Annotated in this window: 378 protein-coding genes, 4 tRNA genes and 2 pseudogenes; 146 read left to right on the top strand and 238 right to left on the bottom strand. The window is 63.9% G+C overall.

What is annotated here, in order from left to right; translation table 11 throughout:
- Positions 1-103: 103 nt before the first annotated feature.
- The 21 genes from SH412_RS24360 to SH412_RS24260 all read right to left on the bottom strand — a co-directional run bounded on the left by SH412_RS24360 (position 104) and on the right by SH412_RS24260 (position 17,701).
- On the bottom strand, positions 104-370 hold the full coding sequence (locus SH412_RS24360; protein WP_336520636.1) for a hypothetical protein: 267 nt from the start codon (positions 368-370) through the stop codon (positions 104-106).
- Positions 371-515: 145 nt separating this feature from the next.
- Entirely contained in the window at positions 516-1,289 is a 774-nt protein-coding gene (locus SH412_RS24355; protein WP_336520635.1) for a hypothetical protein, read from the bottom strand.
- Entirely contained in the window at positions 1,274-2,128 is an 855-nt protein-coding gene (locus SH412_RS24350) for a RecB family exonuclease (protein ID WP_336520634.1), read from the bottom strand. The genes SH412_RS24355 and SH412_RS24350 overlap by 16 nt, the downstream gene beginning before the upstream one ends.
- On the bottom strand, positions 2,121-2,366 hold the full coding sequence (locus tag SH412_RS24345; protein WP_336520633.1) for a hypothetical protein: 246 nt from the start codon (positions 2,364-2,366) through the stop codon (positions 2,121-2,123). Before SH412_RS24345 ends, SH412_RS24350 begins: the two co-directional genes overlap by 8 nt.
- 11 nt (positions 2,367-2,377) lie before the next feature.
- On the bottom strand, positions 2,378-2,944 hold the full coding sequence (locus tag SH412_RS24340; protein ID WP_336520632.1) for a hypothetical protein: 567 nt from the start codon (positions 2,942-2,944) through the stop codon (positions 2,378-2,380).
- An 83-nt stretch (positions 2,945-3,027) separates the two neighbouring features.
- The gene (locus tag SH412_RS24335) at positions 3,028-3,504 is read right to left on the bottom strand and encodes a hypothetical protein (RefSeq protein WP_336520631.1); all 477 of its coding nucleotides are present in this window, start codon (positions 3,502-3,504) and stop codon (positions 3,028-3,030) included.
- Positions 3,505-3,554: 50 nt separating this feature from the next.
- Positions 3,555-4,532 carry a DUF932 domain-containing protein gene (locus SH412_RS24330; RefSeq protein WP_336520630.1) on the bottom strand — a complete coding sequence of 326 codons (978 nt, stop codon included), beginning with the start codon at positions 4,530-4,532 and terminating at the stop codon, positions 3,555-3,557.
- 61 nt (positions 4,533-4,593) lie between these two features.
- Positions 4,594-5,418 carry a DUF3037 domain-containing protein gene (locus SH412_RS24325; RefSeq protein ID WP_336520629.1) on the bottom strand — a complete coding sequence of 275 codons (825 nt, stop codon included), beginning with the start codon at positions 5,416-5,418 and terminating at the stop codon, positions 4,594-4,596.
- A complete protein-coding gene (locus tag SH412_RS24320; protein WP_336520628.1) occupies positions 5,415-6,206 on the bottom strand; it encodes a HipA family kinase in 792 nt (263 codons plus the stop codon). Before SH412_RS24320 ends, SH412_RS24325 begins: the two co-directional genes overlap by 4 nt.
- A gap of 101 nt (positions 6,207-6,307) precedes the next feature.
- A complete protein-coding gene (locus SH412_RS24315; protein WP_336520627.1) occupies positions 6,308-6,784 on the bottom strand; it encodes a hypothetical protein in 477 nt (158 codons plus the stop codon).
- Between the two features lie 119 nt (positions 6,785-6,903).
- A complete protein-coding gene (locus SH412_RS24310) occupies positions 6,904-7,266 on the bottom strand; it encodes a DUF2513 domain-containing protein (RefSeq protein WP_336520626.1) in 363 nt (120 codons plus the stop codon).
- A 33-nt stretch (positions 7,267-7,299) separates the two neighbouring features.
- Entirely contained in the window at positions 7,300-8,406 is a 1,107-nt protein-coding gene (locus SH412_RS24305) for a Shedu anti-phage system protein SduA domain-containing protein (protein WP_336520625.1), read from the bottom strand.
- The gene (locus SH412_RS24300) at positions 8,399-9,751 is read right to left on the bottom strand and encodes a restriction endonuclease (RefSeq protein ID WP_336520624.1); all 1,353 of its coding nucleotides are present in this window, start codon (positions 9,749-9,751) and stop codon (positions 8,399-8,401) included. The genes SH412_RS24305 and SH412_RS24300 overlap by 8 nt, the downstream gene beginning before the upstream one ends.
- A 990-nt stretch (positions 9,752-10,741) precedes the next feature.
- Positions 10,742-11,656: a type I restriction-modification enzyme R subunit C-terminal domain-containing protein gene (locus tag SH412_RS24295; RefSeq protein WP_336520623.1), complete on the bottom strand. Its 915-nt coding sequence runs from the start codon at positions 11,654-11,656 to the stop codon at positions 10,742-10,744.
- A 329-nt stretch (positions 11,657-11,985) separates the two neighbouring features.
- Entirely contained in the window at positions 11,986-12,444 is a 459-nt protein-coding gene (locus tag SH412_RS24290) for a hypothetical protein (protein WP_336520622.1), read from the bottom strand.
- A 355-nt stretch (positions 12,445-12,799) separates the two neighbouring features.
- Positions 12,800-13,477: a hypothetical protein gene (locus tag SH412_RS24285; RefSeq protein WP_336520621.1), complete on the bottom strand. Its 678-nt coding sequence runs from the start codon at positions 13,475-13,477 to the stop codon at positions 12,800-12,802.
- Positions 13,478-13,705: 228 nt separating this feature from the next.
- On the bottom strand, positions 13,706-14,173 hold the full coding sequence (locus tag SH412_RS24280) for a hypothetical protein (RefSeq protein ID WP_336520620.1): 468 nt from the start codon (positions 14,171-14,173) through the stop codon (positions 13,706-13,708).
- 61 nt (positions 14,174-14,234) lie between these two features.
- On the bottom strand, positions 14,235-14,420 hold the full coding sequence (locus SH412_RS24275; protein ID WP_336520619.1) for a hypothetical protein: 186 nt from the start codon (positions 14,418-14,420) through the stop codon (positions 14,235-14,237).
- 614 nt (positions 14,421-15,034) lie between these two features.
- The gene (locus SH412_RS24270; RefSeq protein WP_336520618.1) at positions 15,035-15,826 is read right to left on the bottom strand and encodes an AAA family ATPase; all 792 of its coding nucleotides are present in this window, start codon (positions 15,824-15,826) and stop codon (positions 15,035-15,037) included.
- A gap of 107 nt (positions 15,827-15,933) precedes the next feature.
- Positions 15,934-16,494 carry a hypothetical protein gene (locus tag SH412_RS24265; protein ID WP_336520617.1) on the bottom strand — a complete coding sequence of 187 codons (561 nt, stop codon included), beginning with the start codon at positions 16,492-16,494 and terminating at the stop codon, positions 15,934-15,936.
- A gap of 862 nt (positions 16,495-17,356) precedes the next feature.
- Entirely contained in the window at positions 17,357-17,701 is a 345-nt protein-coding gene (locus SH412_RS24260) for a DUF1580 domain-containing protein (protein WP_336520616.1), read from the bottom strand.
- 200 nt (positions 17,702-17,901) lie between these two features.
- Between SH412_RS24260 and SH412_RS24255 the strand changes: the two genes are divergently transcribed.
- Positions 17,902-18,621, top strand: coding sequence for a recombinase family protein (locus SH412_RS24255; RefSeq protein ID WP_336520615.1), 720 nt, complete (start codon positions 17,902-17,904; stop codon positions 18,619-18,621).
- A gap of 617 nt (positions 18,622-19,238) precedes the next feature.
- Here the strand turns inward: SH412_RS24255 and SH412_RS24250 are convergent.
- Positions 19,239-20,093: a tetratricopeptide repeat protein gene (locus SH412_RS24250; protein WP_336520614.1), complete on the bottom strand. Its 855-nt coding sequence runs from the start codon at positions 20,091-20,093 to the stop codon at positions 19,239-19,241.
- A 236-nt stretch (positions 20,094-20,329) separates the two neighbouring features.
- On the opposite strand from SH412_RS24250, the gene SH412_RS24245 reads away from it, so the two are divergent.
- A complete protein-coding gene (locus SH412_RS24245; RefSeq protein ID WP_336520613.1) occupies positions 20,330-20,470 on the top strand; it encodes a plasmid mobilization protein in 141 nt (46 codons plus the stop codon).
- Here SH412_RS24245 and SH412_RS24240 read toward each other — a convergent pair.
- The 3 genes from SH412_RS24240 to SH412_RS24230 all read right to left on the bottom strand — a co-directional run bounded on the left by SH412_RS24240 (position 20,461) and on the right by SH412_RS24230 (position 22,990).
- Positions 20,461-20,832, bottom strand: coding sequence for a hypothetical protein (locus SH412_RS24240; protein WP_336520612.1), 372 nt, complete (start codon positions 20,830-20,832; stop codon positions 20,461-20,463). The genes SH412_RS24245 and SH412_RS24240 overlap by 10 nt on opposite strands.
- A 111-nt stretch (positions 20,833-20,943) precedes the next feature.
- Positions 20,944-22,326, bottom strand: coding sequence for a transposase (locus SH412_RS24235; RefSeq protein WP_336520611.1), 1,383 nt, complete (start codon positions 22,324-22,326; stop codon positions 20,944-20,946).
- A gap of 97 nt (positions 22,327-22,423) precedes the next feature.
- The gene (locus SH412_RS24230) at positions 22,424-22,990 is read right to left on the bottom strand and encodes a hypothetical protein (protein WP_336520610.1); all 567 of its coding nucleotides are present in this window, start codon (positions 22,988-22,990) and stop codon (positions 22,424-22,426) included.
- Between the two features lie 441 nt (positions 22,991-23,431).
- Between SH412_RS24230 and SH412_RS24225 the strand changes: the two genes are divergently transcribed.
- Positions 23,432-24,100 carry a hypothetical protein gene (locus SH412_RS24225; protein WP_336520609.1) on the top strand — a complete coding sequence of 223 codons (669 nt, stop codon included), beginning with the start codon at positions 23,432-23,434 and terminating at the stop codon, positions 24,098-24,100.
- 170 nt (positions 24,101-24,270) lie between these two features.
- On the opposite strand, the gene SH412_RS24220 is transcribed toward SH412_RS24225, so the two are convergent.
- Positions 24,271-24,600: a hypothetical protein gene (locus tag SH412_RS24220; protein ID WP_336520608.1), complete on the bottom strand. Its 330-nt coding sequence runs from the start codon at positions 24,598-24,600 to the stop codon at positions 24,271-24,273.
- A 310-nt stretch (positions 24,601-24,910) separates the two neighbouring features.
- Between SH412_RS24220 and SH412_RS24215 the strand changes: the two genes are divergently transcribed.
- On the top strand, positions 24,911-27,112 hold the full coding sequence (locus tag SH412_RS24215; protein WP_336520607.1) for a protein kinase domain-containing protein: 2,202 nt from the start codon (positions 24,911-24,913) through the stop codon (positions 27,110-27,112).
- 116 nt (positions 27,113-27,228) lie between these two features.
- On the opposite strand, the gene SH412_RS24210 is transcribed toward SH412_RS24215, so the two are convergent.
- A complete protein-coding gene (locus SH412_RS24210) occupies positions 27,229-27,474 on the bottom strand; it encodes a hypothetical protein (protein WP_336520606.1) in 246 nt (81 codons plus the stop codon).
- Positions 27,475-27,809: 335 nt separating this feature from the next.
- Here SH412_RS24210 and SH412_RS24205 point away from each other — a divergent pair, with 335 nt between their 5' ends.
- Positions 27,810-28,418, top strand: coding sequence for a hypothetical protein (locus SH412_RS24205; RefSeq protein WP_336520605.1), 609 nt, complete (start codon positions 27,810-27,812; stop codon positions 28,416-28,418).
- A 402-nt stretch (positions 28,419-28,820) separates the two neighbouring features.
- On the opposite strand, the gene SH412_RS24200 is transcribed toward SH412_RS24205, so the two are convergent.
- Both SH412_RS24200 and SH412_RS24195 read right to left on the bottom strand, forming a co-directional pair.
- A tRNA-Leu gene (locus tag SH412_RS24200) sits at positions 28,821-28,904 on the bottom strand.
- Positions 28,905-29,042: 138 nt separating this feature from the next.
- Positions 29,043-30,245, bottom strand: coding sequence for an FG-GAP repeat domain-containing protein (locus tag SH412_RS24195; protein ID WP_336520604.1), 1,203 nt, complete (start codon positions 30,243-30,245; stop codon positions 29,043-29,045).
- Between the two features lie 190 nt (positions 30,246-30,435).
- Between SH412_RS24195 and SH412_RS24190 the strand changes: the two genes are divergently transcribed.
- Together SH412_RS24190 and msrB are read left to right on the top strand one after the other, a co-directional pair.
- Entirely contained in the window at positions 30,436-31,092 is a 657-nt protein-coding gene (locus tag SH412_RS24190) for a hypothetical protein (RefSeq protein ID WP_336520603.1), read from the top strand.
- A 32-nt stretch (positions 31,093-31,124) separates the two neighbouring features.
- Positions 31,125-31,715 carry a peptide-methionine (R)-S-oxide reductase MsrB gene (gene msrB / locus SH412_RS24185; protein ID WP_336520602.1) on the top strand — a complete coding sequence of 197 codons (591 nt, stop codon included), beginning with the start codon at positions 31,125-31,127 and terminating at the stop codon, positions 31,713-31,715.
- Between the two features lie 31 nt (positions 31,716-31,746).
- Here the strand turns inward: msrB and SH412_RS24180 are convergent, their stop codons facing one another.
- From SH412_RS24180 to SH412_RS24160, 5 genes are all read right to left on the bottom strand, one after another.
- Positions 31,747-32,877: a hypothetical protein gene (locus SH412_RS24180; RefSeq protein ID WP_336520601.1), complete on the bottom strand. Its 1,131-nt coding sequence runs from the start codon at positions 32,875-32,877 to the stop codon at positions 31,747-31,749.
- A 25-nt stretch (positions 32,878-32,902) separates the two neighbouring features.
- On the bottom strand, positions 32,903-34,156 hold the full coding sequence (locus SH412_RS24175) for an FHA domain-containing protein (protein ID WP_336520600.1): 1,254 nt from the start codon (positions 34,154-34,156) through the stop codon (positions 32,903-32,905).
- Positions 34,157-34,315: 159 nt separating this feature from the next.
- On the bottom strand, positions 34,316-36,337 hold the full coding sequence (locus SH412_RS24170; RefSeq protein ID WP_336520599.1) for a serine/threonine protein kinase: 2,022 nt from the start codon (positions 36,335-36,337) through the stop codon (positions 34,316-34,318).
- Positions 36,338-36,576: 239 nt separating this feature from the next.
- On the bottom strand, positions 36,577-39,552 hold the full coding sequence (locus SH412_RS24165) for a family 16 glycoside hydrolase (protein WP_336520598.1): 2,976 nt from the start codon (positions 39,550-39,552) through the stop codon (positions 36,577-36,579).
- 223 nt (positions 39,553-39,775) lie between these two features.
- Positions 39,776-41,518: a serine/threonine-protein kinase gene (locus SH412_RS24160; RefSeq protein ID WP_336520597.1), complete on the bottom strand. Its 1,743-nt coding sequence runs from the start codon at positions 41,516-41,518 to the stop codon at positions 39,776-39,778.
- Positions 41,519-41,897: 379 nt separating this feature from the next.
- Here SH412_RS24160 and SH412_RS24155 point away from each other — a divergent pair, with 379 nt between their 5' ends.
- Both SH412_RS24155 and SH412_RS24150 read left to right on the top strand, forming a co-directional pair.
- The gene (locus tag SH412_RS24155) at positions 41,898-42,491 is read left to right on the top strand and encodes an ECF-type sigma factor (RefSeq protein ID WP_336520596.1); all 594 of its coding nucleotides are present in this window, start codon (positions 41,898-41,900) and stop codon (positions 42,489-42,491) included.
- Between the two features lie 149 nt (positions 42,492-42,640).
- On the top strand, positions 42,641-44,236 hold the full coding sequence (locus tag SH412_RS24150; RefSeq protein ID WP_336520595.1) for a protein kinase domain-containing protein: 1,596 nt from the start codon (positions 42,641-42,643) through the stop codon (positions 44,234-44,236).
- Between the two features lie 95 nt (positions 44,237-44,331).
- Here SH412_RS24150 and SH412_RS24145 read toward each other — a convergent pair whose 3' ends face one another.
- From SH412_RS24145 to SH412_RS24110, 8 genes are all read right to left on the bottom strand, one after another.
- Positions 44,332-44,472 (bottom strand): hypothetical protein, encoded by a 141-nt coding sequence (locus tag SH412_RS24145; protein ID WP_336520594.1) that lies wholly within the window; start codon positions 44,470-44,472, stop codon positions 44,332-44,334.
- A 48-nt stretch (positions 44,473-44,520) separates the two neighbouring features.
- On the bottom strand, positions 44,521-45,219 hold the full coding sequence (locus SH412_RS24140; RefSeq protein WP_336520593.1) for a response regulator: 699 nt from the start codon (positions 45,217-45,219) through the stop codon (positions 44,521-44,523).
- A 27-nt stretch (positions 45,220-45,246) separates the two neighbouring features.
- The gene (locus SH412_RS24135; protein ID WP_336520592.1) at positions 45,247-47,925 is read right to left on the bottom strand and encodes a sensor histidine kinase; all 2,679 of its coding nucleotides are present in this window, start codon (positions 47,923-47,925) and stop codon (positions 45,247-45,249) included.
- A 5-nt stretch (positions 47,926-47,930) separates the two neighbouring features.
- Positions 47,931-48,521: a potassium-transporting ATPase subunit KdpC gene (gene kdpC, locus SH412_RS24130; RefSeq protein ID WP_336520591.1), complete on the bottom strand. Its 591-nt coding sequence runs from the start codon at positions 48,519-48,521 to the stop codon at positions 47,931-47,933.
- A 211-nt stretch (positions 48,522-48,732) separates the two neighbouring features.
- Positions 48,733-50,793, bottom strand: coding sequence for a potassium-transporting ATPase subunit KdpB (gene kdpB, locus SH412_RS24125; protein WP_336520590.1), 2,061 nt, complete (start codon positions 50,791-50,793; stop codon positions 48,733-48,735).
- A 25-nt stretch (positions 50,794-50,818) separates the two neighbouring features.
- A complete protein-coding gene (gene kdpA / locus SH412_RS24120; protein ID WP_336520589.1) occupies positions 50,819-52,549 on the bottom strand; it encodes a potassium-transporting ATPase subunit KdpA in 1,731 nt (576 codons plus the stop codon).
- On the bottom strand, positions 52,546-52,638 hold the full coding sequence (kdpF, locus tag SH412_RS24115; RefSeq protein ID WP_336520588.1) for a K(+)-transporting ATPase subunit F: 93 nt from the start codon (positions 52,636-52,638) through the stop codon (positions 52,546-52,548). Before kdpF ends, kdpA begins: the two co-directional genes overlap by 4 nt.
- Positions 52,639-52,648: 10 nt before the next feature.
- Positions 52,649-52,777 (bottom strand): hypothetical protein, encoded by a 129-nt coding sequence (locus tag SH412_RS24110; protein WP_336520587.1) that lies wholly within the window; start codon positions 52,775-52,777, stop codon positions 52,649-52,651.
- A gap of 437 nt (positions 52,778-53,214) precedes the next feature.
- On the opposite strand from SH412_RS24110, the gene SH412_RS24105 reads away from it, so the two are divergent.
- Together SH412_RS24105 and asnB are read left to right on the top strand one after the other, a co-directional pair.
- On the top strand, positions 53,215-54,999 hold the full coding sequence (locus SH412_RS24105; protein WP_336520586.1) for an ArnT family glycosyltransferase: 1,785 nt from the start codon (positions 53,215-53,217) through the stop codon (positions 54,997-54,999).
- A gap of 44 nt (positions 55,000-55,043) precedes the next feature.
- Positions 55,044-57,002 carry an asparagine synthase (glutamine-hydrolyzing) gene (gene asnB / locus SH412_RS24100; protein WP_336520585.1) on the top strand — a complete coding sequence of 653 codons (1,959 nt, stop codon included), beginning with the start codon at positions 55,044-55,046 and terminating at the stop codon, positions 57,000-57,002.
- Positions 57,003-58,134: 1,132 nt separating this feature from the next.
- Here the strand turns inward: asnB and SH412_RS24095 are convergent.
- A complete protein-coding gene (locus SH412_RS24095; protein ID WP_336520584.1) occupies positions 58,135-61,461 on the bottom strand; it encodes a WD40 repeat domain-containing protein in 3,327 nt (1,108 codons plus the stop codon).
- Positions 61,462-61,968: 507 nt separating this feature from the next.
- Here SH412_RS24095 and SH412_RS24090 point away from each other — a divergent pair.
- A complete protein-coding gene (locus tag SH412_RS24090) occupies positions 61,969-62,742 on the top strand; it encodes an HNH endonuclease (RefSeq protein WP_336520583.1) in 774 nt (257 codons plus the stop codon).
- Positions 62,743-63,073: 331 nt separating this feature from the next.
- Here the strand turns inward: SH412_RS24090 and SH412_RS24085 are convergent, their stop codons facing one another.
- The 5 genes from SH412_RS24085 to SH412_RS24065 all read right to left on the bottom strand — a co-directional run bounded on the left by SH412_RS24085 (position 63,074) and on the right by SH412_RS24065 (position 68,883).
- Entirely contained in the window at positions 63,074-63,952 is an 879-nt protein-coding gene (locus SH412_RS24085; RefSeq protein ID WP_336520582.1) for a hypothetical protein, read from the bottom strand.
- Between the two features lie 234 nt (positions 63,953-64,186).
- A complete protein-coding gene (locus SH412_RS24080) occupies positions 64,187-64,942 on the bottom strand; it encodes a hypothetical protein (RefSeq protein WP_336520581.1) in 756 nt (251 codons plus the stop codon).
- 210 nt (positions 64,943-65,152) lie between these two features.
- Complete coding sequence (locus tag SH412_RS24075) at positions 65,153-66,613, bottom strand: right-handed parallel beta-helix repeat-containing protein (RefSeq protein WP_336520580.1); 1,461 nt, start codon at positions 66,611-66,613, stop codon at positions 65,153-65,155.
- A gap of 163 nt (positions 66,614-66,776) precedes the next feature.
- Positions 66,777-68,114, bottom strand: coding sequence for a COG3014 family protein (locus SH412_RS24070; RefSeq protein ID WP_336520579.1), 1,338 nt, complete (start codon positions 68,112-68,114; stop codon positions 66,777-66,779).
- A 97-nt stretch (positions 68,115-68,211) separates the two neighbouring features.
- Positions 68,212-68,883: a penicillin-binding protein activator LpoB gene (locus SH412_RS24065; RefSeq protein ID WP_336520578.1), complete on the bottom strand. Its 672-nt coding sequence runs from the start codon at positions 68,881-68,883 to the stop codon at positions 68,212-68,214.
- 402 nt (positions 68,884-69,285) lie between these two features.
- Here SH412_RS24065 and SH412_RS24060 point away from each other — a divergent pair, with 402 nt between their 5' ends.
- From SH412_RS24060 to SH412_RS24045, 4 genes are all read left to right on the top strand, one after another.
- Positions 69,286-69,954: a CerR family C-terminal domain-containing protein gene (locus tag SH412_RS24060; RefSeq protein WP_336520577.1), complete on the top strand. Its 669-nt coding sequence runs from the start codon at positions 69,286-69,288 to the stop codon at positions 69,952-69,954.
- Positions 69,951-71,090, top strand: a complete 1,140-nt coding sequence (locus tag SH412_RS24055; RefSeq protein ID WP_336520576.1) for an ABC transporter permease — start codon at positions 69,951-69,953, stop codon at positions 71,088-71,090. The genes SH412_RS24060 and SH412_RS24055 overlap by 4 nt, the downstream gene beginning before the upstream one ends.
- Before the next feature lie 18 nt (positions 71,091-71,108).
- Positions 71,109-71,870, top strand: a complete 762-nt coding sequence (locus SH412_RS24050) for an ABC transporter ATP-binding protein (protein ID WP_336520575.1) — start codon at positions 71,109-71,111, stop codon at positions 71,868-71,870.
- Between the two features lie 161 nt (positions 71,871-72,031).
- Positions 72,032-73,111: an HlyD family secretion protein gene (locus SH412_RS24045; protein WP_336520574.1), complete on the top strand. Its 1,080-nt coding sequence runs from the start codon at positions 72,032-72,034 to the stop codon at positions 73,109-73,111.
- On the opposite strand, the gene SH412_RS24040 is transcribed toward SH412_RS24045, so the two are convergent.
- Both SH412_RS24040 and SH412_RS24035 read right to left on the bottom strand, forming a co-directional pair.
- Positions 73,060-73,479: an anti-sigma factor gene (locus tag SH412_RS24040; RefSeq protein WP_336520573.1), complete on the bottom strand. Its 420-nt coding sequence runs from the start codon at positions 73,477-73,479 to the stop codon at positions 73,060-73,062. The two genes, SH412_RS24045 and SH412_RS24040, sit on opposite strands and share 52 nt — an antisense overlap.
- Before the next feature lie 116 nt (positions 73,480-73,595).
- Complete coding sequence (locus SH412_RS24035) at positions 73,596-74,357, bottom strand: Crp/Fnr family transcriptional regulator (protein ID WP_336520572.1); 762 nt, start codon at positions 74,355-74,357, stop codon at positions 73,596-73,598.
- 208 nt (positions 74,358-74,565) lie between these two features.
- On the opposite strand from SH412_RS24035, the gene SH412_RS24030 reads away from it, so the two are divergent.
- Positions 74,566-76,077, top strand: a complete 1,512-nt coding sequence (locus tag SH412_RS24030; RefSeq protein WP_336520571.1) for a transglutaminase-like domain-containing protein — start codon at positions 74,566-74,568, stop codon at positions 76,075-76,077.
- Positions 76,078-76,093: 16 nt separating this feature from the next.
- On the opposite strand, the gene SH412_RS24025 is transcribed toward SH412_RS24030, so the two are convergent.
- From SH412_RS24025 to SH412_RS23960, 14 genes are all read right to left on the bottom strand, one after another.
- Positions 76,094-76,522, bottom strand: coding sequence for a flagellar hook assembly protein FlgD (locus SH412_RS24025; RefSeq protein ID WP_336520570.1), 429 nt, complete (start codon positions 76,520-76,522; stop codon positions 76,094-76,096).
- Between the two features lie 57 nt (positions 76,523-76,579).
- Positions 76,580-78,511: a flagellar hook-length control protein FliK gene (locus tag SH412_RS24020; RefSeq protein WP_336520569.1), complete on the bottom strand. Its 1,932-nt coding sequence runs from the start codon at positions 78,509-78,511 to the stop codon at positions 76,580-76,582.
- Positions 78,512-78,524: 13 nt separating this feature from the next.
- Positions 78,525-79,181 (bottom strand): hypothetical protein, encoded by a 657-nt coding sequence (locus SH412_RS24015; protein ID WP_336520568.1) that lies wholly within the window; start codon positions 79,179-79,181, stop codon positions 78,525-78,527.
- Positions 79,178-79,630 (bottom strand): hypothetical protein, encoded by a 453-nt coding sequence (locus SH412_RS24010; RefSeq protein ID WP_336520567.1) that lies wholly within the window; start codon positions 79,628-79,630, stop codon positions 79,178-79,180. Before SH412_RS24010 ends, SH412_RS24015 begins: the two co-directional genes overlap by 4 nt.
- 241 nt (positions 79,631-79,871) lie before the next feature.
- The gene (locus SH412_RS24005; RefSeq protein ID WP_336520566.1) at positions 79,872-81,215 is read right to left on the bottom strand and encodes a FliI/YscN family ATPase; all 1,344 of its coding nucleotides are present in this window, start codon (positions 81,213-81,215) and stop codon (positions 79,872-79,874) included.
- 30 nt (positions 81,216-81,245) lie between these two features.
- Complete coding sequence (locus SH412_RS24000; RefSeq protein WP_336524178.1) at positions 81,246-81,941, bottom strand: FliH/SctL family protein; 696 nt, start codon at positions 81,939-81,941, stop codon at positions 81,246-81,248.
- A gap of 75 nt (positions 81,942-82,016) precedes the next feature.
- Positions 82,017-83,009 (bottom strand): flagellar motor switch protein FliG, encoded by a 993-nt coding sequence (fliG, locus tag SH412_RS23995; protein ID WP_336520565.1) that lies wholly within the window; start codon positions 83,007-83,009, stop codon positions 82,017-82,019.
- Between the two features lie 18 nt (positions 83,010-83,027).
- Positions 83,028-84,653 carry a hypothetical protein gene (locus SH412_RS23990; RefSeq protein ID WP_336520564.1) on the bottom strand — a complete coding sequence of 542 codons (1,626 nt, stop codon included), beginning with the start codon at positions 84,651-84,653 and terminating at the stop codon, positions 83,028-83,030.
- A gap of 59 nt (positions 84,654-84,712) precedes the next feature.
- A complete protein-coding gene (locus tag SH412_RS23985) occupies positions 84,713-85,015 on the bottom strand; it encodes a flagellar hook-basal body complex protein FliE (RefSeq protein ID WP_336520563.1) in 303 nt (100 codons plus the stop codon).
- Positions 85,016-85,227: 212 nt separating this feature from the next.
- On the bottom strand, positions 85,228-85,638 hold the full coding sequence (gene flgC / locus SH412_RS23980) for a flagellar basal body rod protein FlgC (protein ID WP_336520562.1): 411 nt from the start codon (positions 85,636-85,638) through the stop codon (positions 85,228-85,230).
- Between the two features lie 17 nt (positions 85,639-85,655).
- Entirely contained in the window at positions 85,656-86,120 is a 465-nt protein-coding gene (locus SH412_RS23975) for a flagellar basal body rod protein FlgB (RefSeq protein WP_336520561.1), read from the bottom strand.
- Between the two features lie 69 nt (positions 86,121-86,189).
- Complete coding sequence (locus SH412_RS23970; protein WP_336520560.1) at positions 86,190-87,695, bottom strand: sigma-54-dependent transcriptional regulator; 1,506 nt, start codon at positions 87,693-87,695, stop codon at positions 86,190-86,192.
- A 58-nt stretch (positions 87,696-87,753) separates the two neighbouring features.
- A complete protein-coding gene (gene flgN, locus SH412_RS23965) occupies positions 87,754-88,209 on the bottom strand; it encodes a flagellar export chaperone FlgN (protein ID WP_336520559.1) in 456 nt (151 codons plus the stop codon).
- A 101-nt stretch (positions 88,210-88,310) separates the two neighbouring features.
- Positions 88,311-90,830, bottom strand: coding sequence for a tetratricopeptide repeat protein (locus SH412_RS23960; RefSeq protein WP_336520558.1), 2,520 nt, complete (start codon positions 90,828-90,830; stop codon positions 88,311-88,313).
- Between the two features lie 522 nt (positions 90,831-91,352).
- On the opposite strand from SH412_RS23960, the gene SH412_RS23955 reads away from it, so the two are divergent.
- The 9 genes from SH412_RS23955 (at position 91,353) to SH412_RS23915 (ending at position 100,796) form a co-directional block, all read left to right on the top strand.
- Entirely contained in the window at positions 91,353-92,120 is a 768-nt protein-coding gene (locus SH412_RS23955; RefSeq protein ID WP_336520557.1) for a flagellar hook-basal body protein, read from the top strand.
- 23 nt (positions 92,121-92,143) lie between these two features.
- Complete coding sequence (gene flgG, locus SH412_RS23950) at positions 92,144-92,941, top strand: flagellar basal-body rod protein FlgG (RefSeq protein ID WP_336520556.1); 798 nt, start codon at positions 92,144-92,146, stop codon at positions 92,939-92,941.
- Between the two features lie 33 nt (positions 92,942-92,974).
- Positions 92,975-94,108 carry a flagellar basal body P-ring formation chaperone FlgA gene (flgA, locus tag SH412_RS23945; RefSeq protein ID WP_336520555.1) on the top strand — a complete coding sequence of 378 codons (1,134 nt, stop codon included), beginning with the start codon at positions 92,975-92,977 and terminating at the stop codon, positions 94,106-94,108.
- Positions 94,105-94,767 (top strand): flagellar basal body L-ring protein FlgH, encoded by a 663-nt coding sequence (locus tag SH412_RS23940; protein ID WP_336520554.1) that lies wholly within the window; start codon positions 94,105-94,107, stop codon positions 94,765-94,767. Before flgA ends, SH412_RS23940 begins: the two co-directional genes overlap by 4 nt.
- Before the next feature lie 30 nt (positions 94,768-94,797).
- Positions 94,798-95,874, top strand: coding sequence for a flagellar basal body P-ring protein FlgI (locus SH412_RS23935; RefSeq protein WP_336520553.1), 1,077 nt, complete (start codon positions 94,798-94,800; stop codon positions 95,872-95,874).
- A gap of 56 nt (positions 95,875-95,930) precedes the next feature.
- Positions 95,931-96,407 (top strand): rod-binding protein, encoded by a 477-nt coding sequence (locus tag SH412_RS23930; RefSeq protein ID WP_336520552.1) that lies wholly within the window; start codon positions 95,931-95,933, stop codon positions 96,405-96,407.
- 148 nt (positions 96,408-96,555) lie between these two features.
- Complete coding sequence (flgN, locus tag SH412_RS23925) at positions 96,556-97,038, top strand: flagellar export chaperone FlgN (protein ID WP_336520551.1); 483 nt, start codon at positions 96,556-96,558, stop codon at positions 97,036-97,038.
- Positions 97,039-97,065: 27 nt separating this feature from the next.
- Positions 97,066-98,763 carry a flagellar hook-associated protein FlgK gene (gene flgK / locus SH412_RS23920; protein ID WP_336520550.1) on the top strand — a complete coding sequence of 566 codons (1,698 nt, stop codon included), beginning with the start codon at positions 97,066-97,068 and terminating at the stop codon, positions 98,761-98,763.
- A 119-nt stretch (positions 98,764-98,882) separates the two neighbouring features.
- Positions 98,883-100,796 (top strand): flagellin N-terminal helical domain-containing protein, encoded by a 1,914-nt coding sequence (locus SH412_RS23915; RefSeq protein WP_336520549.1) that lies wholly within the window; start codon positions 98,883-98,885, stop codon positions 100,794-100,796.
- On the opposite strand, the gene SH412_RS23910 is transcribed toward SH412_RS23915, so the two are convergent.
- The gene (locus tag SH412_RS23910) at positions 100,787-101,599 is read right to left on the bottom strand and encodes an aldo/keto reductase (RefSeq protein ID WP_336520548.1); all 813 of its coding nucleotides are present in this window, start codon (positions 101,597-101,599) and stop codon (positions 100,787-100,789) included. The two genes, SH412_RS23915 and SH412_RS23910, sit on opposite strands and share 10 nt — an antisense overlap.
- Positions 101,600-102,342: 743 nt before the next feature.
- Positions 102,343-103,569 (bottom strand): FAD-dependent oxidoreductase, encoded by a 1,227-nt coding sequence (locus SH412_RS23905; RefSeq protein ID WP_336520547.1) that lies wholly within the window; start codon positions 103,567-103,569, stop codon positions 102,343-102,345.
- Between the two features lie 180 nt (positions 103,570-103,749).
- On the opposite strand from SH412_RS23905, the gene SH412_RS23900 reads away from it, so the two are divergent.
- Entirely contained in the window at positions 103,750-104,472 is a 723-nt protein-coding gene (locus tag SH412_RS23900) for a class I SAM-dependent methyltransferase (RefSeq protein WP_336520546.1), read from the top strand.
- Positions 104,473-104,846: 374 nt separating this feature from the next.
- On the opposite strand, the gene SH412_RS23895 is transcribed toward SH412_RS23900, so the two are convergent.
- The 4 genes and pseudogenes from SH412_RS23895 to SH412_RS23880 form a co-directional block, all read right to left on the bottom strand.
- On the bottom strand, positions 104,847-105,872 hold the full coding sequence (locus SH412_RS23895; RefSeq protein ID WP_336524177.1) for an ATP-binding protein: 1,026 nt from the start codon (positions 105,870-105,872) through the stop codon (positions 104,847-104,849).
- Positions 105,873-105,881: 9 nt separating this feature from the next.
- Positions 105,882-106,223: pseudogene (locus SH412_RS23890) on the bottom strand (AlbA family DNA-binding domain-containing protein); the annotation flags it as partial.
- Between the two features lie 145 nt (positions 106,224-106,368).
- A complete protein-coding gene (locus SH412_RS23885; RefSeq protein ID WP_336520545.1) occupies positions 106,369-107,883 on the bottom strand; it encodes an arylsulfatase in 1,515 nt (504 codons plus the stop codon).
- Between the two features lie 230 nt (positions 107,884-108,113).
- Positions 108,114-108,281: an SEC-C metal-binding domain-containing protein gene (locus SH412_RS23880; RefSeq protein WP_336520544.1), complete on the bottom strand. Its 168-nt coding sequence runs from the start codon at positions 108,279-108,281 to the stop codon at positions 108,114-108,116.
- 253 nt (positions 108,282-108,534) lie between these two features.
- On the opposite strand from SH412_RS23880, the gene deoC reads away from it, so the two are divergent.
- Positions 108,535-109,260 (top strand): deoxyribose-phosphate aldolase, encoded by a 726-nt coding sequence (gene deoC / locus SH412_RS23875; protein WP_336520543.1) that lies wholly within the window; start codon positions 108,535-108,537, stop codon positions 109,258-109,260.
- Between the two features lie 70 nt (positions 109,261-109,330).
- Here the strand turns inward: deoC and SH412_RS23870 are convergent, their stop codons facing one another.
- Together SH412_RS23870 and SH412_RS23865 are read right to left on the bottom strand one after the other, a co-directional pair.
- A complete protein-coding gene (locus SH412_RS23870) occupies positions 109,331-110,671 on the bottom strand; it encodes an outer membrane protein assembly factor BamB family protein (protein WP_336520542.1) in 1,341 nt (446 codons plus the stop codon).
- 34 nt (positions 110,672-110,705) lie between these two features.
- Positions 110,706-110,954, bottom strand: coding sequence for a hypothetical protein (locus SH412_RS23865; protein ID WP_336520541.1), 249 nt, complete (start codon positions 110,952-110,954; stop codon positions 110,706-110,708).
- A gap of 389 nt (positions 110,955-111,343) precedes the next feature.
- Here SH412_RS23865 and SH412_RS23860 point away from each other — a divergent pair, with 389 nt between their 5' ends.
- The 4 genes from SH412_RS23860 (at position 111,344) to SH412_RS23845 (ending at position 115,993) form a co-directional block, all read left to right on the top strand.
- Positions 111,344-111,898: a DUF2760 domain-containing protein gene (locus tag SH412_RS23860; RefSeq protein ID WP_336520540.1), complete on the top strand. Its 555-nt coding sequence runs from the start codon at positions 111,344-111,346 to the stop codon at positions 111,896-111,898.
- Positions 111,899-112,006: 108 nt separating this feature from the next.
- A complete protein-coding gene (locus tag SH412_RS23855) occupies positions 112,007-113,800 on the top strand; it encodes an Hsp70 family protein (protein WP_336520539.1) in 1,794 nt (597 codons plus the stop codon).
- Positions 113,801-113,870: 70 nt separating this feature from the next.
- Positions 113,871-114,413, top strand: a complete 543-nt coding sequence (locus SH412_RS23850; protein ID WP_336520538.1) for a hypothetical protein — start codon at positions 113,871-113,873, stop codon at positions 114,411-114,413.
- 269 nt (positions 114,414-114,682) lie between these two features.
- A complete protein-coding gene (locus tag SH412_RS23845; RefSeq protein ID WP_336520537.1) occupies positions 114,683-115,993 on the top strand; it encodes a Vgb family protein in 1,311 nt (436 codons plus the stop codon).
- Here the strand turns inward: SH412_RS23845 and SH412_RS23840 are convergent.
- Both SH412_RS23840 and recJ read right to left on the bottom strand, forming a co-directional pair.
- Positions 115,984-116,466, bottom strand: coding sequence for a hypothetical protein (locus SH412_RS23840; RefSeq protein WP_336520536.1), 483 nt, complete (start codon positions 116,464-116,466; stop codon positions 115,984-115,986). The genes SH412_RS23845 and SH412_RS23840 overlap by 10 nt on opposite strands.
- A gap of 22 nt (positions 116,467-116,488) precedes the next feature.
- The gene (gene recJ, locus SH412_RS23835) at positions 116,489-118,273 is read right to left on the bottom strand and encodes a single-stranded-DNA-specific exonuclease RecJ (protein ID WP_336520535.1); all 1,785 of its coding nucleotides are present in this window, start codon (positions 118,271-118,273) and stop codon (positions 116,489-116,491) included.
- A gap of 330 nt (positions 118,274-118,603) precedes the next feature.
- Here recJ and SH412_RS23830 point away from each other — a divergent pair, with 330 nt between their 5' ends.
- The 7 genes from SH412_RS23830 to SH412_RS23800 all read left to right on the top strand — a co-directional run bounded on the left by SH412_RS23830 (position 118,604) and on the right by SH412_RS23800 (position 129,356).
- Complete coding sequence (locus SH412_RS23830; RefSeq protein WP_336520534.1) at positions 118,604-118,951, top strand: PadR family transcriptional regulator; 348 nt, start codon at positions 118,604-118,606, stop codon at positions 118,949-118,951.
- 63 nt (positions 118,952-119,014) lie between these two features.
- Complete coding sequence (locus SH412_RS23825) at positions 119,015-121,114, top strand: permease prefix domain 1-containing protein (RefSeq protein ID WP_336520533.1); 2,100 nt, start codon at positions 119,015-119,017, stop codon at positions 121,112-121,114.
- A gap of 469 nt (positions 121,115-121,583) precedes the next feature.
- The gene (locus SH412_RS23820) at positions 121,584-124,556 is read left to right on the top strand and encodes a PSD1 and planctomycete cytochrome C domain-containing protein (protein WP_336520532.1); all 2,973 of its coding nucleotides are present in this window, start codon (positions 121,584-121,586) and stop codon (positions 124,554-124,556) included.
- 162 nt (positions 124,557-124,718) lie between these two features.
- Positions 124,719-126,134, top strand: coding sequence for a DUF1501 domain-containing protein (locus SH412_RS23815; RefSeq protein ID WP_336520531.1), 1,416 nt, complete (start codon positions 124,719-124,721; stop codon positions 126,132-126,134).
- Positions 126,135-126,242: 108 nt separating this feature from the next.
- Positions 126,243-127,277, top strand: coding sequence for an NAD-dependent epimerase/dehydratase family protein (locus SH412_RS23810; protein WP_336520530.1), 1,035 nt, complete (start codon positions 126,243-126,245; stop codon positions 127,275-127,277).
- Positions 127,278-128,348, top strand: a complete 1,071-nt coding sequence (locus tag SH412_RS23805) for a dihydrodipicolinate synthase family protein (protein WP_336520529.1) — start codon at positions 127,278-127,280, stop codon at positions 128,346-128,348.
- A 141-nt stretch (positions 128,349-128,489) separates the two neighbouring features.
- Positions 128,490-129,356, top strand: coding sequence for a hypothetical protein (locus SH412_RS23800; protein WP_336520528.1), 867 nt, complete (start codon positions 128,490-128,492; stop codon positions 129,354-129,356).
- Positions 129,357-129,444: 88 nt separating this feature from the next.
- Here SH412_RS23800 and SH412_RS23795 read toward each other — a convergent pair whose 3' ends face one another.
- From SH412_RS23795 to SH412_RS23765, 7 genes are all read right to left on the bottom strand, one after another.
- Complete coding sequence (locus SH412_RS23795; RefSeq protein ID WP_336520527.1) at positions 129,445-130,929, bottom strand: DUF1501 domain-containing protein; 1,485 nt, start codon at positions 130,927-130,929, stop codon at positions 129,445-129,447.
- Between the two features lie 180 nt (positions 130,930-131,109).
- Positions 131,110-131,346, bottom strand: a complete 237-nt coding sequence (locus tag SH412_RS23790; RefSeq protein ID WP_336520526.1) for a cytochrome c oxidase subunit II — start codon at positions 131,344-131,346, stop codon at positions 131,110-131,112.
- Positions 131,347-131,390: 44 nt separating this feature from the next.
- Positions 131,391-131,774, bottom strand: coding sequence for a zinc-ribbon domain containing protein (locus SH412_RS23785; RefSeq protein WP_336520525.1), 384 nt, complete (start codon positions 131,772-131,774; stop codon positions 131,391-131,393).
- 144 nt (positions 131,775-131,918) lie between these two features.
- A complete protein-coding gene (locus SH412_RS23780) occupies positions 131,919-132,899 on the bottom strand; it encodes a leucine-rich repeat domain-containing protein (RefSeq protein ID WP_336520524.1) in 981 nt (326 codons plus the stop codon).
- 130 nt (positions 132,900-133,029) lie between these two features.
- Positions 133,030-135,813 (bottom strand): tetratricopeptide repeat protein, encoded by a 2,784-nt coding sequence (locus tag SH412_RS23775; protein WP_336520523.1) that lies wholly within the window; start codon positions 135,811-135,813, stop codon positions 133,030-133,032.
- Between the two features lie 142 nt (positions 135,814-135,955).
- Positions 135,956-136,660: a DUF5329 family protein gene (locus tag SH412_RS23770; protein ID WP_336520522.1), complete on the bottom strand. Its 705-nt coding sequence runs from the start codon at positions 136,658-136,660 to the stop codon at positions 135,956-135,958.
- 45 nt (positions 136,661-136,705) lie between these two features.
- Positions 136,706-137,791 (bottom strand): NHL domain-containing protein, encoded by a 1,086-nt coding sequence (locus SH412_RS23765; RefSeq protein ID WP_336520521.1) that lies wholly within the window; start codon positions 137,789-137,791, stop codon positions 136,706-136,708.
- Between the two features lie 385 nt (positions 137,792-138,176).
- On the opposite strand from SH412_RS23765, the gene SH412_RS23760 reads away from it, so the two are divergent.
- Positions 138,177-138,644, top strand: a complete 468-nt coding sequence (locus SH412_RS23760) for a hypothetical protein (RefSeq protein WP_336520520.1) — start codon at positions 138,177-138,179, stop codon at positions 138,642-138,644.
- Between the two features lie 12 nt (positions 138,645-138,656).
- On the opposite strand, the gene SH412_RS23755 is transcribed toward SH412_RS23760, so the two are convergent.
- The 14 genes from SH412_RS23755 to SH412_RS23690 form a co-directional block, all read right to left on the bottom strand.
- Positions 138,657-139,997 carry a pentapeptide repeat-containing protein gene (locus SH412_RS23755; RefSeq protein ID WP_336520519.1) on the bottom strand — a complete coding sequence of 447 codons (1,341 nt, stop codon included), beginning with the start codon at positions 139,995-139,997 and terminating at the stop codon, positions 138,657-138,659.
- A gap of 60 nt (positions 139,998-140,057) precedes the next feature.
- On the bottom strand, positions 140,058-141,059 hold the full coding sequence (locus SH412_RS23750) for an MBL fold metallo-hydrolase (RefSeq protein WP_336520518.1): 1,002 nt from the start codon (positions 141,057-141,059) through the stop codon (positions 140,058-140,060).
- Positions 141,060-141,217: 158 nt separating this feature from the next.
- The gene (locus tag SH412_RS23745) at positions 141,218-142,744 is read right to left on the bottom strand and encodes a Gfo/Idh/MocA family protein (RefSeq protein WP_336520517.1); all 1,527 of its coding nucleotides are present in this window, start codon (positions 142,742-142,744) and stop codon (positions 141,218-141,220) included.
- Positions 142,745-142,801: 57 nt separating this feature from the next.
- Entirely contained in the window at positions 142,802-143,059 is a 258-nt protein-coding gene (locus SH412_RS23740) for a hypothetical protein (protein WP_336520516.1), read from the bottom strand.
- A 61-nt stretch (positions 143,060-143,120) separates the two neighbouring features.
- Positions 143,121-144,392 carry a hypothetical protein gene (locus tag SH412_RS23735; protein ID WP_336520515.1) on the bottom strand — a complete coding sequence of 424 codons (1,272 nt, stop codon included), beginning with the start codon at positions 144,390-144,392 and terminating at the stop codon, positions 143,121-143,123.
- A 92-nt stretch (positions 144,393-144,484) separates the two neighbouring features.
- Entirely contained in the window at positions 144,485-145,555 is a 1,071-nt protein-coding gene (locus SH412_RS23730) for an FAD:protein FMN transferase (RefSeq protein ID WP_336520514.1), read from the bottom strand.
- A 203-nt stretch (positions 145,556-145,758) separates the two neighbouring features.
- Positions 145,759-146,355, bottom strand: a complete 597-nt coding sequence (gene leuD / locus SH412_RS23725; RefSeq protein WP_336520513.1) for a 3-isopropylmalate dehydratase small subunit — start codon at positions 146,353-146,355, stop codon at positions 145,759-145,761.
- A gap of 46 nt (positions 146,356-146,401) precedes the next feature.
- Positions 146,402-147,400, bottom strand: a complete 999-nt coding sequence (locus SH412_RS23720) for a ParA family protein (protein ID WP_336520512.1) — start codon at positions 147,398-147,400, stop codon at positions 146,402-146,404.
- Positions 147,397-148,587, bottom strand: coding sequence for an RNA-binding domain-containing protein (locus SH412_RS23715; RefSeq protein WP_336520511.1), 1,191 nt, complete (start codon positions 148,585-148,587; stop codon positions 147,397-147,399). Before SH412_RS23715 ends, SH412_RS23720 begins: the two co-directional genes overlap by 4 nt.
- On the bottom strand, positions 148,577-149,143 hold the full coding sequence (locus SH412_RS23710; RefSeq protein WP_336520510.1) for a Uma2 family endonuclease: 567 nt from the start codon (positions 149,141-149,143) through the stop codon (positions 148,577-148,579). Before SH412_RS23710 ends, SH412_RS23715 begins: the two co-directional genes overlap by 11 nt.
- 97 nt (positions 149,144-149,240) lie before the next feature.
- Positions 149,241-149,801: a Uma2 family endonuclease gene (locus SH412_RS23705; RefSeq protein WP_336520509.1), complete on the bottom strand. Its 561-nt coding sequence runs from the start codon at positions 149,799-149,801 to the stop codon at positions 149,241-149,243.
- 122 nt (positions 149,802-149,923) lie between these two features.
- Positions 149,924-151,330, bottom strand: a complete 1,407-nt coding sequence (gene leuC / locus SH412_RS23700; RefSeq protein ID WP_336520508.1) for a 3-isopropylmalate dehydratase large subunit — start codon at positions 151,328-151,330, stop codon at positions 149,924-149,926.
- A 293-nt stretch (positions 151,331-151,623) separates the two neighbouring features.
- Positions 151,624-152,115 (bottom strand): tRNA adenosine(34) deaminase TadA, encoded by a 492-nt coding sequence (tadA, locus tag SH412_RS23695; protein ID WP_336520507.1) that lies wholly within the window; start codon positions 152,113-152,115, stop codon positions 151,624-151,626.
- A gap of 2 nt (positions 152,116-152,117) precedes the next feature.
- The gene (locus SH412_RS23690) at positions 152,118-152,492 is read right to left on the bottom strand and encodes a ribosomal protein L7/L12 (protein ID WP_336520506.1); all 375 of its coding nucleotides are present in this window, start codon (positions 152,490-152,492) and stop codon (positions 152,118-152,120) included.
- A gap of 329 nt (positions 152,493-152,821) precedes the next feature.
- On the opposite strand from SH412_RS23690, the gene SH412_RS23685 reads away from it, so the two are divergent.
- The 6 genes from SH412_RS23685 (at position 152,822) to SH412_RS23660 (ending at position 157,021) form a co-directional block, all read left to right on the top strand.
- Positions 152,822-153,046 carry a DUF4926 domain-containing protein gene (locus SH412_RS23685; RefSeq protein WP_336520505.1) on the top strand — a complete coding sequence of 75 codons (225 nt, stop codon included), beginning with the start codon at positions 152,822-152,824 and terminating at the stop codon, positions 153,044-153,046.
- Positions 153,027-153,404: a DUF433 domain-containing protein gene (locus tag SH412_RS23680; protein ID WP_336520504.1), complete on the top strand. Its 378-nt coding sequence runs from the start codon at positions 153,027-153,029 to the stop codon at positions 153,402-153,404. Before SH412_RS23685 ends, SH412_RS23680 begins: the two co-directional genes overlap by 20 nt.
- Complete coding sequence (locus tag SH412_RS23675) at positions 153,385-153,744, top strand: DUF5615 family PIN-like protein (protein ID WP_336520503.1); 360 nt, start codon at positions 153,385-153,387, stop codon at positions 153,742-153,744. The genes SH412_RS23680 and SH412_RS23675 overlap by 20 nt, the downstream gene beginning before the upstream one ends.
- A 218-nt stretch (positions 153,745-153,962) precedes the next feature.
- Positions 153,963-155,057 carry a 3-deoxy-7-phosphoheptulonate synthase gene (locus SH412_RS23670; protein ID WP_336520502.1) on the top strand — a complete coding sequence of 365 codons (1,095 nt, stop codon included), beginning with the start codon at positions 153,963-153,965 and terminating at the stop codon, positions 155,055-155,057.
- 188 nt (positions 155,058-155,245) lie between these two features.
- Complete coding sequence (locus SH412_RS23665; RefSeq protein WP_336520501.1) at positions 155,246-156,226, top strand: hypothetical protein; 981 nt, start codon at positions 155,246-155,248, stop codon at positions 156,224-156,226.
- Between the two features lie 30 nt (positions 156,227-156,256).
- Positions 156,257-157,021 carry a 4'-phosphopantetheinyl transferase family protein gene (locus SH412_RS23660; protein ID WP_336520500.1) on the top strand — a complete coding sequence of 255 codons (765 nt, stop codon included), beginning with the start codon at positions 156,257-156,259 and terminating at the stop codon, positions 157,019-157,021.
- Here the strand turns inward: SH412_RS23660 and SH412_RS23655 are convergent.
- From SH412_RS23655 to SH412_RS23625, 7 genes are all read right to left on the bottom strand, one after another.
- Complete coding sequence (locus SH412_RS23655; RefSeq protein WP_336520499.1) at positions 156,996-157,985, bottom strand: DHH family phosphoesterase; 990 nt, start codon at positions 157,983-157,985, stop codon at positions 156,996-156,998. The genes SH412_RS23660 and SH412_RS23655 overlap by 26 nt on opposite strands.
- A gap of 139 nt (positions 157,986-158,124) precedes the next feature.
- Positions 158,125-159,465: a PQQ-binding-like beta-propeller repeat protein gene (locus SH412_RS23650; RefSeq protein WP_336520498.1), complete on the bottom strand. Its 1,341-nt coding sequence runs from the start codon at positions 159,463-159,465 to the stop codon at positions 158,125-158,127.
- Positions 159,466-159,792: 327 nt separating this feature from the next.
- Positions 159,793-160,662, bottom strand: a complete 870-nt coding sequence (locus SH412_RS23645; protein WP_336520497.1) for an isocitrate lyase/PEP mutase family protein — start codon at positions 160,660-160,662, stop codon at positions 159,793-159,795.
- A gap of 68 nt (positions 160,663-160,730) precedes the next feature.
- Positions 160,731-162,194: a DUF1501 domain-containing protein gene (locus SH412_RS23640; protein ID WP_336520496.1), complete on the bottom strand. Its 1,464-nt coding sequence runs from the start codon at positions 162,192-162,194 to the stop codon at positions 160,731-160,733.
- A gap of 146 nt (positions 162,195-162,340) precedes the next feature.
- Positions 162,341-163,648, bottom strand: coding sequence for a GTPase HflX (gene hflX, locus SH412_RS23635; RefSeq protein WP_336520495.1), 1,308 nt, complete (start codon positions 163,646-163,648; stop codon positions 162,341-162,343).
- Positions 163,649-163,952: 304 nt separating this feature from the next.
- Positions 163,953-164,324 carry an Hsp20/alpha crystallin family protein gene (locus SH412_RS23630; protein WP_336520494.1) on the bottom strand — a complete coding sequence of 124 codons (372 nt, stop codon included), beginning with the start codon at positions 164,322-164,324 and terminating at the stop codon, positions 163,953-163,955.
- Positions 164,325-164,655: 331 nt separating this feature from the next.
- Positions 164,656-165,063 carry an Hsp20/alpha crystallin family protein gene (locus tag SH412_RS23625; RefSeq protein ID WP_336520493.1) on the bottom strand — a complete coding sequence of 136 codons (408 nt, stop codon included), beginning with the start codon at positions 165,061-165,063 and terminating at the stop codon, positions 164,656-164,658.
- Between the two features lie 612 nt (positions 165,064-165,675).
- On the opposite strand from SH412_RS23625, the gene SH412_RS23620 reads away from it, so the two are divergent.
- Positions 165,676-167,076: a hypothetical protein gene (locus SH412_RS23620; RefSeq protein WP_336520492.1), complete on the top strand. Its 1,401-nt coding sequence runs from the start codon at positions 165,676-165,678 to the stop codon at positions 167,074-167,076.
- 428 nt (positions 167,077-167,504) lie between these two features.
- On the opposite strand, the gene cls is transcribed toward SH412_RS23620, so the two are convergent.
- On the bottom strand, positions 167,505-168,950 hold the full coding sequence (gene cls / locus SH412_RS23615; protein WP_336520491.1) for a cardiolipin synthase: 1,446 nt from the start codon (positions 168,948-168,950) through the stop codon (positions 167,505-167,507).
- Positions 168,951-169,339: 389 nt separating this feature from the next.
- Between cls and SH412_RS23610 the strand changes: the two genes are divergently transcribed.
- Positions 169,340-169,927 (top strand): carboxypeptidase-like regulatory domain-containing protein, encoded by a 588-nt coding sequence (locus SH412_RS23610; RefSeq protein WP_336520490.1) that lies wholly within the window; start codon positions 169,340-169,342, stop codon positions 169,925-169,927.
- Positions 169,928-170,311: 384 nt separating this feature from the next.
- Positions 170,312-170,914 (top strand): carboxypeptidase-like regulatory domain-containing protein, encoded by a 603-nt coding sequence (locus SH412_RS23605; protein ID WP_336520489.1) that lies wholly within the window; start codon positions 170,312-170,314, stop codon positions 170,912-170,914.
- Positions 170,915-170,992: 78 nt separating this feature from the next.
- Here the strand turns inward: SH412_RS23605 and lpxK are convergent, their stop codons facing one another.
- The 4 genes from lpxK to SH412_RS23585 all read right to left on the bottom strand — a co-directional run bounded on the left by lpxK (position 170,993) and on the right by SH412_RS23585 (position 175,706).
- A complete protein-coding gene (gene lpxK / locus SH412_RS23600; RefSeq protein ID WP_336520488.1) occupies positions 170,993-172,051 on the bottom strand; it encodes a tetraacyldisaccharide 4'-kinase in 1,059 nt (352 codons plus the stop codon).
- 26 nt (positions 172,052-172,077) lie between these two features.
- Positions 172,078-173,247, bottom strand: a complete 1,170-nt coding sequence (locus tag SH412_RS23595; RefSeq protein ID WP_336520487.1) for an isocitrate/isopropylmalate dehydrogenase family protein — start codon at positions 173,245-173,247, stop codon at positions 172,078-172,080.
- Positions 173,248-173,588: 341 nt separating this feature from the next.
- The gene (locus SH412_RS23590; protein ID WP_336520486.1) at positions 173,589-174,728 is read right to left on the bottom strand and encodes a trans-sulfuration enzyme family protein; all 1,140 of its coding nucleotides are present in this window, start codon (positions 174,726-174,728) and stop codon (positions 173,589-173,591) included.
- Between the two features lie 168 nt (positions 174,729-174,896).
- Positions 174,897-175,706, bottom strand: a complete 810-nt coding sequence (locus tag SH412_RS23585; RefSeq protein WP_336520485.1) for a response regulator — start codon at positions 175,704-175,706, stop codon at positions 174,897-174,899.
- Between the two features lie 726 nt (positions 175,707-176,432).
- On the opposite strand from SH412_RS23585, the gene SH412_RS23580 reads away from it, so the two are divergent.
- Positions 176,433-177,179, top strand: coding sequence for an HNH endonuclease (locus tag SH412_RS23580; protein WP_336520484.1), 747 nt, complete (start codon positions 176,433-176,435; stop codon positions 177,177-177,179).
- A gap of 704 nt (positions 177,180-177,883) precedes the next feature.
- Here the strand turns inward: SH412_RS23580 and SH412_RS23575 are convergent.
- The 3 genes from SH412_RS23575 to SH412_RS23565 all read right to left on the bottom strand — a co-directional run bounded on the left by SH412_RS23575 (position 177,884) and on the right by SH412_RS23565 (position 182,190).
- Entirely contained in the window at positions 177,884-179,521 is a 1,638-nt protein-coding gene (locus SH412_RS23575; RefSeq protein WP_336520483.1) for a peptide chain release factor 3, read from the bottom strand.
- A gap of 258 nt (positions 179,522-179,779) precedes the next feature.
- Positions 179,780-180,496, bottom strand: coding sequence for a hypothetical protein (locus tag SH412_RS23570; RefSeq protein WP_336520482.1), 717 nt, complete (start codon positions 180,494-180,496; stop codon positions 179,780-179,782).
- A gap of 236 nt (positions 180,497-180,732) precedes the next feature.
- Positions 180,733-182,190 carry an MFS transporter gene (locus SH412_RS23565; protein ID WP_336520481.1) on the bottom strand — a complete coding sequence of 486 codons (1,458 nt, stop codon included), beginning with the start codon at positions 182,188-182,190 and terminating at the stop codon, positions 180,733-180,735.
- Positions 182,191-182,561: 371 nt separating this feature from the next.
- On the opposite strand from SH412_RS23565, the gene SH412_RS23560 reads away from it, so the two are divergent.
- Together SH412_RS23560 and SH412_RS23555 are read left to right on the top strand one after the other, a co-directional pair.
- Complete coding sequence (locus tag SH412_RS23560) at positions 182,562-182,975, top strand: cupin domain-containing protein (protein WP_336520480.1); 414 nt, start codon at positions 182,562-182,564, stop codon at positions 182,973-182,975.
- Positions 182,976-182,987: 12 nt separating this feature from the next.
- Positions 182,988-183,371 (top strand): hypothetical protein, encoded by a 384-nt coding sequence (locus SH412_RS23555; protein ID WP_336520479.1) that lies wholly within the window; start codon positions 182,988-182,990, stop codon positions 183,369-183,371.
- A 37-nt stretch (positions 183,372-183,408) separates the two neighbouring features.
- Here SH412_RS23555 and SH412_RS23550 read toward each other — a convergent pair whose 3' ends face one another.
- Both SH412_RS23550 and SH412_RS23545 read right to left on the bottom strand, forming a co-directional pair.
- Complete coding sequence (locus tag SH412_RS23550) at positions 183,409-184,137, bottom strand: metallophosphoesterase (RefSeq protein ID WP_336520478.1); 729 nt, start codon at positions 184,135-184,137, stop codon at positions 183,409-183,411.
- On the bottom strand, positions 184,134-184,829 hold the full coding sequence (locus tag SH412_RS23545; protein WP_336520477.1) for a hypothetical protein: 696 nt from the start codon (positions 184,827-184,829) through the stop codon (positions 184,134-184,136). The genes SH412_RS23550 and SH412_RS23545 overlap by 4 nt, the downstream gene beginning before the upstream one ends.
- 404 nt (positions 184,830-185,233) lie before the next feature.
- Here SH412_RS23545 and SH412_RS23540 point away from each other — a divergent pair, with 404 nt between their 5' ends.
- Together SH412_RS23540 and SH412_RS23535 are read left to right on the top strand one after the other, a co-directional pair.
- A complete protein-coding gene (locus SH412_RS23540) occupies positions 185,234-187,144 on the top strand; it encodes a tetratricopeptide repeat protein (RefSeq protein ID WP_336520476.1) in 1,911 nt (636 codons plus the stop codon).
- Between the two features lie 160 nt (positions 187,145-187,304).
- Positions 187,305-188,048 carry a lysophospholipid acyltransferase family protein gene (locus tag SH412_RS23535; RefSeq protein WP_336520475.1) on the top strand — a complete coding sequence of 248 codons (744 nt, stop codon included), beginning with the start codon at positions 187,305-187,307 and terminating at the stop codon, positions 188,046-188,048.
- Here SH412_RS23535 and SH412_RS23530 read toward each other — a convergent pair.
- The 24 genes from SH412_RS23530 to SH412_RS23415 all read right to left on the bottom strand — a co-directional run bounded on the left by SH412_RS23530 (position 187,958) and on the right by SH412_RS23415 (position 209,535).
- The gene (locus SH412_RS23530) at positions 187,958-189,004 is read right to left on the bottom strand and encodes a glycosyltransferase family 4 protein (protein ID WP_336520474.1); all 1,047 of its coding nucleotides are present in this window, start codon (positions 189,002-189,004) and stop codon (positions 187,958-187,960) included. The genes SH412_RS23535 and SH412_RS23530 overlap by 91 nt on opposite strands.
- Positions 189,005-189,190: 186 nt before the next feature.
- A complete protein-coding gene (locus tag SH412_RS23525; RefSeq protein ID WP_336520473.1) occupies positions 189,191-189,862 on the bottom strand; it encodes a glycosyltransferase family 2 protein in 672 nt (223 codons plus the stop codon).
- Positions 189,862-190,941, bottom strand: coding sequence for a hypothetical protein (locus SH412_RS23520; protein WP_336520472.1), 1,080 nt, complete (start codon positions 190,939-190,941; stop codon positions 189,862-189,864). Before SH412_RS23520 ends, SH412_RS23525 begins: the two co-directional genes overlap by 1 nt.
- 206 nt (positions 190,942-191,147) lie before the next feature.
- Complete coding sequence (locus SH412_RS23515) at positions 191,148-192,890, bottom strand: hypothetical protein (protein ID WP_336520471.1); 1,743 nt, start codon at positions 192,888-192,890, stop codon at positions 191,148-191,150.
- A gap of 136 nt (positions 192,891-193,026) precedes the next feature.
- Positions 193,027-193,476 carry a hypothetical protein gene (locus SH412_RS23510; protein ID WP_336520470.1) on the bottom strand — a complete coding sequence of 150 codons (450 nt, stop codon included), beginning with the start codon at positions 193,474-193,476 and terminating at the stop codon, positions 193,027-193,029.
- Between the two features lie 164 nt (positions 193,477-193,640).
- Positions 193,641-194,351, bottom strand: a complete 711-nt coding sequence (locus tag SH412_RS23505) for a hypothetical protein (protein ID WP_336520469.1) — start codon at positions 194,349-194,351, stop codon at positions 193,641-193,643.
- Positions 194,352-194,468: 117 nt separating this feature from the next.
- Entirely contained in the window at positions 194,469-194,978 is a 510-nt protein-coding gene (locus SH412_RS23500) for a hypothetical protein (protein ID WP_336520468.1), read from the bottom strand.
- A gap of 84 nt (positions 194,979-195,062) precedes the next feature.
- A complete protein-coding gene (locus SH412_RS23495; RefSeq protein ID WP_336518647.1) occupies positions 195,063-196,094 on the bottom strand; it encodes an IS630 family transposase in 1,032 nt (343 codons plus the stop codon).
- Between the two features lie 204 nt (positions 196,095-196,298).
- Complete coding sequence (locus tag SH412_RS23490; protein ID WP_336520467.1) at positions 196,299-196,754, bottom strand: hypothetical protein; 456 nt, start codon at positions 196,752-196,754, stop codon at positions 196,299-196,301.
- Positions 196,755-196,931: 177 nt separating this feature from the next.
- Positions 196,932-197,396: a hypothetical protein gene (locus SH412_RS23485; protein ID WP_336520466.1), complete on the bottom strand. Its 465-nt coding sequence runs from the start codon at positions 197,394-197,396 to the stop codon at positions 196,932-196,934.
- 84 nt (positions 197,397-197,480) lie between these two features.
- A complete protein-coding gene (locus SH412_RS23480) occupies positions 197,481-197,834 on the bottom strand; it encodes a hypothetical protein (RefSeq protein ID WP_336520465.1) in 354 nt (117 codons plus the stop codon).
- Positions 197,835-197,981: 147 nt separating this feature from the next.
- Positions 197,982-198,215 carry a hypothetical protein gene (locus SH412_RS23475; RefSeq protein ID WP_336520464.1) on the bottom strand — a complete coding sequence of 78 codons (234 nt, stop codon included), beginning with the start codon at positions 198,213-198,215 and terminating at the stop codon, positions 197,982-197,984.
- Positions 198,216-198,315: 100 nt separating this feature from the next.
- Complete coding sequence (locus SH412_RS23470) at positions 198,316-198,603, bottom strand: hypothetical protein (RefSeq protein ID WP_336520463.1); 288 nt, start codon at positions 198,601-198,603, stop codon at positions 198,316-198,318.
- 318 nt (positions 198,604-198,921) lie between these two features.
- Positions 198,922-199,452: a hypothetical protein gene (locus SH412_RS23465; protein WP_336520462.1), complete on the bottom strand. Its 531-nt coding sequence runs from the start codon at positions 199,450-199,452 to the stop codon at positions 198,922-198,924.
- A gap of 251 nt (positions 199,453-199,703) precedes the next feature.
- The gene (locus SH412_RS23460; RefSeq protein ID WP_336520461.1) at positions 199,704-200,900 is read right to left on the bottom strand and encodes a phage major capsid protein; all 1,197 of its coding nucleotides are present in this window, start codon (positions 200,898-200,900) and stop codon (positions 199,704-199,706) included.
- Positions 200,901-201,110: 210 nt separating this feature from the next.
- Positions 201,111-201,593, bottom strand: coding sequence for a hypothetical protein (locus SH412_RS23455; RefSeq protein ID WP_336520460.1), 483 nt, complete (start codon positions 201,591-201,593; stop codon positions 201,111-201,113).
- A gap of 145 nt (positions 201,594-201,738) precedes the next feature.
- Positions 201,739-202,590: a hypothetical protein gene (locus tag SH412_RS23450; RefSeq protein ID WP_336520459.1), complete on the bottom strand. Its 852-nt coding sequence runs from the start codon at positions 202,588-202,590 to the stop codon at positions 201,739-201,741.
- 197 nt (positions 202,591-202,787) lie between these two features.
- Complete coding sequence (locus tag SH412_RS23445) at positions 202,788-203,162, bottom strand: hypothetical protein (RefSeq protein WP_336520458.1); 375 nt, start codon at positions 203,160-203,162, stop codon at positions 202,788-202,790.
- Positions 203,163-203,462: 300 nt separating this feature from the next.
- On the bottom strand, positions 203,463-204,836 hold the full coding sequence (locus tag SH412_RS23440) for a phage portal protein (RefSeq protein ID WP_336520457.1): 1,374 nt from the start codon (positions 204,834-204,836) through the stop codon (positions 203,463-203,465).
- A gap of 283 nt (positions 204,837-205,119) precedes the next feature.
- Entirely contained in the window at positions 205,120-206,604 is a 1,485-nt protein-coding gene (locus SH412_RS23435; protein ID WP_336520456.1) for a terminase large subunit domain-containing protein, read from the bottom strand.
- Positions 206,489-206,902, bottom strand: coding sequence for a hypothetical protein (locus SH412_RS23430; protein WP_336520455.1), 414 nt, complete (start codon positions 206,900-206,902; stop codon positions 206,489-206,491). Before SH412_RS23430 ends, SH412_RS23435 begins: the two co-directional genes overlap by 116 nt.
- A gap of 34 nt (positions 206,903-206,936) precedes the next feature.
- The gene (locus SH412_RS23425) at positions 206,937-208,184 is read right to left on the bottom strand and encodes an ATP-binding cassette domain-containing protein (RefSeq protein WP_336520454.1); all 1,248 of its coding nucleotides are present in this window, start codon (positions 208,182-208,184) and stop codon (positions 206,937-206,939) included.
- 153 nt (positions 208,185-208,337) lie between these two features.
- A complete protein-coding gene (locus SH412_RS23420) occupies positions 208,338-208,892 on the bottom strand; it encodes a ParB N-terminal domain-containing protein (RefSeq protein ID WP_336520453.1) in 555 nt (184 codons plus the stop codon).
- 337 nt (positions 208,893-209,229) lie between these two features.
- On the bottom strand, positions 209,230-209,535 hold the full coding sequence (locus SH412_RS23415; protein WP_336520452.1) for a hypothetical protein: 306 nt from the start codon (positions 209,533-209,535) through the stop codon (positions 209,230-209,232).
- Positions 209,536-209,980: 445 nt separating this feature from the next.
- Here SH412_RS23415 and SH412_RS23410 point away from each other — a divergent pair, with 445 nt between their 5' ends.
- Positions 209,981-211,039, top strand: a complete 1,059-nt coding sequence (locus SH412_RS23410; RefSeq protein ID WP_336520451.1) for a ThiF family adenylyltransferase — start codon at positions 209,981-209,983, stop codon at positions 211,037-211,039.
- Between the two features lie 67 nt (positions 211,040-211,106).
- Here the strand turns inward: SH412_RS23410 and sugE are convergent, their stop codons facing one another.
- Both sugE and SH412_RS23400 read right to left on the bottom strand, forming a co-directional pair.
- Positions 211,107-211,421 (bottom strand): quaternary ammonium compound efflux SMR transporter SugE, encoded by a 315-nt coding sequence (gene sugE / locus SH412_RS23405; protein ID WP_336520450.1) that lies wholly within the window; start codon positions 211,419-211,421, stop codon positions 211,107-211,109.
- Positions 211,422-211,623: 202 nt separating this feature from the next.
- A complete protein-coding gene (locus SH412_RS23400; protein ID WP_336520449.1) occupies positions 211,624-213,081 on the bottom strand; it encodes a DUF1501 domain-containing protein in 1,458 nt (485 codons plus the stop codon).
- Positions 213,082-213,333: 252 nt separating this feature from the next.
- On the opposite strand from SH412_RS23400, the gene mutY reads away from it, so the two are divergent.
- From mutY to SH412_RS23370, 6 genes are all read left to right on the top strand, one after another.
- Positions 213,334-214,371, top strand: a complete 1,038-nt coding sequence (gene mutY / locus SH412_RS23395; protein WP_336520448.1) for an A/G-specific adenine glycosylase — start codon at positions 213,334-213,336, stop codon at positions 214,369-214,371.
- A gap of 72 nt (positions 214,372-214,443) precedes the next feature.
- Positions 214,444-214,836 carry a DNA polymerase ligase N-terminal domain-containing protein gene (locus SH412_RS23390; RefSeq protein WP_336524176.1) on the top strand — a complete coding sequence of 131 codons (393 nt, stop codon included), beginning with the start codon at positions 214,444-214,446 and terminating at the stop codon, positions 214,834-214,836.
- A gap of 248 nt (positions 214,837-215,084) precedes the next feature.
- Positions 215,085-216,572: a circularly permuted type 2 ATP-grasp protein gene (locus SH412_RS23385; RefSeq protein ID WP_336520447.1), complete on the top strand. Its 1,488-nt coding sequence runs from the start codon at positions 215,085-215,087 to the stop codon at positions 216,570-216,572.
- A 253-nt stretch (positions 216,573-216,825) separates the two neighbouring features.
- Positions 216,826-217,776, top strand: a complete 951-nt coding sequence (locus SH412_RS23380) for an alpha-E domain-containing protein (RefSeq protein ID WP_336520446.1) — start codon at positions 216,826-216,828, stop codon at positions 217,774-217,776.
- Positions 217,777-217,839: 63 nt separating this feature from the next.
- Complete coding sequence (locus SH412_RS23375) at positions 217,840-218,814, top strand: transglutaminase family protein (protein WP_336520445.1); 975 nt, start codon at positions 217,840-217,842, stop codon at positions 218,812-218,814.
- A 171-nt stretch (positions 218,815-218,985) separates the two neighbouring features.
- Positions 218,986-219,423 carry a hypothetical protein gene (locus SH412_RS23370; protein WP_336520444.1) on the top strand — a complete coding sequence of 146 codons (438 nt, stop codon included), beginning with the start codon at positions 218,986-218,988 and terminating at the stop codon, positions 219,421-219,423.
- Between the two features lie 883 nt (positions 219,424-220,306).
- Here SH412_RS23370 and SH412_RS23365 read toward each other — a convergent pair.
- Positions 220,307-221,089 carry a hypothetical protein gene (locus SH412_RS23365; RefSeq protein ID WP_336520443.1) on the bottom strand — a complete coding sequence of 261 codons (783 nt, stop codon included), beginning with the start codon at positions 221,087-221,089 and terminating at the stop codon, positions 220,307-220,309.
- Between the two features lie 432 nt (positions 221,090-221,521).
- Here SH412_RS23365 and groES point away from each other — a divergent pair, with 432 nt between their 5' ends.
- Both groES and groL read left to right on the top strand, forming a co-directional pair.
- A complete protein-coding gene (groES, locus tag SH412_RS23360; protein ID WP_336520442.1) occupies positions 221,522-221,842 on the top strand; it encodes a co-chaperone GroES in 321 nt (106 codons plus the stop codon).
- A gap of 105 nt (positions 221,843-221,947) precedes the next feature.
- Complete coding sequence (groL, locus tag SH412_RS23355; RefSeq protein WP_336520441.1) at positions 221,948-223,564, top strand: chaperonin GroEL; 1,617 nt, start codon at positions 221,948-221,950, stop codon at positions 223,562-223,564.
- Between the two features lie 112 nt (positions 223,565-223,676).
- On the opposite strand, the gene SH412_RS23350 is transcribed toward groL, so the two are convergent.
- A complete protein-coding gene (locus SH412_RS23350; RefSeq protein ID WP_336520440.1) occupies positions 223,677-225,008 on the bottom strand; it encodes a phosphohexomutase domain-containing protein in 1,332 nt (443 codons plus the stop codon).
- 341 nt (positions 225,009-225,349) lie between these two features.
- Here SH412_RS23350 and SH412_RS23345 point away from each other — a divergent pair, with 341 nt between their 5' ends.
- Entirely contained in the window at positions 225,350-226,639 is a 1,290-nt protein-coding gene (locus SH412_RS23345) for an MFS transporter (RefSeq protein ID WP_336520439.1), read from the top strand.
- A gap of 108 nt (positions 226,640-226,747) precedes the next feature.
- On the opposite strand, the gene SH412_RS23340 is transcribed toward SH412_RS23345, so the two are convergent.
- Positions 226,748-227,437 carry a polysaccharide deacetylase family protein gene (locus SH412_RS23340; protein WP_336520438.1) on the bottom strand — a complete coding sequence of 230 codons (690 nt, stop codon included), beginning with the start codon at positions 227,435-227,437 and terminating at the stop codon, positions 226,748-226,750.
- 303 nt (positions 227,438-227,740) lie between these two features.
- Here SH412_RS23340 and SH412_RS23335 point away from each other — a divergent pair, with 303 nt between their 5' ends.
- From SH412_RS23335 to SH412_RS23320, 4 genes are all read left to right on the top strand, one after another.
- On the top strand, positions 227,741-230,461 hold the full coding sequence (locus SH412_RS23335; protein ID WP_336520437.1) for a c-type cytochrome: 2,721 nt from the start codon (positions 227,741-227,743) through the stop codon (positions 230,459-230,461).
- Between the two features lie 62 nt (positions 230,462-230,523).
- A complete protein-coding gene (locus SH412_RS23330) occupies positions 230,524-231,492 on the top strand; it encodes a glycoside hydrolase family 17 protein (protein WP_336520436.1) in 969 nt (322 codons plus the stop codon).
- A gap of 72 nt (positions 231,493-231,564) precedes the next feature.
- Positions 231,565-233,037 carry a PQQ-dependent sugar dehydrogenase gene (locus SH412_RS23325; protein ID WP_336520435.1) on the top strand — a complete coding sequence of 491 codons (1,473 nt, stop codon included), beginning with the start codon at positions 231,565-231,567 and terminating at the stop codon, positions 233,035-233,037.
- 27 nt (positions 233,038-233,064) lie between these two features.
- Positions 233,065-234,078 (top strand): lysylphosphatidylglycerol synthase transmembrane domain-containing protein, encoded by a 1,014-nt coding sequence (locus SH412_RS23320; RefSeq protein WP_336520434.1) that lies wholly within the window; start codon positions 233,065-233,067, stop codon positions 234,076-234,078.
- Positions 234,079-234,098: 20 nt separating this feature from the next.
- Here the strand turns inward: SH412_RS23320 and SH412_RS23315 are convergent, their stop codons facing one another.
- Positions 234,099-234,995 carry a carbohydrate kinase family protein gene (locus SH412_RS23315; RefSeq protein WP_336520433.1) on the bottom strand — a complete coding sequence of 299 codons (897 nt, stop codon included), beginning with the start codon at positions 234,993-234,995 and terminating at the stop codon, positions 234,099-234,101.
- 172 nt (positions 234,996-235,167) lie between these two features.
- Here SH412_RS23315 and SH412_RS23310 point away from each other — a divergent pair, with 172 nt between their 5' ends.
- Positions 235,168-236,118, top strand: coding sequence for a hypothetical protein (locus SH412_RS23310; RefSeq protein WP_336520432.1), 951 nt, complete (start codon positions 235,168-235,170; stop codon positions 236,116-236,118).
- On the opposite strand, the gene SH412_RS23305 is transcribed toward SH412_RS23310, so the two are convergent.
- From SH412_RS23305 to SH412_RS23205, 22 genes are all read right to left on the bottom strand, one after another.
- Entirely contained in the window at positions 236,115-237,644 is a 1,530-nt protein-coding gene (locus SH412_RS23305) for a hypothetical protein (protein ID WP_336520431.1), read from the bottom strand. The genes SH412_RS23310 and SH412_RS23305 overlap by 4 nt on opposite strands.
- 17 nt (positions 237,645-237,661) lie before the next feature.
- Entirely contained in the window at positions 237,662-239,206 is a 1,545-nt protein-coding gene (locus SH412_RS23300; protein ID WP_336520430.1) for an outer membrane protein assembly factor BamB family protein, read from the bottom strand.
- 99 nt (positions 239,207-239,305) lie between these two features.
- Positions 239,306-240,148 carry a small multi-drug export protein gene (locus SH412_RS23295; RefSeq protein ID WP_336520429.1) on the bottom strand — a complete coding sequence of 281 codons (843 nt, stop codon included), beginning with the start codon at positions 240,146-240,148 and terminating at the stop codon, positions 239,306-239,308.
- Positions 240,149-240,246: 98 nt separating this feature from the next.
- The gene (locus SH412_RS23290) at positions 240,247-241,746 is read right to left on the bottom strand and encodes an NADH-quinone oxidoreductase subunit N (RefSeq protein WP_336520428.1); all 1,500 of its coding nucleotides are present in this window, start codon (positions 241,744-241,746) and stop codon (positions 240,247-240,249) included.
- Positions 241,743-243,458 (bottom strand): complex I subunit 4 family protein, encoded by a 1,716-nt coding sequence (locus tag SH412_RS23285; RefSeq protein WP_336520427.1) that lies wholly within the window; start codon positions 243,456-243,458, stop codon positions 241,743-241,745. The genes SH412_RS23290 and SH412_RS23285 overlap by 4 nt, the downstream gene beginning before the upstream one ends.
- Positions 243,459-243,532: 74 nt before the next feature.
- Positions 243,533-245,629, bottom strand: coding sequence for an NADH-quinone oxidoreductase subunit L (nuoL, locus tag SH412_RS23280; RefSeq protein WP_336520426.1), 2,097 nt, complete (start codon positions 245,627-245,629; stop codon positions 243,533-243,535).
- Between the two features lie 78 nt (positions 245,630-245,707).
- Positions 245,708-246,151, bottom strand: coding sequence for an NADH-quinone oxidoreductase subunit NuoK (gene nuoK / locus SH412_RS23275; RefSeq protein WP_336520425.1), 444 nt, complete (start codon positions 246,149-246,151; stop codon positions 245,708-245,710).
- A complete protein-coding gene (locus SH412_RS23270; RefSeq protein ID WP_336520424.1) occupies positions 246,148-246,900 on the bottom strand; it encodes an NADH-quinone oxidoreductase subunit J family protein in 753 nt (250 codons plus the stop codon). The genes nuoK and SH412_RS23270 overlap by 4 nt, the downstream gene beginning before the upstream one ends.
- A 65-nt stretch (positions 246,901-246,965) precedes the next feature.
- Positions 246,966-247,652: a NuoI/complex I 23 kDa subunit family protein gene (locus SH412_RS23265; protein ID WP_336520423.1), complete on the bottom strand. Its 687-nt coding sequence runs from the start codon at positions 247,650-247,652 to the stop codon at positions 246,966-246,968.
- 99 nt (positions 247,653-247,751) lie between these two features.
- Positions 247,752-248,945 (bottom strand): NADH-quinone oxidoreductase subunit NuoH, encoded by a 1,194-nt coding sequence (gene nuoH / locus SH412_RS23260; protein WP_336520422.1) that lies wholly within the window; start codon positions 248,943-248,945, stop codon positions 247,752-247,754.
- Positions 248,942-250,639, bottom strand: coding sequence for an NADH-quinone oxidoreductase subunit G (locus SH412_RS23255; RefSeq protein ID WP_336520421.1), 1,698 nt, complete (start codon positions 250,637-250,639; stop codon positions 248,942-248,944). The genes nuoH and SH412_RS23255 overlap by 4 nt, the downstream gene beginning before the upstream one ends.
- Before the next feature lie 54 nt (positions 250,640-250,693).
- Positions 250,694-250,900: a type II toxin-antitoxin system HicB family antitoxin gene (locus tag SH412_RS23250; protein ID WP_336520420.1), complete on the bottom strand. Its 207-nt coding sequence runs from the start codon at positions 250,898-250,900 to the stop codon at positions 250,694-250,696.
- 13 nt (positions 250,901-250,913) lie between these two features.
- The gene (nuoF, locus tag SH412_RS23245; RefSeq protein WP_336520419.1) at positions 250,914-252,251 is read right to left on the bottom strand and encodes an NADH-quinone oxidoreductase subunit NuoF; all 1,338 of its coding nucleotides are present in this window, start codon (positions 252,249-252,251) and stop codon (positions 250,914-250,916) included.
- On the bottom strand, positions 252,238-252,525 hold the full coding sequence (locus tag SH412_RS23240; protein ID WP_336520418.1) for a hypothetical protein: 288 nt from the start codon (positions 252,523-252,525) through the stop codon (positions 252,238-252,240). Before SH412_RS23240 ends, nuoF begins: the two co-directional genes overlap by 14 nt.
- Positions 252,506-253,108 carry an AAA family ATPase gene (locus tag SH412_RS28695; protein ID WP_419555751.1) on the bottom strand — a complete coding sequence of 201 codons (603 nt, stop codon included), beginning with the start codon at positions 253,106-253,108 and terminating at the stop codon, positions 252,506-252,508. The genes SH412_RS23240 and SH412_RS28695 overlap by 20 nt, the downstream gene beginning before the upstream one ends.
- Before the next feature lie 16 nt (positions 253,109-253,124).
- Positions 253,125-253,598, bottom strand: a complete 474-nt coding sequence (locus tag SH412_RS23235) for an NADH-quinone oxidoreductase subunit NuoE family protein (RefSeq protein WP_336520417.1) — start codon at positions 253,596-253,598, stop codon at positions 253,125-253,127.
- A 164-nt stretch (positions 253,599-253,762) separates the two neighbouring features.
- Positions 253,763-254,986: an NADH-quinone oxidoreductase subunit D gene (locus SH412_RS23230; protein WP_336520416.1), complete on the bottom strand. Its 1,224-nt coding sequence runs from the start codon at positions 254,984-254,986 to the stop codon at positions 253,763-253,765.
- 59 nt (positions 254,987-255,045) lie between these two features.
- A complete protein-coding gene (locus tag SH412_RS23225; RefSeq protein ID WP_336520415.1) occupies positions 255,046-255,615 on the bottom strand; it encodes a Uma2 family endonuclease in 570 nt (189 codons plus the stop codon).
- Positions 255,616-255,620: 5 nt separating this feature from the next.
- A complete protein-coding gene (locus SH412_RS23220; protein WP_336520414.1) occupies positions 255,621-256,115 on the bottom strand; it encodes an NADH-quinone oxidoreductase subunit C in 495 nt (164 codons plus the stop codon).
- 33 nt (positions 256,116-256,148) lie between these two features.
- Positions 256,149-256,739, bottom strand: coding sequence for an NADH-quinone oxidoreductase subunit B (locus tag SH412_RS23215; RefSeq protein ID WP_336520413.1), 591 nt, complete (start codon positions 256,737-256,739; stop codon positions 256,149-256,151).
- Positions 256,730-257,107: an NADH-quinone oxidoreductase subunit A gene (locus SH412_RS23210; protein WP_336520412.1), complete on the bottom strand. Its 378-nt coding sequence runs from the start codon at positions 257,105-257,107 to the stop codon at positions 256,730-256,732. The genes SH412_RS23215 and SH412_RS23210 overlap by 10 nt, the downstream gene beginning before the upstream one ends.
- Positions 257,108-257,404: 297 nt before the next feature.
- Positions 257,405-258,037: a YqgE/AlgH family protein gene (locus tag SH412_RS23205; protein ID WP_336520411.1), complete on the bottom strand. Its 633-nt coding sequence runs from the start codon at positions 258,035-258,037 to the stop codon at positions 257,405-257,407.
- 235 nt (positions 258,038-258,272) lie between these two features.
- Between SH412_RS23205 and SH412_RS23200 the strand changes: the two genes are divergently transcribed.
- The 3 genes from SH412_RS23200 to SH412_RS23190 all read left to right on the top strand — a co-directional run bounded on the left by SH412_RS23200 (position 258,273) and on the right by SH412_RS23190 (position 261,595).
- Positions 258,273-259,724: a sulfatase gene (locus SH412_RS23200; protein WP_336520410.1), complete on the top strand. Its 1,452-nt coding sequence runs from the start codon at positions 258,273-258,275 to the stop codon at positions 259,722-259,724.
- On the top strand, positions 259,721-259,999 hold the full coding sequence (locus tag SH412_RS23195) for a hypothetical protein (RefSeq protein WP_336520409.1): 279 nt from the start codon (positions 259,721-259,723) through the stop codon (positions 259,997-259,999). The genes SH412_RS23200 and SH412_RS23195 overlap by 4 nt, the downstream gene beginning before the upstream one ends.
- Positions 260,000-260,113: 114 nt before the next feature.
- Positions 260,114-261,595, top strand: a complete 1,482-nt coding sequence (locus SH412_RS23190) for an aldehyde dehydrogenase family protein (protein WP_336520408.1) — start codon at positions 260,114-260,116, stop codon at positions 261,593-261,595.
- Positions 261,596-261,718: 123 nt separating this feature from the next.
- On the opposite strand, the gene SH412_RS23185 is transcribed toward SH412_RS23190, so the two are convergent.
- Entirely contained in the window at positions 261,719-264,553 is a 2,835-nt protein-coding gene (locus tag SH412_RS23185) for a hsp70 family protein (RefSeq protein WP_336520407.1), read from the bottom strand.
- A gap of 154 nt (positions 264,554-264,707) precedes the next feature.
- On the opposite strand from SH412_RS23185, the gene SH412_RS23180 reads away from it, so the two are divergent.
- On the top strand, positions 264,708-266,009 hold the full coding sequence (locus SH412_RS23180; RefSeq protein WP_419555790.1) for an IS4 family transposase: 1,302 nt from the start codon (positions 264,708-264,710) through the stop codon (positions 266,007-266,009).
- Between the two features lie 212 nt (positions 266,010-266,221).
- On the opposite strand, the gene SH412_RS23175 is transcribed toward SH412_RS23180, so the two are convergent.
- The 6 genes from SH412_RS23175 to SH412_RS23150 all read right to left on the bottom strand — a co-directional run bounded on the left by SH412_RS23175 (position 266,222) and on the right by SH412_RS23150 (position 272,339).
- Positions 266,222-266,659 carry a hypothetical protein gene (locus tag SH412_RS23175; protein WP_336520406.1) on the bottom strand — a complete coding sequence of 146 codons (438 nt, stop codon included), beginning with the start codon at positions 266,657-266,659 and terminating at the stop codon, positions 266,222-266,224.
- 70 nt (positions 266,660-266,729) lie between these two features.
- Positions 266,730-267,200, bottom strand: coding sequence for a DUF4279 domain-containing protein (locus SH412_RS23170; protein ID WP_336520405.1), 471 nt, complete (start codon positions 267,198-267,200; stop codon positions 266,730-266,732).
- Positions 267,201-267,359: 159 nt separating this feature from the next.
- Positions 267,360-267,788, bottom strand: coding sequence for a hypothetical protein (locus tag SH412_RS23165; RefSeq protein WP_336520404.1), 429 nt, complete (start codon positions 267,786-267,788; stop codon positions 267,360-267,362).
- 596 nt (positions 267,789-268,384) lie between these two features.
- The gene (locus SH412_RS23160; protein ID WP_336520403.1) at positions 268,385-270,097 is read right to left on the bottom strand and encodes a hypothetical protein; all 1,713 of its coding nucleotides are present in this window, start codon (positions 270,095-270,097) and stop codon (positions 268,385-268,387) included.
- A gap of 358 nt (positions 270,098-270,455) precedes the next feature.
- On the bottom strand, positions 270,456-271,133 hold the full coding sequence (gene purN / locus SH412_RS23155) for a phosphoribosylglycinamide formyltransferase (protein ID WP_336520402.1): 678 nt from the start codon (positions 271,131-271,133) through the stop codon (positions 270,456-270,458).
- Between the two features lie 93 nt (positions 271,134-271,226).
- Positions 271,227-272,339: a hypothetical protein gene (locus tag SH412_RS23150; protein WP_336520401.1), complete on the bottom strand. Its 1,113-nt coding sequence runs from the start codon at positions 272,337-272,339 to the stop codon at positions 271,227-271,229.
- A gap of 232 nt (positions 272,340-272,571) precedes the next feature.
- Here SH412_RS23150 and SH412_RS23145 point away from each other — a divergent pair, with 232 nt between their 5' ends.
- Positions 272,572-273,198 carry a trimeric intracellular cation channel family protein gene (locus SH412_RS23145; RefSeq protein WP_336520400.1) on the top strand — a complete coding sequence of 209 codons (627 nt, stop codon included), beginning with the start codon at positions 272,572-272,574 and terminating at the stop codon, positions 273,196-273,198.
- 52 nt (positions 273,199-273,250) lie between these two features.
- Here the strand turns inward: SH412_RS23145 and SH412_RS23140 are convergent, their stop codons facing one another.
- The 3 genes from SH412_RS23140 to SH412_RS23130 form a co-directional block, all read right to left on the bottom strand.
- Positions 273,251-274,036, bottom strand: a complete 786-nt coding sequence (locus SH412_RS23140; RefSeq protein ID WP_336520399.1) for a sulfite exporter TauE/SafE family protein — start codon at positions 274,034-274,036, stop codon at positions 273,251-273,253.
- 153 nt (positions 274,037-274,189) lie between these two features.
- Positions 274,190-275,092: an arsenite methyltransferase gene (gene arsM / locus SH412_RS23135; protein WP_336520398.1), complete on the bottom strand. Its 903-nt coding sequence runs from the start codon at positions 275,090-275,092 to the stop codon at positions 274,190-274,192.
- An 89-nt stretch (positions 275,093-275,181) separates the two neighbouring features.
- Complete coding sequence (locus SH412_RS23130) at positions 275,182-276,102, bottom strand: sugar phosphate isomerase/epimerase family protein (protein WP_336520397.1); 921 nt, start codon at positions 276,100-276,102, stop codon at positions 275,182-275,184.
- Between the two features lie 186 nt (positions 276,103-276,288).
- On the opposite strand from SH412_RS23130, the gene SH412_RS23125 reads away from it, so the two are divergent.
- From SH412_RS23125 to SH412_RS23110, 4 genes are all read left to right on the top strand, one after another.
- On the top strand, positions 276,289-276,678 hold the full coding sequence (locus SH412_RS23125) for a VOC family protein (RefSeq protein WP_336520396.1): 390 nt from the start codon (positions 276,289-276,291) through the stop codon (positions 276,676-276,678).
- Positions 276,679-276,905: 227 nt separating this feature from the next.
- Complete coding sequence (locus SH412_RS23120) at positions 276,906-277,556, top strand: hypothetical protein (RefSeq protein WP_336520395.1); 651 nt, start codon at positions 276,906-276,908, stop codon at positions 277,554-277,556.
- 199 nt (positions 277,557-277,755) lie between these two features.
- On the top strand, positions 277,756-279,597 hold the full coding sequence (locus SH412_RS23115) for a UbiD family decarboxylase (protein ID WP_336520394.1): 1,842 nt from the start codon (positions 277,756-277,758) through the stop codon (positions 279,595-279,597).
- A 149-nt stretch (positions 279,598-279,746) separates the two neighbouring features.
- Positions 279,747-280,172, top strand: coding sequence for a hypothetical protein (locus SH412_RS23110; RefSeq protein WP_336520393.1), 426 nt, complete (start codon positions 279,747-279,749; stop codon positions 280,170-280,172).
- Between the two features lie 12 nt (positions 280,173-280,184).
- Here the strand turns inward: SH412_RS23110 and SH412_RS23105 are convergent, their stop codons facing one another.
- The gene (locus SH412_RS23105) at positions 280,185-282,689 is read right to left on the bottom strand and encodes a PSD1 and planctomycete cytochrome C domain-containing protein (protein ID WP_336520392.1); all 2,505 of its coding nucleotides are present in this window, start codon (positions 282,687-282,689) and stop codon (positions 280,185-280,187) included.
- A 202-nt stretch (positions 282,690-282,891) separates the two neighbouring features.
- On the opposite strand from SH412_RS23105, the gene SH412_RS23100 reads away from it, so the two are divergent.
- On the top strand, positions 282,892-283,827 hold the full coding sequence (locus SH412_RS23100) for a response regulator (RefSeq protein WP_336520391.1): 936 nt from the start codon (positions 282,892-282,894) through the stop codon (positions 283,825-283,827).
- A gap of 676 nt (positions 283,828-284,503) precedes the next feature.
- On the opposite strand, the gene SH412_RS23095 is transcribed toward SH412_RS23100, so the two are convergent.
- Positions 284,504-284,577 (bottom strand) — tRNA-Arg (locus tag SH412_RS23095).
- A gap of 164 nt (positions 284,578-284,741) precedes the next feature.
- Here SH412_RS23095 and SH412_RS23090 point away from each other — a divergent pair.
- Both SH412_RS23090 and SH412_RS23085 read left to right on the top strand, forming a co-directional pair.
- On the top strand, positions 284,742-285,914 hold the full coding sequence (locus SH412_RS23090; protein ID WP_336520390.1) for a TFIIB-type zinc ribbon-containing protein: 1,173 nt from the start codon (positions 284,742-284,744) through the stop codon (positions 285,912-285,914).
- On the top strand, positions 285,911-287,194 hold the full coding sequence (locus SH412_RS23085; RefSeq protein ID WP_336520389.1) for a hypothetical protein: 1,284 nt from the start codon (positions 285,911-285,913) through the stop codon (positions 287,192-287,194). Before SH412_RS23090 ends, SH412_RS23085 begins: the two co-directional genes overlap by 4 nt.
- Here the strand turns inward: SH412_RS23085 and SH412_RS23080 are convergent.
- The 7 genes from SH412_RS23080 to SH412_RS23055 form a co-directional block, all read right to left on the bottom strand.
- Positions 287,130-291,137, bottom strand: a complete 4,008-nt coding sequence (locus SH412_RS23080) for a PQQ-binding-like beta-propeller repeat protein (protein WP_336520388.1) — start codon at positions 291,135-291,137, stop codon at positions 287,130-287,132. The genes SH412_RS23085 and SH412_RS23080 overlap by 65 nt on opposite strands.
- Positions 291,138-291,160: 23 nt before the next feature.
- Entirely contained in the window at positions 291,161-292,108 is a 948-nt protein-coding gene (gene ispH / locus SH412_RS23075; RefSeq protein ID WP_336520387.1) for a 4-hydroxy-3-methylbut-2-enyl diphosphate reductase, read from the bottom strand.
- A gap of 153 nt (positions 292,109-292,261) precedes the next feature.
- Positions 292,262-292,519, bottom strand: a complete 258-nt coding sequence (locus tag SH412_RS28690; RefSeq protein ID WP_419555750.1) for a type II toxin-antitoxin system Phd/YefM family antitoxin — start codon at positions 292,517-292,519, stop codon at positions 292,262-292,264.
- Positions 292,520-292,592: 73 nt separating this feature from the next.
- Complete coding sequence (locus SH412_RS23070; RefSeq protein WP_336520386.1) at positions 292,593-293,255, bottom strand: hypothetical protein; 663 nt, start codon at positions 293,253-293,255, stop codon at positions 292,593-292,595.
- Between the two features lie 161 nt (positions 293,256-293,416).
- On the bottom strand, positions 293,417-294,040 hold the full coding sequence (locus SH412_RS23065; RefSeq protein ID WP_336520385.1) for a TIGR02117 family protein: 624 nt from the start codon (positions 294,038-294,040) through the stop codon (positions 293,417-293,419).
- Positions 294,041-294,263: 223 nt separating this feature from the next.
- A complete protein-coding gene (locus SH412_RS23060; protein WP_336520384.1) occupies positions 294,264-295,109 on the bottom strand; it encodes a hypothetical protein in 846 nt (281 codons plus the stop codon).
- A 64-nt stretch (positions 295,110-295,173) separates the two neighbouring features.
- Positions 295,174-299,535 (bottom strand): outer membrane protein assembly factor BamB family protein, encoded by a 4,362-nt coding sequence (locus SH412_RS23055; protein ID WP_336520383.1) that lies wholly within the window; start codon positions 299,533-299,535, stop codon positions 295,174-295,176.
- A gap of 324 nt (positions 299,536-299,859) precedes the next feature.
- Here SH412_RS23055 and SH412_RS23050 point away from each other — a divergent pair, with 324 nt between their 5' ends.
- Positions 299,860-301,395, top strand: a complete 1,536-nt coding sequence (locus SH412_RS23050) for a YifB family Mg chelatase-like AAA ATPase (RefSeq protein ID WP_336520382.1) — start codon at positions 299,860-299,862, stop codon at positions 301,393-301,395.
- Positions 301,396-301,404: 9 nt separating this feature from the next.
- On the opposite strand, the gene SH412_RS23045 is transcribed toward SH412_RS23050, so the two are convergent.
- Positions 301,405-303,729 (bottom strand): S8 family peptidase, encoded by a 2,325-nt coding sequence (locus SH412_RS23045; RefSeq protein WP_336520381.1) that lies wholly within the window; start codon positions 303,727-303,729, stop codon positions 301,405-301,407.
- 166 nt (positions 303,730-303,895) lie between these two features.
- On the bottom strand, positions 303,896-304,897 hold the full coding sequence (locus SH412_RS23040; protein ID WP_336520380.1) for an AAA family ATPase: 1,002 nt from the start codon (positions 304,895-304,897) through the stop codon (positions 303,896-303,898).
- A 225-nt stretch (positions 304,898-305,122) separates the two neighbouring features.
- Between SH412_RS23040 and rlmB (SH412_RS23035) the strand changes: the two genes are divergently transcribed.
- The 3 genes from rlmB (SH412_RS23035) to SH412_RS23025 all read left to right on the top strand — a co-directional run bounded on the left by rlmB (SH412_RS23035) (position 305,123) and on the right by SH412_RS23025 (position 307,045).
- Positions 305,123-305,929: a 23S rRNA (guanosine(2251)-2'-O)-methyltransferase RlmB gene (gene rlmB, locus SH412_RS23035; RefSeq protein WP_336520379.1), complete on the top strand. Its 807-nt coding sequence runs from the start codon at positions 305,123-305,125 to the stop codon at positions 305,927-305,929.
- On the top strand, positions 305,926-306,663 hold the full coding sequence (rlmB, locus tag SH412_RS23030) for a 23S rRNA (guanosine(2251)-2'-O)-methyltransferase RlmB (RefSeq protein WP_336520378.1): 738 nt from the start codon (positions 305,926-305,928) through the stop codon (positions 306,661-306,663). Before rlmB (SH412_RS23035) ends, rlmB (SH412_RS23030) begins: the two co-directional genes overlap by 4 nt.
- Positions 306,664-306,805: 142 nt before the next feature.
- Positions 306,806-307,045, top strand: coding sequence for a hypothetical protein (locus SH412_RS23025; RefSeq protein WP_336520377.1), 240 nt, complete (start codon positions 306,806-306,808; stop codon positions 307,043-307,045).
- An 83-nt stretch (positions 307,046-307,128) separates the two neighbouring features.
- Here SH412_RS23025 and glgX read toward each other — a convergent pair whose 3' ends face one another.
- On the bottom strand, positions 307,129-309,447 hold the full coding sequence (gene glgX / locus SH412_RS23020; RefSeq protein ID WP_336520376.1) for a glycogen debranching protein GlgX: 2,319 nt from the start codon (positions 309,445-309,447) through the stop codon (positions 307,129-307,131).
- Positions 309,448-309,886: 439 nt separating this feature from the next.
- Between glgX and SH412_RS23015 the strand changes: the two genes are divergently transcribed.
- The 5 genes from SH412_RS23015 to SH412_RS22995 all read left to right on the top strand — a co-directional run bounded on the left by SH412_RS23015 (position 309,887) and on the right by SH412_RS22995 (position 318,604).
- Positions 309,887-313,102 carry a PSD1 and planctomycete cytochrome C domain-containing protein gene (locus SH412_RS23015; RefSeq protein WP_336520375.1) on the top strand — a complete coding sequence of 1,072 codons (3,216 nt, stop codon included), beginning with the start codon at positions 309,887-309,889 and terminating at the stop codon, positions 313,100-313,102.
- A 30-nt stretch (positions 313,103-313,132) separates the two neighbouring features.
- Positions 313,133-314,566 (top strand): DUF1501 domain-containing protein, encoded by a 1,434-nt coding sequence (locus tag SH412_RS23010; RefSeq protein WP_336520374.1) that lies wholly within the window; start codon positions 313,133-313,135, stop codon positions 314,564-314,566.
- A 246-nt stretch (positions 314,567-314,812) separates the two neighbouring features.
- Complete coding sequence (locus tag SH412_RS23005; RefSeq protein ID WP_336520373.1) at positions 314,813-315,748, top strand: amidohydrolase family protein; 936 nt, start codon at positions 314,813-314,815, stop codon at positions 315,746-315,748.
- A 228-nt stretch (positions 315,749-315,976) separates the two neighbouring features.
- Positions 315,977-317,302, top strand: coding sequence for an isochorismatase family protein (locus tag SH412_RS23000; protein WP_336520372.1), 1,326 nt, complete (start codon positions 315,977-315,979; stop codon positions 317,300-317,302).
- Positions 317,303-317,470: 168 nt separating this feature from the next.
- Positions 317,471-318,604 carry a serine hydrolase domain-containing protein gene (locus SH412_RS22995; RefSeq protein ID WP_336520371.1) on the top strand — a complete coding sequence of 378 codons (1,134 nt, stop codon included), beginning with the start codon at positions 317,471-317,473 and terminating at the stop codon, positions 318,602-318,604.
- A gap of 232 nt (positions 318,605-318,836) precedes the next feature.
- On the opposite strand, the gene SH412_RS22990 is transcribed toward SH412_RS22995, so the two are convergent.
- Positions 318,837-319,241 (bottom strand): hypothetical protein, encoded by a 405-nt coding sequence (locus tag SH412_RS22990; protein ID WP_336520370.1) that lies wholly within the window; start codon positions 319,239-319,241, stop codon positions 318,837-318,839.
- A 223-nt stretch (positions 319,242-319,464) separates the two neighbouring features.
- On the opposite strand from SH412_RS22990, the gene SH412_RS22985 reads away from it, so the two are divergent.
- The 3 genes from SH412_RS22985 (at position 319,465) to bfr (ending at position 322,069) form a co-directional block, all read left to right on the top strand.
- Positions 319,465-320,034 carry an SMI1/KNR4 family protein gene (locus SH412_RS22985; RefSeq protein WP_336520369.1) on the top strand — a complete coding sequence of 190 codons (570 nt, stop codon included), beginning with the start codon at positions 319,465-319,467 and terminating at the stop codon, positions 320,032-320,034.
- A 253-nt stretch (positions 320,035-320,287) separates the two neighbouring features.
- Positions 320,288-321,280 carry a malate dehydrogenase gene (locus SH412_RS22980; RefSeq protein ID WP_336520368.1) on the top strand — a complete coding sequence of 331 codons (993 nt, stop codon included), beginning with the start codon at positions 320,288-320,290 and terminating at the stop codon, positions 321,278-321,280.
- Between the two features lie 300 nt (positions 321,281-321,580).
- Positions 321,581-322,069, top strand: coding sequence for a bacterioferritin (gene bfr, locus SH412_RS22975; protein WP_336520367.1), 489 nt, complete (start codon positions 321,581-321,583; stop codon positions 322,067-322,069).
- Positions 322,070-322,349: 280 nt separating this feature from the next.
- On the opposite strand, the gene SH412_RS22970 is transcribed toward bfr, so the two are convergent.
- Positions 322,350-323,735 carry a right-handed parallel beta-helix repeat-containing protein gene (locus tag SH412_RS22970; protein WP_336520366.1) on the bottom strand — a complete coding sequence of 462 codons (1,386 nt, stop codon included), beginning with the start codon at positions 323,733-323,735 and terminating at the stop codon, positions 322,350-322,352.
- A gap of 421 nt (positions 323,736-324,156) precedes the next feature.
- Between SH412_RS22970 and SH412_RS22965 the strand changes: the two genes are divergently transcribed.
- Positions 324,157-326,037: a hypothetical protein gene (locus SH412_RS22965; RefSeq protein ID WP_336520365.1), complete on the top strand. Its 1,881-nt coding sequence runs from the start codon at positions 324,157-324,159 to the stop codon at positions 326,035-326,037.
- 89 nt (positions 326,038-326,126) lie between these two features.
- Here the strand turns inward: SH412_RS22965 and SH412_RS22960 are convergent, their stop codons facing one another.
- Genes SH412_RS22960 through nhaA form a run of 3 tightly spaced genes read right to left on the bottom strand, consistent with a single transcriptional unit; the run spans position 326,127 to position 328,855 of the window.
- The gene (locus tag SH412_RS22960; RefSeq protein ID WP_336520364.1) at positions 326,127-326,642 is read right to left on the bottom strand and encodes a hypothetical protein; all 516 of its coding nucleotides are present in this window, start codon (positions 326,640-326,642) and stop codon (positions 326,127-326,129) included.
- 13 nt (positions 326,643-326,655) lie between these two features.
- Positions 326,656-327,483, bottom strand: a complete 828-nt coding sequence (locus tag SH412_RS22955; RefSeq protein WP_336520363.1) for a hypothetical protein — start codon at positions 327,481-327,483, stop codon at positions 326,656-326,658.
- 25 nt (positions 327,484-327,508) lie between these two features.
- Positions 327,509-328,855, bottom strand: a complete 1,347-nt coding sequence (gene nhaA / locus SH412_RS22950) for a Na+/H+ antiporter NhaA (protein ID WP_336520362.1) — start codon at positions 328,853-328,855, stop codon at positions 327,509-327,511.
- A 205-nt stretch (positions 328,856-329,060) separates the two neighbouring features.
- On the opposite strand from nhaA, the gene SH412_RS22945 reads away from it, so the two are divergent.
- Positions 329,061-330,884 carry a serine/threonine protein kinase gene (locus SH412_RS22945; protein WP_336520361.1) on the top strand — a complete coding sequence of 608 codons (1,824 nt, stop codon included), beginning with the start codon at positions 329,061-329,063 and terminating at the stop codon, positions 330,882-330,884.
- 35 nt (positions 330,885-330,919) lie between these two features.
- Here the strand turns inward: SH412_RS22945 and SH412_RS22940 are convergent, their stop codons facing one another.
- On the bottom strand, positions 330,920-331,363 hold the full coding sequence (locus tag SH412_RS22940; protein WP_336520360.1) for a hypothetical protein: 444 nt from the start codon (positions 331,361-331,363) through the stop codon (positions 330,920-330,922).
- Between the two features lie 310 nt (positions 331,364-331,673).
- Entirely contained in the window at positions 331,674-332,924 is a 1,251-nt protein-coding gene (locus SH412_RS22935; RefSeq protein WP_336520359.1) for an outer membrane protein assembly factor BamB family protein, read from the bottom strand.
- Positions 332,925-333,266: 342 nt separating this feature from the next.
- On the opposite strand from SH412_RS22935, the gene SH412_RS22930 reads away from it, so the two are divergent.
- Complete coding sequence (locus SH412_RS22930; RefSeq protein WP_336520358.1) at positions 333,267-334,094, top strand: UDP-2,3-diacylglucosamine diphosphatase; 828 nt, start codon at positions 333,267-333,269, stop codon at positions 334,092-334,094.
- 757 nt (positions 334,095-334,851) lie between these two features.
- Here the strand turns inward: SH412_RS22930 and SH412_RS22925 are convergent.
- From SH412_RS22925 to SH412_RS22905, 5 genes are all read right to left on the bottom strand, one after another.
- Positions 334,852-337,359, bottom strand: a complete 2,508-nt coding sequence (locus SH412_RS22925; protein WP_336520357.1) for a hypothetical protein — start codon at positions 337,357-337,359, stop codon at positions 334,852-334,854.
- Between the two features lie 318 nt (positions 337,360-337,677).
- On the bottom strand, positions 337,678-338,286 hold the full coding sequence (gene clpP / locus SH412_RS22920) for an ATP-dependent Clp endopeptidase proteolytic subunit ClpP (RefSeq protein ID WP_336520356.1): 609 nt from the start codon (positions 338,284-338,286) through the stop codon (positions 337,678-337,680).
- Between the two features lie 60 nt (positions 338,287-338,346).
- Complete coding sequence (locus SH412_RS22915; protein WP_336520355.1) at positions 338,347-338,988, bottom strand: ClpP family protease; 642 nt, start codon at positions 338,986-338,988, stop codon at positions 338,347-338,349.
- A 102-nt stretch (positions 338,989-339,090) separates the two neighbouring features.
- On the bottom strand, positions 339,091-340,587 hold the full coding sequence (gene tig, locus SH412_RS22910; RefSeq protein WP_336520354.1) for a trigger factor: 1,497 nt from the start codon (positions 340,585-340,587) through the stop codon (positions 339,091-339,093).
- Positions 340,588-340,721: 134 nt separating this feature from the next.
- A tRNA-Gly gene (locus tag SH412_RS22905) sits at positions 340,722-340,794 on the bottom strand.
- Between the two features lie 447 nt (positions 340,795-341,241).
- On the opposite strand from SH412_RS22905, the gene SH412_RS22900 reads away from it, so the two are divergent.
- The 5 genes from SH412_RS22900 to SH412_RS22880 all read left to right on the top strand — a co-directional run bounded on the left by SH412_RS22900 (position 341,242) and on the right by SH412_RS22880 (position 347,792).
- Positions 341,242-344,535, top strand: a complete 3,294-nt coding sequence (locus tag SH412_RS22900; protein WP_336520353.1) for a hybrid sensor histidine kinase/response regulator — start codon at positions 341,242-341,244, stop codon at positions 344,533-344,535.
- Positions 344,536-344,628: 93 nt separating this feature from the next.
- Positions 344,629-345,546 carry an ATP-binding response regulator gene (locus SH412_RS22895; RefSeq protein ID WP_336520352.1) on the top strand — a complete coding sequence of 306 codons (918 nt, stop codon included), beginning with the start codon at positions 344,629-344,631 and terminating at the stop codon, positions 345,544-345,546.
- A complete protein-coding gene (locus SH412_RS22890) occupies positions 345,543-345,923 on the top strand; it encodes an STAS domain-containing protein (RefSeq protein WP_336520351.1) in 381 nt (126 codons plus the stop codon). Before SH412_RS22895 ends, SH412_RS22890 begins: the two co-directional genes overlap by 4 nt.
- Before the next feature lie 63 nt (positions 345,924-345,986).
- Positions 345,987-346,475 (top strand): DinB family protein, encoded by a 489-nt coding sequence (locus SH412_RS22885; RefSeq protein WP_336520350.1) that lies wholly within the window; start codon positions 345,987-345,989, stop codon positions 346,473-346,475.
- Between the two features lie 285 nt (positions 346,476-346,760).
- Positions 346,761-347,792 carry an LOG family protein gene (locus tag SH412_RS22880; protein WP_336520349.1) on the top strand — a complete coding sequence of 344 codons (1,032 nt, stop codon included), beginning with the start codon at positions 346,761-346,763 and terminating at the stop codon, positions 347,790-347,792.
- Here SH412_RS22880 and murJ read toward each other — a convergent pair.
- The 4 genes from murJ to SH412_RS22860 all read right to left on the bottom strand — a co-directional run bounded on the left by murJ (position 347,764) and on the right by SH412_RS22860 (position 354,525).
- A complete protein-coding gene (gene murJ, locus SH412_RS22875; RefSeq protein WP_336520348.1) occupies positions 347,764-349,449 on the bottom strand; it encodes a murein biosynthesis integral membrane protein MurJ in 1,686 nt (561 codons plus the stop codon). The genes SH412_RS22880 and murJ overlap by 29 nt on opposite strands.
- Positions 349,436-350,848 (bottom strand): alpha/beta hydrolase, encoded by a 1,413-nt coding sequence (locus tag SH412_RS22870; protein ID WP_336520347.1) that lies wholly within the window; start codon positions 350,846-350,848, stop codon positions 349,436-349,438. Before SH412_RS22870 ends, murJ begins: the two co-directional genes overlap by 14 nt.
- A gap of 207 nt (positions 350,849-351,055) precedes the next feature.
- Positions 351,056-351,652, bottom strand: a complete 597-nt coding sequence (locus tag SH412_RS22865) for a hypothetical protein (RefSeq protein ID WP_336520346.1) — start codon at positions 351,650-351,652, stop codon at positions 351,056-351,058.
- A 110-nt stretch (positions 351,653-351,762) separates the two neighbouring features.
- Positions 351,763-354,525 (bottom strand): vWA domain-containing protein, encoded by a 2,763-nt coding sequence (locus SH412_RS22860; RefSeq protein WP_336520345.1) that lies wholly within the window; start codon positions 354,523-354,525, stop codon positions 351,763-351,765.
- A gap of 300 nt (positions 354,526-354,825) precedes the next feature.
- Here SH412_RS22860 and SH412_RS22855 point away from each other — a divergent pair, with 300 nt between their 5' ends.
- The gene (locus tag SH412_RS22855) at positions 354,826-355,146 is read left to right on the top strand and encodes a hypothetical protein (RefSeq protein WP_336520344.1); all 321 of its coding nucleotides are present in this window, start codon (positions 354,826-354,828) and stop codon (positions 355,144-355,146) included.
- A 197-nt stretch (positions 355,147-355,343) separates the two neighbouring features.
- Here the strand turns inward: SH412_RS22855 and SH412_RS22850 are convergent, their stop codons facing one another.
- Positions 355,344-357,173, bottom strand: a complete 1,830-nt coding sequence (locus SH412_RS22850) for a tetratricopeptide repeat protein (RefSeq protein ID WP_336520343.1) — start codon at positions 357,171-357,173, stop codon at positions 355,344-355,346.
- Positions 357,174-357,494: 321 nt separating this feature from the next.
- Here SH412_RS22850 and SH412_RS22845 point away from each other — a divergent pair.
- Positions 357,495-357,567 (top strand) — tRNA-Val (locus SH412_RS22845).
- Positions 357,568-357,709: 142 nt separating this feature from the next.
- Here SH412_RS22845 and SH412_RS28685 read toward each other — a convergent pair.
- The 5 genes and pseudogenes from SH412_RS28685 to SH412_RS22825 form a co-directional block, all read right to left on the bottom strand.
- Positions 357,710-358,669, bottom strand: a pseudogene (locus SH412_RS28685) (tyrosine-type recombinase/integrase); the annotation flags it as partial.
- A 567-nt stretch (positions 358,670-359,236) separates the two neighbouring features.
- On the bottom strand, positions 359,237-361,354 hold the full coding sequence (locus SH412_RS22840) for an AAA family ATPase (RefSeq protein ID WP_336520342.1): 2,118 nt from the start codon (positions 361,352-361,354) through the stop codon (positions 359,237-359,239).
- Positions 361,354-361,749 (bottom strand): hypothetical protein, encoded by a 396-nt coding sequence (locus tag SH412_RS22835; RefSeq protein ID WP_336520341.1) that lies wholly within the window; start codon positions 361,747-361,749, stop codon positions 361,354-361,356. The genes SH412_RS22840 and SH412_RS22835 overlap by 1 nt, the downstream gene beginning before the upstream one ends.
- 68 nt (positions 361,750-361,817) lie before the next feature.
- Positions 361,818-362,036: a helix-turn-helix domain-containing protein gene (locus SH412_RS22830; protein ID WP_336520340.1), complete on the bottom strand. Its 219-nt coding sequence runs from the start codon at positions 362,034-362,036 to the stop codon at positions 361,818-361,820.
- A gap of 1,375 nt (positions 362,037-363,411) precedes the next feature.
- The gene (locus SH412_RS22825; protein ID WP_336520339.1) at positions 363,412-364,389 is read right to left on the bottom strand and encodes an MJ0042-type zinc finger domain-containing protein; all 978 of its coding nucleotides are present in this window, start codon (positions 364,387-364,389) and stop codon (positions 363,412-363,414) included.
- Positions 364,390-365,544: 1,155 nt separating this feature from the next.
- Here SH412_RS22825 and SH412_RS22820 point away from each other — a divergent pair.
- Positions 365,545-365,892, top strand: coding sequence for a hypothetical protein (locus SH412_RS22820; protein WP_336520338.1), 348 nt, complete (start codon positions 365,545-365,547; stop codon positions 365,890-365,892).
- Between the two features lie 80 nt (positions 365,893-365,972).
- Here the strand turns inward: SH412_RS22820 and SH412_RS22815 are convergent, their stop codons facing one another.
- The 4 genes from SH412_RS22815 to darT are packed head-to-tail and all read right to left on the bottom strand — an operon-like array spanning position 365,973 to position 369,258.
- Positions 365,973-367,085, bottom strand: a complete 1,113-nt coding sequence (locus SH412_RS22815; protein WP_336520337.1) for an endonuclease NucS domain-containing protein — start codon at positions 367,083-367,085, stop codon at positions 365,973-365,975.
- Between the two features lie 23 nt (positions 367,086-367,108).
- Complete coding sequence (locus tag SH412_RS22810) at positions 367,109-367,444, bottom strand: helix-turn-helix domain-containing protein (protein ID WP_336520336.1); 336 nt, start codon at positions 367,442-367,444, stop codon at positions 367,109-367,111.
- 60 nt (positions 367,445-367,504) lie between these two features.
- Positions 367,505-368,620, bottom strand: a complete 1,116-nt coding sequence (gene darG / locus SH412_RS22805; protein ID WP_336520335.1) for a type II toxin-antitoxin system antitoxin DNA ADP-ribosyl glycohydrolase DarG — start codon at positions 368,618-368,620, stop codon at positions 367,505-367,507.
- Positions 368,620-369,258, bottom strand: a complete 639-nt coding sequence (gene darT / locus SH412_RS22800) for a type II toxin-antitoxin system toxin DNA ADP-ribosyl transferase DarT (RefSeq protein WP_336520334.1) — start codon at positions 369,256-369,258, stop codon at positions 368,620-368,622. The genes darG and darT overlap by 1 nt, the downstream gene beginning before the upstream one ends.
- A gap of 211 nt (positions 369,259-369,469) precedes the next feature.
- Between darT and SH412_RS22795 the strand changes: the two genes are divergently transcribed.
- From SH412_RS22795 to SH412_RS22765, 7 genes are all read left to right on the top strand, one after another.
- Positions 369,470-370,936 (top strand): type I restriction-modification system subunit M, encoded by a 1,467-nt coding sequence (locus tag SH412_RS22795; protein WP_336520333.1) that lies wholly within the window; start codon positions 369,470-369,472, stop codon positions 370,934-370,936.
- A complete protein-coding gene (locus SH412_RS22790; RefSeq protein ID WP_336520332.1) occupies positions 370,933-372,135 on the top strand; it encodes a restriction endonuclease subunit S in 1,203 nt (400 codons plus the stop codon). Before SH412_RS22795 ends, SH412_RS22790 begins: the two co-directional genes overlap by 4 nt.
- A gap of 36 nt (positions 372,136-372,171) precedes the next feature.
- Positions 372,172-372,753 carry a hypothetical protein gene (locus tag SH412_RS22785; protein WP_336520331.1) on the top strand — a complete coding sequence of 194 codons (582 nt, stop codon included), beginning with the start codon at positions 372,172-372,174 and terminating at the stop codon, positions 372,751-372,753.
- Positions 372,754-372,784: 31 nt separating this feature from the next.
- Entirely contained in the window at positions 372,785-373,432 is a 648-nt protein-coding gene (locus SH412_RS22780; RefSeq protein WP_336520330.1) for a hypothetical protein, read from the top strand.
- Between the two features lie 10 nt (positions 373,433-373,442).
- Complete coding sequence (locus SH412_RS22775) at positions 373,443-376,832, top strand: DEAD/DEAH box helicase family protein (RefSeq protein WP_336520329.1); 3,390 nt, start codon at positions 373,443-373,445, stop codon at positions 376,830-376,832.
- 39 nt (positions 376,833-376,871) lie between these two features.
- Positions 376,872-381,671 (top strand): NACHT domain-containing protein, encoded by a 4,800-nt coding sequence (locus SH412_RS22770; RefSeq protein WP_336520328.1) that lies wholly within the window; start codon positions 376,872-376,874, stop codon positions 381,669-381,671.
- Between the two features lie 87 nt (positions 381,672-381,758).
- Entirely contained in the window at positions 381,759-382,607 is an 849-nt protein-coding gene (locus SH412_RS22765; RefSeq protein ID WP_336520327.1) for a hypothetical protein, read from the top strand.
- Between the two features lie 1,245 nt (positions 382,608-383,852).
- On the opposite strand, the gene SH412_RS22760 is transcribed toward SH412_RS22765, so the two are convergent.
- Positions 383,853-385,523, bottom strand: coding sequence for a hypothetical protein (locus SH412_RS22760; protein WP_336520326.1), 1,671 nt, complete (start codon positions 385,521-385,523; stop codon positions 383,853-383,855).
- 285 nt (positions 385,524-385,808) lie between these two features.
- Positions 385,809-386,459, bottom strand: coding sequence for a uracil-DNA glycosylase (locus SH412_RS22755; RefSeq protein ID WP_336520325.1), 651 nt, complete (start codon positions 386,457-386,459; stop codon positions 385,809-385,811).
- A gap of 81 nt (positions 386,460-386,540) precedes the next feature.
- Here SH412_RS22755 and SH412_RS22750 point away from each other — a divergent pair, with 81 nt between their 5' ends.
- On the top strand, positions 386,541-386,756 hold the full coding sequence (locus SH412_RS22750) for a hypothetical protein (RefSeq protein WP_336520324.1): 216 nt from the start codon (positions 386,541-386,543) through the stop codon (positions 386,754-386,756).
- A gap of 13 nt (positions 386,757-386,769) precedes the next feature.
- Here the strand turns inward: SH412_RS22750 and SH412_RS22745 are convergent, their stop codons facing one another.
- Positions 386,770-387,612, bottom strand: coding sequence for a sugar phosphate isomerase/epimerase family protein (locus tag SH412_RS22745; protein ID WP_336520323.1), 843 nt, complete (start codon positions 387,610-387,612; stop codon positions 386,770-386,772).
- Between the two features lie 28 nt (positions 387,613-387,640).
- Complete coding sequence (locus SH412_RS22740; RefSeq protein ID WP_336520322.1) at positions 387,641-388,303, bottom strand: hypothetical protein; 663 nt, start codon at positions 388,301-388,303, stop codon at positions 387,641-387,643.
- A 453-nt stretch (positions 388,304-388,756) separates the two neighbouring features.
- Between SH412_RS22740 and SH412_RS22735 the strand changes: the two genes are divergently transcribed.
- From SH412_RS22735 to SH412_RS22725, 3 genes are all read left to right on the top strand, one after another.
- The gene (locus tag SH412_RS22735) at positions 388,757-390,334 is read left to right on the top strand and encodes an Hsp70 family protein (protein WP_336520321.1); all 1,578 of its coding nucleotides are present in this window, start codon (positions 388,757-388,759) and stop codon (positions 390,332-390,334) included.
- Between the two features lie 497 nt (positions 390,335-390,831).
- A complete protein-coding gene (locus SH412_RS22730; RefSeq protein WP_336520320.1) occupies positions 390,832-391,857 on the top strand; it encodes a GspE/PulE/PilB domain-containing protein in 1,026 nt (341 codons plus the stop codon).
- Between the two features lie 56 nt (positions 391,858-391,913).
- Complete coding sequence (locus tag SH412_RS22725; protein ID WP_336520319.1) at positions 391,914-392,177, top strand: hypothetical protein; 264 nt, start codon at positions 391,914-391,916, stop codon at positions 392,175-392,177.
- 512 nt (positions 392,178-392,689) lie between these two features.
- Here the strand turns inward: SH412_RS22725 and SH412_RS22720 are convergent.
- Both SH412_RS22720 and SH412_RS22715 read right to left on the bottom strand, forming a co-directional pair.
- On the bottom strand, positions 392,690-393,637 hold the full coding sequence (locus SH412_RS22720; RefSeq protein ID WP_336520318.1) for a sugar phosphate isomerase/epimerase family protein: 948 nt from the start codon (positions 393,635-393,637) through the stop codon (positions 392,690-392,692).
- Between the two features lie 100 nt (positions 393,638-393,737).
- Positions 393,738-394,694, bottom strand: a complete 957-nt coding sequence (locus SH412_RS22715) for a 3-keto-disaccharide hydrolase (RefSeq protein ID WP_336520317.1) — start codon at positions 394,692-394,694, stop codon at positions 393,738-393,740.
- A gap of 261 nt (positions 394,695-394,955) precedes the next feature.
- Between SH412_RS22715 and SH412_RS22710 the strand changes: the two genes are divergently transcribed.
- Entirely contained in the window at positions 394,956-396,152 is a 1,197-nt protein-coding gene (locus SH412_RS22710) for a RidA family protein (RefSeq protein ID WP_336520316.1), read from the top strand.
- A gap of 7 nt (positions 396,153-396,159) precedes the next feature.
- Here SH412_RS22710 and SH412_RS22705 read toward each other — a convergent pair whose 3' ends face one another.
- Positions 396,160-396,996: a hypothetical protein gene (locus tag SH412_RS22705; protein ID WP_336520315.1), complete on the bottom strand. Its 837-nt coding sequence runs from the start codon at positions 396,994-396,996 to the stop codon at positions 396,160-396,162.
- A 262-nt stretch (positions 396,997-397,258) separates the two neighbouring features.
- Here SH412_RS22705 and SH412_RS22700 point away from each other — a divergent pair, with 262 nt between their 5' ends.
- Positions 397,259-398,485, top strand: coding sequence for a M28 family metallopeptidase (locus tag SH412_RS22700; RefSeq protein WP_336520314.1), 1,227 nt, complete (start codon positions 397,259-397,261; stop codon positions 398,483-398,485).
- A gap of 333 nt (positions 398,486-398,818) precedes the next feature.
- On the opposite strand, the gene SH412_RS22695 is transcribed toward SH412_RS22700, so the two are convergent.
- From SH412_RS22695 to SH412_RS22675, 5 genes are all read right to left on the bottom strand, one after another.
- The gene (locus SH412_RS22695) at positions 398,819-399,190 is read right to left on the bottom strand and encodes a DUF5615 family PIN-like protein (RefSeq protein WP_336520313.1); all 372 of its coding nucleotides are present in this window, start codon (positions 399,188-399,190) and stop codon (positions 398,819-398,821) included.
- Entirely contained in the window at positions 399,187-399,417 is a 231-nt protein-coding gene (locus SH412_RS22690; protein WP_336520312.1) for a DUF433 domain-containing protein, read from the bottom strand. Before SH412_RS22690 ends, SH412_RS22695 begins: the two co-directional genes overlap by 4 nt.
- A gap of 99 nt (positions 399,418-399,516) precedes the next feature.
- Complete coding sequence (locus SH412_RS22685) at positions 399,517-400,956, bottom strand: DUF1501 domain-containing protein (RefSeq protein WP_336520311.1); 1,440 nt, start codon at positions 400,954-400,956, stop codon at positions 399,517-399,519.
- The gene (locus tag SH412_RS22680) at positions 400,953-402,107 is read right to left on the bottom strand and encodes a sialate O-acetylesterase (RefSeq protein ID WP_336520310.1); all 1,155 of its coding nucleotides are present in this window, start codon (positions 402,105-402,107) and stop codon (positions 400,953-400,955) included. The genes SH412_RS22685 and SH412_RS22680 overlap by 4 nt, the downstream gene beginning before the upstream one ends.
- Positions 402,108-402,351: 244 nt before the next feature.
- Positions 402,352-405,513: a DUF1553 domain-containing protein gene (locus tag SH412_RS22675; RefSeq protein ID WP_336520309.1), complete on the bottom strand. Its 3,162-nt coding sequence runs from the start codon at positions 405,511-405,513 to the stop codon at positions 402,352-402,354.
- Positions 405,514-405,865: 352 nt separating this feature from the next.
- Between SH412_RS22675 and SH412_RS22670 the strand changes: the two genes are divergently transcribed.
- Entirely contained in the window at positions 405,866-406,087 is a 222-nt protein-coding gene (locus SH412_RS22670; RefSeq protein ID WP_336520308.1) for a SlyX family protein, read from the top strand.
- A gap of 83 nt (positions 406,088-406,170) precedes the next feature.
- Here SH412_RS22670 and SH412_RS22665 read toward each other — a convergent pair whose 3' ends face one another.
- Positions 406,171-407,397 (bottom strand): ZIP family metal transporter, encoded by a 1,227-nt coding sequence (locus tag SH412_RS22665; RefSeq protein WP_336520307.1) that lies wholly within the window; start codon positions 407,395-407,397, stop codon positions 406,171-406,173.
- A gap of 200 nt (positions 407,398-407,597) precedes the next feature.
- Between SH412_RS22665 and truA the strand changes: the two genes are divergently transcribed.
- Positions 407,598-408,425, top strand: coding sequence for a tRNA pseudouridine(38-40) synthase TruA (gene truA, locus SH412_RS22660; RefSeq protein ID WP_336520306.1), 828 nt, complete (start codon positions 407,598-407,600; stop codon positions 408,423-408,425).
- Positions 408,426-408,857: 432 nt separating this feature from the next.
- Entirely contained in the window at positions 408,858-409,838 is a 981-nt protein-coding gene (locus tag SH412_RS22655; protein ID WP_336520305.1) for a hypothetical protein, read from the top strand.
- Between the two features lie 165 nt (positions 409,839-410,003).
- Here the strand turns inward: SH412_RS22655 and SH412_RS22650 are convergent, their stop codons facing one another.
- The 4 genes from SH412_RS22650 to SH412_RS22635 form a co-directional block, all read right to left on the bottom strand.
- Positions 410,004-411,533: a 2-isopropylmalate synthase gene (locus tag SH412_RS22650; protein WP_336520304.1), complete on the bottom strand. Its 1,530-nt coding sequence runs from the start codon at positions 411,531-411,533 to the stop codon at positions 410,004-410,006.
- Between the two features lie 665 nt (positions 411,534-412,198).
- A complete protein-coding gene (glmS, locus tag SH412_RS22645; RefSeq protein WP_336520303.1) occupies positions 412,199-414,061 on the bottom strand; it encodes a glutamine--fructose-6-phosphate transaminase (isomerizing) in 1,863 nt (620 codons plus the stop codon).
- A gap of 190 nt (positions 414,062-414,251) precedes the next feature.
- Positions 414,252-414,974: a DUF2293 domain-containing protein gene (locus SH412_RS22640; protein ID WP_336520302.1), complete on the bottom strand. Its 723-nt coding sequence runs from the start codon at positions 414,972-414,974 to the stop codon at positions 414,252-414,254.
- Positions 414,975-415,150: 176 nt separating this feature from the next.
- Complete coding sequence (locus SH412_RS22635) at positions 415,151-415,561, bottom strand: DUF6941 family protein (protein ID WP_336520301.1); 411 nt, start codon at positions 415,559-415,561, stop codon at positions 415,151-415,153.
- 273 nt (positions 415,562-415,834) lie between these two features.
- Between SH412_RS22635 and argJ the strand changes: the two genes are divergently transcribed.
- The 8 genes from argJ (at position 415,835) to SH412_RS22595 (ending at position 424,357) form a co-directional block, all read left to right on the top strand.
- Entirely contained in the window at positions 415,835-417,034 is a 1,200-nt protein-coding gene (argJ, locus tag SH412_RS22630; RefSeq protein WP_336520300.1) for a bifunctional glutamate N-acetyltransferase/amino-acid acetyltransferase ArgJ, read from the top strand.
- A gap of 560 nt (positions 417,035-417,594) precedes the next feature.
- Entirely contained in the window at positions 417,595-418,593 is a 999-nt protein-coding gene (locus tag SH412_RS22625; RefSeq protein ID WP_336520299.1) for a DUF1559 domain-containing protein, read from the top strand.
- 74 nt (positions 418,594-418,667) lie between these two features.
- Positions 418,668-419,168: a hypothetical protein gene (locus tag SH412_RS22620; RefSeq protein WP_336520298.1), complete on the top strand. Its 501-nt coding sequence runs from the start codon at positions 418,668-418,670 to the stop codon at positions 419,166-419,168.
- Positions 419,169-419,203: 35 nt separating this feature from the next.
- Complete coding sequence (locus SH412_RS22615; protein WP_336520297.1) at positions 419,204-420,211, top strand: hypothetical protein; 1,008 nt, start codon at positions 419,204-419,206, stop codon at positions 420,209-420,211.
- 6 nt (positions 420,212-420,217) lie between these two features.
- Positions 420,218-421,339: a tetratricopeptide repeat protein gene (locus SH412_RS22610; protein WP_336520296.1), complete on the top strand. Its 1,122-nt coding sequence runs from the start codon at positions 420,218-420,220 to the stop codon at positions 421,337-421,339.
- A gap of 80 nt (positions 421,340-421,419) precedes the next feature.
- On the top strand, positions 421,420-422,892 hold the full coding sequence (locus SH412_RS22605; RefSeq protein WP_336520295.1) for a hypothetical protein: 1,473 nt from the start codon (positions 421,420-421,422) through the stop codon (positions 422,890-422,892).
- Positions 422,893-422,898: 6 nt separating this feature from the next.
- Positions 422,899-423,564: a hypothetical protein gene (locus tag SH412_RS22600; protein WP_336520294.1), complete on the top strand. Its 666-nt coding sequence runs from the start codon at positions 422,899-422,901 to the stop codon at positions 423,562-423,564.
- Complete coding sequence (locus SH412_RS22595) at positions 423,515-424,357, top strand: hypothetical protein (RefSeq protein WP_336520293.1); 843 nt, start codon at positions 423,515-423,517, stop codon at positions 424,355-424,357. The genes SH412_RS22600 and SH412_RS22595 overlap by 50 nt, the downstream gene beginning before the upstream one ends.
- Before the next feature lie 3 nt (positions 424,358-424,360).
- Here SH412_RS22595 and SH412_RS22590 read toward each other — a convergent pair whose 3' ends face one another.
- The 3 genes from SH412_RS22590 to SH412_RS22580 all read right to left on the bottom strand — a co-directional run bounded on the left by SH412_RS22590 (position 424,361) and on the right by SH412_RS22580 (position 430,256).
- On the bottom strand, positions 424,361-425,818 hold the full coding sequence (locus SH412_RS22590) for a vanadium-dependent haloperoxidase (RefSeq protein WP_336520292.1): 1,458 nt from the start codon (positions 425,816-425,818) through the stop codon (positions 424,361-424,363).
- A 289-nt stretch (positions 425,819-426,107) separates the two neighbouring features.
- On the bottom strand, positions 426,108-428,711 hold the full coding sequence (locus SH412_RS22585; protein WP_336520291.1) for a polynucleotide kinase-phosphatase: 2,604 nt from the start codon (positions 428,709-428,711) through the stop codon (positions 426,108-426,110).
- Between the two features lie 129 nt (positions 428,712-428,840).
- Positions 428,841-430,256: a 3' terminal RNA ribose 2'-O-methyltransferase Hen1 gene (locus tag SH412_RS22580; protein ID WP_336520290.1), complete on the bottom strand. Its 1,416-nt coding sequence runs from the start codon at positions 430,254-430,256 to the stop codon at positions 428,841-428,843.
- A 459-nt stretch (positions 430,257-430,715) separates the two neighbouring features.
- Between SH412_RS22580 and SH412_RS22575 the strand changes: the two genes are divergently transcribed.
- The 4 genes from SH412_RS22575 (at position 430,716) to lnt (ending at position 435,450) form a co-directional block, all read left to right on the top strand.
- Entirely contained in the window at positions 430,716-431,720 is a 1,005-nt protein-coding gene (locus SH412_RS22575) for a cytochrome-c peroxidase (protein ID WP_336520289.1), read from the top strand.
- A gap of 102 nt (positions 431,721-431,822) precedes the next feature.
- Complete coding sequence (locus SH412_RS22570) at positions 431,823-433,037, top strand: molybdopterin molybdotransferase MoeA (protein ID WP_336520288.1); 1,215 nt, start codon at positions 431,823-431,825, stop codon at positions 433,035-433,037.
- A gap of 39 nt (positions 433,038-433,076) precedes the next feature.
- A complete protein-coding gene (locus SH412_RS22565) occupies positions 433,077-433,574 on the top strand; it encodes a hypothetical protein (protein WP_336520287.1) in 498 nt (165 codons plus the stop codon).
- 31 nt (positions 433,575-433,605) lie between these two features.
- Positions 433,606-435,450 (top strand): apolipoprotein N-acyltransferase, encoded by a 1,845-nt coding sequence (gene lnt / locus SH412_RS22560; protein WP_336520286.1) that lies wholly within the window; start codon positions 433,606-433,608, stop codon positions 435,448-435,450.
- Positions 435,451-436,140: 690 nt separating this feature from the next.
- On the opposite strand, the gene SH412_RS22555 is transcribed toward lnt, so the two are convergent.
- Both SH412_RS22555 and SH412_RS22550 read right to left on the bottom strand, forming a co-directional pair.
- A complete protein-coding gene (locus SH412_RS22555) occupies positions 436,141-436,263 on the bottom strand; it encodes a hypothetical protein (RefSeq protein ID WP_336520285.1) in 123 nt (40 codons plus the stop codon).
- A 192-nt stretch (positions 436,264-436,455) separates the two neighbouring features.
- Complete coding sequence (locus SH412_RS22550) at positions 436,456-439,017, bottom strand: CehA/McbA family metallohydrolase (RefSeq protein WP_336520284.1); 2,562 nt, start codon at positions 439,015-439,017, stop codon at positions 436,456-436,458.
- A gap of 278 nt (positions 439,018-439,295) precedes the next feature.
- Between SH412_RS22550 and SH412_RS22545 the strand changes: the two genes are divergently transcribed.
- From SH412_RS22545 to SH412_RS22525, 5 genes are all read left to right on the top strand, one after another.
- Positions 439,296-440,231: a DnaJ C-terminal domain-containing protein gene (locus SH412_RS22545; RefSeq protein WP_336520283.1), complete on the top strand. Its 936-nt coding sequence runs from the start codon at positions 439,296-439,298 to the stop codon at positions 440,229-440,231.
- A gap of 68 nt (positions 440,232-440,299) precedes the next feature.
- Positions 440,300-440,704 (top strand): hypothetical protein, encoded by a 405-nt coding sequence (locus SH412_RS22540; RefSeq protein WP_336520282.1) that lies wholly within the window; start codon positions 440,300-440,302, stop codon positions 440,702-440,704.
- 1 nt (position 440,705) lies between these two features.
- Positions 440,706-441,095 carry a ribonuclease P protein component gene (rnpA, locus tag SH412_RS22535; protein WP_336520281.1) on the top strand — a complete coding sequence of 130 codons (390 nt, stop codon included), beginning with the start codon at positions 440,706-440,708 and terminating at the stop codon, positions 441,093-441,095.
- Positions 441,092-441,328, top strand: coding sequence for a membrane protein insertion efficiency factor YidD (gene yidD, locus SH412_RS22530; protein ID WP_419555749.1), 237 nt, complete (start codon positions 441,092-441,094; stop codon positions 441,326-441,328). The genes rnpA and yidD overlap by 4 nt, the downstream gene beginning before the upstream one ends.
- A gap of 283 nt (positions 441,329-441,611) precedes the next feature.
- Entirely contained in the window at positions 441,612-443,597 is a 1,986-nt protein-coding gene (locus SH412_RS22525; protein ID WP_336520280.1) for a redoxin domain-containing protein, read from the top strand.
- Positions 443,598-443,699: 102 nt separating this feature from the next.
- Here SH412_RS22525 and SH412_RS22520 read toward each other — a convergent pair whose 3' ends face one another.
- Both SH412_RS22520 and pyrE read right to left on the bottom strand, forming a co-directional pair.
- Positions 443,700-444,986: an FAD-dependent oxidoreductase gene (locus tag SH412_RS22520; protein ID WP_336520279.1), complete on the bottom strand. Its 1,287-nt coding sequence runs from the start codon at positions 444,984-444,986 to the stop codon at positions 443,700-443,702.
- A 56-nt stretch (positions 444,987-445,042) separates the two neighbouring features.
- Positions 445,043-445,597: an orotate phosphoribosyltransferase gene (gene pyrE / locus SH412_RS22515; RefSeq protein WP_336520278.1), complete on the bottom strand. Its 555-nt coding sequence runs from the start codon at positions 445,595-445,597 to the stop codon at positions 445,043-445,045.
- 227 nt (positions 445,598-445,824) lie between these two features.
- Between pyrE and SH412_RS22510 the strand changes: the two genes are divergently transcribed.
- The 5 genes from SH412_RS22510 to SH412_RS22495 all read left to right on the top strand — a co-directional run bounded on the left by SH412_RS22510 (position 445,825) and on the right by SH412_RS22495 (position 453,528).
- The gene (locus SH412_RS22510; protein WP_336520277.1) at positions 445,825-447,927 is read left to right on the top strand and encodes a hypothetical protein; all 2,103 of its coding nucleotides are present in this window, start codon (positions 445,825-445,827) and stop codon (positions 447,925-447,927) included.
- A 101-nt stretch (positions 447,928-448,028) separates the two neighbouring features.
- Positions 448,029-448,199, top strand: coding sequence for a GxxExxY protein (locus SH412_RS28680; RefSeq protein ID WP_419555748.1), 171 nt, complete (start codon positions 448,029-448,031; stop codon positions 448,197-448,199).
- A 298-nt stretch (positions 448,200-448,497) separates the two neighbouring features.
- Positions 448,498-449,391 carry a DUF58 domain-containing protein gene (locus SH412_RS22505; RefSeq protein WP_336520276.1) on the top strand — a complete coding sequence of 298 codons (894 nt, stop codon included), beginning with the start codon at positions 448,498-448,500 and terminating at the stop codon, positions 449,389-449,391.
- Positions 449,392-449,443: 52 nt separating this feature from the next.
- A complete protein-coding gene (locus SH412_RS22500) occupies positions 449,444-451,315 on the top strand; it encodes a BatA domain-containing protein (protein ID WP_336520275.1) in 1,872 nt (623 codons plus the stop codon).
- The gene (locus tag SH412_RS22495; protein ID WP_336520274.1) at positions 451,312-453,528 is read left to right on the top strand and encodes a hypothetical protein; all 2,217 of its coding nucleotides are present in this window, start codon (positions 451,312-451,314) and stop codon (positions 453,526-453,528) included. The genes SH412_RS22500 and SH412_RS22495 overlap by 4 nt, the downstream gene beginning before the upstream one ends.
- 4 nt (positions 453,529-453,532) lie before the next feature.
- Here SH412_RS22495 and SH412_RS22490 read toward each other — a convergent pair whose 3' ends face one another.
- Positions 453,533-454,294, bottom strand: coding sequence for a class I SAM-dependent methyltransferase (locus tag SH412_RS22490; protein ID WP_336520273.1), 762 nt, complete (start codon positions 454,292-454,294; stop codon positions 453,533-453,535).
- 446 nt (positions 454,295-454,740) lie between these two features.
- Between SH412_RS22490 and SH412_RS22485 the strand changes: the two genes are divergently transcribed.
- On the top strand, positions 454,741-458,058 hold the full coding sequence (locus SH412_RS22485) for a hypothetical protein (RefSeq protein WP_336520272.1): 3,318 nt from the start codon (positions 454,741-454,743) through the stop codon (positions 458,056-458,058).
- On the opposite strand, the gene SH412_RS22480 is transcribed toward SH412_RS22485, so the two are convergent.
- Positions 458,059-459,651: a GTPase family protein gene (locus SH412_RS22480; RefSeq protein WP_336520271.1), complete on the bottom strand. Its 1,593-nt coding sequence runs from the start codon at positions 459,649-459,651 to the stop codon at positions 458,059-458,061. It lies immediately after the preceding gene.
- 176 nt (positions 459,652-459,827) lie between these two features.
- On the opposite strand from SH412_RS22480, the gene SH412_RS22475 reads away from it, so the two are divergent.
- The 3 genes from SH412_RS22475 to SH412_RS22465 all read left to right on the top strand — a co-directional run bounded on the left by SH412_RS22475 (position 459,828) and on the right by SH412_RS22465 (position 461,372).
- Positions 459,828-460,247: an NIPSNAP family protein gene (locus SH412_RS22475; protein WP_336520270.1), complete on the top strand. Its 420-nt coding sequence runs from the start codon at positions 459,828-459,830 to the stop codon at positions 460,245-460,247.
- A gap of 298 nt (positions 460,248-460,545) precedes the next feature.
- Positions 460,546-460,914: a hypothetical protein gene (locus SH412_RS22470; RefSeq protein ID WP_336520269.1), complete on the top strand. Its 369-nt coding sequence runs from the start codon at positions 460,546-460,548 to the stop codon at positions 460,912-460,914.
- A 143-nt stretch (positions 460,915-461,057) separates the two neighbouring features.
- A complete protein-coding gene (locus tag SH412_RS22465) occupies positions 461,058-461,372 on the top strand; it encodes a hypothetical protein (RefSeq protein WP_336520268.1) in 315 nt (104 codons plus the stop codon).
- The last annotated feature ends 1 nt before the right edge of the window (position 461,373 follow it).

Raw genomic sequence — 461,373 nt, 5'->3', positions numbered from 1 at the left:
GAGAGCAGAGGCATGGAGTTATAACGTGCGAGGCAAAGCCCAGATAAGTCGGAAACAGGAGCAGTCAGCCAGCTAAGACTTCGTTTGATAAGCCCATGCCCGGTCACTGGCCCGATTGACTCGCCTGCTCTACGATCGGTGGATGCTTCGAGTATTCCATCGCCCATTCCTCGTATTTATCCAGGCCGATGCAGCCGATAAACTGCATCAACTCCTCGGATGGTGGATGCTCGCAGGTGATTTCAGCGATCGTCCACTTTTTCGTTCGCACGAAATCACAGAACTGGCTGAAACTGGATACCATCGCGCCGGCTTCTTTTGCACGCTGCAGAATGTGAGCCAGAGTCGCCCTCGCAGGTTCGTCGCCCATAGTTGTATCCTATTCCAGAATCTTCCGGTTGCCAGCAATCACTCGTAAACATCCCCGTGGCCAGATCACTGCCCCCCCTACCCTGCCGGGAATGCCTCCAAGCCGGCGAGCGAGATGAACTGTGAGTCAACCTGTCTAAGTTGGCTCATTGAATGCCGCGGTTGCGTTCGCGATGTGTCTCGCACTTGAAGTCGACATACTCCTCCAAGCCGTCGATCAACCGTTGCCCGGTTCGGCAAAACCATCTGCGTTGGCGCTTCAGGATCTCAGTGACCTCCCGGTAACTCAGCTCACCAATGAACGGAGAGGCCGGCAGCCGCGTCAGTCGCTCACCGTGGGGAATTGCCGCTCGGAGTCGGTCAATATTTCGGTAATCCTGCACCAGGGGGTTGCCGGTCGATGGCGTCAACAGGATCAGGACGAAATCCCGAGGCGGGGCGTGGAACAGCAGGTCTTCCTCGAACCAGCCATTTTCTCGGAGGCCGATGCGGGCATTCCGGATGAGCTGATCGGACGGGAATCCCCCGGAACCGTTGTTGTTGGCCGTCTTGGCGGATAACGGTGATCCGTATTTCATCTCGATGAAGACCGTCGTCGCCGGATTCTCCCAAGTGATGACGACGTCGACCTCCGTCTGTCCTTCGTCCCACTTCAAATGCTGCCGGGGATAGGTTCGCTGCTTCTGCCAGAGTTCGATCCGGAGATCCCGGTAGATCTGCCGTCGAAAGCGTTCGGCTCCCAAGGCCGTATTGAGCAGGTCGGGCAGCCACCAGCGGGGATTGAGAACCTTCAGTGTTCCGAAGATCTCCCCCGTGACCACGTCTTCGCTGGTTGGGCGAACGTTCAACGGACATCGTAGTTCCCCTTTTCGTGCGGGCTCGCAGAGACAACCCCCCTTGCCGTTCAGTTCAGTGAGCACGCCATCGCCTCCTGCGGGATATCCAGTTTGACCAGCTCCGGCGTTTCCATCGGCCGAGAGGGTTGCCCCCATTCACGGCAGTGCTGCCGGTAGGGGCAGGTGGCACAGTTCATCGGACTCTCGACTGGATAGAAGATGCCCAGGTCGACCGCCCGCTGAATCGTCTGAACGACATCTCCCAGACGGCCGCAGTCCTCGGAGTAACGGCTGGTTCTGAGCCGCTGAACCTTCGGTGTCTTGGTTTTGACCAGGACAGTATATTCGACGTTGGCGTCTCGCCCGAACGTCTCCCGAACAGCATGGACGTAACAGGTCGGCTGAAGGGACGATTCCACGTCAGCGGCAGAGTAAGCCCGGCCGCTCGTTTTAAATTCTCGGACCGTCAAGTCCTGTTCCGTGGCGGTGATCAGGTCTGCAATCGCGACCAAGGGGATCTCCAGATACTCCCCCTGGCTGTTGTAGAGCGGCACCAGAACTCGTTGCTCGACGGCGACGATCCCGTCGGGCGGTGGCTCGTCGAGGTAGAGTTTCAGGAGCTGGATGCCCTGCTCCCGGTTGTCCTCTCGGGATTCTCCGTTCCGATAAACGACCGTCTCGCCGGCTTCCTTCTCACCCCAGCACTCGTGAAAGACCTTCAGAATGGCCTCCGACTCGATGGATTCGTGCTCTTTCAGCCGTCGGTGGTACTCCGCCAGCCCCGCATGAACTGCGGAACCGAGGACCAGCCCGCTGCCGATGGATCGACTTGGCAGTCCCAGCACTCGCTGGAAGTAGTATTGGAGCGGGCAGCGGAGGTACTGGCTGATGGAGCTGTAGCTCCAGTGGGGTCGATTAGTCATTTCTCCCCTTCTGTTTCCGGCGTCTCTGCGCTTGCCTGGCAAACTGCAGAGCGATCAGGCAACCGAACTCTGCCATGGAACGGTTCCATTGCCTTCTCATGGTGATCTTGGCGGTCTCCGGCGGAAAACCACCGTTTCTCATCCATTCGAGGAGAGCTTCGGCGCGTTCGACGGCTTGTCCCCAGTCTCGCTGGAGAATGGCCTCCAACATCTCATCCCAGGCGGCTTGAGGGTCCATTGATGTCTCCCTCAGCGGCTGATCCGATTGCGACCGTTGCCAGAGGCGGCCGGAGCACCGTTCTGGCTGAGGGCGTCAATGACGTCCCCGGCCTCCCGCTTGGTCAGGTCGTAGACGCCGATCTTCTTGCCCAGGAGCCCCTCGATCCGGCCTTCCAACTGAGGCGGTGTCAATCCCTGTCGCTTTCCGAGATTGAGCAGGTACTGGACCTGCTTGTTTGTCGCGGCATCACCGTTGGCAGCGTGACCATTCCCGTTGGAAGGGCCGTGGCCGTTCCCGTTCTGAGAATTCGAGGCTGCAGGACTCGGTTGTTCCTTCGCGGCTTGTCCATTGGAATGGCCGTTGGAACCGTTTGAACGTCGCTCGTCCCGGCTCCCGATGGCGGATTCCCCTTCGTACCGTTCGATCTGCTGATTCAGAGCCTCTTCGGCCAGGTCGTAGAATTCCTTGACCTTCTCGATCATGGTCTCGGGATCGTCCAGTCCGACGCAGATTTCTCCTTCGAGATTCAGGCTGAATCCCGTGGAATTGAAGTCGCGGGACAGTTTCCGGCTGAGTCCGACGTTGACCTTCAGCATTCGTGTGCTCCGTGAAAAGAAGAACGCCTCCGTGACCAGTTACCCGGATCAGGGAGGCGTCGCTGTCGTGGCTGGGACTCAACTCAAGTTGAGCGTTGACGTCGAACCTGTTCGTCCATGATGTGACGCACCTGTGCAAGCGTCAGTGGGGAATAGCCTTCAGAAGCTGAGTCATCGTCGGTGTAGCACCCGTTTGGATCGTTCCAGCATAGCCATTCAATAATCTGCTCCCGCGTCCCTGATTTCAGCAGTTCTTGCTGGAACACGGGGCTGTGATGCTTCAGTGGCGGCTTTGAATGAACCAGTTCCGCGAGCATTGCAGTTGCTTCCTCGGCGCAGACCTCGTAAGGCAGCTCATCGCCGAGTGTTTTGAATAGCCTGTGAATCGAATCTTCAAGGATGCGACACTCGTCTGCGTTAAAGCATCGCAGCCCGTCAGGAGTTGAGTAGTCGTCTGGTGACGTATCGAGGTGAAATCCAAGCCCGAAATCGTGGACGAAGCGTTTCAACCACGCGATGGCCTGTCGCGATGTCGCTTCCTTCGGCAGATACAATTCCATGACATTCACTTTGACGAAGAGAGTCTACTCGGCGATTGCGGAGCCATCAGCTACCCCGCCATCTGCAATGCCAGACTCCAGGCTCGCTCCTTGAGCCGGGCTCCCGAGCCGAACCAAGCTGACTCCAGCCGGTTGCTGGCACGCTCGGTCGAGGTCTTGCCGCGGGTGGACCGATAGTGGTCGACGTATTCTGTCACCGCATTGAGGGCCGTCCAGGTCGTGTGGCGGATGGCCGGCAGGTCGTGTCCAATCCCCTGCTCGAACAGCCGGAGTAACTCCTGTCGGACATTCTTTGTACGGGTGGATTCTCCGTGGGGCGAGTCAGGATAGACTTGGTGGAAGTATTCCTCCAGCTGCCTCAGGCTCGGATAGTGGCTGGCCAGACGGTTGATCTGGGCCTCGGCGTCGTCGTAGAAGCGGTTCGCCAGCCCCAGAACTTCCTGAGCCTGTCGGACCTTGGCGGCTAAATCGCCCTTGTGAATGATCGAGACTCCCTGACCTCTCCCGTTACTAGCCGCGATGGCCAGAGTATTGGCGCAAACTACGCGGATCGGCGTGAAATGGACCCGCAGGGATGAACTTCCGTCGTGGGAGTTGGACAGGAGCAGATACTTCTCGGTGACGTCGTCCGAGTTCTTCACCCGGATATCATCGGGCAACTTCGCCAGCATCCAGACCCGCTCGCCCTTCCCCAAGGCTCCGGCGGTGTGATACCGCAGGCTGCCGGCCTGCACGACGGCGTCGAGAAATCCAAACGCCTGATGATTCTGGACCGGGACATAGCTGCTCCCGACGACTCCCAGCACGTCCCCGGAATCGGACCGGACGACCGCCTTCCGCTTTGGGATGGGCGTCCCTTCGTCCGTCTGGATCTTCCGAAGTTCGGCCAGGTAGTCGAGACCGGCAGCGTCCATCGCCTCACGGGCCGTGGCCAGTTCTTCGAGCCGAGTCCCGAGTCCGTGCCAGGGAACCTCCCCTGCGTACATCATGGACGTGCGGCCGTTTGTCGTTGCGAGTTCGTGTGCCATCGGGTTCTCCTGCGTGAGTGATGGAATACACTCAGGATTACCCGACCGAGGGGCCGTTGCCTCAGCGTTTTTTCTTACCGTCGATGTCTTTGCCGGTCCGCTTAATCTCAGCAATGAGCTTGGGAAGCTCGTCAGATGAAAACAGCTTCACGTGGCTTTCCTCGAAGACCCGGCGTACGAGAGCCCGCGACTTATCATCCGTGGGGCGGAATTGGCCGACCACTACCAACTGAAGCTCACCAAACTCCTGATCGGGATGCTCGTAGAGTGAGCGACCTTCGACGGCATACTTACAGGCTGTCTGGAGCGATTGTTCGGGATTGGCTCCGCCGAATCGGACCGGGTTGATAAGGTTGAATCTTCCGTTCTGGAATCCGTACGGAATTTCAACCTCCTTATCGATCACGGGCACGGAGACTTTGACGTCCGTGACGATTTTTCGCTCAAGCCCGGCTGCGGAGAACTTCTCTCCCACGAGCTTCCGGAAGTTCCGCCTTGTTTCTCGTTTTGCCGGCTGACCAAGAACCTGCTCGAAGAGATCCGCCAAATCTTTCTCGGGATCGAGCACCTTCATCGGTCGCGGTGGCGTGATTTGAAGCTGGTTGGCCCGTGTCGCGATGAACTGCTGAAGGTCGTCCAAGGTCCGAATGCCGTGGTGTTCTTTCTCCAGCCGGTCCTGAAGGGCCTTCTTGACGGTATTGATCCGCTTCCAGTCATGCCCTTCGGAACCGAAGAACTTGATGATCCGGCCGTTGTTGGCGGACGTAATCGCCTTCAGGAATCCGCTGGCTGGGCAAAAGAGGATCACTCCGATGTTGGCCGCTTCAACGCGGCTCAAATCGGGGCAGTATTGCACAACGCTGTAGTAGCCCTTCTGTGGATTCATCTCTCCGGATTCCCTTCTTCGTCATCAGGGAAGAGGCTCCCCTGCGGCCAGAGGCGAGTTTCGATCGTCTCCGCGACAAAGATTGCCCGCCCGACGACGAGGTCAACCAGAGCATTCCGTGCTTCCCGTTTCACGTCCCATTCATTGGGAACGCAGTCGATCATTTCCCTGACGACTTCTGCCGTGATCGTCCTCAGGTCCGTGGCTGCTTGAGTGACCGCATCCTTCTTCAGGAACTTCCGGAACTCCGGGAACAGCCCGAACACCCGGCTATCCCTTATTGTATCGACTTGGCCAAGCCTTCGCGTCCACTCTCGCCCACAGGTGAAGCAATGGGTGTGGTCCATCGCTTTGAGGAGGAACTGGCCCGCGGGAGCCTCTTCGCTCAGAAAAACGTTGTCACGATTAGGCTTACGTCGTCGCCCGGTTTCCGGGTCGGCCGGGGAATGGCGATCGCAGTTCAGTACCCAGGTGTCGAAGACGACCAGCCGCGAAATGTCCTGGGGATTGACCAGCAGCTTGAGTTCCCGATCTCCACCGCCCCATGTGACCCCTTGCTCGGCTCGCGTGATGAAGGAGGGGCCGGGAGTTGCCTGCCCGGTCTGGTTGCCGTCCTTGTCGAGAAATGGAATCTCGTCGAACTCGTCCACGATGACGATGGCCCAGTCGAAGGTCGACAGGCCGAACCACGCGGCCAGTTGCGTGACCACGACCTCGGATGCCAGAGTGTGCGGTCCCTCGGGACCACCCATCGCCTTGACGTACGCCGATCCGACGTCAGTTTCCACCAGAGCCGTCCGGGCACTCGTGGGAAACCCGTCTACGAATCTTCGAATTGTCTGGGGCTGCCAACTTCCCATAGCCGCGTCGTTACATCCCCCTTCAGCAGTCAAGCAACGTCGTATTCCTCGACTTTGTCCCAGATAATTGTTCGTCGCTCGCCGTTCCGCTCGATCCCCACAAACTGGTCTCCTGTATGGATATACGACGCCATTCGGCGTGCTCCGTTTTCATCCGGTTCCGGGCCGGCGATCTGAGCGTGCCACGATGCGGGAATCGGGAGGTGGACATTCTCAATCTTGCTCAGAGGGATCGCGATGGCATTTGTCCGAACGGCCTTTAGAACTCGCTGATACTTGTCCATGTCTGCATTGGCCGCAGCCTGCAGTGCCTTATTGGCGAGATGCTCCACCACCATGTTGGCGACCATGACCTTCGCCACCCACTCAAAACTGCCGATCGCTCCAATTGGCGAAGCGATACCCGCCGACTTTTGCGATGCAGACTTTGCGAGGGCCTGGAGATTCCTGACGCCGACCGAGTTGAACAGGACGATCTTGTCAAAGTGATGTTCGATTCCTGACACGAGCCGAAGGACTCCCTGCATTGAACAGCCTCTCAGTGACATCGCAGCCTGGTTCGTATCCTCAATACCTGCTGGAATCGTACTTGGAGCAACTTGAATCGAGCGAAATCCCTCCGTGGTCACTCCACGCCAAAGAAAGCTTTGCTTTGCTGGATGATCACGGCTTTAAGGATTTCGAAGGGAACGGTTGCGGCTTTTTCCCGGAGGATGGTCATGGCCCTGTTCCAGACGGTGTCGTTACGGGCGGCGTCGAGGAATTCATGACCTGCCCAAGTGAGAGATTTAGGTGCCCAACAGAATCCCGAACTGGACGAGAGATTAATTCCGTGGAGCAGTCCGGCTTCGTGAAGCAGCTTGACATGGTAGCTCACTTCGACTGGATCACGTTCGGGCATACTGAGCTTGGTCCAGCCACGCGGCTCCTCCCCGCTAGCCTCAATTGCCAGGAGAATTTCACGGACAAGTTCCATGTCTCGCTTCATTCCTCTCCCTCCTGAATCCCCCACCTCTTGAAATCACAATGATGGGTCATCTTCCTTCTCCTCCGGTGGAGCCGAGTGAGTCGATTCACCCAAATTCGCATGAATGATCTGGTCGCAAATGCGGACGACTCCATCGAAGGTGATGACCTCGATGTTCTGGAGGTGAGAGTTGTACATCCGAAGGGCAAGCCGCTTCTCGATGACGCCGTCTTCGTCCTCGCGAATCGTCCCGAGCAGAACCTTTGCCCGGACCTTGTACAGGTCAGTGTTGTATCTGGCAATGAAATGGTCCCGCTGCCTCTCAATCTCAGAAATGTAGCCCGCTGCTTGATTGACGGCGTCATTGACTTCAGACGAGACGATCCACTTGTTTCGATGCTTCTTGAAAAGCGAGGCATTGCTCCGCTTGAGTTCGATGATGTCGTAGCCGCTGTCTGCAGTTTTGAGCATCATGTCGAGGTTTTCCTCGTCGGTCCAATGTCGCTTGGGAATGTGCTCAACGTACTGTGCTCCGAGCATCCACCAATTCTTGTCAAATAGCCTCTGGAAGAATCGCTCTTCTGCATCGGATTCCATGAGTGCCTGGAATTCCTTGAGTGCGGTTGCTCGATGCGATGCCCGCAACGCAGACGCGACCATCCTGCGGTGATCGGACTCTCCCAAGTTGGGCAAGTCCCGTAGATCTTGTGCACGGTCTGCTAGTGCCGAGATTAAGCCGCTGAGATTGTCAGCGTCGAAATCACGGAGCAGGTTGAGCAGCTCAGAGGCTTTCGGATCTGGCCGCCCCTCGATCACTGTGTATTGGCTCGGTGATGTCGTCCCGTCGATTGCGGTCAGGAACGCGATGACTCGATCGATTTCATCGTCTTTGCAGGACCAGTGTTTGAGCCGGTCCTTCACCTCCCACTGGATGCCGGTCCCTCGTCGGAAGGCGTAGTCATTGAAGTGAACCTCTTTGTGAGTGATCTCCCCAGATTCTGGGTTTCGGAACTGCAGGACGCTGGCAACCTTGTAGGTTTTCTGTCCCTTTGTGATGATCGCACTCTGCGAACATTCGCAGTTCTCGATCTTCGAAGCCCGTGTCTTGATTTCAAGCTGAAACTCGTCGTCGCTTGAATGCTCAAACCGCTGCTTAGCCATCGCCCACTCCGGTGAAGATCTCGTTGAGGATGGAGGGTAAGAGGGCGGCCCTCTCGACGCGGGTCTGTTCGATGACTTGCTTTACTTCGTTGGCTTTCTCGAAGAGTCCGTCGAACCAGAGCTGTGCATCGTACGAAGGCACGGGCACCGGGATTGCCTGCATTGCTCGGCTTCCCGTCGTGCGGTTGCGGTCAGCACTGCCTGGGGAGGCTTCACCGACGTAATGAAGCCCCTCTGGGGACAGCAGGTAGAAGCAGACGTATCGGGGAGTAGCCACTCCGTCTTTAGGAGCGAAGGTCAGGTACCGGTGTGATCCGAACCGGCCATCGTCTTCAGGGCTGACTACGGCGATTGCCCCCTCCCAGGTTTTGATATTGCTAACTAGGATGTCTCGGGCTTTGACCTCGTAGGGCTTTTGCCAGGTGATGTCGCTCCCCAACAAGGAGGGATTGTGGAATGTGCCTCGCCCGAATGATCTAGCCGAGATTCCGGGGTACTCGGCTTCCAGACTGATTTCGGCCGGCCGACGTGTCAGCGGGGCGATCTCCTCCAATGGACGCTCCTCGACGCCGCCTGCAATCTCACGGAATGACGACATCAGAAACATTTCAAGCCGGCTGGCTTCGTCGTTATTGATGAACAGCCGCAGAGCGTCGCCACTGATGTCGACGCCTCCGTCCGGGCCCGCGGGCGAGATCCTGGTTCGGTATCCCATCGTGTTCAGGAGATGTCCGACAAACTGGGCAAACGGGTGCCCCTTCAGCTCTTGGGCCAAGGTTTTGAGGATGAAATCCCGAGTTGTCTCTTCGATGTCCTCGGCCACCTCAGCGACGGTTTCATCGGCTTCGACAGCCGGCTGGGACCCCTTGCCTTCAAACGCAGCGAGGAACTCGTCGGCATAATTCTTGATTTGAAACAGGCTCATCGCAGAGCCGATCTCGTAGAGAGCCCCCTGAGTGAAATGCGTTCGCGGAACGGCCCTCACCCACTGAACCCCACGAAGATTAGGATAGCCCGGTTCGAGCGATGTGTCGTACCGGTATCCTCCCGTGATCCGTCCAAGATGGATCTGTCGGTCCTGCTTCGACGGATAGGCGACGAGATCACCTACCTGGATTTCCTGAACGAACCGAAACAGTTGGCCGGCATTGTTCGGGATCGCTCCCGGCTTCTTCTCGGGATAGGCAGCGATGACGGAGGCCTTGAACGCTTCCCGATCTGGAGCAATCGCAGCCAGATCCCCGATCCGCTCCCATCCCAAACCGATGCAGTTCCGCTTCAGGAACAGACTGTCGGCATCGCCAGTCCTGCCGGCGTGAATCCCCCAGATGATCTGCTCGGGCATCACGATCTCCCAGTTTTGTCAGTCCCAGCTGTCACCTGTGTCTAATTGGAACCCACACTTCGTGCATACGTATTGAAGCGTTAAACCGCCGTACTGAGATCGGAGATATGCACCGTTGTTGAATGAGTTCTTTGAGCTACATTGCGGACAGTGGCTTGGCCGTTGCGGCGACGGCACGTCACTCCATGGAGATGACGTGGTTGTGGTTGTGGTTGTGGTTGTGGTTGTGGTGGGGAGAGAGAGTTCCTCGGCCTCCAACTTCTCCAGAGACTCCTCCGAAGGTAGTCCTTCCTTCGAGAGTCCCCTTGTAGCAAGAAAGTGTGGAATCGCCTTTGCCCACGTCTCAAAACAATACACCGCGGTCCGCTCCATTCGATTATGCAGATCCCGCAAGAGAAGCGGATTCAGGTGAAGCTCCTTCTTCACCGTGACAAAGAAGTCGTGGTCGGACGAGATCACCCATACTTCGCTGGCCTTGCTAGACGCATCTAGAAACTGCTCCCACGTAAGCTCATCCCCCAGAGGATCGCTCCGTTTTCCAGGAGGATTGTTCACTTCTTTCCGATAGCGAGCTCGCGTGAGCTGATCGGCATTCGGCTTAGCCGCGTCTCCGAAGAACTTACCCAATTCGATCGAAATGTGATCCGTCGACTTCGCGACCGCCGTCGCAAGCTGAGCAAAGTGGTCCGTCAACCGACGATGCAATGCGTCTGCGGATTGCAAGGCTTTTGTGACGTCTGCTCTTAAGGTGTCGGTATCCGTCCCAGGTGGAAGGAGATGATCTGGAACCGCCCACTTTGGAGTCTTTAACTGATCTGCTATTGCCCGAGTGAAGCAGTTTACCTTGTTCCTATCGACTTCGTCTGCAACTTGTTGCGAAACGAAGACATGTGGGCGCAGGTTACGGAGGATGGGAATCAACTCCGAAATCCGCTCGCTTTGGTAGAACGCAAGGTATTTGTTTGTGTCTATTAGGAGCATTGTAGTGTCTCACGCTGCGTACAAAAGCTGCTGTAGGACCTTGATTGCTGCCAGCAGCTGTTCCGGTCTGCCGAAAGTGTTGGCAAACTCGATCACGTTTCCACGAGACGAGAGCGGCGGAACTTGCAGGACGTCCGGGACCAAGAACTGGCTGGTTCCATGTTCGGCGTACTGATCTAGAAGCTCGTCGAGGATTGTCTTCGCTTCTGGTCCGAACTGGTCAAAGAAGTCCTTCTCTTCAGTCCGGAGCTTCTCGGCCCTCTGTTTCCGGGTCAGTAGAGGGGCATTGAAGGCTAGGTGGCAAAGCAGGTCGAATGGGGCAGCGCCCAAGTGGCCAGCGTGAGATGCGAGTTCGTCGAAGTCGATTCCTCGCTCCTCGAACATCTCAACCACGGCGGAACGTTGTTCAAAGTCGGACCATTCCTGCCTCAGGGCATCCGGAGCTGTGAAAGGCGTTTTGACGGTATCAGCGGCGCAGAGCGTGATCTGAACCGTCCGGAGCTTCGAACCGTCCGCATCTAGGTCCATGGTGACTTCGGTGTCGATCCCGCCAAGGCCACCGTGAACGTAGTATTTCCGAGGCTCCGGCGTCGCGTCGTCGGACTCCGGCTTGATGTCCGTACCGTTCGTGGCAAATGCGAATTTCAGCCCCAGAATGGAAGCGTAGTCCCTCGCCTTCTGCAACCCATCGCCGGCTGGTCGTTTGTTGGATTTGGCTTCGACGACCGCCAGAGTGACGTCGCGGGTGTACCGGAGCAGGAAGTCAGAGAATCTCTTCTTGTGTCGACGGGGTTCTCCAGCCGGGACGATGATCCGACCATCCGTGAAGGCCGTCTGCTCGCTGTAGAAGTGCTTGTTGCCATCCCAGCCGGCTGTTTCCAGCTTGGGACGCACGAGCGTTCGGCAGGTATCGGCTTCGTTCATGGATCGGGCCCAGACATCCACACCCGATCACCGACGACGTTTCCCGTGCAGCCTGCAGGGGAATCCCGAACTGACCTCCGTTTCGCCGTCTATCGAGCCAAGTCAGAATACCACGTTCAGGTGTTCCAAGCCACACAGAGGCGTGAACGCCGTTCACCCTGCCGACTCGGAATCCAAACTCTGAATTCCCCCCGCTCTCTTTCACGTCTTCACGGCCTTCCCTTCTCAGGAACATCGGCCAACGAGTACAGCTACGGCGTCCCCAACCCTGAGAATCCACCACGTGAGGAACATGCATCCTCGAAGCCCGTTGCCTTGGTCGTCAGAAATCAAGCAGACCTGATTCTGGATACCACCGAAGCAAGTCGTTCCAAGGACTTGGCGGTCCGTGGAGCAATCCACTTCCAGTTCCGGTCCAGGTACCGCTTTCCTCGGCCAACCACCTGGCGAATGGCTTTGGCCAGCCGGACGATCCCCCCTGCATCCGCTACGGGAAGAGTCAGGACAAACCGCTCTCCGGTCCGGGTGGTCTGCCAGGTTCCGTCCAGGTCCGAGGCTACTGCCTTCACGTCATCGTTGTACGGGACGTTGTCTAGGATCAACTGGAACTCTTCTGCATCGGGATCGGACATCTTCAGGTGAATGTCGCAGAAGCCGGGGTAGATGTCGTCCCCGTCCCGGTCGTCCACCCGGATGTGGATCGGGCCGCCGGTCAAGTTCTTGGCTTGACTCGGATATGCCTTGGCGAGTGGCCGGCAGAGGCTGCTTGAAACCTTGATCACGGTCATGAATGGGAGTCCCCTGGAGTAGACTCGGCCGAATTGGCATTCGGGCCATGCGACTCTGGGTTGGCAACGATAGGTTTTGCAGTACGGCAGAATACAGCCATGAAGGCCTTGACGCTCATCTGAGACTCGGTAGCACACTTACGAACGTGCCAGTAAGCGGATGCAGGGATCGCGACATTCAGAACCCTGGTGGCCTCCGCCCTCCTCTGAGTGATGCTCCGGGGATTCGTCGTATTCATGATTCATCCGATCTCAGAAAGAAGGCGGAGGCGTTCGGGTTACGCAGCACTGTGCATTTGCACGTACCGCTCGCACGTCTGAACTGCCAGCGGTCTCTGCTGGAAAGTGCCCGCACTCACCAGGAGTGCTTGGAGTGCTTCACAGCCTTCGCCGGCGGAGACCGCATCTCTTCTTCAACGAGTGAGCGAAGCTTCCAGATTCTGTGTCCATCTTCAATACAGTAGTTCACAAGATCTTGCACCGTTTCAGACAAATGGCTGGGACCTTCCGAGTCGCCCAGGTCTTGCACACCCATGGTGTCGCCGCACGGGTATCCTGGCATCACTGCTGTCTCATTTGCTGCTATCTGATACTCAGGATACATCGCCTTCACAAGTATTTGAGCTTGGCGGCATAGCTCGGCTGCGATGATCTCAGCCTTTGCCAAGACAGTCACAAGCTTAGACGTAGTTTGTGCGAGATCCTTTCTGTTAAACTGTCCGACGGGAGCCAGGAGCGTGAGTTTGCCATTGAGGGGCATCTCTGACTCTATTCTTTCATCGCAGATCCACGGCGACATGTGAATTCGGTCTCCCAAATCAGAGAATATCTTGACGAGATCGTCTCGTAGCGGTCTGATCCGAGCTGCAGTTTCGCGAACGGCCTGTACTTCGTCGACCGGCAGCTGGTTGTCCCAATCGTCGAGTTCCTTGACCCGTGAATCCAGATGTGACAGATTCGCTTCAGCAAGAGAAAGCGCCTCAAATGTTCGTCCAAGACCGGTCAGTCGGTCAACACCCCACTCATAGGCCATAGTGTTTATTCTTCTCACAATGTGCATGCACAGCCATCGTCCTCGCCATGTGTCGGATGTTCGGAGCAGCTGTCTGCATGGCCTGCACTGGCTTGCTTCGTTTGTCCGGCATTGCATGGGAGCAACGATTCCTTCAGAGGTAGTGCCGGAGTGGCACTTGAAAGTCCTCCGAAGTCACACTTATCTCTCACCGAAAGAAAAGTGGTTCCGAGGACTGGATTCAGGTGGCTACACCGGGCAATCCATCGAGACTCGTTTGGACTTGGGCTCCTCGCTTTTGGGCCAGTTGTGGGACTGGATGAGTTTGCCGTCGATGAACAGGACTCCCGTGAAACACAGGGCACGATCCAGGTAGCGTGCGTACTTGTTGCTGATCCACTCACCGCCGCTGATCCATCGGGATGGGCTCCGACGGACCTTTCTCGGAATGGTATTGTCAGCCCTCCGGCACCAGCGGGATTGCTCTCTTCGGACCAGTCGGAAGAACTCTGGCCAGGGGCTTGGGCAGGAAACCGTGGCCGCTGGATTGAAGTACCGACAACCTGTTGGATCTTGCTGCAGGGTCGTAGCGATGCGGTCCGCCACAGACTCAGCCAGGGTGTTCCAGTCGAAGGAGTGGTGATCTACCTGGATCTTCGGTTTCAGGGGGATCTGCACCTCGTCCATGACGGTTGTTCGGCTCGTTGGCTTCGCCATTGAGATATCTCCTGCTTTGAGTTTCTACCTGCCTCCTCCGAAATGAGCAGCTGGGCAGGTGTCAGGGCTGGCCGGGGTCGGCCTCGACCGTTCTGGGGTCAGGTGGGACTGCTAGTGCCTGTGGCAGGCGATTGACCGGGTACGGGCGGGAGTCCGACAGGACTTTGGCGACGTATACGGCAAACCGGATTCCTGACAGGTAGGCCTGAGCCTTGGCGTGATTGAAGACCGATTCCGGTACTGCCACGTGTACGATCCGAAATCCTGAGGGAAGCCCTCCGTGGGCGGAGCGTGGCGGTGACAGGGCCTGGTGCTCCTGCACTCGGCTGTCGATGTCTGGCATTGTTCGAAGTCCTTCGTTTGTGTTGAGGGATGTTCCGGTCGATTCGACCTGAAAGTGAGATCTTTGCCTCCGTAATAGCCCCCTTCTTCAGTTCCCCTGATTGTCCTGCGTGTGTTTCCTGCCCTTGAGTATTCCCGTACCTGATCCTGTGACTTTGCTTCGTTGAAGTGATTCAAGTCCTGTTTCTATTCCCGTTTATTCTTGTCCTGTGTTTGCTTCAACATGTTCTTTTGCTTCAGCTTCATATTCTTAGGCTTCAGCCGTAGAGGAGTGGTGATTCACCGCAGTGATCACGCCCGTATTGACGGGCACCTGACCGGTGTTTGAGGGCCTCCTTCCCACCGATTCGGTTGACTTCGTGTCTTTCAGTCCTACCGGGAAATCGAATGATTCACTAGCCGGCAACCGCGGATGTAGCCCCGCCCTCCCGCTGATATGTAACAACACCGGCTCAGAACCAATCCGTGGTCGTGAGCCGGCTTCAAGCAAAATGGCGGAGAGGTTTATGGCCGTCGTAGTCAGATCACACGTCTACGCTGAGACCCGACGACCGGTGTGGCCTGCGACCGTTGTCCAAACAGCTCATCCAGATATTCGTCCTGCAACTGTCCCCCAGTTTCGGACAGAACCCTCATCGGGAACTGTCCGCACGGCCGCATTTCACAATTCAGTCCCTCGGCTACGCGATATAGCTGGGCCTCGGAGTCGTAGGTCACACCTAATGACTCAAATCGCTCTGCCAGGAAGCCGACCACTTCGTCAGGCTGCGGACGAGTCATCTCAAATTCGTACGACTTCAGCCGATTCCTGAAGGCATCCTCGATTTCATCCGGATGCGAAGTCGTCAAAATCAGAGTGCACCGGACACCCTCCAGCATCTTCCGCAATCGTTTGAGCAGCTGCGGATCAAGATCCTGCAGCTCATCAATAAAGATGATGGTGTCCTCATGGAGGAACTCCAAACTAAAGTCCCGCAACCGATCGGGCGTGATCGCGTTCGCATCATATTCAGCATAGTCGCAGACGACGCAGGTCGAGTCGTTCAGCGGCATTCGACAGTTGGCACACGTCCCGCAGGGTTCGTATTGACCGAGCTGGCGATTGATGCAGAGCTTTGCTCGGGCCAGGATGCGGGCCATGGTGGTTTTGCCTGACCCGGTGGGGCCGGTGAGGAAAATTACGTTTGGCAGGCGGTTTCTTGACGCCATTCCCGTGAGCTTCCGGACGACGGCACGGTTGCCGACAATCTGCGAGAAGGTATCGGGGCGACCGTCATCGTAAGCCCCGGCGATACATAATGGTGCAGTCATGGCGGGTTGTCCTAAATCATTAGTAGGGGACCAAAAAAACGGAGTTCTCGCGACATTGCGAGATCTTCCACTGCAGGGGGACTGCAATCCTGCAATCCCCGCCGATCTCATGAGCCGACAGGAGGTTCAGATTGCAGGTCGTCACTGCAATCCGCTGCAATCTCCTTCTCCGTCGGCAGATCGGCGAAGCGATTGCTGACGCCAAACGGCGGCGACCGAGACTTGTCAAAGCGGAAGTAGATCTGAACGCCTTGCCGACGAATGCGAGCCTTGCGGCCATGTCCGCTGACCTTCAGCGACTCGATGGCGCCCTCATCTTCGAGTTGTCTCAGATGCTCCTTGACGGCGTTGTAGCTCAACCCCGTGAGGTTTTGAGCGACACGCCGAGTGAAGCCCTTCTTGCCAAAGTCACTGTGGTCAGGGAGTGTCAGCTGGTACCCGGGATTGCCAACGATCTCCTCATAGAGCAGTTCCGCCGTCGCTGCCGCATGTGGTGACAGTGAAGAGTGCTGCCCAGGAATCGGCAGGGCCAGCAGCAGATCGCGAGCGACGCGGTAGTCATTAACGCTCGCCTGCATCTGTGCATCCGGCACGACTCGGCCGTGGCCATGGGTGACTTCAATCCGTAGAGCCGCGACCGTTAAGAGCAGGCGGTTGATGAGTGTCATTTCGGACGGCCTGAGGGCGGCCCTGATCCGCTGCTGAAATGGGCATCGCACGTTACGACGACACTTCAAAGGCAGCAGCCATCGGCGAAGCTGTTCGCGATGCGAGTTCTGGTCGCTCGGTGGTAGACGGGAAAAGTGATGGCCGAAGCCCGACAGTGACCGTCCGGTTTGTCGGGCCAGGAGGCTGAGCGTGGCGCCAAAAGGAGGGCCAGCGGCACGATCATCGGAGATCAGCCAGACGGCGGGGGGAGAGTAAGCCGCAACGTCCCGGCAGGTGGATTCGCACGCGAAATGGAAGAGGCTGTCATGCCGGCTGCGAATTACAACTAGCTCCGTATCTGCGAAGTCCGTCTCCGCCAAATCCCGAAACTGCTTGATCGTCTCCGTCCGCCGGACGTTTTCCGGAACGATGTGGATGAGCCGATCCGCAATCTGATGTTCTGCACCAGGATCGTCCGAGCAGACCGCCAGATTGAACGGCAGTCCCAGACGGCCGGCCGCACGCGATAGAAACATCATCAGCGTGACGCTGTCGACACCGATTTTCAGGTACCGACTCATCCCCTCCGCGACTTCAGCCAATGGATGTTCACCGAGAATTGCGAGCAGTTCGTCTTCAGGGGACGCTTCAGGAGAGCCTTGGTCGTTGATCGATGCCGCGTCGTAGCCAGTTCGCGTTCTGGCCGTATTCATGACGCTTCTCCCCCTTCTGTCGACCTAAATTGCATCACGGCGGAACAATCGGACGTAATCCGAGTGGATGCCTTGTGGCCAGGAAATTGCCGAATACGTGATGACTCACCGCACATTGCAGACGGACCCCTGCTGTGGACTCTCGCTATTTTTCAGCTTCCCGTAGGCCTTAAACGCCAAGGTCGTCGAGTTGCTTCTCGACGATACGGGCCCGCTTCGACTGCTGAGACCGGGTCGCTGGCGACCTGTGAAAGGTCGGGACTCGATTGAGTCGTTCGAAGAACCGCTCCAAGGCTTCCCGGCTGGTGCAGCGGGTGCCGCCTACCTGAAGGGATTCGAGAACGACGCCCCTGAGCCCGTTAACCGTCCACCGGTAAAGCGTGGTGGTATGAACCTTCTTGCCGCCACGGCGGCGCGGTAGAAGCTTGGCGGCAGCAGGGAGCGAGAGAAGTTCTTCTTGAAGTAGTCGTCGTGAATGTTCTGGCTGGACGACTTCCAGACTGGACTTGGGCATGTTGGGCACTCCTGAGGTTTGGAATGCCAGGACGCCGCCGCTTAAATTCGTTGGGCGAGCTACTTCGTCGCTGGCCCTTGAACTACACTTTTCTTCGATGCCTCAACGTCGTTGATGGAAAATTCTTAAAGCGTTTGTCAGAATTTACTTACGGAGGATGTCGAGAAGAATTAACGCAAACAACACATCGGTGATCGCTTATGAATCTGGGTAAAAGGGAAATCTGGGAGGGATGGGCTGTTGGCTACATCGTCTTCCACGAATTTCACGACATTTGGTATTACCGGGAGATCTCGGAGTACCGGGACCAACGACGGGAAATGCTTCGCGTGGCCCGTGCTTTGGGGACCCGATTGCGGAGAGCACCGGTCGAGCAGTTGTGGAAAGGCGGGAGGATCAGGCTCGTTGATCGGCCTAGCCTCATTGAGGTTCTGAAGGGCCTGAAGTCAGGAGACTGGCGGGTATTGATCATCGACGACATGGGCAAACTAGCCCTGAACCGCGCTGAAGCCGCTCTGCTAATGCTGACTCTTCGAGATTGGGGCGTCCGAGTTATTGAGTGCGCCACGTTGTGGGACCTCACGGACGAATGCGACCGGTGGAGTCAGGAGTTTGATGCAAGCGATCCGCGTGTTCGTAGCCAAGCGTTACGAGAATTCGTTGAACTGAAAAAGCGAGTAACTCGGCTCTCCCACGGAGTTAAGGCTGGCCGAAAACCCTTTGGTGAACTCCCCGGCGAAGCTGATGTCATCCAGAGGATCTTGCGACTTCGCCGAATGCGTTCCGACGGAACCCGTCTCTCGTATCAGAAAATCGCCGATGAGTTGAATGACGACGGAGTGCCGCCGCGAAAGGGAGAAAAATGGTACGCCAAGACGATCCAGGGCATCGTCAAGCGAACGCGACCGAACCTGGACTAGGCTGAGCAGGGTGACGAACGTCGTTTCCTTGTGGCAGCGACTGTCCAGGTTCTTTTGGGCTGTTCAGTACTTGGCTAGGAATCCGGTCGTCGGAACTACCACTTCCTACCACTTTGGTCCCGAAAACGGATTGAGCCAAATCTCGTAAATACCGCCACGAGTGGCAGTTGTGTGAAATGGCTTGCAAAGGCTTGCAAATCGCGAACAACTCGGCAAAACTACTTTGCGTAGAAGACGTTACACCACTTTTCGGCGTGGTTCAGGGGCATCTGAAAATCCTGGTGTCGGCGGTTCGACCCCGCCCCTGTCCACTCTGAAGGCTCGGTAGGCCGAGACTCAACAGGCTGCATAACGCCGCCCCCGCGGATCAGATTCGCGGCTGCGGCGTTTGTTTTTTGGCGCCGGGTCCCATGCCGACAAGTTCCGATCGACCGGCTTGCCGGCCGAACGGTTGCGGCAGACGTCACTGAACTTCCTGCCCCCCCCCTGGAGCCGGAAGCGTCAGCGCCCGGAGCATTCTCCGCCATTCTTCCCCGCCTGCATCACCCGCCATCCAGCGCCGCCAAACAAGACTCCGGTCGCTGACGCTCGCGGCTCGGAGTGGGGCGCCGGCGGGCTCATTTCGGTGGAACGCTCTCGAGATGGGTTGACGGCGTTTCGGCGCCCCTGGAGCGCTGGCGGCAGGCGGCGGCGGCCTTTCGCCAGGATTCTGCGAGCTGCGGTTTGCCCAGTTTGCTGCAGACGGCCGCGATCCGGTCTCGAACGTCCGCATCCTGCGGACGGTTGATCGCCTCGATATTCAGGTTCGCCATCTCGAGTTTGAGTTTCACGATGTTTGCCGACCGGCGGGCTTCCGCGTCGGCCTCGGCGGTTCTCCCCAGCAGGCGGAGCGCCTGCGCCAGGTGATGCCGGCTTTCGTGATCCTGTGGATCAAGTTTCAGGACGCTTCGCAGCGGTTCGAGCGCCGCCTCCGGTCGGCCGGCATCGAGCTCCATCCGACCGAACAGCCGGAGCACGCTCGGCTCTTCGGGGTCGAGCGAGCGAGCCTCTTCGAGGCGCGCATTCGCCGATACTGCGTCGCCGAGACTCAAGTGGCACTCGGCTTCCAGTGCAAGCGAGAGTGCGGAACGCCGGGCCTGCGGCAGGGTTTTCAGGGCTGCCGCATAATCTCTGATGCGCATCCGGGCGCGCACCAGTTCCGTTGCGACGTCTTCCCGCACAGGTTCGGGCGGATGAAGTGCGAGCGCCTGGGAGCCAGCCTCGACGGCGTCCCGGAACTGTTCAAAGTCCGCGTGCCTCTGGGCTTTGAGCACGTACGGACGGTCGTCGGTCGGCGCCAGCCGGCTGACAATGCTCAGCTCATCCAGGGCGCGGTTCATGTCGCCCAGGTCGTAGGCGATGGCGCCCATCCAGCGGTGCGCATCGGGGTGGCCGGGTTGCTCGGAAGCGACGGTGGCGGGGCGCGTGGACATGGCCGGGGCCTTTGCGAAGGGGAAAAGCCGCGGCGAGCTGGGGGGAAGGGAATCGGGCTGGCGGTCGATGGGTTTGGAGCGGCCGAGCGATCCGTCCCTGGTCTTGCTCGCACGCGGCGGGAACGCGATGACCGCGGGACAGCGTCCATGCCGCCCGCGGTCACTGGAGAGTCGACGACGGGGACATTCCGCACAGCCCACGCGCGGGCTGTCAACACGAAAACGGAATGGACGCCATGACGACGACGCAGAAGACGAGCGAGGGAGCGCCGCGGAACAAGAAAATCACCGTGCGGGTGACGGCGGAAGAATTCGCCGAGATCCGCCGGCGGGCCTATGCCGCCGGGCGAGATCTCCGGCCGGAAGTCTACGAATGAATTAGGCCGCGGCTGCGCCAGGACGGGCTGCAAAGAAGTGCCGCACAGCAGCAGCTCGCCGACGTCGCCAGCGTTGGGGCGGCGTCTGCCAGGATCGCGTCGACGGCGTCTACGGGCCGCCGGGCCTCCTGGACAGTCTGAAGTGTTACCCGGCGTTCCTGGCGGTCTCGGGGGCCGTTGCACGATTCGCCGAGGCGACAGCCCTGACGCTCAACTTTGCCCTGATGCCCCGGCGGGGCCGTCCGACCGTCGAGGCCGCTCTGCGGCTCCTGCAGGATGACCGCGACTTCCGGTGCGTCGCGCGCAGATAGCAGATAGCCGATCAGCGCGCGACCGTAATGACCGACGCCGTAACGACCCAAGCTCAGCGACCCGCCACTCGGGACGCAACCATTGCAACTGCGACGCTCACGCCGGGGTCGCTGGAGCGGGATGGTTAGGGTTAGCAGCGTGTTGAACAAAGCACTTTTCCGTCACCCGGCCAGGCGGGCGACGATTGGGGCGGGGGCGACGAGTCCGGCGGGTTGCTCGGCTCGGTCGGTCTGGCTCCGCAGGAGCCAATCGAGCGCGGACCAAACCGCCCCGAACACCGCCCAAACCGCCACATTCCGCCCCTGCAGTCTCCGTGGCTTGCCAACTCCCAGCAGCTTCCACATCACGCGCCCGAGATTGTGCGCCGCCGTCGCGATCAGGTAGCGCTTCGTCACCTCTGTCAGGCCTTCGAGCCAGCTCCGACGCATCCCGCCCGTCTCGCAGACGTGAGCGAAGGTCCGTTCGCAGACTTCGCTCCGCCGTTTCTGCAACTGCTTCCCCTTCGCCCGCCGGACCCGCTGACGGTTCCCCATCACCGCCCGCTGGTCCTCCGGCGTCTTGTCCGTCCACGTCCAGTCGCTCTTGCGCTTCGGCTCCGGGATGTAGGTCCGAAAGCCCAGCGACTGGCACAGTTCCAGCGTGGCGACCGAGTGATACCCCTTGTCCGCCGCCACCTCTTCAATGCTCTGTTCGCAGCCGATCGCCTGCAGGTTTTCTTCCGCTTTCAGCACGCTGTCGACCAGCGTCTGTTGATCCCCGTGATCGGCGGGACGAATCTCCGCGGCCAGGATCAGGTCGCTCTCCAGGTCCACCACGTGCTCGGCCTTGTACGCCAGATGCGTCGTCCCGTCCTTCATGCGGGCGATCTTCGCCTCGGGATCGGTCTCGCTGACCCACTCCTCGTTCGAGACCTTCTTGTTCTTGCGGTTCTTGTCGAACCGGCGGACGTCTTCGTCACTCGGTTCTTCGTCGGGAGCAATCACGCCTTCTTCCCGCATCAGCCGGACGACATACGCCTTCCAGCCTTCGCCGGTGTCGCGGCGGACGATCGACTTCATCGCCGCATCCGCTTCCAGCGTCGTCGAGTCGACACCCACCGTCTTGCCTGAGAGCAGCTTCTTTTCGGACGCGATCTTCAGCACGAACTGAAAGACTTCCTCGAACACTTCCACCGGCAGCCGCCGGCGGGTCAGCGACAGCGTCGAATGCTCGGGACTCGATTCGTCGAGCGGAATGCCCAGAAACTCCCGCAGCGACAGGCTGTCGGAGCATCGCCAGGCGATCCCCCGCTGACTGTCGATCCCTTCGAAGTACCCCACCAGCAGCATGCGGAAATAGACGCCCGGCGGGATCGAGCGCTGCCCGCGAGTCTCGACCTGCTCGTAGAACGCCTGGCACCGCTTCTCGATCCAGCGGTCGAAGCCGGCTTCGGCGAGCAGCGCGTTGAGCGCTTTGTAGAAGGGATGTCCCTGCGAGCGGGGCAGCTGCTCCGCCGTGACAAACAGCGGCTCCTGCCGCGATTCCTTCCGCCGTCCCATCGCCATCGGGAACCCTCCGTGACCGCCGCGCCTGACCGACCGCGAGAAGATAACAAACCGCGTTCGATCGTGGCAGCGTCAGGGGGAATACTTCAACACGCTGTTAGGCGGCGTTCTCATGAGCCTCATGGTAAATCGTAAGTAGCAACTCGCGCAACAGTCGAACCTGCTGAGCGCAGTGCTCAGGCGAAACCATCTCAGCAATCACTCTGATCTGGATGGAATTGATGAACAGCAAACGAATCGCGGCAAAGTCGAGCTGCCGGAGAAGTCTGGAACAAGCTGGTGTCAGCAAGTGCGCTGAGACAGCAGCCTCCGTGATATTCTCGGGCGAGTAAATGGCGACGCCCAACTCGTCTGAGACTCGGGAACGCAGCGTGGTGGCGACCATGTTTCGCCACGGATTCTTGATGGCGGCGCAGAATGGAACAGTGAACGCCTCTCGGCGGCGATGCTCGCCGGTGAACACAAAAGCGGTATCTGATACCAACACCTTGAACCAGAAGTCCTCAGCATGGAACGGAACACGATAGGAACACTGAGGCTCTCCGATTGTGATGCGCCGATACGAGACAGCTTTCGAACCTATGATGCGTGCAATCTCAACGGCCTGCCGCCGCGCTGCAGCGCGCTCTTCCGAGCTCGGTGATTTATCTAAAGTAGCAGTCACGGAAAGCCGCCTAACTTGCGATTCTCTGAACGAGCTGGGGTGAGAATACCCGCGCCGGGACGGTTGTCAATCTCAAGGTAGACAACGAGATACGTCGAATCCACGGTGTGAATGCGCTGAGCCATTCTCGCGCGGCCGTGGGAGCGGTCTGCAGTCGGATTCGTTCGCACGTCAGCTACCCGCCGGCGCGCGTTCAACCGCTGATCGACTGGTTGGCGGCGTGCGCGCTGATGGACGATCAGCGCGCGACCAGGGGGTGGCTGGAGCAGTAACGCCGGGCAATCGTGATCCGCAGGCGGCATTCATTCGTTCGCGTCAATCAGACATGCTGGTCCGCGATTGCCCCTCGAGACGGCACGTCTCGGGGCCTCTATCCAACGAGCCGACCTGATGACAAAGCCACTTCGTGAGCCCCCCTTTCTCCGCGATCAGAAGAGCGTCTTGACGCGGGCAATCATCATGTCGGCCGTCCTCGCCGGCCTCACGATCGCGTACCTCTCCTGCCAGTTCTTCAAAGGGATGTTTGAGCCGGCATTGGGAGGAAAGTCGATCTGGTGTGACGCAATCTTTGATGGACTGGCCTCGACAGCCTTCTTTTACGGGCCACTGAATTACTGGAACCGTCGTCCTCTCTCGTTCACTCTCGCGTGCATCCCTACATCGGGTTTTTGCCCTCTCTTCCTCGACTGGTTGCTGTTGCCATCGGGTGATCGGGGGGGAAGCTTCTCACCCGTCTTCTCGGTCGTCACTGCCGCGATCGAACATGCGGCGTTGGGCCTGCTGCTTGTACGTCCGACGAAGCTGCATGCGATCGCGTTCGGCGTTTACATGTTGTGTGGCCTCATCGGCTCCATTGAGTTGGTCTTTCTCAAATGGTTGAGCGATTCGAGCGAGTCTGGCTCGAATCAGCAATTTGCGGTGATTGCCGGGGCTCTCGCAGTCATGTCCGGTTTCGTCCTCGGCTGGGCAGTACCGTGGGGCATTCCGTTCTGGTGGCCTCCGGAGCGCAAATCGCGGCAGCGAAAGCCGATGCCGGTGAGTCACATTGGCTCTGATCGTGTGTCCGGCGCGAGCCGACGATCGCGATTCCCTGGGCAGCGTGAACTCTGATCATTCATCGCGGTTTGACCGGCTGGAGTGCGCTGATAGTCAATCAGTGTCGTTTCCCTCCGCCCCGGTCGCGAGGAAAGGATCGCGTCCCCATGCGCGCAGATTGACCATCTGCGCGCAGCACCTGCAGCAAACGCCTGCCGAGAATCCTCGGCTGGCGTTCTGCCCTTTCACCAGCGGTTGATTTCGCGCGAAATCAGGTAGCCCAGGGCCTGGTCGACGGCGGACTTCTTCCGGCCCGCGAACGGGCGGTCGAGCGGGTCCTTCGTGCCCTTACCTTCGACGGCGACGACGAACCGCTGACCGGTTGGGGTGAAGTCGCCCAGGACGGCGTCGGCCACCTTGCCATCGACGGCCACGTTCTCCTCGCGGGAAATCGTGTAGCGGTCGCCGCCGCTCGCGGGTCCGGTGTAGCCCAGCAGTTCGCCGAAGACGTCGGTCAGGAAGTCGGGGACGAGCTTCGTCTCGTTGAGCTGATCGGCCTTGCCGGATTCGATCAACTTCCGCCAGTGCTGCAGCTTGGGCCGCGCAGCCTCTGCGTGCGGTGGAAGGACAAAAGCCGTGAGGTGTGGGCGAATAGCGTCGGGACGGAAGAGGGGACGGATTTCCGCCGGCACGGCGGGGGAACCTGCAGTGGTGTTCGCGCGTGCTGCGTGTGCTGCGCTTCTCAACAATTGAGAACCGGCCCGGATTCTCGCCGGCACTGCCAATACTCAAGATTTCAGGTGCGATAGTTGACAACCAGGAGACCCTCACGGAACAATCGAGCGGAAGTGCCCGTTCATACACTCCTGTGGCGAGATCATCCCCGTGAGCAGATACGCACTCTGCGTCGGTATCGACGACTACCCTACTGCCCCGCTCACATCATGCGTAGCCGACGCCGTTGCCGTTGCCAACATCCTGCTTGAGCCGACGACGTATGACTTCGTGGTTGAAATCCTCAGAAACGAGGAAGCGACGACCGACGCGATTAGGAAGGCGGTCGAGCTAACCCTTTCACAGGGTACTGAATGCGCTGTGATCTACTTCGCGGGCCACGGTATCAACCTCCCATACGGACCCTTCTTCTGCTCGCATGGAACGGACGCTTCGCCGCAGTCAGGTTTCGACCTTCATCTGCTACAGAGGATGATTCAGAGCCAATCGATCCCAAACTCAGCCGTCGTGCTACTTCTCGACTTCTGCCAATCCGGCGCGGTCAATATCGGCAACGGAAATGCGAATACGTTTGTCTCTCCCACACATCTCACCTACGTCGCGCAGACTTTCAGCGATCGCCGGGTCCTGCTGGCAGCTTGCCGCGACACCGAATACGCAGCAGAGAACACAACCCTCGGGCACGGGCTATTCACTCAGGCACTCATCGAAGCGTTGGGAGGAGAAGCAGCGGATCAACTTGGAAACGTAACTGTAACTTCTCTCTTTGACTACATCGATCGGTCCTTCCGCGTATCTAAGCATCAGCAGCCCGTATTCAAAGGCGATATAGCCGGACAAGTGGTCCTCGGCAGTGGACTAAGAACTCGCGACCAACACGAACGCGATGAACGCGTCGAAGAAATGGTTACGCAGGCACACGCTCACGCCAATACACTGCACTCATTTGTGACTCAGTGCATCGTTGACACCGTCAACTGGCAACGCACTGGTCACCAAGCTGCGTGTCGGACTGCAGAACCGATTCTAAAATGGTACGAGAAGCGACGACGAGAGAGTCAAGCCGTCGACGAGCATCCGCAGTTTCGCGTGTCGCTTCAAAAGGTCATTGAGGACACACGGTTCCTCTCCAATATCTCTACAGGACTCATAGTAAACGACGCGCAAGTAGGACAGCGACTCGGAAGCGGCTCATTTGGAACAGTCTGGGAATTGATGAGCCCGAATGGACGGCTTGCCATGAAGTCTTTCCATTCCCAAGAACTGCACCTGAACCAAAAGGCAAAGCGGTTCGAAAATGGTTTTTACGCAATGAAGCAATTGAGTCATCCGCACATCGTGCGCGTACATTCATTCTTGACGTGCCCTCTTGGATTCACGATGGATTTCATTGAGGGAGCGAACTTGCGAGACTGGGCCTATGCGGGAAACGATCCCGCTCAGGTACTTCAGATACTGCTGACAATTTGTGACACTCTCCGCCATGCACATGCTTTGGGAGTGATTCACCGAGACGTGAAGCCTGAAAACGTCATTATGAAGCCTGATCCGACGGGACAACGCTGGTTGCCGTACCTGACCGACTTTGACTTGGCGTGGTTTTCAACCGCAAGCTTGCTTACTACTGAGGCGCTTGGAACGGTGTTCTATGCCGCGCCGGAGCAGCTCGGCAAGCCCGGCAGCGCGGCCGCTCACTCGAAAGCGGTTGACATTTATTCGTTCGGTCAACTTATGTTCTACGTTATTACTGGGCAGGACCCAAAGCCACTTGGACTTGCAGAGAATCTTGTCCCGCTGCGCAGCACACTCGGTACGTGGATAAGTCACGATCCGGCACTGCGTCTTCAGCGTCTCTACGAGGCATGCAGTGAGCGCAACCCTCAGGACCGCCCTCGGACCATGTCCGAAGTCGCAGATGAGCTGTCGCGGATTCTACTGGAAGTTGGCCAATTCGAAGCTGGGCGTATTTTGAGCGTCAGTGAGTTTTCTACTGAGTTGCGGTTTTCAATGGTTGGATTGAGCGAAAGAGAAGGTGTTGACGAATTCAGATCGCTTTCGGGGCAATCCGGGATTCATTGCTCATCTCTTGGAACGGACGGCATCACTGTTACGGTGCACTCTCTCCGTCCAACTCTCGGAGTCGGTACCGATTGGAGAAGCGCGAGGGAAGCACTGAATGAAAGGGTCGATACCGCGATACGCTCCTACGGTTCCTTTGTTCGCCGCCGTAACGGTAGATTGCAGCCATACGAAGTACTCCTGGAGTTTCCGCGAGTCACGTGGCAGCTTGAAGGTGTCACAGCGGTGAGAGAAGTGCTCGGGCGAGTGATCGACAAACTAGAATCAGTGTGAGTCGTTGCAAGTTCTTCCGGCTATGTCATGTTGCAGTGGAAATACGATCTGACTCGGATTATTCATCAACGCGTTGTCCAGTCTCGTCAATTAAGGCTCCACTGGCCGGCAATGCGTCACACCAGCGAAACCGCCTTGATCCCCCGCACCGCTTTCGGGCAAGGCTTTCCCCGGCCGGCTTCGGCCAGCCACTCGATGAGGCCGCCCCGCTTCGTGTCGGTTGATCGCAGCTTCCATTCGGCCGCCAGCTCCTGGAGCTGGGCCGTCGTCAGCAGCTCCAGGTACGACCGGTCGAGCGACCACTGCCGGACGATGTCGATTCCCAGATGCTCGGCGAGCCAGTCGACCAGCGGGGCCGGCATGTCAGTCGATCCCGCGTCCGCCGGCCCGGTACAGAAACCGGACGAAAGCGAATGCACCGGATGACCGCATCGAACACCGCGGACACCGGCCAGTCTGAAGATCGCCGGATCGCGACCGGCGGGCGCTAACATCTGGATGCGCTTCACTGGCCCGGCGGCCGACATCCGGCATTTCCAGGGAAACTCGCGCCAACCCATTGCGACCGCCCGGCCTCCGTCGATACCTTGCCCTGCCGCGTGTCGGCTGGCTCGCACGCGCTCGGACTCGGTCTTTCTCGGCGATTCGTGGCCCGGGAAAATCCAGCACTGCCATTCCCTGCCACGGAGGACGGGCCATGAGATCTGCACTTTCCGCGACGCTGCTGATGGCAGCCCTGCTGTGGACGACGGACGCCGTCGCCGCTCCCATCACCTATCGCTTCTCGGGAGTTGTCGACGGCAACCTCAATGGCCTCAGCTTCGCAAACGCCGACTTCCTGTTCGAGCTGACCGCGGACACCGCGAACGTGTATGACGTCGCAGGCGCCACGTACTTCAACGTCGCCTCCTCAGTCACCTTCACCATCACCGGCGTCGGCAGCGGCAAGCTGCTCAACGTCTACCGGCTGTTCCTGGATCAGACGGAGTCGTCGGTCGGCTTCTCCGAGGTCTCATCGGGACTCGATCGCGTCGACGCGCTGAACAATCCCGCGCTCGCCACCTACGACCTGACCACGAACAGAAGCCTGATCTACGGCGATCCGTTTGTGGGCCAGTTCACGAACGATCCCACCACCGCCGGACCCCTCAATCTGTTCAATTCCGGCGAAACGGTCGCCTTCGAAGCCACGCTTGATCCCCGTGACCCCGTCGTCCCCGAACCCGCCTCCCTGGCCCTCGCCAGCATCGCCAGCCTGGGCCTGGCGGTCGGAGCAGGACGTCGCCGCCGACAACCGGCGGCCTGATTCGAAGCCAACCGCCGCGCGCATCACAGCCGCCCGCCATCGGGTCGCCTGCATTCGCAGACGCCGCGGCGGTTCGCGTCAGCCGCCATCGTCCGCCCTCTGACGACCGACCGACCGGCCGCCGGCTCTATCGCGGGGCTGTGGATCGCCGGTCGCGGGGGCGAGAAGTCATGGGGGCGGAATCACCGCTCAAACTCCGCAGAGCCCTGCGGAACCCCGCCCCGGAAAGCCAACACGCCGACCGGTCTCAACGGATGAGACCGACCGGCGTGTGGGATTCGCCTGCTGACACTGCGGAGCGACCCCCCGCACGGCTCCCAGACTTCCCCAACTCACGCCAATCACTCGGCGAATTCGTGGGCGTCGGCGCCTGCGGTCGTCGTAACCCCTTCCGTATCAAGGTGCCCAGGACAGGAATCGAACCTGCACGGTATTACTACCACTAGGTCCTGAACCTAGCGCGTCTGCCAGTTCCGCCACCTGGGCTCGGTGCGAGTCGTGAAGGATACGCGCTTCGCACAGAGAGGGCAAGCGCTCGCCGTCCGGTTTTTTTCGGCCACCCGGACGAAGCGCCGACGCCGGCGTAACAGTCCGCCCCTTCAGCACTTCCGCAAAGTCCCCCGATCACCGGACACGCTGCTGCAGGAGCAGGTTCACCCCCTTCTTATTGGCCAGAATCAGATCGAGAGTGCCATCCCGGTTGAGATCCTGCACCGTGAACTGGGTCCCGATCCCCGTCCCGAGGCCGGCTTCGATCTCGTGGCGGACGAACGTGGGGGGCTGGCCTCTGTGGCGGAGGATGTCGTAGTAGACGATGAGGACGGGGTCGTGTTCGCCGGGGTCCCCTTTGCCGTTGTGGGCGAAGAAGCGTTTGCCGGTGACGAGGGCGGGGACTCCGTCGCCGTGGAAGTCGACCAGTTCGAGGGCGTGGGTCTGGGAGAGGGATTCGTCGATGAGGTGGAACTTGAACGGGTCGGTGAAGTCGCCGCCCGGGTTCTCGAACCACCAGACGCCGTACTGGTGGGCGGAGCTCATGATGACGTCGTTGTCCCCGTCGAGGTCGAGGTCGATGGCCTGCAGGTTGGCGGCGGGGAGGGGGTTGCCCTGGTTGTTCTTCGACAGCGACCACGGATGAAACCGCCAGAGCCCGGCCCGGCGGTCCATCGGGGCTTCCCACCAGCCGTGGGGGATCAGGACGTCGCGCCGACCGTCGCCGTTGATATCTCCTGTCCCGAGGCCGTGATAGAAGTGGTGTGAGCCGTTCTGTCCGGGCTCGCCGGCTTCGCTGATGGCGTGGAAAGTCCACTTGTCGCGGCACTTGTCGGGGGGCGGGACTTCGAGGAAACCCATCTGCCGCTCGGGCTGGGAGCCCATGATAAGCTCGGGCTTGCCGTCGCCGGTGACGTCGGTGAAGAGGACGGTTTCGTTGCAGGCGCTGTGCCAGATTTCGTGCTGTTTCCAGTGGCCGGGCTGCCCCTGGGGGTTTTCGAGCCAGTGGCAGGGTTGGCCGGGGAAGCGGACGTGGATGATGTCGTCCCAGCCGTCCTGGTTCACGTCGAAGGCCCAGGCGGCGAAGCTGTTGCTGTAGCCCTGGTCGTAGACGTACTTGCCGGGGGGAAGGACTTCGGTCGGTTTCCAGTCGGGGGCGAGGTAGAGGAACTCGCCGGCGCTGACGTCGAGCCGGCCGTCGCGGTTGAAGTCGCCGACGGCGGAGCCTTCGGCGCGGAAGGTGTCGTCGAGCTGGATGCGCTGCCAGGCGGGTTCGGCGGCGAGGGCGCCGGTGGCGGCGAGGAGGGGAGCCAGCAGGGCGAGGCGCGGCAGTCGCATCGGCGGGTCTTTCGTCGCAGGTGTCGGATGGGGTGCTGCGATCAGCTTACGGAGGGGGAGCAGTGGATGCCAGAGGGGCGGGGCGGGGCCGAGAATTCCGGATTCCTGCGAAACCGCTGTTTTCCGGACGTGTTCAATTCGTCAGAGTGGACTGTCCGCGACCGGAGTCACCTGATGGAGGATGCGAGCCATGATTCGGATGAGATTCTGCAGTGCCGTACTGGCTGCGTTGAGCGTGTGTGCCGGGCTGCGGGCGGAGGAACCGCCGGCGGCAGGAAAGGTGGTCCAGCTTGAGATCGTGCTGGCGACGGCATCGGTTCCATCGGAGGGAGCCGCGGCTGCCGGGCGACCGGCGGGTCCGGCGATGCTGGAGCAGATTGATGCGTGGTCGAAAGCGGGCAAGCTGACGCACCTGACCCGGATCAAGGTTCACACACTGGAGCAGAGCGCCGCGGAGTTTCAGTTCAGCGAAGTCGTCCCGCTGATCACCGGCAGAACGGTTTTTCCCGGCGGTCGCGGCGGGAACCCGATGATGCAGCAGCAGCCGACGTTCTCGCGAGAAGAGGCGGGGACGCTGATTTCCGCCACGTCGCGTGTGGAAGAGGCCGGTACAATTCTGGTGGAATTGAAGGTGGAGCAAAGTCGCTTCGAACCGCAGCCTGGCCAGCCGCAGGCCGAGGGTGAGAAGGATTTTCCGCTGCCGCCGTCGAAGAAAGTGCAAACGGGACGGACGACGGTCCGGCTGAAGGACGGCGTGCCGGAAGTGGTCGGAGGGTTTACGTCGGCCACCGGCGATGGTACGACACAAAGCGTGGTTGTGTTGAGTGCTCACGTGCCGACGCCGTAATCGTGACAACTCCCCTGATTGGAAAGTGCAGGATGCCCTCTCGTCGAATACTGATTCTGGCCTGCGGGATGCTGGCGGGCTGTGGAACGGCGCCGTCGGCTGTTCACACTCCGGCGACGCCCGCCGCGACGCCCGCCGCGACGGCCGATCCGATGGTGCAGACCGCCCCCGCTCTGGAGCCCGAGACCATGTCCGAGAAAGTTGTTCGCTCCGATGATGAATGGAAGTCGCTGCTGTCTCCCGAGCAGTACCACGTGCTGCGGCAGAAGGGGACGGAGCGGCCGTTTGTGAACAAGTATGACGAGCACTTTGAGCCGGGGACGTATTCCTGCGCGGCGTGCGGGCAGGTGCTGTTTGCGTCGAAGGCGAAGTTCAACTCCGGGTGCGGGTGGCCGGCGTTTTACGCGGCCGAGGCGGGGGATCGCGTGAAGCTGACGGCGGACGTTTCGCACGGGATGGTGCGGACGGAGGTGACGTGTTCGAAGTGCGATTCGCATCTGGGACACATCTTTGACGATGCGCCGCAGACGCCGACGGGTCAGCGGTACTGCATCAACTCGGTGTCGCTGAAGTTCACGCCCGGTGCGGCTGAAAAGACGTCCGAGGAAGAATCCAAGGAGTGACGGTCGCCCGCCGGGGGAATCGGGGGGGAGACTACTGGCGGGACGCGCGCCAGACGAGGGCCTGGTCCTGGGCGTCGAGCTCGCGGATGCGCTGTTCGACGTCGCTTTTCCAGTCTTCGACGTATTGCACGTCGTGGGCGTAGTCCTGCATGCGATGGAAGACCTTCATGTAGGCTTCCTCGTCGTCGCGCCGGCCCTCCTGGAAGATCATGCCGTGGACGTAGCAGAAGTCGATGAAGTCTTCGATCGAGCCGCCTGAGAAGGTCCGGATCTTGTAGTCGCCGGGGACGTTCTTGAACCGCTCGGCGGTGGCCCGAACGGTCTCCAGGTAGCGGACGGCTTCCTGAAGTTCGCGATGGATCTGAGTCCGTTTGGCGATGGTCAGGTTGGGGTCTTTGGCGATCAGCTTCTTTTTGAGGAGCACCTTGGCCTGCAGCAGTTCGATCGATTTGTCGAGCAGTTCGCCGCTTTCCAGGTGAACGTGATTCCCGGAACTGGCGAACGCGAGCTGGCTGGTGAAAGCGTCGCGGACCTTGAGGATGCTGTCGCAGTCGGACCGCCAGTACTGGCTCATGATCGGGGACCACTGGATTTCGAGCGGGAGCTGGTTGAGCCGGACGGCGACGCGCGACCCCGCCGAGGTAGCCGGGGAGAGCCGGAGATGGGCCATGTCGGTCGTCGTCAGCGCGGCTCCGGGGGAGAGGCTGGGGAAGTTGGCCTGATTCTGGCTGGAGCTGCCCCGCTGCCGACGGCAGTGAGCGATGGGGCCGAGAATCCGGATCAGGGCATTCAGCCCGGTTCCCTTCATGATAGCGACGTTGCGGAGGGGATCGTTGGTTGCGGCCCAGAGGTTGAAGTTGGTCTGGGCCCGATCCTGGGCCTTGGCGGCCGCGGGGGGCAGGACGCGGGGCTTGATGGGATCGGGGACGCTTTTGCGCAGTTCGGTCAGTTCGTCTTCGTACTTGGTGAGCTCTTCGCGGATCCGGGTCCGTTCCTCGCTGATCCATTTGAGGCGGATCGCCTTGGCCGCGGCTTCTTCGCGTTCGACGAATCGCAGGTCGTAGAGCAGGTCTCGAATGAGCGCGGATTGAGCGGAGGCTGGCGAGGGGGAAGCCAGCAGACCGATCAGGCAGGCCAGCCGGCAGGCGGGATGAAGTTTCATGGAGACGAATCCTGTGCTGCGATGATCAGGGAGTTCCGAGCGCGGCTTCGAGGGCGTCGGTCCAGACGATGGACGAATCGAGCAACGTCATGCCGACGATTTTCTGGTCGGGGTCGAGGAGCAGGCCGCCCCGTTCGAGGCGCGTGGCCGGGTCGTCGGATTTCAGGAGATGTCGGCGCTGTTCGTAGAGCAGCCGGGCTTCTTCCGTGGTAAGGCGGACGGACTCGGGATCGTAGGGATGGAGCGAGAAGCCGTGGGTACCGCGAAGTTTGGGGGAGCGGGGGAGCGGGGCGTAGGAGAGATACGAGAGCGACTTGCTGCGCGATCGGAGGCGTTCGATATCGGCCGCGGTGACGCGGCGCCAGCGCTGACTCATGGGGAAGGCGAGTTCGGCCGGTTGTTTGAGATGGACGAGTGAGATGTCGGAGTTTCCGGAGGGATGAGTGATCTCGCCGACTTCGAGCGGGACGCCTTGAATGACGCAGGCCTGTCGCGGTTCTCCTTCGCGGCCGGTGGCGACGACCAGTTCGGAGAGGGTGTCGCCGAGCGTGCGGGGCACGACGGCGGTGCGATCGTTCCAGAGCCAGCCGATGCCGAGGATGTGGGGTCGATTGTCGCTGCGCAGGTCGCCGATGCCGATGAGCACGAGGCATTCCTGCGGATCGGCGGACGGGGCCGGCTTCGCTGGTGCGACGGTTTCCGGCTTCGGGGTTGGCGGGACAACCGGCGCGGGGGCGGCGTGGTCATTGCGGGGCCAGATGCCCCAGACGACGGCGACCAGGGCGAGCGAGAGGGCACCGCCGGCGAGAAGTTTTGGCGTGGGGCGCCAGGTTCCGGCAGACACCGCGGATTCAACAGCGGCGACCGGCGGCGCCGCGGGGAGGGTTGCTGCTGGCGTTCGGGGAGTGGCCTTGGTTTCCGGAGCTTTGAACGGGGGCGTTGCAGTCACAGGCGGACTGGCGGGCGCCGTCGCGGCGACCTGGGGTGAGGATGATGGCGGGGCCTCGAACTGGAGTTCGGGCCCGGTTTCGGTGAGATGGATCACGTCGCCGGAGTTGAGCCAGGCGAAGCGGACGGGTCGGCCGTCGCCGATGCGGACGGGGCAGCCGTCGAGGACTTCGAGAATCCAGCGGCCGTTGACGGATTTGAGGACGGCGTGGCGGGGGGCGAGCCGGTTGTCGCCGGGAAGTGCGATGAGATTGTCGGCCGCCGAGCCGATGCCGACGGAGTCGGTTTCGAACTGGAGCGTCTGACGTTCAATCGTGAGCTTGACGGGCATGAGGTCTCTCGCACGGCCTTCCGGACACGAGTAGATGCGGAATTACTGTCGCCTGCCGACGGGGAATCTGCAACTTTCTTGAGGAATTCCAGGAAATGTCGTGGGGAGGTCGGCGAGAGGCCGCGATCCAATGAAAACTCTTCCCGGATGGCCCGGAACTCAGTTCGCTGCGGAAGTCGACGTTCCTGAACTGGAGCTGCCGGAGTCATTCCCGGTGGCGCTTTGATCCAGCCGGATTTCGAAGCCGTGGGCTCCGATGTGACATCGTCGGTCCCGATCGACGATTTCCAGCGTGACGGTTTTTCCCTGCAGCGGCCTCAAGTCCCAGGAGACCGGGACCGGCGTATTCGAGTCCGGACCTGCGGTCCGGTAGATCGTTTTTCCGTCGCAAATCAGCGCGACATGCACCGCTCGCACCTTCGCGCCATGCACGTACCAGTTGAGGGACCGCGCCTTGTCGGGGATTTGAAACGTCTGGTGCATGCGTCCCGTGCTGGCTCCCCTGGACCGACCGTGGCTGGTCATGGCCCTTCCGCCACGCGTTGGAAAGGTGTTGAACTCGGTCCCCCGGTCCAGAGTCCAGCCGCTCAGACCTTTGGAGAAGTCGCCATTGACGATTCCATCGCGAGCGTTCGCGGGCTCAGCCGGTTTGCTGGATGTTGCAGAGGTTTGAGTCGATTCCGCGGCGGGTGTGGCGGCTGCCGGCGGAGGGTTGTCGGTCGAGGCCGCTGCGATGACTTCGCCATCGATCGTCACCTGCCCCTCGACCAGGGAGACGGAGATCAGGCGTTTCTCACCCTTCGTGACGCTGATCTCGCGCGATCCTCCGTCGACCGTTACGCCGTTTTGCAGAATCTCCAGGGTATGGGTCGCCGTCGGTGCAACGCGGATCGGTTGTCCGTCGTTGTCGATGGTGATCGCCTGACCGTCGAACTTTACCGACAGCGTGGGGTCGTCGATTTCGATCTGCAGCACGCCATCGGGGGTCTGGAAGAACAGCATCACTCCCAAGGCCACGCTGAGCGCTCCCGCTCCGCCGAGGGCCGTCCAGCGCGCGACGGGGGGGAAGCGGGACCACCAGGCCTGCAGGGGCGCCAGTACGGTCGGGAGATTGAGGGGTGGTCTCCCGGTCTTGCGACGGCCTGGTATCGGTTTCGGCTCGTGGGCGGCAGAAGCGGGCGAAATCCCGTCGAGTGGTGCGTTTGAATCGGTCGCCGGGGCGTTCAGGTCGATGGATTCCAGGGTGGCGACGACTTCGTCGCAAGTGCTGACGCGGTCTTCCTTTCTTCGGGCGAGCATCTTGTGGCACAGAGCCGCCAGTTGCGGCGGGAGCGTCTCATCCACGCTCAGCGGCGAAGGAGCATCCTGCACCGATTTCTGTCCCATCACTTCCATCGCGCCGCCCGAGAAGGGCCAGGCTCCGGTCAGGAGTTCGTAGAGCATCACTCCCAGCGCGTAGATGTCGCTGCGATGGTCGATGCCTTCGGCCCGGCCGTTGGCCTGTTCGGGGGACATGTAGAGAGCCGTGCCGACGATCATGCCCTGAGTCAGGCCGGCGTCGGTGGCGCCCGAGGCCCGGCGAGCGAGGCCGAAGTCCATGATGACCGGATCGCCGTCCGGCTTGAGCATGATGTTTTCGGGCTTGAGATCCCGGTGGATGATTTCCTGGCGGTGGGCTTCGCCGACGGCGGCGGCCAGCTTTGACATCAATCGAATGGCTGCGGCCGGGGCGAGGGGACGTCCGCGGCGTTTGAGCCAGCTTTTCAGATCCTGGCCCTCGACGTACTGCAGCGCGATGAAATGGACGTCGTCGAGGACGCCGTAGTCGTAGACGCTGCAGATGTTGGGGTGATGCAGCTTCGCGGCGGCCTTGGCTTCGACTTCGAGCCGCTTGAGGAGCTTGGCGGATCCCGAAGCGGAGACGCGGGGGATTTTGAGGGCGACGAGGCGGTCGAGCTGGGTGTCGCGGGCCAGATAGACGGCGCCCATCATGCCGCGGCCGAGCAGCTTTTCGACCTGGTAGCGGCCGAACCGGGCCGGCAGCGCGGCGAACGGGCCTGTCGCCATGGGGACCGAGTCCGTGGGCTTTTTGGTCTCCCGACTGGCGGCGGACGCCGGGATCTCCCGGCTCGCCGCTGCGGCGGCGGCCTGGCGATCCGGGGTCGGCTGCGGGCGGGCCATGATTCACCTTCGGTTGTCACATGAAGCGGGCATTTGCACGAGCTGGGGACGACGCGATCCAGATTCCAGGACGACATTTATTCGGTCCGTCTCACCATCACGACAGATCGTCGGCACAGCGCACTAACGCGAACGTCGGTCACACCGCTTCTCAAGTTGTTGTCGCTGAACAAACTTGCTCCGTCAAGTGGCTCCATTTCAGCCCATCCGACCTTGGCGTCTGACCACTGGATCCGTCGTCAGCGAACCCGATTGAGCCGAGTGCCTGTCACCCGATGTTTGTTAAAAGTGGCTGTAAACTTCGTGAGATCCTCGTTGAAGCGGAAGACGACCGCTTTCTTGGGATCATAGCGGCTCTCCCAGAACTGCACGTGCATCGTGCGGGGGGCGACGACCCAGTAATTCCACCTCCAACGATCGTCAAATTTTCCGTTGGGATAGAAGCGAAGCGGGCCGCCTGGCGGGTAGAGGCTGTCGACATAATTCCAACGGTAGTCGAGCAGGCACTGCTTGAGGCGGGCGATTTCCTCCGCGTCGCTGTCGGCGGCGGATTTTGTCGAAGCGGCCGGTTGGGTCGTCGCGGCCGCGGACTCTTTCTTTGTCGTCTCCCGGATCTCAATCTTCCGGAACCAGACCTCGCCGAGATCGGCATTGAACGCAATCCGGCCGGCGGTGCGGCTCACGGTGGGAATCGCGTTCTGCCCGGCCAGTTGCTGCAGATCGGTGTCGATACATGTCTTGCCGTTGACGGAGACCTGCAGCCGCGAGCCGTCGGCGACGATTTCCATCCGGTTCCAGGCTCCGAAATCGTTGCGCAGATCGTCGCGGCTGCGCTTGATCCACCCGGATTCGCTGTAGTAGACGCCGCCGGTTGACAGCGAATAGGGCGTGGAATCGTCGCTGACCTGGATTTTGAGAGCCGGCAGGATTCCTTCCGCGCGGGATGGCATGCGGATGTTGACGCCGCTCCGGGCGCCGTGCGAATCGATGCGGAACTCGAATCGCAGATGGAAGTTTTCGTAGTCGCGATCGGTCTGCAGCCGGCTGACCGGGGAGGAGGGCTTCATCACCAGGGTCTGCCGGTCGGCGTCGATGGCAAAGGCGTCGGAACGCCCGTTGAGACCCCAGCCCGAAAAGTCCTTCCCGTTGAACAGGGAGACGAAGCCTTCGCCGCTGTCTGCGGTTGATGGCGCTGCGCTCAGATCGGTGAACTCGATGTTTCGAAGGACGATCTCGTGGTCGGCGGCGCCACCGTCGATCGGCCAGGCGATCCGGCCTTCGTCCGGGAGGGGAAACTCTCCGTCGACAGAAATGACGTCGTTGACCCAGACCGTTGCGTGCTTGCCGATGCAACGGATGCGAATGCGGTTGAACTCGTTGCGCCGGCAGGTTGCGACCGCGTCCGGTTTCGCTTTCTCCGCGAGCGGCTTTGCGGTTGGCTCAGTCACCAGGCTGCCGATCGGGAACACTCCGTTGGGGGTTGCGATGTCGCATTGCGGCCCATAGACCTTGAACTGGCCGCGGTCGGCGATCCAGGAGCGGAACTGGACGCCGATGGAGCTGTCCCCGCCGCGGCGACGGGCTTCGAACGTCAGGTCGAAGTCCTTGTAGTCTTTGTCGCTCACGAGGAAGGTGTAGGCCGACTGGCCGGCGGCGCAGCGTCCGACGATTTCGCCGTTTTCGACGCTCCAGTGACCGGGGAGTCCCTGCCAGCCGGTGAGATCGTGTCCGTTGAAGAAGTCCGGGCTGGTCGACGGGCGCGACGCGGCGGGTTGGCCGTTAATCGCGATCTCTCCGTCGATCAGGGAGATCTTCAGCACGAGTTTTTCATTCCGCTTGAGCGTCACCTGCCGGGTGGCCGTTCCGACCGTCGCGCCATCGCGCAGGACTTCCAGCGTGTGCTCGGCGGTCGGGGTCACGCGGATCGGTTTTCCGTCGTTGTCGACGGTGATGGATTTCCCGTCGAACTTGACCGCGAGTGCGGGGTCCTCAATCTCGATCTGCAGCACGCCGTAGGGAGTCTGGAAGAACAACAGAACGCCCAGCGCAACCGACAGGAAACCTGCTCCGCCGAGAGACGCCCAGCGAATTCCCGGGGGCAGTTTTGACCACCTGGCCTTCAGGGAGGCCATAACCGCCGGGATGTTGACGACGGGTTTCTTCGACTTGCGACGGAACGGCATGGGTCCCGGCTCCTGCGGAAGCGCGTCGAACAGCACGTCTTCAGCAGGTGGCGTTGTCGACGAGTCCGGAGCGTTCAGATCGATCGCCTCCAGGGCCGCAACGACTTCGGCGCAGGTGGCGTAGCGGTTCTCTTTCTTTCGCGCGATCATCTTGTGGCAGACCGCGGCCAGTCGGGGCGGCAGATTGGCGTCGACGTCCAGCGGCGTCGGCGGCTCCTGGACGGTCTTCTGACCCATGACTTCGAAGGCCGTTCCCGAGAAGGGCCAGGCGCCGGTCAGCAGTTCATACAGCATCACCCCCAGGGCGTAGATGTCGCTGCGGTGGTCGATCCCCTCGGCCCGGCCGTTGGCCTGTTCGGGGGACATGTAGAGAGCCGTCCCGACGATCATCCCCTGCGTCAGTCCGGCGTCCGTGGCTCCCGAGGCCCGCCGGGCCAGGCCGAAGTCCATGATCACCGGTTCGCCGTCCGGCTTAAGCATGATGTTTTCGGGCTTCAGATCCCGATGGATGATCTCCTGGCGGTGGGCTTCGCCGACGGCGCCAGCCAGCTTCGTCATCAATCGGATCGCCGCGGCCGGGGCGAGCGGACGACCGCGGCGCTTCAGCCAGCTTTTCAGGTCCTGGCCTTCGACATACTGCAGCGCGATGAAATGAACGTCGTCGAGAACGCCGTAATCGTAGACGCTGCAAATGTTGGGATGATGGAGTTTGGCGGCGGCTTTGGCCTCGACTTCGAGCCGTTTGAGGAGCTTGGCGGACCCGGAGGCGGAGACGCGCGGGATCTTGAGGGCGACGAGGCGGTCGAGCTGGGTGTCGCGGGCCAGATAGACGGCCCCCATCATGCCGCGGCCGAGGAGTTTCTCGACCTGGTAGCGTCCGAACCGGGCAGGCAAGGCGGCAAATGTTCCCGTTGCGATGGGGACTGAATCGGTCGGCTTCTTCGTGTCGCGGCTGGCCGCCGAAGCTGGAATCTCTCGGCTCGCCGCCGCGGCGGCCTTGCGATCTGGAGTCGGCGGCGGCGGACTGGCCATGATTCGAGATTCCTTCAGTCGCGGGACAGGAAATGCCGTCGGTTGCGAGGTCCGGCAGAAGCTTATGCGGAAAACGGACCTTCGCCCGTCACGGCGTGGTTCCGGAAACTTGATTTCGTGAAAGTTGAGCCGGACTGTGACAGTCTTTGTTGTGACGCGGGCTTGCAGTCGACAAGTCGGGATCTTTCTGGCTATGTCAAGAAGGAAAGGGCGTCTTGAGCTTTTACGGCGTCGGTGATCTCTCGATGAGCCGGGCGGTCAGAGAAATGCTGTCGAAGTAGCCGTCGTTGTGCTTCTGGCCGTTGGAGCCGTACCGATGGCTGATGAGCCGCACGCGAACCCAGCGGGCCCCGGCCGGCGGGAGCAGGACCTTGGAAAACTTTCGCCAGCCTCGTTTGCTCCGTATCTGCTGGGAATCGTACGAGGACAACGTCTTGTTGTTGTCCGCGTCGCGGAAGTCCACGATGAGCTGGGCCGTGTCGGACGGTTCCTGATCGTAGGTTCGGACCGAGAATTCCAGCCGCAGTTCAAGTCTCTGATCCGCAATTGCATCGGCCAGGGAGACCAGCGAGACGTTCTGAACCAGTTGGGCATGCGGCACTGGTGGCGCCCAGAAGTAGGCGCGGCCGGTGTCGGGGGGCGGATCGACCCGGCGGCGGGACCAGCCAGCGGGCATCGACTCCCAGCCGGGAATCGCCCCCGCGTACAGCAGTTCTTCGCACCCCGGATTCTTGAGCAGTTCGCCGCGGAAGTCCGGCGGGAGCTCCGTCAGCGGTCCGACAGAACTCGCCGCTGGTTGGACGGGTTTCGGAGCCTCGGACGTCGCTGACGCGGAGCCTTCGTTCGGCGGCGCGACGCCTTCCGTGGTCGGCCTTGAGAGCAGGACGGCAATGGCGACGACCATCACAACCGCGACGCCAATCGCCGACCGAAGCACCGCCGGCCTGAGCCAGGCAGGTCGTTGTCGTCGCTCCGGTTCTGCTTCTGGCTTGAGGTTCTCTGCGGAAGGATGCTGGTCGACGGCCTCGAGGGCGGCGATGACCTCGTTGCAACTGGCGTAACGCTCGTCCTTGTTCCGGGCAAGCATCCGGCGGCAGATCTCCGCGAGCTGCGGCGGGAGTTCGGGATCAAGGCTTAACGGGGAGGGGGCGTCGCAGACGCACTTACGCCCCATGACTTCGATGGCGGGGCCGCTGAAAGGCCATTCGCCGGTCAGCAACTCGAACAGGATCACGCCCAGGGCGTAGAGGTCGCTCCGCTCGTCGACTTCCCCCGCTTTGCCGTTGGCCTGTTCGGGGGCCATGTAGGCCGCGGTCCCGACGATCAGCCCCTGCGTCAGCCCGGCGTCGCTCGACGCGGTGATCCGTCGGGCCAGGCCGAAGTCGGTGATCACCGGCATGCCGGACTGGTTCAGCATCACGTTCTGGGGCTTGAGATCGCGATGGAGCACGCCCTGTGCGTGGGCGGCCGCGAGGCCGCGGGTCAGGTCGAGGAGCAGCTTGACGGCGGCGTCGGGCGCGAGCTTGCGGCCGGTCCGGTCGAGCCGGGACTTCAGTTCTTCGCCATCGACGTACTGCAGCGCCATATACGTGACGCCGTCGAGTTCGCCGTAGTCGTAGATCTTGCAGATCTGGGGGTGATCGACCTGGGCCAGCGCGCGGGCTTCGATCTCGAACCGCTTCAGGAGTTTCGCCGAGCCCGAGGTTGAGACGCGGGGGATCTTGAGGGCCACGAGGCGGTCGAGCTGGGTGTCTCGGGCGCGGTAGACGGCCCCCATGGCGCCGCGGCCGAGGAGTTTTTCGACCTGGTAGCGTCCGAACCGGGCGGGCAGGGTGGCGAAAGGGCCGATCGCCAGCGGGACGGAATCGGACGGCTTCTTCGTCTCCCGGCTCGCCGCCGATGCCGGAGTCTCCCGGCTCGCCGAGGCGGCCTTGCGATCCGGAGGTGGAGACGGAGGACTCGGCATGCGACAGATTCCACTCAAATGCGGAACGGGTTGGCCGTCCTCTGTGACGACGGCGGGCAGTGGTAAATGCGGAGAACAGGCTTCGGCCCGACACTGCTAAGCCGTGGAATCCCACGTTCGTGGCGACAGCGGACAGGATTCCGGCGACCAGGCGCACTGTCAGGTCGCCGGATGTGCGCCTGATATTTTTACCACGCTCGTCGAGGCAGCGGCCACCTCAAAAGGTTGCTGCCGCCGAGGCGGCATGACTTCGGGGGGCCGGGAAAGTGCGGTTCTCTTTGGGGCGGCGGGCGAGTTACTATCTGGACACGTGGCCGCGAGGCGATGTCCGTGCCGACGCTCCGCAGCTCATTTCCGTTCCTTCCGACAGGCCGATGCGATGGATGATGCCCCTGAGTGCGACCTGTCGCCGTCGGGTTCGATTACGGGCCTGTATCAGCAGTGGCGGGGCGGGCGGCCGGCAGCGCTGGGGGATCTGATCGCCCGCTTTCGGCCGCGTCTGCTGGCGCTGGCGCACTCGACGCTCGCCGGCCGACTCCCGCGCGTGGCCGACGCCGAAGACGCACTCCAGAGCGCGATGATCAGCTTCTGGGGCCGGGTGGAGGAGGGGGATCTGGAGGTCGGCCTGGATCGGGACGACCTCTGGAACATTCTGGGGCAGATGACCGTCCGCAAGGCGATCAAGCTGCTGGAGAAAGAGCGGGCGCAGAAGCGCGGCGGGGGGCGGGTGATCAGCGGGGTTCCGCTGGAGAACGCGCCGGGATCGGAGCCCGAGGTGGGGCTCGACCTGGTCTGCGCGGAACTGCTGGAAATGCTCGACCCCGATCTGCGGTCCTTTGCCTTGCTGCGGCTGATGGGGCACAAGAATTCGGAGATCGCCGTCGAGTTTGACTGCAGCGAGCGCAAAGTCGAGCGGAAGCTGCAGTTAGTGCGTGCCGTGTGGGAGGAGGAGGTCGGGAACTGGCGGGGCTGAAACTTTTTTTGTCGGGAAGCGGTTCCTGTTTCGCATCTACATACACGGGAGCACGTCTTCCGCTCCGGGTCAGTCGTTGACGTTGACGGAGCCGTCGATCACCGAGAAACGGACATCCTTTGCGAGCGGGTGCGTGCATGGAACAGGTCATGGATCACGAGCTATCGGTCAAGGCGCTCCGTCGGATCGACGTCGCCTGCGACAGTTTCGAGGACGCCTGGCGCAGCGGCGCTCAGCCGCGGATTGAAGATTATCTGTTACGCTGCGAAGTGTCCGAACGACCGCGGCTGCTGGAGTCGCTGCAGAAGCTGCAGCAGGAGCTGATTCTGACGCAACTGACCGGTCGTTCCCCCGCAGCAGCCAGACAGCCGACGCCGCCAGTGTCTTACGGACGTTCCTTCATGTCTCAACCGGTCGCTCAACCCGAAGAAACCGTCGCGTGGGAAGGGCCGCGCGTGTCGCTGCGCGTGATCGAGGGGCCTCATCGGGGCGAAGAGTTTATGTACGACGAGCACAACACGCTGCTCGTTGGCCGGTCGCTGCAGGCGCAGTTGCGGCTCAAAGACGATCCACATTTTTCGCGGCATCACTTTCGGCTCGAACTCAACCCGCCGACCTGCTACCTGATGGATCTGCGGAGCCGGAACGGGACGATGGTCAACGGCGAGCGGGTGACGGAGCGTTTTCTGCAGGATGGCGACGTCGTATCGGGCGGGCGGACGAAGATTGCGATCTCGATTCAGCAGCCGGGGATGAACGCGATCCCTCCGCGACAGCCGCCCACGGTCGTGAGGCCGACCAGGCCGGCGGCCGCGGCGCCGACCTCGCCGTCGCGTCCGGCGGCTCCGCCGCGGGAAGTGGTCTTTGCCAGCGCGGCGCCCGCGGGCAATGCGCCGGACGTCAGCGACGAAGCGCTGATCGCCGGCTACCGGATTCACGAGCAGATCGGGGACGGCGACCTCGGCACGGTCTATCGGGCCACGCGGCTGGTTTCAGGGGAAGAATGCGCGCTGAAGGTGATTGCGGCGGCGGCGAAAACGGACGAGAAAGCGATCCAGACGTTTCTGCGCGAAGCCTCGATCCTGAACCAACTGGACCACCCCTACATCGTGCGGCTGATCGAGATGGGGGCGACGGGGGCCGACTTGTATCTGAGCACGGAGTTCGTCGACGCGATTCCGTGGCGCAAGCTGGTGGCGAAGTGCTCGGGAGCGCAGCGGGTCCGCATAGCGTGCGGACTGATGTCCCAGATTCTCTCGGCGCTGGACTACGCCCATGCGCGTTCGATGGTCCATCGAGACGTGAAGCCGGGGAACATTCTCGTGTCGCGAACGAACGGGAAGCTGTCGGCGAAGCTGGCCGACTTCGGCCTGGCGAAGCAGTATTCGAACGCGGGGATGAGCCAAGTGACGCGGGCGGGGGACGTGATCGGCTCGCTGCCGTACATGTCGCCCGAGCAGTTCATCAACTCCCGCGAAGCCCGCCCGGCGTGCGATCTGTATTCGGCGGGAGCCACGCTGTACTGGATGCTGACCGGGCACGACCCGATCGAGCTGGAGAACCACCCCTGCAAGTTCCTGGCAATCCTGGAAGACGCCCCGGTCCCGATTCAGCAGCACTGCCCGGAGATCCCCGCCGGGTTGGCGAATCTGGTGCACCGCGCGCTGGAGAAGACCCCCGAGAAGCGGTTCCAGTCGGCGGCGGAAATGCGCCAGCAGTTGCGGGGGTTTGCGGGAGGAAAGTGAACAGCGATGGCGGGTCTGGGGCGAGTGGGTCGCCACGTCTGCATGAGGCGATCCGACAAGTTTCGGCTCATCCGACGGACCGTCGCGAGTTGTTTTCATCCCCCCCGACCCCGGCGCCAGAACACCAGATACCACGCGATCCCGAGGCCGACCGCGGCCGCCAGCACGGCCAGCGTCATCGGCGACGGACCAATCACGAAGAAGAACGTATCCGCAAAGTAGATCTCAGTCGGCATGCTGGCCTCATCCTCCCCGGAAATCTTCACCTGACAAGCTCTCGCCGGCTACTCGTCGACCAGCCGGTATCCGACGCCCGCCTCCGTCTTCAGGTACCGCGGGCGGGCTGGATCGGACTCAATCTTCCGCCGGAGCTGGCCCATGTAGACCCGCAGGTACTGGTTCTCAAACACGCTGTCCGGCCCCCAGACCTCCTTCAGTAACTGGCGATGCGTGACCACTTTCCCCGCGTGCCGGATCAGCGTCGTCAGCAGGCGGTACTCCGTGGGGGTCAGATGCTGTTCCACGCCGTCGACGTGCACGGTCCGGCGGCCCAGGTCGACCCGGAGTCCGCCGACTTCGAAGACCGCTTCGCCGTTGGGAGAGGTTGTGGCGGCCGAGTGGCGGAGCGCCACGCGGACGCGGGCCAGCAGCTCCCCGACCCCGAACGGCTTGGTCAGGTAGTCGTCGGCCCCGGCGTCGAGCGCGGAGATCTTGTCCGACTCGCGCCCGCGGGCCGACAGGACGATAATCGGGACCTGCGACCACTCGCGCAGCGCCCGGATGACGTCGAGCCCGTCCCGGTCGGGGAGGCCGAGATCGAGGATGACCACGTCCGGCGGAGCGTCCGCAGCCTGCCCGATGCCGCGTTCGCCGGTGTCCGTTTCGCGAACGGCCAATCCGTGCGATTCGAGGGACATCCGCACGAACCTGCGGATCGGGGGCTCATCCTCGATGATCAGGATCTGCGGTGCGTCGTGGTCCATGCGGCGGTTCCCGACCGGTGCGGAGCATCAATCGACCGGATGCGAATCGAGCCCGGTGGCGGTCAGGGGGAGGGTGAATCGAAAGACCGCCCCGCCGGTCGATCGGTTCGCCGCGGCAATCGTACCACCGTGGAGCTCGACAATCCCGCGGCAAATGGCCAGGCCGATGCCGGTCCCGCCGCGGGACTGGCCTTCGACCCGGTGGAACTTCTCGAAGATCCGCTCCAGTTCGTTTGGCGGGATGCCGGGGCCGTGGTCGGCGACCTCGACGACCAGGCTGGAACCTTCCCGGTGCGAGCGGATCTCGATGGGGGATCCTGGCGGGGAGAATTTGAGGGCGTTATCGAGCAGGTTGGCCAGCACTTCCTGGATCAGCAGGCCGTCGATGGCGACGGGGGGCAGATCGTCTGGCAAGTCGGCGACGACCGGATGTTCGCGGAGGTAACGGTCGAAGCGGGCGAGGACGACGCCGACGACTTCGTCGATGGGCTGCAGCTCGCGCTGCAGCGGGATGGCGCCGGCTTCGAGCCGGGTCATGTCGAGCAGGTTGGCGACGAGCCGGTTCAGCCGGTCGGCTTCGTCGAGGATGGACTCCGCCAGTTCTTTCTGGTGACTGGCGGCGAGACGTTCTTTGCCTTCCACGAGGAGGCTGGCGGCGCCGGTGATGGTGGCCAGGGGGGTGCGGAGGTCGTGGGAGACGGCGGACAGGAGCGCGTTCCGGAGCCGTTCGGTTTCGACCTGCAGGCGGACGGACTCGGCTTCGCGGGCGAGGGCGCAGCGTTCGAGCGCGCCGGCGAGCTGGCCGGCAATGGCCTGCAGGAGATCGAACTGGCGGGAGGTGAGCTGGGCGTCGGGCTGTTTCGGGCGAATTCCCAGCGCGCCGACAATTCCTTCTGTGACCAGCAGCGGCAGCCAGGTGGTCGGCGTCCCCGGCAACGTGTCGGTTCCGGCGCCCGCACTGCGGCGATGCTGGAAGACCCATCGAATCACGCCGTCGTCGCGCTGAGTCGGGGGGTCGCCGGCCCCGAGGACGACGTAGTGTCCCTCGACGGGTGGGGCGAGGATCCAGACGTCGGCGTCCAAGGCTTCGGCGATGGTCTGGCGGGCGGTCGTGGCGACTGCGTCGCGCGTGGCGAGGCTGGTCAGCTCCTTGCTGAGGGACAGCAACGCCGCCGTGCGGGCTTCGCGTTCGCGTGCCGCCACGGAATGCGACTGCACGCGGGCGGTCAGCTCGCTGATCACCAGTCCGGTGACGAGCATGACGCCAAAGGTCAGCACGTACTGCGAGTCAGAAACGGCAAAGGTGCCGAAGGGGGCAACGAAGAACAGGTCGAACGCGGCGACGCCGAGGACGGTCGCGAGGATGGAGGGGCCGCGGCCGAATCTCAGTGCGACCCCCACGACCGTCGCCAGGTAGACCATCACCAGGTTGGTGGGATGGAACAGGGGCGCGATCCCGGCGCAGAGCAGAGTGCTGAGACCGACCAGTCCCGCAGCGCACAGATAAGAAGCCCACGGAATCGGGGCCGGGGCGCGGCGGGCCGTGGTCGCGGACGAAGCCGCTTCCGCGTCTCCGCTGATGACATAGACGTCAATGTCTCCGCAGCGGCGGATGAGGTCGTAGACGAAGGCTCCACGCCACCAGTCGCGCCAGCGGCCGTGCAGCGGCTTCCCCACGATGATTTTCGTCGTGTTATGAGTCCGGGCGAAATCGAGCACGGCGCCCGCGAACTCCGTCCCGGTCGTCTGGGCGACGGTGGCGCCGAGATCCTCGGCCAGCCGCAGGTTCTGCTCCAGTCGCTGCTGGTCCGCGGGGTTGAGGACGCGTGCCTGATCGAGTTCCACATAGAGCGCCGTCAGCGGCGCCCGCAACGTGGTCGACATCCGCCGGGCGGCCCGGACCAGCCGGGCGGACATCGGGCTCGGTCCGACGCAGACCAGCAGCCGTTCGGAGGTGGGCCAGATGCGGGAGACATCGTGCTCCTGGCGGTAATCGAGCGCCTGGGCATTGACGCGATCGGCAGTCTTGCGGAGCGAGAGCTCCCGCAGGGCGATGAGATTTCCCTTGCGGAAGAAGTTCTCGATCGCCCGCAGCGCCTGGGCGGGAACGTAGACCTTCCCTTCCTTCAGTCGCTCGATGAGATCGTCGGGGGGGAGGTCGACGAGCTCCACTTCGTCGGCCTGTTCGAACACCTTGTCCGGGACCGTTTCGCGGACCGGAATCATGGTGACCTGCGCGACGACATCGTTCAGGCTCTCGATGTGCTGGACGTTGAGCGTCGTGTAGACGTCGATCCCCGCCGCCAGAAGATCGTCGATATCCTGCCAGCGTTTGGCGTGCGTCGACCCCTCGGCGTTGGAATGGGCGAGCTCGTCGACGAGGAGAATCTGCGGATGCCGGGCGAGGGCCGCTTCGAGGTCGAACTCTTGAATCGTTTTCCCGCGATAAGTCACGGAGCGCGGAGGCAACTGATCGAGCCCCAGCACCAGCGCGTACGTTTCCGGCCGGGCGTGGGGCTCGACGTAACCGATGACGACGTCGACGCCTTCTTTAGCGAGCTTGCGGGCCGCCTCCAGCATGGCGTACGTCTTGCCGACGCCCGGCGCCATGCCGAAGAAGATCTTCAGCTTGCCGCGGGACTGGCGGACCTCGTCCGCCTGGACGCGGGCGAGAAGGGCATCGGGATCGGGACGATCGTCGGTCATGGCGCCTATCGTACTTCGTGAGCCGGCTGCAGTTCACGCAACGCGAGATTCAGCCGGAGGACGTGGACCCTGGGCATGCCCAGGAATCCGAGAGTCGGCGCCTCAGTGTGCGCTGCCACGAGTCGACGCACTTCGTCGACCTCCAGTCCGCGGGCGCGTGCCACGCGTTGGACCTGGTATTCCGCGGCCGCCGGGCTGATGTGCGGATCGAGGCCGCTGGCAGAGGCCATGACCAGGTCTGCCGGGATGACCGCCGCGTTGTCTGGGTCGGCGGACTTCAGGCGGTCGATCCGTTCCTTAACCGCGGTCTCCAGGGCCGGATTCGTCGGGGCCTGGTTGGAGCCGCTCCCTCCCAGGCCATTGTACGCGACCGGACCGGTCGCCGACGGACGTCCCCAGAAGTCGCCCGGCGCGTTGAAGGGCTGGCCCAGCAGGTCGGAGCCGACGGCGCGACCGTCCTGAAGAATCAAACTGCCGCCGGCCTGTCGGCCGAAGGCAGCCTGTGCGACCGCCGTGACGGCGAGAGGGTAGATCACGCCGGTCACAATGGTCAGCAACAGAAACAGGAGCGTTGCAGTTCTCAGCGATTGCCACATGATTGCAGTTCCAGAGAGAGTTTACGGGCTGACGCCTGGCGCGGCGGTTCAAATATGGTGCCGCAGAATTGTGTGAGAGTTTTGCGGGTCGACCGGGTGGCTGGGGTCGAGTCTTCGAGCCCCCGGATTCTTGCCACCTGGCTGGGGGCGGCCCAAAGCGGCCGACCCCAGCCACCCCGAGAGAAGATCTCCTCTGCACGAACCACGACAACTACGCCAGCCCCAGGCCCACCAGCGCCAGGTCGATCAGTTTGATTCCCGCAAAAGGGACCAGCAGACCGCCCAGGCCATAGATCAACAGATTCTCGCGCAGGAGCTGCGCTGCGGCCGCCGACCGGTACTTGACTCCCCGCAAGGCCAGCGGAATCAGGAACACGATGATCAACGCATTGAAGATCACTGCCGAGAGGATCGCGCTGGCCGGCGACGCCAGCCCCATGACATTCAGTTGCGTCAGCTCCGGATACGTGGTCGCGAACGCCGCGGGGATGATCGCGAAATACTTGGAGACGTCGTTGGCGATGCTGAAGGTCGTCAGCGACCCGCGGGTCATCAGGAGCTGTTTGCCGATCTCCACGATCTCGATCAGCTTGGTCGGATTCGAATCGAGGTCGACCATGTTGCCGGCCTCCTTGGCGGCCTGCGTCCCGCTGTTCATCGCGACGGCGACGTCGGCCTGGGCCAGCGCCGGGGAATCGTTGGTGCCGTCCCCCGTCATGGCGACCAGGCGTCCCCCCGCCTGGTAGTCCCGAATCATCTGCAGCTTGGCTTCGGGCGTCGCCTCGGCCAGGAAGTCGTCGACGCCCGCCTCGGCGGCAATCGCCGCCGCCGTCAACGGGTTGTCTCCCGTGATCATGACCGTCTTGATGCCCATTTGCCGGAGCTGCGCGAAGCGTTCTTTCATGCCCCCTTTGACGATGTCCTTGAGGTAGATGACGCCCAACGCCTGACGCCCTTCGGCAACGATCAAGGGAGTGCCTCCTTTGTGCGAGATCTGGTCGACCTGGTCGCGCAAAGCTGATGGGAACTTGCCGCCCTTCTCCCGCACGTAGCTCTGAATGGCGTCGACGGCCCCTTTGCGGATCTGACGACCGTCAAAGTCGATTCCGCTCATCCGCGTCCGGGCGGAAAACGGGACGAACTTCGCCCCCATCGGCTCGATCTCGCGTCCCCGCAGGCCGAACTTCGTTTTCGCCAGCACCACAATGCTGCGCCCTTCAGGCGTTTCATCAGCCAGCGAGGAGAGTTGTGCGGCGTCCGCAAGCTGCTCGGCGGTCACGCCGGCCGCCGGGATGAACTCCACCGCCTCGCGGTTCCCCAGCGTGATGGTGCCGGTCTTATCGAGCAGCAGCACGTCGATGTCGCCGGCAGCTTCCACTGCCCGCCCGGAGGTGGCGATCACGTTCGCCTGAATCATCCGGTCCATCCCGGCGATGCCGATGGCGGACAGGAGACCGCCGATCGTCGTCGGAATCAGACAGACCAGCAGCGCCACGGTCACCGCCAGCGTGATGGGGACTCCCTTCCCGGCCGCCAGCACGCTGAACTGCGACAACGGCACGAGCGTGGTGCAGGCCAGCAGAAACACAATCGTCATCGCGGCCAGGAGAATGTCCAGCGCGATTTCGTTCGGGGTCTTCTGGCGCTTCGCTCCCTCCACCATGCTGATCATCCGATCGAGAAAACTCTCGCCCGGGCTGCTGGTGATCTTGATGACGAGGTGGTCCGACAGCACCCGTGTCCCGCCGGTGACGGCGCTGCGGTCGCCGCCCGCTTCGCGAATCACCGGCGCACTCTCGCCCGTAATCGCGCTCTCGTCGACCGACGCCACACCTTCGATCGCTTCACCGTCGAGCGGGATCTGCTCGCCCGCCTTGACGATGACGATGTCATCCTTCCTGAGCTGCGACGACGCAACTTCTTCATAGAGCTTGTGCGTGCTCAGACGGCGGGCGGTTACCTCCTGGCGGGATTTCCGCAGGGCATCGGCCTGCGCCTTCCCCCGGCCCTCGGCCATCGCCTCCGCGAAGTTCGCGAACAGGACCGTGAACCACAGCCAGGCCGCGATTCCCGCGACGAACGCCGGGGACTCGTCTCCCGGCCGAGCCGCAGCCTGGATTGCCAGTACGGTGGTGAACATGCTGCCGACAAACACGGTGAACATCACCGGATTGCGGAGCTGGTGCCGCGGATTCAGTTTGCGGACCGATTCCCACAACGCCCGCTTCACAATTGGCGGGTCGAAGAGGGGACGGGCTTTACGATGCGACATGATCGTCTTTCCTCGAATCTCAGGCTCAGCGACCTGCATGGAGCTGAAGGTGTTCGACAATCGGACCCAGGGCCAGCGCGGGGACAAAGGTCAGCGCCCCGACCAGCACCACAATCCCGGCCAGCATGACGACGAACAGCGGAGTGTGAGTGGGGAGCGTACCGGCCGAGACCGGGATCCCCTTCTTGCGGGCCAGCGCACCGGCGATCGCCAGCACCGGCACAATCAACCAGAACCGCGACAGGAGCATCGCAAAGCCCAGCATGAGATTGTAGAAGAGCGTATTCACACCCAGTCCCGCAAAAGCGCTGCCATTGTTGTTGCCTGCCGACGAGAAGGCGTACAACACCTGGCTGAGTCCATGCGGACCCGGATTGGTGATCGAAGCCCGACCGGCTTCGAGCGACAGTGCGACGGCGGTTCCGCCGAGGACCACCATCGGCGGAATCAGGATCACCAGCGAAGCCAGCTTCATTTCGCGCGCTTCGATCTTCTTCCCCAGGTATTCCGGAGTCCGCCCCACCATCAGGCCGGCGATGAACACGGCCACGATGGCGAACACCAGCATGCCGTACAGCCCGCTGCCGACGCCGCCAAAAACGACTTCGCCGAGCTGCATCAGCCACATGGGAACCAGGCCCCCCAGCGGCGTATAAGAGTCGTGCATCGAGTTGACGCTGCCATTGGACGCAGCGGTCGTGGCACCGGCCCAGAGCGCCGACGCGCCAACGCCGAGCCGGACTTCTTTCCCTTCCATATTGCCGGCGCCGGGATCCACTCCCAGAGCCGTCAGCCGCGGATTCCCGGCCTGCTCGGCCAGCACGCACCCCAGCGTGAGTGGCACGAAAATCAGCAGCATGGCGGCCAGAATGGCCCACCCCTGCCGCTTGTCGCCCACCAGATCGCCGAACGTGTAACACAGGGCTGCCGGGATCAGCAGGATCGCCAGTACCTGCAGGAAGTTGCTCAATGGCGTGGGGTTCTCCAGCGGGTGAGCGGAGTTAACGCCGAAGAACCCGCCGCCGTTGGTGCCGAGCTGCTTGATCGCGATCTGCGACGCCGCGGGGCCCAGCGGAATCGACTGCATGGTCACGGGCTGCCCATCGGGACCGGTCTGCGGAACGGCCAGCGGAACTTCCACGGTCGCTGCAAACGATTGCACAACGCCCTGCGAGACCAGCGCGACGGCCAGCACGAACGACAACGGCAGCAAGATAAACAGAGTGCTCCGGGTCACGTCGACCCAGAAGTTGCCGATCGTCTCGACCTGCTTGCGGGTGATGCCGCGGATCAGCGCCACAAGGACCGCCATCCCGGTCGCGGCGGACAGAAAGTTCTGCACCGCCAGCCCCAGCATCTGCGACAGGTCACTCAGCGTCGACTCGCCGCTGTAAGCTTGCCAGTTGGTGTTGGTGGCGAAGCTGACCGCCGTATTGAACGCCAGATCGGGCGCCACTCCCGGCAGGTGCTGCGGGTTGAGCGGCAGCCACCCCTGAGCGCGCTGCAGACCGTAAACGGCCAGCGCCCCCAGGGCGTTGAACAGCAGCACGGCGATGGCGTATTGCCGCCACGTCATCTCGGCCTCCGGCTTGACCCCCGCAATGCGGTAAAGTCCGCGCTCCAGCGGTTTGAGCGGCGCATCGAGCCCGCACGGCTCCCCGGCGTAGACCCGGGCCATGAACCAGCCCAGCGGTTTGACCAGCGCCAGCAGCACCGCGAAATACGCGGCAATTTCAATCCAGGCAGTCGCAGTCATGAAAATCGCTCCGGACAGAGCATCGCAAACAGCAGATACACAAACAGGCCGACGGCCAGCACGGCCGCGGCGACTTGCAGAAAGTCCATCACGTCACTCCTAAAGTCGTGCGCATCCCGCCGCGAGCAGGATGCTGGCGACGAAGAATCCGACGATCAGGGCCACGAACAGCAGATCCACGGAAAGTCTCCTCAACAGGCGTCGGCGAATGCCGGCCGACAGGAGCATGGTACGTGGGGTCGTGTAAAATGAGGGCAAAGACGGAACGAGCCCGCATAAGAAATGCGCATAGATCCGCGAGACGATTCCCACGGTCCCCGTCGCGGAACGATGACGGCGGGCGGGAGACGCGAATCCTTCCCCGGTAAAATTTGCTCCCGGAAATCGCACTCCCTCGCGGTTCGCAATTCGTCTCGGCTGGCCTCGAATTCGCCGTCCGTCGAAGTTCCACAGAGATCTCGACAGTTCCTGCGTCCCCTGCAAGAATCCGGACCGGATTCGCGGAACGCCGGGAAACGGCGAACTCGCTTCAGCCGACAACTCCAGACCTGTCCATAAGAGATCTTCTTGCAAACGCCGCGTTTCGCCACGCGCCGCCGCAACGTCGCCGTCACGTCGTCTCAGAATTCGGGTCGGTCACACCTTCAGCACGGAAGCCAAACATCGTGACGGAGTCACTGCGTCACCAGGCGTTCCTGATCGCCATTTGCGCCGCCGTCTTCCTCCCCAATCTCGGCGCAACGCACCTCTGGGAGGAAGATGAAGCCTACTTCGGCCGGACCGCCCGCGAGATGCTCGAACGCCACGATCTGGTCGTCCCCTGGTTCAACGGGGAAATCTCGCTCCACAAACCCATTCTGATGTACTGGGTCATCATCGCCGGATACCAGGCATTCGGCGTCAGCGAGTTTGCCGCCCGTTTCGGCTCGACCCTCTTCGGCATCGGCAGCGTCCTGCTCACGTATCACCTCGGCCGGCGGCTCTTTTCGCCGGGAGCCGGATTCTGGAGCGGCCTGATTCTCGCAACGAGCCTCCATTTCGTCGTCGTCTCCCGCGCCGCGGTGGCGGATCCGGAACTGATTTTCTTCTGCACCATCCCCCTCCTCCTCTTCGCCAGCGGCACCCGGCTGAACCGCGCCGGGACAACGCCGTCCCCGATCCCGCCGAATCGTCCGATTTCGGGCAGCGAACTTTCCTGGTGGGGCTGGGCCGGCGCTTACGCCGCGATGGGAGCGGCCGTATTGACCAAAGGGCCGGTCGGCTGCGTCCTGCCGACCGCCGGCATCGGTCTCTTTCTGCTCCTGTGTCAGGCCGACATTCCGGCTCCAGACCGGTCGGGTCGCCTCCTCGCCTGCGCCCACTGGCTGTGGCGCGTCGTGCATCCCTTCGCCATCGCCCGCACGATCTGGTCGATGCGGCCGTTGACGGGCGTGATGATTCTGGCCGTCGTGGCCCTTCCCTGGTACGCCGCTGTCGGTTACCAGACAGATGGAGAGTGGCTGCGCGGCTTCTTTCTGGTCCATAACGTCGGTCGCTTTGTGAACTCGTTCGAAAGCCACCGCGGGGGACCGCTCTACTACCTGGTTGCAATCTGTATCGGGACTTTCCCCTGGTGCATCTGGAACTACCAGAGTCTCCGCCAGGCCTGGGCCGGCCTCCAGACCGGCAATCCCGACCGTCCCGCCTATCAGTTGCTGCTGGCCTGGATCGGCGTCTGGATTGCCGCGTTCACCCTCGCCGGTACGAAACTCCCGCACTACGTCCTGCCGACCTATCCGGCCCTGGCGATTCTCTTCGGCGCGTTTGTCGACGCCTGGCTCGGCCGGCATTTCGAGACCAGCCGGAACTGGCTCCGCGCCTCCTGGCTGACGCTGATTCTCGTCGGGACGGGAATCCTCGTGGTGATGCCGCTGGTTGCACAGCGCTATGCGCCGGGCGAGGAGATCCTCGCCCTCATCGGACTGATCCCTCTGTGCGGCGGAGTGTGGGGCCTGTGGGCCTCCGAAGCCGAGCACCGCCGCCAGGCGGCGATCGTCCTCGCCGGCGTGGCCGCCCTGTTTTCAGTGACGATACTCGGCTGGGGAGCGGTCCGGATTGACCAGCACCAGAAAAGCCATGTCGTCGCCGGCTGGCTCCACGAACTCGCCCCGGGAGCACAACCCCGGCTCGCCGCGCTCGGCTGCTTCGAAGCCAGTCTTGCGTATTACTGCAACGACAACATCCGGCACGTCAGCAACATTGATGTCGTCGGCCTCTTTGCTCCCGGCGCTGAGGAGACCTATCTCATCACCACGGATCGGCTGCTGGCCGGCGTGCCCGATCCGCTGCCTGACGGGGTCGCGATCCTCCGTGAAACTCCCCGCTTTCTGCGGCCGGAGAAGCTGCTGCTGATCGGGCGGAGCGACTCGCCCGTTCGCGTCGTGCAGTCCGTCTCCGCGCTCAAACCTTAGCTGCTTCAACGGCTTACGAATTTCTTCCACGGGCGGGCCCGACCATGTGCGGTATCTGCGGGTTTGTCGGCAACCCGGATCCTCCCGTCCTGAAACGGATGCGCGATGCCCTCTGGCGGCGCGGTCCCGATGCTGCTGCTAGCTATCATTCCGAGCGAGTCGGGTTGGCACATCGCCGGCTGTCGATCCTTGATCTCGACGGGGGGCGGCAGCCGATGTCCGGCCCCAAGGGTGACGTGGTCCTGGTCTTCAATGGCGAAATTTATAACCACCCCGTCTTGAGACGCGAGCTCGAAGCGCGCGGGGGGCGGTATCGCACCCGTTCCGACACGGAAACGATTCTGCATGCGTATGAGGCGTTCGGGACCGATTGCGTGTCCCGGTTCGACGGAATGTTCGCGTTCGTCCTGTATGACCGACGGAAGAAACTGCTGTTCGGGGCGCGGGACCGGTTCGGGGAGAAACCGCTCTATTACACCGCCCGGCCGTTTGGCAGCGTCGAATTTGCGTTTGCCTCGGAATTGAAGTCCCTGCGCCAGCATCCCGAAATCGACTCCCGGCTGGAGCTGGCCGAAGACGGCCTGGTTTCGTACCTGCTGCACGATGCGGTCCAGGGGGCGCGGAGCATCTATGACGGCGTCCGCCGGCTGGAGCCGGGGAGTGCGTTTCTCTACGGTCTGGCGGGGTCGGAATCTCCCGGGTTTCGACAGTGGAAATACTGGGAGCCGCAGATCGGGGGGACGGTCCCCTCCGCCGGGGGCGGTCCGTCTGTCGAAGCGGAGCTGCTCGATCGGCTGGAGGCGGCGGTCGAAGAGCGGCTGATGGCGGATGTCCCGGTCGGTGTCCTGCTGTCGGGAGGGCTCGATTCCTCGGCGATCGTCGCCCTGCTCCGGCGGGGGGGGCATACCGGCTTCAAGACGTTTTCGATCGGCTTTCGCGACGCCAGCTTCGATGAGTCGCGGTACGCCGAGGCGGTGGCCGCGACGTTCGAGACCGAGCACATTGCGCGGACCTTCGAGGCGAGCGACCTGGTCGAGCAGATTCCGTTCGTCGCCGCCCGGCTCGACGAGCCCTTTGCCGATCCCTCCATTCTCCCGACCTCCATGCTCTGCCAGCTCGCCGCCGAACACGTCAAGGTCGTCCTGGGGGGGGACGGGGCCGACGAGCTGTTTGCCGGGTACGATCCCTTTCACGCCCTCGCCCCGGCCCGGTGGTATCGTCGGCTGGTGCCGCAGTTTCTGCACGACGGTTGCGTGGCGCCGCTCGCCGGGTGTCTGCGGGATTGCGGCGGGAACATGTCGCTGGCGTTCAAGGTCCGGCGGTTTCTCCGCGGGGCCCGGGCGCCGGCCGACCGGCAGATGGGGTTGTGGATGGGGCCGTTCAGCCCGGCGGGTCTGCGACGCCTGCTGCCGGAGCTGGGGGCGGCGGTGACGCCCGAGGCGCTCGACGCCCATTGCGCCCCGCCGGGGAGGGGCGGGGCGGCGAGCGACATCGACCGGGGTCTCGATTTTTTCCAGCGTTCGTATCTGCCGGACGACATCCTGGTGAAGCTGGACCGGGCGAGCATGATGCATTCGCTCGAAGTCCGTGCGCCGTATCTGGACCGCGAAGTCGTCGAGTTCGTCAACCGGCTGCCTGGCGAGCTGAAGTATCGCGGCGGCGTGACCAAGTCGCTCCTCAAGCGGGCGGTGCTGCAGGGGTGTCTGCTGCCGGAGTCGATCGTGCATCGGAAGAAAAAGGGCTTCGGCATCCCGGTCGCCCGCTGGCTGCGGGGGGAGCTGCACGACTACTTCCGGCGGGCGCTGCTGGACGAGTGGCCGGAGGAGCTGGCGATGTTCGACCGGCGCGAGATCCGCCGGCTGTGGGACGCGCATCTCGGCTGCCGAGCGAACCACTATAAGGAGCTGTGGGCGCTGTTCATGCTGGCGCAATGGGCGACCCGGCGGCTGGATGATCCCGTTCCGGCGGAGGCGGTGAATGTGGTGGGGGGGGAGGAGTGGTGAGTGGTCAGTGGTCAGTGAGGAGTGAGGAGTGAGGAGTGAGGAGGAAATGCAGAACGGGTGGCACGCCCAGAGTCTTCGATGGGCGTGGTCTTCTTCCGGTCCGGTGTATTCCAGCATCCCGGAGGGATGCCAGAGGGTCGCCAGGGGTTGAGCCGGCTTTGCGGCGACACCCCTGGTATCGGCGCGCCGACAGGCCGACCCCGGCGGGGTCGCAGAGTGTTGGAGTGAGAGCGGAGCGGACACGGGATCTGCGACCCCGCTGGGGTCGAGGTTGGGGTGGATGCTCGCGATTTCCAGGGGTGTCGGAGCGAAGCGCTCCTCAACCCCTGGCGACCCTCTTTGACCCCTGTCGGGGTCGGCGGAGAGACGTCTGCCGGTGGGCGGTTTCTGCCGACTGTGAGCTGGGTCGGTCGTGGATGCCACATTCGGCAGCGATGGGTGAACGATCTCCGGGCGCGGGGGAGGGACGGGGGTGGCGTTGCGTGTCGGGGGTGGTCCGGATACCGTCCGTCTGGCAGCGTGCGACGAGACTCCGCCGGACTGACGGGATGGCATGGACGACGGATTGAGAATCCCGGTGATCGACCTGTTCGCCGGCCCCGGCGGGCTGGGCGAAGGTTTTTCCGCATTCACTCCGCCCCCCCGAGCCGGAAGCGTCAGCGCCCGGAGTCTTCCCGGATTTCAAATCGCCCTGTCCATCGAGAAAGACCCGTCGGCGTGGCAGACGCTCCGTCTGCGGAGCTTCTTCCGGCAGTTCGAGGCGGACGAAGTCCCCGAGCCGTATTACCAGCTATTGCGCGGCGAGTTTCCGCTGGCGGAGTTCCCCGACCGCCTGAGCGCCGCCTCGAAAGACTGGTTCGACGCGTGGGAGCGGGCGGGCGAGGAGGCCCGGCAGTTTGAGCTGGGGGCGCCTGACAGCGATCACCGGGATCTCTCCGAGCGGATCGACCGGGCCGTGCGGGGCTCCGCCGGTCGGTGGGTGCTGATCGGCGGCCCGCCGTGCCAGGCGTATTCGGTGGTGGGTCGTTCGCGGAACAAGGGGAAGGTGGGCTATCAGATCGAGACCGACCACCGTTCGTCGCTGTATAAGCAGTATCTGCGGATTATTGGCGGCGTGACGTTGAAACTGGCTTCAGGGGAGCTTGTCTACTTCCCAATAGCTGACAATTCCCGAATTCGAGTAGACCGCGAGTTGCGGAAGCGTCGGATGCCACGCGAAATCGGCATCGCTGCGCACCGCCGGCAACATCCGCCAGCGCTCCGGCAATTGCTCGCGATCGAGCACGTGAAGACTCATTTCGTCGTGGCCGGAGGCACTGTGCGTTAGCATCGCCCAGTAGCGGCCGTTTGCGCTGATCTCCAGTCGGAGAATTCCAAAACGCGACGCCTTCATCGACCAGGTTTCTTCCTTCCGAGTCAGGTCCCAGTTCCAGATCTTGGCGGCGTTCGCCGCCCCCAATTGCTGACTGTCGTGGTGGAAGCATAAGACGTAGGGATCGCCCGCTGGGGCCGGTAACTTCATAGCTTCTTCGCCGGTTTCTGTCTTGAAGAGAGTCACGACGTTCCCGCCAGTCGATACGGCGGCAAGAACGTTGTCGCCGGACACTGCGACTGCCGGAAACTGCCGACGCTTCTCGTCGACTCCATTGTTGATTGAGGCCACGATTTGTCCGGACTCTGTATTCAGAAACAGGATCGTGCCGGCATCATCGACGATCACCAGACGTTTTCCATCCGGCGAGAACTGAGCCGCCCGGATGACAATCGGGCGAGTGAACGGCACGCGCTTCATGCCAGACATCGTGCTGAAATGGACGATGCCGGATTCCTCCGCAATCAGAGCGCGATCCTCGGACGGCATCGCGATGGCTTGCGTCGCTAAAAATGGAGCCCACCCGTCCGACCGGAGTGCGCCAGCGGCGACGTTAATGATTTGCGCGGATCCGGCGTGACTGCCTATGAACAGAAGGGCGCCGCTGGGGGACATGCCCACGAGGCCCGCTGCCTTCCGCTCGACCGTCCACTGAACCGCCGGGGGCGGATCGTTCTCGATGTACTCGTTCCACTCGGCGGTCTCGGGGAATCCCCCGAACGCAGATACGTCGATACGGGTGCCCAACGACCGCCACAGCGTCTTGCGATCCGCGGACGACTGGCGCGACAAAGCGATCCGTACGCCGACCGACTTCCAGTAATCATCATCCGGAGAGAGCTTCTGCAGGACTGCCACATCTTTGGCGTACTGCCCAACGCGAAATCCGAATTCCGCGTCCCAGCGATCCCCTTCTTCTTGGTGCATCACACTCGCCAACACGGCTGCCAACGCAACTCCGTTATCGCCCGCAACGGTGGCGCGGAGTTGTTCGGCGAGTTCGTGTGCGGCCCCCGGCGTTCCGGTCCAACGCGGTCGAAGGTAGTTTGCGGCTGGATACAATGCGTCCGCACACTGCGGGTTCTTTTTCACGCTGCTCAATACAAGGCGTTGAATGTTTTGAGTCGAGAGCCCTTTCCCTGGCAGAGAATTAAGGAATGTTTCGTCCCAGTAGGGGTCATCACCGGCTGATGACTCGATGCGTCTTAAGACGGTCTGCGCCTGCTGCAAATACTGCGTGAATTTCTGCTCCTGCTCGGGCTCGAGATTCGCCGCGATCTCCGCACCTCGCCAATTCCAACCGGTGTAGATGCTATGTTTGGCGAAAGCAATGTGGGCGGTGAGCGAATCTTTTTGTTGAGCCAGATACTCGCGAATGCGGTTCTCTGCATTGGCTGAAGAAAGCTGCTTTGACGGTGCGAAGCCATGATAAATGGCTCCCAATGTCGGCCGTCCCCAGCCGAGCTGTTCCTTGGAACGGCGAGCCGCGTCGGCGAGTTTCTCAATCTTCCCGTACTCGCGATCGAGCAGCCAGCGGCGGACACGTAGTGTCACCAATTGCGACCTTGCAGAGGATGGAACGGCCGCGTCGGACGCCGCTGATAAGTACGCGTCTCCAGGGACAAACAAGAAGTCGTCTCGTAGAGGATCGAAAATTTGTCCATAGAGATTCGATGACCCCTTCGACTGCGGCCTGCAATACAGAGTCGCCTCCGGCTTCCACGGGCATACTCCAAAGTCGATCCAGCCGTCGGAATTCAACATAAACGATCGCTGCAATACGAGCTTCTCCCATTGTGTGCGATCCAGCTTGCCGTCAGGGCGGATCGCAACAAAGAAGGCGCCAGGTTCGTGGACATTGAGGGAACTCGCAGACGGCGCACCAGCCTCCGGTGTCAGCTTCCAGGCATCCTTCAAATACCCGGGCGCAGCGGAATTCGACCATCGGGCGACTTTCCACTTGGCATGAGTGACCGGCGTGTCGGGCGCGGCCGGGGGATCCCATGGCTCTGCCTTGACCTTTCCGCCAAGGAGGGAATTCGGCATTCCAGAAACGATCACTTCCTTCGGCAACTCCCAGACATGGATCGCGCCGCTGTCGTCGCTGATCGCGAGAAGCTTGTCTCCGGGTGCCAGGACCGCCGAATTGATCGTTTTGGGAACGTCACGCAGATCAGCAAGCTTTCGTTGGTTCGCGAGATCCCAAATGCTGCCTCGTCCAACGTTTGATCGAGGGTCGACGCCGAGGTAAATCACATTCCAGCCGCCGTTCTGCAACAGGACGCGACTCAACTTGAACTCCGTGAACTTGGCCTCACCCTGGGGGCGGAACCGCTCGCCAAGCAAAGGAACAAGAGTACCGTCGTCATAAACAGCAAGAATGGCGTTGCCGAAGCGGGAGAAAGCGACATCGAGCAATCGTTTATTCTCTCGCTTCAGATCGATGGTTTCAAACTTGAATGGCCGCGCGGCAGAGGCGGTATCGCTCGGAACCGCCGTCAGGGATTGTTTTGCAATCGACGCCAGCGCCAGTGCATGATTGTTCGGCTGCAAGAAGCCGATCGAACTCACGGACGGATCGACCAATGCTTGCGAGGCCAGTTTTCCGTGGGCATGGCTGATCTGGATGTGAGTGGACTTCAAGGCAAGCGTGAAACCAATGGCGTTTACGGCGATGATGTCCGGATGAGCCGGCGTCTGAATTGTTGCCGTCCGCTTTCTGGTCTTTCGGTTAAAGATCTGCATTTCCGCTTCCTGCCGAATCACACCCAGATAGGTTTCGCTATTAAGCAACGCAAGTGCAGACACTGCCGTGCCATTCTCTGACCAGGCAGGGGCGAATTCTTTTCCTTTGGGGTTCCACCAATAGATTTTGCCGTCGGAATGCCCGCTGACGACGACGTCTTCCCTTCCGGCCGCTGTCAAAGCCGTAGCCGGGCCGCTTGGCGAGATCACCTTCGCTGATCGCGCTATTGAAACCACGGCCTTTTGGGCAAAGAGCGAGGAGGGAATTGCAGAGATGAAAACAACCAGGACAAAGACTCGCTGCGCTGTGGACTTCGGCTGCTGAAGGCCGTGGCGGTTCATTTTGCTCCCCTTACTGGCTCACAATCGAAAGTGCGGACTTAAATGTACTAGTCTCCTATGTCTTAAGATAGCGTTGGACTCAGATCATTGCAATTGCTGCTCCGTGATGAAGAACAGCCTACCATGAAGACGACCTCGATCCGGTCTGCGGTAGCGTCATCGCTCCGAGTGCGACTACGAGATCTGACTTCGGCCAGAGGTGCACTGCCAGCCATCGGCGAGCCACGAACTATGCGTTTGGGTGCGCGGAAGCTGCGTATCCCCTGCGAAAGTCCAACCGATGCCCTGTCGCAGGTAGACTCGCAGGGCTTTGTGGTCGCTGCGATGCGTGGTGAGGGCTCCGGGCGGCGGCTGATGAACTGGGTTGGGCGGGAGAGGGGGAAAGTGGGAGAGGGGGAATTGCTCCGGGCACTGACGCTTCCGGTTCGGGAGGGCTGAATCGGGACGACTGGGGCGGGCATTCGGGTTAAGCTGGGCGGGCCATCTCCCCTGCGATAAGGTTTTCCGATGCCCCGCCGAGACTGGACCCGCGACGAGCTGCTGCTGGCGATGAATCTGTATTGCCAGCTTCCGTTCGGGCGGCTCCACAAGTCCAATCCCGATGTCATCCGGCTGGCCGGGGTCATCGGGCGGACGCCGTCGAGTGCTGCGATGAAATTGGTCAACCTGGCCTCGCTCGATCCCGTGCATCAGGAACGGGGCGTCAAAGGTCTCTCCGGGGCTTCAAAGGGAGATCGTCAGATCTGGGGGGAGTTTCACGACGATTGGGAACGACTCTCCGCCGAGAGCGAAGCCCTGCGCGAACAGCGGTTTGCAGCCGTTGCCGGCGATTCATCCGCGCCGCCCGACGATGTCGACCTTCCGTTCGCGGGGGAAACCGATGCGACTGCCGTCGTCCGCGTTCGCCGGGCTCAGCGGTTTTTCCGGCGGGCGGTCCTGACGGCCTATGAGGCGCGCTGCTGTGTGACGGATATCGGGCTCCCCGATCTGCTGGTGGCCAGTCACATTGTTCCGTGGAGTTCGTCGGTCGAGCATCGGGCCAATCCCCGGAACGGCCTCTGTCTGTCTCAGCTGCACGATGCGGCGTTCGATCGCGGGCTGGTGACGTTCGATCCGGAATGGCGGCTGGTGCTTTCGCGCGAACTCCGCGACGCGACAACGAATGAAACGCTCAATGCGTCGTTTGTTCCGTTTGAAGGCCGGCCCTTGCGGCTTCCCGAACGGTTTCGTCCGGAAAGCGAATTCGTCAGCAGGCATCGGCAGGAGATGTTTCGGGGGTGAGGGGGCGGGAAGGGCACGCGGAATGTGCGACCCCTGCGGGGTCGAGGTGGAGTGGGTGCCCGATTTCCAGGGGTGTCGCTGCGCTCAACCCCTGGCTACCGTCTGGCATCCCTTCGGGATGCTGGAGGGGAGACGGCTTGGGGTGCGGGGGATGTTCATGGAGGCCGCAAATCGGCAAGCGGGAGCCTGCCCTACGTCCCGGCGTCTTCGCGGGGAGAGGGCGGGGGGTGAGGGGCTTTGTGGGTGACGTTGTGGGGCGCTCGAAGACCCTCACCCTGGCCCTCTCCCACATCGGAATGCGGGAGAGGGGACTGGGTGATCCTGGCCGGCGTCAGCGTTCCTGACGTGTTGCCAGCCAGGCGTCGATGGCGGCCTGGCGTTCGGCGCGGGCTTTGACCTGTGCATCGACCGCCGGGGCCGACTGCAGAATTGCCAGGGTCTCGGTCACGCGCTGCTTGAGGGCTGCGTCGGTCGTTTCGCCGGCGGCTTCGAGCGCTCCCTTGTGGGGGCGGGCGAGCTGGCCGAAGGGCTGGAGGGCGCCGGCGGCGTTCAGACGGACCCAGTTGTCTTTGTCGGCCAGCCGGGCAGCGATCATCCGGGCGCTGTCGACGTCGTACGGATCGATCGCGGCCAGTATGCCGCAGCCCCAGCCGCGGACGGAGGTGTCCGTGCTGTCAAGAATGGCCGCCTGGCAACGGCGTTTCAGTTCCGCGGCGGTAACGACCTTGGCGCCGGCGGGGATCTGCAGATCTTCGCAGCGGACGCGATCGCCAATAGAAATCGTCAGCCGGGGACTGGCCGGCCAGACGCGGTCGCCCTGGTCGACCGTGGTCAGGTGCTTCGAGATTCCGCCGCAGATCTCGATCTCCCAGTCGCACGGCAGCACCTGCTGCTGAAAGGTGTGTGTTTTGCCCGGACCTGGCAACAGCACGATTTCGGGTTGCTCAAGTCCGGCGGCCAGGTAGAGCGCCACGAGCTCGTTGATCTGCGGCGTCGACGCCAGACCGACGAAGCGTTCGTGTCCGTTGACCCAGGACTGGTAGTAGCGCGTGGTGTGGTTCAGGGCGGGGACAATGTCGGGCCAGTCCGCGTAGTTCGCCTTATTGACCGGGGCGTTGCCGAATTCCTCGGTTCCCAGGGCGAAGGCGGCCCCGCTGGCGGTCCAGGAGGCGAGGATCAGAAAACAGAGGTTCAACGTCAGTTGCCGCATGGTGGCGTCTCCGCACCTTGATTGTGGGTCAGGCTCGTCAGCCTGACGCGTTCATGGAAAGACGTCGAGACCGGTTCCTGAGTTCCCGAGAAATCGTCGGCCCGTTCCGGATCATTCCGGTTGGAGTGCCGAGTGAGTGCGGTTCGCCGTCCCCTCAAAACGCCGACAGCGTCGCGAGGGTGACCTCTCGACGCTGTCGCGATTCGATGCTCGATCCGAGACGGGAATGGAAACTCAGTCGTTGCCGGCGGGGGGACGGCCCGGTCGTCCGCCGCCCTGTCCGCCGGGGCCACCGCGACCGCCGAAGGCCGGGAATTCGAACTTGGCGCCCTGCAGGCCATCGAAGGCGGTTTTCTGGTCGGCCGTCAGCACGGCGAGAGCGTCGGCATTCGCCTTCTCGCGTTTGGCGCGGGCTTCTTCAAACCGCTTCTGCATCGCTTCGCGATCGAAGCCGCCGCCGCCACCGCCGCGGAGGTCCACTTGGGCAGAGGCGAGAGCTTCCTTGATCTTTTCTTTCTGATCGTCGGTCAGCTTGAGCTTGGCGGCGACTTCGGTCCGGGCCAGAGCGCCGGCGCCTTCGCGCTGGATGCGGAGCTCTTCCAGCCGGGCGAGCTGCTTGGCGTCGAGGTTGGCCTTGAGGATTTCTTCGGCCTTCTTGGCCCGTTCTTCGCCCTGCTTGCGCATTTCTTCGAAGAACTTGGTGCGTTCTTCTTCGGACATTTCCTGGAAGTTCGGGCGATCACCGCCGCCGGGACCGCGACCGCCGCCCAGTTCGCGGATGGCCGTCTGGATCTTCTCGACCTGCTCCGTGGAGACGCCGATTTCCTTCTGGACGGCTTCCATGGCGATCAGGCCGGCAGCGCCTCCTCCGCCGAAGCCGCCAAATCCACCCCGTCCGCCGCCGAAACCGCGCTGGCCCTGGGCTTGCGCCTGGCTGGCGAGGCTGACCAGCAGCGCCGAGGCCAACACCACTGTTGCTCCGAATCTCATGACTGAATCTCCTGGAAGACACGCAGACGAAAGGTTAACCAGCTCGAACAGCCGAAACGCCAACTGCAGTTCCCTGCTGGGGAAAATGGTCGGACGCAGAAATCACCGATGAAAACGTGGATCGGGAGACTGCTGCGTCCGCGTCGTCCCTGGCTCCGGTCGGTCGGACTGCTGACGATCCTGGACTGCTGATTAAACACCGGCTGCCGACTACGGTTTCGTCGGCCGAGGGAGATTTTCTGCGGCGGGGAGTTCGGTGCGATATTTGTCGAGCGACAACCCGATCCGCTCCAGCGGAATGGCTGCGAACCCCGGGAGTTGCTGAAGGACGGGTGAATCGGAAGTGAGCCGGAAGTCCCGGCGATTGAGATCGGCGAACCCCGGGTCGGTATCGTAAGCCAGGTTTTTTCCAAATGCCAGAGGTTGCTTAGAAGAACTTTTCGCGAGAAAGCGTTCCGGCCCGGCCGCGCACGCGACGGCGCAACGGACGGCGAGATTGTCCGCCAGACCCGACAGCGATTCGCCTGGGAGCTGGAAACCGACCCCGCAGTCGACGGCCAGATTGTTGGTGCAATCGACTGAAGGAGATTCCGCCGGCGACCCGGCCGGGCGATAGCGGAAGGCTGCGCCCAGTTCCATCTGGCACACCACGTTCCCGGCGACGAGCGCCTCACACCGGGCTTCCAGATCAATTCCGTGCGCGTGGCGGCTGTGATGCACGAAATTGTGGCGGATGGTGAGTCCTCCCGAGCCGTGGCGGGAGTGCCGGCACAGGAATCCGGCGCCGGGATCGGGGCCGGGACTTCCGACGTTGAAGATTTCGTTGTACTCGAAGACGTTGTCCCAGCCGCCGAGCAGAATCCCGGCCTGCGGAAGGTCGTGAATCCGATTGTGGGCCACATGCACGCCGACGACGGGCTGCCCGGGGCCAACTCCCCGCCAGGGATGACCGCAATTGACTCCGGCGACGGTCGCTCCCGCGCGTGGAATCAGTGGGCCGATCTCGTTGTTGATGACCCGGTGGCCGGCCGAGCGGCGTGGCATTGCGGCGGCATCGCCTCCCGACAACCAGACTCCGCCCCCGGACCGTTCGATGTCGCAGCTCTGGACAGCGTGCTGAGATCCGCCGTTGAGGATCACGCCGTAGCCGATGAGATTGCGAAGCCTGCAGCCGGCGATGACGTTTTCGGCCCCCCCCTCGACGAGCACGCCAGGCCCCGGGCCTCCTTCGATCGTCAGGCCGCGCAGCATCAGGTACGAAGCGCCCTGCAGATGGACCAGCGGGAGGGCCTGGGGATCGGGGGTGGCCGGCTCGTCGGGACTGGAGTCCTTGCGGCTGCCGACCAGTCGCACGACCGCCCGCGGCACGGCCCGATACAGCACACGCGCCTCGGGGGCGCCGGAGTCCTCGGCCGTCAGGAGGAGCGGTTCAGCGAGCGGCCAATCCCCCGGATTGATCCAGACCGTGACTGCCTCGGCCGGCTTGTCCCGCCGGGAGGCCCGCGCTTCCGCCTGGGCTCGCTGCAGTGTCCGGTAGGGCTGCGCCCGGGTCCCCGGGCCCGCGTCGTCTCCAGTCAGCGCGACGTTGATATCGCGGGCGCCGAGCGAACCGGACAACATTCCGACCATCAGCGCCACGCAAGTCAGCCGGCGTGCGATATTCCGCGACATGAATGGGCTCCGGGAGCGAACGGCCTTCGACTTCGGTGTCGTGTTCCGCGACTTTCGTCGTCGCAGTTATACACGAATCGGCGGGGGGCGGGAGAGTGCCGACCTGCAGCCAGCGGTCGGAGATTCCGACCGAGGGGAGGTGGCGTCAGGCGCGCGATGGTCGCTATTCGACCGGCGGCAGACCGCGGCTGCTCACCAGGACCTGGCCGACGACCCGTCGCTCGGGGAAGTTTGCCAGGACGTAGGCATTGCGGCCGTCGGGGACGTCGACCATCACCGTCGCCGTCGAACCGACCGGTCCGCGCGCCGCCGCAGGCTGCAACGTCAACGCCTGTCGCCCCGCCGGCAGTTCGACGCGAAGGACCTGGATCCGGTCCGGCAGCAGCCCCCAGCAGCGGGTGTCGGCCTTCTCCGTGGCTTCCCACGCGACGCCGGCCACGTCCATCAGCAGGTTCAATTCCTGGTTGACCTGCGCCCCCTGCTTGACGGCGTAGACTGCCCCTTTCTTGATCACCCGGCGGGCCACTGCCCGGCCGATGATCTCCGGATACCGGGCTTCCTGCTGCTCGCGGGCCATCTCGCCGATGTCGACGATGGTGGCCGTCTGGCCGACCGGCTGTCCGTCGTGCGAAACGGCGATGTGGTCCACCGGGCTGTAGAAGGTGACGACCTGAGGAATCTTCACCGGCGCGATTGTCGGCGGGAGGCCTCGCTTTGTGAAGGCGCTGACGATCCGATCCGCGACCAGCAGGGCCGCCTGGGTGGGGATCTCGGCGACCTCTTCCTTGATGGGACCGCGGCCGACCAGAGCGAAGACGTAGACGACTCCGCGGCCGGGTGCGACCGGTTTTTCGAACTTGGCCCGTTGGAGGTCGCTTTCGGCATCGCGGAAGCCGGGTTCCCAGGAGGCGACGAGGGTGCGCGCCCGCACGGCGTCGTCGAGCGTGAGAGGCGATTCTTCCGCCAGGGCCGCCCGAATGTAGGGGCCTAAGGCCACCTGTTTGTAGGCCAGCACGGCGTCGGGAAATTCCTCCGACTTCGCCGTCACCGCCGCGATCACCTGATCCTGCTTTTCGGTGAGCTGGAGCGCATACGCCCCGGCGTCGCCGCCGTCGGTCATCAGGTTGGAGATTGCCAGGAAGGCACGGATCAGGACGCGTTCGTAGTCTTCGCCGGCATACGCCCGGGCCGTATCGTCCGTGGTGTAGAGGGCCAGTTCCTCCTTGAGGTCCTTCTGCTCCAGTGTGTCAAAACGATCGCGCACGCGGCGGAGGATCTGTTCCGCTTCGCGCGGCCGGCCTGCCGACAGCTCGATCATCGCCTGGTCGAGCGCCAGGACATCCGCCTCGTTCTTGCGTTTCTCGGAAACCTCGGCAATGGAGGCCCGGGCTGCGTCGAGCTGGCCCGCAAAGAACTGCTCGCGGATCGGCTGCAGACGGTTGGTGTGCGATGCGCAGCCGCTCAGCACCAGCAGCGCTGCGCCGCACAGGAGTCTGCCCAATGAAATCCGGCATCCATGCATAGAACTTGCCGACCGAGTCTCCGGGGCTCTCCGCCGGGACGAGTCTCCGGCAGACGAGCGACCTAACGGCCCGAAACTACGCCTTGCGAAGACCGACCCTGTTTTTGGAATAGAGCTTGCGCAGTTCGGCGGACTCTTTTTCACTGCGACCGGAGTCCATGTCGATCAGTTCCAGCGTGAGCGTGTAATTCCGCTGCGTGGTCTTGTTGTCGGGAGTGGTTCCCGAAGTGACCGTGGCGTACATCAGATAGTCGAACGGCTGATTGAGCTGTTCCATGGCGGCGGAGAACATCCGGCGGTTGCCGGGAATGAACAGATCGTCGGGCCGGAGCTGGCACTGCCGCAAGCCGGCTTCCACGTACCGCTTATGGATGACGTCGAACATTTCGGACTGCGAGATGCATGTGTCGATTTTCTGGTAGATCTGCTCTTTGAAGTCGCCGATTTCTTCGGCGCTTTTATTCTCCACGCCCACGAAGCAGATCTTTTTACGCGGCAGATTTCCATCGAGGTGCCCGGCGGGCTGCACCTGGGCGATCTCGTTCATCTGGCGCCCGAGCAACTGGCTGACCGAGCCCTGAATCAGCGGCTCCCAGGTCTCGGCGCCGGCGGCGTGGCTGCCGACCAGATCGGGGGCGTCGGCGCTCATGACTTTGGCGTGTTGCGTTCCGCGACAGCCCGTCGCTCCCGCCAGCCCGACCGCCGCCGCGCACTGCCAGACTGAAACCAAAAACTGCCGCCGCTCCATGGCCTGCTCCTGCGGGGCGTCCGGCCCCTGCTCCTGTGATCCGCCGGCCCCGTGCGATCCGTTCAATCGCTACAGACTGCCGTCTATCTCTTTTCGGCCGCCACGCTCCAGAGCTTGATCGACGGTTTCTGCTTCGCGGATTCGCAAGAGGCAGGATCATAGTCGGAAACCAGATTTGTGCTCCAGACGGACTTCATTCAGGCGGCCAGAGAGTTCGTAACCGTTTTATTGAGCGTTGGTTATGGCGATACGCGCCGGGCACGGAGTAAGCCTGGAATGCCCGCTCCGATGGTCAGTTCCCCCAGACATCAATGGCGGAAAACTCGCGATTGACCCGTCGCGACGTTCAGATACAATTGATTGAAACACCCGTTTGAATCGCCGCTGCGAGATTTCACACTCATGAACGATGACACCAAGCAACGCCTGATTGACTCGGCCGGGGAGATCTTTGCGACCCAGGGTTTCGCGGCCGCGAGCATCCGGGAGATCTGCCGGCAGGCGGGGGCCAATGTGGCTGCGGTGCATTATCATTTTGGCGACAAAGGCCAGCTTTACATGGCCTGTCTCGAACAGGCGCAGAGCTGCCAGGCGGCAGACGCCGCCGATCCGGCCGTTCTGCAGGAGCTCCCCGCCCGCGAACGTCTGAGAGTCTTCATCCGTGGCATGTTGATCAGCAAGCTGGCGTCGGGGCGTCCGCGCTGGCATCTCGAGCTGATGCTCCGCGAGATGATCCGCCCCACCGACGCCTGCACCGCCATTGTCGATCGGTACATCCGTCCGATGGCGGAGGTGCTCTGGAACATCATCGCCGAGCTGCGTCCGGACCAGGCTCGGGATCGTCACTTCTGGCTGACCGGCTTCAGCGTCGTGTCGCAGGTGATTTTCTACTACATCCACCAACCGATCGTGAGCCGGCTGATGGGAGAAGAAGCGTTCCAGCAGCTCACCGTCGACGAGCTGTCGGAGCATATAACGGCGTTCTCGCTGGCCGCGCTCGATCATCCCGGTCCGTATATCACGCCCAGGGCGCTGACGGCGGAGCCGGCGGCTGTGGAAAGCACACCATGAACTGGGTCGCCTGGAAGATGCTCAACGGCGACCCGGCGAAGTACCTGGGGACCGTGTTTGGCGTCGCCTTTGGCGTGCTGCTGATTTCGCAGCAGTGTTCGATCTTTGTCGGGATCATTCTGCGGACCGCGAACCCGACCGCCGAAATTCGCGAGCCCGACGTGTGGGTCATGGATCCGTTCGTCCCCAATGCCGATGAGATCAAGCCTCTCAGCGACAGCGACGTCTATCGCGTCCGCGGGATTCCCGGCATCGACTGGGCCGTCCGCCTCTACAAAGGGCTGGCCCGGGCCAAGGTGGAATCGGGCCGGTTCCGTCAGGTGATCCTGGTCGGCGTCGACGACCAGTCCCTCGTCGGCGCGCCGCGGAAGATGGTGCACGGCAATCTGGAGGACCTGCGGCGGCCGGATGCGATTGTGATGGACAAAGAGGGCTACCGGATGCTCTGGCCGGGGGAGGACTTCCGCCCCGGTCGGACGCTGGAAATGAACGACAGGCGGGCGGTGGTCGTCGGCCTGTGCGACGCGGCTGCCCCGTTCCAGTCATTCCCGGTGGTTTACACCCGTTATTCGCAGGCGATCCGCTTCGTGGCAAGCGAGCGGCAGCAGTTGTCGTTTGTGGTGGCCGGCGTTCAGCCGGGGCTCTCCGTTCCCGATGTCGTTCGAACGATCAACGATACGACCGATTTGCGGGCGCTCGGCCGGAGCGAGTTTCTCTGGCTCAACATCAAATACTACCTGGAGAACACCGGCATTCCGGTCAATTTCGGCATCACGATCACGCTGGGGTTTATTGTCGGCACCGCAATTGCGGGTCAGACGTTTTACCTCTTCACGATCGAGAATCTGAAGCAGTTTGGGGCGCTCAAGGCGATGGGCGTCAACAATGGGCGGCTGATCGGCATGATTCTGCTGCAGGCCCTGATTGTGGGAGTTCTGGGGTATTCGATCGGCATCGGTCTGACGGCGCTGTTCTTCGAGGTGACGAGCAAGGCCTTGCCCGATCTGCGCGGACTGCATCTCCCGCTCGACATCGCCCTGGGGACCGGCGTCGCGGTCGGGCTGATTATTGTCCTGGCCAGCATCCTGAGCCTGCGTAAAGTTCTCTCGCTCGAACCGGCAGTGGTCTTCCGCTAGTCGCAAGGATCGCCAGTCATGACAGCTTTGCTTGCACCCGCCGCCGACGTCGACGCGCCGGAACAATCCGTCGGCGTCGCCTGCCGGGGGCTGGTGAAAGAATTCGGCGACGGCGATTCGCGGATCCGGGTGCTGCACGAGATCGACGTCGATGTGCTGACCGGCGAGCTGACGCTGCTGGTCGGCCCCAGCGGTTGCGGCAAGACGACGCTGATTTCGATCGTCGCCGGATTGCTGTACCCCACGGAGGGGGAAGTCGAGCTGTTCGGGACGCCGCAGACGGCGCTCAAGGGCCGGCGGCTCGTCGACTTCCGCGCGCGGAACGTGGGATTCGTGTTTCAGCAGTACAATCTGCTGCCGGCTCTGACGGCGACGGAGAATGTCGCCGTGCCGCTGCTGATCCAGGGCTGCACGCGCCGGGAGGCGTTTCCCCGCGCCAGCCGGGTGCTCGAATCGGTCGGGCTGGGAGACCGGACCCATTCCTATCCCTCGCAGCTTTCCGGGGGCCAGCAGCAGCGCGTCGCCATCGCGCGGGCGCTGGTCCACGAGCCACGCCTGCTGGTCTGCGACGAACCGACCGCCGCTCTGGATGCGCATTCCGGACAGACGGTCATGGAACTGTTGCGGAAGGTCGCCGTGCAGCCGGACCGGGCGGTCATCGTGGTCACGCACGATGCGCGGGTCTACGCGTACGGCGATCGGATCATCGAGATGGCCGACGGTCGCATCACGTCGGTCCGCTCCCGCGCCGATTTCGAATCGGGTCCGCACCATGAATGAAGGAAGTTGAGAGTCCAGAGACGAGAGTCGAGAGCCAGAATTGAAGTGCGAGCACACGTTTCTAAGTCTGGCGATCAACTATCCGCGATAAGCGATCAGCCCTCTTCCTCCGGCTACTCGCTACTCCCGATTCGCTGCTCCCTTCCCCAATGAGGTCGATCATGAAGTTTCGCCGAAGTCTGATCTTGCCGCTGATCGCCGGGGGGGCGCTGCTCTTTGCGACCTTTCACATTGCGCGGACGCACGAGACCCCTCCCGAGACGGCGCCGCTGATCTCGCCGAGCAAGTCGCCCTACAGCGACGTGATCGCCGGCGCCGGTCTGGTCGAGGCCCGCTCTGAGAACATCAAGGTGGCGACCGAGCTGCCGGGGGTCGTCACCGAGGTGTTCGTCGAGGTCGGCCAGCCGGTGCGGAAAGGGGAGCCGCTGTTCAAACTGAGCGACCGCGATCGAATGGCGGTCCTGGCGGTCCGTCAGGCGAGTCTTTTTGCGACCGAAGCGGACTTGCACAGGACGCGCGCGCTCCCCCGGCCCGAAGACATTCCGATCAGCGAGGCGGCGGTCGAACGGGCCCGTGCCGATTTGGGTCTCCAGAAGGATCAGCTTCAGCGGATCGAGGAACTGTTCGCGCGCAAAGTGACCACGCAGGAAGAATTCACCCAGCGTCAGCTCGGCTTTGCCGCCGCGCGTGCCGAGCTCTCCCGGATCGAAGCCGAAGACGAGCGTTTGAAGGCCGGCGCGTGGAAGGAAGATCTGCTGCTCCGCGAGGCGGACGTCGCCAAAGCGCGTCAGGACGTCGAACAGGCGCAGATCGAAGTCGAGCGACTCACGGTCAAAGCGCCGATCGACGGCACGATCCTGAAAGTCGACGTCCGTCCGGGCGAATATGTCGGGACACCTCCCAACCAGACGCTGATGCTGATGGGGGATGTGTCGACGCTGCATGTCCGGGTCGATATCGACGAAAACGACCTGCCGCGGTTCCGGCCGGGTCTGCCGGGGACCGGCTATCTGCGGGGCGACGCCAGCGATCCCCTCAAGCTGGAATTCGTCCGGGTGGAGCGTTTTGCCGAACCCAAAAAATCGCTGACCGGAGCCGGAAACGAGCGTGTCGATACGCGAGTTCTGCAGGTCATCTACCGGATTCTGCCGTCCGACCGGACCGTCTATGTCGGCCAGCAGATCGACGTCTATCTGGACGCCGCCGCGAAACCGTCGACGGACGCCAGCAGCCGCCAATGACCGGGTTGCGGTTTCCATTCCGCCCGCGGGGGGAGGGCTTTCAGCGAATTGACGTACTGCACGCAGTGCGGGCAATGCGACAGATGGGCTGCGACGTTCCGCTCGTCCTGCGGCTCAATCGACTTCTTTACATAGGACTCGGCCAGATCGTGGCACTCCGTGCATGTGATTCTCCGAGCCACGAGCGGCGAATTCGACGGCAGCAGCCACCAGAATGCTCCGCCGAATGCGAGCACCAGCCCGAGGGCCGAGGCCGCGGAGACCAGCCGCCGCCGTCGTTCGCGACCCCGCCACGTTCGGGCGCAGCGCTCCAGCGATCCCGCGGGGACCGGCTCCCATCCGTCGGCAGGTGGCAGGGGTGTCGTCATGGCCTGAAGCTTTTCATCGTCGCGGCCGGGCGGTCTGCCGCGGCACAACTCTATTTTCCGTCAAACTTTGGGTCAATGTCTGTAAGCGGCCTCACACAAAGTCGCCGTAATCGGAGTCATCCTGGCGATTCGGCGGCCGGTCGCGTCGACGCAAGTCCCGGACGGGGCACCGGGGTTCCCGGAAGATCCGGAACCGGCAGTCCGAGCGACCTGGCCATCCGTTCGGGGGCCCGGATCACAACTCGCTGGCGGCCGATCTGAACCAGTCCTTCCGTATGCAACTCGCCCAGCAGCAGCGTCACCGATTCGCGCGTCGCGCCGATAATGCTCGCCAGATCCTGATGCGACAATTTCAGATCGATCAGCACTCCCTCGGGAACCGGGCGTCCGTATTGCTCGACCAGTTCCAGCAGCAGGCTCCCGAGCCGTTCCCGCGTGGACCGGAACAGCAGACTCTTCAGGCGCCGTTCGACGCGCCGGCGGCGCAGGCCGATCAGCCGGGTGATTCCGAGCGAGAACTGCGGGGACTCCAGCAGCAGATCCTGCAGGACGTCTCCCGGCAGCAGGATCACCGTCGAAGTCACCACGGCCTCGGCGTACTCTTCGCGCGTGCCGCCGTCCACCAGTGCGAGTTCGCCGAAGACTTCCCCCGGCTCGATAAACGCCAGGATGGCCTGTTTCCCGTCGGGGGTCAGGCTGCTCAGCCGGATTCGTCCTTCCGCCACGAGCATAACCCCCTGGGAAACGTCGGAGGGGAGATAGACCGACGACCCCTTGGGAAACGTCTTCTGGCGCGATACGCCGTTCAAGCGCGCGAGCTGCTCGGGCGGCAGCCGCTCGAACAACCGACAGCGTTTGAGGTACCAGTGCCGCTCCATCGCCCGACGTCCCTGCAGAGTGGAACCTCGACCACCTGCCGGGGAACCGTTCCGAATTGTACCGCGATCCCGTCCGCGGAACAGCCGCGGCGATTCGCGGCGCGGCTCGCCGATCTGCGAATCGTGCAGGATGGACGCGACAGTCCTTCCGAACTCACGCTAGAATCGAGGCGGATCGCTGGTCATCGTCCGTCAGGAAGGCTCCACCATGTCGCCGCGCCGTTCGTGGATTCCGGGTTCCCTCGTCCTCGTCGCCGTCTGCGTGAGTGCGGCGGCAGGTCTCGCTCAGGACGCGGCCCGCAAACCTGTCATCGAACGCGAAGAGTCCTGGCAGGTCATCGAGATGCTCGGGCAACGCGTCGGCTATGGTCGTTCGGAAGTCGCGCCGATCGACGAGGACGGCCGGAGCATTGTGAAGTCCGATTCCGAAGTGCATATGCTCTTCAAACGCTTTGGTCAGAAGATCGCCATTACCGTCCTGATTGGAACGCGCGAAACCCCCGAAGGGGATGTCCTGTCGTTCGAGTATGTCACGCAGAATCCTCCCGCAGCGCCGAGCCGGATCGCGGGGGTCGTGGACGGCGGAGAATTGACGCTCACAACGACTGTGGACGGGAAGGCGAAGACCGCCACTCGCGCCTGGAAGCCCGAATGGAAGTCCCCCGCCTACCAGGACCGGGTGCTTCGCGAACAGCCGCTGAAAGCGGGGGACCAGCGCAGCTTCGAGGCGTATCTGCCCGAGTTTGCGAAAGCCGCCCGGATCGATCTGAAGGCGGGCGCCGTCGAGACGATCAAACTTCTGGAGGGACCCGACCAGTCGCTGCAGAAGGTCACGGTGCGGAATTCGCTGCTGCCCGGCATTCCGATGGACATGTGGCTCGACGACAAGGGCCGGGCGCTCAAGACCTCGACGAGCCTTCTGGGCACCGACATGATCACTTACACGGTCTCCAAGACGGAGGCATTGAAGTCGCTCGACGGCGAGGAGCTCGACTTTGCGGTCGGAACGCTGGTCAAGGTGCAGGCGATCCCGGACGCATACACCCTTGGCGAAGTGGTCTACAAGATTTCGCTGCCGTCGCCGGAAGCGGTGGAGGCGCTCCCCGACTCCCTCAACCAGCACAAAAAGCCCCTCGCCGGGAATGTCGTCGAGCTGCGGGTCACGCGCGAACGACTGCCGGCGACGGCCGCGATCAAATCCGCGGCCGCCGAATTCACCGGTCCGACCAAGTTCCTGCAGTCGGATGACGACGAAGTCCGGAAGCACGCTCGCGCCGCCGTCGGCGACGCGACCGATCCGGTCGAGAAGTGCCGGCGGATGGAGAAGTATGTCGCCGAGACGCTCAAGAATAAGAACTTCTCGACGGCGATGGCCTCGGCGGGCGAAGTCGCACGCACTCTGGAGGGGGATTGCACCGAGCATGCCGTGCTGCTGGCGGCGATGCTGCGTGCGGAAGGGATTCCTTCGCGCGTCGCGGTTGGCCTGGTCTACGTCGCCAGCGATCCCAACTTCGGCGGCCACATGTGGACCGAAGCCTGCCTCGACGGCGAATGGCACGCCCTCGACGGGACGCTGGGTCGCGGCGGCACGACCGCCGTCCATCTGAAGCTGGGGGACTCGAGCCTGGCCGAAGAGGGTCTCTCGCAGTCGGAGCTGTTCGTCCCGCTGGTGACGATTCTCGGGAAGCTGCAGATCGAGGTTGTGTCGGTCAAAGAGTGAGCGGCTGCAGGCCGGTTCACGTTTCCGTCATCCAGAGGACGTTGGTCAGATCGACTTCCTTGCCATCGACGGTGAGCAGCGCCTTGCCGTCGGCGACGCGGACGCTGTCGACGACGCCGCTGACAAAGTCTTCATTCTGCGTCGCCGCAATAGTCTTGCCGAGGAAGGATGCGGCGCTGGAGAGCTGCTGGTTCAGCGAGACGGTTTTCAGCGTGCTCTGGAGCTCGATGTTCGCCTGCAGGCTCTGCATGCTGGAGACCTGCTGCAGGAGCTCATTGCTGTCGGTCGGGTTGGTCGGATCCTGATTCTGCAACTGCGTGATCAGGAGTTTCAGAAACGTCTGCGACGTCAGGCCATTGAGGCCGGCCTTGCTGGCGTCGACCGTCTTGACGGCGGACGCGGGGTTGGTCGCCGCGTTGACAGCATTCTCAATTGCAGATGCCATGACCGGAACTCCTTCTCCAGATCCCGCCCCGCTTCGAGGGGGAAGTTGACTCTGTTTTCAGACGCGAATATTCAGTTCGCCGAGGGCCAATGAACCGCGCGACTCCGCAGGGACCGGCTCCGCGGCCTCCTCTTCGTCGTACAGCAGAGGCCCCGCGTCGTCCTGCCGGTTCTGCTGCGAAGACTGCCAGCCGGAATCGGCGGTCCCGTCCCCCGGCGCAGCGCGCTCCGATTGGTAGACGTCGATCCGGTCGACGTTGGCCCCCTGCTGCTGCAGCGACTCGCGCAACTGCGGCAGATGCTCCGCCAGCAGTTGTCTGGCCGCCGGAGAATCCGCTTCCAGTCGCGCCGTCAGGACGCCGCCGTGGGAGTGGACTTCAATCCGTACCGTTCCCAGATCGGGGGGCGTAATCTGCAGCGAGAGCTGCTGGCCGGTGTCGTGCGATTTCAGCACGAGCTGCGAGACCGTATCAACCAGCGCCCGGGAATCGTGCGGGGCGACTTGAACCGGGGGGGGCGCCGCTGGAGCAACCGGCGACGCCTCGTTCCGGCCGGTAGTCAACGGTCCCAGGCTCGAAGCATCCGCGGGCTGCGCCGGCGCGGCGTCCTGCGACACCTCCGCCGGGAAGTTCGTCTCTGGAACAGCGTCGCTCTTTTCAGCGGTCGCCGGACGTCGCTCGCTCTCGGCAGGCGTCGCGATCGGCTCAAACGCAACGGCGTCCTTTCCGAGGCTCTCCTCCGCGACAGGAGCGGTTGTGACTTCAAGCGGCGCCGGCGTCGATTCCGAGGTCCGGACCGACGAGGCGCTGCTCTTCGCCGGGGCTGCGATCTCCGGCGTCGCCGCGGGGGTCTGCGGAACGACCGCCGCCGCCTGTGTCATGGTTGGAGTTGCGTCGTCCGTCTTCACGAACGTCGGCTGAACGGCCTGCGGAACGGCGACCGCCGGTACCGGTATCGCCAGCGGCGATGCCGCGGACGCTGTCGGCGTCCCCGCTTCTGGCGCGGCGGTTGAGACCTTCTCGTCATCCGGCTTTTCAATCGCCAAGGCTGGCGTCGTGCTGGCGACTTCCGTCACCGGCGCGGCGACGGGTTGAGGAATCGCGGAAGGGGTCTGCACCGGCAATCCCTGCGCGACCGTGGCGATCTCGGGGACAGCCTGGTTCGACGACGGTCCCGCTTCAGTCAGCGGGACGACGGTTGTTGTCGCAGCGGCCACGACCAGCGGCGTCGACGGAATGGCGCTGACCGGAGCGACCGGCGCGTTCGTCACGGTCTTGGCCGGCGTTCCTGACGGCGCGGCCGCCTGGGCCGCCATCACCGCGGAGAGGGCCATCTGCAGTCCCGGCGGCATGGGGGCGGTCGCGTCGCCTGGCGCGGTGTCAGTCGCGATCACGGCGTCCGGAAGAATCGGCGCGGCGGCGCCGGTGGCGGCCGGCTTCGCAGTCGTTACCGGCTTCGCCGAAAGCCATTCCTGGAGTGCCGATGGCATTGCCGATACGGATTGGCGGGGCGTGGGCGTCTCTGGCAGGGGAATCGGCAACGGAGCGTCATCCGTCGCCGGGAGCGACTGCACGGCGGTCGCAAGGTCCGGATCGGCCGCAACTTCCAGCGGAACCGCAGCGACGACGACCGCCGCCGCTTCCAGGGCCGCGCTGGCTTCCGCCGCGAGTCCGTCGATCGACGGACTCGCGGCAACGACCTGTTCCGCGCCCGGCGGTGGAGTTTCGGCCTCGACGGGGGCCGCTTCGCGAGCCTCGGGAGCTGCCGGATCCCGGGGAGTCTCGGGGGCCGCGGCCTGATTGTCATTGTCCGGCCGCGGGGTTCGCGAAGAGCCGGCGTCGCGCTGGACCTTGCGGAACGACGACAGGAAGCCGCGCGTCGGCTGCTGAGTTTCTTTCGTCCCGTCGGATTGCGGAGCGGCTGGAGTCGACCGAACCGGCGTCAGCCCCGCAGACTTGAAGAGCGAACCGATCGGGTCATGGGTCGGCATAGTGTCTTAACCGTTACTCGGGAGGTTCGGCGGGGGGGCCAAGGTTCTTGAGCGCGTCGTCGACCAGAGGACCCTGCGGGCTGCCGTGAAACAACGCTTCGAAAATTTCCTGGCCGCGCTTCAGCGTCTCGGGCGTCAGATTGAATGCCTGCAGGATCTTGGCAGTCGTCTTCTCCGGAATGCCCTTGAGGAGCTCCACGCTCTCTTCGAGCGAAAGTCCCATCAATCGTTGAACGGCGTCCTCCGGTTTGGACGCCAGCAAAATCGCCCGCGTCTGCTCGCGGGACTCCGACTGAATCCGTTCGTCCAGCTCTTCAAGCGTTTTCCGGAACTCTTCCTTCATTACATCGAACTTCCGACGCTCCTGAATCGAACCAATTGCCGCTTCCGTCGCCAGAGACTTGAGAGATTTCAGCTCTTCTTCCCGGGTATCGAGCTGCAACGCGCGCACGGTCCGGAGTTTGAGGACTTCTTCGTTCGACACTCCGGCAGTTTCCGCCGGTTCGGGGAGCGGCTCGGTCTCCGTCCGGCCCTCCAGCATCATCCGCATCGCCCAGAGGTTTTCTTTCGACAACCGCCCCTGCGAGTACAGCATTCCGACCCCTACGGCTTCGCAGAGGAGCAGCACGAACGACAGCAGCCCCACCAGCATCATCAGCGTCCGAATCATGTCCAGCTCTCCCGCAGACGCGCGGCCTGCCAGTTATCTTCCCGCTCACGCGCCGCGTGACGTTCGACTTCGGCCTCGAACTCCGCCTGCTGCTTCTCCGACAGTTTCTCGAGCACCTTGACCCCCTGGTCGGCCTGAACCAGCAATTGCCGGCACTGCGTCACGACCAGGGCCGCCTGCTGCCGCTGCAGTTCAAGCTGTCGCAGGCGATAGGCGAGCTGGCCCGCGTGGTACCGGCGGGCGGCAGCTCGATCGATGGAAAGTTTGTCTTCGTCGTTGAACGCCCGCAGTTCGGCCAGGGTCGCCTCCCGTTCGCGTTCCACGTCCGCGTGCTGCTCCGCCAGAGCCGCCTCCGCGGCCAGCGCCTGGGCGAGCGCCTGCCGGCAGAGGTCCCGCTGGTTCTCGCGGAACTTCTGCAACGACTCCAGGCGAAAGCGAAACTTTGACACGGCAGATCCGTTCCCTGCTAAATCACCATCGTCGATTCTGGAACAGTGCGTCTTTTCGTCCTGTCCCCTCTCCCGCTGTCTTCCGTGGGAGAGGGCCAGGGTGAGGGTCTTCGAAGATGTCGGAGTGTCGTCTACGGAGAAAAGACAGCCCTCAGCCTATCCCTCTCCCAACGCAGACGTCGGGAGAGAGGACTGGAGGCGCGGCTCGCATTCGTGGCCGGTGATTCGGATTTCAGTCCATTCACGCCCCGACCGGTTTGTCGATCGTGCGTCGATTCATCGCGTCGCGCAGCCGGGAAAGCTTCTGCAGCAGATCGGCCGATTCCGCCAGCGTGTTCCGCTCGTGGACCTCCTGCTGGAGATACTGCAGCAGGGCGGGGCGGAGCTGGATGGCGGCGTCGACGGTCGGATTGGTCCCCGACTGGTAGGCGCCGATCGAGATCAGATCTTCGGACTGATGATAGGCCGCCAGCAACTGCTTCAGCGCATTCGACGAGTGGCGGTGCTCGGGCGTCACCAGATCCGACATCAGCCGGGAAATGCTCTGCAGCACGTCGATCGCCGGATAGTGCGCCTGATGCGCCAGCTTTCGCGACAGCACGATGTGACCGTCCAGAATTCCGCGGACCGTATCGGCGATCGGTTCGTTCGTGTCGTCGCCTTCGACCAGCACCGTGTAGAACCCGGTAATGCTGCCGCTGTTCGTCCGACCGCTCCGTTCGAGCAGACGCGGCAGGAGTGCGAAGACGCTGGGGGGATATCCGCGCGTCGCGGGGGGTTCGCCGGCGGCCAGGCCAATCTCCCGCTGCGCCAGGGCGAAGCGCGTTACGCTGTCCATCATCAGCAGGACATTCTTGCCGCGATCGCGAAAGAACTCGGCGATCGCCGTCCCCAGGTACGCCGAGCGCAATCGGAGCAGGGCCGGCTCGTCGCCGGTCGCCACGATAATCACGCTCCGCGCCAGCCCCTCCGGCCCCAGGTCTTTCTCCAGGAACTCGCGGACTTCGCGACCCCGTTCGCCGATCAGGACGACGACGTTCACGTCCGCCGTGCTGCCCCGTGCAAGCTGGCCCAGGAGGGTGCTCTTGCCGACGCCGCTCCCCGCGAAGATTCCCAGCCGCTGCCCCAGGCCGCAGGTCAGGAGGCCGTCGATCGCCCGGACTCCGGTCCCCAGCGGCGTATCGATCCGCGGCCGGTCGAGCGGCGGGATGGGCTTGCGCTGCAATCCGACCCGGTGCGGCAGGATGACGGGTCCGCGATTGTCGATCAGCGATCCCCGCGAGTTGATCACGCGTCCCAGCAGCGCCTCGCCGACGTGGGCGATCGGAACGGACTGCACAAGTCGCACGCGCGTCCCGCGCCGGATCCCCTGGAGATCGCCGTAGGGGAGCAGCAACGTCTCTTCCCCGGAGAATCCGACGACTTCGGCGTCGATCGGACTGCCATGTTCCCGCTCCAGCTCCACCGTCGCCCCCTGGGGCGCCGGGAAGCCGCTGACGGCGGCGGTCAGTCCCACCAGTCGGGTGACCCGACCGGTCAGCTTGACCGGCAGCATCTGGCGCACATGTTCGACGAGGGCGTTCATATCGGTCGGTCACCTGTCCTGAAACAACGACTACGCCGCGGGCGGCTGTCCGAGCAGCTCGGCGGTGATCCGCTCCAGCATCGTCTCGATCCGTGCATCGATTTCGCCGTGCTGGGTGACGATGCGGCAGTCGCCGGGACTCAACTGCGGGTCCGCGATCAACCGGGCTTCGGCGCAGCCGCTCGTCGAACGAACGACCTCGGCGGCGTCGGCGCCCAGTTGCTCGACGTCGGAGGGGGCCAGGTGAATCGCCACCTGGCTCTGTCCGGCGGCGAGTTGCAGGACTTCGCGGAACATGGACCGCACTCGGTCGGGCTCGACGTTCAGCAGGCCCCGGACCAGTTTCTCGGCGACGGCGACCGACAGCTCGACGGCAGTCGATTCCCAGCGGACCAGCCAGTCATCCCGTTCGGCACGCAGGGCGGCGGCGGCCTGCTGCAGGGCCGGCAGCGCCGTTTTGAGCCTCTGAGTCGCGAGTTGCTCGGCTCTCTGGGCGATCTGCTGCTCGATGGTCAGATGCGCGGCCTGCAGTCCTTCGGCGCGACCTGCATCGCGACCTTCCTTACGGGCCTGATCGCGCAGGGCCTCAATTTCTTTGCGGGCGCCCGCCAGCAGCGCCGCGGCTTCGGCGCTCATCTGCGCCATGTACTCTTCGCCCTGTTTCCGAAAGTCGTCGAAATTGAACGCCACGCGCCCGCCCAGCTCGCGGACGGCGTTGGCCTTCATCACTCTCGGGATTCCGTCCGCCATACCAACCTCATTTTCTGCCGCCGCCGGTCAGGTGCACCGCGGGCCTGCGGATCACGTGACGAGCTGTTCGCTGCCGCCGCCGGCGACGACGATCTGTCCGGTCTCTTCCAGTCGGCGGACGGTGTCGACGATCTGCGACTGCATCGCTTCGACGTCGCTGAGCCGGACCGGTCCCAGATACTCCATTTCTTCCTTGAGCATCTCCGCCGCCCGCTGCGACAGATTCGACATGATGCGAACTTTGATCTCTTCGGACGCCCCTTTGAGTGCCACCGACCACTGGCTGTTGTCGACTTCCTTGAGCAGGCTCTGAATCGCCTTGTCGTCCAGCTTCAGCAGGTCGTCGAAGACGAACATGAGCCGGCGGATCTCGTCGGCGAGATCGTGATCCTCCTGGTCCAGCGACTCGAGGATCCCCTTGTTGGTCATCCGGTCGGTGACGTTCAGAATCTGCGCCACCGCGGCAACTCCGCCCGCCTTCTCGGTGTTCTGATTGAACAGCGACATCATCCGCGTCCGCAGCGTCTTTTCGATGTCGCTGACGACCTCGGGGCTGGTCTGCTCCATCGTCGCCACCCGGCGGACGACTTCGAGCTGTTTGTTCGACGGCAGACCCGCCAGCACTTCGGCGGACATCGCCGCGGGCATGTGCGACAAGATCAGCGCGATGGTCTGCGGGTGCTCTTCGGAGATGAAGGTCAGCAGGTTTTCCGCGCCGGCTTTCTGCAGAAACGAAAAGGGGACCGAATTGATCGACTGCCGGACGTTCTCGAGGATCGCCCCGGCTCCTTCCTTTCCCAGCGACTGCTCCAGCAGTTCGTTGGCGAGGTCGAGCCCGCCGCGCTCCATCGGAACCTGTTCGAGCATCGTATCCCGGAACTCGTCCAGGACCCCTTCGAGCTGATCGCGGGACACGTCGTCCATTTTCGCGATCTCCAGCATGACGCGCTCGACCTGGTCGCGCGGGAGCTGACTGAGCACCTCCGCGGCGACTGGTTTTTCCAGGCTCAACAGAAACACGGCGGCTTTGCGGACTCCATCCATCGTCGGTCTTTCCGTCGCCTACTTGGCGGCCTGCAGCCATTTCCCGATCACGTTCGCCGTCATCTCGGGGTTGTCCCGCGCCAGATTCTGAATCAGCTCGCGCTTGGGCATGTCCTTCAGGACGATTTCCTCCATGGTCGCCGGGGCCGTCACCGCGCCGGGCATTCCCGGAATCGTCTGGCCCGCCGACAGACCGGCGGCGCTGGCCATCGACGACGCTTCCGCAGGGAGCGACTTCATTTGCCGCCGCAGGATCACCAGGGCGGCCAGCGCCAGCAGCACCATTCCTGCCGGGCCGCCCCACTGCCGGACCAGTTCGGTGATCCGGATGCTCCAGACGATCGGCGTATCCGCCGCATTGGCCTCAACGCGCTCGAACGAAGTCACCGTAATCGCGTCGACCGGCGATCCCGTGGGGATCAGCCGCGCCACCGATTTCTGGACGTTCGCCAGCACATCCTGTTCGATCTGCATCGCGTCGGTCCGGGCGGGATCTTTTTCCCCCGCCGCGGTCCGCTGATCGGCGATCTCCCGGTAGTAGTCCCGCGGAATCTTCACGCTGACCTGAACCGCCTTCGGCATGGCCGCAATCAGCGCCTTCTCGGTGACCTCGAACGAGACGCCGCGAATGGCGTTCGTTCCCGATTCGTTCAACTGCCGGGTTCGCTCCGGCGCGGCCGCTGCCGCCAGCGCCCCCGGCTGATTCGCCCGGAGACCGGCTTCGCCCTTCGGCGGGCGCTGCTGGACGTTGTCGGTGGTGCTGAACTCGCTCGAATAGACGTCCGCGGACTTCTTCGGATCCACGACCTGACTGCGGGTGACCGACGATTTCAGATTGTCGACATCGACATGAACCGTCACTCCGACGCCCGGGATGTACGACAGATCTTTCTGAATCTGCTGCTCGTACTGGCGGGTCAGTTCGCGGATCCGATTGACCGGGCCGCTGTTGAATGGATCGTCGGTGGATTCGCCCGTATAGCTGACGGCGTTGACGACGTCGAAAATCGTCACGTCCGACGGCTTCAGGTCGGGGACCATGCTCGACACCGCCGCCCGCAGCGACGTCACCAGCCGCTGTGACAGCTCCCGACCGGCGCGCGGTCGGACCGTTACGTTCGCCGTGACGTGGTTCTTCCGGCTCCAACTGTTCGGGCGGCCCGAATTGGCGATTCCGACCCGCGCGTGTTCGATATCGGGGACGGCCATGATCATCCGCTGCAGTTCCTGCAGCAGCAGCGCTTCCTTCATATCCTGACGCTGACGGTCGGTGCTGAACGGTCCGAGGTTCTCGAACTTTCTCAGCAGTTCCGCCCCCATGTCCGCCGGCATGGCGTCGAACTCGAGCAGCGCCGCGTTGTAGCGGTCGGCTTCGCCGGCCGGAACCATGATCCGCTGACCTTCCCGCCGGAAGCCCGTCAGATTGGCTTCGATCAGGGCCTGCTCCGTCTTCATCAGCTCGTCGGTCGAGAAGACCTTGCCCCACGACAGCGCCGTGTACGAAGCCCCCGGCTGAGACCACAGCAGCATGGCGAACGCCGCGACCACCAGCAGGGGCACGACGATGAGCGTCCCGCGCTGACTCGGCGTCATGCGGGAAAACAGCTCCTGAAACTGGCGGGCGATGCGGTTCAGCACGTCCATGGGCGATATCGATTCTCAAAGGCCGGGGTCGCAGTCAGCGGGACTTCTAGCACGGCGAATTACATGCGCAGATTCTGGATTTCCTGGTAGGCGTCGAGCAGCTTGTTTCGGATCTGGATCATCAGCCGCAGCGCGAGATCCGATTCCCGCACCGCCGTGAACGTTTCCACCAGAGCCGGATCGTCGCTGCTCAGAGCCGCCTGGATCGCCTGCTGAGCGTCGCCCTGCACGCCCTGCATCTGCTGCCAGGACTGCAGCAGCGTCTCCTGGAAACTTGCGGACGGCGGCGTCCCCGCCGACGGCAGCCCCTGGGGCATCTGCAGCCCCGGGACTCCGGACGTCAGCGACAGCGGCGAAATCATGATCCGTCCTCAACTCTCATCGAAGTTCCCGGAACGACGACGACCACTCTCTCACAGCCCCGTCGCGGGTGCTGTGGGAGAGCGAATAGGGAATAGCGAATAGGGAGTAGCCAGAAGAAGTCGCGTCGATATTGCTCTTTTCAGGCTACTCGCTATTCCCTGCTCCCTATTCGCTTACCCTGAGCACCCCGAAACCGGCCGCTGACCATTCATCAACCCAGAATCTTGAACGTCCCTTGAAACATCTGCTTCGTGATATCCATCGCCGCGATGTTGGCCTCGTAGGCCCGGCTCGCCTCGATGGCGTTGACGAACTCCGTGACCACGTCGACGTTCGGATAATGCACGTTTCCCTCGGCGTCCGCGTGCGGGTGACCCGGCTGGTGCTGAATCCGCGCGGGAGACGTTTCGTCGATTTCCACCTTCGCCTGCACGCCGACTCCGCCGGTCGCGTACCGGGCCGAGCCTTCCGTCTCCATGATCGCCATCCGTCGCTGAAACGGCTTCGATTCTCCGTTCTCGTTCTGCGTCGTATTCACGTTCGCGATGTTCCCCGCGATCGTGTCGATCCGCAGGCGCTGCGCCACCATGCCGCTGGCGCTGATGTTGAGCGTTCGAAACATCGTGTCCTCCCGAATGACTAGGCGCGTTCTGTAATCGCAGCCTCGAGCTGCGCATACTGCGCCGACATCAGTTGCAGGGCCATCGTCTGCAGCAGCGAGTTCCGCGTCATCTGCAACGTCTGATTTTCAATGCTGCGGTTGTTGGCGTCCTGAAACGTAATCCCCGGCTGTGATCCCGGCTCTTTCGCCCGAAACAGGTCCGGCGTGAACGCCGCTTCGGGGCTCTCGAAGAACTCCGGAACCGGCTCCGCCCACTGCAGCGAAAGCGACGTCTCCCCCGGCGAGACCGCCGGGCGATTCAGCCGGCGAATCGCTTCCTGCATCGCGTTCTGGAACTCCGCCACCGGCAGGTCCCGCATCTTGTAACCCGGCGTATCGATGTTGGCGATATTCCCGGCCAGAACATCCTGCCGCCGTTCGGCAAACAGCGCCAGACGCTTCAGGAGCGGCTGCGTTCCCGACTGCAGGAACTGATCGAGCATCGTCTAATTCCTCATCCGCGGCCGACGTCCCCGTTCCTCCGACGGGACGGGGACGTCCGGCAGGTGCGTCTACGCCGCTTTCGTCTCGACGGCCGGCAGCTCGATGACCGCCGGCAAATCGGCGTCCGCTTCCGGACGCCAGGGCTTCAGGTTCGAACCGGGGCCGCCGCGCGGCGGGTAACCGTAGTCGCGCAGCTTGCCCGACAGCGTCCGAATTCCGATCTGCAGCGCCTTGGCCGTCTTCTCGCGGTTGCCCGCGAACCGGACGAAGGTCGCTTCGATCAGCTTCCGTTCCATTTCGGCGAGCGTGAGCCCCGCCACCCCTTCGGAGTCGTCCTCGTCCGTCGGGCGGGCGAGCCACGGCTCGATCATCGACGCCGTCAGCTTGGTGCCCCAGTCGAGCGCACAGGTCCGTTCGATCAGATTCTCCAGCTCGCGAACATTGCCGGACCACGAGTAGTCCTGCAGCAGTCGCAGCGCTTCGAGCGTAATTGAGCGGGGAGGCCGGCCTTCCCGCGCCGCCACGCGACGCAGGAAGTGCTCGGTCAGCAGGCCGATGTCTTCCTTGCGGGACCGCAGCGTCGGCAGCTCGATGCGACCGGCCCCGACTTCGGCATAAAGCTCCCGGCGGAACAGCCCGCGCTCCATCAGGTCGTCCAGGTCGACGTGCGCGCTGAGCACGATGCGAACGTCGAACCGGACCCGTTCGTTGTTCTGCGGATGATCGAAGCGGCCTTCGTGGATCATCTGGGTCAGCCGTCGCTGCAGCGGCAGTGCGATGCAGTTCGCGTGGTCCAGCAGAAGCGTGCCGCCGTCGGCCAGTTCCAGCCGTCCGGGCTGCCGGATCGGCGCTCCGTGCGGCGTCTGCTCGACCAGTCCGCACAGCTCTTCTTCGAGCACTTCGGCGGACAGCACGCTGCAGTCGATCTTGATGAACGGCCGATGCGCCCGCCGGCTCGAATCGTGAATCGCCTGGGCCACCACGTCGACCCCGGTTCCTGGTTCGCCGAGCAGCAGCACGCCCCCCGCGGCCTCGGCCGCCTGCTGGACCTGCTGTCGCAGAACCTGCATGGCAGGGCTGTGCCCGACCATATCCCGCAGGTTCCGGTTGATGAGCTGCCGCCGCAGCCGCCGATTCTCGCCGTGCAGCTTGGCCCGCTGCATCGCGGCGGAAATGGCGTGGGTCAGCATCAGCGGGGTATAGGGGGAGGCCAGGAGCTCGACGCCCGCGGCCGCCGGCAGATAGGTCGGGAGGTCCGACGCCGGCGCCGGCAGCAGGCAGACCAGTTGCGTCGACCAGCCGCGCTGGGAGATCTGCGAGGCCAGGCCCGCCGCGGACTCGCCGGTCGACAGTTGGCCGACGAGGCAGACGTCGGAGGACTGCTGGGCGAGGGCCTGCAGCGCGGCGTCGATCGTATGCACGATCCGACAGGGAGCGCCGGTGGCCTGCACGTCGAACGCCAGTTGCTGGGCCTGGTGCGGATCGACCGCCAGGACCATCACAGAAACGGGCGATTCCGCTGGCGCGCTGGCCCGGCCCGGAAACGGAATGACATGGGGATGTGTAAACGTCATGCAGTGTACCGTGTCAGGTTTCTGGAGATTCGAAACTGGGAGATGGGAGAGTCGACTGCTACGTATCGATACTGAAATGCCGCGTTCCGCCGTTGAGGGGCGAACCCTCGTAGGCTTCGCGCACCCGCATGCCCCGATTGACCGACGCCAGCTCCCGCTGCGTGGCGTCGTGTCGCTGGTTCAGGAGATGCGTGCCGGCCTGCTCCTCCCGCAGGAGCCGGGCCAGCAGGTCCTCGATCTGCGCGAGCTGCTGCTCGCACTCCGTCCGTTCCGCCGCCCGCAGCCGATCCCGCCGATCGGACCACGAGCTCCAGGCCAGTTCCTGCTCGCGGGCGGCCCGCGCCACGTCGTCGAGCAGAGTCTGTTTCTGGTGCAGCAGAGCGAGCAGTTCCGTGTAGTCGTCCCGACGGATGCAGTCCGACTGCGCCAGCGACAGTTCGAGCAGCGCCGCGCACAGGGCGCGACGCTCTCGAAAAGCGGCGAGGTAGTCGGGCAGATCGGTTCCGGACGACACGATGTGCGTTCCTTGAGCGGTCGCACCGTCGCGGCTTCGTCGCCGCGACGCTGTCGATCGCTGTTTTCGGACTCTGGATTGTCAACGCGAAACGGGAGAGTTCAGAGCAGCGTCTGCAGCGCCCGGTCCAGAAACTCGCCCCATTCTTCGGGGGTGAGGTTCGTGTCCGGCGCCTGGAAGGACGCATCGGGAATCTGTTTCTGGTTCAGAATGACTCGCGCCTGCTCCAGCAGGCTCCGCGCCTCGACCTTCTTGCCGAGTCGCGAATAGCAGCGGGCCATCTGCACGTAAGCCGTCAGCAACTGGGCGCTCTGCGGGGCGCTGTTGGCCGCTTCGTTGTAGGCGGCGATCGCCTCGTCGTAGCGCTCCAGCGCGAACAGCACCTGCGGAACTTCCAGCATCGTATTGTCGAGCAGCCGCAGTCCGCGCAGGTCGAGGTGGTCGAGCTGTCGTTCGACCTGCAGATGTCGCTGCAGTTGCTGCTGCATCAGCAGCGACCGCTCCCGCGTCGACCGGATGTTCGCCGCCAGCCGCTGCCGCGCGGTTTCCGTCTCGGCCAGTTCGAGCTGATACTGCAGCCAGTCCGCGTGCTGCTGCAGGGCCCGGGCCAGGTAGAACCGGGCTTCAGGGGCGGTCGCGTCCTGAGCATAGCGAACCAGATATTCTTCGTAGAGCTGGATCGATTCCGCCCACCGCACGGAGGCGCTCGTCCAGCGGGCCCGCACGGCCGCCGGATCGACGGCAATGGCGCCGCTTTCGGCTTCGCGCCGCTCCAGGGCGCCGCGCTCGAACTGCAGCCGGGCCAGCGCCAGCAGCGACTTCTGCCACTCTTTGGCGTCGGGGGTCAACTGGTCGGAGCCGAGGACTTTGCGCCACGCCGCGTCCGCCAGCTCCAGCTCTTTGCGCTCCATCCGGGCCGTGCCGATCAGATACTCGGCGCCGAACACCGCGGGGTCGGTCGGAAACTTGGCGACGACTTCCTGCAGCTCCTTGAGGGATTCGTCGAGGCGGTCGAGGTCCAGCAGGACCTCTCCCCGCCGCACGCGGGCCGTCGCCAGCAGATTCGTCGGGGAAGTCTCCAGAAACAGGTCGAGCTGCTTGACGGAGTTCTCGAAGTCCTGGCCTCGTCGATACTGCTCGGCGCTCTGCCACAGCGCGTCGGGATAGGTTGCGGCGCTCCGCCGCAACTGGGCCAGCCGGGCATAGGCCGTTCCCGTCAGGCGCCGCAGCATCCGCAACTCGACCAGTTTGACTTTCTTGACGGTCTCCGTCTGCCCGGCGAGCCCGGCTTCGCTCTCATCCGCCCAGCGTTCGTGAGCCCGGGCGGCGAGTTCATAAGCCTGATCCTGCGGGAACAACGGGGTCATGACTTCGGTCAGGGCGATTGCATCGTTGTAGCGTCCCTGGGCCAGCCACGATTCCCACGCCGCCAGGACCCGCGATCGAACGTCGTTCAGGCTGATCCAGGGATTCGTAAATTCCGACACCGCGGGGGCGGACCGCAAAGCCGCTCCATAACAGGCCAGAGACTTCTCGTGGCTGCCGTCCTGCCGCAGCAGATCGCCCAGATACACGTTCGCCGCCAGGGCCTCGTCCGTCCGGTCGAACCGGTCCAGCGTTCGCTGCAACCAGGTAATCGCCCGCTGCCTCAAGTCGCGAATCCGCACCAGGTCATCGGTCCCGGTTTTCCCCTGAGCCCGCAGCAGGGCGAGGGCTTCCTGATCGGCGATCAGCCCCATCAGATAAGTCGCCTGCCGCACCGTCGCTCGATACAGCCGCTCGTCGGAGACCACAGGCTCCAGCAGCCGCGTCGCCTCGGCGTAGCGCCGATCGGCCATCAGAATCCGCGCCTGCAGGACGTCTTCGTGCGGCTCATCTTCCGGATTCCGGACGATGGCCGCCAGCGCTGCTGCGGCTTCCGTCAGATGATTCTGGGCCAGCAGGATCTCGGCGTGCTGCCTCAGCAGCCGCGACCGATCCGCAGTTTCGACGGCGGCGTCCCGCGCCAGCGTGTTGAACGCCAGCGCCTTCTCCAGCAGCTCAGGGGTCCTGACGCTCGGGTCGAGATAGATGCTCGCCAGCATCTCGCCCGCCGCGGTGCTCTGACTGGCCCGCTGGCGAACGGCCGTTTCCAGCAGCGGCCGCGCCGCAGTCGGTGAGTTGGTCTGAAACAGGCTCCGTCCGTAGGCATAGGCCCACGACGGCTGGTACTCTTCGCTCAGCGCCCGCAGCCCGGCTTCCTTCAGGTAGCTTGCGGCGACGACGTAGTCCTGGCGGTCCGGTCCGTTCTGGTCGGCTTCCGCCACCTGAAACGCCGCCATCCCCAGCACGTACTCGACCCCGGCGGCAAAGGCCGGATCGCGATACTGAGACTGCTCCAGGTCCTTGGCGATTTCGCGGGCCTCGCGGCTGCGACCTTCGTCCAGATGCTTGAGCGCCGCTCGCAGGCGCTCGGAGGGAGTCGGTTCCTTGGGGCGGGTCTGATACCAGAACACCCCCCCGCTGACCAGCACGACCGCGGTCGCCCCGAGTCCCAGCCGCAACGAAGTCGCCGACAGTCCGAGCACGCGCCGCGGTGCGGCCTGCTCTGCGACGGTCGGTGCTTTGGCGCTGGCTGCCATGTCGATCGGCCCCGGGACGCGACGTTGCGGAAGTTCTTCCGCAACGAATGCGTCGCAACCTGGTCAAACTTGAGGAAAAACAAGGTCGCCCGCGACCGACCGGTCGGAGGGCGCTATCAACGTCGAACGTGTCCGCCACGTCCGTAGTGCGGTACAGGATCAGCGATTCGTGATGGGAGTTGGATGGCGGAGTCTTAGCTCCGATGGCACAAAAGTGTCAACGCGTTTTGCTCGCGAATCGGCAGGAATCGCAGGGTTTTTGTCCCAATTCGAGCATCGACTGCCGGTCGGCGTCGTGTGGAACGCGCATCGCGAGTTTCACACCCTCGCGGCCCGGCAGCAACTGCTGTTCGACCCCGGAATTCTGCCGGGAGGTCGATTGCCGGCGACCCGGCGCTGCCCGCGTCCGGGGAGACTCCGGTTGAGCCGGGCGACTGCAGCGACTTTAACGATTGGGCTCAAGTTGCGGCCCAGGGCGGTCGATCCTCAAGAAACGCAATCCTTCTGCTGGCGAGGTGGATCATGATGTACGGGCTCTATCTCTCTGCGCAGGGCGCCGAGGCGCAGAGCTTTCGTCAGGCGGTGGTCGCCAACAATATGGCGAACGTCGGCACCTCCAGCTTCAAGAGAGACTTCGCCGTCCTGCGGTCGCATCTCCCGTTCGACGCCGTCCATGGCCCCGAGAACCAGGTCCCCGAAACGCTGCTGGAACAGACCGGCGGCCTGTCCGTCGAAGGGACTGTGACCGATTTCTCTCAGGGACCCCTCCGGCAGACCGGCTCCAGCTTCGATATCGCCCTGGTCGGGGATGGCTTCTTTCAGGTGACCGACGGGAACGCCACGTTCCTCACCCGCGACGGCCACCTGGCTCTCGATTCGCAGAACGCGCTCGTGATGGCGGATACCGGATACGCCGTTTTGAACGCCACCGGCGAGGCCTTCGCCATTCCGCCGAATTACTCCGGGCTGTCAATCGGACCGGAAGGAATCGTTTCGGCGGTCACCGCGGAGGGCGTCCGGGCGCCGCTCGGCCAGCTCGGTCTCGTCCAGCCCGCCGTCTCGACCGACCTCATCAAGGAAGGACGGAACCTGTATCGCTCGCTGGGCGACGTCGAACCGGCCCTCGATGCGCAGGTTCGCCAGCAGTTTCTCGAGGAGTCGGGCGTCAATCCGCTGGAAGAGACAGTGACGCTGATCGAGACCAATCGAGCGTTTGAAATGAACATGAACATGATCCAGATGCAGGACGACATGCTCATGCGCCTGTTGCAGAGCGCCACTCCCGCTTAACCCCTGTTGCGAGCTGGTCACCGATGCTCTATCGAGCACTGCATTCCGCCGCATCCGGCATGAATGCGTACATCTTCAACCTGGACGTGATCGCCAACAACATGGCGAACACGGGAACGAACGCGTTCAAGCGATCGCGGACGAACTTCGAAGATGTGTACTACCAGAACTTCAAGCTGCCGGGTGCGCAGGACAGCCTCGGTCAGCGGACCCCCCTGGGAACCGCCCTCGGCCTGGGGGTGACGGTCGCCGCCACGCAGCAGGATTTCACTCAGGGGAGTCTGCTGCAGACCGGTCGGCAGCTCGACGTCGCGATCGAAGGGGCGGGCTTCATGGAAGTCCAGGACGTCAACGGGCCGCTCTACACGCGGAACGGTCAGTTCGCCCTCAACGACAACGGCGACCTCGTCATCGGGTCCGCCAACCGCGGCCGACGGCTCAATCCCCCGATCAGCATTCCCAACGACGCCACGCAGATCTCGATCTCTCCGGAAGGGATCGTCGCAGTTCTCCAGCCGGGCTCCCCCAACCTGTCCCAGGTCGGGCAGATCCAGCTCACCCGCTTCATCAATCCGGAAGGGATGATGCAGATGGGCGAATCCCTGTATCAGCAGTCGGACGCCTCCGGTCCGCCGCTTCCGGGCCAGCCCGGCCAGCTCGGTCTCGGCACCATCATGCAGAACTACCTCGAAATCTCGAACACGGAACCGGTCGTCGAGCTGGTCGAACTCATCAAGACTCAACGCAACGTCGAACTCAACAGTCAGATCCTCCAGGCCTCCGATCAACTGCTGCAGCTCGTCGCCAACATCCGCCGCTGACGAGGGCGGAAACCGCCTACGGAAACTCGAAACGTGACTCCGACCGTCCCCCGCACGATCCTGCTCCTGCTGCTTGCCCTCGGCGGCTCTCTGCCCGCCCTGCCGGCCCAGGGAGCGGTCGTGCGCCTGAAAGAACGGGTCGAAGCGCAGGGACCGGTGATCCGCCTGGCCGACGTCGCCGAGATCTCGGACGTCGACCCTCAGGTCGTCGCCCGGCTGGGTGCGGTGACGTTGCAGCCCGCCACGGGGAAAGCCGTCCGGGTCGATTTCGACCTGGTCCGCACCCGGCTGATCGCTCACGGCGTGAATCTGGCGGAGATTGAATTCGTCGGCCAGTCGTCGGTGGCGACGCCAGTTGAAGCGCGTCCTGCTCCGCGCCCGGCGACGCCGATTCCGCAGCGCGTGACGCCGCCAGTCGCTGTCAAGGGGCCATCGCCGCAGGAACGGGCTCAGGCGATCATTCGGGACGCGTTCGTCCGTCGTTTTCAAAGCTCCGCGCAAACGGAAGATGCGGCGTACGAGCTGGAAGTTCAGGTCCGCGACGAGGATCTGGGGGCAATTCTGGAGACGCAGCCGGGCGCGATTCGGTTCCAGGAACGGGCGCTCGTGGCGGGCGGTCCGCAGCCGCTGACACTGGACATCGCCGCCACGTCGTCGGCCGCGCCCCGGCAGGTCCGGGTGGCCGCCTGGCTCGTCATGCAGCCCCGCATTCTGACGGTCCGCCACGCCTTGCCCAAAGACCATGTCCTCCAGCCGCTGGATCTGCAGTGGAAGAAGGCCGACAAGGACGCCACCGGGATTTCCAGCCTTGCAGAGGCCGTCGGCCGGGCCACGCGAAAGGCGATCCGTCCAGGGGAAGTCCTGCAGGCCGCCGATCTGACGGTGGTCGCCCTCGTTCGCGGAGGCGACATTGTCTCGGTTCGCGTCTCGACGCCGGGAGTCGTCGTCCGACGTCAGTTCAAGGCGATGTCGGGCGGCGGGCTCGACGAAGTCGTGAATCTGGTGGCGCTGGATGACGCGCGGGACCGGATTCAGGCCCGCGTGACGGGGTTTCATGAGGCGGAGCTGATTTCGACCGGATTGGCCGATGCCCAACCGGGGTCGGCGGCAGGCCCCGTCCGCTTCGTCTCTGAGGCGGTGCCGACCGGTCGGGGAGGCGTCCAATGATCCGCCTGCTGTCATTGACCGTGCTGGCGGTCGTGCTGTCCGGTCCGTGTCCGGTCCTGGCGCAGCCGGGACCGTTCATCGATCCGCAGGGATCTCCGCGCATGCAGGATTATTCGTGGGTCTACCTGGAGCCGGCCCCCCCTCCGCCGCAGATCAAAGTCCACGACATCATCACGATCGAGGTCGACGAGAAGGCCGAAGTGATCGTCAACTCGCGCTTCAACCGTCAGCGCAACGGCACCTACACGGCGCAGCTCAAAGAGTTCATCCGGCTGGTCAACACCGACGGGTATCAGAAGGTTGTCCCGGCGGCGGCCAGCCAGCCGACGATCGACGCCACGCTGACGAACCGGCTGCAGACGATCGGCCAGTCGACCGACCTGGAAGGGATCACGTACAAGATCGGGGCCACGGTCGTCGACATCCTCCCCAACGGCACGATCGTTCTCGAAGCGCGCAAGTCGATCCGGACGAATCAGGACTTTTTCGAGTACCGGCTGACGGGGCGGGTCGACAAGGCCAAGATCAGCCCGACCCGATCCGCGCGGACGGAAGACATCGCCGAGCTGCGGATCGAGCGCAAGCAGCGCGGCAAAGTGTTCGACAGCACCAAGGTCAACTGGGGCGGGCGGATTCTCGACACGCTTCTGCCGTTCTGACACATGCGACTTTCAGGTCTGGAGAAACTCATGATCCGCCGGAGCATCCTTGGTGCGGTGGTCCTGCTGCTGGCTTGCCTGCCGCAGGAGGCATTCGCGCGCGTCCGGCTCGAACATATCTGCTCCGTCCAGGGGCAGCAGGAGGTTCGTCTGACCGGGTTCGGGCTGGTGATCGGCCTGCCGGGGACCGGCGACGGCGCGAAGAACGCTCCAACCGTTCGCGCTTTGCGCGCCGCGCTGACGCGGATGAAATATCCCATCGCCGACGGGGAGATCAAGAACGCCGACAACGTGGCCGTGGTGATGGTGGAAGCCACGATTCCCCGGACGGGGCTGCGTCGCGGCCAGAAGATCGATTGCCATGTCAGCGCGATCGGGGGCGCGAAGAGCCTTCGCGGCGGCCGGCTGCTGTCCACGCCGCTGACGACCGCCGCGGTCCGCAGCGAGACCGCGGTCGGTCTCGCCGGGGGAGGCATCACTCTGGAAGACCCGGTCCGGGCGACGGTCGGCAAGATCGCGCTCGGCGTCGACCTGATGACCGATGTCACGGCGCTGTTCGTCAGCCAGCAGGCGGAGAACCCGGTCGTCACGCTGCTGATCGACCCCAATCACGCCAGCTTCTGGACGTCGAGCGAAATCGCCCGCGTGGTGAACAGCGAGTTCTCGTTCGAATCGTCCGGCGCCGAGCTCGCCCGGCCGGTCGGTCCCGCCGCCGTCGAAGTGCGCATTCCCGAGCAGTACCGGAAGTCGACCGTCGACTTCGTTGCGCAGATTCTGGAGACGGCGATCGATCTCCCCCACACGCAGGCCCGCGTGATCCTCAACAGCAAGACCGGGACGGTGATTGTGACGGGGGAGGTCGAGCTCAGCCCGGTCGTCATCTCGCACAAGAGTTTCAGCATTGAAGTCGAAGGCGACGCGCCTCTTCCCGGTGCGAGCGGTCCGTTCGTGGCCATGATGGAAGGGAGCGGGCGGCAATCCCCGCAGCAGTTCAAGCAGCTCGTCGACGCGCTCAATCAACTGCGCGTGCCGACGGACGACATCATCGCCATCATCCGGGAACTGCACGCCACCGGAAAACTGCACGCCGAGCTTGTGGAACGCTGACGTTTCACGGACCGACAAGTTTCGAACGCCTTCCTCCGTCACAGAAGCAGAATCCGATGAGTTCGCTGTCGTCCCTGACAACTCTGACCTCGCAGGCCCAGTCGGGCGCCGGCGCGATCGACAACGACAAGCTGCGCGAAGCGTTCTCCAAATCGGTCGGCGAAGTCTTCTATACGCAGATGCTCAAGTCGCTGCGGCAGACGGCAGGGAAGCCCGCCTATCTGCACGGCGGCGAAGCCGAAGACATGTTCGAGAGCCAGCTCGACCAGGTGCTGGCGGAGAAGATGGCGGCCCGCAACGGGGACCAGTTGACCGGCGAGCTGTTCGAACGCTTCTCCGCCGGGCTGCGGGCCTATAAACCCGAACTCACTTCCAGCTCCGCAGACTCGACCCCGTCCGCAAAGTCGCCCCTCCCGAGCCAGACCACCCCCGCCGAACAGCTTTCGCAACTGTCACGCCAGTCACAAGCTGCGGCCGACGGCGCCGGAATCACAACCGTCACGCCAGCGTCATTCCCGTCCTTCCGAAGATAAGGACTGCCGGGAGTCTTCGGTAAAGTCGGATCGTCGGCCGGAGAGACGCGTTGCGCCCAGCGGCGGATCGCGTCGCTCGTTCCGGCAGTCCGTCGGCGAAGGGCATCGACTCCCGCGGGACCCGTCATTCGGGCAAGGGGGGAATCCGATGCGACTTTGCGAGGAAATCGCGCGCTTCGTCGACGTCTTCGCGGCGACGCAGCAGGAGCTGCTGACGCTGCTGCAGGAGAAGCGGCGGGTGCTGGTCGCCGCCGACGCCGTCCGCCTGGCGGAGCTGAATGCCTCCGAGCTGAAGCTGACGACGCGCCTGGAGGCGCTGGTCGTCTGGCGGAGCCGTCTGCTCGAGGCCAGCGGAGCGCTGGGGTGCCGGGGCGAGTCGCTGTCGGAAGTGCTGACGGAGCTCAGCGACCCGCAGGCGGTCGACCTGCGCGTCCGGTTGCCGCAGTTGCAGCAGCTTTCGGTCGCGTTGCGGCAGGAAGCCTGGATCCAGTGGGTCATCAGCCAGCGCTGCGAACGGCACTATGCGGAGATGGTCGACGTGATTGCGCGGGGCGGCCAGACTGCTCCGACTTACGAGGAACGACCCGCCAGCAATTCGAATGGCGGCGCCGTCCTCGACGCAGCCGTCTGACCGACTGCCTCCGGCAGGGAGCCCCACGTGTCACTCAACAGCGCACTCGCGATCGCCTCCAGCTCGCTGGATCTGTTCTCGCTCGGCATTCAGGTCGCCGGGAACAATATCAACAATTCCACGACGCCGGGGTATGTCCGCGAAAAGCTCATCATCCAGGCCACGCCGCCGTCCAAATCGGCGGGCGTGCTCGTCGGCACCGGCGCGCTGGCCTACGGGGTCAAGCTGCAGCTCGATAAGTTCCTGGAAGCCCGCATCCACGTCGCCAACACGTCGGTCGGTCTCTCGTCGACGCGGAGCGGCGTTTATCAGCAGTTGCAGAGCGCCCTGCAGACGCTGGGCGAAGGGGACCTTTCGAACCAGTTCAATACGCTGATGGGGCAGTTGCAGTCGGTCGTCAACCAGCCGGAGAACGCGTCGCTCCGAACGGCGTTCGTCGAATCCGGCGAGCAGTTCGCCACGGCGGTGACGCAGCTCCGGCTCAAACTGACCGATCTGCAGAATTCGCAGAACGATCAGCTCAAGTCGCGTGTCGATGAAGCCAACACCCTCATTCAGAAGATCAAGACGCTCAATCCCCAGATCGGGCAGCTCGAAGCCAACGGTCTCGGCAGGAACGACGCCGGGGCGCTCCGGGTCGAGCGGATGAACGCCATCAATCGCCTGTCGGAGCTGATGCCGATCCGGGCCATCGAACGTCCGTCCGGGTCGGTGGATCTCTATTCCGGATCGGACTATCTGTTGCTCGACGGTCAGGTCCAGAAGCTGAATCTCTTCGTGGACACCCGCGAGAACGGACTGCAGGGGCTGCAGGTCCAGCTTTCACAGACGCGCAGCATCCTCACGACCGGCGGCGGCGAGATCCGCGGCACCATCGAAGGGCGCGACAAGATCCTGGGCGGGTTTGTAACGCAGCTCGACGAGTGGGCCGGCGCTTTCATCAACGAGTTCAACAAGATCCATGCCTCCGGCGAGGGCGTTGCGAAGTTCACGGACGTCACGGGTGTGACGCATCTCTACGACTCGACGTCGCCCCTCAGTACGGCGGGGCTCCCGTTTCCGCCGAAACACGGCAGCTTCGAGATTAAGACGGTCAATCAGGCGACTGGAATCACCGAGACCGCCCAGATCGGCATCGATCTGGACGGCATCGGGACCGATACGTCGCTGACCGATCTTAAGAACGCGATCGACGCCGTTCCGAACCTGACGGCGACGATCACGACCGACGGGCGGCTGCGGATCGCGAGCGCGGCGGGGTATGAGTTCAGTTTTTCGAACGACACCAGCGGCGTGCTGGCGTCGCTGGGGATCAACACGTTCTTCACCGGGAGCAGTTCGGGGGACATCGGGGTCAATCAGGTCGTCGTCGATGACCCTCGCTACCTTGCAACGGGTCGGGGAGGGGGGCCGTCCGACAACTCCAACGCGGTGGCGCTGGCTCAGTTGCCCGATGTGAAGCACAGCTCGCTGGGGGGGAGCACGCTGCCCCAGTTCTTCGAGCAGATCACCGGCGGAATCGTGCAGGGCGCCGCCGCGGAGGACGCTCTGGCGCAGGGATCGGAGAACTTCCGCAGCTCGCTGACGACGCAGCGGGAGCAGACTTCGGGGGTCAGTCTCGACGAAGAGACGATCATCATGATGCAGCTCCAGCGCAACTATCAGGCGGCGGCGCGGATTGTGACGACCGTGGACCAGCTCCTGAGCACGCTGCTGCAGATCTGACGGGGTAGAAATGTCGAATGCGGAAGGCGGAATGTCGAAACGAAGACGCCGCCGCGGCCTCCCGCAACTGACAACTGACCAAAAGCCAATGACCAAGAACCAATAACCAATCTACCAATATGACCATCAGCACCATTCTTCCGGGTCGACTGCCGATTTCCCTCCTCGGGAGGCGGCTGCAGGAGGCGGTCGAGAACAATCGGGCGTCCCTGTCGAATCTGCAGGAGCAGCTCAGCTCGGGCCGGAAATTTCTGCTGCCCTCCGATCTGCCGGTGCAGGCGCTGCAGGCGCTGACGATTCAGACGCTGTCTCAGCGGCAGGACTCCGTGTCGGGCAACGCAGTGATCAACGACGGCTATCTCGGGTCCGCCGAGCAGAGCCTGTCGACGGTTTCCGACGCCCTCAACCGGGCCAGATCGATCGTGCAGGAAGGGATCGGCGACTCGGCCACCGACTCCCAGCGGGAGGCGCTCGCCGCCGAAGTGGCGACGATCACCCAGTCGGTGCTGAACGCCGCGAACCTGCGTTACAATGGCCGGTATCTGTTTGCCGGAACGGAGTCTCTCACGACCCCCTTCACGATGTCGACGAACGGAGTCGTCCGCTACGGGGGGGACCAGGGGCAGATTCAGACGTTCGCCGACATCTCGCTGCTGCTGTCGAGCAACGTGGACGGCGCCTCCGCATTCGGGGCTTTGAGTCAGCCGATTTCGAAGGACATCAATCCCGCGCTGACGCTGAGTACGTCGCTGGGGGATTTGTACGACGGGGCGGGAGTCGTTCCCGGGCGAATCACGATCACCGTCGACAACGGAACGCCGATCACGAAGACGGTCGACCTGACCGGCTCCCGGTCGATTGCGGACGTCAAGACCCGCATTGAGGATGCGTTCGCGCTGGAGGCGGAGACGGTGTCGGTCGGCATCAATGCCGCGGGGGATGGAATTCAGTTGACCCCTTCGAACGGCACGATCACCGTCGCCGATCCGCCGGGTTCCCGTTCGGCTCAATTGCTCGGAATCGCTTCGACCCCCGTCGCCCAGATCAACGGCGGCAATCTGGAGCCCGCACTTACGGAGTCGACGCCGGTCGCGGCGCTGAACGGCGGCGCCGGAATCGCTGCGACGCTGGGAACCGGCCTGCGGATCGTCAACGGAACCCGGACGTCGATCGTCGACCTCAACGGAGCCACGACGGTCGGCGACGTCCTCAATCGCATCCGGCTCGCCGACCCCGATCTCGCCGTGGGGATCAGCGCCGACGGACGGGGAATTGCGATCTCGACCCGTCTGAGCGGGGTCAATTTCTCCATCGGGGAGAACGGCGGGACCGATGCGACGGATCTCGGCGTCCGCACATTGACCGGAACGACGCGCGTCGCGGACCTGAATTACGGCGTCGGCCTGACGACGGAGCCGACTTCGCTGTCGATCACCCGTCGGGACGGCTCGTCGGTCAGCGTCGATCTCGCCGGCGCGGTGACGGTGCAGGATGTCCTCGACCGGGTCAACGCGGTCGATCCCGGGCACCTCGTCGCGTCGCTGGTGGCGACGGGCAATGGAATCTCGCTGACGGACGACTCCGGGGCCGGGGCGCTCACCGTCGCCAGCTCCAATCTCTCAAAGCAACTGGGGATGGATGGAACAGACGACGGCGGCGCGGCCGGCGTGCTCAATGGACGCGACGTCAATCCGCGACAGGCCGACGGCATATTTACAGTGCTCAGTCAACTCGAAACGGCGCTGCGGACGAACGACAACGCGACACTGAGCAGGCTGGTGGGACGGATTGACCTCGAAGCGTCGCGGGTCGCGGAGATCCGGGGAGAGATCGGAACGCGACAGAACCTGCTGAGCACGACGAACACCAGCCTCAAAGATGCGGCCATCAATACCAAAGCGACGCTGTCGCTGCTGATCGACGCCGACCTGGCGGATGTGGTGACTCAGCTCACGCAGAAGCAGCAGATCCTGCAGGCGACCTATCAGGTCGCTTCGCAGACGCTGAAAATGACGATCCTGAACTACATCTGATCGCCGTTCTCCGGACTGCGAACCGAGCGGGCCGAGCACGCATTCTCGCGCAGGTGCTCCAGGTCGAGCCCGCCGACCACCGCGCAGTCCACGGCGGGGTTCCGCAGCACGAAAGCAATCGCCTCGCGCGCCGGCAGCCGACCGGAGGCGAGGGCCTTCTTGACGACGACGCTCAGCCCCCGGCCGGCCGCAGTTTCAATGACGGCCTCGTGGGAGCGGTCGTGCAGGTGATACTCGACCATCAGCGCATCGGCCCACTCCAGCGCGAGCTCCGCGCCGGCCACGGTCTTGCCGGACAGACCGATGGCGCGAATCAGCCCGCGTCGACGGAAGTCCTGCAGAACATCGACCACATCGGTCTGCTGCTGGATCGTCAGGTCGTCGCCGTTCGAGTGAATGAAGACCAGATCGAGCACGTCGGTCCGGAGCCGCTGCAGGCTGCGCTCCAGGCTCGCCCGGACGGCCGCGGCGGAATAGTCGTAGCGCGAGACGCCGTCGTCGAATGTTTCTCCCACTTTGGTCGAGAGGACGAACTCGTCGCGACGCCGGGCGATGCTGCGACCGATCCGTTCTTCGCTGAGGCCGTAGGCGGGGGCGGTATCGATCAACGTCAGACCCAGGTCGAGCACGCCATTGAGCAGGCGGTCGACGGCGGCATCGTCCGGGAGTTCGAATCCGACCGGATACTTCGTGCCTTGATTGCGGCCGATCTTGAATGCCCCGAAGCCGAGCGCGGGAAGGGGCAGGCCGGTGTTTCCCAGCCGTCGCGGCCAGCGCGAATCCGGGAGCGGCTTCGAGGGCATGTGAGGAACTTTCCTGGCGTGACCGGCTGGCGGGGCGAATGTGTGGCCGCTGAACTGCAGGAGATGATTATGGGACGATCGGGTGGCCGGGGTCGAGTCTTCGAGGCGAACTCCTGGGGAAGTGGCTGGTGGTTAGTGGCTGGTGGCTAGTGAGGAGAAGGCGGGGGGCGCGAGAGAGTCGGATGGCCGTGGATGCCGCAATGCGGCAGGCGGGGGCCTGCCCTACGCGCCGTGCGTACCGCGATCGGCTCCGGCGGGTCGGCGGTTTTACGGCCGTCCCGCCGGAGTCCGTCTGGCGGTTTCGAATGGCCGGTTGAAGTCCCGGCGGTTCAGTCACGTTGATCAGGTTCGCCGGTCTTGCGGCCGGGTGAACGGGAAAAGCTCGACGTCGAGGCTGTGCGCACACGGGGTGCGCCCCCTCGGGGTTTCCTGGCGGAAACCCCGTCGCTGGGCCCTGATCAGGCCCGGTTTGACGGGAATCGTCCGGAACGCCGACGGTTGCCCGCCGACGCGCATGCTCCTATGTCCCCGTCATAAATAGCGAGTTTGTTGCGCGGAATTCACATAAGAAGTGGTTGGTGGGTCGTGGATGGTGGATGGGGAGGAGAGGGCGAAGAGGTGGTGCGTGTGGAGAAGCCGGAAGACGAAGAGGACGCGGAGCGTCTGAAGAGGCGTTCCCAGGCGGAGCCTGGGAACGAGGGAACTGAGACAACTCTGCGCCGGAATCGAGGTCTGACTGGAGTCTAGGCGGCTCGGGCGGCGGAGGGATCGCGATCGAGGTTCACCCAGTTCCGGCCGGGCTCGTCCCAGAGCGGGGTGGCGACGGCCGGTCGGGGCCAGTCCGCCAGCTCCGCCCAGTTCTGAGTCGCATTTCCGGTCGGAGCGCTGATTCTTGCGGCGATCTCGCGGGCGAGAACGGGGGCCAGGGCGAGCTTCGCTGGCCAGCCGGTGGTGACGTTCCCGGCGCAGAGGACCTGCACGTTGTCGGGGCGGCCTCCCTCGGCGGTGATGCCTTCGGCGCGATCGACGCGGCAGGTGGACCATTCGGACTGCGTGAAGTCGATCTCCGGCAGAACGGCCTGAAGCTCGTGTCGTGCGCGACGGATGAGGTCGGGCGCGGCGAGCGCGGTTCCGTCCTCCGCGAGCTGACCGCCGACCTGCCAGATCGTCCGTCCGGCGGCATCGACATCCGAGGTGATCGTGACCCGCGTCCGCGCGCCGTCGATGCAGTGGCCGTTGAGTGTCGGCAGGCCGCCCCGTACGAGGACCATATGCAGGGGGCGGCGCTGCATCGACTCGCCGTCGAGCCCCACGAGCCGTCGGAGCGTCGAGTTCCCGGCCCCGGCGGTGAAGACCACGTGGCGCGGCTGCAGGCGCAGCGGACGACGGTCGGATGGAGAGTGGAGGATGATGGCCCGGACTTCGCCGGGGCTGTTGAGTTCGAAAGTCAGGCCGTGCTGAGCGTCGATCTGCAGCAACCGGGAGCGATACTGGTCCGCCAGATCGGCCAGGAGACTCTGCACGCAGAGGACTTGTTCGGGAAGGCGTACGACGGTTCCGGCGACGCGCGCCAGCGCGGGGGGGCGTTCCTCGGGGGAGACCGGCTCTGGGGTGACATGGAGCGCCAGACGGGCTCCCAGCATGCCGGCCCGCGACGTCAGCGAATCGGTCTGCCAGAGGTAGCATTCTTCCGCGCGGACGCGGGTCCGGGTGAGGACGGGGGTCGTGCGTCCGAGCAGCGCGTCGCGCCAGACGGCGGGCATTTCGCGGATGTTGCGCGCGGATTTGCTGAGGAGCCCCTGCAGGGAATATTTCATGCCGCCGTGGATGATTCCCTGGGCGGCGATCGTCTGCCCGGCGCCGAGGGTTCCGGCTTCCAGCAGCAGGCAATGGTTGCCTTCGCGCGTGAGGCGATCGAGGAGCCACAGTCCGGCGACTCCGCCGCCAAAGATTACCGCATCCAGTTGCATATCCGACTCCATCCGTCGAGTCCCGACATTGCGGATCTCGCAGCGGGGGGAGTTTTAGCGGCGGAGTCGCCGGCTGGAAAGATCAACCATCTTGATTGAGAGAATGCCCTTGACGAACATTCTTGCCGAAGGATAGAAGTCGGACTGCGCGGGCCGGTCGTTCTGCTGGAGCATCCTTTGATGGCCTATTCGGCCTCTTCCTTCATTCCTGCGGTGCCGGTGCAGCTATCTGCGCGGGTTCTCAGCCGGATCCTGATCGGTCATCGACTCGCGTTCGGGTCGCGGGTGCTGCTGGTCGGCTGCGGGACGGGGGAGCTGGCGTCGTTTCTGGAAGACATCTCGTTTGAAGTTTCCGGGATCGACGATTCACTTGGTTCCGTGGACGAAGCCCGCGAGATGTTTCCGCGCATCGAGTTCCACGCGGCGCAGCCGTCGGAGTCGGTTCCGCTGGAGCACCACAGCTACGATCTGGTGCTGGTCCAGGAATGCGGCTCGTACACGGACAACCTGCTGGGGCTTTCGGCCCGGATCGCCACGGCGAATCTGCTGGCATGCCTGAAACCCGGCGGCCACGCCGTCTTCGTGCGACCGTTCGGCGACGACTCGCCGCTGCCGATGAAGCACCATCAGCAGAACTGCTGGACCCGGCATCTGGCCTGTTTTCCGGGCGAGGCGGCGATTTCCAACTATGCCGATCCCTGGCTGAGCCGGTCGACGTGGGGCTGGCTGCGCGGCCGGCACGCCCGGCGGGGCTACTACACGGTGAGCTGGCGTGCGCCGCAGTTGCTGGTGTCGCCGGACCGCTGGCGGGAGTTCGCGAAGCGGGGCTTGATGACGGGGCAGGGGGCTTGCTGCGAAGCGGCGAACGGGTGCTGCGAGGCCGGCAAGAGGCGCGTGGCATAGGGCGGGTACGCCGCTACTCGTCCAGGGCCCGGATCGGGAAGATTTCGGACTTCACGTGCTGTTCGGCCAGCAGGCTGGTCGTAACGAACAGAGCGAGCCAGATCAGATTGGCGATTTCGCGCGGCTTTCGAATTTCGCCCGATTTGCTCGAAATTGCATGTCACCAATGTCGGAGAGTTGCGATTAAATGCGTAACCCATTTCTTCATAGCGATTTAGGGTGAGTCCATGATCTGGAAGCTCCTCAGGAATTAAATGGGACAGGTCGATGCCGATTCCGGCAAATCCGACTGCAAAAGCTGCCGTCAACACATTTTTCGGAAGCGCAACCTATTCTCAGATAATCGCTTGTAGCGGTCCCCGCATCGCGAACTCTCAGGCCCAGAACGGCACGTATTTTGCGTACCGTCGCGAAGATTGATCGGGCGCATCGAGCTTGATTCTTCCGGAATCGACCGCGCCGCTGATGATCTGTGAAATTGTCGCCGACTTCTTCTCGGGGAGCTGAAAACGATCCCGTAGGCTCTGGTTGGTCATTTTCTGATTCATCACGTAGCGCAGGCAGCAATGCTGGTAGCAGGCGCGAATTCGCTCTTCCCGGTCCATGTCTTCGAAGAGCTTGTGGGCATAGAGCACCGAAATCGTGTGACGTTCACCGACGCGGAAATCGGGAGCCGGCAACTGATACACTTCCGCAGCGTTCACCACTTTGTCGACACCGCTTCCCTTTTCCTCGCAAATTCCCAGGCGCCTCATGAGGTCCGCGAGACGCTCGTTTCGAGACTGGTATTCATCAATAAAGCGGTCTGGAGAGATGAATGGCCGACCGGGTGACGTAATCTCCAGGCGGTCGGAGTAGAGTTCGATCACGACTGAGGTTCCGGTCTCCACGAAGTCCTGATGAATCAGAGCATTCGCTACCAGTTCGCGAACGGCCAGAGATGGAAACATCTTGGCCTCAGTTCGCAGTGCTTGACCTATGATCTCATTCGCCGGAATCAGTCCGTTCACGAACTCCAGCAGGCCCTCAAAGCCGACGGCATAGCCCTTTCCACCGGACTGATCGAGCCGAGTTTGCAGCTTGCTCTGCCCGGCGTAGACAATGACGCGTGGAGCTTTGCGGGCCAGATCTTCAAACTCCCCGAGTCGTTTCGCAAACAAATTCGCTCCCAATCGCGTGATGTTCCATTTCCCGCCGATCGCGAGTATGAGCTTCTCCTTTTCGAATCGTTCAAGAACGGCATCGCGGGTAGCCGGATACGGGAGCTTCAGCAGATCGAAATAGCTCTGAGTATCCAGCAACTGAACCAGTTCGTCGCCCGTACAATTGTCACGAGCCGAGCCGGCGAGCCAGTCAGGTTTTCCCTCGTCGAAGATTTTCCGGAGTCGATCCTCCGACATGGGGACAAGCTCTTCGCCAGACCGCATAAGGTATGCGCCGTCGAGCTGATACGCAGTCCCAGTCGGACGAGGCGGAATGCTGAAAACCAAGACCCGGCCGTCTGGGTGTTGGACATCATCCACCACGACCCGAAATCGCAGCTTATTGAAGATCTTGCCGACAATTGCACCGGGATCAGGGAACGCTTGGGAATCGATGACTTTGCGGGGGGCCTTATCCGATACTCCTAGAATCAACTTTCTGCCACCCTCATTCGCCAATGCGACACAATAGCGATAGAGCTTCCCTTCGTCGAAATGGTGCTTCGCCTCCTTGAACTCGATATGTTCGGTTTCCCTCGGACTCGCCATCCATTGCTGCAGGTCCGAGAGTGAGACGACCATCTGAATTGATCCGCGAGCAGTAATTCGAGTCGGCTGCACCGACCTCATGCCAAGGTTAATGGCGTTCTGCAGTGCAGGAACCGTGCATTATCCGAAATGCTTCCAACAGATCCTACTCGTCCAGAGCCCGGATCGGGAAGATTTCGGACTTCACGTGCTGTTCGGCCAGCAGTTTCGAGAGCTTCGCCACGAGTTCCGGATGGTCGCTCGCGACATCGTTTGCTTCGGCGGGATCCCTGGCGAGGTCGTAGAGTTCGATCGGGCCGGGGTTGAGCGGGCGGCGGGCCGGGGGATTGAGATTCTGCCGCACGGCTTTCCAGTCGCCGACGCGAATCGACTGCTGACCGCCGTAGCTGGGGAACTCGCGGTACAGGAACGGTCGATCGGATTGCGTTTTGCCGAGCAGCGTCGGGACGAGGCTGATTCCATCCAGTCCGTTCGGAATCGCCTCTAAGCCGCCGGCGACTTCGACGAGCGTGGGGAACCAGTCTTCGAAGCCGCTCACGCGGCTCGATTCCGTCCCCGCCGCGATTTTCCCCTTCCAGCGGACGATGGTCGGGACGCGGACGCCGCCTTCGTAAAGCGATCCCTTCCGGCCGCGGAAAACTCCTGCGCTCTGGAAGAAATCGGTGTCGGTGCCGCCGAGCTTGTCGTACAGCGGACCGTTGTCGGACGAGAAGACGAAGATCGTGTGGTCGTCGAGTCCCTGGGCGGCGACTTCCTGCATCAGCCGGCCGATCTCGCGATCGAGCCGGGTGACCATCGCGGCATACGCGGCGCGGGGCGTCGGATGGGGGAGGTAGGCTTTGCTGCCGAGGTAGGGCTCCTCGGGAAACGTGCCGGCGTACTCTGCCAGCGAATCGTCGGGAACCTGCAGGGCCAGATGCGGGACCGTCGTCGGGTAGAAGAGAAAGAACGGGCGGTCCTTGTTGTCGCGGATGAACTTGAGCGCCTGGGCGGTGATGAGGTCCGGAGCGAAGTCTTTCCCCGAGTAGCCGGCGTAACTCGCCGGGTCGTTGGGATCGCCGTCGGTGGGGAACTTCTGGTGGGCGGCGAAGGGGGGATTGTTGAGCGGCAGCTTCGCCCCGTTGTCCCAGAGGGAGGTCGGATAGTAGTTATGGGCGACGGCCTGGCAGTTGTAGCCGAAGAAACGGTCGATTCCCTGCTTGAGCGGCTCGCCGGTCGTGTCGGGCGCGCCCAGTCCCCACTTGCCGAACGCGCCGGTGGCATAGCCCAGATCCTTCAGAACTTCCGCGAGGGTGACCGTTTCGGAGGGGACGGGCCACTGGCCTTCGCTCCCTTTGCGGTACTGGCGGTTGTCGCGGATGAAGGCGTGGCCCGGGTGCAGTCCGGTCATCAGGACGCAGCGCGACGGGGCGCAGACAGCGTTGCCCGAGTAGTGGGTCGTGAGCTTCATCCCTTCCGCGGCGAGGCGATCGACATTCGGCGTGCGGATCTTCTGCTGCCCGAACGCGCCGACATCGCCGAAGCCAAGGTCGTCGCAGAGCAGGAAAACGATGTTGGGCTTGTCGGCCGCGGATGCCGGAACGACGCCGGGGGAGAGTACGAGCGCCAGGACCGGGATCACGGCGGCGATCGGCCGCCAGCTTGCGAAGACGGTGCGCATCGGGATTGCCTCGGTGTCAAACCTGTCGAGATTGTGGAACGCTCACTCGAAGAGCGAACTGCACCCAGCATGAGGGATGACACCGGGCGAGGCAACCGGATCGCAGCCGGCGCGTGGCAAGGCGCAAGAGTCAATTGAACGGCACACATACGAACGTATGCGTTCAGATGCTGCGATCCGGGCTGTTCTCTCCTACAACTCCCGGAAAAAAGGACTGCCGGTTCGCCCCGTCAAAACCAGCCCTCCGTCAGGCAGCACTTCTTGAACCGCCGGCCGGAGCCGCACGGGCAGAGATCGTTCCGGCCGAGCTTCTCTTCCAGCAGCTTGTCGCCATGCACGATCCGCTCGCCCCGCTTGACCTGGGTCTCCGACGGGAAGCCCCGGCGGCGCTTGCTCATCGTTTCGAAAAAAACGGCAGTTCGTGGGGGAAGTCCTGGTCCATGATACGCCTCCTCGGAAGACGGGGATGACAGCCGGCAACCATCGTCAGGTCGCTCCGGTCAACGACGACACCGCAAAGCTAATGGAGGTTCGCCCGCGCATTGCGGATCGGAAGCGGGTGACCGACAATTCTCGAACCGCTCATCGCCATTTGCGTATCGATCCTTGGGGACGCTCTCCAAGCTCTCTTCACCGATACAGGATCCTTCCATGGACTATCAATACGCCGACATCGCAAAGATGATCGATCACTCGCTGCTCAACCCGACGCTGACCACGGTCGATCTGGAAGCCGGTATCTGCCTGGCACTGGCCTATGATGTTGCCAGCGTCTGCATTCTGCCCTACGCCCTCGGGCGCTGCGCCGAACTCCTTAAGGGGAGCACCGTCAAAGCCAGTACAACCATCGGCTTTCCGCACGGCGGCCACACAACCGCGATCAAGCGAGCCGAGGCTGAGCGAGCGCTCGCCGATGGCGGCGAAGAGCTGGACATGGTCGTCAACATCAGCCAGGTGCTCGGCGGCAACTGGGACTACGTCCGGGAGGATATCGCTGCGGTGATTGAACCGGCTCATGCCGCCGGGCAGAAGGTCAAAGTCATCTTCGAGAACTGCTTTCTCATAGACGAGCACAAGATCCGGTTGTGCGAGATCTGCAGTGAACTGAACGCCGACTGGGTCAAAACGTCGACTGGCTATGGCACCGGCGGTGCAACGCTGTATGACCTGAAGCTGATGCGGAAGCATTCCGCGCCGCACGTGCAGGTCAAAGCCGCCGGAGGCGTCCGCGATCTCGACGGTCTGCTGGCCGTCCGGGCGCTGGGAGTCACCCGCTGCGGGGCCAGCCGGACTAAGGACATGCTCGATGAATGCCGACGACGCCTGGAACTGGCGCCGATCATCCACACGCCCTCCGGCCCGATCGGCGGTTATTGAAAGCGGAAGGGGTCAGGACTCCTGCCGTGAGAGTCCTGACCCCGTCTTCGTTCGATGTCGCCGGCTCCGCTTACTTTTTCTCCGACACGCAATACAGGTGCTTGTTCGATCGGATGAACAGCTCGCCGTTGCTGATGGCCGGCGTCGCGGCAAACGTTTCGCTCTCTTCGGTGACCTGATTGACGGCGAGGGAATCGTACGAGTCGCCCGCTTTGAGCACATGCATGTCGCCGGAGCTGGAGACGTAGTAGATTTTTCCGTCGGCGGCCACCGGCGAGGAATAGTCGGAAACGCCGCGACCGCCACGGCCTCCGCCCGGTCGACCGCCCGGCGGCGGAGCATCCGTCACGCGGTCGCCCCCCTGCAATCGGGCCTGGAAGACCTTGCCGCCGTTCTTCGCATCGATGCAGTTCACGATGCCGTTGGACACGAAGTACAACCGGTCGTGATACACGACCGGCGTGCCGAAGCGGTTGATATCCCGGCCGCTCCAGACGACGTTCGTCTTGGTGACGTCCCCTTTGCCGCCGGCCCGCAGGGCGATCGATCCGCCGCTCCGGCCTTCGATGGCGTAGATCACGCCGTCTTGAACGACGACGCTGGTATTGAAACTGTCCGTGTCCATCGCTTCGCAAAACCAGCGCAACTTGCCGGTTTTGGGGTTCAGTCCCCAGATTTCAAACGGCGCGCCGATGACTACGTCGGTCCGTTCATCGTCGATCTTCGCAATGGCGGGCGTTCCCCAGACGTTGCCCAGCGAATCGGACGGCGCTTCCCACAGTTCATTACCGGTCTCGGCGTCGAGCCCGACAATCGCCCGGCGTTCGGGGCCGGCGGTCACGATCACAACGCCATCCACCAGAATGGGACTGGACGAAGAACCCCAGCGGCGCGGATCGGATTCGGTGCCGACCCCGTGCTGCCAGAGCTGCTCGCCATTCAGATCGAACGCCACGACGCCGGTCTTGCCGAAGAACGCGAAGACGCGCTGGCCGTCGGAGACCGGCGTGTGCGACGCATAGCCGTGCTGGGGAACCCCCATGCCGGTGAAGGGGTCCTCGGGCAGGACCGCTTCGATCGTCTTGTCCCAGAGAACCTTCCCCGTCTGGCGATCCAGACAGACCAAGTGCCGCTTGAGATCTTTCGGATCCCGGCCTTCGAAGCCGTAGCCGGAGTAGGTCGTCACGAAGACCCGGTCGCCGACTACGATCGGGCAGGAGACTCCCTCGCCCGGCAGCGCGACCTTCCACTTCAGGTTCTCGGTGGGGCTCCAGGTGGTCGGCGTCGGGACATCGTCCGGGCTGACTCCCGATCCATTCGGCCCCCGGAACCGCGGCCAGCCGCCGGCCATGCCTGTATTCGCCAGACAGCCGGCGCCGACGACAACCAGAAGCAGGGATCGGAGCGGCATGAGGCCTCCTGTCGGGAATGCTGAAAGCAACCGGCTAAGCCGACGTGACCGTTGCTCCGCGATCGCGGAGGAGCTGGCGGTCGGCATAAATCGTGACCACATGCTGGAGTCGCCGACGTTCGATCCGGCGACCTCGGAAGTAGACAATCGCCATCGCGACGACACCAGCCGCGACAAACACGCCGATCGTCGTTGGCGAAAGCTGGGGGATCAGACTGGAAGCGATTCCATCTGCGACGTGACCGGCCGACGAAGCGGCCGCGGAGCTCGAGACTTCTTGCATGATAACGCCTGACTGAGGGGAGAAACGGCCGCGGCGACTCGTCCGTGAGTGCTGCCGACTTTCCCGCCTCCTGACTTGGCAAACCCAGGTCCGGAGGGAAGGTTTCGGAGGATTCCGAAAAAACTGTTGGATGCCCGGTGCGTCCAGCGAGTTCCCGATGTCTACGAAGATGTCTACGCAATAGACGGAATTCAGCCCAGTTCGGTGCGCGCCAACCTCCGAATTTTTCAGCATCCGAGCGCAAGACTGTCGCGATCAACAGGTTCCGATGCATCCGGCGGACGACGGCCCCTCAAGGTTGACTTTTCCGGCGTCGCCCGCGCTACTACCTCGTTGATGGTTGCGGCCGTTCAGGTTGCGACGACTGAGGTCTTGAGGAATTCAGCTCCATGGGGCGCGTTACCGCCGCTTTTCGCGTTTTCTTTCGCACGCTCTTTGACGCTCGAACCGCCGAGCAGGTTCAGGAAGTTCTCAGCGGCCGCGCTCTCCCTGCGCACGCCACCCCAGCCCCCGCTGCCAGAACTCCCGAACCCGTGGCTCCGCCCCCCCCGAAGAAACCGGTCGTCAGCGACGCGCTCCTCGTTCTGGCCGCTCTGCAGCGCGAAGCCCGGTTTGTCGATTTTCTCAAGGAAGACCTGTCGGCTTATTCCGATGAGCAGATCGGCGCCGCGGCGCGGGAGATTCATCGCGACAGCGGCAAAGTCGTCGACCGCATGTTTGGCATCCAGCCGGTGCTCGCCGAGGAAGAAGGGGCAGCGGTGACCGTCCCCGCCGGTTTTGACGCCGCCCGGTATCGCCTGACCGGCAAAGTCTCCGGAAACGGTCCCCACCAGGGCCGGCTGCGACATCACGGCTGGGAAGCGACTCGCTGCGACGTTCCGGTCTTTACGGGAACGGAGGCTGCCGCGAAAGCCATCGCCGCGGCCGAAGTGGAAATCGAATAGCATCCGTTTGCGTCCGTGATTGACCGGCATTGATGCTGAGTGAACCGGCGGAACAGCACACCGCGCGGCAGTTTGCCGTTGCGTCAGGACGAAGAAGGAACGCCACGCATGGCTGCGAAATACTGCATCGGAATCGATCTGGGAACCACGAACAGCGTGCTGGCCTATACGCCGCTGGAAGTCGACAAGCCCGAGGTCAAGCTGCTCGCCATCCCGCAGCTCGTCGCCCCGGGAACGGTCGACAACCGGACCATGCTGCCGTCGTTCCTGTTTCTCGGCGGGAAAGCGGAAGCAGCGTCCGGGGCCTATGACCTCCCCTGGCAGCAGGGTCGCGAGTTCGCCGTGGGGGAACTCGCCCGTCGGCAGTCGGCCGATCTCCCCGAGCGGACCGTCGGGGCTGCGAAGTCCTGGCTCTGTCACAGCCGGGTCGACCGGCATCAGGCGATCCTCCCCTGGGGGGCGGGCGACGACGTTCCGAAAGTCTCTCCGGTCACGGCGTCCCGCCGCTATCTGGAACATCTCGTCGCAGCGTGGAAGCAGGCCTTTCCCGACGCTCCGATCGCCGAGCAGCAGGTGGTCCTGACGGTCCCGGCTTCGTTTGACGCCAGCGCCCGCGAACTGACGCGCGAAGCCGCCTCGGCCGCCGGATTGCCGGAATCGTTGGTGCTCCTCGAAGAACCCCAGTCCGCCGTCTATGCCTGGCTGGCCGCAATGGGCGATCGCTGGCGGAAGGTGATGCAGGTCGGCGAGACGCTCCTCGTCTGCGACGTCGGCGGCGGGACGACGGACCTCACTCTGGTCGGTGCCGCAGAGGAAGGTGGCGAACTGGTTCTTCGCCGGATCGCCGTCGGCAATCACCTGCTCGTCGGCGGCGACAACATGGACCTCGCGCTGGCCCATCACGTCGCCGGCCTGTTTGCCAAGAAGGGGGTCCAGCTCGATCCCTGGCAGTCGGTCTCGCTGTGGCATTCCTGCCGGGCCGCCAAGGAAGCCTTGCTGGCCACCGATGGCCCGAAGAAGCATCCAATCTCGGTCCTTGGACGGGGCAGCAAGCTGATCGGCGGAACGGTGACGGTGGAAGTCGAGCGGAGTGCGGTCTCCGACCTGCTCGCCACCGGCTTCTTTCCCTCCTGTGCGACGACCGATCAACCACGCCGGCAGCGGGCCTCGGGTTTCCAGGAACTGGGCCTCCCCTACGAGCACGACACCGCCGTCACCCGCCATCTGGCCGCCTTCCTGCAGACGCACGGCAACGACGAAGACGGCCCGGTCCGACCGACCCACGTCCTGTTTAACGGGGGCGTCTTCAAGGCCGACCTGCTCCGAACGGGATTGCTGGGCGTCCTGAAAGAGTGGTTCCCCGAGAATCCGCCCGTCCTGCTCGAAGGCTCGCACGACCTCGATCACTCGGTCGCCCAGGGAGCCGCGTACTACGGGTTCTCCAAGCTCAAGGGAGGCGTTCGCATCCGCGGCGGCGCCCCGCGCTCTTACTACATCGGCATCGAGACCGCCGGCCTCGCCATTCCCGGCGCTCCCCGGCCGCTGCGGGCGCTCTGCGTGGTGCCGCACGGCATGGAAGAGGGGACCGAGCTCGACGTCCCCTCGGAGCCGATCGGCCTGATCGTCGGCCAGCCGGCTCAGTTCCGCTTCTTCAGTTCACCGACCCGCAAAGACGACGGTCCCGGCAGCCGGCTCACGGCATGGACCGACGAAGATCTCCAGGAAACGGATTCGCTGCAGGCGACCCTCCCGCCGGACGACTCCATTGACGACCACTACGTTCCGGTCAACTTCCACACGCACATTACCGAACTGGGCGTGCTGGAGCTCTGGTGCGTCAGCGCCCGCGGTTCCGGGCGGTGGAAGCTGGAATTCAGCGTGCGGGACGACGCGGAGAATTAGGGGCCAGATGCGTCTTGCAGCTCGGGCCGGTTCGGAGCGACAATGGCCGGACTCCGAAAGGGAACCTCCCATGCTCCGCAGTTTGGCGTCGCTGCTGCTGATTCTCGCCGCGCAGACCGTGCAGGCGCAGAATATTGCCGTGCAGCAGCCGGTCCTGCAGGACTTCAGCGTCGATACGACCGTGACGGTTCCCGATCGCGGAACTGCCCTGCTGGGGAGCGTCCGTTCCGGGGCCGCCGGGCGGGCCTCGTACGGCTTCGGCCCGTTCCGCAATGGCAGTTCCCGCGGTTACAGCTTGTCCGGCAGCTCGGTCACCACCAGCGTCTATATCCACGACTTGCGGGCGATGGACGAAGCCCTGCTGGAAACTGCGGAGCCGTCTGCGCCATCGGCCAGCCGCTGGGAGGCTGCGCTGGCCCGGCGACATGCCGCTGACCGCACTGCGGAACCGGCTCGGGCCGAGCCCGAACGGGATCTCGACAAGCGGCTCAAGTTCGAGCGGCTGGCCCGTGAAGCCGAAGCCAGCCGGAAGATGTCGCTGGCGCTGGCTTACTGGAAGGCGGCTGCGAAGTACGGCTCGCCGACGGCCGCCGAGAAGATCGCCGCCCGGTAGCCGGCGTGCGTTTCCCGACCGCCGAATCTAACGACACGTTGCCAATCCGCGGCAACGTGTTGCCGTCCGGCGACAACGGTTCTGCCGATTCTGCGGGCGGGGCCGCCGTGCGAAGTTCTGGTCGCCGAATCCCCCTGCGCATCGCTCGACTGCACATGGTCGAGGCCTTCAATCCCTCCCTACGCTGACGGGAGATGGGACGACGAACAGGCGGCGGTGCAGAGGATTGCCCACGCGCCATTCGTTCTGCATCTGTGGAAGGCGTCAGGATGCGACCGTACGCAATCAAGTCAGGTTTGAGTTTTCGCCGCCGGCTGGCGCCCGCCCTGCTGGCCGCAAGCCTCGTCGGAGGGGGCTCGGCTGCGCCGATCGCCAGCGCCGCAGCGCGACACTTCACTCCTTCGACCGGATCGACGGAACTGTATCCCTTCACGGCCGGCGAGAGCCTCGCCGGACAATGGACGCTCATCCGTCAGTACGGGCCGGACGACACTCCGAACGGCATTGAGGAACTGACTCCCGGCCCCGACGGCAAACTCTACGGCGGCAACGCGCAGGGGCAGGTCTTCCTCGTCGATCCCGTCGATGGCGGCCTCACTCTGGTCACGGAGCTGTCGGGAGACGCCCTCCTTGCGATGGCCGAAGGCCCGGACGGCAGGCTTTATTCGGCCACCGCCCCCGGCCCGTTGATCGTGTTCAATCCGCAGTCGGGAGCCACCACGGTCCTGGCGAGTTTCACCAGCGAAAACGGCCCCAGCTCCGTCGATGCCCTCGCCTGGGGTCCCGACGGACAACTCTACGGCGGCAACACGCAGGGGCAGATGTTTACCATCGACCCGACGACGGGCGACTACGCGCTGCTGCATCAGACCGGCAGTGAAGAAAGCATCCGCTCTGTGATGGCTCTCGCCTGGAGTCCCGACGGAATCCTGTACGGCGGCAACGCCGTCGGTCAGTTGTTCAAGATCGATCCCGCGACGGGTGTTTCCGACCTGATCCGGCAGTATGACGTTGAACAGGAGATCGGTTCCATTATGGGACTCGCCTGGGGGGCCGACGGCAAGCTCTACGGCGGCAACGCCCAGGGCCAGTTCTTTACGATCGATCCGCGCGAAACGACGTTCCTGACCGCCGGTCAGTGCAATCTTTCGTTGCCCGCTCCCGTCGAAGACAACTTTGTCCCCGCGGAGACTCCCCCGGCCGATCCGCAGCCGGCATCGGTTGTCGGCGGCGGATATGGCGGAATGAGTGGCACCGGCCTGACCGGAGGCTCGGGATTCGGTTCGGGCATCGGGACCGGGGGGAGCACCCCCAGGTTTGCCTCGTTTGGCGGCGGCGGCGGCGGAGGAGGAGGCGTCCCCGACACCGATCGGCTTCCTCCGACCGGAGGCAATCCGCCCTTCAATCCACCGGGAGGAGACCCCGACCCGGAGGGGAGCAATCCCCCTGGACGGCCGACGCTGTTGAACCCGGAACCCTCCTCGCTGCTGCTGGCGGGTCTGGCGGGACTGGCAGCAATGATCGGTCGGGTGCGTCGCCGATCGAACCGGGCTGCAAGTGGAACGTCGACTTACAACTGAGGTCCCAGCAGCGCCGCCAGTTCCTGGAGGCTCTGCCAGGCCGGATGCGTCTCATCGATCACTTCGACATGCGCCAGCGCCACGATTCCGGTGACCGTTCCTGATTCAGAAAAACAGGGGTAAGACAGCGAACAGGCCGCATCGAACCGGTCGAGCCAGGTGGCCGACGTTCCCAATGACATCGGTCCCTGATGCCGCCGGGCCATCACAGGTTCCCGCTTCAAGACGGCCTGCACGATTCCCAGTCCGTCGTGACTGAGCGGGACCGTCCGGGTTAACGCGGCAAACTCGGCACGGGTTGCCGCATGCATTTCCGGCACGGTGGTGAAGCCGAGCTGGTGCAGGGACTCTCCGTCGAGCTTCCACAGCCCCGTTGCGCGGGCGCCCGTCAGTTCGAGCAAATGCTGAGCGGCAACCGGGCCGTTGCCGTCCTGGACGGCTTGAACGATGTCGGCCAGAGTGATGACGGTCATGATGGAATTCTCCGGCAGAGTGTCAGCGGACTGCCGACGAGCGTGGACGGGGGGATCCGGCGGAAGACGTGCTTTCGGCCCGCCAGTCGACCAATTGTAGCTCCGCCTTCGCCTGACCGCGAAACCGATTGATCACCGGCTGGAAACAAATCGCAAAGTCTCCCGAATGAGCCGCCATCTCGTCGGCCCATTCGCCCCGTCCAAACGCCACCGCCCGCAGCGTTTCCCCATACTGCCGCACCAGCAGCGACAGGTGCCGCTCTCCTTCACCCATCTTCTTCGGCGGCGCCGCGAGTTGAACGCCCGATGCCGCAAAGACTGGACGCGCATTCGCCGCTCCGAACGGTCCCAGGCGCTCAAGCTGCTCGACCGCGCGCGGCGTGATGTCCTGCAGCCGGACTTCCGCATCGACCGCCAGTTCCACATCCTCCGCAGTCGGCCGATGGTGCGCCGCAACGTATTGCGTGAACTGCTCGCGAAAGGCGTCGATCCGGTCCGGCGAGATCTTGAGCCCGACCGCGGCATGGTGCCCGCCAAATGTCGTCAGCAGCTCCTGACACGCCGTCAGCCCGGCATGCAGATTGAACCCCGCATGCGAGCGTCCCGAGCCCTGCGCCAGTCCCTGCGGCCCGTTGTACGACAGCAGAATCGCCGGCTTCTGGAAAGCATCCGCCACCCGGTTCGCCACGATGCCGATCACCCCCGCATGCCAGTCGGCATGCGCCAGCACGAGAGCCGGTTCGTCCTGCCACTGCGGATGCTCTTCGACCATCTCCTTGGCCTGCTTCAGCATCCGCCGCTCGACCGTCTGGCGGTTCTTGTTCAGCTCGTCCAGATACGCCGCCAGGGCCGTCGCCCGCTCGGCACTGTCGGTCGTCAGCAGTTCGACGGCCAGTCGGGCCTGTCCCAGCCGGCCGGCGGCGTTGATCCGCGGCCCGATGGCAAACCCCAGATCCTCCGCCTGCAGCGACTCCCGCTCTGCCAGCCCGGTGATCGTCAGGAGCGCCCGCAGACCGGGATTGGCCCGTTCGAGCAGGCCTCCCAGCCCGGTCGACACGAGCACGCGGTTCTCGCCAATGAGCGGCACCACGTCGGCGACGGTGCCGATCGCCGTCAGCCCGATTGCGCTGAGCAGAAACTCGCGCATCCGGGGCGACGCCTTCTTGCCATCCCCCAGCCGGGCGCAGATCGCCCAGGCCAGCTTGAACGCCACCCCCACGCCGCAGAGATCGCCGAAGGGATAGTTTCCGCCCGGCAGTCGAGGATGGACCAGCAGCGTGTCGGGGAGGCTCTCGGCGAACTGGTGATGGTCGGTGATGATCAGTTCGAGCCCGATCTCCTTCGCCAGCACCGCCTCGGCGACGCTGGTGATCCCGCAGTCGACGCTGATCACGATCCGGCTCGGATCCTCGGTATGGAGTTGCCGGAGGGCGTCGCAGTTGAGGCCGTAGCCCTCTTCCATGCGGCAGGGGATGTAGTAGTCGACCCGTCCTCCCGCCAGTTGCAGGCAGTGCCACAGCAGGCTGGTTGCGGTGACGCCGTCGACGTCGTAGTCGCCGTAGACGGTGATCCGCCGGCCCGCTTTGACCGCTTCCACGAGCCGGTCGGCCGCCTGGGAGACGCCCGGCAGCAGTTCGGGGTCATGCAGGTCGGTGAGCTTCCGTGCGAGAAACGCCTGGGCATCGGCGGCGGAGCGACACCCGCGGGCCGCGAGGACCTGGGCGACGAGGGCGGGAATCTTGAGATCGGCGGCGAGCTGGCCGACATAACCGGCGTCGTGAGTCGCAATTCGCCAGTGTCTGGCCATCAGCAGGGCGTCCGTGCAGGAGAATCGAGATCTCCCGCAGCAGGCGAGAGCCCCCGATTACATCGCCCCGCACTCCCAGAGTCAAACCGCCCGCCACAGGCGGCCCCTGCCGACGCAGAGTTGGGTTTCTGCGTGGATGCTCCATTCGGCGGCGGTGGAGTAGGGCCAGGCGCGCCCGGCCGTCTTCACTTTTCCAGATTCCACTCCGAACTCCTTCTCACTGACCGCTCGCCACGAATCACGGACCGCTTCCGTGATTCTTCTTGACGCCCCACGCATCGCCCGCCTATGCTTCGTAGCATAGACCGTCGAGGCATCGGAGCAAACGTCATGGATCCGCAGAATCTCTGGGGCGCGATGGAAATGCTGATCCTGGAGGTCGTCTCGCACGGCCCCAGCTACGGCTACGAGATCGCGCAGACGGTCGGCACGCGTTCGAACGGCTTCTTCGAGCTGAAAGAGGGGAGCCTTTACCCCGCCCTCCACCGCCTCGAAGAGCAAAAACTCCTCTCCTCCTACTGGGAGCCGGTCGAAGGCCGCCGGCGGAAGTACTACCGCATCACGTCCTCCGGCCGGAAACAGCTCGACACCCGCAAATCTGCCTGGCGCGCATTCTCGCAAGGCATCGAAGGCGTCCTCGGCATGGACCCAAAGCTCCAAATCTCAAACACCAACTGACCACGGACTACTGACCACTGACAAAAATCCAAGAACGACTTCCCACTCGCATCGGACCCCGCAGTGTCTGTCACCCCTTCCGACCTCCTCGCCGATCTGCCCGACCCGCGCGACGACGAACCGTCGTCGCTGCGGTCGGACATCGCCGAGGAACTGACGGACCATCTGGTCTGCTCGGTCCGGCGGGAGATGGTCAAAGGGGCGGACGAATCGACCGCGTGGGAACGGGCCTTGAAGCGCTTCGGCGATCCCCGGCAGATCGCCCGCAAACTCTGGTGGCTGGCCATGAGGAGACACATCATGAATCAACGGCTGATGCTCGGTCTGCAGGGGGCGATGTTGATTGCCGTCATCGCTGTCGCAACGGTGATGATCCAGATGTCGAATGCCCAGCAGCGGCAGATGGCGCAGCAGCAGGAGGTGCTGACGGCGACGCTGGCGAAGCTGAGCGAGCGGCTGGACGCAGCAATGCGGGCTCCCGTATCCGTCCCCGACGCGACGCTGACGGTCGAGGTTCAATACGCCCGGCCGGACGAGCCTCGGCGCAGCGGCGAGTCCGCTGAGTACACAGTCAGCTTACGCGGCGTTGACATCTCAAATGAGAAAATCAAGGCCGAACGTCCCTGTGATCCGAAGATGGGAGTTGCGAGCTTCGGTACGCTTCCGCCGGGCGGCTATGAGGTGTGGGTGAGCGCACAGTTCGGCATGCTGCGAGCAGTTCGGCGCATTGAAGTCGGTCGCGGCGAGCGTTGTCGAGAAGTGTTCGACGAGCCGCCGCTACGAGTTCGAGATGAAACTGTGACGCTCGATGTCAACGTTCCGACTGACTTTCGCGCCACACTGGATAACCAGCATCTGGCGGTTTTACTCGAATTGACGCCCGCGCCAGTTTCTTTTCACGATCAAGATTGGGAACTCGAGCGACCCTTGAGGCTGATTTGGACTCCGGAGCGAACGTTGACGACGTGGCCGACTCCAGGCTTCTCTCCAGAGGACCTGCATCGGGAAGTCGTGAGAAAGAATGCTCTTGAGGCGATTGGAAAAAATGGCGCGAGCTGGCCAGAGGAAGACGGATTTAAGCCGCACCAGTTCAGCCGCCGCAAAGGGGCACGATTTCGATTGAAGACGGTCGGAATCATCGCTAACCCATTCTGGGAAGCGAAGCCTGCGAGCGAGGGCCAACTGTACATGTCGAGGTCAATCCAGTTTTCGGTCGCTGCCATGCTGGATTCCACCAGCCCCGATTGGCCCGCCGAACTCGACACCGTCTTCGTGGCGGAGGCGGACAAGCCCTGGCGAGTCACTCTGCCTCCAGCTCTGGCCGCCGCCGCCATGGCGCAGCTCGCCGAGCTGGCTGCCCATCCTCCACAGCCTGGACAAATTGTTGCCGGCAGTCCTGCACCCGCAACCCCCGATCCCAAACACAACCACGTGCAGGTCCGCGTTGTCGAAGGAACTGCGGACGGCGCCGTCATCAAGTCCGCCAAGGTCACGCTGAAGCAGCCGGCGTGGGAACAGCCGCTGGAACCTGCCGTCGATGACGATGGCGTCCTCGACTTCGGATATCTCGACGCCGGGGTCTATACGCTGACCACGCGGCTGACGTGGTGGGGGCTGGAAGAGAGCCGCCGCTTCGTGGTTCATCCCGGCAAGGATCACACGGAGACGGTCGTGGCTCCACCGCCGCCGCAGCGCGGTTTTGATGTGAAGGTCGTGATTCCGCTGAACGCCAGGCTGCGGGAGGCGAAGTCGACGGCGAACTTCCTGCCCCAACTTGAGCGTTGTGCGAAGCCCTTTGAGAAGTGGGTTCCGCATGGAGTGACGTTGGACGTTGACAATGGTATCCCGCCGGATGTGAACTGGTTCGGCGGTACCGTCAGCGAGTGGGAAGGCGACTCCCTCACAATGACGCTCAAACTCTGTCCGGGGACTTACAGTCCTGCAATACACTCCTTCAGACTGTTCGAGCCGCTACCCGAACCCAACCGGGTGCGCCTGCTTGCTCCGCGGCCAGAGCCTGGTTCTCCCGTCGCCAGATTCGAGGAAGCACCACCTCCGTTCACGGTGAAAGGGCCGAATCAGGAATGGCGGATCGATCTGCCGACAAATCTGGTCGGTGGAGCTCTCGACTCGCTGACCACCGCCCAACCCGCCGGCAAGTAGGGCCGGGCGCGCCCGGCCACCCCGCGCGATCTCACCCGCTGATCCGCAGGTGCTCAAAGCGCTGGCGACACCCGCTGGCGGCGAGACGACACCAGCCGAATGATCGTTTGGTCTGCGTTGAATCGGCTGCGCCCGATCATCAGTGTGAGCGATCGAAATGTACCCGCACCCATCCCTCTCCCACCGCGGACGGCGGGTGAGGGGGCAGACGTGGCCTGCTCGACAGTTTCTTTTCCGTGACTTCCGTGCCCTCCGTAGTTCTCAGTCCTTTCCGTTCCTCATTCGTGCCGATTCGTGTCATTCGTGGTTGTCTCTCTCTTCTCTCCGCGTCCTCCGAGCCGCCGCGGCGAAACTCTTCCGCATTTCCCATCCATTTTTTCCGATCTCTTGCGAGACACCCGCCCCCCGACATGCTGTAATACAGCGTTCCGCGCCCGCGCGGTCCTCGGTCGATTGCCTCGGGGGTTCCATGATTCGCGTGCACACTCTTTGCGCCTGCGCTCTTCTCGCCGCCGGCTGGCTTCCCGCGGACACCGCCTCCGCCGCCGACGCCGCGCCCGATTTCCAGCGCGACATCCGCCCGATCCTTTCCAACCTCTGCTACCAGTGCCACGGCTTCGACGAAGCCGCCCGCGAAGGCGAGCTCCGCCTCGACCAGCGCGCTGCCGCCACCGAGCTGCAGGACGGCCAAGCGGCCATCGTCCCCGGCAAGCCGGACGAGAGCGAGCTGATCCGCCGGATCCTCTCGAACGATCCCGACGTCCAGATGCCGCCCCCGGCGAGCAATAAGGTCATCACCGACGCCCAGCGCGATCTCCTCCGGCGCTGGATCGCCGCCGGCGCCGAGTACCGCGATCACTGGGCGTTCCAGCCGCTGCAGCAGCCCGCGCCCCCGGTCGTCCCTTCGCACGACGCCGCGCCGCGGAACGAAATCGACGCCTTTGTCCTGGCGAACCTGCAGCGGCGCAAGCTGGCTCCCTCCCCCGCAGCCGACCGCTATACGCTGATCCGCCGACTGTATCAGGATCTGCTGGGGCTGACGCCTCCACCCGACGACGTCGACGCCTTCCTCGCCGATGCGGCCCCCGACGCCTACGAACGGCTCGTCGATCGCGTCCTGGCCAGCCCGCACTACGGCGAGCGCTGGGGCCGGCACTGGCTCGACCAGGCCCGCTACGCCGACTCGCATGGTTACACGATTGACGGCGCGCGGGTCATGTGGCCCTACCGCGACTGGGTCGTGCAGGCCCTCAACGCCGATCTGCCGTTCGACGAGTTCACCGTCCAGCAGCTCGCCGGAGACCTGCTGCCACAACCCGACAAGACGCAGCTCATCGCCACCGCCTTCCACCGCAACACGATGATCAACCAGGAAGGGGGCGTGAAGCCCGACCAGTACCGGCACGAGGCGCTCATCGACCGCGTCAACACCACCGGGGCCGTCTGGCTCGGACTGACGATCGGCTGCGCCCAATGCCACTCGCACAAGTTCGACCCCGTCAGCCTCGACGACTACTACCGGCTCTACGCGTTCTTTAACCTCTGCGAAGACACGAACAACGTCGGCCCGACGGTCCCCGTCATCGAAACCGAAGTCTTCGGCCTGTCGCCGGTGCATCAGGCGGCACTCAAGGAGCTGGAAACGCTCCGCAAGCAGGCTGCGAAATACGAAGGCCTGATCAAGCAGGCCGCCGCCCGCGAAAAGGAGGCCCCCAAGTTCGAATGGCGGGCCGTCGAGTTCTCCGACCGCAAAACCAGCTCCGGAGTCAGCTTCCAGCAGCAGGGCGACGGGTCGCTCCTGGTCGACTCCGCGGTCGGTCCGAACGACGCCTACGAGCTGACGCTCGCCGTCACCGAACCGCAGGTGACCGCCGTCCGCCTCCGCGCGCTGACCGACGAATCACTGCCCAAACAGGGACCGGGCCGGGCGGGCAACGGGAACTTCGTCCTGACGGACGCCGCCCTGCGCCAGGGGGACAAGGAAATCCGCTTCAAGCGGGCCTGGGCCGATCACGAACAGGCCGGCTACCCGATCGTCCACGCCATCGACGACCAGTCGAAAACCGGCTGGGCGATTAACGTCAGCGAAGCCCAGCGGAAGGACAAGCCGGACCTCAAGATGAACGCCCCCCACGAGGCGGTCTTCATCCTCGCCGAGCCGGTCGCTCCTGTCGGCGGCAAGCTGACGCTGGTCCTCAAGCACGATCTCAACGAGCAGTACCTCATCGGCCGACTGCACGTCGACGTCTCCGCGTCGCCCCCTCCTCCCTCGACGGATGTGCCGACGCGCGAGCTGGACACGCTCAAGCCTCGCATCGCCGCCCTCGAAGCCTCACTCCCCGGCCGCGCCCAGACCGTCTCCCAGATGATCATGCGCGACCAGCCGAAGCCGCCCGAAACATTCCGCCTTCTGCGCGGCGATTTTCTGAATCCGGACAAGGACGCCGGTCCCCTGCCGCCAGGCGTCCCCGGTTCGGTGGCGGGCGGAGTCGACATGGATTTCCGCAACCGTCTCGACCTCGCCCGCTGGCTGGTCAGTCCGCAGAATCCCCTCACCGCCCGCGTGACCGTCAACCGGGTCTGGTTGCGGTTCTTCGGCGCCGGACTCGTCGAAACCGAGAACGACTTCGGTTATCAGGGCACGCCTCCCAGCCATCCCGAACTGCTCGACTGGCTGGCGTCCGAGTTGATCCGCCGCGAGTGGTCCCTCAAGGCCCTGCATCGGGTGATTGTAACCTCCGCCACGTATCGCCAGAGCAGCGCCTATCGCGAAGACCTGGCGGAAGTCGACCCCGCCAACCGCTGGCTCGGCCGGCAGTCCCGCGTCCGGGTTGAAGCGGAGATCGTTCGCGACATGGTCCTCGCCGCCAGCGGTTCGCTGGCGCCGCAGCTCGGCGGCCCCAGCGTCCACCCGCCGCAACCCGAAGGGGTCTACAGCTTCACGCAGACTCCCAAGGCCTGGCCCGAGAACAAAGACGCCGGCCGCTACCGCCGGACCATGTATACCGAGTTCTTCCGCAGTGCCCCTTACCCCCTCTTCTCGACGTTCGACGCCCCCGACTTCAGCACGGTCTGCACCCGCCGGGTCCGCTCCAACACGCCGCTGCAGGCGCTGGCGCTGGCCAACGACAAGGTCTTCTTCGAACTCTCCCAGCACCTGGCGACGCGAGTTCTGACAGAGCTGCCGCCGACGGCTTCGCCGAGCGAACGACTGACATACCTGTTCCGCCTGGTCCTCACGAGGCCGCCCGGCTCCGCCGAACGCGAACGGCTCCTGGCCTACTGGCAGCAGACGACAAAAGGCTTTTCGCAGGACGAAGCCCGCGCCAAGTCGGTGGCGCCGTCGGAAATCCCGGCCGGCGTCACCCCGGCTGAAGCCGCCGCCTGGACCAGCCTCGCCCGCGTGGTGTTCAACACGGATGAATTCGTCAACCGCGAGTAGACCAGCGATGCAGCACAACACCAGCACCTGCAGCGCGTCCAAACGCGTGCCACTGGCGGCTCGCCTGCCAGTTCATGCACACTTTGCACTTGGCACTACTCAATTCTCACTTTTCACTTTCCGGTAATCGACTCAATCCGCGCCATCAAGGCAACATCAGACATGCCACACAACCCCTCCCTCCACAGGCGCGACTTCCTCCACGCCGGGCCGATCGGCCTCGGAGCCATCGCCCTCTCGCAGCTCCTGCAGCGCGACCTCCCGGCGGCGGAATCGAACCCGCTCCTGCCGCACCCGCCGCAGTCCGCTCCGAAGATCAAGAACGTCATCTTCCTGTTCATGGCCGGCGGCCCCAGCCAGCTCGATCTGTTCGAAGACAAACCCGTCCTGCGGACCTACGACGGCCAGCCGCCGCCCGACAGCCTGATCGCCGGGCGACGCTTCGCCTTCCTCAAGCCCGACGCCAAGCTCCTCGGCTCTCGCCAGAAGTTCATGAAATACGGCGAATGCGGCATGGAGCTGAGCGAGTTGCTCCCGTACCACCGGCAGATCGTCGACGACGTCTGCTGGCTCCGCGGCGTCAAGACCGATGTCTTCAACCACGGCCCCGCCAAGCTCTTCTTGAACTGCGGCTTCCAGGCCCCCGGCCGACCCAGTCTCGGTTCCTGGGTCACCTATGGCCTGGGAAGCCCGTCGTCGGATCTGCCCGGCTTCGTGGTTCTGCAGTCCGGTCCCCGCGGTCCGCGGGCCGGCAATACGCTCTGGTCGAGCGGCTTCCTCCCGACGAGCTACCAGGGGGTTCCCCTCCGCGGGCAGGGGGCGCCGATTCTCGATCTCGACAACCCCGTCGGCGTGACCCCCGAGGATCAGCGCGAGTTCGTCAATGCCGTCGCCGATCTCAATCGCCTGCGGATGCAGACCGTCGCCGATCCGGAGATCGCCACCCGGATCAACGCCTACGAAACCGCCTTTCGCATGCAGACCAGCGCCCCGGAACTGATGCGGCTGCAGGACGAAACCGCCGAAACGCTCGACCTGTACGGCGCCAAGCCCGGCGGATCGTCGTTCGCCAACAACTGCCTGCTCGCCCGGCGGCTCGTCGAGCGGGGCGTCCGCTTCGTGCAGCTTTACCACACCGACTGGGACCACCACGGCGGGAACGGAGCCGACCTCGAAGAGGCCCTCGCCAAGGTCTGCAAGGACGTCGACCAGGCCGCCGCCGCCCTGGTCCTCGATCTGAAGCGACGGGGACTCCTCGACGAAACGCTCGTCGTCTGGAGCGGCGAGTTCGGCCGGACGCCGATGGGCGAACAGCGCGGCACCCTGGGCCGCGATCATCACATCGACTCGTTCACCCTCTGGATGGCGGGCGGCGGGCTCAAAGCCGGGCACCTGCACGGCGAGACCGACGAGCTCGGCTTCGGCGTCACCGCGGGCCAGGTCCACGTCCACGACCTGCACGCCACGATCCTGCACCTGCTCGGCTTCAATCACGAGCAGCTCACCTACCGCTTCCAGGGCCGCGACTTCCGTCTGACCGACGTCCACGGCAAAGTCGTGCACGACATCCTGGCGTAGAGAGACAATATCGAATGACGAAGGCGGAATTTCGAAAGAAGTCGAGAGTCCAGAGTCGAGTGCCGAGAGCCAGAGAATACCGTGCGAATTGACGCGCCGTGCGAATCGATGTCACTCCCGACCACAATCTCCTCCGTCGATCAGCTCGAAACGCTCCTCAGCGAGCCGACGCCCGCCGCCATCGAAGCCCTGGCGCGATTTCCCGGCGACCTGATCATTCTCGGCGTCGCGGGCAAGATGGGGCCGACGCTGGCGCGGATGGCCGTGCTGGCTTCCGAGGCTGCAGGCACGAAGCGGCGCGTATTCGGCGTCGCTCGGTTCAGTGATCCTGCCGTCCGCGCCAACCTCGAACAGCACGGCGTCGAAACGATTCAGGCCGATCTGCTCGATCCCGCGGCCCTCGCCGCACTGCCTGACGCTCCGCTGGCCCTCTACATGGCCGGTCGCAAGTTCGGTTCCTCGGGCCAGGAATCGCTCACCTGGGCCATGAACGCCTGGCTGCCGGGACTCGTCTGCCAGCGCTATGCCGGCTCGCGAATTTTGGCCTTCTCGACAGGGAACGTGTATGGCAACTCGCCCGTCGTCAACGGCGGCAGCCGCGAAACCGATCCGGTCGCGCCCGTCGGCGAATACGCCATGAGCTGCCTGGGTCGCGAACGGATCTTCGAACACTTCAGCCAGATCGCCGGCACGCCGGTCGCACTGCTCCGCCTCAACTACGCCTGCGAACTGCGTTACGGCGTCCTCGTCGACCTGGCATTGAAAGTCTACCGCGGCGAACCGGTTGACCTGACGATGGGACACTTCAACGTCATCTGGCAGGCCGACGCCAACGCCGCGGCGCTGGCCGCTTTCTCGCTCGCCACCAGCCCGGCCAGCGTCCTCAATCTCACGGGCCCCGAGACGCTCAGCGTGCGTCAGATCTGCGAACAGTTCGGCCAGCTCTTCGGTCGGCCGCCGGTCTTCACAGGCGCAGAAGCCCCCGACGCACTCCTCAACAACGCGCATCCGCTGCTGGACCGCGTCGGCCATCCGCGCGTGATGCCCGAGCAAGTGATCCGCTGGATCGCCGAGTGGATCACCTCTGGCGGCCCGCGTCTCGACAAGCCGACTCACTTCGAAAGCCGCGACGGGCGCTTCTGAATGACCCAGTCCCTGCCACCGATCATCCGCGAGACTCTGCAGCTCGGCGCGGCCATCCCCGCCCATCCGCTGGCGCTCACCAGCGACCGCCGGCTCGACGAACGACGCCAGCGGGCTCTCTCCCGCTACTACCTCGCCGCAGGCGCCGGAGGCCTGGCCGTCGGCGTCCACACGACGCAGTTTGCCATCCGCGAACCGCAACACGGTCTCTTCCATCCGGTCCTGGAACTCGCCCGCGAAGAGCTCGACCGGGCCGACGCACAGCGAACGTCACCGCTGATCCGCATCGGCGGAATCTGCGGTCCCACGCCGCAGGCGGTCCGCGAAGCCGCGCTGCTCCGCGACCTCGGCTACCACTGCGGCCTGCTGAGCCTCGCTGCGCTCAAGACCGCTTCGGACGATGAGCTTCTGGCTCACTGCAGGACGGTCGGAGACGTGCTGCCGCTGATGGGCTTCTATCTGCAACCCGCCGTCGGCGGACGCATCCTGCCCTATTCCTTCTGGCGGCGGTTCGCCGAGCTGGAATCCCTCGTCGCCATCAAACTGGCGCCCTTCAATCGCTACCAGACGCTCGACGTCATCCGGGCCGTCGTCGACGCCGGCCGGGACGACATCGCCCTCTACACCGGCAACGACGACAACATCCTGCTCGATCTGGTCACGCCCTTTCGCTTCGTTCGTAACGGCCAGCCGTTCGACCGCCGGATCGTCGGCGGCCTCCTCGGTCACTGGGCCGTCTGGACGCAACAGGCCGTCGCGCAACTCAATGCGGCACACGACATCGTCCGCACCGGCGGATCAATGTCGGCCGACTGGCTTGCCCTGGCGCAGCAGGTAACCGACGCGAACGCGGTCGTCTTCGACGCGGCCAACGGCTTCGCCGGCTGCATCGCCGGCATCCACGAAGTCCTCCGGCGCCAGGGCCTCCTGGAGAACCTCGTCTTCCTCGACCCGGCGGAAAGACTCTCACCGGGTCAGGCGGCAGCGCTGGATCGAATCAGCCGAGACTATCCGCACCTGCTCGACGACGAGTTCGTCGCGACACATCGCGATGAGTGGCTGCGGCGATGATCGCGGACTGACGGAATGACCGCCAATTTACCGTCTTTCTGATTCGAAAAGTTCTCCAGCAGATCAGTCTGGCCGGAATGCAGTCTGACTGTCTATATTTGATTCCCGTCGATCGCTCTTCTCCGCCAGACAGGTCGAGTCATGCTCCCACGACCCCCCGCACTGATTGCCGCTGCGATCCTCCTGAGCGTGATGCCTGGTGTTGCTGTCGAGGCGGAAGAAGATCCGCCGACGCAACCCGCCGACATGAAAGCCTGGCAGCAGCTCTACCTCGACCGCGCCCGGGCGCTCGTCGCAACGGAAACCGGCGACGCGGAGACGCCGCTGGCGCTCCAAACCCGCGCTCTCCTGTCTTACTCCAATCCCGTCCGGCCCGACGTCCAGCACGGCGGCGTCTTCCTCTGGACCAGAGACGACCGCCCCGCAGTCATCGCCGCCATCTGGTCGGCGTATCATCCGGAAGATCGGATGCGGCGCAGCCTCTGCTACGAATTCCATTCGCTGTCCGACCGGACAGTCAAAGTCCCCGTGTCAAAGGACGTCACCTGGCGGACCACGGAACCGGGCATCACCTGGATTCGACTCCCGAAGGCCCCAAAACCGGCAGCCTCGCGCCCCCTCCGGCTCACCCAGATGCGCAATCTCGTGGCAGATCTCTCCGCCGCCGGCAAACCCGACGAGGCCGAGCTGCGACTCCTGCGACAACCCCTCTATCGCTATCCCGACCGGGAATCCGCCGAGATTCTCGACGGCGCCATCTTCACCTTCGTCCTCGGAACCGACCCGGAACTGTTTCTGCTGATTGAAGCCCGGAAAGAGGCGACGGCCGAGGACCTGACCTGGCACATCGCCCCGGCCCGCTTCAGCGGCACGGAACTGTCGCTGCGCACCGGCAACACGGTCCTCTGGAGCAATCCCCCCTGGGACGTCTACTCGCGAGAAAGCATCTACGACTTTCTCTACGGCATCGAAACACTCTCCGCCGAACCGCCAGTCGCGCCAAAGTGATCAAGCCACATCCCGACGACACCCCCGGAACGAATCCAAAGCCCCGTCTCTCTTTCCTCTGCGATCCCCGAATCCCGATACCCGCCCATCACACCGCCGACAGCAACTCGCCGATCGGCGCCCCGTACGGCAGAATCGGCATCGGCCGACCGCGGTGATCCAGGAACGACTGCTCGAAATCGATCCCCAGGTGCCGGTAGACCGACGCCCACAGATCGTTCGGCGACAGCGGCCGGTCCTGCGGATGCTCGCCCCGCGAGTTCGTCGAGCCGATCACCTGCCCCGTCTGCATCCCGCCGCCAAACGTGATCAGCGACATTGCTTGCGGCCAGTGATCGCGTCCCGGCTGCTTCACCCCTGTCTGCGAACCGACCGTGCTCTCGATCCGCGGCGTGCGACCGAACTCCCCGGTCACGACCACCAGCGTCTTGCGGTCGAGGCCGCGGTTGTAGAGATCTTCAATCAACGCCGTGACCGCCTGATCGTAGATCGGCAGCCGCAGTTTCAGGTCGTCCCAGATGTGGCAGTTCACCGCATGAGAATCCCAGTTATAGGTTCCCTGCTTGAGCCACTCGATTCCCGACTGATACGGGTTCTCCAGAATCACCGTGCAGAAGCTGCAACCCGCTTCCACCAGCCGGCGGGCCATCAGCAGCCGCTGACCCCACGCGTGCTTGCCGTAACGATCGCGCGTCGACTGGTCTTCCTGCGACAGATCGAAGGCCACTTTCGCCTTGTCACTGGTCAGCAGCCCGAACGCCCGCTCGTGGAACGTGTCGAACGACCCCATCAGCCCCGACTGATCGGCGTCCCGCCGGAACCGGTCGAACGACCGCAACAGGCTCGTCCGGTCATCCAGCCGCCCGGCGACTTCCGCCACGGGGGCGATGTTCGGCACCTTGAACTCCGTCTTGCTCGGATCGCCCGGCACCATGAACGGCGTGTAGGATGGCCCCAGGTACGCCGCCCCCTGGCTGAAAGTATCGACCTGGTCCCGCCCCGGCTCCACCACGCAGACGTAGTTCGGCACCCCCGCCGTGACCTGCTCGCGCACGCGGGCGACGATCGACCCGACCGCCGGGGCATCGTTGACGAACTCGGTCGGCGTCCGCGGATCGCGTCCGGTCATGAACCGCTTGTGGCCGCCGCCGTGATCGGCAAACGTGTGCGCGATCGAGCGGACCACGTTGTACTTATGGGCGAGCTTCGCATGCAGCGGCAGCAGCTCGCAGACGTCGAGCCCCGGCACCGTCGTCGGAATCGGCCGGAACGCCCCGCGATACTCCGCCGGGGCGTTCGGCTTCAGATCATACATGTCCATATGCGGCGGCCCGCCCGGCAGCCACACGAAGATCACCGAGGTCTCCGGCGCCGCCCGCCCGGCAGCCGCCGCCTGAGCCTGCGACCGCAGCAGGTCGGCCATCGTGAACGAACCCAGCCCCAAGGCTCCGACGCGGAGAAACTCACGGCGGGTGGTCGGACCGGGACAGCAGCGGCGGGCAGAGGTCATGGCGGGTGACTCGGCAAGGTGCATCAGGCAGGCAGGTCCGTCGAGGACATCGCCCCAACCCATAGAGTATCGGTCCCGAACACGGGACAAGTCAACAGGTTTTGATGCGTGGTGGCCGGTCAAACTGGTCTTCTGACCCCGGCAGGGGGCAAAGTGTTTAGCCGGGGGTTGAGGAGCTTCGCTCCGACACCCCTGGAACGCGGCCGGCCACAACGCACCGACCCTGAAGGGGTCGCACCCACTTCACTCCGGCGGCTCCTCGGACTCCGCCCGTTTTCGTCGGCTCTCCAGGAACGCCCTTGCCAAACCCATGATCAGCAGTCCCCACACGCCGAGCGTGCATACCGCCATCGCCAGAAACGCCACCCAACCCAGCCAATCCTCGCGCCGGCCGAAGGGCATCGCAATCGCCATCACGCCCATCGCGAAGAGAACGAAGAGCACCGGGCGGGAGGGGGGCGGGGCGAACGGGGCGGTCATTGCTATTGCTCCTTGCGGGCGATCCCCTCCAGGTGCACCCGGCGTCATTCTGTTCGTCGTTCACGATCCCGGCGACGGCAGATGCGGCAACGACGCGCGGTCGTAAACACGTCCCCCTTGGCGACCTCGTACCACCACTTCTGCTGAGTCGCCGTCCAGACTTCGTCTTTGCCACAGTCTACGCACGTGAAGGGCTGATCGAGGTAGTACCCCCGTTCGACGACGTGTGTTTCGTCGCCGATGGTGTGCTGGACTTTCCCTTCGAGCAGAATCCCCCGCTGCTCGTGGGGATGGTGATGCAGCGGCACCTCGGCTCCGTCCTCCATTTCCAGGTAGGAGAGCATCAGGTTCTGTCCGAACGGCGTCCGCAGCGTGGAGCCGGGAATGGGAGTGATTGTTGGGATCTTGGAGAGGTCGACGAAACCCATTGAGGAGAGTCCTGTCAGGAGTGGTTTCAGTGGCGACCGCTTATCTAGGCGAGTGAACAAGTGAGGCTGACGACTCTTGGCGTCGTGAGATTCCGGCCTTGAACTGACCGAGTATTTGTGCCGGGACTTCAGAACTGCCCACTGCTATCGAAACTCAAATTCCTTATATCGGTTCAATTCGGGAAGACCAAGCAAATCGCGAACCTCGGCGTTCCGCTTCAGACTTCCCAGCCCAATACAGGCACCTTGCAGGCACCAATGTCCGACGAAGCTGCGAAAGTTTTCCACGGGAATCTGCCGCAGGTCGATGGCGATCAATTCCTCAAGGTTAGGGGCTTCGGCAACCGGCGCCAGATCCGTCAATCCCTTCATGGTTTCCAGGTGGACGCGGCGCAGCGCCTTCAGGCCACGAAATGACGGCAGCACGGTGACATTCTTGAGAGCCTGCAAGTACAGCGACTGGAGCGACGGGAGCCTGGCCAGCATACTGAGGTCTGCCAAGCCGCGGACCATTACGAGATGGAGATAGCTGAGTGAACCGAGGGCTGGAAGAGCCGCGAGGTCGCTGGTACCGCCCAAGCTCAAACGAAGCGACTGAAGCCGTTTCAACGGAGTGAGGAGTTCGAGGCCGGGGAGCGTGATTGAAGTAAGACACAACGTTTCCACACTTGTGAGCTGTGAGGTCGCCTCAATGTGCTTCGTCTGGGCTTCGACGTAAAGGCATTTGAGCTTGTCAAAACGACTGAGTTTGCGCCAACTGAAATCCCTTCCTTTCGTCCGGCCGATCCCCAGCACTTCGACGTCATCCGGCAGGTGCTGCAGCCCGTTGAAGTTGCGCAGGTGATACAGTTCATTGACCGAAAAGCGCTTCAGTCGTGGATACCACCTGAGAAAGTCGAGATCCGGAGTCCAGCCGTAACCTCCGTAGAGGCGAAAGTGGACGTGGGGCTGCGACTCCAGAAACACCGCAACTCGTTGATGATCCTTCTCCGTGAGCGGTGTGCTGAACTGCACTCGCTGCAGTGTGGAAGTCGGTCGGAGCTGCTCATCAGTCACGGGCGACGTCAGCGTCCGCGACTGGTCATTGCGAAATTGCGCGACGTTGTCTTCAGATTGTTTGGACATGAGTCACTCTCCCGACAGCAGTGCCGCGAATCACTGGGCGACAGAGGTTGGGAATCCTAGTCTCCTCCAGTGCTAAAGGGACAGTCCGCTTCATACAAGGCGCAGCCTCGAACGACAGGTGACCGGACGATTAGTCGGGATCAGTTTCCGGCTTCCGTCGCCCCGATGCCAGCGACTTCAGGAAACCCCGCGCCCGGGCCTGTTTGACCGGCGGCAGCCGCGGGTTCTCGCAGGCCAGCGCCAGGCCGAAACACCAGCTCGCCTTCTCCGGCTGCTGCTGCCCCAGGTAGAGCAACCCCGCGTTGTAATGCAGCCAGGCGTCGTCGGGCTGAATCACGAGCGCACGGTCCCAGTCCCGCCAGGCCTCGTCCCAGCGCTCCACTCCCCCCAGCGCAATCGAACGGGCGCTCAACGCATAGCCCAGCTCAACGTCGATCCCCTTCCGCTCGAAGATCGGCACTGCCTGATCGAGGTCGACCAACGCCTGATCGTATTCGGCGAGCTCCGTATAAGCCTGACCCCGGCAGCGCAGCACGCTGGCGTTGTCCGACTCTGGCTCGAACGCTGCGTTGTAGTCCTCAAGCGCTTCGACCAGATTTCCCGCATACCGCCGGGCCGCTCCGCGGATCACGTGGGCCACCGGCGTCAGCGGCGTGTCGTAGCTCAGCGCTTCGGTCATCAGCCGTTCGGACTCGGCGTAGTCTTCACGCTCGTGATACCACTGGGCCTCCATGATCAGCACGTGGACGGTCAGGGAGTCGGCGAATTCCGTATGGACGGCGATGGCAGCCTGAAGCTGCTCATCGGCGGCATCCGGTCCTTCGGCCTGGATGGTCAACTGGGCGGAAGCCATCAGGAGTCCCGGATTGTCGGGATGCTGCTTCAGGAACCGGTCCAGGATCTCGCGGGCTGCGTCCGGCTGCTCCAGGCGGAGCAGGGCCGAGCTCCACAGACCACCCAGTTCGGGCGGGCGAACTCCCAGATCGTACGCCCGTTGAAAATCGACAATCGCGGCCTCGGGGCGCCCCTGGGCGAGCAGAATCTGTCCGCGCAGCCAGCAGGCGTCTTCGTTCTCGTCGTCTGCAGCCAGGAGCTCGTCGAGCTCGCGGACCGCCGTGCACCATTCCCCCTCGGAATGCAGGACCTTGATCCGGGTCAGGCGGACTTCCGCCGACGCCTGGGGATTCTCGCTGGCCTCCGACAGGTCGCGCTGCGCGGCGGCGGAATCGCCCAGTTCGGCGGCGACGGCGCCGCGCAGCCAGAGCGCCTGCCAGTCGTCGGGACTCCACTCGACATCCGACAGGATCGAACGAGCTTCTTCGAATTCCCCGGACAGCGCCAGCAGCTTCGCCTTCCAGTACTGGATCATGTGGTCGTCGGGATCGAGCTCGGCGGCCTGTTCCAGTTCGCGCAGCGCGCCGGCCTGGTCTTCGTTCACCCAGGCGGCGACGGCCCGGACCCACCGCATCAGCGTGGGCATCACGTCGGCCGCCAGCGCCTGGTCGGCGTCGGGGACCGCGTCGTCATAGCGTTCCAGTTGCGTCAGGGCGACGGCCCGCCACGCGCGAGCCTCGAGGCCGACTTCGTCGTGGTCGACGATGACGCCGAAGTCTTCGACGGCCGACTCCAGCTTGCCGAGCATCGCCTGGCACCGGCCATGCAGCAGCCGACTGCCGGGATCGGCCGGGTCTTCGGCCAGCAGACGGGTGAATTCCTCCTCCGCCCGCCCCCAGCGGCTCAACTCGAACAGGACGCGCGCCCGCAGCCGACGAGCGTCCCGCCCATCCTGTTCCAGCTCGACGCACTGATCCAGATCGGCGACCGCCTCGTCGGCCCGTTGCTGCCGCATCCGGATCAGCCCCCGCTGCAGCAGCGGTTCGGGCCAGTCGGGCGCCAGAGCGGCGGCTTCGGAGAAGTCCTGTTCGGCCCCTCCCTCGTCGTGCAGCTCCAGGTGGATCATGCCCCGAGTCAGCCAGAGCGGCGCCGATTTTGCAACCGCGAGGCCTTCGTCGAGTTCGGCGATCGCCTCCGAGTACTTGCCCTGCTTCTGCAGCACTTCGGCCCGCAACTGCCGGGCCGGCCAGTACTCGCCGTCACGTTGGGTGGCCTGCCGCAGATCTTCCATCCCGCTCTCGGTCCGTTCGAGCTGGATCCGCGCGTAGCCGCGCGCGTAGTAGTCCTGCGCCTGGGACGCTTCCCGGACCAGGACTTCGTTCAGGTCGTCGATGGCGCGATCGAATTCGGAGCTCCGAATCAGCAGGTCGGCCCGCGTCCGCAATGCGACCAGGTCGCCGGGCAGCAGTTCCAGGTAACGGTCGCAATGTTCGACGGTCAGGCTCTCGGTCCATTCGGGGATCGCGGCGCCCAGCTCCCGTTCGAGCAGCTCCCGCAGGGGGTGCGTGCCATGTTTGTCGATCAGATCCTGAAACGGGCGCAAGAAACCCGGATCTTCGAGCCCGCCCCCCCGGATGGCCGCCACGAAGCTGATCGCCAGGGGCTGCTGCACCGGCAACACCGGCGGATTCGCCAGCCAGCCTTCCAGAAGCTTGCGGATCCGCGGTTTCAGGCTCAGCGGCGAGACATCCAGCCGCCAGATCGTTCGCCCGGCGGGCACGATCCCGAAGGAAACCTGGATCCAGAACTGGGCCCCGCCGGTCGCCTTCGGCAGACGTTGCGAGAGGAGATAACCCAGCCATTCGGCAACGAGCCCCAGGACGTGGGAATCCTGCTGCGAGGCCCCTTCATCCGTCCCCAGGGTCAGGACGCTGGCTTTCGCCGTCGCCTGACCCAGCTCCTGCCGACGTTTGGACTGCTCGCGGAGGCGCAGGCCGTTCAACCGGAGAGATTCGAACGGTCCGCTGCCCCAGATGATCGCACACACCAGCAGCAGGACCAGCAGCAACAGCGTCAGCATCTCAGCCTCAGGGATCGCGGACGCCGACCGGGCGGCGACGATCCCGGCGGGCCGCTGAATCGGACAGCCACAAGCCTCCACTCTGAACGATTGCTGCGGCGGCTGCCAGTCAGACGGCGGATTGGCGCACCGCCCGTCGCGATCATTCTTTCGCGGGTGATGAGCGGGTCGATTCCAGCTCGGCCAGGCGCTCGTCAAAAAACGTGCGTGCAGTCACCGTTCGACCATCCGGAAGCCGAATCTGATATTCTTCGCCCGTTATCGAAGACTTCGACGCGACTTCGTCCACAAACGCTCGGGCCGTCGTGACTCGCGCGGCCGTCGCTCGCCGTTTCTGTTGCAGGTGGGCCGCAGCCTCCTGCGGCGAGTGCCCCGTCCCGTTCCGCAGGAACTCGGCCCCCTGCAGAGACTCGACCGCGGCAATCAGTCGTTCAATCTTCTCTGCTTCACTCAATTCCGTCGTTCCGCCGATCGAGATCTCGAACGACGCCGCATCGGTTCCGACCAGCGACTGGCGGAGCTCCTTCAGGTGCAACAGGTACTGCACGTCATCGAGAACAAACTCGGCCGATTCTCCAGGCTGCAGCGAGCGCGGCGCCAGGACCGCCTGACCGTTCGCGCGACTCAGGCTCGCCATCACCTGTCCGCGAGTGATGTCGTCGACCGTCAACAGCACTTCGTCGTGCGATCCCGGAATCGGAGTTGTCGTCCGCTGATCGACGGTCAGGGAGATCGGCAGACCCGCCAGCCGTCGGGGCGACGGCGGCGGGGCCGGGGCGGTCGAGCTTCCCGAGCAGCCGATCGTCAAAAGAACCAGGAGTACGAACGCGCGAAGTGGAGCGGGCATTCTCCGACCTCCTCAGGCGGCCCCGGTTTGACAGACTGGTCAGCACTACCAGGTCAGTTTGCGCACCTTGTTGTTTTCGCTGTCGCCGACATACAGGTCTCCGGCCTTGTCAAAGAAGACGCCGTGCGGGCGATTAAGCTGGCACTTGCGGGGATCGCCGTCGGGGCCGTCCCCTTTCTTTCCGTCCCCGATGACCGTTTCGATGATCCCTGAGGCCTTGCGGATCACGCGGATCGTGTTGCTTTCGGTATCCGCCAGATAAATGTCTCCGTGCGGCCCGATCGCGACCCCCTTAGGGCCGGAGAGCCGGGCGACTCTGGCGTCGCCGCCATCGCCGCTGTATCCCGACTTGCCGTCGCCCGCGAGGTGCTGCAACGTGTTGGACTGGCGGTTCCAGCGATAAACGGCATTCCCTTCCCGCAGCACGATGATCACGTTGCCATCCGCTTCGACGGCGAGGGTTCGCGGACCGTTGAGAGGCGTGCCGGCCACCGGGGCGCCGTCGGGCGTCGGCTTCTTCTCGCCATTGCCGGCCACCGTCTGAATGATTCCCGAGGTCAAGTCGGCCCGGCGGACGCGATGGTTCTTGATATCGCAGATCAGCAGCGCCGCGTCACCGTCGAGCGCGACGGAAATGGGGTAGTCGAGCAGCGCGGCAGTCGCCGGGCCGCCGTCGCCGGCAAAGCCCGGCTTGCCCGAACCGGCGACCGTAGAGACTTGTTTGGTCTTCCAGTCGATTCTACGGATGGTCTGGGTCCGCATGTCGGAGATATAGAGATTGCCGTGCGAGTCGAAGCGGATTTCGTGCGGCTGGTCGAACAGCGCCTGAGCGGCCGCTCCGTCGCGGTAACCCGCCTTCCCGCCGACCCCGGCGTACGTGGAGACGATCTGCGTCTGTAGATCCATGCGGCGGATCACCTGACCGCCGAACTCGGCCCAGTACAGGGCGCCGTCGGGGCCGATATCGAGACCGAAGGGTTCCAGAGTGCCGGCCTTTAACGCCGGACCCCCATCGCCGGACACGGCTTTGTCGCCCGTCCCGGCAATCGTGCGAATTTCCGCCGCGGAGGCGACCGTGGCGGAGGCCGCCAGCAGCAGGGTGGCGAAGCAGGAGATCAGAGACCTGGGCATAATGAGCGACTCCCGTTTCTGGTGTGAACGGCTGGAGTGAACGGAATGGGACGATCGCATGGTAATCCAGGCGGTCTGGGATTGCTGCCGGAGACGCTGTAAATCGAGAAAACCTGTCTCAGATTGCAGGCGGCGCGGCGGCTTGCCGCGACTGGCCTGCGCGGAATGTGAAAAATAAAAATCAGCCGTTTTCGATGCGTGTTTTTCCGGGAAGAACTTGGTATCAACTCTTGATCTCCAAGTTTCTCGAATTCCTCATCGTTATTTCGACGAACGTTCTTAGTCGTCGATTCGTTGTCCCGGCTGACATTTTCGCAAACCGTATCTGGACGTCCAGTCCCGGACGCCCTACAGTTGATATGGCAGGCGATCAAGAGGGCACATCATGTGGTGGATCGGTGTCGGCGCAACGATCGCAATTGTGATCTGGCTTGTGCTGCAGGCGCGGGAGAGCCTCCGCCGGCAACGTCTCCAGGATGCCCGGTTCGCCGTTCGCATCTTCCGCTACCGGCGGGAAATGCTGGAAGCCAAATTCCTGGACCTCGCCCGCGCCCACGGCAAGCCGCGCGGGCTGATCTGGAGCGACTGCGACTGGCTCCAGGAAGTCAGTTTCGCCCGCGATCGCGAAACCGGCCTGCTCACCGCGTTCATGGCGATTCGCGTCCACTTCCGTCCCGAGCCCGACGGCGACATGGAAGATGTCGAAGCGGTTTCCTATCACCGCGAAGCAACCGCCCTGTTCCACTATGATCGAGGCACGTGGGGGACGGGCGGTCGGGTCCTGTTCAACCTCCAGCCGCACGACGCCCTCGAACGCTTCCACCGCCAGTTCGATCCCGTCCTGCCGGGCTGAGCCCGCCAGTCGTCAGCGGATCACCTTGCGACTGAACGCGACGATGAACAGACCCCACAGCAGCGTTCCCAGCAGCGCTTCGATCGCCAGTGGGACCAGCATCCAGCCGTGAGCGGCATGAAGCTGGTCTCCCCCGAATCCCGACGTGAAAACCGACACCGTCGTCAGCAGGCCGAACAGCACCCGGTTTGCGAAATGGTCGGTCGGCAGGTCGGCGATGGGAGGCTTTTCGATATCGAAATGATGGATGCCGGCCGCATAGATGGCTGCAAAGCAAACCATCATCAGCAGCGCCGTCCCGACCGCGCGACTCGGCTTCGTCCCGTATCCACAGCCGAGGTCGAGCAGAACCCAGTCGCTGAGCTGCGCCAGCCGGGTCCACGGTCGCCACCAGTTCCGGGGTTTCGCCCGTCGCTGATTGACCTTGAAACGGTACAGCGCCCAGTCCTCTTCGTCGAAACGATGCAGCGTCTGAAAGTTGGCCTTCAGCAGTCCGTATTCCTGCATCGCCTGGTCAAAGTGACCGGTCTCCTCGCTCTGCAACCGCCCCTGAACCTGCCGCGGATGAACGAGAATCCGCTCGGCGACCGTGTTCAAAAACGCAAACTGCTGCTGCGCCCCGGGAACGATCCCTTCCAGGTAGCAGTAGTCGTGGAGCTTCGCCTTGGAGAGATCCAGGAGTCCGTTGACCTGCGATTCGCCGAGATCGAGCTTCTTGGCGAACACGGCCCCGCGGAAGAGAACGTCTCCGAGAAACTGGCAGCCTTTGAAGATCATCCCTTCGTCGGACTGCAGGCTGCGGAAATCGGCCTGCGCCCCCGCTGCGAATGTGCAGTCGTCGAACTGCGCCCACGCTGCGAAATGCGTCTCCCAGCAATGAATCCCCCCCAGCTCGCAGCGATTGAAGCGGGTGGTGTTTGCGAACTCGGAACGATCCAGGTGAAGCGTTCCGAGGACCTTGATGCAGTCGAAACGCGTTCGACGGAAGGCGCACGACTTGAACGTCAGCGACTTTTCGAAGATCACAGGCCCGCGCGAAAACGCCAACCCCTGCAACTGACACTTCGCAAACGTGACCGGCTCGCGAAACATGGCCTTGCGGATGTCCGGCTTATCGAGCTCGACTTCGCTGAACTCCAGCGGGCGGTCGAATTCGCCTTCCAGCTTCAGGCGCGCGACCCGCACGCGGGACAGCTTCCCCGTCTGCTGCAGTTGGGTCAGCGCCTCCGCCGGAGAGATTTCCGGCCATTCGCCGAACCGGAATCTGGCATGCGGTCCGGATTGGACCGCGAGGTCGTGTGACGAATCGCTGGTGCTCATGCCGTTCTTTCGAAGTTCAGTCTGCCCGTTCACGAGAGTTCCTTCGGGTCTGCTTCAGTTGCAGCATCAGAACGGAACCAGAGCCGCGAGGGATCATTCAAATTGAGCCGTCGTCTTGGGAAAGATCTCTTGCGCCTCGGCCACCAGCTTGTCGTACCGTCCGCGGTAGCGCTGGCTGAAGTGGATCAGCACCAGCTCGTCCACGCGGGCGTCGCGCGCCAGCGCCGCCGCCTGGCTGGCCGTCATGTGGCGATATTTCTTTGCTTGAGCTTCATGAGCCCCGGAATAGAACGAGTCGCAATACAGACGGGTCGCCCGGCGGGCCAGGCGCAGCAGCGGCTCCCGCACCGCCTCGCTCCACAGCGTGTCCGTGATGAATGCGATTCGTCCGCCGGGCGACCGGCGGAAATACTGCTCCGCCAGACGACTTAAAGGAAACTCCAGCCCCTGCAATGTCAGAGTCTCCTCCGGACCGGCCCCTTCCTGGAGCCGCCGCTGGACCTGTTTGATCCAGCCGCCCGGCTTGAGCGGCCCCGCCGCCAGGGCTTCGGCGTCGAAGTGCAGCCCCGGGCCTTCGACCAGCGCGTAAGCCAGGCAGGGAACCGTATGATCCACGGCCACGGCCTCGACCGACTTGGCTCCCGAGCGAAAGACAACGGCCCCGTCGCGCGGGTTCGTTTCCGGCTCGGGCGGCGGAAACCGTTTGCTGCATTCGAGCCGGGCGCGCGTCAGCGTCTCCGGACCAACGTCGACCACGTCCAGCACAATCTGCTGAAACGGAAAGTACTGGTACTCATAGCTGCGAATCCGGTCATAGACCTTCTGAATCGTCCCCGGCGGGCCGAAGATCGACAGCACCTTTTCGCTGTCGATATTCGCCCGGACAATCCGGTCGAGACCGATGAAGTGATCGACGTGATGATGGCTGATGAAGACGGCCCGCAGGTCGGCCAGGCGTTCCATCGGCAGCGCGGAATTGTCGCCCGCATCGAACAGCAGGGCGTTGTCCTCGTCGGGCCAGTCGACGTACAGCACGGGATCGCCGGTCGAACCGTTGACCAGGACCTGTTCCGCCGACACGCCAGTCGCCGCCATGAGTGGTTCTCGGAGGGGATTTCCGTCGGAGCCGCCAGCCGCGACATCCTACCGCACCGAAAACAGGGCCGACAGTTCGGGCGGAAATGCAACGGCCCCCCGATCGCCGCCGGGGGCGATCGGGGGGCCGACTCTCTGCCGAAAATTCCCGCCGCCGCTCAGCCGATGATCTCGGGGTCGTTCTCCGGGACCAGGTCGCTGGCGGGATCGAACCACTCGTCCTTGAAGACGATCCGCTTCTTGTACTTCATCGCGAGGTTGCTGGTGAGGGCCATGATGGCGTCCTTCATCCCCTGCTCGCCCGGACAACGCAGCCCCCCCTCGGAGATGGGGGCGTTGATGTTGTTGCGGATGCAGTAGGCGAAGTGCTCCATCTCTTCGGTGTAGCCGCGGCTGACCTTGCCGATGTCGGCGACGGCGGCGGCCTTCGACGGGCCGGTGCTCTCGCTGGCCTTCAGCACGGGCTGGCCGTCGCTGCCGTTGAGGACGTAAAGCCGCTGATCGACGCCGCCGGCGCCGGTCGCGGCGCTCCCTTCCTTGTACAGCATCGCCTCCAGCTCCTCCTTCATGATCAGCGTGCCGCGGCTGCCGAAAACGGTCTCGCCGTACGGCTCCATGCGGTTGGTGCTGATCGAGGAGTAGGTGACGATGCAGACGTCGTTCTTGTCCTCGGCGTAATGCGGCCCGGGGAACTCGAAGGTGACGTAGACGTGGTCGTCGATGTCGCGGTCGTCCTTCTGCTGCTCCTCGGTGCCGATCCCCTTGACGCCGTAGAAGTTCTTGCCGCCGTAACCCAGGACGGCGATCGGTTTGACCTTGCCGAGAAAGATGCTGGCGGCATCGAGCTGGTGGCTGCCGAGCTCGGCCATCAAGCCGCCGCCGGTCTCGTTGTAGAGCCGCCAGTTGATGAGCTTGTTCATGTTGGCGTAGCCGAACTCCTTGAGCCGATCGGCTCCCAGTTCGGCCACGTCTTCCTTCGCGAAGCCCTTCTGCCAGCTATCGCGGCCGGGGAAGCTGTTGTTGCGGTGCCACTGGGCGCGGATGAACTTGATGTCCCCGAGCAGCCCCTTCTGGATGAGGTCGTTGGCGTTGTCGTAGAGGACGTTGTAGTGCCGCTGGTGGCCGACGGCGAGGAGTTTTCCCTTGTCCTTCGCGACGCGGATCATCTCCTTGCATTGCGTGATGTTGTGGGCCATCAGCTTTTCGGTGAGGACGTGCTTGCCGGCGTTGAGGCAGTCGATGGCGATCGGGGCGTGCTGGCTGAGGGGGACGGCGATGACGACGGCTTCGATCTCGGGGTGCTTGGCGAGCAACTCCTTGTGATCGGCGTAGGTCTTGATCTTCATCGCGGTTTCGCGACCGAGCTTGCGGATCAGCCCGACGCGGGGGCTGTCGCCTCCATCGCCATGCAGACTGCGGGCGCGGTTCGTCGGCCGGAGATCGGCGATGGCGACGATTTCCATGAATTCGGGCGGATGCTCGGCCAGCAGGACGCTGCCTTCGTCGCCCGTGCCGATGAAGCCGACCTTCACCGGCTGCCCCTCGGGGCGGCCGTATTTAAAGTAGGCGGCGCCGAGACTCGGGACCGCGACGGCGGCGGCGCCGACGAACAGCGACCGCCGGGTGAACGCGGCCTCGTTGAAGTTGTCCTTGCCGATCTGCTGCTGGGCCGGGGTCAGTTGCATGGGATGGTCCTTACTCAAAATGCGAAATTCGCAGGATTTCAGAGATCGGTCGCACAGTCACCGGCGTTCGGCCGGCCCGACTGGAGACTCGGCCGTCAATTCACCACCGTCAGAGTGAAATCGTTCCAGGTCCGCCAGATGACGCTGGCAGGCCTCCAGAAGCGAGTCATCGTCCACATTTGCAGTTGCGTCCGGATCGTCCGGGCGCGCCATGCTTGAAACCCATGTGACCATCTGTCCGAAACGCATCTCGGGAGCGAGTTCCAGCAGGCGCGTCATGCAATCCAGGATGTCTTCGCGAGTCGATTCGCTCATCGTGATGCCTCGGTCACCATCCCTGCTCCTGGTCGTGAACGAATTGGACGCAGAACTCCAGTCAGTTCGCCTTCCGCCGCCGAAACATTGCCGCAAAGACAGCGTCCACGCCAAACCACCGCCCGGTCGGCATGGCGGCGATCGCCAGCAGCGCCGCCATCTCGACAAAGACCTTGTTGACGATGAAATTGTGTTCGGGACCGGGAATCTCCGGCACCCCCGGCCAGGGGGGGACGGCCAGGTAGAACAGGGTCAGCAGAGCGGCTCCGCCCAGTGCGGCCAGGCGGGTGAACAGGCCCACCATCAGCAGGACGCCGATGATCGCCAGGCCCCACATTGTCCGCCAGTTGATCTGGCTGACCTGCGTTTCCGGCTCGGGGACCGGACCGGCCTGAAGCTGATCGAGCGACAACAGTTTTTCCGCGGTGTCGCGCAGTTCGGCGTCGAGGGCTTTGACCGGGCCGACGACCTGCTGCCGCTTCTGCTGCAACTCGGTCCACTGTCGATCGAGGTGGTCCCATTGGTACTTCTGATTGGCTTTCGCCATGCCGTCTTCGTACCGCTGGACCAGTTCCTTGTAGAATGCAATCTCGCCGACGCGGACCTGGACCTCTGCGCCGTCTTTCTCTTTGTAGAGGATGCCGACGCGATCCGGGTCGACTTCCAGCAGCACCTTGAGCCGTTCCTGAAACGACAGTCTGGAGGCCCGCTTGTAGACGTCATCGACCGCCTTGCGATACGCCTCGCGGGAGGCGCGGACTTCGTCCGTCATCTCCCCATCGACCGGGGCCAGGGCCAGCAGGAGTTCGCGCTCGTTGGGCAGCAGGTGGAACTTGCCGTCGACGATCAGCAGCTTTCGGGCGGGGTCGAACTTGATCGCCTTCGCCAGTTCCTTCGGGTTCACCTTCCACTCTTTGAGGAGTCCCTCCGAAATCTCGCCGAGATTGACTCCTGCGGGGAGCGCTGCGAGCGTCGCCGTGAAGTTTTCGGGGCCTTCGATGTGTCGCGTCAGTATCGCCTCGATCGAAGGATCGCCTTCGCGGGCGCCGGGGTAGTGATTGAGGAACCGCTCTTTCCAGCCGGCCCAGCGCTGTTCCATGCCGGGCTCATCGAGCCAGCGGAAGTCGTCGGGGTCGCCGGCGAGGGAGCGGAAGGTCGGCCGCATCGGGCCGATGGCGGTCCGCAGGTAGCCTTCCGCCGACCAGGGCTGGGCCGTCGACTGCGTCTGGATCTTCCAGAAGCCTTCGTAGAAGAGGTGCCAGCCGATGAACAGGCGGAGGGATACCAGCAGCACGCAGGCCAGCACCGATATTTTGCGATCGTCTCCGGGCACTCGACAGCCTTTCCCAACAGGTCCGCTCAGTGGTCGTTCTCGGCAGCGTGGACGGCGTGCAGACTGAGATCACCGGGGAGGGCGGCGCATGCTCAACCCTCAACGAAGATGACGCAGTCATCCGGAACGTTGTGGAAGACTGGTTCGAGCCGCCGTCCCTGACGGGGCGGCGGAAAGAGAATCAGTCCCACGTTCTCAAAATTATCACAGCAGCGCAGGGCGTTTTCGACCCCAAGAATAAAAAAAGCCGTGGATAACGCATCTGCAAGGGCCGCATCGGGTGCGATGACGCTGACGGAAAGCAGTTTGTCCGCCGGCCAGCCGGTCCGCGGATCGAGAATGTGTCCGTAGCGCTTCCCGGCATGTCGAAACCCCTGCACGGCCGTGCCGCTCGTGGAAAACGCCGCATCTTTCAGTAGGAGCGTCAGGTATGGCTGATCGGGGAGGAGGGGATTGTTCAGTCCGACCGGCCACCCGGCGTGCCCTGCGTGTCCGCCCCGCGCGAGGACGCTGCTCCGTCCTCCGTGCACCAGAAAGCTGGAAACGCCCTGTTCGCCGAGAATCCGAGCGGCCTCATCGACGGCGTAGCCCTTGCCGATGGCCCCCAGGTCGAACGCCAGCCCGTCCCGGCGGAATCGGACCGAACTGTCCTCGTCGTCCCAGTCGATCATCGCCAGGTCACAACAGCCGACGGAGGCTGCGCACTCCTCGACCGTCGGGAGGCGGTCCTCGACCCGGCTCTGCTTCCAGAGACGAATGAGTGCGCCGGCCGCCGGATTGAACGCTCCGTCGGTTCGACCGGAGATCGCCACGGCTCTGCGGAGCAAGCGGTAGAGCCCGGGTTCGACCGAGACCCGGCGGTCAGCCGCGACTTGATTGAGCCGGGACAGTTCGCTGTGCGGCCGATAGACGCTGCACTGGTCCTCGAGTGCCTGGACCTGATCGAGCGCCTCGGAAGCCGCCCGGACCTGGTGCTCGGGGCCGTCGGGGTTGAGGATCACGTCAAAGTCGCACGCCATCGCCGTCGTGCGGAGCACGAGGTTCGGCCCGCGCGAGGGAGGCGGGGGGAGGATGGCGTCCGCCAGCGACTCCCCTGCGGCCCCGACGGCGTTCTGCAGCGCCTGCCCCGTGAGAAACTCTCGACGATTCGAGCCGGCGCTCATGGGATCTCCTGAGAACGGAGAATTGCATCGCAGCGATTTCAAAGCCAAGCGGGGTAGCCGGGGCCGGGTCGAAGGGAAGCCCCGGCGCTGCGTTCTCCGGGGCATCGCGAAGACGCTCCTGCCCCGGCCACCCATCGCAGGACCGAAGGTTGGAGTCTCTCTCTTCACTCGCCACCAGCCACTCGTCACTCACCACTTCTTCTTCAAGCCTTGAACCCGGTCACATACGGAATCTTCGCGGCCGTCGCATCGACCGCCGATTTTCCTTCGAGCAGTTGCCCCATGAAGTCCCAGTTGCCGGTCGTGAGCGAAGTCCGGACGCCGTCGGGAATGTCGACGGAGAACTTGAGCGAACCGGCCCGCACTTCGCGGGCGACGAGGTCGACGGTGACTTCGAGCGTCGGGTCTTTAATGATCGCCTGCGCGAGGGCATCAAGGTTGGAGCGAGAGGCACAGGCGCACGGGATGCCGAGGGTTCCGCAGTTGCCGAAAAAGATTTCGGCGAAGGACTCGGCGACGACGGCCTTGATGCCCCAGCGCATGAGGGCCTGGGGGGCGTGTTCGCGGGAGGAGCCGCAGCCGAAGTTGCGCCCGGAGACGAGGACGGTCCCCTGGCGGTATTGCGGCTGGTTGAGGGGATGCGCGGGATCCTGCTGCCGGTCGTCTTCGAAGGCATGTTCGCCGAGGCCGTCGAACGTGACGCAGCGGAGAAACCGGGCCGGGATGATCCGGTCGGTGTCGATGTCGTCGAGGAGTAGCGGGACGCCGGGGCCCGTGATGGAGAGGATTTGCTGGGGCATGGTCTGTCGACTTTCTTGAGAATCAAACAAGAGCGAACGGTTGAATTCACTGTAACTCATCCAGACTGCGAATTTCCTTGAGGATGCGTTGCGTGAGCACTCGGAAATCTCTGTAGCAGTCTTGAACGGCGGACTGATGGCCGCCCAGCGCTCCGTCGCCGGCTTTCAGAAGAAACATGGGCTTCAAGGCATCCTGCGCGAGCGGCATGAGGCTTCGGTAGTTACGGAGACTGGCCAGGCACGATGGATCGACTTCCACCGACTCGGGCGCCGGTTCATCAGTCTGGCGGACTTCGGTCGCATAGACTTCGGGGATTCGCGCCATCCATCGACCGTAGGCTTTGACCGGACGATCGGCTCGGACGGCATGTTGTAACACCACGTATCCGATCGGCTGCATGCGTCCCGAGGGGAGATCGATTTCCATATCGGCGGGTTTTCGATCGAGCCGGTCGTTCCATTCTCTGCGCCAGTCGCGCAAATTGGGCGCCAGGTTTCGCAACCCCTGCAAAGAAAACAAGTCCGCGGCGAGCGGGAACACTACGGCGTCGGAGGCTAACAGGGCCGAGCGGTTGATTGCGCCGAGATTTGGTCCGACGTCCAGCAAAGCGATCTCGGCGCCAGCCGCATTAGCCGCCATGACCGTCGCCCGGTAAAAGCTGGTCACGACGCGAAATGCCGCTTCGTTCCGATCCAGACACTGCCCCCAGGCGGTTGACAATCGCGATTCGAATCTCGCCAGGGCCAGATCGCCGGGCACGAGGGCGAGATTGTCGCGAATCTCTTCCAGGTGGGGGGATCTGACATCCCCAATCCCTTTGTCGATCGGCCGGAGGCTTCCCATGATCGTGTCGCGGTGGTCTCCATCGGGCCAGAGCTCTTCCAGCCGATCCTCCGGGAGGAACATTGAGGTCAGATTGGCCTGGGGATCCAGGTCGATCGCGACGGTACGTACGCCAAGCTCGGAGAGCATCCAGGACGTATGGTAGACCAGCGAAGTCTTGCCGACTCCGCTTTTATTGTTGAAGAACGCCACGATCTTCATGGGCGTCTCCGAACAACAAGGAGCGTCGATGCTGTGTTTCCCTGATATTCCCACGGACCGTTTCCGTTTCGCTCCAGCTCCTTGCGGGCGAGCGCCAGGCCAAGTCCGAAACGCTGCACATAGCCGAGCACTTTCATCGCCTCGGCAACCAGCGGATTGCGGTAATCGGTCAGTCCCGGCTGACCGAAATTCTCAACGGAAACGCGGCCGAATGGGCCGCCGGGGTTATGAACTTCAATTCGATCCGAATACCAGTAGACCTGCACGGGAGCGTTTGAAGATTCGTAATTGCGATGCATCAGCGCATTTCGGACCAGTTGCTGCAAGGCCGTCAGCGGATAGTCGGGACTCCGGACTTCAAGGGATGATCCAGTCACGTCGGTGCGGATGGATACATGGGCTTCGAGCGTTCGATCAACGTCTGCCAGCAGATCCGGCAACGGTCCGGACAATTCCGCCTGATGTCGGATCGGATCGGTAATCTCGGTCCCTTCGAGTCTGACGAATTGAAGATAGGCTCCCGGCAGCCAGTCGCGCGGCGACTTGCCGAGAACCAGCAGACCGGCCACCGTTGGCGTCTTGTAGTCGTCGATCATTCGCAAGGCCGCCAGTTGCTCCTCAACCGTTCTCCCGTTGGCTTCCAGCACATCTGGTGCGACTGCGCTGGGAAGATAAACTCGCTCGAACAGCGTCAGATCGAGATCCGACAGGGTTGCCCCGACGGCGGGTTGATGATCGAACGGCAACGTGTTGGATCGCCGCCGTTCCGACAGGCGGCGCTGCTCGTCCTGGGTGGCGATCGCCCGCCTTGGTCCCACGCGAATCCAGACTCGTCCGCGGTACTGAACCGGCGGCGCAATCGCCGGCTGCACCTGAATCACGGCAACGTCGCCAATGCTGAGAGATCGCTTCTGAACGACCATTTCCGGAATCGGCAGAATCTGGCCGTCAGCACGGATCGCCGCGAGGTCGAGGAGAAGTCGGTCAGACATTTGCAGGCCGGCGGAGGCGCCGGAATCTGTCGCGCCGACAAAAATCACTCCGGGCTGCTTGTTTCCGGCCAGGTCGTTCGCAAATGCGCAGATGGCTTCACAGATTTTCTCTTTGTCGGAGATCGACGACTTTCGCTCGACCCGGTCGCTTTCCAAATCCGTAAGGAGTGACTCCAACTGCTCGTCATTCAGCATGGCGAAGCTCCCCGGGCGGGGCTTCGGCTTCAGGCCGTTCCCAATCCTCCGGCAACAGGCTGCTGACGGGAACTGCCCAGCCGGGGACCGCGGGCTCGGCGTCGGCGATGTCGCCGGGACGATAGACGACCGGCTGGTCCGGCGCGGAGGCCCGGTAGACCTTCACGACGTCGTTGGAGCACAGTTTGACGTCCCAGACAACCTGCGTGCCGCAGGCGAAGTAGTCGGCGCGTTTTTCGGCCAGGAGTCGTTCGGCGCGCGGACCGTAGTCGCTCAAACTGCGGATCTCGACGGCGAAGACTGGAGCCCCCTCGAACGGCTCCATACCTGCAACCGGGCCGACGTAGTCTCCGGTGTCAGGCGTGAACGTTGCCCGATGCGGGAGATTCACGCAGAAGACGGCCCCCCCGCCCACGACATGCCCGGCGAGCCGTCCGCGCACGAAGTCGTGGAGAGAGACCATGATTTCGCCGGCAACTTGAGCCTGCCAGGCCCTGCGCGGCGGGGCGATGGTGATCCGGCCATCGACGATTTCTGCGCGTTCTTCGAGTTGCATCAGACGGTCGAACAGGAATTCGACGTCTGGAGCCAACTGTCGGTCACACGCTATCGAGATCATAAAACTACCAACTGTGCTTCATCAGATCGTTGTGTCACGCGGGAACGTCTCGGAAGAACTCGGTCACGTTTGCGACGAACTCAGGCAGGAGTGGGGACGTCAGCGAGTCCTCCGGGCTCAACGTTCTCGGCCGCTCGTCGACTCGATAGACCGACAACAACCGTACTTCCGGCTCCAGCACCCAGATTTCCTGCACGCCGGCGGTGAAGTACTCGTTGATCTTGGCCTGCAAATCCTTCCAGCTTTCTGACGGACTCTTCACCTCGACGGCCAGTTCCGGCCCGATCTCCAGAAATCCTTCCAGGCCGCCCGCCGACTCCATGCGTTCTCTTGTGATGAAAAACACGTCCGGTCCGCGGACCGAATCGGGGTTGCGTTCGGTGATGATTCCGGTGCGGAGCGACGTCAGGCCGCTTGCACGAACACGCCGGACCCACGACTCGATCTCGAACGCGACATGACAGCAGACGATGCCATGAATCGTCGAGGGCCATCCCTGTTCGACAACGTGACCTCGGACCAGCTCCACCGGAACATCAATGTCCAGTCGAGCGAACTCTTCAGCGGTCATTGGCTGCGATGTGAACGTCACCATAAGAGCAGAATCGGCCGGAGGGCTTTCGATAACTGACTGGCAACCCGGACCGGGGCTTCGCGAAGACGCTCCAGCCCCGGCCACCCGAATTCATGAGATCATCTGCATCCTTCGATCTTCGCTTACAACAGTTCCCGGACGTCCGCGACGGCTCCCTTGAGCGCCGCCGCCGCGACCATCGCCGGGCTCATCAGCAGCGTCCGGCCGGTGGGGCTGCCCTGACGGCCTTTGAAATTGCGGTTGCTCGACGAGGCGCAGACTTCCCGGCCTTTCAGCTTGTCCGGGTTCATGGCCAGGCACATCGAACAGCCCGCGCCGCGCCACTGGAATCCAGCCGCCTCGAAGATCTTGTCGAGCCCTTCTTCCATCGCCTGCTTGCGGACGAGTTGCGAGCCGGGGACGACCAGGGCCTTGACCCCCGGAGCGACGTGATGGCCTTTGACGATCGCAGCGGCTTCGCGCAGATCGCTGATCCGGCCGTTGGTGCAGGAGCCGATGAAGGCGACGTCGATCTTCACTCCCTTCAGCGGCGTCCCTTCCTCAAGACCCATGTACTGGAAGGCTTCCTGAATCCCCTTCCGATCATCCGGGGAGAAGTCGGCGGAGATCGGCAGGTTCTCGCTGACGCCAACCGACTGGGCCGGGTTGATGCCCCAGGTCACCGTCGGCTCGATATCCGCGGCGTCGTACGCGACCCGGTCGTCGAAGTCGGCGTCGGGTCCGGAGGCGAGGCTCAGCCACCATTGGGCGGCGCGTTCGAACTCTTCGCCCTGGGGAGCGAACGGGCGGCCGCGGATGTATTCGACCGTCGTCTGATCGGGGTTGATATACCCGCAGCGGGCGCCCCCTTCGATGCTCATGTTGCAGACGGTCATCCGCTCTTCCATCGACATGCGGTCGAAGACTTCGCCGGCGTATTCGTAGGCGTAGCCGACGCCTCCCTGCACGCCGAGCTTGCGGATGATGTGGAGGATCACGTCTTTGGCGAAGACACCCGGGCGGAGCTTGCCGGTGACTTCGATCCGGCGGACCTTCGGTTTGCCGATCGCCATGGTCTGGGTGGCGAGGACGTCGGCGACCTGACTGGTGCCGATGCCGAAGGCGATGGCCCCGAACGCGCCGTGCGTGCTGGTATGGCTGTCGCCGCAGGCGATGGTCATGCCGGGCTGGGTCAGTCCCTGCTCGGGGCCGACGATGTGGACGACGCCCTGCCGGCTGTCTTTGAGATCGAACAGGCGGATGCCGAACTCGCGGCAGTTCTGCTCGATCGCCGACATCATCTGCTCGGCGAGGTTGTCGGCGAACGGTCGGGCCTGATCTTCGGTCGGCACGATGTGGTCGACGGTGGCGACGGTGAGTTCGGGGTGAGCCGCCTTCAGTCCGCGCTCACGGAGCATGGCGAAGGCCTGGGGGCTGGTGACTTCGTGGATCAGGTGCAGGCCGATGAAGAGCTGGGTCTGACCGGAGGGGAGGGTGCGGACGGAGTGGAGGTCCCACACTTTGTGGAACAGGTTGCGGCGGTCGGTCATGGCGGATCTCGAAGCCTGTCAGCGGGTTACGGCATGGCGCCTCTCGCGGGGCGCTGGGAAACTCACCTATTCTATCCGCTGGGGGGGGGAACGTGAACCTGCGAAAGGTTCTGCGGCGGGAAACTGGTGGGCGCAAGTCCACAAAGCCGGTTGGCACGCCCTGAGTCTTCGAAGGGCGTGTCTTCGGACGGGGATCAAAACCATGCCCATCGCAAAGCCTCTGGGCGTGCCACCCGGAGTTTGCATTCCTCTGGCTATTCGCTTCTCGCTGTTCCCTATTCGCTCTCCTGAGCCTACTTCTTCCCCAGCGCCCGCTGCTGGGCGAAGAACTCCTGCAGGATGCCGCGGCACTCCTCCTGCAGGACGCCGGCCAGGACCGTCGCCCGGTGGTTCAGCCGGGGGTCGCTGGTGATCTGGTAGAGGGAGTGGCAGGCGCCCGCTTTGAGATCGGTCGTGCCGTAGACGACAGTGGGAATGCGGGCCTGGACGATGGCCCCGGCGCACATCGGGCAGGGTTCGAGGGTGCAGTAAAGCGTGCAGTCGAGGAGCCGCCAGGAGCCGAGAGCCTCGGCCGCCTGGGTGATGGCGACCATCTCGGCGTGGGCGGTGGGATCTTTGAGCTGTTCCCGCTGGTTATAGGCGGCGCCGATGATCCGCTCTTCGTGGACGATCACCGCGCCGACGGGAACTTCCCCTTCGAGAAAGGCCTGCTGGGCGAGGTCGAGTGCGGCGTACATCCAGCGAGCGTGCGGCTGCAGCAACTGATCCGGTCGATCGAGGTCCATGCTCATCCCTGCACCAGCAACGCCAGACCGAGACCCGCGGCGGTCGCGCTCACCGTGACGGCCAGGAGCGCCAGGCCGAAGCAGCCGCCAGCTTTGGCGGTCACACCGTTCTTCGCGGCGATCTGGTCGACGAGGTCTTTGGAGTCCTTGAGTCCCATGCGGGTCTGCTCGCGGACCCACTTGATCGTCGAGATCATCCCGTCGGCCGTCAACCGGCGGACGATTTCCTGTTCGAACTGTTCGGGGGGGTGGGAGAGGGCGGGCGGCGCCTGGACTTCGCTCAAACCGGCTTCGACGGCGGCTTTCGCTTCAGCGAGTCCGACGCCGGTGGCTTCGCGGAAGACTTTGATGGCTTCGATTTTCTGGCCGGTGGCCATGAGGCGTTGGACTTCGGCCTGCCAGTCGTCGGCGGCACCGGGTCCGCCTTTGGGAGCGGGGGCGCCGCAGTCGGGGCAGTTTGTGGCGCCCGAAGGAAGTTCGGATTGGCAGTGTTCGCAGAGCATCTGAGGGGCTGCCCGGGAAATGTGAATGCGAGTTTGTCGGGGGGAATTTGCCATGATAACGGAGAAGTCGGGGCTGTGGATCTCTGACAAGGGGAATTGGCCAAGTTGAAATTGTGGAACGACGGACAGGAGAGTGTACAATATGAGTTGAGGGGATCCGTAACGCGCGATGACTTTGGGTTCGCCTACGTCGAGGTGAACGAATGATTGCGGCGCATTCTCTCGTTGTCCTCAACCAAGTTCGCCCGGCCGACGGACTGCGCGAGGGGGATGTGGGAACGGTGGTCCACGTCTATGGCCGGGGAGAGGCGTACGAGGTGGAGTTCGTCGAGGGGGACGGAGCGACGGTCGCGGTACTGACGCTCGAGGCAGACAATGTCCGTCCAATCGATGCGCGGGAGGTGCTGCATGCACGACGGCGAAACTGAGAACGGGATCGGAAGCGATCTCCTGCCGGCCGATCTGCTCCGGGACAATGAAGGCGGCGTCGTCCGAATCGGCAGGAGCCGGATCAGCCTGGATCTGGTTGTCGAGTGTTACGAGAACGGTCAGACGCCCGAAGACATCGTCCGCAATTATGACACGCTGCCGCTCGCGGACGCATATTCCGCGATCGGTTACTACCTGCGGAATCGCGAGAAAACGCAGGCCTATTTGACGCGGCGAGCGACGGAGGCTGAAGTCCTGCGCGGTCACATCGAGACGGCGCATCCTCCGGTTTCGCGAACCGCATTGGAAGGACGCCGCGGTGCTCCGGAGGAGGACCATGCTGCGTCTGGCCAGTGACGCGGACGTGAATGGCGATCTGATTCGTGGGCTGCGTCGTCGCCAATCCGGCATCGATCTGATTCGCGTGTTGGACTCGCTTGACGAGGGCGCGTCCGACCGCGAAGTGCGGGCATGGGCGTCGGCTGAGAATCGCGTTCTGATCACCAACGACCGAAATGCGATGGTGGGTCTTGCTTTCGAACTGCTGATGGCGGGGCAACCGTGTCCCGGCCTGATTGTGGCAACGAACGAGCAGTCCGTGGGAGGGGCCATCGACGATCTCTTGCTGATCTCAGAGCAGATGTCGATCGACGAGATTCGGGATCGGGTGGTGGTGTACCTTCCGTTGCGAGTCTGAATGGGCTGCTGCCTGCTTGAACCTGGACGCGACTCCCGCATCTTGCGAAGGGGCGCTGACACCCCCCCCGCATGGCAACCGCTCGCCCCGCCCCGTATACTTTCGCCTGAGGACCACGGTACCCGGCGAACGCGGGGCTGACTGCTGGTGTCTCGTTTCGAGGGCGGTCGTGGTCGCCGCACCCTCCCTCCCCCAACGCCTGCGCGACGAGTTTCTTGATGCAACCCCTTCAGGATCTGAATGTTCGGGAAACGGTTCCGCTCGTTTCGCCCCGTTACCTCAAGCATGAGGAGAACGTCACGGACGAGGCGATCCGGACAGTGGTCGAGTCTCGCGAGACGGTCAAGAACATCCTCGCCGGCCGCGACCGGCGTCTGATGGTGATCGTCGGTCCCTGTTCCATTCACGATCAGGTCGCCGGGCTGGAATACGCCCGCAAGCTCCGCGAGCTGGCCGAGCGGGTCAAGAGCCACATGCTGGTTGTCATGCGGGTTTATTTCGAGAAACCCCGCACCACCGTCGGCTGGAAGGGGCTGATCAACGATCCGCACTTGAACGATACGTTTGATATCGGCACCGGTCTGCGGATTGCCCGGCGGATCCTGCTGGAAGTCGCCAACATGGGTCTTCCGGCGGCCACCGAGCTGCTCGAACCGATCACGCCGCAGTACATCGCCGACCTGATCTCCGTGGCGGCGATCGGCGCCCGGACGACGGAATCCCCGACTCACCGCCAGATGGCCAGCGGGTTGTCGATGCCGGTGGGCTACAAAAACGGCACCGACGGCAGCCTGCAGGTGGCGATCGACGCGATGCTGGCGGCCCAGCATCAGCACAGTTTCCTGGGGATGGATGGGGACGGGAAGACCTGCATCATCAATACCAAGGGGAATCCGTGGGGATTTCTGATCCTGCGGGGAGGTCGTTCGGGACCCAACTACGATCCCGCGCTGTTGACTGAGGCGACCGAGAAGCTGAATGCCGCGAAGCTGACGCCCCGGCTGATGGTCGACTGCAGTCATGCGAATTCCAATAAGGATTACACCCGTCAGCGCGTCGTCTGGAACGACTGCATCGAGCAGCGGATGGCCGGCAACGACCATCTGATCGGTCTGATGCTCGAAAGCAATCTGTTTCCCGGGAACCAGCCTTTGCCGGCCGATCTGTCCCAGCTCAAGTACGGCGTTTCGGTCACTGACGGGTGTATCGGCTGGGACGAAACCGAGCAACTCGTTCTGTCCGCCTACGAACGGCTTGGCGGCGAGCTGGCCGGGCCGCAGCCGGCGGGGGCGTCCCGGTCGGGCGCTGTCTGACGTCGGACGGTCGGTCCGAAATTCTCCATTTCCGCAGACAAGTCCTTGCGGAGAAGGGAGAACTGCCGGACAATCGCCAGATCAGCCTCAGCCGCCGCTTCCTGGCCGCCGACTCCGGAATCCCGGATTTGCCCGTCTGCGACGGTGAGGCCCGGACGCTCTGACTCCTTGTCAAGACTGAGAGTGCCATGCTGCGGTTTACACATTGGCGAACATCGATCAACTGCCTGCTTCCGTTGGCCGGGATTGCGCTTTCGGGATGCGGGGGGGGAGGGACGCAGCAGGCGCAGCCGGTTGCCCAGCCGCAACCAGCCGCGGGAGCACAGGCCGCCATGCCGGGGATGCCCGGAATGCCGGCGGGGAGCGCGATGGCGGGAATGCACGGCGGCGGTCCGCATGGAGCGGGCATGCCGGGAGCTCCGGCGACGCCGTCGGCTGTCGCGATGCCCGGGGCAGGGCATGGGGCCTCAATGGCGGCCGCGGGGTATCCCACCGGGACTCACGGCGCCGCGCCGGCCACTCCGGCCGGGGCGGGTGCACCAGCGAACGATCCCGCGGCGGCGATGGCGGCTTATGCCGGAGCCGGACATGCCGGCGGCCCCGTCGCCGGCGCTCCAGGGGCGCCGGCGTTTCCTGGGGCGGGCCATGCCGGTCCCGGAGGAGCGATGCCGCCCGGCGGGGCGTTGCCGGGTGCAGCGGTGGCGCTTGCCGGAGCACAGGCGAACGATCCAGCGGCGGCGATGGCGGGCGCGGGCTTCCCGAATCCCGGCGATCCCAACGGGGCTGGCGGTCCGGAAGGAAGCGGCGCGGCCGGTCAGGCGCCCCAATTTCCCAAGGGTTCTGCGGAGTATGCCGTCCAGAAGATTGTTCTCGCAGTCGTTTCCGGCAATCTCGACGGGCTGGACGAAGTGATCAGCGAAAAGTCGCGAGGACTCCTTGCTGAGCTGCGCGACGGGACGGCCGATCCGGGCAAAGTCGACGAGCTCAAGGAGCAGTTTGCTCAGGTCCAACTGGCCGGCCAGCCGAAGAATAACGGCTCCAGCAAGACGATCAACCTGAGAAACGTGACCGGAGATTTCTTCTCGTTCACCGCCGCCCGCGACAGGAACGAAGAGATCTACAAGGTGAGTACTCTGACGATTCGTGCCGGCAAGAATTCGCGCCGGTAGATTTGTCGCGACCTTGCGAGCCCGAAGCCGATGGACTGGATTTCGCTCACGGCCGACTGGTGTCAGCACCGGTCGGCCGTGCATGTTTTTCGGAGTCCTGCGCCGGAGGGACTTGACGAAGACCGGCTGCTGGGACGGTTGCCGGACTACGAACGCCAGCGGGCCGCCCGGCTGAAGTTCGCGGGGCCGCGACGGCAGTACCTCGTTGCCCGGTATGTCCTGCGGCAGCTTCTCGGCGCCTGGTGTCACGCCGATCCGTGGAGTCTGAGCTTCACCATCGGCCCCCACGGAAAGCCGCGGCTCGAGCGGCCGGGCGCCCCGGAGTTTAATCTGTCGCACAGCGGCGACTGGGTTGCGATCGCACTGTCGGCCGATCGCCCTGTGGGCATCGATGTCGAAACCATCGACCAGAAGGTTTCGCGCGACCGGCTCGCGGAGCGATATTTCTCGCTGGCGGAGCAGTCGGAGCTGGCCTCCCTTCCGGATTCCGAGCGTTGGGCCGCATTTTACCGGGGCTGGACCTGCAAAGAAGCCTGGATCAAGGCCACCGGTCGCGGGATGGGGTTTGCGGTTGAGCGACTGACGGTTCGGCTCGATCCGGCGTTACCCGCGAGACTTTGCGCCGTTGAAGACGACGCCGAGGCCGCTGCTCAATGGCGCCTGATGGCCACCGCCGCAGCCCCCGGGGCGCCCGTGGCTGTCTGTGCGTCGGGGCTGGTCGAAGAATGGCGCTGCTGGGACGCCGCGTGCCTGCTGCCCGCCGACGCTCTCAGGGACTCTGCAGCGACTGCTTGAGTGCGACGAGCGCCTTCTCGACCGCGGCCGACAGGGGGCCGGGAAAGGTCGCACCGGCCGCCTGCTTATGCCCGCCGCCGCCAAACTGCTCGGCGACTTTTGCGACATTGACCGACGTCCGGCTCCGGAAGCTGACTTTCACCTGGCGGTTGAGCTGCTCGATCGCAATGAACGCCACTTGCGTTCCGGAAATCTTCAGGCACTCGTTGACCAGGTCTTCGGTATCCGACGACTGGGCGCCCAGTTCGGTGAAGTCCGAGGAGGGAACCTGGGTCCAGGCCAGGACGCCGTCGCACTCCAGCTTGACCCGGCTCAACACCCGCCCTGCGAGATGGACACGCGAAATCGTCGCCTGCTCGTACAGTTCGCGATAGATCTCCGACGGGGAGGCGCCGGCGTCGATCAGCAGACCGATCGTCCGCATGGTCTCGCCGGTCACCGCCGAGAACCGGAACCAGCCGGTATCGGTCGCGATGGCGGCGTACAGGGCCGTTGCGGCGAGGGGCGAAATCGGTTCTCCCAGCGCCTCGGCGAGTTCCGCGATCAGGGAGCCGGTCGCTTCCCGAGTCGTATCCTTCAGGATAATCGCCCCGAGATCGTCGCTGCTTTGATGGTGGTCGATGACGACCTTGGCGCAGGTGGCGTCCCGCATCACCCGGCCGACGTCGGACAACTGCACCCAGGCGCTGGTGTCGACGACGATGAACACTTCCGGCTCAAAACCGTCGGGCAGCGCGTTGCCGGGGCCGAGCTGGCAGATCGTCCCCTCGGGATCCAGGAAACGGAGGTTGGGGGGCGTTCCGGAGGGATTCACGATCCGGACCTGCTTGCCGCGCTGCAGCAGCAGGCTGGCAAGCCCCATTTCCGACCCGATCGCGTCGGCGTCGGGCCGCACGTGGCTCGTGATGACGAATCGCTCGTGGGCGTCGAGCAACTGTTTCAGAGGTGTCCAGTCGAGTTTCATGGGCTGCATGGTAGGGGGAGGCAGCGCACGTTTGCAAGGACGAGTCCGTGGAGCGCTCGCGCGAACCCCAAGCAGCCGTCGCAGAACTGCAAAATTCCCTCCACGCCCTCAATCGTCCCCGCCCGCCTGCGACGCACTCTCACGGCTTTGCGAGCGAAACGCAGATCAGCTCCTTGTCGTTCCGGGCAAAGACGCACTTGCGGGCGAAGGCCGGATGCGACCAGACCACGTCTCGCCTTTGAGCCGGGCCGGTCGGCTCCAGCAGATGCGCCCGGCTGATTTCCGTGTACCCCTCGGGACTCAACTGCGCCAGGATCAGGTCGCCGTTCTCGCTGCAGAGGACATAGCCGTTCTCGTACTTGACGATGAAGGCGTTGCCCCAGCGGAGCGACGATCCGCTGGTCGGCGCGAACGTCTCCCACTTCCGATCCCCGGTCGCGAGATCGAGACAGCGGAACTCGCCGTAGCTGTCGACCCCATAAATCTGCTCCCCGTCAATCACGGGCGTGCTGATCATGCAGTGCAGGGCGTCGGTCAGACGCTCGTTGCGACCTTTGCGCCGCCAGACGACCGACGCGGCGGGGCGGTCCTGGGCCAGCTTCAGCAGGAGCGATCCGTCGTAGAGGGCGCTCACGAACAGCAGGTCGTCGCGGACTCTCGGCGTAGCCACCGTCAATCCCTCGCGGACTTCAAAGGGCTCATTCCAGTAGACCGCGCCGCTTTCCGGATTGAGCGAGCTGACGGCCGCCGGGTGCCAGACGATGAGCTGGCGCGCTCCGCCGGCCTCGACAATGATCGGCGAACCATAGCCGGCGCCGTGCCGGTCGGCGGAATCGAGCGCCCGCCAGAGCTCCTTCCCGGTCTCCTTGTGGAAGGCGACGACCGTCGTCCCCGGGCCGCCCACGAGGCAGATCAGCTTGTCGCCATCCAGGAGCGGATTCGACGAATAGCCCCAGATCGGAACCGTTGTCCGACCGTAATCCTTCGCGAAGTTCTTCGACCAGACCACCTTGCCGGTATCGGCTTCCAGGCAGAACAGATGCCCTTCGGCGCCGAGCGTATAGACCCGACCGTCGCGCACGACGGGAGTGGTCCGCGGCCCCGCCGGGTAGCTCACCGTGTACGGGCACTCGTACTCATGCTTCCAGATCAGCTCGCCATTGGCCGCATTCAGGCAAAGAACTCGCTCGGTGGCGGGAGTCAGCTTGCGGTCGAACGGGTCGTCCGGATTCCGGGTTCCTTCGGGAAGTTGCTTGTCGGTGATGTAGATCCGGTCGCCGACGACGGCGGGTCCGGCATATCCGCCACCAACGGGGACGCGCCACAAGACCGGCGGCCCTCCCTCGGGCAACTTTTCAACCAGTCCCGTTTCCCGCCAGACGCCGTCGCGCTGCGGCCCCATCCATTGCGGCCAGTCGTCGGCCCGCACAGTCGTCGCCAGCCCCACACAAATCACGCCGAGCAGTACGGATTTGAACATCGCGATTGACCTTCGTCACAAAGCACTCGAGAACCCAGGTTCACGATACCGGCCGACTGTCGGCAGAACCAGCCGTTGATCCGGAGGGCGGTTCGCGCCGTTCCTCCGGACAGCTCGGACTTGTCCCGTCTGGTTTGATGGCGCGCGATCGAACTGCGCCGATTCTGCAGCCGTTCACCGATGATGACGTCAGCACCGCGATGTCCGACGTGAAATCCGACGTCGGCAATTCACCCCGGAGAAACCAGAACCGCCGAGGACAGCAAGCCGGTCGCCTCACCCGGAGCCAATTCTCGGACTGCACAATGGGTGACGTCGCGTCCCCCTTCAACCCCGCTTCTCAAATCGCTCCCGCAGACCCAGGGACTCCGCGACGCCAAGAACCTGCTGCAGTTCGGCAAACGGCAGCATCCGGTCCGACAGTCCGTCGACCCGCCCTTCCTTCAACATGGCCTGCGCCAATGCGCGCACCGCGAAGCCCGCAATCGCCAGACTCTCCACCGGCGACACGCAGATGCGATATCCGAGTTGCTCCAAATCGGCCGCAGAGAGGATCGGCGTCGCACCGCCGACCAGCATGTTCGCAAGCTGCGGTCGGGGAATCTCCCGCGCAATCCGCGCCAGCTCGTCGACAGACCGGGGGGCTTCGACAAAACAGACGTCGGCCCCCGCCTCGGCATACTGCTGCGCCCTGCCGATGGCGTCGTCCACGCCATGCACCGTCAACGCATCGGTCCGGGCAATGATCGTAAAGTCCGGATCGACGCGCGCATCGAGCGCCGCCCGCAACCTGACCAGCATCTCCTCCGCGCTGGTCACCTGCTTCCCCGGAAAATGGCCGCAGCGTTTCGGGAAGACCTGATCCTCCAGGAGCAGGCCCGCCGCCCCGGCCCGCTCCAGCTCGCGCACGGTCCGGACAATATTCTGCACGTCCCCATGCCCGGTGTCTGCGTCGACGATGACCGGCACGCGGACGGCCGACGTCATCCGCCGGGCGGCTTCGACAATTTCAGTCTGCGTAATCAGCCCCGTATCCGGCAGCCCCAGCAGGCTCGCCGAGGCCCCGAAGCCTCCCAGAAACAGCAGCTCGATCCCGGCCTGTTCCATAATTCTGGCCGAGAATACGTCATGCGGCGCCAGGCTCCGGATGATCCCCGGCCGGGCCAGCAGTTCTCGAAGTTGACGGGGTGCGGACATGGCGACTTGGCTCGCTGGAAGGACGACGTGCAGCATATGGAGAGCGGCTCAATGGGTGTTGCCGCAGTTCAAGCCTGTCCCAGCACTCCCTCCACCACCTTCCCGAACACATCCGTCAGCCGAAACGCCCGGCCCTGAAACCGGTACGTCAGCCGCTCGTGGTCAATGCCGAGCTGGTGCAGGATCGTGGCCTGCACGTCGTGCACGTGGACCGGATCGGTCGCCACGTTCATCCCCAGATCGTCCGAGGCCCCGTACGTCAGCCCCGGCTTGACGCCGCCCCCCGCCATCCACAGCGTAAAGGCATAGGGGTGATGATCCCGACCCCAGCGCGGACGGTCGTTGATGTTCCCCTGAATGAACGGCGTCCGCCCGAACTCCCCGCCCCACACCACCAGCGTGTCGTCCAGCAGCCCCCGCTGCTTCAGGTCCTGCACCAGCGCCGCCGACGGCTGATCGGTGTCTTTGCATTGCGTGTAAAGCTCGGTCGTCAGGCTGTTGTGCTGGTCCCACCCGGCGTGCATGAGCTGCACGAACCGCACGCCCCGCTCCACCAGCCGGCGGGACATCAGGCAATTGTGTGCAAACGTCCCCGGCTCCAGCACCTGCGGTCCGTACATGTCGAGCGTCGCCTGCGTTTCATCTGAGAAGTCGGTCAGCTCCGGCACGCTGGCCTGCATCTTATAGGCCATCTCATACTGCGCGATCTGCGTGGCAATCTCGGGATCGCCGAACTCCTGCAGCTTCATCTCGTTGAGCCGCGCGATGTCGTCCAGCACCCCCCGGCGAATCTCCCGGCTGATCCCGTCCGGATTCGACAGGTACAGCACCGGGTCGCCGCTCCCGCGGAACTTCACCCCCTGATACCGCGACGGCAGAAAACCCGAGCCCCAGTAGAAGTCGTAGAAAATCTGCCCGCAGCTCGTCCCCTTGCTGATCGACGTCATCACGACGAACGCCGGCAGCTCCTCCGTGTCACTCCCCAGCCCGTACGTCAGCCACGCTCCCATCGACGGCCGGCCGGGCAGCTCCGACCCCGTCAGAAAAAACGTGATCCCCGGCGCGTGATTGACCGCCTCGGTATGCAGGCTCTTGACGAAGCACAGGTCGTCGACGATCGACGCCGTGTATGGCAGGAAATCGCTGACCCACGCCCCGCACTCGCCCCGCTGGCGGAATGGCTCGACCGGGGCCAGCATCAGCTTTCCCTTGGGATCGCCGGTCATCGTGCTGAACCGCCGCTCCCCCAGATACTCCTCTGGGACCGGCTTGCCGTGCATCTCTTTCAGCAGCGGTTTGTAGTCGAACAGGTCGACGTGCGTCGGCGCCCCGTTCTGAAACAGATAGATCACCCGCTTCGCTTTGGGCGCCGCATGCGGCAGCCCCGGCAGGCGTCCGCCGGCAGGAGCCGCCGCCAGCCCGTCCCGCTGCAGCAACCCGCCGAGCGCCGCAGTCCCTAACCCAAGTGCACTGCGTCCAAAAAACTGCCGGCGAGTCACCTGCTGGCGGTATGCATCAAGGGGATCGGGCATGGCGGGAACTTCGTCAGGAGGATCACGGGCGGATGCTCAATTGAGTATGCGTCCCGCAGGTTCGACCGACAAGACCCCGATCACTCCCAACCTCTTAGCCCCCGGCCATTCAGGCCGGGGGGACACTCGTCACCCCAAGACGCCCCCTACTTCACCACCGACAACCGCTCCGTCACCCGCACCTCGGTGTCCTCCCCCTGGATCCGCCACAGCAGCGGGCGCGGCAGCCGACACGTCAGCGTGACGCGCGAGTCCGTGTATTGCCGGTCCAGAATCTCCGAGTGCTCCGCCAGGTACGCGAACAGCTTGCCGTTCCCCGCCGAGGTTTCCACTTCGACGTCGACGAAACCGTTCCCCAGCCGTTCCGCCACGATCGCCGCAAGCTGGTCGAACCCCTCCCCCGTCACGGCGCTGACCGTCACCGAGCAGGCGTACTTCGCCCGCAGGACGTCGACGATTTCCCGGTCCTTGACCGCGTCCGACTTGTTGAGCACCAGCACGAAATTGCGGATCTCGACGCCGATCTCTTCCAGCACCTTCTCGACCGTCTCGGCCTGCTCCTCCGCCTCCGGATTACTGGCGTCGACGACGTGCAGCAGCAGGTCCGCCTGCCGGGCTTCTTCCAGCGTCGACTTGAAGCTGGCCACGAGCTGGTGCGGCAAATCCCGCACGAAACCGACCGTATCGCTCAGCAGCACATCCCCCCAGCCCGGCACGCGCCACTTCCGCGTCCGCGTGTCGAGCGTCGCAAAGAGCTGGTCGGCGACGTACACGTCCGACCCGGTCAGCGCATTCATCAGCGTGCTCTTGCCGGCATTGGTGTACCCCACCAGCGAGACCAGCGCGTGCGATTCCCGCTGCCGGACCATTCGCTCCCGGCGGACTTCAATTTCGCTGATCCGCCGCTTCAGCTCGGAAATGCGCGTGCCGATCAGCCGGCGGTCGATTTCGATCTGCTTTTCACCCGGACCGCGACCGGCGCCGATGCCGCCGTCGATGCGTTCCAGGTGGGTCCACATCCGCTTCAGGCGGGTTCGCGTATACATGAGCTGGGCCAGCTCCACCTGCAGCTTGGCCTCGAAGGTCCGCGCGTGCGTGGCGAAAATGTCCAGAATCAGTTCGCTCCGGTCGACGATGACCCGGTCGACTTCCCGCTCCAGCTCCCGGCCCTGGGCAGGCGACAGGTTGTTGTCGAAGATCACCAGCTCGGCCCCGGTCGCCTCGACCAGGCTCTTCAGCTCTTCGATCTTGCCTTTCCCCAGGCACGTGCTGGGATGCGGTTTGGCCCGCATCTGCACCAGCTCGCCGACCACCGTCACCCCGGCAGTCTTCACCAGCCCCTTCAGCTCGTCGAGCACCTGGTCTCGGTCGAGCTTCCGGGAAGACTCGACGACGGCCACCAGGACCGCCGTCCGGTGCTGCACCTGCAGCTCATCACGCATAGGTTCGGGCAAGGGTGTGGTGCTCTCAGGGAGGAAGGAAACCCGCACTCCAGCGGGCAAATGTCCAGAGGAATTTATAGGCCGCTCAGGCACGGCCGGCAATCCTGGACCATGCGGGGCGACTTCCGTGAGTTCCCTGCTGGCAGGACGAAACACGAAATCCGAAACCCGGAATCCAAACAAATCTCAAATCGGACACGACGTTGCCACGACAGGTTCACGGAATCGCTGCATTCTTGGGCCTTCCCGGATTTCCGCAGATCACCCCCTTCCGGTCTGCGCGCCCTCCGCCGTGGATCCTCTTTTTCATCCCGAACTATCCCGCCACCACCGTCACCTTCCGCGTCTGCGCGACCGGCAGCTTGGGAAGCTTCAGTCGCAGCACGCCCTGGCGGATCGTTGCTTCGACCCCCTGGCGGTCGATATTGTCCGGCAGCTTGAAGATCTGCTGATAGTTCCCTTCGCGGTACTCCCGATGGACGAGCTGAAAGCCGGGCAGGTCGGTCGGCTGAACCCGGACGTTCAGAATCAGCCGGTCGGGTTCGAGCGAGATCTCCGCCGACTGATCGTCGGCTCCGGGAACCTCGCAGACGATCTCCCACGCCTCGGCGGTTTCCTGAATCCGCGTCCGCGGCACAAACTGCAGCTCGGTCGCCCGAGCAGGAGCACAGGCTGTCTCATTCGTCATGATTTCCATCTCCAGGAGGGCCGGGCGCGCCCGGCCGATTGTTTATGTGATCTCGTTCCCCAGTCTCTGCCCGGGGACGCCCTTTTGAGAGGCTCCGCCCCATTCCTTCAGCACCCACTCCCACACGGGACAAACTCCAGATTTGTGGGAAAACTCAAACAGAGAACACGAACCACGAATGACACGAATCCGCACCAATGACAGACAGCAAAACTCCATTGCTCCTGTCTTCCTCCGTTCTCCGGTCCCCTCCGTGATCTCCGTGCTTTCCGTGGTTCAATCCGTTCTTCATTCGCGTTGATTCGTGCAATTCGTGGTCAATCCTCCGGACTCACCCCGCCGCCACCGGCACCTTGCGCGACTGCTGCGAAACCGGCCGCCTCAACCGGATCGTCAGCACGCCTCGCTCATAGCCGGCTTCCGCCGACTGCGAATCGACCGGGAACGGCAGCTTCAACGTCCGGGAAAACTCCACGGTCTCCGACTGCCCGGGCTCCGGCGACCAGACCGGTCGCTGGCCGCGAACCGTTACCGCGTCAGCCCCGACTTCCAGATCGATTCCCGCAGGGTCCAGACCCGGCGCGACCGACGTCAGGACCACCTCTTCGGCGTTCTGATACACATTGAACGGCGGGTACTCCGCGTCTGCGGGCCGATTGTGCCGGGCCAGCCGCTGAACATCGTGCTGCAGCCGGGCCAGATCGCGCCAGGGATTCCATCGTTCATGAACAAGTCGCATGGGAACGGACTCCTGAAAACCTGCCTGCGGAAAACACCGTTCACGGGCTCCAGAGCTGTCGGGAGCCCGTCAAACACGTCTGTCAAGTCTGGTGATCTCATTTTGCACGCCGCGTGCCAGAATCGAGGAATTCAGAATCAGGATTTCGATTGGCGCCGCAACTCATTGTGTAGTCGTGGATTACGCGCAACCTCCCGGACTGGACGTCCGGCTTGCCACATTGGCAGCTCGTCGCCGACTGCCGTAATGGCGTCTTTGCGCGGCAAAGAGCGGTCAACTCGACGGAGCCTGCTGATCTGGCAGTCTCAACTTACCCAGTGTGAACGAAGCGACTTCCCGCAACTCGAATGAAACTCCGCCGGTCGATTCTCCGATGAATGGGGCGTAAGTCCCGTGGATGACGGGTGCTCGGGATTGCGCAGCGCAATTTTCCGCAGCAGGAGATCTGCACGGAGGCAGTGGCCGGAGGCGGGCCGGAATCGGAGCAGTTCCACTGTGGACTTCCGGTCGGGCCGTCTCTCCGCCCTGGTCGACCGGCGTGAACCTGCGGGCATCGGTTTCCACGGCAACTCTTCCCGAGTTCCTCAGCCTGGATCGCCGGTCACTCCGAACATGTCGGTGCAGTTTGCTGGTGCGCGTTCTTCCGACGACCGCCGCCGCCGTCGCCTGGCGGTGAACGCGGAAGGGAGCCCTGCAGCCCTCTCCCCGGAAGACGCCGCACGGATCGAACGCCGGGGGCTCTCCGCCGATTCCGTCGTCGCCGTCGCCGCACCCTGGATTCCCCAGGCGCTCTGGCGGATCTGGACGGCTGGCGTCCTGTTGATCGTCGGGCTGGTCCTGACCGGCATTGCGACCGTCGAGCCGTTTGCGCTCCGACCGGAGCTCCAGTCGCTGCAATCGCACCTGCTGGAACGGTCCCGGCCGGTCCTGGTCGACTACCTGCAATCGGTGGGCTGGACCGGCATCACGGCCTGGGCGCTCCTGATCGGCTGGTATCGTTCGCGGAGTCAGTCGGACTTTGGCGGCCGCTACCGCATCTGGACCTGGTTCGCCGGCTTGCTGGCCGTCATCGGCTTCTGCGCGGGGACCGATGCCCATCAGGCGCTGGCCCGGATCGCCGTGGAGTTCAAGCTGCTGCCGGAACACGCCGGGACATTGATCTGGCAGATCCCGCTTCTCTCCGCCGGGCTCCCGCTGGGCGTGATGATCGATCGCGATCTCCGCCGTTCGCGAATGAATCTGGTCCTGTACCGCATCACCGCCGCCGTGCTCCTGGCCGCCGCCGGGGCGCCGTTGCTGGCCCGGTCTGTGGCGGGGGCGCCGTGGTTCGAATATGCCGCGATTCTGCTGCCGCTGACCGGGATGGGGCTGCTGTTTCTGACCCTCTGGCTGCACGCCTGGTATGTCGCCTACTTCTGTCCGGATTCGCCGGACATCGAAGCCGGTCGCCCGTCGGTGCTGGGCCGGTTGCTGTGTCGGATCGCCAGGCTGTTCCGCCGAAAGGCCGCGGACGGGGAGGACGACGAGTCCGCGAAGCCGCGCCGCCGGCGCAAGAAGGCCGAATCGGAGTCTGAGGCGGTGGCCGCCGCCCCCCGTCGCAAGCGCAAGGCCACGACTAAACGGACGGCGAAACCGCGGACCCGGACGCGCAAGGCGGACGACGAGGAAACCGAACTCGAAGCCTCCGAGGAATCGACCGGCTGGAATGAAGAGTCGACGGCCGAGGAAGCCTGGGGCGCTTCCCCCGCGGAGCTGGCGGAAACCTCGGAATGGTCGGAACCGGAAGATCCGGCGCCGTCCCGCAAGGCGTCCAGCTCGTCTCGCTCACCTTCCGCCAGCCGCCCTTCGGTTCCGGAACCGGAGGAAGAGCCTTCCGCCAGCGAAGAGTGGAGCGACGACGACGGGAACGACTACCGCGTCGACGGTCCCCCGGCCGACCAGCTCAAAGGCCTGAGCAAAAAACAACGCCGGGAACTGCGCAAACAGTGGAAAGACCTGCAGCGCAGCGGCTGATCTGTGCAGGCGGGCCGGGCAGCTCGAAAAGCGAATGCATTGCAAATTGAAAAGTGCAAATTGCAAAACGCAAAATGAGAACGCGACAGCGTCTACTCCCGTCCGGCGATCAGCGACCTGAGGTGCTGTTGCCGTCGATCATCGGGAGTCGAGAAAGGCAGCGTTCTGGACGCTGAGATGGCCAGCCCGCGTCTTGAGCGCCGAAGCGGGCGACGGGCTGTAGCCACGGGTGAAACGAAGTCCGCCGTCAGGCGGACGGAGTGCAACCCGTGGAACGACGCGTCCTCCGCGCGCATCCGCCCCGGAAGGGGCGGCGGAACGACAAACTCGTGTGTCGGTCCCCACACAACGTCTTTCCCCCCGTCCGGCGATCAGCGATCAGCCCTCTTCTCCGGCTATTCGCTATTCGCTATTCGCTTCCCCCCCCCTCACAACACCGGCGAAAACATCCGGCAGAGGTTCTCCTTCAACCGCTCGACGGTCGAGCGCTTCGACCACGTCGGCAGTTCGATCTTCAGCGCGTCCGGCAAGTCCAGCTCGAAGTGCGCGCTGAGCTGCTCGGCGATCGTGGCGTCGTAAATCGCCACGGCCACCTCGAAATTCAGGAAGAGGCTGCGGGCGTCGCAGTTCGGCGTCCCCACCAGCGACCAGCAGTCGTCGATCGCCAGCGTCTTGGCATGCTGCTGGCCCCGACGGTATTCGTAGATCTCGGCCCCCGCCTGCAGCAGCGAATCGTAGTACGAGCGACACGCATGCCGCGTCACCCAGTACGTTTTCGGCCCGGAGACCATGATCCGCACCCGCACGCCCCGTAACGCAGCCGTTTCGAGAGCCGTGACGATTGCCGGGGGAGGCACGAAATACGACGTCATCAGCGTCACGGAGCGCCGGGCCTCATTGATGGCGGCGAACATCAGCGTGTGAAACACATTCTCCTCGTCATCGGGACCTCCCGACAGGACCTGAGCCGTCACCCCCCCGGTCTGAACGGCCGCCGGATACAGTTCCGGTTGCACGAGCTGTTCGCGAGTCGCAGACATCCAGTCCAGTGCAAAGACTTCCTGGAGCTGCAGCACGACCGGGCCTCGAAGCCGCAGATGCGTGTCCCGCCAGTAGCCGAAATACGGATCCCGACCGAGATACTCGTCGCCGACGTTCATGCCCCCCGTGAATCCCACCGCGCCGTCGACGATAATGATCTTCCGGTGACTCCGCAGGTTGATCGACCAGCGCTCGAACAACGACCGGCCCGGCACGAAGGTTGCCACGTGAATTCCTGCGTCGCGCATCGGCTGCAGGAACCGTCGGGTCAGCCACATCGATCCCAGCGTATCGTAAAGAAAGCGGACCTTGATCCCCTCCTGCGCCCTGGCGATCAACAGGTCGCGGAGCCGCGTCCCCGTCCGGTCGGGCTGCCAGATGTAGTATTCGAGGTGAATCGACGACTTCGCGCCTTGAATCGCCCCCTCGATTTCCGCAAACACGCGATCCGCGTCGTGCAGCACGTCGACGACATTGCCCCACATCGCCCGGGTGCTGTCGAGTCGGCGGGCGATGCGGCGGAGCGCCGCCGGGACCGGACCGCATTCCGCGTCTTCGGCAGTCGGACTCCCGGCGATCGGAGGCAGCAGACTGCCGAGGCTCTCCTGAATCCGCTGTCGACTTCGTAACCGGCGACGGGCGACGCGATTGACGCCGAAGACCGCAAACAGAATCGCCCCGACGATGGGCATGGTGACGATGGCCATGACCCAGGCGACCGTCGAGACGGGCTGCTCTTTCTTGGTCAGCAGCACGACCGGCAACAGCAGCAGCGTCGTCGCATAGCCCAGGAGGGACGCAAACCCCAACAGCGATTCCCAGGATTCCATCATGCCGCCGTCCGCCCGTGGTGAGAGTGCCGCCGCGATTGTCGGCTGTGGAGCCGTTCTCGACAACGTCGGCCCAGAGAACCGTGAAACGAGACGTTTCACCATCGTCGGCGCCGGCGAGCGGCAGATTCCGCCAGTCTCGCCCGCAGTTCGCACCCGGTGAAACGGGTTTGCGCCGGCGCCCGCGGAATTCCTGTTGACGCCCGGCCGCGACTTGGGCTATTTCGCCCCATCGTCTGTTGAACTCAGCGGGCCCGACGCCGGTCGCATCGGCAATGCGACGGGCGGCCAGAAACACATTGACCCCATGTCCGCAGTCGTTGTGATCTGTCCCGAAGTCGGGGCCGCGGCGAGTCAGGACGCCTCCGAATCCAGGAAGGAGCAGCAACGGCATGAAGCCATCTCAGTTCTTCAAGGTTGCCATCGTCAGCCTCGCGACTCTTGGAGTCGTCATGCCCCAGGCGGGCGTGCTTGCAGCCGCTGAATCGCGTGCACCGGCCCGGAGCACCGTCCGGATCGCCCGCACCGGTGAAGTCGCCGACGTGACGCTGGCGAAGGACGGAACATTCGCCGGTCGCGTCGTCGATCACGGCGGCATGCCCCTCGCCGACGCCGAAGTGGTCGTTCGCCAGGGCCAGCGCGAAGTCGCTCGCACGCGAACCGATGCCAAAGGGGCCTTTGCAGTCAAGAACGCGCGAGACGGCGTTTACGAAGTCGCCGCCGGGAAGACCGAAGGCCGCTTCCACCTGTGGACCGGCGAGACGGCCCCGAAGATCTCCCGCGAGCAGGCTCTACTGGTCATGGGCGAGAACGGCGCCCGGGGTCAGTACGGCGCGGTCGATCCCGCACTTCTGCTGCTGACCGCAGCCGTCATCGCCTCCGTCATCCTCGGCGCGATCGCCGTGGACAAAATTGACAACCTCCAGGACGACGTCGACGGTCTCCAGGATCAGGTCAACAAACTTCAGCAGTCGCTGTAGCGATTCCGCGACCGCTCATCGCTCTCCATCGCCGGCGCCGCCGCAGGTCATTCTGGGTCGACCTGTGGCGGTGCTGTTTTTCACGAGGCATCCCGCCCGGGCAGATCGCAGCTCTGTGGAACGCCCGTCTGGACGTTTCATGCGTCTGGCGCGTCATTCGCGGATTACCGTGCTCTCCGAGACTTCCCGTCTTTCGAGGAACCGCCGGAAATAGCCGGATTTCGGGAATATCGCGCTCAGCGCGTCGGCATCGGCAGGCCGATATTGCCGTTGACGGAGGACCCCGGCAAACTCAAGTTCCGTTCACCCCGGCGCCATCCTCCTCTCCGATACTCAGAAATTCAATGTTCTGTGTTCGCGCCCGAGGGTCGCGAATTGGCACGGATGACCGTCAGGGACTGGGCCCAGGAGCTGAACGAAATGCAGGGAATGTCGCTGTTCAAAGGGGCGGTCGTCGCCCTTGCCACGTTCGGCGTGGTCTGCCCGCAGGCCACCGCAGCCGCCGCAGGACAGACCGCCGCCGCCAAGCCGGTCGTCCACATCGCCCGGGCCGGCGCCGTGGCGAATATCAAAACCGCGAAAACCGGCGTTTTCGCCGGCCGCGTCGTCGATCACAACGGCTCGCCGATCAAGGGGGCGGAAGTGGTCGTCCGTCGCGACGCCAAAGAAGTCACCCGGATCGCGACCGATGACCGAGGCGTCTTCCAGGTCCGGCATCTGGAGAACGGCGACTACCAGGTCGCTTCGGGCGGCACGGAAGGCAACTTCCGCGTCTGGAACGACGGCTCGGCCCCGGCCACCGCCGACGAATACGCTCTGATCGTGCAGGGTGAGGACGGAGCCCGCGGCCAGTACGGCGGAATGGGCAACGGCATGCTTCTTCTGACCGCTGCAGTGATTGCCGCGATCATCATTGCCGTCATCGCGATCGATCAGAACGATGACGACAACAACGACATCGTCAACGCTCCGCCGCAGTCGCTGTGAACATCGCGCGACGGATCGAGTGAAACGAATTCGACTTGCCGTCGGTTGCCTCGGGTGCAGCCGACGGCAAACGTCATTTCAGGCCGCCCGCGCCCGGTCGCTTCCGAAGCGATCCATCAGCCGCGCGATTTCATTCGCGCCGTGCAACACGCGCACCCGCTGATCGACCGCCAGCACCGACGGGCCGTCGAGAGAATCGCCCGGCAGCTTCACCAGGTCTTTCAGCGTCGTGACCAGCGCCGCGGCCCCGATGGCTTCGGCCTTCCGCCGCAGTCGTTCGAAGTCCGCCGCCGTATAATGGTGATGGTCGGGAAAGACTTCCAGCTCGGCAGAGATCCCCGCCGACCGCAACGTCGCCGCAAAGCCCTCGGGATTGCCGATTCCGCAGAACCCCTGGCAGACACGCCCCGCCAGCGACGAGAGGGGCGTCTCGCAGCCCTCGCTGTCAATCAGCATGCCCGGCTCAAAAGCGATGTCCGCAACCGGAACCGGAGCGATCTCGGCGATCTCCCGGCGCAGCTCGGCCACCCGCGCGGCTGATGCCTGATCGGCCCGCGTGATGACGATCAGATCGGCCCGTCGCAGACCCGACATCGGTTCCCGCAACAGCCCGCGGGGCAGGAGTCGTCCGAAGCCCCACGGGCGCAGCGCATCGATCAGCACGATCTCCACGTCCCGCTGCAGCCGCCGATGCTGCAGCCCGTCATCGAGAATCAGCACTTCGCAGCCGAACTCGCGAATCGCCCGCTCCGCACCGGCCACTCGATCCGGATTCTGCACTTGCGGCACGCCAGGGCAGAGCCGGTCCAGCACCCGCTTTTCGTCGTTCTCCGCGCCGTCGAGCGAACGATAGCCCCGGCTCAGCAGCCCTGGCCGCAGCCCCCGGGACTGCAGTTCGCGGGCAAGAAACGCCGTGAAGGGGGTCTTGCCAGTCCCCCCGGTCGTGAGGTTCCCGACGCTGATGACGGGAACCGCCGCACGCTGCGACGCCAGCCAGCCCCGGTCATACGCGAGATTCCTGGCCGAAACCGCCGCTCCATAAGGAACCGACAGACCGGCCAAAAGCCAACGGGAGAGCGCCGCGGACAGGCCGCGTCGCTCTCCCGACAGGATCTCCAGCAGCCTCGTCTCATCCATGAGAGCGGCTTTCGTCAGCGTATGAACTACATCGACTGCATCTTGGCGATGATCGCGTCGGCCATCTGAGCCGTTCCGACCGCCGTCGGATCGGTCCGATGAGGCTTCATATCGTAGGTCACGTCCTTGCCTTCGGCGATCACGGCAGCGACGGCGGCTTCCAGCTTCTCGGCCGCGGCCTTCTCGCCCAGGTGCTCCAGCATCAGCTTGCCGGACAGGATCAACGCGGTCGGGTTGACCTTGTTCTGGCCCTTGTACTTCGGCGCGCTGCCGTGCGTCGCTTCGAAGATCGCCGACGACGGACCGATGTTCGCTCCGGGCGCGACGCCCAGTCCCCCCACCAGGCCCGCGCACAGATCGCTCAGGATGTCGCCGTACAAGTTGGATAGCAGAATCACGTCATACTGCTCGGGCTTCTGCACGAGCTGCATGCACATGTTGTCGATCAGCCGCTCCATGTAGGCGACCTGGCTGGCGTCGGTCGTCTTGCCGGCCAGTTCGGCGTCCGGGGCGACCTTCAGCTCGGGCTGCTCGAACTTCGCGCCGTAGGCGGCGGCGACGGCCCGGGTCTCGTCGTACCACAGCCCGTCGGTGAACTTCATGATGTTCGCCTTGCAGACCGAAGTCACCGACTTCCGTCCCGCCTTCACGGCGTAGTCGAACGCGAAATTGGCGATGTTCCGGGTTCCCTCGTACGACATCGGCTTGATGCTGACGCCGGTCGTCGCCTTACCCGTGCTGATCTTCCGACCCGTGGCTTTCGAATTGATGAAGTCGATCAGCTCGGCGGTTGCGGGCAAACCAGCCTGGAACTCAACCCCTGCGTAGAGGTCTTCTGTGTTCTCGCGGACGATCACCAAGTCGACGTTCACGCCCGAAAAGAAGCTCCGGACCCCCTTGTACGTCTTGCAGGGACGGAGACAGGCGTAAAGCCCCAACTCCTGACGCAGATAGACATTAACGCTGCGAAAACCCTTGCCGATCGGCGTCGTGATCGGCCCCTTGAGGGCGACCTGATTCTTGCGAACCGACGCCAGCACCGACTCGGGGACCTTGCCCAGCTTCTCGATCACTTCGATGCCGCATTCCTGGACGTCCCAGTCGAATTTGACGCCGGTCGCTTCGAGACAACGACGGGTGGCTTCGGTAATTTCCGGTCCGGTCCCATCGCCCGGAATCAGCGTGACGTGATGCATGTTGCGTGACACCTAACGTGTTGTAAACCAACGAATTCCGCTCGAAGAAGGGGGCGTCGCTCAGCGGACGCGCCCAGCGCACCTTCCTCGACGTCGCAGGCCCCGCCGACGCTAACACAACCCGAAGCCCGGTTGCAAGCTCAGGGGGCAGTCTGCTGATGCGTTACGCGGTCGGAAGACAGAAGAGTTTTACCGCGGAGACTCGGAGGACGCAGAGGAAAGAGGGAGGAAAATCAATGCAAAAATGGGGATAGAGTCAGATTTGCCAGTCGGCAACTCGGACGACTGGCCTTCCATTCTCGCTGGCTCTCAGCACTGGACTCCAGCTTCTCGACTCGCCCTCACCCCTCCAGCGCCTGCCGGAAATCCGCCACCAGGTCGTCCGGATGCTCGATTCCCACCGAGACCCGCAGCGTGCTGGCGGTGATCCCCGCTTCCCGCCGGGCCGGCTCGGTCATTGAGGCGTGGCTCATCGTGTCGGGGTATTCGATCAGCGACTCCACGCCGCCCAGCGACTCGGCGAGCTGGAACAGCGTCAGTTTGCTCAGAATCTTCTCGACCGCCGGCCGGCCCCCCTGCACGTCAAAGCTCAGCATCGCGCCGAACCCCTTCTGCTGCCGCTTCGCCAGCGCGTGCTGCGGATGATCCGTCAGCCCCGGGTAGTAGACCTTCGCCACCGTCGGCTGGCCGTTCAAAAACTCAGCCAGCGCCTGGGCCCCCTTCTGATGGGCTTCCATCCGCGGACCCAGCGTTTTGACGCCTCGCAGCACCAGCCAGGCATCGAACGGCGAACAGGCCAGACCGAGGGCGTTGACGACGTAGCTCACTCGCTCCGCATGGGCCTTGTCGCGAGTAATGATCGCCCCGCCGACGACGTCGGAGTGTCCGTTCAGATATTTCGTCGTCGAGTGGACGACGATGTCCACGCCGAACTCAAACGGCCGCTGGAGATAGGGCGAGAGGAACGTATTGTCGGCGATCGTGATCACGCCCGCGGACTTCGCCACGTCGCAGATCGCCTGGATGTCGACGATATTCAGCAGCGGATTGCTGGGGGTCTCGATCCAGATGCATTTCGTATTCGGCCGCAGCGCCTTGCGGACGTTTTCCGGATCGCCCATCCGGACAAACTCGAAATCGATCCCCATCTTGCGGAAGACGGCGTCAAACAGCCGGTACGTTCCGCCGTAGATATCGTGCCCGGCGATGATGTGATCGCCCGGCTGGAACAGGTGCAGCACCCCCGCGATGGCCGACATCCCCGTGCTCGTCGCCCGGCAGTCGATCCCTCCTTCGAGGGCGGCCAGGTTCTCCTCCAGCGCCCGGCGGGTCGGATTGCCGCTGCGCGTGTAGTCGAAGCCGCGGTGTCCGTCCAGGTTGTCCCAGCGGAAGGTCGATGACGGATAAATGGGAGTGGTGGCGCTGAGCCAGGTCGAATCCTTGTCCACGCCGGTGTGGACGCATCGCGTTTCGAAATGCATGAGCCGTTTTTCCTTGCGCAAATCTCGGGAACCGGGCACAATCGTAGGTGAAACCTGGGAAAGGAACAATCGCTCCGCCGCCGGGCCGGGTCCCGCGAGTCGTCTGCGACCCGAGTGGCGCTGGCGGCCTTCAAGCCGCCAGTCTTTTTCTGCCGAGAATTGCAGCGTTCATCCCCGGCAGCGCAGCGCGTCCAGCAACTCTTCCAGCGGCGCGACGGCCTGTTCCAGCGCCGCGGCAGTCGCCGGGGCGTCGGCCTCAATCGCCGCCCGCTCGATGTTCCAGAACGCTTCGCGGGCACGGAGTGCGCCGATATTGTCCGCCGAGCTTTTGGCGGAATGGGCGACGCGCCGGGCCTGTTTGAAGTTTTCCGCCGCGACGAACTCCCGAATCAGTCCCAGCCACTGCACGCCTTCGCTCAGCACGAGCCCGAGGATTTCGTCGCAGAGCGCCTGGTCGCCGCCGGTCCGCTCGAGCGCCACACTGCGGCTGTAGACACCCGGCGTCCCGGTCGAGTTCGCGGAAAAAGCGGTCGCACTTTCGGCGGAGGACTCCCGACTTCGTGACGGCTCGATGGTGACGTCCGCGGACCGCCGCGACAGTGACTCTGCGAGGAGCGCATGCAGGGCCGTCCGTTCGATCGGCTTCCGGGCATACCCCGTACACCCCGCGTCCAGACAGAACTTCTGGTCGCCGAACATGGCATTGGCGGTCAGAGCGTGGATCGGGCCGGTCCAGCCGCGTCGGCGCAATTCGCGGGTCGCTTCATAGCCATCCAGCACCGGCATCTGCATGTCCATCAGGATCAGATCGAAGGGTTCTCCGACCTCCCGGCTGGCGAGCGCAGCATCGACGGCTTGTCGACCGTCGCCGGCGACGGCCACCGTCAGTCCCCACCTGCGCAGCAGGCTGGCGATCAGCCGCTGATTGTCCAGACAATCTTCCGCGAGCAGCACGCGTCCGGCAAGAGTATCCAGCATCCTGAGATCCAAACGGTCAAAACGTCGACTAAGCTCTGTGCCGGCGGCCGTCATTTGAAGTCCGCGAGCCGATTCCGTCATATCGTTGCAGGGCGACTTCGCCAAGGTCCGCCGGCCGGAACGTGAACGGACTGCGGATTTCCGCTATCCTCGCCGCAGCCTCAGCCGGCAAAATCGTTCCAGGAGATTCCCGTGGCCCGCAAACGGAAGAGTCAACCAGGGCCGTATCTGCGCTATCTGGAGATCGCGCGATGAATGTCGGCAGCGCCAATCACATCAGGGCGGCATATCGCCCCGGCAGGGGCGCAGGAGTGTAGCCACGGGTGGAGCGGGGAGGCGAAGCCGACCGACGCGGAACCCGTGGATCTGCCGAATCAAAGGACTCGGAGCCCCGGGCGGGGCGAAGGAATCCGTGCCGTTGTCATTCCCGCAACGTCGTCATTCCGCCGTCCCTCCGGGACGGTTGCCCGAGAGTCGCATCGAGTCCCACGGGTTGCACTCCGTCCGCCTGACGGCGGACTTCGTTTCACCCGTGGCTACAGCCCGCCGCCCCATTCGGGGCTCAAGACACGGATCGACAGCTTCGACGTCCTCAGTCCGTCCGGCATCCGCACCGTGGCCTATGAAGACACCGAGCACTTCCTGGTCACACGCGGCTTCCTGGCCAATCCGCAGCGGACGCTGTCGCTGCTGATGGAGGAGGGGAACGCCAGCGGATGACGCGACGTGAAAGCTGCCCGTTGTTTCGGCGCAAACTCTTTACGCAACGGTGCTCTTTGGGAGATCACGATGTCAGGCACGCGAGACAAAGAACTCGATAAGAGAAGAACTCTGGAACTGATCCGAAACCCGAATCGACCGAAAGACACGGATGGTGAGAACTGGCTGGGTCACGGAGCTCTTGGAGGGCAGTACGCGAAGCTTGATAACCTGCTGCTTGACGGCGCAACGATGGAGGAAATGCAACATGCGGGGAACGCAAAAAGCACAATCCGCGCACATATCCAGTCCCTGAAACGAGACCATGACCTGCTCGTGATCAAGGACGCTCACGGCCGATGGATGTTCGACAGGAAACATCTGGAAATTGCCGTATCTGAGCCGTTCCCTGAGGAAATCGCTGAGCCACAAGGGCTTCCCGAAGGTGCCGTTCGCACGATTACCGTGAATGCATACGAACGAAATCGGGAGGCGCGCGACGAATGCATCAAGGTGCATGGCACAACCTGCACCATCTGCGCCTTCAACTTTCGGGATGCCTACGGTGAGGTCGCAGAGGGACGCATCCATGTCCATCACCTCCGCCCGCTTTCGGAGATCGGAGAAGAATACTTCGTCGATCTGGTTGCCGATCTGCGTCCGGTTTGCCCGAATTGTCACCTGGTGCTTCATCTCCGAAATCCAGCGTACAGCATTGAAGAAGTGAAGGCATTTCTGGGACAGCGTGTGGTCCGGGCCGTCGAGGCTGAGTAGTTCATTCGTGGCGTTGCGCCTGGAGTGATTTCCGCAACGCGAGAGGTGCCGGACTCCAACCTTGTGTCGTGCAGCGGTGACACGTCCCGACTTTGGTCAGGTGGCGCAACTGCGTCGGCGATCTTGAATTGCTTGCTGGAGATCGCGCGATGAATGTCGGCAGCGCCATCACATCTGGCCTGCATATCGCCCCGGCAGGGGTGCAGGAGTGTAGCCACGGGTGCAGCGGCGCGGAGGCGAAGCCGACCGACGCGGAACCCGTGGATCTGCCGAATCAAAGGACTCGGAGCCCCGGACGGGGCGAAGGAATCCGTGCCGTTGTCATTCCCGCAAGGTCGTCATTCCGCCGTCCCTCCGGGACGGTTGCCCGAGAGTCGCATCGAGTCCCACGGGTTGCACTCCGTCCGCCTGACGGCGGACTTCGTTTCACCCGTGGCTACAGCCCGCCGCCCCATTCGGGGCTCAAGACACGGATCGACAGCTTCGACGTCCTCAGTCCGTCCGGCATCCGCACCGTGGCCTATGAAGACACCGAGCACTTCCTGGTCACACGCGGCTTCCTGGCCAATCCGCAGCGGACGCTGTCGCTGCTGATGGAGGAGGACGCGTCCAGCGAATGACCTGAAGTGTTAATCGTCCGAGGAAGTGAGAAGTCGCTGCGCCACGGCTGACTCAGCCGTGGCACACATGACTTCCATGCGTTCCTACTTGCCCGAACCCATTTCGGCGCTGGTCTCGTAGAAGTTGGCGGCGTGGCTGACCGAACGAAACGCAACTTCCGGGTTTTCGCGGCTGTAGTAGTTGCAGGCCCACTCGGACCGGAACAGCACGACCGGCTGCATGTACGAATCGAGCACGATGCGCGACTCCCGGTCCAGCTTGAGCTGATGCAGATCGGCGGCGGGCATGTCGACCCAGCGGGCCAGGGAGTAGGGGAGCGGGTCGATCGTGACGGAGGTATTGTATTCCGTCTCCAGCCGGAACTTCACCACATCGAATTGCAGTTCGCCGATCGCCGCCAGAATCGGTTCCCCGATCTGGCTCGACGACGGATAGAAGACCTGCACGGCCCCCTCCTCGGCAAGCTGCTCGATGCCGCGGGCGAACTGCTTTCGCCGCTGAGTGTCGGTGCAGCGGAAGACTGCGAAGTGCTCGGGGGGAAACTGCGGCAGGCGTTCGTAGTGAAACACGTCTCCCACGCAGAGGGTGTCCCCCAGTTGCAGCCGGCCCGGATTGACGAGCCCCAGAATGTCTCCCGGAAAGGCCACGTCCAGCGTTTCCCGCTCCGCCGCAAAGACCCGGTGGCAGCGGCGGACGTTGATCTGTCTGCCGGTCCCGGCGTGCGTCACCGCCATATCCCGCTCGAACTGGCCGCTGCAGACCCGCACGAACGCCACGCGATCCCGATGCCGCGGGTCCAGATTCGCCTGGATCTTGAAGACGAAGCCGGAGAACTCGGGTCGGTCGACCGGAATCGGCCCCAGGTTGCTCTCGCGGTTCTGCGGCGACGGCGCCAGGGTCAGAAAGTGGTCGAGAAAATTCTCGATCCCGAAGTTCGTCAGCGCGCTGCCGAAAAATACGGGCGTCTGTCGACCGGACAGAAAGTCGGCCTGACTGAAACTGGCCCCCGCCCCTGCCAGCAGTTCCAGTCCCTCGGTCAGTCGGGCGCGGTGTTCCGCCTCCACCTGGGCGTCGGTCAGTTCGTCGAGCGCGAGAGTCTCGAAGGGAACGATCTGGTCGCTGGCGGCCTCCCGATCAAAGACCAGGGCCCGTTCTTCGCGGCGATTGTAAACGCCTCGGAACTCGCGCCCCGAACCGATCGGCCAGTTGATGGGGACCGCGACGAGTCCGAACTTCGATTCGATTTCGTCGAGCAGCTCGAACGGATCTCGCCCGTAGCGGTCGACCTTGTTCACAAACGTCAGAACCGGAATCTTCCGCAGCGCGCAGACGCGAAAGAGCTTCTCCGTCTGCGACTCGATCCCCTTGGCAAAGTCCAGCACCATCACGGCGCAGTCGGCGGCGTACAGCGTGCGGTAGGTGTCCTCGCTGAAGTCCTGGTGACCGGGGGTATCGAGCAGATTGATCCGGTGGCCGCGATATTCGAACGTCAGCACCGTCGAGGTGATCGAGATCCCGCGCTGCCGTTCCAGCTCCATCCAGTCGGACGTGACCGCGCGATTCGATTTCCGCCCGCGGACCATCCCCGCAACACTCAACTGCCCGCCGTACAGGAGCAGCTTTTCCGTGAGCGTCGTTTTCCCGGCGTCGGGGTGAGCGATGATGGCGAAAGTCCGGCGACGGAGCGCCTCATTCCGCACCGTTGAATCCGACGCCCACATTCAGGGTTCCTCAAGACGACTGCAGGGATCACCGTCGGCGGACCGCCGACTCTCGACATTCAGCGCTGCTGCGCTGGAAAACTCTTCCCGCAGGCGGCGACGACATTTTTTTCCGAGTCTGGCCGATTGTCGCGTCCGAAACAACTCCGGTGGGCAAACCGCCTGTCGCGGGCCGGTCCGTCGACGTCGCTGCCCGGTTTCCCGTCGAAACCTGGAAACCGGGCAGCAGGGACCGCCGGAACTGCGGGAGCTTCACGACTACTTCACGGCGAACTTCGCTTCGTACGCCAGGCTGGCCAGGAAGTGCTTGGCGGTGATGTATTCGACGGGTTCAAGATGATGGATGTTGGCCTTGACGATGTCCATCATCTGCGTGCAGGCCTTGTCGATGGCGACGGCGTTGTCGGATCCGTCGCCGCTGTTCCCCGGCGAACGGTCGTGGAACAGCTTGTCGATCGCGAGGCGGGACTCTGCGAATTCACCGGCGCGCAGGACGTGCGGCCAGTAGATCAGGCTGTGGGCGCGATCGAACTGCTCGTCGCTCAGCCGGTGCGGCGCTTCCATCTGCTCGATCTGGCGGAGGACCGTCTGGACGTGCTTTGCGTACTCGGCGGACTTCTGCAGTTCGACTTTCTGGTGCGCTTCGAGATCGGCCTGATTCTTGAAATGCGTATCCAGCTTAAGCCGCTGATTCTGCAGGTACTCCGCGACCACCTGCTGATGAATCAATTGCGCCTTCTGATTGGAAACCTGGTACTGGCCGAGGCCGGATGCAAAGTTCCCCATCCCCGTCGCTTCTGCGCCCATACCCATCCCGGCTCCCAGGGCCGGCGTCATTCCGCCGCTGAAGCCGCCATATCCGCCGTACCCGAACCCGCGGTATCCGTAGTAACGGTGATACTGGGCCTGGGCCGGATCGGCCAACCCGAGAATGACGCCGCCAGCGATTGCCGCCAGTACCAAGAGTCCACGCATGCCAGCCCCTTCCCGATCGTTGTGAAGAATGTTCATCCGACGACTGCCCCGCTCGGGCGGTGCGCAGTCAGATCTCGCCCGTTTTCATGCTACCGCGCGGCTGCGGGAGTTCCCACGACCTGAGCGCCGATTCGCCGTCCGGAGAGTTCGATTGCGCGGGATGCAGCGGATTTTCCGTGGCTTGAGGATCTCAACCAGGAATCGCCGGGCCGCGACGAGCCGGAGGAGGTCTGAATTCAGCCCTGCCGATGCCCCGTCAATTCGCTCGATTTCCGGTCCTGGCCCCGATCCAGCAGCTTCGGCCGCGGCGGTTGAGCCGTCGCCGGTTTGCCGGTCAATTCCGTTTCGCTCACGCTCCGGTACAGCCCGATCGGAAACAGCAGCGGTCGCCAGGGGAGACCTCCCAGGATCTCGCCCATCACGTGCTTCACCGGCAGCGCGTTCGGTTCGCGAATCTTCCGCACCCAGCCGGCGGCCACCCACCGCAGGACGATGCTCCCGGCGAACATCACGTGAAAGTGACCCCACGACCTTCCCAGCAGCTCCCACCGCTGGCCGGCGAGCAGGGTCATCAGGCCCCCCGCCGCGATCGACGTCACCCCGCCGACGATCCCCGCCAGGGCGGTGCTGGCGGCGATGTACATCGTCCGGTTCTGCGACGGCGAGTGCTTGATCATGAACCCGTTGTTCGCGATCAGAATCCCCGCGTTGAGGACCTGGTCGAGCATGAAGATCGGCGCCAGCGCCCAGAAGGCCAGGACCGGCGTCGGCGGGATCAGCAGCAGCGCGATCATGTTCACCGACTTGAACGCGACGCACAGCACCAGCACCGGTCGCGCGCCGAAACGGTCGGACCAGCGGCCGAGCCGGTGCGAGAACATCGCCCCGCCGATCCACGAAAACGTCCACAGCAGCAGCACCTGGTAGAGCGTCATTCCGACCTCTTCCAGCAGGTACAGGCTGATGAACGGCGCGCCGGCCATGGCCGCGAAGTGCCAGAAGCAGGTGAATTTGATGAACCGCTTGAACTCGCGGTTGCGGAACGGCTCCGACAGAACGTCTCTTAACCGCGGCTGCGGCACCCGCGTGACCGGCGGCTCGGGAACTTTGACGAACAGCAGCAGATCGGCGGCTCCCAGGACCGTGGCCAGGAGCGTGAAGGCGGTGAAGGCCGTGCGGATGTCGAGGCGCAGTTCGTAGAGCACGGTGGCTGCGGCGAACAGCGAAACGGCGCTGGTCCACTGCATCCAGTATTGGCGGGCGCCCCAATAGCTGCTCAGTCCGGTGTGCGGGAGGTAATCGCCCATCCACGACAGCCAGAGGGGCGAACTGAAGTGCAGGAGCGCCTGGTTGACGGCGGTCAGCCCCAGCAGCAGCCAGATCCAGGTCGGGCCGGACGTTTCCGGAAACAGCCAGGGACCCAGCGCGACGGGGAGGAGCATCAGCCGATGGGCCATCGCCGTCCAGAACCAGAGCCGCCGACGGTACTGCAGATGATTGACGGCAATGGCGGCCAGGAACTGACAGAAGAGCATCAGCGTCGGCAGAGCGCCGAGAATGCCGATGTGCAGCTCGTTCGCCCCCAGTCGTCGGGCGTATTCGATCGTCGCGGGAGACGTCGTGAGCTGAGTATACGCAGCAGCCAGGCAGCCGGCGAAAATGATCGCCCGCTGCGCCTGAGGCAAAGACCACACGGCAACAAACTCGTTCGGATCGGAGAATTGGGAGGCGGAGTGATAGCAGACCGGCCCGACCGGCGGCTAGAGGGAGTCGCGCGGAAGTGGGGCGGAAGTCAGGAAAATGAAAATTGGCTGCGGAGCAGCGGAGGACGCGGAGAAGGCGAAGACTGAGAAGGTCCGGAAAGTGAAAAGTGAGTGTTCTTGAGTGAGTCGTGCAAAATGAAGGACTCGCCACCCGGCTGTGGATCACGTGCTCCGTCACTTTGCACTCATCACTACTCAATACTCACTTCTCACTCTCCGGATTTCTTCTCCGCCGCTCCGCGGTGAAATCATCTTTACGTACGCGTCCGTTCCGGATTCCGTCTGGACATTCGCGTGAATTCGTGCGATTCGTTGGTGACTTCGGCGTCTTCCACGAATCAGGGCTGTTTCCCATGGGCTTCATCGACCTCTCCAAGATCCCAACAATCACTCCCGTCCCCGGCTGCCGGCTCCGGACGCCGTTCGGGCAGAACCTGATGCTCTCGTACCTGGAAATGGAGGACGGGGCCGAGGTGCCGTTGCATCACCATCCCCACGAGCAGGGGGGAATTCTGCTCGAAGGGAAAGTCCAGCTCACCATCGGCGACGAAACCCGCGTTGTGGAAAAGGGCTCGCTGTTCCTGATCCCGCCCGGCGTCCCGCATCGCGCCGTGGCGGTCGGCGGTCCCGCAGTCGTGCTGGACGTCTTCAGTCCCGTTCGCGAAGATTACGCCGAGCTGATTAACAACTACATTCCCCCGCTGCCGGGCGTCTGAAGGGAGCACAGCATGTCGGATTCCGGCCCGCTCGATCGGCGGGAGTTCGCCCGCCGGGGACTCCTGGGAGGCGTCGCCATCCTCGGGCTCCAGGAGGCGGCCGTTGCGGCGCCGCCGGATCGCAAAGAACCGCCCGCCTTGGCTGACGACCCGGTCAATCTTCCCCCCGAACCGGCCCTGCCGACCGAAGAGGCCTTGCTGCTGACGTATCTGGTGCAGCATTATCCCAGCCCGCACTACAGGGACGAGGGGGTTCTGCAGGGGATCTACGGCGACATCGCGGGGGATCTTTCCCGCGGTCGAATTCTCAGCCGGTTTCCCCTGACGAACGCCGACGAGCCCGGCCCCGGATTTCAGGCCTGGCGATCCGATCTCGGCGAACTTCTCGGGCGCTGACAGCAGGTCGGGTCGGGTGAGGTCGAGTCTTCGAGGCTCACCGCAGTTGGTTATTGGTGGTTGGTGGTTGGCGATGTGAAGTCGGTGGTTGCTCGATCTTCCCCTCTCGCACGCCGCCTTCTTCGCGGGTCTGCCAGTACGTCCCGCTTCCCACGTCCAGGCAGGTCAGCCAGCCATCGGCACCGCGGAGGGCTCCGTAGGCCCAGGTGTCGATGGCGCACCAGCCGGGCGTCGCCAGCGGCAACCCGGACTTCTGCGGCGTATGCCCCACGTAAACCGTCTTTTCCGGCTGCCAGACCGGCCGGTCCGGCGTGTGCTTGATCCAGCGGAGCCACGCGGACGATTGATCCGCCAGCGGGACATCCGCCGCCAGTCCGGCGTGAGCGAAGAGCGCAGCCCCCTGCTCGAACCAGTCGACCGACCGCTGCAGAAACTCGACGTGTTCCTCGGGAATCCGGTCCATCCGCCCGCCATACTGCGCGAGGGTCTCGGCCCCCCCGTGCAGCATCCAGGCGTCAAACGCCGACGGTTCGTCGAACGAACGGAAGAACTGCTCCTCGTGATTCCCCCGGATCAGCACGACGCGGCAGCGGCGTTCGAGGTCCAGCAGGCGTTCGACGACCCCCGGCGTATCCGGCCCGCGGTCGATGACGTCCCCCAGGATAACGACGGTCTCGTCCGCCTCCGGCGCGGATTCTTTCAGGATCGCGTCGAGTGCGGAAGCGCAGCCGTGGATGTCGCCGATGGTGAGGAGTCTTCCGCTCATGGAGGAAGTGTAGCGGGTTCGTCGAGGGGTGGCTGAGGCATCCGGTCGATGGTCGGCCAGTCCTGCCACGACAGGCTCGCCGCGATCGTGCAATGGAGCGTCACAAACAGCGGCGACAGATGCATGATGACGCTCACTTCCTTGCCGACCCCCGAAAAACGGCCCGACAATTGGGCGTCCGCCACGGTCGCCATAACCGCAGCGACGGCCGTGGCGGCCGCTCCGAGAGTCCAGGTCTTCCTCGAAGTTCCCCGGCAGATCCAGGTCATCATGTAACCAAAGACTCCGCCGACGATCGCCATCGGCAGCAGGGCCGCTGTGTCATGCGGTTCGTTACTCGTAAAGACCGGGCCGGCTGTCGCCAGGCTAATGACAAACGCCGCCGGGTGCAGGATGATCGCCCCCGATAGCGAGCCCATCCATCGAGCGAGCGTCCCGGAGCGAAGTGTTTCCAGCGGTCCGGTGACCAGAAGTCCAAACGCCAGCCCTGGACAGGCGAGACAGGCCAGAATGACCGGAATGATCATCCCGATCGGGAGTGACTGGGAATCGGCATACAACAGGATCGCCAGAATTCCCCCAGTGGCGACCCACCCCGACAGCATCCCCAGCCCGCCGAAGACCAGCGTTTTCTGCAACTGCGGAAGTTGCAGAAAACGGCGGCGGACCATCTCCATCGAGTTTGGCGGCATCAGGCGGCTCTCTGTAAAAGGATTCAACCGCGGCTCCAAGCTCGAAGACCATCGCCCCGACCCTCGCCCGCCGCAGACGGCGGGCGAGGGGGGCAGGAATTGTCACGCTCATTCTCCCATTTTTTCTTCGGGGCGTCGTTGGGTGAAATTTTCCCTCTCCGATCTCCGCGTCAAGTCCTCTTCTTTTTTCCGTCCTGCCCCGCCCCCGGACCTGTACGTCCGCGAAGCGGAAAAACCTCGCCTCGACAGATTCGACAGCAATCTTTAAAGTTTCGCCGCCTGTCGAGACCCGGAATCGCGGAATTGGCGTCGAGACCGGCGGAAAACGCCGGTCGGACTCCGAGTTTCGAGTTCCGGCCGGTCGGTCCGATTGGATGCGGGCTGCATCATCAGAGGAATGTGGAATGACTCTTCGAACCTGGCCAGGGATGGCAGGCGGATTGCTGACGCTGCTGCTTTGCGGCTGTCAGTCTGCCAACTGGTTCGCCCTCAACCGCGATCAGCGCGAACCGCCCGGCGGCGGCAGCCTGGCGGATCGTCGCGACGACTCAAGACCCGAACGCAATCAGTCCCCCGAGAAATCTCCCAAGGAATCCGGGACGAAGATCGCCCGCACGGGATCGGATTCCGGCTCCAAAGGGACGTCCTCGAAGAGTCCCGCCGAGTGGTACACCGAAGGGGCGCGGCTCGAAAACGATCGTCACTATTCCGAGGCCCGCGCGGCCTACGAGCATGCGATCGACGCCGATCCGGCTTTCGCCGAGGCGCACCACCGGCTGGGGGTGATCGCCGACCGCGGCAGCGACTTCCCGCTGGCCGACCGGCATTACAACAAGGCTCACGAGTTGAAGCCGTCCGATCCGTCGATTCTGAGCGATATGGGATTCTCGCTGTACCTGCGGAAGCAGGATCGGGAAGCGGAACGGCTGCTCAAGCAGGCGCTCGAACTCGATCCGCAGCACGCCGACGCCAACGGAAACCTGGCCCAGGTCTGCGTTCGACAAAAGCGTTATGACGAAGCATTTGCGGCGTTGAAACGCATTGAGCCGTTCGACGTCGCGAAGTCCAAACTCGCCAGCATGCTGCCGCCGGGCGCACCGTCGATCGAAGAGATTGCCCAGCGTGAAGTTCCGGAGGCGACTCCGCTCCGGGGGGGGATTCAGCAGGTTGCCGACACTGGCTCGATGTCCTCCGACCAGGCTCGCTGGCTGGAGGAGCAGACGCAGGGGGCCGGGGCGGCCGCCGATCCCGCCAGTCAGAAAGTGATTCACGCGGGGGGGGCCAACGAGTTTCCGGACGCCTCCGCCGAGCCAGTGGCTCCGCCGCCGGGGCGGGCCAGCCTGCCGACCATTGCACCCTTTGGCGGAAGCAACCCGCAGACGGCGATTCCGCAGGCCGGGCCGCTGGTGGCTGAAGCAGGGGGTTCGACGCGCCCCGCGCCGACGGGCAACGGCGGCTTCTGGCAGGGGACGCCGCTGCCGGCGGTCGAACCGGGACCTCCCAAGCTGGTCCAGAATCCGACAGCTCCACCAGCTCCACCAGCTCCGCCAACTTCGTCGAGCCCTTTCCCGGCCGATCCCTCGGTGCCGCGTGCGACGATTACGGACATCACTCCTCGCAACGAGATCACGCTGACTGGCGGCACTGCACCTGCGCCTGGCGTCGATCAGAACTCCGTCAGCCGTCTGGCGGCGCTGGCCGGGCTCGATGCCGGACCGGGCAGTCTGTTTCCCACAGGGGTGACAGCGGCGTCGGTCACTGTCGCCAGCACAGCTCCGCCGGCAGTTGGAACGGCGAGTCCGTGGGGCAACGCGCAGGCAGTCGCGACGGCGCAGGGCCTGCCGGCCTGGCCGAACGCTGAAGCGAAAGCCCCGGCCTCGGGGGTGGTGCAAGCGGGGGGAACATTGGCCGACTGGCCGGCGGCCAACCTGCCAGTGAGCGGCACTCAACCTCGGCAGGGCGATCCGCTCGCCGCGTTCCAGCACGAAATTGACCAGAGAGCCGGGTTGGAAGCGGGCCGAAGCGTGCCGGGACGGCCCGCGGCGACGCCCCAGCCGCCGGCAAATCCCAATGCTGCCGTTTCTCCCTGGCCGGTCCCGTCCGCAAACGTGACGTCAGGTTCAGCCGCGGCGTCACCGCTCGCCGCCCAGATGGACGCCGCGCCGCGCCCCGGAACGGCCGAGCCGTGGCCTCCCAGGCCGCAGACGCTGCAGAAGCCCGTCGGGCCGCCATCGCAGGCTCCCACGGTCGCATGGCCTGCCCCGCAAGGGGCTCAGCCGTTGCCCGCATGGCCGTCGGAGACGACGCAGAGGTGATCGCGGGAATGGCGAATGGCGAACAGGGAATAGCCAGAGAAAGCGGTGGCACGCGCTGTGGCGTTGCGAAGGGCGTGATCCAGTCCGCCAACCGCGCCCATCGAGGACTTTGGGCGTGCCACCCGAACTGAAGTGCATGCGTGACGTGGGAGGCTGATCCGTGAGAATTCGCAGTCGTTGGGCGCCCCGGGTCGCCGGACTGATTTTGTCCGTGGTCATGCGCCTCTGGTTCGCCACCTGCCGCAAGGTGTTTCTCTCGCCTGATCCGTCGCTCGGGATCAACTACCGCCGGTCGCCTGCGGAAACCGAGCGGTTCATTCTCTGCGTCTGGCACGACGCCGTGCTGGTGCCGATCTTCGCCGCTCCCGCTCATGCCCGCCGGCAGACCTGTTGCCTGGTCAGCCAGCATCAGGACGGTTCGTTTCTCGCGGAAGCCTTGCGCCGGCTGGGTTACTCGACGGTCCGGGGGTCGTCGAAACGCGGCGGCGCCCAGGCGCTGAAGCAGCTCATTACCGACACTGACGGCAAGAACATTGTGATCTCGCCCGACGGCCCCCGCGGTCCGCGGCGCGAAATGAAGGCTGGAGCGGTCTATCTGGCCTCGCAGACCGGGAGGCGGATTGTCCCCGGCGGATATGGCGCAAAGCGAGCCTGGAGAGTCCAAGCGAGCTGGACCGACCTGCTGGTGCCGCTGCCTTTCACGACCGTGTATGTCGTTTCCGGGGAGCCGATTGCGATTCCTCCGGACCAGAGTCGCGAGGAACTCGAAGTGCATGTCGCCCGCGTGCAGCAGGCGATGCAGGACTGGACTGACTATGCCGAGCGCGCGGCGCGTGGCGAAGCGGTCGAAGTACCCGCCGCAGGCGTCGCGACTGAACCGGCCCGGAACCGGGCGGCTGCCTGATCGAACCGGGCCAGCAGCTCGCGGGAGAATCGTTCCAGCGAGAACTCCCGTTCGGCCCGTTCCTGCGCCTGTCGCGACATTCGCCCGCGGACGGCCCGGTCCTTCAGCGCCTGCAGCGCTGCGATGAACTCCGCCGTGCCGGTGCAGAGTCGCCCGCAGCCTTCGGTGACCTGCTCGACAAAGCCCCCTTGGCGATCGACGACTGGAATGCAGCCCGCCCGCATCGCCTCCGCGACGGTCCGCCCGAACGATTCTGCCAACTGTGGATGGTGGTAGAGCAGGACATCCCAGTCCCGCAATCGTCCGCGCGCCGACCAGTTGGCCGGATGGAATACGACATTCTGCCGACAGGCGTCGGCCAGCGGACGCTGCAGCTCTTCTGGGCAGCCGACGAACTCCCACGCGACATGGGGACACGCGGTCGCCAGTTCGGCGTACCAGGCGATCAGCTCGCGCGGCCACTTGGCGGCCGCCGGAGTGCAGAGGCGTCCGACAATCAGTCGCCCGGCCTGTCCGCGCGAGGCCGCCGCGGATTCGATCAGCGGCGCAGGTCGCGGCACGGCCTGCCACAGAACCGATTCTCGCGGCAGCTTCAGGCGCTCCGCCAGCCAGTGCGAGCAGCAGAGGGTGAGGTCCGCGTTCGCGGGTTGAAGGATCGAATGCAGGTACTGGATCGTCGGCGCCGGCAGTCGTTCGAGCAGACGTTCCGCCGGTTGATTGTGGAGCAGGACGATGTCCGGCTGCACCGCAGCGACCAGATCGCGATTGATCGGTTGTTGTTCCCACAGGCAGGCGGCCCGGAAGGCATCCCGCGTCTCGGGAGTCACCGGTCCGGGGAAAGCGACGTGGTGTTCCCAGGCGGGGAGGCTGCGGGCGACGGTCCAGGCGCAGGCCGCGGTGCCGCCGCAGATCTGGCCGACGTTGCAGAATTGCAGGAGGCGGGGGCGGCGAGGCATCGGTATGTCTTTCGTAGGGTGCGGTGAGATCGACCATCGCAGCCGCGCTCACCCGGCGCATCTCGGCGGGTGGCACGCCCAGAGGCTTTGCGATGGGCGTGATTGTGGAATGGAAGACCACGCCCTTCGAGGACTCAGGGCGTGCCACCCGATCGACTGGCGCAATTCGGCCGGGCGCGCCCGGCCTTACGACAGAGACCAGATCTCGATGAAGCGCTGTCGGTCGGCGCGCCAGAGCGCCTCGCGATCGGGCGATTGCCGGGTGGTGCGATGGCCGAGATGTTCCAGCGGCAGATTCTCGACGGCGTGCAGCGCACGTTCGCCGTACTGTTGAACGGCGCGCCATTGGAAATCGGTGTCGGACCAGTAGAGGCGCAGCGAGGCTTCAAAGCCGCCGAGCTGTCGCCAGGTCTCCCGCGCCAGAGCGAGGCACCAGCCTTCCAGCAGTCGAGTCGCAGGCGACCGATGCAGGAGTGATTGAGGCAGCATTCGTTCAGTGCGCCAGCGAGCGCCGGCGATCACGGCGGTTCCGTCAGCGAGCGGCTGCAGCAGTTGTTCCAGCCACGGGCCGTGAATCAGGACGTCATTGTTGAGCAGGACTACGTAGTGCGTCGTGGCTGTCGCGAGGCCCAGGTTCCAGGCGGCGGTGACGCCCCGCGGTTCGGTGCGGAGCACTTTCACCGGGGCGGGCGAGGTCCGCTCGACATCCTCCGCGGAGTCATCCGGACTGCCGTCGTCGATGACAAGGATTTCGCCGACGTCGGGTTCGTACCGGAAGAGTCCCTCCAGGCAGTGCCGCGTCAAAGCGGCGCCGCCCCGTTGCGGAATCATGAGGGTGACGTCGTCGGGAGTGACCATCAGCCCTCCTCGATCGGCGCGGCGTATGCGCGCTGAGCGAACGGCGTCCAGCCTTCCCGCTCGACGATCAGTTCCCCGGCGGGAACCGGGGGAACCGGATCCTGTGCTCGCTTCGGATCGGCCGAGCCGGGCGAACGGTAGTCGCGCATCGGGCCGGCCTCGGCGTTTCGACGCGGCAACTGCTCCGTGTAAAGGCCGCGCGTCGGTTCGCGGGCCGGATCGCCGATCTCGGTCCGCAGTTCCTGAAGAACCTTCTTCACCGGGAGATACGGAAAGAAGCCGTTCAGCCGGCTGCCGGGCGTCACGGAGATCAGCTCCACGCCATGCAAGGCCAGGTTCCGACGGGAGAGCCGCAGGTACTGGACGATGCGAAAGTAGTGCGCATCGGTCGCGATCGCCGCTGCGAGTGATTTCCGTTCGTCGAAGTGGTATTGAGCGCCGACGGAGCTTTCCTGCTGCAGCAGCTCGTTCAGACTGGCGCGGGTGCAGCGCTGGAAGAATTCCTGCAGCAGTTCGCCCGGCTGGTATTCGACGCCCCGCTGCCGCGCCAGTTCGACGACTTCCATCGACGGGGGCACGCTCAGGTCGCAGCCGGCCAACAGAATTCGCCGGAAGCCGAGCCGGTAGAGGATGTCGATTCCCTGTACCAGCGAGTCGCTCCAGTCGATGATTCCGGCGGCCTGCGGGTCGAGCAGATGGTCGTAGCTGCGCGCGCCGTCGCGGTCAAAGACGTACGTCGCCGGGCACTCGCAGACTTTGAACGTCGTCTCCGGAACCAGATCCATCGCCCGCCGACGGTGGACGAACTTCGTGATACCCGCGTCGAGATAGATCGACCGGTGAAAGCGGACGGTGGGGTCGTACGACGTCCAGAACGTCGGCCGGATGAGGCCGCACCCCGACAGGTTGACGGCCAGTTTGGGACAGGGACTGGCGGCGATCTGGTCGGTCGGGAGTTGCGAGAGGGACGGTCCGCCGCCGATCAGCCAGCAGGTGCTGCGGGTGGTTCCCGCATACTGGTCCTCAAGCCAGACGCTGCGCTGTTTTCCGGACGTAGAGAGTCGGTGAAAGAGGGGCATGGATTCGGGTCTCGGGATTCGGGTCTCGGGTATCGCAGAGAAGAGAGTGGTTAGTGATTAGTGGCTGGTGGCCAGGGAAGACGAAGGAGTGGCGAGTGGAAGGCATCGAGTGCGACATCCTGTCCCCTCTCCCACTGAAGACAGCGGGAGAGGGGACAGGACCAGAAGACGCACAGTTTCAGAATCGATGCCGGTGATTTCGCTTCTCACGCTGACGATGTGCCCCAGTTCGATTCGCCGCTGGCGGCTCCTGAGGAGGCGCCGGGAGGTTGGCTGGTTGTACCGCCGCCTGTCGTGCCCGAGGGCCAGTCGGACTGCGTACCTCCGCTCAATGTGCCGGTCAGCGTCGTTTCCCCGCCGCCAGAAACCGATGTGGCATTCGAGCCTGCGCCCGAACTGTTCGAGTCGCCGCCGGCGGTGCTGCCGGCTTGCGAACTTCCAGACCCGGCGGGACCGGAGCTTTGGCCCGACGTTCCGCCCGCGGTCGAACCCGGATCGCTCCCTGTCCCACCCCCCGACTCGCTGGTTTCGGTTCCGTCGGTCGACGTGGTGGCCGGATCGGTCCCGCCCGACGACGGGTCTGACGCGAGGAACGAGCTGTCACCGGACGTGGGGAGATCATCGGAGGTGAACTGGCTGGAAGTCAGCCCCGACGAAACCGGCGGCCCCGAGGAGTCGACATCGCCGAGGCTGGTCGAGTGACCTCCGCCTCCTCCTCCGCCGCCCCCTCCTCCGCCGCTTGGCAGCGAGACATCGCCTCCACCCCAGCCCGAGACGGCGGTCGAGCCCTCGGGCCAGCGTTCATCGTGCGGCGGTTCCGGCCAGTGCGTGTGCGGATCTTCCAGCCCGAGCTGCAGCCGGAACCGGGGGCGATGATCGAACTGGACGCGAAGCGTCGTGACCGCCGCGGTGAGGAGCTCGGCTCCGGTCCGGTCTTCCAGGCGGACGACACCCTCCCACGGTTTGACGAGCTCGTCTCGATCCGGTACGTCGAGCTCGTAATTCATCGAAGGCGTCGCGTAGGTCGCAAAGAACGCCTGCGCAAAGGCCCGCGAGTCGGCGGCGGTCCGAATCCAGGGCGTCCAGACGCGAATGCGGCGTTCGCCATACAACGCCCGGCTCGCCGGCTGAAGGTAGTTGCCGCGCCAGCGGAAGCTTCTGCGGATGCCGCTGGAGACTTGCTGATCGTAGATGTAACCGCCCGTCAGCAGGAGGCGATTGTAGAGCAGGCTGCGGTCGGAAGTCTCGCGGAACCGGACCGGATCCCGACCTTCGCGCCAGGTCGCCGCCAAGGCGGTTCGCGGCTCAAGGAAGAAGAACTTGCCGGTTTCATCGACGCCCCAGGGGACGTTGCCAGCCCGCAGTCCGACTTCTTTGAGGATCGACCGGACCGACTCTTCGCCGTGGAACTTGGCGCTCTCCAGCGTGACGGCTTGCGTCTGGTCCTCGATACGGGCCGGATCGACGTTGATATGCGTCGCGCCGGCGACGTACTGGGTCAGCATCTGCCGGACCAGGTCTTCGGGGCGGGTCACAATATCGACCGACTCCTGGGCGTAGTCCGGATCGCCGACGAAGCCGTCGGTGACGCCGTAGCGGTGCGGTTTGCGGCCGTCCGCGGTCAGGCCGAAGCCGCCGGGGAAGACTTCGCCCAGTTCGACGGCCATGCCTTCGAGCTGCAGGGTGATGCCGGCGGCGCTGTCGGCGCTGCGCGATTCCACGCGGCCCAGGTACCAGCGTTCGCCGTCGTCGAACTCGAAGGCGATCCACTCGCCGACTGCGACGACATGCCGGTCGGCGAACGAGGTCCGCAACTGGACTTCGCCGGCGCCGCAGCCTCCCTGGCGGAGCAGTTCGAACCAGCAACCGGCGACGGCGTCGTCGGAGAGCGTCCCCTGCAGGTCCGCCGGGTCGGCTCCGAAACGGAGGATGCGTCGGCGGTAGGGCATGGGAGAGGCTCCGGAAGCGGAAAGCAGAAAGCGGAAAGCCGGACGAAGAAATGACGAATGTCGAAGGCGGAATGTCGAAAGAAATGCCGACAGTCGTCGCGCTTTCTCGACGCTCAACCCTCAACGCTCAACGAAATCACGCGTCGGGGGCGGTTGTGTAGAGGACCGGGTCTTCGGCGTGGATGACGGCCGAGTAGGTGTAGAGCTTCTCGTTCGACAGGTCGTAGTCGAGGCGGACTGTCGAGCAGTTGCGGAAGTGGCGATAGGTGGAACTGGCGTCGTCGTGGAACAGGAAGAATGCGTAGCGGTCGTCGTTGGGGCCGACGTGCAGCGCGGTTCGCAGAGCTTCGATCGCGGCGAACATCTCTTCCTCGGTCAGTTTGAGCGTCCCGGCCTGGCTGCCGACCTGACCCTGCAGCGCGATCTCGACGCCGTTGCGCGAGTGGCCCACCCAGCGGTCGCCATCCTGCAGCGGGACCTTGAAGCGTTCGACGTCCCACGATTCCTGGATCTTCAGAACCGGGACCGGCCGGGGGAATTCGAACAGGACGGAAGCGCGCCAGATGGCGGGTTTGAAGCGGAACATGGGGGGACCCGAGAGTGGATGGTGGTGAGTGGGTGGGAAGAGTCGGGCTTCGGGTATCGGGCTTCGCAGAGAAGACGAGGCCAGGCCAACGTCATTCTCCGGCGATAAGCGATGAGCCTCTTCTCTGGCTACTCGCTATTCGCTACTCGCTATTCGCTACTCGCTCAACCCCGCCGCGTGGCCAGGCGGGACTGTTCCTGCGCGAGCGCGTCGAGGACGTGGCTGACGTCTGTTGCGGTCTGGACCTGCACGGTGATGCCGCCGAAGTGGTTGGTGACGCTGGCGCTGTCGGCGCCGCCGGACTGGGGCAGATCGCCGCGGCGGAAGCCTTGCGGGCGGTCGTTGAGGGCCTGCAGGAAGGCGACGCCAAGCTGTTCGACCGCCGCCGGGCGCAGGACGAACTCGCCGGCGGAGAGCCACGCCGGGACGCGGTCGATGCCGGGAAGTCCGCCGACCAGGCCGCCGCGGGCGTAACCTTCGACCGGGCTGCGCGGTCCGGGCAGCGGTCCGCCGAAGGGAATGCCCGGCGCCATGGGGACGGCGAGCGATTGGAACTGGGCCGCGACCTGAGCGATGGCCTGACTGAGCATGTTGAGGGCGTTGAGAGCGGGCGTCACGTTGAGCGAGATCGACATGTGGCTCAAGGCGTCGACCTGCCCGGCGACCTGCTGCAGCGCCCGGCCGAGGTTCTGCACCGGTCCGACGGCGGCCCCGAGGCCGTTCGCCGCAGAACCGGCCTGCTGAAATCCCTGCTGGACGCTCTGGACGCGGGACTTGAGAGTGTCGAGCTGACTGACGACGTTCTGGAGCTCGCTCTGGAGCGCGGAACTGTCGGCGGTCAGCGTGACGGTGAGGGATTCGGAGAAGGAGGACATGGGGGGCTCGCTGGGAGTAGGTGGCTGACGGTGGTTCTTTGTCAGTGGTCAGTGGTCAGTTGAGAGAGAACGCCAACTTTGACCGGTTCCTCTCTCTCAACTCTCAACTCTCCGCACTCAACTCCTCGTGACTGCCGGCGCCGCTTCGAAGTCGCGGCCGGTGAAGGCGATCACGTTGCCGTCGTCTCCTTCACGCAGCGTCAGGGCTTCGCGGTAGACCTTGGCGAAGGTGATCTTTTCGTGGGCGACGTTCGCCGGGTCGCGGACGGTGAATTCGAACTTCAGCGTCTGCTGCTCGCCGGCCTGGGACGTGCTGACGGCGCCGGTTCCGGCGGCGAAGGTGAGGAGTTCGTAGAGCTGCAGGGGATCGGCGGCATTGGCTGATTTGCCGACGAGCTGAGTCCATTTCGCCGTGAAGGAGATCGCCACGGACTCTTCGTCGCCGCGACGGGTATGTCCGGCGGCGATGGAGCCGCGGTCTTTGATCTCGATGGTCCGCGACCGCTGCGTCCACGACAGGTCTCCCTCGTCGAGGAGGACCGTGAGGGCAAGGGGCGTGGGACTCGTGCCATCTTTGATGACGAGCTCGCCATCGCGGAGATTGCGGACGAGGTTGGTGACGGACATGGGGGGCCTCGAAGAAGTGGCTAGTGGATAGTGACTGGTGGCTAAATCACCGGCCACGATTCTGAAACACTTCGATGGTCGTTCCTACAGCGCCGCCGGTCGCCGGTGGTTGTGTCGGCGGATGTAGGAGCGGACGTTTCGCATCAGTTGCGGCATCGTCGAGCATTTGTGGTTCCGTGTCACGTTGGCGTGTAAGTCCTCCCACGTTCGTTCGATCCGGTTGTGATCCGGACAGTACGGCGGCAGGAAGTGCAGGCGCAGCCTGCGCCCCAGCGGCGTCGCCAGACTCTCCCGCACCAGTCGGGTCGTATGGATCGCGTAGTTGTCCAGGACGACATGGATCTTCTTCGCCTGCGGATAGCGCTGCGTCAGCTCCCACAGCAGCAGTACGAACAACGCCGTGTCCTTCCGGTCGCCTTCGATCGCGATCAACTCCTTCGTCCGCGCATCCTGAGCCCCCGCCAGGTAACGCTTCTCGTTCTTCCCCGGCGTGAGAACCTGTTTCTGCTGCCCGCGGAGCATCCAGTCCTCGCCGATCTTCGGATTGAGATGGATGTCGATCTCGTCCTCCCAGACCGCCACTTCGCCCGTCGGCAGATGCGCCACCAGTTCCTCGATCTGCTCCAGACACTGCTGTTTTTCGGCCTCCGGCCACGGACACTCGACCGTTGGCTTCGGTCGTCCGCGCCGCGCCCCGATCAGCCGCAAGGCCCGGCTCATCGTCGACAGGCTGATCTTCACACTCGTCCGTCGACGGAGCGTTGTGATCAGCATCTCCCGCGTCCAGGTCGGCCGCTTCCAGCCGTCCTGCAGCGGATCGCCGGCCACGACCTCCCGCAACTGCGTCAGGTACTCCTCGGTCAGTTTCCGTGGCCCGTTGCCGCCCCGCCGGTCGAACAAACCGATCTCGCCGTCCTTCCCGTAACGCTGCTCGGTCCGATACACGGTGCTGCGACCGACCTTGAGCGAGCGGGCAATCCAGGTGGGAGAACGTCCTTCCAGTCGATGGATCACGATCAGATACCGCGTTCTCAGCCCGGCGTCCTTCAGAAACTTCAACTGCTCGGACAACCGCTGCTTGGCGCGCTCCGCCCGGGGTGAAAGAATGCCTTCCATGGGGAACTCCTTCCTTGGTTTGGAGTTGTGATACCTCCAAGGTAAGGGTTCCCCATCTCGTTTCCACTGCAATCCCTCCGCTCTGCCGCGCGCCTCACATTCGTGGCCGGTGATTTAGTGAGGAGAAGACGGGTATCGGGATTCGGGTATCGCAGACGGGAGAAGCAGGCGGTTTGGATTCTTCCGGCCATCAACGATCGACGATCAACCATCAACGACTGTTTGAGCCACTCCGCGGCAGCGGACGAGCGCGTGCCTGAGCGAGCTGTGGCGGCGTTCGCGATGGCCTCGGGAGAGGTCGAGGATTTCCGGCTCCTGCAGTTGCAGGTAGCCGAGCAGGGGATCGGCGGAGGTTGCGCGGACGGGGATCAGGGCCGCGGCCAGGATTCGCCGGGCGGTCTCGGCGAGATCCTGCACGCGGCCGGCGTCGAGGCCCGGTTTGGTGAAGCCATGCACGCTGACGGAGACGTCCCAGCTCTCCGGCGCGCCGGTCCGTTGAGTTCGCGTCGACCAGGCGTCGACCCAGAGTTCGAACCACTCGGTGAGCGTTTCGGTTCCGGCGTCGATTCCCGGATAGATCGTGACGATGTCGGAGGTCATCGCGTCGCTCCAGTGCCGGCAGACGCTGGTGGCGATGTCGCGTGTGGAGAGGTGGGGCATGGCGGGACTCGGTGAGGCGGAAAGCTGAAAGCTGAGAGCGGAAAGCCAGAGGAAGAATTTCGAAGGAGAGCCAAGAGCTGTCAGTCGGAGATTGCGTAGCGACGGGGCTTTGTGACTGGCGATGAGCGATACGCGATCGGCGATCAGCCCTCTTCTACGGCTTTGAGCCCTCCGCTTTCAGCTTTCCGCTCGGTCCATTCCTTCCAGCAGTCTCGCTGCCAGCTCCGCGAGTGCCGCCGGGAGGTTGCGGCGGACCATTGCGCGCGGCCTGCGGCCGATGTCTCCGTATTCGAGGAGATCGATGTAGTCGACACCGTTGAAGAATGAGACTTCGGCGTGTGTGCCGTTGTCGGAGAACTCGGCGCTGCCAAGCGAAGCGCCGTCGGCAATGGCGGCAGGGTCGGGATGACTGCCTTCCCAGCCCCCTGGAGGAGAACCCCCGAGGTCTTCGAGGGCTGCGACCCAGGCGCTGCGGGAGCGTCCCGAGTCGACCGGATTCGCCGCGATGATGTTCTGCAGCAGCGCAACGCCGGCCTGCTGGACGGCGTTGCCAGGTGCGGCGGTCGCCCGGCCGCTCCATTGATTGAGTCGCTGCCGCAGGCCGGCGTCGTCGACTTCGAGTTGCCAGAGGATTTGAGCCATGAGGAGGTCTTTGAATCTGTAGGGCAGGCTCCGGCCTGCCGATCTGGATGTTCGTTGCCACATTTCGGCAGGCGGGAGCCTGCCCTACGTGCGCCGCTGCCCCGTCAGGCGCGTGATGCCGGTGGCGTCGTTGTGGTCGACTTCGAGGACGTCGTATTCCCGGCCGTCATGGACCAGGCGGCGGACTGCGCCGGCGGGCAACGCCGGGAGGTCTGTGCTGGCCATGCGGAAGTTGCGCAGCTCGGTGCTGGCGTGACCGGCGGCGCCGGGTGAGGGGCGTAGTTCGGCCGTGGTGACGAGAGCCGTCAGCGCGACGTCCGTCGTGGCCTCGCTGACGGACTGCGTGTCGGGATCGAACGTGGCGACGACGGTGCGATGCGTGACCGGTTCGCCCCAGTCGGCGAGAATCTGTGCGATATCGGCGGTGGTGATGGGCATGGGAGGAAGTGGTTAGTGGGTAGTGGATGGGGAAGACGGGCTTCGGGCTTCGGGATTCGGGTATCGGGCTTCGCAGAGGAGATAAAGTGTCGGGGGCGAGTGCTGCTGTCGGTCGTTCTCAACGCTCAACCCTCAACGCTCAACGAGCTACGGTCCGCCGGGGCCGAGGCGCTGGAGGATCAGGTTGAAGACCGAGCCCAGGACGAAGGTGCCGACGGCGAGGACGGGGGTCAGGGCGCTCTGCCAGCGTTCGAGGCCGCGGAGGCGCTGTTCGTGGTCGGCGACCGTTTCAATCAGTCGCTGCAGCGAGACCCGCAGGCTCTCGACGTGGATTGTCACTTGTTGAACGGATTCGAGGATGCGGTCGAGTTTGTCGTCCATGGGAATACTCGTTGATCGTTGATGGTTTATGGTCGATGGCCAGAAAGAAGAGACGTAGAACGGTCGGTGATGATTGGCGGTCGTGTCTGACCATCAACGTTCAACGATCAACGCTCCTGCAGCACGTTTCCGCCTGTGATGTCGTCCAGCCTGGCAGGGATTCGAGCAGGCGCTGGTATTCCTGGCGGGCGGCGAGGAGGGCCTGCAGGTTGGCTGCCCGGTCGGCGCCCAGGCCGGCGCCGCCGGGGAGGCTGTATTTCAGGGCGGCGAGCTTGCCGTCGCGGAGGAGATTGGTGACGTCGAGGTCGATCTGCGCGAGGATCCCGCGGAGCTGGGTTTCGGTCAGCTCGCTGCCGGCGATGGTGGAGAGATCGGGAAGGTCGGACATGGAATTCTCGTTGATGGTTGATGGTCATTCTCGTTCCCAGGCTCTGCCTGGGAACGCTGTCTTCGGACGCTCCGCGTCCTCCGTGTCGTTTCCTCCTCTCGGGTAGCGGACGAGGCAGAGCCTCGGAAGAGGGCGTTCCCAGGCGGAGCCTGGGAACGAGGCCCCAAGTTCTCGACGATCAACCTTCCTCGCTTCTCCGCAGCCGGTCGTAGGCCAGCCAGCGGAGTTGGGTTTCGTAGGGGGCGGCGTAGAAGTCGCCTTCTTTGAGACTGAGGCGTTCGCAGGTGCGAAGGATGTACCAGGCGAGCGTGCGGGGGGTCAGACCGCCGTCGGCGGTCCCGCGGAGAAAAAACGGGCTTCGCTCTCCTTCAGATGGCTGTCGAGCAGATTGCTGAGCTGCATCACCTGCCGGCAGAGCCAAACGAGATCGCCGGCAGTGAAACCGGCGCGGACGAGCTCGTCGTGGAGTTTGTCCGCGTAGGGCCGCCAGTCGTCGGGGAACGCGTCGGCGCGGGTTTCAAACTCGATGCGGTCGTCGCTGCCGAGGGCTTCGACGATTGACAGCACCGCGAGCCGGCGCTGGTAGAGATCGCGTTCGCGGCGGTAGTCGGCGTCGTGTTCGTCGGGAAGCAGGACCGCCGAGCCATCCGCCTGGCGGAGCGGACGGCCCTGGCTGTCCCGCGCGACCCGGACAGGAGGGAGGGGCGGTGCGATCTGACGAGCGCCAAGTCGTTCCGGGAAACCGAGCGGCAGCGGCCGGAGGGAGAGGAGTGGGCCGCCGCCGCCCGGCCGGGGAAGTGAGACCACGGTGGTGAAGCGGAGATCGAGGGGGGAGCCGGAGAGTTTCATGGGTGGGGCCGTTGATGGTCGATCGTTGATGGTTGATAGTCAGAAGAAGAAGGCCCTACTGGGGTGGCACGCCCAGAGTCCGCGATGGGCGTGGACCTCAGAGATCAAGACACGCCCTTCGAAGACTCAGGGACGTGCCACCCTGTCGGGCGTTGATGGTCGATCGTTGATCGTTGAGAGAAGGAAGGAATGACGCGGATCCAGTTCCCCTCCGACCATCAACGTTCAACCATCAACGATCAACGATTCCCTCACTCCCCATCCACTTTCGTGACGAAGACGGTGTCCACGGCCGAGACGCCGCCGTAGTAGCGGACCTTCACGCGGAGGACGACGTCGCGGTCGAAGGCGGCTTCGCTGTCGGCCCGCTGCAGGAACGTCTGCACCGGCCAGATCTCGGTCCAGACGAACTGTCGGCGGAAGTCGCCGATGTACCAGTCGTTGAGGGCCTGGCCTCCCTGTTCGTCGATGAACGGCGAGCTGAGGACTTCGAGCTGGCCGTGGATCGGATTGGCGAACCGCGTCTCCTGTTCGGTGCGGGTGACGGTGATCTCCGTCGAATGAATGATGCTGCGAGCCTGGCCGCGCAGGCGTTCCGGAACGAGCAGTTGGCGGGCGGGAGCCATGATCGGCCGGGTCGTGCCGTCGATCCGGTCATCCTTGACCTCGGTGGCCCGGTAGTTGAGAGCCTTGTCGATGTGGGTCCAGTCCTCCAGTACCACCGCGGCGGCGAAGTCGGGGGAAGTCGTGTTGCCGGCGCCGATCCAGTTGCGGTGCGAACCGTCGGTCTTGTAGAGAACCGTTCCGCCACCCGACGGGCGATAGACGAACGTGCCGCCGGCGGCATCGGCGTCGGTGACGGCGCGGACGATCGTCCGTTCGCGTTCCTGGCGGAGGTAGAAGCCCAGGGCCATCGCCCGGCGGTTGATCTCGCCGGTCTGATCGAAGGCGATCAGTTCTTCATTGATCGACAGGACCCGGCCCTGTTTGCTCTCCGCGGTGGTGACGAACTTATCCTCGAACGTCGACTCCTCGTACGGATGGCCCTCGGCGACCTCGGCAGGGCCGGAGAGAGCGCGGAAGCCGGCGAGCCGGGCGTTGCGGAGGCGGCTCGGCAGGACGGTGACCAGTTTGTCGCCAATGAAGCCCGAGGCGTCTTCATAGCCTTCGATGACCTTGCGGCCGATCAGTTCGCCGGTGACGACCTGAAACAGCGCGGTGCCGACGCCCGGGTTCGATTCCCGCAGCAGCGAGGCGACGGGAGCGCCGCCGGGAGACCATTCCCGCAGCCGGCGGAGCTGGGGGAGGACGCCGCAGGCTTCGGCGAGTTCGTAGTAGCTGAAGTCGTCGACGATGAGCTGCTTCTCGTTGAGCAGCGTGCAGACTTTGTCGTAGAAGCCCTCGGCGCCGAGAGATTCGACGAGGGATTTGAGGGAGGTGCCGCGCATGGAAGGGTCCTGAAGAGGGTGGATAGTGGGTTGTGGATGGTGGATAGGGGGTTGGGATTCTCGTTCCCAGGCTCTGCCTGGGAATGCCGTCTTCGGACGCTCCGCGTCCTCCTGGTGACTTCGATTTGTCGGTCGGCGGACGAGGCAGAGCCTCGGAAGAGGGCGTTCCCAGGCGGAGCCTGGGAACGAGGCTGGCGCTCAACGACGCCGTCACCCGATCGCCGCGTTGACGTTGCTCGAGCCCGTGTGCAGGGCCGAGGCGAACTGGACGCGTAGCAGCGACGAAGAGGCGGCCTTGTATTCCGCGGCGCGGGCGATGGCCCGACTGGCGGCGGTGACCTTGGCCAGCCGCTGGTCGACCAGAGCGCTCGGAGCGCCGTCGACGCCGAGGAGACCGCCGAGTTCGAACGTGCTGGCGACGACGTCGAACTCGTAGACCGCCAGCGGGCTGAGGTCGATCGAGACGGGATCGACTTCGCCCACCGCGGACGGCTGATGAACCACGCCGGCGAAGACGTTGGCGAAGTTGGCCTGGGTGGTGGCCAGGTCGGTGGTCCAGGCGAAGGCACTGGCCGGTTTGACGTCGTCGGTATCGAGCCAGACGAGGTCGCCGGCTTCGAGTTCGGTGTCGCTGTCGACGCGGACCTTGTGGAGTTCGACCTGGCCGGAGCGGAAACGGAGGCGGTTGGACATGGGGGGGGCCTTGCAAGAGTTGAGAGTTGAGAGTTGAGGGATGAGAGTTGAGAGCCGGATTGCGGAGTCTTTGATGGTTGCGAGCCGATAGAGCGAGCGATGAGCGTGTCTTCCTCTCAACACTCAACTCTCGACTCTCAGCTCATCACACTTCCCAGCCCGTCAGGACTGAGGGGCGGAAGCCGCGGATCGCGTGGACGAGGGCGGTGTCGTCTGCGGCGGCGCCGCGGCGGGCGGTGGAGAGATTGCGGGGCGTGAGGCGCTGGATCAGTTCGCGTCGTTCGCGGATCAGGTGCTGGCGGGCTTCGTTATCTTTTGCGTCGCGGACCTGCCGGCAGAAGGCTTCGGAAAGGGCTTCGGGAGGGAGGCCGGCGGCGCGGAGCAGGCGGTCGGCGGCTTCGGCCCGGTCGCGCTGATCGAGGAGCTGCTGGAGCTGCTCGCAGCGGGTTTCGAGCTCGGCCTGTCTGGCGTCCCAGCGGGCGGCTGCGTCGCCGTCGGTCTGTTCGCCGAAGCCTTGCGTCGTCGCCGGGAAGACGACGGCGTCGACGCTGACGACGTCGTGAATCCGTTCGACGAGCGTGCGATCGGCGTTGCGCTGGGCCAGGACGACGTGGCTCATGCCGACCGCCGGTCCGTCCGCCTCGGCGAGGCCGAGGAAGATGCGGCCGGCTTCGGTGTCGAGGACCTGAATGTCACCGCGAATGCGATCGCCTTCGAAGCGGGGATTGCGGACAACGCCGACCAGATCGCGAGTGCTCCGTTCGTAGGGGCGGGAAGGGGTGACGGCATGGTCGAGGAAGACGGGTTTCCTTTCGTAGAGGGGGGCGGCGTTGCGAAGGGCCTCGCTGGCGTAGCGATGGCCGTTGCGGGAGACGTCGCCGCTGAGGGTGACGTTCTGCACCAGGCGGGAATGGCGATCGACGGCGAGATCGGGCGAACGCCATTCGGCGACCTGTTCGACGAGGGGTTCGAGGGGGAGGGGAGTGGTGTCGGACATGGGGACCTCGGGGGGGGGGAAGACGGGCTTCGGGATTCGGGTATCGGGCTTCGCAGAGAAGAGCGTGGCTAGTGGTTAGTGGATGGTGGCGAGTGAGGAAACGAAGCGCTGATTGTGTCCTGTCATCTATAGGCAGTTTGTTGCGCGGAATTCACAATTGGGTCATTGGTCCGTTGTCCGTTGTCAGTGGTGAAGACCTACGAGATGGGATTCACCACATTCCCGGTGTTGTGCTGGAGCCAGGCTTCGAGGCGTCTGCGGGTCCGGTCGATCGCCGTGGGAGTCGCTGGGAGGATGCAGGACAGCCATTTGGCGAGCCTCCAGGGAAGCAGGACATACAGCCCGGCGGGGCGACGGCAGGGGACATTCGGGCGCTGCCACAGGCTGAGATGCGTCTGGTCGTCGACGTATCGCCGAAGCTGCTGAGCGATGCGCTGGCGTGCCGCTTCCGGCTGCTCCAGCCATTCGAGGACGAACTCGACATCGGCCGGCGTCGCGGCGTGACAGACGGCGTCCGGATGCGGTGGACGCTCAAAGCCGAGCCAGAGGAGGCGGGGAGAGGGTGTGGGCATGGGGGAGAACCGGGTATCGGGGATCGGGATTCGGGTATCGCAGAGAAGCGTGATGAGTGGTCAGTGGTGCGTGGCGAGTGAGAAGAAGAGACGGCCGATTGTGTCCTCTCAACCTATGGGGGTTTGTTGCGCGGAATTCATAATCGGGGTTGGTGATTGGTTCTTCGTGATTGGCTATTGGTGAAGAGAAGACGAAGTAAAGACCGTAGGGCAGGCTCCTGCCTGCCGATCTGTGGTAGCGAAGGCACAATCCGGCAGGCGGGAGCCTGCCCTACGTCTGCACTCATCACTTCCTCCCCCCTACATCTGCTCAAGCGCCGATTGTGGAGAGCCTGTTTCTTCTCGCAGTTCCGCCTGCATCGTCTGCGGGTCGACGTTGTCGCGGCGGGCGACCTCCGACCGGCTGAGGACTCCGGCTTCGACGAGGCGGACGTCTGCCAGGCGTTCCTTTGAGCGGTCGCGGTTGACGAGTTGGGGGAAGGTCCAGCCCGGTTCGACCTGGTCGAGGAAATCGGCTGGGAGAAATCCCTGGGCAATCGCTTCACTCATCACCCAGCGCCAGAGGCGGTCGAACTCCGCGGCGAAGAACTGCTGCTCGCTTTCGAAGAGTTTGACCGCGGGGCCTTCGGCGACCATCGTCGACGCGAAGTTCGCGTTGGAGGCGTCGCTGCTGAGCATGAACTCCGGCACGCCCGCCCCGGCGGCGATCGACAGGAGCACGAGCCGGCCGAGGGGGACGGCGTCGCCGAAGTTGGTGTGCGGCTGCAGAAACTGCAGGTCGGTGCCGTGCGAGGTCGTCAGGATCGTCCCGGGGCGATAGCGTTCGCGGCGGCTGCCGCCGTCGCTGTCGGCCGCGGCGTCGGCGAGTGCGGCCGCCTGACTGGGGGAGCCCTGGACTTTGCGCCAGAGGACAATTGAAGCTTGCAGCTTGCGGGCCTGCAGTTCGGTGTCGAGCCATTTTTCAAAGCAGCACAACGCGTCGAGGACCGGGGCCAGGAGCGTGACGCCGCGCAGCTCGTTGGTATCGACGCCGAGGCGGGTGTGGATCATCTCCGCGGCGGGAATCTGCTCGACTTCGGCCCCGGACGACGGATCCAGCCGGCGGTAGGCCAGCACCGTCTCGACGTCGTCCGGGGCGCTGACCAGGCCGTCGTCGTCGGGGGCGCCGGTTGGAGAGCCGATCAGTTCGGGATCGACGAACCGCACGGTTGGCGGCCATTCGACCTGGCGGAAGAGCCGCAGGAAGCATTCGCCGTCCCGCCAGGCCCGCCGGGCATGTTCGCGGAAACTGAAGTGCGCGCGGTTGAGCTGCAGGAACGAACGCCACAGTCGGTCGGCAACCTGCAGCACATCGGGGGAGATGGTGGCGCTGGGAATCGGAGCGGGTGTGACTTTGAGACCGGGACCGACGACGTAGACCTCCAGCAGCCGGACCAGGTTGCGGGCGTACGGGTTGGTGCGGATCAGGCGGCGGGCGCGGGTCCGCAGCTCGTCGCGGTTGAGGGCGTCGAGTTCGGCTTTTCCGGAGCCAGCGAGGGTCCAGCCGCCGGCTTCGTCGCTGACCGGCCGGGGACGCTGGTCTTCGGCGAGGGCCAGGAGCTGCTCCTGGACGAGCCGGCGGTAACGGGCGCGGAGTCGGACGGTGTCGAGGGTGTCGCGGAGCCAGGTGAGCATGGGGGGGATCCGGGTATCGGGTATCGGGATTCGGGTATCGCAGAGGAGAGAGTGGATGGTGAGGAGGAGAAGAAGCGCTGAGTGTGCCTTGTCATCTATAGGGAGTTTGTTGCGCGGAATTCATAATTGGGTCAGTTGTCAGTTGTCAGTGGCGAAGACCGTAGGGCAGGCTCCCGCCTGCCGAAATGTGGCCGCGAATGCACAACGCGGCACATGGGAGTGTGTCCTACGTCTGCGATCCCCGATCCCCGATCCCCGATCCCCGATCCCCGATCCCCGTTTCTTATCCCGGCCACAGCAGGCCGCCGTCTGACGTCGGGGGCGTGATCACGAGCCAGTCTCCTGTCGGACTGTGTTGCAGGGCTTCGAGACAGGCGACGCCGAGGGCGAAGGCGCGGTCGTCGTGGCAGTGGGCCTCGTTGCGGTGGTTGATGCGGAGGCGGCCGCCGACGGTGGTTGTGAGGAGCAGACTGGCGAGCTCGGTTTCGAGGTCGTCGCGGTGAATGCCGTCCAGCGCGCCACAGCCGGGATACCAGGCAAGGTGGCGATGGACGATCAGGTTGCGGAGCTGAAGCGCGAGGGCGTGGTTCCCTTTGCCGCCGGAGAAATCGAAGCGGGCGACGTCGTACTGGCCCTGGAGTTCTTGCAGAACTCCGAGCAACTGATAGTCATCGAGTACAAAGCGGACCTGCCAGAACGTGGCGGCGATCCGTTCCATCCAGTCTCGGACCCAGCGGACGGGGGTGGGACATTCGGGCGCCGGATCGACGACGTCCATGCGATCGACGATCAGGCGCTCGCCTTCGCGGTGGAGGATCACGCCGACGGTGCGGTCGTGCTTCTCGGCATAGTCGAGCGCGGCGAAGTATTGCCGGCCCGGTCGGCCGGCGGGTTGTTCGGTGAGTGATGAATCGCGGCAGGCTTCGGCTTCGGCGAGGGTGACGAATTCGCCGTCGGAGTGCTGCCAGAGGTTCCGCCAGAGGCGGTCGAAGACGGGCTTGGGGAGGAGTCGGGCCTGTTCGGCGAGATCCTTGTCGCTGATCCAGGGGGCCTGCGAATCCTGGAGGGAGGAAAAGTGCCAGTCGGGGGAGGTGCGGGCGGCTTCGCGGATGTCCCATTGCCAGCCGCGACCGATGCCCGCGTTCGTGAGGACCGCCAGGACGCAGGTGGACTTCTTGGCGGCTGACGAGAGGAGCGAATACCAGAGATCGGGTTGAGCCCAGTGGCAGAGTTCGTCGCAGATGACGAAATCGGGGAGCTGGCCCCACGAACTGCGGACGTCGGAGGCGATGATTTCCAGATGTGCACCGGTCTGTGTGTTGCGAACCATGTGGAGCTGGACTTCGAGGTCGCCGCAGAGGTCCGGATTGCGATGGACGAGGTCGCGGATGGCAGCGCGGATCAGGCCGGCCTGGTCGCGGTCCGCGGCGGCGGCGATCCCGCGCAGCGGCGACTCTGCGGCTTGCAGCACCCACGCGGCCTGGATGGCCATGTCGGTGGTTTTCGAATGGCCGCGGGGTCGTTCGGTCCAGGCCCGGCGAATGGCCGGAGTCACCTTGTGGCCGGCGAGGCAGCACCAGGCTTCGTCGAGTGCTGCGAAGTCGGTCTCCTGCCAGTCCTGGAGTCCGTCGCGGAGGCGGCCCTGTTCGCCGTCACGAATCCGGATGAGCTGGCGGAAGATCGCGGGATGTTTCTTCGATGCGGAGGACTTCCACGTGGAGTGTGCGGACAGCTTTTCGATCAGACTCTGCCGCGCGGTCGTGCTCAAGGAGGGTGTCGTCACTGGCGTGTTCCAGGCTGGTCTGCATCGGGGTTTGGGGGGCGCGATTCCAGAAGAAAGGGGGAAGCTGGCGGAGGAGGAACTGCTGCATGCTGACGCTCCCTCCCATCGCCGACTGGTAGGCCTTGGACGCGACGTTGAGATTCAGCGTGTGCTGGGTCTGCTCGTAACGGGCTTTGAATTCGAGGTCGGCTTCGAGCGTGTTCCAGAAGGCCTGCATGCTGAGGCCGAGCTTGCGGCAGGCCAGCCCGGCGCCGATGCCGTGCTCGGCGTTTTCGAGGATCACTTCCTGTTCGTCGGGGGTGAGCAGCTCGGGCGAATCACCGCGCGGTCTCGGGGAGATCGGCAGCAGCGGCGCTTCGTCGTCCGGCGGATCGGTTGTCGTAGATGTAGTAGACCGGCGCGGTCCAGCGGCTTTTGTCGTGGGTGGCGGCGGTGACGAGTCGGCCTCGTCCATGTCGTCCCTTTCCATAGAGTTCGGAGTGTCCATCGAGACTGCGTTTGCCGGCGGCGACGTCGACGCGGACGAAGCCGGCCCGTTCGAAGAGGGGGTGCAGCCGGCCCATCTCGGCGAGGGTCTCGATCCAGGGGAACGGGCAGAGCCGGCAGCTCGCGCGGACGAAGGCCGAGGCCAGCCCCGCGCCGCGGTAGGTGGGATGGAGGACGACCCGGCTGAGCGTTACAAGCTGGGCGCTCTGGGCCTGAAGCTGGGCGCGGGACCATCGGCCACTGAGACCGAAGAAGCGATTGCGGCCGCGCAGCGAGCGGGCGGGGGCGGCGAAGACGCAGATGCCGACGGGCCGGTCGCCGTGCCGGAGGACGGTTACGAAGCGGATGCAGGCGATGTCGTGACCGCGGTAGTGCCAGCGGGCGAACGGGGGCCAGTCGGCGGCGGAGCCGATGCTCGTCTGGAGACTATCAGCGAAGGAGATCGGAGTTGCGAGTTGACGTTCGCGGCGTTCGACAGTCGGCTGGCCGGTGAGATCGCCGCGGATGAGGAGATCGGGCTGGAGATCGTCGAGGATGTCCTCATGCGTGGTCGCCAGCAGGCCGCCGAATCCGCTGCGTCGAGCGAGGCGGCGGAGGTTGAAGGCGACGACTTTGGCGAGCGTGCGATCGAGGATGGCGGTGAATTCGTCGGCGACGAGCCAGGCGGGCTGGAGAGCGGCGGAGCGCGCGAGGCGACAGCGGAAGCGTTCGCCGTCGCTCAATTCGGCAGGCGTGCGGAGCATGAGACGCGGTTCGCCGAGACCGCAGCGCGTCAGCAGCTCGAACGCGGCGTCGGCGGGGAGTCCGAGTCCGTCGATGACGAGGGCGTCGCCGAGGTCCAGGCGATCGAGCCAGACCGTGTCATTCAGTTGCCCGGCGGCAGCGCGGAGCAGGCTCGATTTTCCCGAGCCGGAGGGACCGAGGAAGCAGACGATGTCGCCGGGCTGGAGCGGAATCTCCAGATTGTCAGCGATGACGTGGCGGGTCGTTTCGGGTCCGATGCCGAAGCGATCCATGACCAGGGCCGCGCGGCAGCTCGGTCGGTGCGGCGGGAAGGTGTGGGAGAGGGTGAGTTGCATCGGGTATCGGGTATCGGGATTCGGGTATCGCGGAGAAGAATGAAGTGGCGAGTGAGAAGGGTTGCCGGGTGGCACGTCCCTGAGGCTTTGCGAAGGGCGTGGTCCTGCGATGAAAAGACACGCCCTTCGAGGACTCAGGGACGTGCCACCCGTTCACGCATCGACGTGCAATTTGCAGTCGTACCGTTGTGCGAGGTCGTCGATCTCCGGGCGGGCCGCGTCCCAGTGATCGCGGGGGATTTCGAGGGTAACGCGGACGGTGTTGGACTCGGCGTCATCTCCGGGGAGGTCCTGCTCTGGTTCGAGGAGCAGGTCGTGCAGGGCTTTGTCGTCGAAGCCGGTGAGGGTGACGTCGAAGTCGGGAATGTCGGTCAGCTCGTCGAGCAGTTCGACGAGACGATGGGCGTCCCAGTCGCTGCCGACCTGGCTGTTGTTGAGGGCGACGTTCAGAGCCTTTTCCCGTTCAAGAGGCAGCTTGACTACGACGGCGTCGATCGTGGTGTGGCCCTGATGCTTGAGGATTTCGAGCCGTTGATGGCCGCCGACGACATGGCCGGTCGTTTCGTTCCAGACGATGGGCTGGACGAGGTCGAACTCGCGGAGGGAGCGTTCGAGCCGCTTCCAGCCGGGCGAACCCGGCTTGAGCGGCCGGCGCGGGTTGTAGGGAGCGGGCTTGAGATCGGCGATGAGGAGGGGGCGGAGCAGCATGGGGGGGCTCGGGTATCGGGTCTCGGGATTCGGGCATCGCAGAGAGAGAAGAATGATGAGTGGTCAGTGATGAGTGGCGAGTGAGAAGACGGGCCGATTGTGTCCCGTCACCTCTAGGGACTTTGTTGCGCGGAATTCATAATTGGTCCGTTGCCAGTCGTCCGTTGTCAGTGGCGAAGAGAGTCGCAGGCGCTACGATCTCTTCAGCCTTTCTCGACGCTGAACGCTCAACCCTCAATGCATTCGCAGACCACGCCCATCGCAAAGGCTCCGGGCGAGCCACCCACGCCTGGCTCTGTTCTGCGATACCCGAATCCCGAGGCCCGATACCCGCGATTCACGGCTCATCCGGGTCCGAGAAACCGTCCTCCAGCTCGATGAAGCGGCGGCCGTCGCGGAACTTGCGGCGGAGCTCCTGTTTGACGCTCAGAATTGCGCGGGTGACGTGGCCGGGATGGCGGCCGGTCGCGAAGCCGATCTGGTCGATGGTCCAGCCGACGCTTTCGCGGAGGGCGAACATGGCCAGGTGCTGCCAGGCGAGAGGGTCTTCCTTGGCGTAGATTTCCTGGATTTCGGACCAGAATTCGTCGGCGCCGTGCCGGGGGAGAAGCTGTTTCTGCTCGAACGTGTCCATGAGAGACATGGGGAACTCCAGAGTGGCTAGTGGAGAGTGGCTGGTGGCTAGTGAAGAGAAAACTGGCCGATTGTGTCCCGTCATCTTTAGGGACTTTGTTGCGCGGAATTCACAATGCGGGCTTCGGGTCTCGGGCTTCGGGCTTCGCAGAGAAAAACGCAATGCCCGTCATTGCACCTCTCGACGCTCAACCCTCAACGAGTCTGGGTGGCACGTCCCTGAGTCCTCGAAGGGCGTGTCTTCCAATTCCTCAACGCTGAACGCTCAACCCTCGACGACTTCGCAGACCACGCCCTTCGCAAAGCCTCAGAGCGTGCCACCCGGGCTAGGTACTGTTCTGCGAAGCCCGAAGCCCGAAGCCCGAAGCCCGATAACCGATGCCCGGTTCAACTGACGCGAACGGAGACTCGCTCTGGTACAATCTCTGTTCAACCCCACTTTGCGCGGATTTCCTGTGAACGAATTGAACTCCTCCAGCGACGACCTGGACCGCTACAGCCGGCAGATGCGGTTTGCTCCGATCGGCAAAGCGGGTCAGCAGCGGCTGCGCTCGGCGCGCGTGCTCCTCTGCGGTTGCGGCGCGCTCGGGTCAACGATCGCCGACTCCCTCGTCCGGGCCGGCGTGGGCTTCCTGCGGATCGTCGATCGCGACTTCGTCGACCTGTCGAACCTGCAGCGGCAAGTGCTGTTTGACGAAAGCGACGTCGCCGAGCGACTGCCCAAAGTGATCGCGGCGACGCAGAAGCTGCAGCGGATCAATTCGCAGGTGTCAGTCGAGCCGGTGATCGCCGACATTCAGCCGGCGAACATCCTCGAACTGAGCCGGGACGTTGATCTGATCCTGGATGGCTCCGACAACTTCGAGCTGCGGTTCCTGATCAACGATGCGGCGCTGGAGACCAGTCTGCCGTGGGTCTATGGCGGGGTGGTGGGAAGTCACGGCCAGACGATGGCGATCCGTCCCGGCCACACGGCGTGTCTGCGGTGCCTGATGGAAACGATGCCGGAGCCGGGTTCGACGGAGACGTGCGACACCGCGGGCGTGCTGGCGCCGGCGATTCACGTGGTGGCGTCATTGCAGGTCGTGGCGGCGCTCAAGCTGTTGACCGGGCAGGGTGAAACGATTCCGCAGCAGCTCACGATCGTCGATGTGTGGGGCGCGACGTGGCGGACTGTGTCGCTGGAAGGGCTGAGGGAAAGCGGCGAGTGTCCCGCGTGCGGTCAGGGCCGGCGTGACTGGCTGCACGGCAAGTCGGGGACGCAATCGACGGTGCTGTGTGGTCGGAACTCGGTGCAGATTTCCCCGGCAGAAGCGTTCCGGCTTTCGCTGGAGGAACTGGCGGCGAAGCTGAGTCCGCTGGGCGCGGTGAAGCAGAATGCGTTTCTGTTGCGGTTCACACCGACCGGCAGCGACTGCGAACTGACAATCTTCCGCGACGGGCGGGCCATCATCCAGGGGACGGATGATGCGACGGTGGCGCGAGGGCTGTATGTGAGGTATGTGGGGGGGTAGGAGAATGTCGAATGACGAAGGCGGAATGTCGAAATGAGAAGAGTGACCGTGGAGTAATCGCCGCCCGTCAGGTTGCGATCTTCAGGCCGATGATGCCGGCCAGGATCAGTCCCAGGCAGAACAACCGGGCCGCGGTCGCCGGTTCGCCGAACAGGACCATGCCCAGCGTGGCGGCTCCGACAGCGCCGATTCCGGTCCAGATGACGTAGCCCGTGCCGATGGGGATCGTACGCACGGCGAGGCCGAGCAGGAGCATGCTGAGCGCCATCGCGACCACGGTCGCCACGCTGGGCCAGAGCCGGGTGAAGCCGTGGGAAGACTTGAGCCCGATGGCCCAGCCGACTTCGAGCAGCCCGGCGAGGATCAGATACCACCATGCCATGACGCGACCTTTCTGGCGTCGGCAGGGTCGTCCCTACCCGAGTCGAATTGCTGACGCACGGTCGTCCGTACGCGATACGCGAGCATTATGGGCTGCTCGGAGCGCCAATTCGAATCGGGCGACACAAAGCCGAAGTGCGTCCTTCCGCCGTTGAGAATCCAACGGCGGCCTCTTGCGTCTGCGCCGGCCGGTGGAACCGGCCCTATGCTGGGGCGCCGTTCTTCAGGATGTCGCCGACGACCTTGGCCGGACGCTTCGCGGTCAGGACCTGTTCCTGGCCGTTGTGACGGTAGACGAGCTGCTGGTGGTCGAGGCCGAACAGGTGCAGCAGCGTCGCCTGGTAGTCGTTCGGCGTGACGACATTCACCGCGGCGCGATGGCCGACTTCGTCGGTTTCGCCGTAGGTCATGCCCCCTTTCACACCGCCGCCGGCCATCCAGATGCTGAAGCCCTGGCCGTTGTGATCGCGACCGCAGCCGGCCCCTTCGCCTTCGGTGACCGGCAGGCGACCGATTTCGCCGCCCCAGTGGACGAGGGTCGAATCGAGCATGCCGCGCTGCTTGAGGTCTTTGACCAGTGCGGCGGCGGGCTTGTCGGTCCGGGCGGTAATTCCCTTGAGACCGTCGCGAAGGTTGCTGTGATTGTCCCAGGGCTGGCCGCCGAGGAAGAGCTGGACGAAGCGGACGCCCCGTTCGACGAGCCGGCGGGCGATCAGGCAGCGCGTGCCGTACTCGCGGGTCGCGTCCTGGTCGAGACCATACATCTTTTGAGTGGCTTCGGTCTCCTGGCTGATATCGAGAGCCTCGGTGGCGGAGGTCTGCATCCGGGCGGCGAGCTCGTAGCTGGCGATCCGGGCTTCGAGGTCGGCTTCGCCCGGATGGCGTTCGAGGTGGCGCCGGTTGATCGCGGCGAGGAAGTCGAGGTTCTGCGCCTGCAGGTCCCCTTTAAGACGGGGGGGCGGGTTGAGGTTCAGGATTCGCGGCTCCGAAGGACGCAGAACCGTTCCCTGGAAGAGCGGCGGGAGAAAACCGTTGGTCCAGTTGTGGGTGCCGTCGACCGGGTGTCCGCCCGGATCGACGAGGACCATGTACGCCGGGAGGTCGCGCGTTTCGGAACCGAGAGCATAGGTCAGCCAGGCGCCGAGCGTCGGGCGGCCGAGGACGGCGGGGATGCCGCTGTGGAAGTAGCGGATGGAGACTTCGTGGCCGTTATGGCCGGTGTGCATCGAGCGAATCAGACAGATGTCGTCGACGATCTCGCCCAGGTGAGGGAGCAGCTCGGACAGCTCGGTGCCGCATTCGCCATGTTTCTGGAACTTGAACGGGCTGCCGAGGAGTTTCTTGCTGGCGCGATTGACGAAGCTGTAGGCCACCTCGCCGGTATAGTCCTGGCCGTCGTGCTTCGTCAGTTCGGGTTTCGGGTCGGTGAGGTCCATGTGGGCGGGGCCGCCGTGCATGAACAGGGAGATCATCGCCTGGGCCTGCGGGGCGTAGTGCGGGGAGCGCGGGAGCAGATCGCGGTGGACTTCTTTTTCGGTAACGATGGGGGGCTTGGCGAGGAGGTTTTCCTGCTGGAGCAGCCAAGCCAGTGCGACGGAGCCGACTCCCATGGCGTTATGAGCCAGGAACTGACGACGCGAGGGGAGCGATTGATCGAACATGAGAGAACCTCGTCGGCGGGGCCGGGCAGGCAGTGGCATCGGCAGGCAATGTGGGCAGGCGGACAGGGGGCGACGTATCAAGCGGCTCCCATGAGAGATATCTTCGGGCAAACGGGCGGTGGTTGTCCAGTGGAGAAGTAGGGAATAGCGAGTAGGGAATAGCGAATAGCCAGACGAAGAGGGCTTATCGCTGATCGCCAAACAGGAGAATCGATTCTGGACGCTTCGACGTTTTCACGGTTTCGGAAGGCGTTGCTCAAGTGGCACGCACAGCATGGACGCGAGCTGCCGTGGCGGAATCAGCGGGATGCCTATCTCGTCTGGATCAGCGAGATCATGCTGCAGCAGACGACCGTCGTGGCGGTGAAACCGTACTTCGACCGGTTTCTGCAGCGGTTTCCGTCGGTCCGGGAGCTGGCGGCGGCTGACGAGAGCGACGTGCTGCGGTTGTGGGAGGGGCTGGGCTATTACAGCCGGGCGCGGAACCTGCATCGGGCCGCTCAGGTCGTCGTCGAGCAATTCGGCGGAGAGTTTCCGTCGGAACCTGCGGTCCTGGAATCGCTGCCGGGGGTCGGGAGGTACACCGCCGGGGCGATTGCATCGTTCGCCTACAACCGGCGGGCGCCCATCGTCGAAGCGAACACGCTGCGGTTGTACTGCCGGCTGCTCGGCTACGACGGCGATCCGCGGTCGACGGCCGGGCAGCGGGTGCTGTGGGAATTCGCCGAAAAGATCCTGCCGGCGACCGGGGCGGGGGAGTTCAACCAGGCGCTGACCGACTTGGGGGCGACCGTCTGCACGCCGTCGCAGCCCGACTGCGACCACTGTCCCGCGAAGACGTGTTGCGTCGCCGCGGCGGAAGGCCGCCAGCACGAACTTCCGCGACCGGCGAAGCGGCCGGAGATCACGTCGGTCACCGAGGCGTATGTGGCGGTCTGCCACGAGGGAAAATATCTGCTGCGGCAGCGGACCGCCGAGGAGCGCTGGGCGGGGCTGTGGGATTTCCTGCGCTATCCGCTGGAGGATCATGCGGCGACGTTCGCGTTGCAGGGTCTCGTGCGCGATCAGACCGGGCTGCAGATTGAACTGGGACCGCAGGTGGCGGAATTCCAGCACAGCGTGACGCGATACCGGATTACGCTGAAATGCCACGTCGCCCGGCGGACCGGCGGACGGCTGACGGTCCGGGAAACGCCCGCGGAATGGGTGGCCGCCGAGCGGTTCGGGGAGTATCCGTTGTCGGTGACGGGGCGGAAGCTGGCGGGAGTTCTCGGGGCCGTTGGGAGTTGAGAGACGAGAGTTGAGTGTCGGAGGAAGACGGCCGCGCGGCCCGACGGACAACTGACCAAGGACAACTGACAAATTCCTCGCTTCGCGATCCTGATCCACGACCATCCGTTCTTGCACTGGGATCTGCTCCTGGAGGCGGGGGAGGTGCTGCGCGCGTGGCGGCTGCTGGCGGAACCGGCAGCGGACGTGGCGATTGCTGCGGAGGCGCTGCCGGATCATCGGCCGGTGTATCTGGACTACGAGGGGCCGGTCTCCGGGAACCGCGGGACAGTCGCCCGGTGGGATGCGGGGGAGTTCTGCGGTGACGTCCATGGATCGCAAGTGTCGCTTCAAATCCAGGGTGAGCGTCTGCGGGGGACGGTGACGCTTGTTGAGGTTCACGGACCGGCCGGCTGGCGGTTCCGATACGAGTCGGCGGAATCGTCTCGATCGAGCAGCGGTCCTGCTTTCGGCGATTCGCGATAAGCGATCCGCGATACGCCATCTTCGGCCGGCACAGCCACCCCTATCGCCCGGCATGCCATTTGCCAATCTCTTGAGCGATGGTACTCCGCCAGACAGCGAATTCTTCCCAACTTCACGTCCGCTGCGGTGTTTACGACCAGGCTGGCTGACGGATTCCGCGACGAGACCACAGACGTGACGCAAAACACGGCACCGCATGCCCAGATAACGGGCGTGGCGGGTTTTGCGACGGGCGAGGACCAGGCACCATGGATTCGCATGAACCGGCACCTCCAGCAGCGTCGAACGCCGTCGGCCGGCTGGGGAGCGAATACGCCCTGTCCGCCGCCTACGACGAGATGTTCGACCGCGACCTGCAGCCCCGGCCGCATTACCGGACGCTGGCCCGCCTGCTGCAGTCGCTGACCCCCGACGAGTTCCGTCGTCGCAAAACGATGACCGATCTGTCGATGCGGCGGGACGGGGTGGGCTTCACTGTCTACCGGGCCGAGGAAGGGATCGAGCGGGTCTGGCCGATGGATCCGGTGCCGCGGATCATCCCCGCCCACGAATGGCAGCAGATCGAAATCGGGCTGACGCAGCGGATCACGGCGCTGAACCTGTTCCTGGACGACATCTATCACGACCAGAAGATTCTCAAGGATCGCATCCTCGACCCGCAGCTCATCTACGGCGGGGCCTACTTCCGCCGGGAGTTCGTGGGGGCCAAGGTTCCCAAGCGGATCTATATTCACGTCTGCGGGACCGATCTGATCCGTGATGCGGACGGGAATTATCTCGTCCTGGAAGACAACGGGCGGACGCCGTCGGGCGTGAGCTACATGCTGCAGAACCGGCAGGTCCTCAAGCGGGTCTTTCCGCTCGTCTTTCAACAGTACAACGTCCGTTCGACGGACGACTACCCGGCAGCGCTGCTGGACGTGCTGAAGTACATCGCGTCGGGCTTCTCCGCCGACCCGACCGCGGTCCTGCTCAGTCCCGGTATGTTCAACTCCGCCTACTTCGAGCACAGCTTTCTGGCCCAGCGGATGGGGATCGAGCTGGTCGAGGGACGGGATCTGGTCGTGGATCAGAACCGCGTTTTCATGCGGACGACCCGCGGCCTGCAGAAAGTCGACACGATCTATCGCCGGATCGATGACGACTTCCTCGACCCGCTGACCTTCCGTTCCGACAGCATGCTGGGGGTCCCCGGTCTGGTGAACGCCTACCGGGCGGGCAACGTGGCCCTGGCGAACAGCATCGGGACCGGGATCGCCGACGACAAGGGGATCTATCCCTTCGTGCCGGACATGATTCGGTACTACCTCAAGCAGGATCCGATCCTGCCGAACGTCGAGACATTCCGGCCCGAGATCCCGGCTCAGCTCGATCACGTGCTGGCGAACATCGACAAGCTCGTCGTCAAAAAGGTCAACGAATCGGGGGGCTACGGCATGCTCGTCGGCCCGGCGAGTACGAAAGAGCAGCAGGACACCTTCCGCGACCTGCTGCGGGCCTGTCCGCGGGACTACATCGCCCAGCCGACGATCCAGCTCTCGACGCATCCAACGTTTGTCGACGGCCGGCTGGAAGGCCGGCACGTCGACCTGCGGCCGTTCGTGCTGACTGGCGAAAAGACTGTCATCGTGCCGGGCTCGCTGACCCGCGTGGCGCTCCCGAAAGGAAGCCTGGTCGTCAACAGCTCGCAGGGAGGCGGAAGCAAGGATACGTGGGTGCTGGCGACGGATGAGTAGAGAGAAGAAGTGGCTGGTGATGAGTGATTCGTGGCGAGTGAAGAGAAGACGAAACAAAGGAAGAAGAGGGCCTGGCGCGCCCGGCTCTACGGCAGTTTGAACTCGTTCCCAGGCTCTGCCTGGGAATGCAGTCTGCGGACGCTCTGCGTCCTCCGAGGCATGCTTCGACTGGGTCGCAGACGAGGCAGTGCCTCGGAAGAGGACGTTCCCAGGCAGAGCCTGGGAACGAGGGATCTCGGACAAGGAATTAACCATGCTCAGCCGTGTTGCTGATGCGATGTACTGGATGAGCCGGTATCTGGAACGGGCCGAGCATGTCGCCCGGCTGCTGGATGTCAGCTTCCATACTGAGCTGGATCTGCACGGCGTGCTGAGTGGGCCGCTGAAGCTGCAATGGAACGCGCTGCTGGCGATCCTGCAGGTCGATGTGATCCCGGAACCGGAAGAATCGCTGCAGCAGGCGATCAGCCGGCGGCTGACGTTCGAGATGGAGATTCCGACCAGCATCATGATGTGCGTCAACCGCTCGCGCAACAACGCGCGAAGCGTCCGCGGATCGATCGCCTCGGAAATGTGGCGGGAGCTCAACAAGCTCTACTGGCAGTTGTCGGACCCGGATTTCCGACAGCAGGTTCTGACGTCGCCGCACGATCTCTATCAGACCGTGCAGGTGGGGAGTCAGCTCTTTCAGGGAATCTGCGACGCGACGATGTCGCACGACGAGAGCTGGCAGTTCATCCAGCTCGGGAAGTATCTCGAACGGGCGGACAAGACGCTGCGGATTCTCGACGTGAAGTCGCAACTGCTGTCGCGGCTGACCAGTCCGACCGAGCTGCCGCTGGCGAACCTGCAGTGGGGTTCGGTGCTGATGAGCTGCTCGGCGTACGAATCGTACCGACGGCTGTATATCAGCCGGGTCGAGCACGAACGGGTGATCGAATTCCTGCTGATGAACCCGGAACTGCCCCACTCGGTCCGCTTCTGCCTGGAGCGGGCGGCGGACGCCTTGGTCGAAATCAGCGGCAAGCCGCTCGAACGGAACGACAGTCCGGCAGCCCGGCGGCTGGGACGGATCATCAGCGGACTGCGCTACCGCGACATCGACGACCTGATCGAATCGGGCCTGCACGACGTCCTGGCGACGGCCATGGCGGGGGTCAGCCAGCTCAGCAGTTCGATTCAGCAGCAGTACTCGTTGCACTGACGGACTAAGTTCCAAACACCAAACACCAAACACCAAACACCAAATAACAGAGAGCCAATCCCCATGATTCTAGAGATCCAGCACGAGACAACCCTGGAATATTCCGCTCCCGTGCGTGAGTGGCTCGCCGAGCTGCGGATGGAGCCGGTGACGGATGGCGAGCAGAGCTGCCATCTGTTTCATATCGCGGTCAGCCAGCCGACGTCGGTCCATCGGTACTCCGACGGCTTCGGCAACCACGTGCATCACTTCAACCTGCTGCAGCCGCATCGCCAGGTGCGATTGCTGGCGGCGAGCATCGTGGAGACCGATCCGCGACGGCGGGACCTGATGACGAGCCAGTCGACCTTCCCGCTGCAGTTCGACAACGTCGATCTGTCGATCTACGATCTGCTGCAGCTTCGCGGCCCGGTCAGTCCGACCCCGCTCCTGAAGCCGCTGCTGCAGGACCTGCACCCCCGCGACAATGGGCGGATCGGCATGTGGCTCTGCCAGACCGGGGAATACATCCGCAGCCGCTTCGAGTATGCCCGGTACTTCACCGACGCCAACTCGCCGATCGACGACATTCTGAAACATGGCAAAGGGGTCTGCCAGGACTTCGCGCACCTGATGATCGCCGTCTGCCGGTCGTTCGGCGTGCCGGCCCGATACGTGAGCGGCTACATTCATCGGCCGAACAAGGAGTCGCAGAGCCACGCCTGGTGCGAGGTCTGGATCCCGGACATGGGCTGGGTCGGCTTCGATCCGACCAACGGCTGTCCGACGAGCGAGCGGTTCATCAAGGTGGCGATCGGCCGGGACTTTACCGACGTACCGCCGAACAAGGGGACCTACCGTGGCGAAGGGAACGAGCTGATCAACGTGCGGGTGGCGACGCGGGAGCTGGATCGGATGCCGTCGCTGGCCTGGCAGGAGCAGTTGCCGCCGCTCGACGTGCCGATTACGGCGATCGCGCGTCAGCGGCGGGAAGACTTTGCGGGCGAGCAAATTCTGCAGCAACAGCAGCAGCAACAGCAGCAGCAACAGCAGGCGTGAGGGTTGTCGGTCGCCAGTGGTCCGTGGGCAGTGGGTGGCCCGATGGCGCGTGGTGAAACAAAGTCTTGACATTCTCCTGTTCTGACCCGATGATCAGGATGCGGTGTTGCAGCGCTTACGGGGGCGTAAATGGGGCTCTTCGTTGCGTGAACGTACGCGAGAGTTTCTACAGTGGCAATCGTCGAACAGGTTGACCGTCTTCGAGCCGCGTGGCTGGACCGATTAGATCATCTCGTCCGGACCGTCGAGTCGTGGGCGATCGACCTCGGGTGGTCCACTCGTCGAATCGAGGTCCAACTCCGCGACTCCGAACTGGGGGCATATGCTGCGCCAGCGCTGCTGCTGCAGCGCCAGACCGTTCGGATCCTTGTAGAGCCAATTGCCCGTTCGGCGCCGGGGGCGGAAGGCGTGGTCGATCTCTCCCTGATGCCGGCGTACGACGACGTCGCAACGCTCTATTTCTATGACGACGGATGGCAGTTGCACCATCCCGTCTACTCGGGCGGCGCGGTCGCAGGGATTCCCGATGTCATTCCGGAAACCCTCACGCGAGAGTCGTTGAGCTCGGTCCTCGATCAGATGACGCAGCATGTCGTCCAGCAGGTTTGATTGGCTGCGGCGAGTAAAGTCGGTCGAGCGCGAACACCTGGCACGCGATTCGCTGTCGACCATCTGCTGGAAGAGGTTCACGTCGATTCTGGCGCTATACCCGCCGGGTTGCGTGTCCGGGAATTGTACGGCGCATCGGACAACCTCGAAGCGACCTACGTGATCCGGATGTTTGCCGAATTTGAATCCGGTCTACGCTCTGTCTGGACGTCGGCACGCCGGAAGGAGTCACCCACGCGAACGCGCGACCTGGTCGACGGCATTGGCGCGTTCTGCCGGATCCCGGACGATTGCATCGCTCAGGCCCACGCAGTTCGAGAATATCGCAATTCCCTCGTCCACGGCGGTGAGAGTCCGCCGACTGTGTTGATAATCTCGCAGGCCCGTCGTCACCTCTGCCTGTTCATGAGTTTTCTGCCGTTGCGGTGGTGAACCTCCGCAAAAAAACACAGCCCCGGATTCCTTGCGAAATCCGGGGCTGCGATTCGGTTCCTCGTTCAGGATCGGAGATCCTTCACGAGTCAGTGGCTGCCAGTCGGCAACCCGTCGACTGCCACTAGCAGAGGCCACTCTCCTGGCGTTTACACTCGTAATCCAAAAGACCACCTCCTCTCGTAAAGAACCCCCTGCTTCGGCCGGGAGCCAGGCCCGGTCACTTCGCAGGCTTGCGAACCGTCGCGTAACGTCTACGCGAACCGCTCTACAAGGATCTTTTCCGATTTCTCCAGTTTCGACAACCCCAATTTATTCCGTCGATGTGAAAAATCTCCGAACTCGGATTGGGAGAACTCCCTGACTGCTGATCGCAAGGCGCCGGCGAACTGTGGAACCGAACGTGGAATTCCCCGCGCTCCGGGAACACAATCGGCTTCAGATCTCGCCATCAGTTCTGGCCGGGAGCGACGGCGCCCAACCGGCGAAGTTCGCGCAATCGGTTACGAATCTGGCGCGCTCGTTCCGTCGAGTGCGGCAGATCGGCGGTTTGCGCGGCCGACAGCGCCAGTTCCGCGCAGCGCTCGGCGGTCTGCAGCCAATCCCGTGCTTCGCAAAGTGCACACAGATTGATCAGATCGCAGATCTCCCCAACGACGTCCCCCGCGTCGCGATGCAGGCGCAGGGCGGCGAGGACGAGACGCAGCCCCGCGCGCGGCTCGCGTCGAAGCCCCCGCGTCAGTCCCAACGTCCCCAGCAGTTCCGCCGCCAGTTCCGGCTGTTCGGCAGGTTCCACCAGCTCGAATGCGGTTTCCAGGAGACGCTCGGCAAGCTCAAGCCGGTCCGCCTGCAGGGCGTCATTCGCGTGCGCCAGCAGTTCTTCGGGGCCGACGTCCGGCTGGGCCATCAGCGCCCGCTGCTGAAAGCGGGCAGCCAGCTCTCGCTGGCCGAGAGCCCGGTAAACCGCGGCAAAATTGTGATGCAGCCGTGCCGTCAGCAGGGCGTCGTCGGACTTGGCAACAGCATCCTGTCCGGCGGTGAGCTGGCGGAGGGCTTCCCCGTAGCGTTCGCGGGCTCCGAGGAGCTCGGCAAACTCAACGTGCGCGAGGCCCGTTCCTTCGGCGACAATCGCATCCCGGTAAAGCTGCTCCGCGGCGACCCAATCCCGGACGCGCAACGAATCCCGGGCGCGCTGCAGGATCGATTGGGAAGGACGGTCGGCAGCCGCGGTCATAGGTCGATCTCGTGAAGTCGGAGCACGATGGATCGAGCACGTCCCAGCCGTCCTCAATCGGGGGGAGCAGCGGGGCAAGGCGACCTGAGAGATCTCGATTGTCGCTGACGGACGGGATCGCTGTCAATTGCGGGGGCTGCGATGAGTTTACCGATCGGCGAGCAAGCGTCCGTTGCCTGGCAGTTTCCGTCCGTGGCGGACTCGGGCGGGGTCTGCCAGATTGGCAGCGCCCCGAGGAATCCAGGCCGGCCGGACCGTCGGGATGGCAGTTTCGATTCGCCTTCACGATCACGCATCGCACTCCTCCACAACAGGTTACGTCATGTCGTCCTGTGGCATGCGATTCGCATCTGACGCGGGACGACACACGATCGCGTCACTGTGCGCGAGGTCTATACCAGGCATCGTGGTTAACTGCTGGAGGAAATCTGAATGGCGAAGAAGTCGTCCAAGAGTGCTGATGAGATCAAGCTGGTCCCGCTGGGCGACCGCGTTGTCCTGAAACGGGCTGAAGCGGAGAAGAAGACCGCCGGCGGCATCGTGCTGCCCGATTCGGCGACCGACAAGCCGCAGCGCGGCGAAGTCATCGCCGTCGGCGAAGGTCACGTCAAGAATAACGGGCTGCGTGTGGGCCTGACCGTCCAGGCGGGCGACGAAGTGATCTTCAGCTCGTACGCCGGCGACGAATTCAAGGTCGGCGAACAGACCTATCTGCTGATGCGCGAGAGCGACATTCTCGCGGTGGTCGGCTAGTTCCGCTTTCCGCCCCGTGGCAGCCTGCAGGCCGCTCGCGGATGACTGCCGGGGCCTTCCGCTTCCCTCCATTGAACATCGCACTGCATTACCGGAGTTTTCTCGATGTCTAAGATTCTCGCGTTTGATCAGGAAGCCCAGGAAGCGATGCGTCGCGGCGTGCAGAAGCTCGCCAAGGCCGTTCGCGTGACCCTCGGCCCCCGCGGCCGGAACGTCATTATCGAAAAGAGCTTCGGCTCGCCGACGGTCACGAAGGACGGCGTCACCGTCGCTCGCGAGATCGAGCTGCCGGACAAGTTCGAGGACATGGGCGCCCGGATGGTCCGCGAAGTCGCCAGCAAGACCAGCGACGTCGCCGGCGACGGCACCACCACCGCCACCGTGCTCGCCGAAGCGATTTACTGCGAAGGCCTTAAGGCCGTCGTGGCGGGCGTCAGCCCGATCGACATGAAGCGCGGCATGGATAAGGCCGTCGAGATGATCACGGAAAAGATCCGTGGCATGGCGGTCAAGTGCGATAAGAAGCAGGCCATCGCCCAGGTCGGCACTGTCGCTTCGAACGGCGACACCGAAATCGGCCAGATCCTCGCCGACGCGATGGAGAAGGTCGGCAAGGACGGCGTGATCACCGTCGAAGAGGGCAAGTCCCTGACGACGACGTTCGATATCGTCGAAGGGATGCAGTTCGACCGCGGGTATCTGTCGCCGTACTTCGTCACCGATCCGCAGTCGATGGAATGCGTCCTCGAAGACGCGTACATCCTGATCCACGAAAAGAAGATCAGCAACATCAAGGATCTGGTTCCGGTCCTCGAGAAGGTCGTCAACTCGGGCAAGCCGCTGCTGATCGTCGCCGAAGAAGTCGAAGGGGAAGCCCTGGCGACCCTGGTGATCAACAAGCTCCGCGGCACGTTCAAGATCGCCGCCGTGAAGGCCCCGGGCTACGGCGACCGCCGCAAGGCGATGCTGCAGGACCTGGCGATCATGGTTGGGGGCCAGGCGATCTTCGAAGACCTGGGGATCCAGCTCGAGAACGTGCAGTTGTCCGATCTGGGCCGCGCCAAGCGGATCGTGATCGACAAGGACAACACCACGATCATCGAAGGCCTCGGCAAGCCGGCCGACATCAAGGCCCGCACCGAGCAGATCCGTCGGGAAGTGGCGAACAGCACCAGCGACTACGACCGCGAGAAGCTCGAAGAGCGGATCGCCAAGCTGTCGGGGGGCGTGGCCCAGGTCAACGTGGGCGCCGCGACTGAAAGCGAAATGAAGGAAAAGAAGGCCCGCGTCGAAGACGCCCTGCACGCCACCCGTGCGGCCGTCGAAGAGGGGATTCTCCCGGGCGGCGGCGTGGCCCTGCTGCGGGCTTCGCTCGACCTGAAGCCGGAAGGTCTCAACACTGACGAGACGACCGGTTTCAACATCATCGTCCGGTCCTGCCGGGCTCCGCTGACCCAGATCTCGAACAATGCCGGCGTCGACGGCGCCGTCATCTGCGAGAAGGTTTCGGAACTGAAGGGGAACATGGGCTACAACGCCGCCAACGGCGAGTATGTGGACATGGTCAAGTCGGGCATCATCGACCCGGTCAAGGTGACCCGCAGCGCGCTGCAGAACGCGGCCAGCGTCTCGACGCTGCTGCTGACCAGCGACGCGCTGATTGCCGAGAAGCCGAAAGGCGACGAAGGCAAAAAGGGCGGCCACGATAACGACCTGTACTAAGGCCCGTCGCTCCGCGACCGGCGGGGCCTGATGGCAGCTTTCAGACGCCCGGCTTTCTTTGGAAAGCCGGGCGTTTTTGTTTGCCGCGGGTGTTGCGGAGCTGGTTCGGAATCTACCTCGCCACTTCCGACAGCGGCGCATCGCTCCAGCTCAACGCCTGCAATGTCGCGGCCAGCGTGAGAATCGCGTCGCAGGCCGGGTAGTCTTCGTCGAACCAGCAGCGCTGGTCGCTGCCGGCTCCCAGGACGGCATGTTCTGCGGAGACCGCTCGGGCCAGTTCGGCTGAGTCATGTCCGGTGACGACCAGCGTTCCTGAAAGAGCACCGACGGTCACCCCGAGGTGTGACGCCAGATCGCTCGTGACGACGACCGTCCCGCCGGGATGGTCGCGCAGCAGCCGTCGACAGAGCATGTCGACGACCTGGCGCTGGGCTAACGGCGTGCCGGTCTCATCGAGAATCGTGCAGCGCTCGCCGTCGTCGTCGATCACCAGTCCGAGATCGAGCCCCTCCCGCGCAATGCATTCCGCGACGCGGAGAATGTCCCCATCGGCGGGGTCGTCGAGCTGTCGTCTGCGGACGGGGAGCGGGACTGGCACGAGTTGGCAGGGAAGTTCGGCGAAGAGTTGTTCGAGCCAGCGCGTTCCGAGTCCGCCCGGCTGACCGCAGGCCAGACGCAGCGGGCGCAGCGCGTGGAAGTGCTTCCGCAAGCCAGCCCGGTACGGAATCATCGCCCGGAACGAACGGACCGCGCCCGCCTGCCGGGTCGGACGCATCACAGACTCCCGCGACCGCTGCTCCAGTGCTACCAGCTCCGTCGCCCGATTCCACGGAATCCCGGAACGGCCGGCCAGATCGAAACCGGTCCAGGCCGGATCGCAGCCGGCGCCGGTGATATAGATCCCGGCCGCCCCTTCCAGATGATGGACGGCAAACCGCCAGCATGGCTTTGTGGTGAGGCCGATATCGATCACCTGGCAGCCCATTCGCCGAAGTCCAAGGACCGCGCCGGCGAAGAGGTCGGGCGACGATGAGCGTTCGTCGTAACCGACGACGACGCTCGGCCCGGCGTGCCGGCGGAGGGGGCTGGCGGAGTCCGTGTCCGCGGGCGGCGTCGGTGATTCTCGACCCGGTCGGGGGATGTCATCCCAGAGCCGGAGCGCCAGGGCGGCGGCCCAGTCGGCGGTCCGGGGGCGATCCAGTTCGTTGAGATAGACCGCGCGGACGCCTTCGCCCTTGATCCACGTCGGCCGGGGGGCGCGCTGCCGAGTCTCGGCGAACCGGCCGATCAGTTCCTGCGGCAACTGACCGGTCTCGTTCCGGCACGGGCATTCCCGGCAGGCGGGGTAGAAGGCGGCGAGCCGGGCCAGATGCACCGAGCGCGAGATCGGGTGGGTTTCGCCCGGGCAGAGGTATTCGGCGGGCTCGCGGTCCGGGGAAGGCATTCGTCACGTCCCATGCCGGCTGCCGCCAGAAGCCGCCTGCAAACAGCGTCGGGTGGCCGGGGCTGGAGCGCCTTCGCGAAGCCCGGGTGTTCGCATCTCATGCGGCAGACCGGGGCTTCCCTTCGGTCCAGCCCCGGCCACCCCTGTGAATGACTGGTGGAGAAACCGCTTCGACTTGTACGCGGGAAGGGGCTGGCGGTCAATGTGATCCGGTTCGGCGGGACCGCGGCGGGCCGCTGGTGGCAATTCCCCGGCGGCGACGTCAGAATGTCACGCATCAACGATCGGCCTTGCGTCGTCGACTTGTCCATCACGTCTTCACTTCGACGGAGTTCCCCTGCATGCAACCCTCGTCCGGCATCGCCACGGATGCTCCACCACTGCGGATGGATCTGCGGATTAATCTGTCGATCATGATGTTTCTCCAGTTCGCAGTCTGGGGAGCGTGGTTCGTGGTGCTGGGGAACTACCTGGGGCACCTCAAGTTCAGCAACACGCACATCGGCACGATGTACAGCCTGATGCCCCTGGGGGCCATCTTTTCGACGCTCTTCGTCGGCCAGATCGCCGACCGGTACTTCTCGTCGGAACGGCTGATGGCGATCCTGCATCTGGCCGGGGCCGGGCTGCTGTATGCCATGGCCCAGGTGCAGAATCCCGACCACTACATGATGCTGATCGGTCTGACCTTCGTCTATTCGCTGCTCTACAACCCGACGCTGGCGCTGTCGAACTCGATCGCATTTTCGCACATTCCCAGCGGCGAACGGGACTTCCCCGGCATTCGCGTGCTGGGCACGATCGGCTGGATCGCGGTCGGTCTGATCGTCGGGCAGGTGCTGTCGACGCCCGGCAGGCCGGCTTATCACACGAATCTGCCGCTGCTGCTGGCGGCGGGACTGTCGGCGGTCCTGGGGCTCTTCAGCTTCGCGCTGCCGCATACGCCTCCCACCGGTAAGGCAGGCGACGCGATCCCGTTCATCCGGGCGCTGGGGCTGCTGAAGGATCCCTCGTTCGCCGTCTTCTTCGGCGTGTCGTTCATCATCACGATCGTGCTGGCGTTCTATTACAGCTTCACCGGGAAGTTCCTGGAGACGGGTGCGGGAGTCAAGGACGTCGCCTCGACCATGAGCATCGGCCAGTTCGCCGAGATGCTCCTGCTGCCGTTCCTCCCCTGGTTCCTCAAGCGATTCGGCATGAAGTCGGTCCTGGCGCTCGGCATGCTCTGCTGGGGCGTCCGCTACGCCATGTTCGCCGTCGGCAGTCCGTTCGCGCTTGTCATTATCGGCGTCGCGCTGCACGGCATCTGCTTCGACTTCTTCTTCGCCGCCGGCTTCATTCATGTGGACAACACCGCCCCGAAGGAAATCCGGGCGAGCGGACAGGCGCTGTTCAGCTTCCTGACCTACGGCGTCGGCATGTACCTCGGCAGCGTGCTGTCGGGTTATGTGGCGGAGGCCTATACCAATCCGGAAACCGGCGTGACCGACTGGCGGGGCTTCTGGATGGTACCGGCGGCCGGCGTGATCGCGTCGCTGCTGATCTTCCTCGCGGCTTTTCGAATGAAGCCCGCAGTTGCCGCCGCCGATCTCTCCGCCGACCTGGCGGCCGAGCCGGCCGGACTGCAATAAGAGCGAGTTTGCTCGATGCCCCAGCGCCCGGACGAATCGTCCGGGCGTTTTTCTTGGTGGTTCAGAGCACAATTCGGTGGCGGGAGCCTGCCCTATCGCGCTTACGGATCACGCCGCTGCGCGCCAGCTCGGCGCCGTCTGCTCGGAGTCCGGCAGGGGCGCAAAGTCCCAGCCGGCGTCGCGCAGCCGCGGCAGGTAGTCGTCCAGCAGTGCCGGCGTGACCGCGCCCGAAGCGGCATTGTCGTGCAGCAGCACGATGCTGCCGGGACGGAGCCAGCGATCGAGCGACTGACGGACGTCCCGCTGCAAAACGCCCGGACAATAGTCGGGCGGGGCCACGTCCCACATGACCATCCGCTGCCGCTGCCGACGGCACCAGGCGATCAGCGGGAGCGTGAAGTGTCCATAGGGGGGCCGCATCCAGTGGGGCGGATGCCCGAGAATGCCGGCCAGGGCATCGGCCCCGCGATCGAAATCGGTCAACAGATTGGACGTTCGGACGCGCCAGCCATCGAGATGGGTGTCGGAGTGATTGCCGATGACATGACCGGCATCGGCGACCCGGCGAACGAGATCCGGATGACGCTGGACGTTCCGACCGAGCATGAAGAACGCGGCCGGAACTCGGTGACGGGCCAGCGTCGACAGGATGCGTTCGGTGACGCCCGGTTCCGGACCGTCGTCGAAGGTGAGGGCGATCCGCGGTCGCACGGAGTCGCCGGGTAGCGTCCAGACGGCGCTGTCGAACATCCAGGAGACGCAGCGCGGAACAACCGTCCCGGACCACTCGCGGAGCATGCTGGCTTCCCTGCCACGGAACCCGGTTGGCGCGGCGATTCACACGCGGGACCGAGTCCTGCGAACACTCTCTGCAAGGTCTCGACGATGCAGCGCCAAACCTTGAGGGAGTTGGCGGCCGAGGGATCGCGAATCGTGTCCCAATTGGGCAGGTCCCGGCAGAGTTCGCCGCGGCCATCCAGTCTGCCGACGGTCCGTGGCGAGGTCTGCCGGGGGCGGTTATTATCCTTGACGAACTTTGATTGACACATGTCTGGCTGTCCGATCGCCTGCAGGCGAAGCGGACCTGCGGGAGTGGAACCGATGCTGCGACCGGCTCTGGGCGTCTGGCTGGCCTGTGGAATTCTGCTGTTTCCCGCAATGGCGTCCGCGGCCCATCCGCAGGTTCCCGGTTTCGAGCGGTTCTACTCGGAGGCAGACGCCGATGCCGCCGAAGGGGGCCGGCTGCTCCTGGCCGAGCTCAACTGCCTGGCCTGCCACAAAGGCGAACTGGCGACGGCCGGCGTGAAGTCAAAGCAGGCCCCGATTCTCGATGACGTGGGGGGGCGGGTTCGACCGGAGTGGATCCAGGCGTTTCTGACCAGTCCCCACGACGTCAAGCCCGGCACGACCATGCCGGACGTGCTGGCGGCGCTCCCCGCATCAGAACGGCTCGCGGCCGCCGAGGCGCTGACCCACTTCCTCGCCAGCACCGGCAGCGTGTCGGACACGTTCCCCGATGCGGGCGCGGCCAAGAAAGGCGAGAAGCTGTTTCAGCAGGTCGGCTGCCTGGCCTGCCATGCCCCGCGCGACAATAAAGCGGCTGCATTGATGACATCGGTAGCCTTGCCGGATCTGGCGAAGAAGTACACGTCGGCCAGTCTGCAGGCGTTTCTGAAAGATCCGCTGAAGAGCCGGCCGTCGGGTCGCATGCCGGCCTTCCAGCTCAAAGACGAGGACTTTCGCGCGATCGCGCACTCGTTCGTCCGTGATGTGAATGTCGCCCCGAATCTGAAGTTCGCGGTCTACGACGGGGGCTGGGACGACCTGCCGGACTTCAGCGAGCTGAAGCCGAAGTCCGAAGGAGAGTGCTCGGGCTTTGATCTGACGGTCGCCGGAAAGACGAACAACTTTGCGGTCCGCTTCGAAGGCTGGCTCAACATCCCGAAGACCGGGAGATTTCAGTTCTTCCTCGGATCGGACGACGGAAGTCGACTGCTGATCGATGACATCGAAGTCATCAAGAACGGCGGGGTTCACCCGCACCAGGTGAAGGAAGGCCGGATGCCGCTCGACGCCGGATGGCACAAGCTGGTCGTCGAATACTTCCAGGGGGGCGGCGAATGGACGCTGGACCTGGAAATCGCCGGCGGCGGCATCAACCGCCAGCCGGTCGCCGGCCTCGTCTCGCTGACGAAAGAAACGACCGACGCCAAACCAGGCTTCGTGCGAAACGCGGAACTGGCGGAGAAGGGGAAGGCCCTCTTCAGCTCGCTCGGTTGTGCGGCGTGCCACCAGCTCAAAGACGGCGACCGCAAACTGGAGTCGCAGATCGCGGCCAAACCACTGGCGGAACTGAAGGGAACGACAGGTTGTCTGGCGGAGTCACCGGCCGGGCAGTCGCCGCGGTTCGGGCTGTCAACGGTGCAGCGATCAGCATTGGTCGCGGCCCTGAAGCAGCCGCAGGGGGACGACGCTCCGGCCGCGGTAGTCCATCGGTCGCTGGTCGCCTTCAACTGCTATGCCTGCCACAAGCGGGGCGAGATCGGCGGCGTCGAGCCCGGGCGTGACGCATTCTTTGAAACGACGATGAAGGAGATGGGCGACGAAGGCCGGATTCCGCCGGCGCTGACCGGTGTCGGAGACAAGCTGCAGGCGGACTGGCTGAAGGAGCTGTTCCAGAAGGGGGCCGACGACCGACAGGTCTACATGAAAGCTCGGATGCCGAAATTCGGCATGGGGAATGTCGGGCACCTGGTCGAGGCATTTGCCTCAGCCGATCTGCAACCGGACACGGCTCCGAAGGTCGAGTTCGCCGAGCCCGACTACCGTGTGAAATCGCACGGCCGGCAGCTCGTCGGCGGGACGGCGCTGTCGTGCATCAAGTGCCACGACTTCGGCCAGTACCCGGCGCAGGGGATTCGCGCGGTTTCATTGACGACGATGACGAAACGGCTGCGGGCGGACTGGTTCGATCGTTACATGCGGAATCCGCAGGTCTTTCGTTCCGGGACCCGCATGCCGGCCCCGTGGCCGTTCGGTCAGAGCACCATCAAGAACGTGCTTGGCGGCAAAGTCGACCAGCAGATTCGCGCAGTCTGGCTGTACCTGGGCGACGGGGACAAGGGGGCGGTGCCGGCGGGGCTGGTCCGCGAGCCGATCGAGCTGCTGCCGCAAGGCTCGCCGATCGTCTATCGCAACTTCATCGAAGGGGCGGGTTCGCGGGCGATCGGCGTGGGGTATCCGGAAAAGGCCAGCCTGGCGTGGGACGCCAACGACATGCGGCTGGCGCTGATCTGGCACGGGGCGTTTATCGACGCCTCGCGGCACTGGAACGGCCGAGGCGCCGGTTATGAAGGTCCGCTGGGGGATCACGTGATTCCGCTGCCGCAGGGACAGCCGCTGGCCCGGCTGTCGTCCGCCAATGAGTCGTGGCCTGCCGGCAAAGCACGCGACGCGGGCTTTCGCTTCCGCGGTTATCAGTTCGATGACAAAGGCCGGCCGGCGTTCCGTTACGAATGGCAGGGGCTGACCGTCGAGGATGCCATCGCACCGCTGATGCGCGAGGGCGATCCTTACGCGGCCTTTCGCCGGACGCTGACCGTGAAGGGGACCGGCGAACCGGTGCAGTTCCGGGCGCTGTCGGCGGACAAGATCGAGCCGCAGGGGGATGGGAAGTATCTGGTGGATGGCTTCTGGACGCTGGTGGTTCACGGGTCGTCGGAAGCCCCGTCGATCCGAGATTCTGCGGGGAAGAAGGAACTGCTCGTTCCGCTGACGTTGAAGGATGGCGGAGCGCAGATCGTGCTGGAGTACCTCTGGTAGGTACTCTTTGAACTCCTCGCGAATTGCGGCAGGCGGGAGCCTGCCCTACGAGAGACGACTTGATGCAGCGGTTACTGTGGCAGAGTGGGCTGGTCCTCCTTGCGATCCTCGCGTCGCCGGGGCTTGCTCACGCCCAGACGGACGCACGGAATCCGTTCTTTGCCTACCTGACCGATCCGGTACAGCGCGCGACGCTGATCTGCTATACGCCTTCCGAGCTCGATCCGCGCAATCCGGCCAATCAACGGGCGCTCAAAAGCAGCTCGATCAAGGCCGATCTGGCGGCGCTCCGGCCGGCTTTCGACGGTCTCGTCCTGTATGGCTACCACGAAGCCTGCACGCCGCGGATTCTGGATCTGGCGGTCGAGCTGAAGTACCGGGCTGTCCTGCTGGCGCTGTGGGACCCACGGTCGGCGGACGAAGTCGACGGCGTGCTGAGCCTGGTCCGGCAATTCGACGGCAAGCTTGCGATGGGCGTGCTGGTCGGCAACGAGGGGCTGACGTCCCAGCGTTACGAGACCGAAGATCTGACGATCGCACGGCATCGTCTGCAAGCCGGGTTGCCGGCGGACGGACAGATCCCGTGGACGACGAGCGAGCCGCTGGTCGGCTACGAGCGGCCCTTCGTAATGGAGTTCGGCGACTTTCTGGCGCCGAACATTCATCCGGTATTCGACCGGACCGATTTTCCGCCCGACAAGGCGGCCGAGTGGGTGCATGCGGAGGCGTTGCGGCTGGCGAAGGCGACCGGCAAACCGGTCCTGGTGAAGGAGACCGGGTTTCCCCATGCCGGGAAGCCGATGTATTCGCCGGATTCGCAGCGGGCTTTCTGGGCCGCTTATACGAAGGCAGGGACCATTGGCGGAGCGGGGAACGCCTGGACGCATCACGGCGTGGCCTTTGAGGCGTTCGATCTGCCTTGGAAGTCGGAAGAGTCGAAGCTGGAGATTGAGAAGTCCTGGGGACTGTTTTCGCAGCGGCGGGAGGCTTTTCCCGCAGTCGAAGTGTGGAAGGCTGTGAAGGGCCGGTAGAGCGAACTCGCTCGTCAGCGTGGTTGCCAGCGAAACGCGGCAGGCGGGAGCCTGCCCTACGAGAGATTGCCCATGATTCGTCATCTGATGTTGAGCGTCGTGCTGCTGGGAAGCGTGGCTCCGGTCCGGGCCGCCGATCCGGTCGAAAACGACTACTACAAGCTGACCGCGCTGCCGACTCCCGAGGGGACGGTCCTTGAAATCGGCGCGATCAAGCCGCTGCCCAACGGGCAGGTGGCCGTCTCCACCCGGCGGGGGGAGATCTGGCTGGTCGACAACGTCTATGCCGAGAACCCGGCTGAGGTGAAGTGGACCCGCTTCGCGCACGGACTGCACGAGGTGCTGGGACTCGCCTGGCGCGACGGCTGGTTATATGCCACGCAGCGGGGCGACGTCAGCCGGCTCAAGGACAGCAACGGCGACGGCCAGGCTGATCTGTTCGAGATCGTCAACGACGAGTGGGACATCAACGGCGATTACCACGAGTACGCGTTCGGATCGAAGTTCGATCGCGACGGGAACATCTGGGTCACGTTGTGTCTGACGGGGTCGTTCACCAGCGAGAACAAGTATCGCGGCTGGGCGCTGCGGATCACGCCGGACGGCAAGTGCATCCCGACCTGCAGCGGGCTCCGTTCGCCGGGCGGGATGGGAATGAACGCGGTCGGGGACATGTTCTACACCGACAACCAGGGGCCGTGGAACGGGACGTGTTCCCTCAAGTTTCTGCGTCCCGGCTCGTTCCAGGGGAATCCGTCCGGCAACAAGTGGTACGACCTGCCCGAGGCGAAAGCGGCGATGGGGGAGAAGCCGAAGGAACCCGATTCGGGGAGCCGGTTCATGACCGAGGCGGCGAAGATCCCCGAGTACGAGCCGCCGGTGATTCTGTTCCCGTACAAGAAGATGGGGCAGTCGGCGAGCGGGATCGCCTGCGACACGACCGGCGGCAAGTTCGGCGTATTCCAGAACCAGATGTTCGTCGGCGATCAGACCAACAGCACGGTCATGCGGTGCTTCCTGGAAAAGGTCGACGGGCACTATCAGGGGGCCTGCATCCCGTTCCGCGAAGGCTTCGGCTCCGGGACGCTTCCGCTGGAGTTTTCGCCCGAGGGGGCGATGTTCGTCGGAGGGACCAACCGGGGCTGGGGCTCGCGGGGGAGCAAGCCGTTCGCCTTCGAACGGCTCAACTGGACCGGGAAGACGCCGTTCGAAATCCACGAGATGCGCGCCAAACCCGACGGCTTCGAACTGACGTTTACCGAGCCGGTCGATCCGGCAGCAGCGGGAGACGTCTCATCGTACAAGATGATCACGTACGCCTATATCTACCAGGCGTCGTACGGCAGCCCGGAGGTCGATTTCACCGACCCGAAAATCACCGCGGCCAAAGTGGCTGCTGATGGCCTGAGCGTTCGCTTGACCATCGACGGTATGCAGGCGGGGCATATTCACGAACTGACGCTGGGGGGCGTGAAGTCCGCCGGCGGGCTGCCGCTGCTGCACAAAGAAGCGTACTACACGCTGAACCGAATCCCGAAGGAGTAGTGCGTCCCGACGCACGACGAGCCGGTCATGGAAGAGCCCGCGTTGCATCGCCCCCGGCGGCCCGGCTGGTGGAAGCCAGTCCTGAAATGGACGATCTTCGCGGTCGTCCTGGCGTTCATCGGCCAGCGGGCGGTCGTGATGTGGCGCGAAGCGCCGCCGACCGACGTCAAGCTGCACTACGGCTGGCTGCTCCTGGCGGGTCTGCTGTATCTGGTGGCGTGGCTTCCTTCTGTCTGGTTCTGGAAGGTGATGCTGGAGGGACTCGGGCACCCGGTCCCGTGGCGGGACGCCATCCGGGCCTATTACATCGGGCACCTCGGGAAGTACGTCCCCGGCAAAGCGATGGTGCTGGTGCTGCGGGCCTCGCTGCTGAGACCGGCCGGCTGCCCGCCGGGACTGGCGGCGCTGACCGCTACTTACGAGACGCTGGTGATGATGGCTGCCGGGGCGATGATCGCCGTCGCCCTGGCGCCGTTCGCCGCGGGAGATTCCTTCTGGTCGAAGTCGCCGGCCTGGCTGCACTTCGTACGGGACTGGGGCTGGGTGAGCAGCCTGGCGGTGATCCTGCTGACGGTCGCGACGACGCCGTTCAGCTCGGCCCTGTTTACCCGCATCGGTCGCGCGATGAGCGCCCGTTCGCAGACGGACTTCGCTCCCGGGATTCCAACCAGGATGGTGGTCTGCGGGCTGGCCGTCATTTCGCTCGGCTGGCTGGTGCAGGGCGCCAGCCTGGGGTGCGTGATTCAGGGAGTCTCCGCCGAGCCGGTGGCGCTGTCGGACTTCCCTCTCTGGCTGCTGGCGACGTCGCTGGCGACGTTCGGCGGGTTCGTGATCCTCGTCGCGCCGGGGGGACTGGGAGTTCGCGAGTTCCTGCTGGCGGAAGTGCTCCTCAGCCAGCCGGGAATGCACGCGGGAACGGCGCTGCTGGTCGCGGGTCTGGCCCGGCTGGTGGGGTTTGTGGCGGAGCTGGTGGTGGCTGCGGGGCTTTATTGGTTCAGAACGTCGAATGACGCAGGCGGAGTATCGAAAGGAAGCGAGTAGCGAGCAGAGATTTGTGAAGGTCAGAGAGCCTCCTTCAACCCCCGCAACTCCTCCGCCAACTCCGGCATCGCCCCCGCCCGGCTCGCGACCAGCGCTCCCACGCGATTCGCAAAGCGCGCCGAGCGGGCCAGCTCCCACCCTTCCAGCCGGCTCCAGATCAGGGCGGCGGTGAAGGCGTCCCCGGCTCCGACCGTGTCGACCACCTGGACTTTCTCGCCGGGCACGTCGCAGCTCTCGCTGCGCGAGATCACCAGGCAGCCTGCGCCGCCGCGGGTAATGCAGACCAGCTCCGCCGGGTAGCGGTCGAGAATCCAGCGGCCGAACTGGGCGGGTGACAGCGGGCCGGCTCCCAGCAGCGGGCCGAGGACGGCGACTTCTTCGTCGTTCAGCTTCACGACTTTCGCGTGGCCGAGCGACTGTTCGATCCAGCTTCGTTCGTAGAACGGCGGCCGGAGATTGATGTCGTAGACCACCAGGCAATCCGGCGCGGCCAGCGTCAGGCACTGCTGAATCGTCCGCCGGGATGTCTCGCAGCGCTGGCCGAGCGTCCCGAAACAGACGGCCCAGGCCTGCTGGAACGCCGAGGCGAGGGCTGGAGTGACTTCCAGAAAGTCCCAGGCGGAGTCTTTCAGAAACTCGTAGCTGGCAGAACCCGCTTCCGAAAGCTCGATGGTCACCGTCCCGGTCCCGTGAAACGGATCTCTCTGAACGAGCTCCGTCGACAGGCCCTGCCGCTGCAGAAAGTCAAGCAATTCCCGGCCCAGCAGGTCGTCGCCGACGCGGGTGACGACCGCTGCGGCCAGCCCGAGCTGCTGAGCGTGAAACGCGACGTTGGCGGGAGCGCCTCCCGGCAGCCGTCGATCCGGAAAGCAGTCCCAGAGCAGCTCTCCGAGCCCGATGACTTGCGGGGATTCCATAGTGCGCCGCGCTCCGAAATTCACGGGTGAGGACTTCTGCTGCTGGAAAATTGTCGTTCAGGTCGCCGACCGGTCGACGTATACTACAGGAGCGGGCTCACGACGCCATCCGTGGCGCACCGGCCGGCGTTCCGCCCGGTTCGCGCCCGATTTTCCGTTCCCAAGCGACTCCATGACGACCCCTGTCCGTTCCCCGCGATCGACTGGACCACTGCCGGCCGGCTCGCCGAAAGAGTCGCCGGCGGACGAGGTTCTCTTCCAGACGGCGGAGCCGACGCAGCTCGTCGAGGAACCTCCAGTCGAGGTATCAGCGCCGCCGGCCCCCTATCGACCGGGCTGGCTGCGCCCCCGCCCGCGGGTCGAGCAGGCCCCGCTGGCGCTCCCGGAGGAGACCGAGCCGACTCCGCAATCGTGGTGGCGGCGAGCGATCGGTCGAGAAGGGACGCGAGGAATTCTGGTCTCGCTGGTCGTGCATCTCCTGCTCCTGTTCGGAATGTCGCTCTGGGTTGTCAATCAGACCGGCGGCGACTTCGGCATGATCATCAACTCGGCGTTCATCACCGACAACGTCGACATGATCGCCGATGTGCAGTTGCAGGGGGCGCTCGATGATCCCGGCGAAGAGGCCGCTCCCCTGCACTTCGTCCCCGTTCTCGACCAGCTCAACAACGCCGCCGACTTCACGCCGTCCGAGCAAATTACCGGCATGCTGGAAGGGGATGGCAAGGAAACGGACACCGGCGCCGGCGGCCGACTCCCGGAAATCGCCGGCATCAATGTGCCGGCTTATGCCATCACCAAGGGGAGCTTCTCGGTCTGGACGGAACCGAAGGACCCGCGACCCAATCGCCCCTACAACATTGTGATTCAGATTCGAGTGCCGCCCGACCTGGCGGCGCGGGCCAAGGTCTACCCCCTCAGCCGGGATCTGACGGCGGAAGTCCGGGGGACCGACAGATACACCAAGAAGACCAGCTTCAAAGGTGAGCCGTCTCCGCCGATCGAAGACGGCGCCGTGACGACGTACATCACGATTCCGGGCGCCGCACAACTCGTCCGGGACCACATCAAAGTCACGTCAAAGCTGCTCAAGGAGACGCGGGAGTTCGATATCGAATTCTAAGCGGGACCGTTCTCTCCCACGTCTCGCGGGGGAGCCGACTGCGATTCCAAAGCAACGCTGCGATACACCGCCGTCTGCCAGCCCGAGAGCCCCGCATAGGGAAAGACCTTCTCCAGGCGGAACCGCAGGCCATCCCCGACGAGCAGCTCCGGCTCCGGCGCCCACTCCAGATCCTGATTGTGCAGCAGCAGCCACTCAGGCCCCCCCGGCGGCCAGGGGCCCGTTCCGAAGTGCAGCAGCGTCTTGTCGGGCGGCAGCTCCTGCAGGTAGTACGCCAGAACCAGACCGTGTCGGAACGCGTTGTCGCTGCCGACGAGGATCTGATCTCCGGACGTGCGCTCCGCCATCCAGCGGACCACGGCGGCGGGATGGCCCCGTCCCGCTCGATACAACGTCTGCAGATGCAGTCCGTTGCCCAGCGTGATCGCGGCAAGCGACCCCCAGGCGACGATTCGCGGCATCCCGCGGCGTGAAAGCGCCCGTCCCAGGAGACTGCCGAGGGCGATCTGCAGACACAGGACCGTCGCCAGAAAGTACCGCGGATAGATCACTTCGTGCCCCAGCACGGCGATCAGCAACGCCGGTACGATCAGCATCGCCAGCCACAGCACCCAGCGATCGTCCCCCGTGCGGATCAGCACGACGATCTCAGTGCCGATCAGGATCGCCAGCAGCAGCGCGCCCAGCAGAATCCCTTCACCGGCCGACGGCCCGCCAAGCAGCAGAGAAGCCGTCGCCGCACCAACCAGCCAGGGATTCTGAATATCGCCGCCGCCGATCTGCAACTGCGAGTAGCTGACCAGCCACAGGATCAGCCCAAACAGGCCCGGTATAACAAACAGCGAGAGCAGCTCCGTGATCTTGGCGAGCCACCTGGTGCGGGACGTCAGCAGCCGGTAGCAGGCCCACAGTCCCAGCGCGACGAAGGCATAGTAGAAGGTCGCATGGGCCAGGCAGCCGAACATCGCGCTCAGCCAGAACAGGCCCAGATCGAAGCTGCGACGCCCGCCGGAGGCTCGCTCCATCGGCGCCTCTCCCCGTCCGGGAGGCAGGAGCCGCTGCAGCAGAACCAGGCAAGCTGCCACGGCGAACATCATGCCCGCATAGCCGCGGGCTTCCGAGGTGTAGTGAATCAGCAGATAGGAGGGGACCGTCAACAGCGTGACAGCCCGCACGGCGGGAATCCCATCTCGCACGACGGCTCGCCGCGCCAGCAGCACCGTGGCGCTCCCCAGCAGCGCCGACGGGAGCCGATACCAGCGCCAGTCGACATCCGGCCCGAGCGTGTAAATCCACCAGGAGGTCAGCAGGTGGTTGTTGTCGTGACGCAGGGCCAGCAGGATGTCGAGCGGATGCTGCACCTGCTCGCGCACCAGTCCCCAGCTCCAGATTTCATCCAGCCAGAAGTCGTCCAGGCTGGCGGCAAGTCGCAGCAAATTGGCCGCCACGGCGACGAGCACGATCCGCAGCCACAGGGGCAGCAGGACCCGTTGGACCGTCGCCGGCGGACTGGCGCCCTGCGTCATCGCGCACTCCGCATCGACTACTGCGCCTTGAGATCCAGGCAGATCAGGTTGTCCTCAGCCCGCAGAAACAGCCGGCCGCGCGACAGGACCGGGGCCGCCCAGCAAGGGTATTTGAGCTTCGGAGCGGAGAGCCGGGCCAGCTCTTCGAACTTGTCCGACGACGCATTGACCAGCGCCAGAGTGCCGCGCTCTCCCAGAACGATGAACCGGTCGCCGACCAGGATCTTCGACCCGCGTCCGAAGAACGGCCAGGGAATCACCTTCTTGGTCTTCGCATCAATGATCCTGCCCGAATTCGGATCCTGATCGAGATCGTCCTGCGGACGGGTCCAGCCGTTCGTTTCCCACACAAGCTTGCCCGTCTGGAGCTCCACGCACTGGAACATCGCCTCCTGCTCGTGCCGGCCGCTGAAACCGTAGACGTGGCCGTCCTTGTAGATCGGGGTCGACCAGTGGCAGGACATCCCGGCCGCGTTGCTCCAGACGACGTCGTAGCCGGCGCTGTCGGCATGGACCTTGAGCAGCGCCGCGCCGGTATCGTAGGCCGCAGTCAGAAAGATCTGATCGTCGACCACGACCGGGCGGGCCGCATTGACGGAGTCGTTCAGCCTCGACCGGAACCAGTATTTGAATCGAACTTCGCCGCTTTTCGGATCGAGCGACACCAGCCCCTGTCGCACCAGGCAGAGCAGATGTCGCTCGCCGTGGATCGTGGCGACGATCGGCGACGAATAGCTGACCAGCTTCTCCGAATCGGACCACTTGAGCTTGCGACCCGTATTCCACATTTCGACGCCGTCCCAGGTCTTCTTGCCGACCGACTCCCAGACGACCTTGCCCGACTCCGCATCGAACGCGACCACGCCCGAATCGGGCTGCCCGCCGACCAGGACGATCAGCAGATTTCCTTCCAGGATCGGCGTGCAGCCGGCGCCGAAGAAGTTCGTCGGAATCTTCCATCGGCTGGCGGTGTCGTGTTCCCAGACGACCTTGCCGGTTTCCAGTTCCAGACAAATCAGCATCCCCTGCGGACCAAACGTGTAGCAGCGGGTCTCCGTCAGGAGCGGCGCGCAGCGCGAGCCGTTGTTGTAGCCGTAAGGATCTTCAAAGTCCGACGGATACTCGTGCTTCCAGAAGGTTTCCCCCGTGGCGGCGTCGAGGCACTCGACGATCTCCAGTTCGCGCGGCCGATGATGCACGACCAACCGGTTGCCGAGCACGGAGGGCGCCGCGTAGCCGGTGCCGATCTTCCGGCTCCAGACGAGCGGCGGTCCCTCGACCGGCCAGGTCTTCAGCAGGCCGGTTTCTCGGGAGACCCCGGTCTCCTGCGGGCCGAGAAACTTCGGCCAGTCTTCGCCGGCACGCTTGTCCGCTGCCGATCGGGCCGCCGCCACCTGCGACGGTGCTTGAGCGACCGCCTGCTTTTCGGCGTCGTCCCCGTCTGAGGCGTCCGACGGCCCCTTGCCGGCGGCCGACACGCCGCAACCTGTCAGCACGAGCAGGACGGTCCAGACCAGCCCCGCGCGTCCCGTCACTCCTGCCCGACAGACCAGATCTTGCATGGGAAGCTTTCTCTCGACGTCTCATTCGCCCGCGCGACCGGATAACAACCTGCCGGACCCGGACGCGAAACGCAAGAGTGGCTTCGTCTCAGCGAAGTCTCAGTCCGCATTTCGCTGAGCGGCGGCGTGCTCTTCCGCGTGCAATTCGCGGACTTCGAGGAACTGCCGCTTCATCGCCCGATACCGTCGCTCCAGCATGACAATGATGACCACGATGATCGCGGGGCCGCCGAGCTTGACCAGCAGCGAGTTTTCGGGAAACAGCGCCAGCATGACTTTCGACAGGTACAACATGGCTCCGTTGCCGATGACGGCCCCGATGACGCTGCCCCAGAAGGTGGCCCAGCGGCTCAGTCCCAGCAGCCGGCCGAAAATCGCACCGCCGACGCTGCCGGTCGCCGCCAGGGGAAACGCGATGAAGGCGATCAGACCGAAGAACGTCGCTTTGCGCATCCACGGCTGCAGCGACAGAATCATCTCTCCGTCGACGGTCAGTTCCGCGATCTTCGGGCCGATCTTCGGCAGCTTGAACAGAAAGCCGACGTGGAAGGCCATGAACAGCGCGACCATCACGTCCTGGTAGGTGACCATCCAGAACATGTGCCAGGGCTCCAGCAGATCGAGCCCCTTCAGATTGGCCACGGCGTCCAGCGGGATCGCGAAGCGGCCCGCAAAAAAGAAGGCAACGGCCGACGCCGTCAGCATCTGCCAGAAGAACCTCGCTCCGGCGAGCAGGTAAATCGCGACTGCCACGAAAAACGTCACCAGCCACGGACCGATCAGGGTCCCCCACCACACGACTGGAAAGCGCTGCTTGAAGCTCTTCTCGAACTGATGGAACGCATCCAGCAGTTGCTGTTTCCGCGCGTGATCGGCGTCTTCGGCACGCGTCGGCGACGCTCCTGCGGCTTCCGCAACAGAATCAACCGGAATGGGCTGCATGTCCGCCACTCGAAAGCGGTGCTCCCGCCTGGTTACTCAAAACAGTCGATAGTTCCGCGCGGAAGCCTGTCGCCCCGCCAGGCGGGCGACTCTTCAGACTACACGTTCTGCAGCGCCAGCCACAGCCAGTTCGGAGCAAAGAACAGCGCCAGCGTCGCCGCACAGCACAGCCCCACCGCGATCACCGCGGGAGTCGGGCTCGGAGCATGCTCCGTATGAACCGGATCCCGCAGGTACATCACCCCGATCACTTTCAGGTAGTACCAGGCGCCGATCGCCGCGTTCACCGCCAGCCAGATCGCCAGCCAGTGCGCGGACTCCGTCCCCTGCGACCATGCCGCATAGAACAGGTTCAGCTTGGCCAGGAATCCCGCCGTCGGCGGCAGCCCCGTCAGGCTGAAGAAAAAGACCGCCAGCATCAGGGCGATGCCGGCATTCGTCCGGCTCAAGCCGGCCAGGTCGTCCAGCGTCTCGATCTTCCGGTCGCTGGTGCTCAGCGCCCCCAGCGCCGCAAAGACGCCCACCGTCATCGCGCCGTAAACGGCCAGATAAAACAACAGCGCCTCGATGCCGTCGACATGCGACGTCGTCGATTCCCCGACGATCAGCCCGATCAGCATGTAACCCGCATGCGACACGCTCGAAAACGCCAGCAGGCGTCGAATGTCGTTCTGCAGCAGCGCCAGCAGATTCCCGACAAACATCGTCAGGACTGCGATCCACCACAGCATCGGGCTGGCGACGCCGCTCAGCGTCCATTCGTTGGCAACGGCCGCACCGGCCGGCGACAGCGCCAGTCGCAGCAGCGCGACGAAGCCCGCGATCTTCGGAACGTAGCTCAGCATCGCCGCCCCCGACAGCGGCGCCCCCTGAAATACGTCCGGCGCATAGAAGTGGAACGGCACCGCCGTCAGCCGGAAGCCCAGTCCCGCGACCGCCATGACGGCGACAACGGCCAGCAGCGCCGGCATCGGCCCCGTCTTACCCGCGGCCAGCGCCGCATAAATTGCTTCCAGATTCGTGGTGCCGGTCACTCCATACAGATAGCTCAGCCCGAACAGCAGAACCGCCGAGGAAAACAGGCTGAGCAGGAAGTACTTGAGCGTCGCCTCCTGTCCCGCGGCGTCTTTCTTCGGCAGCAGCAGGTAGAGGTACGTCGGGATGCTGATCAGCTCCAGCGCCAGGAAGAGCATCACCAGGTCGTTGGCCGCCGCCACGAGGTTGACCCCCGCGATGATCGCCAGCAGGCACGCCTGGCTCTCCGCCGACCGCGAATCATCCGCCTGATTCCAGTTGACCAGCACCAGAATCAACCCGGAGCACAATGACAGCCCCCGGATGTACCAGGCCAGCGGATCGAGACGGAAGGGACCAGTCCCCACTTCGACGGGGGTGCTCGTCCACCACAGCCAGCCGGCGAACAGCAGACCGATCAGCGACAACCAGCCCCACCGATGGCGGAGACCCGGCTGCGCTTCGCCCCGGTCGCTCACGAGGAACGGAGCGGCGAAGAACATCACGCAGACCGTCGCCAGCAGGACGATGTCCGGCAGCACCAGCTTCGCGGCAAGATTCAGTTGCTGGATTGCTTCGCTCACGGACGACCCTCCCCGGCAGGCATTCCCATTGGCACTCCCATCATCGCCCCGGCGGCCCCCTCTTCGGCTTCACCCTGCGGGTAAGCCATTTGCGAGACCGTATACTGCTGGGACAGCGCATCCACGTCCGGACCGATCAGGTCCAGCAGCGGCTGGGGAAACAGACCGATCCACAGACACAAGGCCGCTAGCGGAGCGATCGTCGCCACCTCGCGAATATTCAGATCGGTGATCTGCGTCAGCTCGTCGTCGTGACCGTGCAGGTGCGGCTCTTTGAGCGGCCCGAAGAACGCCGACTGGAGCATACCGAGCAGGTACCACGCTCCCAGCACCACGCCCATCGTCCCGAGGGCGGCCATGAACGCTTCCCGCTTGAACATGCCGAGCAGCGACAGAAACTCGCCGACGAAACCGTTAAGTCCGGGGAGCCCGATGCTCGCAAACGAAATGAACAGCATTGAGACGGCGAGCAGCGGCAGCCGATTGGCCAGCCCCCCAAGGTCGCTCACCAGCCGCGTGTGATAGCGCTCGTAGAAGAAGCCGACCAGGCAGAAGAGCGCCCCGGTCGACAGCCCGTGGTTGATCATCTGCAGCACGCCCCCGGCGATCCCCTCCTCGTTCAGAGCGAAGATCCCGAGCATGCAGAAGCCGAGGTGAGCGACGGAACTGTAGGCCACCAGCTTCTTGATGTCGTTCTGAGTCAGGGCGCAGAAGGAACCGTAGATGATCCCGATCACCGACAGAGTCGCGATCAGCGGCACGCCGGTGTGCTGACATGCATACGGAAGCATGGGCAGAACCAGGCGAAGAAAGCCGTAGGTCCCGAGTTTCAGCAGCACGCCGGCCAGCATCACCGAACCGGCGGTCGGGGCCTCCACGTGCGCCAGGGGCAACCAGGTATGGAACGGAAAGACCGGCACCTTGACCAGAAAGCCCGCGGCAATCGCCAGGAACAACGCGGTCTGCAGCTCCGGCGACAATGGCTTTTCCACCAGCGCCTTGGCGAGATCGGGGATCGAGAACGGCGTCGACAACCCGGTCGCGTTGTGCACCGAAATTGCCAGCGCCACCAGTCCCAGCAGCGTGATCAATCCCCCGGCCAACGTATACACGAAGAACTTCGCAGCGGCGTAGCGACGCAACGGCCCACCCCAGATGCCGACCAGGAAGAAGAGCGGCAGCAGGGTGAACTCGAAGAAGACGTAGAACATCACCAGGTCGAAGGAACAGAAGACTCCCAGCAGCCCCGATTCCAGAATCAGCAGGCAGGCGTAAAACTCGGCGGCACGCGTCTGGACGGAAGTCCACGAAACCAGCACGCTGGAAATCGTCAAGATCGTCGTCAGCACGATCATCGCGAGGCTGATGCCGTCCAGTCCCAGGTAGAACTCGATTCGCAGCCCCGGGTCGACGGCGACAATTTCGTCCGTCACTCCCTCGGATGTCGTTGTGACCTCGAGCTTCGGGGCATCGAGCGACAGCCAGGTGAAGCGGTGTTCGAAGCGGGGGCTGACCGGCGCCCGGCCGTCGACGACCTTGGCCGGCAACTGATAGAACTGCGCGGCCACGCCCCACGACACCAGGAACGTGGCCACCGTGGCCAGCAGCGCCGTCCACCGCGCGCGGGACGGCGGCGCTTTCGGATCCAGCAGCAACATCGTGATCGCCGCCACGGCGGGCAGAGCGATCATCGTTAACACCAGGCTGGTCATGCTTTTCACTCAACAGGAAAGGGAGGTCACTTCGCCGACCCCCTCAGATAGGTCGCCCCGGTCCGTCACGACCGTCACATCGCGGCCAAGGCTCTCAATACGCCGACCAGGCAGAACGCCAGTCCCACGAGCATGATCAATGCATAGGACTGCACGAAGCCTCCCTGAATCGGCCGCAGGATGCTGCCGAGCACGATCGGAATGAAGCCGACCGCGTCGACCAGTTTGTCGATGACCAGACGATCGATCAGCTCCGACAGTTCCGCCAGCGCGCGGATCGGTCGCACCACAAACGCCAGATACAGCTCGTCGAAATAGAGCCCCTTGAGCGACGCGTTGTAGGCCGGTCCATGCATCACATCGCTCGTGTACGGGACGCGATCCGTCTTGCCGTACATCGACCAGGCCACAAAAATCCCCACGAGAGCCAGCACGGTGCTCAGCACCATCATCGTGACGTTGGCGGCGTGCGGCTCGGCATGCCCCAGCACCGGCGAATTCTCGAGGTAGTGCCCGTACCAGTGCGTCGCCGGTCCCGCCAGAAAGCCGATGCCCACCGCCCCGGCCGCCAGGACATACAGCGGAATCGTCATGATCGACGGCGATTCGTGCGGGTGATGGCAGGCCGCGGGGAACCGCTCCGGCCCCGAGAACGTCAGGAAGTACGCACGGAACGTGTAGAACGCCGTCAGCAGCGCGGTCAGCAGCGAAACCGCCAGCACCGCCAGGTAGAACGTCTTGTGCTCGCCCACCTGACTGGCCTGGTGCAGGATGGCGAGGATCTCGTCCTTGCTCCAGAAACCCGAGAAAAGCGGGAAACCGGCGAGGGCCAGCGAACCGCAGAGGTACGCGAGATGCGTCTTCGGCAGGGTCTTGCGAAGCCCGCTGAATTCCCGCATGTCGATTACGTCCCCCATCGCATGCATCACGCTCCCCGCCGAGAGGAACAGGACCGCTTTGAAGAAGGCATGCGTGAACATGTGGAACATCGCGAAGGTCACCGCGTGGGTCGCCAGCGCCACGTCGGCCCCGGCGGCGCCCAGCGCCATGAACATGTAGCCGAGCTGGCTGACGGTCGAGTAGGCCAGGACCCGTTTGAGGTCGTACTGGGTGAGGGCGGTGATGGCCGCAATCAGGGCCGTCGCCGCACCGATTCCCGCCACCGTCATCTGCGCCAGCGGAGCGTGGACAAACAACGGCGTGCAGCGGGCCACGAGGTAGACCCCCGCGGTGACCATCGTCGCCGCGTGGATCAGGGCGCTGACGGGGGTCGGGCCTTCCATCGCGTCCGGCAACCAGACGTGCAGCGGGAACTGAGCCGACTTGCCGACCGCACCGAGAAACAGCAGCAGGCAGATCGGCAGGAAGATCTCCGGCTGAGTCGCCACCGCTTCTTTAACCAGTTGCGGATCGAACAGAATCTGCGAGAACTCCAGCGTGCCGAACGTGGTCCAGATCAGGAAGATCCCCAGCAGAAAGCCGAAGTCGCCGATCCGGTTGACCACGAACGCCTTCTTCGCTGCCGCCGCCGCGCTCGGCTTCCGGAACCAGAAGCCGATGAGCAGATAGCTGCACAGGCCGACCGCCTCCCAGAAGACGAACATCAGCAGGAAGTTGTCCGCCAGGACCAGCATCGACATCGAAAAAACAAACAGCGCGATCTCGGCGAAGAACCGGGGGTAGCCGGGATCGCCCTGCATATACCCGGCCGCGAAGATCGCCACCAGCAGGCTGACGGACGTGACCATCAGCAGCATCAGCGCGGTCATCGCATCGGCCTGCAGGCCGATCTTGACGTCGAGGCTGCCGACCTTGATCCATTGATAGAGCTGACGAGTCGTCGGAGTCTGCTTGAAAGCTAGAGCCTTCGCCAGCTTCTCGCCGGCCTGCTCTTCCTGGTGGTCGTGAGCATGATCGGTTTCGTGAGCGTGATCGGTCGCCGCCTGAGCGGCGTGCTCCCCTTCCCCTTCGGCATGGTGCGCGAACGTCTGAGGCACAATGCTGAAGACGAGGGCGAGCGTCGCCAGAAACGACACCGACAGCGCCACGATGACTGGTCGGTGCGCGTTGTGCCGATGGCAGAACTGCCCGACCACCACAATCCACAAGCTGGCCAGCAGCGGGGCCGCCGGAATCAGCCAGAGGGCGTTATTGTGAAGCCATTCGAACACGAGGATCGTTCTCCTGCCAGAGGCGGCCCCGAGCGACGGAGAACTTCTCCGCCGTCAGCGTGGCCCGTCTGACGATCTTCAGGGCTTGGTCGGCAAGGTCGAACGCGGGGTTGTCGGATAGGCCGGCATGCGCCCCGCCACGGCGAGGTGCGGCAGAGGCTCTTCGAGCGCCGCAGGAGCCGGCGGATACGTGTCGTCAGCCAGCCGCGGCAGATCGGGTTCGCCCAGATTCGTCCACAGGTTCACGTCCAGCGACTTCTTCCGCCGGTACATCCCCAGAATCAGCGACAGCCCCAGGCCCGCTTCGCAGGCGGCGATCGTCAGCACGAAAACCGTGAACGACTGCCCCTGCGAATTCCCGTGGTACTGGCCGAACGCCAGCAGATTGATCGAAACGCCGTGCAGCATCAGCTCGGCGGAGAGCATGATCAGGATCAGGTTGCGACGGGTCAGAAACCCGATCGCCCCGAGCACAAACAGGATCGCCCCCAGAACCAGGTTGCTTTCCAGACTGGATGTCATAGCGTCCCCTGTGCACGACGCGGCGCAAGTGCAATGGCGCCGATCGTGGCGATCAGCAGAATCGTCCCGGCAAGTTCGACGGCGTACAGATAATCGCCGAACAGCGATCGCCCGACCCCTTGCAACGTCCCCAGATCTCCGTTGACTGGCCGGCTCAGCGGATTGGCGTCGATCCCTTCGGGCGTCGGCAGGAACTGAACGATGGCCGGCGCGGCTTCGCCGTCGGCAGTCTTCAAGGCCTTCCAGTCCCGCAGAACCAGCATCAGGCCGGCCAGCAGCACGAAGCCGAAGACAGTGGCCAGCAGCGGCTGCGCGGCGCGACGGTCATAGCCGGCGGCCCCCGCCTGCTGAGCCAGCATGATCACGAACAGGAAGGTCACCACGATCGCCCCGGCGTAGACGACGACAGTCGCGGCAGCGAGGAACGGGGCCGAATTCAGCATGAAGATGCCGCACACGGCCAGCGTCGCCAGGGCAAACCAGAGTGCGGCGTTGATCGGATCGCGATCCGAGATCATCAGCACGCCCGAAACGACCGCCAGCGCGGCGCACGCAAAGTAGACGCCGGATTGAATCAACGGCCCGGTCGGCGCAGGGAGGAGTCCCTGCAGCATCACCAGGGCGATCACGCCCGCAATCCCCCCGAGAATCCGGGATCGGGATTTGTCGCGCGGCAGCATCCGCCACACCGCCAGCCAGCCCAAGGCCAGCGGCAGCAGGAGCCGCCATTCTTCGAGGATCCATTTCATCGGTCGATACCGCCCGAATTACTGTGAGAAAACCGCCCAAGTTGTACCGGTGCCGCCGGGGTTCGTCAAAGGACCGCTTCTTGCGCCGGCTGCTGCGCGCAGCGATCGATCTTCCCCGGACTGGCCGCATGCGATGCCCGGTCCTCCGGGTGAATCGAGGTCGCCGGGCCGACGGTCGGCAGCGACGCGAACTCCGAGCATCCGCTCAGGCGTCCGCGGTGCGTCCGGGCCGGATCCAGCGCGCAGTCCTTGGTTTTGTCGTAGACTTCCAGCAGCTTCTCTTTGTCGAACAGCATCTCCTGGCGGCTCTGGCCCGTCAGGTCATAAATGTGAGTCAGCTCGATGGCATCGCACGGGCAGGCTTCTTCGCACATGCCGCAGTAGATGCACTTGAGTTCGTCGATCACGAAGCTGGCCGGAAACTTGTCGCGCCCCGCCCACAACGGATCGTCCTTGGGCGCCGGGGCCGCGACGATCTCGATGCACCGCGCCGGACAGGCCGTCGCGCACATCATGCAGGCGACGCATTTCACCCGGCCCTCTTCGTCCCGGTTGAGACGGTGCACGCCCCGGTAATGCAGCGGGAGCTCGGGCTTCACCTCGGGATACTGCTGCGTCACTGTCTTGTTGTCGGTGACGTGGCTCCCCGTGATCCGCAGCCCTTCCAGCAGCGACGTCAGGAACGTCGACTCCCAGAACGACAGCTTCTTCGGCTGGTCGACCCAGACCACTTCGCTGGACGCAATCGGCATGATCGCTTCCTCAATTCTCGCAGGCCGGGACCGTTCCCGGTTGGTGGATTCGGTAACTCGTACGACCCCGACCGGCGGTCGAAATCGTGTCGATCGGTGTCAGTGATGCCCGTGGGCAGGAGCCAGCGCCGCAACCGCCGGTTTCCGCTCACCTTGTGTATAGACCAGGCCCGCCGCGGCGAAAATCGCCATCGAAATCGGGAACAGCCAGAACCAGTTGATCTCGAACTGCCGGACGACCATCACCATCAGCACGTTGACGGTGGCCATCGGAATCAGACCCTTCCAGGCCAGTCCCATCAGCTGGTCGAACCGGAACCGCGGAATCGTCCAGCGGATCATCTGAATCAGCACCAGCACCACGCCGACTTTCGCCAGAAGCACCGCCACGTACGGCAGCGCCCCGATCAAGGAACCGACGAACGAGGCATCGGCCGCGGGTAGCGACGACGCCTCCGCGATCCACGGGAAGTGCCAGCCGCCGAAGAACAGGATGATCGTCAGGAAGCTGACGGTGATCACGTGGCAGTATTCGCCCAGGAAGAACATCGCAAATTTCATGGCGCTGTATTCGGTGTGGAAACCGCCGACCAGCTCCGATTCGCATTCCGCAAGGTCGAACGGCAGCCGGTTCGATTCCGCCAGCGCCGCCGTGAAGAAGATCAGCGCCGCCAGCGGCTGATACCAGATGTTCCAGCCCCAGAAGCCCGCTTCGGCCTGCTGGATCAGGATCTTTTCCAGGTTCATCGTTCCCATCAGCACCGCGATGCCGACGACCGACATCCCCAGCGGAATCTCGTAGCTGATCACCTGGGCGCTCGCCCGCAGCGACCCCAGCAGGCTGTACTTGTTGTTCGACGCCCAACCCCCCAGGATCACCGCGTACACGGCGAGACTGGAGATCGCAAAGATGAAGACGATCCCCAGATCCACGCCCGGAGCGATGATCCAGTGAAACTTGTTGGCCGCGTTGTTGACCGGCCCGAACGGCACCACCGAAAACGCCAGAAACGTCGTCAGGATCGAGATGCAGGGCGCGAAGACGTAGAGGAACTTGTTCGCCTGCCCCGGAATTACGTCTTCCTTCAGCAGGAACTTCGCCCCGTCCGCCAGCGGCTGAAATAACCCCGCATAACCGACGCGGTTCGGACCGATCCGGTCCTGCATCCACGCGGACAGCTTGCGTTCCAGCAGAATCAGATACGCCGCGGCCCCCTGGATCCCCAGGAACGCCACGTGAATCGCCACGAACGTCAGAACGAACTCAAACCAATGATCTTGCCACCAGCTCATTGCGCTGCACTCCCGGCGGGCTGACGGGCTTCCGCAGCCGCACCGTCGTGTTTCAAGAAGATGCCTGTCTCACCCACGTCGCCGACGATCAGGGCCGCCAGAGCCGCCACTTCGCCCGCAATTTCCTGCCGCAGCGTCGGAGCGTGGAACAGCCCCTTCCGCCCGGCAAGCTCCCACAGAATTCGCCCGTCCGGCCGCGCGTCCTCCGGACCCCGCAAGGCCCGGTGAATCGCCTGCGCCAGGCCGTTGTGATTGACGAACGTTCCTTCCTTCTCGGCCCACGCGCCTCCCGGCAGCACGTACTGAGCCTTCTCGGACAGCGGAGATGTCAGGAGATCCTGGACGATCAGCAGCCTGGCCTTCGCCAGCTTGCCGGCCTCCGCCGCGGTGAAGCCTGTCGGGTCGCCGCCGAGGACGTAGATCGCGTCGAACTCGCCCTTGTCCGCCTGGCCGGCAAACTGGTCGAACCCGATCACCTTCCCCTGGAACTGCTTCAGCACGGCTTCGACGCCCGCCCGATTCGGACACTTCTCCGCCCGGATCGTAAACCGCACCGGCTTTGTCGGCTTGCCATCGACACCCTTCGGGTACTGATCGTCCTCGCCGACCACCCGCACGGGCCCCAGGGCCAGCGTGACGTCCGCCGAAAGACCCTTGGCCAGCTTCGCCAGCAGGAACGCCTCTTCGAGCGTCGCCCACGGCGAGATCACCGCAGCCACTTTCTTGCCGTTCTTCTTGATGGCTTCCTGCAGCGCCTGTCGGGCGGCGGGTTGGGCCGTCTCCCAGCTCGCCGGAACCGCCGCTTCGCCGCCCGCCTTCACCAGCGGCGACTTGAGCCGTTGTTCGGAGTGGATGTACTTCCAGCCGAACCGACCCTCGTCGCACATGAAGTGCCCCTGGGCCTGCTCGTTCTCCCGCGGCCGGAGCCGGTAGAGCGTGTCCTTGTTCTGATCGATCTTGATGCTGCAGCCGGTGCTGCAACCGGGGCAGACGGAGTCTTTCGTCTGCAGCCACCACACGCGCTGCTCGTAGAGGAAGTCCTTGCTGCAGAGCGCGCCGACCGGGCAGAGATCAACCACGTTGCCGGCCAGCTTGTTATTACACGGCTGGCCCGGAAAAATGTCGATTTCTTCTTCCGAGCCGCGGGCCGTCACCTGCAGCTCGGCCGTGCCGCTGATCTCCCGCGTGAACCGGACGCACCGCGTACACATGATGCAGCGGTCGGTAAACAGCGTGATCTGATCGCCGATGTAGTCCTTGTCGGGCTTGATGTTCTTCGGCTCGTTGAGCCGGCTGTAGCCGCGACCGTACTTGAAGCTGTAATCCTGCAGCCCGCATTCACCGGCCTGATCGCAGACCGGGCAGTCCAGCGGGTGATTGAGCAGCAGGTACTCCAGCGTGCCGGCCTGAGCGGCCTTCACCTTGGCGCTTTCGGTAACGATGACCGTGCCGTCCTTGACCGGCGTCTGACAGCCCGGAAACAGCTTCGGCTGCATCACCACGGAGCCGTCCGGCTTCTTGTCGCCGACTTCGACGAGGCACATCCGGCAGCTTGCCACGACGGACAGCTCGGGATGCCAGCAATAGCTCGGCACCGTGTCCCCGGCGCGGGCCGCGGCCTGGATGCAGTTCAGCTTCTCGTCGGCCCCGATCTCGACCGGCTTGTCATTTACATAGACCGTCGGCATCGTCATCCCCATTGAAGTTCAGAGGCAGAACCCCTGAGTCCTTCAGCTCTCACATCGACTTCACGCAAACAGCAACCGACCCTTCGGTCGCGGCACGTCACGCCCCAGCTCTACTGCTGTTTCGATCCACTCTCGCATCACCGTCTGCACCGCATCGAGCGCCGCCTGATACGTCTCACCATCCGCCATGCATCCCGGCAATTCCGGAACCTCTGCCACAAAAGCCTGATCGGCCTCGCTCCAGTAGAGAATGATCTCGTATCGCAACTTGTCCGAAACCTCAGTGCGCTCCCGCCACAGCCAGCTCGCACTCTCTCACCAACTTCTTACCGCTCTTGATGAACTCTTCGAATTCGCCGCGGAACTTCTTGACCGCGTTCTTCACCGGCCAGGCCGCTCCGTCCGACAGACCGCAAATCGTCGTCCCCGGAATGATCCCGATCGAACCCGAGACTTCCAGCAGCAGATCCAGGTCCCGCAGCTCCCCCTGACCGTTCCGGATCCGCTCCAGAATCTTCCGCATCCAGGCGGTCCCTTCCCGGCACGGCGTGCATTGCCCGCACGACTCGTGCGAGAAGAACCGGGCGCAGTTGAAAAGGACGTCGACGATGCTCGTCGAGTCGTCCACCACCACCACCGCCGCCGTCCCCAGGCCGAGGCATCCGGCTTTTCCGGGTCCGTTGAAGTCCAGAGGGATATCGAGCTCGTCGGCGCTCAGGAAGCCCATGCTGATGCCGCCGGGCACCACGGCCTTCACCTTTCGGCCATTCAAGACGCCGCCGCCATACTCGTCGATGAGCTGTCGCGAAGTGATCCCCAGCGGGGCTTCGTAACAGCCCGGCTTGTTGACGTGTCCGCTCAGGCAATAGAGCTTGGGGCCGTAGCTGCCGGCGTCGCGGGGAATGTTCGGGTCGGGCGGAACCCCGATCGACTTGAACCAGTCGGAGCCCCGCTTGAGGATCTGCGTCACGCAGGCCATTGTCTCAATGTTGTTGACGATCGTCGGCTTGCGGAACAGTCCTTCGATGGCGGGGAACGGCGGCTTGATTCGCGGCCAGGCCCGCTTCCCTTCCAGACTCTCAATCAGCCCCGTTTCTTCGCCGCAGATGTAGGCGCCCGCGCCGCGATGCAGGTAGATATCGAGGTTGAACCCGGTCCCCTGGATATTCTTCCCGATCAGTCCCGCGGCATACAGTTCTTCGATCGCCTTCTTCAGCACGCGATAGCTGCGGCCGAACTCGTAACGCAGATAGATATAGGCAGCGCTCGACTTGATCGCATGACACGAAATGCAGATGCCTTCGAGCACCTGATGGGGATCTTCCTCCATCAGAATCCGGTTGTTGAACGTCCCCGGCTCGGATTCGTCCCCGTTGATCGCCAGATAGATCGGCCCCGGGTGGTTCTTCGGCAGAAACGTCCACTTCACGCCGGTGGGGAATCCCGCGCCGCCGCGACCGCGCAGCCCCGAATCCTTCACGACGTTAATGACGTCGTCGGGCGGCATGGCCAGGGCCTTCTTGAAGGCCTCGTAGCCGCCGTCCGCCCGGTAAGTCTCCAGCGACTGGCTGTTAGGCTTTCCCCAGCGGGCCAGGAGCACAGGTTCAAACTTCGCCATGAATCACCCTATCCGCAACCTCACCGGTCGCCTCGTTCCCGCCGCCATTCGCCACGTCTTCCGACGGATAGCTGGCCAGCTTCCGGTCGAGTTCTTCAATCACGTTGGCCGGATCGTAATGGACGACCTGACCATTTTCCCAGCCCACCATCGGCACGCCAAACGCCCGATGAAACTCAGCCGCCCGACGCACACCACGATCCAAAGCCCGTTCGACGCGCCACGGCTCGCTAAATGCACGCTCCACGGCATTGCTAGTTTCCGGCGACGCCATACTTTGCCTTCAATTCCAGCCACCGTCCCGCAGCCGCAACCTGCTCGACGCCAGATCGCGATCCGCAGGCAATGAGCTGCCGCCAACCCGCCCTCGAATTGTCGTAAAGCTCCCACTCATCAACCACTGGCAAGTACAACCGAAACAGATTCCTCAAACCCAGTTCGTACCGTCGCATCACAACATCATCGGGCACATGATGTCCACCGAGACGTACTCGCGTTCTGACTCGCTCCAGACACAAAGCCGGATCAGACACCCACAGATAAATCAGTCGACTGCGATAACCTCGAACTCTGAGTTCTTGGATCCACCTCGCGAACGTTCGAGACGCCAACGTGGTCTCGAACGCAAAGCTCGCGTTCTCCTCGGAAAGCTCCCGCAAACGGCCGAGCATTACTCGACCGGCCGCAATCGCTGCCGTCTCCGGTTCAAATCCCGACAGTCCTTTGGCAATCCAGTCCGCGTTCACAAACTCCCGAATTGCCAACTCCCGGTTCAGCAAATCTTCCGACGCCGTTGTCTTCCCAGCCCCGTTCGGACCGGCGATGATGATTACATCCGGGCCTGAGTCGGCAGACACGCTGGCGTCTCCTCACTCACAGCTTCTTGATGATCTCGTCCGCCTTGTCCGCCGTAATATTCATGTGGCATTCGTCGTTCACCAGAATGCAGGGCGCCCCTTCGCAGGCTCCCAGGCACTCGGCGAACTCCATCGTCACCTTGCCGTCCGCCGTCGTCTCGCCCGGCTTCACGTGCCGTCGTTTGCACATTTCCGCCAGCAGCTCTTCGCCGCCACGCAGCATGCAGCTCAGACTCCGGCAGACCCAGACGCGGTCCTTGCCGAGCGGAGCCTTCTCGTCGCGGAAAAAGCCGTAGAAGCTCATCGTGTCGTGGACTTCCGCCGGGTGCAGCTCCAGCAGTTCCGCGATCTCCTTAATCGCCTCGATCGACACCTGACGCAACTCGTCCTGCACGATGTGCAGCGCCGGCAGCGTCACCGCGCGCTTGTTCGGATACTTCGGAAACTCGTCCTTGATCCGCGTTCGAATGGCGTCCGAAAGGGCCGGCATGAGTACTCCACGCTCCCGAAGGTCGAAGGCTGATCCCGTTTCCCGCCGCAAATCACAGGGTTCTCTCCCCGTCCTCGCCGCGCCAAATCGGTTCCCCGTTCGCCCTTTCTGTTCTGTCGTTGTCTGCGGATTGTTGTTCTGCGGACGCTGCGGGAGAACTCGACCTACCGGTCGAGTTCCGCTGCGATGATGTTCAAACTGCCCAGAATCACCGGCACATCGCTGAGCATGCAGCCCTTGATGATGTGCGGGAAGATCCCGAAGTGGACGTAGGATGGCGGACGCGTCCGCGCCCGATACGCCCGCGACGACTCGCCGTCCGTCACGATGTAGTAACCCAGTTCGCCGTTGGGCGACTCGGTCGCCGCGTAAATTTCCTCTCGCGGCGTTTCGAAGCCCCGGTTCGGCATCACCATTTCGAAGTGCTGAATCAGACCCTCGATGCTGCGGTAAACGGCCGGCTTGGCGGGCAGGACGTGCTTGCCGTTCGGATCGACGTTCACCGGGCCGCTCGGCAGATTCTCCAGCGCCTGGTGGGCGATTTTCACGCTCTCCAGCAGTTCCTGCATCCGGACCAGGTACCGGGCGTAACAATCGCCGCCCGTCGAACAGATGACTTTGAAGTCGAGATCCCCATAGGCCAGGTACGGCTCGTCCCGACGCAGATCCCGGACCACGCCGCTGGCCCGGGCCACCGGGCCGGCCGCGCCGAAGTTGATCGCGTCTTCTTTGCTCAGGTAGCCGATCCCCTTCATCCGATCCACGAAGATCCGGTTGCGGGTCAGCAGCCGGTCGACTTCGTCGTGAACCTTTGGGAATCCCTTGAGGAAGTCCCGCACCTGCTCGATCCAGCGATCGTTGACGTCGTACAGCACGCCTCCCACGCGAGTGTAGCTCGTGTGGAACCGCTGACCCGACGCGAACTCGACGATGTCGTAGATCTTCTCCCGCTGGTAGAAGCAGTACAGAAACGCCGTGAAGGCCCCCAGATCCAGCGCGCACGTCCCCACGTTCAGCAGGTGGTCGTGCATGCGGAGCAGTTCCGCCAGCAGCGTTCTCAGGTACTTCCCTCGCGGCGTCAGCTCGATCCCCAGCAGCTTCTCGCAGGCGTGGTGCCAGGAAATCTCATTGTGCATCGGCGACAGATAGTTCATCCGGTCGACGATGGTCACGTACTGATTGAAGTCGAGGTGTTCCCCGAGCTTCTCGAAACCGCTGTGCAGGTAACCGATGTGCGGCACCGCTTTGACGACGCGCTCGCCGTCCAGCGTGAGCACCAGCCGCAACGTGGTGTGCGTCGCAGGGTGCTGCGGTCCGAAGTTCAATGTCCACAGATACTCCTTGTCCGGAGCATCCTGTTCGGCAAGATCGGAAACTTCCAACGCCATGATGGACGAGAATCCCTCTATGGAGTCAGGGGCGCCTGACTCCGATCAACCGGCTGCCGTCAGACGGCTCCAGCTTTCGGAAACAAATCCCCGACGCGAACTGCGAACCCCGGCAGCACCGGATCTCCGCTGAGCTGGTCGTTTTCTTCCAGCCGCTCCACAGGTCCGCCACGCCGATAAACCATCACGCTCCGCACGGGCGGATCCACCACCCAGACCATTGTCACGCCAGCCGTCAGATACTCCTGCACCTTATGCTGAACGTCGTAATACAAATCGTTCGGAGAAGCGACTTCCACGACCAGATCGGGAAAGATCCGGCAATGCCCCTCGCGGAACTGCTCGGCAGAGAGTCGCCCCTGACGAATGAAGCTCACGTCCGGCCGCCGCACGCGGTCCGCCTCTTCGCCAAAGCACTGGTACGAGGCGTCGCTGTTGAAGACATCCCCTTCGCCAGTGTTGTCGACGTAAGTCGAGAGAACCTTGCCAACTCGATTCGCTACCCACGCTGACTCCATGCTCATGGTGCGCTCCACAAGCTGGCCGTCGACCAGTTCGTACCGGTTCCCGTCGGGCAGTTGCAGCAACTGCTCGGGCGTGACGACAGTACTCGGGGAATCGACCGACATCGGTCCTAGCTCTCCGCTCGCGTGATCACCGGGAAGTTGTGCCGCTCGCCGCGACCCTTCAGCGGATAGTCCTTCCGCAACGGGTACGACGTGAATTCGTCGGGCATCAGGATCCGTCGCAGGTCCGGGTGGCCGGCGAACCGAATCCCGAACATGTCGTAAACTTCCCGTTCCAGCCAGTCCGCCGAGCCCCACAGCGGAACCAGCGTCGGCAGCTCGGGCTCAGGATCGTTCACGAAGGTTTTCAGGATCAGCCGCTCGCCGGTGGTCGTGTTCAGCACAACATAGACCACGCCGAATCGGTCGGTCGCGCCCTCGAAATTCAGATAGTCGACCGCGGTGACGTCCATCAGCGCGTCGAAGCCCAGCTCCCCCTTGAGGAACAGCATGACTTCGAGTAGCGCGGCATTCGACACCGTCGTCCGCACGTTGTCCCGGAACCGGCTGAAATTCAGACCGGCATCGGGAAACTTTTCGAGCAGGCGAGCCTGACTATCCATGAAACGATCCGTCGCAAAGGGCGGGACAACGACCTAGTTCAAACTGACAACCTGAAGCTGCTCGTTCGCTTCGCGAATCCGGATCAGCTCGTCCGGGTCGAACGGCGTCGGTCCCATTGCCTGCGTCCGCCCGGCGAACTCAGTCCCGAAAGCAGTTCCCGTATTCTTGACCTTCTGCTGCAGGGCCATGATCCCCGCAATCAGTTGTTCCGGACGGGGAGGGCAGCCGGGGACGTAGATGTCGACCGGAATGAACCGATCCACGCCCTGCACCACGGCGTACGTGTCGAACACGCCCCCCGTGCAGGCGCAGGCGCCCATCGAGATGCACCACTTCGGCTCGGGCATCTGCAGCCAGATCCGCTGCAGCACCGGCAGCATCTTCATCACCACCCGGCCGGCGACGATCATCAGATCGCACTGCCGCGGACTGAATCGCATGACTTCTGCGCCAAATCGCGCCAGGTCGTGGCGGGACGAGGCCGTCGCCATCAGCTCGATGCCGCAGCACGCGGTTGCGAAGGGCATCGGCCAGAGACTGCTGGTCCGGGCCCAGTTCGCCGCCGCGTCCAGCGTCGTCATGAACACGCCATCGGGAAGCTTGCCCGTGGTTTCTACCGCCATTTAAAGACCCCTTTTCGCCACGCGTAGACGTAGGCAATTGCCAGGGTGGCCATGAAGACCAGCATCACGCAGAACACCGTGGTCCGCAGTTCGACCGGCACGCCGGGGCCGTCGACATAGGCGCTGACCGCCCACGGATACAGGAAGAGGAGTTCCACGTCGAACACGAGGAACAGAATCGCGACCAGGTAGAATTTAATGTCGAACGGCTGACGGGCGTCGCCGACCGGGTCCATGCCCGACTCGTAGGGCATTTCCTTGACGGCGGTTTTCTTCCGGGGGCCGATCGTGTGCGTCAGAATCAGGATCGAAGCCGCAAAGCCGACCAGGATCCCGAAATAGAGCAGAATCGCGTCAAACGACTGCATAGTGCCCCAGCCGTAATTTCCGGAGGATTAACTCACGGCGGGATAAGGGTTTAATGCAATCCGGCTCTCCCGGATTTTCTTGCGCACGAACTCCCCGCCGTGCAAACGCATGCGCGGGGATTCTAGAACGGGGGGGGGCAAAGTTCAACACACGGCACGCCAGCCTCTGCCGCCTCACAAAGATTCAAGGCTTGGCAGGGGGAAACCGGCAGTTTTCGCAGCACGACGCAGAAAACTTGGATTTCCCAGGAGGGACACGTCGGACGCACAACCTATCGCTGCGTCCGGCGGAATCCGCTAGTTCCAGGCGGGATTGCCGGTCGCACGCGGCAGCAGCGGATGGGCCTCGGAGACCTTGCGGAGCATCACATCGTACAGTTCGTACGGATCTTCTTCAAAAATGAGATCCTGTGACGCTCGTGCGGTCAGCCAGTCGCCGCGAGCCAGTTCGCCTTCCAACTGATCCGGAGCCCAGCCGGCGCAGCCGGAAAAGACCCGGAATCGGACCACCGGATGATCATCCTGCGTCCGGTTGACCACTTCCTCGAAGGCTTCGGCACTGCATCCCAGGTACAATCCGTCCACCACTTCGAGTTGCCGTTCTTCGATGTCCGGCACGTCGTGGAGAATGATCAATCCCGCCGGCTCGACCGGTCCGCCGCAATACACCAGGTCGGTCGATTCCGGCAGGTGGAAATGCCCGGCGAGGGCATGCGTCACCAGAATCGACGAGGGACGGTTGATCACCACTCCCATCGCACCGTCGGAGCCGTGCTCCACTATCAGGACGACGGTCTTGTAGAAGTTGGGATCCCGCAGGTGTTTCGCTGATACCAGCACCTGTCCGCGCAGCGACTTCGCCATGATCGGTCCGGCAACTGAGTTGAGGGAGAGCCCCTGGCGACCGTCAAACCCGCGAATTGCAGGCATTTTGTCGGCCGCCGCCTGGAATCGGCGAACGGAATCAGCCCGAATTATACGAACGGAACGGGGGCAGGGAAGCGCCTTTGGGTGGCCGCTCCCGCATTTTCCACGGGCGAACCCGTATCCGCGGCGGACAAACCGCCTCGGCAAATCCTCCGGAATCCCCTTGCAGCCGGGATTTGATCCCCCGGACAATCGAAAATCGCGTCCTCCAGTTCCCCCGTGTCCCGAGACTGCATCGATGACCGTATTCCGCATCGTTTGCTCCGCGGTTTTGGTGCTGCTGAATCTGGCGGCGAATGGGGCCGATCGGCCGAGCCAGCCCAATATCGTCTTCATTCTGGCCGATGACCTCGGCTGGACCGATCTCGGCTGCTTCGGCAGCGGCTACTACCAGACGCCCCACATCGACCGGCTCGCCTCGCAAGGGCGGAAGTTTACCCACAGCTACACCGCCGGCCCCAACTGCCAGCCGACCCGGGCGGCGATCCTCTCCGGCCAGTACGGCCCGCGCACCGGGATCTATACCGTCGGAAACACGAATCGCTTCGACACTTCACGTCGGCCGCTGGTCCCGGTTCCCAACGTCGAACAGCTTGCACTGGAGCGGGTGACCATCGCCGAAGCCCTCAAGTCGGCGGGCTACGCGACCGGCATGTTCGGCAAGTGGCATCTGGGAGGGAACAATTTCCATCCTTCGAAACAGGGCTTCGACGAAGCCATCGTCAGTATGGGGAAACACTTCGATTTCAAAACGCAGCCGCCGCAGGACGTTGCTCCCGATACGTACCTGGCGGACTGGATCACGGATCGCTCGGTCGACTTCCTCCGGCGTCACAAGGATCACCCGTTCTTCCTGTATGTCCCCCACTTCGCCGTTCATTCGCCGTTCCAGGCGAAAGCCGACAAAATTGCTCAGTTCCAGGACCGGCCGGCCGGCGACGGGCACGATAACCCGACCTATGCCGGCATGATCGCCAGTCTCGACGACAGCGTCGGTCGGATCCTCGCGACGCTCGATGAACTGGATCTCTCCCGGAACACGCTGGTGATCTTTTCCAGCGACAACGGCGGCGTGGGGGGCTACGTCCGCGAGGGGATCAAGAAGGCGGGCGATGTCACCGACAATGCCCCGCTCCGGGGCGGCAAGGGGATGCTTTACGAAGGAGGCGTTCGGGTCCCGTTCATCTTCCGCTGGCCCGGCGTCATCACTCCCGGCTCAGTCAGCGAACAGCCGATCCATTCGGTCGACCTGTATCCAACATTCCTCGACGTCACCGGAGCAAAGGCTCCCGCCGATCATGTTCTCGACGGCGTCAGCGTTATGCCGTGCCTCAAGGGGGAACCGACGGCACAGCTCGACCGGCAGGATCTCTACTGGCACTTCCCCGGCTACCTCGGGGCCGGTCAGGACACCTGGCGCACGACTCCTGCCGGAGCCATCCGCAGCGGCGATTACAAGCTCCTTGAGTTTTTCGAAGACGGTCGCCTCGAACTCTACAACCTGAAGAGCGATCCCGGTCAGCACGAGAATCTGGCCACATCGCGGCCGGAAGTGACCAAGGAACTGCACGGGAAACTGGTCGCCTGGCGGGAAAGCATTCATGCCCCGATGCCGGAGAAACGCGACGGTACTCAGCCCGTGGATCCCCCGAAGCGCAAGGGGGCCGGAAAGAAGAAGGCGGCGAAGTGACTCTGCCTGAAAATCCGAGCCTGAGTGATTCCATGCCGTGGCAACAACGGACCCGCAAATTGGCGATCGCTCTGCTCGGATTCTGTCTGGTGCATGGATTCCTCAGAGTTGTCGGCTATGGCGTCTACAGCCTCTGGTACCGAAGCTGGATGGAATTCCTTCCCGCGGACAGCGGGTGGAGAACCGCGGGCTTCTGTCTCGAACTGGTCTCTCTCGCGGCCTGCTTCCTCCTGGCTGCCTTAGCCGCAATCCGCTGCTACCGCGAGACCGTGTGAAGCCGCCGCACGATCGAGGTTCTATCCAAACCGGTCGCCGGCGCGCTACAATTCCAAGAGGACAACTCGCGCTCTCAGCGACCCCAACCGTCAGCCTGCACCAGGAGATCCATCATGTCCGCCGCGACCGCTGCTCCCCCTCGAAAAGCCGCCGTTCCCAAGATCCGCCAGACGAAGCTCCTCATCGGCGGCGAATGGTGCGACGCCGCGAGCGGCAAGACGTTTGCCACGATGAACCCGGTCACTGAAGAGAAGATCGCCGACGTGGCCTATGCCGGCGAAGCCGACGTTGATCGGGCGGTGAAAGCCGCCCGCAAGGCGTTCGAGTCGGGCCCCTGGCACACCATGGATGCCCGCGATCGGGGCAGGCTGATGAATCGGCTGGCCGATCTCATCGAGCAGAACCAGGAAGAGCTTGCCGCGCTGGAGACGCTGGACAACGGGAAGCCCATCCGCGACAGCCGGGCGGCGGACATCCCGCTGGTCATCGACTGCCTCCGCTACTACGCCGGGTGGGCCGACAAGATCTCCGGCCAGACGATCCCGATTCGCGGCGACTACTTCTGCTATACCCGCCGGGAGCCGACCGGCGTCGCCGGGCAGATCATTCCCTGGAACTTTCCGGCTCTGATGACCGCCTGGAAGTGGGGGCCGGCCCTCGCCGCCGGCTGCACCATTGTCATGAAGCCGGCGGAGCAGACGCCGCTGTCGTGCCTGCGGCTGGGCGAACTGGCGATGGAAGCCGGCATCCCGGCGGGCGTGATCAACATTCTGCCGGGCTTCGGCGACACCGGGGCGGCGATCGTCAAGCATCGCGGCGTCGACAAGATCGCTTTCACCGGGTCGACTGAGACCGCTCAGTTCATCATGCGCGACGCTGCCCCTTCGCTGAAGCGGCTCACCTTTGAACTCGGGGGCAAGAGTCCGAACATTGTCTTCGCGGACTGCGATCTCGACGCGGCGGTGGCCGGTTCCGAGTTCGGGCTGTTCTTCAATCAGGGGCAGTGCTGCTGCGCGGGCAGCCGGGTTTTCGTGGAAGAGAAGATTCACGCGAAGTTCGTGGAGCAGATCGTTTCCCGCGCCCAGGCCCGCAAGCTGGGCGATCCGTTCGACAGCGAAACGACGCAGGGGCCGCAGGTCGACCGCGATCAGTTCGACAAGATCATGCGGTACATCGAGAGCGGCAAGAACGCCGGGGCCGAATGCCTCACCGGGGGCCAGCGCGTCGGCGACCGCGGCTTCTTCGTCGCCCCGACCGTTTTCGATCGCGTGACGGACGACATGGAGATCGCTCAGGACGAAATCTTCGGACCCGTGATGAGCATCCTGCCGTTCAAGAATCTCGACGAAGTCGTCCAGCGGGCCAACACGACCTGCTACGGTCTCGCCGCGGCGGTCTGGACGCGCGACGTCGCCAAGGCGCATCACATCGCCAACAGCGTCCGGGCCGGGACCGTCTGGATCAACTGCTACGACGTGTTCGACGCGGCGGCGCCGTTCGGCGGCTTCAAGATGAGCGGCATGGGCCGGGAGCTGGGCGAAGCGGCTCTGGCGAACTACACCGAGCTGAAGACGGTGACGATGAATCTGAAGTGAGCCGAGTGCTTAGAGCCAAGTGCGAAGAGACGGATGGAGTTGGATTTGGCGCCATGAGAAGCGGCCCCGCTCCCGGCAGACATACCGGGAGCGGGGCCGTTATTTTCGAGTGCCACTCGGCGACTACAGAATCCGCAGGCCCTTGGGGAGGGCTTCGCCGAAGACCAGGCCCTGTTCTTCTTCTTCCAGCGTGCCGACTTCGCGGACCAGCCGGCGCAGGTTCTTGGGCGCCTGCAGCCGTTCCATCCACTTCAGGACGCGTTCGCGGTGCGCGTCACTGATGTCGCGATAGCGGTCTCCCGTCAGGCGCGCGAGCTGCATCGCGGCGAAGGGTTCCATCGCATCGCCTCCTTCCAGCGTCATCAGCCGGTCCAGCCAGCGCTCGGCGACATTCGCGCCGAGGACGCTGTTGAGCGGCCCATAGACCGGCCGCCGCGCGCCGAGACGTCCGATCGCCCAGAGCGCCGCTCCGCGAATCGTCGCCCAGTGCGGACGATTCGCGGAGGTCATGAGCAGATCTCCCAGTTCTTCCTTGGTCGTTGCATTGAGCAGCTCGCAGGAGCCGACGAACCGCAGCATCTCGGCCAGTTCGTGCGTGCCGAAACCGGCCCCGCCGCGGTTCTTGCCGGCGGCGGGTTTCGTCGCCTGGCGGAGCGTTCCAATCAGCGGGCCGGCGAGCGCCTGCTGCTGCCCCGCCGTCAGCCCGCCGGCGATCCGCCGCCAGAGAATCCACCACTCGGCCCGGCACATCGGGTCGGCGTGGACCAGCTTGCCATTGAGCAGCCGCCAGGTTTCGCCGACGCGCCAGTCGTCCATGGCCAGGCCGTAGCCAGGGCGGAGCGCATACCCCAGCACATTCAGCCAGCGGGCTTCGTGGCGGGAGCTGATCCGGCGACCGGGTTCGAGTTCAAACAGCGTCTCCCAGAGCTCGCGCAGCAGCGACGTCGGCCATTCGTGACGCTCCAGTCCCAGCGCTTCGACCAGCCCTTTCATCAGTCCGGCCGGATCGAGCGGAGTTCTTCCCTCAAGCTGTTGAACCGGGGTGAATGTTTGTCGGAGGATTGTTTCCCCGGCCGTGCGGGACGATTCTTCCAGGAAGCCCTGGCCCTCGGCGGCGGATTCGTGGGCGGCGACCTCGGTCCGCGTGGCGGCCCGCACGTCGAACAGGAGCTTCCAGGTCCGCTTGCCGGCGACTTCGGAGCACCAGAGATCGAGCGTGCCGATCTCCGTCAGCCGGGCTTTGAGCGTGACCGCCACGGCTCCCGCCTCGGCGGATTTGCCGAGCTTCAGCACGGTGCGGATTGGCGGCAGTGCGGAGATCTGCTCGCGATCGACGGTGACGATGTCGCCCGGCTTGTCCGTGAGGCGGACGCTGGAAACGTAGAGCGGAAACTCGATCGGCTGTGAAACCAGCAACTGAAACTGCCGGCCCTCCAGATCGACTTCGGTATTCGGCTCGGCGCCGGCGGGCATCAGGCAGATTGCGGCGGACTGCTGATCGGCAGCTCCTTCGACGCCGATGTAATAGGTCCGGGCCAGTCCCGCCGCAATGCGGACTCCCAGTCCCCGCCGGACCATGCCGTAGTACGCAGCTCCCCGGGCGACCGCCAGGTCGAGCCGTTCATGATCGAGGACGATTGGCGACCAGCCGGGGTCCTGGGTCCGGAACCAGGAGCGGATGGCGTCGACGAGGCGCTCCTGCAGTTGGGGCGAGGTGAAGACGCCGCCGTTGAACAGGACGATATCGGGGCGGGCGGGATCGTGGCCGGCGGCTTCGCCCTCTTCCAGCGCGACGTGGCGATGAGCCGAGAGAAACGCCGCGAGATACCTGGTGATGGCGGCATCCGGGGCATACGGCAGTCCGAATTCCTGAAATCCCGACTGACCGGTCGCCGGTTTTGCATCGAGTCCGACGCGGGGAAAAAAGCCTTCGACGATCAGCTCTTCGACTTCCTGGCGGGTGACGGGAGACTGCAGACCGCCGCCAATCAGGCGCGAGCCCGCCCCGGGGAGCGACAGCGTCCATTGCTCGGGAGGGTGATCGCCGAGCAGGACCTCTTTGACCTGGCGGCAACTGCGGACGAGCATGCTCCACTGGCGGGGTTCGAGCTTGCCATCCCCTTTCAGTTTGCGTTCGAGGTGATGGGCGAGAGCCAGGTCGAAGTTATCGCCGCCGAGAATCAGGTGATCGCCGACTGCCACGCGATGAAACTGGACGGTTCCATCGCTCCCTTTGCGGACGCGGATCAGCGTGAAGTCAGTCGTGCCGCCGCCGACATCGCAGACCAGGATCTTCTGGCCCGGCGAAACCAGTTGCTCCCAGTCATCCGCGTGTTTGGCGATCCAGGCATAGAAGGCGGCCTGCGGTTCTTCGATGAGGGCCACCCGGCGAAGGCCGGCCTGCTGGGCGGCCCGAACGGTCAGCTCGCGGGCGACTTCGTCGAACGACGCCGGGAGCGTGAGGACGAAATCCTGTTCGGCGAGGGGGTGTTCGGGAAACGCCGCGTCCCAGGCCTCGCGGAAGTGCTGGAGATAGCGAGCGCTGACGGTGACGGGAGAGAGCCGGTCGACGTCGGGAGCGCCATGCCAGGGGAGGAGTTCGGCGGTCCGGTCGACGCCGGAGTGACAGAGCCAGCTCTTGGCGGAGTTGACCAGGCGGCCGGGTGAGAGGGTGCCGTGATCGCGGGCGAAGTGTCCTGCGGTCCAGGCCGGATCGGATTTCTGCCAGGGGAGTCGCAGGGCGTGTGGCGGGAATTCGCCGGCCGCCGGCTGGTAGTGGAACGACGGGAGGGTTTCGCGGGCTTCCCACTGTCCGGGGGCGATGGACTGGGGCGTCGCGAACGTCCGGATTTTCCAGGGAGATTCCGCGGTATCGACATATGCCAGGGCGGAATTGGTCGTGCCGAGGTCGAGGCCGACCACATAGCGGCTGGGAGACGGAGCGGAGTCTGAGGTCATGGCGGTTTCAGAAGGCGAATCCGGGGCATTGGTAAGTTGAGGGATTTTAGACGGTTGGCAGACCGTAGGGCAGGCTCCCGCCCAATCTCGTTCGGCACGCTTTTTGCGCAGGCCGATTGAGATTGTAGTCTTTCTCCCTGCGGAGGGAGTGGCGATGGCGGAGAAGGGGCTGACGGAGGAGGAGCGGCGGGAGCTGATTGGTCCTTTGGCCGGGACCGTCCTGCTGCGGCGCATCTTTCCGCTGCTGCAACGATTGGCTCCCTGCGGGACAGAACGCGACACCGCTCGCAACCGGCAGCTGTTCTACAGCCAGTATGCCGCGCTCCTCCTGATCGGCTTCTTCAACCCCGTTCTCAAGTCCGCCCGGGCGCTCGTCGCAGCCTCGGGACTGAAAAAGGTCCAACAGCTCGCCGGCGGGCAAAAGGTCTCGGCCGGGGCCTTCTCCGAGGCCTCGTCCGTCTTCGATCCCTCGCTCCTGGAAGGACTCGTTCACGAACTCCGCCGCCAGTTCGCCCGGCATCAGTTCCGCGTGAGCCGCAGCGGTCGGCTGGGACGCCTTCCCAACCCGATCGTCGAACGTCTCGTCGCCGTCGACGGGACCGTGCTGTCGGCCTTGCCGCAGATCGCCGCCCGGCTGGGACGCGGTTCTCAAGGCCAGTGGCGGCTGCACACCCAGCTTCGCATTCACGACCAGAGGGTCGTGGCCTCGACCCTCACCGAGGAGCCGGCCAAAGGGCCGCACTCCGAGCGCGCCGTCACGCTCCAGCAGATCCAGGCCCGCGAACCGCAACCCGCCGGTGCGCCGGGAGACCTTTATATTCTGGACCGGGGCTATCGCTCGGCCGTGGTGTTCAACGAACTGGTCGAAGCCCGCTGCGACTACGTCTGCCGGCTCAATCGCGGGGACGGTCGCGTGGTCGAGGGACCGGTCAACGACGCGAACGGTCATGCGGTTCAACTCCCCGCGCTCACCGAAGCCGATCGCGCCGCGGGGGTCGTGGCGGATGAACTGATCGCGCTGGGCGGCGGCAGCGGAGCCAGTCCCGCAAGAACCAATCACGTCGTGCGGCGGATCACCGTCGAGCCAGTGCCCGGTCGACCGAGTTCGGCAAGGCAGGGGCGGCTTCGCAGCGACCAGACCGGGCGGGAAGGCCTGATCCTGGCCACGACGCTGCTGGATCTCCCGGCCGAACAGGTGGTGCTAATCTATGAATGCCGGTGGCAGATCGAGCTGTTCTTCCGGTTTCTGAAGCAGGTGCTGGGCTGCCAGCAACTGCTCTCGGCGAAGACGCGGGGCGTGGAGATCCAGCTCTACTGTTCGCTGCTCGCCGGGCTGCTCCTGGCCCTGGCGACGGGAGGCAACCTGTCGCGTCGAGCGTATGAAATGGTCTGTCTCTACATGACCGGCTGGGCCGACGACGAAGAACTCCTCGCCGCCTTCCCCCAGCCGCCATAGATTATGCAAGCACCGTGCCGAACGAGATTGGGCTCCCGCCTGCCGAATTGCGGCATCCACGGCAAACCAGAGTGTCACGACGGGTGGCCCCGGTTGCCGTTCCGACGGCGACCGGGGTCGCAGAACGATAAGAGCCCGATCAGTCGCGGCCCTCAATTCGACCTTCCGCGGGGTGAACCGCAGCGCCTGGTTCGGCCCGCATACCAGTCGCGCTACCAGTTGAACCACACGACGAAACGAACGCGATCCGGCCCGAATTGCACCTCCAGAACGCGGGCGAGCGCAAAGGCCAGTTTCCACTGACTGTCTTCCGGCGGCACGGTGAGCTCGTATCCCCGGATCTCGCTCCAAATTGCGTAGGTGTAGCCGCCGAACTCACCAGAACCGTAAATTGCTTCGTGTGCCGCGATGCGATCAAGCTCTCGACGCACCTGCTCCGACGGATTCAGCGGCAGACCTCGGCTCGCCGCCAGAGCGTCCACCGACTCTTTGCCAGTCACGCACCACTTCGAAAGCCCGAAAAGGCGCTCGGTGTCCGCATCGGCGACGTCGATCAACGAACCCAAATCGACCACACCGAACCACGCATGTTCCCCGTCCGTGTCCGGCAACCTCGCGACTTCGATCCAACCTTCGAGCCAGAACGACATCGTTGCACCGCGCCCCCTGCCTTTTGCGGCTGAACTGATACTCGATCACTGTGGGGAGCGAGTCGGATTGTTACGCGGTCTCCGACTCCGGATGGAGACCACGCTGTGGCAATTCGGTTCCGTAGAAGTCGATTCGCAAATCAATACCCGCTGCGGCAAGGTCGCCCAGTAATTTACGGTCGAATTGATGCGCACAACAGCGGGAGCTGCCAACTCCGATGAAGACGCAAATACTGCCTCCAGTGTCGGCAATGTCCCGTAAATACTGAGCACTCGGCTTGAATTCGGCGATGACTCGACGGAGAAACGCCGTGATATCCTGTTGATCTTCAGTTCTAAGATCGCACCACCAGTAGTGGTCCGAATACACGCCAGGCAGAGCAGTTCCCTTCAGGGTTACACGTGGTTCGCCAGCCGCGTGAGCTTTGCGAGGCGTCAATCCCAGGCGCTTCGACATGTCTGCCAGTACGGTCGTAGGATGGTGGATATGAAGCGATGCAACGTATCCAAAGCTCAGCATCTCGGATTCGTATTCTGCCATGCAGCCAATACTCCATCGAGCGCGGGTGGCCCCGGTTGCCGTTCTGACGGCTACCGGGGTCGCAGTGCCACAGGAAGCCGATCAGTCGCGTTTCCCATTCCACTTCCCGCGGCTTCGCCGCTCCGGTCGCGAGAAGACTGGCAACCGGGGCCACTCGCGTCATGGCCTTGAATATACCATCAGCGAATGTGACACGGCGACGACGAAACTATGTCCCGTGTCGGAGAACCCGAAGGCCCGAATCTCGTAATCCTGCTCAATCTTGGCGCACCCATCGGCAAATCGCTCGATGAGAACGGAACGGCCCGGCGGCTGCACGATGACGGCTTGAAGTGGCCAGTCTGGCGCGACCATCTCCAAGCTCCAGCCATCCCGCGCCATTCGTGGCAGGCCGCCGCCGTGCAGACCGGCAAGGCGGATGAACTGCTGCGCGGCGGGTCCGATACCCAGCGCCAGTAATCCTGTCTCGTCATACCAGTCGTCGTCTTCCGGGAGTGTGCGATCGCGGGCCACTCGCTGCCCGCTGATGCAATCGAAAAGACCGCGACCGGTCGCCGTAATCGTCAGGAGCAAATCGGTGGCTGCCACGTATCCAATTTCAGTGAGACCGCCAACGGCGTGAATCGTCCGCCGCCACGGTGGAGGCACCGGCTCAATTTCGAGACGGCGTAATCTGTCATTGAGTTCGGACGCGTGACTCATGTCGAGCGTAATTGACACCAAACAGGGATCTGACCGTAGAAGTGCGGCAATAGTTCACCACATTTTGGCAGCGAGGCAAACCGTCGCGACGGCATCACCGACCAGCGAACAAGGCTACACCGCATCGGAAGCCGATGCCAGACCGTAGTTGTCCCGGCCTGTTCTTCGCCCCGTCGGGGCGCAGGAGTGTAGCCACGGGTGGAGCGTCGCGGCGGCTTTGCCGACCGACGCGCAACCCGTGGTTCTGCCCGTACGGAAATCCAGGGAGCCCCGGCGGGGTGAAGGAGTCTGTGCCGCGCGGTCCGACTCACAAGTGTGGCGTTCCGCCGCCCCTTCCGGGGCGGTGGCGCGTGGAGGATGCGTCGTCCCACGGGTTGCACTCCGTCCGCCTGACGGCGAACTCCGCTTCACCCGTGGCTACAGCCCGTCGCCCGCTTCGGGGCTCAAGACGCATGGTTTCAGTATGAATGCCGGGACTGCATTCAGCCCGTCGGGCTGACGAAATCCCCCGGCCCACTCACCTCGCCACTCTGCCGCCGCGCCTTCCGAATACTGATCGCCAGCCCCGCGCCGAACAGCAGCAGCCCGATCGCGAACGACTGCACTCCCGCCCAGCCGGTCGTCAGCCGGATCAGTTCCGTCAGGTCGTAGCCGCCGCGCAGGCAGCCGATGCCTCCCACAATTCCCGCGAACCAGCCGGCGGGGGCCGTCCACAGCCGCAGCGCAATCAAACCCGACAGCAGCGGCAAGCCCAGCAGCCCGGCGACTCGTTGCAGCGCACTGAGCTGCCAGTCGCCGCGATCGAGCTGCAGCGCCAGGGCCAGGCTGGCGACGAAGTAGACCTGCAGCAGCAGAAAGCCGAGCTGCCGCGTCCACGCGTCCCGGCCGGTGATGACAATCAGCGTCAGCAGCACCGCCAGCCCCGCGACGGACCCCTGCACGCGCAGCTCCAGCGGGAGCGGCAGCGCCGCCAGGCAGAGGGCCAGCGGAACCGCCGCCGCCATCCACCAGCGGCTGTCGCGGAAGCCGAGCGCCAGGCCGGCGGCGGCCACGGCCGCCAGCGCGGCCGGGACGAGTTGCGGCAGCACCAGCTCGCCCGGGTTGTGCGTCGCCGGTCCGACGAACACCAGGGCCAGCAGCGTCAGCCACAAAGGCGTGGCGGCTGCCGTCATCCCACGCGCCAGGGCCAGGGCGTAGACGCCGACAACCGCCACGCACGCGATCCACAACGGCGACCCCGCCGTCGCTTCGAACTGCTGCAGAAACAACTGCTGGGGAACATTCAATTGCTGCGGCAGGCACGACAGTCCGATCGCCGCCACCGGCAGACAGAGTCCCACGCCGCGGGTGATGAGATTTCCCGAAAGCCGCCCCGCTTCCAGCACCAGCACGGCGATGGCCAGCAGGGTCGGCGCGAGGAAGTACGGCGCATACGCGGACTGCAGCGTCATGGCGTCGGCGGTCGACAGCGACGTCGCCGGGTCGAAGGCGGAGCCGAGCGAGAAGCCGCGCAGGGCCAGGCCGACTCCCAGGAAGACGAAAATGGCCCACGGAAAGACGGGCCATTTCCAGGGGGTGCCGTGCCCGGCGATGTACGCCGATCCGCCGCGAACCGCCCGCCAGAGCAGGAGCCAGACGCCGGCCATTACCAGGTGAAAGCCGTAGACGCGGCCGACGACCAGGGCCGAGCTGGTCTGCGCCCCTTCGAGCACCCAGAGGGGATAGAGAAACAATAACGCCAGCATGGCGTGCAGGGGGCCGCGGAAACCCCAGCGCAGGCGGATGCCGATCAGCCGCAGGACGGCCTCGCACGTCAGCATCGAGAAGCCGCAGCCGATCAGCAGCAACGCCGTCCCGGTCTCCGGCTGTCGGATCAGCACGTCGTCGAATGTGAGCGCGAGTTCGGTGAGCAGCAGCAGGATCACGGCGAGGATCGACCGGGCGTCGTCCCAGACGCGACCCCAGCGGACGAGGAGCACGCCGGTGACTGCCATCAGGGCCACGTAGCCGCAGATCAGGCCCATCAGCGGCCAGGGGGAGAACTCGCCCCCCTGCTGCTGAAACCAGAACGCGGTGCCGTGCAGGACGAAGCAGACGCTGAGCAAATAGAACGGATTCTGCGTCATCACAAACCGCCAGATCGTCCGGGCGTGATCCGGCGCAGGCGGCAGCGACGAGGGGGCCCCATTCGACATGACGGAACTCCTGGTGGTCCGAAATCGAATCCCTCAGACACGGAAACACGATCTCCGGGCGCAGACGGTGGCGGCCGCGCTGGAGCAGGGTGTCCAGAGATTGAAACGCACGCGAACCGGCGGAATCGCCGAAGAGAACCGGCCTTTTTGCAGGAATCTGAAAAGACGAAGATTTCACGCAAAGACGCAAAGAGGAACGCAGAGACGCAAAGGAAGAGAGAGGAGAATGTCGAATGACGAAGGCGGAATGTCGAATGGAAGAAGTCGAGAGATGAGAGTCCAGAGTCGAGAGCCAGAATGAGGAAATCCGGATCTGGCGATCAGCGATTAGCCCTCTTCTCTGGCTACTCGCTACTCGCTATTCCCCATTCGCTACTCGCTCCTCCGGCAGAACCCGGACCCGGTGATTCTCGATCTCCAGGCGGCCGGCGGCGAAGAGCCGGATGGCTTCCGGGTAGGCGAGGCATTCCTCGGCGAAAACGCGGGCGGCGAGCGTCGCGGGGGTGTCGTCGTCGAGGACCGGGGCCGTCCGCTGGACGACGATCGGCCCGTGGTCGTATTCGTCGTCGACAAAGTGGACCGTGCAGCCGCTGACCTTCACGCCCCGTTCCAGCGCCGCCGCATGGACCTTCTCGCCGTGGTAGCCCTGGCCGCAGAAGGCGGGGATCAGGGACGGGTGAATGTTGAGCACGCGGTGCTGATAGTCGGGAGGGATCTGCAGCAGTGACAGGTATCCGCCGCAGATCACGAGATCGACCCGGGCGTCGCGACAGCGGGAAAAGACTTCCTGACTGAACTCGGCGAGCGACGCATAGTCCTTCCGGCGAATGACGGCGCAGGGAATCTTCGCGGCTGCCGCCTTCGCGATCCCGCCGCAGTCGCTACGGCTGGCAATGACGATGGGAATCTCGGCGGAGAGAGATCCCGCCTGGATCTGCTCGGCCAGATTGGCCAGCGTGGTCCCCCCGCCGGAGATGAGGACCGCCAGGCGGATGGGACGGTCGAGCGGCTGGGCAACGGGGCGGGCGGGTGGCATGGGAGGGTCGGGTATCGGGTATCGGGTATCGGGTATCGCAGAGCGATGGCCGATCTCTGGCTCTCAGCTCTGGGCTCTTGGCTCTCGACTACTCTACGAATCATTCGTCTCGACGAATGTTTCTTCTCGCATTTCCGTCGGGGGAAAGGCGTCGAAGTCTCGGCCGGCGTAGCGGGCGGCGATGGCGGCTCTCTGGGCTTTGCGGATCTGGACGCCGCGCCACCAGAAGACCCCCACCACCAAGGCGATGCCGACTGTCAGATAGACGTAAATCCGATTCGGGAGGGGTTGGAAGGCGTGGCTGGTTTTCGCCGGGATCCATTGGACTTCGCCGGCGAGGATCATGGGGGCTTTGCGGGTGGTGTCCTGGGCCTCGTAACCGTACATCTTGAAGAAGTAGCCGGTGACTTCGACCTCTTCGACGAGATTGCCGCCGATCGGCAGGCCCTCGGGTTTGCGCTGGAAGACGACGACGGCCGGATTGTTCTGCGAGTCCGCCGTGTAGAGCCAGCCTTCGTAGACCTCGCCGATCTTATTGTCGTTTGGACCCGGGTTGAATTTGACCAGGCGGCGCAAGTAGCCCTTCAGAGTGACCGGCCGGCCGCGATACAGATCGGGATTGAGAAACATGTCGATAAACGCTGGGAAGTCGCCGGCCGGACGCTTCTGATACTTGGGGACGTCGACGCGGCGTTGCTCGCGGAACTGGAGAGCGAATTCCTGCTGATGGGCCAGCGGAAGCTGCTTGGCGAGGCTGAGGATGCGGAAATAGGCGTTTCGATCCTCGAATTGCAGCCCGAGCTGGTTGTCCTGGATTTTCGTCAGGACCTCGGGATTAATCGACGCTCCGCCGTCGATGGAGATGGGGGCGGGCGGGGCATCGTCGTTTGGTCTGCTGGCGGGTCTTTCGGGCAGCCCGGGGGGGAGCGCCCGGCCCCGTTGCGAGGCGGGCAAGGGGAGCGACTTTGCGCCCGGTTTGGTCCCGAAGTCCGGCGGCGGAGCGCCAAAGGGGTCGTCGTCAGGAATGGTGTTCGCCGGGCTGCGGGGCGCCGGTTGTCCGGCGGGAGCCGCTTTCCTGGCGTCCAGGGCGGGGGGCGGGGCGCCGAACGGGTCATCCTCGGAGGGCGCGGACCGCTCCTGCCCGGTCGCGGAAGGGGCGCACGCGCACAGACAGCTCAGCAGCAGCATGCAGCGCAGTGTGACCATAGGGCGAGCCTCCTTCCTCGGGCAAGACGTGTGCGGCGGCATTCCCTTCCGCCGGCAGTCGGCCGATTGCGCTCATTCTGATTGTCCCGGCGGGCGATGTCGAGACCGGCGTCAAAATGGGGCGAGGCTCCATGCCTGCTGGACCGCTCCCGTGACTATACTCAGCCCCGAACCTCCGGTTGACGGCGGTGTCGCTGTCTGCGTGTGAGACTTCGTCCGGGCGGAAACTGGCATGCGATACGGACTGGAGCATCTGGCGGTCGGATTCGGGGCGATTTCCGGCGTGCTGGCCGCCCGCGGTCGGCAGATCGATCTGTTCGGGGTGCTGGTGCTGGCGTTCGTGACGGCGGCGGGGGGCGGGACGCTGCGCGATCTGGTGCTCGACCGACCGGTCTTCTGGCTGGAGGACAGCAGTTTCGTCGTCACGGCCCTGATCTGCGGCCTGACGACGTTCGCGGTGGCGCGGGTGCGCAGTCTGCCGCAGCGCTGGCTGCTGATCGCCGACGCCTTCAATCTGGCGTTCGTGACGATGCTGGGGACGGCGAAGTCGCTGAACCTGCAGGTCCATCCGATCAACGCCGTGCTGCTGGGCGTCGTCACCGGGGTCGCCGGGGGAATTATTCGCGACGTGCTCTGCAGCGAGGTCCCGCTGGTGTTCCGGCGGGAGATTTATCTGTACGCGACGGCCGCGGCCATCGGGGCGGTGGCGTTCTGTGGCCTGAGGTGGTCGGCCTGGTGGGTCGGCATGGACATGGTGCTGGGGGCGGCGGTCGTGATCTGCCTGCGGCTTGCCGCGATCCGCTGGCGACTGGCGCTGCCGCTGTTTGAGGCCGTGGATGAGGGGCAGGGGAGCGCCTGATCTCCGCCTCGGCGGCGTTTTCAGTCACTTGGCTCTCAGCACTCGGCCCTCGTCAAACGATCTGGTAAATCCGCAGAAAGTAGTGGATCGACAGCACCAGTCCGATGCCGATCACGGTCCGACGGACAAGGTTCTTGTCGAGTCGGCGGGCCACGCTGGCCCCGAGGAAGCCTCCGACGCTGGCGGCGACGATCATCGGGATCGCATAGTGCCAGTTGACCTTGCCGTTCCAGAGAAAGATCGCCACCGCGAGACCGTTCATCACCGACGCGAACAGCGTTTTGAGGGCGTTCATCTTGTGAATGTCGCCGACGCCCATCAGCGCGAGGGAAGACAGCATGAGAATCCCGATCCCCGCCCCGAAATAGCCGCCGTAAATGCCGACCAGGAACTGGAACGCCACGATCGTCCAGATCACCTGCGGCGACGGTTCCTCGTGACGTTGGCCGATCCCGGTTCTCCGGGCGATCCACGGCTGGAGCAGAAACAGCAGCGTGGCGGTCAGGATCAGCCAGGGAATGAGCAGCTTGAACCAGGTCGCGGGGAGCTGGACCACGAGCCAGGAACCGAGCAGGCCGCCGAGAATCGAAGGCCACAGCAGCCAGCGGATCCAGTGCGCCGTGCCGCGAAACTCCCGGCGATACCCCCACATCGAGGCCAGCGAGCCGGGGAAGAGGGCGGTGGTGCTGGTCGCATTCGCGACGACCGACGCCTCGGCCGATTCGCCGAGGGCCAGGATCAGCGCGGGGAACGTCAGCAGCGTTCCCCCTCCTGCGACGGCATTGACGACCCCCGCCGCCGCCGCCGCCAGGCAAAGCCAGATCAACCGATCGTCCATGAAAAGGCTTTCACGCAGGGGAAGAAGCGAATCGCGAGCAGGAGATCGCGAATCGCCAGTGAGGAGGGCTTATCGCTGATCGCGATTCGCTGATCGCCAGACAGTGATCTTCCATTCTGGCTCTCGACTCTGGACTCTCGTCTCTCGACTTCTTCAGGGCTTGACCGCGTAGACTTTCACGCTGGCGGCGTAGTCGTTGACGTCATAGCGGTCGAGCAGGTCCTTGAGCCGAGCGTGCAGCGACGGATCGGCGACGGGCGCCGGGCTGCAGCACCCGCCCCCCTCTTCCAGCACGGCCAGTCCGCCGCCGAGCTGGACCATCGCCGGCGAACAGCAGCCGGCCTGGTTTTCGACTTCGCCATACGCGTTGAGATCTGCTCCGGAATCCATGAGGTCGACGGCGGCGAACCCGGCGGCGGCCAGGCCGGTCCGATAGTCGTCGAAGGAGATCGCTCCCGCGATGCAGCCGACGAACGCCATGACGTCCGCGGCGAGGTCTTCCGGCAGGGGCTGCTTGAGGGCGATGTCGCTGACTGCCAGCCGGCCGCCCGGCTTGAGGACGCGGGCGATCTCGCGGAAGACGGCCGACTTGTCGGGCGCCAGATTGATGACGCAGTTGCTGATGACGCAGTCGACCGAGCCGTCCGGCAGCGGCAGAGCGTCGATCGTCGCCTGGTGGAATTCGCAATTGGTCAGCGGCGTCCCCCCCGGACCGGCTTTGGCGGCGTTCCGGCGGGCCCGGTCGAGCATCTCAGGAGTCATGTCGATGCCGATCGCCTTGCCGGACGCTCCGACCTGCCGGGCCGCCAGGAACACGTCGAGTCCTCCGCCGCAGCCCAAGTCGACGACGACCTCGCCCGGTCTGAGCGTGGCGAACGCGGTCGGGTTGCCGCAGGAGAGGCCCATGTTGGCATCCGCAGGAATGGCTGCGAGCTCGTCGGCGCTGTAACCGAACGCGCGGGCGACAGCGTGGACTCCCTGATGATCGCTCGAAAGATCACTGGCGGCGACGGCGCCGTAGTTGGACTGGATCGTCTGTTTCAGGGAGGCGGACATGGGAACTCACTTTCGGATGGTGATTCAGCCCGGAAGTCACTGACCGGCGAGCCGCCAGTGGCACACAGCGCTCGAAGATTCGCTCGCTTCTATTCGGTGGGAATGTAGTTGCGGAGGTACGTGTGGCTCTGGCGGAGGGATGCCAGGCGGGCTGCAAGCGGACCCTCGTAGGCGCGATCTTCGACCTCGACGCAGACAGGCCCCTGATAGCCGACGTCCGTCAGGGTCGAGAAGAACTGGCCCCAGTTGACGTCTCCCAGACCGGGGAGCTTCGGCGTATGGTACTGAGCCGGCATCGCCAGAATGCCGACGTCGTTGAGACGATCGCGATCGATGCGGACGTCCTTGGCGTGGACGTGAAACAATTTCTCGTGAAACTCGCGCAGCGGCTGGAGGTAGTCCATGTGCTGCCAGATCATGTGGGACGGGTCGTAGTTGAGTCCGAAGTTTGCGCTGGGAATGTCGGCGAACATCCGCCGCCAGATGGCGGGCGAAATCGCCAGGTTCTTCCCGCCGGGCCATTCGTCCTTGCTGAAGGACATGGGGCAGTTCTCGATGCCAATCCGGACGCCGTGGTCCTCGGCAAACTTGATCAACGGCCGCCAGATCTCCAGAAAGCGGGGCCAGTTGTCGTCGACGGACTTCGTCCAGTCCCGGCCGACGAACGTGTTGACGCGGTCGAGCCCGAGCAGCGGAGCGGCAGCGATGACCTTTTTGAGGTGAGCGACCGCGGCGGCGGATTCCTCGGCGACGGGGGTCAGGGGATTAGGATAGTAACCCAGCCCGCTGATCCGGACGCCAGTCTCGGCGAGCGTGGCCTGCACGTCGTCGGCGCGGGCCGGCGAAAAGTCGGTGACGTCGATGTGCGTGACGCCGGCGTAGCGGCGTTCGGCCTTGCTGACGGGCCAGCAGCAGACTTCGACGCAGTCAAAACCGATCGCGGCGGCGTTGCGTGCGACGTCGGCCAGGGAGAGTTCCGGGAGGATCGCGCTGACGAAGCCAAGCTGCATGGTGCGGGGCTCCTGGGAAGGTGAGGAAAGCGCCAAGCCTACGGGAAAGCGGCCGCGATTTCACGCAATGACAATGACGAAGATGTCTGTTGACAACGACATTGACGGTGGGGAAGAACGACGTATTCTCAGTAAGTCCCCTCCATGCGTGAATGTCAGCCGGTTCGTATCCTTCCGGAGGCAGCGATGCCGCAGATTATCAATTCCCGCTGCGTTCTCGCCGTGCGCGATCTGGCCGCCGCCACGCAGTTCTACATGGACGTGCTGGGCTTTCAGCGCGACTGCGGGGATGGGGTTGATGGCTGGAGCTTTCTGTCCCGGAACGGATTCCGGCTGATGCTGGGCGAGTGCCGGGACGCGACGCCTGCGGGCGAATTGGGCGATCACTCGTGGTTCGTGCATTTGATCGTCGACGACGTCGACCGGCTGCACGACGAAGTCGCCAGTCGGGGCGCAGAGATCCTGTCGCAGCCGCAAACCAGACCCTGGGGGCTCCGCGAGTTTGTCCTCCGGACGCCCGACGGACATCGCATCGTCTTCGGCGAGCCGGTGACCGCGAATGGGAACAAAGAGTGACTGCAGTCCGCCGACTGGGCCTCGAAGGCCGAGGGCGCCGCACGCTGTGCGTAGGCAACCCGGCTGCCGTCGGATGAAATTGCCGCTGAGTTGAGCACCAGAAACGGGAGAATCGCATGTCTGCCAAGGACGCTCACTCGGAATGGAAGTCCGTTTGCGATTCGCTGGCCCGCGGAAAGGCGGACAGCGAAGCGATCCTGAAAATCATTGGCCCCCATGTCCTCAAAATGGACGCCGATCGTCTGAGGGAAGCCCTTGGCCCCGATCTGTGGCTGTCCGGCAGGCTGACCATTCAGGACATCCTCCTCCCGGCCTCCAGTGGCCACTGGCCCGTCCGGGAACTCGACGAGTATCGCTGGGTCTGGTCCGAAACAATATCAGGCATTGTTCGTCATTGGGGATCTCCGCCCGACATCTGGTTTCCATTGTACGGTGCGGCAGTTCTCCTGCACTGCGAGACGACCCTGGGACTTCAAGCTCCGCTGGCTCCGCTGTGCGTTGCTATTGCCTGTGAAGCGGCACACGTGCTGCTGGATCGAGAAGTGACGACTGGATTGATCGAGCTTCTGGTCGGTGAAATGCGCACTCGCCTGGGAACGCATTCAGGGAATGATCCCAAAGAGTGGCTCACGCCGCTTGCGACCGGCATCGCCATGTTGCTCAGGGTCTGGGGGGCGCAACTCGTTCTCCAGGGGTCCGGTAATGAGTCAGAATTGTCGGCACCGTGGCTCTGGCATCCGTCGTTGACTTCCAATGCCTCGCGTCCAGTCTGGGAGAGCGTTCTGAAGCGGGACGAAGAGCTCTCGCAGTTGGTCATGGCATGGGCCGTAGAACGCACGGTCGATCAGGACATCGCAGCGCCCTCGCCGAACCGGTGAACGCGAGCGGAAATGCGTAGAGGCTGATGTCCATCGCGGCCCTCTTTCGCCACCGGCGCCCGCCGACGTACGCACTCGTCTCCCGATTGCCACCCGCACCGACAAGCCATTCCACCCGCTCTCGCTATAATCCCCGCGTGACGCTCCCGAGCCACCGACGGAGCCGCCTTCCGTACCTTCGTAAGAGATCCGTTTCGACATGGGTTATCGCAGCCTGCAGCAATGCGTCGCCGATCTGGAACTGTCCCGGCAACTGGTGCGGATCGATGCCGAGATCGATCCCCGGCTGGAAATGGCCGAGATTCAGCGCCGCGTCTACCAGGCGCAAGGGCCGGCGCTCCTCTTCACCCGGGTCAAAGGCTGCCGGTTTCCGATGCTCGGCAACCTGTTCGGCACGCTCGACCGGACGCGATTCCTGTTCCGGGACTCGCTGGAAGCCGTCCGGCATCTGGTGGAATTGAAGATTGATCCGAGTCAACTGGCCCGGCGTCCCTGGCGCTATCGCGACGTGCCGCAGACGCTCTGGACGATGTGGGTTCGCAAGGTTCGCAAGGGGCCGGTCTCGGAGTGTCAGACGACGCTCGATCAACTCCCGCCGCTGCAGAGCTGGCCCCGCGACGGCGGGCCGTTCATCACGCTGCCCCAGGTCTACACCGAACATCCCGATCAGCCGGGATTCGCAAAGTCGAACCTGGGGATGTATCGCGTCCAGATCTCGGGCAACGACTACCTCCCGAACCGCGAAGTCGGCCTGCACTACCAGATCCACCGCAGCATCGGCGTCCATCACGCAGCCGCCATCCGCCGGGGCGAAAAACTGAGGGTGAATATCTTCGTCGGCGGTCCCCCGGCGATGACCCTCTCCGCCGTCATGCCGTTACCGGAGGGCCTGTCCGAGCTGTTGTTTGCCGCGGCCCTGGGTCGACGAGGCATCCGGATGATCTGCGAGCCGGGCCGGCTACCGGTCTGGGCGGACGCTGACTTCTGCATCTCGGGCACGATCGATCCCCGGAGAACGAAACCTGAAGGACCGTTCGGCGATCATCTGGGGTACTACAGCCTGGCCCACGAGTTTCCGGTGCTGGAAGTCGACCGGGTTTGGCATCGCAAGGACGCCATCTGGCCGTTTACGGTCGTCGGACGGCCGCCGCAGGAAGACACGGCGTTCGGCGAGATCATTCACGAGATCACCGGACCGATCATTCCCACCGTGCTGGCGGGCGTGAAGGGAGTCCACGCCGTCGACGCCGCGGGGGTGCATCCCCTGCTGCTGGCGATCGGCAGCGAGCGGTACGTGCCGTACGCCGCCGAGCGCCGGCCGCAGGAACTGCTGACGATCGCCAACGCCATTCTGGGCCAGGGACAGCTCTCGCTGGCGAAGTACCTGTGGATCATCGCCCAGGAAGATGCGCCCGAGCTGGACATTCACCACATCGACGAATTCTTCCGCCACGTATTGGAACGGGTCGACTGGCAGCGGGACCTGCACTTCCAGACGCGGACGACGATCGACACGCTCGACTACTCCGGGAGCGGGTTCAACGAAGGCTCCAAGCTGGTGGTCGCGGCGGCGGGACCGAAGCGGCGCGAGCTGCCGACGGAAGTGACCGGCGACCTCCGCCTGCCGCCGGGCTTCCCGGGCGCGAAGTTGTGTCTGCCCGGCGTGCTGGCGGTGCAGGCGCCGCGATACGTACCGGACTCCAACGGCGTCGACCCTGCCGTCGAGTCGTTCTGCGGAGCGTTTCGCGCGGGCGATCCGCTCAATGCGTTTCCGCTGATCGTCCTTGTCGATGACTGCGAATTCACAGCGCGAACGCTGAATAACTGGCTGTGGGTGACGTTTACGCGTTCCAATCCTGCCGCAGACATCAGCGGCATTGAGGCGTCGACCGTACAGAAGCACTGGGGCTGCCGGGGATCGCTGGTGATTGATGCGCGGATCAAGCCGCACCACGCGCCGCCGCTGGTGGAGGATCCGGCGGTGGTTCGCCGGGTCGAAGAACTGGCCGGTCCAGGGGGGCCGCTGCACGGTCTCTTCTGACGGCATCGCGTGAAACGGTGGACGGCAATTGTCGTTTCACAGCCCCGCTTCGCCGAAGTGCCGCAAAGAAACTCGTCTCCCCGCAACCCGAGCGTTCGGCTAGAGTTCCGCGCGAAGGGCCGGCGGCTGCCGGTCGGGAGAACGAGACGATGAATGCAACCCACGGTCAACTTCGCCGATACGTCGCAGCGTTCTGCCTGACGGCGAGCTGCGCGACGATCCTGAGCGGCTGCGGCGGCGTACCGGTGCTGCCGTGGCTCGCCCACGAGGACACGTCGCAGAAGGTCGTTGCGGAACACCAGCAGAAGTTCCTGATCGACGGCGATCCGAAGTCGCTCGACTGGCTGCTGAGAAACAGCATCGAAAGCGGCATGACCGTGGAAGAAGTCAATTCGGCCCTCGGGGACGCCGGCGAAAAACTCGAACGGGACGGCCAGTACAAGAATACCGGCGGGCTCTATCAGCAGTCGGACAAGGGGTATCGCTGGGGCCCGGACCGCAAAGGACGCAGCGTCACGCTCTTCTTCCGCGAAGGGCGACTGGTCAACTTCAACCCGGACGACTTTGCCGAGTAGACCGCCGACCCATCACTCCTTGCTGAGCGCCTCGTCCAGGTTGAAAATCGCCCCCGCCAGCGCTCCCCACGCGGCATGCTCGACGGGGTCGATCTCAGGATCTCGCGGGGACTCGCCCACGGCGAGGAATTTCGCAGCCGCTGCCGGGTCGGCGGCAAACTGGTGCCGAAGTCGGGCGACGGCGGCCGCGAGCACGGCCGTTTCTTGCGGTTCCGGCGGACGACACAGGATCCGCTGGAACATCGCTCGAACTCGCGCGTCCGTATCGGTGGGCGCTTCCCGCAGAACCCGCTCGGCGAGCGCGCGGCCGGCTTCCACGAAAGTCACTTCATTGAGCGTCACCAAGGCCTGCAGCGGAGTGTTGGTTCGCGTCTGCTTGACGGAACAGGTCTGCCGGGCGGCCGTATCGAAGAACATCGTCGGACCGATGATTCGACGCCAGAAGGTATAGACGCTCCGGCGGTAGAGTTTGTCGCCGTGGTCCTGCTGGTAGCGTTTGTTGCCGAAAGTGGCCTCTTCCCAGACGCCGGCCGGCTGGTAGGGCCGCACTGGCGCGCCGCCGACGTTCTCCACCAGCAGACCCGACGCGGCGAGGGCCTGATCGCGGAGCATCCAGGAGGGGAGACGCTGTCTGGGTCCGCGGGCGAGCAGGCGGTTCTCGGGGTCCCGTTCGTGCAGCTCGGGCGTCACGCGCGACGACTGCCGATACGCCGCGCTGGTGACGATGGTCCGGCAGAGACGTTTGACGTCCCAGCCGGTCTGGCGGAACTCGACCGCCAGCCAGTCGAGCAGTTCGGGGTGAACCGGACGCTCCCCCTGCACGCCGAAATCTTCGGCGGTCTTGACCAGCCCGACGCCGAAGAACTGCTGCCAGAAACGATTGACGGTCACGCGGGCAGTGAGCGGGTTGTCATCCGCGACAAGCCATCGCGCCAGCCCCAGCCGGTTCCTCGGCGCGTTCGTCGCCAGTTGCGGCAGATTGGAGGGGACGCCGATGCCGACCTGGTCGAGCGGTTTGTCGTACAGGCCCTTGCTCAACCGGAACGTTTCCCGCGGCTGCGGCAGATCGGCCATGATCATCACGCGCGGAATCTCCCGGTCGACGCCATCGCGGCGGTCGATCGCGTTGCGCAGCGCCTCGACCCGTTCCGCATAGGCCGCTTCCGCCGGATTGTCTTTCAACGTCTCCCGCCAGTGCTTGGCCAGTTGATCGAGCTGATTGCGGTTGCGCTTTGCGGGCTCGATGGCGAGGAGCTTGCGGATCTCTTCGGGACGTTCGACGGCGGCCGGGGACAGGTCGGCGGTCTGGCCAGCGTCGCGCGGAAACTTCTCCTGTTCATAGCGGGCGAGATCCGTCTGCCGTTCGGCGAGCTGCTGACCGGCTTCGTGACGCCGGCGCGTCTGCTCGTCCGAAGGAAGTTCCACGACGGGCGGCGTCTGAGGATTGCCGCCGCCGCCGTCCACCGGCGTGCTGTTGAAAAACGCAAAGAGTTGATAGTAGTCGCGCTGCGTGAAAGGATCGAACTTGTGATCGTGGCAGCGGCAGCAGTTGAATGTCGCGCCAAGCCAGACGGTCGCAGCGGTCTCCGTCATGTCCATGACATAGTCGACCCGATTCTCTGCGGCGATCCGGCCCCCTTCGCCGTTGATCATGTGATTGCGGCAGAATCCGGTCGCCACGCGCTGCTCGAGCGTGGCGTCGGGGAGCAGATCGCCGGCAAGCTGCCAGATCGTGAACTCGTCGAATGGCAGATTGGAATTCAACGCGCCGACGGCCCAGTCTCGCCAGGGCCACATTGTCCGTTCGCCGTCCCCCTGATAGCCGTTGGAATCGGCATAGCGGGCGGCGTCGAGCCAGTCCCAGACCATCCGCTCACCGAAACGGGGCGAAGCGAGCAGCCGGTCGACGACCCGTTCGTAGGCATCCGGAGCGGGATCTTCGAGAAATTCACTGGTTTCAGCGGGCGTCGGCGGCAGTCCGGTCAGGTCGAGCGTCACGCGACGCAGCAGCCGGGCGCGGTCGGCTTCCTGTGCCGGACGCAATCCCTCCCGCTCCAGCCGGGCCTGAATGAGCGCATCCAGATCGCTGCGCCGCGATTCTCGCACCCCGGCCTGCGGAATCGTCGGTCGATCGAGCGGCTCATACGCCCAATGCTGCCCCCAGGCAGCGCCGGAATCGATCCACCGTCGCAAAAGATCGACCTGTTGAGGCGTCAAAGACTTTTTCGTATGAGGAGGAGGCATCACCAAGTCGGGATCGGGACTGAGAATCCGCTCGATGAGGACGCTGTCCGCGCTTTGGCCGGCGGTGATGATCTTACGTGCGCCAAACAGTTCGTCACTGCGGAGATCAAGCCGCAGTTCTCCCTCGCGCGACTTCGCGTCCGGGCCGTGGCAGAGAAAGCAGTTGTCGGACAGGATCGGCAGCACGTCGCGGGCGAAATCGGGATCACCCCCGTTCGCGCGTTCTCCGACGAACACGACGGCGATCGTAGCCAGAAGGAGTCTGCAGTCCATGGCGGGTCAGTCAATGAGCGGGCCGGTGATCAATGATCGGCAAGTTCCGATAGAATACAGCGCCAGCCCCCACGCGGAAACCGGTCGTCGTCGCGAGAAAACCTTCCGGAACGTGTTGCTCGTTGCGTTCGGTACGACGGGGCCGTGTAATGCACTCGCGACCGAACTGGGCCAGGCGAGGACCTGCGGCAGGAATCCCGAGATGACAACCGTACTGGTGGTAGACGACTCGCCGATCGACCGGCGACTTGCCGGGGGGATCCTGGAAAAGGACTCCGTTTGGGAAATCCTCTACGCGGGTGACGCCGAGGACGCGCTCGACGCCGTCCGGCGACAGCCCCCCGATCTGATCATCACCGATATGCAGATGCCGGAGATGAACGGCCTGGAACTGCTGACTGCCGTACGGCGGGAGTATCCGGCCATGCCGATCATTTTGATGACGGCCAAAGGGAGTGAAGAACTGGCGTCGGAAGCGCTGCGCGTCGGCGCCAACAGCTATGTGCCGAAGCGGTCGCTGGCCACGGATCTGGTCGAAATTTCCCGCCGGGTGCTGGCGGCGACACGGGACGAACAGTCGCTGTCGCAGTTGATGCGGCGGCTGACGACCCGGCACGAAGTCTTCACTCTGGAGACCGACCTGGATCTGCTGATGTCGATGTGCCGGTATCTGCAGCAGGTGCTGACCGAGAGCTGGGGGCTCGAAAAGATCGAGCGGCTCCGGCTGGGAACCGCCCTCGAAGAAGCGCTGCTCAACGCCTATTACCACGGCAATCTGGAAGTCTCGTCGGCGCTGAAACTGACGAATCACCACGATTTCTACGCGATGGCCAACGCCCGGCTGACTCAGGAACCATACGGCAATCGCAGAATCACGGTCAAATTCAGCCTCGACGACCGCCAGGCCCTGATCACGGTCGAGGACGAGGGGCCGGGCTTCAATCCGCAGACGCTGCCCGACCCGACCAACACCGAAAACCTCGACCTCCCCTGCGGCCGGGGCGTCATGCTGATGCGGGCCTTTATGGACGACGTCGCCTACAACGACGCCGGCAACGCCGTGACGCTGGTGAAACGGCGCCCCCTCCGGCGGTCGTCGGTCAAAAGCGGGGCTGCGACCGGCTCGGGCCCGTATTGACCGCGCCCGGCCGATCGAGTCGGCCCTGGAGTGCACGACGCACTCTGTGAATGTCGTGGACTGCTTTTGCGTCTGCTTCCAGCACGAATGGAGCCTGGCTCGAAGTACGGACCCGGGGATTTGCCTCTTGCAGGTCAGTCACCATGTCAGGACTCCGTGACGCGAGAGTGCGACTGAGGTTGTCGAGCGTTCACCCGGCAACAATCGCCCGTGAATCCGCCCTCTTCCAGCGTCCGAAGGCCGTTTCCGTTGCCTTTTCCTGGGCCACGCCAACCGGCCGCCACAAAGGCCGCGACGACCCGCCAGAGCCCGACGGAACGCAAAGGAAACCCATCCGTCAACGTCTCAGGCCACCAGCCCGGCGGCGACGAGCGGCAGCCGCTCCACCGGCAAATTCACGCCTGTGAATCAATTCACAGCCGATCCATCTCGGCGGAGATCCTGCCACGCGATACCAGACCTATGGTCTCAGATACCGCAGCTTTCCCGGCAAAGCGAGGCCACGCCGGCGTTCCTGTCACTTCCTGTCACAAATCGTGTGCCGCTGGTGGCAGGATCTGTCGCAGCAGGGCGGGACTTGGCGGCCGCAGGCAGCTCCTGCAGCGGCGCGAGTCCATTTCCAAGTCCAGCGGGCCGCGCGGCGCGCACCGAGGTGCGTTTGAGCCCTGAAAAGAAGTACTCCCGGCGCGATTCGAACGCACGACCTACGGTTTAGGAAACCGTCGCTCTATCCAGCTGAGCTACGGGAGCAGTATCAGGCCAGTATCGGTCGGACGCGATGGATCTGCAAGCCGGCCATGATCCGCCCGCATCCTCTCTTCGTTCTTCCGACCGGCCGCCTGCCGGCGCTCGCCCGAATGGGGCGTCGCAGGTATCCTGTCGACTCGGAATTCCGCCGCCTGGAGAGACCCGCTGTGACGCCGCCCCCCGCCCCGGCCAGTCCGCTGTTCCCGGAAGACGCCGTCGGAACGACCGAACGCGCCGGCGAGGCCATCGATAATGGCCGAGGGCGAATCTTTCCCTGTCGCCGGTGCGGGGCCGATCTGGAATTCTCCATCGGCCAGCAGAGTCTGCAGTGTCCGTATTGCGGCTCCCTTGAAGAGCTGCAGCCCGCCGAGATCCGCGAGCTGCACGAACGCGATCTGGACGAGATGCTGGCCCGGCTGACGGAGTGGCACGAGAAAGGAGTCGGGGACGATCAGGCGGTCGGCGATCACGAGGTCCGCTGCGAATCGTGCGGCGCCAACGTCGTTTTTCACGGAACGCTGACGAGCTCGCAATGCCCCTACTGCGCCTCGCCGCTGCAGCGGGACAAGGTTCACGACGCCGAGACGCGCATCCACGTCGACGGCGTCCTGCCGTTCCTCGTCCCGGAATCTCGGGCTTCGACTAACTTGAGGAACTGGGTTCAGTCGCTCTGGTTTGCTCCCAACGACTTCAAAAAGATGGGCGCCAGCGGCAAATTCAACGGCGTTTACATGCCGTACTTCACGTTTGACGCCATGACGTTCACCCAATGGTCGGGACAGCGGGGCGACCACTACTATGTAACCGTCGGCTCCGGTAAAGATCAGCGGCAGGAACGCAGAACGAGCTGGACCTGGGTCTCCGGGCAGTTTCAACGCTTCTTTGACGACGTGCTCGTACTGGCCGTCCGCGGGATGAATTTGAAGCTGGTTCTGGGGCTCGAACCCTGGCCGCTCGGGAAGTGCATTCCGTTCAATCCGGAAGTCATGGCCGGTTTCTTCGCCCGGACTTACGACGTCGAACTTCCCGAGTGTTTCGAGGAAGGACGCAAGCGGGTCCGGTCGGAGCTGGAGCGAGACGTCCGCGGCCGGATCGGCGGCGACGAGCAGCGAGTCGACGATTTGAAAGTGCAGCTCAGCGCCCTGACTTTCAAGCACATTCTGCTGCCCGTCTGGCTGCTGGCCTACAAGTATCACGACAAGACGTACCAGGTCATGATTAATGCAGCGACCGGAGAAGTGCAGGGCGAGCGGCCCTGGAGCTGGGTCAAGATCACGCTGGCCTTTTTGGCAGCCGCCGCGGTGGTGGGAACGATTGTCGTGCTGAGTCAGGGACGATGACGACCGCGACCGATGATCCTGCGGCGGCGACTCTGAACCCGGCTGCACGCTGGCTGGCGCTGGCTGGACTGGCTCTGATCGGGGCGACCTGGCCCCTCTGGACCGGGACGAGCTCCTTTCCGCAGGTCCCGCTCCTCTCGGCGTTGAGGCCGACGCCGTTGCTGGTCGACTGGACTCTGCTGGCGGGACTGATCGCCGCCTGGATCGTCGTGCTGTGGAGGCCCGCCCCTCAGCGCGTTGGACGTGCTGCGCTGCTTGTCGCGGCGACGACGCTGGGTTTGTTGATCCTGCTGAACCAGCATCGCCTGCAGCCCTGGGCGTGGCAGTTTCTGATCGTCGCCCTGTTGATCGGCAGTGCGACTCCGGCCGTTGCCCTCGCCGGCTGGCGCTGGCTGGCGGTCAGCATTTACTTCTGGTCGGCGCTGTCCAAGCTGGATGTCACGTTCTTTCATTCGCACGGTCCATTTCTGCTCGAAGGGCTGTTTCGCGCGCTCGGCAGCTCCAACGCCCTCGGTCTCTGGAGCGAAGCGGCAAGGAGTCGTCTGGCCGCGGCCGTTCCGCTCGTCGAATTGACGGTGGCTCTGATGCTGGCGATTCCGCAGACGCGACTTTTCGGACTGGTCGCGGCGATCGCCATGCATCTGGTTCTGCTGCTGGCGCTCGGGCCGTTCGGCCACGACCATCAGGCGGGGGTCCTGCTCTGGAATCTCTTTTTTATCGGACAGAACCTGCTGCTGTTCGCTCGACCGGCCATCCCCTGCCCTGCGCGGCGTGATCAGCCTGCAGGAAGTCGGCTGGCCTGGCTGGCGACTTGCGTGGCGATTGCGCTCCCGGCGCTCGAACCGTTCGGCGGGTGGGATCACTGGCCCGGTTGGGCCGTCTATGCGTCGCGGCCGGAGCGGGTCTATGTTTCTGTCGCAGAGGCGGACGCCGACCGGCTGCCGGACCACCTGCAGCCGTGGCTGGAACCGGCCGGTCCGTTCGAGCCGTGGCGTCAGTTGCGTATCGATCGCTGGTCGCTGTCAGCCGTCGGCGCTCCGATTTATCCGCAGGATCGGTTTGCGGTGGGAGCTGCGCTCGCCGTGGCCACGGGAACAGGCAGACCGGACGTCCGCATCGCCTGGGACAGTGCCGCCGATCGATTCACGGGAATGCGGACTTCGCAGGTCCTCACGGGGACCGAGGCCGTCGAGGCGTTCGCTCGACGATACCGTTTCAACGCGCAGCCGCGGTGGTCACCCGCGGAATCGGTGCGTAGAGACGCAGCGAACGCTCCGTGACCAGCACCGGTCCGCTGACAGTCGACACGACCTGCTCCAGGCCGGAGTCGCCCGACAACGGCAATCGCTGTCGCAGTCGACCATCCCGCTCGTTGACGACAATGACTTCGGCGGCGCCGTTTGCCGGCCAGACCCAGATCGCGCCGGCAGCAGAATCGTCAATCGCCGGCACAAACGCCACGCACCACCGCCGGTCATCGCCCAGCGGCAACTCGCAGACTTCAGCCGGATTCTCCAACAGCGCGCCGCGTAACACGCCATCGGTAGCGCACCACGCCCGTTCGCGGCCCCAGGCGACTTCGCCGGGAAGCCCGCGGTTCGGCCAACTCGTCAGGGCCGCGCTTCCGCTCGGAATCCCGGACTGCGGTTCAAATCGCGAGATCGATAATCCATCGACGATCGCCCACCAGCGCCGCCCGTCCGTCCGCAGCATCGGGTCCGCATGGGCCTGCGACAGCGGACCGGCGAAGCGGCGATCCGAGAGAGATTCACCGGCGGGAATGGCGTGGATCGCGCGAGCGTCGCCAACGACTCCCAGCATCAGCGAGGCATCCACACATGGGGCCGATCTCCAGGGACGATCCAGGCCGTACCGGGGCGGCTCCCAGGCGCCACTTTTCAGGTCGCAGCACCAGGTGTGAGCCGGGTTCAACGTCTGGCACCAAAGTCGGCCTTCGGCCAAGGTCCATCGCAACTGCAACTGCCCGGCCGGTGGTCGCGTTCGCCAGCGCTGCTCGCCCGTGCGAACGTCCCGAGCGACGAATGTGCCATCGTCGGCTCGGAGCACGAGCACTTCCGAATCGAACCCGATTCCCGCCTGAGCCCTCGTCGAGCCCGATGGGTCGACGGATGGTCGCTGCCAGACCGCTTCTCCGGTCCAGAGATCGACCGCTTGCAGCGTCTGGGGCTGAATCAGAACCAGCGAGTCCGACGTGGCCAGAACCCGCAGCAGCGGCTCGCCCAACACGCGCGTCCAGAGCGCGCGATTGTCGTTCGTTCGGACTGCGGTGATGCGGTCGTTCACCAGCAGGAGAACTGACGGATCTGCACCGGCCTTCGCAACCTGCGGAACGACGACCTTCTCGCCGGAATGGAGCAGCCGTTCCCAGGACAATTGCCACCAGGGAGACGCATCGGGACGCGACGTTTCAAGTTCATTGGATTTCTGCAGACGCTGCTCAAGCATGTGCGCGGTCCGTCGAGCCTGGTCCTGCAAATCGTTCGACACGGGCCAGTCTGCCACGGACTCAAGAGTCGCGAGGGCAGTTCGAATCTCCCGGCGTTCCGACGCCGACGCGCCATGCTCGATCGCGGTCCGGGCCGCAGTCGGGCTGAAATGCCAGTCTGCTCCCGCTTCGACGGCGTAGCGCTCACGAATGGAATCAGCGCCGTCAGTCAGGATCCGGCGCAATAACTGCCGCGTGTTTTCAGTGGTCGGCCGCCGCCCCTTGAGCAACGACACGAGCGGTGTTAAGGGATCTCCGCTTGCGCCGCGCTGGATCTCGCTCAGCGCCAGACGGTAGTGCGCCGCCTCCTGCAGCTCAGGCGTCGAGAGCTGTTCGAGCACATCCCGCAAGGGATTCACGGCCAACTCGGCCTGGCCCTCCTCAGCAGATTTTCCCGACCAGCGCCCGGCCCAGCTCAGCCATGCGGCTTCCGTTTCCTGGCGGATGTCGGCGTTGCTGTTCCGGTCCGCGATCTCCAGCACGCGCGTCCATTCTGCCTTGGCCGCGTTCATGTCGCCGCGGGCTGCGTCCAGTTCGGCCAGTCGCAATCTCAACCGGTGGTCGTAGGGTTCCTGCGACAGTCCCTCCAGCAGCTTGCGACGCTGTCCCGAGTACTCCCAATAGACGACCAGCCGGGTCGGTTCAGCAACGACAATCCAGCCGGGCGCGACGGCCAGATTACCGCCGGTCCCTGGGGCGTCGGGATTGTCGAGCTCGATTCGCCGCCGCAGTTGCCCGGTCGCCTGGTCGAAGATCAGCAGGGCCTCGCGCGTTGGCCAGAGAACCTGTTCGCCGCACAGAACCCCTTCTCCGTATCCCCGTTCATCGCTGTGATCCCTCCAGACCGGCTTTCCCGTCCGCACATCGAACGCCCACAGGGAACGGCCGCTCGTAATCAGCACATCGTGCGTCAAGGCATGTCCGACACCCAGCAGGGAGCGGATCCGCTCCGGCATCGCCTGGTTCCAGATCGTGCGCCCGGTCGCCGCCTCCAGGCAGAGGATTCGATCGGAGTCGTTCGGGGCCGCATACACGCGTCCGTCATGCACGACGCACGGCAGGAGCGAAAATCCCGGCATCGACTGCCGAAACCCGCCGGGCTCTGTCGCCGTTTCGTAGGTCACCGCCCAGTCAAGCCGACCGTCGGTCGCATCGAGCGAAAGAATGACCCCCGCATCCGTCGAAAGAAACAGCCGCCCCTCCGCCGCGCTCAGCAGCAGATGGCTGATGCGATTGAAATCTTCTTCCGCCTGCGGACGCCCCGTGCAGACAGGACGCATCCACTCGACTCGACCCTCCGCCGGTTCGACGCAGACGACTGCCAGTTCGAGTTGCGGGCGACGACGGCACGCCACGGCGAACACCCGGCCCTGCTCGACGACCGGCGTCCCCTCCCAGCTCCAGGGAGGCCCCCCGTCGGCCGGCAGTTCCTCCGACGACACCATCCACTCCAGTTGCCCCTGCCCCTGCTCCAGATTCAGGCAGACCAGAGTCGAAATCAGCGGCCGCAATTCCCGGCGGGACGGCGACGTGACCGGCCAGCCCATCCGGGCATACAGCCGGCCGTCGTCGATGGTCAGCGTATAGTGGGGCAGCCCCAGCGACGGACGATCGGGGGTCGACTCGCGGTCTTCCGGTACGGCCGGATAGATCTCCGGCCGCAGATTGCCCTCGGTCGACCAGGCGGGTTCTCCGGTCAGCAGGTTCCAGGCGGAGATGGAGCCTTCATCGGCCACCAGCACCAGGTCGCGCCAGATCACCGGGTGGTAGGCCAGCGGGCCGCCGTCTCTCTGCAAGACCTGCCGGAACCAGAGCGGCAGCGAGTTCCGTCGCAGCTCGGCGGACCACGTCGGCGTCGCCAGATCTGGCAATTCCCCAGCAATCCACTGGCGGGACATGCTCCCGCCGAACGTCGCAAAATCCCCGCTCCACGGCAACGGCTGCGGCAAGCCGAGCGACTCCGACATCTGACGCAGCAGTTCGATCAGCGATCCCGTTTGCCCGCCGAGCTTCCCCTCCGCCTGCGGGAATTCGATGGCGAATCGATCGATCTCCCGCCGGGCGCGCTCGGGTTCCTTAAGCATCAGGCTGCAGAGAATCAGCCTCGCGCGAACGCCTGCCAGATCGAGGTCGGTGTCCGGATAACGCAGCACTCCGGGAAACCGATCGTCGGTGACTTCCGCAGGGAGCGGAACGAGCTGCGTCCACAAGCGTCGCGCGGTCGCGAACTCGCCTCGGTCCCAGGCCGCTTCCCCCAGAGCCCACAAGGCGTCATCGCCGTAGCTGCTCAGAAACGCCGTCCGGAGGATTCGCTGCAGAGCCGCCTCTCGGCGGGTTACTTCCCATTCGGCAAACCACTCCCGCGCCAGTGGATCGAGCCGGGCTCGATAGTCGGCGCGGGCGTCCGCGGGGAGTCGCGCCAGCAGAATGTTCGCCCGAGTCGCCACGTTCGCGTACCACGCGGTTCCCCCCGCTTCGCCGGCGCGGATCTGCGTCAGGGCCGCACTGTGCGTCTCTGTGAGCTGCTGCAGGATCTCCAAGGCGTCCTGCCAGCGTCCCGCCGCGGCGAATTCTTCGACCTGCCCGAGCGACTTGGCGACCGTCGTATCTGCAGGGACCGTCGCGGCTTCGCGAAACGGCCTCCGGACCGGCGGTTCTTGTGCGACCGGCCCGGTCGTCACGGACACCGCAAACAGGATCAGCAGGCCGCATCGCATCGTGGTGTTCTTTTCCAGACCCGCTACACCCTGGCCCGTTCGGTCTGCAGCCGTCGCAGCTCTTTTGGCAGCGGGAACGAGACATGCTCCTCGCGCGTCACAACTTCGTCCACCACGCCGCCATAACGCTTTGTCAGCACGTCGATGACATCCTGCACCACGATCTCCGGCGCGCTGGCTCCGGCAGTGATCAGCACCGTCTCAATTCCTTCGAACCATTCGTCCTGCAGTTCCGCAGCGCCGTCGATCAGGTGCGACGGCTTGGATGACGAAGCGCCGATTTCCATCAGCCGGCGGCTGTTCGAACTGTTCTGGCTCCCCAGCACAATCACCAGGTCCGCCTCTGCCGCGAGCTGCGTCACCGCGTGCTGACGATTCGTCGTGGCGTAGCAGATGTCTTCCTTAGGCGGCGACTCGATGTGCGGATACTTCCGCTTGAGGGCGCCGATCACCAGTCCCGCCTCCTCGACGCTCAGCGTCGTCTGCGTCAGGTACGCCAGCTTCGCGTCGTCCGGAAAACTCAGTTGCTCGACATCCTCGGGAGACTCCACCAGCGTAATGCTCGCCGGGGCCTCCCCCATCGTGCCGATCACTTCGTCGTGGCCGTCGTGGCCGATCAGCACAATGTGATAACCGCTCTTGGCGTACTTGATCGCCTCCAGATGGACCTTCGTCACCAGCGGACAGGTCGCGTCGATCGTGTGCAGTCCCCGGCTGCGGGCTTCCTCGCGAACCTGCGGCGAGACGCCGTGAGCACTGTACAGCAGGATCGAACCTTCCGGCGTCTCGGAAATGCGGTCGACGAACGTCACCCCCTGCTGCGTGAAGCGGTCGACGACGTACTTGTTGTGCACGATCTCGTGATAGACGTAGACGTTCGAGCCGAACATCCGGATGGTTTCATCCAGGCACTCGATCGCCATATTGACGCCCGCACAAAAGCCGCGGGGATTGGCCAGCAGAATCCGCATGACAACTCGTTCCGAAAGTCCGTCTCAACAGGCGACCCATCCGCCCGCCCCGGAATTGTAGCCGGTTCCAGGGGGAATCCGACAGCGGAGGCTGAACCTGTTGCCGCTGGCTCGAATTCGCCCGCGGAATTGCCAAGTTTCTCTCGATTCAAATCATTCTCGCCTCTCGGCCATGAAATCCTGCACGCGCAGCCCTCCCAGCGAGTTACGACTCGCCAATCCCCGCAACTCCTGAATGGCGTGTGTGGGAGATTTCGTTGGCGACGCACCTCTCGCAGGAACAAGCCGAGCCACGGGCTCTCCACGGCGCGTGATCGTGATCTCCTCGCCCGTTGCGACGCGGTCGAGAAGTTTGCCGAAGTCACGTTCCGCGTCAGCAGCGCCGATCCTGGTCAGGGGAATTCTGGTCATCAGTCGGCCTTTCGGAATCTCCGGTCCACTCCATTGTGCGTGCCATGCGCCGCAAGTTTCCATGAATCTCTGCTCACCTCGAAAAAAACCGCAACCGATCTTCCACCGGGATCGGCTTCCCGGTCTCGCGGATCTGCGTAGCAAGCTGGCTCAGTTTCTGCCGAGCGGCTTCCCATTCCTGGGGCGTAAAATACGGCGGCCGGACATGGCCGGACGCCCAGTCCAGTCCCTCCAACTGCAACTCCGCCAGATTCTTTTCGTGCCGCTCCTTCCACCAATTCTCAAAGCCGCCGCAGGCCTCGTCAATGAATGAAAGCGCTCTCCTTCGGCCCTCAGCGTCTTGTCGGGTCACGGCCGCTTGATAAACGTCAATGTGTTTGAACGCGATGATCGCGCAACATTCGCCAACCGACCGGCGTTGAAAAACCGCTGAAGGTCCGACTTCATACACATGGGAATATCTCTCGTCATCCATGTGCGCAATCAGCACCGGAAATGAGACTTCAATGTTCTTGCTCAGCGCATCGTATGCCGCAGCAATGGGCTTCTGAGATTTCGCCAGAGCCGCTGTAGTTATTCCCTTTGGTAACTTAAGGACATAGTCTTCCTGAAACGGCGGCGGATCCGGATTGGCGAGTTGCTCGACCAGCCGCTCGCATTCCGCGACGGTGACCGGTTGGGATTTGCCCCGTGGTTCCTTGGCGCCGAGATCGTTGAACGCGACGAATCCGATCACGCAGACCAGACAGGCCCGATTCGACCAGTTTGTGCTCATCGTCGAATTCTCCGGGCAGCAGGATTCGGGGAGACCGTGATCCCCCGCAACGCCGTTTCGAACTTCAGAATTCCGATTTGTTTCGGATTTCGGATTTCGGATTTCGAGTTTTTCCCCACCCCTCACGGCAGCCACCACAGCACCGTCCGCGGCAGAGGCGTAAACAATCCCGTCCGGATCCCCGCCGCCTGCATCCCCCGCCCGATCCAGCAGTTACACGTATTGAAAACGTGATAGCTCCCGCGAGCCTCAAAGAACGCGTCGTCAAACCCGTACGCCGCCCCAGGGATCGCCATCGCGCGACCTTCCGGACCGGGGCGGATGCTCGACCGGATGTACTCCACCAGCCGCGCATACTGCTCCCGCGAAATCCGCACCGAACGCCCGCCCGCCCGGTACAGCTCGGCGTCCGCATACATCACGTGCAGGCACGTCGACGACGGCAGAAACAGCGCATTGCCCACCGTCGACAGCCGCAGATCGGACCACGTCGGCGTCCCGATGTAGAACCCTTTGTCCCCCCAGCCGATCGCCACATGCGTAGCCCGGCTGACATCGCCCGACACAGCACCGGGAGGGAAAATCTCGCGCCAGTCGACCACGTCCGTCTGAATTGGAACCAATACGTCCGCATGCACGTCGTTCGAGATGAAGAGGACTTCGACTCCGCCGGGCGTCGGCCGAAACTCGTTGTTGACCGGGATCAGCCCCGCCACCACGAGGCCGGCAAACAACAGGACCGACAACGCCCCGGTTGCCGCCGCCCGGCGGACCCAAGTCCACAGTCGACGACGCCACCCCAAACGGTTTGCCGAGGCAGTCGACGCCAGTGACAGTTCCGGTGAGGCCATTCCTCAATGGTAACATGCGCACATGTGCCGGCAAGATGGATCTCATCGCGATCGTGCGCCAGCGGCCGTTCGGTCCTCCGGTGACAGTGGCGCCGGCAATGCGTCGCGACGCCCAGTGCTATGGTTCTTTGTTCGCGGCGGCGACCGGCATCAGCTCGCGCCTCGTCACGAACCACAATCCCCCCAGATAGCAGATCAGGGCCAGCGCTAATCCGCTGGCCGCGACCGTGAACCGTAACGGCAGCGAGGGGTCCGGCATGGTGAGCCATTCCAGGCCCGCGTACCAGCGGAACACCGTGATTCCGAATACGACCGACACCGTGGTCAGCCACATCGAGTGGTAGAAGAACGGAACTTCGGAGGGTCGTACCGGCAGCAGCCACTGCCGCCAGTTCAAATGCGCTCCCCCCGTCGCGGCTTTGAGGAACTCGGCCCACCCCCGCGGCCGGGCATCGATGATGCTCCCCTGCAGAATCTGCTGGTGCCGCAGGAAGGCCAGCCACACGCAGCAAAACAGCGTCACGAATCCCGCCTGCGTGATCAGCAGGTGCAGGTAGACGAACGGCAGCGAATGCTGCGTGTCGAGCAGAATCCGGACGTAGGGATTCCCCTCAAAGACCAGATCCGGGCTGCAGACCAGTGTGACGCCGACGTCGAAGATCGCCCCGCCCGCCAGAAACGCCAGCCCCAGCCAGCCAAGGCGACCCGGCTCGGCCGGTTCCGCCTGCCTCAAAAGCCGCCACATCAGCAGAATCGTCGTCAGGCCGAAGGCGGGCAGGAGATAGGCCGTCAGCAGCCGCCACCGCATCTGCCCGGAGACAGAAACCGGCTGATAAGCTGTCGGCAGGCAGGGGAGGAGCAGATCGACCGCAATCCACAGCAGCATCGCGGTCGAGCCGATCAGGAACTGCCGGAGCGCACGGTTCTCCTCCCAGTGCATCAGAGGAGCGGGCGGATGCGACATGGAGGCGGTTCCTGCGGGGCAATGTCGAGGCCCTGCCAGAATCCTTGTCCGGTCCCGGCGGAAATCAAGGTTCCTTTTCGGCCTCTTCCGGCGGAGGGGGCTCGCCGCGGTAGTGCAGCCGGACCGTTTCATTCGACAACTGCAGGTCGAGCAGTTGCGTCTCCGGATCGGCCTGCAGATTCAAATACGGCTGCATGTTCGCCGACCGCGCTTCGTACGCGATTTCGCCAGTTCGCTTGTCGATCAGGCGGACCAGCCCGTCTCCGAGCTGATTGCCTCCCGAACCCGAAGCCGGCAGTTTCCAGATCTGCCACAGCACCGGCGCGTTGCGGAACTGATCGATGGGGAACGGCTCCTGATGCAGCGTTCGACGCCAGTCGATCTGCACGCGCGAGCGGTCGATCGCCAGCAGCGTGCCGTCGACGAACGGCATCCGGAAACTGCTCCGGGGCTGCCCCTTCAACAGCAGCCACAGATTCTCCAGCCGGGGCGTCCACGTCACGTACCACCGGTCGGCGTCTGCAGCCACGGCGATCCGATCGATGGCCGCCGGGCAGTCGACCGTCAGCGGCTCGCCGAGCAGCCCCCCGGTCTCGGCCGAAAAGACCGCCAGCACGCCGCGGGGATCGAGCAGGCCGATGGTCTGACGGTCCAGCAGAAATGGCGTCGCGTCGCCGAACCAGACCTGTCGCCACAGCGTTTTGTTCGTGGCGACGTCCACCAGCCGGATGACCGTCTGCGGGCCGCGCTCGATGACCCACGCCCGCAGGTCTTCGATCTGCAGGAGGTCGTCGGGCGACACCGCCCAGTTCCGGACTTCCAGAGTTCGCCCGTCGATCGCGCTCAGCAGCTCCAGCCGGCCCGAGGTTGGTTGCCAGACGGCGACCGCATCGTCGTCGCCAAACGTGATCGTGCCGTCCGGAAGATCGAAACGCTCCCAGAGGACCGCCCCTGTCGACGTCTCGATCGCCCGCAGGACGGACTGTTCGCGATAGCACAAATACCGCGGCCGGACCGGCCCCACGGCGGCAATCTCGCGTCCGAACGGATCGAACATCGTCAATTCTTCCGATCGCACTCCCGTACGATCCCGCAGCGGCACGACGTCGACCTGGTCCGACATCGGCTGAATTGTCGCCGCAGTGTCGATCGTCCACAGCACCTGCGCCTGCGGCTCACCGCGGGCGTTGAACGGCGTGACTGCAAACAACTCCGACCCGACGCGAACAATCGCCAGCCGTCCCCAGCCCCAGGTGGCATGGCGGAAATAGACATACCGAAACGGCGAAGAGGATGACGGCAGATCGGCCCGCCAGGGCCCGGACTGTCCATCTCCGGCAAACTGCACCCACCGCCCCTGCCGGTCGATCGACACATCCAGCCGATCGATCAGGCTCCCCGGTTCAGCCCGCACCTCCGCCCCGAACTGATAGACGTTTTCGTTCCGCCGCTGGTGGGCTTCCGACCACGGCTTCCGCACCGGCCAGACATCCGTGGCCGGCTGGAAAGAACCCGTCCACTCCGGCCGGTCCTGCAGTCCGCGCCACAATCCGGCGACGCTGGCCCCGTTCGCGGAGCGCGCGCCGGGCTGCCGGTTCGACAGGTCGGCCAGGATGGCGTGCCCATCGCGCGGAAACCCCGCGTCCCGCAGAAGCTCCGCCAGTCTCACCCGACCGTCGACGTGCAACCGCGAACGCGAGCCGCCCGACAGATCCAGCAGACGCAATTCGGTCTCCAGCAGCGATCGCCCCAGGAACGCCGCCTCCTGATGTTCGAGCGTTCGTTCCCGCGCCCAGGGGAGTGGACCAAGCCAGTCCAGCCAGCCCTGCACACCGAACGGATCTTTCTTGGCCAGGACTTCTCCCAGCCGCTCCTCCAGCCTTTGATCAAGAACTGACCGCGCAGAGGGTTCGGCGGCTCGCAGCAACTGATCAATCCGCCCCTGCAACAGGCGGTCGCGACGGACCACGCGCATCGGTGAGGAATCGATCCGGCATGTTCCCTCCGGCCGTTCTTCCAGTGCATCCAGGGCAAAGGTCAACGCGGCTTCGGGCTCACCCGCTCGGACTGCGGCATCCAGCAGCGACAGCCGGACGGTGAATCGTTCGTCCGCCGACAGTGCCAGCTCCAGCAGGCGGGACTGCACCGTCTTCCAGATCGACGCATCGCGTTCGAGCCACGCCAGTCCCGTCGTCAGCAGCGCCTCCCGCCGGGTGTCATTCATCGACCCGATCAACCGCTCCCAAGTCGCATGCGGGCGACCCCGCTGGAGCTCCAACCGGGCCAGCCGCACTTCACGGGCCGGGCCGCCGGCCGATGTCGGCAGGGACTCAATTACGCCAGCGGCCTCGGATCGACTGGCCAGCGCACACAATCCGCCCGGACCGGCCAGCAGCCAGCCCCGGCTCGTTCGCGTCAACCGCCCCATCGGCAGCGGATCGCCCCCCCGCAACCAGTCGACTCGGCCGTCTTCGATCTGAATCGTCGCCAGAGTCCCCTCGGCGAGCGGCTGCACCAGCACGTCGCCGTGGATGACTCCCTGCCCCGCGAGATCGCCCGTGACCGCCCGCCAGCGCACTTCACCACTCGTCAGGTCGACTCCGCGAATCGCCGAGGACTCCGCCAGGACCAGCGTCTGCCCGACGATTCCGACAACCGCAATCGCCCCATTGCGCAGTCCTCTCTGCACGACCGAGCCGTCGGCGACGTTGATCAGCAACCACTCGTTGCTTTCCGGCGACGTATTTAGAATGCGATCACCAACCGGCCACACGCTCGCCGTGCGCCAGGCGTCCCACCACGACTCCGGACGAGATCGCGGGCGGATGGCGCCGGGCTGCGGCAGGACGATCTCCCGCTGACGATCCGGATAGCGCGTCAGCCAGCGAAGCTGGCGCGTGGTCGCATCCACTGCGGCGACGACTCCCGCCGTCGTCGGGCAGATCAGCAGCCCCTGCTCCCACACGACGGGACACGCGGTTCCCCGGCGGAGCAGATCCCCCGAGAGGGGGCGTTCGACCTGCCCCAGCGTGACCCACCATAACAGTTCGCCGCGCCGGCGATCGATAGCATACACCCCCAGCTCGCCCGAGCGCTGGCCGACGCCAAACAGCGCTTCATCGACCGCGGTCGGCGGTCCCAGAAAATAGACACCCCCCAGCGGATAGGAAGGACTGACCGATTCCCCGCCGATCCGCCACGCGAGATCCCCCGTCGACACGTCGTAGGCCGCCAGGTGATTCGAGATCGGTGGCGGCGGTTCATCGTCGCGCTCGGGGGGACTCGGCCGCTGCGGCAACATTTGACGCGCTTGGTCCGAGGACTCCTCAACGACGAACACCCGCTCGCCATCCGTCGTCAGCGACGCGAAGACGGAGTCGACCTGCTCGCGTCGCCAGAAGGAATCCAGAATCGCCGTGCGATACATTGAGTTTTCGAGCAGTGCCGGGTGGTCCTGCAGGCGGGAGAACTCGGGGAGCGCCGCCCGCCACAGCTTTTCCCCGGTCGTCAGGTCGCAGGCGATGAGCTGGTCGATCGTCCGCAGCAGGACGGCATTTCCCGCAACGACCGGTTGCTGAACCGGAAACGAAATCGCCCCGTGCGCGCGGAACGGCTTCGCCAGCAGCGACAGCCCCTCGCTGACCGGAGCCGACGGCCGCAGATCCCGCTGCCAGCGCGCCACGAGGACCGGCAACGTTTCTTCGCTGGTGGAGGTGGATTCGGAAACGAGTTCGCCGGCCGGCCGAAATTGTTCGGTGATAAGGTCCGCCAGCGGTCTCGCCCGACCTGCCTGCCTGACGGGCACGTTCCCCAGCGACGCTTTCGAATCGTCCCAGATTCTGGTGGCCGAAGCGATTTTTCCGCTCTGCAGCAGAGATTCCACCGTCAACAGCAGCGCCGACGCGCGTTGAGTGGGCGTGGCCGCACGATGTGCCAGCACCCGCCGACCTGCGGCCTCCGCCGTCTGCCACCGGGCCGTGTCGCGGGCTCTCAGGCCGGCCGCCAGCCAGCCGGCGGCCCCGGCCCGCGTCCAGCCGTATTGCCGCAGGGCCAGAGCCAACTGCGGTTCTTCGCCTCCCGTCAGCGCCGCGGTCAGGTCATCCTGTGCGCGGGGAGCCATCTGCTGCTCCAGACGCTCGTGCAGTTCGAGGGGGAGGGCGGCAATCGACCGCTCGGCCTCGGTCTGCAGCGGACCGGACAGGTCGTCGGTGTCGCGGAGGATCCGCTCCAGCAGCGGAAACGCGTCGATCGCGTTGCTGGCCGCCAGTTGTTCGCGAAGGACCGCCTGATTGTCCGCTGCCGCGCGGGGCGGCGCACTCCGCAGCGCCCGACCGGTGCTCGCCGACTGGCCTACGACTTCCAGCGAAAGACCGGCCACCAGCACGACGGCGACCGCTGCTCGCTGAAGCTTCGCGATCATCGCCATGCCACCGTTCTAAGCAACCAGGATTCCGAGGCCTGAGGTCAGCGAAACCGTCCCGCAACGGACTCGGGTGGCCGGGGCTGGAGCGTCTTCGCGAAGCCCCGGACAAATCGGCACCCAGGCTTCCGTTCGTTCCGGCCCCGACCACCCTCGCGTTCTCTCAGGTGGAGCCACACGTATTGTGCGTCGTCCGACGAGTCCTCTGCAACGGCAAAGTCTATGCCGGTTTCCGGTCGGCAACACGGTTTCGCCGCCATTCCCCCCTTGCGTTCTCCTCGGTCTCATTCCACAATTGCACAAAATGTGAACGCAAACGCAGTGACGCCCATGCTCGCGAAACTCGCCACCTATTCACTCCTCGGCATCGAGGCCGCCCCGGTCGAAGTCGAGGTCGACATCTCCCCCGCGGCGATGCCGAAGACCATTCTCGTCGGCCTCGCCGAGGCGGCGGTCCGCGAAAGCACCCACCGCATCGAACGGGCACTGGTCAACAGCGGTTACGTACGACCGATCGACCGGATCGTGATCAACCTCTCGCCCGCCGATCTTCCCAAGGAAGCCGCATCGTTCGATCTCCCCATCGCGCTGGGGATCCTGATCGCCAGCGGCCAGCTCAGTTCGGATCGCCTGCAGCAATACGGCGTGGTCGGTGAACTGGCCCTCGACGGCAACTTGCGTCCCGCCCGTGGTGCGCTGTCGCATGCGATCTCGGCCCGCGATCATGGTCGCAAGGGCCTGGTCGTTCCGGTGATGAACGCCCGCGAAGCCGCCGTTGTCGAAGGGATCGACGTCATCCCCGTCGGCAGCCTGACGGAGGCGGTCGGCTTCTTCAGCGGGCAGCTTGAGATTCCGCCGCAACCCTTCTCGTGGGACGACGCCGTCCGCGAGTTCGGCCGCTACGCGATCGACTACGCCGACGTCAAAGGCCAGGAAATGGCCAAGCGCGCGGTCACCGTCGCCGCGGCCGGCTCACATCACCTCCTGATGATCGGCAGCCCGGGGACCGGCAAGACGCTTCTCGCCCAGCGTCTGGGCTCGATCCTCCCCGACCTCGCCCCGGAAGAAAGCCTGCAGACGACTCGCATCTGGAGCGCCTGCGGCCGGCTCGACCCCGCTCAGCCGCTGATGCTCCAACGCCCCTTCCGCTCGCCGCATCACACGATCAGCGAAGCCGGTCTGGTGGGGGGAGGCAGCATTCCGTCGCCGGGCGAAATCAGCCTGGCCCATCACGGCGTGTTGTTTCTCGACGAACTGCCCGAGTTCAACCGGCGGACGCTGGAAGTCCTCCGCCAGCCCCTCGAAGACGGCACCGTGACGATTTCTCGCGCCCTGGGGAGCCTGACCTTCCCGGCGAACGTGATGCTCGTGGCGGCGATGAATCCCTGTCCCTGCGGCTATCGCGGCGATCCCCGTCGGCAGTGCCATTGCACGCCGATGCAGATCGAGCGTTACATGGCCCGCATCAGTGGCCCGCTGCTGGACCGGCTGGACATCCACATCGAAGTCCCCCCGGTCCCATTTCGCGAGCTCTCCGACACCGCCGTCGGCACGACCAGCGTGCAGATGCGGGAGCAGGTCATCGGCGCGCAGGCCCGCCAGCACGACCGCTTCGGTCCCCGATCGTCGCGCCTCAACGGCAAGATGAACCCGTCGCAGATCCGCAAATTCTGCAAGCTCGACGCCGACGCGGAGGGGCTGCTGAAAGTGGCGATGGAAGAGATGGGGCTCTCCGCCCGCGCCCACGACAAGATCCTGCGGATCAGCCGGACGATCGCGGACCTGGACAACAACGATCGAATCACGGCGACGCATCTGACCGAGGCGATCAATTACCGGGCGCTGGATCGGACGTATTGGCAGTAGGTGGAGGGCTCAGTCGGTGTTGATGGTTGTCTCAATTTGCAGGTCGATCTGGTTCTTGATCGGCGTGTAGAGATCGACGTCAGTTCGGTCAGTTTCGAGCGTGACAATCAGCGAATAGCGAGCGGTTCGATCCCAGCGATTGAGGTGGGGACGCTCTTTCCACCAACCGGTCACCGGGAAGACCGCAATGACCCCAGCAGACGCCAGTTCGGCCGCTGTGCCTGTCCATACATCGGAATGGATTGAGCCTTTCTTCTGAAGATTCTCCTTCAGCGTCCAATTGCGATCATCTTTCCCTCGGTTAACTCGGTCTTGGCCCTCGCTCCAAGCTGATTTCGTAACTTTTTGCAGGAATTCATCGTCGGTATCGAGCGGACGCTTCACGTCGAACCTGAGACCGTGGGAACGATATCGGTACGTATCGTTCCATCCACGTTGCCCAGGGCTCGGTTCAATGAAATAGGACAGAGTGATTCGCATTCGGACTTGAGTATCCCCAAGTTGTTCGAGGACAGCGCTCGGCCAAGGCAAACGATGGAGTCGCATGTCCTTGGTCCGGAATTCGCGGCCGCCTTTGTCGAACGGTTGCAGGCAGTCTTCAATAATCTGTGTTGCCGAGTTTCCGGCACTCCTCAAAGCGGTTTCCAGGTCCGGCACGCCGTAGCCGTAGGCCCTCAGTCTCACTTCCCTGAAACCGTCTGGAAACTCCTGCAGCATCACAGGCGTCCAGCGGGCAGAGTGGATCAGCAATCCACGGACGGATTCGGGCCACAGGCTTGGATAATGAGCCCAAATGATCGCAGCATACCGAGCCGCTAATGCGGTTGCGGCACTGGTCTCGCCAGTGGTCGCCAGAAGTGCGCCTTCGGCACTCTGTCGCGTGGTGAGCAGCAACAGGTCGTCTATGTCCGCAACCGTCGTTCCCGACGGGTCAATCGCACTGTTGCCTCCTTCCATAACGATATCTGGTTTGACCGGCCAACGCTTCTGGTCCCAGATTTGCGACGTCCGACTTGCCGGGCTGAGCTGGCCACGGTCTGCCAGTGGATGCCAATCCCTGTAGTCGAGTGACTGGATTGTCGTCTTCTCCGTGTATGCACCGACGGTGATAGCGTTCCAAGCCTGAGCAGGATCTTCAATTCCCTGCAGTATGTTGTGATCCGGGTAGTCGCGTCGTCCTTCCTTCAACGTGTTACCAGCGGCAGCGAGAATCAGTCGTCGTGGTTGGTCCCCCTTCTCTCCGCCGGCGCATATCTGGTCAATTGCGGCCGACCAAGACGTGGGAATTCCCTCCCTTTGCTCATCGGCAGTGATCGTTAGCGCAAAGACTCGGCGATGGCGTTGCCATGCGTTGATTTCAATTCGTGATACGGCCTGCGATGTGATCTCTCCGTAGAGGTCGGGATGGTTGTTGCGATCGACCGACAGGAGCTTCACCGATTCCAGCCGATGCATCAGCCGTATGGGCTTTGTGTCGTTAAACAGCTCAGACAGGCATCCGTAGAGCGCCAAGCCAGCCATCCCGGTGCCATGCTGGTCGGGATGACGGTCCGCCGGTGACCAACTTGGGTCAGCCGCAAGATGGTGCTCTTCGGCGAGAGCAAGCGACAACAACGGATGGGTACGATTGACTCCTGTATCCAGGTGGCAAACTGCAGGAGCATCGAGCGGCGGCGGTTCAATGCGAGCAAGAGCCTCGTCGACAAACTCAGCCTGGACTCTTGGAGGCAGTGCGAGGAATTCATTGTTTGGAATACTCGCCGATCGCAACTCGGCAATCAGGTCGAAGAGATTCTCGATAGCGAGCAGTTGATCGACCGAACCGTGAGCAAGCACGACCCGCCTGTCGGGAAACTTTAGCACTCGTTCAGAGATCATGACGCCCACAAGTCTCGCACGTGAGCAAAAGTCAGGGACTACATCCTCGGAGACCGGTAGTATGCGTAGCCAGATTTCCCACCAGCACGCAGCATCGCGAGCGGCAGGAAACGTCTTTGAATCGGTCCAAAGCGTACGAAGAACTGCGATACCGATGTGACTGATGCTTTCCGCAAGCTTTTGATTACAGGGGCGGCCCTTCTTCGTGTGCTTTGTGGTGTCAGCGTAGTCCCGCAATTTGCCGAACAGAACTCCCATCTTGCCGTCAGGGACGAAGACCGCGGCTCGTGTAACGTTGTTTGCGTCGATCGTCACGCTCAGAAGTTCGATGTCGTTCCCGCGGCTTTCCAGACTCTGCAGCCGCAGCTCAAACCCCGGATCGCTTTCAAATTCCAGAACGACTCCGGCAGGTGTCGTTCCGGCTGGCAGTGCAGCAGCGCGACTCGCGACTTCCAACTCGGCCTCTTGGATTTGCAGTAGCAACGCAGCCCCATGAGACGCCCGTTCTCGAACCGGATGAGTAAAGCTGTCACTTCCCCTTCTCGTAGAAGTGTAACGCTCGGTCCGACCAGTGCCGGCTGGAAGTAAATGCGGCAATTCAGCCATCGGTCCTCACTACTTGCTACGGGCCAATGATCTCGACGGGGCGAGCGCCGCCCAAACGGCGTTCTCTGAGGGTCTTGAGCAACATCGCCGTCGTGACTCGCTCCTTATCCTGCAGGATGCAGTCCTTCGCCGCGTCGTCGCATGCACGGGCGACTTCAGCGTGGCTGAAATCCTCGGCGGCGGTTTTGATCTTGCCCCATTCCATCCGCGCGCCGAGAAAGCTGTGCAGGCGATTGCGAATGAGCAGGACAATCTGCTCTGCGTCGGGGCGAGCATACTGAATCACGTCGTCGAACCGGCGAAACAGGGCTTCGTCCAGCATCGCTTCAAAGTTCGTCGCCGCCACGATCAGGCTGTCGGAGTCGTCCTGTTCCAGGAACTGCAGAAACGAGTTCAGGACGCGGCGAATTTCGCCCACATCGTTACGGGAGCCCCGATTAGCGCCAATTGCGTCGAACTCATCGAAGAAATATACGCCGCGAGTCTGCGTCATCGACTGAAAAATCAAGTGAAGCTTCGCCGCGGTTTCGCCCATGAACTTCGTGATCAGTCCGTGAAACTGGACCGAGAACAATGGCAGCTTCAACTCCCCCGCTAGTGCCGCGGCGGACATCGTCTTTCCACATCCGGGCGGGCCAACCAGCAACAGTTTTCGTCGTGCGGACAGGCCGTGTTCGCGGAGTCTGGTCTGGCTGCGATACTCGCGCAGAACTCGCTGCAGTGCTTCGTGCGTCGTCTGGCTGAGAACCATCTCTGACAGTCGGGTTTGCGGATACGAGGCTGCCAGAAGAGCTGCCAGTTCGCCACTCGGCCGCGCGATCGGCACTGCCCCGCCGATCTTCCCGGCGGACTGCTTGCGTTTAATATCGTCGACGAGGTCGCGGAGCTCCTGAGCAATATTTCCGCGCCCTGCGCGGGCAGCATCGGCGGCAATCTGCAGCGCCACCGAGGCAAAATGTTCCCCATTGCCGCTGCTGTAGCTCTTGAGAAGCGCCTTAACTTGTTCGGCAGTCGCCATATCCGATTTCCGCAAGATCCGGGCACAGGCCTGCGTATGGCACCGGGCCACCGATACAGGCTATCACATGTTTTCGGCATTTTCAGTCGCCATCTTGCCAACGTTGCCCTTGATTCACCATCACCGGGCCTCCGCCCTACCCCTCCGCCCCCAAACTCGCGACAATGCCCCGTTCGACCTCTGAAAAGACTCTCTCAACCGCGATCGGGCGAAGCAAAAGCAGTCATGGTGCATCAGTCGCGGGGGGGCCGCCGGGCGGGGAAGCCGGTCCTCACCAATCACAACCGCTGCTGGATCTGGGGACGCAACGTCGTCCTCGAAACCCTTCGCGCTGCGCGCTGGCCCGTCCTCGAACTGCTGCTCTCGGAGCGGGCCGAGCCCGATGCCGCCCGCGAAACCCGCCGGACCGCCGAACGCCTCGACATCCCGCTGCAAGTCGTCTCCGACGACCAGCTTCAGAAAACCTGCCGCGTCGGCGATCACCAGGGCTTCGCCGCCCGCATGAGCGAGTTCCCGTACCTCGCACTGGCCGACCTCTGGCCGTTGCTTCCCGCCGCTCCGCGACTGGTCGTGCTGGACCACATTCAGGACCCGTTCAACCTGGGGGCGATTCTCCGCTCCGCCGAAGTCCTCGGCTGCGACGGCCTGATCCTGGGCCACGACGGACAATCCGGCGTCAACAGCCAGGTCGCCCGCAGCTCCGCCGGGGCGGTCAATCATGTCCCCATCGTCCGGGTCGACAGCCTGAGGGAGGCGCTCGACCAGCTCACTCAGCGCGGCATCGCCTGCTGGGCCGCGTCCGAAAAATCTCCCCGCCCCGCCTGGGAGGCCGATCTTCGCGGCGGCACCGCCATCGTCATCGGCAATGAAGGCCGGGGCGTCGACCCCGAACTGCTCGCCCGCTGTGCGGGTGCGCTGCAGATTCCCGTAGCCGGCCGCGTCGGCTCGCTCAACGCCGCCGTCTCGGCGGGCATCCTCTTCTACGAAGTCCAGCGGCAACGCGCCCTGGCGGCGAAAGATCCGCAGTCATGACTCTCTCCCTGCACAATCCCCACAGCGTCCTCGCCGCCCTCGAAATGCGTCCGCACGACGTCCTCGAAGTCCGCGTCCCCCCCGGCAAGCCCTCTTCCGGCTGGGCCGAAGTGGTCGAAGCCGCCCGCGCCCGGCAGATTCCCGTCCGGACCGAGCTCGCCGAGGCCCCGAAAGCACGCTCGCGCGACGACAAATCGGCCCGCCTGAGCGCCGCCAGCGCCAACGTCGTCGAATGCCGCGAAACGAATCTGGACGTCTTCTTCAAACCCTCCGGCGACGGCACGCCCGGCCTCTGGCTGGCCCTCGACTGCCTGCAGGACCCGCACAACGTGGGGGCCATCTTCCGGACGGCGGCTTTTTTCGGCATCCGCGGCATCCTGGTCACCAAAGATCGCTCGGCCCCACTGACTGGCACGGTCTACGATGTCGCCTCGGGGGGCATGGAACACGTCCCCTTCGCGCAGCCGACCAATCTCAGCCAGGCGCTGAAACTCGCCAAAGACGCCGGGCTGTGGGTGCTCGGTTCCTCGGAACACGCGACGCAATCGGTCTCCGCGGTCGATCGGGGCCGCCCGTGGCTGCTGGTGGTCGGGAACGAAGAGCAGGGCCTCCGCCGGCTGACGCTCGACCTCTGCGACGAAGTCTGCAAGATCCCGGGCGAAGGAGCGGTCGGGTCGCTGAACGTCTCCGTGGCGACGGGCATTCTGTTGTCGCAGTTGAGTGGGGCGTTGTAATTGGTTTTTGGTGATTTGGTGTTTGGGATTTGGAGCTTTGCGCCGGGTGGCACGTCCCTGAGTCCGCGAAGGGTGTGGTCTTTGTCCCAATTTCGATGGAGACAATTGGCCTGCAGTTGATCTCTTGCACTGCGGAACGCGTTTGTGCTCTCTGACCGGCAGACTCTCATTATCGAATCATTTGCTGCTGAGCCAGCAGTGGTTCAAGGCCAACGAGATCTTCCTTGCGCAATTCGCCGTTGAATCCATTGCCTGCACGGAGTGCGGTGCAGTCACCACGCGCCTGACCGAATCGTCTAGAAAATATCTGGCTTCCCGTCTCAAGTGGCAGCGGATCGAAGCCGAACGAAAGCCACAACGCGAGCCGTCAGCCGAGCACTGAAATCGAACCCACGCCCTTCGCGGACTCAGGGACGTGCGACCTGGATCGCAACGGACCACTGACGACGGACCACTGACAAACTCTCAACTCTCAACCCTCAACGGCTCTTTCACCGTTTCCGGCTCTTCCACTTCCGGCGTCTCCAATTCCTCCTCGTCCGTTTCCGGCTCCGTTTCCGGCTCGACGGGCAGTGGCGTCGGTGGAATCGGCTGGTAGGCGGGCTGAATGGGGATCGGCGACTTGCCGCGCAGGCGGTCCCACAGGTCGCGGGCCTTGCGCGTCCATGCCGACTGCAGTCGCAGCACGGCCATTGACCGGCCCTGCAGCGGGTAGCCGTCCCCGGCCGTCATCCGGCGGGACAGATGAGAGTCGGCGGTATCCAGCAGCGGCTCCCAGTACTGGTCCGCCTCGTGTCCCGGCAGCTTGAACGGAATCTTTTCGTGGTGCGAGTTGAACAGCAGCAGCAACGTATCTCCGACGATCGGCGCGCCGCGGCCGTCGATCTCGTCCGCCATCCGGCCTTCGAGACGCATTCCCAGGCAACGCACGTAGTGCTTGCTCCAGTCGTCGTCGGTCATCTCCAGACCCTGGGGCGTCATCCAGACCACGTCCCGCACGTTGACGCCGCGAATCGCCCGGCCCTGGAAAAACTTCCGTCGCCGGAGGACCGGCTGGCTCTTCCACAACCGGATCGCCTTCCTGACGAACTGCAGAAACGCCTGCTGCTGTTCGTCCAGCCGCCAGTTGATCCAGGTGATTTCGTTGTCCTGGCAGTAGGCGTTGTTATTGCCGAGCTGTGACTGGCTGAACTCGTCCCCGCTGCGGAGCATCGCCACGCCCTGCGAAAACAGCAGCGTCGCAATGAAATTCCGCTTCTGCCGTTCGCGGAGTTCGCGGATCTTCGGATCGGACGCCGGGCCTTCGGTGCCGCAGTTCCAGCTATTGTTGTGGCCGTCGCCGTCCTGGTTATTCTGCCGGTTGGCCTCGTTGTGCTTCTGGTTGTAGCTGACCAGATCTTCCAGCACGAAGCCGTCGTGACACGTCACAAAGTTGATGCTGGCATAGGGACGTCGGCCATTGTGCTCGTACAGATCGCTCGATCCGCACAACCGCGTGGCGAACTCGTTGGCGGTGTGGCCGTCTCCCTTCCAGAACCGGCGGACGCAGTCGCGGTACTTGCCGTTCCACTCGGTCCACAGCACGGGAAAATTGCCGACCTGATAGCCCCCTTCCCCGAGGTCCCACGGCTCGGCGATCAGCTTCACCTGCGAAAGAACCGGGTCCTGGTGGATGATGTCAAAGAAGGCGCCCAGCTTGTCGACGGCGTGCAGTTCGCGGGCGAGTGCACTGGCCAGGTCGAAGCGGAAGCCGTCGACGTGCATCTCCAGCACCCAGTACCGCAGGCTGTCCATGATGAGCTGCAGCACGCGCGGAGAGAGCATGTTCAGCGTGTTGCCGCAGCCCGTGTAGTCCATGTAGTACCGCTGGTTGCCGTGCACCAGCCGGTAGTACGACTGATTGTCGATCCCCTTCAGCGACAGCGTCGGCCCCAGGTGATTGCCCTCGGCGGTGTGGTTGTAGACCACGTCCAGGATCACTTCGAGCCCGTTGCGGTGGAGCGTCCGCACCATCCGCTTGAACTCGTTGACCGAGCTCTGCCCTGCCCCGCGCGACGAAAAGCGGACGTCCGGCGCCAGAAAGCCGAGCGTGTTGTAGCCCCAAAAATTGACCAGCCCCTGATCGGCGAGAAACCGCTCGTCCGCGTGATGATGAACCGGCAGCAGCTCGACCGCGGTCACTCCGAGCGAGCGCAGATGCCGGAGCGACCCCTCGCAGGCCAGACCCGCGTAAGTGCCGCGCAGCTCGCGCGGCACCCAGGGGCTCCGCTGGCTGTAGCCTTTGACGTGCATCTCGTAGATCAGCGTCTCGTGCCAGGGCGTGCGCGGCGGGCAATCGTTTCCCCAGTGAAACGCCGGATCGATCACGGTCGCCAGTGCGGCCTTCGAAGCATTATCCCGCTCGTCCCGGCTCAGATCCGCCGCGGGGTCGCCGATCTTGTACCCGAAATCCTCATCGCACCAGGTCAGGTCCCGACCGATGGCCTTGGCGTACGGATCCAGCAGGACCTTGGTGGGATTGAAGCGCTGGCCCTGTTTCGGATTGTACGGACCGTGAACCCGGTAACCGTAGAGCTGGCCCGGCTTCAGTCCCGGGACGTAGCCGTGGAAGACGAAATCGGTTTGCTCAGTCAAGCGGATGCGGGCCGACTCGCGCTGCGCCGTCGGCGAATCGAACAGACACAGTTCAACGGCGCTCGCGTGTTCCGAAAACAGGGCAAAGTTCACGCCCCGTCCGTCCCACGTCGCCCCCAGCGGCGAGGGTTTCCCCGGCCAGACCTGCATTCCCGACTCCTTTGCGCCCCGGAACAGTCCCCTCGGCCAACGGCGACCCCCGGGCATGACTCGATGAGCCCGCCTGAAATCGCGATCGACCGTCCGTCACCCCCTGACGCACAGCCGACATTATCCCGAAACCCGGACAGAAGGGTAGGCCGACTCGTGAATCTTGAACGAGCAATCCCTTGTGTTGCAGATCGCTCGAATCCGGTTGTAGAGACATTCCAGTCTGTGCGGCAGTCGCAAAGGCAACCAGTCAGTCTCGAAGCGAAATCCCTGCAAGACGCGTTCAACGTCGTCCGCAGGCATTCACTGGATTGATCGACGCCGCGCCATGCGGCGCACAGTGACCGAATCCACCTTTGCAGTTCGCGCCGGGGTGGGAGGGGAGTAAACTCAAAGGAACCGTCAACGATCGTTGATGTGTTGCCCCTGAGGAATTGGCATGCTCCGTTGGTTTTGGGTTTTCATCGTTCTGGGATCTCTGCCTGTCGCGGCGGAAGAGACCCCTTCGCCCGAACAGCTCGAATTCTTCGAGAAGCGGGTTCGACCTGTCCTCGTCGAACATTGCCAGAAGTGCCACGGACCGGATCAGCAAAAGGGCGGATTGCGGCTCGACAGCCGGGCCGGACTCCTGCGCGGGGGAGACTCCGGGGCGGCGATCGTTCCGGGCAAAAGCGTCGAAAGCCCGTTCGTCGAGGCGATCGGCTACGATCCCGACGGCTACCAGATGCCTCCCAAGGGAAAGCTCCCCGCCGAAGTCATCGCTGACCTGACGAAGTGGGTCGAACTGGGCGCCCCTTGGCCCGCCGAACGGGCCGTCGCCGACCCCGTCGGGGGCTCCATCAACATTGCCGAACGGGCTCAGCACTGGTCGTTTCAGCCCATCCAGCATCCCGTTCCGCCGGAAGTCCATCAGTCCGACTGGTGCCGGGGACCCATCGACCGGTTCGTCCTCGCGAAGCTCGAAACGGTCGGACTTCGGCCAGCCGGCGAAGCTGGTCGCAGGGCGCTGTTCCGCCGCGTGACGCTCGAACTGACCGGCCTGCCCCCTTCGCCCGAAGAGCTGGAATCGTTCCTGGCCGATCAGCGTCCTGACGCGTACGAGCTGCTCGTCGACCGCCTGCTCGACTCGCCCCAATACGGCGAGCGCTGGGGCCGCCACTGGCTCGATCTGGTCCGCTTCGCAGAAACCGGCGGACACGAATTCGACTACGAGATCCCCAATTCCGCCCCCTACCGCGACTATGTCGTCCGGGCCTGGAACGCCGACCTCCCCTACAACCAGTTTGTCATTGAGCACGTTGCGGGGGATCTGTTACCGGCGCCCCGGCGAGAGCCGCGAACCGGCTTGAACGAGTCGATCACCGCCACCGCATTCTACTGGTTCCCGCAATCGAAGCATTCGCCCGTCGATCTGCGGGCCGAGCAGTGCGACACCGTCGACAACCAGCTCGACGTCTTCGGCAAGACGTTTCTCGGCCTGACGATCGCCTGCGCCCGCTGCCACGATCACAAATTCGATCCCATCACAGCGCGGGACTATTACGCGCTGGCAGGCTATCTGCGCAGCTCCCGGCTGAACCAGGCAGACCGCAATCCTCCCGAGATGACCACGAGCATTGCCGACCGCCTGCAGGAAGGCTCCGCCGTCCTGACGCCTGCTCTCGTGACACAGTCCACTGCCCGGCTCCGCAAATTGCTCGAAAGCTGGCCGCAACTGGCCGGCAAGTGGCAGGACGCCGCCAAAGACCCGCAGCATCCGCTCTTTGCGCCTGTATCTCTGGCCCTGGCAAAGACCGACGACGAGTTCCAGCAGCGCCGGGCCAGCGTGCGGCAGGCGCTGCAACAGCGCCGCAACGCGGTGGAAGCCGCCTGCGCAGCCTCCGAAATTTTGCCGCCCGTCAGCGGCTGGCTTCCGACGGGGTTCGCCTTCCAGGGGGGCGGGACTGTCGGCGCCGAGCCGATTCTCCAGCCCGATCCGCAGCAGCCGGTGCGGCAGCTCGCGCTCCCCGGTGAAATGCACAGCGGACGGATCAGCGGCCGACTGCGGGGAGACCTTCGCTCTCCGAGTTTTACGATCCGCCACAAATTCATCGACTACCTGATGGTCCGCCGCCCCGGCGACGGCGCTCCGCAGCGCCGCCACAAGTCGGGCCAGGTCCACCTGATCGTCGACGGGTTCCACATCATTCAGAACCCCCTCTACGGCGGTCTGACCATCAATGTTCCGACTGGCGACCGTCCGGTCTGGGTCCGGATGGATGTCAGCAAGCTGATCGGCGCATCCGCGTATATCGAAGCCGAAGACCTCGACGATGGTTGGCTGATCCTGCAGCAGATCCGGACAACCGACGGGCCGGCTCCGGTCCTCGCTCCGAACTCGCTGACCTCCGCCCTCATCGACGATGCGTCGATCGATACCGTCGGTGCCTGGCAGCAGAACTTCCACGGGCTCGTCGACCGTGAACTGACCGCCTGGGAGCAGGGATCACTGTCCCGTGAGCCGGACGCCGCCGACCGGATCGAATTAATCAACGCGCTGCTGCTCTGCGCCTCAGACGCACCGGAAACCGCCGGTCCCGAGAGTGCGCCGCTGACAGCATGGGCCAGGACCCGCCGCGAGCAGGAAGCCGCAATCCCGCTGCCTGCCCCGACGATCGCGATGACGGATGGTTTCGCGGACAACGAACATGTTCTGATCCGCGGCAATCCGAAGAAACCGGGCGACGAAGTCCCCCGACGGTTCCTGGAAATCTTCGTCGGTCCCGATCGCAAGACCGAATCTCCCGGCAGCGGCCGCCTCGAACTGGCCCGCCAGCTCGTCGACGGCAGCAACCCGCTGGCGACTCGGGTCATCGTCAATCGCCTGTGGCTGCATCACTTCGGCCGCGGACTGGTGCCGACCCCCGACGACTTCGGCAAAATGGGCCAGCCCCCATCGCACCCCGAACTGCTCGACTGGCTCGCGACGGACCTGGTCCGGGGCGGCTGGTCGCTCAAGCGGCTGCAGCGGCAGATTGTCCTCTCCGCCGCGTATCGCATGACCAGCCATCCGTCGGACGCGAAGACCGAGGAAGCCGATCCGCAGAACGTGCTGCTCCATCGCCAGAATCTGCAGCGCCTGGAGGCCGAAGCGATCCGCGACTCGTTGCTGGTCCTCTCGGGCCGGCTCGACGATCGGATGGAAGGCCCCAGCGTGGCGCCCCACCTGACGCCGTTCATGGAAGGCCGCGGAAGACCGGGTCAGTCCGGCCCGCTCGACGGCGACGGTCGACGCAGCCTCTACATCAACGTTCGCCGGAATTTTCTCACGCCGATGTTCCTGGCCTTCGACTTCCCGACCCCCTTCACCACGATGGGCAAACGATCGTCATCAAACGTCCCGGCTCAGGCATTGACGATGATGAACAACCCGTTCGTCGTCCAGCAGACGACCGCCTGGGCGCAGCACGAACTGGCCGTTCCGCGAACCGACGTCGAACACATTGACCGACTCTACGAGGCCGCCTACGGCCGGAGCCCCACGGCAGCGGAGCGTTCCCGCAGCCTGGCGTTCGTGGATCAGCAGGCCGGCGAATACGGCGGCGACCGGGCCAAAGCCTGGGCCGACCTGTGCCATGTGCTGGTGAATGTCAAAGAGTTTTTGTTTGTTGAATGATCCGGTCCCTGACCGGTTGAAAGTGCTCTGATGTCCCATTGCCGCCGCTACCAGCCCGACCCGGCCAGCCGTCGCGACTTCCTCGCCCGGACCGGCTGCGGGTTCGGGCTGACCGCCCTCGCTTCACTGGCCCAGCAAGCGGCCTATGGAGCCTCTCCCGTCGATGACGGATCGCTCCTGCCCCGGGAACCCCACTTCCCGCCCCTCGCGACGCGCGTGATCTTCCTCTACATCGACGGCGGCCCCTCGGCGATGGATCTGTTCGATCCCAAGCCCCTGCTCGCCAAAGAGCATGGCCAGCCGATCAAAATGAAGGTCCAGCCCACGCAATTCGACAACGTGGGAACCGTCCTCAAATCGCCGTGGGAATTCCACAACCACGGCGAATCGGGCCTGCCCCTCAGCACATTGATCCCCCACATCGCCAAACAGGCCGACGACCTCTGCATCGTCCGCTCGATGACCTCCGAATTCTCCGAACACACCAACGCCAACTACTTTCTCCACACCGGACACGGCCTCCAGGGCCGGCCCAGCATGGGGAGCTGGGCCTCCTTCGGCCTCGGAACCGAATGCCGGAACCTGCCCGGCTTCATCGTCCTCAACGGCGGCCTGATTCCCCCCGGCGGTCTCGACTGCTTCCACAACGGCTTTCTCCCCGCAACCCACCAGGGCTCCGTCTTCAAACCCGGCAAGACGCCGGTCGCCGACCTCGATCGCACCGAACTGACCGACTCCGCCCAGCAGCGCAAACTCGCCCTGCTGCGGGACCTCGATCGACAGGTCATCGAGCAGGCAGGCCGCCAGGACTCGCTGGAATCGGCCATCGCCAACTACGAACTCGCCTTCCGCATGCAGACCGCCGTCCCCGAACTGACCGACATCAATTCGGAAACGAAGGCCACCCAGGAATTGTACGGGCTGTTTTCCGAGTACGAACCGACGCAGATCTACGGCCGCAACTGCCTGATCGCCCGAAGGCTGATCGAACGGGGCGTTCGCTTCATCGAACTCACCTGCCCCGGCGTCGGCACTGACCGCTGGGATCAGCACAGCGGCCTCAAGGAAGGCCACGAGCGGAACTGCCGGGCCGTCGACCAGCCGATCGGCGCCCTGCTCGCCGATCTCAAGTCACGCGGTCTGCTCGACGACACGCTGGTCGTCTTCGCCGGCGAATTTGGCCGGACGCCCATGGCCCAGGGCTCCGACGGCCGCGATCACAACCCGTTCGGCTTCTCGGTCTGGCTCGCGGGAGGCGGCGTCCGCGGCGGCATGACCTACGGCGCCACCGACGAATACGGCTACCACGCCATCGAGAACAAGCTGGAGATGCACGATCTGCACGCCACGATCCTGCACCTGCTCGGCATCGACCACACCCGCCTGACCGTCCGCTTCGGCGGTCGCGACATGCGCCTGACCGATGTCTTCGGCCACGTCGTCAAAGACATCATTCGTGCGTAATCCCCGGGGATTTGGCCGCGGAGGCGCGGAGAATAGAGCAGGAAAGTGAAGAGTGAGTATTGAGTAATGATAAGTGTAAAGTGAGGGAGAACATGATCCATCAGCCGGGCGGCGACTCATTCATTGTGCACGACTCACTCATCACGACTCACTTTTCACTTTCCGGACTCGCCTCTTGCATTTCTCCGCGTCCTCCGCGCCTCCGCGGTAAAACTTCTTCGCCTTCGCCCTACCGGAGACATCTCGATGCAGCGTCGTCAGTTTCTGCAGTGTTGTTCCGCCGCGACTCTGGCCGCCCTGGCGCCGCGGGTCTGGGCCAGTCAGGCCGCCGCGAAGGTCCGCTATGTCGACGTCCATACCCACATCGGAACCTACACGAACAACAACAAAGCGCTGTCGGTCCCCGAGCTGCTGAGCTGGATGGACGAGCACAACATCGAGAAGGCGTTCGTGCTGCCGCTCGTTTCGCCGGAATCCACCACCTACCTGCAGACGCCCGAAGTGGCGCTCAAGGCGACCGAAGCTCATCGCGACCGGCTGATTCCCTTCTGCTCGCTCGACCCGCGGGCGATCATCGTCGGCGGCCAGCAGGGGCTCAACGACATCGTCAAGCGGTATGTCGACCAGGGGGCGAAGGGCTTCGGCGAGCATAAGGTGGGGCTCGACTTCGACGACCCGCTGATGCTGCGGGTCTACGAAGCGGTCGAGGCCGCGGGGATTCCCATCCTGTTCCACATGGATAACATCCGGGGCAAGGATTCGCCGGGGCTGCCCCGGCTGGAAGCGGCCCTCAAGACGTTCCCGAAGCTCAATTTCATCGGTCACGGCCCTGGCTTCTGGGCGTCCATCGCGGGCGAACTCAAGCAGGCCGATCTCGGCGGCTACCCCCAGGGGAAAGTCCCGCCGGGCGGGGCGCTGGACCGACTGATGGAGAACTATCCCAATCTGTTCTGCGATCTCTCCGCGGGGTCGGGCTCGAACGCGATCAGTCGGGACCTGAAGTTCGGGCGGGAGTTTCTCATCCGTCGACAGGACCGAATCCTGTTCGGGACCGACTACCTGCAGCCGGGCCAGGCGGTGCCGCAGTTCGAGTTGTTCGAGCAGCAGCTCACTCTACCCGAGGAGGTCTTCCGGAAGATCGCCCGCGAGAATGCGCTGCGACTGGTGGGGGAGAAGGGATAGTTCAAGACAAACCGTCAACTCGACCCCAGGCTCCCCCTGAGAACGCTTCGATGCGATGCTCCGCGTCGCACGAACTCCTCGCCGGACCGCCCCACCGCGGCAAATGTCCGTACCTTGGGCGTATTCCATCAGGCGACAATTCGCGGCAGTCCCCCTTCGTCAATTCCGCCGGAGATCACCGACGTGCGACCGTTCCTGCCAGCCTCGATTCTGCTCTGCGGAGCCCTCATGCTCGCTTCGACGTCGCTGCACGCCGATGACTTCTCCCTGCAGCTTCGTTCGATCCCCGCCGATCCTTTCAGCAAAACTCCAGGGACTCGTGAAGTCCGCAACGAAACTTGGCCCGCCTCGAAGACCGCCGTGATCGTCTGCGATGTCTGGGACCTCCACCACTGTCGCAACGCTGTCCGCCGGCTGGAGGAATTCGGACCCCGGCTCAACGCAGTCCTGATCGAGGCCCGTAAGCGCGGCGCGACGATCATCCACTCCCCCAGCGACTGCATGCCCGCCTACACCGATCACCCCGCCCGCCTCCGGGCCATCGCCGCCCCCCGGTCCGCCGATCTTCCCAAAGACATCGCAGCCTGGTGCTCCCGCATCCCCGCTGAGGAGCAGGCCCACTACCCGATTGATCAGTCCGACGGCGGCGAAGACGACGACCCCGCCGAACACGCCCAATGGGCCGCCCGTTTGAAGTCGCTCGGCCGCAACCCCGGCATGCCCTGGCAGCGCCAATCCGACATGATCGCCATCGACCCCGAACGGGACTTCCTCAGCGACAAAGGAGACGAAGTCTGGAACATCCTCCAGAGCCGGGGCATCGACCACGTCATTCTCACCGGCGTCCATACCAACATGTGCGTCCTGGGGCGCCCCTTCGGCCTCCGCCAGATGGCCCGCAACGGCAAGCACGTCGTCCTGATGCGCGATATGACCGACTGCATGTACAACCCGCAGCGCTGGCCCTACGTGGACCACTTCACCGGCTGCGACTTGATCATCGCCCACGTCGAACGCTTCGTCTGCCCGACGGTCACCAGCGACCAGATCCTGGGCGGCCAGCCGTTTCGCTCGAAGTCTGACAAACGTACGGAAGCCGACGTCATACACTTGAGCGAAGCGAAAACGGACGGCGATCACTGGCGCCCGATCTCGCTTCCCGCCGAACGAAAATTCTCGGGACCGGCCTGGTACCGGGCGACCATCCGCGTGCCGCAGCGTTGGCTGACCGGCAGCGGCCTTGCCGTTGTCCTCCCCGCGGCCGGAGTCAAAGTCTGGTGGAACGGTGCCTCGCTTGAGGCGGAGTCGAAAGGCGAAATTGTCCGGTACCAGATTCCCGCCGAGGCCCTGACGGTCGACGACGCCAACCTGCTGGTGCTGCGCGTCGAAGGCGGCCATCTGGCAGAGGCCCCGGTCCTGCAGAGTGGCGACCGCCAGTTCAATCTCAGCGGACGCTGGCAATTCCGCCAAGGCGACGACTCAAGCTGGTCCAACATGCCCCTCCCCGCCAAATTCGGCACCCCCACCGACATCGTCTTCGAACCCCAGCGGTAGACCGCCACACCACGTCCTCGTCCCCAGGCGGAGCCTGGGAATGAAGGAAGCGGTCGACGAGGAGTTCGGTCAATTTCTCCCGCGCTTCGGCGGTCGAATCCCTGTTATGCTGTGTGGTGTGCGGATTGCCACTCGGTGCGCATGAAATCCCAATCCGGAGCCACGCCCATGAGATCCATTCTCGTCAACGCTCTCAGCCTGCTCTGTCTGATCCCCGTTACGGTCCACGCCGAGACCCCGCCGCCCAAGGACGTCTCCGCGCTGCTCGCGCCCATCATTCAGAAACACGACGTCCCGGGGATGGCCGTGGCCGTCGTCCAGAGCGGCGAAACCGTTGCCGTCGGCGTTGCCGGCGTCCGCACGCGCGGCAAAGAGGACAAGATCGCCGCCGCCGACCGGTTCCACATCGGTTCCGACACAAAGGCGCTGACCGCCATGCTCTGCGGCATCCTCGTCGATGAAGGCAAACTGAAATGGTCTCAGACTCTCGGCGAGACCTTCCCCGAGCTCAAGAAATCCATGCATCCCCAGTACCAGGCCGTCACGCTCGAACAACTCCTGACGAACCGCGGCGGGGCGCCCGGCGAGATCGAAAAGGATGCCCTGTGGGGCAGACTCTGGCAGCACAAGGGAACGCCCACGAGCGCGCGCCGGCTGCTCGTCACGGGCGTCACGTCCAAGCCGCCCGAAGCGCCTCCCGGCACGAAGTTCATCTACTCCAACGCCGGCTTCTCCATCGCCGGTCACATGGCCGAGAAGGTGACCGGCAAGTCCTGGGAAGACCTCGTACGCGACAAGATCTTCCGTCCCCTCGACATGACCACGGCGGGCTTTGGCGCCCCCGGCACGCGCGCGAAAAACGACCAGCCCCGCGGCCACCAGGCCAACGGCACGCCCGTCGAGCCCGGTTCGACGGCCCCTCCTTCCGACAACCCGGTCGCCATCGGCCCCGCGGGCATCGTCCACTGCTCGACCGGAGACTGGGCCAAGTTCATCGCCGCCAACCTCCCTTCCGCCAAAACTAAATTGGTCAGACCCGAAACCCTTGAGAAGCTCCATACCCCCGCCCCCGGCGAGCCGAAGTACGCTATGGGCTGGATCATCGCCGACAACCAACCCTGGGCCGGCGGCCCCGCCCTCACTCACGCCGGCAGCAATACCATGTGGTACGCCGTCGCCTGGCTCGCGCCCCGGAAAGACTTTGCCGTCGTCATCGCCTGCAACCAGGCCAATGACAAGGCGTGCAACGACGCCGTCCTCGCCCTCATCGCCGACCATTTTCAGGAGGGCGGCGGCAGGTGATCGTCGAGCCGGGCTGGTGACCGCATCACCAGGCATTGCAGCGGAGGCGGCCCTGAGTTTTCTCGTTCCCGGGCGGAGCTTGGGAACGGGAAAGCCAAACGGTGGCTCGCCGGTAGGCGGCTGAGCATGTTCGGAATGCTGTGGCGACTGCGATATGGCATGGGCTCGGAATGCGGTGTAGCATCGCCGTTTGACCGGTCGTCCGTTGTAAGTCCTTGTCAAGTATGGCTCATCAAAATTGACGACTCCATGCCACGCCGCCGAAGTTCAGTAATCGTCTCCCGTACTTCGGCGGTCGAATACTATTCGTTGGCACTTCGCGCACATGGGACTCGACGCATTTATTTTCTGTGACTGCTACGAGAAAGGCCAGTTGCGTGAGCAGCCGCCGCCGGGCGTTACTTTGCGTGTCGAGCCGGATGGGTCTTTGGGACGAGAGCAGGATGATGGCATGCTTGAGTCTGACCTCATATGGGACGATTGGCGCGAGCGGCGAGCTTGTGAGCACAGCGGCGGCGTTTTGCTCCGTCATCGCCTTGGCAACATTTCGCTCGTGGGATTGCTGAGAGCTGAGTTGCAGAGAGAAGCGGAGCGTTTCCCCATCCTCATCACCAAGGTCGTTTACAGCGGTTCGCACGCGGGAGATTCTTTGCCCGTCGAGACTATTCCGACTCTGCAGCGTGAACTCGAGTTGTTGTGTGAGTTCCGATGCAGCACACGCGAGGCGTACAGCATCATATCCGAGTTTCGAGCGCAGATGTCGGAGTTAGCGAACACTGCAATTTCCGTTAACAAGCCAATAGTGTTTTGATTTTGGCAGCGACACATGACTTGGGTCATGCGGCGGAGGAGGCGACGGGATGACGAAGGTCTTTGCGGACTTTGATGTGGCTGGATTCTGGGAGCCGTCCGAGTATGCGATCAAGAAGTACGTTGGCCCGTTACTGACCGACAATGCCGTCGCCGCCGTCGAGCGAGAACTTGGGTACAAACTGCCCGCGTCATATGTGGAGTTCATGCGGTTTCAAAACGGCGGCATCCCCCGCCAGACGAACCACCGGACTAAAGACCGGACTTCGTGGTCCCACGACCACATCGCCATCACTGGCCTGTATTCCATCGGCGGCGAGAAGTCGTGCTCACTGCTCGGCAGGTTCGGGAGCCAGTTCTGGGTCGAGGAGTGGGGATACCCGCCCATCGGCGTGTACTTCGCCGACTGCCCGTCGGCTGGGCACGACATGGTGTGCCTGGATTACCGGGAGTGCGGCCCGACCGGTGAGCCGCAGGTGGTCCATATCGACCAGGAGTGGGACTACAAGATCGTGGTCGTAGCCGAGAACTTCGAGGCGTTCATCCGCGGTTTGGAGGACGACTCGGCCTTCAATGAAGACGCCGAACCGGGCCCTGCAGCAGACGGCGGGGCCATGTAAGCTATTCGTACATCGTAGCCCGCTCGGCTCCCCGCCGCTGCTGAGATTGACCGTTAAGGCTGCCGCACCTTCTCCCGCGACCAAGCGAGCGCGACCCACTCCACGCGGCTACCCGCCTTTGTCCCATCAGGTCGCAACCGGATCGGCTCCCCCCGCTCAGTTGCCGGCCGCGGCGGCAACCGATACGCTCCGGAGAGGTGCCCGTTCACCCGTTTGGCTTCCGTCTTGTCTGTCCGCAGGAGCGTTGGAACTCATGACTGCCCCGATTCATGTTGCTGTGACCGGCGCCGCCGGCCAGATCGGTTACGCCGCCCTCTTCCGCCTGGCCTCGGGGGACGTCTTCGGTCCGAATCAGCCGGTGGTGCTGCACCTGGTGGAGCTGCCGCAGGCGCTGGGCGCCCTGGACGGCATTCACATGGAGCTCGACGACTGCGCGTTTCCGACGCTGGTCGGCGTCGAGAAGCACAGCAGCGACAACCTGGAAGCGGCTTTTGCAGGCTGCAACTGGGTGCTGCTGGTCGGCAGCGTCCCGCGCAAAGCGGGGATGGAACGGGCCGACTTGATCCGCATCAACGGACCGATTTTCACCAGCACCGGCAAGGCCATTCAGGCGTCGGCCGCCAAGGATGTGCGGGTGGTCGTGGTGGGGAACCCCTGCAACACGAACTGCCTGATTGCCATGTCCAACGCGCCGGAAGTGCCGAAGGATCGCTGGTTCGCCATGACCCGGCTGGATCAGAACCGCGCGGTGGCGCAGCTCGCCATCAAGGCCGGGCGGCCGATCGCCGCGGTCAGCAACGTCGCCATCTGGGGTAACCACTCGGCGACGCAGTTCCCGGACTTCGCCAACGCGAAGATCGACGGCAAGCCGGCGACGGACGTCATTACCGATCACGCCTGGCTGAAGGGGGACTTCATCAGCACCGTGCAGCAGCGCGGGGCCGCGGTGATCAAGGCCCGCGGGGCTTCGAGCGCGGCTTCGGCGGCGAACGCGGCGCTGGACACGGTGAAGGGGATCATCCGACCGACGCCCGCGGGGACGTGCGTCAGCGCGGCTGTCTTCACGGACGGCTCGCAGTATGACATTCCCGCGGGAATCGTCTGCGGCCTGCCGCTGTCGAGCGACGGAACAAACTGGAAGACGCTGCCCGGTTTCCAGATCGACGAGTTCAGTCGCAGCGTGATTCAGAAGACGGTCGATGAACTGCTGCAGGAGCGGGACACCGTGAAGGATCTGCTGCCGTAGGGAGCTGAGAGTTGAGAGTCGGATAAGACAGGAGCCCGTGGCGAGCGAATGCTGGCCGCGGGCTCCTGCGATTTTCCGGCTCGCCCGATTCCCCCGGCCGGAGCCTGGAAACGAAACTCCAACGGAAAACTCCCCGGAGGATTGAGACTGAGTCCGGCAGTCGCCGCGGACTGTGGCGACACGCCGTATCAATCGATGCAAAATCCACTTGCGCTGATTCGACTGCGTGGACAATGCGGCGGGGCGGGGCCTAGAATCCGACCACGGAACACCCCGCTCACCCAACTGAAAGGAATTCCCATGCAGGGGAGCCAGCGCGTCATTGACGCTTTGAACGCCGGTCTCACGATCGAACTGACGGCGATCAATCAGTACTTCTGTCAGGCCAAGATGTGCAAGAATTGGGGCCTGAACAAACTGGGCGCCAAGCATTACGTCGAATCGATCGGCGAGATGAAGCACGCCGAGAAGCTGATCGACCGCATCCTGTTCCTGGAAGGAGTGCCGGAAATTGCCCGCTACGACGTGATCAAGGTCGGGGCGGATGTGAAAGAGCAGTTCGAAAACGACCTGGCGCTGGAGACGCGCGGGGTGCTGACGTACCGCGAAGCCGTGGCGCTGTGCGTCGACGAAAAGGATGCGGGTAGCCGGGACCTCCTCGAGCAGATTCTGGTCGAGTCGGAAGAGCATGTCGACTGGCTGGAAACCCAGCTCGACCTGATCCAGCGGATCGGACTGGAGCTGTACCTGTCGACGCAGATGGGCAACGAAGAAGTCGCCGGTGATTAGTCGCTCGTAAAGATCGAAATATGGCGGGTGGCTGGGGCGGCGACTTTGGGAAGCCCCCCAGCTCCTGCCGTCGCGTCAGCGGATCTCAAAAGAGTCCGCCCCTTCCCGCAAGGCCCCCGAACGCATCGACTGGCACCGATGGGCCTCGGCGAATCCAGAGCGACCTGAAATCGAATGGCCGGCGGCCCCGGAGCGCCTTCGCGAAACCCGGTTTTCAACCGGCCCTCTCCCGACGTCTGCGCGGGGAGAGGGCCGGGGAAGACCTTCGTCCGAATCCCCCTCACACCGTTCCCACCTGCTTCACCACCGCCGGCGCCTCCACCGGCCGGTTGATCCGGCAGTTGGCGATGGCGCTCCCCTCGCCGCCCCCCTTCCAGTGAATCGCCGCCTTCGTCTTCGGCTCAGGCCGGGTATCCAGCAAAGTACAGCCGGTCACCAGCACGTCGGCCGAGTCCTCCACGTACAGCCCGTACGGCGTCCCCTCCAGGATCTGCACGCCGGTCAGGTTCACCCGCAGACACTTGATGATCTCCACCAGCCCCTGCCGCACAATCGGCACGGCGTTCTTGACCGTATGCTCGCCCGCTTGCGCGTCCTGGATCTGCAGTCCGGTCATGGTCACGTTTTCGCAGCGCTCCAGGCTGATCCCCGTACAGATCTCCAGCTCCTTGTAGTCCGGGTTGTGGCCGAAGCAGTTGCCGCCGATGACGATATTCTTCGAGTCTTCGATCTTAAGATTGCGGTCGTGTCCGCTGTAGACGTAGTTCCCGTCGAACGTGATCCCCCGCACCGACGTCAGATGGACGTTGATCGCCTGGCTGCCGATCAGGTTCCCCGTGATGCACCACATCCCCGCCTTCTGGCTGTGCTCGGTGGCGGTCCCGATGATCCGGATATTGGCCCCGTTGGGGCTGTAGGTGGCCTGGATCGTATTGCTGGAAATCGTCCCCTCGCGGACGGTTCCTGTTTCGCCGCAGTCGATGTAGATCTCCGCGGTCGGGATGTCGTCGGCATCGGGGACTTTAAAGGCGCGATTGTTGTTGTATTCGATATCGTTGCCGGTGATCTGGAAGTTGCGAATCTCGCTGTTCTCGACCCGGATCCCCCCCAGCCGGTTGTAGCTGATGTGGCTCCCCACGATGATCGTCTGGTGGAGATTGAGCTTGTCGAGAAACACGCCGATGCCCGTGTTGTGATAGATGTGGCAATGGCTGATCAGGACGTTCCGGGCCCGCTCGGTGATATGCACCGCGTTCCGCACCTTGCGAATGAGCACCCCCGTCAGCGTCGGCTGCATCACGCCGATGATCTTAATCCCGTCCGCCTCGGGATGCTTCCCTTCGATCTCGATCCCGCTGACGGTCGGCATCCGCTCCCGCTGCCACTCCTCCGGCCTGAAGCCCAGCGGATCGGCGGACGTCGTGTGCGTCCCGCGCAGCTCGAAGGCCGGGCCGGCGCCGAAGTGAAGAATCTTCGCCGTCCCGCCTGTCCCGGAGATCGCAATCCGTCCGGTCTTCGCCAGGTCGACGACGATCGTGCGCGTGATCCGGTAGTCGCCGCGGGGAATCTCCAGCAGCCCGTCGCCGTCGCGCAGAGCGTGCTCGAAAGCGGCGGTATCGTCCGCCATCCCATCCCCCGCCGCCCCGAAGCTCCGCACATTGCTCATGCCTGGTCCTCAGTCTGCAAGACGTTCCGAATCGATGTCCCGGCGAAAGCCGTCTCCAGCACTCTACACGACACCCGGAGGTGAAGAAATGTCGAATGTCGAAGGCGGAATGTCGAAAGGAAGGCCGAGTGCTGGGAGCCGAGTGACAAGCGAGAATGGGGTGGCTGGCGTCGGAGTCTGCGACGACCCAGTCCGTTCATAGAGTCGTTGCTGTTGGGCGTCGGATTGTGCTGTGAGACGTGAGGCTACGATGGGAGCACATATCGGCAGGCGGGAGCCTGCCCTACGGCTCGCCACTTCCTCCTACCCACCATCCACTACCCACCGTCCACTCTCTTCCGCTACACTTCCGGACAGTGCCGACCGGCTGGTTCGCTCGGCGTGTTTCCGAATCGCTTCAGGAGGAAGAACTGTGACGAGGATGTCCGCCCGGCGCCTGGGTCTTGTCGGCTTGCTGGCCGCCTTCGCGTGGTTGCCCGTGTTCCCGTCGGCCGTCGCCGCCGACCCCGCAGCCATCGAAAAGCTGTTCCCCAGCGACACGGTCTTCGTCTGGTCCTGCAACGGCAGCGACAGTTACGCCGAGGCGTACAAGCAGACGGCGGAATACGCGGCCGTCCATGATACGGGGCTGGCGCCCGCCCTGGAGAACCTCTGGCGGAGCATTCCGTGGCAGACCGGTATGGCGCTGGCAACTTCCGACGGCGACGCCGCCCAGATGCTCGAAGCCTTCAACGATGCCGACGTGACCTGGGATCCGCTCGGCTGGCTGAATCATCTCTACCACCACGGGGCCGCGATCGGCGTGACGCTTCCGCAAGAGGAAGACGGTTTCATTCCAACCGTAATACTGGTGATCCGCGACGCCGGCGATTCCGTGGGAGACATCACGAAGCTGCTCACCAAGGCGGCCGAAGGTAACGCGGAAATCACCGAGAAGAAGCTCGGCGACCGCACGCTGCAGACCGTCAGGAGCCCCGAACAGCCTCTAGTAGCCGCCTGGTGGGCTGAAGGGGACGACCTCGTCCTGCTGCTGGGGCCGGACGCCGTGACGCGCCTCGAAGCACGCCTCGAAAGCCAGACCAAGTCGCTCGCCGCCGTTGAGCTGTGGACGAAGGCGTGGGGAACATCTCCCCAGGGGTTTTCCGAAGCCGGTCGGATCTGGCTGAATGTCGCACCGGTTCTGGATCGCTTCGGCAAACACAAGCTGCCGATTCCGGAAACGCCGATTCCGATTACCGCGAACTGGATCGTCAAACTCATCGGTCTCGAATCGTTCCAGGCGGTCGGGCACCGCAGCGGCTACGCCGGACGGTCCGCCGTCGGCCTGACGACCGTGCTGACGAAAAGCCCCCGCACGGGGCTGTTCAACCTGTACGGCGACCGCGAGTTGACGCTCAAGGACCTTCCCCCGCTGCCGGCGCAGCTCTCGGCTCTGCAGGCCTCTTCGCTGAGTCCGCAGAAAATCACCGACTTCGGCAAGACGCTCTGGGGCCAGGTCGAGTCGATCGCCAAGGAGGCCGACGCCGACGCCTGGTCGCAGGTCGAAGAATTCATCCCGCAGATCGACGGAGGCATCTGGCAGTCGGTGATTGATCCGCTCGGCGATGTCATGTGCGTCTACGGCGACAATGCCCAGGTCGCGATTCCGTGGGGTCAGCAGACGATCGCGATCTCTGTCAAGGACGCTCCGAAACTGAAGGCCGGCATCGACAGCCTGCTGAAGGAGGTCCGCGATTCCAAGATCGGGCCGTTCGTCACCGTAACCCGCAAGACGAAGCACGGCGTGGAGCTGATCACGCTCCGCGCGAAAAACTCGATGTCCTCCCCGACGCTCGCTGTCACCGACGGCTGGCTGATCTGGGCCGATCGTCCGCAGGTGGTGGAAGCCTTCGTCCTCCGGCAGCAGGGGAAGCTCCCCCGCTTCAAACTGGACCAGCTCGCCGAGGAAACCCGGAAGAACATCCCGGAAAAGTTCGACGCGATCACGCTCGATGACCCGCGGGGGACGGTCCGGTTCCTGGTGAGCCTGGCGCCGTGGCTGGTCGATATCGGAGCGTTCGGTTCGGAGATGGCGCTGCAGTTCGGAATTCCCTGGCAGTCGCCGGTGACGTCGGCGGACATCCCCCCGGCCGAGCTGGTGATCCAGCCGCTCTACCAGGGGGTGACGATCGTCGAGATCGAAGAGGACGCGATCCGGATGACGCGCAAGGCGTCGACGCTGATCCCGGAGACGGCGCTGTGGACGATCGGCGGCGTGGGAGTTCTGGTGCTGCTGGGAGCGTTTGGAGTCAGCGTGAACTGAGACGGTTGGCTGCGTTAGCCCGGATGCCCGTCGGGGCGTCCGGGCCAAGCAGCAAGCAAATCGGCATGGTCCGTGTCGACCTCGCGGTCTTAGCGAACGGGATTGTTGGACATAAAGCGTTCTCGATAGTCCGCCACATCCCGCTCCGCAACCAGTTTGTCCCAGGCGGCTTCATCCTCTGCGTAACACCAGACTTTTAATATCAGCGGTTGCGAATCTGCGGGATTCGTGGCAGACCATTGGCTGTACGACCAGTCGAGGTAGTTGGGGCAAGTGGGCGAGAACAGCAGCTTGTTCAAATGCCGGCATTCGATTGTTGAGGTCAAAATGTGCTGGAAGGCGTACTCTCGATAGCAGACTGCTCCCAGTTCCCGAAGTCGCTGCCGATGGAACTCGTACTTCTCAAGGCTCTTGTTGGGGCTGTGGTAAATCAGACCTTTGGGACCAACTTTCGGATCGGCATACGCAAAGTGATGCATCAGCAGCATCTGGCGCTTGTGGGTATCAATCTGAAATTCCGGCGTCTGCATGATCCGGATCCGGTTCCCGATCACCAGAACCGCGAACAGCGCGGGCACCAGGACCGCGACCAGAATCCACTTCATCGAAAGCTCTGACTCACCACTCCCGCCACTCATCCGCCAGATCCTTCCGATCGATCAGCCCGCAAGCCGCTGCAATCTCATCGAATTCCTCGCACAACTCCTCGCGGATCGTCGTTTCGATGAAATGCTCGTGCCGGACGTCCAGCTCGTTCAGCCGCTCGACGCATGCCTGCAGCACCGGCAACACCTTCTCCTCCGGCGGTTTCGCTCCCAGTTCCAGGAGAACGTCAATTGTCTCGCGGAAGATCAACCGGCAGCCGGAAATCGCCTTCGCCGGGACGAATTCTTTCCAGTCGCTGAACCGTCGCTTGTCGCGGAGTTGAGCCAGCGTAAACGCCGCCCGGGCGGCCTTCCGTTGGAATTCGGCTTCGGCCCGCTGGCGCTGCTGCTCGGCGGCCCGCTCGGCGTCTTCGCGCACGACGCTCTCCCGGTCGTGATCCCAGCGCCACTGCAACTCCGTCTGAAACGCAAACGACCAGCCGCCCGACGACCAGCACTCGTAGATCCGATCGGCCTCGTCCGGTTCGACGAAGCCGATCGCCCGAAAGTCGTCCGGCGGCGGGACCGACACCCAGTTCGCGTTGGGGGCGTTCTGCCACTTGTGGTGCGTCAGATGCAGAATCTCCCGCAAGCGCGGGTCGGCGAGGTCCGGCGGCGAGGTCCCGATCCACGCCGAGCCGGCGACCAGGACCGCGGGCTCGCCGTGCCGTTTTCGCTCTTCCCCGGCATTTTCGCGCAGGACCCGGCAAGCGCCGAACCGTCCGTCGCCGAGGGGCATGAGGAAGACGGTTCCCGGTTCCGGCAGCACGACGGTGGCGGACTTTGAGCGTTTCCTGCCCATGGCGGACTCCCGCTTGTGCCAGTCGTTATCGTGAGGAGGACTCCGTTCGCAAAGGCTGCGGCAACAGCCACCGGAGCAGGGCCATTCCGAGGGTGGCGCAGACGGCCGATCCCGACAGAATTCCCACTTTCGCCGCGTCCAGCAAGGGGTCCTGCAGCGCCAGTCCCGCGATAAACAGCGACATCGTGAAACCAATTCCCGCCAGCACGCCGCCAGCCCCCAGCACCTTCCATGAGACGCCGTCGGGAAGCTGCGCCAGTCCCGCGCAGACCGCCAGCCAACTGAACAGCACAATCCCCAGCGGCTTGCCGATGATGAGTCCGACGGCGACGGCGACGGCCACCGGTTCGGCAAACGCCGCGAACTCGATCCGCACCCCCGCATTCGCGAAGGCGAACAGCGGCATGATCACGAAGCTGACCCACGGGTGCAGCAGCGATTCGAGGCGTTCCGCCGGGGAAGCGGCCTCGCGCACCGCCAGCTTCGCGGACTTGAGCATGTCGAGCCGCACTTCCGGATCCTGCCAGGCGTCGCCGTGGAGGAATTCGCGGAGATCATCGATCAACTCCGCGAACAGCCCGTGGTGAATCCAGGGGCGCACCGGAGTCAGCAGTCCGAGAACGACGCCGGCGACCGTGGCGTGCACGCCAGACTCATGAAACGCGTACCAGATCCCCAGCCCGAACGCGACATACACCGGGACGCTGCGGACGCCGTTGCGCGCCAGCATGACGACCGCGCCAATGCCGACGCCGCCCCACATGAGCGACTGCAGGTTCAGTTCCCCCGCATAGCCGACGGCGATCACCAGAATTGCGCCGATGTCGTCTGCAATGGCCAGCGTGAGCAGCAGCACGCGCAGACTCCGGGGGACGCGCGATCCCAGCAGGGCCATGCAGCCGACGACGAAGGCAATGTCGGTCGCCATCGGAATGCCCCAGCCGCGCTCCCCTGCGGCGCCCCATTGAAAAGTCAGATAGACCAGCGCCGGGACCGCCATCCCGCCGATCGCCGCCGCCACCGGCAGCGCCGCCGAACGGAGCGACTGCAGCTCGCCAAGCACCAGCTCCCGTTTGACTTCGAGTCCCACGGCGAAGAAGAAGACGACCATCAGGCCGTCGTTGATCCAGTGTTTCAACGAGTGGCGGAACTCGAACTCACCGAGGGAGACGCCTGCGGTGAGCTTCCAGAAAGACAGAAAGTCTTCGGAGACCGGCGAGTTGGCCAGGACCAGCGCTGCCGCCGTGAACAGCAGCAGCACGACGCCGCTGGCCGACTGAATGTGCAAAAATCGGTTGAGCGGGTCGACCAGCCGGTCGATCGGCTCGGCGGGGAGTCTGGAATTCTGCTTGATATCGCGATCTCGAATCATGCCGCCCTCTTGCGTCCCTGACGGCGCTCGCCGCTGCAATCGGAGTTTTCGCTGTAACCGGAGCCGCGCGGTCAACACCGGCGCGAAATCGTTCGGCACGCCGCGATCCCGGACAGACTGGTCCCCAATTCTGACGTAGCGCTTTGGTATCGTAGTCCTTTAACGCAGGCGAAACTGCACGAACCGGAGTCCTGTGCGGAATCCCATGACATTCAACCCCCACCAGACAGCAGACCGCGACGAATCGCTCTCGGAATTTCTGTCCGCGGGCGACATCGCGCTATCGACCAGCGGCCTTCCCGACACCCAAACGATCATCGGCGGCGAATCGGTGGTCGATGGTCGGTTCAACCGCGCGGGAATTGCTCTGGGATCGACGGTCGGCAAGTATCAGATCCGCTCAAAGCTCGGCTCCGGCGGGATGGGAGCGGTGTATCTGGCGTTCGATCCCATGATCGAGCGCGAAGTCGCGATCAAAGTCCTCTCGCAGGATGTCGCCGCCTCCTCCGCCGCCCTGCAACGGTTTCTGCAGGAAGCCCGCGCGATCGGACGATTGAACCACCCGAACGTCGTGTCGATTTACGATATCGACCAATGGAACGGCCAGTACTACCTGGTGATGGAACTCCTCTCGGGCGGCAGTCTCGCGCAGCACGCAGACCGTCGCGGTCCGTTGCCGTGGCCCGACGCGTGCGGGCTGGTCGCCCAGGCCGCCAGCGGCCTCGCCGCGGCCCACGCCGCAGGCTTGATCCATCGGGACATCAAACCCGAGAACCTGATGCTCACCCGCGACGGCCTCGTGAAGGTCGTCGATTTTGGACTCTCGAAACTGGTCGACGCCGACAGCAGCACGCGCACCACGGTGACGCAGGCCGGGCAGATTCTCGGCACTCCCCAATACATGAGCCCCGAGCAGTTCGAAGCGACGGAAATCGACGCACGAACGGACATCTACAGCCTCGGCGGAACGCTGTTCCGCCTGCTGACGGCTCACTTCCCGTATTACGAATGCGGTTCCGTCGTCCAGGTGATGACGGCCCACCTCACCAAGCCGCCCCCTGTCGCCACCCGTTTGAGTCCCAACCTGCCGGCGGAGTGTGATCGGATCATCGCCCGCGCGATGGCCAAGCGCCCGGCGGATCGCTACCAGACCGCCGCCGAACTGGCCGACGAACTGCTGGCGCTCATTCACAGCCACCGGGATGCTCGCAACGTCGCCCCCGAAGCCCCTGCCGCGACAGCCGTTCGCCACCTGAAGACCGCCGTCATCGTCGAGCCTTCGCGGATGCTGGCCAGTATGTTCAAGGACGTCGCGAAACGGGCCGGCCTCGAGCACTTCGAAGTTGTCCAGACCCGGCAGGATGCACTGTTGACGATCCGCGAGAATCCGCCAGACCTGCTGCTGACCTCCATGCAGCTCAGTGACGGCCGAGGCGTCGATCTGCTGGCGGAACTCGATTCGCAACAGCTTCTCACCGGAACATGCGTCGTCCTCAGTTCCAGCGACTCCACCATGCAAGACCTGGCGGTTGCCCATTCGGCGGGCAGCCGGATTCTGGCTCCTAAGAACAGCCGCCACGACGATCTGCTTCACGTCGTCCACGCTGTCGGTCCGCGCTCGATCGCTCAGGGGCCGATCGCCGCCCCGCTCGATCCCGCCAGCGTCCGCCTGATCGTCGTAACCGATGCCGATCAGTTCCCCGGCCCGCTGACTCGACTGATTCAGCCGATGGGCCTGCAGAACGGGGCGATCGTGAATGCGGCGGAGGTCGCGGCGCTCCCCGCCGATGGCATTCCGACCGTTCAGCTCGTGCTGCGAACCGGCGAATCTGCCATCGACGATGATCAGTCCTTTGCGACGACGGCCGCCGCCACTCCGGAAACGACACATCTGCGGGCGGTCGTTCAGGTGACCGCGGACAAGCTGACGCTCCGGGCCGTCTTCCGCAAAGGCATCACGGCCACCGTCCGCACTGACCTCGACGCCAGGCGTCTGACCTGCCTGCTGCAGGCCTGCCGAACTGAGTAGAGGCATGCGAATCGCTGTTCGAAGAGCCGACACCGCTATTCAGCGACTTCCTCGCTTGCGACAATGCGCAGGCGGCCGCTGCAGAACTTGCACGCCACTTTCTGCCCGACATACTTGCGATTGAACCGCAGTGATTCATCGCAGTGCGGACAGCGGGCGTAAACATCGGCGGCGCGGACCGCGCGGGACTCCGCCCGTGGCCGGAACGTCTTCTCGCAGTGCTTGCACTGCACCTTCCGGCCGAAGTACTTGAAGGCGATCTTGAGCTCCTGCTGACAGTTCGGGCAGGGGAGCCAGGCCCCCTTCGGAACCAGATCAATCAGCACGCCAACCTCCTCCAGCGGGACGAATGCGGGAATCTCCACGCTGTCCCGCTGCAGGTCCGTATTCAACAGCGTCCGGCAGTTCCGGCAGCTCACGATGTTCGCGGGGATGTCTTCACCGCAGTTGGGGCAGGGCCCCCCCGGCCAGGCAGGCATGTCGGCAGTCTCTCGATCGTGCGTGGGTGAGCGACCCGATTGCGACTCTGCGACAGGCCCCGCCGCGATCGACAATCCCGAATTGTGAATTCCAGAATAACGGATTCCGTTCACTTTTGTCTGCAGAGGCTTCTCCTTGTGGCGCCTGATGCCGATGGGATCTGACTTCAGGTGGCTGGGGTCGGCCGCTTTGGGCCGCCCCCAGCGAGGTGGCGAGAATCCGGGGGCTCGAAGACTCGACCCCGGCCACCCGGTTGCCTCAGGATGAGCTCCCCGGTTTTTGCGGCATGGCACGACGGTTATTCCCGCGTCACTTTCCGCCAATGCAAGTCAACTTGTGGAACGTCCGCAGGTACAGCCGACCGTTTGCAGCCGCGGGGGTCGAATGGCTGGAGTCTCCCAGAGGCATCACGCCGAGTTGCTCAAACTGCGGCCCGGCCCCCAGCACCACCACCTGACCGGACTCGTCGATGCAATACAGCTTCCCCCCGACGACGATGGGCGACCCGCTGAAATTGCCGCCGATCCGCTTCTCCCACAACTGTTCCTGCGTCCCGACGTCGTAACAGCTCACAACGCCGTTGTCATTCCAGTGGAAGATCCAGTCGCCGTAGCCGACGATCGTCGGGACGTACGGAATTCCCTTGTCCTTCCGGACCTTGATGTGCGTGGCCTCGACGTTGCCGCGGCCAGTCGGATCGACGCCGATCAGCCGGGTCCCCTTGCCCCCCTGACCGCACGTGATATAGACCAGCCCGCCGACGAACGCCGGCGAGGCGACCGTGCGCTGCGGCAGCGGCTCGGTCTTCCAGATCAATTCGCCGGTCCGGGGATCGAGGCTCGTCAGCCCGGTCGCACCGTTGGCGCAGATGAGCTGCTGAGCGGAGCCGGGGACTTCGACGATGATTGGCGTCGCGTACGACGCTTCCCGCGCTTCGCGATCGGTCTTCCAGACCTGTTTGCCGGTTTTCCGGTTGAAAGCGACGACACTGCTCGGCCCCCGCTGATCGTTCGGCAGGATCACCAGGTCCTCGAAGACGATCGGCGAAACTCCCATTCCATGCTGGCTGGAATACGGACCCAGCGACGCCTTCCAGACCTGCTCGCCGTTGAAATCATACGCCAGCAGGGCAAAGTCCGCGTCGTCCGCATAAGGAACGTAAACCCGCTCTCCATCGGTCGCCGGCGTACTGGAGGCGAAGCTGTTCTTCGCGTGGAGGTGATTGGTCGCGAACTTCTCGGTCTTCGACCAGCGGATCTCCCCGGTGACCGAATCGAGGCAATACAGCGTGCGCGATTTTCCTTCGTCGGTGGCGGAGGTCACGAACAGGTGCTCGCCCCAGATCGCCGGCGACGAATGCCCGACGCCGGGCAGTTCGACCGCCCAGGCCACCTCTTTGTCGGTCCAGGTCGCCGGAATCGTGGCGTCTTCGCTGACGCCCGTCCCGTCCGGACCGCGGAATCGCGGCCAGTTCTCAGCCTGCAACGTCGCGGCCGAGAGCACTCCCCAGACGACCAGCAACCCGGTAATCGCGCCGCCACTCAATGACTTCTGGACCATAACTCTTCCCGTGCTCGGTTCGCAGTCCGTTTCAGGCCGGACTCGGTTGACGGAATCTTCACATCAACAACGCAGCATGATCGAAGCCCCGCCAGCCCGCAAGACGCGACCACGCCCCGGCTGCAAAGTCCGATCGCCCCGAGGAGGCCCTTTCGCCCCGCATCCCGGCGTCAAAGTCGTTGGGATTTCAGGATTTCCAGCCAGAATTCGCTATTCGTTGACGTCAATTTCATCAATTCGCCATCGCTCCGGGCTAGAAATTCCGTCGATTCTTCAGAAGGCGGCATCGGACGCCCCCTTCAGACCGGACGGAGTACGCGTCTTCACCCGGGAACCCAGACCATGCAAACAGCCCATGGACGGCGACGACGGCGGATTCGGACCTTGTTCGTCAGCGACGTGCATCTGGGCTGCAAGCATGCCCACGCCGAACAGTTCCTCGAATTCCTGCAGCAGCACTCTCCCGAACAGATATTCCTCGTCGGCGACATTATCGACGGCTGGAAACTCCGCCGGTCGCTCGCCTGGCATCCCGTCTTCAACGAGATCCTGGCCCATCTCTACGAGCTGGCCGAATCCGGCACAGCCATCTATTACACGCCCGGCAATCACGACGCCTTTCTGCGCGGCCTTCCCTGGAACTTCAGCTTCATTCGCGTCCAGGACGAGTTCGTGTTCGAAGCGATGGACGGCCGGCGGTTTCTGGTGACGCACGGCGACAAGTTCGACCGGGTCGAATGCGCCGCCGGCTGGGTCTCGCAGATTGCGGCGATCGGCTACGACGTGCTCCTTTCGGCCAATCGCTGCGTCAGCCATTGGCGTCAGCTCCGGCCGGGCTCGGAGTATTCGCTCGGCGCGGTGATCAAACGCCGGGTCAAACAGTTCGTCCGCTACATCAGCGACTTCGAACGGCGGCTGGTGGACCATGCCCGCCGTCAGGGCTGCGACGGCGTGATCTGCGGTCACATCCACACGCCCGCGCAGACGGAGATCGACGGAATCGCCTACTGCAACACGGGGGACTGGGTCGAGAACTGCACGGCCCTGGTGGAATATGAAACGGGCGAACTCGCCCTGCTCCGGCACTTCGACGACGCCCCGCCGATCGAACCGCTCGAAGTCGACTTTCCGCACGAAGAATTCGCGGCAACGGCCTCGACAGTGGCGTAGGCGATCTGCAGTTGACGCGAGCGATGGAGGAGAACGGCGTTCCAGGAATTCGCCCGCTTCAAGCTGTAGCGGCCACTCCATCCCCTCGTTTCCCTCGTTCCCAGGCTCCGCCTGGGAACGCACTCTTCAGACGCTCCCGCGTCCTCCTCGTCATCCGTCCTCTCTTCACTCACCACTCCCCACTTCTTCGATCTTCTCTTCACTAGCCACCATCCACTAACCACTAGCCACTCCTCACTTTACAACTTTCCGCGCAACAAACCCCCTATTTATGAAGGGGTCAAGGAAGTGCACTCGTGTCTGCGGACCTCCGCAGGCGTCCGGAACGACCCCTTCACCCGGGCCTGATCAGGGCCCAGCGACGGGGTTTCCGCCAGGAAACCCCGAGGGGCGCACCCCGTGTGCGCACAGCCTCGACGTCGATGCCTTCCCCGTTCACCCGGCCGCAAGACCGGCGAACCTGATCAAAGCGACTGAACCGCCGGGACTTCCACCGGCCCAACATCACCGCCAGACGGACTCCGGCGGGGGAAGCGTAAAACACTCCCCCCGCCGGAGCCGATCGCGGTACGTACGGCGGACGTCCTCGTCCGCCGCGCATCTCTCGTTCTCAGGCCGCCTGAGAACGAGAGATGCGCGGGCAGCGTCCGCGCCGTCTGTTCGAATGACTTGGTCCGCACCAATGGCAGAAGCCCCGAGACTTCCATCTCGGGGCTTCTTCTGCAATTCGAATCTTGCAACTCGAATCTGTCGACTGTCACTGCACCGGCTGAGGTGGGACCGCCAGCGGCGGAGCTTCCGTCAGCATCGATTGCGGCGTGATCTGCACAGTCACCGGATTGGAGACCGCGCCGTCGCCGCGGATGACGACGATCTCGGCGTCCACCGGACTGGCCAGCGGAACGTTGGGCAGGCGGAACTGGATTCCCAGGTCGTACCAGCCGTGGATTTCCGCGTCCTGTTCCAGACCGTTGAAGGTCACGATGACCTGGCCTGGTTCGGGGCCGAGGCCCTCGCCAGCCAGCGAAACGACGTTTCCAGGGGCGGCCGCCGTCACGTCGGTGGAGAAGGCGGCCGGGTCGACGGGGAGAATGTCTCCGCGAGCAAGCACGATGCCGTTGTTGGCCTCGTTGACTTCGTCCAGTTGCCGGTGGCTGTCGACCAGGGCGTGGAGGAAGTTGAACGGGACCGAGCGGCCGACATCGTCCTTCGCCACGCGATTGGCTTCGAACGGCAGGCGGATATCGACCGCCAGCGTTTCACCGGCTCCGATCCGGTCGACCGTCGATCCGGACTGTGGCAGCGAGGCGTCGGCGTGAGTGTCGGCGCTGGCCAGCAGCATGACGTTGAACGGCGTTGCCAGATCCACCGGGCTGTTGTTACGGAGCCACATGCGGAACCGCGGGCCGATCGATTCTTCCGGGTGCCCCGGATCGACGAAGCGGACGGCCAGGACCTGCAGGTCCAGCGCCTGCGGTTCGAGCTGCACCTCCGGGACGTCGACCCACGTGCCGCAGGCGACGACTGGCAGAGGCTGCCAGACCGGGTAGTCGTAGTAGACCCAAGTCGGGCAAGGATCCCAGACGGCAGGTCGACAGTAGATCGGTCGCGGATCGAAAAAGACGGCCGGGCGGCTCCACCAGCTCCAGGCGACCCACGGCGACCAGCGCGGACACCAGACCGAGCGCGGATACCAGCTTGCTCCCGGATACCAGATGCTGAAGTGATTGGCGCGGTAGGCCGGCGCGATCGGGCCGTAGAAGCGATGTCCCCAGCCGCCGCGCTGATTCAGATTGACCGTCAGGTTGAGCTGGCGGGCGACGTCGCCGCGACCGTACAGGCCGAACTGCCGGTCAAGATTGACCTTCGAAGCAAATCGGGTGTGCCGCAAATTGTCCCAGTCGCGGTCGGCGATCCGGTTCTGGAAGCCGCCGCTGACGCGATTGAGATTCACGTTCTTCAGCAGGGGATCGTGACGGATGTCGTCGCGATCGCGGAGCTGATTCCATTCCTTGCGGAAGTCTTCCGGATTGCGAGCGCGCTGCAGATGTTTGAGCTGATCGTGCAATTCGCCTTTCTCGGCAAACTTCCCGGCGCCGCCGTCCTTCTCGATCCGGATCGGCAGGCGGTTGGGACGCTTGTCGAACTGATCGAGATCGGGTCGGCCCTTGACGTTCCCCAGGTCAATCCCGGGCTTTCCGTCGGGGCGATCGCGATCTCCCCGTCCAGGTCGGACGCCGTCCGGGAGCTTCGGCGGATTGTCGCCTGGCTTGCCCCGATTCTCAGTGTCTCCGCGTCCCGGCAGACCGGGTTTGCGATCCACACCAGGCCGATTCGGTTCGCCGTCCGGCCGCTTGGCGCCACCCGTCGGCGGTTCGCCGTCTTTGCCGGTTCGAGGCGGGTTGCTGCGATCTCCCGGTTTACGGTCGCCCCCGGGAGGCTTGACGTCCCCCTGCGGCCTGCCGGGTCCCTTGGGATTGTCCTTCGCACGGTCCCGGAGCTGCTGCTGAAGATCACGTTCACTTGCGTCAGTACCGCGCTGCGGCGGATTTCCCCCTCGATCGCCGGGGACTTTGACGTCTCCCTGCGGACGGTCGGGACCTTTCGGGTTGTCTTTCAGGCGATCGCGGAGTCGTTGCTGAATGTCGCTTTCGGCGGCGTCCTTGCCCCGCTGAGGCGGAATCTCGCGCGGACCGGCGTTGCGGCCGGCGCCTGGGAGGTTCGGAACAACCTGAGGTGTTCTGGGGCCGTTGCTCTGCGGATTTCGCTCGCCGCGATTCCCGGGAACTCGATCAGGCTTTGGCAGATCCGGCCGGGGGCCGGGCGTCGGGAGCGGATTGGCTTTCGGGACCGATTCCCGCGGCCCCCGTTCCACGTTGCGAGGCTGTTCGTTGCGGGCTCCGCCCCGAATCTCGATTTTCTGAGTCTGCTGCGCCTTTGGCTGCTCGACTCGGGGTGGGGATTTCGGCTGTTCGACCCGTCGAGGCTGCTCAACCCTGGGTGGGGTTCTGGGCTGCTCGACACGGCGAGGTTGTTCCACCCTGGGCGGAGCTTTCGGTTGCTCGACACGCCGGGGCGGTTCCGCCTGGCGGACTCTGGGTGGTTCGGGCGCCCGGCTCCTGGGAGCTTCAACGCGCGGCGTCCGCGGGGCGTTCGATTTCCCCTTGTTCTCCTCCTTGTCTTTCCCCAGGACGGTCCCCGCAGTGCCGAACAGCGCCAGGGTGAGGCCGGTCACGAGGCTCGCGTAGACGATGGACTTGATCATGTTGAGAACTCCTGTTCCGTGCTGCGGCCCGCAACACTGACGCTCCACCGGTCTTGGTGGAATACTTTGCCGGACCTTGAAAGGCGAACGGCGTGCCGCAACCGCGATTCAGGCAGAAAACCAACCGTAAGTCTAACCGGAATATGACGTTGCCGACAGACTCGACCGTCCGCCGCTTCACGAGATGTGATGTCGGAGTGACGACAGCCGGAGTGAACTTGAGTGGAAATGCACAGAGCTCTGCAGGATATTCAAACGAATCAGGCCGGAAGGGTGATTCCCTTCCGGCCTGATTGAACGCTGCAGAACCGACTGAGACTAGACGGCGGGCGTCGCCCCGGCGGGCAGCTTTTCGAGAACGCTGTCGACGAGTCCGTAGTCGCGGGCTTCTTCCGCCGACATGAAGTTGTCGCGGTTGGTGTCCTTCTCGATCTTTTCCAGCGTCTGCCCGGTGTGCTTGAGCATGATCTCATTCATCCGCTGCTTGGTGCGGAGGACTTCCTTGGCGTGGATTTCGAGGTCCACAGCGGTCCCCTGCATGCCGGCGAGCGGCTGGTGGATCATGATCCGGGAGTTCGGGAGCGCGTACCGCTTGCCCTTGGCGCCGGCGGTCAGCAGGAGCGCACCCATGCTGGCGCACTGACCGATGCAGTAGGTTGCGACGTCGCACGCGACGAACTGCATGGTGTCGTAAATGGCCATGCCGGAGGTGATCGAACCGCCGGGCGAATTGATGTAAAGGTGGACGTCGGCCTTGCTGTCTTCAAACTGCAGATACAGCAACTGGGCGACGATGCTGTTGGCGACATCGTCGTTGATGGGGCTCCCCAACAAGATGATGCGGTCGCGCAGCAGCCGACTGTAGATGTCCATGGCCCGCTCTTCGCGGCCGGTCTTCTCCACCACGAACGGGATGAGAGACGTCATCGAAGAATCCTCGCTTGTGCTCAGAAAATGCCCTGGCGGACGGTGATCTCCCGGACCCGACTACGGAGCCGGTGTCGCGGCGGCTGGCTGCTTGTCGCGGGCGGACGGAAGCAGAATTTCGTCGACCAGACCGTACTCCTTCGCCTGAGCGGCGGTGAGATAGCGGTCGCGGTCGGTGTCCGCTGCGATCACGTCGATCGGCTGCCCGGTATGGTTGGCGAGAATCCTGTTCAGGACGTCGCGGGTTTCCAGGATCTCCCGCGCCTGGATCTCGATGTCCGAGACCTGCCCGCCGACTTCGCCGTACGGCTGATGAATCATCATCTTGGCGTGCGGCAGAATGTACCGCTTCCCTTTCGTGCCGCCCGCCACCAGGACGGCCCCGCCGCTGGCGGAGAGTCCGACGCAGTATGTGGCCACGCTGCAGGTCAGGAACTGCATCGTGTCGTAGATAGCCATCGTGGCGGAGACCGATCCGCCCGGGGAGTTGATGTAGAAGTGCACGTCCTGGTGCCGGTTCTCCGACTGCAGGAACAGCAGCTTCATGACGATCAGGTTGGCGCTGGCGTCGTGGATGGGGCCGTCGAGGAAGACGATCCGGTTTTCCAGGAGCAGGTCGCCGATCCCCATCTGCCGCTGTCGGGCGTAGTCCCGGCCGGCGTTGCGGATGGATCCGGGTGAGAAGGGAGCGAAGCTCGACATGCAGAGACCTTTCCGAAAAAAAACGGCGGGAGACGTTGCCGCCACCCGCCAGAGTTTCTCAGCCGGTTGCGCGATCCGCCACCGTCATTCTACGCAGGCGGATCAAGTGGCGTCGTGGTCGTGGTCATGTCCGTGATCATGATCGTGGTCGTGATCATGATCGCTCCCGCCCGTGGTGACGGCGCTGATGCCGCAGACCGACAGCGGAATGGAGGCCACGTTGTCCTCGGTCGGGGCCGGCATCGGGACGTCGACAAACTCTGCGGTCTTCAGAATGACGTCGACGGCCTTGCGTTCGCGAATCTGGGCTTCGAGGTTCTCGATCACGCCCGATTTCTGCAGGCGAGCCCGCACCCGGCGGGGACTCTCGCCCTGCTGAATCGCCATCATATGGATTTCGGCTTCGACGTCGTGCGGAGCGACTTCGACATTCTCCTGCGTGGCGATTCGATCGAGCACGAAGTGCTCTTTCAGCGCCTGGCGGGTGGTCGAGATCGACTTCTGCCGCAGCTCGTTCTCGCGAGCGCGGATCTGATCCGTCGTGAAGCCGGACTGCTTCATCTCCAGAACTTCGCGGCGGAGCGCGTTCTCGACCTGCTTGCGGACGAGCTCCTCAGGCAGATCCCAGTCGGCCGATTCGGTGATCTTCGCCAGCACCTGACGGCGGGTCGCCTGACGCTGCTCGAACTGCACCTGGCGTTCGAGCATGCGGCGGATCTCGCTGCGGAGATCTTCTTCCGTGTCGAACCCGATCCGGGCGAGAAGCTCGCTGTTGAGATCCGGCTTGCGAACCTGCTGAATCTTATTCACGCGGATTTCGACGGCAACCGTCTCGCCGCGCATTTCGACCTGCTCAGCTTCGGACGCGACGACGACCGTCGTCGTCTTGACGGTTTCGGGGGTGGCGCCGACCAGCAGCTCGTCAAAACCAGTCAACTGAGTGTCCTGGAAGCCGACGATCGACTTGAGCTGGACCGGGATGTTCTCGATCTTCCGCAACAGCTTGTCGCCGTGCGTGAAGGCCATGGTGACGTTGACGAAATCCCCTTTGGCGGCCGGGGTCTCGACGTCAACGAGAGTGCCGTACTGGCCAAGGAATTTTTCGAGATAGTCGTCGACGTCGGCTTCAGTCACGTCGCGGATCGGGCGTTCGATTTTGAGGCCCGAGTAGGTCGGCAGGTCGAAGTCGGGACGTACTTCGACGTCGAATTCGTATTCGAAGTCGCCGTCTTCGGGAATGACCAGACTTTCGACGTCGAAATCGGGTTCGTTGATGGGGTCGAGCTTGTGCTCTTCGGCGAGCTGCTCAAGGCTCTGCATCAGGACCTGCTGGCGGACCTGATCGGAGAGTTCCTTCTTGAATCGGCGCTCCACGAGGGCCGCGGGGACGCGGCCCGGGCGGAATCCCGGCACGGCGGCGGAGTCCGCAACTTCCTTCAGGGCTTCGGAGTGGAAGTGCTGAAGGTCCTGTCGGGGAACCTTGACGCGAATGTGTTTGCGGCAGGGGCCGGTCGTCTCGATGTTGACGTCGAGGGACATTTTGTAGCCCGTCTGGGCTTCTTCACCGACGTCTGCCACCGCTGTTGTGTCCTCGGTCACCGATCTCATCCTTCGACTGAAACTGCTTCAATCACATCATCGACGCGCGGCATCGACGGTTGTTGCCGGGCGGAGCGTCCCGCTGGACGCAAACCGGATCGCGCCGTGCATATTCCGGCCCGGAAATAGAAAAGAGCGGGTGAAGGGACTCGAACCCTCGACAACCACGTTGGCAACGTGGTGCTCTACCAACTGAGCTACACCCGCTTGGCGCTTCCGCGCAGCGACAGGCATTATCGTGGCTGGGAGATTTCCGTCAAGCCAACGGACCGAAGTGGAGTGCGCGAAACGTGAGATTCGGCAGTTTGGGGATCGACCGTCCGTTGTGAAACGGAGGACTGGCTGCCGCCGGCCGGGGGATCGCTGGAGAATGGCGAAGTCGGCATCGATGCAAGCTGCTTTCACAAAATGGGTTGCGGTGATGTTTCTCGAATCGGGCGAGGAGCCGGTTCGTCCGGCATCCGCACACGGCTGCTGACCTGGAGAGCGGCGGGAGGGAGGGGGTTCGTCGGGCGGGCGGGAATCCCTGGAAATCTCGGAATTGGCAGTGCCCATTCGAAGTCGATGGAGTCATAATCCCGGCTCCCCCTTCAGTCCGTCCCGGACGTAACGACGGGCTCCGCGGAGCATCTCCACCGGCAAGGATTGTGGTGTATGGCACGGGTCATCGTGCTGCATGCGGACGGCGAGTATCGTTCCCGCCTGGTTTCCACCGGTCGCGGCCTGCACCACGAACTGTGGGAAGCGGAAGATCCTGCGCGGGCGGCGGAGCTGCTGGCCAGCGCGTCCTTCGACGCCGTCGTGGTGGGCGAGTCGTTCCTGGGCTGGCTGCAGAATTCGACGGGCGTCGTGCGGATTGCCGTGGTGTCGGGCTGCCGGCTGGAAGGACTGCTGGCGGGGATGGCCTGGGGGGCCGACCTGAGCCTGCCGCAGGAGACTCCCGCCGCAAAGCTGTTTGAGATCCTCGCGGCGGCCCTGACTCCGGACCGGAGCGAGCTGCTCCGACAGCGGGGGGGCCGGCTGCAGGTCCGTTACGGCGGCAAGCAGTTTGCGGCGCCGACCGATCCGGCCCGGCTGCTGGAGTTGCTGCAGTTTCTGTCCGACGATCTGACCTGGCTGCAACAGCGGTTTGACATCGAGCTGTCGCATCGTCAGAAGATTGAAGTGCAGCTCTTCGAGTCGGAGGCGTTCTACCACTCGCTCGTCGAGACACTGCCGCTGGCGATGTTCCGCAAGGATCTCGACGGACGCATTACGTTCATTAACCGGCAGATGGCGGAGGTGATCGGTCGGCCGGTTTCGGAGATTCTCGGTCGGACGGACTACGATCTGTTTCCGCGGGAGCTGGCGGAGAAGTACCGGGCTGACGACCGGCAGGTGCTCCAGACGCGGACGATGATCGAGACGGATGAAGAGTTCGAGCACGTGACGGGCGAACGACGGTTTACGCACGTCTACAAGCATCCGGTCTATAATTCGTCGGGGCAACTGGTTGGTCTGCAGGGGATTTTCAGCGACGTTACGGAGCAGAAGCGCGCGGAGCAGGCGCTGGAGCAGGAGCGTTACCTGCTGAATGCGCTGATGACGAACGTCCCCGACTCCATCTATTTCAAGGACGTCGACGGGCGATATCTGCGGATCAATCCGGCGAAGGCCCGCAGTTCGCGATTGAGTTCGCCCGACGAGGCGGTTGGCCGATCCGATTTCGACTTCTTTTCGCCGGAGCACGCTCGAGACGCCTTTGCCGACGAGCAGCGGATCCTGGCGACCGGGGAATCGCTGGTCAGCAAGGAAGAGCACGTCTGCTATCCGGACGGTCGCAGCCGGTGGATGTCGACGACCAAGCTGCCGCTGCGCGGCATCGACGGGCGCGTGATCGGAACATTCGGCGTCTCGCGGGACATCACGGCGACCAAGGCGGCTCAGGCGGCGCTGCAGGAAGCGGCTGCGGCGGCGGAGGCGGCCAGCCGGGCGAAGAGCGATTTTCTCGCCAACATGAGCCACGAGATCCGCACGCCGCTCAACGCCATTATCGGGATGACCGAACTGGTGCTCGATACCGATCTGTCGCCGATTCAGCGACAGTACCTGCGGATGGTCCAGGAGTCGGGCGAAGGTCTGCTCGAAGTCATCAACGACATTCTCGATTTTTCGAAAATCGAAGCGGGGAAGTTCACGCTCGACGTCGGTCCGTTCCGACTGCGGGAGCTGCTGGGGGACACGTTGAAGTCATTGGGGCTGCGGGCGCATCGCAAGAACCTCGAACTGGCCTGCCATATTTGCGCCGACGTCCCCGACGCCGTTGAAGGAGATGACGGCCGGCTGCGTCAGATCGTGGTGAATCTGGTGGGGAACGCCATCAAGTTCACGGAGCGGGGAGAGGTCCTGCTGGATGTGTCGGTGGAAGAGCTGACGCAGGAGCGGATGAAACTGCATCTGCGCGTGACCGACACCGGCGTGGGAATTCCGCTGGAGAAGTTTCATACCATCTTTGAAGCGTTCGAGCAGGCGGATACGTCGACCACCCGCCGGTTCGGAGGCACCGGGCTGGGGCTGGCGATTTCGTCCCGCCTGGTGGAGCTGATGGGCGGCGATATCTGGGTGGAAAGCCAGGTCGGCGAGGGGAGCACGTTTCACTTTACGGTCGACTTTGGCCGCTGCGAGGCGCCGCCTCCGTCGAAGGCCGCGGATCCTTCCGTGCTGCAGGGGCTCCGCGTGCTGATCGTCGACGACAACGCGACTAACCGGCGAATCCTGCTCGAGATGCTGCAGAACTGGGGGATGCGCCCCGCGGCGGTGGGGGGCGTTTCGGAAGGGATCGCCGCGTTGCAGCAGGCCGCCGAGGCGAGCGACCCGTTCGGGCTGATCCTGACCGACGCCCACATGCCCGACGACGACGGATTCGCCTTTGCCGACCGGCTCCGGCAGAATCCCGACCTGTGCAAATCGGTCATCATGATGCTGACGTCCGGCGATCACGCAGACGACCTTTCGCGCTGCCAGGACCTGGGGATCCGCGGGTATCTGATCAAACCGGTCAAGCAGTCGGAGCTGTTCGATGCGGTCGTACGGACCGTCGGATCGAGCACCACCCGGGTCATCAGTCGTTCCGGAGAGGGTCTCGGCGCGCTGCAGAGCGCACGACCACAGAAGATCCTGCTCGCGGAAGACAGCACCGTCAACCAGAAACTGGCGGTGGGGCTGCTGTCGCGCTGGGGACACGAGATCGTCGTGGCGGAAGACGGAGCCGAGGCCGTTCGACTGGAGGCCACGGCGGACTTCGACCTGATTCTGATGGACGTGCAGATGCCGGAGCTGGACGGCTTCGACGCCACCGGCGCGATCCGCCGGCGCGAGGCGGAACATGGCGGGCGGACCCCGATCGTGGCGATGACGGCTCATGCGATGTCCGGAGACCGGGAACGTTGCCTCGCGGCGGGAATGGACGACTACCTGATGAAGCCCATCCGCGCCGAGCAGCTCTTCGGCATGGTCGAGCGGCACGGACTGGGACGCTGTCTGCCGGAACTGGCTCCGGCGTCCGGAGAAACATTGGAGCCTGCTGTTCCGGTCGCAACGGCGGAACCGGCCCCGACCATTGACTGGGACGCTGCGCTGAAAGCCGTCGGCTACCACGAAGACCTGCTGCATCAGGTCGCGGGGGCATTTCTGGAGGAAGCCCCCCGGCTGCTGAATTCGCTCGGCGAAATGTTTGCGGCGGCGAACTGGAAGGGGTTCTCGCGGACCGCCCATACGCTGAAGAGCGCACTCCGGACGTTTGGCGCCGGAGATGCCGCCCGGCAGGCAGAGTCCCTCGAAGAACTCTCCCTGCAGTCTCCCGGGGAGATCACCGCCGACGCCGTGCAATTGCTGATCGAACCGGTTCGCAAGATTCTCGAAGAGATCGGACGGCGCTTGCACTCCGGATCGTCGAGAGGGCAGAATTGAGCCGGCAGCCGTTGTACCATGAACCCGGTCGGGCAGCGGATTCGCGGGGCGTTGTCTTCCCGGTTCCGTGCCGGATCATCGGAGTTCCGGCTGATGGCCACAGTACTGATCGTCGACGACTCCTCAACAGACCGTGAGCTGGCGGGGGGGCTGCTCTCCGCGCAGAGCAACTATCGGATCCTGTCCGCGGCCAGCGGGACGGAAGCGCTGAACCAGCTTGCCGAGACGCCGGTCGATCTGGTCGTGACCGACCTGCATATGCCCGAGATGACGGGGCTGGAGCTGGTCGGCGTCATCCGGCGGCAGTTTCCGCTGACGCCGGTGATTCTGATGACGGGGGATGGCAGCGAGCTGCTGGCGGTGCGGGCGCTGCAGGCGGGGGCGGCCAGCTACGTTCCGAAAGTTATGCTGGCCGACTCGCTGACAGAGACGGTCCGGCGAGTGCTGTCCGCGGCGCGGGACGACCAGGCGCATTATCGCGTCCGCCGTTTTCTGACCGGCCTGCAGTTCGAATACGAAATCGAGAACGACCCGGAGCTGATTTCGCCCCTCGTGCAGGCGCTGCAGGACGCGGCTCACGACATGGGGATTGTCGATGACCACGATCGCATCCGCCTGGGCGTGGCTTTGCAGGAAGCGCTGGTGAATGCGTGTTATCACGGGAACCTGGAGGTGAGTTCGCGCCTCCGGGAGGTGGATCACCGGGCGTATTACGATCTGGCGCGCCGGCGGTCCGCCGAATCCCCTTACCAGGAACGCCGAATCGTGGTGCGAGCGTCGATGGCGCCGGGAACAGCGACGTTTGTCATCACGGACGAGGGCCCCGGATTCAATCCGACCGAACTGCCGGACCCGACCGATCCCGCCAATCTCGATCGCCCCTGCGGTCGCGGGCTTCTGCTGATGCAGACGTTCATGGATCAGGTGGCGTACAGCGTCCGCGGGAACCAGGTCACGCTGGTCAAGCATCGCAAGTCGCAACGCGTCCCGGGCCGAGGAGTTCCGCGATGAGCCAGTCGGAGTATCTCGATCTGGAACAGACGCAGCCGTATGCCATGATGCGCGTCCGGGAGTCGATCAGCAGCCTGGCGGACACCCAGGTGCTGGAAGAGATGGACGACGTCGTGAAGCGGCTCCGGAGCGAGCAGACCGCCGACGTGATCGTCGATCTCGAACAGGCGGCTTACTTTGGCTCCACGATGCTGGAGGCGCTGCGGATGCTCTGGAACGACGTACGGACGCGCGGCGGATGCCTCGTCCTCTGCAACATCTCCAGCGTCGGGCGCGAGATCCTGGAGATTTCCCATTTTAACCGGATCTGGCACCTGGCGGCGAACCGATCCGAAGCCCTGAAGTGGCTGGAAGATCTCGGTGCGCCGGAAGTTTAATGGAGCGTCGGCTGGACCGGAGATCGCTGCCGCCACAGCGCTGGAATTGAGAAGGAGTTCACAATGCAGGACTGGAACGAGGAGATCCGTGAGGCGGTCGACCGCTACGCCGCCGGTCCGGAGCTGCTGCGAGCGTCGGTGGAAGGCCTGACGGCCGAGCAGATCCGGACTCCGGCTCCGCCGGGGCGCTGGAGCCCGCTGGAAGTCGTCTGCCATATCGCCGACTTCGAGACGATTTACGCCGACCGGATCAAGCGGGCTCTGGCAGAGACCGAACCTTTGCTGCCGAGCGGAGACCCGGATCTGTTCGCCGCCAGTCTGTCCTACCTGGACCGGGATCTGGAGGAAGAACTGACGCTGATCGCGACCCAGCGGGGTCAGATCGAGAAAATCCTGCGCAGCCGCCCGGCGGAGGCATTCGAGCGCCGAGGCCGTCACAGCGTGGACGGCCCGGTCTCAATCCTGAAGCTGCTGAAGAGCGTCGGAAACCACATTCCGCATCACGTGGACTTCCTGCAGAAGAAACGTCCGGTCCTGCTCGGCGAGGCGTAACGATCGCCGAGTCAGCGACGAAGTTTCCGGAAGGATTCACTGCGGAGACGCGGAGAAGAAATCCGGAGAGTGAAAAGTGAGTATTGAGTAGTGATCAGTGCAAAGTGACGGAGAAAAGCAATTCACGGTTCAACGGCGTTTCTTCCAATTTGCACTACTCACTCATCACTACTCACTTTTCACTTTCCTCATTCATCTCTTCCGATCTCCGCGTCCTCCGCGTCCTCCGCGTCTCCGCGGTAAAACTTCCTTGTATTCTCACCCCCCCGAAAGCAACTGCTCAGCATGACCGACGAGACGCCGTTTCCCGAAATGCCTCCGTCTCCCGCAGAGGCGTGGGCCGCCAGTTACGACGCTCAGACGCGAGCCGGGCTGATTCAGCAGATTCGCGAATTGGCCGACAAGCTCGAACGGGAGCCGGCGTCGACGGGCGATCTCAAGATCATGACCCGTTCGATCCGCGAACTCCGGTACGCCTTCAAGATCTATGGCCAGTATCGGGATCGCCGGAAGATCACCGTCTTCGGTTCAGCCCGGACTCCGGTCGATCACCCCGACTATCAAGGGGCCATCGAACTCGGGCGCCGGTTCGCAGCCCTCGACTGGATGGTCGTCACCGGCGCGGGAGGCGGGATCATGGAAGCCGCTCACGAAGGCGCCGGGCGTCCGCATTCCATGGGCCTGAATATCCGGCTGCCGTTTGAGCAGTCCTCCAATCCGGTCATCGCGGGCGACTCGAAACTGGTGACGTTTCGATACTTCTTCACCCGCAAACTGATGTTCGCCAAGGAAGTCGACGCCATCGCCCTGTTCCCCGGCGGCTTCGGCACGATGGACGAGCTGTTCGAGCTGCTGACGCTGGTGCAGACCGGAAAGCGCGACCTCCTCCCGATCGTCCTCGTCGATCACCGGGGCGGGAGCTACTGGAAGACCTGGCTGACGTTCATCGAAGAACACCTGCTGCTCCGCGGGCTGATTTCGCCCAGCGATCTGTCGCTGTTCCACGTCGCCAGCTCGGTGGAAGCCGCCGTCCGGGAAGTCACCCAGTTCTACAAAGTCTACCACAGCATGCGGTTCGTCCGCGAAAAGCTCGTCCTGCGGCTGCAGCACGAAATCGACGACACGCTGCTGGGGCATCTGAACGCCGAGTTTGGCGACATCCTGGCGTCGGGCGAGATCGAACGCGTCGATCCGCACGCTCACGAAGCGGATAACCCCGCGACGCTGAACCTGCCGCGGCTCCGACTGCACTTCAACCGGCGAGACGTCGGCCGGCTGAGGCTGCTGGTCAATATGCTGAATCAGAGCGTTCCGTAGGGGGACCGGCCGGTTCCGCTTCGGAAAACTTTCCTCGCCGCAACAGCAGCCAGGGTTCGTGAAGACCGATCAGCCAGGCCGCGCCCAGATAAGCGCCGCTCCCGAGACTCACGGGCAGAAAAACGCTCCACAGCCGCCCCAGCGGCAACGGATACCGCTCGAGCAGTTGCTCCGTGGCGAGGCAGACGGCCGCCAGCACCACGGTCGCCGCCAGCGTCTTCAGGACGCAGCGGCCGATCGCCACCCACTGCAGTTGGCCGACTCGGAACTGGATCACCCACCCGTTGAGCAGGCACTGCAGCATCGCCACGCCCGCCGTAGAAAAGGCCAGCCCCTGCTCGTGCAGCCACCAGATCAGCGTCAGGTTGCCGATCAGATTCAGCGCGACGCCGGCCAGGCCGATCTTCAGCGGAGTGATGCGGTCTCCCACGGCATAAAAGCCCCGATTGAGAATCAGGAGTCCGCAATAGGCCCAGACCGCCGAACCGTACGCGAAGATCATCAATCCAGTCTGGTGCGCATCGTCGGCATCGAACCGGCCATACTGAAAGCAGAGTCCAGCGATCGGTCGCGAAATCAGCATCAGCCCCGCCGAGGCCGGGATGCCGATCGCCGCCACCAGCCGGAGACCCAGCGACAGATCGGCCCGCAACTTGTCGTGTTCCCCCCGCTGGGCGTGCATCGCCAGGAGGGGGTAGAGGACGGTTCCCAGGGCGACGCCGAAGACTCCCAGTGGAAATTGATAGAGTCGTTGGCCGAAGTAGAGTGCGGAAGCCGCCCCCGGGGCGAGCGGATAACGGGGCGAGCCGGGGAGCGGCATCACGTCGGGACCGAGCTCCGGACGGGCGAAACCCCAGGCGACGAAGCTGTCGATCACTGTGTTGAACTGCGTGATCGACAAGCCGACGATGACCGGCGTCATGGTCCGCAGAATCCCCCCCACCTGCGGCCAGGCGGATCGCCAGTGCGGATCAAAGCTGTAGCCCGCGCGGGACAGCACCCAGATCGGGCACCAGACCTGGATCAACCCGGCCGCCAGGACGCACACCGCCATCGCCTGCACGCGGGAGGTGGGGTCGGTCCACCACGGGACGAAGCAGACCAGTCCCGCCAGCCAGCCCAGATTGAAAATCACCGGCAGCAGCGCGGGCCAGCCGAAGCGACCGAGTCCCTGCAGCACAGCGCTCAGGTGTGCCGCCAGGCAGACCATGACCACATAGGGCAGCATCAGGCCGATCAAACTCCGCAGCAACTCTGCCTCGGTGCTCAGGGGCAGCCACCAGCTCCAGGCGACGAGTCCGACTTCGAGCACGAGAACCGCGGACGTCAGAAACAAGATCAGGGCGACGGCGGTAGCCGTGGCGAGCCGTCGGGCGGCCTGCGCACCAGCCTGGTCCAGCTCTCGCGTAAATGCCGGCAGAAACGCGGTTGCGAGCGCCCCCTCCCCCAGCAGCACGCGGGCGAGATTCGGCAGGCGGAATGCGACCGTAAACGCGTCGAGCAGCGGACCGGCGCCGAACGTGGCGGCCATGGCGGCGTCGCGAATCAGCCCGAGAATGCGGCTGAGCATCGTGCAGAGACTGACCAGCCGGACGTTTCCGGCAACGGTTCTCAGCGAAGCTCCGGCGGACGGCTGGCCGGGCTCAGCGGACGACATAGCTGCCATCCGGAGTGTGGGCCAGACCGCGGGCGGGCGCATTGAGACCGTTGAGGACCTGACGGAGATCCTGGATCAACTGCGGGCTGTCGCCGTAGTACGAATGCCGCAGCCCGAGCCAGGAGTCGTCCAGCAGGGCCGTCGCATCGACGCACTCCAGCCACGGCAGATCGCGAAACAGAGCCAGCGTGGAACCGCCGCTGCCGAGGCGGGCGTAGCCGTTGACCGTCGCCGAAACCTGCAGCGCCTTGTCGCGCGTCGACGTGTAAACCGTCAGCCGCTGTCCGGTCCGGCGGATGGCGGGCGCGATCTGCGTGCGGAAGATCTCGGCATCCAGATCCGGCGCGGCCAGGACCACCTGGTGGAACAGCGGTCGATCGCTGAGCGAGCCCCAGCGGATTGCGGCCTCCCGGAGCGAGCTGGTCAGCACGCGGCTTCCCATGCTGTGGGCCACCAGGTCGACCTTGGTGGCGCCGAGACGAGTCGCGACCAGTTCCAGGAATTCGACGCAGTGCGGCGTGGTCCACTCGGCGTTGGTCCAGTCCGTGGCGTAGTTGCCGCCGTTGCCCGAGGGCCAGGAATAGCAGATCGCGGCGCCGGGGAATTCGAGATCATGCGCGAGCTGGGCCGTCCGCTGCAGGGCGGACTCGAACGGCACATTATAGCCGTGTATGAAAACCAGCACCTGCCGGTCGCTCCCCTTGCCGACCCGGCCTTTGACTTCGCGGACGAACGCATTCTGATCGAGGAGCCTGAGCGGTTCGAGAATCAGAATATGCTTGCGCGGATCCTCTTGCCACTGGTACCACTTCTTGGCTTCGATCTCGCCCCGCTCGTGGGTATCCGGCACGCTGACTTCGCAGACGCCGTACTCCAGGCGTCCCCGCCTCGTGGTGAACATGTCCTTTGCCGATCTTGCCCGCTCGTTCCGTTCGCGGTCCGTGGCAAAGTAGACGATTTCGCGCGTGAACCCTTTGTCGGGAATCGCCGACGTGCGGACCGGCGGTCCGACAGCGACCCCCGGCGGCAGCGCGCGCCGGGGAGGCGCAGGAGGACTGTCGACGACGCCGGGGCTGAGCATCGCGATTTCCGGGACGGCCTCAACCGTCTGCGGCAGCGCTTCCGCTGACTCCGGCGGCTCTGCGCCGGACATTTCGGGTTCGGGGACAGGCGCTTCAAACGCTGCTGCGGGAGGACTGGCCATCGGGACGCCGATGCGAGGGGAGTCGTGCACGGTCAGCGGACTGGCGCCGCTCCCCCCCTCCTGATCGTCGTGGAGGATGACCACGTTGCCCTGCCGGTGGAAGGCGGCGTGCTCGTTCCAGGCATAGCCGCCGGCCGCGGCAACGCCGATCCCTGCGGCGACGATTCCGCGCGTTAAAGAGCCCGACACCGCCATGCGCGGCTCTCCCGAATGGGGCCTCGTGGAGGCAGCGGTCGCGATCCCGGGCGCCGCTGTCACCGCCGGGTTATAGAGCCTGCCCCATTTCTCAGCCAGACCGACTCGGCGTGAAACGGGGCGATCGGGAAATGAAACGAGGGGGAGCGTTTCACAACGCTCCCCCTCGTTCGAATCGCCGCTCGCAACGAATGCAGACCGCTGTACCTATTCCGGCTTGGCGCCGTCGGCCGGAGTTTCGCTTGCCGGAGCTTCACCAGCCGGCTTGTCGGCGGCGGGCTTCTCGTCCTTGTGGTCGTCATGATCGTGGTCGAAGTGAGCGTCGATATGGCCTTCGTAGGCCTTCTCGCCGATCTGCACTTTCAAGCTGCCGTGCAGGAAGCCGGCGTCGAGCAGATCGTGCACGACTTTCTCGTCGGCCAGCTCGAACTTCGAGGCTTTCCCTTCTCCTTCACCTTCCAGCGGCGCCGCCTTCAGCGTGGCGGATTTGTCCCCCCCCAGGCCGACGGTGACTTCGGTCGCCGCAATCGGGCTGGCCGTCTTCGCGTCCTTGCCCAGCAGGTAGACCACGAGGCTGTGGGTCTTCTCGTCGACGACCACCTCGGCGTGATACTCCTCCTCGCCCAGCTCGACGAGCGAACCGCCGTGGGGACCGGCGGCGCCATGACCATGATCGTCGTGGTCGTGATCGTCGCCTCGTTCGGTCTTGAGCTGCTCGTTCGTTTTGTATTCGGCGGTCGGACCGCATCCGATCAACAGTCCCAGACACAGTGCGGAGATTCCGCCACGCAGCAACGCAGTCATGCTATCCATCCTTTTGGAATTCGATCGCCAGTGAGATTCCGTGTTTCGTCAACAATGACGTGCGCCAGTCTTCCGGTTCAGCGTCGATTTTGCAAGACGACGGCCCCGCGTCACTCCATCCGCCGCTTCGCCCGGTCCTTCGCCTCGGCAAAGACTTCCGACGACTTGCGCAGCACCATGCCGAACTCCGCCCCCCCAGGAGCCGCGGGCTCGGCGGGGACAAGCGTCTCGCGACGCCACCAGCGCCGGGAGCGACGGCGGGCCGTCGCTCCGGCGGGGACATTCGCGGCGGGCATTTCCACCACGGTCTCCCGTTCCCAGAGCTGCAGACGCCGACCGGTGATCTCCACCAGCAGCAGCACGATCGAAGCCGCCAGCAGAAGCGGGATCAGTGAGATTGCATGGCCGAAGCGCGGCACTTCGAGAAACGTGTCGAGAACGTCGATCCGCTGTTTGCCGCCGGTCAACTCCGCAAGCTGCTCCAGCGTCTGTTCGCCGCTCGGTCTCCCCCGGCGGGAGACGTGCTCGGGGGAATACGGCAAAGTGAGGGCCGGCCCGCGGACCTGCACGTTCGGCCCCGCCTGGACCTGGGTCCGATAAACGCCGGTTTCCTCCAGCACGAAGCGGGCTTCGAGCGATTGCGGCCCCGTCCAGACCAGCGTCGGCTCCAGCGGCGTGACGCGGCCGGCGCCGGGCGGCACGATCTGCAGCCGCAGCTCCCCAGTGGCTCGCTCGGGGTCGATTTCGATGGTGACGAGCCCTTCCTGACCGTTCCGTTCGGCTCGCACGTAGATCCCCGTCGCGTCGTCAGCCCCCAGCAGCCAGCGGGCATGGGCCTGCAGAAACTCGTCCCGTTGCTTCCAGCGACCGAACTCGCCGGAACTGGCGCCATCGACTTCAAACGTGATCGCGGCCGCGCGGCCGATGCCGCGATACCAGAATGCCGACCAGGGCGCTTTGTACTCATCGCGCGAGACCACCGCCTGGGTCGCACCGGGACGGAGCACGCTCAGGTTGTAACCGTCCGCATGGGGAAACGTCCCTTCGCCAAGTGTCCCCAGCAGCCGTCCTTCAGGGAGACTTGCGGCGGGAATCCCGTCGGGCTGGGTCGCGGGGTCCTTGCGGATGAAACTCGTCCGGGCCACCGCCAGCGTGTCGTCGGCGAACAGTCGCGGCAATTCTTCGGCGTCCGTCGAAAAGTGAATCCGTCCCCCGCCGCGCCGGGCGATGTCTTTCAGGAGCTCCGCATCACCGTCGTTCTCGCTCCCCAGGCCGATCACGCTGACGGTGATGCCCTGAGTGGCGAACGATTCCAGCAGTTTTTCATAGCCCCCCGGGTTCTTTGCATCGGCGGCATCGGCGAACAGCAGGATGTGCTTTGTCCCCTGCACCGCCCTGGCCAGCTCCTGGCCGGCGGCTTCCAGCGCTTCATAGACGAAGATGCCGCCGCCGCTGCTGACGATTGACATGGCCCGCTGGGCAATTTCTTCGGGATCATTCACATCCGTCAGCGGCTGAATCACTTCCGCGGCGGTGTCGACGGCGAGGATCGCCACGCTGTCGCCTGCCGACAGCAGCCGGACCGATTCGGCGGTTCCCAGATCGGCCAGATCCATCTTGGTTCGGTTGGCGCCGACGGGGACGCGCATGCTTCCTGAGCGGTCGAGTGCGACCGCCAGCGCCACTCGCGATTTGCGGTGCCGATCCTGCAGTTCCAGCGACACGGGCAGGACCGGGTCGATCGGGCTCTTGAAGTATCCCCCCGAACCAAAGCTGCGTTCGCCGCCGGTCAGCAGCAGGCCGCCGCCGAGATCTTCGACGAACTGCGCCAGGCGTTCGAGCTTCAGACGGCCGAACCGACTGGCGGGGACGTTTTCGATCAGCACCGCCCGGTACGGATCCAACGCGTCCTGCGTCAGGGGAAGATCTCCGGCAACGGCAGCATCGACGGACAAGCCCGCCTCCCGGAGCAATTGAACCAGACGCGATTCCCGCCGATCGTCGGTCGTCAGGATCAGCAGCCGGGGGCCGGCTTCGACGCGCACGATGCCGATGCCGCGGTTATTCTCCGGGACAGGATCCGCGGCGGTTTCGACCCGGGCTTCGTAGTGATAGAAACCGCCGTCGTCGAGCACGTCGCGGAAAAGAACCCGATTCCGCCCGATCCGCAGCGCCTGCTGCTGCCGCGCGATCTCCTGACCTTCCCGCAGGACAGCGATTGTGGCTTCCACGGGATTGTCCGCATCGATCCAGACCGAGAACTGGAAAGGTTCTCCCGGCGCGACGGCCGCCGGCAGATCGACCGTGTCCACGGCGATGTCGCCGGCGTGGCGTCGCTCGAACAGGCGATAGTCGATCGGCACCTCCAGTTCCCGCGCCCGCCGCGCGGCCGTCCCGGGATCGCTGCCGTTGGCTTCGCCGTCAGAGAAGACGAGGATGCGGGCCGGGCGGCGGGGATCGACAAGCGTCAGCGCCGACTGCAGCGCCTGTTCGAGATCGCTGCCGTCGGGAGCAATTTCTCGAGTGAACTCGGTCAGCTCGGCCTGGTTCGACAGCACCTGCTCAATGCGGGCTTCGCGCCCGAAAGTGACCACGCCCAGCCGATGCTCCTGGCCGCGCTGATGCCCCAGGTTGCCGATCAATTCGAGCAGCCGCTCATCCTCGGCCATCGACTTCGACCGATCGGCGACGACGATCACATCCAGCCCGCGCCCCCCGGCGTTCCAGCGAGGGCCGCAACAGGCCAGCAGCAGAACCGCCATCAGCGCGATCCGCAATCCGCCGGTGACGCCCCGCGCCCGCCCCCAGCGCCGATACGCCAGCCCGAGCGGCACGGCCGCCAGGAGGAGTTCGGGAGTGTCGAGAACCAGCATGCCGGGACTTTCCGGGGACGGTGCAAGGCACTCCCCAGTCTACCCGGCCGAGCGGATCAGTGACGAGCGTATCCGGCGACGAGCAATCGCATCTCGACGAGAAGGGAGATTTCGCGCTGAGACTCGGAACGGAACGCAGGAGGAGCGATCGTCGGGCCGGGCGCGCCCGGCCGGAGGAACGTGTGGCTCTCGCCGCGCACAAACGCTTGACCCGAATCCTTGACCGTCCGATGATCGCGACGCAATGAAACTCTGGCGACAGTTCGTTCCGATCAAGAGCACGACAAGGTTCACGCCGCGATGCGCAGCACCCCCACGCCGGATCTCATCAAGATCTCCGAAATCTTTCTGATCCCGAGCACATTTCTCGTGGCGGCACTGGGAACGGCCGACACCAACTTCCATCGTGCCGCCGTCTCGGCGATCGGGCTGGTCATCACCATCCAGTGGTGGATCGCCGCCCGGGAAGCCTTCGCCGAAGTCAGTCCGACGCCGGCCGACGGCCAGCCACCTCCGCGGCGAATTCAGATCCTCTGCCAACTGCCAATCGTCTTCATCCTCGGCTGGGCGATGTCCCTGGTCGTGCATCTCTCTCTGTGGAATCGACCGCTGGGGGGGTGAGTCGGGGCCGACAATCGCCGAATCCATCGGTGGGGCCGCTGCCGTCCAACCCGAATCGCCAGACTCCTGACGCCGCGAAGAGATCATTCTGGACGCGTTGGCCGGGGATGAAGGCTCACCAGTTCGGCGTCTCAGGCGTTCCTTCATCGACGTCTTCCTTTCGACATTCCACCTTCAACACTCAATACTCCTCCCCCCTACTCCGGAAACTGCAGCTCCACCGTCGGAGCCGGCGGGGTCGAGCCGCTCGTCCCGGTCGTACTCGTCGCCGGGCTGACAGGCGTGACGCCGCGAATCGTGGCGTCGATGGTCGTCGATGCCGGCAACGCGCTGGTTCCCGTCGGCATTTCGCCCGGCGTGGCCGCCGGCAGGGCCGACGGAGCCGGCGACTTCGTCCCGGCCAGCGTGCTGTCGGGGCTGGTGGTCGGGAGCGTTACCCCGGGGATCAGGCTGACGAGCGTCTTCCCCTGCTCGAACGACGTCAGTCGATAAACCGACGTCCGCGCGACGCCGACCGGCGCTGCCGCCACCCGGCCGGGACGGAGGACGAGCTTGACCGGCTCCTGGTTCGGATAGGCGACCGTCACGGCGACCTCGCGGTCGTCCGGGCTGGAGTTGAGGGGACCGCCCATCTCGGCGACGCCGTCGAAGCTGACCATCAGCCCTTCGCGACCGTTCGCAAAGCGCGGCTGCTCGAAGGTCTGATCGCCGTAGTGGAGCTTGATTCTCGCCTGCTGCAGATTCCAGTGCGGGGCCGCCGCGAGAACGAAATCGTCCGGGCCGAACTGCACCCGCGGAGCAGCCTGCAGGGAGTTCTGCAGGTGCATGACCAGTGACTGGGGAACCTGCCCTTCCCCGAGCCGGGCCGCACAGGCCAGCAGCGCAGACGCCGGCAGCTCCCGCACGACCGCCGGGTCCGAAAGACGGGCCGCGAGCTTCTGCGTGTCGCCCGTCTCATAGTAGACGGAGACCAGCGCAAGCTGGCTCTGCCCCCGCTCGAGATTCCCGTCGAGATTCCGCAGCACGGCGTCTTCCGCATCGTGCCCCTGCTTGTACTGCAGCAGCACGCTGGCGCACACCAGGTTGGCTTCCCAGACGTCGGTGGAATGAGAAAGGGCCAGCTTCGCGGTTTCTGCAGCGCCCGGCTGGTGCAGATAGGCCTGGATCATCGCCCGGTTCGCCAGCCCGCAGGCCAGCATCTCGTCTTTGCGGAAGTGCCCCGATCCCAGTTTCGCGAGCTGGTCGTAGGTTTCCCCCGCGGCAAAAAGCTGACCCATCGACTGCTGCGTGCGGGCGACGTAGTACCAGTACGGCGGGTAGCACTCCATGAACGGTTCCATCCGCTTCAGCACGCGCAGGCGGACTTCGGAGTCGTTCTCGTGACAGGCGAGTTCGAGTTTGTCGAGATCGTCGCCGCGAACGAGCCAGCGATCGGGGATCTGGCGGTTGCGGGCCATTTTCCAGGAAACGTCGAGAAACTGGTTCGACTTCGTGACGATCGACTGATACCGCGATTTGTCGACGCGCCAGATGTCGAGATCGCGGTTGACTCCCATCGTGCGGTAATCCCACCAGCTATTCGCGCCGGTGCGGACGGCCGCCGGGTAATTGGCGGTGGCCACCTGGGCGGCCAGCGTGAAAGCGTTCGCGGTCAGCCCGGCGTTGAACGAGTGGCGATACTTCTCCTGCAGGATCAGCTTCTCGCTCTCCGCGAGCTGCACCTGCGAGACTTCGTCGAGGACCGACGAATAGAGCTGCACGACCTCGGGGTCGGCGACGCCGTTGAGGTTCAGATGATTGAGGATCTTGTCCTGCTCTTCGGTCAGCACCCGCACCGAAGGATTCCGGCGGATGCGGTGCATGCTGGCCCGGCTGTAGTTGAGGGCCACCGCCGCCGCCCGCCGCTGCGTCTCCTCGGCCGCGGGGTCGGCCGGAGCCGTTCCTGCCGGAGCCTGCGCGCTGGCCAGGTTCGCAAACCCCAGAATTCCCAGCACCACCCACGGCGCGCATCCGTACGACAATCGCATCACAGTCCACCTCGCATGTTCATCCGCAACCGGTGAGCGCCGGCCGTCTGTTCGAAGTCTACCGCGAGGAACGGGCGCAACTTTGGTCGGAATGCGGCGACACGGTCACTTTCCGGGCGACTGGGGCCGGCTGCCGAAGCCGCGGGATGTTTGCCGGATGTGGGGGCGGCGCGGATGTTGACGGCAGGTGCGACTCGGCAGGACAAACCACTTCAAACTCTGACGCCTGCACCGACGAGGAGTTCGTTTCCCGCGGAAAGGCAGGGATTTGGCAAGTGCCGCCGGCGGCGGTACAATCCCCCCGTCGAGCCACGGGCTCCAGGGCGATTAACTCAGCGGCTAGAGTGCCACTCTTACAAAGTGGAAGTCACAGGTTCGAATCCTGTATCGCCCACCTTTTGACTCGAAAGACCCCTGTTTTCCAGGGGTTTTTGCATTTCCCGTGCGTCGCATTTCACCTCGGTGCGCGTCGATTCACGCCCGGTTTGCGTCGGATTTTGCGTCGCTTTTTCGAAGTGCCGATCCAGCACCTGCAAGTAGTGCTTGTCGGCGATTTTTTCGGTATTGCCGAGCCAGGCCGCCGCGACGTGAGCCGGGAACTGCTCGACCAGTTCCGTCTGTCGCGACGCCCGCAGGTTGTGCCAGAGGCGCGGCCACGGGGTCAGCCCAGCCCGTTTGATGATCCGCAGGAAGTGCGTGCGGTAGTTTGAGCCCCGCCAGTCCCCCTGCTTGCTGGCGTTGTTCCGCAGGGTCTCCAGCACGTAGACGGAGCCAGGCGGAGCGATGGCAAACAGATCATCGAGGTACGGCCGCAGTTCCGGGAAGACGGGACAGACCCGCGTCCCCTTCCCCTGATGATGCTCTGTCTTGGGGGCCGTAACCGTCATCCGGTCATGCTCCCAGTTGATGTCGTCCCACTTCAGCGACATGGCTTCGGACGGAATCCGCAGCCCACCGTACCGGGAGAGCGCAATCAGGCACCGCCATTCGGCGGACGGGGCCGCGTCAATCGCTCGCTGGATCGTCTCCCGGTCGATGAACTGGGAGCGGTCGGGATTGTTCTTCGGGCCACCGCCTACCCCTTCGAACGGATTCGCGGAAATCAGCCGGCGTCGAACTGCATCCCGAAAGAAGGTCCTTGCCAGGGAGCAACGACGGGCCACGGTCGCCGGGGACAACTTTTCGTGAGTCTGCAGCCACCGGCGGAAATCGTCCGCTTCTGCCGGCGAGATGCTTTCGAGCGTTCGGCCTGCAAAGAACGTCGTCAGATTGCGAATCGTGTGACCGTAGAAGACGCGGGTTCCGGGCTTGGCATCGGTTCGCCGCGACAGATAGGCGTCAAGGAACTGCTCCACCAACTGGGGAGCGTCCTTCGGAGCCCGCGATTCGACCAGCCCGACGGCCGACAGCTTCTCGTGAAAATCGTCGGATAACGTATCGAGCCACTCGGACGTCTGCAGGTCCGGTCCCAGACCGCGGGCCGCCCGGCTGATCATGCTGTCAATGTGCAACGCAACCTGTTCGGCGTCGCGCTTGTTGGCCTTTCCGAGCCGGAGCGTTTGGCGCTTGCCGTCAAGTCCGGCGAACTGGACCCGTCGCCGGCCGTTCGGATCAGTCGAAATAGAAGCCATCGTATAAGCCCTTCGAGAACGCCGCACCTTAGACCGGGAGCTTTTCAGGGTTCCGCGACCCATGGCGCAGCAAAGACGGACAAGATTCTAACGTCCGCCGACCGCCGACGGATCAGCGTAGCCTCACGTCCTACCCTTTTTCCCTCCCACGACCTCGTTAAATCGCCTATGCCGCATCCTCAGACCGTGAAGGGGAAAACCACCAGAACGGTTTGTGGGCTGCGCTGGGGGACTCCAGCCACAGGAAGAGTCAGGCTTCCCCGAGAGTGCGACAACTTCTGGGGCTGCGGCTTCCAGAGATGCCCCCTGCAGAGGGTGCGTGCGACAAGGCCGCATTTATATGCGGCCTTGTCGCACGCACCCTCTCTGAACGGTGCGACAAAGTCCCGTCGCATCCTTTTGTCGCACCCTCTTTGACTTCGTGGGTTTTAATCAGGATTCCGATCCATCAAGAGGTGATCCGCCGAATCCCCTTGTCTTGCGGACCAGACGAAAGCCGTCGTATTCACCCGTCTTCTTCTTTTTGATGCGGACCGGTTCGACTTCCCCATCGTGCAGCAGGATCTGGTTCACCTGCTGGAACCGGCTATGATTGAGTCTGGCCGCCGCCCCCAGTACGCGGGCCGTTTCTCCGGCCGGATACTTTTTGTAGACGTCCAGCAGTTTCTGGCGGTCCCGGTCGTCGCGCGTTGCCGCGTCGTTGGCTTTCCGGGCTTCAGTCGCATCCTTTTGGGCCTGTCGCATCGTGTCCGGCGTGCTCACCGCTACCTGCCATTTGCGACCGCTGAAATCGTCCTGAAGCTTGCCTTCGTCAATGTCCAGCGCCCACAGCCCACCGTGTCCTGCCGATCCGCCGGCATTGAGCCACAGCCGATGGATGCCAGTCCCGTGCCCGTACTCCTCCCGGCGTCCCAACAGCAGCCACTGGCGGGCCCATTCGGCGAATCCTGCCATCGACAAGTCGGACAGGTCCGGCGGTCCGAAGTTTGTCCGTTTCCGATAGGTTGTCGCCGATTTCGATTCGTGATGGACAACAATCGGCGTACAGTCCAACCCTGCGAATGCCTCGCTGAATCGGCCCAGTACGTCGCCCATCTCAAACACGTTGCTGAAACTGATCGACGTCCCGTCATCCCGCTTCAACAGGCACAGATAGGCCGGGTCGATCATCAGCACCTTCAGGTCGAGACGTTCGACGGCATCCGCCAGCGCCGCCAGGTGTTCGGACAGACCGAGTTGCGGCAGCCGTAATCCCCATTGCACTTTCGCATCGGAAAGCAGCCAACCACGAGCATGAGCCACGCGGAGGGCGGTCTCCTGCAGCGTGAACCCGCCGGACTCACCGGAAAGGATTCCGACTGGCACAATGTGCGGAACGTCAAATTCACCAAGGAATCGCGTCCCGGTCCCCAGGCTCAACGCCAGATCGACCGCGATGCTGGTTTTCAGCGTCTTCTGAGCGCCGCCCAGAATGCAGGGCTGTCCGCGAACCAGAATCCGTTTGACGAGGAATTCAGCTCGATAATCGGCTGCGGCGAACTTTGCAGAGTCGATGAATTCAATCGCGAATTTCCGTTTTGGTGCCATCACCGCCGGTGCCGCATCGGCGATGGCCTCCAACGAATTCAGCAGTTCTTCGAGCATCTGCGTATCGTGCCGGTCAATCCAGTCCACCGCGTCCTCAGATTTGGCCAACTGCAGGTCTGCGGGATTGATTCGCCGGACGGTGGGCGGTGGATCGAGTTTCTCCAGAATCTGCAGCACGTCGTCAGCGTACTTCTGGCCGGGTTGATCGTGGTCAGGCCAGATGATGACTTCTCGGCCGGCGAGCACGGACCAATCCGATCTTCTCGCCGCCCGCGCTCCGCCTGATGACGTGGTTGCAGTCAGCCCAATCTGCCGCAGCTTATCCGCAGCCTTTTCGCCCTCACAGATCCAGATGCGGCCGGTTGCCTTCAGGACTTCCGGCAGCCGGAACAACGGCCGCGGTTCCGGCATTGCGCTGCAGGTCCATTCGCCGTCCTCCTGCTCCGAGAACTGGCGGATCGTCTTACCGCCCTCCGTCTCCCATCGCCCGACGATTCCGACTTCGCGCCCGCCAGCATCGTGATACGGCCACGTCGCCGTAGCCGGGCCCATTCGTTGTTCGGCTTCCGCCACGGCTACCTGCCCGTTGCAGAACTTGCGAGACGATGTCCGATGGGTTGGCATCATGCCGTTGGTCCCGTGGCCGCTCGTGGTTGGCAGGTGCAGGTACTTGTCGATCAGTTCGCAGGCGGTGCGAAAATCCACTTTCAGCAGCCACTGAACCGCCGCGATACCGTCGCCGTTTTTGCGGCCGAAACACTGGTTGCAGAAGAGCGCGCCGGCTTCGGCGTCGATCATGCGAAATCGGTCTGTTCCGTCGCACAGCGGGCAGGGATGATTCCGACCATCCAGCAGTTGCCGGTCGATGCCACAGACTGCCGCAAGCACTTCCGGCCAACGGTCGCGGCAACGGGTTTTGATGTCCACAACGTCAATTCGGCATCCGCTAGAGGACACCGTCATCACTCCGCCTCAGGCGCGGCGATGGGCGGATGCACGGCGAGCCAGGCCAGCGCCGCTTCACGGTCCGCCAGTTCCCATACGCTGACCGGGCGGGCATGAGCGCAAGCACGCGACGACTCGACAAATCCAATCCGGCGGATGATGCAAAGCCGCGCCAGCGCGCCAGGGGCGGCTCCCAGGCAGACCGGCGAGACTCCGTCGGGGAGCGTGACCGCAGCACGCACGTCATCAGCGGTCGCAGTCCCGTGGGTCAGCATGTGTTTCAGCAGCGCACGCTGAGCCGACCGCACGACTCGTTCCCGATGGGGGGGCAGCAACTGATGGGCGATGTCCTTGCGCCGTTTCCCTTCCGCACGGCCATCGACCGGGGCGGGCAAATCGGGTACGCTGTTCATATCAATGCCTCAGACGGCCGCGCGAATCCTGCCAGGGAGCGCGGCCGTTCCTTTTGAGAAACGTCCGCCTACTTCGCCGAAGCCAGCAGTGCCGTCTTGACCTCGATAGGGTCCAACAGCACGCGGCGGCCGATCTTCACCGCGGGCAAGCGACCGGCGCGGATGAGGTTCTGCAAGGTCCGCTTGCTCAAAGAGGTAGCACGGGCTGCGTCAGCGAGCGACCAGAGAAGCTTTTCGGCCAGCGGCGTCTCAACCGGACGCCGCAGAGCGGGGGGAGTCGTCGGCATGTTTTCCGTTTCCTTTGCATGCGGCCAAAACAACCACAGCAAAGGTACGGGCACTTCGGACAGATGAATTTGTCCGATCCAATTTGTCCGAGATTTTCTAAATCGCCCCCCCCAAGATGCCTGCAGAAGAATGGGGGTGAACCGCGGACTCGGACAAATTCAGACTCTTGACACGTAAATTGTCCGAGCCAATCCATCCCCGACTTGTTCAGGCCAGATTCAGTTGGCCCCCTCAAGAGCCATGAAGAGGAGTGACGGTGCAGTACGGGCTCGGACGAATCCAGTTTCTCGACCGGTTATCCTTTCGCCGCATGCCTCCCGCGTTTTGGAATGCCGTCAACTGCGCAATTGAAGGGGACTGGGAGATCGCAGCGAGCGACTGAACAAATTCAACCACACCATCCGGCTTGGCGCATCCGTGCAACTGTGTTGCGACATAAGGGATTAGCGTTTGAGAACTAAGTCGAAGGTAGTGGTGAACAGGCAGGAAAACTGCCGCGGTACTGCGAATTACTTTCTCGAAGCACGCGTCCGGCGTTGTCTCAAGCGGTCGGCAATCTTTTCGATCTGCTTCACTGAGCACCCGAACTCTTCGGCGATATCCTTCTGGTTCCAGCCGTTGGCCCGAAGCTCCTCATATCTCCGTTCTAAGGGATCGTTCTTTCGTTTGCGGCCACGCCTCTTCGGCTGCTCTGCTGCCGGTTCAGCGGCGGCCGGTGATTCGTTGTTGCCAGGGGGCAGTAGCGATGAAGTTTCTGCCCCAAGCCGATCCCGCTCCGGTACGCGACTGGTTAACGGTGGCTGTTGTTCCAAAAACCTCCGGAAACGGGGGCGCGGGTCGACTACATCCAGCATTCTTCCGGCCCCGGTCGGACGCTCTATCTTCCCAAGCCCAGCCGAGCCCGATATCTCCCCGATCCCGAGCGCTCGTAGGTCACGAGGGAGCAGGATCTCTGGCATGTTTGCCGCCGCATAACTGGAACGTCCAATTCCCCCATTCGGTGGATCGGTTCGAGTGATGACTATCACTTCATCGTAGCGGCTCAACGCTCGCCCCCGGATGTCCTTTGGGGACACTCCCATGATGACCACCTTGAACGCTGTCCGGGGCTGAGAGTAGCCGCGACTTGGGAGCGCACCTCCCTACATATCGTGGCGGCACTATTCACCTCCCTGCACCAACATGGCCACATTGTTGAGACCGTCTACGGGTGGCGGCAAGACTTTGGGAGTGCCGTTTTCGAGTATTTTCGCAGGTTTTGCGCGGTTCTGTCCGCCCGATGACATTCGAGCCACGGCGTCCGATGACCGCGGACCGGTGCGATGACATTTCGACGGGTACGGCCGGGACCGTCATCGCAATTCAGACACCGCGTTACTGTCCGCCCGGCGCTCCGAACAGCGCGTCGAGTTGCCGCTCGCCCTGCGTCTTTCCTTCCTGCCGGGCCGGGTCGCGCATGTGCTCCTGCAGGGCCATGTCGTCGGTGTCCTTGACGAGATTCAGCTCGTGAATCCACCACTTCTGCCCTGTCCGTGGCCCTTCCAGAATCTCCACGTGATACAGCTTCTTTTCAAAGTCGAGGTTGCCTTTGTAGCGGTAGCCGTCCATGAAGAAATCGGACGTGGAACTTTCCAATAGCTTGACCGCCAGCATCGGTGGCAGCTCGACAATCCAGCCCTTTTTCTTGCGGTCGTCGTATTCCTGTTGGGTCCAGCCCGAAACCGGAATCCAGGACGATGTATCCTCAAACGCTTTGACGTCCGCGGTGGCGTCGCGCCGCCCCACGACCAGCGCCCCATTGAACGGAATCTCTTTGCCGCGGAAGTGCTTGATGCCACGATTGGCTCGAATCTGCTGCTGGATTTGCTTCGCCAGGGCTTTGGGATCTTTCGGGCCAGCCTTCAGCTCTTCCACAAAGGTCCGCGGTCGCAGGACCGACCATGCCCCGACGCCGGCAACGGCACAGACCACCCCGAAAACGGCCACCAGAATCAGCGTCTGTCGGAACGTGAAGCTCCCGGTGCTGGCCGGTGACGTGGGAGGCGGTGCGGGCTGTGAGGTAGCCAGTGGGGCAACGGCGGGCTGAGGCGGCGTCTGTGCGGGAGGATTGAATGCCGGCATCATCGGGGGAGCGGGCGGCGGACTGGCAGCGGCAGCCTGACCAAGCCCGGCCAGCGCGTCCGCCAGCTCCGGTTCCGCGGCCGGCAATTCTGCTGGTATGGCTGGTGCGGACTGAGCTTCGGTAACACGGAACTTGGTGCCGCAGCTTCCGCAGCGGGCATTCTTACCCACGGCTGCGGAATCCACGCGGAAACTCTTCTGGCAGTTTGGGCAGGCGGTCAGGATCAGCATGGGCGGGGTTCCGGCGAGGCGGGAGAACATCCGTCGGCGTCCCGGAACGAAAAAAGGGACGCCGGACCACAACTGCTCCCGCAACCCCCGCCAAGGGGCCAATGAAACAGCACATGGCCGACGCCCCCTTTCGGGGGCGCGGTCCAGGCACTGCTTTCATTAGCAAAGAGCCTTGCGGCTCAGTTTGGCGGTATTTGCGGGAAGCAGTTCCAGACGCTAGCGCGTCAATCAAGTTGTCAGTCAGGGGAGGCAGATGCTCCCGGTGGATTCCTCGGTTGGATGGTTGAATTGGGTAGACGGCGTCTGAGTCGGCTTTCAGGGCCGCACAGACGCACACCGATATTCTTGACGGTTGGGCGGGGCAAAATCAATTCGGTGGCGGCCACGATCCGGGGCATTCCGACAATCCACGGCTCCGACGCCGGTCTGGCGTTGCCGGCCACCGTGCAATTCAGGATGCGTGAGACGCAGCGTCCCCCCAGGGCGGTCAGAGCCGACTGGCAATTCGATGACATTTCGACCAGAGCCAGTTCCGTCAGGGACATCGCCCGACTGCCAGTTTTGGGCTGGCGCTGCCGGTCTCGACGACTGCCCCCCCCACCCGCGACGGTCCGGCCAGCCGGTCCCCCGATCCTCCAACGGTCATCGCAGGCAGAAGTGTCCGCGCCGATGACATTTCAGGAGCGAGGCGGTCACCACTCGCCGCGGTCGCGAAAACAACCTCCGAAAATACAAAACTCAACCCCGTTACTCTCGCCGTAAACCTTTACGGTGAAACACAAAATCGACCTAAGTTACATACGCGACAAGATACTTGGCGCGCCTGACCTCATTTTCGTGGCCAGACGAACAGATTTTTGTGGTTCGCCCGCGTCGGGTCGATCAAATTCACATTTGAAAGCCGCGGTTCGGCACGTCGTCCCGCTCAACGGTCATCGACGGTGGTCGCTCAATCCAAAGCCTCGCGCCACGGGGTGCCGGCCAAATGTCATCGGCGGCGAACTGCCCGGCCTCAACGGTCATCGAAATTCGACGACGGCCGCCGCCGGTCCCGCCGCGCGGTTGACATCGCTTTCCGGATGCGGTCTGTTCTCCTGTATCGTTCAGCGACTGCGACACGTCGCGGCGGACTGTCCCCTACCGAGAGGGTATGCGATGTGGCTGATGACGACGGCGGGATTCTTCAGCGTTGTGGAGAAGCCGTGGGACCGCGACGCCGGGACGTTGACGGTCCGCTCCCGCGTCCGCGCCGATCTCGACACGCTGCGGGCGAAATATCTGCCGGAGCTGGGAGAGATCCAGGAAGACCCGCAGGCCGACTACCGCTACCGGGCACAGGTTCCGCGGGACGCCTTCAGCCAGGCCGCCGCCCGGCTGGCCACCGACATCGACTACGACAACTTCAAAAATGAAGTGGCCCGCCAGCAGGGGAAAGCCAGGTCCAGCCTGTACGGGGAGGTCTGGACCGTTTTGAACCGGTTGCAGAGCGGCAAGCCCGGCTGATTCAAGGCGGCCAACTGGGAGCCGTTTCCGCGATGGTGGGAAGCCGCACAGGCAGCGACAGCGATACCGGCCACCCGGTTCTACTCCTCCACCGGAAACCGCTCTGCCAGCTTTTCCAGCGTCTCCCGGCTCCGCAGCTTGCAGACTGCGTTCGGCTTAGCGAACAGCCCCGTCTCCCAAAACGCTTCCGCCTTGGGAACGGCATGGTCCCACTCCACCCGTACCACGTGGTCACAGGTCTCCGGATTTGCAGCGTTCTCCACCATCTTCGCGGCGGAAAGTGGAGCACTCAGCAGCGGAATCCGTTTTCCGCCGACCTCAACTTCTACCTCCGTGGCAGGCCGCGCTTCCTCGATAACGGTCCCCACGCCTACATAGCCGTGCTTGGGGATATAGGCGAAGACCCGCTTTCCCAGGGGTAGCCGAGCCATCGCACGCGCAAACCGGGGAGCCCCGCCGGCCGAAACGAAACCGTAGCGCCGCGCGTCCTCCCAGCTTCGGTGGACACCTTCCCCGTCCGCAGTGTTGTCCCCGAAATTCACATAGAAATCTTCGCCGTTCCACGGCAACGGTACTCCTCTACCGCGCGACCGTTCGTTGCGGGCTTCTACCGCGGCAGGATCGATCAGCCAGGTCCGCGTCAGATACTCGCTGGCCCCGTCCCGGAAATACTGAAAGAACGCGGCGTTCAGCGGGACCGCGAAGTTGTCAGCCAGGTAGTTGATGATCCGCTCGGTGGCCGGGTCGATGGAGGCCGCCACGATGACCATGCGGTGGGACAGGTTGATTTCTTCGGGTAGCGAATTGCCGAACCGCTCCTCAAAGCCAGCCTCCAGCGACTGGCCGACGTGAAATCGCTCATACAGTTCGGAAATCCGGTCCCGCGACAGGTTCTGCACCCACGATGCATAATCCAGAGCCTGCGCGACGATGTCCCGCGGCGTCTTGTCCCGCTTGAGTTCGGCGATGACCAGTTGGCCTTCCGCGTCCATCGCCAACAGGTCAATCCGGCCGCCGTGCTCGGTGATCACTTGCCGGCTGATGAGCAGCAGGTCAGGGTCGAGCATCCCCAGGTCAGCCGCCAGCGCATCTTCCAAACGCGATTCCAGGTCCAGCGCGGCCAGTTCGACCCGCTGGGGTTTTCCGTCGCCCTTGCCGTCGGTCAGCTTCCAGATTCCCACTTCAATCGGCATTGGTCGCAGCTCCCAGGGGGCAATCACTCATCGGCTTCAACATCGGCGTCATCGTCGACAATCGCTTCTGTGCCCGGCGGCAGTCTCACCACCTGCGTGGCGAACCAGTCGCGGACCGATTCCGGCGTAAACAGCACCCGGTGGCCAATCCGGACGTGCGGGAAACCATGATTCAGCACCAGGTTTCGCAGGGTCGGTCTGCTCAGTCCGGTCATCAGCGCCAGGTCTTCATAACTCCAGGCCAGCCGATTCTCGACCAGCACCTCCTGAGGCGGTCGTAACGCGGCCGGTGTGATGACCACGGGGCTGCTCCGTTGCGGCAGCTTTACGAGCGGACGACGGGATTTCGGTGTCTCCACGGCGGTTCTCCACAGGTTGCCATCATCGCGACGGAACACGGCCTGCGGTAACAACCGGGCCTACAACTCGACTTCTACATGCGGAGTCATCGAATCCTCATCGACCGGCGGCATGGCGCGCTGCAATCGGTCCAGCGCCAGTGTCAGCAAACGGTCATCGAACAGCTTCTGCTTTCGCCGGCCGGCAGCATGCCCCGCCGGCCATTCGGCCAGTGCACCGCGAAGCGAATCGACCGTGGGGGCTGCCCTCTGTTTCGAAAGCAGCCAGTCGACCGTCGCCAGCAATTCCAGCCCCAGAGGGGACTCAAAGCCGTCGATGATCTCCGCGGTGTGCTCCAGCGCTCCGGCATATGTCGCGGCAGGCTGCTCCTGTAGATAGGACACCACCCGCTCCCGCTGGCTGTCCTCGAACCAGATCAGGTCGAACGGGCCGGCGTCGGCCAGCCGTTTTTCGCAGTGCAGGTAGCTCCCGTCGAGACCATCCAGCAGATGCCGCAAACTGTCCGCGTACGGACCGTACTTGTTCGCGGAAAATCGCAGGTCCAGCGGATCGCTGAGCCCCTGTCGAATCGAAGAGCGATGCAGAAACCAGGCCAGTTTCTGGACTTCAAGGTTCGTGCAGTCCAGCCCAAGCACGGAATACCGACGCACCAGTTCCGCAACCAGGGCTCTGGCAGGCGTCAGCTCGGTCAAGCCGGAACGCTTGGCCGTGTTCTGATACTCGGACGTCGGCGCATAAACCGTGACGTCGACGTTCGGCAGCTCCGCAAAAGCCGTCTCGATTTCCTGGCGGACCTGCGACCACTCCAGCCCGCCGTTGCCGCACCCGAGCGGCGGAACCGCAATCGAGCGGATGCCAGATTCGCGGATGACCCGCACCAGATCCTTCAGGCCGCTGCGAATCCACTCCATCTTCGAGGGGTTACGCCAGTGCTTTTTGGTCGGGAAATTGATGACCCACTTCGGGCCGACCAACTCCTTCTGAACGGTGACCAGCATTTTCCCGACCTGCAGCGTTCCGGCCTTGCAAGCCTCGACGTAGGCGCGGGTGTTTTCCGGGAACTCTTCCCGGAACATCAGCGCAATCCCCTTGCCCATCACACCGACTTCATTGACGGTGTTGACCAGGGCTTCGGAGGGGTCTTCCAGCAGATTGCCGGTCGTGTAGCGGATCATCAGAAGTACCAGGAAGGTATCACGGCAACTTTCAAGGATACCGTCAGACGTTCCAGTTCGCGACGGACTCGTTCGGCCGCGGCGGGGTTGTAGCAGGCAACCCCCATCAGCGCCGAGACCGGTAGATACTGGTGAATCAGGGCTTCAGCCTGATACCGCTCAAAACGACCGGGATCGTCAGGGCTTCGCTGGAAATTCCGGCTGCGCAGCAGTGGCCAGTCGATCCAGTTTAAGTCGTCCAAGCTGGAACTGAACCGGGCCGCCTGCAGGTAGGCATGCCGATCCGTGAACACGAACGGGATGCCGTGCTGGGCAATCTGGTGCAGTGACGTGGTGACAATTGCGATGTCGTCCATCGGGGTTTGCCGCACGCCCCCGTGGCCGGTCTTGATGTTCAGCAGCATCGGAGAATGCGGCGTGAAATAGAAGGGGATGTAGTCGCTCAGCGTCCCGCCGGGCGGGATCTCGACAGCCCGGCCAGCCCGCTTGCCGATCAGCTCTGGATTGCCGATTTCGCGATAATTCGGGTCCGACTGACCGCAGTTCCGGCAGTGCAGGCCGTGCTCAAGGACCCACGCCACGTTGTCGATGTGCGTGATGCGGAAAATCCAGGCTTTCTCCGGCGTGACGTCAACCATTGCCCGACATTGAACTCCTTCTGTTCCGGTGGCCCCCTGCGGTGCTGGGGCCGATATTACCGTGGATCACGCGCCAGTACACAGCGACAAGCGGCCCGGTTTCGCCCAACACCATTGAGCCCGCCCCCCTCCATCTGCTGTAATCCCTTCCACGCTGTCGGTCTGCACCGGCAGTCCCGCTCAGAGTCTCCCCAGGGAAAGGTTCCGCAGGTTGATCACAGGGCCCGTCAAGTCGCAGGTCGACCGTCTGTGGGATCAGTTCTGGTCCGGGGGGATCAGCAATCCGCTGTCGGTCATCGAGCAGATCACCTACCTGCTCTTCGCCCGCCGGCTCGATGAGCTGGAGACCCTCAAGGAGTCCCAGGCCAACCTGCTCGGTACGCCGGTCGAGAACCCGCTGTTCGCCAAAAGGCAGCAGAAGCTGCGCTGGTCGCGGTTCAAAGACCTCGAAGCCGGCGAGATGTTTCTGCTGTTCCGCGACGAGGTCTTTCCGTTTCTGCGGACCCTCAACGGCACCGGCGGGGCTGCGTTCCGGGAGTTCATGAAGGATGCCGTCTTCATCATCCCCACGCCCGCCCTGCTCGAACGGGCCGTCACGCTGATCAGCGCCATCCCGATGGAGGACCGCGACACCAAGGGGGACCTCTACGAATACCTGCTGTCCAAGATCGCCCAGGCCGGCGTCAACGGGCAGTTCCGCACCCCGCGGCACATCATCCGGCTGATGGTCGACCTGGTCGCTCCCACTCCTGCCGACAGCATCTGCGACCCCGCGTCGGGGACCTGCGGCTTCCTGGTGGCCGCCGGGGAATACCTGCGGAAGCATCATCCGAAGCTGTTCCACAACAAGAAGCAGGCCGAGCATTTTCAGCACGGTATGTTCCACGGGTCCGACTTCGACGCCTCCATGCTCCGCATTGGCGCGATGAACATGATGCTCCACGGCGTCGAAAGCCCGGACATCCGCCGAATCGACGCCCTGTCGCAGGACGATGGCGGAGACCTGCGGGACCGCTACACGCTGATTCTGGCCAATCCGCCGTTTAAGGGCTCGCTGGACCATGCGGCGGTCGCCAAAGACCTGCTGCAGATGACCAAGACCAAGAAGACCGAGCTGCTGTTCCTGGCGCTGTTCCTGGCCCAGCTCAAGCCGGGCGGGCGGTGTGCGTGCATCGTGCCGGACGGCGTGTTGTTTGGCTCGTCGACGGCCCATCAGCAAGTCCGGCAGACGCTGGTCGACGGGCACAAGCTGGACGGAGTGATCAGTATGCCGTCGGGGGTGTTCAAGCCGTACGCCGGGGTGTCGACGGCAATCCTGCTGTTCACGAAGACGAATTCCGGCGGGACGGACCACGTCTGGTTCTACGACATGGAGGCGGACGGGTATTCGCTGGACGACAAGCGGGACCCGACGCCGGACCGCAACGACCTGCCGGACCTGCTGGAGCGGTGGCGGTCGCGGAGCCCGGAGGTGGATACAGACCGGCAGTCAAAGGCGTTTTTCGTGCCGGTGGCCGAGATCCGGTCCAACAAGTACGACCTGTCGATCAACCGCTACAAGGAGATCGCGTATGAGGAGAAGCAGTATCCTCCGCCATCGTGGTTTTTAGATAAGCTGGAGTCTCTCGAAGCCGAGATCACCGCGGACCTGAAGACGCTGCGGGGGATGCTGGGATGAAACGCGTGCCCGTCAGCGAGGCTGCGGAAGTGAATCCCCGCATGCCCAGCGAGCTACGCTCGGGTGCGGACTTTGCCGCGTCATTTGTCGGGATGGCAGACGTGTCTGAGCGAGGGTTCGTTGTGGCCTATCAGCCGCGGCCATTGTCGGAACTGTTGAAGGGCTACACGTTTTTTCGGCGTGGGGATGTCCTATCCGCAAAAATCACCCCATGCATGCAGAATGGCAAAGCGGCGGTGACGGACAACATGCCGACGGAGTTCGGGTTTGGTTCGACGGAGTTCCATGTGCTGCGAGCCAAGCCGCACACCGACCCACGTTACCTCTTCCACATGATCTGGAGTCCCTTTTTTCGACAGTCCGCGGAGTCGAGTTTTACCGGTACCGGTGGGCAGCAGCGGGTGCCAACCGACTTCTTCGGCCGATTCGAAATCCCCCTCCCGCCCCTGCCCGAGCAGCGGCGGATTGCGGCGATTCTGGACCAGGCGGACGGGGTGCGGCGGAAGCGGCAGGCGGCGCTGGCCCTGACCGACCAGTTCCTGCGGTCGACGTTCCTGGAGATGTTCGGCGATCCGGCATTGAATTCCAAGAACTGGCCACTGGTAAAAATCAATGATGTCCTCGATGAGTCGCGAGGAGGAGTACGCTGTGGCCCCTTTGGAACTGCACTTCAGAAGTCCGAATACACCAGTTCTGGTATTCCAGTTTGGGGAATCGACAACATCAAGCCAGACGACTTTGTCGAGAATGGCTGCCTCTATATTGCACCGTCGAAGTATCCCGCGCTTGATGCCTATCGAGTCGATCAGGGTGACATTTTAATATCACGAGCAGGCACCGTAGGTAGAATGTGCGTGGCGACACCTTCCAGCAGTCATTCAATCATTGGAACAAATCTGATCCGAATGACTTTGAACCGGGGCATCGTCGTACCTGAATACGTTGCCGCTCTGTTTACGTTTTTTCCAGATCGAGTTGCCCGCCTTCGAGCCAATGCTAAACCAGACGCCTACTCGTTCATGAAAACAGGCGAACTGAGGGACACATCAATTCAGCTACCCAGCTTTGAGAAGCAGAAACAGTTTCGGGCCGTCAAGTCGTTTACCGGCGGGACAAAGCAGAAAATGGTCGATGGATTGGACGCGGCCAATCGAGCATTCGACTCGTTGGTGTACCGCGCCTTCCGCGGCGAGCTTTAATTCCCGCCCCCGTCCCCGCCTCCGAGGAGCCCTGGTATGGAAGGCTTTGAGCACGTCGTGAAGGTGGCGCTGGAGGCGGAGCAGTTCATCGTCGCCGGCAACCTGAAGTTCCCGGTCAAGCGGCAGACCCGGAAGGCCGCGTACGAGGAAATGCAGGAGCACGGCTACGAGGTCGACCTGGTCGGGGCACGGGCCGACAAGCTGGTGCTGGCCTCCGTGAAGTCGTATTTCGGCTCACACGGGGTCTCAGAGGCCGGCTTCTGCGGGTTATCAAAGACGCCCCATCCGAAGCGGGAAAAGGGCTACATCCTCTTCAATGAACCTGACGTGCAGCAGAAGTTAATCGCCGCAGCCTGCAATCGCTTCGGCTACGCTCCCGAGCAGGTTGAACTGCGGTTGTACGTGGGGAAGTTCCGGAGCCCTGCCGCTCAGCAGGCCATCACGGAACACCTGGCACATCCACCGGCCGGGCTGCGGCCGGCACAGGTCATCGGCCTGAACGAAATCCTCGACCGAGTGCTCAGCGTCGCGGGGCCGAAGACCTACTTCAACGATCCGGTGATCATGACGCTGAAGGCCCTCAAGCACGCCGACATGATCAATTCCGCAAAGAAATGAACGTTTTCGGTCTTTTCAGGAGAGATGAGAGATGACCGGCTTCACGGCATCCGTCGAACTCACCGACGCCGACCAGAGATGGGGGGAGCAAGTCCGCCCGGAGATCGACGCGGCAATCAGTCAGTTTGTCAAAGGCTTTGTGGCGGCTCCCTATCGCCACCGCGTCGAACACTCCCTGCACAGCGACTTGATGGCGATTCTGCGGGAGTGTCCAGTCCTCAATGATGGCGTTCTCCACCTCGCCAATCACCACCAGAGCAAATTGATTCACAAGGAGTGGCCTGCGCAGAGAATCCACGAGGGGCAGAGCCGTCGTGCGAATATTGACGTCGTCGTGTTGCCTCCCCGTTCGAAAGATCACGCCGTTGACGAACGCGAATTTCGCACGGGTTCAATTGCCGCTTGCGCCGCTGTCGAAATTGGACTCGACTACGATATCGAACACTTCAGAAAAGACCTGAGAAAGTTGAGAAACGTCGATGCACCGATGCGCTATCTGGTCCATTTCTGCCGCAAAAAGAGTAGTTCGCAGACCCAAGTTCGGGACAAGATCAACGAACTGCGCGCGAACGATCCGGACGTCCAATCCGGCAGCTTGAAACTGGTAGCAGCATTCCCCAACGACAGCCGAGGGTTCAATGTGCTGCTACCGGGTACACCGGATTGGCTAACGCTGTAAGGCGCTGAGCATGCCCTCCAACTTCGACTTCCTGCAGCCCCACTGGGCCAGCCTGCACGATGACGCCAGCCAGGCGGAGGGGAATGTCTACGTCTCGCCCCGGACGGCCGTGTTCTACGCCCGCCGAACCCTCGAACGGGCCGTGCAGTGGCTCTACGCCCACGATGGCGGGCTGTCGAAGCCGTACCAGGAAAACCTCGCCGCCCTGATCCACGAGCCGACGTTCCGGGAGATCCTGCCGGCCACACAGTTCCAGCACGCCCGGCTGATCGTAAAGCTGGGGAACCAGGCGGTCCACAGCGACACGCCGATCAACGCCACCGACGCCCTGCACCTGACCCGCATGCTGCACGCCTTCCTTGGCTGGGTGGCGCGGATCTATGGCAAACCCCAGCCAACCGTTCCGGCGTTCGACGACGGGCTTTTGACCCGCCCCCAGGCCCCGGCCCCCGACCGCAGCGCCGACCAGATCCGGCAACTGCTGGACCAGCTCACCCAGAAGGACGCCGAACTGGCGGCCAAAGCAGCCCGGCTGGCAGAGACCGACGCGGAAATCGCCCGGCTGAAGCAGGAAATCGCCGCGCAGCGGGCCGCCCGCGAACAGGTCGTCCCCGTCGACGAAGTCAGCGAGGCGGCCACCCGCGACCTGTTTATCGACGTGCTGCTTCGGGAGGCCGGCTGGGACCCGCACGGCCCGCAGGTCCACGAATATCCGGTGACCGGCATGCCGACCGGCACCGGCCAGGGCTTCGTCGATTACGTGCTGTGGGGCCAGGACGGGCGGCCCCTCGCCGTCGTCGAAGCCAAACGGACACGGGTCGACCCGCAGAATGGCAAGCGCCAGGCGGAGCTGTATGCCGACTGTCTGGAACAGGCGTTCGGGCAGCGGCCGGTGATCTACTACACCAACGGGTATGAAACCTGGTGCTGGGACGACGCCAGTTATCCCCCGCGGTCCGTCCAGGGCTTCCGCACCCGCGACGAGCTGCAGCTCCTGATTCATCGCCGGGACAGCCGGCAGGGGATCGTGACGGCCAGCGCCAACCGCGACATTGCCGACCGATACTATCAACAGGAAGCCATCCGCCGGGTCTGCGAGACGTACGACCGGGACCGGCAGCGGCACGCCCTGCTGGTGATGGCCACGGGGACCGGCAAGACCCGGCTGAGCATCGCCGCGGTCGAACTGCTGATGAAGCACAACTGGGTCCGGCGGGTGCTGTTCCTGGCCGACCGCAACGCACTGCTGACGCAGGCCAGGCGGGCCTTCACCAAGTTCCTGCCGAACACGGCGTCGGTCGACATCACGCAGGCCAAGGAGCGGGACGACAGCCGGATTGTCTTCTCGACCTACCCCACGATGATGAACGCCATTGACGACGAGCGGCGGGACGGCGTGAACCGCTTCGGCGTCGGACACTTCGACCTGGTGATCATCGACGAGGCCCACCGCAGCGTCTACCAGAAGTACCGGGCGATCTTCGAGTATTTCGACGCCCTGCTGCTGGGACTGACGGCCACCCCCCGCAGCGAGGTCGACCGGGACACCTACGGCCTGTTCCACCTCGAACAGAACGTCCCGACGCACGCCTACGAGCTGGACCAGGCGGTCGCCGACGGGTACCTGGTTCCGCCCCAGCCGATTGCGGTCCCGACGAAGTTCAGCCGGCAGGGGGTGAAGTACGCCGACCTGACGGATGACGAGAAAAAGGAGTACGAGGTCAAGTTCTTCGACGAGGAGACGGGCGCGGTTCCGGACGAAATCGACGCGTCGGCCCTCAACCGCTGGCTGTTCAACGCCGACACCGTCGACAAGGTGCTGGCCTACGTGATGGGGCACGGGCAGCACATCGAGGGGGGCGACAAGCTGGGGAAGACGATTCTCTTCGCCGCCAACCACAACCACGCCCAGTTCGTGGTCGACCGGTTCGACGCCAATTATCCGCACCTGAAGGGGAAGTTCTGCTCCCTGATCGACAACCAGGTAAAGTTCGCCCAGTCGCTGATCGACGACTTCAGCCTGCCGGCCAAGCCGCCACAAATCGCAGTCAGCGTGGACATGCTGGATACCGGCATCGACGTGCCGGAGTGCGTGAACCTGGTCTTCTTCAAGCGGGTGCGGTCCCGGACGAAGTTCTGGCAGATGATCGGCCGGGGAACCCGGCTTTGCCCAGACCTGTTCGGCCCCGGTCTCGACAAGAAATCATTCGCCGTGTTGGACTTCTGCGAGAACTTTGAGTTCTTTGGCAAGAACCCCGACGGCGTCGAGGGATCAGTCCAGGAATCGGTGAAGACGAAAATCTTTCGCCGGCGGGTCTCGCTGCTGGACCTGCTGCGGTCAGAACGCCACGGCGATGAACCGCACCGCAAGCTGCGGACGGAAATTGCCGACCACCTGCACCGGGAGGTGTCGCAGGTCCCCCTCGACAGTTTCGTGGTCCGGCCGCACCGGCGGGAGATCGAGAAGTTCAGCAAGCGGGAGGCGTGGGACCAGTTGAGCCCCGGCGAGCTGGTCGACATCCACCAGCATCTGGCAAACCTGCCGACGCCCGACGATGGCGATGAATTCGCCCGGCGGTTCGACCTGCTGCTGCTCAACCTGCAGCTCGGAATCTTGGAGGCATCGCCTCACGTCCCGCGCTGGCAGAACCAGGTCCACGGCATCGCCGCCGGTCTGGAGGAGAAAGAGGCCATCCCGGCCGTCCGGCAGCATCTGGCGCTGATCCAGGAGCTGCAGACGGAGGAATACTGGCAACACATCACACTCCCCATGCTGGAAGACGTCCGGCGGAACCTGCGGGCGCTGGTGCAGTTCCTCGACCGGGAGGGGAAGCGGGACAACGTCTACACGGACTTCGAGGACGAGCTGGGCGATGCGAAGGAAATTGAAGGGCTGATTCAGCCCGACAGCCGGCTGGGGAATTACCGGCTGAAGGTGGAACGGTTCGTGCGCCAGCACCAGGACCACCCGACCATCGACCGACTGCGCCGTAACCAGCCGATCAGCACTACCGACCTGCAGGCCCTGGAGGCGATTCTGTTCGCGGAAAACGGCCCCGGCGGCCGGGACCAGTTCGAGCAGACATACGGCACCGACATGCCACTGGGAAAACTGATCCGGGAGATCGTCGGCCTGGACGCCAACGCGGCGAAAGAGGCGTTCGCCCAGTTCCTCGCCGCGGGAACGCTGACCGGCGACCAGATCACGTTCATCAACCAGATCATCGACCACCTGGTCCACAACGGCCTGATGGACCCGAAGGCCTTGTTCGAACCGCCGTTCACCGATTTCCACGACCAGGGCATCAGCGGCGTCCTGCCCCACCTGGCCCCGCAGATCGTGCAGGTGATCCGGGCGATCAACGGCAACGCGCTGGCGACGGGCGGGCGCGCGATTTGACGACGGCAGAGTGACTGAGGTTCTGATGGGGGCGGGAAAATGCCAGGCGAAGAGAGCCTCTCGGGATTAATTTACCAGCAGCGTTATGCGCATTACCGCGTTCTGAGCCAGCTTGCGGTGACAAGTGCCGGACTGAGCGGCGGAATGCCTGAACTCTCTCGGTTCGTGGTTGAGGGTCGGGAGGGAATCGACGGGCCAATCTGGGACATAGTCTTCGAGTTCTCCGATGGCTCCTTGGACCTGCACGAGTGCAAGGACACTGCAATTGCGAAAGTTGATCGGCTGATATTCTACGACCGCCTGCGTCGCGATGTTGCGACAGGAACATCGGCGGAGAAGATCAGTCCGGTATGGGTCACCGATCCCAACAAGCAAACACCGAACGCCCTTGGCTATCAGGAAGCTGTTCCAGCTGCAGTCGAGGATTTAGACTTCAGCACACTACCTGCGGAGTTGCCCAAGCGGGTGGACTCGACAGAAAAGGCCATTCAAGAAGCCGTTTGGAGGCTCTGTCACTTTTCAGGTGATGAATCCACCCCTCCTGAGTCGGAAGACGACGATACGAAGCCGGCGTTGACGATCGATTGGCCGCGACCATGCACGTTTGCGGAAGCGAAAGCATTACTGCTGAACTTGCGAGTCGCCCGGCATCGGTTTGACGATCTCGATCAATCGATCAGACTACTTTCGACCGGTGTTTTCTCAACTGGTACTCCGGATTCGGTGCAAGCGTTTGTCACCGGGGTTGTCACGGAACGAGTGGTTTCGGAGGGCAGTGCCGAATACACGGTGACAGAGTTTCTGCAGGCTATCGGCACTGTCATGGTGGAGCACAATGTCGAAGGCGCGATGCAAGAACTAATGACGTTTGCCGCGGCGTCTGGTATCACCGCAAAGATTCGCCAGACCGTGTGGCGAAATCTGGAGCAAAGTCCGACGACGAGTTGGCCGCTCGCTGAAAGAGCCCCGTTGTACGAGGTAGGCCGATCCAGCTGTCTAATTGCTGACATGGGGATCGGCAAAACGGTTGCCAGCCAGTTGGCCTTTGAACTGGAAGCAACTCACGGATACCCCAACCGCACACTCCGAGTTGAGGCGAGGGCGCTTGACGCCGAACGAGTCGATGCTCTCGTGCGGCTCAGCTGCATGCTTTCCGCTGAGGGACCGACATGGATTGCGATTGACGGATTGGACGAGATCCCGCACAGCCTGGCGCAACATTGGATTCGAGCGATTCCGATTTTGACGTCCCTCCCCAATCTGACGGTACTCGTAACGGCGCGGCGAGAAGTGCTAGCCGTCCATGACTGGTTGAACGATGCCGTCTCCCCGCTCCACAAAGTGGACATGCAACCGCTTTCAACGGCCCAAGTTAAACAGGCATTCTCTGACGTAGGCCTACCCGCTCCTAACAATCCGCAGCTAATCGCCGCGCTTCGCAATCCATTCTTGCTGTCACTCTATGCCGACATTGTGGCATCAGGCGACATGCCGCTGACGGAGAGCGGTGAAGTAACGGCTTTTCGAGTGATCGAAGAGTTCTGGAAACGCCGTGTTCGTGGCATTAGCGAGGGCCAACGATCTGTGGGAAGCAGCGACACCTCGCAGGCCGCCAAGAGAAAGGCAGCCGCGTTCCTGGGTGATCAGACTCTGTCGGGAAATCTCACCCTATCATGTGACCAGGCCAATGAAGAGGCGGCGAGAGGCATCGAAATGCTGCTTCTCGAAGGTGTAATCAGGGAACAAGGTGTGGGGTCGGTTGCGTGGAGTCACGAGTGGCTGCGGGAGTATTCTCTGATCCAGACGTTGATTGCTCGTCTAGCGTCGCTGACGGCAACATCTCTTGCAAGAGTAATCCCAGCCGATTGCAAGGAAGACTGTGTTGCGAGATCAGCCGCAGCGGCGGGCTTGAAGTGGATCATCGGAAAGCCCAACGCAGGAACTGCCACCGACTATCTGACCGAACTAGGGCAGATCAATCCTGGATTGGCGCGGGAGGCGCTCATAGTACTCCTCGAAGGCACGCCTTTGACGGGAGCATTGAACCAACTTCCTGATCAAGTCCTCGCCGACGCATTGACGTTGGCGGTAAGTCTTCGGGTACCGCAATGGGGTGATGAAGTCGCCGCGATTGACGAAGCCAGATTCACTGGTACCCTCGGGAATCGACTCCACGGCCTCGCAGTGGAGTATGAGCTGGAAGTAGCCGGCGGTGCTACTGATGCGGAAACCGTGCAAAGGTTCGTGAAACGGGATCTGCTGCGATGGAAGGCGGGATGTCCCTCTTCGCTACGAACCGTTCGAATGCTTCTTGAAGCGACAGTAGCCTCGCACGCTTACGGCGTTTCAGAAGTTGACGAGTGGCTGATTGTCGTCGGGAGTGCGTCGAACGTGCATTTGTTCGGAAGAATGCTCGATGCGATCGCCGCCTTGCTTTCTCACGGAGACATTCGACTGGCTTGCACAGTCTTCCGGGCGACACTAGGACTTGACGATACGAAGCGCAGACAGAGCGTTGCGGAAGCAATGGTCACTCGAAAGCTTTCATACAAACGGCAGGTGCTGGCAATCATAAGCACACCTGATCTCTTGCTAAAGTCTGAAACCTGGCGTGCGACAACGTTTAACCTGCTCGCGGCGCTTGTCGAAGCTAGGCAGAGAGACGGCTGGCCTTTACATCATGAGTTTGAGAAAGCACTCGGAGCGGAGAACGAGGCCGAGTTCTCGCCTGACTATGACGAGGCTCCCCGATTCAGCACCTTCAATAGCCACGACTGCAACAATCCAGTCGTTAAGCTTCGGGTTGTGCTTGAACAGGCCGCGGGCGAGCTTGCTGTTTTACCCGACGCAACACCGTTTCTCGTTCTCACCGACCAGGCTCTCGCAACACGATTCGCAGCACTGAGTGCCATTCCGATGCTTACGTTGTTTGATGCCATAAGGGATGCTGCCAAGCAGCGAGACTGGCACAAAGAGGCGATCGTGCGGTTGTTGTCGGATGCTGCCGTAACGGCGTGCGAATCATTGGACGATGTGCGTCGCCTCTTGCGACTGCAATTGCCAGCAGACCTTGACGCTGACAGCAGGAGTCGTGTTATGGACGCAATTCGACACTCCGAGCTTTCTTTTGACTGCCGTGTCAGAGAGCTGTCTGATCTACGTGAATGGGGCATGCTTACGGCGGACGAGGTACAGGCCCTGGCCACGGCTCAGAAAGAGGGCCGCCTAAGCGAGCCGGTAGATCCACGAACGGAGGTGCGATTCACGGTCAGTCGAGGAGACCTCCCAACATATTTGGACTCCAAGGCGGTCTGGCCTTACGTCGACGATGAAGAACAGGTGTGCCTCTTACGCGATTGGATGAAGGTAAGTCATTCGTCGACTCCCGCCAGCCCGCTGAACAGTGAGTTTGCTGGTCGGCTCGAAGCGATCAAGACGGTGCTCTCCCGGCCGGAGTCGAGAACTCAGCCGTGGCTTGGGACCGTACTCGGCTGGTGCTCGCAGCTAGTCGGTTCTCTGCGAGACCACGTGTGTTGGCTCGCTCAGCAGAAGAATGAATCACTTCACTCACAGATGTGGGAGATTGCGCTGGATGAACACACCCCTTGGTGGCATGACATGGTGGAGGCAGCCCTCGGTGTGCTGCTCAGCCCCGTGCCGCAATCTCACACCGAGACAACTTTACGGCGGACGCTTTCGTGGAACTCGAACGACGTTATCTTCTGCTCCCTAGAGCTTCTGGATGCCGTACTGACTATCCCATCTGTGTCGCCGTTCGCCGAGCTTCAGGCACGCTTCATAGCGGCAATCGCGACGAGGTGGAGCGATTGGCCGGCGTACACAAAGGCCGCCGTTCTTACCTCCTTGTCGGCATGGCACTTCGCTACGTTCCCCAAACTGCGGCAGTTGCTGACGGAGATTGTGGAGAGTGAGGATGACCCAGTGATCGTGTGTTTTGCCGTTGAGCCTCTGTTGGCGATCGCGGACGAACGACGAGTTCCTGAGGTGCGTACCGTGCTACACCGTGCACAATTGGGAGGCCACGACGAGTCGCTGGACCGAGCCGCTCAACTATTGGGTACGGCTAGAATCTCTGTCACGCAGGGTGTCGCAAACGAAAGTGAAAGCGAACTCTCCCAAGTGTTGGACGAGTTCTTGGCGTGCGACTGGACCGACCGCTCCGCGCAGATGCACTTTCTTAACGGAGTCCTCTTTGGTGCGCTCAAAGCGTTAGGCGCGCTCTCCGAGGAACGCCAGTGTGTTTACGAAGCGTGGTTGTGTTTGGTTAAGAAGGTCGTGGAGCGATGGCCCTTCGAAGCTGAGGTATCCGGCAGAGTCGAGAGGTTCCCGCTGCACGCCATCTGCTCGGTCATAGAAGCAGAACCATCTGTAGAGCTTAAGACGAGCCTATTCCTGCAGTTGCTGCCTGTATTTAAGATCATACTGCGACTCGGCGCTGTTTCGGCATTTTGCCAGCTTCATAGTGATCTCAAGGATATGATCTCGGGGACGCAGACTCCGATTCACGGAAAGGAAATGGAGCTGCCGGGAATTCTGGCCACTGGTGGGACAGAGCAAGCATTCGTGGAGCTGTGCAAATGCTCGATGGAACGGGTAGTCTGCTGGCGGCAAGAAGGGGAGACGACTGATGATCTCGGGTGGATTTCTGGCTTGCGAGGCGAAGAATCCGTCGAACTAATTAAACGCTGCATGGCAGCCGCGGGAGATCGCGAACGACTTAGACGAGAGCTTCTTCCTCTCGTGGACGCTCTTGCGACAGCAGCACAACCGGAACTTGCCGCCGACTTGCGAGTGTTTTTTAGGAAGCTGGCCACGTGAGTTGAGTTGATTGTTCCGTTCTCCGGCCTGTTCCGGGATCGCCAATGTGGCCGGGCGGCTCATCACGTGTGAAATGAGGGTCCTTGCATGAATAGGCCGGCTGAACTCGAAAAGCTCTTTCAAGACCATTCGATTGATTACATTGCCCCTGAGTTCTATAACCATCCGGCCTTCCTCGCCGCAGAGCGGAAGAATCCGGAGTTCTTGTGGGAATATGCAGATTACGTTCGAAGCCGGCATTATCCCGAGGAGTATGTCCGGAAGGCCACCGACGCCGTACCGCGGATTGTCCAGTTCCTGTTCGATGCGCTGGTCGAGGATGGACGGCTTGGGGCTTGCCTCGATGTCTCCCTAGCGACGTCCAAGATCCTGGAACAATATGGATTCTGGAACGCGATCCAAACGGGCTCGCTAACAGCCGATCTGTCCCATGCGAAGTCTCGAAAGACTCGACACTGGGCTCAGTTAATGCCACCCGGCCGGGACGCGAAGGTCGGGCACGCGTGGCTTGTCGTACCACCTTTTATCCATATCGATCTAACGGTGACAAGACAACAAGAGAATGATGACATGCGGGAGCTTCTTCCCCCGTACATTATCACGAAGGAAGTCGGCTCTGTCGAAGGTGTGAGCTTCGAGGACATGGTCGATCCCGAGTTGAAAGCGCTGTGGTTTCAACAAACAGGCTTTGTGCCGACCATTCACGAGGTAATGAAGCAGAACCCGGCGGTGGCGAGATACATGACGAGGTTCAGGCCGTTTTCGGTGCAACTCGGCACGTCGACGCTCAAGTATTTCCCGTGTCATCCTACCGCGGCCGAGGAGACGTTTGAGAAGCATACTGGACATTGTTTCTCAGGCCGCAGAACGCCGGAGGTATTCGAGGATCTGGTGCGTGCGGTCGGAATGCCCGAGGAAATCGGCGCTAATTCTTGACAGTCGCCGATGGGCGATACCGCAAACACGGCGGAATCTGGGATGCTCCATGTGTCACGCATGATCCACTGAGTACCATTCAACTACTCCGGTCACTTCGACCAATGCATTGGACTAGAGTACCCGCTAAGGCCGACCGTCGCTGTACTTTGTCGTAGAGCGTAGCCGAACAATCGAGCTGTCTTCCGATGCCGGATTACCGTGCTTCTGAGGCCGGAGTCTGGGCCGTTAGGCTCCGTCCGGCCCGTCAGGCAGTAATTCCGTGAACTGGACGACTCGTTTCTGGTCGTTCGCGGAGAGACGCTCCCAAACGACTTCTATCGTCGGTCCCGGCGTGGGTTGGAGTTGCTCGCCAAGTTGGCAGCCGGTGCGCCCGTCGCACCGTCTGGCTCGCTGCCTGCCGGCGGACTCTGCGTTTTCCAATTGGCTTCTTGCCGGTCGTTCGAATCTGACCGGGACGGCAAAGAAGACCGCCAACTGACCCACTGCGGACTGGAGAATTGCCTCCTCACCGTAATCTCGCCCGACGGAAAGTGGCTGGCGTATCTGCGCGGCAACCGGTAGTGGCCAATGACGCTGGCCATCATCAATATCGAATCTGGCGAGCAACACGTTATCGCCAGTGATGCGGCGGATGTCCGGCCGGCGTAAAGGACGATTCCACCAGAGCGACGGAAGTGGGAATATCGGTACCGGCGGCGGACGAAGCGCCGAACCGTTTCCTTGACGTGTGTTTTGGAAGCCGAGCGTGCGACCAAGTGGGGGCGGCCCGCCCAGACGGAGTATCAGCCAGACAGCCGGACCGTCACCTCAGTCAACTCCCACCAGACCGGAATGCGCCGCCCGTTCGGCAGCCTCCACCAGTTCCAGGCGGTTAGATTCCGAGAGTCGGGACCACGTCGCCACCAACCTCAGGAATAGCTGATCGGTGGCGTCAAATCCGCGGAATGCGTCGGATTTTACGTCGCATCCATCGGAGAACGGTGTTTTCTGCAGGGAAAGGCGATAGGATTCGAATCCTGTATCGCCCATTCTCCAACAGCTTCAGTGCCCTCCGTATCCCTTGGACAGGCGCACGCTGGCGTTCTCGGCGCAGCCGCTGATGGACGCGGATCGGCAGGTCCGTCGCCCGTTGTCCGAGTCGAATACCGGACGGGATGGCGCTCACGCCCGGAAGCCTTTGCAGACGCCGGGAGCGCGTCCGACCGGGTTCGACCGGACACGCTCCGCCAGTCACAGGCCGCCTCAGGCCGGCTGTTCGGCCAGTGCTTCCTCGTTGCTTTCCGCAGGCGCCGCCGCCGCCGCCGCTTCTGGAGCCGGCGTGACGGCGATCTTGTACCAGGGATTGCTCCCCATTTTCTGCGAACACTTCGGACACTTGGCCTTGGCGATCCCTTTGCCCTTGGCTCCGCCGAGCTTGGCTTTGTCGCGGGCGGCTTCGCTGACCACGGCTTTGCAGACGCCGCACTGCCAGCCGGACACTTCCAGCTTGAGGGCGGGGTCTTTTTCGTAGTACGGCAGTCCCAGGAGTCCCTGAACGGGCTCGTTGGAAATCGCACACACCGCGGTCTGAAACTCTTCTGCAAGCGGAATTTCGGTGTGGCCGCCGAAGTCCTCAATTCCGTACAGCTCCCGCAGATTCGTCGAAAACTGGCGGAACTCGCTGAGATTGAACGACAGAAACTGCATTGTCGGACTGTCCCCCTGCCGGGGCAGCTTGACGGCAATCCGCCCGACCCCGAACACGGGAATCTGGCCGAACATCGAATCCGTCTCCGGCGGCGCCGGCTGGGACAGATTGATCTGCCCGACGGCATCGCGCGACAGGGCGACCTTTGCGGCCCCCGGAAGACCTTCCAGCGTCGGCTTGGTCTTCAAATGCTCGAGCACGGCGGCGCGGACGACGTCCTTCTTCTTGCCGCCGCCAAACATGCCGCCGCCAGACGCCAGCGTCACCAGCAGCAGCTCGTCGTCGGCAAACCCGGCATCGACCGCCTGAAAATCGTTGAGCAGGCTGTCAGGCTTCAACTTCAGCTTCTGCGGCTGAACGGTGTGCAGACGGAGGTCGAGTTGCCAGCGGGTGAATTTGCCGGCGGCAACAGAGGTGTCTGCGGCGGCGGCGTCTGTTGCGGCGGGGGTGGCGGCAACATCGACGGCGTCTTTTTGGGCCAGCGGGACGAAGAAGATGGAGTGGCATTTGGGGCAGCGGCCGGTGCGGCCGCGGTGGCGTTCCTGGACGCGGACGCGGCAACCCTGAGGGCAGTAGACGACGAAACCGCCGAGCCGCTTCTGCAGCTCCTTTCTGGCTTTAGCGACGTCGCGCTGCTGCTGGCGGGCGATTTCGAGCAGTTCGTCGGCTTCGCGCGGGGATTCGCCCGGTCCGGGCAAGGGGGGTTCGGCGGCGGCGGGGAGGGGGGGCTCGACCGCTGCCGGCAGCGGGGGTTCGAACACCGCCATCGGCGGGGTCACCGAAACGGTCGGCTCTTCGACGGCGGCGAGCGTGTACCCTTCTTCGCCGCCCGTCGCTTCGGACAACTCGACGTCGCTGCCCAGTTCGAAGTCATCGTCGGCGGCCGAGGTTTCTTCGAAGTCGAGGTCGTAGCCCCCTCCCAGGGCCGTGGAAGCGACCATGTGATCGGCCTGGGGGCCGGTCGCGGAGGTTTTGTCGTCTTCGGACGACTGGACGCGGAGAACCGGCAATTCCCGGAAGCTGCCGTCGGCCTCTACGCGTCCGCGGACGCGTTCCTGATAGGCGGCGCCGATTTCGTCGCGGGTAAACGTCCCGCAATTCCAGCACCGGACGAGCCCCTTGCGGTAGGTCTCGCCGCAATTGGGGCAGACTTCGAGGTCTTCCCGGACGGCATCATCCGTCGGCAGGGGGCGTTCTTGCGTCAGCTCCCCGGCTTTCGGGTTCATGACATGATGACAACGGTGGCAGACTGGCGAATCACCGAACAGCGTCGCCCCGCACTGTGGACATGAAACGAGTTGAATCGACGACATGACGACGAAGAACCTTCCGGGCCAGGGAGTCCCAACCACACGGTACGGATCGCAAGGTTACGATCTACCAAGAGACGAGAATCGAAGAAGATAAGAAAAACTCATCTTCGAATGTAACACAGCGCCGGGACGTTTCCACCCCGGTTTTCGGAGCGGCCGTTCAGATTCAAAGCCCTGTCGTGACGGTCGTCGGGGTTTCTACGACTTGCCGGTCAGGTCGATCCCCATGTCTTTGAAGAGAAACTTCATGTCCTCCCAGACGTCCTTTTTCGCCGCCGGATTTCGCAGCAGATAGGAGGGGTGGTAGGTGCAGAGGACTTTCGCCGGGCCATACTGGAAGAATCGGCCCCGCATTTTGCTGATGTTGTCTTCGGAGGAGAGCAGATTCCGGGCCGCCGTCGCGCCCCAGCAGACGATGTATTCGGGATTGACGATCGCGATCTGGCCGTCCAGGAATTCCCGGCAGTTTCCGGCCTCTTCGGGGCTCGGCTGGCGGTTCCCCGGGGGGCGGCAGCGGAGAATGTTGCAGATGTAGATGTCTTCGCGTTTCATCCGGCAGGCGGCGATGATGTCGTTCAGGAGCTGGCCGGCGCGGCCGACGAACGGCTCCCCCTGTTTATCCTCGTCCGCCCCTGGAGCTTCGCCGACGAACAGGATCCGCGCATTGGGATTTCCCACGCCGAAGACCGTCTGAGTCCGGGTCTCCGCCAGTTCCTGGCAGCGCGTGCAGGCGGCCACCTTGCCGCATAATTGCTGCAGCCGGGGCGCCCGCTCTTCGGGCAATAAAGCCAGTGGTTGAAAGGGCTTGTGAGGCGAGGCGGGCACTGTGGGGCGAGCGGCGCGGGGCATGGGGGGCTCCTGAAACACTCGAGCAGACGCGGACGTGGAGCCGGCGGCGGGACCGGACCGGACCTGAGGCGGTGGGGGCTGGTGGGGCGACCCGGGGGTCGGTCGCTGGGTGGGAGCGGCCGGCGGAGCGCTCACGGCCTCCGCGGGGGCCACACGCCGACGGTGCGTCAGCCCCGCGCGGCGCAACTGGTCGAGCTGCTGGAGGACGGCGTGGCGGATCAGATCGGCATCATCGGTCACCGGCTGGCTCTCAATTCCATAACGGGGCTCGAAGTCTCGGCCCGCTCGACCGAATGACGCGGCAGGCGGACTATTCGGCCATCCGCCGCTTCATGAACGCCAATGCGTTTTTCGCCAGCAATTCTTCGCTGGGATACATGCGCCGCCAGATCTTGGTGGCTGCGGCGAGAGCGGGGAGGGCCAGGCCGAAGGCTTCGACCATCAGCCAGCCGTCGTATTTGAGTTCCTTGAGCGTCTTGAACGTCGTGTCCCAGTCGACATGTCCGTCGCCGGGGGTTGATCGGTCGTTTTCGGAAATGTGGACGTGAACGACCTGATCCCAGGCGCTGCGCATGGCGTCGGCCAGGTTTTTTTCCTCGATATTGGCGTGGAATGTGTCGTACATCGTCTTGAGATGGGGGTGGTTCACTTCGCGGCAGAAGCGGGCGGCATCGGCGGCGCTGGTCAGAAAATAGCATTCGAACCGGTTGAGGTACTCGACGACGAGGGTCACGTTGCTGGCTTTGGCATGGTCGGCGGCTTTGGCGAGCACATCCCTGGCCCGGTTCCACTCGTCGGCCGTGGGGCCGGCGCCCGAGAATGCCCCGAGCGCCGAATGGAGCGGGCCGACCAGGTGCGTGGCGCCCGCCGCGGCGCACATATCAATCGCCTGAGTGATGTGGTTCAGGCCCGCGGCGCGAATGCCGGCATCTGGAGAAATCGGATTGGCGGCGTCGGAACAGACGGTGACGGCGGTGCAGCCGAGCCCGAGAGAAGCCAGTTTTTTGCCGACTCGGGCAAATTTGTCGGCGTTCATCTCGAAGACGGGGAGTTCGACGCCGTCGTAGCCCCACGCCTTCAGATCCTCCAGAATGGGAAAGTACTCCTCGGTGACGTCCGAGGTCCAGAGGAGCATGTTCATGCCGTACTTCATGGGGAAGGTCCTTGAGGTGCGAGGGGCGTTACGGCCAGAGAAAACGGTCGGGAGGCAGGAGATCGCGGGCGCGGCGGCGGACGATCTCCCGGCCCGCGGACAGGACTTCGACGGTCTCCGGAGGGAGGGGGGCCAGTTTGACCCGGTGCTGAACCTGATTCAAGCGTCGCAGCAGCCGTTCGTCGTCCTGGTAGCAATCCAGAATCCGCTCGCGAACGAACAGCTCTATGAACGCGGCCAATCGTTCGGCTGGAACCCTGGCCATGCGGTTGACGGCGGCTTGAACCGCGGCGGCGTCGATCTCCGCCAGGGCGGCGTAGTAGTCCCGGAGCCGATCCGGATAGGTTTCGATCAGGATGGAGTCGAGCAGCATTTCGCTGACGATATGGCCGAGAAAGCCGCAGCGAAAGCCGTCTCCGCCGGCCAGCAGTCCGCGAAACAGGACGGTCAGTTCGCCGGTGGTTTCAACGAAACCGCGGGTGGCATGGAACCACTGATCATCGTCGAGGTGTTGTTTCGCTCCGGCGGCGACCTCGGACTGGAGTTCGGACGAACCGTCGATCCAGGGGTCGAGCAGGCGGGGTCGGAGCCGGACGGGCCGGTCGCTAACGGACAGCCAGTCGGGAATCGCGGTTCCAGCGAGGAAATAGGGCCGATCGAGGGAATTCAGCCCGTGGGCGAAGTAGTTCATTCCAGGCGCCCTCTTCCAAATTGCCGATATCCGTCCGACGCGCAGAACGGCGATCGGATCCGGACTGTATCCCCAATCCACGTCTCCGCTCCGGACGACCAAGTCCGGTTGTGCGCTCCGCCCGCTCGGTCCAGGAGATCGACCCGGTCCGATTTCTCGCGACGAGCGTTCGATGAAGATCAGATTAACCGATTCCGCCCGCGGGAACTGTTGATCGGCCAACGGAACCGTCGTTTCCCTTCGGGGGGGGGGAATCACTCCCCGGCCGGCAGGGGGCGACGCCGGACGGCGGGGTGTTCCCGGGAATCGATCCCGGAGAACGACGGAACCTTGCGTCCGGGCGGCATGGGCGGGCAGAATACGGATCTTCCAATCTGCGTCCACAGTCCTTGTCGGCCGCGCCGTCTGCAGCGCGTCGCGAGGTCGCCTCAATCTTTGGGAAACGGGACCACAATGAAGTTTCTGGATGGACAGACGGTCGGCATCGATCTGGGAACCACGTACTCGGCCATTGCCCGCATGACGCCTGAGGGGCGTCCCGAGTCGTTGCTGAATTCGGACGGACGCAACATCACGCCGTCGGTGGTTCTGCTGGGGGAAGACGGTCAGATCGTCGTGGGTCCCTCGTTCGAGCGCGCGTCGCAGGAAGCTCCGGACCACATTATCGAAGCCGTCAAGCGGCAGATGGGGAACAAGAACTTCTACGTGGTCTACCAGAATAAGAAGCTGTCGGCCGAGTTTATCTCCGCGCTGATCATGAAGAAGCTGAAGCAGGATGCGGAGAAGACGATCGGCCCGATCGCGAACGCCGTGATTACCGTTCCGTACTATTTCAACGACGTGCGCCGGAAGGCGACGCAGGACGCGGGGCGGATCGCGGGGCTGAACGTCATCGACATCATCAACGAGCCGACCGCGGCCACGCTGGCTTACGCGTGGATGAAGGGGGAGCTTGGTCGAGCCGACCTGAAGCAGGAGGCCAAGACGATTCTCGTGTACGACCTCGGGGGCGGCACGTTCGACGTCACCGTGGTGCGTTATACGCCGACGCAGTTCCGCGTGCTGGCGACGGACGGCGACGTGATGCTGGGGGGTATCGACTGGACGAAGCGGATCACCGACCACGTGTCGGAGCAGTTTGCCCGGAAGTTCGGCGAGGATCCGCGGCAGGATCCCGAAAGTTTGCGGAACATCAGCCTCGAATGCGAAGACGCCAAGCGCGCCATGAGCACGAAGACGCAGACGACGGTCAATGTATATCATCATGGCAAGACGTTGACGCTGGGGCTGACGCGCGCCGACTTCGAGCGTATGACCGGCGATCTGGTGCAGCGGACGTGCGATACCACGGAGCTGGTGCTGCAGCAGGCGGGGGTTGATCCGAAGACGCTGGCGGAAGTGGTGCTCGTCGGGGGCTCGACGTATATGCCCGCCGTCGAACGGATGCTGACGGACATTTGCGGCCGACAGCCTTCGCGCGAGCTGCGTCCGGAAGAGGCGGTGGCGCAGGGGGCGGCGATCCACGCCGCGATTCTGGAAGCGCGCGAGAACCGCGATTCGACACGGATCGGTGCGGTGGTGATGAAGCGGCTGAAGGCGGTGTCGACGTCCGACGTCAACTCTCACGCACTGGGGATCAAGATCACGAGCCCGGACGACCGGTCCCGCAAGATCAACCACATCATGATCCCGCGGAATACGCCGATCCCGTACACGATCAGCCAGCGATTCGTGACGAATTCCGCGAATCAGAAGACGATCCACGTTTATATTCTGCAGGGGGAAGCCAAGGAGCCGAACGCCTGCACGCAGATCGGCGATTTCCTGGTCTCGGATCTGCCGCCGGATCTGCCTGCCGGTTCTCCGGTCGAGGTTTCGCTGAATTTCGACGCCAGCGGGCGGATTACCGCGACGGCGAAGGAATTGACCGGCAACCGGGTCGCGACGACGGAAATTCTGCGGGACAGCGGTCTGACCGAGCAGAACGTCGACGCATTCGAAGTGCTCGCCAAGGACTACCAAGTCGAGTAGCAAGGTGAGGGAATAGCGAGTAGGGAATAGCGAGCAGCCAGACAGAGGAGAATACGGAGATCCTGCGGAGCTTCCTGAAGTGTGGCTCTGAGAAATCGCTGAATCGCCGGCGTTGATGCTGAAACCGTCTGTCCTTGTTCTTGTCCTCTCTGCCGCATCGGGATGTGGGAATGGGGCTGGGTGAGGGCGTCGTTTTCCTGTGAAGTATTCAAAGAGGCCCTCAATCAGCAACCACGAATGTGAGGGGTGCCGTTTTTTCTCCGTGGACGACACAGTCTGACAACTTCGAAGACCCTCACCCTAGCCCTCTCCCTCTGAAGACAGCGGGAGAGGGGACATGACGAAAAGACGTACTGTTCCAGAATCGATGCCGCTGATTTCGCCCTCATCCACCGCAGATGGCGGGAGGGGGGGCGGGAGACGCGGCTCGCCGTCGTGGCGGCTGAATTTCAGGCTCAACCTGCAACCGCGAACTCGCATCCAGGAAGGACGGTTTCGTGCCGATCGATGTCTATAAGGAATGGCTCGGGATTCCCGAGGGGCCACGTCCGCCGGACTACTATGCGCTGCTGCGTCTGGTGCAGTTCGAGGACGACGTCGACAAGATCCGCAAGAACTACAAGAAGCTCAACGGGCACGTGCGGAAGTACGCGACCGGGGACTATTCGGACGAGTCGCAGGATCTGCTGAACGAGCTTGCGAAGGCGATGCTCTGCCTGACGGACGCGGAGCGGAAGCAGGAGTACGACCGCAGCCAGGGGCGCGAGATCGACGACCGGGATCAGTCGACCGGTCGACGGCCGCTGACTTCGTATCTCCTGGATCAGGGAGTGTTGACTGCGGAGCAGGTGCAGTCGGTCAAGACGCATGCCGAACGGACCGGGCTGTCGACGCGGGACTCGGTGGTGCAGCTCAAGCTGGCGGACGCGGAGACGGTGGCTCGCGCCTGGGCCAGCGAGCTGGGGCTGTCGTACGTCGATCTGGCGGACATGCTTCCCGACGATACCGTGCTCGACCAGGTTCCCAAGACGCTGGTCCGGCGCTACAGTTGCCTGCCGCTGTTTGTCGACGACGATCGCGTGCTGATCGCGTGCGCGAACGAGCCGGACCACGAGCTGGAAGACGAGATTCGCCTGCGGTTCGGCCTGCCGATGCGGGCGGTGGTTGCGACGCCGCTGGCGATCAATCAGGCCATCGCCAAGTATTATGCTCCGGGCGCGCGGAACGAGTCGGCGGCCATCGACACGTCGAAGAAAGGCGGCAAGAAGTCGGCTGGGAAATCGACAACTTCTCAGGCCCCGGCCCGCTTGTCGAAAGAAGAGAAGGCTGAGCAGAAGCAGATGGGGATTCTGATCTGCTGCTGGATTTTCATCGGCTGCTCGCTGCTCGACAACTTTCTCCTTTACGACAAGCTGTGGAAGTTTATTCCGTTCGTGCCGTCGGCGTTCCCGATGGTGCTGACCGGCTTCGTTGGCGTTCCTGCGACAATCTTCGTGTATCTGAAATACGTGCACGGGAAGTAGTCTGCGGGGCGGTTTGAAGCCGGAGTCCGCGACATCACGTGTCGAAGGGATGCCTGATGCTCAAGCGAATTGCGACGGCATGCCTGTTGGCCGGAATTCTGCTGCCGTTTCTGACGACGGTCGCCACAATATCGAGGGGCCTCACTCTTCAGAGCGAGTCGGGGGGCGCCGAACGCACGGCCCAATACTTCCGGGGACAGATGCCGATCGTCCTGTCGATTCAGGCGATCGGTCTGCTATTGATCGTCACGGGGGTCGTGCTATTCATCATTGCGTTTGTGCATTGCTGCAAAGGACGTGAAGGGCCGGCCGTCAAGTAGAGATCGCCCGGCCCCTGCGGCTGGGGACAGTCGCTCATTGGTGGTCGCAATTCGTCGCCGGGAATTCGCGATACTCCCCCTCCGGCGATCTGATTCGTCCCCTCCGGCGTTGAGGCGCTTTGCGGAATGGGGAAGGTGCGGGCGGACCGTCGGCGGACGAGGACGTCCACCGTACGGGCGCCAGGGGCTGACCGTGGACAACTGGCGACTGCACCTCCTACGGCATTGTCATGGCTTCAATTGGGGATTGTCATCACCGTGGCCCAAGAGGGCTGCGGACAAGCCCCCAATTCCTGGATCGCCGGCCACAATTGTGAAGCGTGCCGTCCTTTCTCCGTGGACGACGCTTCGGCGTTTTCGAAGACCCTCACCCTGGCCCTTTCCCACTGAAGACAGCGGGAGAGGGGACAAGACGAAAAGACGGACTGTTTCAGAATCGATGCCGGTGATTTCGTGTTGACGCGGCGCTACGGCTACCTCGACAGAATTCAAGCCGGCCGGCGGAGCCGGCTCTACCCGAGCGCCTTCGTGACTGCGGCGCGGGTTTTTTCCAGGCCGGTTTTCACGACTTCAAACGCATCCTGCTGCCAGTAGCTGCGGTTGAACAGCTCCAGCGAGAGGACGCCGCGGTACTGGTTGTCGGAGAGGGTGCGGAAGATTTCGCCGAGCGGGGCGACGCCGTCGCCGGGATAGACGCGGTGCTCGTCCTTGATCGTGTCGCGCGGCGGGTCGGCCGGATAGTCGTTGACGTGGAAGCACTGCATGCGGCTGCCGGGGAACATTCCCAGCCCACCGAACCCCGAGCCACCCTTATAGATGTGGTAGACGTCCAGCAGGCAGAGGGCGTCCGGCTGTCCGCACTCGGCGGCGATGAAAGCGACCTCGCCGAGATGCGCCAGCGTTTTCGCAAAGCCCCACAGCTCCAGTTGCGGGAGGACGCCTTCCTGCCGTCCCAGTTCGACCAGGGCTCGAAAGCGGTCTGAGAGCTGGAACAGATCGAGCCCGGTCTTGTCGGTGACGCCGACAGGAGGGGCGGCGATCCGCGTGCCTCCGATGTCGCGGACGAGGGCCATGCAGCGTTTGGCTTCGTCGAGCCCCTTCTGCCGCTCGGCGGGGTCTTCGTGGAGGAAGGCCGAGAAACCGATTGCGCTCTCGACGGTCAGACCGTGGTCGGCGATCCGCTTCTTGAGATCCGCCAGCGAACCGCCGTCTTTGACGTATTTGTCGAGCTCGTTGATCCACGGCTCGATGCCGTGGTATCCAGCCTTCGCCGCCAGCTCGACTTCTTGGACGATCCCCACATTCTGCCCGCGAATCGTGCTGGTATTGAGGCAATACCGGAACGGCTCGGCGGGAGATTCGGCCGCCTGGCCGGAGCGTGCGGAGGCGACAAACGCACCGGCGGCCACGGAGGAGACAGCCGCCGCGACGAAGCCACGGCGATTGACGACGGGGGGCATGAAGAGGCCTTTCGAAGGCTGACGAGGCTCGAAATTCGATGCCAGCTTGAAGACACGCCCTTCGCAAAGCCTCAGGGCGTGCCACCCAGATTCTCGACGCTCAACGCTTTTCCACCAGCCAGATGTTGCGGAAGCGGACCGGGTCGCCGTGGTTCTGCAGGAACAGGGCGCCGGGCTTCTGATCGTTCTGACCGCCGCCGGGGGTCGACTTGAGTTCGATGTTGTCGTGGATGCGGACGCCGTTGTGACGGATGGTGGTCCGGGCCGGTGCGACGACCTTGCCGGAGGAGTCGAACTTGGCGGCGGTGAATTCGACGTCGTAGGTCTGCCACGACAGGGGGGGGAGGCACATGTTGACCGACGGGCGGGCGTTCTGGTAGATGCCGCCGCACTCGTTGTCGAGACCTTCGAGGCCGAACGAGTCGAGGATCTGGCATTCGTACTGGTCGCCGAGATACATGCCGCTGTTGCCGCGAGCCTGCCCGCGGGATTTGGGCATGAACGGCGTGCGGAATTCGACGTGCAGCGTGTAGTCGGCGAACTTGTCGTTCGTCCGGGTCCCGACCATCAGCAGCTTGTCATCCGACATCTGGCCGTTCTGCCAGGCGTCGGTGTTTGTGCCGTCGAACAGGATCTTGGCGCCGGCGGGGGGCTTCTGGCCGAGCGTGGGCGATTTGCGGTCGGCCCTGGCGAGGTTGCCGGAGTTGGCTCCCAGCTTGAGGGTCAGCGTGCCGTCGGTGATGGAGGCTTCGCCGGCGTCTCCTTTCAGAGAGGTTTTGCCGTCGCTGGCGGCTCCGGTGAGTTTGTGTTTCGTCGGCTGCGCCCAGCCTGCGCCGGGGAGTCCGCCGGGATAGACGACGGCGTCGAACTTGCCTTCGCCGAGCGCGATCACCTGCACGCCCCAGGACTGTCCACCGACTTTACCGGCGTATTCGCCCTGCACCGCGAAGTCGGGGCCGCCGTCTTCGGCCGTCAGAAAGGCTTCCTTGTCGGCGGCGATGAGGCCGGTTGAAAGCGAGAGCGTCGCTGCCATGACGAGCAGACCGTAGAGTCGCATGTTGTTCTCTCCCTGGAGATTGATCGTTTGGACTTCCCCGGCCGGGTCGCGGCCGGGCTGATTTCAGCGGCGTCACACTAACACGGGGGGAATCGCCGCCGCAACGGGCCGGGTGCTGGGCGGGGGCGCGTCTTCCGGGGCGAAGTTCGGGCGGCGGTCCGGAAGTTGTTTCAGATCCTGGCTCTCCCCTCGACGCTGGAGGCGGGGCATCGGTAGATTGCACGACTCCGCCACTTCCTCCCACCGCAAGGAACCACCGGCATGTCCAATTCTCCTGTGACGGTCGGCCTCGGGTTACTGGTCCTGGGAACGCTCTCCGCTTCCGCCGCCGAGCCTTCCATCCGCGTGATCGAACCGGACCGGGCCGCCGGGTCGGCCGGCGCCGTCCTCATTCGCAATGTCGATCAGATTCAGACCAGCCAGACTTTGCCCCGCGGGGCGGGCGAGCCGGGGGCCTCGATTTCGAAGCAGGTGAGCGATGTGCTCGATCAGCTCGACGATCAGCTCGAAGCAGCCGGCTCTGGGCTTGGCAAGCTGGTCAAGCTCAACGTCTACTTGGCGAACGACGAGCTCGAACCGGCGGTTCGCGAGGTGTTGAAGGGACGGCTCAATCCGGATGGGCTCCCCGCCGTGAGCTGGGTGACGACTGTGCTGCCGGATTCTGAGGCGCAGGTGGCCATGGATGCCGTCGGGTGGCGGCGATCGCCGCCGGGAGACCATGCCATTCAAATGCTCGACGTGAACGGGAGCGCCGTCTCGGTTCTCCCGGCGACGGTCACTTCGCGGTCGTACGTGTCGGGGCAGGCCGAGAAGGGAGACGGGACGCTGGAGGACGCGACGCGGCAGACGATGGCGAGTCTGCTGCGAACGCTGCGGTTCCTGGAGCTGGGGCCGCACTCGGTGGTGCAGGTCAAAGCGTTTCTGACGCCGATGGAAAAGGTCGATGATGCGCTGCACGTGATCCGGCAGGCGTTCCTGCCGGGCCCGTGTCCGCCGGTCGCGTTTGTCGAATGGCAGTCGTCGCTGCCGATCGAAATTGAGCTTGTGGCCGGGTCGACATCCCCGCCGATGGAAGGCCGGGCGAGCATTGAGTTCCTGACGCCGCCGGGCATGACGACGCCGACGGTTTACTGCCGCGTCGCCCGCGTGCATCATCCGGCGACGATTTTTGTCTCCGGGTTGTATGGTGGGCAGAAGGATCCGGATGGCGAGGCGGAGCTGCGCGAGCTGTTCGATCAGACTCGTCGCCTGGTCGAAGCGGGGGGCGGCGATCTGCGGCATCTGGTGAAGGCCACCTATTACGTCAGCGCTCCGGGGAGCAACCAGCAGCACAATCGTCTGCGGCCCGAATACTACGACCCGCTCCGTCCGCCGGCGGCCTCGAAGGCTCAGGTTCAGGGGGTAGGGCGATCCGGTCGGACGATCACCTGGGACATGCTTGGGATTCCGAAGGAGTAGCAACGCTTCAGGGGAGGTACTTGGTGATGAAGAACGGCTCTTCGGGTTTGAAGGGCGGCTTGCGGGAGTCGATCGACCACACTTCCGTTCCCCGATCCTTGATCCGCAACGCATACCCCGTCATCGGGGCGAGCGCATAGAACCACGCGGAACCGGACGTCGTCGTGCGGGCTTCCAGCATCAGCAGGGCTTCCGGATCGGTCCCATGCGCGTAGGCGAATAAGCCTCCGTCGAGAATGGTGCTGTCGTTGTCGGCACCGCCGTAGCGATGCAGCGGGGTCGGCATCAGCCGCAGTTCCCAACGGCTCTTGCCTTCGAAATCGTCCTCGGCGGAGAAACGTTTGGCGAACTGCCGCATCTGCGTCAGACGTCCGGCTTTTGAGTCGACAGGAGCCGGGCTGTCGGGCAGGGGCCGCCATGCGATCCCCGCCCTGCCCGGCTTCCAGACGGACTGGTCCGTGCGACGGAGTTCGAACGGCCCGTCCAGCAGCGACTGGAATTCATGGAGCCACAGATCGTCGGTGCCGGCGGCAATGAACACCTGCACGATCGCCACGGGCCGCGCCTGCCGGTCGGTCCAGAGAAACAGCGTGCCGTCGGGAACGTTGCTGACGGGGTTGTCCCAGCGCAACAGCGGTTGTTCGATGCGACGAACCTGCAGCGACTCTCCGCGAGGTCCGGGTGCAGTCATCTGGTAGTCCGCGACCGACCGCGTCATGTATTCCAGCCGGTCGTTCGCTTCCGTTGCCGGCTGCTGCGCTGACAACGGTCCGGCCATGGCAGCCGCGATCAGGATGGTGCAGATCCTCGCGTCCAGCCGGCGAGAACGGGGGTGTCTCGTCAAGATGTGCTCCTCTCGAATTCGAGCGAGTTCCGACGATGGTCCAGTGAGACGCGGGGAACCTAGTGCTGCAATCGACCGTCCTCAGGTCATTCCCTGAAGGCTAGAGACATTCGGTCTGCAGTGCAAGGGTTTTCCGGCCTTGCGAGGCGACTCTCCACCGGCGTCTCTTTCGCCGAGCAATTCGAGATCGGTCTTGTCCGACTTCTGCCTCGCCGTGTAACTTTCACCGGTTTCTCAGCCATGTCCGTCGGAGTTTTCCGGGATGACTCGTTCCCTGCTGAATCTGCCTGTTGCCGCGGCGGTGCTTGCTGCGGCGATGCCGACGTTTCCGGTACAGGCCGACGACCGGCCGATCAGTGCTCTGACGGCGGTTGTTGCGGCGACGCGCGAGCGCGAGTTCGCACCGGCGATCCAGCCCGCGGACATCCGGCCGCACATCGAGTTTCTCGCCAGCCCGGAGCTGCGCGGCCGGGGCGGTCGCGAGCGGACCGAAGCCGCCCGCTACATCGTGACGCGTTTCCGCGAGCTCGGCCTGGAGCCCCTCTTTCCTGACGGACGGTATGCCCAGGACATCCCCGGTAAGGCCGAGGAGAACGGCGTCCGCCCGGTGATCGGCCGGAACGTCGGAGCCCTCCTTCCCGGCAGCGATCCCGCCGTCCGCGACGAAGTGATCATCGTCAGCGCCCACTACGATCATCTGGGAAGCAGCGGAGGAGAGATCTACGCCGGGGCGGATGACAACGCGTCGGGCGTTGCGATGGTGCTCGAAGTCGCCCGCCAGCTCGCCGCCGCCGGCCAGCGGCCCCGCCGGACGATCGCCTTCGTCGGTTTCGACATGGAAGAGCAGATGCTGTGGGGCTCGCGCTGGTTTGCGTCGCACACCCCCTGGCCGCTGGAGCAAGTCAAACTCTTCATCACCGCGGACATGATCGGCCGGTCGCTCGGCAACCTCCCTCTGCCGGCAGTTTTCGTGCTGGGAACCGAACACGCCCCGCAGCTCAAGGAGGCGTTCGACGTCGTCGGCCGACCGGCGGGCCTGGAAGTCGCCCGGCTGGGGACCGACCTGATCGGCACCCGCAGCGACTACGGCCCGTTCCGGGACCGCGAAGTCCCCTACCTCTTCTTCTCGACCGGCGAGCATCCCGACTACCATACGCCGCGCGATACGCCCGACCGGATCGACTACGAAAAGGCGGCCCGCGTTTCGAGCCTGGTCCTGCGGATCGTCCAGCATGTCGGCGAAACGTCCCAGCCCCCCGTCTGGAGCCCGGCGGTCAACGGCGATCTTGACGAAGTCCACGCCCTGCAGCGGATCACCACGCTGCTGATGGCCGCCGGGGACGAGAGGCCCCTCAGCGACATCCAGCGGTACATGATCACGACGGTCAAGAACAAGACCGGCCGGATCCTGGAGAAGGGCGAGATGACCCCCGGCGACCGGACGTGGCTGATCCGGATGGCGCAGTTGCTGCTGCTGTCGGTGTTTTGAATCGTTGAGAGTTGAGAGTTGAGAGTTGAGAAGTTTGGCTTCTCCGAACCGGCTCAGATCGAGACGGTGGAGTTGATCGGGCTTCGTTCCGAAAACGACTTGTGAACGCAACGCATCAGATCGCCGACCTCCGAATCTGCGGTGGCAAATGGCTTGTCTGCGACTTGATCCGCGGAAAAGGCGGGACAGTTGTCTGCCGTGAACTTCAAGGTGACTTGCAGAGCGGGAAGTTCAGTGAGTTCAGCCTGCTGGCTGCTGCGACTGCTGATCAGCAGTCGGAATTTCTCCGCGAGTCAAAAGTCGACCAGCGCCATCGTTCGAGTCGCCATACCGCTATTCCTTTGACAACGGCAAGACCCGCACGCGAGAACGACCTTCGTCCACGACCAGCAACGCGCCGGCAGTCAGTTCCGATTCAAACTGGCGCAACAGGGGAATCAGCGTCGCCGATAAGGCTTCTGGTCGAACGTCTTGCGTTCGAACTTGCGCAACACTTGGGCCGGCCGACCGAGTTGCTGCGAGCATCGCGCCGAAATCCAGATCGTGCGTCAGAACGATCCGGTTCTCGCGGAGAGCCCACGCCATGAGCTCAGAGTCTGGAGCCGTCGCCATCCCGACTTCGGACCAGTGAACGGCGTCCCAGCCCTCGCCACGCAGGACATCGCACCAGCGCGGGGTCAGATTCATATCGACCAGGAGCTTCATGACCGAACCAGCGGAACTTCCACCTCTTCCGCTCGCCAAGCGGCATACGACAGCGCCGCCGGAATGTCCGCGGTCTCCAGATACGGATAGTCCGCCAGGATCTCCTCCGTCGTCGCGCCGCTGGCGATCAGGCCGACAATCGTCCCCACCGTCACGCGCATCCCCCGGATGCAGGGCTTGCCCCCCATCACCTGAGGGTCGTGCGTAATTCGATCCAGCGGAATCATGATTCAGCTCGCAACTTGATTAGCTGTCAACACACCGGGGAAGGCGAGGACACAATAAATCTCATTTGAGTTCATTCTCAGCGACAGCCTGACGCCCGTCTACGCCAATAGCGCTCCCACCACCTCCCCATGCACATCGGTCAGCCGGTAGTCGCGGCCCTGGAACCGGAAGGTCAGGCGTTTGTGGTCGTAGCCCAGGCAGTGCAGGATGGTTGCGTTGAGGTCGTGGATGTGGACCGGGTCGCGGGTGATGTTGTAGCCGTAGTCGTCCGTCTCGCCGTGAACGACGCCCGATTTGATCCCGCCGCCAGCCAGCCAGACTGAGAAACACCGGCCGTGGTGGTCCCGGCCGTAGTTCTCCTGCAGGCCCCCCTGGCCATACACCGTCCGGCCGAACTCGCCCGCCCAGACGATGAGCGTGTCTTCGAGCATTCCCCGCTGCTTGAGATCGGTGATCAGCGCGGCCTGAGGCTGGTCGACGTCGTGGGCCTGCTTCGGGATGTTCAGCGGCAGGCCGCCGTGCTGGTCCCAGCCGCGGTGATAGAGCTGCACGCAACGGACGCCCCGCTCCAGCAGCCGGCGGGCCAGCAGGCAGTTGGCGGCGAACGTACCGGGCTGCTTCGCTTCGTCGCCGTAGAGCTCGAACGTCTGCGCCGTTTCCGTCGACAGGTCGGTCAGTTCGGGGACTGAGGCCTGCATCCGGAACGCCATCTCGTACTGCGCGATCCGGGTGGCGATTTCCGGATCGCCCGACTGCGCGAGCTCGCGCTGGTTGAGCTTCGCCAGGCCGTCGAGCATCGCCCGGCGGAGATCGCGGTCGATCCCCGGCGGATCGGACAGATACAGCACCGGATCGCCACTGCTGCGGAGCTTCACCCCCTGGTGATTCGACGGCAGGAAGCCGCTCCCCCACAGCCGCTCCAGCAACCCCTGGTTGGCGTCTTTCCCCGAACCGTGCGAGATCAGCACGATAAACGCGGGGAGGTCTTCGGCTTCGCTGCCGAGGCCATAGCTCAGCCAGGCCCCCAGCGACGGCCGGCCGGGCTGCTGCGAACCGGTCTGAATGAATGTAATGGCAGGATCGTGGTTGATCGCCTCGGTGTGCATCGAGCGGATCAGGCAGATGTCGTCGATAACTTTTGCCGTGTGGGGCAGCAGTTCGCTGATCCACGTTCCGTTCTGCCCCGCCTGTTGAAACGCGAACTTCGGAGCGACGACCGGAAAACTCTTCTGGCCGCTGGTCATGCCGGTCAGCCGCTGGCCCTGGCGGATCGAATCGGGGAGTTCGGTCCCATGCAGCTCCTTGAGCTTTGGCTTGTGATCGTACAGCTCCAGGTGCGACGGCCCGCCCGACTGGAACAGGTAGACGATCCGTTTGGCCTTCGGGGCGAAGTGCGTGAGTTGAGCCGCAGCGGCTTCCTGCGCCCGAGTCTCACTCGCGAACAACCCGGCCAGCGCGGCCGTGCCGATGGCGGAGGCGGAGTGCTGCAGCAGCGCCCGGCGGTTGATTGTTTGCTGGAATTCCATCCACGGATTCATCGGTTCGACTCCTCGTGCAACGCGGCCCAGACGCTGGCGAACCACATCAGGCCCGCCCGGCGCTGGCCAATCGGGGAGAAGTGCCGGCGGGACTTCACGTCGCCACGGTTCTCTCCCGCCAGGATGTCAGTATCGGGGCCGGGGGCGAAACCCGGCAATTTCCACAACCGGTCGATGGCTTCCCGAATGCGGGCTTCTTCAACCGGCTTGTTGTAGACGGTGGGATGCAGCGTCGACTTGGCCAGCAGCCACATCGGCCCGAAGCCCCACTCCTTCGTCAATCCGTCGCGGATCGTCTGCAGCCGTTCGACGTAGGTCGCGGTCGGGATGTTTTCGATGACGTCGCTTTCGCCCTGCTGCCAGAGGACGAAGCGGAAGAGTCCGGCCGCCTTCCCTCCCTCCACAAATCGCTTGTAGAGATCTTCGCCGGGGAGCCATTGGCGAGTCGCGGTTCCGCCGACCGCGACATTCACCAGTCCCACCGGCACGCGGAGCAGCGGCTGCAGGGCATTGGCAAACGCGGGCCAGATGGTGCCGCCATCGCCGACGTTGGGGAACGGATCGTTCGCCGTGCGCCAGGATTTCGCAGGGACGTCGAGCAGGACCGAGCGTTCGAGCGGATCGTCGATCCGCTGGTGCTCGTCGTTGGCGCCGGCCGCGTAGGACTGACCCGAGATCACGAAGACTTCGCCGACGCCGACGGGGTCGACGTCGGCCGTCTTGACCGTCGTCCCGGCGGCGTCGAGAGCGCGAACCTCCAGCCGGTACCAGCCGCCGGCCGGAACGACGAAGTCGTACTCAAAGGGGGACGTTTTCACCTCGCCGAGCGGCGTCCAGTCGACGTTACGACCGGTGCAGCCTTCGTGCAGTACGGCGCGGGCCTCCAGCCGGACGGGGACCGGACCCGTCCAGGTTCCCCGGATCGCAACCCGCGCCTGGCCGAGCTTGGGGCCGCCTGGTTCGTGGTCGTGAGCCTGGGCGGGCCGGTAGTCCTCCCGCTGAATGACCTGCCGGGGCACGGGGCTGAGCAGCGTCAGCGCGACGGACTTCTCGGCGGCGTGAGCCGTGAGCGGCAACAGGATCGCTCCTCCGGCGATCGCGGCCGTGCGGCAGAAATCACGTCGACCGAATGCTTCTTCGAACGTCGGCATTTTATGCATCTTTCATGCTGTCGCGCCGCTGGAGCAAGTGTTGCTTGGTTGTTTGCGATTGGTAATTGGTTATCAGTTCGTTGGGTGGTCGATCGCAGATCTGGGTCGTCGAAGACTCCGACGCCAGCCACCCCCGTTCTCAATGATCTGTTTGTCTCAGTGGCTTCTGTGTTCTCCGTGGTTCTCTCTCCTGATTCGCGTTCCTTCGTGTCATTCGTGGTCAATCAGTCTTGATCTGTCTCGATCAGTTCTTCGAAATCGTTTCATCCAGATTCAGAATCAAACTGGTCACTGTCGTCCAGGCGGCCAGTTCTACGGCGTTGAGCTTGTCCGATCGCGGTGAGTGACCGATCGCCAGCAGTTTCTCCGCGGCGGCATTGTCCGCTTCGAAGCGTTTTGTTGCCGTTTGCCGGACCTGTCGCAGGATGGCGGCCTCGTCCGCGTGGGGTGATCGGCAGAGGGCAAGCTGGAAGGCTGCGTCCAGGCGGCCGTCGTCATCGACCTCAGACAGCAGAACTCGCTCCGCCAGTTTGCGGGCGGCTTCGACGTACGTCGGATCGTTGAGCAACACCAGCGCCTGCAGGGGCGTATTCGTCCGCGCCCGGCGGATGACACAGATCTCGCGGTCGGGGGCGTCGAACGCCGCCATGCCGGGAGGCGGGCAGGTCCGTTTCCAGAACGTATACATGCTCCGCCGGTAGAGGCCGTCCCCCAGATCCGGTGCGTATTTGTCCCGGCGTTCGACCGAGACGTCTTCCCACAGTCCTTCCGGCTGATAGGGCTTCACGCTGGGGCCGCCAACCTTCTCGACGAGCAGACCGCTGATCGCCAGGGCATTGTCGCGGACGGTCTCGGCCGGGAGCCGATACCGCGGCCCGCGCGCCAGCAGGCGGTTCCGGGGATCCCGTTCCAGCAACTTGGGGGTGGCGTTTGATGATTGCCGATATGTCGCGGAAAGGACCATCAGTTTGAGGATCTCGCGGGTGTTCCACTTTCGCCGGACCAATTCGGTGGCCAGCCAGTCGAGCAGTTCGGGGTGGCTGGGAAGGGCGCCCTGGACGCCGAAGTCCTCGGCGGTTTCGACGAGGCCGGTTCCGAAGAGCAGCTCCCACCAGCGGTTGACGGCGACGCGGGCGGTCAGCGGATGCTTGGGGTGCGTCAGCCAGCGGGCCAGCTCGAGCCGGCTGGCGGCTTCGGTCGGCAGGTCCGGGAAAACGCCGAGCACGCCCGGCTGGACTTCTTCGCCCGGTTGATCGTACTGACCCCGCTTGAGGATGTGGGTCGCCCGGCGGGGGGACATCTCCGCCATGACCATCGTGACAGGAATTGCCTTGTCGAGATCCGTCAGCTTTGCCGGGATCGACGCCAGCTCGGTCTGCCAATCCCGGGACTGCGGATCGACCTGATCGAGGTAGTAAGCTTTCAGTCGTGCCGCCTGGTCCGGCGAACGGTCCGCAGGTGCAAGGGCCAGAATCTCCTTGAGCCCGCCGAGCGTTTCTCCCTTTGCGAGCTGGGCTGCTTCCTCGGCAGAGAGCACCGCCGAATACAGCCGGACGTCGTCAATTCGGCCACGGAAGGGGGCTGCAGCATGTCGGCGGCCGATATGGAACGGCTTATCGGTCTGCAGCGGGTCGTCCAGCGTGTTGTTGGTGGTGACGTCGAGTTCCTGCGGCTGGCCGTCGACGTAGATCTTGAGTCCCGTCGCCTTCCGCGAGCCGTCGTAGGTCACGAGAACGTGATGCCAGGCATTGAGCGAGACGGCCTGTTTCGTCACCACCTTGAACGCCCGGTCGGGCCAGTGATGGACGAAGTGGCTGGCGACCTTGCCTCCTTCGAGGATCAAGTCGTAACCCCGATGGGCGTTCGCTTCGTCCATTTTCGACAGGACGGTGGAGGGTTCAGCGCTCGTGGGAAAAATCCACGCCGCCAGCGAGCAAGACTGATCGCTCTCAAACGCCCCAGTTTCTCCGGCTGACACGTGGGTCGCGCCGTCGAATTCCAGCGAGCGCCCAAGCTTTCCCCCGGCGGAAACGTACTTGCCTTCAACCAGACCGGCCAGTCCCCCGGTCACCGCATTCGCGACGTTTGGCCCTTCCGCCTCATCCAGCGGGAAGTGAGCGACCAGTCCGACCGGGCCGGCTTTGTCGATCTGCTCCGGCGTCAGCGACGCTTCCCACCGCGCCAGATCTGGCTCGATCTGTGCGGCGCGTGCTTTCAGCAGCGACGCCAGCTCATCCCGACGGGCTTCCAGATTCCGCTGCGTCGCCTGCTGGGCGGGTGAAGGGACCTTCAGCAGCGGCTCGGCCATTCGTCCCTGGCTGTAGGGGACGACTTTGTCAGGAACGTTGTCGAAGTAGGCGGCAAACCGATAGTAGTCGCGCTGCGAGAAGGGATCGTACTTGTGATCGTGGCACCGGGCGCACTGCAGCGACAGGGCCATGAAGACTGTCGCCGTGGTGTGGACGCGATCGGCGACGTACTCGACGCGGTACTCTTCCTGAATGATCCCCCCCTCGGTGGTGAGGACGTGATTCCGGTTGAAACCGGTCGCGACCTTCTGACCGAGCGTGGCGTCGGGGAGCAGATCTCCGGCGAGCTGCTCCGTCAGAAACTGGTCGTAGGGCAGATTGCGGGCGAAGGCGTCGATCACCCAGTCGCGCCACGGCCAGAGCGTACGCACTTCGTCGTTGTTGTAGCCGTTGGTGTCGGCGTAGCGGCCGGCGTCGAGCCAGTGCATCGCCATCCGCTCGGCGTACCGGGGCGATTCCAGCAGCCGGTCGACGATGTTTTCATAGGCCGCAGGGGAAGTGTCGGCGAGAAAGGCGCTGCGCTCCTCAGGCGTCGGCGGCAGGCCGGTCAGGTCGAGGGTCACCCGGCGCAGCCAGGTACTCCGGTCCGCTTCCAGGGACGGCGACAGCCCCGTGGCTTCGAGCTTCTGCAGGACGAAGCGGTCCACCTCGTTTCGCAGCCAGTCCGTTTGCCGGACCGTCGGCAACTCTGCGGCTTGAGGGGGTGTGAAGGCCCAGTGTTCAGCGTACGGCGCTCCCTCGGCGATCCAGCGTTTCAGAATCGCCTGCTGGGCGGGAGTCAGTGGTTTTTCGAACGATGCCGGCGGCATCTGACCGTCGTCGCGGGCTTCGATGCGAGCCACCAGGGCGCTCGCCTTGATGTCGCCGGGGACGATCGCAGGCTGGCCTTCCGCCGACTTCTCCAGCGCAGAAGCACGCAGATCGAGCCGGAGCCCGGCTTCGCGCGTGGCTTCGTCCGGGCCGTGACAGTTCCAGCAATGATTGGACAGAATCGGCCGGACGTCGCGGTTGAAGTCCAGTGGACTTTCCGGGTCGGCGGCCGTTGCCGGCGTCAGTACGGCGAACACGAGCAGAGCCAGGCAGAAAACCCGCGGCATGGAGTGCAATCCTGGAGAGAATCAGGCGGGACGAACAGGGCGGGCGAGTCACCGACAAGCTGGCTTTCAGGATACCCGATGGAATCGGGGCTGTCGTTGGAATTCTATGTCCCCGCCGCCAAGGTTCGCTGCAGTCCAGAAAGTGTCCGTACGATGGACGTCCACGTCCGTCGTCTTCGAACGGCCTGTCGCCTCACCCAAGAACAAGACGGACGTGGACGTCCGTCTTACGCGAGAGGCAAACGGACCGCGTTCGCCGAACAGCGGTCGTCAGCGACGCTTGCGCGGTTGCAATTCCTCGCACCCGGCGTACGCTGGCGACGGTTCATTCGCCCTTGCAGGAAGCGTCCCTATGACTCCCCCCGTCGATTCCGAAGCACGCCTCCAGAACCTGGAGTCGGCGGTCGCCCACCTGCAGCACGACTTCGAGCAACTCCACCAGGTGCTCCTGTCGCTGCAGGGGGATCTGCGGCTGATCGGCCAGACGCTCAGCAAGTTCGACCGTCGGCTGGCCCTGCTCAGCGAATCCCCCGAGGAACGCTCGCCGGAAGAAGAGCGACCGCCGCATTACTGATGAGAAGCTCCGAATCTCAAACGCCAAACTGCGAGTCGAGTTCTCTGTCTTGGAGCTTGGCGTTTGGACCTTCACGCCTTTCGTCAATGCTCATGATCGTGGCTGTGACTGCTCTTTCCGGTTGCCCGATCGTGCTGGTGTTCGTGGGCGGGTTCCAGGAAGCCTAATCCCCAGGCCATCAGGACGCCGACGACGAGCAGGACTGACAGCCGCAGGCGGTCGTGGGAATGGAACTCGACTTCGGGGAGCAGATCGCTCAGTGAGATGCACAGGAAGACGCCCGCGGAAAAGGCCAGCCCCGCCGAGACGACCCAGGCCTGGCCCGACGAAAACTGCTGCAATCCCAGGTGGAACAGCAGGGCGCCCAGCGGACACATCAGCGCATAGAAACCGTTGACGGCCATCCGGGCCGTCCTTGACCAGCCCCCCGCCGCCATCAGCGACGTGATCGACAGCGAGTCGAGCGGCTTGTGCAGGAAGATCCCGAAGAAGGTCGCGAGGCCGACGAGCGGCAGCGCTTCGCCGGCGTGATGCAGCGCGTCGGCTTCAACGTGAGCCGCCAGCGCCAGACCGTCCATGAGCGTGTGCAGCGACAATCCGAAGGCGATGCCGATCCAGCTTCCGGCGGCGGCCTGCACCACGTGAGCGGCGTGCTGCGGATGTCCGTGGGGATGCGTATGCCCGCAGGCGGGGACGGGCATCACCGGCAGCAGCGACGGGCCGCCCGCAGCGCTGTCGTGGTCATGCCGGTGGTCGCGGTCGTGGTCATGGACGTGAGCGTGCGCAGGGCTTGCGGCTTCGTCGGTCGATTCGAACGTTTCGTGGTGGTGGAAGTGGAACATCCGCAGCAGGAAGAACATCGCCACCAGCCCGCCCATCGCCCAGCGGACGCTCCAGTCGACGGCGAAACCGCCGGCGACTGGCGTCGCGGTGATGATCGCGTGCGGAAGCTGGTGCAGCAGGCCCACGCCGAGCATCAGCCCGCCGATCAGGCTGATCATGAGCTGCATGCGGGTGTGCGTCAGCTTGACCAGCGACGGCAGGACGCCGCCGAACAGCGACGACCCCATGATCGCCAGGCAATACAGGACCAGCATGCTGGTCGACGACAGCGACGTGGTCAGCCCCCAGGCGGGTAGAACCGTCGCGCCGAGCGCCGGCTCCGCCGCCCGCAACGTGATGGGGGCGAGGATCCCGGCCCCGAAACAGGCCAGCAACAGGGCCACCCGGCCGCGAGCCCGCCGCAATTCCAACATATCAATTCCCTGCAGTCCCAGGAGCGCGGACAGTCCCGCGCTGGAATCCAGCACTTTACAAGCCCCGGCTCCAAACAACAATTCGACAGAACTCTCCGCCCCCATCGCCTCTCCGCGCGAACCTCTTCCGCCTCTTCCATTTTGCATTTTGCAATGGATTCGCTCTGGCCTCCGCTCCCCCCACTCCACAATTCCACGCTAAACTGTTCCCTCTCAACTGGCCCGTTTTCCACCAGCTCGCCGAATCCTGTCGAATGTCGCCGCCGATCCGCACCCTCCGCCTGACGCTGGCCTACGACGGCACGAACTACCGCGGCTGGCAGATCCAACCCAACGGCGTCTCGCTGCAGGCGGTCCTCGAACGGGCGTTGAAGAAGTACACGGGTGAAACGATCAAAGTGGCTGCTTCCGGGCGGACCGACGCCGGGGTCCACGCCGTCGGTCAGGTCGTCAGCTTCCGGACGTCGCTTCCCGCTCCTTGCGAGGGTTTTCTCCACGGCCTGCAGAACCGCCTGCCCGACGACATGATGATCCGGAAGGTCGAGGAAGCCCCGGCGGACTTTCACGCCCGCTTTGACTCCATCTCGAAGCGCTATCGCTACGTCATCCACAACAGCCCGATCCGCTGGCCGTTCCTGCGGAACTACGCGCACTGGCACCGCGGCCGGCTGGACGATCTCGCCATGCACGACGCCGTGCAGGTCCTGGTCGGCACGCACGATTTCCGCTGTTTCGAAACCGACTGGCCCAACCGGAAAACCAGCGTCCGGACCGTGTTCGAGGCGAAGGTCTCCCGCTACGACTCGGCGGCGGTCCCCGCACTGGCGGGCGCGTCGCCGGTTCCGGGAGACGACTTCGTCTGCCTGGATATCACGGCGGACGGCTTCCTTTACAATATGGTCCGTTCCATCGTCGGATCGTTGATCCATGTCGGCCGGGGGAAGTGGTCCGCAGCCGACATCCGCCAGATCCTGGAGAACCAGAGCCGGCGGCATGCCGGCGATACGGCGCCGGCGCAGGGGCTCTATCTGATGGAAGTGACTTATCCGCCGGATGACGCCCGGCCGGTGTGCGCGCCGTAGGGCACGCTCCCGCGTGCCGGAATGTGGCGGCGAGCATCGCAGTGCGAACAGGCTGTCTAGAACGCAGTGGACAGGTTTCTTTGCGGCGGTATTATGTCGAGATTCCCGTCGAGTTCGCAGCGAATCGCCAACCTGGGCCGTCAGGTTCATTTCCCGGAGCTGTGGCATAACCGGATGGACCTCTCAGACATCGATCAATGCATCCGAGCTTGGGAGTCAGTCATGCAACATCGAAGCTTCTTGAGAGGGCTCTCTGGAGGGATTGTTCCGGCCAGCCTCCTTGTGATGGCCATCATCTCGGGAGTGGCGGCCTTGGCCGCCGACGACACGGCGGAAGAAGCCGTCCCGAGAATCGCAGCAGAAAATTTCCGTCGGATGCCGGACCCTCCCGGCCCGGTCGAATGCCTTTGTTTCTCGCCAGATGCTCGTCAATTGGCTCTGGCCTGCCAGAATTTCGAGGGCCACGGATCGTCGGTCTATCTGCTCGATTGCGAAGGGGGTCGCACGTACCGAAAACTCTACGAACTTCCACACGCGATCAAGGTCTACGCGATTGCCTGGGAACCGGACGGCAAACGAATGGCGTTGAGCGTCTGGAATCTTCGTTCCGACGACCCGGAACCCTATCAAACTCAAGTCGACGTCATCGCGGCTGACACAGGTGAGCTGCAGACCCGCCGCGGACTCTGGACCGAACGCGACCCCGTCGATAAAGGGGGAATCTGGGTCAGGGCGGTCTGGCTCGACGCTGATCGGCTCCTTGCACTGAAAGAAGGGAGTCAGGATCTGTATGAAATTTCGCTCGCTGACACCAACGATGACTCGATGAAGACCGTCTTTTCCTTGGCGCAGGGCGACGACTACTGGATGTCACTCAGTACGCTCGACGCGGGACGCATCATGGCCATTTCTGTCCGCCGGTCGCCCCGGCGCTACCGCACAGTTCAGTTACGCTCGAGCGGTGAGAAGATCGAGATCGAGGATCCAACTTACAATGGTGAAACCGTTCTCGCCTGGACCGACTGCTCGTGGCTGCTGGCTTCCCGGAAGGGCTACTACCGCGGATTCGAACCTCGAGGCAACGGGGATCTCAGTTACGTCGGCGAACTCGTGGATGCCACCGGTATGAAGCGACTCGCGCGAATCCCGGAGAAATCGCCGTTTTCAACGCCCGGCTTCAATCTCTTTTACCGCCATGAGTCAGCCATGTCGCCGGATGGCTCGCAACTCGCGTTGCTGGAGGTTGATGCGAAGAGGGAGGCAAGGCCGAACGTACCCCTCGGCCAACTGGCGCCTGCAGAGCGGGCGGAAGTGCTTCGGAAAATGAGGCTTCGTCCGGAGCGAAATCCACTGGAGCCATTCGGACGGCTGGTGATTGCGAATATTGAGTCGTACATGTCGCCGAAGAAATAGCAGCGGCTTGGCGGCCCATCACAACCGCTGGTTCCCAAGCGGAGCTTGGGAACCAGCCTCTTCGAGGCTCCGCCTCGCTCCGATTCGAAGATCTCCTCACGACGCAGTGCGTCGAAAGCACACGCCCCCGGCCACTGGCCGGGGGCTAAGAGAAGACGTCGAGGTTTAGGCCTCTGCCGGTTGCTGCCCCGCCGCCTTGTTCATCGCCTGCAGAAATGCGCGGGCGCTGGCTTCGATGATGTCGGTGCTCACCCCCTTGCCGTGGTACCGCTGGCCGCCGACCATTGCCGTGACGGTCACTTCGCCCTGGGCTTCCTGACCCTCGGAAATGCTCCGGACCTGGAAGCCTTCCAGCTTGGCGTCGATGCCGATGATCCGCTCGATCGCCTGGCAGACCGCATCCACCGGGCCGTCGCCGATCGCGGCGTCGCAGAGGGTCTCTCCCTGGTCGTTCTTCAGCTCCACCGTCGCCGTCGGCGTCGTGCCGATGCCGGCGACGATGTGGAATTTCTCCAGCTTCCAGCGGTCGGGGGCGTCGCTGGTGCGGTTCTCGATCAGCGCAACGATATCCGCGTCGTAAACGTTTTTCTTCTTGTCGCACAGCACGATGAAGTCGTCGAACACGCGCTGGAAGGTGGCGTCGTCGAGCTTGTAACCGAGCTCTTCCACCCGGCTGCGGAAGGCGTGGCGGCCGCTGTGCTTGCCGAGCACCAGATTCTGCCCGATGTACCCGACGTCTTCGGGCCGCATGATCTCGTACGTCGAACGGTCCTGCAGCATGCCGTGCTGATGAATGCCGGCTTCGTGGGCGAAGGCGTTCTGGCCGACGATCGCCTTGTTCCGCTGAACCATCATCCCCGTTACGCTGGAGACCAGCCGGCTGATGCCGCAGAGCTTGGTCGTGTTGATCCGCGTGCCGACCTTGTAATAGTCCTGCCGCGTCCGGAGGGCCATCACGACCTCTTCGAGCGACGCATTCCCGGCCCGCTCGCCCAGGCCGTTGATTGTGCATTCGATCTGCCGGGCGCCCGCTTCGACCGCGGCGAGGCTGTTGGCCACCGCGAGGCCGAGATCGTTGTGGCAGTGGGTGCTGATGACTGCCCGGTCGATGTTCCGCACGTGCTGCTTGAGGTGCGTGATGCAGTTGAAGTACTGCGACGGAGTGGCGTAGCCGACGGTGTCGGGAATGTTGACCGTGGTCGCCCCGGCCTCGATGGCCGCCTCGACCACTTCGGTCAGGAAGTCGAGTTCCGTGCGGGCGGCGTCTTCCGGGGAGAACTCGACGTTGTCGGTGAACTCGCGGGCGAGCTTCACGTGCTCGATCGTCGCTTTGACGATCTCTTCCTTGGCCATTTTCAGTTTGAACTGACGATGGATTGAGCTGGTCGCGAGGAAAACGTGAATCCGCTTCTGCTGCGCATCGACGAGGGCGGCCCCGGCCCGTTCGATGTCTTCCTTGCGGCAGCGGGCCAGGCCGCAGATCACCGCCCGGTCGCCGTATTTGCGGGCGATCGCCTGGACCGCTTCGAAGTCGCCCGGCGAGGCGATCGGGAAACCGGCCTCGATCACGTCGACGCCGAGCTCGACCAGCGCCTCCGCGACCTTCAGCTTTTCGGGCGTGGTCATGCTGCAGCCGGGGGACTGTTCCCCATCGCGGAGCGTCGTATCGAAAATGGTGACAATGTCGGCGGACATGATCCTCTCCCGGCGGGAAAACAGCGGACGGCTTCAGCGGAAGTCGCCCTGAGGCGGAACACAGCGGCAAGGGACGCAAACAACAAAAAACCCCGCAGCCTGCCGAGGCTGCGGGGTTTTTCCGTAATGAACAGTCGACGACCGAACGGACCCTCAGACCTCGCGGGAAACGCGGGTTAGCATGAGGCCGGTCAGTCGCAACGCAGGTGTCATGAAAGCTCAATCGAGTACGGGGACGTGGAAAAAGTCTAGGCCCGTCGCGGACGGCGGTCAAGAGGCCGACGGAAATTGCCCCGGCTGAGGGATCGGACAGGCCCTGCCGGAAAAGGTTCGCGCTGCTTCGCGACGACTGCCGGAAGAGTTTTGCCACGGAGGGTTGCGAGACGGTTTCCGGCTCAAACGGCGCTCGGGCTGAACGCTCCGAAGCAGCCCCCGCCGCGTGTCCCATGACACCACGCGGGGGCGATGGATTCAACATAACGAGGGCACGGAGACCACGGAGGAGAACCAGGAAGAGCTGGAGAACGGAAGGACGGGGGATGGCGTCGATCGCCGTTCATTTCTCCGCGAACTTCGTGTTTTCCGTGGTTGGTTCCTCGGCTGCGTTCGCATTGTGGTGATTCGTGGCGAACTTGTCCGCCACGAGCCGGCCGGCACAGCCGGCCCTACTCGACGGTGACGCTCTTGGCGAGGTTGCGCGGCCGGTCGACGTTGCAGCCCCGCAGCTTGGCGACGTGGTAGGCGAGCAACTGCAGCGGGATTGCCGTGACCAGCGGCTGCAGATATTCGTCGACGTCGGGAACGTAAATGACGTCGTCGGCCAACTCGGCGACCTTGTCGTCGCCGTCGCAGGCGATGGCGATAATCGGCCCCCGGCGGGCTTTGATCTCCTCCATGTTGGAGATCACTTTGGGATAGATGTTGCACTTCGGCACGACGAACACGCTCGGCGTTTCTTCGTCCACGAGGGCGATCGGACCGTGCTTCATTTCCGCCGCGGGGTAGCCTTCGGCGTGGATGTAGCTGATTTCCTTGAGTTTCAAAGCGCCTTCCAGGGCGACCGGGAAGTTGTACAAGCGGCCGAGGTAGAGAAATGTTTCGGCCTGATAGTACTTCTCGGCGAGTTTCTTGACGGCCTCGTTGCACTTCAGGGCCTGCCGCAGATTGTCGGGCATGGCCTGGAGGTGGCCGATGATTCGTTTGCCGGCCGGATAGGACAGATGTCGCATCCGTCCCAGGAACAGCGCCAGCAGCGTCAGGACCGTCACCTGCGCGGTGAAGGCCTTGGTCGAGGCGACGCCGATTTCGGGGCCGGCATGCAGGTAGATGCCGCCATCCGCTTCGCGGGCGATCGAGGAGCCGACGACGTTGCAGATGGCCAGCGTGGGGTGCCCTTTGCGCTTGCACTCGCGCATGGCGGCGAGGGTGTCCGCCGTCTCGCCGCTTTGAGTGATCGCGAAGATCATCGTGCGGTCGCTGAGGGGGGGGTTGCGGTAGCGCAGTTCGCTGGCGTATTCGACTTCCACAGGGATGCGAGCGAATTCTTCGATGAGATACTCGCCGACCAGGCCCGCGTGCCAGCTTGTGCCGCAGGCGGTCAGAATGATGCGGTCGATTCCCCGGAGCATCTGGGGATCCAGATTGAGACCGCCGAAGCGAGCGGTGGCTTCTTCTTCGTCGAGCCGGCCGCGGAGCGCGTTCTCGACGGTCTGAGGCTGCTCGAAGATTTCCTTGAGCATGTAGTGTTCGAACTCGCCCAGTTCGGTGTCTTGCGACGTCTGTTCGAGGATGCGGACGTCTGGCGTCTGGCTTCCCGTTTCGCGATGGACGATTTCGAAGTCTTTGGCCGTGATGACGGCGATTTCGTGATCTTTGAGGTAGACCACCCGTTCGGTGTGGCCGACGAGGGGACTGGCATCGCTGGCGAGGAAGAATTCGTCCTTGCCGACGCCGATGACAAGGGGGCTCCCCAGCCGGGCGGCGATCAGCAGGCCCGGCGCGTCGCGGAACAGCACGGCGAGGCCGAAGGTTCCTTTGAGCTGCGAGACGGCGGTCTCGACGGCCCGCAGGCAGGTCTGGGGGTCCGAGGCCTTGCCGCCGAGTTTGATTTCGCGTTTGAGTTGAGCGGCGACGAGATGGGCGACGACTTCGGTGTCGGTTGCGGAGTGGAACGTGTAGCCCTGGCTGATGAGCTGGCTGCGGAGGGAGGTGTAGTTCTCGATGACGCCGTTATGGACGAGGACGACTTCGCCGTCGCCGCCGGTGTGCGGGTGGGCGTTGATATCGCTCGGCACGCCGTGCGTGGCCCAGCGGGTGTGGCCGATGCCGGTGGTTCCGACGGGCGGGTCCAGGCGGCAGAGCTCTTCGACCTGGCTGACGCGACCGGTTTTACGGCGCACGTCGATGCGACCGCCGTCGAGGAGGGCGACCCCCGCGCTGTCGTAGCCGCGGTATTCGAGTCGATGCAGGCCTTCGAGCAGGAAGCCGAGAGCCGGGTGGGGGCCGACGTAACCGACGATTCCGCACATGAACAGACGCCTCAATCCTTGGGGACAACAAGTTCGTCGCAATGGCGTGTCGACGACCTGCGTTCGACTTTCGGAAACGATCCAGACTCCGGCGGGGAGTCGGCCCCTGTGCGTATCCCCGCCACAGAATTCATCTTACACGTCGCGCGGTTGATAACCCATCCCGCCGAGCAGCGTCAAGGTTCGGTCGCTACGAATGGGGGTCTGGGAGGTTCTCGCGGACTGCGGGGGTTGCCTCGGTGAGCGCCATGTACAATGGGCACCGATTGCTGAAGTTATCCCCCCGACGGTAGCCTTCGAGGAGCTCATGCGACCGACGGGCCAGCATTCGCCGGACTTCGCGGCGCTGGCCCTTGATCCGCGGAATGACCATCTGGTCGTAGGCGGTGGTCTGGTGCCGCATCCAGGCGATGACGGCGGCCTCCGCCCGCTGCTCGATCGGGATCCGCTCCGTTCGCGCGACGGTTCCGCTGCCGACCGGCGTGGCGTGTTCGGTGACGGCTTTCGCCATCTTCTCGGCGAGTTCCGAGAGGGCCGGATGAAAATCGAGAAACGCCAGGACGGCGCCGAGAAAGTCTTCAACGTACTCGGTCTGAATTTTATCGCGTCGACGGGCGGCCGAGGCGAGTTTCTTTGCGTAGGCGGGCGAGGCCCGCTCGACTTCGAGTTCTGCCTGGACCCGTGCGATGGTTGTCGCCGGCGCCCACAGGCCGCGCGACATCATTTTTCGCCGGACCAGTTCCTGCAGCAGCCAGAACTCGCCGGCGGCCTTCACGCGGCGGGTGACCCCGGGATCTCCCGGCGGCAGAAAGTCCCAGCCTGCGGGGACGTCGAGGATCCGGCCGTCGGTCGCCCGGACCGTCCGTTCGCGGGGGCCTGGTAAGAAGGTCGTGGTCGCGTCTTTCTCCGCCATCAGTCTTCGCTCTCCGCCTCCTGCATAGACCGTCCATCGTCATTCGCGAATTGCCAGAATTCGGTCCGTTGTCATTGGTCTGTCGTCAGTTGCGACAGGCATGCTCAATCTCATCATTTCGACATTCCGCCTTCGACATTCGACATTTCCTGAGTAACGCCGTTCTCCGCTCCCAGTCATTCGTCGTCGGTCTCGGCCAGCACGTGCAGCCTGCGGGAGATCAGCGTGACCCCTTCGCTGGCGAACTCGCAGAGATAGATTCCCGGGTGCGAACATTCAAACTCGACCCGGTCGACGAACTCCTTGGTTTCCAGCGGATCGACAAAGTGCTGTCGCCCGGTCGTGCTGAACAGTTCCGGTTCTTCACCGGGCGAACCGCTCATATCGACGACGCGGAGAGTGAATGGAATCTCACCTTGCCCTTCCGCGAAGACCGAGTAGACGCAGAACCCCAGCCGACCGGGGAGCTCGGCGAGCGTTACGCGGTCAAACGTTCCCAGAATCGTATATTTATGCGTCGTCGGGCAGCGATGAAAGGCATCGCACAGGATCATTGCCAGGGCACGCGGCGTTTCGGATCGGGACATGGCAGGCTCCAGCTTCCAGAGATCGGCACTGCGGAACAATCTCGGTTTAACCTTAAGTCGTCAAGGCTCCGCTCCCCCGATCTCACCCTCACCCCTCGTCCATTTCGCGATTTGCATTTTGCATTTTTCATTTTGCAATATCTCCGACCCCATTGCGTCGCCGCGTGAGATCTTCACTCCCGCCTTCCCTTCCCAACGCGAACCGACTCCGTCATCTTCGTGTCGGTTGCACCATCGTCTCGACTCCCCCAGGTTTCCGTCCAAGGATCTCGCATGTCTGCTCCGGTCAACTTGCCCGCCGGCTTTTCCGCCTCCGCCGTGAAGTGCGGCGTCAAACCCGGAACCGACAAGCTCGATCTGGCCCTGTTCCTCTCGGACCGTCCCTGTTCCGCGGCTGGCGTCTTCACGACGAACTTGGTCTGCGGCGCTCCGGTGAAGGTCTGCCGGGAACGGCTGCCCCGGGCGACGGCCCGCGGCGTGGTCGTCAACTCCGGCAACGCCAATGCCTGCACCGGCGAGCAGGGGCTGCAGGATGCTCGGGAGATGGCGGCGCTTGTCGGAGCGCAGGTCGGCTGCGCGGCGGACGACATTCTGGTCTTCTCGACGGGGGTGATCGGCCGGCTGTTGCCGATGCCCAATCTCGCTGCGGGAATTCAGGCGGCGGCCCCGCTGCTGTCGCCGTCCGCCGAGAACTTTCATCTCGCCGCCCGGGCGATGATGACCACGGATACGTTCCCGAAGCAGGTTGCGCAGACGCTGCACCTGGGGGGGAAACCGGTGCAGATCGCCGGCGTCTGCAAGGGGGCGGCCATGATCGCGCCGAATATGGCGACGATGCTGTGCGTGATCATGACCGACGCCGTTCTGCCTGCCGAACGCATCCGCGACGTCCTGGCGACCGCGGCTCGGGACAGCTTCAACTGTATCAGCGTGGATGGCCACGAAAGCACCAGTGACTCGGTTGTCCTGCTGGCCAACGGGGCTTCAGGCGTGACGCCACAGAACGCCAAGGACTGGGCGCTGCTGCAGGCGGCGATCGACGCCGTCGCCCAGGAACTGGCCCAGATGATCATTCGCGATGCGGAGGGAGCTCACCATTTCGTGCAAATCGACGTCACCGGCTGCCGGACGCGCGACGAAGCTTTTCGGATTGCGAAGTCCGTCGCCGACAGCCCGCTGGTTAAGACCGCGATCTGCGGGGCCGACCCGAACTGGGGCCGGGTGGTCTCCGCGGCGGGTTACGCAGGGGTGAATCTGAGGGAAGAAGACATCTCGCTGACGATGAACGGCTTCTCGCTGTACGAGAAGGGGACGCCGCTCGCGTTCGATGCGGCGACGGTCTCAAGGAGTCTGCGCGACAATCGCGAAACGTACATCGCCCTGACGCTGACGCTTGGCCAGGAGCGGGTCCGGTTCTGGACGAGCGATCTGACCAAGGAATACGTCGAGCTGAATGCGGATTATACGACGTAGGAAGTGGCGAGTGAGCAGTGCTGGTGGCTGGTGGCTGGTGGCTAGTGGCTAGTGGCTAGTGGCTAGTGGATAGTGAGGAGGAGATTGCGGATGGGTCGCAGCAGGGGGGCGCGTTCCGGAGTCGTCAGGGGCAGGGCGGCATGTGCTGCGGGAAAGCGACCACTGCGGGGTGATCTCGTGATTGGGTGTTGCCCGAGATCGATGCGGCTCGCATGACCGGTCGTGGTCATCAGAGTCTTGAGCGAAACCGGTCGCGACGACGATTGTGAATTCTTGGCGAGGGTCGATTTCGGCGAAGCGATCGTCGCGGACTCGGCCGTCGCGCAACCGCTCTTGGACCAGTGCGTTGCGACGACGTCAATCTGTGTCGTCGATGCGCGGCGGCCGTCGGATTGTGAAGTCTTGCGGAAGACTGTTGATCGCCGGCTGGCAGGCATTGTGCTCCCGCGACGTCGAGGCTTAACTGCCTCCGCAATACGTCCGCACTGACGACACTTCCTGCGCCGGCGGCATCCCCGGTCCGGTCGTGCTGTCAGCCATTCTTTCCGGGAGTTTGAGCCATGAAGTCCGGGACACGCTGGTCGCGCGGGTTTACGCTGATCGAACTGCTCGTCGTAATCGCGATTATCGCCATTCTGATTGCGCTGCTGCTGCCGGCCGTGCAGCAGGCTCGGGAGGCGGCCCGGCGGACGGAGTGCCGCAACAAGCTGAAGCAGCTCGGCTTGGCCATGCACAACTATCACGACGCCTTCAACCAGTTTCCCCCCGGCGTGATCAACGCACTGGGAGAAGATCCCAATGGTCGCAATGGCGGCGGCGGCGCCGGAATGTGCGGCAACTGGATGGTGCTGATGCTCCCGTACATGGACCAGGCGGCAAACTATGCCGGCTACACGAAGATCATGCAGGAGCGTCCTGAGGCAGTCGACTGGTTCGGCAACGGGACCTACACCGGGCAGGGCATCAATATCGGCCGCGACCGTCTGCCGCTGACCAATTGCCCGACGCATCCCGACATGGGCGAACTGCTGTCCAACGGGACGAACATGGAGCATCTGTCGCGCGGCAACTACGTCGCCTGTTTCGGCAAGGGAGGCTACGGCCGGACCTATACGAATTCACCGGCAACCGGCGGGGTGTTCGGCATCAACTCCAAGTTCAGCACGCGCGACATCACGGACGGAACGTCCAATACGCTGGCGATCAGCGAGCTGAAGTTTCGACAGCCGAGTGGAACTGGTCCCTCGACCGCCGACACCCGTGGCACCTGGTCGTACGGGGTGATGGGGGCCAGCATTTTCAGCACGAAAACCGGCCCCAACAGCGCCACTCCCGATGGCGTGTGGGGCTGCCGCAGCTTTCCCAGCGAGGGCATGCCCTGCGTGCAGGTGGGGAGTCCCTACACCGAGATGTCGTCGGCCGCGCGGAGCTATCATACCGGCGGCGTCCAGGGTTGCATGACTGACGGCAGCGTGCGGTTTTTCTCGGAGAACATCGACCTGACGCTCTGGCAGGGTCTCGGGACGCGGGGCGGCGGGGAAGTGCTGTCCGATTTCTAGCGGATCGGGAGATTTGCAGCGAACCGGTTCATAGCCGTTCGGCAATGTCAGGTCTTTGCGCAGGAAGTGTGATCATGTCTGTCTCGCGTCTGTCAGCGTGCTGGATGTTGTTTGCGGTCGCGGCAATGGGTTGCGGGAGCAGCGATCGGGTTGCGGTCTATCCGGTGCGCGGCAAGGTGCTGTTCGACGGCAAGCCGATGGCGGGAGGCGGAGCCATTTCGTTTGTGCCGATGGCCGCCCAGAAGGGGAAGACCGCCGGCGGGACCATCGCGGCAGACGGAACATTTACGATGTCAACGTATGCGGAGGGGGACGGTGCGATGGCCGGTCAGTTTCGAGTCGTGATCACCCAGTCTGTCTGGGACGAACCGGTCAACGAGGGAGACAGCGACGCAACCCCCGGAGCCGTGGCGAAACCGGTCGAAACTGTTCCTCCGAACGAGCGAATTCCGCCGATCTACTCGGATATTCAGAAGTCGCCGCTCACCGTTGAAGTTCTGCCGGGAGACGTCAACGAAACCGAGATCAAACTCGAGCGTCTGCAGCCCGTCGTTAATGAGCAGCGCGGCGCCTGACGCGTCGTGGTCTCGGCAGGAAGAAACGGTAGCGCGTGTCACTGGCGCTCGAAATGGAGTCCGTCTCGACCCGACCACTGCTGACGACCCCCGATCGTCAGCAGTGGCTGGTGGCGCCGTGGTTCGATCTGCTGTTCGTCGTCAACGTCGCGTGGCCGTTGATTTTTCTCTGGCAGTTCGGCGAAGGTTTCGCAGGACGGGCCGGCATCCAGTTCTGGCAGATCTATTTCGTCACGACGCCACACCGCTGGATCACGCTGCCGCTGGTGTTTCTCGATCGCGAGCGATTCCGAGAGCGGCGGGGGTTGTTTCTGTTGATCGCCGCGGCGGTGATCCTCGTCTGTGGCGGCGTGCGGATCGCGACCGGCACGCTCACCTGTCTCCTGGCGATCGACTACATCTGGAACGCCTGGCACTTCGCCGCGCAACACCAGGGAGTGTCGCGAATCTACGCGCGCGTCGGTCGCGTTCCCGTCGCAGCCGGGCAGAGTCTCGACAAGTGGGCGCTGCGGGGATTCCTGGTGTATGTCGCACTGCGCGTCGCCGTCGCAACCTGGTCGCAGCCCGAGCTGGATCGGTGGCTGCTGCGAGTCGACTGGGCCGCGCTGGTCGTTCCGGTCGGACTGGTCGTTCCCAGGTTGCTTCGATTCCGGACGGGATCGACGGGAGAGCTGCTGTATCTGCTCAGCGTGTTGAGCCTGTATGGCAGTCTGTTGTGGGCGGTTCATCTGCGGCAACCGGCGGCGATTCTGGCGCTGGCGACCGCGTCGGCGCTGTTCCATGCGACCGAGTACCTGGCGGTCGTCGGCTGGACGGTCCAGCGGCGGGCAGTCGCGCAGGGGCAATCGATGGGGTTGCTGGGATGGATTGCGCCGCGGTGGGGTCTGGCGCTGGGGTTCTATCTGGTGGCGCTCGGCTCCCTCGGCTGGCTAATGGATCGCGAGTTTCTGGAGGTCTGGCTGCTGATCAACGTCATCGTGGCGTTTCTGCATTATGCCTACGACGGTCTGATCTGGCGCGGCCCGTCCGCAGTTGCGAGGTAGTCGCCGATGATTGCGGCAGCCCAGTCTGCAATTGATGCAGTCTTCATCCGGTTCGATGTCGCCGCCGTCTGCGTCCTGGCAGCGGTCCCGTTGGCGGCGGTTGTGGTCAATATTTTGCGAGGTCGCCTGCCGCGGCTTCTGCTGGGGAGCCTGCTGTTCGGCATTGCCGTCGCGCTGGTCGTCATTGCCGCGGGCATGGGCAGCCATGTGCTGCGACTGCTCGTGGCGGTTCTGTCGACCACGGGCGTCGGACTGGTGCTGGCGGGAATGGCCGACGCGACGTCAGCGAGCGTGGTGCGGCGATTCCGCGGAGCCGGCGCGATTGCGCTGGCCCTGGCGATCCTGGCAGTCATCCCGGCGGTCTTCGTCGATGCACGGGTCCGGCACGACCTGAAACTCCTGACGGAGCTGCTCGAACAGACTCGGCTGGGAGAAGCCAGCGAACTGACCGGAAGAATCGCCGCCTTGCAGCCTTCGGCGGATTGGCAGGGGCGACCACTCGCCGCCCTGCGACGCGATCTGGACCGGACCGTCGCAGACCTTCGATCGCGAGCAGCGGTCCCGCTGCTCGACTCGGCCGATCCACTGGCGCGAGTCGACCGGGCCCGCGATCTGGCGATTCTCGGGGACACCGACGCTGCGCTGAACGTTTTGAGCGACCGACGCATTGCAGCGATCGAAGACCCTGAAGTCATGAATCTGCGGGGGACGATCCACGAGACCCGCTCCGAATGGACGGCGGCCCGGGACTGGTACCGGCGCGCTCGGCAGGCATCGGAGGGATTGCCGGCGTCCGAGGCGGGCCTGGCGACACGGTTGCAGGCTCAGCGCGGCATTGCCTACGCCGAGCGCAAGGCGGGCCGTATGCCCGAGGCGGAAGCGGCTTACCGGGAACTGCTGGCGCTGTCGCCGACGGCGGACACCCACTTTCTGCTGGCCCAGTTCTACGAAGATGGTCAGCATGCGGACCTAGCCCGGACGCATGCCCGTCGGGCGATGGATCTCGATCCCCGGCGATACGCCCGGGAAGGGCGGCAGCTCATTGACAAGCTGCAGACCGTGCACTTCGGGTGCTTCGTCACGTTTCAGGCCGAGCGAAGTTCAGGCGGGTCAGGCCGCGGTCCGTAAAAAAGTGGTGAACCAAGTTCGGCCCGGCGACGTATACTCCACTCCCGTCCCGCCACGAAACTCTGACGCCGGGCTGCTGCATGTCTGACTTCGCTGAACCTCCGCGCAAACGTCGCCGCTGGCTGCTGATTCTCGGCGGCCTGATCGTTCTGCTGATCGGCGCCCTGCTCTGGCCGCGGCCGCTCAAGCCCGGCCCGGACACGACGCGGATTACCGGGCCGCTGCGGGCGGACGGCTCAATCGACTATGCCGCCGCCCTCAACGAGATCCATTCGAAGGATGTGACGCCGGAGAACAATGCGGCGGTGCTGCTGGTGCAGGCGATTGGGCCGGCGGTGATCGAGCCGGAGCTGCAACTGGAGTTCTTTCGGCAACTGGGTTTCGGGCCATTGCCGGTCCAGGGCGACTATCTGCAGCCGCTCGGTGCGGCGTACATTGCCAACCGCGACGTTCTGAAACGCGTTCAGGATGAGATGGACGCGAGTTATCGGGCGCCGTGGCAGCCGGCCGATCATCCGGAGCTCGCCCAGTGGCTGGCCGACAACGAACGACCGCTGGAGCTGTGCGTGGCCGCCAGCGAGCAGCCGCGATTCTATCTGCCGCTGGTCGTTCCGCCGGGCGAGACACTGCTCATTGCTTCGTTGCAGCCGGTTCAGCAGATGCGCGAAGTCGCCCGGATGCTGTCCTCGCGCGTCACGCTGCGTCTGGGCGGGGGAGACGTCGAGGGGGCGCTGGCGGACGTCAATGCGCTGCATCGACTGAGCCGGCGGCTGGGAGAGCACCCGCTGATCATTTCGCGACTGGTGGCCTTTGCCCTGGAGGCGATGGCGTGCCGTAGCGATGGGGCGATCATTCAGTCGGGGCTGCTGACTGCGGAGCAGGCCCGGCGGCAGCGGGCCGTGTTGGCCGGGATGCCGCCGTTCGGGGCGATGGCCGATCTCATCGATCAGGGCGAACGGTACGTCAGTCTGGACGCCGTTTACGGCCAGCTCAATCCGTCGACCTGGCATCCGGGGCGTTTGAACGCCAACGTGGTTTACCAGCGGATCAATGCGGCCTATGACGAGAGTCTGGCGGCGATGAAGCTGGAAACGCTCGCGGACCAGCGGACCGAGCTGACCGCATTGGCCGCCAAACTCAGGGTGCGCGGCACGCCGGGCTGGGAACTGCTGGGCCGAATACTGATCGGCCCGCGCTCGGCGATTTCGGGTCAGGTTGGCGACTCTCTCGCGGCGCTGCTGCAGCCGGCCTTCGAGCAGGCCCTGATCGCCGACGTTCGCACGCGGCTGAAACAGCGGCTCACGATCGTCGGCTACGCCCTCGCCGAGTACAAGGCCGTGCATGGCGCGCACCCAGTCAAGCTCGAAGCGATTGTGCCCGACCTGCTCGACAAGATCCCCGCCGATCCGTTCGGCGAGGGGCCGATTCATTACGTGCTGAATGCCGAACGGGGGATGTTTCTGCTGTATGGCGTCGGCCAGAACGGTCAGGACGATCAGGGGCGGCAGAGCGGCGGCGGGGATGACGTCGGCTTCGGGGATGTGCCGGAGTAGGTCGACATGGCAGATCCCATCGTACCGCAGCGCAAGGTTCGACGCTGGGCGTGGGTCGTCGTTGGTCTGGCGCTGACTTGCGTCGCCTATCCGTTGCGCCCGCGCCCGCTCGTTCCCGGACCGGAGACGACTGTCATTACCGGACCGTTGCGCCCGGATGGTTCGATTGACTATGCCGCGGCATTGGCTGCGATTTACTCGGAGGGGGTCACCTGGGAGAACAACGCCGCCGTGTTTCTGGTCGGAGCGATTGGTCCGAAATTGATCTCTCGGGAATTGCGGCCGGCGTTCTATGAGGAACTGGGGATCTCTCCGCTTGATGAGGACGGGGATTACCTTCAGTCATGGGGCCCGAGTCTCATCGTTGATCAGAAGCGACGAGAACTGGTCGAACAATCTCTTCACAAGGTCTATTCTGAACCTTGGCAGGCCGCCGACTTCCCCGAAGTCGCTACGTGGCTGGCATCCAACGAACGGCCGCTGGAACTCTGCCGGCTGGCGAGTCAGCGCTCGCAGTTCTATCTGCCACGAGTGGCCTCGTCTCAGGGAGGGCTGTTGTCCGGATTCTTCGTCGACATCAATCGCGAACTGCGTGAGATTGCCCGGGCGCTGGCGGCGCGCCATGTTGCGTCTCGGCGAGCAGAATATCGACGGGGCAATTCAAGATGTTGAGACGCTGCATCGGCAAGCCCGTCTCTCCAGCAGACGGCCGACGCTGATCTGCTGGCTGACCTCATGCGCCATGGACATGACAGCAGCCGCAGGCGATCTTGCGATCATGCGCTCCGGCCAGCTCACCGTGGAGCAGATACGCCGACAGCGGCAGAAACTCGCGGCGCTGCCTCCGCTGCCATCGATCGTGGACCTGTTCGATCGGGGCGAGCGCTACATCAGCCTCGATATGGCGCAGGGTCTCCTGCGGGAGGCGAATTGGCTGGCCGGGTACGTTGATGCGAATGGGTGGCTTCGCCGCTACAACGCGGACTGCGACAAAGTCGTGGCCGCCATGCGGCGAGACACGCTGGCGGCCCAGCGTGCGGAGCTTGCCGCGATCAGCGGACGGATCAAGGCGCGTGCTCCCGCGAAAACGTCCTTCTGGAAGGATCTTGGGCTGAACGATGGAGAATCCTTCGCCGACCACATGGAGCTTCTGATCTCAGGCCTCGCACTCGGCGAAACGACGTTGCTGGCGGAAGTCCGCGCTCAGCTCAGTGCCCGACTCACAATCGTCGGTTACGCCTTCGCCGAGTACGAGTCCGTGCATGGCGCGTACCCTGACAGCCTCAACACGCTCGTGCCGGAGCTGCTGGAGAGCATCCCGGCCGATCCGTTCGGAGAAGGGCCGATTCGTTATATGCTGAATGCCGAGCGGGGGACGTTTTTGTTGTATGGCGTCGGGACGAACGGCCAGGACGATGGTGGTCGCGGCGACGACGTCAGCTTCGGCGATGTGCCGGAGGAGTGACGGCTAACGACGTCCGCGGTCACCATCACGGTCGTGATCTCTGTCATGATCATGACCGTGGCCCCGTTTCGTCCGCAATGCGGTTTCGAACACGTAGTCGGCGATCGCGTAGCCCGACCTCAGACCTTCGTCGGCATCGAACTGCCAGTGGACCCCCAGGTAGATCCGGCTGCGGGCATTTTCAATGGCCGCGTCGCTGAGTCGCTGGAAAGTCCGCGGGCGGAGCGGACGGACGACCTGGCCCGACCAGTCGGTCGTTACGCCGTTCATTTCGTCCGAGACGAACGTGAATTCCAGATTGTCGCGGCGATAGAAGCGTTCGAGCGTCCGGAAGACCGCGCCGCCGAACGTGGCGTGCCCCGACGTATAGGCGGGAAATGGCGGCGTGAAATTGCTGCCGCTCTGGTTGCTGGCGGGGGCGCCCAGGGGGGACCAGTCGGGATCGGCGCTGGTGGCAGGGTTGTCGTCCTCGTCGGCCCGGCGAATTCCCAGGACCGGGCGCCAGAGGACGTCGTCGTACTTCACATCCCAACAATAAATGCCGGCGTCGGCCATCGCCAGATTCACCAGGGCGAAGAGTCGGGCGTTTTCCAGTTCCGAGTTGCGTTCCTGAAGCGCAATCGTCCGCACGATCTGGTTGTACATCCGCGGTGGCACGCCGATCCGTTTTGGGCCGTCGTAGGCCCAGAACAGGCCGATTTCCGTCTGCTCCTCGGTCCGCTCCGTCGGAGTCGTGATGCCGTCGCCGCCGAGCCGTTTGACGTCGTCGAAGGCGGCGGCGTATTCGGGGCTGTCGAGGGCCGGGGGCAGGGGGGAGACGTAGCGGAAACCGCGGTCGAGAACGAACGGCGTGACCTCGCCCCACATGGGCGACAGGAAGCCCTGCATGGGGTTGAGCGGATCTTCGGCGTGATTTCCCGGCTCGCCGGTCGAGTAGTACATCATCATGTCGTCGGCGCCGTCGTTTTCGCGCCGCTGCAGGATGTTGCGTGCAACGGCGCGGCCGATGGCGACGCCGCGCTTGCGGGCGTTCTTGGCCTTGATCGGCTGGAGGTAGCCGTCGAGCGCAAGGTCGAACAGCGATTGCTGGCTGGGGTACATGGCGACCAGGGTGTCGCGCGCGGCCGTCGCGACGGCGGCGTCGAGCGAGGCATCATCGTCGCCGCGACCGCGAAAGAGGTAGGGCTCCGCGATCGGGTCGACGGCGTTGGCGGCGTCGTACATGGCCGCGTGAACGATGGCCATGGCGCGGCTGGCCCGCGTCGGTCCCCCTTGCTCGGCGGGACCGAAGGTGCCGGTGTGGTCGATGGCGACCGCTTCGCAGGCGACGGCGTTCCAGTCGAGAATGGAGTCGCGATTCCGCGGATCGGGCGATCGCCCTCCCCGGTCGTCACCGGCGGACGCGGCGGCGCCGAGCGTCAGAATCGCTGCCAAGACCAGTCCCGCCGTCTCGATCTGCATCCGCATCGCGTTCCCCCGTTTGCCGTGATTCCCGCCAACTGTCTGGATTCGTGAGGCGATACGGTAATACGGTAAAATGGGGGATTCAAGTCGAGTTTGCTGATTGGCGGCATGTGGTGATTTCGGGAAACGGGCCGCGTTGCGGTGATACCACAGGCGTACTTCGCGGGGGGTGAACACGGCGGTATGGGCGGAATTGGTGGATGGAAGAGACCTCGCGGATGTCGCCGTCCACGCCGGCCCCCGCCGCGTGTCGACCGTCTGGACAATCGGGTGACCACGAACTCGTTCACAACCGCGGATCGACCGGCTCGCTCTCCAGAGCCAGCACGCCGAAGACGCACTCGTGGACCCGGCGCAACGGCTCGTGCCGGACGAAGCGTTCGAGAGCTTCGACGCCCAGCGCAAACTCGCGCAGCGCCAGCGAGCGCTTGGCTCCGAGACCGCGGCTGCGAAGTCGCGTCAGGTTTTCTTCGGCAGTGTAGTCCGGGCCGTATATGATCCGCAGATACTCCCGGCCGCGGCATTTGACGGCCGGCTGAACCAGCCCCTTTCTGCCGCGCACGATGAAGTCGAGCGGTTTGACGACCATCCCTTCGCCGCCTCGAGCCGTCAGGTTCTCCCACCAGGCAACGCCAGCCGCCTCGCTGGCCGGATCCGTGACTTCAACCAGCGTGTACGGCGTGGCAAGCAACAACTGCGGATCGCGCTCGCAGAGCTTTGCCAGCGTCTCCATGTGCCAGACGTGATTCTGTGCAGTGTGGACCTTGCCTTCCGTGGCCAGGAGGTGAAACGGCGCCAGCTTCAGGTCATCCAGCGACTCCACCGGCCAGCAGTACTGCCGGTACGCGGCGATAAACTGGTCGACCCGCTCCCGCCGGCCGACGAAGCGTTCGTGCAATGCGGCGGCCCGCTCCGCGGCCTCGCCCGACAGGCGCTGCGCGGCAGTCGCGAGAGTCTCGACGACCCGCGGCAGCGCGGCACGTCCGGCTGCGCCGACCGCGGCGTACTGCGTGCGCAGCAGTTCCTGCGCCTTGGCCGACCACGGCAGCAGTTCGCAGTCGAGGCAGGCCCACGAAGTGTGAAAACTCTCCCAGAAGTCTGCGGCGGTCATGGCGTCGCGGATGCGCGTCAGGCAGCGGCGCTCCAGGTCGGGGTCGTTGAAGAACCGGCGGCCAGTGCGGGTGTAGACGATCCCGAGTTCGTTCTCGACGACGCCGAAACGCGCGCGGGCCGACTCCTCGTCCCGGCAGACGACGACGACCGCCCGGGAACCCATGTGCTTGGCTTCGCAGACGACCTGCGGAATCCCCTGGTTACGGTAGTAGGCAAACGCCTCGGACGGGTGCTCCAGCAGCCCCGGCAGTATCGATGTTTCGCAGGGAGACATTGTCGGCGGCAGGTGGATCAGCCACTTCGGGTTGGCGGCGAATCGGCTCATGACTTCCAGAGCGGCGACGGCGTTCTCCTCGCGGATCGTGACGTTATGCTGCAGCCGGGTCGAGACGATTCGCTTGCCGAGGACATCGGCCGCGTCGAGCACGTCATCGTGAAGCTGCTGGGCGGTGAGCGGGGACGCCTGCTGCTCCAAGGAAAGGAACGGCCGCACGGGCTCGCAGTACGTCCGCCGGGCCGGGACGGAGACGAGTTCGCGCTCGGGATACCGCAACGCCGTCAGCTTTCCGCCGAAGACGCAGCCGGTATCGATGTTGATTGTCCGATTGAGCCACTCGGGTTCGGGGACCGGCGTGTGGCCGAAGACGACTGTTGCGGCGCCGCGGTACTCCGCGGCCCAGATGTGCCGGACGGGAAGTCCGAATTCGTCGGTTTCTCCTGTCGTTTCCCCGTAGAGGGCGAAGTCCCGCACCTTGCCCGACCCGCGGCCATGCATCGACTCCTTGAGCCCGGCGTGGGCGACGACCAGCTTGCCGTCATCGAGCACGTAGTGACTGACGAGTCCGTCGAGAAACTCCGCCAGCGACTTGCAGAACGGTCCGCGGACGTCGTCCGGCAAGGCGTCGATCTCGGCGAGCGTCTCGGCCAGTCCGTGCGTAATCTGCACGTCGCGACCGCTCAGTTTCTTGAGCAGCTTCATGTCGTGATTGCCGGGGACGCACAGGGCCGAACCGGACTGCACCATGCTGCGGACGATGCGCAGGACGTCGAGCACGCGGGGGCCGCGGTCGACGAGATCGCCGACGAACACGGCCTTCCGGCCTGCGGGGTGAGAGTAACCGACGTTCGACCAGCCCGGATCGGCGTCCGAGACATCCGTCCGTCCGTAGCCAAGTACGGCGAGCAGCAGTTCGAGCTCGTCGCAGCAGCCGTGAACGTCGCCGATGATGTCGAACGGTCCGTGCTCGTGGGATCGGTCATTCCAGAGGGGAACCCGCTGGACGGTGGCGGCGTCGATCTCCGCCAGACTGTCGAGCACGAAGACGTGCCGGAAGCCTTCCCGCCGGAGTCCCTTGAGAGCCCGGCGGAGCTGCGACCGCTGCTGGCGGATGACGTGCGGGCCGAAGGCGCGGTCCGCCCGGTCCCGATTTCGCGACTGGCAGATCTCTTCGGGAAGATTCAGCACAATGGCCACCGGCAGGCAGTGGAACTTGCGGGCGAGTGCGACCAGCGGCGCTCGCGCTTCGGGCTGCACGTTCGTGGCGTCCACGACGGTCAGGCGTCCGCGCGCCAGTCGCTTGCCCGCGACATAGTGCAGGACATCGAAGGCGTCGCTGGTGGCGGCCTGATCGTTCTCGTCGTCGCTCACGAGCCCTCGGCAGTAGTCCGACGACAGGACTTCGCTCGGCAGGAAGTGCGTACGCGCGAACGTGCTCTTTCCTGAGCCGCTGGCGCCAATCAGAACGACGAGGGAGAGTTTGGGGATCGAGATATTCACAGGTTGCCTGCTTGCTCGGAGCCTACGATGTGTCGAGTGGCCGGGGCGGGACCGAAGAGAAGTCCCGGTCCTGGGGCCGCGAGAAAGACCGGGGCATCGCGAAGACGCTCCTGCCCCGGCCACCCGCCGTTATGCTTGCTGGTCGAGACCAGCGTCTCTCCGATAAACCGCCATCTGCGTCGGTGGCCCGTACTCGCGATGCTCCGCGCCGATCGGCGCAAACCGCACTGCATACCCGAATCGGTCTGCGATGCGCCGAGACCAGTCCTGGAACTCCTCGCGAGTCCATTCGAACCGATGATCGCCGTGGCGCAGTTGTCCCGCCGGGAGCGTTTCCCAGACGACGTTGTACTCCCGATTGGGTGTGGTCACGACGACCGTCGCCGGGCGGGCGAACTCGAACAGCACTCGTTCCAGCGCCGCCAGCCGGGGCGGGTCGAGGTGCTCGATGACTTCGACCAGCGAGGCGGCGTCGAAGCCATTCAACCGCTCGTCCCGATAGATCAGCGAGCCGTGCAGGAGCGAGATCCGCTCTTGCTGGCGATCCGGGAGCGAATCGAGCCGCAGCCGTCGGTGAGCGATTTCGAGCGAGCGAATCGAGACGTCGAGCCCCGCGATCCGCTCGAACTGACGATCCGCCAGCAGATCCCGCAGCAGCTTGCCTTCGCCGCACCCGAGGTCCAGCACGCTGCGGGCGCCGCAGCCGCGCAACGTCGCCAGGACGACGGCGTGCCGCTGCTCGTGCAGACTGACGGACGGCTCGATCGCGTCTTCCGGTTCCTCGGCGGCCAGTTCTTCAGGGATCGCGTCGAGTTGTTCCTCCTCGACCAGCCGGGCGAGTGCGTCTCGATAGAGATTCGAGCGGTGGCGCAGGTAGCGTCGGGTGATCTGGTCCTTTTCGGGGTGGGACGGCAGCCACCCGGCTCCGTTCTCCAGCAATTTGTCGACTTCGTCGTCCCCGACGAAGTAGTGCTTTCCGTTGTCGAAGACCGGGACCAGCACGTAAAGGTGCGACAGCAGTTCCGACAGCGTTTTCGTACCGGTGATGGTCACCGAGTAGTATGGACTCTCGCCCCATTCGGGAAATGTTTCGTCGAGCGGATGCCGGACGGCCGTGACGGCGTAGCCCAGCGGCTCGAACAGACGCTGCACGAAGCCGTCGCCGCGGACGGGGAGGACGTCGATTCCGACCGTCAGGGGAATGGGGGTGGCGGCCAGTTCCGCACGGTCCTTGCAGCGGCCGGACAGAGCCGTGCCGAACACCTGCGCGATGGCGACGCTCAGAAACGACGAGGCGACGTAGGGCCGGTCGTTGACGTAATGCGCCAGCAGCGAGTCCTGCTGGCGCTGCTTCCCGCGCACCAGGCCGACGGGATCGACGTCCAGCAGCAGCGCAGCGGTTGTGCGTCCCTCGGAGACTTCGGGATAGTAGACGTGGGCCTGCCCGAAGCTCAGTTCAAAGCTTTGAACCCGCTCGGGGTGCTTGTGGAGCAGGTAGCCCAGGTCCGTCGCCGGTGCGTGGGTCGTTGAAATCGTCAACAGCATGTCGCAGCGCCTCGATCCTCATCCAGCAGTCCCTGCAGGAATTGACTGTAGTCGTCTTTCATCGGCAGATCGAACTCGCGTCGGATTCGGCGACCAGGAGCGGAATCCCGTTCCGCTCCTGGACTACCTGCAGACCGTGAGTGACACATCGTCCAGCGGCGGGGTTCGCCAGACCGTCGGAGCCCTCCGGAGAACGGCTTTCGCGTCCGACGAGTCCGAGGATCACGGACAGATGCCGCCGCCTCGACCGGGCGGCCGGGAGAAACTTCTCGCAACTCTCACAACCGCTTCCTTGGCGCGCTTTGCCTGGAGTGAAAGAATGCCCGCTCAGGGAACTCATTCCGCGGTCTGGAGTTGCGACACCTCCGCGGCCGGAGTTCCTCGTTGTGATGCGGGGTGTTTTGCCGCGCAGGCACTTCCTCACGAATGCCGCTGGCCGATCGAAAGAGGATTCCCGATATGAAGGTCTCGCCCGTGCTCCGAATGTTCGCTCCCTCCGCGCTGGCCCTGCTGGCAGGCGGTCTGGCCGCCGGCGCCAGCCTTTCCGCCGCTGAACCGCTCGGATTGCCGGCGATCGTTCATCCCAAGGACAATCTGCCGACCGAGGAAAAGATTGCCCTCGGCATGCAGCTCTATTTCGACAAGCGGCTCTCGGCGGACGACACGATCTCCTGCGCCTCGTGCCACGACCCGGCGAAGGGCTTCAGCAACGGCGAAGCCGTCGCGACCGGCGTCGGGGGACTGAAGGGGGGCCGTAATTCGCCGACGATTCTCAATTCCGCCTTCCACACATTCCACTTCTGGGACGGACGGGCGAAGACCCTCGAAGAGCAGGCCCTGGGGCCGGTGCAGAACCCGATCGAAATGAAAATGAGCCTCGACGAGGTCGTCGGAAAGCTCAACAAGATCGAAGGCTACAAGACGCAGTTCCAGAAGGTCTTCGGCACCGACGTGACCGCTGACGGAATCGCCAAGGCGATCGCGGCCTACGAGCGGACAATCCTCTCGGGGAACGCGCCGTACGACCAGTACAAGGCCGGCAAACAGGACGCCCTGTCCGAAAGCGCCCTCCGCGGCATGAAGCTCTTCTTCGGCAAGGCCCATTGCAGCGCCTGCCATGCCGGCCCAAGCTTCACGGACAACGCCTTCCACAACATCGGCCTGCCCGGCGAGGACGAAGGCCGCGTCAGCATCAGCAAGCTGGCCGGCGACAAGGGGGCGTTCAAGACGCCGACCCTGCGCGACATCGCCCGCACCGGCCCTTACATGCACGACGGCAGCATGAAGACTCTCGAAGAAGTCGTCGAGCACTACAACAAGGGGGGCGTGCCGAACGATTTCCTCGACGAAGAAATCTTCCCCCTCAAGCTCAGCGAACAGGACAAAGCCGACCTGGTCGCCTTCATGAAGGACGGCCTCGCCAGCACCGAATACCCGGACCACAAGGCCCCGGAACTCCCGTAGGGCGGGCTCTGCCCGCCATTTCAACGCCTCTTCGTAGAGGCCGGGAGCGGACTCGCCTGCGCGACGTCCGCTCCTCGCGTTTCCAGACCTCAGGTGATTCCCATGCACACCGTCGCCACTGCTCTCGAACGCGTCCTGGCCACGGTCGCTCCGTTCCCGGCTGAATCCCTCCCCCTCGCCGCCGTTCAGGGACTGGCGCTTGCCGAAAACGTCGACAGCCGGATCGACTCGCCTCCGTTCGACAAGGCGCTGATGGATGGCTTCGCCGTTCGCTCGGCCGATCTGCCGGACGGGGCCGGGCGGCTGCGGGTTGTGGAGCAGATTACCGCCGGCCAGGTCGCCGCGTTGCCGGTCGGGCCGGGCGAGGCGATTCAGATCATGACCGGCGCACCGCTCCCCGTCGGGGCCGATTGCGTCGTCAAAATTGAAGACACTCGACTGGAGGGGGACGAGGTCGTCATCGCCGCCCGTCCGCTGCAGGACGGGGTCAACATCAGCCGGCAGGGCTCCGCGATGCGCTCCGGGGATCGGGTTCTCGCCGCCGGAGTCGTTCTCCGGCCGCCGCAACTGGCGGCCCTCGCGGAACTAGGCTGGCCGCAGGTTCCCGTCCGCCGACGGCCGACGCTCGCGGTCCTCGCTACCGGTGACGAACTTGTTCCGGTCGACCAGACCCCCGGCCCTGGGCAGATTCGCAACTCGAATGAAACAATGCTGGTCGCCCAGGCCGCCCAGTCTGGCTGCGCCTCCCGGACTCTCGGGATTGCCCGCGATGTCCGAGCCGAGCTGGGAGCGAAAATTCTCGACGGCCTGACCGCCGACATCCTGGTTCTCTCGGGAGGCGTCTCCGCCGGAAAGCTGGATCTGGTGCCGTCCGAACTGACGGCGGCGGGGGTTGAGGAAGTCTTTCACGGCGTGGCGATGAAGCCCGGCAAGCCCCTCTGGTTCGGCGTCCGGCAGGGGGACATCAGCCGTAACGCCTGCTACGTATTCGGCTTGCCGGGAAATCCCGTCAGTAGTATGGTCTGCTTCGAACTGTTCGTCCGGTCGGCCATCCGCCGGCTGATGGGCATTTCGCCGGCGGAGCCGCAACCGGTTTCGGCGGTGTTTGAAGGGGAGTACACCTTCCGCGGCGACCGACCGACGTACCATCCGGCCCGGTTGACGTGGACGGCGGGAGGACCGCGGGTGGCGCTCGTCTCCTGGCAAGGCTCCTCGGACCTTCGGGCCACCGTGGACGCCAACGCCATGGCGTGCCTGCCGGCGATCGAACGAACTTATCGCACCGGCGACGTCATGGATGTGTTGAGCTGGGACTGACAGGCGGATTCATCGGTAAGGGCAGGGAGGGCAGACACGATGCGGCACTACCGTTACTTCCTTGGGCTGGCCCTGGCCGTCAGTCTGTTCGCCGCCAGTCCCCTGCAGTCGGAAGACGTCCCCGCGGAATCGATCGCAACACTTCGAGCAATGACCGATGCCGCGATGGAGGCGATCAGCAAAGACGATGTCCCCGGGTTTGTCGATGCTCTCGCAGAACGTGCCGGCTGGAACGAAGAACAGCGGCTGAAGAACCTGCAGAAGGTTGCGGAAAGTCGCGGACTGCTCCGGGGCGCACTGGGTCCCAGCGTCGACAATGTCGAGTTCTTGAAGGCCCAGGTGATTGGTCGATCCTACCTGCGATTGATCTATCTCGAGCATCGCGAAGGAGGGGCCATCATCTGGAGATTTACTCTGCATCGCCCGCGCAATGAATGGCGGATGATCGGGATGACCTGGGATGGCAACATCGACCCCCTGTTCCAGGATGTCACCGCAGCGCCGACCACCGCCGCGTCCGGAATCGAATCACGCTGAACGCTGTCCTCGACTCCAGGGAGGGAGTCCCATGTCACCAGCCACCATGACCGCCGAACCCGCCGCCCCGCCCCGTCCCGCGACGGGCGAACCGACCGTCCGCGACATCATCGCGAAGGCGCGGATCGCGCAGCAGCCCGTTCCCGAGCAGGGACAGCAACTGGCGGGCTGGGCGATGGCCGGCCTGACGGGACTGCTCCTCTGGGCCTGCTTCACGCCGGTCAACGCCAGCTCGCTGGCCTGGGTCGCCCTCGTCCCCGTCCTGCTGCTGGTCCGGGTGCCGCACCGCACCCGCCGGATGTACCGCGGACTCTATCTCGCAGCCGCCGTCTCACAGCTCGCCACGCTGCAGTGGATGCGACTCGGCGATCCGACCATGTACATCGCGTGGATCGCGCTGGCGCTCTATCTGGCCGCCTACCTCCCCGCGTTTGTCTGGCTGACCCGTGTGGCGGTCTACCGGGCCGGCGTGCCGCTGGTGATCGCGGCTCCGCTCCTCTGGGTCGGACTCGAATTCTTCCGGGCGCACCTCCTCACTGGCTTCTCCTGGTACTACCTGGGACACTCGCAGTATCGCTGGCTGGAGCTGATTCAGATCAGCGATCTCGTCGGCGCTTACGGCGTCAGCTTGATCGTCGCCGCCAGTTCCGCCGGTATTGCGGTTCTGATTCCGTTCGCCTGGCTGCAAAAACTCCGGCTGGTCCCCGCCAATGAGCAGACCACCACCGTCCCGCCCCCCTGGTTCCGTCGCCCCGCCTGGCAGGTCGGCATGGTCGCCGCCGCATTCTTCGGCACGCTGGGCTACGGCGTCGTCCGGCGGCATCAGGCCGATTTCCAGCCGGGCCCCCGCGTGGCTCTGATCCAGGGGAATTTCGTCGCCTCGCTCCGAACCAATCACGACGAAAGCGGCAAGGTCTACCTCACGCACACCCGACTGACCGGACTGGCGGTCCGCGAACAGCCCGACATCATCATCTGGCCCGAAACCATGTTCCGCTGGCCGCTCTTCGAAGCCCCTGCCAGCCTCACTGACGAACAGCTTCAAGACCTAGCGCCGCAGGTGCCGCCCGAACTCTGGCGCGACGATACCGTCCGCCGGACGCTCGTCGGCGACGCCCAGAAAGCCGGCGCCGCGATGATCATCGGTCTCCAGGCGGTCGCCCTGGAAAAATCCCGTGTCGAACAGCTCAACTCGGCGGTGCTGATCCGACCGGACACCGGCATCGCCGGCCGCTACGACAAGATGCACCTCGTCCCCTTCGGCGAATATCTCCCCCTGCAGGACACGGTCCCCTGGCTGCAGCATTTGACCCCCTATCCGCCCGATTTCGGTTTGCACGCCGGCACGCAGGCGGCCGTTTTCAAGTACCGAGACTGGCGGCTGGCCCCGGTCATCTGTTTTGAAGACACTGTCCCCCACCTCGTCCGCGGAATCATCTCGGCGGGCTCCAACGGCGACCACGGCGAGCAGATCGACGTCCTGGTCAACCTGACCAACGACGGCTGGTTCCACGGTTCGAGCGAGCTCGACCAGCACCTGATCACCGCGGCCTTCCGCGCCGTCGAATGCCGGACCCCGGTCGCCCGCGCAGTGAATACGGGGATCTCGGCGATCATCGACGGCGACGGCGCAATCCTCGAACCCGACGTCTTCATCGACGGCGATAAGAAAGGCCGGACGACCTCCCGCGATCCGAAGACCGGCCGCTGGCACAAGGAGCTCGACGCCGCCCTGGTTCACACTGTCCCGCTCGACAACCGCCGGAGCCTTTACGTCCGCTACGGCGACTGGTTCGCCACCCTGTGCGGCATGTGCGTCGTCCTCGCGGCGATGGGGGGAATTGCTCCGTGGTTTCTCCGGCGGAAGGCCGTGTAGGGCCGGCCGTCTTCAATTGAAGACGCGGGACAACAGAGATTCATAGACTGTCTTGCCAGCCCGGGTGCAGTCGCCAATTGGCGGAGATCAGGTGGCCAGCAGGAGCGTTCTCCTGGTTTCGTGCCAGTCGCCGTTGAGTTCGGTGCCCCGGAGAGTCGTGATGGCGACTGCTCCTGCTACTGTCCAGTGCATCCCCGGACCCTGCAGCCGCACCCCCACCCGTTATTTGCAGGTCGCTTCCATCATCCTCGTACAGATCGCCCAGCCCTGCACGCGGCAGCGCGGATAGTCCATCAGGTGGGTCTTGCTGCGAACATATCCCGGCAACTCGTCGGCGGCCGTCCGTCGTGCGCCGCGCAGTCCGCGTCGTTGAGATTCCAGCCAGGTCTGCAGTGCCGTTCCGCCGCCGTCGTGTCACTGGCCCAGCTCCGCATGAGGCCACACCTCCGGTGCATCAGGAGCAACGGTGCGGGCCGCTTCCAACACATGCTTGGAGACGTGAAACCAGTCCGGCGCTCCCTCCGAGCCTGTGATTCTTTCCCGCCAACCGTAACGGAGCGGACCCTCCGGGCGAAGTCTCGGCGTCGGGACGTCGCCGCTGTCGCGGAGGTCTGTGGCCTCTGAGACCGCGGCTTCCGTCAGTCTCTTGCGGGTCCGGTCAGGCCCCTTGGCCAGTCTCCCTTCCCCCGGTCACAGCCGGGCCAGCCAGCCGAGCGACTGCAGACGCGTGAAGTTGAACGCCAGCACCTGCCACTGCATCGCCGCTTGCACCTTCGCCAGGCCCCGGACGACGAACTGCCGCAGCCCCCGCATTGGGGGACTCCGTCAGGCTCGATCGCAACCGTTAGATCGCCTGGCCGGCGGCCGTCCCCATCCGTTCCCGCCACCGGGCGATCGTCGGCGCGCCTCCTTTCGACGGGGCGAACGGGGCCTGTGCGTTTTTCCGCTGGGCCTCCTCGTCGATCGATCTGAGCGGCGGAATTGCGAAATGCGGCCAGGCGCGCTCTACTTCTTCGCCACAAACTTCACCGGCAGCGGCAGGTCCAGCGTGTCGCCGTTCGGCTTGAAGCCGCCCCCGTCGACGTCCACAAAGATCGGATTCGTCATGGCCGCAGGAGGCGTCTTCCCTTCGCCGGGTCCCAGCACCGGGCCGAGCTGCCCGTCCTTATGGCCGGTGACGACGATCACGTGGGCGTCCCCCTTCAGCGCCAGGTCGACGGTCTGATCGAATTTCAGCGCGCCACTGCGGAAGACATCCGGCCGCTCGGCGCGTGTGAACGTCGCTTCGGGAATCCGCCGGCCGTTGACCAGCACAAACACCCGATCCACGTCGTGCCAGTTCGGAGTCTGCACGCGAATGTGCAGCCGGATCTTGCCGTCCGCGGCTGTCAGATCCTGCCCGGAGACAACTGTCTTCCCCCCGGCGGTCGCGGTCGCTTCCAGGTACGGACCGTTTGACATGACCAGCCGCCCCTGCTCGGCGGCCTTCACCATCTCCATCGCCTTGATCGCCGCTGGATCATCGGTCGACGACTGAATCCAGTTCCGCAGCCACCCCGAACCGTGGTCGTTGTAGTGGGCGTCGGTATTCACCACACCATAGATCCGATATCCCTGATTCAGCATCTGCAGCCAGCGGAAGATGGTGTTGTGAAAGGTCTTTTCCCCCTCGCCGCGCATCGTCTCGTCGAGCGTCAAAGCGTTCTGAATCGGATGAATTTCGACGACGTCGGTGAAGGGGAAGGTCCGGGGACCGTCGGCGTCGGGTTTGCCGTCGCCATCCCGGTCGTAGACCAGCCACCCCAGATCGGGATGGTTCTGCTGCACCAGCTTCTCGCTCCGGTTGTCCCATAGGGCGAGTTTTTCGAGCTGCTTCTCGATATCCGTTTCCGTGGTCGGCCCGCCCCCGTCCTGCATCCGTGGGTTCCGGATCAGCGGGAAGGCGTTCTGGTGATTGAGAGGCAGCGGCGAACCGGTCAGCTCCATCCCTTCCACGCTGGCCAGGAACGGCTGGATGCCGAGCCGGGCGATGTGCGGCTGATACGTGCTGATGCGGTTGTGCTCCGTACAGGGAGCGAACTCGATATGCTCGCACACGAGGTTCAGCACCCGACCGAGCTGGCTGCCGGTGTTGTCCCCCGAGGGGCTGGAGTGGCTGTGGAAGTCGCTGCTGACCCAACCCGGCGTCGCCACACTCCGGACGAGCTTCGCCGTCAACGGCACCGCCTTGCCGGGCGGAACCGTCAGCTCCGTGAAGACCGCGTCGTACTCCGGACCGCGGCTGATGATCGCCCGGTAGCGACCGGCCGGCACCGCCTGCTGGAATTTCCCGTTGGCGGTATAGCAGAGATTCTTCAACGCGAACTCCGCCGTCACCGGTCCGAAGTCGAGCACCGCGTTCTCGTCGAGCGGCTGCAGTTCGACCTTGCAGGGAATCGCCTGTCCCTCGGCGTCCGTGATCGCCGCCTGGATCTCACCCGGTTGAAAGTCGGCCAGTTCGATGACCGTGAGCTCCTTTCGCGAATCCAATTGGAGAGGCCGGTTGTCCCACAGAACTCGGCCGAACGCGGAAATCGTCGCCGTATAGCTGCCCGCCGGCATGACCGTCGAAATCGTCCCCTGATGATTACTTTTCGCCCAGCCATAGACCGAGTCTCCCTGGCGAAGCTCAATCAGCGCTTTCGCGACGGGACGTCCGAGTCCGTCGCGAATACTGAAGCCAAACGGATGCACGGCCTTCGCCGTCGTCGCCGCGAAGACGGCCTGCACGTCGAGCGTATTGCGTCCCGGATAGACCCTGCGGACCAGCGTGCAGGACTTGCCGGGAGCGAGCGTGACCTTCGTTTGACCATCAGCCGCTTCGTAGGCGATCTTCGTGATCCGCGCGTCGCTGTTGAGCTGCAGCTTGTGTTCCGGGGCGTCGAGTCCGTACGCCTGGCCCCAGTAGCGGTCGTGCAGCCAGAACCGGTCCGCGGTTCCGTTGGGGGACCGGACCATGTCTTCCTTCTGGCCGTCCGCGCGAAAGTCGTCCTCGAGCGCCACCTCCAGCGGCTTCTCGGTCGAGTTCGAGTAGGTCGATCTCACCGTCAGAAACGCGTCCTGGGCCCCGAGCGAATAGGTCGTCGCGACTGTTGGGCGGCCCTCCGCCCCCTCGGCGACGACTTCGACCGAGGCCGATTCCGGGCCGTCGCTCACCACTGTTGCCTTGCGATACGGAAACACCTTCCGACCGGGCCAGAACGCCCCGAGCTGATCGCCGTCCGAGCCGCGCACCGCCAGATCGATCAGCGCCCCGGCCACGTCGCGGGTGGTCATGTTCGCGTTCCGCGTCGCCACCGGGTCGGCGACAACTGCCGTCAGATGGCGATTCTGCAGCACGTAATCGCCGTAGATCGCGTCGACCTCTTTCCCTTCCGGAACCAGATCTTCCCAGTTCGCTTCGGTCAGGCGTCCCACTTGGACAGTACCCGCCCCCGGTTGCCACGTGCCAAATCCAACCGTCAGCGTCAGAGCTGACGCCGTCAGTACGCCCACAATTGCCGTGCGAGAACGGGGGGAGAGGGACATCGGGGCCGCTCCGTCGAATCAGGATTGGTTGATCTGTGCCGGAAGTCTGAATTGTGCCGGGATTCCTGGCAGGGTGGAAGGTTCGCCGAGGGGATTCGCAGAAAGTTCATCGGAGTCGTCCGAAAGGTCTCCCGTGGAGTTCGGGAGCTGCTTGTCCGCATTCCGGAACGGTCCTAAAATCGTGTGACGCAGCCGCCGGGCGAACCGGCCGGTCGGGCCTGCGTTTCCCTTCCCGACCACTGCCCGCTGATTCCCACCCTCAGATTTGAGACTGCCGCATGGCCTCGTCCGACTACTATGAGGTGCTCGGTCTGACGAAGAGCGCCACCGCCGACGAAATCCGCAAGGCCTATCGCAAGCTCTCGCGGACCTACCATCCCGATGCCAAAAAGGACGATCCGGAGGCGGCGAAGCGCTTCCAGGAAATCCAGGAAGCTCACGACGTCCTCGGCGACGAGGAAAAACGCAAAAAGTACGACCGCTTCGGACCGAACTTCGCCCAGATGGACAAGATGGGAGGCGGCGCCCCTCACGGACAGCCCTGGCCCGGCGGCGGTCCGGGACCCGGCGCCGGCGGCTTTGACTTTCAGGAACTCTTCGGCGGCGTCGATCTGGGAGACATGTTCGGCGGCGGCCGGGGGGGGCCGCGCGGCGCCCGTCGAGCCCCTCCAAAAGGCGAGGACATCCGCGCAACGCTGAAAGTCCCGTTCGAAATCGCCGCCCGCGGCGGATCGCAGGACATCCGGCTCGATCGCGGCGGAAAGATCGAAACGCTCGGCGTCAAAATCCCGGCCGGAATCGCCGATGGCGGAGTGATGCGGCTCGCCGGTCAGGGAGAACCCTCCTTCCGCGGCGGCCCGCCGGGTGACCTGCTGCTGACAATCCAGATTCAGCCGCACGCCTGGTTCCGCCGGGAAGGGAATAACCTGTTGCTGGATGTCCCCCTGACGCCTGCCGAGGCCGCGCTCGGAACGAAGGTCGAAGTCCCGACGTTGACCGAAGGCAAAGTCACCCTGACGGTTCCGCCCGGCACTTCCAGCGGAATGAAACTCCGGCTGCGGGGCAAGGGCATCGTCGATCCCCAGTCGCATCAGACCGGCGACCAGTTCGTCGTCGTGAAAATCGCCGTTCCCAAAGAGCTGAGTCCCGAGCAGAAAACACTCTACGAATCGCTGCAGCCGCTCGACCCCTCACCCCGCGCCGGGTTGTGGTAGAGTCGCATTCACAAATTCCTGTCTGGCGGGCATTCTCACCTCTGTTCCCTTTGTTTCAGGAAGAATGCATGCCAGTCTCCCTGCGCGGCCTGCTGCCGCTAATTCTGCTGTTTGGTGCGACAACCATCTCCTTCGGGCAGGACGCCGCGCCGGCATCGACTGCCGATTCCGTCTCCGCCGAGACGGTCGCCTCCCCCGTTCCTGAGGTCCTGAGCCCGGAGGAAAAGGAGAAACGACGTAAAGCCCAGGCGGCCCTCTCGGCGGTCGCGGGCATTGTCGTGCTGGGCGTCGCCGGGCTGGCGGCCATCCTGATCTGGGGCAAGCGTCTTCGCCGAATCCTGCGAAACTCGCCCGGACCGAAACCGCTCAAGAACGAATTCTGGTTCCTGAAGCCCGAAAAGCCCCCTGTCCGCCCATCGCTCCCCGAACGGAGCGACCATTTGCCGCCCGACTCCGGACCGACGGGGACCTGAAGTGACCATCCGCTTCCCATTTCCGCCGACCGCCCACCTGCGCCGCGGAGCCGACTTCCGTCGCGTCTATGACCGCAAATGCAAAGCGGCCGATGGCGTGCTCCTCGTCTTCATCGATCGCAGTCCCCAAGCGGAAACCCGGATCGGCCTCAGCGTCTCCCGGAAGCACGGCAACGCAGTCGTCCGCAACCGGCTCAAGCGGCTGCTCAGGGAAGCCTTTCGCCTGTCCAGCGAACGTCTGCCGGCCGGACTTGATCTGGTGGCCATTCCTTTGGCGAAGGACCGGGCCTCCCTGCCAGCGTACATCGAGTCGCTCACCCGGCTCTGCCGGAAGCTCCTTCGCCGGCTGGAAGCCGCCGAAGCTCCTCCCGCGGAAGGGGCTCCGTCGTGAACGCACTGCGCTGGGTCATCCGCCTGCCGGGCCGGGCGATTATCGGCGTGGTCCGGTTCTATCAGCTCTTCATCGGCCCCATGCTCGGCGCCAACTGCCGATTTACGCCGAGCTGCAGCCAGTACATGATCGAGGCCGTCCAGAAATACGGCGCCATCCGCGGTAGCTGGAAAGGGGTGCGACGCATCTGTCGTTGCCACCCTTACCACCCGGGAGGCTACGATCCCCCGTGACACGCCTGAACTTCCCGCAGCCCCTGCATTCCGGGACAGCATTCGAAGTCGAGTGAGGACGTAACGCGTTTATTGAACGCGTCTTGTGTCGATTGCTATTCGCGTCTGCGTGCCGCGAATCGACGCACCGGATTCTTCTCGCAGTATTCATCTGGTCGCCGGGAGAACTCCCTGTATCATTCGGCGACATCCTGAAACCGCGACCTTCGATCGCGGGTAGGAAATGGACGACGGCGCGCGTGCGCCCAGCCCCCACGATTTCAGTTCCACGAGGATCGCCCGGATGTCTCGCTTGCGAATATTCTGGACCGTCTGCGCTCTGTTGTCGCTGGTCTCCGCGGGAACCGCCGCCGACCAGTCCCCGGTTTTGGGGCGAAAGCTGTCCGAGCTGGCCCTCAAGGATCATCGCGGACGCGAATGGACGCTGCAGGACTTCGCCGACAAGCCCGTCCTGGTCGTCGTCTTCACGGGGACGGAATGCCCGCTGGTGCAGCTCTACGCTGCCCGGCTGCAGAAGCTGTCGACCGAACTGGCCGACCAGGGGGTGGCGGTCATCGCCCTCGACGCCAATCAACAGGACAATCTGACTGAGATCGGCGCTCAGGTTCGTAAGCTCGGCCTCACGGTTCCGGTGCTGAAAGACCTGCAGAACAAGGTCGCCGATCAGCTCGGCGCCCGCCGGACGCCGGAAGCCTTCGTCCTCGATCACGACCGGGTGGTCCGTTACCACGGCCGCATCGACGATCAGTATGCCGTGGGCGGTCGTCAGCGAACCGAACCGACGCGATCCGACCTGCTGGAAGCCGTTCGCGAAGTTCTCGCCGGCCAGCCGGTCTCCGTCGCCGAAACCGAAGCGGTCGGTTGCCTGATCGGCAAAGTCCGTCAGCCCCAGACCGACGCAACCGTGACCTACAGCAACCAGATTTCCCGCCTGCTGCAGGCCCACTGCGTCGACTGCCACCGTCCGAACGAAATCGGCCCGTTCAGCCTGACCGACTACGACGAAGTCGCCGGCTGGGCCGACATGATCCTCGAAGTCACCGAACAGCGTCGCATGCCCCCCTGGCACGCCTCGCCCGACCACGGCAAGTTTGCCAACGCACGCGTCCTCGCGCCGGAGGAACTGCAACTTCTCCGCGACTGGGTCGACGCCGGCGCTCCCGAAGGGGATCGGAAGCAATTGCCCGCTCCAAAGACGTACACCGCAGGCTGGCAGCTCACTCGCGAGCCGGATCTGGTCATCCCTATGGCCGAGACCGCCTTCAAGGTCCCTGCCGAAGGAGAAGTTCGCTATCAGCACTTCACCGTTGAAACCGGCTTTACCGAGGAGAAATGGATCCAGGCGATGGAGATCGTCCCCGGCAACCGGGCTGTCGTCCACCACACGATCGTCTTCGCCGCCGGGGCCGGCGAACGCTTCAACGGCGAACGCGGCTTCCTCGGCGCCTACGTCCCCGGGCTCCGCCAGAAACCCTATCCCGAGGGCATGGCGAAACGGGTTCCCGCCGGCGCCAAGCTGGTCTTCCAGATGCATTACACCCCCAACGGGACCGCCCAGGAAGACATCACAAAGATCGGCCTGATCTTCGCCGATCCCGCCAAAGTCACTCAGGAAGTCACCACGGTCAGCGTCGTCAACACGCGCTTCACCATCAAGCCGCAGGAGGACAATCAGCAGTTCCCCAGCAATGTGATCACCGCTCCGACCGACCTCCGGCTCCTCTCCCTCTCGCCCCACATGCACCTGCGCGGCAAGTCCTTCCGCTACGAGATGACGCTGCCGGACGGCCGCAAGGAAACGCTGCTCGACGTCCCCCACTATGACTTCAACTGGCAGACGGCCTACGCCCTCGCCGACGAGCTGGTCATCCCCAAGGGAGCGAAGATTCAGGGGTTCGCCGCATTCGACAACTCGCCGAACAACCTGGCCAATCCCGACCCGTCGGCAACGGTCACGTGGGGCGATCAATCCTGGGAAGAAATGCTCCTCGGCTACTTCGACGTCGCCATCCCGCGGTCGCAATCGTCCACCGTCGAACTCGGCCAGCTCGCTCAACGCGTTCGGAACGGGAATCCGGCAGACATCGCCAAAGAGCTCCTGGCCCGACTCGACCGCAACGACAACGGCCTGATCGAACGCGAAGAGCTCCCGGAACGCCAGCGCGTTTTCTTCGACCAGCTCGATGCCGACAAATCCGGGTCCTTAACGCCCGACGAGCTCGCCACCGGCCTGAAAGCCCTGCGAGCCGCCACGAAACCCAAGCAGTAGTCGTTGTTCTCAGTCTTCGCGGGTGACACGGCTGGATGTCATCGACTGCGTCGCGTTCTTCCCGTGGCGACGACTCGACGCACCTGTGGGGGCTTCAACGACTCAGCGGAACTGGCGGACGAATTCCAGGTCGATCCAGCGTTTGAGCCGCCAGGCCCAGCGACTGTGGAAGGTCCAGCCGTTCCACTCCATGAGTGCGGTGCCGTCGCCGCAATTGAGCAGCGCCAGGAACTTCTGCTGCGGCCGGTATTCGATCAGCTCCTCGCCCGACTGCCAGCGCCGCAGGTTCTCCCACAACACGCTGGCCTGGCGAACCGCATAGACGCCGGCCTTGGGCAGCGGGCGCCCCGGCCAGTCCGCCGCGTCCCCCACAACAAACACCGGGTCGTCCCCGGTCGTCTGGAGCGTCGGGCGAATCGACAGAAAGCCCCGGTCGGACCGGGGAAGGTCGTAGTTCTTGAGAGCGGTCGGCGGGGCGGCCCCCGCGGCCCAGAGGACCAGATCGACGCGCACCCGGCCCCCTTCCTCCAGAACCAGCTCCGGCGCGAGATCCTCGTCGCACGCCACCACATGCGATCGGGACCGGATCGCAATTCCCCGGCGGAACAGCAGCTCTCTCGCCTTGCGCACCGTTCGCGGAGCATAGCCCGACAGGATGTCGGATCCGCGATCGACGATCCGGAGTTGAATCGGGAGCGACTCCTTGCGAATCCGTTCCGACAGGCAGAGAGCCAGTTCAACTCCCGCAGCGCCGCCGCCGACGATGGCGATCTGCAGCAGCTCCGGCCCCGGCGCCATGCGATATTGCGACAGCAGTTCCTGCAGCCGCGCGTCGAACCGCTGCAGGAATGTCGGCAACGGCTTGACGCTGACCAGCGTCCGATGCGTCTGCCAGAGACGTTCGTCGGCGGGAACGCTGCCGATGTTGATCGAGGCCAGATCGAAGTGCAGCTCCGGGTGATGGGCCAGCCGGACGATCCGCTGTTTTGAATCGAGCGCCACGGCCCGATCGACAATCAGCGAGACGCCCTGCTTCGCGCAGAGCGCCGGCAGGTCGATCTGCAGAGCGTCGGGAGGAAACTGACCGGACAGGACGCCGGGGAGCATTCCGCTGTAAGTCGCCCGGTCGAATGCCGAAACCAGGACCAGTTGCACGCCGGGAATCGGTCGCCGACCCCACCACCGCACGATCTGCAGGTGAGCGTGTCCGGCTCCCAGCAGCAGCCATTGATCAGGGCGGGCCGGGACTTCAGCGATCGGCAGGGCGGACTGCAGGTCTTCGACGGCAATGGCCGGCGGCTCGTCGAGCAGATCGTCGTCCGCCGCGCGAAACTCAATCTCGGGAATGTCGTCCGGCGACGAGGGGGACCCGGGCAACGCTTGCGACATGCCGCTTTCCCCGCACTGTCGAACTTCAGCGACCCCGATCGCACCATCGGCGGAAATCAGACCGTGGGAGGCTGAATGCCGAAGTCTTCAATCGACAGCAGCGCGCGAAATGGCAGTCCCCGCGCGGCGAAATTTGCAGCCCCCCCCTCTTTGCGGTCGACGATGCCGACGACGCAAACGACCTGGCAGCCAAATTCCAGGATGCGGTCGACGGCGAGCAGCGCGCTGCCGCCGGTGGTCACGACATCATCGATGACGACCACCTTGCTGCCGGGCTGCACGGGGCCTTCGACGTAGCGATTCGTGCCGTGCCCTTTGGCCTCTTTGCGGACAAGGAAACCGTCTAGCTTGCGATCGAGTTCCCCGGCCGCGGTCAGAACGCCGCCGACGATCGGGTCGGCCCCGATCGACATGCCGCCAATGGCGGCGTAGTCGACATCCTTCAGCAACTCCAGCAGACCGAAGCTGACCAGGCGCAGCCCCGCGGAGTGGAGCGAAATCTGCTTGCCGTCGAGGTAGTAGGTCGACTTCTTCCCCGACGCGAGGGTGAAATCGCCGAACTTCAAGGCCCGCTCGTGAAACAGACGGATCAACTGCTGCCGGTCGTACATGCGCGGAAATTCCCTGGATTCTACGAAGCCTCGGCGCGGGGCCGGGATGCGGTCGGACGGCCACTTTTTCGTTCGGACGATCTTACCGGGACCGCAGCGGGAACTGAAGCTTGTCGCCCGACTGCGATCGGGCAGAACGACGCTCCGGCTGGTGAACCGGACTTTGGATGGACTACGATAAACAGAGAACTCACGGAACGGGCCGGCGCTTGGAAAAGGCGAAAACGATGATGGAGCTGCAATCGACATTCGACCCGTCCGCCTTCTGGCTGACGCTCCTGACCCTGCTGAGCGGCGCCTGGACGGGGCTGCCTCCCGGCGAATCGGATCCGGAGCTGTTGCGCGTGCTGCCCGACCGCGTCGTGGCCTGCGCGGCATGGTCGGCCACCGGAACCGGGCAGCCGGGGGGGCCGGGCGTTGCGGGATTCGCCGCCGATCCGGAAGTCGTCCTGTTCCTGGACGCGATCCGCCAGGAACTCGCCCGGTTGCAGGAACAGGCCGATCTTCCCGAGGAACAGGCGGAACTGCGGCGGCAGATCGAACGGCTGACGCTGAAGCTGGCGACCCGTCCGGGCTGCATCTTCGTGGCGGTGGGCGAGTCGATCGAGAATGCGGACCAGGCGCCCGCGCACGTCCGACCGTTCTTGAGGCTCCGGGCGGGAATTGCCGTCAATGCGGGGCCGGAGATCGAGGCGATTCTCGCCGATCTGCAGCCGCTGTTGGGCCGGCTGCCGGGAGCGCAAGTTCCGAACGGGCTTGAGGATTTTGTGTGGAATCCGGAACTGCCGGGTCTGTCGCTATCTGTTCGACGGGTGGGCGACCGACTGCTGCTGGGGCTGGGGCCGGCCGTTGCGACGGAGATGGCCGATCGCCTCGCGGCGCCGCCCAATGTGGGGCGCTCGCGACTGCAGGCTGCTCTGGCGCATCCGACGATCGGGCAGCCGGTGAGCTTTGCGTTCATTGACGTGAAAGAAGTCGTGACGGCGATTCCGCGGTTCATCGGTCTGCAGGGGCAACTAGCCTACAACACCGCCCGCACGGTCGGGCTGGACGGTCTCGACTTTGCGCTGCTGGCGACGAGCGTCGTCGAGGGCCGGGTCGTGCAGCAGGGGCTGCTGGCGACGACCGGTCCGCTGGACGGCGTCCTGGCGTTCGGGGCTGGAGAGGCGTTGCGGCCGGAACACTTCGCCCACGTCCCCGCCGACGCCGATCTGGTCCTGGCCGGAAGTCTCAGTTTCAGCCGGTTGCACGCCGGAATCCGGTCATCGCTGCAGAAGTCGGCCCCGTTCATGGTTCCGCTTTACGATCAGGCGATCAAAGGCGTCGAAGTCGAACTCGGATTCTTCATCCAGGATCAGCTCCTGAAAGCCTTCGGGGATGTGTGGGTGGTTCATACCGCACCGTCGCTCGGAGGCTGGACGGGCAATGGGGCGATTCTTTCGATCCCGGTCCGCGAGCCGGAGCACGCGCGTGACGTGTATGGCCGGCTGACGGAAGTCCTGGAGCAGGCGTTCGACGAAGCGGCCTCCGAGGGACTCTACCGCCTGGAGACCGAGACTTTTCTGGATCAGACGCTGTATGTCTTCCGTCGGCTGGACGGCGCCAGCACCGCGACGCCGTGCGTCTGCCTGACCGACCGGCGCTTGTACGTGGCCCAGCATCCGCTGGCGCTCAAGGCCCAACTGAGACACGCGGCCCGGCCCGACGGGCCGACCTATGCGGCTCATTTCCAGGCGGATCACACGCTGCCGGAGGGAGCCGTCGGCCTGCTGGAGATTGACTCTCCCGCGCTGGTGAAAGGGGTCTGGGCGCGACTGCCGGAGCTCGCCGAAAGCAAATCCCTCGAACAGATGTACGCCGGGAACTCGCTCTTCCCGATCGGCCGGATCCCCTCGGCGGCCGCCGTCCTCCCCTACGTCGCGCCGACGCGCGGCGTCGTCACGCGCGGGGAAACCGGCGGCTTCGTCATGGAAGTGCGCAATCCCCTCTCGTCGATTCCAGTCCTGCTGCTGCAGGCCTGGCTGACGTCCGGTTCGGATTGGGACTTCCCCGCCGACCGAGGGATCGTGCAGGAAGCCGCCCCGGGGGTGAACGCGGTGATCGGGGCGGCGGCGGAAGCGCCGGCCCCGGCTCCACCGCCGGCACCTGCGCCGCAGCCCGCCGGGGCGGGGCTGTTGAAGAACCTGCTGCCGGACAACGTCAAAGGGGCGATCCCGCAGGCCGTGTTCGACCGGATTGCAGCCGACGCGGCGAAGACTCCCGAACAACGGCAAGCCGACCGCCTCGAACGCCAGCGGCTCCGCCGGGAACGCAAGCAGCCAGCTCCGTAGAGGAGTGAAGATTTCTCGCAAAGACGCGGAGCGAAGAGGAGTTCGCAGAGAAGACGGAAGGAAGCTGGCAAAAGAGGGGTGATCGATTTGGGAGGTGACCAATGCGGGAGAATGAGCTTTCCGGAATCATTGCTGACGCGGCGATGAAGGTGCATAGGATGCTGGAACCTGGACTGTTTGAATCAGTGTATCATCGGTTGCTCCTGCACGAGTTGACGTCTCGCGGGCTTTCAGTTGATTCGAAACAACGCATTGCAGATTCGTTACGATGAGCTGCTGATTGAAAATGCCTTCGAAGCGGGACTGAATCGTCGAGGATAAGGTCGTCGTCGAAGTCAATGCCGTCGAAAATCTGGGACCCGTCCAACGCCACCAGCTTCAATACTTGCCTGAAACTCAGCGGCCTGCAACTTGGTCTTTCAATCCATTTCCATGTCGATCTGCTGAAGGATGGAATCGTTCGCGTAGTCAACGGTCTTCCGATTTGACACATTGTCTTCTCTAGATTGCCCTCTTGCTTTTCTCTGCGAACTCCACTTCCTCTGCGTCTCTGCGAGAAGTCTTTCGTTCATGGCTACCGCACAATTCACCTCGCTGCTCGAAAACTCGACCCTCGCCCGTGTGGAACGGATGCGGCTGACGCCGTTGCGCCGGCTCACCAACCGCAGCCGGGGGGAGCACCTGGCCGGGAAGGGGGGGACCAGCACCGAATTCAACGACTACCGCGATTACGTCGCCGGCGACGATATGCGGTACGTCGACTGGAACATCTTCTCCCGGCTCAACCGGCCCTATCTCAAGCTCTACCGTCACGAAGAGGAAATGCACGTCGTCGTGCTCCTCGACGCCTCCTCGTCGATGCTCTTCGGCAGCAAGTTCGAACGGGCCCGGCAGCTCGCGGCGTCGTTCAGCATCATGGGGCTGATGAACCTCGAACGGGTCAGCATCTTCTCCTGCAATCAGCAGGGCCGGGCGCTGCAGATGCTGCCCCCGACCACCGGCCGGCCCAGCCTCCGGCGGGTGCTCGAATTCCTCGAACGCCTCGAACCGGGCGGCGATTTCCCGATCGATCTGGCGGTCAGCGAAGTCCTGAAGCAGCATCGCGGCCGGGGCATCGCCATCCTGTTGTCGGACTTCCTGACATTCGGCGCCCTCGATCGGCCGTTCAATCATCTGTTCAGCGCGGGGCTGGAAACGTTCGCCGTGCAGATTCTGGCCCCCGAGGAGCTCCATCCCGATCTGAACGGCGACCTCCGGTTCGTCGATTCGGAAACCTCCCAGACGCTCGACATTACTTCCGCCGGCGAACTGCTCGGGCTGTATCATCAGCACCTGACGGACCTGCAGGAATACCTCGCACAGGTCTGCCGTCAACGGAATGGCCGCTGCCTGACCATCGATTCGTCGACGCCGATTGATACCGTCCTGTTCGACACTCTCCGCCGTCGCGGCTGGGTGAGTTGATCGATCGATTCCGCACGAGAGACCGGCACGCTTTCCGCAAAGGCTCGGATTCATGTCCTGGTTGGGCTTCACATCACCGCTGGCGGCGTGGTTGTTCCTGCTGACGATTCCGCTGGTGATCTTCTACTTCCTCAAGCTCCGCCGGCCGCGCGTGGAAGTCCCTTCGCTGGCCCTCTGGCGGCGCGTTCTCAACGACCAGCGCGTCAATTCTCCGTTCCAGAAATTCAAGCGGAACTTATTGCTGCTGTTCCAGCTCCTGCTGCTGTTCTGCCTGATCCTCGCGGCCATGCAGCCCTTTCGCCCCGCCGGCGCGGAACGGGCCCGGTTCATCCCCGTGCTGATCGACTGCTCCGCCAGCATGGCCGCTCGGGCTTCGGCGGGGGGGGCGACCCGGCTCGAAGAGGCCAAGGATCAGGTCCGGCGGCTGATCGACAACCTCGTCGCCGACCAGCGGCTCTGCCTGATCGCCGTCCATTCCTCGGGTCGGCGGCTGACGGAATTCACCAACAACAAGCGGCTGCTCCACGCGGCCCTCGACGAGCTGGAGATCCAGCAGGTTCCCAGCCGGCTCGAAGACGGTCTGCGGATCGCCGAGGCGCTGGCCCGGGCCAATCCGGTCGAAGAAGCCATCCTCATCACCGACGGGAATGTTCCCGACCGCATCGATTTCGAGCTCCCGTTCAAGATCAACTACCAGAAACTCGATCCGGGCGGCTCCAATATCGGCATCACCGACTTTAACGCCCGCCGAAATGACACCGGCTGGGATGTTTTCGCCCGGCTCGAAGGGGCGAAGGACGCTAAGTCCCTGGTGGAAGTCGAGTTGCTGCAGGACGGCGAGTCCGTTTCGCGCCAGACGGCGTCGATTGAAGGGGGCAACGCCGAGCGACTCGTGTTCCAGATTCCGGCCGACGCCGCCACGCAGCTCGAACTGCGGATCCGCCCCGACGGATTCGACGCCCTCGAATCGGACAACGTCGCCTGGCTCAGCCTGCCCCTTCTCCGGTCGCTGATGGTCTTTTGCCCCGCCAGTCTGGCGTCCGTCCGGCATGCCCTCGAAGTCCTTCCCGATCTGGAGTTGTACCCGCGCGACGGCAAGGAGCCCGCCGAGGTCGACCTCAAGTTCAACGACCAGCCGCTCGAAACCGGTCCCGGTTCTCGCGTCACGGTCCACTTTGGCGTCATTCCGGCGGATCTCCAGACGCTGGTTACGATGGAAACCGGCCTGGCGGAGGTCATCGACTGGGTCCGCACCAGCCCGATGCTCCGGCACGTGCAGCTCTTCGACGTGCAGATCGCCGACAAGCCCGCCAACCAGAACGGTGCGACCGATCGGGAATTTGAACTCGCGGGCTACGAAGTCCTGGTGCAGAGCCGGACCGGGCCGCTGGTTCTGGAGAAACGCGGGGAAGGGGGGCTCGACGAGTATTTTCTGTTCCACCCCGACCGGTCGACGCTGCCCTACAGAGTCGGCTTTCCGATCCTGATCTCGAACCTGCGCGAGCTGGCTCAGCAGCAGTCGGGGCTGACTGAAGCGAGGTCCGCACCGACCGGCGCTCTGCCGCCGCTCGCGTTGTCGCCCGATACCGAATACCGCATCGTCGGACCGAACGGACGGACCGATGTTGCACGCAGCGACGGTTCGGGGCTCCTCTCGGGCGCGGCAGCGCCCGTCATCGGCCAGTATCAGATTCTGGCGGGGGGGGCTGCGAAAGCCACCGTAGGCGTCAGCCTGCTCAGTCCGACCGAAACCTCGCTGGCGACGATTCCTCGTCTGCAGTTTCCGGAGGTCGCCGTCGCAGCGGCCTCCAGCGGCGTGAAGAACGACCAGCCGTTGTGGCCCTACCTCGCCGCTGCGGCCTTGGCGTTCCTGCTGATTGAATGGTGGTATTTTCAGCGTCCGCCGCAGGGGATGACGGCATGAGGTTGCATTTCCCGCTCGTGCTCGCCGGCCTGCTTCTGATCAGTCCGGGGAAGGTCCAGGGGCAGCTCGCCCAGAATCTCCAGGTGGAGCTTTCGCCGACATCTCCCACGGTCCGTCTGAATCGCCCGATGCTGACGCTCTGGACGCTGCGGTCGCAGGTCGATCCGATTGTCGAAGGCCGGCTGCTGCTCGATCTCCATGACGGCCAGACCGTGTTCGCATCCTACGTCATCGACGACATCGTCCTGACGGAATCGCAACAGCAGTTGACGCTGCTCCTGGCCCCGGTGACAGTGGGCATGCCACTCGACGAAGTGCCGGTCCGGGTTCGGTTTGAAACCCGCGGGCAGGTGCTGGAGCTGCAGCCGCAGATTCTGCGAGTCCCATCCGCCCAGCGAAATTCGATGATGTCCCTCGTTGGCGAGCCGCCGACAGCCGGCAGTCGACCGCGCCGCCGGGACTTGCTCATCGGCAAGACTCAGTTCGAGACGTTTGCACCGGAAGAATCCGAAGGGGTCTATCAGACGGTTGTCGTCACCCTGCGGCCGCAGGATTTTCCGCAGTCTGCGCTGGCCTACTGCCAGTTCGACACGGTCTACGTGTTGAGCGACACGCTGGCGCTCTTGCGCGGGCCGCAGCTCGATGCGCTCCGCCAGTGGGTGCGGGCCGGCGGCAGCATCTATCTCGAACTTCCGAGTACCGTGGAACCTGCTCAGCTCGCCTTTCTCAAGTCTCTGACCGAAGAGTCCCCGGAACCGCTCCCCTGGCAACTGACGCGGCAGGGACAGATTGATGTCGACGCGCTGCCGCCGACGCCGTTGGTCTCGCTGCGCTGCGACCTGGGCCGCGTACTGGTGCGGATCAGCGATGGCGAACCTCGGGAGGATCCGCTCGACAGCCCGGAATTCCGAGGCGCCTTTGCCGAATTCTGGCGTCTATCGCCGCCGCGCGTCGCCGCCGTGCTGGACCACGGCAACTGGGATCTGGTTCTCCGCGGCCAGCAGCCACGCGCTGCACCGAATCCGAACGTCTTCCAGTTTGGTTCGCCGGAAGCGACGGATCAGACCGAGTCCGCGCAGGTGCTGGCCCAGCGGATCGGCGACTATCTTTCGCCGCGCGGCCTGAAATTGATGCCGTTCTGGCTGATCGCGTCGATGCTCGGCGGGCTCGTCGTCTGGATCGGTCCCGTGGAGTACATCGTGCTCGGTCGGCTCCGACTGCGGAAGTGGACGTGGCTGACGTTTCCTTGCGCAGTCCTGGCCATGACTGCTACGACCGTCTGGCTGGCCAATCGCGCCATGACCGGCGTCGAGAACGGTTACGCGATGCAGATCTTTGACTACGCATCCGACGGCGACCTTGTTCGCAGCCAGTCACTGTCGCTCCACATTCCTGCCGTCTCCGGAACCCGGACGCTCGACGTCGAAGACGGGTTGTTTGCGGATGTTTCGACGAGCGGCGGAATGTACCAGACTCTCCTGCGATCAACGACCATGGTCCAGGTGGGAGGCCGGATGGTGCAACGACAGATTCTCATCGACCCGCGCACCGGCCGGCAGATGCTGGTTGGCGGGATGCGCGGATTGCCCCAGCAATCCGACGGCCCGCGCGGGACGACGCTCGTCGGTCGTGTTCCCCGGAAGTATTCGGTCACGCAATCGGTCAAACAGTGGACCCCGGCGCTGTCCCGGACCTTCTCGATCCCCGGTCGAGCCCCCATTGCCGAACTGGACTGGTCCAGGCTCAATGCCGAGCGGTTGATGACGGACGACGCGTTTTCCCGCGGATTCCTGCCGATCGAACTCGCCGATGCCGCCCGCAAAGTCTTTGGCCCTGCCGCCTGCGTGGCAGCCATCCTGCCGCGCGGAGTCGTTCTGTCGGACGGACGGAACGATCCTCTCATCGAGTCCGCCCCGCCGGCGGCCGAGCGGCGGCTCGACGCCAATTCCGGCCGGTATCAGGAAGTGACGCCGGCGGAAAACTGGCGCGAATTCCTGATCGGAGCGACCGTGATCCGTCAACCCGCCGGCCAGCTCCTCCGTGAAACCGACGGTCTTCGAGGCGGCGGCATCCTGCAGGATTTGACGCTGATCGATGCCGACGCGAAACAGTGGGTGCTGGTCGTCGCCGTTCCTCGCGGTCAGACGGTCGAAGTCCACCGCAAACTGTACCCGCTGCCCGAGTCCATGCAGGTCCAGCGGCGAGGGATTTGAAGCTCTAAACCGGTTTGCGACCCACAAACAGATAGTAGGGCGCCCGTACGAACGGCAGGTACGGCATCTTGCCCCGCCGCTGTTCGAGATATGCGGTCTCCAGCCGGCTCTGCAGAAACGGAATGTGATCCGGATTCAGGAACACATTGTCGCTGGCAAACCAGAGCTGCCAGAACGTCCGAGTCGACCAGCGGTGTTTCACCAGGCCCCCGGCGGGATACTTCCGCGACACAAAAAAGTCCACAATCGCCAGCGTTCCACCCGGCTTGAGAATCCGCCAGGCCTGCTCGACCGCCGAGAACCAGTCGGGGATCATCGTCAGCGAATACGACATGGTGACGAGGTCCGCCGCTCCCTCGGGCGGCACGAACTTCGTGGCATCGGCGTGGACCGTGGCGACATTCGTCCAGCCCCTCTCGCGGATCCGTTCGTCAGCCACCTTCAGCAGCGACGACGACAGGTCGACCAGATACGCCCGGCCAAATTCCTGCAGCCGCGGTCCCCAGTGCTCGGCGTTTTCCCCCGTCCCAGCTCCCAGGTCGACCCAGACTCCCCCCGGGACAGGCGTCAAATGCTGGAACAGTTCCGGCCGGCCGTGCAGCATTCGCCGACGGAAGGCGTCGTAACCGTGCGCCTGCCCTTTGTAAAAACTCTCCAGCCGTTCTTCGTGGGTATTGCCGGTGACGCGGGCGGCCGCCAGGTGCCACAGGATCCGCAGGTCGTTCAGAATGCTGCCGCGCGGTGCGGACGGAGTCGACGGAGTCACGCTGGGAGTGCCTGTCACAGAACAATCTCTCACACAATGGCGGCGGCTTTGATGTCCGAAAACGATTGCAGCATACACCGAGCCGCCGGAAAACCTCCACTACACCCCGCCCGCGGACACCTCAAGCCGGCAAACTTTCCCTGCATTCCACCCCGCTAAATCCCGCAGGGCGCGCGGCCACGTAAGAACGATCTGCGAATCCCGCGACTGGCCGCCGTCCGACTCGCTTTTCCGCCCCAGTCCGCTAGACTTGCACCAAGTGGTCGAACAGGGGCGACCGGGGTTTCCGAGTCAGTACGCGCCCGGCACGCCATCGGTGCGGGCCGGCAGACCAGGACGGGGCGGGCGTGACGGAGTCGGTGCGCGAACCAGTCGAATCTCCGACGGGAGTTCTTGTTGGGGAAGTCGAACGCGGCTTCCGCGAACGGGATCCTGAGGCTTTTTTCGTGCTGCCCCGTGTACTTCGCCGGGTGATCCGGCACGAGCTCGAAATCACTCATCCCTGGGCGAAGATCCCGCACCGCAAGTCGCTGGTGGTCGATCGGGATCGGCTCATGTGGCTGGTCGCCCTTGATGAGCTGGGAGCGGAAAACGCGACCCTGCTTCCGGCGAAGGTCATCCTGATCGCTCGGCCGGAAGAAGAGCAGCTTCGCGGACTGGGGCGGCCGCAGCTCCAGCGCTATTACTGGCGGATGCTGTTCCACGCCCGGCTCGACGCGGTCCTCCAGGACCGGACCGCTCCTGACCGCATGAGTTCCGCCGGCGTGCGGGAGCGAATTGACCGGATCGGCCAGACGCAGTTCGATGAGATCCGCGCAGTGCTTCGCCATGAAGGCATGCTGCTGCATCCAACCAGCGTCCGCGAGGCCTGGGCCGAGTTCGTCGCGGTCTTCTGCGAATTGCGTTACTTCGCGCCGGAGCTGGTCACGCTCTATTTTCCGTCGATTGACGATGTCGATGCGACCGCGGCCTGGATCGAGCAGGAGTGTCCGGCGGCCGAACTGTACGAGTCGACCCGCCCGCTGGAACTGGAGGGACTCGACCCCGGCGATATTCGGTTCGGCGAACCGCCGGAGGATCGCAGCCCCCCTGCGCCGCCGACGGTGACCGCCGCCTCGACGCGCCGTTGTTACTCCCTGCTCAAACGGGCAGCGATCCGCCGCCTCAAAGGAAACGTCGTCCGAGCCGCCATTCTTCGCCAGATGTCGCTCGACATCGCCGGCGCGGAAGTCCGGGTCGCCATTGAAAGCGAAATCGCCGCCGACTTGGCCTCGCTCTGCCAGCGGCTGCAGGCCGCGCTCGAACTCGACGACGACGAACTTGCCGCCTGGACGAAAACGACCCGGTCTCTGCTGGCCGGGGCGACTCGGGGCTACTGGAACGCCAACGCCCGACTGCTCTACGACCTGCAGAAAGTCTGCCTCGATCACGAACAGGAAAGCTACCGGATCGACCTCTGGCTGTGGCTGCGAACGCTGGGCTGGTCGCCGCTGAAACGTCCTCTTCCGAATCAGCGGATCGTGCTGATTCAGAAACACCTGCGGACCGCTGCGTCGCGAATGTCCAAGGTGCGGATTTCCCCCGAAGAGCGGCGAGGATTGGAATCGCTGCTGCATGAAGCGCTGGCCGCCGCCGAACACATTCTGCGGCGCGGAATGCGACCCCTTGTGCAGCAGTCCTTTCAGGACATCGGCCATACGCCGCACAACGTCGTCGAGCGCGTGGCGTTCGGCAAGCTCATCGACGAACTGATGGACCAGATCGTCGATCGCGGCTTTCTGACGATGGGCGATTTGCGGGACGGCCTGTCCCGCAACAACTTGAAGCTTCCGGATCTGTCGAGCTGGAAGGAATTCAGCAGCGGCGACACGCTGCTGCAGGCCGATCGTCGCTTTGCGGTTCTGCTCGACGGCGTCTACCAGAAAGGACCCTTCTACCTCCGCTGGCTGCAACGGCTCAGCTCGCTCGCGTTCGGCACTCCGCAGGGCCGCTTCCTCACGAAATATGTGGCCATTCCCTTCGGCGGGGCGTACCTGATCATCGAAGGGCTCAATCATCTCATCGCCCCGATTTCCGCATTCCTGATTGAGAACGAGTTGCATCTCTACCACAAAGGGAATGTCCTCGAACTCTCTGCGTGGGTGCTGGGGGTCGGCTGCTTCCTGTTCGCGCTGATTCACGGCCCCTGGTTTCGCGCCGCCGTCGTCGATCTGCTCGTCATGTTCTGGCACGTGGGGAAAGGGCTGCTGGTCGACTGGCCGCGGGCGCTCTGGCGGATGCCCCTGGTGGCGGATTTCCTCCGCAGTCTGCCGTTCAAGCTGTTTCGCAGGTATTTTGTCAGCCCGATTCTGCTCACGTTCACGCTCTGGCTGCTGCTGCCCTTTGAAGGGACCTGGTCCCGCGACAACCGCTGGCTGGCGGCTGGCCTGTTCGTCGCCACGTTCGCGCTGCTGAATTCCCGGCTCGGACGCGATACCGAAGAAGTCACCTGGGAGTGGATGGGCCGGACCTGGCAGCGCATCCGGGCGCACCTGATTCTCGGCCTGTTCAATCTGATCGTCGATCTGTTCCGTCAGTTCATGGACGGCGTTGAACGCGTGCTGTACGCAGTCGATGAATGGCTTCGTTTCCGCAGTGGCGAGACCTCCCTGACCCTCGCCTTCAAGGCCGTGCTGGGAGCCATCTGGTCCCTGATTCACTCCGTCATCCGCTTCTGCGTGACGCTGCTGATCGAGCCCCAGGTCAATCCGATCAAGCACTTTCCGGTAGTGACGGTCTCACACAAACTCATACTGCCGTTCACGCCCACGCTCGTCGGCGTCCTCAAGCCTGTGATGGGAAGCATCTACGCCACGACGGTCGGCACCGCCATCGTCACCAGCATCCCGGGAGTCTTTGGCTTCCTCGCCTGGGAGCTCAAAGAAAACTGGCGGCTTTACGCCGCGAATCGCTCCCCGCGAATGCGACCGGTGATGGTGGGCCATCACGGCGAAACGATCGCCCGGCTGCTCAAGCCCGGTTTTCATTCCGGGACGATTCCCAAGCTGTTCGCACGTCGCCGCCGGACGGCCCGCAAGTATCGCTTGATCCCCGAACTCAATCGCCAGTCCCGCTACGAAGAACAACTCCACCACCTGTCGGAGCGGATTGTCCATTTCGTCGAACGCGAACTGCTGGCCGTCCTGGCGGAATCGACGGCATTTCGTTCGGCGGAGCTGTCCATCGGCGCCATCGTCGTCAGCACCAATCGCTTCACGGTGGAACTGGCCAACGCCGCGTGCCCGGACCGGCCGATCGAGCTCGTCATCGCCGAACAGTCCGGCTGGCTGCTGGCGGGCATCGCCCGACCCGGATGGATCAGCACCTTGAACGCCGAGCAGTGTCAAGTGCTCCGCGCCGCACTCGCCGGGCTTTACAAGCTGGCAGGCGTCGACCTCGTCCGCGAGCAGATCGAATCCAAACTCGGTTCGCCGCCGCATCCTTACGACATCGCTGAAACAGGCCTCGTCGTCTGGCCGAATCGCAACTACGACGCCGAGCTGCACTATCCGCTCAAAGATACGCAGATTTCGACCCCCCGTCCGCGCAGTCTGGCCCGCTCGGTGGGCCTCGAACGCCTGCCGCTGACGGAACTGGTCTTCCAGTTGCATCACATCGAATGGGCTGACTGGACCAGCCTGTGGGACGGAGAAGCGGCGACAGGAAGGGTCGAACGCCGTCTCGTGCCCGGCGTTCGCCTGCTCCCGGAAACATACGCCGGTTGATCAGCTCTTCGGCTGGCTCAATGCCTGCCAGATCGCGTGCCAGTTCCGGCCGGCGTCGCGCACCTGCCGCCAGACCGCCCGCCAGCGATCCTGGTCCAGTCGGCGGTGCAGGGCCTTCACCAGCGTCGTCGCCCGGGCTTCATCCACCAGCTCGGCGATCGCCGGCAACAACTGGTCCGAAACTCCCGTCACACGCCCCCGTTCCCGATCTGTGGCCGTCGCAACGGCGCCTTCCGTGAACTTTCCCAGGACCTCGTTCGCATATTCGACGGCCCCGCGAATGTTCTGTTCCTTGGGGCGCGAAGGCTCCTGCCAGTTGTAGGGAGGCGTCCAGTCGAGCGGGGGATTCAGCAGGTCGATCTTGTTGACAACCACCAGCACCGGCGGCGGTTTCAGTCGGGGTTGCTCCGCGTACCACGCGGCCAGCCGTTCCAGCAGATCGCGATCCGCCGCGCGAGCGGGTGATCGCGCTTCCAGAACCAGCAGCATCAGGTCCGCTTCCTGCGCCGCCGCCTTTGCCGCGGCGAGTTGCTCTCGGGTCGCACCCGCGTCCGAGTAGCCGGGCGTATCCAGCAGCACCAGCCGCTCGTCGCACTCCGGCAACGGCAACTGGTATCGCTGGACGGCGGCGGTCGCCGGCAGCACGTCGACGATTGCCTGTTCTTCACCCAGCAGGCAGTTGATCAGGCTCGATTTCCCGGCCTTCACCTGGCCCACGACGGCAATTGTGACCGTCACCGGCTCCGATGCAGTCTCGGCAGCCGTTTCGCGGGTCACTGGCAGCTTGCCGCCAGTGCCGTCTTCAGACCGAACCGCACCAGCCGGAGAATCCCCCGCCAGCTTCCTCTGCCAGGCGCGATACTCGGCCGCGCCACCCCGCAGTCGGCCGCTGTTGAGTTCGATCAGATAGAACCCCGTCTGCCGCACAAAGAGCATCGCGACCGTCCCCAGCAAGTTCTGCTGGAGCTGTTTCGACAGCGGATCGACGGCGTATCGCGACGCCAGAAACCTTCCGAGATTCAGCGGATTCATCACGATCGACGCTGCCCAGGCGGTGTTGCTTGCCACCTGCCACCAGCCCGGCGCCTTGGACAGCAGTTTCCATTGCCCGACGGTCACCAGGTGGCTGCCAGGGACGTAGGTTCGCAGCCAGGTCTCCAGATCTTCGGTCGAAAGCTGGACGACCGCCAGCAGTTCCAGCACGGACAGATGGTCCACGGGCGACGCCGACTTCGGTCGATAGTGGGCCCCCAGCAGCGCCGCCAGCCGCTGGACTTCCTCGGTATAAAACGCCGGTTGCAGCAGCTCTCTGGCGGTTAACTGCGCGACGCGTTCCTGTTCGCGGACGATCAGTTGCGACGCTCCTTCATCCTGGGGCGTCCAGTGCAGCTTGGGCGTGTCGGGCCACTGGATCGGTTGCAGCACCTTCCAGCGCCGGGCCAGCAGCCACCCCAGGCCCCAGCAGAACGGCAGCGACCACGCGAGCCAGAACCACCAGCCGCTCTGCCAGAGCTGCCACGCGCCGAATCCGGCGATCGCCACGATCGGCAGCAGCAGCAGGGTCGCAACCAGCACGAGTTGCCAGCGTCGCATCGTGATCCTTATTCGCCGAGCGCGCCGCCGGTCTCCCCGACGCCCGATCCGATTTTTCACGGTAGAGCATGTCACCCTGGCCGGCCTGGCGCGGTATCCTCTCCGGTTCGCCAGCCTGTCATCCTACGCGGCAGGCCGGTCGTCTGCACAGCACACTTGAAAGAGGAACAGACACAATGCGCAAGCACTGGCTGGGGGGGATTCTGTTGGCGGGTCTGGCGGCTGCGGTCGGCTGGGGAGCCGGCTACGCACACGCCGATGCACAGCAGAAGGCGATGGTCTACGAACTGCGGACCTACACGACGGTCGACGGTCGCCTGGACGCGCTCAACGCCCGCTTCCGTGACTACACGGTGAAGCTGTTCGAAAAGCACGGTATGAAGAACGTGATCTATCTGACCCCGATCGACAAGCCGAACACGCTGGTCTATCTGCTGGCTCACAAGAGCAAGGAGGCCGCTTCGGAGTCCTTCAAGGCTTTTCGCGCCGACGCCGAATGGAACGCCGCCCGCGAAGCGTCCGAGAAAGACGGCAAGATCGTCGAGAAAGTCGAGTCGGTCTTCCTGAACCCGACCGACTACTCCCCCATGAAGTAATTTTCGCTCAGATTCCCGATTTCCCGGAAGCCCGGCCGCGTCAATGCGCCGGGTTTCTGTGTTTCCGGAGGACCACGAGTCCAGAACCGTCCTCAAAGCTGTGGCGGGTTGTCATCGGTCTGATGACGACTCGGACCGGGAGGAATTCTCCCCAGGCTCCGCAAACCCCGCAAAACGTGTGTTCCGCATGTTGATCGGCATTTTCTGCCGATTGGCACACTCCGTGCGAATTGTCTCTCACCATGCGAAGCCAAATGCGACTTCGCGAGTGACAAACCAAGACGGGAAGGACCGGATCATGTTGCGAACTCTTGTGCTCGGTACCGCGGTGGCTGTGGGACTCGTACTGGCAGGGCAGGGAACGGCGCAGGCCGGCGGCCCGGGTTATCACGGCGGCCACCATCACCATCATCACCACGGGGGACCGGGTTACGGCGGCGGATACGGCTATCGCGGCGGGTACGTCGGTCGCCCGATCGGCTATCGACCGGTATTTGTCGGGAACTCGGGACCTGCCTTCGGGTATCCGGTGAATTACGGGTACGGCTACGGGCAGCCGGCCTGCGGAACTGGTTATGGCGGCTACGGTTACGGCGCATCGAGCTACGGATACGGGTCCGGTGTCGGGATCGTGACGCCCGGCTTCGGATTCTACTATTCCCGTTAGATCTGCACGTGTGCCAGGTTCTCCGGCAACGGGAGCAGCCTACGATTCTATTGCGGGCAGCCGCATGAGGCGGTGCAGAACTTCGCAGTCAGCGGGCGCGCTTGCCCGCTCTGCGAGCTGGTCTTGAGTGAAGGAAATTTGCCATGTTTCGTTCCATCATCCTCGCCGCGCTCGTTGGCTCGGCCGCGATGCTGGGAACTGCCGCCCCGGCAGAAGCCGGCAGAGGACGAGTCATTGTGGGTCCCAATCGAATCGGCGTCCGTGCCTTTGGCGCTCGCGCCATCGTCCGCCCAGTCTACGTCCGACCACGGTACGTCGCTCCACGTTACGCTCCTCGCGCAGCGTATCGCGCCTATGGGTATCCGGCCTACGGTTATGGTGGATATGGGTATGGCGGCGCGGGGTACGGTTTTTCAATCGGCGGACCGCGGTCGGGCTTCAGCGTCTACGGCTACTGAT

The sequence above is a fragment of the Planctellipticum variicoloris genome, assembly GCF_030622045.1.
Lineage (GTDB): Bacteria > Planctomycetota > Planctomycetia > Planctomycetales > Planctomycetaceae > Planctellipticum > Planctellipticum variicoloris.
This window is presented reverse-complemented; position numbering and strand designations above follow the sequence as displayed.

Excerpts from the sequence above, each read along its gene's own strand:
- rlmB (WP_336520378.1), top strand. The coding sequence starts at position 305,926 with ATGACTCTCTCCCTGCACAATCCCCACAGCGTCCTCGCCGCCCTCGAA.
- SH412_RS23670 (WP_336520502.1), top strand. The coding sequence starts at position 153,963 with ATGCAACCCCTTCAGGATCTGAATGTTCGGGAAACGGTTCCGCTCGTT.
- SH412_RS22935 (WP_336520359.1), bottom strand. The coding sequence starts at position 332,924 with ATGGTCCAGAAGTCATTGAGTGGCGGCGCGATTACCGGGTTGCTGGTC.
- SH412_RS24150 (WP_336520595.1), top strand. The coding sequence starts at position 42,641 with ATGGATCACGAGCTATCGGTCAAGGCGCTCCGTCGGATCGACGTCGCC.
- SH412_RS22590 (WP_336520292.1), bottom strand. The coding sequence starts at position 425,818 with ATGCAGATCGAGACGGCGGGACTGGTCTTGGCAGCGATTCTGACGCTC.
- SH412_RS24050 (WP_336520575.1), top strand. The coding sequence starts at position 71,109 with ATGACAGCTTTGCTTGCACCCGCCGCCGACGTCGACGCGCCGGAACAA.
- SH412_RS23675 (WP_336520503.1), top strand. The coding sequence starts at position 153,385 with ATGCTGCGTCTGGCCAGTGACGCGGACGTGAATGGCGATCTGATTCGT.
- lpxK (WP_336520488.1), bottom strand. The coding sequence starts at position 172,051 with ATGGATGAGACGAGGCTGCTGGAGATCCTGTCGGGAGAGCGACGCGGC.
- SH412_RS24330 (WP_336520630.1), bottom strand. The coding sequence starts at position 4,532 with ATGGCACACGAACTCGCAACGACAAACGGCCGCACGTCCATGATGTAC.
- SH412_RS22680 (WP_336520310.1), bottom strand. The coding sequence starts at position 402,107 with ATGCCGACGTTCGAAGAAGCATTCGGTCGACGTGATTTCTGCCGCACG.
- SH412_RS22785 (WP_336520331.1), top strand. The coding sequence starts at position 372,172 with ATGGAAGGCTTTGAGCACGTCGTGAAGGTGGCGCTGGAGGCGGAGCAG.
- SH412_RS24340 (WP_336520632.1), bottom strand. The coding sequence starts at position 2,944 with ATGCTGAAGGTCAACGTCGGACTCAGCCGGAAACTGTCCCGCGACTTC.
- kdpA (WP_336520589.1), bottom strand. The coding sequence starts at position 52,549 with ATGACTGCGACTGCCTGGATTGAAATTGCCGCGTATTTCGCGGTGCTG.
- SH412_RS23440 (WP_336520457.1), bottom strand. The coding sequence starts at position 204,836 with ATGCTCACCTGGCTCCGCGACACCCTCGACACCGTCCGACTCCGCGCC.
- SH412_RS22880 (WP_336520349.1), top strand. The coding sequence starts at position 346,761 with ATGACCGACGAGACGCCGTTTCCCGAAATGCCTCCGTCTCCCGCAGAG.
- SH412_RS22475 (WP_336520270.1), top strand. The coding sequence starts at position 459,828 with ATGCGCAAGCACTGGCTGGGGGGGATTCTGTTGGCGGGTCTGGCGGCT.
- SH412_RS23790 (WP_336520526.1), bottom strand. The coding sequence starts at position 131,346 with ATGACCGCCCCGTTCGCCCCGCCCCCCTCCCGCCCGGTGCTCTTCGTT.
- SH412_RS22945 (WP_336520361.1), top strand. The coding sequence starts at position 329,061 with ATGACATTCAACCCCCACCAGACAGCAGACCGCGACGAATCGCTCTCG.
- SH412_RS22720 (WP_336520318.1), bottom strand. The coding sequence starts at position 393,637 with ATGCCCCCCGTCGTCAATCGCCGTGGCTTCGTCGCGGCGGCTGTCTCC.
- SH412_RS22565 (WP_336520287.1), top strand. The coding sequence starts at position 433,077 with ATGCGGCACTACCGTTACTTCCTTGGGCTGGCCCTGGCCGTCAGTCTG.
- SH412_RS23830 (WP_336520534.1), top strand. The coding sequence starts at position 118,604 with ATGGATCCGCAGAATCTCTGGGGCGCGATGGAAATGCTGATCCTGGAG.
- SH412_RS23710 (WP_336520510.1), bottom strand. The coding sequence starts at position 149,143 with ATGCAACTCGAAGAACGCGCAGAAATCGTCGATGGCCGGATCACCATC.
- SH412_RS24155 (WP_336520596.1), top strand. The coding sequence starts at position 41,898 with ATGGATGATGCCCCTGAGTGCGACCTGTCGCCGTCGGGTTCGATTACG.
- SH412_RS22595 (WP_336520293.1), top strand. The coding sequence starts at position 423,515 with ATGTTGCGTCTCGGCGAGCAGAATATCGACGGGGCAATTCAAGATGTT.
- SH412_RS23060 (WP_336520384.1), bottom strand. The coding sequence starts at position 295,109 with ATGTCGCATCCGCCCGCTCCTCTGATGCACTGGGAGGAGAACCGTGCG.
- SH412_RS23010 (WP_336520374.1), top strand. The coding sequence starts at position 313,133 with ATGTCCCATTGCCGCCGCTACCAGCCCGACCCGGCCAGCCGTCGCGAC.
- SH412_RS23785 (WP_336520525.1), bottom strand. The coding sequence starts at position 131,774 with ATGGGTTTCGTCGACCTCTCCAAGATCCCAACAATCACTCCCATTCCC.
- SH412_RS22520 (WP_336520279.1), bottom strand. The coding sequence starts at position 444,986 with ATGTCGCAAGCGTTGCCCGGGTCCCCCTCGTCGCCGGACGACATTCCC.
- SH412_RS23015 (WP_336520375.1), top strand. The coding sequence starts at position 309,887 with ATGCTCCGTTGGTTTTGGGTTTTCATCGTTCTGGGATCTCTGCCTGTC.
- SH412_RS24140 (WP_336520593.1), bottom strand. The coding sequence starts at position 45,219 with ATGGACCACGACGCACCGCAGATCCTGATCATCGAGGATGAGCCCCCG.
- SH412_RS22540 (WP_336520282.1), top strand. The coding sequence starts at position 440,300 with ATGCCAGTCTCCCTGCGCGGCCTGCTGCCGCTAATTCTGCTGTTTGGT.
- SH412_RS23220 (WP_336520414.1), bottom strand. The coding sequence starts at position 256,115 with ATGGATAGTCAGGCTCGCCTGCTCGAAAAGTTTCCCGATGCCGGTCTG.
- SH412_RS24300 (WP_336520624.1), bottom strand. The coding sequence starts at position 9,751 with ATGCCCGAGCAGATCATCTGGGGGATTCACGCCGGCAGGACTGGCGAT.
- SH412_RS23265 (WP_336520423.1), bottom strand. The coding sequence starts at position 247,652 with ATGCCGATTGCGTCCAGCGAAGTGGTCTGGGTCGACCAGCCGAAGAAG.
- SH412_RS22620 (WP_336520298.1), top strand. The coding sequence starts at position 418,668 with ATGTCTGTCTCGCGTCTGTCAGCGTGCTGGATGTTGTTTGCGGTCGCG.
- truA (WP_336520306.1), top strand. The coding sequence starts at position 407,598 with ATGTCGCCGCCGATCCGCACCCTCCGCCTGACGCTGGCCTACGACGGC.
- SH412_RS23120 (WP_336520395.1), top strand. The coding sequence starts at position 276,906 with ATGGACGCCGATCGTCTGAGGGAAGCCCTTGGCCCCGATCTGTGGCTG.
- flgN (WP_336520551.1), top strand. The coding sequence starts at position 96,556 with ATGCGACTTTGCGAGGAAATCGCGCGCTTCGTCGACGTCTTCGCGGCG.
- SH412_RS23320 (WP_336520434.1), top strand. The coding sequence starts at position 233,065 with ATGGAAGAGCCCGCGTTGCATCGCCCCCGGCGGCCCGGCTGGTGGAAG.
- SH412_RS23910 (WP_336520548.1), bottom strand. The coding sequence starts at position 101,599 with ATGCCCTCGAAGCCGCTCCCGGATTCGCGCTGGCCGCGACGGCTGGGA.
- argJ (WP_336520300.1), top strand. The coding sequence starts at position 415,835 with ATGTCTGCTCCGGTCAACTTGCCCGCCGGCTTTTCCGCCTCCGCCGTG.
- SH412_RS23860 (WP_336520540.1), top strand. The coding sequence starts at position 111,344 with ATGGGGCGCGTTACCGCCGCTTTTCGCGTTTTCTTTCGCACGCTCTTT.
- SH412_RS24255 (WP_336520615.1), top strand. The coding sequence starts at position 17,902 with ATGAATCTGGGTAAAAGGGAAATCTGGGAGGGATGGGCTGTTGGCTAC.
- SH412_RS23590 (WP_336520486.1), bottom strand. The coding sequence starts at position 174,728 with ATGCATTTCGAAACGCGATGCGTCCACACCGGCGTGGACAAGGATTCG.
- glgX (WP_336520376.1), bottom strand. The coding sequence starts at position 309,447 with ATGCAGGTCTGGCCGGGGAAACCCTCGCCGCTGGGGGCGACGTGGGAC.
- SH412_RS22555 (WP_336520285.1), bottom strand. The coding sequence starts at position 436,263 with ATGCGGGGGCTGCGGCAGTTCGTCGTCCGGGGCCTGGCGAAGGTGCAA.
- rlmB (WP_336520379.1), top strand. The coding sequence starts at position 305,123 with ATGGTGCATCAGTCGCGGGGGGGCCGCCGGGCGGGGAAGCCGGTCCTC.
- SH412_RS23455 (WP_336520460.1), bottom strand. The coding sequence starts at position 201,593 with ATGTCCAACCGCCTCCGTTTCCGCTCCGGCCAGGTCGAACTCCACAAG.
- SH412_RS24160 (WP_336520597.1), bottom strand. The coding sequence starts at position 41,518 with ATGCCGAGTCCTCCGTCTCCACCTCCGGATCGCAAGGCCGCCTCGGCG.
- SH412_RS23515 (WP_336520471.1), bottom strand. The coding sequence starts at position 192,890 with ATGCCCTACCGCCGACGCATCCTCCGTTTCGGAGCCGACCCGGCGGAC.
- SH412_RS23185 (WP_336520407.1), bottom strand. The coding sequence starts at position 264,553 with ATGACCTCAGACTCCGCTCCGTCTCCCAGCCGCTATGTGGTCGGCCTC.
- SH412_RS22500 (WP_336520275.1), top strand. The coding sequence starts at position 449,444 with ATGTCCTGGTTGGGCTTCACATCACCGCTGGCGGCGTGGTTGTTCCTG.
- SH412_RS22830 (WP_336520340.1), bottom strand. The coding sequence starts at position 362,036 with ATGCCGACGACTCCCCCCGCTCTGCGGCGTCCGGTTGAGACGCCGCTG.
- SH412_RS24060 (WP_336520577.1), top strand. The coding sequence starts at position 69,286 with ATGAACGATGACACCAAGCAACGCCTGATTGACTCGGCCGGGGAGATC.
- SH412_RS23745 (WP_336520517.1), bottom strand. The coding sequence starts at position 142,744 with ATGCAACTGACCCCGGCCCAGCAGCAGATCGGCAAGGACAACTTCAAC.
- SH412_RS23495 (WP_336518647.1), bottom strand. The coding sequence starts at position 196,094 with ATGGAAGGCATTCTTTCACCCCGGGCGGAGCGCGCCAAGCAGCGGTTG.
- SH412_RS22940 (WP_336520360.1), bottom strand. The coding sequence starts at position 331,363 with ATGCCTGCCTGGCCGGGGGGGCCCTGCCCCAACTGCGGTGAAGACATC.
- SH412_RS23080 (WP_336520388.1), bottom strand. The coding sequence starts at position 291,137 with ATGCGATGCGGCCTGCTGATCCTGTTTGCGGTGTCCGTGACGACCGGG.
- SH412_RS22835 (WP_336520341.1), bottom strand. The coding sequence starts at position 361,749 with ATGAACAGCGTACCCGATTTGCCCGCCCCGGTCGATGGCCGTGCGGAA.
- SH412_RS24250 (WP_336520614.1), bottom strand. The coding sequence starts at position 20,093 with ATGTCCACGCGCCCCGCCACCGTCGCTTCCGAGCAACCCGGCCACCCC.
- SH412_RS23215 (WP_336520413.1), bottom strand. The coding sequence starts at position 256,739 with ATGGCGGTAGAAACCACGGGCAAGCTTCCCGATGGCGTGTTCATGACG.
- SH412_RS23475 (WP_336520464.1), bottom strand. The coding sequence starts at position 198,215 with ATGGACGACAAACTCGACCGCATCCTCGAATCCGTTCAACAAGTGACA.
- SH412_RS28680 (WP_419555748.1), top strand. The coding sequence starts at position 448,029 with ATGCGGGAGAATGAGCTTTCCGGAATCATTGCTGACGCGGCGATGAAG.
- SH412_RS23100 (WP_336520391.1), top strand. The coding sequence starts at position 282,892 with ATGACAACCGTACTGGTGGTAGACGACTCGCCGATCGACCGGCGACTT.
- SH412_RS22980 (WP_336520368.1), top strand. The coding sequence starts at position 320,288 with ATGACTGCCCCGATTCATGTTGCTGTGACCGGCGCCGCCGGCCAGATC.
- SH412_RS23805 (WP_336520529.1), top strand. The coding sequence starts at position 127,278 with ATGACCCAGTCCCTGCCACCGATCATCCGCGAGACTCTGCAGCTCGGC.
- SH412_RS24345 (WP_336520633.1), bottom strand. The coding sequence starts at position 2,366 with ATGGACCCTCAAGCCGCCTGGGATGAGATGTTGGAGGCCATTCTCCAG.
- nuoF (WP_336520419.1), bottom strand. The coding sequence starts at position 252,251 with ATGGCGAAGTTTGAACCTGTGCTCCTGGCCCGCTGGGGAAAGCCTAAC.
- SH412_RS23105 (WP_336520392.1), bottom strand. The coding sequence starts at position 282,689 with ATGGACTGCAGACTCCTTCTGGCTACGATCGCCGTCGTGTTCGTCGGA.
- SH412_RS22885 (WP_336520350.1), top strand. The coding sequence starts at position 345,987 with ATGCAGGACTGGAACGAGGAGATCCGTGAGGCGGTCGACCGCTACGCC.
- SH412_RS24180 (WP_336520601.1), bottom strand. The coding sequence starts at position 32,877 with ATGAAACTTCATCCCGCCTGCCGGCTGGCCTGCCTGATCGGTCTGCTG.
- SH412_RS22670 (WP_336520308.1), top strand. The coding sequence starts at position 405,866 with ATGACTCCCCCCGTCGATTCCGAAGCACGCCTCCAGAACCTGGAGTCG.
- SH412_RS23930 (WP_336520552.1), top strand. The coding sequence starts at position 95,931 with ATGAGTTCGCTGTCGTCCCTGACAACTCTGACCTCGCAGGCCCAGTCG.
- SH412_RS22715 (WP_336520317.1), bottom strand. The coding sequence starts at position 394,694 with ATGCGACTCTACGGTCTGCTCGTCATGGCAGCGACGCTCTCGCTTTCA.
- SH412_RS23315 (WP_336520433.1), bottom strand. The coding sequence starts at position 234,995 with ATGGAATCCCCGCAAGTCATCGGGCTCGGAGAGCTGCTCTGGGACTGC.
- SH412_RS24085 (WP_336520582.1), bottom strand. The coding sequence starts at position 63,952 with ATGCGGCAACTGACGTTGAACCTCTGTTTTCTGATCCTCGCCTCCTGG.
- SH412_RS22930 (WP_336520358.1), top strand. The coding sequence starts at position 333,267 with ATGCAAACAGCCCATGGACGGCGACGACGGCGGATTCGGACCTTGTTC.
- SH412_RS23170 (WP_336520405.1), bottom strand. The coding sequence starts at position 267,200 with ATGGCAGAATACGAATCCGAGATGCTGAGCTTTGGATACGTTGCATCG.
- SH412_RS23650 (WP_336520498.1), bottom strand. The coding sequence starts at position 159,465 with ATGTTCAAATCCGTACTGCTCGGCGTGATTTGTGTGGGGCTGGCGACG.
- SH412_RS23365 (WP_336520443.1), bottom strand. The coding sequence starts at position 221,089 with ATGACCGCGGCTGCCGACCGTCCTTCCCAATCGATCCTGCAGCGCGCC.
- sugE (WP_336520450.1), bottom strand. The coding sequence starts at position 211,421 with ATGGCATGGTGGTATCTGATCCTCGCCGGGCTGCTCGAAGTCGGCTGG.
- SH412_RS22820 (WP_336520338.1), top strand. The coding sequence starts at position 365,545 with ATGTGGCTGATGACGACGGCGGGATTCTTCAGCGTTGTGGAGAAGCCG.
- SH412_RS22710 (WP_336520316.1), top strand. The coding sequence starts at position 394,956 with ATGTCCAATTCTCCTGTGACGGTCGGCCTCGGGTTACTGGTCCTGGGA.
- SH412_RS23460 (WP_336520461.1), bottom strand. The coding sequence starts at position 200,900 with ATGCGCGGCACCTCCCTCAAATCCCTCGTCGAATCTCTCGGCGCCGAG.
- SH412_RS23545 (WP_336520477.1), bottom strand. The coding sequence starts at position 184,829 with ATGCCGCCAAACTCGATGGAGATGGTCCGCCGCCGTTTTCTGCAACTT.
- darT (WP_336520334.1), bottom strand. The coding sequence starts at position 369,258 with ATGGTTGACGTCACGCCGGAGAAAGCCTGGATTTTCCGCATCACGCAC.
- SH412_RS23200 (WP_336520410.1), top strand. The coding sequence starts at position 258,273 with ATGACCGTATTCCGCATCGTTTGCTCCGCGGTTTTGGTGCTGCTGAAT.
- SH412_RS23905 (WP_336520547.1), bottom strand. The coding sequence starts at position 103,569 with ATGCAACTGGATGCGGTAATCTTTGGCGGCGGAGTCGCCGGACTGTGG.
- SH412_RS23730 (WP_336520514.1), bottom strand. The coding sequence starts at position 145,555 with ATGAGCGCCGGCTCGAATCGTCGAGAGTTTCTCACGGGGCAGGCGCTG.
- SH412_RS22495 (WP_336520274.1), top strand. The coding sequence starts at position 451,312 with ATGAGGTTGCATTTCCCGCTCGTGCTCGCCGGCCTGCTTCTGATCAGT.
- SH412_RS23345 (WP_336520439.1), top strand. The coding sequence starts at position 225,350 with ATGCAACCCTCGTCCGGCATCGCCACGGATGCTCCACCACTGCGGATG.
- SH412_RS23690 (WP_336520506.1), bottom strand. The coding sequence starts at position 152,492 with ATGGCCACCGGCCAGAAAATCGAAGCCATCAAAGTCTTCCGCGAAGCC.
- SH412_RS22700 (WP_336520314.1), top strand. The coding sequence starts at position 397,259 with ATGACTCGTTCCCTGCTGAATCTGCCTGTTGCCGCGGCGGTGCTTGCT.
- SH412_RS22480 (WP_336520271.1), bottom strand. The coding sequence starts at position 459,651 with ATGCGACGCTGGCAACTCGTGCTGGTTGCGACCCTGCTGCTGCTGCCG.
- SH412_RS23810 (WP_336520530.1), top strand. The coding sequence starts at position 126,243 with ATGTCACTCCCGACCACAATCTCCTCCGTCGATCAGCTCGAAACGCTC.
- SH412_RS22600 (WP_336520294.1), top strand. The coding sequence starts at position 422,899 with ATGGCAGATCCCATCGTACCGCAGCGCAAGGTTCGACGCTGGGCGTGG.
- SH412_RS23895 (WP_336524177.1), bottom strand. The coding sequence starts at position 105,872 with ATGTCGGAGGATCGACTCCGGAAAATCTTCGACGAGGGAAAACCTGAC.
- deoC (WP_336520543.1), top strand. The coding sequence starts at position 108,535 with ATGGACTATCAATACGCCGACATCGCAAAGATGATCGATCACTCGCTG.
- SH412_RS24305 (WP_336520625.1), bottom strand. The coding sequence starts at position 8,406 with ATGGCTAAGCAGCGGTTTGAGCATTCAAGCGACGACGAGTTTCAGCTT.
- SH412_RS22690 (WP_336520312.1), bottom strand. The coding sequence starts at position 399,417 with ATGATTCCGCTGGATCGAATTACGCACGACCCTCAGGTGATGGGGGGC.
- SH412_RS24195 (WP_336520604.1), bottom strand. The coding sequence starts at position 30,245 with ATGCGACTGCCGCGCCTCGCCCTGCTGGCTCCCCTCCTCGCCGCCACC.
- SH412_RS23570 (WP_336520482.1), bottom strand. The coding sequence starts at position 180,496 with ATGCGTGGACTCTTGGTACTGGCGGCAATCGCTGGCGGCGTCATTCTC.
- SH412_RS23325 (WP_336520435.1), top strand. The coding sequence starts at position 231,565 with ATGATTCGTCATCTGATGTTGAGCGTCGTGCTGCTGGGAAGCGTGGCT.
- SH412_RS22955 (WP_336520363.1), bottom strand. The coding sequence starts at position 327,483 with ATGGGCAGGAAACGCTCAAAGTCCGCCACCGTCGTGCTGCCGGAACCG.
- SH412_RS24295 (WP_336520623.1), bottom strand. The coding sequence starts at position 11,656 with ATGAACGAAGCCGATACCTGCCGAACGCTCGTGCGTCCCAAGCTGGAA.
- SH412_RS22640 (WP_336520302.1), bottom strand. The coding sequence starts at position 414,974 with ATGGCGGAGAAAGACGCGACCACGACCTTCTTACCAGGCCCCCGCGAA.
- SH412_RS22790 (WP_336520332.1), top strand. The coding sequence starts at position 370,933 with ATGAAACGCGTGCCCGTCAGCGAGGCTGCGGAAGTGAATCCCCGCATG.
- SH412_RS23480 (WP_336520465.1), bottom strand. The coding sequence starts at position 197,834 with ATGCCCATCACCACCGCCGATATCGCACAGATTCTCGCCGACTGGGGC.
- SH412_RS23295 (WP_336520429.1), bottom strand. The coding sequence starts at position 240,148 with ATGCAGCCCATTCCGGTTGATTCTGTTGCGGAAGCCGCAGGAGCGTCG.
- groES (WP_336520442.1), top strand. The coding sequence starts at position 221,522 with ATGGCGAAGAAGTCGTCCAAGAGTGCTGATGAGATCAAGCTGGTCCCG.
- SH412_RS22825 (WP_336520339.1), bottom strand. The coding sequence starts at position 364,389 with ATGCTGATCCTGACCGCCTGCCCAAACTGCCAGAAGAGTTTCCGCGTG.
- SH412_RS22855 (WP_336520344.1), top strand. The coding sequence starts at position 354,826 with ATGCGCAGCACCCCCACGCCGGATCTCATCAAGATCTCCGAAATCTTT.
- SH412_RS24090 (WP_336520583.1), top strand. The coding sequence starts at position 61,969 with ATGCCCCGCCGAGACTGGACCCGCGACGAGCTGCTGCTGGCGATGAAT.
- nuoH (WP_336520422.1), bottom strand. The coding sequence starts at position 248,945 with ATGAGCTGGTGGCAAGATCATTGGTTTGAGTTCGTTCTGACGTTCGTG.
- SH412_RS22900 (WP_336520353.1), top strand. The coding sequence starts at position 341,242 with ATGGCACGGGTCATCGTGCTGCATGCGGACGGCGAGTATCGTTCCCGC.
- SH412_RS22865 (WP_336520346.1), bottom strand. The coding sequence starts at position 351,652 with ATGACTGCGTTGCTGCGTGGCGGAATCTCCGCACTGTGTCTGGGACTG.
- SH412_RS24170 (WP_336520599.1), bottom strand. The coding sequence starts at position 36,337 with ATGGCCCGCCCGCAGCCGACCCCGGATCGCCAGGCCGCCGCCGCAGCG.
- SH412_RS22695 (WP_336520313.1), bottom strand. The coding sequence starts at position 399,190 with ATGAAGCTCCTGGTCGATATGAATCTGACCCCGCGCTGGTGCGATGTC.
- SH412_RS24285 (WP_336520621.1), bottom strand. The coding sequence starts at position 13,477 with ATGGCCTATGAGTGGGGTGTTGACCGACTGACCGGTCTTGGACGAACA.
- SH412_RS22870 (WP_336520347.1), bottom strand. The coding sequence starts at position 350,848 with ATGGCGGTGTCGGGCTCTTTAACGCGCGGAATCGTCGCCGCAGGGATC.
- SH412_RS24280 (WP_336520620.1), bottom strand. The coding sequence starts at position 14,173 with ATGGCGAAGCCAACGAGCCGAACAACCGTCATGGACGAGGTGCAGATC.
- SH412_RS23375 (WP_336520445.1), top strand. The coding sequence starts at position 217,840 with ATGATTCTAGAGATCCAGCACGAGACAACCCTGGAATATTCCGCTCCC.
- SH412_RS23400 (WP_336520449.1), bottom strand. The coding sequence starts at position 213,081 with ATGTTCGATCAATCGCTCCCCTCGCGTCGTCAGTTCCTGGCTCATAAC.
- SH412_RS23555 (WP_336520479.1), top strand. The coding sequence starts at position 182,988 with ATGTCGGATTCCGGCCCGCTCGATCGGCGGGAGTTCGCCCGCCGGGGA.
- SH412_RS23870 (WP_336520542.1), bottom strand. The coding sequence starts at position 110,671 with ATGCCGCTCCGATCCCTGCTTCTGGTTGTCGTCGGCGCCGGCTGTCTG.
- SH412_RS22860 (WP_336520345.1), bottom strand. The coding sequence starts at position 354,525 with ATGCTGGTTCTCGACACTCCCGAACTCCTCCTGGCGGCCGTGCCGCTC.
- SH412_RS23500 (WP_336520468.1), bottom strand. The coding sequence starts at position 194,978 with ATGTCCGTCACCAACCTCGTCCGCAATCTCCGCGATGGCGAGCTCGTC.
- SH412_RS23205 (WP_336520411.1), bottom strand. The coding sequence starts at position 258,037 with ATGCCTGCAATTCGCGGGTTTGACGGTCGCCAGGGGCTCTCCCTCAAC.
- SH412_RS23800 (WP_336520528.1), top strand. The coding sequence starts at position 128,490 with ATGCTCCCACGACCCCCCGCACTGATTGCCGCTGCGATCCTCCTGAGC.
- SH412_RS23940 (WP_336520554.1), top strand. The coding sequence starts at position 94,105 with ATGATCCGCCTGCTGTCATTGACCGTGCTGGCGGTCGTGCTGTCCGGT.
- SH412_RS23850 (WP_336520538.1), top strand. The coding sequence starts at position 113,871 with ATGCTCCGCAGTTTGGCGTCGCTGCTGCTGATTCTCGCCGCGCAGACC.
- SH412_RS22650 (WP_336520304.1), bottom strand. The coding sequence starts at position 411,533 with ATGTCCGCCGACATTGTCACCATTTTCGATACGACGCTCCGCGATGGG.
- SH412_RS23865 (WP_336520541.1), bottom strand. The coding sequence starts at position 110,954 with ATGCAAGAAGTCTCGAGCTCCGCGGCCGCTTCGTCGGCCGGTCACGTC.
- SH412_RS23520 (WP_336520472.1), bottom strand. The coding sequence starts at position 190,941 with ATGCCCCTCTTTCACCGACTCTCTACGTCCGGAAAACAGCGCAGCGTC.
- SH412_RS23610 (WP_336520490.1), top strand. The coding sequence starts at position 169,340 with ATGAAGCCATCTCAGTTCTTCAAGGTTGCCATCGTCAGCCTCGCGACT.
- SH412_RS24260 (WP_336520616.1), bottom strand. The coding sequence starts at position 17,701 with ATGCCCAAGTCCAGTCTGGAAGTCGTCCAGCCAGAACATTCACGACGA.
- SH412_RS22625 (WP_336520299.1), top strand. The coding sequence starts at position 417,595 with ATGAAGTCCGGGACACGCTGGTCGCGCGGGTTTACGCTGATCGAACTG.
- SH412_RS22740 (WP_336520322.1), bottom strand. The coding sequence starts at position 388,303 with ATGAACTACTTCGCCCACGGGCTGAATTCCCTCGATCGGCCCTATTTC.
- SH412_RS22465 (WP_336520268.1), top strand. The coding sequence starts at position 461,058 with ATGTTTCGTTCCATCATCCTCGCCGCGCTCGTTGGCTCGGCCGCGATG.
- SH412_RS24065 (WP_336520578.1), bottom strand. The coding sequence starts at position 68,883 with ATGGAGCGGCGGCAGTTTTTGGTTTCAGTCTGGCAGTGCGCGGCGGCG.
- SH412_RS23000 (WP_336520372.1), top strand. The coding sequence starts at position 315,977 with ATGCTCGCTTCGACGTCGCTGCACGCCGATGACTTCTCCCTGCAGCTT.
- SH412_RS23625 (WP_336520493.1), bottom strand. The coding sequence starts at position 165,063 with ATGCGACTTGTTCATGAACGATGGAATCCCTGGCGCGATCTGGCCCGG.
- SH412_RS24310 (WP_336520626.1), bottom strand. The coding sequence starts at position 7,266 with ATGAAGCGAGACATGGAACTTGTCCGTGAAATTCTCCTGGCAATTGAG.
- SH412_RS23645 (WP_336520497.1), bottom strand. The coding sequence starts at position 160,662 with ATGTCCGCACCCCGTCAACTTCGAGAACTGCTGGCCCGGCCGGGGATC.
- SH412_RS22840 (WP_336520342.1), bottom strand. The coding sequence starts at position 361,354 with ATGACGGTGTCCTCTAGCGGATGCCGAATTGACGTTGTGGACATCAAA.
- SH412_RS23510 (WP_336520470.1), bottom strand. The coding sequence starts at position 193,476 with ATGTTCCGCTTCAAACCCGCCATCTGGCGCGCTTCCGTCCTGTTCGAA.
- SH412_RS22570 (WP_336520288.1), top strand. The coding sequence starts at position 431,823 with ATGCACACCGTCGCCACTGCTCTCGAACGCGTCCTGGCCACGGTCGCT.
- SH412_RS23005 (WP_336520373.1), top strand. The coding sequence starts at position 314,813 with ATGCAGCGTCGTCAGTTTCTGCAGTGTTGTTCCGCCGCGACTCTGGCC.
- SH412_RS23955 (WP_336520557.1), top strand. The coding sequence starts at position 91,353 with ATGATGTACGGGCTCTATCTCTCTGCGCAGGGCGCCGAGGCGCAGAGC.
- SH412_RS23190 (WP_336520408.1), top strand. The coding sequence starts at position 260,114 with ATGTCCGCCGCGACCGCTGCTCCCCCTCGAAAAGCCGCCGTTCCCAAG.
- SH412_RS23340 (WP_336520438.1), bottom strand. The coding sequence starts at position 227,437 with ATGCTCCGCGAGTGGTCCGGGACGGTTGTTCCGCGCTGCGTCTCCTGG.
- SH412_RS23330 (WP_336520436.1), top strand. The coding sequence starts at position 230,524 with ATGCAGCGGTTACTGTGGCAGAGTGGGCTGGTCCTCCTTGCGATCCTC.
- SH412_RS22525 (WP_336520280.1), top strand. The coding sequence starts at position 441,612 with ATGTCTCGCTTGCGAATATTCTGGACCGTCTGCGCTCTGTTGTCGCTG.
- SH412_RS24235 (WP_336520611.1), bottom strand. The coding sequence starts at position 22,326 with ATGGCGATGGGACGGCGGAAGGAATCGCGGCAGGAGCCGCTGTTTGTC.
- SH412_RS23820 (WP_336520532.1), top strand. The coding sequence starts at position 121,584 with ATGATTCGCGTGCACACTCTTTGCGCCTGCGCTCTTCTCGCCGCCGGC.
- SH412_RS23305 (WP_336520431.1), bottom strand. The coding sequence starts at position 237,644 with ATGACGCAGGGCGCCAGTCCGCCGGCGACGGTCCAACGGGTCCTGCTG.
- leuD (WP_336520513.1), bottom strand. The coding sequence starts at position 146,355 with ATGCCCCAGCAAATCCTCTCCATCACGGGCCCCGGCGTCCCGCTACTC.
- SH412_RS23770 (WP_336520522.1), bottom strand. The coding sequence starts at position 136,660 with ATGCCCGCTCCACTTCGCGCGTTCGTACTCCTGGTTCTTTTGACGATC.
- darG (WP_336520335.1), bottom strand. The coding sequence starts at position 368,620 with ATGATCCGCTACACGACCGGCAATCTGCTGGAAGACCCCTCCGAAGCC.
- SH412_RS24360 (WP_336520636.1), bottom strand. The coding sequence starts at position 370 with ATGGGCGACGAACCTGCGAGGGCGACTCTGGCTCACATTCTGCAGCGT.
- SH412_RS23640 (WP_336520496.1), bottom strand. The coding sequence starts at position 162,194 with ATGCCCGATCCCCTTGATGCATACCGCCAGCAGGTGACTCGCCGGCAG.
- SH412_RS24270 (WP_336520618.1), bottom strand. The coding sequence starts at position 15,826 with ATGACTGCACCATTATGTATCGCCGGGGCTTACGATGACGGTCGCCCC.
- SH412_RS22755 (WP_336520325.1), bottom strand. The coding sequence starts at position 386,459 with ATGCCCCGCGCCGCTCGCCCCACAGTGCCCGCCTCGCCTCACAAGCCC.
- groL (WP_336520441.1), top strand. The coding sequence starts at position 221,948 with ATGTCTAAGATTCTCGCGTTTGATCAGGAAGCCCAGGAAGCGATGCGT.
- SH412_RS23880 (WP_336520544.1), bottom strand. The coding sequence starts at position 108,281 with ATGAGCAAGCGCCGCCGGGGCTTCCCGTCGGAGACCCAGGTCAAGCGG.
- SH412_RS23210 (WP_336520412.1), bottom strand. The coding sequence starts at position 257,107 with ATGCAGTCGTTTGACGCGATTCTGCTCTATTTCGGGATCCTGGTCGGC.
- SH412_RS23935 (WP_336520553.1), top strand. The coding sequence starts at position 94,798 with ATGATCCGCCGGAGCATCCTTGGTGCGGTGGTCCTGCTGCTGGCTTGC.
- lnt (WP_336520286.1), top strand. The coding sequence starts at position 433,606 with ATGTCACCAGCCACCATGACCGCCGAACCCGCCGCCCCGCCCCGTCCC.
- SH412_RS24210 (WP_336520606.1), bottom strand. The coding sequence starts at position 27,474 with ATGCCGGCCCCGCTGGTCGACTGGCTCGCCGAGCATCTGGGAATCGAC.
- SH412_RS22725 (WP_336520319.1), top strand. The coding sequence starts at position 391,914 with ATGCTCAAGCGAATTGCGACGGCATGCCTGTTGGCCGGAATTCTGCTG.
- SH412_RS23040 (WP_336520380.1), bottom strand. The coding sequence starts at position 304,897 with ATGGCGACTGCCGAACAAGTTAAGGCGCTTCTCAAGAGCTACAGCAGC.
- SH412_RS22780 (WP_336520330.1), top strand. The coding sequence starts at position 372,785 with ATGACCGGCTTCACGGCATCCGTCGAACTCACCGACGCCGACCAGAGA.
- kdpB (WP_336520590.1), bottom strand. The coding sequence starts at position 50,793 with ATGTCGCATCGTAAAGCCCGTCCCCTCTTCGACCCGCCAATTGTGAAG.
- SH412_RS24080 (WP_336520581.1), bottom strand. The coding sequence starts at position 64,942 with ATGAGATTCGGAGCAACAGTGGTGTTGGCCTCGGCGCTGCTGGTCAGC.
- SH412_RS23685 (WP_336520505.1), top strand. The coding sequence starts at position 152,822 with ATGATTGCGGCGCATTCTCTCGTTGTCCTCAACCAAGTTCGCCCGGCC.
- SH412_RS22510 (WP_336520277.1), top strand. The coding sequence starts at position 445,825 with ATGATGGAGCTGCAATCGACATTCGACCCGTCCGCCTTCTGGCTGACG.
- SH412_RS23855 (WP_336520539.1), top strand. The coding sequence starts at position 112,007 with ATGGCTGCGAAATACTGCATCGGAATCGATCTGGGAACCACGAACAGC.
- kdpF (WP_336520588.1), bottom strand. The coding sequence starts at position 52,638 with ATGGACTTTCTGCAAGTCGCCGCGGCCGTGCTGGCCGTCGGCCTGTTT.
- SH412_RS22505 (WP_336520276.1), top strand. The coding sequence starts at position 448,498 with ATGGCTACCGCACAATTCACCTCGCTGCTCGAAAACTCGACCCTCGCC.
- ispH (WP_336520387.1), bottom strand. The coding sequence starts at position 292,108 with ATGCGGATTCTGCTGGCCAATCCCCGCGGCTTTTGTGCGGGCGTCAAT.
- SH412_RS23665 (WP_336520501.1), top strand. The coding sequence starts at position 155,246 with ATGCTGCGGTTTACACATTGGCGAACATCGATCAACTGCCTGCTTCCG.
- SH412_RS23960 (WP_336520558.1), bottom strand. The coding sequence starts at position 90,830 with ATGGCAGCCAGCGCCAAAGCACCGACCGTCGCAGAGCAGGCCGCACCG.
- SH412_RS23970 (WP_336520560.1), bottom strand. The coding sequence starts at position 87,695 with ATGACGTTTACACATCCCCATGTCATTCCGTTTCCGGGCCGGGCCAGC.
- SH412_RS23990 (WP_336520564.1), bottom strand. The coding sequence starts at position 84,653 with ATGGACGTGCTGAACCGCATCGCCCGCCAGTTTCAGGAGCTGTTTTCC.
- SH412_RS22605 (WP_336520295.1), top strand. The coding sequence starts at position 421,420 with ATGTCTGACTTCGCTGAACCTCCGCGCAAACGTCGCCGCTGGCTGCTG.
- asnB (WP_336520585.1), top strand. The coding sequence starts at position 55,044 with ATGTGCGGTATCTGCGGGTTTGTCGGCAACCCGGATCCTCCCGTCCTG.
- SH412_RS24290 (WP_336520622.1), bottom strand. The coding sequence starts at position 12,444 with ATGACCGTGATCAAGGTTTCAAGCAGCCTCTGCCGGCCACTCGCCAAG.
- SH412_RS23425 (WP_336520454.1), bottom strand. The coding sequence starts at position 208,184 with ATGCAACTCACCCTCTCCCACACCTTCCCGCCGCACCGACCGAGCTGC.
- SH412_RS23380 (WP_336520446.1), top strand. The coding sequence starts at position 216,826 with ATGCTCAGCCGTGTTGCTGATGCGATGTACTGGATGAGCCGGTATCTG.
- SH412_RS23450 (WP_336520459.1), bottom strand. The coding sequence starts at position 202,590 with ATGTCCGACACCACTCCCCTCCCCCTCGAACCCCTCGTCGAACAGGTC.
- SH412_RS23775 (WP_336520523.1), bottom strand. The coding sequence starts at position 135,813 with ATGCTGACGCTGTTGCTGCTGGTCCTGCTGCTGGTGTGTGCGATCATC.
- SH412_RS23175 (WP_336520406.1), bottom strand. The coding sequence starts at position 266,659 with ATGTCGTTCTGGCTCGAAGGTTGGATCGAAGTCGCGAGGTTGCCGGAC.
- SH412_RS23485 (WP_336520466.1), bottom strand. The coding sequence starts at position 197,396 with ATGGCTCAAATCCTCTGGCAACTCGAAGTCGACGACGCCGGCCTGCGG.
- SH412_RS23760 (WP_336520520.1), top strand. The coding sequence starts at position 138,177 with ATGTGGTGGATCGGTGTCGGCGCAACGATCGCAATTGTGATCTGGCTT.
- SH412_RS24035 (WP_336520572.1), bottom strand. The coding sequence starts at position 74,357 with ATGGAGCGGCACTGGTACCTCAAACGCTGTCGGTTGTTCGAGCGGCTG.
- SH412_RS23900 (WP_336520546.1), top strand. The coding sequence starts at position 103,750 with ATGGCCTATTCGGCCTCTTCCTTCATTCCTGCGGTGCCGGTGCAGCTA.
- SH412_RS22635 (WP_336520301.1), bottom strand. The coding sequence starts at position 415,561 with ATGTCCCGATCCGAAACGCCGCGTGCCCTGGCAATGATCCTGTGCGAT.
- SH412_RS24055 (WP_336520576.1), top strand. The coding sequence starts at position 69,951 with ATGAACTGGGTCGCCTGGAAGATGCTCAACGGCGACCCGGCGAAGTAC.
- SH412_RS23655 (WP_336520499.1), bottom strand. The coding sequence starts at position 157,985 with ATGAAACTCGACTGGACACCTCTGAAACAGTTGCTCGACGCCCACGAG.
- SH412_RS23780 (WP_336520524.1), bottom strand. The coding sequence starts at position 132,899 with ATGTCCAAACAATCTGAAGACAACGTCGCGCAATTTCGCAATGACCAG.
- SH412_RS23130 (WP_336520397.1), bottom strand. The coding sequence starts at position 276,102 with ATGCAGCTTGGCTTCGTCAGCGCGATCCTCCCGGAACTCTCCCTGGCC.
- SH412_RS23530 (WP_336520474.1), bottom strand. The coding sequence starts at position 189,004 with ATGCCTCGCCGCCCCCGCCTCCTGCAATTCTGCAACGTCGGCCAGATC.
- SH412_RS22850 (WP_336520343.1), bottom strand. The coding sequence starts at position 357,173 with ATGCGATTGTCGTACGGATGCGCGCCGTGGGTGGTGCTGGGAATTCTG.
- SH412_RS22775 (WP_336520329.1), top strand. The coding sequence starts at position 373,443 with ATGCCCTCCAACTTCGACTTCCTGCAGCCCCACTGGGCCAGCCTGCAC.
- SH412_RS22965 (WP_336520365.1), top strand. The coding sequence starts at position 324,157 with ATGTCCGCCCGGCGCCTGGGTCTTGTCGGCTTGCTGGCCGCCTTCGCG.
- SH412_RS23705 (WP_336520509.1), bottom strand. The coding sequence starts at position 149,801 with ATGGTGACGTTCACATCGCAGCCAATGACCGCTGAAGAGTTCGCTCGA.
- SH412_RS23620 (WP_336520492.1), top strand. The coding sequence starts at position 165,676 with ATGTCGGTGCAGTTTGCTGGTGCGCGTTCTTCCGACGACCGCCGCCGC.
- SH412_RS24095 (WP_336520584.1), bottom strand. The coding sequence starts at position 61,461 with ATGAACCGCCACGGCCTTCAGCAGCCGAAGTCCACAGCGCAGCGAGTC.
- recJ (WP_336520535.1), bottom strand. The coding sequence starts at position 118,273 with ATGGCCAGACACTGGCGAATTGCGACTCACGACGCCGGTTATGTCGGC.
- SH412_RS23585 (WP_336520485.1), bottom strand. The coding sequence starts at position 175,706 with ATGCTGGATACTCTTGCCGGACGCGTGCTGCTCGCGGAAGATTGTCTG.
- SH412_RS23985 (WP_336520563.1), bottom strand. The coding sequence starts at position 85,015 with ATGATTTCGCCGCTGTCGCTGACGTCCGGAGTCCCGGGGCTGCAGATG.
- SH412_RS23885 (WP_336520545.1), bottom strand. The coding sequence starts at position 107,883 with ATGCGCACCGTCTTCGCAAGCTGGCGGCCGATCGCCGCCGTGATCCCG.
- pyrE (WP_336520278.1), bottom strand. The coding sequence starts at position 445,597 with ATGTACGACCGGCAGCAGTTGATCCGTCTGTTTCACGAGCGGGCCTTG.
- SH412_RS24025 (WP_336520570.1), bottom strand. The coding sequence starts at position 76,522 with ATGGCATCTGCAATTGAGAATGCTGTCAACGCGGCGACCAACCCCGCG.
- SH412_RS24165 (WP_336520598.1), bottom strand. The coding sequence starts at position 39,552 with ATGGCCAGTCCGCCGCCGCCGACTCCAGATCGCAAGGCCGCCGCGGCG.
- SH412_RS24045 (WP_336520574.1), top strand. The coding sequence starts at position 72,032 with ATGAAGTTTCGCCGAAGTCTGATCTTGCCGCTGATCGCCGGGGGGGCG.
- SH412_RS23740 (WP_336520516.1), bottom strand. The coding sequence starts at position 143,059 with ATGAGCGAATCGACTCGCGAAGACATCCTGGATTGCATGACGCGCCTG.
- SH412_RS23235 (WP_336520417.1), bottom strand. The coding sequence starts at position 253,598 with ATGCCGGCCCTTTCGGACGCCATTCGAACGCGGATCAAGGACGAGTTT.
- SH412_RS23465 (WP_336520462.1), bottom strand. The coding sequence starts at position 199,452 with ATGAAACTCTCCGGCTCCCCCCTCGATCTCCGCTTCACCACCGTGGTC.
- SH412_RS24015 (WP_336520568.1), bottom strand. The coding sequence starts at position 79,181 with ATGATTCGGACGCTGATGATGCTGGTGGGGCTGCTGTCGTTCGTGCTG.
- SH412_RS24190 (WP_336520603.1), top strand. The coding sequence starts at position 30,436 with ATGATTCGGATGAGATTCTGCAGTGCCGTACTGGCTGCGTTGAGCGTG.
- SH412_RS24175 (WP_336520600.1), bottom strand. The coding sequence starts at position 34,156 with ATGCCCGTCAAGCTCACGATTGAACGTCAGACGCTCCAGTTCGAAACC.
- fliG (WP_336520565.1), bottom strand. The coding sequence starts at position 83,009 with ATGGATGGAGTCCGCAAAGCCGCCGTGTTTCTGTTGAGCCTGGAAAAA.
- SH412_RS22745 (WP_336520323.1), bottom strand. The coding sequence starts at position 387,612 with ATGAAGTACGGCATGAACATGCTCCTCTGGACCTCGGACGTCACCGAG.
- SH412_RS24265 (WP_336520617.1), bottom strand. The coding sequence starts at position 16,494 with ATGACACTCATCAACCGCCTGCTCTTAACGGTCGCGGCTCTACGGATT.
- SH412_RS24020 (WP_336520569.1), bottom strand. The coding sequence starts at position 78,511 with ATGCCGACCCATGACCCGATCGGTTCGCTCTTCAAGTCTGCGGGGCTG.
- bfr (WP_336520367.1), top strand. The coding sequence starts at position 321,581 with ATGCAGGGGAGCCAGCGCGTCATTGACGCTTTGAACGCCGGTCTCACG.
- SH412_RS23115 (WP_336520394.1), top strand. The coding sequence starts at position 277,756 with ATGGGTTATCGCAGCCTGCAGCAATGCGTCGCCGATCTGGAACTGTCC.
- SH412_RS24110 (WP_336520587.1), bottom strand. The coding sequence starts at position 52,777 with ATGCTCCTGTCGGCCGGCATTCGCCGACGCCTGTTGAGGAGACTTTCC.
- SH412_RS23840 (WP_336520536.1), bottom strand. The coding sequence starts at position 116,466 with ATGACCGTCATCACTCTGGCCGACATCGTTCAAGCCGTCCAGGACGGC.
- SH412_RS23595 (WP_336520487.1), bottom strand. The coding sequence starts at position 173,247 with ATGCATCACGTCACGCTGATTCCGGGCGATGGGACCGGACCGGAAATT.
- SH412_RS23110 (WP_336520393.1), top strand. The coding sequence starts at position 279,747 with ATGAATGCAACCCACGGTCAACTTCGCCGATACGTCGCAGCGTTCTGC.
- SH412_RS23505 (WP_336520469.1), bottom strand. The coding sequence starts at position 194,351 with ATGTCCTCCTTCTCCGAATCCCTCACCGTCACGCTGACCGCCGACAGT.
- SH412_RS23350 (WP_336520440.1), bottom strand. The coding sequence starts at position 225,008 with ATGCCTTCCCCGGACCGCGAGCCCGCCGAATACCTCTGCCCGGGCGAA.
- SH412_RS23720 (WP_336520512.1), bottom strand. The coding sequence starts at position 147,400 with ATGAAGATCGTGGCGTTCTTCAACAATAAAAGCGGAGTCGGCAAGACT.
- SH412_RS22470 (WP_336520269.1), top strand. The coding sequence starts at position 460,546 with ATGTTGCGAACTCTTGTGCTCGGTACCGCGGTGGCTGTGGGACTCGTA.
- SH412_RS23285 (WP_336520427.1), bottom strand. The coding sequence starts at position 243,458 with ATGACCAGCCTGGTGTTAACGATGATCGCTCTGCCCGCCGTGGCGGCG.
- SH412_RS23525 (WP_336520473.1), bottom strand. The coding sequence starts at position 189,862 with ATGGTCACTCCCGACGACGTCACCCTCATGATTCCGCAACGGGGCGGC.
- SH412_RS23540 (WP_336520476.1), top strand. The coding sequence starts at position 185,234 with ATGACTCTTCGAACCTGGCCAGGGATGGCAGGCGGATTGCTGACGCTG.
- SH412_RS23680 (WP_336520504.1), top strand. The coding sequence starts at position 153,027 with ATGCACGACGGCGAAACTGAGAACGGGATCGGAAGCGATCTCCTGCCG.
- SH412_RS23300 (WP_336520430.1), bottom strand. The coding sequence starts at position 239,206 with ATGCAAGATCTGGTCTGTCGGGCAGGAGTGACGGGACGCGCGGGGCTG.
- SH412_RS23845 (WP_336520537.1), top strand. The coding sequence starts at position 114,683 with ATGCGACCGTACGCAATCAAGTCAGGTTTGAGTTTTCGCCGCCGGCTG.
- SH412_RS22610 (WP_336520296.1), top strand. The coding sequence starts at position 420,218 with ATGATTGCGGCAGCCCAGTCTGCAATTGATGCAGTCTTCATCCGGTTC.
- flgG (WP_336520556.1), top strand. The coding sequence starts at position 92,144 with ATGCTCTATCGAGCACTGCATTCCGCCGCATCCGGCATGAATGCGTAC.
- purN (WP_336520402.1), bottom strand. The coding sequence starts at position 271,133 with ATGCCACCCGCCCGCCCCGTTGCCCAGCCGCTCGACCGTCCCATCCGC.
- SH412_RS23660 (WP_336520500.1), top strand. The coding sequence starts at position 156,257 with ATGGACTGGATTTCGCTCACGGCCGACTGGTGTCAGCACCGGTCGGCC.
- SH412_RS23550 (WP_336520478.1), bottom strand. The coding sequence starts at position 184,137 with ATGAGCGGAAGACTCCTCACCATCGGCGACATCCACGGCTGCGCTTCC.
- SH412_RS22550 (WP_336520284.1), bottom strand. The coding sequence starts at position 439,017 with ATGTCCCTCTCCCCCCGTTCTCGCACGGCAATTGTGGGCGTACTGACG.
- clpP (WP_336520356.1), bottom strand. The coding sequence starts at position 338,286 with ATGACGTCTCTCATCCCGTTCGTGGTGGAGAAGACCGGCCGCGAAGAG.
- SH412_RS23605 (WP_336520489.1), top strand. The coding sequence starts at position 170,312 with ATGACCGTCAGGGACTGGGCCCAGGAGCTGAACGAAATGCAGGGAATG.
- SH412_RS22895 (WP_336520352.1), top strand. The coding sequence starts at position 344,629 with ATGGCCACAGTACTGATCGTCGACGACTCCTCAACAGACCGTGAGCTG.
- SH412_RS23225 (WP_336520415.1), bottom strand. The coding sequence starts at position 255,615 with ATGTCGGTCGATTCCCCGAGTACTGTCGTCACGCCCGAGCAGTTGCTG.
- SH412_RS23255 (WP_336520421.1), bottom strand. The coding sequence starts at position 250,639 with ATGACGATGCCGACGGTCTATGTAAATGACAAGCCGGTCGAGATCGGG.
- SH412_RS23815 (WP_336520531.1), top strand. The coding sequence starts at position 124,719 with ATGCCACACAACCCCTCCCTCCACAGGCGCGACTTCCTCCACGCCGGG.
- SH412_RS23125 (WP_336520396.1), top strand. The coding sequence starts at position 276,289 with ATGCCGCAGATTATCAATTCCCGCTGCGTTCTCGCCGTGCGCGATCTG.
- glmS (WP_336520303.1), bottom strand. The coding sequence starts at position 414,061 with ATGTGCGGAATCGTCGGTTACGTCGGCCCCCACCCGGCTCTCGGCTTC.
- SH412_RS24335 (WP_336520631.1), bottom strand. The coding sequence starts at position 3,504 with ATGGAATTGTATCTGCCGAAGGAAGCGACATCGCGACAGGCCATCGCG.
- SH412_RS23765 (WP_336520521.1), bottom strand. The coding sequence starts at position 137,791 with ATGCCCAGGTCTCTGATCTCCTGCTTCGCCACCCTGCTGCTGGCGGCC.
- SH412_RS23055 (WP_336520383.1), bottom strand. The coding sequence starts at position 299,535 with ATGGCGATGATCGCGAAGCTTCAGCGAGCAGCGGTCGCCGTCGTGCTG.
- SH412_RS24145 (WP_336520594.1), bottom strand. The coding sequence starts at position 44,472 with ATGCCGACTGAGATCTACTTTGCGGATACGTTCTTCTTCGTGATTGGT.
- SH412_RS22970 (WP_336520366.1), bottom strand. The coding sequence starts at position 323,735 with ATGAGCAATGTGCGGAGCTTCGGGGCGGCGGGGGATGGGATGGCGGAC.
- SH412_RS28690 (WP_419555750.1), bottom strand. The coding sequence starts at position 292,519 with ATGACCAGAATTCCCCTGACCAGGATCGGCGCTGCTGACGCGGAACGT.
- SH412_RS23145 (WP_336520400.1), top strand. The coding sequence starts at position 272,572 with ATGCGATACGGACTGGAGCATCTGGCGGTCGGATTCGGGGCGATTTCC.
- nuoK (WP_336520425.1), bottom strand. The coding sequence starts at position 246,151 with ATGACATCCAGTCTGGAAAGCAACCTGGTTCTGGGGGCGATCCTGTTT.
- SH412_RS22765 (WP_336520327.1), top strand. The coding sequence starts at position 381,759 with ATGAATAGGCCGGCTGAACTCGAAAAGCTCTTTCAAGACCATTCGATT.
- SH412_RS22545 (WP_336520283.1), top strand. The coding sequence starts at position 439,296 with ATGGCCTCGTCCGACTACTATGAGGTGCTCGGTCTGACGAAGAGCGCC.
- SH412_RS23385 (WP_336520447.1), top strand. The coding sequence starts at position 215,085 with ATGGATTCGCATGAACCGGCACCTCCAGCAGCGTCGAACGCCGTCGGC.
- SH412_RS23490 (WP_336520467.1), bottom strand. The coding sequence starts at position 196,754 with ATGCCCCACCTCTCCACACGCGACATCGCCACCAGCGTCTGCCGGCAC.
- SH412_RS22580 (WP_336520290.1), bottom strand. The coding sequence starts at position 430,256 with ATGCTGTTGACGATTTCAACGACCCACGCACCGGCGACGGACCTGGGC.
- SH412_RS23795 (WP_336520527.1), bottom strand. The coding sequence starts at position 130,929 with ATGGGTTGGGGCGATGTCCTCGACGGACCTGCCTGCCTGATGCACCTT.
- SH412_RS23140 (WP_336520399.1), bottom strand. The coding sequence starts at position 274,036 with ATGGACGATCGGTTGATCTGGCTTTGCCTGGCGGCGGCGGCGGCGGGG.
- SH412_RS24205 (WP_336520605.1), top strand. The coding sequence starts at position 27,810 with ATGAGATCTGCACTTTCCGCGACGCTGCTGATGGCAGCCCTGCTGTGG.
- SH412_RS24350 (WP_336520634.1), bottom strand. The coding sequence starts at position 2,128 with ATGACTAATCGACCCCACTGGAGCTACAGCTCCATCAGCCAGTACCTC.
- SH412_RS22890 (WP_336520351.1), top strand. The coding sequence starts at position 345,543 with ATGAGCCAGTCGGAGTATCTCGATCTGGAACAGACGCAGCCGTATGCC.
- SH412_RS23150 (WP_336520401.1), bottom strand. The coding sequence starts at position 272,339 with ATGGTCACACTGCGCTGCATGCTGCTGCTGAGCTGTCTGTGCGCGTGC.
- SH412_RS23420 (WP_336520453.1), bottom strand. The coding sequence starts at position 208,892 with ATGCTGCTCCGCCCCCTCCTCATCGCCGATCTCAAGCCCGCTCCCTAC.
- SH412_RS22575 (WP_336520289.1), top strand. The coding sequence starts at position 430,716 with ATGAAGGTCTCGCCCGTGCTCCGAATGTTCGCTCCCTCCGCGCTGGCC.
- SH412_RS24000 (WP_336524178.1), bottom strand. The coding sequence starts at position 81,941 with ATGAAGGCCAACGCCGTCCGCGAGCTGGGCGGGCGCGTGGCGTTCAAT.
- murJ (WP_336520348.1), bottom strand. The coding sequence starts at position 349,449 with ATGTCGTCCGCTGAGCCCGGCCAGCCGTCCGCCGGAGCTTCGCTGAGA.
- arsM (WP_336520398.1), bottom strand. The coding sequence starts at position 275,092 with ATGTCCGCCTCCCTGAAACAGACGATCCAGTCCAACTACGGCGCCGTC.
- SH412_RS22915 (WP_336520355.1), bottom strand. The coding sequence starts at position 338,988 with ATGTCGAGCTTCGCTCCCTTCTCACCCGGATCCATCCGCAACGCCGGC.
- SH412_RS22735 (WP_336520321.1), top strand. The coding sequence starts at position 388,757 with ATGAAGTTTCTGGATGGACAGACGGTCGGCATCGATCTGGGAACCACG.
- SH412_RS23180 (WP_419555790.1), top strand. The coding sequence starts at position 264,708 with ATGGCGGAGAAGGGGCTGACGGAGGAGGAGCGGCGGGAGCTGATTGGT.
- SH412_RS22960 (WP_336520364.1), bottom strand. The coding sequence starts at position 326,642 with ATGAAGTGGATTCTGGTCGCGGTCCTGGTGCCCGCGCTGTTCGCGGTT.
- SH412_RS23470 (WP_336520463.1), bottom strand. The coding sequence starts at position 198,603 with ATGTCCGACCTTCCCGATCTCTCCACCATCGCCGGCAGCGAGCTGACC.
- SH412_RS23230 (WP_336520416.1), bottom strand. The coding sequence starts at position 254,986 with ATGGCGTTGGAAGTTTCCGATCTTGCCGAACAGGATGCTCCGGACAAG.
- SH412_RS24135 (WP_336520592.1), bottom strand. The coding sequence starts at position 47,925 with ATGACCGACGATCGTCCCGATCCCGATGCCCTTCTCGCCCGCGTCCAG.
- SH412_RS23415 (WP_336520452.1), bottom strand. The coding sequence starts at position 209,535 with ATGTCTCTCATGGACACGTTCGAGCAGAAACAGCTTCTCCCCCGGCAC.
- kdpC (WP_336520591.1), bottom strand. The coding sequence starts at position 48,521 with ATGTGGCAATCGCTGAGAACTGCAACGCTCCTGTTTCTGTTGCTGACC.
- SH412_RS22925 (WP_336520357.1), bottom strand. The coding sequence starts at position 337,359 with ATGATCAAGTCCATCGTCTACGCGAGCCTCGTGACCGGCCTCACCCTG.
- SH412_RS22675 (WP_336520309.1), bottom strand. The coding sequence starts at position 405,513 with ATGCCGCGGGTTTTCTGCCTGGCTCTGCTCGTGTTCGCCGTACTGACG.
- SH412_RS22685 (WP_336520311.1), bottom strand. The coding sequence starts at position 400,956 with ATGAATCCGTGGATGGAATTCCAGCAAACAATCAACCGCCGGGCGCTG.
- flgC (WP_336520562.1), bottom strand. The coding sequence starts at position 85,638 with ATGTTTCGAACGCTCAACATCAGCGCCAGCGGCATGGTGGCGCAGCGC.
- SH412_RS23240 (WP_336520418.1), bottom strand. The coding sequence starts at position 252,525 with ATGGCGTCGCCGGAAACTAGCAATGCCGTGGAGCGTGCATTTAGCGAG.
- SH412_RS23310 (WP_336520432.1), top strand. The coding sequence starts at position 235,168 with ATGACGACCCCTGTCCGTTCCCCGCGATCGACTGGACCACTGCCGGCC.
- SH412_RS22995 (WP_336520371.1), top strand. The coding sequence starts at position 317,471 with ATGAGATCCATTCTCGTCAACGCTCTCAGCCTGCTCTGTCTGATCCCC.
- SH412_RS24040 (WP_336520573.1), bottom strand. The coding sequence starts at position 73,479 with ATGACGACACCCCTGCCACCTGCCGACGGATGGGAGCCGGTCCCCGCG.
- SH412_RS24075 (WP_336520580.1), bottom strand. The coding sequence starts at position 66,613 with ATGTCGCGGAATATCGCACGCCGGCTGACTTGCGTGGCGCTGATGGTC.
- SH412_RS23575 (WP_336520483.1), bottom strand. The coding sequence starts at position 179,521 with ATGTGGGCGTCGGATTCAACGGTGCGGAATGAGGCGCTCCGTCGCCGG.
- SH412_RS24245 (WP_336520613.1), top strand. The coding sequence starts at position 20,330 with ATGACGACGACGCAGAAGACGAGCGAGGGAGCGCCGCGGAACAAGAAA.
- SH412_RS22815 (WP_336520337.1), bottom strand. The coding sequence starts at position 367,085 with ATGCCGATTGAAGTGGGAATCTGGAAGCTGACCGACGGCAAGGGCGAC.
- SH412_RS23445 (WP_336520458.1), bottom strand. The coding sequence starts at position 203,162 with ATGCCCACACCCTCTCCCCGCCTCCTCTGGCTCGGCTTTGAGCGTCCA.
- cls (WP_336520491.1), bottom strand. The coding sequence starts at position 168,950 with ATGATGGAATCCTGGGAATCGCTGTTGGGGTTTGCGTCCCTCCTGGGC.
- SH412_RS23915 (WP_336520549.1), top strand. The coding sequence starts at position 98,883 with ATGACCATCAGCACCATTCTTCCGGGTCGACTGCCGATTTCCCTCCTC.
- SH412_RS24030 (WP_336520571.1), top strand. The coding sequence starts at position 74,566 with ATGTCGCCGCGCCGTTCGTGGATTCCGGGTTCCCTCGTCCTCGTCGCC.
- tadA (WP_336520507.1), bottom strand. The coding sequence starts at position 152,115 with ATGGACCTCGATCGACCGGATCAGTTGCTGCAGCCGCACGCTCGCTGG.
- SH412_RS23630 (WP_336520494.1), bottom strand. The coding sequence starts at position 164,324 with ATGACGAATGAGACAGCCTGTGCTCCTGCTCGGGCGACCGAGCTGCAG.
- SH412_RS22985 (WP_336520369.1), top strand. The coding sequence starts at position 319,465 with ATGACGAAGGTCTTTGCGGACTTTGATGTGGCTGGATTCTGGGAGCCG.
- SH412_RS23335 (WP_336520437.1), top strand. The coding sequence starts at position 227,741 with ATGCTGCGACCGGCTCTGGGCGTCTGGCTGGCCTGTGGAATTCTGCTG.
- SH412_RS23050 (WP_336520382.1), top strand. The coding sequence starts at position 299,860 with ATGCTCGCGAAACTCGCCACCTATTCACTCCTCGGCATCGAGGCCGCC.
- SH412_RS24325 (WP_336520629.1), bottom strand. The coding sequence starts at position 5,418 with ATGAATCCACAGAAGGGCTACTACAGCGTTGTGCAATACTGCCCCGAT.
- SH412_RS22760 (WP_336520326.1), bottom strand. The coding sequence starts at position 385,523 with ATGAACCCGAAAGCCGGGGAGCTGACGCAAGAACGCCCCCTGCCGACG.
- SH412_RS23270 (WP_336520424.1), bottom strand. The coding sequence starts at position 246,900 with ATGAAATGGATCCTCGAAGAATGGCGGCTCCTGCTGCCGCTGGCCTTG.
- SH412_RS23160 (WP_336520403.1), bottom strand. The coding sequence starts at position 270,097 with ATGTCGAATGGGGCCCCCTCGTCGCTGCCGCCTGCGCCGGATCACGCC.
- SH412_RS23715 (WP_336520511.1), bottom strand. The coding sequence starts at position 148,587 with ATGCTGAATGACGAGCAGTTGGAGTCACTCCTTACGGATTTGGAAAGC.
- nhaA (WP_336520362.1), bottom strand. The coding sequence starts at position 328,855 with ATGATTCGAGATCGCGATATCAAGCAGAATTCCAGACTCCCCGCCGAG.
- SH412_RS23975 (WP_336520561.1), bottom strand. The coding sequence starts at position 86,120 with ATGCTCGATCAGTTCCTGCAGTCGGGAACGCAGCCGCTCCTGAAGCGT.
- msrB (WP_336520602.1), top strand. The coding sequence starts at position 31,125 with ATGCCCTCTCGTCGAATACTGATTCTGGCCTGCGGGATGCTGGCGGGC.
- SH412_RS24005 (WP_336520566.1), bottom strand. The coding sequence starts at position 81,215 with ATGAACGCCCTCGTCGAACATGTGCGCCAGATGCTGCCGGTCAAGCTG.
- SH412_RS23085 (WP_336520389.1), top strand. The coding sequence starts at position 285,911 with ATGACGACCGCGACCGATGATCCTGCGGCGGCGACTCTGAACCCGGCT.
- leuC (WP_336520508.1), bottom strand. The coding sequence starts at position 151,330 with ATGACCGACCGCCGCAACCTGTTCCACAAAGTGTGGGACCTCCACTCC.
- SH412_RS22770 (WP_336520328.1), top strand. The coding sequence starts at position 376,872 with ATGCCAGGCGAAGAGAGCCTCTCGGGATTAATTTACCAGCAGCGTTAT.
- SH412_RS23750 (WP_336520518.1), bottom strand. The coding sequence starts at position 141,059 with ATGGCGGCGACTGGCGTGTCGGCGGAACAGGTCCTGGTCAACGGTTCG.